This is a genomic window from Bradyrhizobium sp. USDA 4461, from assembly GCF_054055655.1.
In genome coordinates this window covers 6,576,690-7,026,797 of the sequence record NZ_JBSRXM010000001.1, presented here as the reverse complement: position 1 = coordinate 7,026,797, position 450,108 = coordinate 6,576,690, and the positions used below count along the sequence as shown (strand labels likewise).

At 64.9% G+C, this 450,108-nt stretch carries 440 protein-coding genes, 4 tRNA genes and 6 pseudogenes (2 of these 450 running past the window's edge); 246 read left to right on the top strand and 204 right to left on the bottom strand.

The window, feature by feature from the left end; genetic code table 11:
* A protein-coding gene (locus tag ACVINW_RS33150; RefSeq protein WP_456756556.1) for a LysR family transcriptional regulator crosses the window boundary here: on the bottom strand, positions 1-113 show its start. It extends 787 nt beyond the left edge of the window; 113 of the gene's 900 nt are visible here — the first part of the coding sequence; the start codon lies at positions 111-113; the stop codon falls past the left edge of the window.
* Between the two features lie 103 nt (positions 114-216).
* Between ACVINW_RS33150 and ACVINW_RS33145 the strand changes: the two genes are divergently transcribed.
* On the top strand, positions 217-1,206 hold the full coding sequence (locus ACVINW_RS33145; RefSeq protein ID WP_456755153.1) for a zinc-dependent alcohol dehydrogenase family protein: 990 nt from the start codon (positions 217-219) through the stop codon (positions 1,204-1,206).
* Between the two features lie 109 nt (positions 1,207-1,315).
* Here ACVINW_RS33145 and ACVINW_RS33140 read toward each other — a convergent pair whose 3' ends face one another.
* Complete coding sequence (locus ACVINW_RS33140; RefSeq protein ID WP_456755152.1) at positions 1,316-2,794, bottom strand: protein adenylyltransferase SelO; 1,479 nt, start codon at positions 2,792-2,794, stop codon at positions 1,316-1,318.
* Between the two features lie 195 nt (positions 2,795-2,989).
* Between ACVINW_RS33140 and aspS the strand changes: the two genes are divergently transcribed.
* Positions 2,990-4,765, top strand: a complete 1,776-nt coding sequence (gene aspS, locus ACVINW_RS33135; RefSeq protein WP_456755151.1) for an aspartate--tRNA ligase — start codon at positions 2,990-2,992, stop codon at positions 4,763-4,765.
* Positions 4,766-4,878: 113 nt separating this feature from the next.
* Here the strand turns inward: aspS and ACVINW_RS33130 are convergent, their stop codons facing one another.
* Positions 4,879-6,894 (bottom strand): hypothetical protein, encoded by a 2,016-nt coding sequence (locus ACVINW_RS33130; protein ID WP_456755150.1) that lies wholly within the window; start codon positions 6,892-6,894, stop codon positions 4,879-4,881.
* Between the two features lie 223 nt (positions 6,895-7,117).
* Here ACVINW_RS33130 and ACVINW_RS33125 point away from each other — a divergent pair, with 223 nt between their 5' ends.
* Positions 7,118-9,427, top strand: a complete 2,310-nt coding sequence (locus ACVINW_RS33125; RefSeq protein WP_456755149.1) for an NADP-dependent malic enzyme — start codon at positions 7,118-7,120, stop codon at positions 9,425-9,427.
* 154 nt (positions 9,428-9,581) lie between these two features.
* Positions 9,582-10,034, top strand: coding sequence for a DoxX family protein (locus ACVINW_RS33120; RefSeq protein ID WP_456755148.1), 453 nt, complete (start codon positions 9,582-9,584; stop codon positions 10,032-10,034).
* A gap of 108 nt (positions 10,035-10,142) precedes the next feature.
* Here the strand turns inward: ACVINW_RS33120 and ACVINW_RS33115 are convergent, their stop codons facing one another.
* The 4 genes and pseudogenes from ACVINW_RS33115 to ACVINW_RS33100 all read right to left on the bottom strand — a co-directional run bounded on the left by ACVINW_RS33115 (position 10,143) and on the right by ACVINW_RS33100 (position 14,480).
* Entirely contained in the window at positions 10,143-10,700 is a 558-nt protein-coding gene (locus tag ACVINW_RS33115) for a dihydrofolate reductase (RefSeq protein ID WP_456755147.1), read from the bottom strand.
* 81 nt (positions 10,701-10,781) lie between these two features.
* Positions 10,782-11,786 carry a polysaccharide deacetylase family protein gene (locus tag ACVINW_RS33110; protein ID WP_456755146.1) on the bottom strand — a complete coding sequence of 335 codons (1,005 nt, stop codon included), beginning with the start codon at positions 11,784-11,786 and terminating at the stop codon, positions 10,782-10,784.
* A gap of 163 nt (positions 11,787-11,949) precedes the next feature.
* Positions 11,950-12,519: a glutathione peroxidase gene (locus ACVINW_RS33105; RefSeq protein ID WP_456755145.1), complete on the bottom strand. Its 570-nt coding sequence runs from the start codon at positions 12,517-12,519 to the stop codon at positions 11,950-11,952.
* Positions 12,520-12,739: 220 nt separating this feature from the next.
* A pseudogene (locus tag ACVINW_RS33100) lies at positions 12,740-14,480 on the bottom strand (L,D-transpeptidase family protein).
* A gap of 224 nt (positions 14,481-14,704) precedes the next feature.
* Here ACVINW_RS33100 and ACVINW_RS33095 point away from each other — a divergent pair.
* Positions 14,705-15,265, top strand: a complete 561-nt coding sequence (locus ACVINW_RS33095) for a CreA family protein (protein ID WP_456755144.1) — start codon at positions 14,705-14,707, stop codon at positions 15,263-15,265.
* Positions 15,266-15,308: 43 nt separating this feature from the next.
* Here ACVINW_RS33095 and ACVINW_RS33090 read toward each other — a convergent pair whose 3' ends face one another.
* A complete protein-coding gene (locus ACVINW_RS33090; protein WP_456755143.1) occupies positions 15,309-15,527 on the bottom strand; it encodes a hypothetical protein in 219 nt (72 codons plus the stop codon).
* A gap of 435 nt (positions 15,528-15,962) precedes the next feature.
* Between ACVINW_RS33090 and ACVINW_RS33085 the strand changes: the two genes are divergently transcribed.
* Together ACVINW_RS33085 and ACVINW_RS33080 are read left to right on the top strand one after the other, a co-directional pair.
* Positions 15,963-16,121, top strand: a complete 159-nt coding sequence (locus ACVINW_RS33085; RefSeq protein WP_456755142.1) for a hypothetical protein — start codon at positions 15,963-15,965, stop codon at positions 16,119-16,121.
* Between the two features lie 39 nt (positions 16,122-16,160).
* The gene (locus ACVINW_RS33080) at positions 16,161-16,556 is read left to right on the top strand and encodes a hypothetical protein (RefSeq protein WP_456755141.1); all 396 of its coding nucleotides are present in this window, start codon (positions 16,161-16,163) and stop codon (positions 16,554-16,556) included.
* Between the two features lie 55 nt (positions 16,557-16,611).
* Here the strand turns inward: ACVINW_RS33080 and ACVINW_RS33075 are convergent, their stop codons facing one another.
* The 3 genes from ACVINW_RS33075 to pdxR are packed head-to-tail and all read right to left on the bottom strand — an operon-like array spanning position 16,612 to position 18,568.
* Complete coding sequence (locus ACVINW_RS33075) at positions 16,612-16,845, bottom strand: DUF6719 family protein (protein ID WP_456755140.1); 234 nt, start codon at positions 16,843-16,845, stop codon at positions 16,612-16,614.
* Positions 16,846-16,856: 11 nt separating this feature from the next.
* On the bottom strand, positions 16,857-17,006 hold the full coding sequence (locus ACVINW_RS33070; RefSeq protein ID WP_456755139.1) for a hypothetical protein: 150 nt from the start codon (positions 17,004-17,006) through the stop codon (positions 16,857-16,859).
* A gap of 47 nt (positions 17,007-17,053) precedes the next feature.
* A complete protein-coding gene (gene pdxR / locus ACVINW_RS33065) occupies positions 17,054-18,568 on the bottom strand; it encodes a MocR-like pyridoxine biosynthesis transcription factor PdxR (protein WP_456755138.1) in 1,515 nt (504 codons plus the stop codon).
* 71 nt (positions 18,569-18,639) lie between these two features.
* Between pdxR and ACVINW_RS33060 the strand changes: the two genes are divergently transcribed.
* Both ACVINW_RS33060 and ACVINW_RS33055 read left to right on the top strand, forming a co-directional pair.
* Entirely contained in the window at positions 18,640-19,365 is a 726-nt protein-coding gene (locus tag ACVINW_RS33060) for a pyridoxamine 5'-phosphate oxidase family protein (protein ID WP_456755137.1), read from the top strand.
* A 56-nt stretch (positions 19,366-19,421) separates the two neighbouring features.
* A complete protein-coding gene (locus ACVINW_RS33055; protein WP_456755136.1) occupies positions 19,422-20,699 on the top strand; it encodes an ArgE/DapE family deacylase in 1,278 nt (425 codons plus the stop codon).
* Positions 20,700-20,715: 16 nt separating this feature from the next.
* On the opposite strand, the gene ACVINW_RS33050 is transcribed toward ACVINW_RS33055, so the two are convergent.
* Positions 20,716-20,943, bottom strand: coding sequence for a hypothetical protein (locus ACVINW_RS33050; RefSeq protein ID WP_456755135.1), 228 nt, complete (start codon positions 20,941-20,943; stop codon positions 20,716-20,718).
* Here ACVINW_RS33050 and ACVINW_RS33045 point away from each other — a divergent pair.
* Together ACVINW_RS33045 and ACVINW_RS33040 are read left to right on the top strand one after the other, a co-directional pair.
* Positions 20,942-21,340: a PaaI family thioesterase gene (locus ACVINW_RS33045; RefSeq protein ID WP_456755134.1), complete on the top strand. Its 399-nt coding sequence runs from the start codon at positions 20,942-20,944 to the stop codon at positions 21,338-21,340. The two genes, ACVINW_RS33050 and ACVINW_RS33045, sit on opposite strands and share 2 nt — an antisense overlap.
* A 140-nt stretch (positions 21,341-21,480) precedes the next feature.
* The gene (locus ACVINW_RS33040) at positions 21,481-22,104 is read left to right on the top strand and encodes an N-acetyltransferase family protein (protein WP_456755133.1); all 624 of its coding nucleotides are present in this window, start codon (positions 21,481-21,483) and stop codon (positions 22,102-22,104) included.
* An 81-nt stretch (positions 22,105-22,185) separates the two neighbouring features.
* Here ACVINW_RS33040 and ACVINW_RS33035 read toward each other — a convergent pair whose 3' ends face one another.
* The 3 genes from ACVINW_RS33035 to ACVINW_RS33025 form a co-directional block, all read right to left on the bottom strand.
* The gene (locus ACVINW_RS33035; protein WP_456755132.1) at positions 22,186-22,494 is read right to left on the bottom strand and encodes a hypothetical protein; all 309 of its coding nucleotides are present in this window, start codon (positions 22,492-22,494) and stop codon (positions 22,186-22,188) included.
* An 89-nt stretch (positions 22,495-22,583) separates the two neighbouring features.
* On the bottom strand, positions 22,584-22,883 hold the full coding sequence (locus tag ACVINW_RS33030; RefSeq protein ID WP_456755131.1) for a putative quinol monooxygenase: 300 nt from the start codon (positions 22,881-22,883) through the stop codon (positions 22,584-22,586).
* Between the two features lie 16 nt (positions 22,884-22,899).
* Entirely contained in the window at positions 22,900-23,583 is a 684-nt protein-coding gene (locus ACVINW_RS33025) for a DUF2161 domain-containing phosphodiesterase (protein ID WP_456755130.1), read from the bottom strand.
* A gap of 143 nt (positions 23,584-23,726) precedes the next feature.
* Between ACVINW_RS33025 and ACVINW_RS33020 the strand changes: the two genes are divergently transcribed.
* Positions 23,727-24,071, top strand: a complete 345-nt coding sequence (locus ACVINW_RS33020) for a GrlR family regulatory protein (protein ID WP_050401415.1) — start codon at positions 23,727-23,729, stop codon at positions 24,069-24,071.
* Positions 24,072-24,099: 28 nt separating this feature from the next.
* On the opposite strand, the gene ACVINW_RS33015 is transcribed toward ACVINW_RS33020, so the two are convergent.
* Genes ACVINW_RS33015 through fabG form a run of 3 tightly spaced genes read right to left on the bottom strand, consistent with a single transcriptional unit; the run spans position 24,100 to position 25,284 of the window.
* On the bottom strand, positions 24,100-24,348 hold the full coding sequence (locus ACVINW_RS33015) for a ParE family toxin-like protein (RefSeq protein ID WP_456755129.1): 249 nt from the start codon (positions 24,346-24,348) through the stop codon (positions 24,100-24,102).
* Positions 24,345-24,554, bottom strand: coding sequence for a hypothetical protein (locus ACVINW_RS33010; RefSeq protein ID WP_456755128.1), 210 nt, complete (start codon positions 24,552-24,554; stop codon positions 24,345-24,347). The genes ACVINW_RS33015 and ACVINW_RS33010 overlap by 4 nt, the downstream gene beginning before the upstream one ends.
* 49 nt (positions 24,555-24,603) lie before the next feature.
* A complete protein-coding gene (gene fabG, locus ACVINW_RS33005) occupies positions 24,604-25,284 on the bottom strand; it encodes a 3-oxoacyl-ACP reductase FabG (RefSeq protein WP_456755127.1) in 681 nt (226 codons plus the stop codon).
* Positions 25,285-25,411: 127 nt separating this feature from the next.
* On the opposite strand from fabG, the gene ACVINW_RS33000 reads away from it, so the two are divergent.
* Positions 25,412-26,107, top strand: a complete 696-nt coding sequence (locus tag ACVINW_RS33000) for an SGNH/GDSL hydrolase family protein (protein ID WP_456755126.1) — start codon at positions 25,412-25,414, stop codon at positions 26,105-26,107.
* A gap of 130 nt (positions 26,108-26,237) precedes the next feature.
* Positions 26,238-26,444 carry a hypothetical protein gene (locus tag ACVINW_RS32995; RefSeq protein WP_035634033.1) on the top strand — a complete coding sequence of 69 codons (207 nt, stop codon included), beginning with the start codon at positions 26,238-26,240 and terminating at the stop codon, positions 26,442-26,444.
* 41 nt (positions 26,445-26,485) lie between these two features.
* Here ACVINW_RS32995 and ACVINW_RS32990 read toward each other — a convergent pair whose 3' ends face one another.
* On the bottom strand, positions 26,486-27,229 hold the full coding sequence (locus ACVINW_RS32990; protein WP_456755125.1) for a tyrosine-protein phosphatase: 744 nt from the start codon (positions 27,227-27,229) through the stop codon (positions 26,486-26,488).
* 97 nt (positions 27,230-27,326) lie between these two features.
* Here ACVINW_RS32990 and ACVINW_RS32985 point away from each other — a divergent pair, with 97 nt between their 5' ends.
* Positions 27,327-27,638, top strand: coding sequence for an MliC family protein (locus ACVINW_RS32985; protein ID WP_456755124.1), 312 nt, complete (start codon positions 27,327-27,329; stop codon positions 27,636-27,638).
* A gap of 104 nt (positions 27,639-27,742) precedes the next feature.
* Here ACVINW_RS32985 and ACVINW_RS32980 read toward each other — a convergent pair whose 3' ends face one another.
* On the bottom strand, positions 27,743-27,952 hold the full coding sequence (locus ACVINW_RS32980) for a DUF2735 domain-containing protein (RefSeq protein WP_456755123.1): 210 nt from the start codon (positions 27,950-27,952) through the stop codon (positions 27,743-27,745).
* A 541-nt stretch (positions 27,953-28,493) separates the two neighbouring features.
* Here ACVINW_RS32980 and ACVINW_RS32975 point away from each other — a divergent pair.
* The 5 genes from ACVINW_RS32975 to ACVINW_RS32955 all read left to right on the top strand — a co-directional run bounded on the left by ACVINW_RS32975 (position 28,494) and on the right by ACVINW_RS32955 (position 32,189).
* Positions 28,494-29,528, top strand: coding sequence for a glutamine synthetase beta-grasp domain-containing protein (locus tag ACVINW_RS32975; RefSeq protein WP_456755122.1), 1,035 nt, complete (start codon positions 28,494-28,496; stop codon positions 29,526-29,528).
* A gap of 210 nt (positions 29,529-29,738) precedes the next feature.
* Positions 29,739-30,443, top strand: a complete 705-nt coding sequence (locus ACVINW_RS32970; RefSeq protein ID WP_456755121.1) for a GrlR family regulatory protein — start codon at positions 29,739-29,741, stop codon at positions 30,441-30,443.
* Positions 30,444-30,446: 3 nt separating this feature from the next.
* Positions 30,447-31,133, top strand: a complete 687-nt coding sequence (locus tag ACVINW_RS32965; RefSeq protein WP_456755120.1) for a substrate-binding domain-containing protein — start codon at positions 30,447-30,449, stop codon at positions 31,131-31,133.
* Between the two features lie 32 nt (positions 31,134-31,165).
* Positions 31,166-31,984 (top strand): tetratricopeptide repeat protein, encoded by an 819-nt coding sequence (locus tag ACVINW_RS32960; protein ID WP_456755119.1) that lies wholly within the window; start codon positions 31,166-31,168, stop codon positions 31,982-31,984.
* Positions 31,985-32,039: 55 nt separating this feature from the next.
* Positions 32,040-32,189 carry a hypothetical protein gene (locus ACVINW_RS32955; protein WP_016843021.1) on the top strand — a complete coding sequence of 50 codons (150 nt, stop codon included), beginning with the start codon at positions 32,040-32,042 and terminating at the stop codon, positions 32,187-32,189.
* Between the two features lie 100 nt (positions 32,190-32,289).
* On the opposite strand, the gene ACVINW_RS32950 is transcribed toward ACVINW_RS32955, so the two are convergent.
* From ACVINW_RS32950 to ACVINW_RS32930, 5 genes are all read right to left on the bottom strand, one after another.
* Positions 32,290-32,907, bottom strand: a complete 618-nt coding sequence (locus tag ACVINW_RS32950) for an Isoquinoline 1-oxidoreductase subunit (protein WP_456755118.1) — start codon at positions 32,905-32,907, stop codon at positions 32,290-32,292.
* Between the two features lie 11 nt (positions 32,908-32,918).
* Complete coding sequence (locus ACVINW_RS32945; RefSeq protein WP_456755117.1) at positions 32,919-33,443, bottom strand: (2Fe-2S)-binding protein; 525 nt, start codon at positions 33,441-33,443, stop codon at positions 32,919-32,921.
* Entirely contained in the window at positions 33,440-36,214 is a 2,775-nt protein-coding gene (locus tag ACVINW_RS32940; RefSeq protein WP_456755116.1) for a xanthine dehydrogenase family protein molybdopterin-binding subunit, read from the bottom strand. The genes ACVINW_RS32945 and ACVINW_RS32940 overlap by 4 nt, the downstream gene beginning before the upstream one ends.
* A 142-nt stretch (positions 36,215-36,356) precedes the next feature.
* A complete protein-coding gene (locus tag ACVINW_RS32935) occupies positions 36,357-37,448 on the bottom strand; it encodes a hypothetical protein (RefSeq protein ID WP_456755115.1) in 1,092 nt (363 codons plus the stop codon).
* Between the two features lie 279 nt (positions 37,449-37,727).
* Positions 37,728-38,171 (bottom strand): DMT family transporter, encoded by a 444-nt coding sequence (locus tag ACVINW_RS32930; RefSeq protein ID WP_456755114.1) that lies wholly within the window; start codon positions 38,169-38,171, stop codon positions 37,728-37,730.
* 160 nt (positions 38,172-38,331) lie between these two features.
* Here ACVINW_RS32930 and ACVINW_RS32925 point away from each other — a divergent pair, with 160 nt between their 5' ends.
* Positions 38,332-39,954 carry an ABC-F family ATP-binding cassette domain-containing protein gene (locus ACVINW_RS32925; protein WP_456755113.1) on the top strand — a complete coding sequence of 541 codons (1,623 nt, stop codon included), beginning with the start codon at positions 38,332-38,334 and terminating at the stop codon, positions 39,952-39,954.
* Position 39,955: 1 nt separating this feature from the next.
* Here ACVINW_RS32925 and ACVINW_RS32920 read toward each other — a convergent pair whose 3' ends face one another.
* Positions 39,956-40,588, bottom strand: coding sequence for a DapH/DapD/GlmU-related protein (locus ACVINW_RS32920; protein WP_456755112.1), 633 nt, complete (start codon positions 40,586-40,588; stop codon positions 39,956-39,958).
* Positions 40,589-40,946: 358 nt separating this feature from the next.
* On the opposite strand from ACVINW_RS32920, the gene ACVINW_RS32915 reads away from it, so the two are divergent.
* Complete coding sequence (locus tag ACVINW_RS32915; RefSeq protein ID WP_456755111.1) at positions 40,947-41,822, top strand: MBL fold metallo-hydrolase; 876 nt, start codon at positions 40,947-40,949, stop codon at positions 41,820-41,822.
* Positions 41,823-41,850: 28 nt separating this feature from the next.
* On the opposite strand, the gene ACVINW_RS32910 is transcribed toward ACVINW_RS32915, so the two are convergent.
* Genes ACVINW_RS32910 through ACVINW_RS32900 form a run of 3 tightly spaced genes read right to left on the bottom strand, consistent with a single transcriptional unit; the run spans position 41,851 to position 43,165 of the window.
* A complete protein-coding gene (locus ACVINW_RS32910; protein WP_456755110.1) occupies positions 41,851-42,045 on the bottom strand; it encodes a hypothetical protein in 195 nt (64 codons plus the stop codon).
* 37 nt (positions 42,046-42,082) lie between these two features.
* Complete coding sequence (locus ACVINW_RS32905) at positions 42,083-42,385, bottom strand: PilZ domain-containing protein (RefSeq protein ID WP_456755109.1); 303 nt, start codon at positions 42,383-42,385, stop codon at positions 42,083-42,085.
* Between the two features lie 6 nt (positions 42,386-42,391).
* Positions 42,392-43,165: a DUF2336 domain-containing protein gene (locus tag ACVINW_RS32900; RefSeq protein ID WP_456755108.1), complete on the bottom strand. Its 774-nt coding sequence runs from the start codon at positions 43,163-43,165 to the stop codon at positions 42,392-42,394.
* Positions 43,166-43,506: 341 nt separating this feature from the next.
* Here ACVINW_RS32900 and ACVINW_RS32895 point away from each other — a divergent pair, with 341 nt between their 5' ends.
* Both ACVINW_RS32895 and ACVINW_RS32890 read left to right on the top strand, forming a co-directional pair.
* On the top strand, positions 43,507-44,466 hold the full coding sequence (locus ACVINW_RS32895; RefSeq protein WP_456755107.1) for a helix-turn-helix domain-containing protein: 960 nt from the start codon (positions 43,507-43,509) through the stop codon (positions 44,464-44,466).
* A 71-nt stretch (positions 44,467-44,537) separates the two neighbouring features.
* Complete coding sequence (locus tag ACVINW_RS32890; RefSeq protein ID WP_456755106.1) at positions 44,538-44,783, top strand: PilZ domain-containing protein; 246 nt, start codon at positions 44,538-44,540, stop codon at positions 44,781-44,783.
* A gap of 110 nt (positions 44,784-44,893) precedes the next feature.
* Here ACVINW_RS32890 and ACVINW_RS32885 read toward each other — a convergent pair whose 3' ends face one another.
* Entirely contained in the window at positions 44,894-45,142 is a 249-nt protein-coding gene (locus ACVINW_RS32885) for a hypothetical protein (RefSeq protein WP_074126695.1), read from the bottom strand.
* Positions 45,143-45,288: 146 nt separating this feature from the next.
* Here ACVINW_RS32885 and ACVINW_RS32880 point away from each other — a divergent pair, with 146 nt between their 5' ends.
* Positions 45,289-45,966: a nitroreductase gene (locus ACVINW_RS32880; protein ID WP_456755105.1), complete on the top strand. Its 678-nt coding sequence runs from the start codon at positions 45,289-45,291 to the stop codon at positions 45,964-45,966.
* 267 nt (positions 45,967-46,233) lie between these two features.
* Entirely contained in the window at positions 46,234-47,397 is a 1,164-nt protein-coding gene (locus ACVINW_RS32875) for an acyl-CoA dehydrogenase family protein (RefSeq protein WP_456755104.1), read from the top strand.
* Between the two features lie 147 nt (positions 47,398-47,544).
* Here ACVINW_RS32875 and ACVINW_RS32870 read toward each other — a convergent pair whose 3' ends face one another.
* Both ACVINW_RS32870 and ACVINW_RS32865 read right to left on the bottom strand, forming a co-directional pair.
* Positions 47,545-49,626, bottom strand: a complete 2,082-nt coding sequence (locus ACVINW_RS32870) for a methyl-accepting chemotaxis protein (protein WP_456755103.1) — start codon at positions 49,624-49,626, stop codon at positions 47,545-47,547.
* 173 nt (positions 49,627-49,799) lie between these two features.
* Positions 49,800-50,051 carry a hypothetical protein gene (locus tag ACVINW_RS32865; RefSeq protein ID WP_456755102.1) on the bottom strand — a complete coding sequence of 84 codons (252 nt, stop codon included), beginning with the start codon at positions 50,049-50,051 and terminating at the stop codon, positions 49,800-49,802.
* Positions 50,052-50,231: 180 nt separating this feature from the next.
* Here ACVINW_RS32865 and ACVINW_RS32860 point away from each other — a divergent pair, with 180 nt between their 5' ends.
* Positions 50,232-50,822 carry an NADPH-dependent FMN reductase gene (locus ACVINW_RS32860; RefSeq protein WP_456755101.1) on the top strand — a complete coding sequence of 197 codons (591 nt, stop codon included), beginning with the start codon at positions 50,232-50,234 and terminating at the stop codon, positions 50,820-50,822.
* A gap of 21 nt (positions 50,823-50,843) precedes the next feature.
* On the top strand, positions 50,844-51,626 hold the full coding sequence (locus ACVINW_RS32855) for an SDR family NAD(P)-dependent oxidoreductase (RefSeq protein ID WP_456755100.1): 783 nt from the start codon (positions 50,844-50,846) through the stop codon (positions 51,624-51,626).
* Positions 51,627-51,639: 13 nt separating this feature from the next.
* Here ACVINW_RS32855 and ACVINW_RS32850 read toward each other — a convergent pair whose 3' ends face one another.
* Complete coding sequence (locus ACVINW_RS32850; RefSeq protein WP_097675394.1) at positions 51,640-52,020, bottom strand: hypothetical protein; 381 nt, start codon at positions 52,018-52,020, stop codon at positions 51,640-51,642.
* 176 nt (positions 52,021-52,196) lie between these two features.
* Here ACVINW_RS32850 and ACVINW_RS32845 point away from each other — a divergent pair, with 176 nt between their 5' ends.
* The gene (locus tag ACVINW_RS32845) at positions 52,197-52,826 is read left to right on the top strand and encodes a L,D-transpeptidase (protein WP_456755099.1); all 630 of its coding nucleotides are present in this window, start codon (positions 52,197-52,199) and stop codon (positions 52,824-52,826) included.
* 140 nt (positions 52,827-52,966) lie between these two features.
* Here ACVINW_RS32845 and ACVINW_RS32840 read toward each other — a convergent pair whose 3' ends face one another.
* The gene (locus ACVINW_RS32840) at positions 52,967-54,085 is read right to left on the bottom strand and encodes a hypothetical protein (protein WP_456755098.1); all 1,119 of its coding nucleotides are present in this window, start codon (positions 54,083-54,085) and stop codon (positions 52,967-52,969) included.
* 447 nt (positions 54,086-54,532) lie between these two features.
* Here ACVINW_RS32840 and ACVINW_RS32835 point away from each other — a divergent pair.
* The 3 genes and pseudogenes from ACVINW_RS32835 to ACVINW_RS32825 all read left to right on the top strand — a co-directional run bounded on the left by ACVINW_RS32835 (position 54,533) and on the right by ACVINW_RS32825 (position 57,220).
* Positions 54,533-55,046 (top strand): annotated as a pseudogene (locus ACVINW_RS32835) (septal ring lytic transglycosylase RlpA family protein).
* Between the two features lie 356 nt (positions 55,047-55,402).
* Complete coding sequence (locus tag ACVINW_RS32830; RefSeq protein ID WP_456755097.1) at positions 55,403-56,908, top strand: serine hydrolase domain-containing protein; 1,506 nt, start codon at positions 55,403-55,405, stop codon at positions 56,906-56,908.
* 105 nt (positions 56,909-57,013) lie between these two features.
* Entirely contained in the window at positions 57,014-57,220 is a 207-nt protein-coding gene (locus tag ACVINW_RS32825; protein ID WP_074126738.1) for a hypothetical protein, read from the top strand.
* Between the two features lie 60 nt (positions 57,221-57,280).
* Here the strand turns inward: ACVINW_RS32825 and ACVINW_RS32820 are convergent, their stop codons facing one another.
* A complete protein-coding gene (locus ACVINW_RS32820; RefSeq protein WP_456755096.1) occupies positions 57,281-58,009 on the bottom strand; it encodes a class I SAM-dependent methyltransferase in 729 nt (242 codons plus the stop codon).
* 175 nt (positions 58,010-58,184) lie between these two features.
* Between ACVINW_RS32820 and ACVINW_RS32815 the strand changes: the two genes are divergently transcribed.
* Together ACVINW_RS32815 and ACVINW_RS32810 are read left to right on the top strand one after the other, a co-directional pair.
* Positions 58,185-58,370, top strand: a complete 186-nt coding sequence (locus tag ACVINW_RS32815; RefSeq protein ID WP_128970955.1) for a hypothetical protein — start codon at positions 58,185-58,187, stop codon at positions 58,368-58,370.
* A 140-nt stretch (positions 58,371-58,510) separates the two neighbouring features.
* Positions 58,511-59,032: a DUF1993 domain-containing protein gene (locus ACVINW_RS32810; RefSeq protein WP_456755095.1), complete on the top strand. Its 522-nt coding sequence runs from the start codon at positions 58,511-58,513 to the stop codon at positions 59,030-59,032.
* A gap of 112 nt (positions 59,033-59,144) precedes the next feature.
* On the opposite strand, the gene ACVINW_RS32805 is transcribed toward ACVINW_RS32810, so the two are convergent.
* The 7 genes from ACVINW_RS32805 to ACVINW_RS32775 form a co-directional block, all read right to left on the bottom strand.
* On the bottom strand, positions 59,145-59,381 hold the full coding sequence (locus ACVINW_RS32805) for a hypothetical protein (RefSeq protein WP_456756555.1): 237 nt from the start codon (positions 59,379-59,381) through the stop codon (positions 59,145-59,147).
* Positions 59,382-59,800: 419 nt separating this feature from the next.
* On the bottom strand, positions 59,801-59,974 hold the full coding sequence (locus ACVINW_RS32800; protein ID WP_456755094.1) for a hypothetical protein: 174 nt from the start codon (positions 59,972-59,974) through the stop codon (positions 59,801-59,803).
* A 9-nt stretch (positions 59,975-59,983) separates the two neighbouring features.
* Positions 59,984-60,214: a DUF6894 family protein gene (locus ACVINW_RS32795; RefSeq protein ID WP_244063322.1), complete on the bottom strand. Its 231-nt coding sequence runs from the start codon at positions 60,212-60,214 to the stop codon at positions 59,984-59,986.
* Positions 60,215-60,353: 139 nt separating this feature from the next.
* Positions 60,354-60,698, bottom strand: a complete 345-nt coding sequence (locus ACVINW_RS32790) for a tRNA-binding protein (RefSeq protein ID WP_456755093.1) — start codon at positions 60,696-60,698, stop codon at positions 60,354-60,356.
* Positions 60,698-61,324 carry a LysE family translocator gene (locus ACVINW_RS32785; RefSeq protein WP_456755092.1) on the bottom strand — a complete coding sequence of 209 codons (627 nt, stop codon included), beginning with the start codon at positions 61,322-61,324 and terminating at the stop codon, positions 60,698-60,700. The genes ACVINW_RS32790 and ACVINW_RS32785 overlap by 1 nt, the downstream gene beginning before the upstream one ends.
* 18 nt (positions 61,325-61,342) lie before the next feature.
* Complete coding sequence (gene pdxY, locus ACVINW_RS32780; protein WP_456755091.1) at positions 61,343-62,200, bottom strand: pyridoxal kinase PdxY; 858 nt, start codon at positions 62,198-62,200, stop codon at positions 61,343-61,345.
* A 10-nt stretch (positions 62,201-62,210) separates the two neighbouring features.
* Positions 62,211-62,384 carry a hypothetical protein gene (locus tag ACVINW_RS32775; protein ID WP_016840760.1) on the bottom strand — a complete coding sequence of 58 codons (174 nt, stop codon included), beginning with the start codon at positions 62,382-62,384 and terminating at the stop codon, positions 62,211-62,213.
* Between the two features lie 515 nt (positions 62,385-62,899).
* Here ACVINW_RS32775 and ACVINW_RS32770 point away from each other — a divergent pair.
* Complete coding sequence (locus ACVINW_RS32770) at positions 62,900-63,139, top strand: hypothetical protein (RefSeq protein WP_456755090.1); 240 nt, start codon at positions 62,900-62,902, stop codon at positions 63,137-63,139.
* 85 nt (positions 63,140-63,224) lie between these two features.
* Positions 63,225-63,878 (top strand): FMN-binding negative transcriptional regulator, encoded by a 654-nt coding sequence (locus tag ACVINW_RS32765; RefSeq protein WP_456755089.1) that lies wholly within the window; start codon positions 63,225-63,227, stop codon positions 63,876-63,878.
* Between the two features lie 143 nt (positions 63,879-64,021).
* Here the strand turns inward: ACVINW_RS32765 and ACVINW_RS32760 are convergent, their stop codons facing one another.
* The gene (locus ACVINW_RS32760; RefSeq protein ID WP_456755088.1) at positions 64,022-64,312 is read right to left on the bottom strand and encodes an alpha/beta fold hydrolase; all 291 of its coding nucleotides are present in this window, start codon (positions 64,310-64,312) and stop codon (positions 64,022-64,024) included.
* Positions 64,313-64,992: 680 nt separating this feature from the next.
* Between ACVINW_RS32760 and ACVINW_RS32755 the strand changes: the two genes are divergently transcribed.
* From ACVINW_RS32755 to ACVINW_RS32740, 4 genes are all read left to right on the top strand, one after another.
* Positions 64,993-65,715 (top strand): ROK family protein, encoded by a 723-nt coding sequence (locus ACVINW_RS32755; protein WP_456755087.1) that lies wholly within the window; start codon positions 64,993-64,995, stop codon positions 65,713-65,715.
* Positions 65,716-65,848: 133 nt separating this feature from the next.
* A complete protein-coding gene (locus ACVINW_RS32750; protein WP_097675378.1) occupies positions 65,849-66,109 on the top strand; it encodes a PepSY domain-containing protein in 261 nt (86 codons plus the stop codon).
* Between the two features lie 184 nt (positions 66,110-66,293).
* Positions 66,294-67,577 carry a cystathionine gamma-synthase family protein gene (locus ACVINW_RS32745; RefSeq protein ID WP_456755086.1) on the top strand — a complete coding sequence of 428 codons (1,284 nt, stop codon included), beginning with the start codon at positions 66,294-66,296 and terminating at the stop codon, positions 67,575-67,577.
* Between the two features lie 170 nt (positions 67,578-67,747).
* Positions 67,748-68,932, top strand: coding sequence for a S1C family serine protease (locus ACVINW_RS32740; RefSeq protein WP_456755085.1), 1,185 nt, complete (start codon positions 67,748-67,750; stop codon positions 68,930-68,932).
* On the opposite strand, the gene ACVINW_RS32735 is transcribed toward ACVINW_RS32740, so the two are convergent.
* Complete coding sequence (locus ACVINW_RS32735) at positions 68,925-69,941, bottom strand: LLM class flavin-dependent oxidoreductase (protein WP_456755084.1); 1,017 nt, start codon at positions 69,939-69,941, stop codon at positions 68,925-68,927. The two genes, ACVINW_RS32740 and ACVINW_RS32735, sit on opposite strands and share 8 nt — an antisense overlap.
* Positions 69,942-70,496: 555 nt before the next feature.
* On the opposite strand from ACVINW_RS32735, the gene ACVINW_RS32730 reads away from it, so the two are divergent.
* Together ACVINW_RS32730 and ACVINW_RS32725 are read left to right on the top strand one after the other, a co-directional pair.
* Complete coding sequence (locus ACVINW_RS32730; RefSeq protein WP_456756554.1) at positions 70,497-71,627, top strand: metallophosphoesterase; 1,131 nt, start codon at positions 70,497-70,499, stop codon at positions 71,625-71,627.
* A 336-nt stretch (positions 71,628-71,963) separates the two neighbouring features.
* The gene (locus ACVINW_RS32725) at positions 71,964-72,236 is read left to right on the top strand and encodes a DUF2312 domain-containing protein (RefSeq protein WP_456756553.1); all 273 of its coding nucleotides are present in this window, start codon (positions 71,964-71,966) and stop codon (positions 72,234-72,236) included.
* A gap of 152 nt (positions 72,237-72,388) precedes the next feature.
* Here the strand turns inward: ACVINW_RS32725 and ACVINW_RS32720 are convergent, their stop codons facing one another.
* A complete protein-coding gene (locus ACVINW_RS32720; protein ID WP_456755083.1) occupies positions 72,389-72,742 on the bottom strand; it encodes a hypothetical protein in 354 nt (117 codons plus the stop codon).
* A 147-nt stretch (positions 72,743-72,889) separates the two neighbouring features.
* Complete coding sequence (locus tag ACVINW_RS32715; RefSeq protein ID WP_456755082.1) at positions 72,890-76,669, bottom strand: vitamin B12-dependent ribonucleotide reductase; 3,780 nt, start codon at positions 76,667-76,669, stop codon at positions 72,890-72,892.
* Positions 76,670-77,484: 815 nt separating this feature from the next.
* Here ACVINW_RS32715 and ACVINW_RS32710 point away from each other — a divergent pair.
* Positions 77,485-78,378 (top strand): DMT family transporter, encoded by an 894-nt coding sequence (locus ACVINW_RS32710; RefSeq protein ID WP_456755081.1) that lies wholly within the window; start codon positions 77,485-77,487, stop codon positions 78,376-78,378.
* Between the two features lie 160 nt (positions 78,379-78,538).
* Here the strand turns inward: ACVINW_RS32710 and ACVINW_RS32705 are convergent, their stop codons facing one another.
* Both ACVINW_RS32705 and ACVINW_RS32700 read right to left on the bottom strand, forming a co-directional pair.
* A complete protein-coding gene (locus tag ACVINW_RS32705; RefSeq protein WP_456755080.1) occupies positions 78,539-80,776 on the bottom strand; it encodes a CHASE3 domain-containing protein in 2,238 nt (745 codons plus the stop codon).
* A gap of 21 nt (positions 80,777-80,797) precedes the next feature.
* Complete coding sequence (locus ACVINW_RS32700; protein ID WP_076860141.1) at positions 80,798-81,202, bottom strand: response regulator; 405 nt, start codon at positions 81,200-81,202, stop codon at positions 80,798-80,800.
* Positions 81,203-81,382: 180 nt separating this feature from the next.
* On the opposite strand from ACVINW_RS32700, the gene ACVINW_RS32695 reads away from it, so the two are divergent.
* The gene (locus ACVINW_RS32695) at positions 81,383-82,279 is read left to right on the top strand and encodes a DMT family transporter (protein ID WP_456755079.1); all 897 of its coding nucleotides are present in this window, start codon (positions 81,383-81,385) and stop codon (positions 82,277-82,279) included.
* 52 nt (positions 82,280-82,331) lie between these two features.
* On the opposite strand, the gene ACVINW_RS32690 is transcribed toward ACVINW_RS32695, so the two are convergent.
* The gene (locus ACVINW_RS32690; protein WP_456755078.1) at positions 82,332-82,892 is read right to left on the bottom strand and encodes a BA14K family protein; all 561 of its coding nucleotides are present in this window, start codon (positions 82,890-82,892) and stop codon (positions 82,332-82,334) included.
* 267 nt (positions 82,893-83,159) lie between these two features.
* Here ACVINW_RS32690 and ACVINW_RS32685 point away from each other — a divergent pair, with 267 nt between their 5' ends.
* Positions 83,160-83,570, top strand: coding sequence for an NADH:ubiquinone oxidoreductase subunit NDUFA12 (locus tag ACVINW_RS32685; RefSeq protein WP_456755077.1), 411 nt, complete (start codon positions 83,160-83,162; stop codon positions 83,568-83,570).
* 424 nt (positions 83,571-83,994) lie between these two features.
* Positions 83,995-84,384 (top strand): VOC family protein, encoded by a 390-nt coding sequence (locus ACVINW_RS32680; protein ID WP_456755076.1) that lies wholly within the window; start codon positions 83,995-83,997, stop codon positions 84,382-84,384.
* 13 nt (positions 84,385-84,397) lie between these two features.
* Here the strand turns inward: ACVINW_RS32680 and ACVINW_RS32675 are convergent, their stop codons facing one another.
* Positions 84,398-85,099 carry a DJ-1/PfpI family protein gene (locus tag ACVINW_RS32675; RefSeq protein ID WP_456755075.1) on the bottom strand — a complete coding sequence of 234 codons (702 nt, stop codon included), beginning with the start codon at positions 85,097-85,099 and terminating at the stop codon, positions 84,398-84,400.
* Positions 85,100-85,227: 128 nt separating this feature from the next.
* Here ACVINW_RS32675 and ACVINW_RS32670 point away from each other — a divergent pair, with 128 nt between their 5' ends.
* On the top strand, positions 85,228-86,166 hold the full coding sequence (locus tag ACVINW_RS32670) for a GlxA family transcriptional regulator (RefSeq protein ID WP_456755074.1): 939 nt from the start codon (positions 85,228-85,230) through the stop codon (positions 86,164-86,166).
* Between the two features lie 532 nt (positions 86,167-86,698).
* Here ACVINW_RS32670 and ACVINW_RS32665 read toward each other — a convergent pair.
* The 4 genes from ACVINW_RS32665 to ACVINW_RS32650 form a co-directional block, all read right to left on the bottom strand.
* On the bottom strand, positions 86,699-87,022 hold the full coding sequence (locus ACVINW_RS32665) for a hypothetical protein (protein ID WP_456755073.1): 324 nt from the start codon (positions 87,020-87,022) through the stop codon (positions 86,699-86,701).
* A 235-nt stretch (positions 87,023-87,257) separates the two neighbouring features.
* On the bottom strand, positions 87,258-88,481 hold the full coding sequence (locus tag ACVINW_RS32660) for an SLC13 family permease (RefSeq protein WP_456755072.1): 1,224 nt from the start codon (positions 88,479-88,481) through the stop codon (positions 87,258-87,260).
* A 163-nt stretch (positions 88,482-88,644) separates the two neighbouring features.
* Positions 88,645-89,586, bottom strand: a complete 942-nt coding sequence (locus ACVINW_RS32655; RefSeq protein ID WP_456755071.1) for an alpha/beta hydrolase — start codon at positions 89,584-89,586, stop codon at positions 88,645-88,647.
* Between the two features lie 108 nt (positions 89,587-89,694).
* Positions 89,695-90,474: an SDR family NAD(P)-dependent oxidoreductase gene (locus ACVINW_RS32650; RefSeq protein ID WP_456755070.1), complete on the bottom strand. Its 780-nt coding sequence runs from the start codon at positions 90,472-90,474 to the stop codon at positions 89,695-89,697.
* A gap of 246 nt (positions 90,475-90,720) precedes the next feature.
* Here ACVINW_RS32650 and ACVINW_RS32645 point away from each other — a divergent pair, with 246 nt between their 5' ends.
* On the top strand, positions 90,721-91,731 hold the full coding sequence (locus ACVINW_RS32645; RefSeq protein WP_456755069.1) for a DUF2155 domain-containing protein: 1,011 nt from the start codon (positions 90,721-90,723) through the stop codon (positions 91,729-91,731).
* A gap of 123 nt (positions 91,732-91,854) precedes the next feature.
* Here ACVINW_RS32645 and aat read toward each other — a convergent pair whose 3' ends face one another.
* The gene (aat, locus tag ACVINW_RS32640; protein ID WP_456755068.1) at positions 91,855-92,535 is read right to left on the bottom strand and encodes a leucyl/phenylalanyl-tRNA--protein transferase; all 681 of its coding nucleotides are present in this window, start codon (positions 92,533-92,535) and stop codon (positions 91,855-91,857) included.
* Between the two features lie 236 nt (positions 92,536-92,771).
* Between aat and ACVINW_RS32635 the strand changes: the two genes are divergently transcribed.
* The 7 genes from ACVINW_RS32635 (at position 92,772) to ACVINW_RS32605 (ending at position 104,262) form a co-directional block, all read left to right on the top strand.
* Positions 92,772-94,217: a DASS family sodium-coupled anion symporter gene (locus ACVINW_RS32635; protein WP_456755067.1), complete on the top strand. Its 1,446-nt coding sequence runs from the start codon at positions 92,772-92,774 to the stop codon at positions 94,215-94,217.
* A 268-nt stretch (positions 94,218-94,485) separates the two neighbouring features.
* Positions 94,486-95,715 carry an MdtA/MuxA family multidrug efflux RND transporter periplasmic adaptor subunit gene (locus ACVINW_RS32630; protein ID WP_456755066.1) on the top strand — a complete coding sequence of 410 codons (1,230 nt, stop codon included), beginning with the start codon at positions 94,486-94,488 and terminating at the stop codon, positions 95,713-95,715.
* Positions 95,712-98,819, top strand: a complete 3,108-nt coding sequence (locus tag ACVINW_RS32625; RefSeq protein WP_456755065.1) for an MdtB/MuxB family multidrug efflux RND transporter permease subunit — start codon at positions 95,712-95,714, stop codon at positions 98,817-98,819. Before ACVINW_RS32630 ends, ACVINW_RS32625 begins: the two co-directional genes overlap by 4 nt.
* A 3-nt stretch (positions 98,820-98,822) precedes the next feature.
* Positions 98,823-102,107 carry an efflux RND transporter permease subunit gene (locus ACVINW_RS32620; RefSeq protein ID WP_456755064.1) on the top strand — a complete coding sequence of 1,095 codons (3,285 nt, stop codon included), beginning with the start codon at positions 98,823-98,825 and terminating at the stop codon, positions 102,105-102,107.
* Complete coding sequence (locus tag ACVINW_RS32615) at positions 102,108-103,592, top strand: efflux transporter outer membrane subunit (protein WP_456755063.1); 1,485 nt, start codon at positions 102,108-102,110, stop codon at positions 103,590-103,592.
* Between the two features lie 8 nt (positions 103,593-103,600).
* Positions 103,601-103,912 carry a hypothetical protein gene (locus ACVINW_RS32610; RefSeq protein ID WP_456755062.1) on the top strand — a complete coding sequence of 104 codons (312 nt, stop codon included), beginning with the start codon at positions 103,601-103,603 and terminating at the stop codon, positions 103,910-103,912.
* An 11-nt stretch (positions 103,913-103,923) separates the two neighbouring features.
* On the top strand, positions 103,924-104,262 hold the full coding sequence (locus ACVINW_RS32605; RefSeq protein ID WP_456755061.1) for a BA14K family protein: 339 nt from the start codon (positions 103,924-103,926) through the stop codon (positions 104,260-104,262).
* A 23-nt stretch (positions 104,263-104,285) separates the two neighbouring features.
* Here ACVINW_RS32605 and ACVINW_RS32600 read toward each other — a convergent pair whose 3' ends face one another.
* The 11 genes from ACVINW_RS32600 to ACVINW_RS32550 form a co-directional block, all read right to left on the bottom strand.
* Positions 104,286-104,963 carry a hypothetical protein gene (locus ACVINW_RS32600; protein WP_456755060.1) on the bottom strand — a complete coding sequence of 226 codons (678 nt, stop codon included), beginning with the start codon at positions 104,961-104,963 and terminating at the stop codon, positions 104,286-104,288.
* 140 nt (positions 104,964-105,103) lie between these two features.
* Complete coding sequence (locus ACVINW_RS32595) at positions 105,104-106,195, bottom strand: sensor histidine kinase (protein ID WP_456755059.1); 1,092 nt, start codon at positions 106,193-106,195, stop codon at positions 105,104-105,106.
* A complete protein-coding gene (locus ACVINW_RS32590; protein ID WP_456755058.1) occupies positions 106,192-106,632 on the bottom strand; it encodes a response regulator in 441 nt (146 codons plus the stop codon). Before ACVINW_RS32590 ends, ACVINW_RS32595 begins: the two co-directional genes overlap by 4 nt.
* Positions 106,629-108,170 carry a sensor histidine kinase gene (locus tag ACVINW_RS32585; RefSeq protein ID WP_456755057.1) on the bottom strand — a complete coding sequence of 514 codons (1,542 nt, stop codon included), beginning with the start codon at positions 108,168-108,170 and terminating at the stop codon, positions 106,629-106,631. The genes ACVINW_RS32590 and ACVINW_RS32585 overlap by 4 nt, the downstream gene beginning before the upstream one ends.
* Positions 108,171-108,269: 99 nt before the next feature.
* Entirely contained in the window at positions 108,270-109,628 is a 1,359-nt protein-coding gene (accC, locus tag ACVINW_RS32580; RefSeq protein WP_456755056.1) for an acetyl-CoA carboxylase biotin carboxylase subunit, read from the bottom strand.
* Positions 109,629-109,714: 86 nt separating this feature from the next.
* Positions 109,715-110,212: an acetyl-CoA carboxylase biotin carboxyl carrier protein gene (accB, locus tag ACVINW_RS32575; protein WP_456755055.1), complete on the bottom strand. Its 498-nt coding sequence runs from the start codon at positions 110,210-110,212 to the stop codon at positions 109,715-109,717.
* A 52-nt stretch (positions 110,213-110,264) separates the two neighbouring features.
* Positions 110,265-110,750, bottom strand: a complete 486-nt coding sequence (gene aroQ, locus ACVINW_RS32570) for a type II 3-dehydroquinate dehydratase (protein WP_456755054.1) — start codon at positions 110,748-110,750, stop codon at positions 110,265-110,267.
* A 300-nt stretch (positions 110,751-111,050) separates the two neighbouring features.
* Positions 111,051-111,905: a DUF1236 domain-containing protein gene (locus ACVINW_RS32565; protein ID WP_456755053.1), complete on the bottom strand. Its 855-nt coding sequence runs from the start codon at positions 111,903-111,905 to the stop codon at positions 111,051-111,053.
* A 126-nt stretch (positions 111,906-112,031) separates the two neighbouring features.
* Positions 112,032-112,964 (bottom strand): hypothetical protein, encoded by a 933-nt coding sequence (locus ACVINW_RS32560; protein WP_456755052.1) that lies wholly within the window; start codon positions 112,962-112,964, stop codon positions 112,032-112,034.
* 130 nt (positions 112,965-113,094) lie between these two features.
* Positions 113,095-113,862: a DsbA family protein gene (locus ACVINW_RS32555; RefSeq protein ID WP_456755051.1), complete on the bottom strand. Its 768-nt coding sequence runs from the start codon at positions 113,860-113,862 to the stop codon at positions 113,095-113,097.
* Positions 113,863-113,948: 86 nt separating this feature from the next.
* A complete protein-coding gene (locus ACVINW_RS32550; protein ID WP_456755050.1) occupies positions 113,949-115,358 on the bottom strand; it encodes a M48 family metalloprotease in 1,410 nt (469 codons plus the stop codon).
* 227 nt (positions 115,359-115,585) lie between these two features.
* Between ACVINW_RS32550 and ACVINW_RS32545 the strand changes: the two genes are divergently transcribed.
* Both ACVINW_RS32545 and ACVINW_RS32540 read left to right on the top strand, forming a co-directional pair.
* Entirely contained in the window at positions 115,586-116,773 is a 1,188-nt protein-coding gene (locus ACVINW_RS32545; protein WP_456755049.1) for a pyridoxal phosphate-dependent aminotransferase, read from the top strand.
* Between the two features lie 185 nt (positions 116,774-116,958).
* On the top strand, positions 116,959-118,293 hold the full coding sequence (locus ACVINW_RS32540) for a dicarboxylate/amino acid:cation symporter (protein WP_456755048.1): 1,335 nt from the start codon (positions 116,959-116,961) through the stop codon (positions 118,291-118,293).
* A 13-nt stretch (positions 118,294-118,306) separates the two neighbouring features.
* Here ACVINW_RS32540 and ACVINW_RS32535 read toward each other — a convergent pair whose 3' ends face one another.
* Positions 118,307-119,539 (bottom strand): NAD(P)/FAD-dependent oxidoreductase, encoded by a 1,233-nt coding sequence (locus ACVINW_RS32535; RefSeq protein WP_456755047.1) that lies wholly within the window; start codon positions 119,537-119,539, stop codon positions 118,307-118,309.
* 105 nt (positions 119,540-119,644) lie between these two features.
* On the bottom strand, positions 119,645-122,179 hold the full coding sequence (locus tag ACVINW_RS32530; protein WP_456755046.1) for an Rne/Rng family ribonuclease: 2,535 nt from the start codon (positions 122,177-122,179) through the stop codon (positions 119,645-119,647).
* A gap of 21 nt (positions 122,180-122,200) precedes the next feature.
* Between ACVINW_RS32530 and ACVINW_RS32525 the strand changes: the two genes are divergently transcribed.
* From ACVINW_RS32525 to ACVINW_RS32500, 6 genes are all read left to right on the top strand, one after another.
* Positions 122,201-122,938, top strand: a complete 738-nt coding sequence (locus tag ACVINW_RS32525) for a hypothetical protein (protein ID WP_456755045.1) — start codon at positions 122,201-122,203, stop codon at positions 122,936-122,938.
* Positions 122,939-123,553: 615 nt separating this feature from the next.
* Entirely contained in the window at positions 123,554-124,879 is a 1,326-nt protein-coding gene (locus ACVINW_RS32520; RefSeq protein ID WP_456755044.1) for an N-acetylmuramoyl-L-alanine amidase, read from the top strand.
* A 266-nt stretch (positions 124,880-125,145) separates the two neighbouring features.
* Positions 125,146-127,647 (top strand): penicillin-binding protein 1A, encoded by a 2,502-nt coding sequence (locus tag ACVINW_RS32515; protein ID WP_456755043.1) that lies wholly within the window; start codon positions 125,146-125,148, stop codon positions 127,645-127,647.
* A gap of 106 nt (positions 127,648-127,753) precedes the next feature.
* Positions 127,754-128,885, top strand: a protein-coding gene (gene prfB / locus ACVINW_RS32510) for a peptide chain release factor 2 (protein ID WP_456755042.1) whose coding sequence is annotated in 2 segments (ribosomal slippage) — positions 127,754-127,822 and positions 127,824-128,885 — 1,131 coding nt in all. Because the reading frame shifts where the segments join, the coding sequence is not laid out codon by codon here.
* Positions 128,886-128,895: 10 nt separating this feature from the next.
* Complete coding sequence (locus tag ACVINW_RS32505) at positions 128,896-129,765, top strand: NAD(P)-dependent oxidoreductase (RefSeq protein WP_456755041.1); 870 nt, start codon at positions 128,896-128,898, stop codon at positions 129,763-129,765.
* A gap of 84 nt (positions 129,766-129,849) precedes the next feature.
* On the top strand, positions 129,850-130,785 hold the full coding sequence (locus ACVINW_RS32500; protein ID WP_456755040.1) for a DMT family transporter: 936 nt from the start codon (positions 129,850-129,852) through the stop codon (positions 130,783-130,785).
* On the opposite strand, the gene ACVINW_RS32495 is transcribed toward ACVINW_RS32500, so the two are convergent.
* On the bottom strand, positions 130,745-132,808 hold the full coding sequence (locus ACVINW_RS32495; RefSeq protein ID WP_456755039.1) for a carbamoyltransferase C-terminal domain-containing protein: 2,064 nt from the start codon (positions 132,806-132,808) through the stop codon (positions 130,745-130,747). The genes ACVINW_RS32500 and ACVINW_RS32495 overlap by 41 nt on opposite strands.
* A 250-nt stretch (positions 132,809-133,058) precedes the next feature.
* On the opposite strand from ACVINW_RS32495, the gene ACVINW_RS32490 reads away from it, so the two are divergent.
* A complete protein-coding gene (locus ACVINW_RS32490; RefSeq protein WP_456755038.1) occupies positions 133,059-134,294 on the top strand; it encodes an ABC transporter substrate-binding protein in 1,236 nt (411 codons plus the stop codon).
* A 109-nt stretch (positions 134,295-134,403) separates the two neighbouring features.
* On the opposite strand, the gene ACVINW_RS32485 is transcribed toward ACVINW_RS32490, so the two are convergent.
* From ACVINW_RS32485 to ACVINW_RS32460, 6 genes are all read right to left on the bottom strand, one after another.
* Positions 134,404-135,714 carry an O-antigen ligase family protein gene (locus ACVINW_RS32485; protein ID WP_456755037.1) on the bottom strand — a complete coding sequence of 437 codons (1,311 nt, stop codon included), beginning with the start codon at positions 135,712-135,714 and terminating at the stop codon, positions 134,404-134,406.
* A 7-nt stretch (positions 135,715-135,721) separates the two neighbouring features.
* Positions 135,722-137,140 (bottom strand): glycosyltransferase family 4 protein, encoded by a 1,419-nt coding sequence (locus tag ACVINW_RS32480; protein ID WP_456755036.1) that lies wholly within the window; start codon positions 137,138-137,140, stop codon positions 135,722-135,724.
* Positions 137,137-137,877 carry an ABC transporter ATP-binding protein gene (locus ACVINW_RS32475; RefSeq protein ID WP_456755035.1) on the bottom strand — a complete coding sequence of 247 codons (741 nt, stop codon included), beginning with the start codon at positions 137,875-137,877 and terminating at the stop codon, positions 137,137-137,139. The genes ACVINW_RS32480 and ACVINW_RS32475 overlap by 4 nt, the downstream gene beginning before the upstream one ends.
* A gap of 2 nt (positions 137,878-137,879) precedes the next feature.
* Complete coding sequence (locus ACVINW_RS32470) at positions 137,880-139,820, bottom strand: glycosyltransferase (RefSeq protein WP_456755034.1); 1,941 nt, start codon at positions 139,818-139,820, stop codon at positions 137,880-137,882.
* A 17-nt stretch (positions 139,821-139,837) separates the two neighbouring features.
* A complete protein-coding gene (locus ACVINW_RS32465) occupies positions 139,838-140,065 on the bottom strand; it encodes a hypothetical protein (protein WP_456755033.1) in 228 nt (75 codons plus the stop codon).
* 200 nt (positions 140,066-140,265) lie between these two features.
* Positions 140,266-140,697, bottom strand: a complete 432-nt coding sequence (locus tag ACVINW_RS32460; protein WP_456755032.1) for a hypothetical protein — start codon at positions 140,695-140,697, stop codon at positions 140,266-140,268.
* 162 nt (positions 140,698-140,859) lie between these two features.
* Here ACVINW_RS32460 and ACVINW_RS32455 point away from each other — a divergent pair, with 162 nt between their 5' ends.
* Together ACVINW_RS32455 and ACVINW_RS32450 are read left to right on the top strand one after the other, a co-directional pair.
* Complete coding sequence (locus ACVINW_RS32455; RefSeq protein ID WP_456755031.1) at positions 140,860-141,735, top strand: DUF6502 family protein; 876 nt, start codon at positions 140,860-140,862, stop codon at positions 141,733-141,735.
* Positions 141,732-142,970, top strand: coding sequence for a DUF5666 domain-containing protein (locus ACVINW_RS32450; protein WP_456755030.1), 1,239 nt, complete (start codon positions 141,732-141,734; stop codon positions 142,968-142,970). The genes ACVINW_RS32455 and ACVINW_RS32450 overlap by 4 nt, the downstream gene beginning before the upstream one ends.
* 67 nt (positions 142,971-143,037) lie before the next feature.
* On the opposite strand, the gene ACVINW_RS32445 is transcribed toward ACVINW_RS32450, so the two are convergent.
* Entirely contained in the window at positions 143,038-144,393 is a 1,356-nt protein-coding gene (locus ACVINW_RS32445) for a peptidoglycan DD-metalloendopeptidase family protein (protein ID WP_456755029.1), read from the bottom strand.
* A 100-nt stretch (positions 144,394-144,493) separates the two neighbouring features.
* Positions 144,494-145,243, bottom strand: a complete 750-nt coding sequence (locus ACVINW_RS32440; protein WP_456755028.1) for a peroxiredoxin — start codon at positions 145,241-145,243, stop codon at positions 144,494-144,496.
* 229 nt (positions 145,244-145,472) lie between these two features.
* On the opposite strand from ACVINW_RS32440, the gene ACVINW_RS32435 reads away from it, so the two are divergent.
* Positions 145,473-149,174 (top strand): YhdP family protein, encoded by a 3,702-nt coding sequence (locus ACVINW_RS32435; protein WP_456755027.1) that lies wholly within the window; start codon positions 145,473-145,475, stop codon positions 149,172-149,174.
* Between the two features lie 70 nt (positions 149,175-149,244).
* Here ACVINW_RS32435 and ACVINW_RS32430 read toward each other — a convergent pair whose 3' ends face one another.
* Positions 149,245-150,651, bottom strand: a complete 1,407-nt coding sequence (locus tag ACVINW_RS32430; protein ID WP_456755026.1) for an FAD-dependent oxidoreductase — start codon at positions 150,649-150,651, stop codon at positions 149,245-149,247.
* Between the two features lie 159 nt (positions 150,652-150,810).
* Between ACVINW_RS32430 and ACVINW_RS32425 the strand changes: the two genes are divergently transcribed.
* Positions 150,811-152,097 (top strand): alpha/beta fold hydrolase, encoded by a 1,287-nt coding sequence (locus ACVINW_RS32425; RefSeq protein ID WP_456755025.1) that lies wholly within the window; start codon positions 150,811-150,813, stop codon positions 152,095-152,097.
* On the opposite strand, the gene ACVINW_RS32420 is transcribed toward ACVINW_RS32425, so the two are convergent.
* The gene (locus ACVINW_RS32420) at positions 152,042-153,292 is read right to left on the bottom strand and encodes an MFS transporter (protein WP_456755024.1); all 1,251 of its coding nucleotides are present in this window, start codon (positions 153,290-153,292) and stop codon (positions 152,042-152,044) included. The two genes, ACVINW_RS32425 and ACVINW_RS32420, sit on opposite strands and share 56 nt — an antisense overlap.
* A gap of 114 nt (positions 153,293-153,406) precedes the next feature.
* A complete protein-coding gene (gene tyrS, locus ACVINW_RS32415) occupies positions 153,407-154,660 on the bottom strand; it encodes a tyrosine--tRNA ligase (protein ID WP_456755023.1) in 1,254 nt (417 codons plus the stop codon).
* 151 nt (positions 154,661-154,811) lie between these two features.
* Here tyrS and ACVINW_RS32410 point away from each other — a divergent pair, with 151 nt between their 5' ends.
* The 3 genes and pseudogenes from ACVINW_RS32410 to ACVINW_RS32400 all read left to right on the top strand — a co-directional run bounded on the left by ACVINW_RS32410 (position 154,812) and on the right by ACVINW_RS32400 (position 157,009).
* Entirely contained in the window at positions 154,812-155,915 is a 1,104-nt protein-coding gene (locus ACVINW_RS32410) for an anhydro-N-acetylmuramic acid kinase (protein ID WP_456755022.1), read from the top strand.
* 82 nt (positions 155,916-155,997) lie between these two features.
* Positions 155,998-156,676: pseudogene (locus ACVINW_RS32405) on the top strand (glutathione S-transferase family protein).
* Between the two features lie 3 nt (positions 156,677-156,679).
* Positions 156,680-157,009 carry a DMT family transporter gene (locus ACVINW_RS32400; protein WP_456755021.1) on the top strand — a complete coding sequence of 110 codons (330 nt, stop codon included), beginning with the start codon at positions 156,680-156,682 and terminating at the stop codon, positions 157,007-157,009.
* A gap of 136 nt (positions 157,010-157,145) precedes the next feature.
* Here ACVINW_RS32400 and ACVINW_RS32395 read toward each other — a convergent pair whose 3' ends face one another.
* The gene (locus tag ACVINW_RS32395) at positions 157,146-157,793 is read right to left on the bottom strand and encodes an alpha/beta hydrolase (protein WP_016843213.1); all 648 of its coding nucleotides are present in this window, start codon (positions 157,791-157,793) and stop codon (positions 157,146-157,148) included.
* A gap of 183 nt (positions 157,794-157,976) precedes the next feature.
* Here ACVINW_RS32395 and ACVINW_RS32390 point away from each other — a divergent pair, with 183 nt between their 5' ends.
* The 9 genes from ACVINW_RS32390 to ACVINW_RS32350 all read left to right on the top strand — a co-directional run bounded on the left by ACVINW_RS32390 (position 157,977) and on the right by ACVINW_RS32350 (position 165,877).
* Positions 157,977-158,225, top strand: a complete 249-nt coding sequence (locus ACVINW_RS32390; RefSeq protein WP_456755020.1) for a hypothetical protein — start codon at positions 157,977-157,979, stop codon at positions 158,223-158,225.
* Between the two features lie 17 nt (positions 158,226-158,242).
* Entirely contained in the window at positions 158,243-159,400 is a 1,158-nt protein-coding gene (locus ACVINW_RS32385; protein WP_456755019.1) for a cysteine desulfurase family protein, read from the top strand.
* 94 nt (positions 159,401-159,494) lie between these two features.
* Positions 159,495-160,991 (top strand): Fe-S cluster assembly protein SufB, encoded by a 1,497-nt coding sequence (gene sufB / locus ACVINW_RS32380; RefSeq protein ID WP_018271445.1) that lies wholly within the window; start codon positions 159,495-159,497, stop codon positions 160,989-160,991.
* 58 nt (positions 160,992-161,049) lie between these two features.
* On the top strand, positions 161,050-161,802 hold the full coding sequence (gene sufC / locus ACVINW_RS32375) for a Fe-S cluster assembly ATPase SufC (protein ID WP_456755018.1): 753 nt from the start codon (positions 161,050-161,052) through the stop codon (positions 161,800-161,802).
* Between the two features lie 17 nt (positions 161,803-161,819).
* Positions 161,820-163,142, top strand: a complete 1,323-nt coding sequence (gene sufD, locus ACVINW_RS32370; protein ID WP_456755017.1) for a Fe-S cluster assembly protein SufD — start codon at positions 161,820-161,822, stop codon at positions 163,140-163,142.
* Positions 163,139-164,386: a cysteine desulfurase gene (locus tag ACVINW_RS32365; RefSeq protein ID WP_456755016.1), complete on the top strand. Its 1,248-nt coding sequence runs from the start codon at positions 163,139-163,141 to the stop codon at positions 164,384-164,386. The genes sufD and ACVINW_RS32365 overlap by 4 nt, the downstream gene beginning before the upstream one ends.
* A complete protein-coding gene (locus tag ACVINW_RS32360; RefSeq protein WP_024578412.1) occupies positions 164,383-164,754 on the top strand; it encodes an SUF system Fe-S cluster assembly protein in 372 nt (123 codons plus the stop codon). Before ACVINW_RS32365 ends, ACVINW_RS32360 begins: the two co-directional genes overlap by 4 nt.
* 74 nt (positions 164,755-164,828) lie before the next feature.
* Positions 164,829-165,218: a HesB/IscA family protein gene (locus ACVINW_RS32355; RefSeq protein WP_456756552.1), complete on the top strand. Its 390-nt coding sequence runs from the start codon at positions 164,829-164,831 to the stop codon at positions 165,216-165,218.
* 188 nt (positions 165,219-165,406) lie between these two features.
* Complete coding sequence (locus ACVINW_RS32350) at positions 165,407-165,877, top strand: TfoX/Sxy family protein (RefSeq protein ID WP_456755015.1); 471 nt, start codon at positions 165,407-165,409, stop codon at positions 165,875-165,877.
* Between the two features lie 59 nt (positions 165,878-165,936).
* Here ACVINW_RS32350 and ACVINW_RS32345 read toward each other — a convergent pair whose 3' ends face one another.
* From ACVINW_RS32345 to ACVINW_RS32330, 4 genes are all read right to left on the bottom strand, one after another.
* Positions 165,937-167,004: a GGDEF domain-containing protein gene (locus tag ACVINW_RS32345; protein ID WP_456755014.1), complete on the bottom strand. Its 1,068-nt coding sequence runs from the start codon at positions 167,002-167,004 to the stop codon at positions 165,937-165,939.
* Between the two features lie 314 nt (positions 167,005-167,318).
* A complete protein-coding gene (locus tag ACVINW_RS32340) occupies positions 167,319-168,770 on the bottom strand; it encodes a DEAD/DEAH box helicase (RefSeq protein ID WP_456755013.1) in 1,452 nt (483 codons plus the stop codon).
* A gap of 424 nt (positions 168,771-169,194) precedes the next feature.
* Positions 169,195-169,827, bottom strand: a complete 633-nt coding sequence (locus ACVINW_RS32335; RefSeq protein WP_456755012.1) for a helix-turn-helix transcriptional regulator — start codon at positions 169,825-169,827, stop codon at positions 169,195-169,197.
* A 212-nt stretch (positions 169,828-170,039) separates the two neighbouring features.
* Positions 170,040-170,993, bottom strand: coding sequence for a helix-turn-helix transcriptional regulator (locus ACVINW_RS32330; protein WP_456755011.1), 954 nt, complete (start codon positions 170,991-170,993; stop codon positions 170,040-170,042).
* Between the two features lie 230 nt (positions 170,994-171,223).
* On the opposite strand from ACVINW_RS32330, the gene ACVINW_RS32325 reads away from it, so the two are divergent.
* Together ACVINW_RS32325 and ACVINW_RS32320 are read left to right on the top strand one after the other, a co-directional pair.
* Positions 171,224-172,726: a caspase family protein gene (locus ACVINW_RS32325; RefSeq protein WP_456755010.1), complete on the top strand. Its 1,503-nt coding sequence runs from the start codon at positions 171,224-171,226 to the stop codon at positions 172,724-172,726.
* Positions 172,727-172,798: 72 nt separating this feature from the next.
* Complete coding sequence (locus tag ACVINW_RS32320; protein ID WP_456755009.1) at positions 172,799-174,043, top strand: FAD-dependent oxidoreductase; 1,245 nt, start codon at positions 172,799-172,801, stop codon at positions 174,041-174,043.
* 71 nt (positions 174,044-174,114) lie between these two features.
* On the opposite strand, the gene ACVINW_RS32315 is transcribed toward ACVINW_RS32320, so the two are convergent.
* The 4 genes from ACVINW_RS32315 to ACVINW_RS32300 form a co-directional block, all read right to left on the bottom strand.
* A complete protein-coding gene (locus ACVINW_RS32315) occupies positions 174,115-174,885 on the bottom strand; it encodes a glucose 1-dehydrogenase (protein WP_456755008.1) in 771 nt (256 codons plus the stop codon).
* 188 nt (positions 174,886-175,073) lie between these two features.
* A complete protein-coding gene (locus ACVINW_RS32310; protein WP_456755007.1) occupies positions 175,074-175,865 on the bottom strand; it encodes an outer membrane protein in 792 nt (263 codons plus the stop codon).
* 225 nt (positions 175,866-176,090) lie between these two features.
* Positions 176,091-178,151: a DNA topoisomerase IV subunit B gene (gene parE / locus ACVINW_RS32305; RefSeq protein WP_456755006.1), complete on the bottom strand. Its 2,061-nt coding sequence runs from the start codon at positions 178,149-178,151 to the stop codon at positions 176,091-176,093.
* 101 nt (positions 178,152-178,252) lie between these two features.
* On the bottom strand, positions 178,253-178,621 hold the full coding sequence (locus tag ACVINW_RS32300; RefSeq protein ID WP_456755005.1) for a hypothetical protein: 369 nt from the start codon (positions 178,619-178,621) through the stop codon (positions 178,253-178,255).
* Positions 178,622-178,828: 207 nt separating this feature from the next.
* On the opposite strand from ACVINW_RS32300, the gene ACVINW_RS32295 reads away from it, so the two are divergent.
* From ACVINW_RS32295 to ACVINW_RS32260, 8 genes and pseudogenes are all read left to right on the top strand, one after another.
* Positions 178,829-179,359 carry a DedA family protein gene (locus ACVINW_RS32295; RefSeq protein WP_456755004.1) on the top strand — a complete coding sequence of 177 codons (531 nt, stop codon included), beginning with the start codon at positions 178,829-178,831 and terminating at the stop codon, positions 179,357-179,359.
* 139 nt (positions 179,360-179,498) lie between these two features.
* Positions 179,499-182,156, top strand: coding sequence for a DUF3857 domain-containing protein (locus ACVINW_RS32290; RefSeq protein ID WP_456755003.1), 2,658 nt, complete (start codon positions 179,499-179,501; stop codon positions 182,154-182,156).
* A gap of 158 nt (positions 182,157-182,314) precedes the next feature.
* Positions 182,315-183,304 carry an MBL fold metallo-hydrolase gene (locus ACVINW_RS32285; RefSeq protein WP_456755002.1) on the top strand — a complete coding sequence of 330 codons (990 nt, stop codon included), beginning with the start codon at positions 182,315-182,317 and terminating at the stop codon, positions 183,302-183,304.
* A 118-nt stretch (positions 183,305-183,422) separates the two neighbouring features.
* Positions 183,423-183,548, top strand: a complete 126-nt coding sequence (locus tag ACVINW_RS32280) for a hypothetical protein (RefSeq protein WP_456755001.1) — start codon at positions 183,423-183,425, stop codon at positions 183,546-183,548.
* Positions 183,549-183,647: 99 nt separating this feature from the next.
* Positions 183,648-183,905 (top strand): annotated as a pseudogene (locus ACVINW_RS32275) (FMN-binding negative transcriptional regulator); the annotation flags it as partial.
* Positions 183,906-183,976: 71 nt separating this feature from the next.
* Entirely contained in the window at positions 183,977-185,023 is a 1,047-nt protein-coding gene (gene argC / locus ACVINW_RS32270; protein ID WP_456755000.1) for an N-acetyl-gamma-glutamyl-phosphate reductase, read from the top strand.
* A 113-nt stretch (positions 185,024-185,136) separates the two neighbouring features.
* Positions 185,137-186,114, top strand: a complete 978-nt coding sequence (gene argC / locus ACVINW_RS32265) for an N-acetyl-gamma-glutamyl-phosphate reductase (RefSeq protein ID WP_456754999.1) — start codon at positions 185,137-185,139, stop codon at positions 186,112-186,114.
* A 12-nt stretch (positions 186,115-186,126) separates the two neighbouring features.
* A complete protein-coding gene (locus tag ACVINW_RS32260) occupies positions 186,127-186,720 on the top strand; it encodes a class I SAM-dependent methyltransferase (protein ID WP_456754998.1) in 594 nt (197 codons plus the stop codon).
* Positions 186,721-186,812: 92 nt separating this feature from the next.
* Here ACVINW_RS32260 and ACVINW_RS32255 read toward each other — a convergent pair whose 3' ends face one another.
* From ACVINW_RS32255 to ACVINW_RS32245, 3 genes are all read right to left on the bottom strand, one after another.
* Positions 186,813-191,246: an NACHT domain-containing protein gene (locus ACVINW_RS32255; RefSeq protein WP_456754997.1), complete on the bottom strand. Its 4,434-nt coding sequence runs from the start codon at positions 191,244-191,246 to the stop codon at positions 186,813-186,815.
* Positions 191,247-191,358: 112 nt separating this feature from the next.
* Positions 191,359-191,757, bottom strand: coding sequence for an MAPEG family protein (locus ACVINW_RS32250; protein WP_456754996.1), 399 nt, complete (start codon positions 191,755-191,757; stop codon positions 191,359-191,361).
* Between the two features lie 73 nt (positions 191,758-191,830).
* Positions 191,831-193,639, bottom strand: coding sequence for a PHA/PHB synthase family protein (locus ACVINW_RS32245; protein ID WP_456754995.1), 1,809 nt, complete (start codon positions 193,637-193,639; stop codon positions 191,831-191,833).
* A gap of 291 nt (positions 193,640-193,930) precedes the next feature.
* On the opposite strand from ACVINW_RS32245, the gene ACVINW_RS32240 reads away from it, so the two are divergent.
* The 7 genes from ACVINW_RS32240 (at position 193,931) to ACVINW_RS32210 (ending at position 201,655) form a co-directional block, all read left to right on the top strand.
* A complete protein-coding gene (locus ACVINW_RS32240; RefSeq protein WP_456754994.1) occupies positions 193,931-194,206 on the top strand; it encodes a hypothetical protein in 276 nt (91 codons plus the stop codon).
* 215 nt (positions 194,207-194,421) lie between these two features.
* Entirely contained in the window at positions 194,422-195,642 is a 1,221-nt protein-coding gene (locus tag ACVINW_RS32235; protein WP_456754993.1) for an LL-diaminopimelate aminotransferase, read from the top strand.
* A 22-nt stretch (positions 195,643-195,664) separates the two neighbouring features.
* The gene (locus tag ACVINW_RS32230) at positions 195,665-196,984 is read left to right on the top strand and encodes a homoserine dehydrogenase (RefSeq protein ID WP_456754992.1); all 1,320 of its coding nucleotides are present in this window, start codon (positions 195,665-195,667) and stop codon (positions 196,982-196,984) included.
* Positions 196,985-197,064: 80 nt separating this feature from the next.
* Entirely contained in the window at positions 197,065-198,063 is a 999-nt protein-coding gene (gene glpX / locus ACVINW_RS32225; protein WP_050420275.1) for a class II fructose-bisphosphatase, read from the top strand.
* A gap of 144 nt (positions 198,064-198,207) precedes the next feature.
* Complete coding sequence (locus ACVINW_RS32220) at positions 198,208-198,927, top strand: haloacid dehalogenase type II (protein ID WP_456754991.1); 720 nt, start codon at positions 198,208-198,210, stop codon at positions 198,925-198,927.
* Positions 198,928-198,982: 55 nt separating this feature from the next.
* Positions 198,983-200,824, top strand: a complete 1,842-nt coding sequence (gene recJ / locus ACVINW_RS32215) for a single-stranded-DNA-specific exonuclease RecJ (RefSeq protein WP_456754990.1) — start codon at positions 198,983-198,985, stop codon at positions 200,822-200,824.
* An 18-nt stretch (positions 200,825-200,842) separates the two neighbouring features.
* Complete coding sequence (locus ACVINW_RS32210; protein ID WP_456754989.1) at positions 200,843-201,655, top strand: glucose 1-dehydrogenase; 813 nt, start codon at positions 200,843-200,845, stop codon at positions 201,653-201,655.
* A gap of 102 nt (positions 201,656-201,757) precedes the next feature.
* Here ACVINW_RS32210 and ACVINW_RS32205 read toward each other — a convergent pair whose 3' ends face one another.
* Both ACVINW_RS32205 and ACVINW_RS32200 read right to left on the bottom strand, forming a co-directional pair.
* Entirely contained in the window at positions 201,758-202,990 is a 1,233-nt protein-coding gene (locus ACVINW_RS32205) for a lytic murein transglycosylase (RefSeq protein ID WP_456754988.1), read from the bottom strand.
* 55 nt (positions 202,991-203,045) lie between these two features.
* A complete protein-coding gene (locus ACVINW_RS32200) occupies positions 203,046-203,618 on the bottom strand; it encodes a MarR family winged helix-turn-helix transcriptional regulator (protein WP_456754987.1) in 573 nt (190 codons plus the stop codon).
* Between the two features lie 83 nt (positions 203,619-203,701).
* On the opposite strand from ACVINW_RS32200, the gene ACVINW_RS32195 reads away from it, so the two are divergent.
* The 4 genes from ACVINW_RS32195 (at position 203,702) to ACVINW_RS32180 (ending at position 206,332) form a co-directional block, all read left to right on the top strand.
* Positions 203,702-204,181, top strand: coding sequence for a carboxymuconolactone decarboxylase family protein (locus tag ACVINW_RS32195; protein ID WP_456754986.1), 480 nt, complete (start codon positions 203,702-203,704; stop codon positions 204,179-204,181).
* A 42-nt stretch (positions 204,182-204,223) separates the two neighbouring features.
* The gene (locus ACVINW_RS32190; protein ID WP_456754985.1) at positions 204,224-204,730 is read left to right on the top strand and encodes a cupin domain-containing protein; all 507 of its coding nucleotides are present in this window, start codon (positions 204,224-204,226) and stop codon (positions 204,728-204,730) included.
* A gap of 114 nt (positions 204,731-204,844) precedes the next feature.
* Positions 204,845-205,738: a dihydrodipicolinate synthase family protein gene (locus tag ACVINW_RS32185; RefSeq protein ID WP_456754984.1), complete on the top strand. Its 894-nt coding sequence runs from the start codon at positions 204,845-204,847 to the stop codon at positions 205,736-205,738.
* Positions 205,739-205,909: 171 nt separating this feature from the next.
* The gene (locus ACVINW_RS32180; RefSeq protein ID WP_456754983.1) at positions 205,910-206,332 is read left to right on the top strand and encodes a chorismate mutase; all 423 of its coding nucleotides are present in this window, start codon (positions 205,910-205,912) and stop codon (positions 206,330-206,332) included.
* Here the strand turns inward: ACVINW_RS32180 and ACVINW_RS32175 are convergent, their stop codons facing one another.
* The 3 genes from ACVINW_RS32175 to ACVINW_RS32165 all read right to left on the bottom strand — a co-directional run bounded on the left by ACVINW_RS32175 (position 206,333) and on the right by ACVINW_RS32165 (position 209,229).
* Complete coding sequence (locus ACVINW_RS32175; protein WP_456754982.1) at positions 206,333-207,916, bottom strand: M23 family peptidase; 1,584 nt, start codon at positions 207,914-207,916, stop codon at positions 206,333-206,335. It lies immediately after the preceding gene.
* A 37-nt stretch (positions 207,917-207,953) separates the two neighbouring features.
* A complete protein-coding gene (gene efp / locus ACVINW_RS32170) occupies positions 207,954-208,520 on the bottom strand; it encodes an elongation factor P (protein WP_456754981.1) in 567 nt (188 codons plus the stop codon).
* A 250-nt stretch (positions 208,521-208,770) separates the two neighbouring features.
* On the bottom strand, positions 208,771-209,229 hold the full coding sequence (locus ACVINW_RS32165; RefSeq protein ID WP_456754980.1) for a MarR family winged helix-turn-helix transcriptional regulator: 459 nt from the start codon (positions 209,227-209,229) through the stop codon (positions 208,771-208,773).
* A 102-nt stretch (positions 209,230-209,331) separates the two neighbouring features.
* On the opposite strand from ACVINW_RS32165, the gene ACVINW_RS32160 reads away from it, so the two are divergent.
* From ACVINW_RS32160 to ACVINW_RS32140, 5 genes are all read left to right on the top strand, one after another.
* Positions 209,332-210,273, top strand: coding sequence for a quinone oxidoreductase family protein (locus ACVINW_RS32160; RefSeq protein WP_456754979.1), 942 nt, complete (start codon positions 209,332-209,334; stop codon positions 210,271-210,273).
* 190 nt (positions 210,274-210,463) lie between these two features.
* Positions 210,464-211,516: an EF-P lysine aminoacylase EpmA gene (gene epmA / locus ACVINW_RS32155; RefSeq protein ID WP_456754978.1), complete on the top strand. Its 1,053-nt coding sequence runs from the start codon at positions 210,464-210,466 to the stop codon at positions 211,514-211,516.
* Positions 211,513-212,604 (top strand): lysine-2,3-aminomutase-like protein, encoded by a 1,092-nt coding sequence (locus ACVINW_RS32150; RefSeq protein WP_456754977.1) that lies wholly within the window; start codon positions 211,513-211,515, stop codon positions 212,602-212,604. Before epmA ends, ACVINW_RS32150 begins: the two co-directional genes overlap by 4 nt.
* Entirely contained in the window at positions 212,555-212,869 is a 315-nt protein-coding gene (locus ACVINW_RS32145) for a hypothetical protein (protein ID WP_456756610.1), read from the top strand. Before ACVINW_RS32150 ends, ACVINW_RS32145 begins: the two co-directional genes overlap by 50 nt.
* A complete protein-coding gene (locus tag ACVINW_RS32140; RefSeq protein ID WP_456754976.1) occupies positions 212,848-213,129 on the top strand; it encodes a hypothetical protein in 282 nt (93 codons plus the stop codon). The genes ACVINW_RS32145 and ACVINW_RS32140 overlap by 22 nt, the downstream gene beginning before the upstream one ends.
* Positions 213,130-213,195: 66 nt before the next feature.
* Here the strand turns inward: ACVINW_RS32140 and ACVINW_RS32135 are convergent, their stop codons facing one another.
* From ACVINW_RS32135 to ACVINW_RS32125, 3 genes are all read right to left on the bottom strand, one after another.
* Complete coding sequence (locus ACVINW_RS32135; protein ID WP_456754975.1) at positions 213,196-214,281, bottom strand: 3-deoxy-7-phosphoheptulonate synthase; 1,086 nt, start codon at positions 214,279-214,281, stop codon at positions 213,196-213,198.
* 237 nt (positions 214,282-214,518) lie between these two features.
* A complete protein-coding gene (locus tag ACVINW_RS32130) occupies positions 214,519-215,091 on the bottom strand; it encodes an HdeD family acid-resistance protein (RefSeq protein ID WP_456754974.1) in 573 nt (190 codons plus the stop codon).
* A 48-nt stretch (positions 215,092-215,139) separates the two neighbouring features.
* A complete protein-coding gene (locus tag ACVINW_RS32125) occupies positions 215,140-216,177 on the bottom strand; it encodes a PrsW family glutamic-type intramembrane protease (RefSeq protein WP_456754973.1) in 1,038 nt (345 codons plus the stop codon).
* 446 nt (positions 216,178-216,623) lie between these two features.
* Here ACVINW_RS32125 and ACVINW_RS32120 point away from each other — a divergent pair, with 446 nt between their 5' ends.
* Positions 216,624-217,529, top strand: a complete 906-nt coding sequence (locus ACVINW_RS32120) for a sulfite exporter TauE/SafE family protein (RefSeq protein WP_456754972.1) — start codon at positions 216,624-216,626, stop codon at positions 217,527-217,529.
* Between the two features lie 7 nt (positions 217,530-217,536).
* Here the strand turns inward: ACVINW_RS32120 and ACVINW_RS32115 are convergent, their stop codons facing one another.
* Positions 217,537-218,769, bottom strand: a complete 1,233-nt coding sequence (locus tag ACVINW_RS32115) for a hydantoinase/carbamoylase family amidase (protein WP_456754971.1) — start codon at positions 218,767-218,769, stop codon at positions 217,537-217,539.
* A 166-nt stretch (positions 218,770-218,935) separates the two neighbouring features.
* Between ACVINW_RS32115 and ACVINW_RS32110 the strand changes: the two genes are divergently transcribed.
* The 5 genes from ACVINW_RS32110 (at position 218,936) to ACVINW_RS32090 (ending at position 220,429) form a co-directional block, all read left to right on the top strand.
* Positions 218,936-219,277 carry a hypothetical protein gene (locus ACVINW_RS32110; RefSeq protein WP_456754970.1) on the top strand — a complete coding sequence of 114 codons (342 nt, stop codon included), beginning with the start codon at positions 218,936-218,938 and terminating at the stop codon, positions 219,275-219,277.
* Positions 219,278-219,355: 78 nt separating this feature from the next.
* A complete protein-coding gene (locus tag ACVINW_RS32105) occupies positions 219,356-219,505 on the top strand; it encodes a hypothetical protein (protein WP_456754969.1) in 150 nt (49 codons plus the stop codon).
* Positions 219,506-219,651: 146 nt separating this feature from the next.
* Positions 219,652-219,726 (top strand) — tRNA-Glu (locus ACVINW_RS32100).
* A 168-nt stretch (positions 219,727-219,894) separates the two neighbouring features.
* Positions 219,895-220,152, top strand: a complete 258-nt coding sequence (locus tag ACVINW_RS32095; protein ID WP_456754968.1) for a PilZ domain-containing protein — start codon at positions 219,895-219,897, stop codon at positions 220,150-220,152.
* 31 nt (positions 220,153-220,183) lie between these two features.
* Complete coding sequence (locus ACVINW_RS32090; RefSeq protein ID WP_456754967.1) at positions 220,184-220,429, top strand: hypothetical protein; 246 nt, start codon at positions 220,184-220,186, stop codon at positions 220,427-220,429.
* 18 nt (positions 220,430-220,447) lie between these two features.
* Here ACVINW_RS32090 and ACVINW_RS32085 read toward each other — a convergent pair whose 3' ends face one another.
* The 4 genes from ACVINW_RS32085 to ACVINW_RS32070 form a co-directional block, all read right to left on the bottom strand.
* Positions 220,448-221,089, bottom strand: coding sequence for a glutathione S-transferase family protein (locus ACVINW_RS32085; protein WP_456756551.1), 642 nt, complete (start codon positions 221,087-221,089; stop codon positions 220,448-220,450).
* Positions 221,090-221,440: 351 nt separating this feature from the next.
* Complete coding sequence (locus tag ACVINW_RS32080) at positions 221,441-221,893, bottom strand: VOC family protein (RefSeq protein ID WP_456754966.1); 453 nt, start codon at positions 221,891-221,893, stop codon at positions 221,441-221,443.
* Between the two features lie 595 nt (positions 221,894-222,488).
* Positions 222,489-222,734, bottom strand: coding sequence for a hypothetical protein (locus ACVINW_RS32075; protein ID WP_456754965.1), 246 nt, complete (start codon positions 222,732-222,734; stop codon positions 222,489-222,491).
* 127 nt (positions 222,735-222,861) lie between these two features.
* The gene (locus ACVINW_RS32070; protein WP_456754964.1) at positions 222,862-223,035 is read right to left on the bottom strand and encodes a hypothetical protein; all 174 of its coding nucleotides are present in this window, start codon (positions 223,033-223,035) and stop codon (positions 222,862-222,864) included.
* Between the two features lie 164 nt (positions 223,036-223,199).
* On the opposite strand from ACVINW_RS32070, the gene ACVINW_RS32065 reads away from it, so the two are divergent.
* The 3 genes from ACVINW_RS32065 to ACVINW_RS32055 all read left to right on the top strand — a co-directional run bounded on the left by ACVINW_RS32065 (position 223,200) and on the right by ACVINW_RS32055 (position 224,555).
* Positions 223,200-223,547 (top strand): GrlR family regulatory protein, encoded by a 348-nt coding sequence (locus ACVINW_RS32065; RefSeq protein WP_456754963.1) that lies wholly within the window; start codon positions 223,200-223,202, stop codon positions 223,545-223,547.
* Positions 223,548-223,781: 234 nt separating this feature from the next.
* Positions 223,782-223,967, top strand: coding sequence for a hypothetical protein (locus ACVINW_RS32060; protein WP_456756550.1), 186 nt, complete (start codon positions 223,782-223,784; stop codon positions 223,965-223,967).
* A 312-nt stretch (positions 223,968-224,279) separates the two neighbouring features.
* Positions 224,280-224,555: a hypothetical protein gene (locus ACVINW_RS32055; protein WP_456754962.1), complete on the top strand. Its 276-nt coding sequence runs from the start codon at positions 224,280-224,282 to the stop codon at positions 224,553-224,555.
* Between the two features lie 101 nt (positions 224,556-224,656).
* Here ACVINW_RS32055 and ACVINW_RS32050 read toward each other — a convergent pair whose 3' ends face one another.
* Entirely contained in the window at positions 224,657-224,818 is a 162-nt protein-coding gene (locus tag ACVINW_RS32050; RefSeq protein WP_456754961.1) for a hypothetical protein, read from the bottom strand.
* A gap of 193 nt (positions 224,819-225,011) precedes the next feature.
* On the opposite strand from ACVINW_RS32050, the gene ACVINW_RS32045 reads away from it, so the two are divergent.
* The 6 genes from ACVINW_RS32045 (at position 225,012) to ACVINW_RS32020 (ending at position 231,314) form a co-directional block, all read left to right on the top strand.
* On the top strand, positions 225,012-225,773 hold the full coding sequence (locus ACVINW_RS32045; protein ID WP_456754960.1) for an SIR2 family NAD-dependent protein deacylase: 762 nt from the start codon (positions 225,012-225,014) through the stop codon (positions 225,771-225,773).
* Positions 225,774-225,987: 214 nt separating this feature from the next.
* Positions 225,988-226,650 (top strand): cold-shock protein, encoded by a 663-nt coding sequence (locus tag ACVINW_RS32040; RefSeq protein WP_095734425.1) that lies wholly within the window; start codon positions 225,988-225,990, stop codon positions 226,648-226,650.
* Positions 226,651-226,808: 158 nt separating this feature from the next.
* A complete protein-coding gene (locus ACVINW_RS32035) occupies positions 226,809-227,246 on the top strand; it encodes a DUF192 domain-containing protein (RefSeq protein WP_456756549.1) in 438 nt (145 codons plus the stop codon).
* A 115-nt stretch (positions 227,247-227,361) separates the two neighbouring features.
* Positions 227,362-227,438 (top strand) — tRNA-Pro (locus ACVINW_RS32030).
* A gap of 329 nt (positions 227,439-227,767) precedes the next feature.
* On the top strand, positions 227,768-228,544 hold the full coding sequence (locus tag ACVINW_RS32025; protein WP_456754959.1) for a cyclase family protein: 777 nt from the start codon (positions 227,768-227,770) through the stop codon (positions 228,542-228,544).
* 949 nt (positions 228,545-229,493) lie between these two features.
* Positions 229,494-231,314: a carbamoyltransferase family protein gene (locus ACVINW_RS32020; protein ID WP_456754958.1), complete on the top strand. Its 1,821-nt coding sequence runs from the start codon at positions 229,494-229,496 to the stop codon at positions 231,312-231,314.
* A gap of 54 nt (positions 231,315-231,368) precedes the next feature.
* Here ACVINW_RS32020 and ACVINW_RS32015 read toward each other — a convergent pair whose 3' ends face one another.
* From ACVINW_RS32015 to ACVINW_RS32005, 3 genes are all read right to left on the bottom strand, one after another.
* Entirely contained in the window at positions 231,369-232,838 is a 1,470-nt protein-coding gene (locus ACVINW_RS32015) for a SagB/ThcOx family dehydrogenase (RefSeq protein ID WP_456754957.1), read from the bottom strand.
* A 12-nt stretch (positions 232,839-232,850) separates the two neighbouring features.
* Entirely contained in the window at positions 232,851-235,103 is a 2,253-nt protein-coding gene (locus ACVINW_RS32010; RefSeq protein WP_456754956.1) for a TOMM precursor leader peptide-binding protein, read from the bottom strand.
* A 217-nt stretch (positions 235,104-235,320) separates the two neighbouring features.
* Positions 235,321-235,698, bottom strand: coding sequence for a hypothetical protein (locus ACVINW_RS32005; protein ID WP_456754955.1), 378 nt, complete (start codon positions 235,696-235,698; stop codon positions 235,321-235,323).
* A 300-nt stretch (positions 235,699-235,998) separates the two neighbouring features.
* On the opposite strand from ACVINW_RS32005, the gene ACVINW_RS32000 reads away from it, so the two are divergent.
* The gene (locus ACVINW_RS32000; protein WP_456754954.1) at positions 235,999-236,892 is read left to right on the top strand and encodes a VOC family protein; all 894 of its coding nucleotides are present in this window, start codon (positions 235,999-236,001) and stop codon (positions 236,890-236,892) included.
* Positions 236,893-236,901: 9 nt separating this feature from the next.
* On the opposite strand, the gene ACVINW_RS31995 is transcribed toward ACVINW_RS32000, so the two are convergent.
* Complete coding sequence (locus ACVINW_RS31995) at positions 236,902-238,065, bottom strand: OpgC domain-containing protein (RefSeq protein ID WP_456754953.1); 1,164 nt, start codon at positions 238,063-238,065, stop codon at positions 236,902-236,904.
* A gap of 272 nt (positions 238,066-238,337) precedes the next feature.
* On the opposite strand from ACVINW_RS31995, the gene ACVINW_RS31990 reads away from it, so the two are divergent.
* The gene (locus tag ACVINW_RS31990) at positions 238,338-238,643 is read left to right on the top strand and encodes an ETC complex I subunit (protein ID WP_456754952.1); all 306 of its coding nucleotides are present in this window, start codon (positions 238,338-238,340) and stop codon (positions 238,641-238,643) included.
* 35 nt (positions 238,644-238,678) lie between these two features.
* Here the strand turns inward: ACVINW_RS31990 and ACVINW_RS31985 are convergent, their stop codons facing one another.
* A complete protein-coding gene (locus tag ACVINW_RS31985; protein WP_456756548.1) occupies positions 238,679-239,173 on the bottom strand; it encodes an Lrp/AsnC family transcriptional regulator in 495 nt (164 codons plus the stop codon).
* 2 nt (positions 239,174-239,175) lie between these two features.
* A complete protein-coding gene (locus ACVINW_RS31980) occupies positions 239,176-239,823 on the bottom strand; it encodes a TetR/AcrR family transcriptional regulator (RefSeq protein ID WP_456754951.1) in 648 nt (215 codons plus the stop codon).
* A gap of 186 nt (positions 239,824-240,009) precedes the next feature.
* Between ACVINW_RS31980 and ACVINW_RS31975 the strand changes: the two genes are divergently transcribed.
* The 4 genes from ACVINW_RS31975 (at position 240,010) to ACVINW_RS31960 (ending at position 245,947) form a co-directional block, all read left to right on the top strand.
* Complete coding sequence (locus ACVINW_RS31975; RefSeq protein WP_456754950.1) at positions 240,010-241,182, top strand: isovaleryl-CoA dehydrogenase; 1,173 nt, start codon at positions 240,010-240,012, stop codon at positions 241,180-241,182.
* 203 nt (positions 241,183-241,385) lie between these two features.
* Positions 241,386-242,990, top strand: coding sequence for a carboxyl transferase domain-containing protein (locus ACVINW_RS31970; RefSeq protein WP_456754949.1), 1,605 nt, complete (start codon positions 241,386-241,388; stop codon positions 242,988-242,990).
* Positions 242,991-243,005: 15 nt separating this feature from the next.
* Positions 243,006-245,015, top strand: a complete 2,010-nt coding sequence (locus ACVINW_RS31965) for an acetyl/propionyl/methylcrotonyl-CoA carboxylase subunit alpha (RefSeq protein ID WP_456754948.1) — start codon at positions 243,006-243,008, stop codon at positions 245,013-245,015.
* On the top strand, positions 245,012-245,947 hold the full coding sequence (locus tag ACVINW_RS31960) for a hydroxymethylglutaryl-CoA lyase (RefSeq protein WP_456754947.1): 936 nt from the start codon (positions 245,012-245,014) through the stop codon (positions 245,945-245,947). Before ACVINW_RS31965 ends, ACVINW_RS31960 begins: the two co-directional genes overlap by 4 nt.
* Before the next feature lie 216 nt (positions 245,948-246,163).
* Here the strand turns inward: ACVINW_RS31960 and ACVINW_RS31955 are convergent, their stop codons facing one another.
* Positions 246,164-246,346, bottom strand: a complete 183-nt coding sequence (locus ACVINW_RS31955; RefSeq protein ID WP_456754946.1) for a hypothetical protein — start codon at positions 246,344-246,346, stop codon at positions 246,164-246,166.
* Between the two features lie 315 nt (positions 246,347-246,661).
* On the opposite strand from ACVINW_RS31955, the gene ACVINW_RS31950 reads away from it, so the two are divergent.
* The 3 genes from ACVINW_RS31950 (at position 246,662) to ACVINW_RS31940 (ending at position 251,816) form a co-directional block, all read left to right on the top strand.
* Positions 246,662-248,248 carry a diguanylate cyclase gene (locus ACVINW_RS31950; RefSeq protein ID WP_456754945.1) on the top strand — a complete coding sequence of 529 codons (1,587 nt, stop codon included), beginning with the start codon at positions 246,662-246,664 and terminating at the stop codon, positions 248,246-248,248.
* Positions 248,249-249,271: 1,023 nt separating this feature from the next.
* Positions 249,272-251,002: a dihydroxy-acid dehydratase gene (gene ilvD / locus ACVINW_RS31945; RefSeq protein WP_456754944.1), complete on the top strand. Its 1,731-nt coding sequence runs from the start codon at positions 249,272-249,274 to the stop codon at positions 251,000-251,002.
* Positions 251,003-251,192: 190 nt separating this feature from the next.
* Positions 251,193-251,816, top strand: coding sequence for a tetratricopeptide repeat protein (locus ACVINW_RS31940; protein WP_456756547.1), 624 nt, complete (start codon positions 251,193-251,195; stop codon positions 251,814-251,816).
* Between the two features lie 55 nt (positions 251,817-251,871).
* Here ACVINW_RS31940 and xth read toward each other — a convergent pair whose 3' ends face one another.
* Complete coding sequence (gene xth, locus ACVINW_RS31935; RefSeq protein WP_456754943.1) at positions 251,872-252,663, bottom strand: exodeoxyribonuclease III; 792 nt, start codon at positions 252,661-252,663, stop codon at positions 251,872-251,874.
* 163 nt (positions 252,664-252,826) lie between these two features.
* Between xth and ACVINW_RS31930 the strand changes: the two genes are divergently transcribed.
* Together ACVINW_RS31930 and ACVINW_RS31925 are read left to right on the top strand one after the other, a co-directional pair.
* Entirely contained in the window at positions 252,827-253,960 is a 1,134-nt protein-coding gene (locus ACVINW_RS31930; protein WP_456754942.1) for an efflux RND transporter periplasmic adaptor subunit, read from the top strand.
* A gap of 3 nt (positions 253,961-253,963) precedes the next feature.
* Positions 253,964-257,092 carry an efflux RND transporter permease subunit gene (locus ACVINW_RS31925; protein ID WP_456754941.1) on the top strand — a complete coding sequence of 1,043 codons (3,129 nt, stop codon included), beginning with the start codon at positions 253,964-253,966 and terminating at the stop codon, positions 257,090-257,092.
* Positions 257,093-257,155: 63 nt separating this feature from the next.
* On the opposite strand, the gene erpA is transcribed toward ACVINW_RS31925, so the two are convergent.
* Entirely contained in the window at positions 257,156-257,485 is a 330-nt protein-coding gene (gene erpA / locus ACVINW_RS31920) for an iron-sulfur cluster insertion protein ErpA (RefSeq protein WP_021081206.1), read from the bottom strand.
* Between the two features lie 139 nt (positions 257,486-257,624).
* Here erpA and ACVINW_RS31915 point away from each other — a divergent pair, with 139 nt between their 5' ends.
* The 12 genes from ACVINW_RS31915 to surE all read left to right on the top strand — a co-directional run bounded on the left by ACVINW_RS31915 (position 257,625) and on the right by surE (position 270,246).
* A complete protein-coding gene (locus ACVINW_RS31915) occupies positions 257,625-258,833 on the top strand; it encodes a deoxyguanosinetriphosphate triphosphohydrolase (RefSeq protein ID WP_456754940.1) in 1,209 nt (402 codons plus the stop codon).
* A 9-nt stretch (positions 258,834-258,842) separates the two neighbouring features.
* Positions 258,843-260,639, top strand: a complete 1,797-nt coding sequence (gene argS / locus ACVINW_RS31910) for an arginine--tRNA ligase (protein WP_456754939.1) — start codon at positions 258,843-258,845, stop codon at positions 260,637-260,639.
* Positions 260,640-260,757: 118 nt separating this feature from the next.
* Positions 260,758-262,233 carry an SPOR domain-containing protein gene (locus ACVINW_RS31905; RefSeq protein WP_456754938.1) on the top strand — a complete coding sequence of 492 codons (1,476 nt, stop codon included), beginning with the start codon at positions 260,758-260,760 and terminating at the stop codon, positions 262,231-262,233.
* 46 nt (positions 262,234-262,279) lie between these two features.
* Positions 262,280-263,302 carry a beta-N-acetylhexosaminidase gene (nagZ, locus tag ACVINW_RS31900; protein ID WP_456754937.1) on the top strand — a complete coding sequence of 341 codons (1,023 nt, stop codon included), beginning with the start codon at positions 262,280-262,282 and terminating at the stop codon, positions 263,300-263,302.
* On the top strand, positions 263,299-264,120 hold the full coding sequence (locus tag ACVINW_RS31895) for a segregation and condensation protein A (protein WP_456754936.1): 822 nt from the start codon (positions 263,299-263,301) through the stop codon (positions 264,118-264,120). The genes nagZ and ACVINW_RS31895 overlap by 4 nt, the downstream gene beginning before the upstream one ends.
* A 22-nt stretch (positions 264,121-264,142) precedes the next feature.
* The gene (gene scpB, locus ACVINW_RS31890) at positions 264,143-265,066 is read left to right on the top strand and encodes an SMC-Scp complex subunit ScpB (protein ID WP_456754935.1); all 924 of its coding nucleotides are present in this window, start codon (positions 264,143-264,145) and stop codon (positions 265,064-265,066) included.
* 147 nt (positions 265,067-265,213) lie between these two features.
* Positions 265,214-265,447 (top strand): twin-arginine translocase TatA/TatE family subunit, encoded by a 234-nt coding sequence (locus tag ACVINW_RS31885; RefSeq protein ID WP_456754934.1) that lies wholly within the window; start codon positions 265,214-265,216, stop codon positions 265,445-265,447.
* Positions 265,448-265,619: 172 nt separating this feature from the next.
* On the top strand, positions 265,620-266,114 hold the full coding sequence (gene tatB, locus ACVINW_RS31880) for a Sec-independent protein translocase protein TatB (protein ID WP_456754933.1): 495 nt from the start codon (positions 265,620-265,622) through the stop codon (positions 266,112-266,114).
* Positions 266,111-266,911 (top strand): twin-arginine translocase subunit TatC, encoded by an 801-nt coding sequence (gene tatC / locus ACVINW_RS31875; protein ID WP_456754932.1) that lies wholly within the window; start codon positions 266,111-266,113, stop codon positions 266,909-266,911. Before tatB ends, tatC begins: the two co-directional genes overlap by 4 nt.
* A 183-nt stretch (positions 266,912-267,094) precedes the next feature.
* Positions 267,095-268,426 carry a serine--tRNA ligase gene (gene serS, locus ACVINW_RS31870; protein ID WP_456754931.1) on the top strand — a complete coding sequence of 444 codons (1,332 nt, stop codon included), beginning with the start codon at positions 267,095-267,097 and terminating at the stop codon, positions 268,424-268,426.
* 16 nt (positions 268,427-268,442) lie between these two features.
* A complete protein-coding gene (locus ACVINW_RS31865) occupies positions 268,443-269,399 on the top strand; it encodes a hypothetical protein (protein WP_456754930.1) in 957 nt (318 codons plus the stop codon).
* A gap of 79 nt (positions 269,400-269,478) precedes the next feature.
* Positions 269,479-270,246 (top strand): 5'/3'-nucleotidase SurE, encoded by a 768-nt coding sequence (gene surE, locus ACVINW_RS31860; protein WP_456754929.1) that lies wholly within the window; start codon positions 269,479-269,481, stop codon positions 270,244-270,246.
* Positions 270,247-270,352: 106 nt separating this feature from the next.
* Here surE and ACVINW_RS31855 read toward each other — a convergent pair whose 3' ends face one another.
* The gene (locus ACVINW_RS31855; protein WP_456754928.1) at positions 270,353-270,730 is read right to left on the bottom strand and encodes a response regulator; all 378 of its coding nucleotides are present in this window, start codon (positions 270,728-270,730) and stop codon (positions 270,353-270,355) included.
* A gap of 375 nt (positions 270,731-271,105) precedes the next feature.
* On the opposite strand from ACVINW_RS31855, the gene ACVINW_RS31850 reads away from it, so the two are divergent.
* Together ACVINW_RS31850 and ACVINW_RS31845 are read left to right on the top strand one after the other, a co-directional pair.
* Positions 271,106-271,762 (top strand): protein-L-isoaspartate(D-aspartate) O-methyltransferase, encoded by a 657-nt coding sequence (locus ACVINW_RS31850; protein WP_456754927.1) that lies wholly within the window; start codon positions 271,106-271,108, stop codon positions 271,760-271,762.
* 110 nt (positions 271,763-271,872) lie between these two features.
* Positions 271,873-273,261 (top strand): peptidoglycan DD-metalloendopeptidase family protein, encoded by a 1,389-nt coding sequence (locus ACVINW_RS31845; RefSeq protein WP_456754926.1) that lies wholly within the window; start codon positions 271,873-271,875, stop codon positions 273,259-273,261.
* An 85-nt stretch (positions 273,262-273,346) separates the two neighbouring features.
* Here ACVINW_RS31845 and ACVINW_RS31840 read toward each other — a convergent pair whose 3' ends face one another.
* The 3 genes from ACVINW_RS31840 to ACVINW_RS31830 all read right to left on the bottom strand — a co-directional run bounded on the left by ACVINW_RS31840 (position 273,347) and on the right by ACVINW_RS31830 (position 276,859).
* On the bottom strand, positions 273,347-275,044 hold the full coding sequence (locus ACVINW_RS31840) for a porin (RefSeq protein WP_456754925.1): 1,698 nt from the start codon (positions 275,042-275,044) through the stop codon (positions 273,347-273,349).
* 281 nt (positions 275,045-275,325) lie between these two features.
* Positions 275,326-275,805 carry a hypothetical protein gene (locus tag ACVINW_RS31835; protein WP_456754924.1) on the bottom strand — a complete coding sequence of 160 codons (480 nt, stop codon included), beginning with the start codon at positions 275,803-275,805 and terminating at the stop codon, positions 275,326-275,328.
* A gap of 70 nt (positions 275,806-275,875) precedes the next feature.
* Positions 275,876-276,859 (bottom strand): ATP-binding protein, encoded by a 984-nt coding sequence (locus tag ACVINW_RS31830; protein WP_456754923.1) that lies wholly within the window; start codon positions 276,857-276,859, stop codon positions 275,876-275,878.
* A 191-nt stretch (positions 276,860-277,050) separates the two neighbouring features.
* Here ACVINW_RS31830 and yajC point away from each other — a divergent pair, with 191 nt between their 5' ends.
* The 5 genes from yajC to ACVINW_RS31805 are packed head-to-tail and all read left to right on the top strand — an operon-like array spanning position 277,051 to position 281,331.
* Positions 277,051-277,407 carry a preprotein translocase subunit YajC gene (gene yajC, locus ACVINW_RS31825; protein ID WP_021081225.1) on the top strand — a complete coding sequence of 119 codons (357 nt, stop codon included), beginning with the start codon at positions 277,051-277,053 and terminating at the stop codon, positions 277,405-277,407.
* 40 nt (positions 277,408-277,447) lie between these two features.
* On the top strand, positions 277,448-279,043 hold the full coding sequence (secD, locus tag ACVINW_RS31820; protein WP_456754922.1) for a protein translocase subunit SecD: 1,596 nt from the start codon (positions 277,448-277,450) through the stop codon (positions 279,041-279,043).
* A gap of 10 nt (positions 279,044-279,053) precedes the next feature.
* Positions 279,054-280,082, top strand: coding sequence for a protein translocase subunit SecF (gene secF / locus ACVINW_RS31815; protein WP_456754921.1), 1,029 nt, complete (start codon positions 279,054-279,056; stop codon positions 280,080-280,082).
* A gap of 5 nt (positions 280,083-280,087) precedes the next feature.
* Positions 280,088-280,471 (top strand): Mth938-like domain-containing protein, encoded by a 384-nt coding sequence (locus tag ACVINW_RS31810; protein ID WP_456754920.1) that lies wholly within the window; start codon positions 280,088-280,090, stop codon positions 280,469-280,471.
* The gene (locus ACVINW_RS31805; protein WP_456754919.1) at positions 280,468-281,331 is read left to right on the top strand and encodes a phytoene/squalene synthase family protein; all 864 of its coding nucleotides are present in this window, start codon (positions 280,468-280,470) and stop codon (positions 281,329-281,331) included. The genes ACVINW_RS31810 and ACVINW_RS31805 overlap by 4 nt, the downstream gene beginning before the upstream one ends.
* Here the strand turns inward: ACVINW_RS31805 and ACVINW_RS31800 are convergent.
* The 4 genes from ACVINW_RS31800 to ACVINW_RS31785 all read right to left on the bottom strand — a co-directional run bounded on the left by ACVINW_RS31800 (position 281,328) and on the right by ACVINW_RS31785 (position 284,557).
* Positions 281,328-281,612 (bottom strand): DUF1488 family protein, encoded by a 285-nt coding sequence (locus tag ACVINW_RS31800; protein WP_456754918.1) that lies wholly within the window; start codon positions 281,610-281,612, stop codon positions 281,328-281,330. The two genes, ACVINW_RS31805 and ACVINW_RS31800, sit on opposite strands and share 4 nt — an antisense overlap.
* 90 nt (positions 281,613-281,702) lie before the next feature.
* A complete protein-coding gene (locus ACVINW_RS31795; protein WP_456754917.1) occupies positions 281,703-282,806 on the bottom strand; it encodes a serine/threonine protein kinase in 1,104 nt (367 codons plus the stop codon).
* A 5-nt stretch (positions 282,807-282,811) separates the two neighbouring features.
* Positions 282,812-284,245, bottom strand: coding sequence for a methylenetetrahydrofolate--tRNA-(uracil(54)-C(5))-methyltransferase (FADH(2)-oxidizing) TrmFO (gene trmFO / locus ACVINW_RS31790; RefSeq protein WP_456754916.1), 1,434 nt, complete (start codon positions 284,243-284,245; stop codon positions 282,812-282,814).
* A 159-nt stretch (positions 284,246-284,404) separates the two neighbouring features.
* The gene (locus ACVINW_RS31785; protein ID WP_016846063.1) at positions 284,405-284,557 is read right to left on the bottom strand and encodes a DUF1127 domain-containing protein; all 153 of its coding nucleotides are present in this window, start codon (positions 284,555-284,557) and stop codon (positions 284,405-284,407) included.
* A 730-nt stretch (positions 284,558-285,287) separates the two neighbouring features.
* On the opposite strand from ACVINW_RS31785, the gene ACVINW_RS31780 reads away from it, so the two are divergent.
* Complete coding sequence (locus tag ACVINW_RS31780) at positions 285,288-285,572, top strand: hypothetical protein (RefSeq protein WP_456754915.1); 285 nt, start codon at positions 285,288-285,290, stop codon at positions 285,570-285,572.
* Positions 285,573-285,676: 104 nt separating this feature from the next.
* Here the strand turns inward: ACVINW_RS31780 and ACVINW_RS31775 are convergent, their stop codons facing one another.
* On the bottom strand, positions 285,677-286,729 hold the full coding sequence (locus ACVINW_RS31775) for an AraC family transcriptional regulator (protein WP_456754914.1): 1,053 nt from the start codon (positions 286,727-286,729) through the stop codon (positions 285,677-285,679).
* A 279-nt stretch (positions 286,730-287,008) separates the two neighbouring features.
* Here ACVINW_RS31775 and ACVINW_RS31770 point away from each other — a divergent pair, with 279 nt between their 5' ends.
* Positions 287,009-287,230 carry a hypothetical protein gene (locus ACVINW_RS31770; protein WP_456754913.1) on the top strand — a complete coding sequence of 74 codons (222 nt, stop codon included), beginning with the start codon at positions 287,009-287,011 and terminating at the stop codon, positions 287,228-287,230.
* Positions 287,218-287,643 (top strand): DUF3574 domain-containing protein, encoded by a 426-nt coding sequence (locus tag ACVINW_RS31765; RefSeq protein WP_456754912.1) that lies wholly within the window; start codon positions 287,218-287,220, stop codon positions 287,641-287,643. Before ACVINW_RS31770 ends, ACVINW_RS31765 begins: the two co-directional genes overlap by 13 nt.
* Before the next feature lie 26 nt (positions 287,644-287,669).
* Here the strand turns inward: ACVINW_RS31765 and ACVINW_RS31760 are convergent, their stop codons facing one another.
* Positions 287,670-288,485 (bottom strand): lytic murein transglycosylase, encoded by an 816-nt coding sequence (locus tag ACVINW_RS31760; protein ID WP_456754911.1) that lies wholly within the window; start codon positions 288,483-288,485, stop codon positions 287,670-287,672.
* A gap of 230 nt (positions 288,486-288,715) precedes the next feature.
* Positions 288,716-289,627, bottom strand: coding sequence for a DUF2189 domain-containing protein (locus ACVINW_RS31755; protein WP_456754910.1), 912 nt, complete (start codon positions 289,625-289,627; stop codon positions 288,716-288,718).
* Between the two features lie 287 nt (positions 289,628-289,914).
* Here ACVINW_RS31755 and ACVINW_RS31750 point away from each other — a divergent pair, with 287 nt between their 5' ends.
* Entirely contained in the window at positions 289,915-290,328 is a 414-nt protein-coding gene (locus ACVINW_RS31750; protein WP_092114034.1) for a DUF3597 domain-containing protein, read from the top strand.
* Between the two features lie 110 nt (positions 290,329-290,438).
* Positions 290,439-291,230: a fumarylacetoacetate hydrolase family protein gene (locus ACVINW_RS31745; protein WP_456754909.1), complete on the top strand. Its 792-nt coding sequence runs from the start codon at positions 290,439-290,441 to the stop codon at positions 291,228-291,230.
* A gap of 94 nt (positions 291,231-291,324) precedes the next feature.
* On the opposite strand, the gene ACVINW_RS31740 is transcribed toward ACVINW_RS31745, so the two are convergent.
* The gene (locus ACVINW_RS31740; RefSeq protein ID WP_456754908.1) at positions 291,325-291,597 is read right to left on the bottom strand and encodes a GNAT family N-acetyltransferase; all 273 of its coding nucleotides are present in this window, start codon (positions 291,595-291,597) and stop codon (positions 291,325-291,327) included.
* A gap of 101 nt (positions 291,598-291,698) precedes the next feature.
* Between ACVINW_RS31740 and ACVINW_RS31735 the strand changes: the two genes are divergently transcribed.
* The 4 genes from ACVINW_RS31735 (at position 291,699) to ACVINW_RS31720 (ending at position 295,960) form a co-directional block, all read left to right on the top strand.
* Positions 291,699-292,643, top strand: coding sequence for a tetratricopeptide repeat protein (locus tag ACVINW_RS31735; protein WP_456754907.1), 945 nt, complete (start codon positions 291,699-291,701; stop codon positions 292,641-292,643).
* A gap of 183 nt (positions 292,644-292,826) precedes the next feature.
* Positions 292,827-293,228 (top strand): SPW repeat protein, encoded by a 402-nt coding sequence (locus ACVINW_RS31730; RefSeq protein ID WP_456754906.1) that lies wholly within the window; start codon positions 292,827-292,829, stop codon positions 293,226-293,228.
* Positions 293,229-293,439: 211 nt separating this feature from the next.
* The gene (locus ACVINW_RS31725) at positions 293,440-295,080 is read left to right on the top strand and encodes an acyl-CoA synthetase (protein WP_456754905.1); all 1,641 of its coding nucleotides are present in this window, start codon (positions 293,440-293,442) and stop codon (positions 295,078-295,080) included.
* A 4-nt stretch (positions 295,081-295,084) separates the two neighbouring features.
* Positions 295,085-295,960, top strand: a complete 876-nt coding sequence (locus ACVINW_RS31720; RefSeq protein WP_456754904.1) for a PCC domain-containing protein — start codon at positions 295,085-295,087, stop codon at positions 295,958-295,960.
* 295 nt (positions 295,961-296,255) lie between these two features.
* Here ACVINW_RS31720 and ACVINW_RS31715 read toward each other — a convergent pair whose 3' ends face one another.
* Both ACVINW_RS31715 and ACVINW_RS31710 read right to left on the bottom strand, forming a co-directional pair.
* The gene (locus ACVINW_RS31715; RefSeq protein WP_456756305.1) at positions 296,256-297,587 is read right to left on the bottom strand and encodes an IS1182 family transposase; all 1,332 of its coding nucleotides are present in this window, start codon (positions 297,585-297,587) and stop codon (positions 296,256-296,258) included.
* Positions 297,588-298,348: 761 nt separating this feature from the next.
* Positions 298,349-298,672 carry a hypothetical protein gene (locus ACVINW_RS31710; protein ID WP_456754903.1) on the bottom strand — a complete coding sequence of 108 codons (324 nt, stop codon included), beginning with the start codon at positions 298,670-298,672 and terminating at the stop codon, positions 298,349-298,351.
* 189 nt (positions 298,673-298,861) lie between these two features.
* Here ACVINW_RS31710 and ACVINW_RS31705 point away from each other — a divergent pair.
* From ACVINW_RS31705 to ACVINW_RS31690, 4 genes and pseudogenes are all read left to right on the top strand, one after another.
* Positions 298,862-298,972: pseudogene (locus ACVINW_RS31705) on the top strand (AAA family ATPase); the annotation flags it as partial.
* Positions 298,964-299,518 (top strand): AAA family ATPase, encoded by a 555-nt coding sequence (locus tag ACVINW_RS31700; RefSeq protein WP_456756546.1) that lies wholly within the window; start codon positions 298,964-298,966, stop codon positions 299,516-299,518. The pseudogene ACVINW_RS31705 and the gene ACVINW_RS31700, both read left to right, overlap by 9 nt.
* Before the next feature lie 159 nt (positions 299,519-299,677).
* Entirely contained in the window at positions 299,678-300,217 is a 540-nt protein-coding gene (locus tag ACVINW_RS31695) for an SRPBCC family protein (protein ID WP_456754902.1), read from the top strand.
* Between the two features lie 163 nt (positions 300,218-300,380).
* Positions 300,381-301,343, top strand: coding sequence for a YVTN family beta-propeller repeat protein (locus ACVINW_RS31690; protein ID WP_456754901.1), 963 nt, complete (start codon positions 300,381-300,383; stop codon positions 301,341-301,343).
* Here ACVINW_RS31690 and ACVINW_RS31685 read toward each other — a convergent pair.
* Positions 301,327-302,331 (bottom strand): hypothetical protein, encoded by a 1,005-nt coding sequence (locus ACVINW_RS31685; protein WP_456754900.1) that lies wholly within the window; start codon positions 302,329-302,331, stop codon positions 301,327-301,329. The genes ACVINW_RS31690 and ACVINW_RS31685 overlap by 17 nt on opposite strands.
* Positions 302,332-302,569: 238 nt before the next feature.
* Here ACVINW_RS31685 and ACVINW_RS31680 point away from each other — a divergent pair, with 238 nt between their 5' ends.
* Positions 302,570-302,902, top strand: a complete 333-nt coding sequence (locus tag ACVINW_RS31680) for a PRC-barrel domain-containing protein (RefSeq protein ID WP_456754899.1) — start codon at positions 302,570-302,572, stop codon at positions 302,900-302,902.
* A gap of 224 nt (positions 302,903-303,126) precedes the next feature.
* On the opposite strand, the gene uvrA is transcribed toward ACVINW_RS31680, so the two are convergent.
* From uvrA to ACVINW_RS31660, 4 genes are all read right to left on the bottom strand, one after another.
* Positions 303,127-306,114 carry an excinuclease ABC subunit UvrA gene (gene uvrA, locus ACVINW_RS31675; RefSeq protein WP_456754898.1) on the bottom strand — a complete coding sequence of 996 codons (2,988 nt, stop codon included), beginning with the start codon at positions 306,112-306,114 and terminating at the stop codon, positions 303,127-303,129.
* 355 nt (positions 306,115-306,469) lie between these two features.
* Positions 306,470-307,129, bottom strand: a complete 660-nt coding sequence (locus ACVINW_RS31670) for an outer membrane protein (protein ID WP_456756545.1) — start codon at positions 307,127-307,129, stop codon at positions 306,470-306,472.
* A gap of 251 nt (positions 307,130-307,380) precedes the next feature.
* The gene (locus tag ACVINW_RS31665; protein WP_456754897.1) at positions 307,381-308,133 is read right to left on the bottom strand and encodes an outer membrane protein; all 753 of its coding nucleotides are present in this window, start codon (positions 308,131-308,133) and stop codon (positions 307,381-307,383) included.
* Positions 308,134-308,367: 234 nt separating this feature from the next.
* Positions 308,368-309,111, bottom strand: coding sequence for an outer membrane protein (locus tag ACVINW_RS31660; RefSeq protein ID WP_456754896.1), 744 nt, complete (start codon positions 309,109-309,111; stop codon positions 308,368-308,370).
* Between the two features lie 449 nt (positions 309,112-309,560).
* Here ACVINW_RS31660 and ACVINW_RS31655 point away from each other — a divergent pair, with 449 nt between their 5' ends.
* From ACVINW_RS31655 to gyrA, 3 genes are all read left to right on the top strand, one after another.
* Complete coding sequence (locus ACVINW_RS31655) at positions 309,561-310,049, top strand: single-stranded DNA-binding protein (protein ID WP_456754895.1); 489 nt, start codon at positions 309,561-309,563, stop codon at positions 310,047-310,049.
* Between the two features lie 248 nt (positions 310,050-310,297).
* Positions 310,298-310,726, top strand: coding sequence for a DUF2306 domain-containing protein (locus ACVINW_RS31650; protein ID WP_456754894.1), 429 nt, complete (start codon positions 310,298-310,300; stop codon positions 310,724-310,726).
* 194 nt (positions 310,727-310,920) lie between these two features.
* On the top strand, positions 310,921-313,647 hold the full coding sequence (gene gyrA, locus ACVINW_RS31645) for a DNA gyrase subunit A (RefSeq protein ID WP_456754893.1): 2,727 nt from the start codon (positions 310,921-310,923) through the stop codon (positions 313,645-313,647).
* A gap of 118 nt (positions 313,648-313,765) precedes the next feature.
* On the opposite strand, the gene ACVINW_RS31640 is transcribed toward gyrA, so the two are convergent.
* Together ACVINW_RS31640 and ACVINW_RS31635 are read right to left on the bottom strand one after the other, a co-directional pair.
* Complete coding sequence (locus ACVINW_RS31640) at positions 313,766-315,664, bottom strand: potassium transporter Kup (RefSeq protein ID WP_456756544.1); 1,899 nt, start codon at positions 315,662-315,664, stop codon at positions 313,766-313,768.
* 250 nt (positions 315,665-315,914) lie between these two features.
* Complete coding sequence (locus tag ACVINW_RS31635) at positions 315,915-316,172, bottom strand: hypothetical protein (RefSeq protein ID WP_050630591.1); 258 nt, start codon at positions 316,170-316,172, stop codon at positions 315,915-315,917.
* A gap of 267 nt (positions 316,173-316,439) precedes the next feature.
* On the opposite strand from ACVINW_RS31635, the gene coaD reads away from it, so the two are divergent.
* The 5 genes from coaD to queA all read left to right on the top strand — a co-directional run bounded on the left by coaD (position 316,440) and on the right by queA (position 319,649).
* The gene (gene coaD / locus ACVINW_RS31630; RefSeq protein WP_456754892.1) at positions 316,440-316,937 is read left to right on the top strand and encodes a pantetheine-phosphate adenylyltransferase; all 498 of its coding nucleotides are present in this window, start codon (positions 316,440-316,442) and stop codon (positions 316,935-316,937) included.
* Between the two features lie 50 nt (positions 316,938-316,987).
* Complete coding sequence (locus ACVINW_RS31625) at positions 316,988-317,551, top strand: peptidylprolyl isomerase (RefSeq protein ID WP_212013932.1); 564 nt, start codon at positions 316,988-316,990, stop codon at positions 317,549-317,551.
* Between the two features lie 5 nt (positions 317,552-317,556).
* The gene (locus tag ACVINW_RS31620) at positions 317,557-317,994 is read left to right on the top strand and encodes a hypothetical protein (protein WP_456754891.1); all 438 of its coding nucleotides are present in this window, start codon (positions 317,557-317,559) and stop codon (positions 317,992-317,994) included.
* On the top strand, positions 317,970-318,431 hold the full coding sequence (locus ACVINW_RS31615; RefSeq protein ID WP_456754890.1) for a peptidylprolyl isomerase: 462 nt from the start codon (positions 317,970-317,972) through the stop codon (positions 318,429-318,431). Before ACVINW_RS31620 ends, ACVINW_RS31615 begins: the two co-directional genes overlap by 25 nt.
* A gap of 135 nt (positions 318,432-318,566) precedes the next feature.
* On the top strand, positions 318,567-319,649 hold the full coding sequence (queA, locus tag ACVINW_RS31610; RefSeq protein WP_456754889.1) for a tRNA preQ1(34) S-adenosylmethionine ribosyltransferase-isomerase QueA: 1,083 nt from the start codon (positions 318,567-318,569) through the stop codon (positions 319,647-319,649).
* A gap of 83 nt (positions 319,650-319,732) precedes the next feature.
* On the opposite strand, the gene ACVINW_RS31605 is transcribed toward queA, so the two are convergent.
* The 6 genes from ACVINW_RS31605 to ACVINW_RS31580 form a co-directional block, all read right to left on the bottom strand.
* On the bottom strand, positions 319,733-321,076 hold the full coding sequence (locus tag ACVINW_RS31605) for a calcium-binding protein (protein ID WP_456754888.1): 1,344 nt from the start codon (positions 321,074-321,076) through the stop codon (positions 319,733-319,735).
* A gap of 416 nt (positions 321,077-321,492) precedes the next feature.
* A complete protein-coding gene (locus tag ACVINW_RS31600; protein ID WP_456754887.1) occupies positions 321,493-322,797 on the bottom strand; it encodes a calcium-binding protein in 1,305 nt (434 codons plus the stop codon).
* Between the two features lie 454 nt (positions 322,798-323,251).
* Positions 323,252-324,289 (bottom strand): aspartate-semialdehyde dehydrogenase, encoded by a 1,038-nt coding sequence (locus tag ACVINW_RS31595; protein ID WP_456754886.1) that lies wholly within the window; start codon positions 324,287-324,289, stop codon positions 323,252-323,254.
* Positions 324,290-324,521: 232 nt separating this feature from the next.
* Positions 324,522-325,139 (bottom strand): PepSY domain-containing protein, encoded by a 618-nt coding sequence (locus ACVINW_RS31590; protein WP_456754885.1) that lies wholly within the window; start codon positions 325,137-325,139, stop codon positions 324,522-324,524.
* A gap of 307 nt (positions 325,140-325,446) precedes the next feature.
* A complete protein-coding gene (locus tag ACVINW_RS31585; RefSeq protein WP_456754884.1) occupies positions 325,447-326,208 on the bottom strand; it encodes a TetR/AcrR family transcriptional regulator in 762 nt (253 codons plus the stop codon).
* Positions 326,209-326,303: 95 nt separating this feature from the next.
* A complete protein-coding gene (locus ACVINW_RS31580) occupies positions 326,304-327,422 on the bottom strand; it encodes a patatin-like phospholipase family protein (RefSeq protein ID WP_456754883.1) in 1,119 nt (372 codons plus the stop codon).
* A 265-nt stretch (positions 327,423-327,687) separates the two neighbouring features.
* On the opposite strand from ACVINW_RS31580, the gene tgt reads away from it, so the two are divergent.
* Positions 327,688-328,821 (top strand): tRNA guanosine(34) transglycosylase Tgt, encoded by a 1,134-nt coding sequence (gene tgt / locus ACVINW_RS31575; protein ID WP_456754882.1) that lies wholly within the window; start codon positions 327,688-327,690, stop codon positions 328,819-328,821.
* Between the two features lie 10 nt (positions 328,822-328,831).
* Here the strand turns inward: tgt and ACVINW_RS31570 are convergent, their stop codons facing one another.
* Entirely contained in the window at positions 328,832-329,047 is a 216-nt protein-coding gene (locus ACVINW_RS31570; protein ID WP_456754881.1) for a hypothetical protein, read from the bottom strand.
* Between the two features lie 226 nt (positions 329,048-329,273).
* On the opposite strand from ACVINW_RS31570, the gene cysK reads away from it, so the two are divergent.
* Together cysK and ACVINW_RS31560 are read left to right on the top strand one after the other, a co-directional pair.
* On the top strand, positions 329,274-330,248 hold the full coding sequence (cysK, locus tag ACVINW_RS31565; RefSeq protein WP_456754880.1) for a cysteine synthase A: 975 nt from the start codon (positions 329,274-329,276) through the stop codon (positions 330,246-330,248).
* Between the two features lie 18 nt (positions 330,249-330,266).
* Positions 330,267-330,506: a BrnA antitoxin family protein gene (locus ACVINW_RS31560; protein ID WP_050400483.1), complete on the top strand. Its 240-nt coding sequence runs from the start codon at positions 330,267-330,269 to the stop codon at positions 330,504-330,506.
* Positions 330,507-330,589: 83 nt separating this feature from the next.
* On the opposite strand, the gene ACVINW_RS31555 is transcribed toward ACVINW_RS31560, so the two are convergent.
* Positions 330,590-331,462, bottom strand: coding sequence for a DMT family transporter (locus ACVINW_RS31555; RefSeq protein WP_456754879.1), 873 nt, complete (start codon positions 331,460-331,462; stop codon positions 330,590-330,592).
* Between the two features lie 217 nt (positions 331,463-331,679).
* On the opposite strand from ACVINW_RS31555, the pseudogene ACVINW_RS31550 reads away from it, so the two are divergent.
* Positions 331,680-332,079 (top strand): annotated as a pseudogene (locus ACVINW_RS31550) (RidA family protein).
* Positions 332,080-332,172: 93 nt separating this feature from the next.
* Here the strand turns inward: ACVINW_RS31550 and ACVINW_RS31545 are convergent.
* The 6 genes from ACVINW_RS31545 to ACVINW_RS31520 all read right to left on the bottom strand — a co-directional run bounded on the left by ACVINW_RS31545 (position 332,173) and on the right by ACVINW_RS31520 (position 335,962).
* Positions 332,173-332,727 carry a hypothetical protein gene (locus ACVINW_RS31545; protein WP_456754878.1) on the bottom strand — a complete coding sequence of 185 codons (555 nt, stop codon included), beginning with the start codon at positions 332,725-332,727 and terminating at the stop codon, positions 332,173-332,175.
* A complete protein-coding gene (locus ACVINW_RS31540; protein ID WP_456754877.1) occupies positions 332,672-333,022 on the bottom strand; it encodes a hypothetical protein in 351 nt (116 codons plus the stop codon). Before ACVINW_RS31540 ends, ACVINW_RS31545 begins: the two co-directional genes overlap by 56 nt.
* A gap of 194 nt (positions 333,023-333,216) precedes the next feature.
* Entirely contained in the window at positions 333,217-333,816 is a 600-nt protein-coding gene (locus ACVINW_RS31535) for a formyltransferase family protein (protein ID WP_456754876.1), read from the bottom strand.
* Between the two features lie 120 nt (positions 333,817-333,936).
* Positions 333,937-335,226: a hemolysin family protein gene (locus ACVINW_RS31530; RefSeq protein WP_456754875.1), complete on the bottom strand. Its 1,290-nt coding sequence runs from the start codon at positions 335,224-335,226 to the stop codon at positions 333,937-333,939.
* A gap of 151 nt (positions 335,227-335,377) precedes the next feature.
* Complete coding sequence (locus ACVINW_RS31525; RefSeq protein ID WP_456754874.1) at positions 335,378-335,617, bottom strand: hypothetical protein; 240 nt, start codon at positions 335,615-335,617, stop codon at positions 335,378-335,380.
* A 129-nt stretch (positions 335,618-335,746) separates the two neighbouring features.
* Positions 335,747-335,962 (bottom strand): hypothetical protein, encoded by a 216-nt coding sequence (locus ACVINW_RS31520; RefSeq protein WP_456754873.1) that lies wholly within the window; start codon positions 335,960-335,962, stop codon positions 335,747-335,749.
* 543 nt (positions 335,963-336,505) lie between these two features.
* Here ACVINW_RS31520 and ACVINW_RS31515 point away from each other — a divergent pair.
* The 8 genes from ACVINW_RS31515 (at position 336,506) to ACVINW_RS31480 (ending at position 340,582) form a co-directional block, all read left to right on the top strand.
* Complete coding sequence (locus ACVINW_RS31515) at positions 336,506-336,697, top strand: hypothetical protein (protein WP_456754872.1); 192 nt, start codon at positions 336,506-336,508, stop codon at positions 336,695-336,697.
* A gap of 55 nt (positions 336,698-336,752) precedes the next feature.
* The gene (locus ACVINW_RS31510; protein WP_456754871.1) at positions 336,753-337,685 is read left to right on the top strand and encodes a 3-hydroxybutyryl-CoA dehydrogenase; all 933 of its coding nucleotides are present in this window, start codon (positions 336,753-336,755) and stop codon (positions 337,683-337,685) included.
* A 308-nt stretch (positions 337,686-337,993) separates the two neighbouring features.
* Positions 337,994-338,254: a DUF3551 domain-containing protein gene (locus ACVINW_RS31505; RefSeq protein ID WP_456754870.1), complete on the top strand. Its 261-nt coding sequence runs from the start codon at positions 337,994-337,996 to the stop codon at positions 338,252-338,254.
* An 82-nt stretch (positions 338,255-338,336) separates the two neighbouring features.
* A complete protein-coding gene (locus tag ACVINW_RS31500) occupies positions 338,337-338,501 on the top strand; it encodes a hypothetical protein (RefSeq protein WP_456754869.1) in 165 nt (54 codons plus the stop codon).
* A 50-nt stretch (positions 338,502-338,551) separates the two neighbouring features.
* Positions 338,552-338,998 carry a hypothetical protein gene (locus tag ACVINW_RS31495; RefSeq protein WP_456754868.1) on the top strand — a complete coding sequence of 149 codons (447 nt, stop codon included), beginning with the start codon at positions 338,552-338,554 and terminating at the stop codon, positions 338,996-338,998.
* 425 nt (positions 338,999-339,423) lie between these two features.
* Positions 339,424-339,618, top strand: coding sequence for a hypothetical protein (locus ACVINW_RS31490; protein ID WP_456754867.1), 195 nt, complete (start codon positions 339,424-339,426; stop codon positions 339,616-339,618).
* A gap of 259 nt (positions 339,619-339,877) precedes the next feature.
* Entirely contained in the window at positions 339,878-340,123 is a 246-nt protein-coding gene (locus ACVINW_RS31485) for a hypothetical protein (protein WP_456754866.1), read from the top strand.
* 213 nt (positions 340,124-340,336) lie between these two features.
* On the top strand, positions 340,337-340,582 hold the full coding sequence (locus ACVINW_RS31480) for a hypothetical protein (protein WP_456754865.1): 246 nt from the start codon (positions 340,337-340,339) through the stop codon (positions 340,580-340,582).
* Positions 340,583-340,604: 22 nt separating this feature from the next.
* On the opposite strand, the gene ACVINW_RS31475 is transcribed toward ACVINW_RS31480, so the two are convergent.
* The gene (locus tag ACVINW_RS31475; RefSeq protein WP_456754864.1) at positions 340,605-341,060 is read right to left on the bottom strand and encodes a hypothetical protein; all 456 of its coding nucleotides are present in this window, start codon (positions 341,058-341,060) and stop codon (positions 340,605-340,607) included.
* A 123-nt stretch (positions 341,061-341,183) separates the two neighbouring features.
* Here ACVINW_RS31475 and ACVINW_RS31470 point away from each other — a divergent pair, with 123 nt between their 5' ends.
* The 21 genes from ACVINW_RS31470 to ACVINW_RS31370 all read left to right on the top strand — a co-directional run bounded on the left by ACVINW_RS31470 (position 341,184) and on the right by ACVINW_RS31370 (position 353,704).
* Entirely contained in the window at positions 341,184-341,555 is a 372-nt protein-coding gene (locus tag ACVINW_RS31470; protein ID WP_456754863.1) for a hypothetical protein, read from the top strand.
* A gap of 807 nt (positions 341,556-342,362) precedes the next feature.
* Complete coding sequence (locus ACVINW_RS31465; RefSeq protein ID WP_456754862.1) at positions 342,363-343,610, top strand: tyrosine-type recombinase/integrase; 1,248 nt, start codon at positions 342,363-342,365, stop codon at positions 343,608-343,610.
* The gene (locus ACVINW_RS31460; RefSeq protein ID WP_456754861.1) at positions 343,607-343,969 is read left to right on the top strand and encodes a hypothetical protein; all 363 of its coding nucleotides are present in this window, start codon (positions 343,607-343,609) and stop codon (positions 343,967-343,969) included. The genes ACVINW_RS31465 and ACVINW_RS31460 overlap by 4 nt, the downstream gene beginning before the upstream one ends.
* A 60-nt stretch (positions 343,970-344,029) precedes the next feature.
* On the top strand, positions 344,030-344,275 hold the full coding sequence (locus ACVINW_RS31455; protein WP_456754860.1) for a hypothetical protein: 246 nt from the start codon (positions 344,030-344,032) through the stop codon (positions 344,273-344,275).
* Positions 344,276-344,278: 3 nt separating this feature from the next.
* Positions 344,279-344,461 (top strand): hypothetical protein, encoded by a 183-nt coding sequence (locus ACVINW_RS31450; RefSeq protein ID WP_456754859.1) that lies wholly within the window; start codon positions 344,279-344,281, stop codon positions 344,459-344,461.
* The gene (locus tag ACVINW_RS31445; RefSeq protein WP_456754858.1) at positions 344,458-344,976 is read left to right on the top strand and encodes a RusA family crossover junction endodeoxyribonuclease; all 519 of its coding nucleotides are present in this window, start codon (positions 344,458-344,460) and stop codon (positions 344,974-344,976) included. Before ACVINW_RS31450 ends, ACVINW_RS31445 begins: the two co-directional genes overlap by 4 nt.
* Entirely contained in the window at positions 344,973-345,191 is a 219-nt protein-coding gene (locus ACVINW_RS31440) for a hypothetical protein (protein WP_456754857.1), read from the top strand. Before ACVINW_RS31445 ends, ACVINW_RS31440 begins: the two co-directional genes overlap by 4 nt.
* Before the next feature lie 2 nt (positions 345,192-345,193).
* Positions 345,194-346,285: an AAA family ATPase gene (locus ACVINW_RS31435; protein ID WP_456754856.1), complete on the top strand. Its 1,092-nt coding sequence runs from the start codon at positions 345,194-345,196 to the stop codon at positions 346,283-346,285.
* The gene (locus ACVINW_RS31430) at positions 346,278-346,715 is read left to right on the top strand and encodes a hypothetical protein (RefSeq protein WP_456754855.1); all 438 of its coding nucleotides are present in this window, start codon (positions 346,278-346,280) and stop codon (positions 346,713-346,715) included. Before ACVINW_RS31435 ends, ACVINW_RS31430 begins: the two co-directional genes overlap by 8 nt.
* A 60-nt stretch (positions 346,716-346,775) precedes the next feature.
* Positions 346,776-347,198, top strand: a complete 423-nt coding sequence (locus tag ACVINW_RS31425; RefSeq protein ID WP_456756543.1) for a DUF5681 domain-containing protein — start codon at positions 346,776-346,778, stop codon at positions 347,196-347,198.
* A gap of 140 nt (positions 347,199-347,338) precedes the next feature.
* Positions 347,339-347,620, top strand: a complete 282-nt coding sequence (locus tag ACVINW_RS31420) for a hypothetical protein (RefSeq protein WP_456754854.1) — start codon at positions 347,339-347,341, stop codon at positions 347,618-347,620.
* Positions 347,620-347,973, top strand: coding sequence for a hypothetical protein (locus ACVINW_RS31415; protein ID WP_456754853.1), 354 nt, complete (start codon positions 347,620-347,622; stop codon positions 347,971-347,973). The genes ACVINW_RS31420 and ACVINW_RS31415 overlap by 1 nt, the downstream gene beginning before the upstream one ends.
* On the top strand, positions 347,970-348,959 hold the full coding sequence (locus ACVINW_RS31410) for a phage tail protein (protein WP_456754852.1): 990 nt from the start codon (positions 347,970-347,972) through the stop codon (positions 348,957-348,959). The genes ACVINW_RS31415 and ACVINW_RS31410 overlap by 4 nt, the downstream gene beginning before the upstream one ends.
* Entirely contained in the window at positions 348,959-350,131 is a 1,173-nt protein-coding gene (locus ACVINW_RS31405; RefSeq protein ID WP_456754851.1) for a hypothetical protein, read from the top strand. The genes ACVINW_RS31410 and ACVINW_RS31405 overlap by 1 nt, the downstream gene beginning before the upstream one ends.
* On the top strand, positions 350,128-350,388 hold the full coding sequence (locus ACVINW_RS31400; RefSeq protein ID WP_456754850.1) for a hypothetical protein: 261 nt from the start codon (positions 350,128-350,130) through the stop codon (positions 350,386-350,388). The genes ACVINW_RS31405 and ACVINW_RS31400 overlap by 4 nt, the downstream gene beginning before the upstream one ends.
* Positions 350,385-350,798, top strand: a complete 414-nt coding sequence (locus ACVINW_RS31395) for a hypothetical protein (protein WP_456754849.1) — start codon at positions 350,385-350,387, stop codon at positions 350,796-350,798. The genes ACVINW_RS31400 and ACVINW_RS31395 overlap by 4 nt, the downstream gene beginning before the upstream one ends.
* Positions 350,773-350,982 (top strand): hypothetical protein, encoded by a 210-nt coding sequence (locus ACVINW_RS31390; protein WP_456754848.1) that lies wholly within the window; start codon positions 350,773-350,775, stop codon positions 350,980-350,982. Before ACVINW_RS31395 ends, ACVINW_RS31390 begins: the two co-directional genes overlap by 26 nt.
* Positions 350,979-351,164, top strand: coding sequence for a hypothetical protein (locus tag ACVINW_RS31385; RefSeq protein WP_456754847.1), 186 nt, complete (start codon positions 350,979-350,981; stop codon positions 351,162-351,164). The genes ACVINW_RS31390 and ACVINW_RS31385 overlap by 4 nt, the downstream gene beginning before the upstream one ends.
* Positions 351,164-352,741: a hypothetical protein gene (locus ACVINW_RS31380; protein ID WP_456754846.1), complete on the top strand. Its 1,578-nt coding sequence runs from the start codon at positions 351,164-351,166 to the stop codon at positions 352,739-352,741. The genes ACVINW_RS31385 and ACVINW_RS31380 overlap by 1 nt, the downstream gene beginning before the upstream one ends.
* 223 nt (positions 352,742-352,964) lie before the next feature.
* On the top strand, positions 352,965-353,231 hold the full coding sequence (locus ACVINW_RS31375) for a hypothetical protein (protein ID WP_456754845.1): 267 nt from the start codon (positions 352,965-352,967) through the stop codon (positions 353,229-353,231).
* Positions 353,228-353,704 carry a hypothetical protein gene (locus tag ACVINW_RS31370; RefSeq protein WP_456754844.1) on the top strand — a complete coding sequence of 159 codons (477 nt, stop codon included), beginning with the start codon at positions 353,228-353,230 and terminating at the stop codon, positions 353,702-353,704. Before ACVINW_RS31375 ends, ACVINW_RS31370 begins: the two co-directional genes overlap by 4 nt.
* 12 nt (positions 353,705-353,716) lie before the next feature.
* Here ACVINW_RS31370 and ACVINW_RS31365 read toward each other — a convergent pair whose 3' ends face one another.
* The 3 genes from ACVINW_RS31365 to ACVINW_RS31355 form a co-directional block, all read right to left on the bottom strand.
* Positions 353,717-353,980: a hypothetical protein gene (locus tag ACVINW_RS31365; RefSeq protein ID WP_456754843.1), complete on the bottom strand. Its 264-nt coding sequence runs from the start codon at positions 353,978-353,980 to the stop codon at positions 353,717-353,719.
* A 105-nt stretch (positions 353,981-354,085) separates the two neighbouring features.
* Positions 354,086-354,802 carry a hypothetical protein gene (locus tag ACVINW_RS31360; RefSeq protein WP_456754842.1) on the bottom strand — a complete coding sequence of 239 codons (717 nt, stop codon included), beginning with the start codon at positions 354,800-354,802 and terminating at the stop codon, positions 354,086-354,088.
* A gap of 10 nt (positions 354,803-354,812) precedes the next feature.
* The gene (locus ACVINW_RS31355; RefSeq protein ID WP_456754841.1) at positions 354,813-355,154 is read right to left on the bottom strand and encodes a hypothetical protein; all 342 of its coding nucleotides are present in this window, start codon (positions 355,152-355,154) and stop codon (positions 354,813-354,815) included.
* Between the two features lie 378 nt (positions 355,155-355,532).
* On the opposite strand from ACVINW_RS31355, the gene ACVINW_RS31350 reads away from it, so the two are divergent.
* Positions 355,533-356,075, top strand: a complete 543-nt coding sequence (locus ACVINW_RS31350; RefSeq protein ID WP_456754840.1) for a hypothetical protein — start codon at positions 355,533-355,535, stop codon at positions 356,073-356,075.
* 539 nt (positions 356,076-356,614) lie between these two features.
* Here the strand turns inward: ACVINW_RS31350 and ACVINW_RS31345 are convergent.
* From ACVINW_RS31345 to ACVINW_RS31330, 4 genes are all read right to left on the bottom strand, one after another.
* Positions 356,615-356,800 (bottom strand): hypothetical protein, encoded by a 186-nt coding sequence (locus tag ACVINW_RS31345; protein ID WP_456754839.1) that lies wholly within the window; start codon positions 356,798-356,800, stop codon positions 356,615-356,617.
* Positions 356,801-356,969: 169 nt separating this feature from the next.
* Positions 356,970-357,045, bottom strand: a tRNA-Lys gene (locus ACVINW_RS31340).
* Between the two features lie 254 nt (positions 357,046-357,299).
* Complete coding sequence (locus ACVINW_RS31335) at positions 357,300-360,128, bottom strand: glycosyltransferase (protein ID WP_456754838.1); 2,829 nt, start codon at positions 360,126-360,128, stop codon at positions 357,300-357,302.
* Positions 360,129-360,323: 195 nt separating this feature from the next.
* Positions 360,324-360,938: a beta-1-3, beta-1-6-glucan biosynthesis protein gene (locus ACVINW_RS31330; RefSeq protein WP_456754837.1), complete on the bottom strand. Its 615-nt coding sequence runs from the start codon at positions 360,936-360,938 to the stop codon at positions 360,324-360,326.
* Between the two features lie 245 nt (positions 360,939-361,183).
* Here ACVINW_RS31330 and ACVINW_RS31325 point away from each other — a divergent pair, with 245 nt between their 5' ends.
* The gene (locus tag ACVINW_RS31325) at positions 361,184-362,812 is read left to right on the top strand and encodes a glycoside hydrolase family 17 protein (RefSeq protein WP_456754836.1); all 1,629 of its coding nucleotides are present in this window, start codon (positions 361,184-361,186) and stop codon (positions 362,810-362,812) included.
* Here ACVINW_RS31325 and ACVINW_RS31320 read toward each other — a convergent pair.
* Complete coding sequence (locus tag ACVINW_RS31320) at positions 362,772-363,152, bottom strand: hypothetical protein (protein ID WP_456754835.1); 381 nt, start codon at positions 363,150-363,152, stop codon at positions 362,772-362,774. The genes ACVINW_RS31325 and ACVINW_RS31320 overlap by 41 nt on opposite strands.
* A gap of 96 nt (positions 363,153-363,248) precedes the next feature.
* A complete protein-coding gene (locus ACVINW_RS31315; protein WP_456754834.1) occupies positions 363,249-364,616 on the bottom strand; it encodes a hypothetical protein in 1,368 nt (455 codons plus the stop codon).
* Positions 364,617-364,799: 183 nt separating this feature from the next.
* On the opposite strand from ACVINW_RS31315, the gene glmU reads away from it, so the two are divergent.
* Positions 364,800-366,158 (top strand): bifunctional UDP-N-acetylglucosamine diphosphorylase/glucosamine-1-phosphate N-acetyltransferase GlmU, encoded by a 1,359-nt coding sequence (gene glmU, locus ACVINW_RS31310; RefSeq protein WP_456754833.1) that lies wholly within the window; start codon positions 364,800-364,802, stop codon positions 366,156-366,158.
* A 153-nt stretch (positions 366,159-366,311) separates the two neighbouring features.
* Here the strand turns inward: glmU and ACVINW_RS31305 are convergent, their stop codons facing one another.
* From ACVINW_RS31305 to ACVINW_RS31275, 7 genes are all read right to left on the bottom strand, one after another.
* The gene (locus ACVINW_RS31305) at positions 366,312-366,488 is read right to left on the bottom strand and encodes a hypothetical protein (protein ID WP_456754832.1); all 177 of its coding nucleotides are present in this window, start codon (positions 366,486-366,488) and stop codon (positions 366,312-366,314) included.
* Positions 366,485-366,805 (bottom strand): hypothetical protein, encoded by a 321-nt coding sequence (locus tag ACVINW_RS31300; protein ID WP_456754831.1) that lies wholly within the window; start codon positions 366,803-366,805, stop codon positions 366,485-366,487. The genes ACVINW_RS31305 and ACVINW_RS31300 overlap by 4 nt, the downstream gene beginning before the upstream one ends.
* A 9-nt stretch (positions 366,806-366,814) precedes the next feature.
* Positions 366,815-367,132, bottom strand: coding sequence for a hypothetical protein (locus ACVINW_RS31295; protein ID WP_456754830.1), 318 nt, complete (start codon positions 367,130-367,132; stop codon positions 366,815-366,817).
* Between the two features lie 72 nt (positions 367,133-367,204).
* The gene (locus tag ACVINW_RS31290) at positions 367,205-367,660 is read right to left on the bottom strand and encodes an Hsp20 family protein (RefSeq protein WP_456754829.1); all 456 of its coding nucleotides are present in this window, start codon (positions 367,658-367,660) and stop codon (positions 367,205-367,207) included.
* An 858-nt stretch (positions 367,661-368,518) separates the two neighbouring features.
* Positions 368,519-370,102: a solute symporter family protein gene (locus ACVINW_RS31285; RefSeq protein ID WP_456754828.1), complete on the bottom strand. Its 1,584-nt coding sequence runs from the start codon at positions 370,100-370,102 to the stop codon at positions 368,519-368,521.
* 13 nt (positions 370,103-370,115) lie between these two features.
* On the bottom strand, positions 370,116-370,418 hold the full coding sequence (locus ACVINW_RS31280; protein ID WP_456754827.1) for a DUF485 domain-containing protein: 303 nt from the start codon (positions 370,416-370,418) through the stop codon (positions 370,116-370,118).
* Positions 370,419-370,497: 79 nt separating this feature from the next.
* Complete coding sequence (locus ACVINW_RS31275; protein ID WP_456754826.1) at positions 370,498-371,448, bottom strand: LysR family transcriptional regulator; 951 nt, start codon at positions 371,446-371,448, stop codon at positions 370,498-370,500.
* A gap of 165 nt (positions 371,449-371,613) precedes the next feature.
* Between ACVINW_RS31275 and ACVINW_RS31270 the strand changes: the two genes are divergently transcribed.
* Positions 371,614-372,699, top strand: a complete 1,086-nt coding sequence (locus ACVINW_RS31270; RefSeq protein ID WP_456754825.1) for a carbon-nitrogen hydrolase family protein — start codon at positions 371,614-371,616, stop codon at positions 372,697-372,699.
* 135 nt (positions 372,700-372,834) lie between these two features.
* Positions 372,835-373,629 (top strand): adenylate/guanylate cyclase domain-containing protein, encoded by a 795-nt coding sequence (locus tag ACVINW_RS31265; protein ID WP_456754824.1) that lies wholly within the window; start codon positions 372,835-372,837, stop codon positions 373,627-373,629.
* Positions 373,630-373,739: 110 nt separating this feature from the next.
* On the opposite strand, the gene ACVINW_RS31260 is transcribed toward ACVINW_RS31265, so the two are convergent.
* A complete protein-coding gene (locus ACVINW_RS31260) occupies positions 373,740-374,954 on the bottom strand; it encodes a sensor domain-containing diguanylate cyclase (RefSeq protein WP_456754823.1) in 1,215 nt (404 codons plus the stop codon).
* Between the two features lie 459 nt (positions 374,955-375,413).
* On the opposite strand from ACVINW_RS31260, the gene glmS reads away from it, so the two are divergent.
* The 4 genes from glmS (at position 375,414) to ACVINW_RS31240 (ending at position 378,646) form a co-directional block, all read left to right on the top strand.
* Positions 375,414-377,240, top strand: a complete 1,827-nt coding sequence (gene glmS / locus ACVINW_RS31255) for a glutamine--fructose-6-phosphate transaminase (isomerizing) (protein ID WP_456754822.1) — start codon at positions 375,414-375,416, stop codon at positions 377,238-377,240.
* A gap of 95 nt (positions 377,241-377,335) precedes the next feature.
* Positions 377,336-378,127: a DUF502 domain-containing protein gene (locus ACVINW_RS31250; protein ID WP_456754821.1), complete on the top strand. Its 792-nt coding sequence runs from the start codon at positions 377,336-377,338 to the stop codon at positions 378,125-378,127.
* A gap of 1 nt (position 378,128) precedes the next feature.
* Positions 378,129-378,359, top strand: a complete 231-nt coding sequence (locus tag ACVINW_RS31245; protein WP_456754820.1) for a hypothetical protein — start codon at positions 378,129-378,131, stop codon at positions 378,357-378,359.
* On the top strand, positions 378,356-378,646 hold the full coding sequence (locus ACVINW_RS31240) for a type II toxin-antitoxin system RelE/ParE family toxin (protein ID WP_456754819.1): 291 nt from the start codon (positions 378,356-378,358) through the stop codon (positions 378,644-378,646). The genes ACVINW_RS31245 and ACVINW_RS31240 overlap by 4 nt, the downstream gene beginning before the upstream one ends.
* A gap of 10 nt (positions 378,647-378,656) precedes the next feature.
* Here ACVINW_RS31240 and recG read toward each other — a convergent pair whose 3' ends face one another.
* Entirely contained in the window at positions 378,657-380,774 is a 2,118-nt protein-coding gene (recG, locus tag ACVINW_RS31235) for an ATP-dependent DNA helicase RecG (RefSeq protein WP_456754818.1), read from the bottom strand.
* Positions 380,775-380,916: 142 nt separating this feature from the next.
* Between recG and ACVINW_RS31230 the strand changes: the two genes are divergently transcribed.
* The 3 genes from ACVINW_RS31230 to ACVINW_RS31220 all read left to right on the top strand — a co-directional run bounded on the left by ACVINW_RS31230 (position 380,917) and on the right by ACVINW_RS31220 (position 385,827).
* Positions 380,917-381,207, top strand: a complete 291-nt coding sequence (locus ACVINW_RS31230; RefSeq protein WP_456754817.1) for an FAD assembly factor SdhE — start codon at positions 380,917-380,919, stop codon at positions 381,205-381,207.
* Positions 381,204-384,722: a transcription-repair coupling factor gene (gene mfd / locus ACVINW_RS31225; RefSeq protein ID WP_456754816.1), complete on the top strand. Its 3,519-nt coding sequence runs from the start codon at positions 381,204-381,206 to the stop codon at positions 384,720-384,722. Before ACVINW_RS31230 ends, mfd begins: the two co-directional genes overlap by 4 nt.
* Before the next feature lie 550 nt (positions 384,723-385,272).
* A complete protein-coding gene (locus ACVINW_RS31220; protein WP_456754815.1) occupies positions 385,273-385,827 on the top strand; it encodes a hypothetical protein in 555 nt (184 codons plus the stop codon).
* A 171-nt stretch (positions 385,828-385,998) separates the two neighbouring features.
* Here ACVINW_RS31220 and ACVINW_RS31215 read toward each other — a convergent pair whose 3' ends face one another.
* The 3 genes from ACVINW_RS31215 to ACVINW_RS31205 all read right to left on the bottom strand — a co-directional run bounded on the left by ACVINW_RS31215 (position 385,999) and on the right by ACVINW_RS31205 (position 390,640).
* On the bottom strand, positions 385,999-387,225 hold the full coding sequence (locus ACVINW_RS31215; RefSeq protein WP_456754814.1) for a GGDEF domain-containing protein: 1,227 nt from the start codon (positions 387,223-387,225) through the stop codon (positions 385,999-386,001).
* 106 nt (positions 387,226-387,331) lie between these two features.
* Entirely contained in the window at positions 387,332-388,885 is a 1,554-nt protein-coding gene (locus ACVINW_RS31210) for an AMP-binding protein (protein ID WP_456754813.1), read from the bottom strand.
* An 18-nt stretch (positions 388,886-388,903) separates the two neighbouring features.
* The gene (locus ACVINW_RS31205) at positions 388,904-390,640 is read right to left on the bottom strand and encodes an extracellular solute-binding protein (RefSeq protein WP_456756542.1); all 1,737 of its coding nucleotides are present in this window, start codon (positions 390,638-390,640) and stop codon (positions 388,904-388,906) included.
* A 422-nt stretch (positions 390,641-391,062) separates the two neighbouring features.
* Between ACVINW_RS31205 and ACVINW_RS31200 the strand changes: the two genes are divergently transcribed.
* Both ACVINW_RS31200 and ACVINW_RS31195 read left to right on the top strand, forming a co-directional pair.
* On the top strand, positions 391,063-391,902 hold the full coding sequence (locus tag ACVINW_RS31200; protein ID WP_456754812.1) for an invasion associated locus B family protein: 840 nt from the start codon (positions 391,063-391,065) through the stop codon (positions 391,900-391,902).
* Positions 391,903-392,251: 349 nt separating this feature from the next.
* A complete protein-coding gene (locus ACVINW_RS31195; protein ID WP_456754811.1) occupies positions 392,252-393,526 on the top strand; it encodes an MFS transporter in 1,275 nt (424 codons plus the stop codon).
* Positions 393,527-393,570: 44 nt separating this feature from the next.
* Here ACVINW_RS31195 and hspQ read toward each other — a convergent pair whose 3' ends face one another.
* Complete coding sequence (gene hspQ / locus ACVINW_RS31190; protein WP_021081543.1) at positions 393,571-393,903, bottom strand: heat shock protein HspQ; 333 nt, start codon at positions 393,901-393,903, stop codon at positions 393,571-393,573.
* 121 nt (positions 393,904-394,024) lie between these two features.
* Between hspQ and ACVINW_RS31185 the strand changes: the two genes are divergently transcribed.
* The gene (locus tag ACVINW_RS31185; RefSeq protein WP_456754810.1) at positions 394,025-394,978 is read left to right on the top strand and encodes an AEC family transporter; all 954 of its coding nucleotides are present in this window, start codon (positions 394,025-394,027) and stop codon (positions 394,976-394,978) included.
* 7 nt (positions 394,979-394,985) lie between these two features.
* Here ACVINW_RS31185 and ACVINW_RS31180 read toward each other — a convergent pair whose 3' ends face one another.
* Positions 394,986-396,170, bottom strand: a complete 1,185-nt coding sequence (locus tag ACVINW_RS31180) for a UbiH/UbiF family hydroxylase (RefSeq protein ID WP_456754809.1) — start codon at positions 396,168-396,170, stop codon at positions 394,986-394,988.
* Between the two features lie 134 nt (positions 396,171-396,304).
* On the opposite strand from ACVINW_RS31180, the gene pcsA reads away from it, so the two are divergent.
* From pcsA to ACVINW_RS31165, 3 genes are all read left to right on the top strand, one after another.
* Complete coding sequence (gene pcsA, locus ACVINW_RS31175) at positions 396,305-397,033, top strand: phosphatidylcholine synthase (RefSeq protein WP_456754808.1); 729 nt, start codon at positions 396,305-396,307, stop codon at positions 397,031-397,033.
* On the top strand, positions 397,030-397,755 hold the full coding sequence (locus ACVINW_RS31170; RefSeq protein WP_456754807.1) for a TerC family protein: 726 nt from the start codon (positions 397,030-397,032) through the stop codon (positions 397,753-397,755). The genes pcsA and ACVINW_RS31170 overlap by 4 nt, the downstream gene beginning before the upstream one ends.
* A 177-nt stretch (positions 397,756-397,932) precedes the next feature.
* Positions 397,933-398,907 carry a quinone oxidoreductase family protein gene (locus ACVINW_RS31165; protein ID WP_456754806.1) on the top strand — a complete coding sequence of 325 codons (975 nt, stop codon included), beginning with the start codon at positions 397,933-397,935 and terminating at the stop codon, positions 398,905-398,907.
* A 101-nt stretch (positions 398,908-399,008) separates the two neighbouring features.
* Here the strand turns inward: ACVINW_RS31165 and ACVINW_RS31160 are convergent, their stop codons facing one another.
* Complete coding sequence (locus tag ACVINW_RS31160; RefSeq protein ID WP_456754805.1) at positions 399,009-400,205, bottom strand: acetylornithine transaminase; 1,197 nt, start codon at positions 400,203-400,205, stop codon at positions 399,009-399,011.
* 318 nt (positions 400,206-400,523) lie between these two features.
* On the opposite strand from ACVINW_RS31160, the gene ACVINW_RS31155 reads away from it, so the two are divergent.
* Complete coding sequence (locus ACVINW_RS31155) at positions 400,524-400,820, top strand: hypothetical protein (RefSeq protein ID WP_456754804.1); 297 nt, start codon at positions 400,524-400,526, stop codon at positions 400,818-400,820.
* Positions 400,821-400,826: 6 nt separating this feature from the next.
* Here the strand turns inward: ACVINW_RS31155 and rimO are convergent, their stop codons facing one another.
* Positions 400,827-402,152: a 30S ribosomal protein S12 methylthiotransferase RimO gene (gene rimO, locus ACVINW_RS31150; RefSeq protein WP_456754803.1), complete on the bottom strand. Its 1,326-nt coding sequence runs from the start codon at positions 402,150-402,152 to the stop codon at positions 400,827-400,829.
* 120 nt (positions 402,153-402,272) lie between these two features.
* On the opposite strand from rimO, the gene ACVINW_RS31145 reads away from it, so the two are divergent.
* From ACVINW_RS31145 to ACVINW_RS31135, 3 genes are all read left to right on the top strand, one after another.
* Complete coding sequence (locus ACVINW_RS31145) at positions 402,273-402,863, top strand: ANTAR domain-containing response regulator (RefSeq protein WP_018271619.1); 591 nt, start codon at positions 402,273-402,275, stop codon at positions 402,861-402,863.
* Positions 402,860-404,017 (top strand): CmpA/NrtA family ABC transporter substrate-binding protein, encoded by a 1,158-nt coding sequence (locus ACVINW_RS31140; protein ID WP_456754802.1) that lies wholly within the window; start codon positions 402,860-402,862, stop codon positions 404,015-404,017. Before ACVINW_RS31145 ends, ACVINW_RS31140 begins: the two co-directional genes overlap by 4 nt.
* A 252-nt stretch (positions 404,018-404,269) precedes the next feature.
* The gene (locus ACVINW_RS31135) at positions 404,270-404,422 is read left to right on the top strand and encodes a hypothetical protein (RefSeq protein WP_456754801.1); all 153 of its coding nucleotides are present in this window, start codon (positions 404,270-404,272) and stop codon (positions 404,420-404,422) included.
* Between the two features lie 74 nt (positions 404,423-404,496).
* Here the strand turns inward: ACVINW_RS31135 and ACVINW_RS31130 are convergent, their stop codons facing one another.
* The 4 genes from ACVINW_RS31130 to pxpB all read right to left on the bottom strand — a co-directional run bounded on the left by ACVINW_RS31130 (position 404,497) and on the right by pxpB (position 407,694).
* Positions 404,497-404,919 (bottom strand): hypothetical protein, encoded by a 423-nt coding sequence (locus tag ACVINW_RS31130; protein WP_456754800.1) that lies wholly within the window; start codon positions 404,917-404,919, stop codon positions 404,497-404,499.
* A 149-nt stretch (positions 404,920-405,068) separates the two neighbouring features.
* The gene (locus ACVINW_RS31125) at positions 405,069-405,842 is read right to left on the bottom strand and encodes a LamB/YcsF family protein (RefSeq protein ID WP_456754799.1); all 774 of its coding nucleotides are present in this window, start codon (positions 405,840-405,842) and stop codon (positions 405,069-405,071) included.
* A gap of 89 nt (positions 405,843-405,931) precedes the next feature.
* Positions 405,932-406,966 (bottom strand): 5-oxoprolinase subunit C family protein, encoded by a 1,035-nt coding sequence (locus tag ACVINW_RS31120; protein WP_456754798.1) that lies wholly within the window; start codon positions 406,964-406,966, stop codon positions 405,932-405,934.
* Entirely contained in the window at positions 406,963-407,694 is a 732-nt protein-coding gene (pxpB, locus tag ACVINW_RS31115; protein ID WP_456754797.1) for a 5-oxoprolinase subunit PxpB, read from the bottom strand. The genes ACVINW_RS31120 and pxpB overlap by 4 nt, the downstream gene beginning before the upstream one ends.
* Before the next feature lie 213 nt (positions 407,695-407,907).
* Here pxpB and ACVINW_RS31110 point away from each other — a divergent pair, with 213 nt between their 5' ends.
* Entirely contained in the window at positions 407,908-408,606 is a 699-nt protein-coding gene (locus tag ACVINW_RS31110) for a ribonuclease activity regulator RraA (RefSeq protein WP_456754796.1), read from the top strand.
* A 23-nt stretch (positions 408,607-408,629) separates the two neighbouring features.
* Positions 408,630-409,034, top strand: a complete 405-nt coding sequence (locus ACVINW_RS31105) for a (R)-mandelonitrile lyase (protein WP_456754795.1) — start codon at positions 408,630-408,632, stop codon at positions 409,032-409,034.
* Between the two features lie 153 nt (positions 409,035-409,187).
* Here the strand turns inward: ACVINW_RS31105 and ACVINW_RS31100 are convergent, their stop codons facing one another.
* The 10 genes from ACVINW_RS31100 to ACVINW_RS31055 form a co-directional block, all read right to left on the bottom strand.
* The gene (locus ACVINW_RS31100) at positions 409,188-409,940 is read right to left on the bottom strand and encodes a DUF2147 domain-containing protein (protein WP_456754794.1); all 753 of its coding nucleotides are present in this window, start codon (positions 409,938-409,940) and stop codon (positions 409,188-409,190) included.
* 179 nt (positions 409,941-410,119) lie between these two features.
* Positions 410,120-410,908: a transporter substrate-binding domain-containing protein gene (locus ACVINW_RS31095; protein WP_456754793.1), complete on the bottom strand. Its 789-nt coding sequence runs from the start codon at positions 410,906-410,908 to the stop codon at positions 410,120-410,122.
* 28 nt (positions 410,909-410,936) lie between these two features.
* A complete protein-coding gene (locus ACVINW_RS31090) occupies positions 410,937-411,629 on the bottom strand; it encodes a hypothetical protein (RefSeq protein ID WP_456754792.1) in 693 nt (230 codons plus the stop codon).
* Positions 411,630-411,709: 80 nt separating this feature from the next.
* Entirely contained in the window at positions 411,710-413,134 is a 1,425-nt protein-coding gene (locus ACVINW_RS31085; RefSeq protein ID WP_456754791.1) for an amidase, read from the bottom strand.
* A gap of 158 nt (positions 413,135-413,292) precedes the next feature.
* Positions 413,293-414,282, bottom strand: coding sequence for a hydroxyacid dehydrogenase (locus ACVINW_RS31080; RefSeq protein ID WP_456754790.1), 990 nt, complete (start codon positions 414,280-414,282; stop codon positions 413,293-413,295).
* Positions 414,283-414,311: 29 nt separating this feature from the next.
* Positions 414,312-415,412, bottom strand: a complete 1,101-nt coding sequence (locus tag ACVINW_RS31075) for an ABC transporter ATP-binding protein (protein WP_456754789.1) — start codon at positions 415,410-415,412, stop codon at positions 414,312-414,314.
* Between the two features lie 4 nt (positions 415,413-415,416).
* Positions 415,417-416,328, bottom strand: coding sequence for a carbohydrate ABC transporter permease (locus ACVINW_RS31070; RefSeq protein ID WP_456754788.1), 912 nt, complete (start codon positions 416,326-416,328; stop codon positions 415,417-415,419).
* The gene (locus ACVINW_RS31065) at positions 416,328-417,266 is read right to left on the bottom strand and encodes a carbohydrate ABC transporter permease (RefSeq protein ID WP_456754787.1); all 939 of its coding nucleotides are present in this window, start codon (positions 417,264-417,266) and stop codon (positions 416,328-416,330) included. Before ACVINW_RS31065 ends, ACVINW_RS31070 begins: the two co-directional genes overlap by 1 nt.
* Before the next feature lie 115 nt (positions 417,267-417,381).
* On the bottom strand, positions 417,382-418,722 hold the full coding sequence (locus ACVINW_RS31060; protein WP_456754786.1) for an ABC transporter substrate-binding protein: 1,341 nt from the start codon (positions 418,720-418,722) through the stop codon (positions 417,382-417,384).
* Positions 418,723-418,910: 188 nt separating this feature from the next.
* Entirely contained in the window at positions 418,911-419,156 is a 246-nt protein-coding gene (locus tag ACVINW_RS31055; protein WP_456754785.1) for a hypothetical protein, read from the bottom strand.
* Positions 419,157-419,175: 19 nt separating this feature from the next.
* Here ACVINW_RS31055 and ACVINW_RS31050 point away from each other — a divergent pair, with 19 nt between their 5' ends.
* A complete protein-coding gene (locus ACVINW_RS31050; RefSeq protein WP_456754784.1) occupies positions 419,176-419,934 on the top strand; it encodes a Spy/CpxP family protein refolding chaperone in 759 nt (252 codons plus the stop codon).
* Between the two features lie 351 nt (positions 419,935-420,285).
* Here the strand turns inward: ACVINW_RS31050 and ACVINW_RS31045 are convergent, their stop codons facing one another.
* Genes ACVINW_RS31045 through ACVINW_RS31035 form a run of 3 tightly spaced genes read right to left on the bottom strand, consistent with a single transcriptional unit; the run spans position 420,286 to position 423,317 of the window.
* Entirely contained in the window at positions 420,286-420,687 is a 402-nt protein-coding gene (locus ACVINW_RS31045) for a VOC family protein (RefSeq protein WP_456754783.1), read from the bottom strand.
* 24 nt (positions 420,688-420,711) lie between these two features.
* Positions 420,712-421,899, bottom strand: coding sequence for an acyl-CoA dehydrogenase family protein (locus ACVINW_RS31040; protein WP_456754782.1), 1,188 nt, complete (start codon positions 421,897-421,899; stop codon positions 420,712-420,714).
* A gap of 11 nt (positions 421,900-421,910) precedes the next feature.
* Positions 421,911-423,317, bottom strand: a complete 1,407-nt coding sequence (locus ACVINW_RS31035) for an MFS transporter (protein WP_456754781.1) — start codon at positions 423,315-423,317, stop codon at positions 421,911-421,913.
* 266 nt (positions 423,318-423,583) lie between these two features.
* Between ACVINW_RS31035 and ACVINW_RS31030 the strand changes: the two genes are divergently transcribed.
* Entirely contained in the window at positions 423,584-423,835 is a 252-nt protein-coding gene (locus ACVINW_RS31030; protein ID WP_456754780.1) for a PilZ domain-containing protein, read from the top strand.
* Between the two features lie 147 nt (positions 423,836-423,982).
* Here ACVINW_RS31030 and ACVINW_RS31025 read toward each other — a convergent pair whose 3' ends face one another.
* Positions 423,983-426,052, bottom strand: coding sequence for an ATP-dependent helicase (locus tag ACVINW_RS31025; protein WP_456754779.1), 2,070 nt, complete (start codon positions 426,050-426,052; stop codon positions 423,983-423,985).
* Between the two features lie 112 nt (positions 426,053-426,164).
* On the opposite strand from ACVINW_RS31025, the gene ACVINW_RS31020 reads away from it, so the two are divergent.
* Positions 426,165-426,422: a hypothetical protein gene (locus tag ACVINW_RS31020; RefSeq protein ID WP_456754778.1), complete on the top strand. Its 258-nt coding sequence runs from the start codon at positions 426,165-426,167 to the stop codon at positions 426,420-426,422.
* 181 nt (positions 426,423-426,603) lie between these two features.
* On the opposite strand, the gene ACVINW_RS31015 is transcribed toward ACVINW_RS31020, so the two are convergent.
* Positions 426,604-426,858: a hypothetical protein gene (locus ACVINW_RS31015; RefSeq protein ID WP_456754777.1), complete on the bottom strand. Its 255-nt coding sequence runs from the start codon at positions 426,856-426,858 to the stop codon at positions 426,604-426,606.
* Between the two features lie 81 nt (positions 426,859-426,939).
* Positions 426,940-427,140 carry a DUF3072 domain-containing protein gene (locus ACVINW_RS31010; protein ID WP_456754776.1) on the bottom strand — a complete coding sequence of 67 codons (201 nt, stop codon included), beginning with the start codon at positions 427,138-427,140 and terminating at the stop codon, positions 426,940-426,942.
* 61 nt (positions 427,141-427,201) lie between these two features.
* Here ACVINW_RS31010 and ACVINW_RS31005 point away from each other — a divergent pair, with 61 nt between their 5' ends.
* From ACVINW_RS31005 to ACVINW_RS30975, 7 genes are all read left to right on the top strand, one after another.
* Entirely contained in the window at positions 427,202-427,522 is a 321-nt protein-coding gene (locus tag ACVINW_RS31005) for a hypothetical protein (RefSeq protein ID WP_456754775.1), read from the top strand.
* 126 nt (positions 427,523-427,648) lie between these two features.
* The gene (locus tag ACVINW_RS31000; RefSeq protein WP_456754774.1) at positions 427,649-427,867 is read left to right on the top strand and encodes a hypothetical protein; all 219 of its coding nucleotides are present in this window, start codon (positions 427,649-427,651) and stop codon (positions 427,865-427,867) included.
* A 289-nt stretch (positions 427,868-428,156) separates the two neighbouring features.
* Positions 428,157-434,447: a HAMP domain-containing protein gene (locus tag ACVINW_RS30995; protein ID WP_456754773.1), complete on the top strand. Its 6,291-nt coding sequence runs from the start codon at positions 428,157-428,159 to the stop codon at positions 434,445-434,447.
* A gap of 16 nt (positions 434,448-434,463) precedes the next feature.
* Entirely contained in the window at positions 434,464-435,957 is a 1,494-nt protein-coding gene (locus ACVINW_RS30990; RefSeq protein ID WP_456756541.1) for a sensor histidine kinase, read from the top strand.
* Between the two features lie 69 nt (positions 435,958-436,026).
* A complete protein-coding gene (locus tag ACVINW_RS30985; protein ID WP_456754772.1) occupies positions 436,027-437,184 on the top strand; it encodes an HlyD family secretion protein in 1,158 nt (385 codons plus the stop codon).
* On the top strand, positions 437,181-438,794 hold the full coding sequence (locus ACVINW_RS30980) for a DHA2 family efflux MFS transporter permease subunit (protein ID WP_456754771.1): 1,614 nt from the start codon (positions 437,181-437,183) through the stop codon (positions 438,792-438,794). Before ACVINW_RS30985 ends, ACVINW_RS30980 begins: the two co-directional genes overlap by 4 nt.
* 81 nt (positions 438,795-438,875) lie before the next feature.
* Positions 438,876-440,219, top strand: a complete 1,344-nt coding sequence (locus tag ACVINW_RS30975; RefSeq protein WP_456754770.1) for a PQQ-dependent sugar dehydrogenase — start codon at positions 438,876-438,878, stop codon at positions 440,217-440,219.
* A gap of 11 nt (positions 440,220-440,230) precedes the next feature.
* Here the strand turns inward: ACVINW_RS30975 and ACVINW_RS30970 are convergent, their stop codons facing one another.
* Complete coding sequence (locus tag ACVINW_RS30970) at positions 440,231-440,488, bottom strand: hypothetical protein (protein WP_163153833.1); 258 nt, start codon at positions 440,486-440,488, stop codon at positions 440,231-440,233.
* A 199-nt stretch (positions 440,489-440,687) separates the two neighbouring features.
* Between ACVINW_RS30970 and ACVINW_RS30965 the strand changes: the two genes are divergently transcribed.
* On the top strand, positions 440,688-441,506 hold the full coding sequence (locus tag ACVINW_RS30965; protein WP_456754769.1) for an aminoglycoside phosphotransferase family protein: 819 nt from the start codon (positions 440,688-440,690) through the stop codon (positions 441,504-441,506).
* A 267-nt stretch (positions 441,507-441,773) separates the two neighbouring features.
* On the opposite strand, the gene ACVINW_RS30960 is transcribed toward ACVINW_RS30965, so the two are convergent.
* A complete protein-coding gene (locus ACVINW_RS30960; protein WP_456754768.1) occupies positions 441,774-442,244 on the bottom strand; it encodes a winged helix-turn-helix transcriptional regulator in 471 nt (156 codons plus the stop codon).
* Positions 442,245-442,387: 143 nt separating this feature from the next.
* On the opposite strand from ACVINW_RS30960, the gene ACVINW_RS30955 reads away from it, so the two are divergent.
* Together ACVINW_RS30955 and ACVINW_RS30950 are read left to right on the top strand one after the other, a co-directional pair.
* Complete coding sequence (locus ACVINW_RS30955; protein WP_456754767.1) at positions 442,388-443,308, top strand: alpha/beta fold hydrolase; 921 nt, start codon at positions 442,388-442,390, stop codon at positions 443,306-443,308.
* Positions 443,309-443,475: 167 nt separating this feature from the next.
* Positions 443,476-443,748: a hypothetical protein gene (locus ACVINW_RS30950; protein ID WP_456754766.1), complete on the top strand. Its 273-nt coding sequence runs from the start codon at positions 443,476-443,478 to the stop codon at positions 443,746-443,748.
* Between the two features lie 44 nt (positions 443,749-443,792).
* On the opposite strand, the gene ACVINW_RS30945 is transcribed toward ACVINW_RS30950, so the two are convergent.
* From ACVINW_RS30945 to ACVINW_RS30930, 4 genes are all read right to left on the bottom strand, one after another.
* Positions 443,793-444,890: a 2OG-Fe(II) oxygenase gene (locus ACVINW_RS30945; protein WP_456754765.1), complete on the bottom strand. Its 1,098-nt coding sequence runs from the start codon at positions 444,888-444,890 to the stop codon at positions 443,793-443,795.
* A gap of 71 nt (positions 444,891-444,961) precedes the next feature.
* Positions 444,962-445,180: a hypothetical protein gene (locus ACVINW_RS30940; protein ID WP_456754764.1), complete on the bottom strand. Its 219-nt coding sequence runs from the start codon at positions 445,178-445,180 to the stop codon at positions 444,962-444,964.
* Positions 445,168-445,722, bottom strand: a complete 555-nt coding sequence (locus tag ACVINW_RS30935; RefSeq protein WP_456754763.1) for an SGNH/GDSL hydrolase family protein — start codon at positions 445,720-445,722, stop codon at positions 445,168-445,170. Before ACVINW_RS30935 ends, ACVINW_RS30940 begins: the two co-directional genes overlap by 13 nt.
* 455 nt (positions 445,723-446,177) lie before the next feature.
* Entirely contained in the window at positions 446,178-446,540 is a 363-nt protein-coding gene (locus ACVINW_RS30930; RefSeq protein WP_456756540.1) for a winged helix-turn-helix transcriptional regulator, read from the bottom strand.
* 129 nt (positions 446,541-446,669) lie between these two features.
* Here ACVINW_RS30930 and ACVINW_RS30925 point away from each other — a divergent pair, with 129 nt between their 5' ends.
* The gene (locus tag ACVINW_RS30925; protein ID WP_456754762.1) at positions 446,670-447,260 is read left to right on the top strand and encodes a glutathione binding-like protein; all 591 of its coding nucleotides are present in this window, start codon (positions 446,670-446,672) and stop codon (positions 447,258-447,260) included.
* Between the two features lie 271 nt (positions 447,261-447,531).
* Here the strand turns inward: ACVINW_RS30925 and ACVINW_RS30920 are convergent.
* Positions 447,532-447,621 (bottom strand) — tRNA-Ser (locus ACVINW_RS30920).
* A 123-nt stretch (positions 447,622-447,744) separates the two neighbouring features.
* On the opposite strand from ACVINW_RS30920, the gene ACVINW_RS30915 reads away from it, so the two are divergent.
* Positions 447,745-448,176, top strand: a complete 432-nt coding sequence (locus ACVINW_RS30915; protein WP_456754761.1) for an arsenate-mycothiol transferase ArsC — start codon at positions 447,745-447,747, stop codon at positions 448,174-448,176.
* On the opposite strand, the gene ACVINW_RS30910 is transcribed toward ACVINW_RS30915, so the two are convergent.
* The gene (locus ACVINW_RS30910) at positions 448,165-448,599 is read right to left on the bottom strand and encodes an NUDIX domain-containing protein (protein WP_456754760.1); all 435 of its coding nucleotides are present in this window, start codon (positions 448,597-448,599) and stop codon (positions 448,165-448,167) included. The two genes, ACVINW_RS30915 and ACVINW_RS30910, sit on opposite strands and share 12 nt — an antisense overlap.
* An 864-nt stretch (positions 448,600-449,463) precedes the next feature.
* On the opposite strand from ACVINW_RS30910, the gene ACVINW_RS30905 reads away from it, so the two are divergent.
* A protein-coding gene (locus tag ACVINW_RS30905) for a septal ring lytic transglycosylase RlpA family protein (RefSeq protein WP_456754759.1) crosses the window boundary here: on the top strand, positions 449,464-450,108 show its 5' portion. 285 nt of this gene lie beyond the right edge of the window; the window shows 645 of its 930 coding nt (coding positions 1-645); it begins with the start codon at positions 449,464-449,466; its stop codon lies off the right edge, out of view.

Here is a 450,108-nt window from a genome sequence, read left to right as displayed (position 1 = left end):
CGGACGTGCTTGCCGACCATTGGGCCGGACATTTCGAGCGCCTCGGCGGCGGCGGCGAAGGAGCCGAGGTCGACCGCCCTGAGAAACACGGCCATGCTGGTCAGGCGGTCCATCATTCGAAACTCCCAGTTTTGACTGTTCAGTCCGCCGGATGATTTATCACCGGAATTCGCCTTGGCATAGCTCATTCAAATCAGCTGTTTTGGAGTTTTGCCGATGGCGCGCGTGGTTCGTTTTTATCAAATCGGCGGTCCCGAGGTGCTGCGCATCGAGGATGTTGCGATCGCGCCGCCCGCCCGCGGCGAGGTCCGGGTTCGGATCAAGGCGCTCGGACTGAACCGCGCCGAAGCCCTGATGCGGAACGGGACCTATATCGAGACACCGGTGCTGCCGTCCGGCCTCGGCCTCGAGGCCGCCGGGCTGGTCGAAGCGATCGGCGAGGGCGTCAGCGATTTCGTGCCCGGCGACGCCGTCAGCATTGTGCCGCCGATCTCGATGGCGCGGTGGCCGGCCTATGCCGAGCTCGCGGCATTCCCGGCCGAGCTGGTCGTCAAGCATCCGCCGGAGCTGGGGTTCGAGGCGGCGGCCGCGGTGTGGATGCAGTATCTCACGGCGTACGGCGCCTTGATCGATGTTGCGCGGCTCGGTCGCGGCGAGTTCGTCGCGATCACGGCGGCATCGAGCAGCGTCGGGCTCGCCGCGATCCAGATCGCCAATCGCATCGGTGCGATCCCGATCGCAGTGACGCGGACCTCAGCCAAGGGCCAGGCGCTGCGCGACGCCGGCGCCGCGCATGTGATCGCGTCCGCGGAGGAGGACCTGCAGGCGAGGCTGGAACAGATCGCGGGTTCGAACGGCGTGCGTGTGGTGCTCGATCCGGTCGGCGGCCCCGTCTTCGTGCCGCTGACATCGGCGATGGCGCACGGTGGCATCCTGATCGAGTATGGCGGGCTCAGCCCCGAGCCGACGCCGTTTCCGCTGTTCACGGTGCTGAGCAAGAGCCTGATCCTGCGCGGCTACCGCGTGCACGAGGTGGTTCAAGATCCGGCGCGGCTGGCGGCGGCGAAAGCGTTCATTCTCGACGGGCTTGCCGACGGCGCGCTGAAGCCGATCATCGCCAGAACTTTTGCGTTCGGCGAGATCGTCGAAGCGCATCGCTATCTGGAGTCGAACACGCAGTTCGGCAAGATCGTGGTGACGGTGTGAGGGGCAGTCTTCCCACGTCATTGCGAGCGAAGCGAAGCAATCCATCGGCCCGCATGTGCGGATAAATGGATTGCTTCGTCGCTTTGCTCCTCGCAATGACGCCGGTGCCTCACGTCCCGCAAAATGTCTGCGTCACCAGCTGCTCGGGCAGCGGCGGATCGGCGTACGCTGCGTATTGCGGCTGATCTTCGTACGGCTTCGCCAGCACCGCCAGCAACTCCTCGAACGGCGCGTAGTCGTCGTTGGTGACGGCGGCCGCAATCACCGCCTCGATCCGGTGGTTGCGCGGGATGAAGGCCGGGTTGACGGCATTCATTGCGGTCTTGCGCTCGGCCGCGCTCTGCGGCTCCAGCGCGAGACGGGGGCGCCAGCGGGCGGCCCATTCGTCGAATGCTGCGGGATCGGTGAACTGCGCGCGGACATCGGCAGCGTCATCGGCCGCGGCCGCGGCCGCGCCGAGATGGCGGAAGGTCAGCGTGAAGTCGGCGGTGTTCTTGGCCATCGCGTCGAGCAGGTCCTGGATCAGCGCCTCGTCGCCGTCGCGTACGGTGAACAGGCCGACCTTGGCGCGCAGCCCGGCCTGATAGGCCGCGGTGAATTTTTCCGGGAATTCGCTGAGGATCACTTGCGCTTGCTCGATGGCCTTCTCCTGCTCGCTGTCGAACAGCGGCAGCAGGCACTCGGCAAGCCGGGTCAGATTCCACAGCGCGATGCGCGGCTGGTTGGCATAGGCGTAGCGGCCCATCTCGTCGATCGAGGAGAACACCTGCGCCGGGTTGTAGGCGTCGAGGAACGCGCAGGGGCCGTAATCGATGGTTTCGCCCGAGATCGAGGTGTTGTCGGTGTTCATCACGCCATGGATGAAGCCGACCAACAGCCAGCGCGCGACCAGCGCCGCCTGCCGCGCCACGACGCCGGCAAGCAGGGCGTGATAGGGCTGCGCAGCATCCGTCAGCTCGGGATAGTGCCGGGCGATGACATGATCGGCCAGCGCCCGCACGCCGTCGGTGTCGCCGCGGGCGGCGAAGAACTGGAAGGTGCCGACGCGGATGTGGCTCGACGCGACGCGGGTCAGCACCGCGCCGGGCAGCGCGGTCTCGCGCATCACCGGCTCGCCGGTGACGACCGCGGCCAGCGACCGGGTGGTCGGAATGCCCAGCGCGAACATCGCCTCGCTGACGATGTATTCGCGCAAGACGGGACCGAGCGCCGCGCGGCCGTCGCCGCGCCGGGAGAACGGGGTCGGGCCACTGCCTTTCAGCTGGATGTCGCGGCGGACGCCGTCGCTGTCGATGACCTCGCCGAGCAGGATGGCACGGCCGTCGCCGAGCTGGGGAACAAAGTGGCCGAACTGGTGGCCGGCATAGGCCATGGCGATCGGGTCGGCGCCCTCGGGCAGCCGCTTGCCGGCGAGGATTTCGGCGCCTTCCGGCGTCGACAGCAGGTCCGGATCGAGCCCGAGCTGGAGGGCCAGGGTCCGGTTCAGCTTGATCAGCCGGGGGGCGGCCACCGGGGTCGGCGCGACGCGGGCGAAAAAGTTCGCCGGCAGCGCCGAATAGGTGTTCTGGAACGGGAAATGGATGGTCATATCCCGAAGATAGGCCTGCGGGCCGAATAGGCAAACGATTGGCGGCGCCGGTCCTTAAAATCTGCCGTTTGACCCGAAAACCGGGCGTTCCATTGGTTGCCGCACCGGGCCTCGTCGGCTAAACCCTCCGCAACTTCGGATAGGGCATTTGGCCCTGTCGCGATTCGACCCTCCGACATCAGTTTTGGGACTAAAATGCATCGCTACCGGTCACACACATGCGGCGCGCTCCGAGAGAGCGATATCGACCAGACGGCCAGGCTGTCAGGCTGGGTCCACCGGGTCCGCGACCATGGCGGCGTGCTGTTCGTCGATCTGCGCGACCATTACGGCATCACCCAATGCGTGGCCGATCCGGACTCGCCGGCATTCGCCGAGGTCGAGAAGTTCCGCTCCGAATGGGTGGTGCGGATCGACGGCAAGGTGCGCCGCCGTCCGGCCGGCACCGACAATCCCGAACTGCCGACCGGCATGATCGAGATCTACATCAAGGAGATCGAGGTGCTGGGCCCGGCGGCCGAGCTGCCGCTGCCGGTGTTCGGCGAACAGGAATATCCCGAGGACATCCGGCTGAAATACCGCTTCCTCGACCTCCGTCGCGAGAAGCTGCACCAGAACATCATGACCCGCGGCGCGGTGGTCGATTCCATGCGCAAGCGGATGAAGGAGCAGGGCTTCTTCGAATTCCAGACTCCGATCCTCACCGCATCGTCGCCGGAAGGCGCGCGCGACTTCCTGGTGCCGTCGCGGATCCATCCCGGCAAGTTCTACGCGCTGCCGCAGGCGCCGCAGCAGTACAAGCAACTTTTGATGATGTCGGGCTTCGATCGCTACTTCCAGATCGCGCCGTGCTTCCGCGACGAGGACCCGCGCGCAGACCGCCTGCCGGGCGAGTTCTACCAGCTCGACGTCGAGATGAGCTTTGTGACTCAGGACGACGTGTTCGCGGCGATGGAGCCGGTCATCACCGGCGTGTTCGAGGATTTTGCCAAGGGCAAGCCGGTCACCAGGAACTGGCCGCGGATTCCGTTCGCGGAAGCCGTGCGCAAATACGGCTCCGACAAGCCCGACCTGCGCAACAAGATCGTGATGCAGGAGGTCTCCGAGCACTTCCGCGGCTCCGGCTTCAAGGTGTTCGCGCGGATGCTGGAAGACCCGAAGAACCAGGTCTGGGCGATCCCGGGTACCGGCGGCGGTAGCCGCGCGTTCTGCGACCGCATGAACTCGTGGGCACAGGGCGAAGGCCAGCCGGGCCTGGGCTACATCATGTGGCGCGAGGGCGGCGAGGGCGCTGGTCCCTTGGCGAACAACATCGGCCCGGAACGGACCGCTGCGATCCGCGACCAGCTCGGCCTGAAGGAAGGCGACGCGGCGTTCTTCGTCGCCGGCGATCCCGAAAAGTTCTGGAAGTTCGCAGGCCTTGCGCGCACCAAGCTCGGCGAGGAATTGAACCTGATCGACAAGGACCGCTTCGAGCTCGCCTGGATCGTTGACTTCCCGATGTACGAGTATGACGAGGAGAACAAGAAGATCGACTTCTCGCACAACCCGTTCTCGATGCCGCAGGGCGGCCTCGACGCGCTCAAGTCGCAGGATCCGCTTGATATCAAGGCGTTCCAGTACGACATCGCCTGCAACGGCTATGAGATCGCCTCGGGCGGCATCCGTAACCACAAGCCGGAAGCGATGGTGAAGGCGTTCGAGATCGCCGGCTATGGCGAGCAGGAGGTCATCGACCGCTTCGGCGGCATGTACCGTGCGTTTCAGTACGGCGCGCCGCCGCATGGCGGCATGGCGGCGGGTCTCGATCGCATTGTGATGCTGCTCTGCGGCACCAACAATCTGCGCGAGATCTCGCTGTTCCCGATGAACCAGCAGGCCATGGACCTCCTGATGGGCGCGCCGTCGGAAGCCACGCCGAAGCAGCTCAAGGAGCTGCACATCCGCACCAACCTGCCGGCGAAGGGGTAGGCGCGCGGAGGAGGTGCGTAGCCCGGATGGAGCGAAGCGAAATCCGGGGCTCTCCGATGGCGACACTGTTCCCGGATTGCGCTGCGCTCCATCCGGGCTACGGGAGACGTTGATTACAACCCCGTCGACGCCTCGATCTTGAATTGCGCCAGCGCCGATTGCGGATCGGCCTTGAGCAACTGCATCAATTGAAGCACCGGCGCTTTGGCGCGCGGGGTCAGTCTGATGACAAGCGTCTGTCCCGGCGTCTCGATGAATTGGCTGATCGCGGTGACGAGGGCGGTGGCATCCGGATTGGCGGCACCGATCGCGTCGCTTTGCGCCTTGATGCTGTCGAGGATGGCCTTGCGCGCCTCGTCGCGGCCGACATTCCGGGTGCGGGCGAACTGGGCGATCGCGATATCGATGACGCCGAGGTCATGGACGGTGAACTCGATCGTGCCGGCCTCGATCTGCGCGGCTGCGCCCATAGACTCCGCCGCGCTGGTCGAAAACGCCTCGCGCGGCACATTGCCGAGCGCGAGCTTCGCCGATGCATTCAACAGGCCGGCCATGTCGAGCTTGACCGGCTCGAGCGCGAGCGCGCGTGACGCCTCGGTCCAAACAGCGCCGAGATCGGCATCGATCGCCATCCGGTCGATGCCGGCGGCGACCAGCGCCTGCTGCTGCGGATCGGCGGCATCGAGCGGCGCCGCCATCTTCGCGACCAGGTGCAGTTTGCTCGGGATCGTTCCGACGAACTGACCCCAGTCGAGGCTGAGGACATCGATGTTGACCGGCTTGCCGGTGGCCTTGTAGGGCGACGTGACGCCCTTGACCTCGACGCCCTCGATCAGGGGAAACAGCGTGAGCGCCTGTTCAGCCGACGGCTTCTGCGCGGCGAACTGCGCCGAAAGCCGCAGGAAGCTCGCGACATCGAGCGACTTCAGCGCGAAACGTCCGACCTTGAGCGGGCCGTTCGGCGCGCGGGCGTCCAGTCCTTCGACCGCCAGCTCGCCGATCTTGCCATGCTCGAGATTGAAGCGCACCGCGGACAGCTTGAACGGGCCCTGCGGCGTTTCGACTGAAAGACCGCGGATTTCGGCATTGCCGACTCCCGCGCCGGAATAAAGGCCGGCGACCTTCTCCAACAGCTCGCGCGCCTGTGCCGGGCTCGGCGGCGCGCTGCCCTGCGGTGGGATCATCGCCAGCAGCGCCGGCAACTGCATCCGCGACGGGTTGATTTTGACGTCGTCGACGGTCACGCCCTCGATCCGCATGTTGAGGCCGGGCATGGCGGCCGCGCCATCGGTTTTCGCTGCGATCACATAGGGGCCGGCCGAAACGTGGCCTTGGATCCGATAATCGCGGTCGTCGCTCGCCTTGGCCGGATCGAACATTGCCGCCATCGCACCGACGTCGATATCGGTCGCGGCGAGATTGGCGAGGTCGCCGGTCATCGTGACCGGCTTGCCTGTCTGCGGCTGCGTATTGATCTTGAACGCAACCTTGTCGGTCTTGCTGGAGGCGATCTTGCCGTCCTTCAGATTTTCGATCGCAAGGCCCGAATAGTCGAACGTGCCGCCGGCGCCGTCGCCGGCATGTGCCGCAGTGCTGAAGGTCATCGTTCCGGTCAAGCTGGGCGCTGTGACCGACGACGCGCTGATGCTTGCGATCTGCGTGAATCCAAACCGGTACAGCTCGAGGATCGACGATGAGGCCGGAAGCTGCGGCAGGCCGGCGGGACCGGAATAGTCCCTCACCGTGATCCGCGGCGCCTCGTAGGTGAGGGTGGCGATTGTCGGGGTCGGGTTTACCACGCCGGCCTCGACGTCGCTGAAATCGACATTGCTGGCGGAGATTCGTGCCGCGTCCGGCTGGCCGAGGCCGGCCATCGTGAGGCTGCCGATCCTGACGTTGACAGGGGGTTGAGCGCCGAACTCGATGGCGACGTCCGCAATCGTCAGGGTGCGGCTCTTGGTGTCGAAGGCGATCTTGCCGTGGCTCGCCTTGGCACCGCTGGCGCGGACCTGCTCGAAGGCGGCCTCGACGTCGCGGATCACCCGGCGCTGGGCATAGACGTCGAAACCGAAATAACCGCCGGCCGCGATCACTGCGACGGCGACCAGGCCGAGCAGAATTTTCTTCATTCGGTCAACTCCGGATCATCAGGGGGAAAAAATTGCCAATCCGCGGCCGGAAGGTGCAGCATCGACGAACGGGGCCGCCCGGGCCTGTTGACGGGGGCATTCTCTGATGTTGCATCGGAGCGGCGGGACATGCTTCACATCCGGCTCGATTTGCCGGACAACTGACTTTTGCCTGGATTAGCACAGAAACGAGAAATTTGGGCCGGAAACGCGGGGAGCACGTATGTCGTCATCGTCTGAAGAACTCCATAACGCCGCGCTCGCCTATCACCGGCTGCCGCGACCGGGCAAGCTGGAGATCCAGGCAATCAAGCCGCTTGCCAACCAGCGCGACCTGGCGCTGGCCTACTCGCCGGGCGTGGCCGCCGCCTGCACCGAGATCGCCAAGAACCCCGCCGAGGCGGCGACGCTCACCGCCCGCGCCAATCTGGTGGCCGTGGTCTCGAACGGCACCGCGGTGCTCGGGCTCGGCAATATCGGCCCGCTGGCTTCCAAGCCCGTCATGGAAGGCAAGGCGGTGCTGTTCAAGAAATTCGCCGGCATCGACGTGTTCGACATCGAGATCAATGCCAACACGATCGAGCGGGTGGTCGAGACGGTTGCCGCGCTGGAGCCGACCTTCGGCGGCATCAATCTGGAGGACATCCGCGGGCCGGAGTGCTTCGAGATCGAAACGCAGCTCAAGGAGCGCATGAAGATCCCGGTGTTCCACGACGACCAGCATGGTACGGCCATCATCGTCGCAGCCGCGATCGTCAACGGGCTGCAGCTGAACGGCAAGCAACTGTCGGATGTGAAGATCGTCTGCTCCGGCGCCGGCGCCGCCGCGATCGCGACCCTCAATCTGCTGGTCTCGATGGGCGCGCAGCGCAAGAACATCTGGGTCTGCGACATCGACGGCGTGGTCTATGACGGACGCAACACCACGATGGACCGCTGGAAGGCGGTCTATACCCAGAAGACCGACGCGCGCGTGCTGGCCGACGTCATTCCGGGCGCGGACATCTTCATCGGGCTGTCGGCGCCCGGCGTGCTGAAGCCCGAGATGGTCAAGCAGATGGGCGACAAGCCGCTGGTGATGGCGCTCGCCAATCCGGTGCCGGAGATCATGCCGGACGAGGCGCGGCTGGCGCGTCCCGATGCGATGATCTGCACCGGACGGTCGGACTTCCCGAACCAGGTCAACAACGTGCTGTGCTTCCCGTTCATCTTCCGCGGCGCGCTCGACGTCGGCGCCACCGCGATCAACGAGGCGATGAAGCATGCCGCCGTGGATGCGATCGCGCAGCTCGCGCGCGATCCGCCGTCGGATGCGGTCGCCCATGGCTTCGAGGCCGGCGAGACGCAAGGGTTCGGCCCGGGCTCGCTGATCCCGAGCCCATTCGATCCGCGCCTGATCCTGCGCATCGCGCCGGCGGTGGCCAAGGCCGCGATCGAATCCGGCGTCGCGACAAGGCCGATCGCCAATTTCGACGAGTACGCCGCCAGCCTCGAGCGCTTCGCGTTCCGCTCCGGCCTCACGATGAAGCCGGTGTTCGCCAAGGCGAAGACCCAGCCGGTGCGCGTGATCTACGCCGAGGGCGAGGACGAGCGCGTGCTGCGCGCGACCCAGGTGGTGCTCGAGGAGAAGCTGGCGCGGCCGATCCTGGTCGGCCGTCCGTCGGTGGTCGAGACCAGGATCAAGCGGTTCGGCCTGTCGATCAAGGCCGGGCGCGATTTCGACCTGGTCAATCCCGAGGACGATCCGCGCTACCGCTCCTATGTGCAGTCCTATATCGACGTCGCCGGCCGGCGCGGCGTGACGCCCGAGGCCGCGCGCACGGTGGTGCGCACCAACAACACGGTGATCGCGGCGCTGGCGGTGTCGCGCGGTGAGGCCGACGCGATGCTGTGCGGCGTCGAGGGCCGCTACATGAGCCATCTGCGCCATGTCCGCGAGATCATCGGCTTCCTGCCGGGGGTCAGCGACTATGCCGCGCTGGCGCTGATGATCACCTCCACCGGCGCCCATTTCCTCGCCGACACCCAGGTGCGGCCGAACCCGAGCGCGGAAGAGCTCGCCGAAGTCGCCTCGCTCGCGGCGATCCACGTCCAGCGCTTCGCCTTCAAGCCGAAGGTCGCCTTCGTGTCACATTCCGACTTCGGCAGCTATGATACGGACTCCTCGCGCAAGATGCGGCGGGCCACCCAGCTCTTGAAGGACAAGCATCCGGAGATCGAGGCCGACGGCGAAATGCAGGGCGACACCGCGCTGTCGGCGGTGGCGCGGCGCCTGGTGCTGCCGCAGTCGCGGCTGGAGGGCGAGGCCAACATCCTGATCATGCCGAACCTCGACGCCGCCAACATCGCCTACCAGATGATCAAATCGCTGGCCAACGCATTGCCGGTGGGACCGATCCTGATCGGTCCGGCGCGTCCGGCGCACATCCTCACCCCCGGCGTGACGGCGCGCGGCATCCTCAACATGACCGCGGTCGCCGCCGTCGAGGCCCAGGAGCGCGCCGGCCGCGCGCAGCCGACGCTGTTCGGCTGACGGGGTTGTTTGAGCACGCTATGTCCGGAAAGCCGCAGCGCAGTTTTCCGGATCGTGCGTGAGCGAGATGGATTCGATTTGATCGAAGCAGGCGGGGCGGCCATAATCGCTCCGCCTGCTTCGTCCGATTTCCGCCATCCAGTGAGGCCGACCCATGCCAGCTTTCATCACCTTCGGACGGATCCTGTTTGCCGTGCTGTTCCTCTATTCAGGGGCGAGCAAGCTGTTCGGCATCCAGGCAACGGCGGACCTGCTCGCGGCCAAGGTGACGATCCCGGCCGTGGTCGCGCCCTATACGCAGCAGATCGAAAGCTTCGTCGGCATGCCGTTCATGCAGCTGCTGGCGATCACGGTCGGCGCCTTCGAGATCATCGCGGGGCTGATGATCGCGGTGAACGTGCTGGCGCGGTTCTTCGCACTCCTGCTGATCATCTACGTGTGCGTCGTCACCTTCTACTTCCATGATTTCTGGAATCAGCCGGCGCCCGACAATCTCAGGACGCTGATCGATGCGCTGAAGAACCTGTCGCTGATCGGCGCGCTGTTCATCATCGCCGGCTACGGCCGCGGCCCGCGCCGCGACGACCCGGCGTATGGCGACGTGTAGGGCAGAGCGCAATTGCGTAGGCGGATGGGTGGAGCGCAGCGAAACCCATCATCTCTGCCGGGCAATCGATGGGTATCGCTTCGCTCCACCCATCCTGCTACGGGGCCGTCAACCCGCGCGCCGCCACGGCGTGACGCTGACATCCTGCGCGGCGTCGATCAGCTTTGACGCACCGGCGGCGAGGCCGTGCGCTGCCAGTACCTGCTGCGGGGTGCGGGCAGGGACGCCGGGAAAGCACGGCTCGCCGTCGGGGATATGCACATTCGGTGCGACCGAGAGCCAGAACGTGTCGTAGCGGTCCATGAACATGCCGAACACGCCGGGGCCACCGATGATCGCGACCATGCCCGCGGTCACGCCGGCCGCGCAGCTCGCGGTCTCGAACGGGCAGCCGGCGGGATTCCACAGCAGCGCCTTCGGATTGTCAGGGTCCGGCGCTGTCGCCGCGACCTTGGTCGTCAGGATCAGGCGGCGGCGCTTCGGCGCGTTCGGCTGCTCTTCCTGGGAATGGCGGCCGTGGACGATGAGATCGGCGCGCTCGAGCGCCGCGGTGAAGAACTTCTTGTCGCCCTCGATCTTGAGTTCGTCGGGCATCACATTGCGCGCATTCGCCAGCCGGCCGTCGGCGGAGACGATGACGAAACCCTCGATACGCAACGCTGACATGGGAGTCTTTTTCTGACGCGTTTTCTTCACGCGAACCGGGGGTCCACTTCGCTCGAAAACGCTTTGCGATCGCCGATGCGGCTACTGATCGACCGTGGTGACGACGCTGTTCACCGGCCGCGAGCTCACGGTCGGCAGCTTGACGTCCTTGGCGAGCTCCTGCTCGTATTGCGGCAGCACGGTCGCCGGGAACTTGGCGCGCATCGCGACCACCTTGTAGCCGCCGGCCTTGAGCTGCGTCAGCAGCGTGGGCAGGGCTTCCGCGGTGTGCTTCTGGAAGTCGTGCATCAGGATGATGCCCTTGCCGAGCTTGGCGAGCTTCTTCATTACGGTGTCGATCACCTGCTGCGAGTTCTTCGACTTGAAGTCGAAGGAGTCGAGATCGCAGGAGAAGATCGCGATGTTGCGGTTGCCGAGATAGGTGACCATTTCCGGCGGATGCTGCAGCGCCGGGAAGCGGAAGAACGGCGAGGGCGAGGTCTCGAGCGCCCACTTGACCGCGGCAAGGCCGCGTTCGATCTCGTCCTTCTTCTGATCCTCGGTCAGCTTCTTGCTGTTCAGATTTTCGTGCGACCAGGTGTGCGAGCCCACGGTGTGGCCGGCGGCATAGACCTGACGCAGGATTTCCGGATGGTAGGTGGCGTGTTTGCCGATCGGGAAGAAGATGCCCGTGGTGCACTCGTCCGCCAGCGCCTTCAGCACCGCCGGCGTGTTGCCCGGCCACGGACCGTCGTCGAAGGTCAGCACCACCTCGTGGTCGCGCAGGAAGTCGAGCTGCTTGAAATGCTCGAAGCCGAAGCCGGGACCGCCGGTGGTGTCGATCTCGACGGTGCGGGCGACGCCGAGCGCGTTCGGATTGTTGCAGGCGGCGCGCGCCGGCTGCGGCGCTTGCTTCGGCGGCACGGGGGCGGCCGCCGCAGTGGCGGGCGCGGGCGCCGCGGCGGCAGGCGCCGGAGCTGCGGCCGCGGGAGCTGCTGCCGGCGCTGCGGCGGCGCCCTTGGCGGGCGGCGTCTGCTGCGACCAAGCTGCGCTCGACGCGAGCAACGATACGGTCCCTGCGAAAATCAGACCTGCTGCAATGCGCATGGCGTGTTCCCTGCTGATCGCGCGCCGGGCTGCGGTCTTGCCGCGACCGGGCCGCTTCGCCCCCAACCGATCGTACCCTAGTCGCAGTGGCGACGCCAAGGCAATGAAGGTGGCCGGCGCGACTCAAAAATCCTCAGTTAATTCCGGGGATTATCGCGGCGCCTCAAGCGACCGCCAAGGCCCGTGCGATCCCGGTCTTGATGCGGGTGTCGTCGGGTGTGACCGACTCAGGGAAGACGTCGGCGATATAGCCGTCGCGGCCGATCAGGTATTTGTGAAAGTTCCAGCGTGGCACGTCCTTCGGCCGGGCCTCGGCCGCCCAGCGGTAGAACGGATGCGCGCTGGCACCCCTGACCACCGCTTTCGCCGCGATCGGGAAGGTGACGCCGTATTGGTGCTGCGCGGTTTCGGCGATCTCGGTCGGACCGCCGGGCTCCTGGCCGCCGAAATCATTGGACGGTACGCCGATGATGACGAAGCCGCGCTCGCGGAATTCGGTCCACAATTGCTGCAAGCCGGCATATTGCGGCGTGAAGCCACAGAGCGAGGCGGTGTTCACGATCATCAGGGGACGGCCGGCATAGTCGGCCAGGCGAATCTCGCCGCCGTCGAGGGCCGGGAATGAGAAGGCGTAGGCCGTGATCCGGCTCATCGCGGGCTGCTCGGCATGCAGCGCGCGGGAGCCTGCGGCCGCGGCGAACGCCGCCACGATCAGTGTCCTGCGATCCATCATGGTCTCGTCCCCGGAACAGATGCGAGGGAGATCATAGTCCAGTGGGGCAGGCGCGAGGTTTCAAGAAGGCGTTATAGCTGGACGCGAGTAGCCCGGATGGAGCCAACGGGTCGCGCGGACGCGCGCCCGATGACGGGCTCCGCGCAATCCGGGGCCGCGCCTTCAGCGGACAGAGCAGTCCCGGATTACGCTGCGCTTCATCCGGGCTACGACCGCTGGTCTAACGCAGCGGCAGGATGAAGTCGGTGCCTTCGCCGGTCTCGCCCTGGTTGACGCCGAGATCGGAGACGATGATCGATCCGCCGCTGCCCAGCGCCTCGTTGATCCGCGCCATCACGTCCGACGGAATCGAGATGCGGTCGAGCGCTTCGGCCGGGCTGTCCGTCACGGGCTGTGGCTTGGCCTCGACCGGCGCCGCGGCTGCCACCTTGCGGCGATGCGCGGCCCGCTCCTCGACGTCGATGCGGGCGGCGTTGCGGCTCGGCAGCGTCACCACCGACCAGCGCAGCAGGTTCGCGTCGCTCTTGTCGGCTTCCGCCGTGAACACATGGGTGCCGAGCGGCCGGTCGCTTGCCGCGATCGTCACCGGCACGTCGAACAGCGGCGCAAAGTTCTGCCGCACATAGAGCTTGGAATCCTTGCGGCTGATGAACACGGCGATCTGGCCGGCGCGCTTCGACACGTCGATCTTGGCGAGGCCCGGCAGCCGTGCCGGGTCCTTCTTGGCATCGAAGGCTATCGGCTGCTGTCGCTGCCTCGGCGGGATCGGCCTTGGGCGCTTCGGTCTTCGAAGGATCAGCCTTCGATGCATCCACCTTCGGCTCGTCGGCCTTGGGCGCTTCGGCCTTGGGCGCTTCGGCGACGGCGGGCTTGGCGGCGTCCGGCTTCGGCTCGTTGGCCTTCGATTCATCGGCCTTGGCTGCCGCCTTGGCCGCGTCATTCGCGGAGACCTCGGACTTCGCCGTGTCAGTGCTGCCGGTGGTTTCACCGACCGTCTTGTCATCGGCGGCGACGGAATTGGTTTCGGCCGGCCTGTCGGCCGCGGTCTCGGGCTTCGTCGGCTGGGACGGATCGGCCGCGATCTTCTCCGCAATGGCATCGCGCGCGGAGGAGGCATCGGACATCGTCGCCGAGGCGCTCGCCGCCGGCATCGCGCCGCTGGCGTCGGCGGTGTGGGTGTTGTCGCGCAGCGAGGCGGTATGGCCGACGCTGCTGCGCAGATCGAGCCCGGACTGCTTGTCGGCGCCCTTGTCGCTCTTCACGCCGAGCGGCGCATCCATCTTCAGGATGTCGTCGGCAACCGGCTGCTGCGGCGCGACCCTCTGCGTCACCAGCAGCGGATGCGAGAAGTTCTCCGGCGAGATCGTGCCCGGTGTGACGAACACGCGAGCGCCCATCCGCGTCCAGTTGTACATCTTGACCGCAAACGACATCGGCATGCGGATGCAGCCATGGGAGGCCGGATAGCCGGGCAGCACACCGGCGTGCATCGCGATGCCCGACCAGGTGATGCGCTGCATGTACGGCATCGGTGCGCCGCTATAGATGTTGGACTGGTGGTACTTCTGCTTCTGGATGACGCTGAAGACACCCATCGGGGTCGAATGCCCCTTCATGCCGGTCGACACCGGGCTCTCGGCGTAGAGGCCGTTCGAGTCGTAGACGCTGACCCGCTGCTGATCGATCGAGACCGAGATGATGAGAGGACCCTGCGGCTTGCTGCCGGTCTCCTTCTGGGTCGCCGGGGTCTTCTTCGCTGTGCTGCGCTTCGGCTTTTGCCGGTGCGGCGCCGGCATCGGCTCGACCTCGCCGTAAAAGGCGGAGTCGCGGTTCCAGTAATAGAGGGCTGCGTCAGCGTGCGTGGAGGCGGCGACGGTGCCGGCCGCCGTCAGAATTGCAAACTGCCAGAACCGCCCATTCGCAGAATCAAAAATCGAAATCCGACGTCCGCCTGCGCGCATATTCCGAATCCCAGTCCAAACTACCTGTTTGTTGTCGCAGACGCACAACGCGTTCACCAGCGCAAGCGATCTAACCCTTCCGTGAGCGGGGTATTTTCGACGAAAGCGTAGCAAAAAAGCCTCACAAGAGGTTAAACGCCCCGGTCTGATCACCGAACTGTCAGCGCCTTCCTGTGCGGCGTTTGCGCACTACATAGGCGGGACCCACCCCCGCGGAGACCTCCATGACGTCGAGAACTGTGAGCCTGTGTGACGTGCGACCGTTGTCACGATGGGGGTGCGCGGCGCTCTTGATGTTGCTGGCGGTGGGGCAGGCCGCACCCGCGGCCGCGGCTGACGAGCCGGACCTGATCTTCCGCCGCTCGACGGTATTCAAATGGATGAGCCCCAACGACAAGCTCGCGACCTATGGCGTCGACGACCCCGAGGTCGAGGGGGTAGCCTGTCACTTCACGGTGCCGGAGAAGGGCGGCTTCAAGGGCTGGCTTGGCCTTGCCGAGGAAGTTTCTGATATCTCATTGGCTTGCCGGCAGATCGGGCCGATCCGCTTCAAGAGCAAGCTCGGCCAGGGCGACGACATGTTCAGCAAGCGCCGGTCGCTGTTCTTCAAGAAGATGCAGATCGTGCGGGGCTGCGACGCCAAGCGCAACGTGCTGGTCTACATGGTTTATTCGGACAGACTGATCGAGGGCTCGCCGAAGAACTCGACGTCATCGGTGCCGATCATGCCTTGGGGCGCAGCCGATGCCGCCGCCGTCCAGAAGTGCAGCGAGTTCATTCAGTAGGAGAAGCAGCGGCTTGCCCGGGTCGGCTGATGCGGCGAGTGAGTTAGCTTTTGGGCTGCCCGAACGGCTTCGCCCCGATGGCGAGGCCTGGCTTGAGCTTCGAGTCGCGGCAGCCGACGAGGCGGACCAGCTTCTGCGGTGCGCACTCATTGTCGCCCATCACATACGCGCCCTGCTGCGGCATCGCGGCCGTCATCTGTTGCTGCTGGCCGGATTTGCTCGCCGCGGATTCATTGCCAACACCGGTGTTGCCATTGCCCACGACTGATATCCTTCGTTGGATTGGGATTGCGACAACGTGCCACCGCGAAGTTGGTTGCACGGTGCCCAGATGAGTCGGCCGGCGAGCTGCCCGGTTCAGCAACGCCGTTGGCCACCCTTGCGGTGCTGCGTCCTGTCTCAGCAGAGGAAAGTTAAGAAAGCGCCGCAGCCCGCTCAATGCGCGAGATAATTCCCAACGGGGGTGCGCGGCGGTCGCGGCGCGCGAAATCTTGAACGCGCGGACTGTCGCCGCGCCGGTACTGAATACATTGGTGTTTTTCGGCTGATGTTTCGTGGTTCCCCGGTCGACGAAACAATTCTCCCGCCGACGAAACCATTTTCGGCTTGTTCCGCAGAACTCCGGAAACGCCAGATCGTTATCAAACCGTCAACACAACGGCGCCGGGCGTCGGATCGAAATGACGGAGACAGATACATGCGGACCATCAGCCTGATCCTCGCCTTCGCGTTCGTGATGGCCGGTTCGTCGATGGCCGGCACGCCGGACAACGGTTTGCCCGGGATCGGCACCTTCTCCTATAACGGCTCGCCGGTCATCACCTCGGCCCCGATGGTGATGGCGCAGGCCAACTGAGCGCGACGCGAAAAACAGACCTGCCGGCAAAGGCTCCCCATGTTGCTCCGTATCTGCTCCGCCGCGATGTTCGCATCGCTTGTTTTGGCGGGTTCTGCGCAAGCCCAATCCCAACTCCCGCTGGAGTCGATGCAGATCCGGTCGCTGTACCGGGTGCCTGAGCCGCGCGACGAGTTCGTGCGCCAATGCGCGCCGCACATGCTCGGCCGCTGGGCGCATCCCGAGGCCGTCTGCGGCTGCCTGCACGATCATGCGGCTGCGACGGTTGACGATCCCGATCTGCGCCAGGCGCTGCTGCGCGGCATCAGCGAGACCGGCGTGCCGACCATCGAGACCGACTGGGTGCCGCCGTCCAAGCAAAACGAGATCGGCCCGACCTTCACCAAGATCGCCAAGCCGACGCTGCAATGCATGTTCGAGCCGGTCTCGAACTGAGCGGCGCGTTAGCGATGCAATGACGAAGCAGGCGCCTCGCGGGAAGCGGGGCGTTTTACTTTTTGGCGAGGCGCGGCACGCAGCTTTGGGTCCGCACCACGCCGTTCTGGCTCAGCTTGGCGCCGACGACCTGCTTGATCTGCCCGGCCGGGCAGGAGCCGTCGTCGACCAGCACGCGCTGACCGACCCGAAGGTCGACGATATCGGCCTCGCGCATCACGGTTTGCGCGGACGCAGAGCTTGCCAGCGCGACGGCGCCGATCAGCGCGACCAATCCGATGCGCGGCATCGCGGCCTCCCTCATTTGTTCTGGATCTTGACCCCGTCGGGGCCGACATTGATCTGCAGACCTTCGGGCTGCTTCTTCGCCTGATACAGGTTGTATCCGAGCATGCCTGCGATCACGATCAGCGCGCCGATCACGAGATACAGGACGTTGCGATTGGGCATCCGGTATCTCCGTAAGCGGACACTGACCAAAACGCGGGCGACCATAGTCAGATGGCTGCGATTCTCCTAGAGCGCCGCGGCTTGGCAGATGACTTGATGGATACCTTGCGCGCCGCGCGTAGCGCAGTCAGCGTTGTCTTCGCCAGTTGTTCCGCCGACGCGACAAGTTGCGGAACCGGATGACCGGAAAATCCCAGCACGAAGCCGGGCAATGGCTGCGCGCGATGATAGGTCTCGGCGAGCAGCCAGCCGCCGACGCCGGCGTTGGCCTTTGCTTGGGCTGCAACCAGCGGATCGGTCGCGGGATCCAGGCGTGCGACGAGATGCAGGCCCTGTGACGGCACGGGAACCGTGAGCTCGCCTTCGGATGCATTTTGTAGGGTCGACGCCAGCACATCGCGTGCCTCGCGATAGAGCTTGCGTGCCTTGCGCAGGTTGGCGGCGAAGGCGCCGGAGTTCAGCATGTCGGCCACGGCGCCTTCCATCAGCGTGCCGGGAAAGCGGTCGAGCGCGGCGCGCGCCGCCGTGACCGGACCGATCAAGGCTTCGGGCAGGGCGCAATAGCCGATCCGCAATCCCGGAAACAGCGTCTTGGCAAACGTGCCCATGTAGATCACGCGGCGCAGATGATCGATGCCGGCGAGCGACAGCAGCGGCGCGCCGTCATAGCGGAACTCGCTGTCGTAATCGTCCTCGAACACGAACGCGCCGGCGTCGCGGGCCCAGTCGAGCAGCTCGAGCCGGCGCGGCATCGACATCTGTACGCCGAGCGGAAACTGGTGTGATGGCGTGACATAGGCGGCGCGCGCTGCCGGCGCGGATGCGCGTCCCTTGTCGATGCGCATGCCGGAGCCATCGACCGGCACCGACACCGGCCGATAGCCGCAATGCTCGATCGCGCGGCGCGCGGCCGGATAGCCGGGATCCTCGCACCAGACCTGGTCGCCGGGCTTGAGGATCGCCCCGAGTACGATGCGCAACGCGTGCAGCGTGCCCGACGCCAGCATGATCTGGCCGGGGTCGCAGCGCAGCCCGCGCGCCGACAGCAGATGGTCGGATATCGCCGCGCGTAATTCGCTGCTGCCGCGCGGATCGCCGTAGTGCAGATGCTCGGAGCCGAAGGCGCGCAGCCTGCGGCCGGCAAAGGCACGGAAGCGCTGCAGCGCACGCTCGTCGATATGGGTACAGCCGAGCGACAGCGCATTGTGCTGCGGCGGCTCGATCTCGATCCTGGCGTGTCGCGGCGCGGTCGCCTGGGCGGGAATGCGCGCGGCGACGAAGGTGCCGGAGCCGGTGGTCGCCACCGCAAAACCGTCGGCGATCAAGCGCTCATAGGCGGTGGTGACCGCGTTGCGGCGGAAGCCGGTCTGCTTGGCGAGCGCTCGCGACGGCGGCAGCGGCTCGCCCGGCTTGACCAGGCCGCCGACGATGGTGTGGCACAGCGCCTGATAGAGCCGCTGCTGCGAGGCTGCGCCGGCCGTGACATGCGGGCCGCTGAGGTCGAGCGGCAGCTCCGGCTTGCGCGCCGCGGGCGTCCGGGAATTGGTCGGAATTTTTCGCATGGAATTGGCACTATCGCAGACCAAATGAGCAGCTACAACTCTGGACAGATTCCAGATCTGACGAGGTTACCGTGACCGAAGGCGCATCCACTCCGTCCTACCCCCTATCGTCCCGCAACCGGGTCAAGCGCAGGCATGACCGCGGCTTCTACGACCACGCCACCGTGCACAAGATCCTGGACGCCTCGATGCTGTGCCACGTCTCCTATGTGATCGACGGCCAGCCCTACTGCACGCCGACCTTCTTCTGGCGCGAGGGCACCAGGCTCTATTGGCACGGCTCGAGCGCAAGCCGCATGCTGGAGAACCAGTCGGAGGGGCAGCGCGTCTGCCTGACGGTCGCGCATCTCGACAGCCTGGTGCTGGCGCGCTGCGGCTTCAACCATTCGGCCGACTATCGCGCGGTGATGGCGTTCGGCTCCGCCTATCTCGTGACCGATCCCGCGGAGAAGGAGCGGGCCATCGTCGCGATGGTCGACCGCTTCTTCCCCGACCGCACCGCGGGCCTGCGCGCCAGCAGCACGCAGGAGATCAAGGCGACCTCGTTCATCGCGATGGAGATCGAGGAGGCTTCGGCCAAGGTTCGCGCCAAGGGCGTCGCCGACGACGACGAGGACTACGAGCTGCCGATCTATGCCGAGCGCATTCCGGTGCGCACCGTGCTCGGCGCGCCCGAGCCGTGCCCGCGGCTGCTCGACGGCGTGACGCGGCCTGCGACGCTCGATGGCTATTCGGAAGGCCGTCTCCTCGAAGATGCATTGCGGGATGCCTATTTTGCGCAATACCCCGCCGGGTGAAATCGGGCTACGCTGCGGCTCCCGCTTTTTTCTGATATCCCCCATGGAGCCAAAGCATGACTGCCGAGACGCCACAACGAATCCTTGCCGCCGTTGACGAAGGATTCGATGCGCAGCTTGCGACGACGCAGGCCTTTGTCGCGATCCCCTCGACCCGCGGTGCCGAGGGGCCGTGCCAGGACATGATCGGCGACCTCTTGCGCGAGCGCGGTTATGAGGTCGACGACTGGCACATCAATCTCGACGATCTCAGGGATCTGCGCGGCTTCGGCCCGATCGAGCATGATTTCTCCAGGGCGCGCACGGTGGTCGGCACTTACCGTCCGGCGACCAATGCCGGCAAATCGCTGATCCTGCAGGGCCACTGCGACGTGGTGCCGACCGGTCCGCTGGAGATGTGGGAGACGCCGCCGTTCTCGCCCGTGATCAAGGACGGCAAGATGTACGGCCGCGGCGCCTGCGACATGAAGTCCGGCACCATCGCCGCGCTTTATGCGCTCGATGCGATCAGGAAGGCCGGCCTCAAGCCAACGGCACGGATTCATTTCCAGTCCGTGATCGAGGAGGAGAGCACCGGCGTCGGCGCGCTCTCGACCTTGCAGCGCGGCTATCGCGCCGATGCCTGCTTCATTCCGGAGCCGACCAACGGCAAGATGATCCGCTCGCAGGTCGGCGTGATCTGGTTCCGTCTGAAGGTGCGCGGCTTCCCGGTGCATGTGTTCGAGGCCGGTGCGGGCGCGAACGCGATCATGGCGGCGTATCACCTGGTGCACGCGCTGGAGAAGCTCGAGATCGCCTGGAACGAGCGCGCCAAGGCCGACCGCCATTTCAAGGACGTCAATCATCCGATCAACTTCAATCCCGGCATCATCAAGGGCGGCGACTGGGCCTCCAGCGTGCCGGCCTGGTGCGACGTCGATTGCCGCATCGCGGTGTTGCCGGGCTGGTCGATCGCCGAGTGCCAGAAGGAGATTCTGGCCTGCGTGTCGGCGGCGGCGCGCGACCATCGCTTCCTGTCCAACAATCCGCCGCAGGTGGAATGGTCGGGCTTCCTGTCGGAAGGCTATGAACTGGTGAACTCCGAGGCGCCGGAAGCCGCCTTCGCCAAGGCGCATCAGGCGGTCTATGGCGGCGCGGTGGAAGATCGCGCCTTCACCGCACTGACCGATACGCGCTTCTACGGGCTGAACCACGACATCCCGAGCCTCTGCTTCGGCGCCAGCGGCGCGGCGATGCACGGCTTCAATGAATATGTCGAGCTGGACTCGCTGCGGAAGGCGACCAAGGCCATGGCGCTGTTCGTCGCGGAATGGTGCGGGGTGGAGAAGGGCTAGCTTCGTTCTCTCCCTGTCATTGCGAGCGAAGCGAAGCAATCCATTTCACCACATACAGAGACATGGATTGCTTCGTCGCTTCGCTCCTCGCAATGACGGCGGTTGGATTCATGCGCGCTCCGCCCACAACGCCTTCACGAACGTCATGGTCGCCATTACCTCGGACGTCATTGCCGGGCTCGGCCGGGCACTCCATCATGCCGGTACCAATCTCGAAGAAGGCCACGAAGCAGGGAGTGTCCATGACGCCGCTCGAAAAGATCCAGTCGATGAAGATGCCGTTTGCGGAGTTGAAGGGCGTCAGCTTCATCGAGGCCAGCCAGGATCGCGTGGTCGCGAAGATGCTGGTGCGGCCGGAGCTCTGCACGCTCCATCACACCATCCACGGCGGGGCGGTGATGGCCTTCGCGGATTCGGTCGGGGCCGCCGCCACCGTGATCAATCTGCCTGAGGACGCCAAGGGCACCACGACGCTGGAGAGCAAGACCAATTTCATCGGCGGGGCCAAGGAGGGAGCGACCGTGATCGCGACGGCAACGCCGGTGCATCGGGGGCGGCGGACCCAGGTTTGGCAGACCAGGCTGGAGACCGAGGATGGCAAGCTGGTCGCCGTGGTCACTCAGACGCAATTGGTATTATGATGAGGCAATGATGTGATTTTACGATCACATCATTGTTTACTTAAATGAATCTAGAGACTTGAATTATATGCTGCGACGCACAATATAGGGCCTGCTAGGGACTCGACGCCTCCTCGAGGGCTACCAAGAGGAGTTATGAAATGAACTATGATTCCATCCGTGCGACGGCTGCCACGGGCACCGTGCGGACGTTGAGCCAGCAGGAGGAACTTCCTCTGCTGCGCGATCACCTGCTGCGACTGGACCGTACCAGCCGCCATGATCGTTTTCATGGCTTCATCGACGACAGCTTCATCCGCCGCTATGCCGAGCGTTGCGCCAACGACGGCACGGTGATCATCGCCTATTTCGAGGACGGGGTCGTCCGCGGTGCGGCCGAGCTGCATCCGCCGGAGCAATCTCCGGATGCGCAGCCCGAGATCGCCTTCAGCGTGGAGCGGTCGGCCCGCCGCAAGGGCGTCGGCAGCACGCTGTTCCGCAAGCTGATCGCCGAGGCCCATGCCAAAGGCTATGAGAGCCTGCGCATCACCACCGGCGCGCAGAACGATGCGATGCGTGCGCTTGCCATCAAGTTCGGTGCGCAGCTGACCTTCCGTCACGGCGAGTCCACCGGCAGCATCGATCTGACCGAGCAGCGCCAGGCTGAACCGGCGCCGGCCGCTGCACCGGTGACACCGGTCGAGGCCGCCCGCGCGATCGTCGACATGAACCGCGCCTATTGGCGCATGGTGATGCAGATGTCCGGCTGGGGCCGGGCCGCCTGAGTACATGCTTCACATCAAATGCAAAAAGGGCAATCCGCTCAGCGGATTGCCCTTTTTCTTTGAGCTAACGGATGTTGTTTCTCAGGTGCCGGTGCGCTTGGCGGGCGCGAGACGGCGAACCACGCGGCGCTCGACCACGACAGAGCGCTGCGCGCCCTGTTCGCCGGCGATCACGCGGGTCGCGGTGCCGGTGCGGGCGCTGACGCGCGCGGTCTTCTTCACCTCGGCCAGCACGTCGTCATAGGGCAGGCCCATCAGGGACGATGCGATCTCGGCCTGGGCCTTCACGTCATCGGTGATGCCGATGGCCGCGAAGATTGCCTCCTCCAGCGTCGGCGGATCGTGCCGCACGCGCCTCGTGCCGTATTTGGTGTTCCAGTCTCCGCTCATCGCCGCCTCATCCTTGAATCGCGGGAGATACGTAAGGCGCCCAATGTTGCATTGCAATATGAATGTGGGATGGCAATCCAGCCATGCAGCTAGAGTCTCTCAATCTTGTGAGTGTCATAAAGTTCGATGGTGGTCGCGGCCGCCGCGAGAGATTGCAGCGATCGGACAAAATCGCGTGACGCGGGCACCGCGAAGTGCGCCGCCAGCGCGGCCCGGTCGGCCCATTGCTCGAAAAACACCAGCCTGAGCGGGTTCTCGCAGTCGACATGGACCGCGTGCGAGATGCAGCCGGGCTCGGTGCGCGAGCGATGGACGTGTGCGAGGCTCAGCCGTCGCACCTCGTCGAACGTCTCGGGGCGGGCGGTGATGTTGCCGGTGACGACGATCATGATCTCCCCCAGTCGGTTACGGGGCGGCTTCGGCCCCTGATGCAGTGATCGGCTGCTGCGGCCAGCGCTTCAGCGCGGCCCGGCCGGCATCGGTCAGCACATAGATGCCGCGCTCGGCACGGTCGAACCAGCCATAGACATTGTGCTGCAGGATCTTGCCGGCGTCGGGAATATCCGTGCGCAGGTCCCGCACCCGGCGCGGGCCGCCCGACATCGCAGAGGCGCAGGCCAGCGCCTGCTGGCGGTAGGCGGTCATGATCGGCGCACGGGTCGAGCCACCCATGGCCGGATCGCCCTTGCGCTTGCGGTGCTCGGCGATCAGGCGCGAGCGCTTCTTCGGATTGCGCCGGATCGCCGTGGTCGGCGGCGGCACCAGCACCTCGACGTCGCCGCGGTCGGTGACCCCGAGCATGCCGAAGCCGAGCCGCCGGCACAGATTGCGATAGCGCGCGTCGCTCTCGCGGCCCTTGCCGCGGGCCGACACCTTGGCCGCGATCCAGACCTCGTCGGCGGCCGCAGCGCGATCGACCGCCTGCAGGATCAGTTCGAGATTGAAGGCGAGTTTCAGTTCACCGATCACGACGATGGGCGGATCGTCGCCGCTCAGCGCCACGAGGTCGCAGCCGCCGATCTCGCCCTTGACCGCGAAGCCGAGCTTTTCCAGGAAGTGCTTGACGGGCAGATAAAGCGCGGTTTCCAACGGTAAGGGCTCCGGCGGCCGATCTGGCCGCGACTCAATTCGCAGCAGCATAGCCCGGATCGACCGCTGCCGACGTGGACGGAATTTGCTCAGATCGTGCCCGAGCGGCTATTGTGAGGCCGGGACAACGGCGTGACCACATCATGATCCGGAACGGGCTCTATCACATCACCGTCGAATTTCTCGACGGCGTCTCTGGCGGCAACCAGGGCGTCATGGTGCTGCGCGACGGCCAGATGCGCGGCGGCGACTCGTTCTTCTTCGCCCATGGCAGCTACACCGCGGCCGATGGCAAGTGGAAGGGCGAGGTCACCAACGAGGAGCATTCGCCGACCTATGGCGAGCGCCCGGTGTGGGAACGCAAGGTGGTCACCATCGGCTTCACCGGCACCTATACTGACCAGACCGCCGAGGGCGACGGCATGGCACTCGCCGGCAAGCAGAGTATCCGCTTCAGGTCGAAACTGCGGCTGCTGGTTGCGGATTGAGGCGCGGTGCTGGCCGGTCTCGCCGGCGTCAGCTGATCAGGCGATCTGCGTGGGAGCCGATCCAGAACCAAAGATATCCTTCGCCTGTTTCGACGGCGAGCGCGCGATAGCGCATGCCGACCCGAACCGACCAAAATCGCCCGACCTTCTTGAACTGGAGAGATGGATGGCGAGGATTGCGCTTCAATAGCGCAAAGTTCGCGTCGGCGAGCTCCCGGATATGAACAGGCAATTGCTGGTAGGCAGCCCAAAATTTGGGGGAGGCCGCGTGCTTCACAAGTCGCGCGACTGCCCGGCGCGATGCGCTGCCAGGGCTTCGTCCGCCAAGGCGTCGAGTTTCCCGGCCTTTGCGTCTCGTTCGATCGCTGCATCGAAGCGCTCCGCATCGAACGCTTCAAACCAGGCACGAAAACGGGCCAGTTCGCGAGGAGGAAGCTGTTCGACGGCCTTTTCGATATCTTCCGCAGTAGTCATGACCAACATATGGCATCGGCCAGATCGAGCGGAAAGGCGTCGCGATGAAGCCGAGCGCCTAAACCCGCCCGTTGACCGGCAGCAGCGCGCCGGTGACGGCGCTGGCGGCATCGCTGGCGAGGAACAGGATCACCTCGGCGAGTTCCTTTGGCGTCACCCATTTGGAGATATCGCCCTTCGGCATCGCGGCGCGATTGGCCGCGGTGTCGATGATCGAGGGCAGCACGGCGTTGACCGTGACCTTGCCCTTGAGCTCCGCGGCGAGCGACTCGGTGAGACGATGCACGCCGGCCTTCGAGGCGGCGTAGGGGCCCATGCCGGAGGCGGCCTGCAACGCGCCGAGCGCGCCGATATTGACGATGCGCCCGGCGCCGGACCTGACGAGATGCGGGATGGCGGCGCGCGACGTGTTGAAGGCGGTCATCACGTTCATCGCATGCATGCGCTGCCAGGTCGCGGGATCGCCGTCGCTCACCGCTTCGAAGGTGAAACCGCCGGCGATGTTGATCAGCCCGTCGAGCCGGCCGAAATGCGCGGCCGCCTTGTCGATTGCGGCCGCGGCCTGCGCCGTGTCGGTCAGATCGATACCGCCAAGCTCGATACGCTCGGCGGTCGCCGCAAGCGTTGACGCCGCATGATCGATGCCGGCGACGCGCGCGCCGCGCGCCAGCGCTTCCTCGGCGACCACTTTGCCAAGCGCGCCGAGGGCGCCGGTGATGACGATGGCTTTTCCGTTCATGGCGGGTCTCCGTACGCACGAGCTGGCTGAGTGCTCACTATGATCAGGCGGAATTCATTTGCAATGCCGCCAAATTCGTCTCCCACTGCGCGCATTGATAATTTCGTTCACCTCAAGGGTGTTTGCGATGCCGACACTGAGGCCCTGCGAATCCCATCTCGACATCGTCAAGTTCAGCTATCCGATGCCGCATTTCGCGGAAGCGCTCCGGCATCAGCGCAAGATCAAGGTGGTGGCGCTGGGATCATCGTCAACGGCGGGCGCCGACAATGTCCTGCCGTTCCCGCCGCGGCTCGAAATGCTGCTGCGGCAACGCTTCTTCGGCCGGATGATCGACGTGATCAATCGCGGGGTCGGCGGCCAGGAAGCACCGGAAGAGTATTCGCGCATCGAGTCCGATGTGACCGCCGAGGCGCCGGTGCTGGTGATCTGGCAGGTCGGTACCAACGCGGTCTACAAGAGCTACAATCCGGCCGAGGTGCGCGCCACGCTGGAGGCAGGTCTCGACGTGCTCGCCGCGCTGCCGCTCGACGTGATCGTGATGGATTCCCAGTACACGCAGGCGATCGTCGGGACGCAAGCTGCGCTCAATCTCGCCAACGTGATCATGCCTGTCATCGCGGAGGTCACCGCGAGCCGCAAGGTGAATCTGTTCAGCCGCTTCATGCTGATGAAGCGCTGGGTTGATGACGGCATTCCGCTTGGCGAGCTCGACGACGGCGGGCAGCTTCACACCAGCGAATGGGCGACCAATTGCGTGACCCAGTCGCTGTTCGCCGCGATCGACGAGGCCTTGAAGCCGGAAGCGATCACGTCGGGCTGATTGCGTGACGTCCGACTACGTAAGACTACGGGGTAGGGGCGGTTGCGTAAAATTTGCGGCAGTTCTGTAAGTCGTTTGCAGAAACCTGTCCCTTAGAAGCGGACCTCCAGCCAAGGTAGGGGTTATGCGAATGGGAAATCTTCCGGACCACGGTTTACCGCTCGTTCAGCTTAAGGAGCAGCGGCGCGATCTCGTGGTGGCACTGCAGAATCGCAAGGGGCCAGTGGGCAGCTGGGAATTGATGCAGATCGCAGCGATCCAGCAGGCGATCTCGGCATTCGAGGATGTGATTGCCGACCTCGATGCGGAGCTCGAGCTCGAGGCCGCGGCGGCCTGAGCCGATTGAACCGATCAAGTGATCTGATCAGGGTGATCTGATCAGGCTTGCAGATAGCGGTCTTCAAGCGCCTTGCGCTCGGCCCGGCCGAGCCCGAGGCCTTCACGGAAATAACCGTCGAGGCTGCCATAGTCGGCATCGATCGCCTCGAACGCCGCCTCCAGAAATGCCGCGCGCACGGTGCCGAGCACCTGCTTGACGTCGTCGGGCAGCTCGGTGCTGTGGGCCGGATCGCGTTTGTAGTACTGATTGGTCAAGAGATAGTCGTCCGCGATCACCTGCTCGGACACGCCGAGCGCGTGCAGGATCAGCGCGCAGGCAAAGCCGGTGCGATCCTTGCCCGCGGTGCAATGGATCACCAGCGGCGCGCGATCCTCGAGCAGATGGGCGAACAGCGTGCGATAGCGCGCCGTTTTGTCCTGCACGTAGCCGCGATAGGATTCCCGCATCACGTCGATCGCATCGGCTTCGGACAGTGCACGGTTGCCGGCGATCGCGCGCAGCGCGGCCACCACCGTCGGCTCGACGGGGAGCGAATGCACGGTCACCTCGCTCATGCCGCACAGCGCCTCGGCGCGCTCGGCGACGCCGCGGAAATCGAATGCGCTCCTGACCCCGAGGGAGCGCACCACGGCGACGTCCTGCTCGGTGAGATGCGCAAGATGGTTCGAGCGGAAGATCTGCCGCCAGCGCACCGTCCGGCCGTCGCGCGTCTGGTAGCCGCCGAGGTCGCGGAAATTGCTGGCGCCGGCGAGGTTGAGGTGACGGGCAGGGGCTTCGGACATCGGGCGGGCCTGTTGCAGCTGTTGGGATCCTGGCTCAACCTTGGGCGCAGGAATGACGGCGCAGACTGGTCTATAACGGGCCTCTCGGGGGGAGAATATGACTTATCGCGGAGGCGCCATTCTGGCCGGCGCATTTGTTCTCGCAATTCTTGGTTCCTCGGCGGCATCGGCGCAGTCCGCCTTCCGGAATTATCATTGTGCCGACGGCACGCAGTTCATTGCGGCGTTCTTCAACAACGATACCCGCGCGCATCTGCAGCTCGACGGCAAGGCGGTGACATTGACGAAGCGGCTGTCGCTGACGGGCGTGCGCTACAAGGGCGGCGGCGTCACGCTCGAGTTCACGCGGGCCGGGCTGACCAGACTCCGGCATGCGAGGAGGCCGGTGACGGCCTGCGAGCTGGCATGAAACAGGCTGGCATGAAAAAGGGCCGAAACGCTGTGTTCCGACCCCTCTCTATTGTCTTGATGCTGTCTGACGTTTTTGCGTCACGCCTCGCCGCCGCACTGACATCAGTGATCGCGGCTCGGCTTGGCGTCGTCGATAGCGGCCTGATGGTACCAGCTCTCGCTGCAGGCTGAGGTCTCGACCTCAGCGAGTTCGCGCGCTGACCGCATGTCGCCGTAGCGGCGTCCGCCGACAGCCGCGCGGCCCCCTGCCGGGAATTGATAGATCGTCGCCGATCCCTGGATTGGCCCTTGGTTTTGGCCCGTCGTGATCATGTCAAAGTCTCCTTTGGCCGGAGCGAGCCTCCATGGTGCGCCCGACTCATTCGCGTGTGGTTACCGTGATTTTGATATCGGCCCGAGCTCGGTCGCGTGCAAGTTGACCAAGAAATAGTCATTATCTGTCTAATTCGTGTGCAAACCCAGGTTTGCCTCCTGCGGGGCAGGATGCAGCTGACCAACGCTTGAGCCGTGACGATGGTTGCTGGGCGCCCGGCGGTCGGACACGAACTGTCACACAGCCCTGCCGCCGCATTAATCGGCTGATGCGGGCGTAGCCGAATTTGCTGCAGAAACGGGCGGCGGCGGGGGCGGAGAGAAGATTTTGGCTGACCGCGGCGCATGCCAGCCGCGCTGCTATGTCGCAGCTAAAAATGCGAGGTCCGCTGTGGACAGCGGCGAACGGGACGGGTGCCGCAGTGCAGCGACTGGCATTTTAATTGCTTAGTAAGAGCCGGCCGATGGTGGCCGGGTACGCGTGCGGCGACCGACTGGCTTTCGGTTCCTCACGGTTTTGCATCATCAACAGAGAGGTTCAATGACCAAGTACAAGCTCGAGTATATCTGGCTCGACGGATATACGCCGACGCCGAGCCTGCGCGGCAAGACGCAGATCAAGGAATTCGCGTCGTTCCCGACCCTCGAACAGCTTCCGCTGTGGGGCTTTGACGGTTCGTCCACCCAGCAGGCTGAAGGCCACAGCTCTGACTGCGTGCTGAAGCCGGTCGCCTGCTATCCCGACGGTGCGCGCGAGAACGGCGTGCTGGTGATGTGCGAAGTCATGATGCCCGATGGCAAGACGCCGCATGTCTCGAACAAGCGCGCGACCATTCTGGACGACGAAGGCGCCTGGTTCGGGTTCGAGCAGGAATACTTCTTCTACAAGGACGGCCGTCCGCTCGGCTTCCCGGAGCAGGGTTATCCGGCTCCGCAGGGCCCGTACTACACCGGCGTCGGTTACAAGAACGTCGGCAGCGTTGCCCGCAAGATCGTTGAAGAGCATCTCAATTTGTGCCTGCACGCCGGCATCAACCACGAAGGCATCAACGCCGAGGTGGCGAAGGGCCAGTGGGAATTCCAGATCTTCGGCAAGGGCTCCAAGACCGCCGCTGACCAGATGTGGATGGCTCGCTATCTGATGCTGCGTCTCACCGAGAGCTACGGCATCGACATCGAATTCCACTGCAAGCCGCTCGGCGATACCGACTGGAACGGCTCGGGCATGCACGCCAACTTCTCGACCAAGTACATGCGCGAAGTCGGCGGCAAGGAGTATTTCGAGAGCCTGATGAAGGCCTTCGACAAGAACCTGATGGACCACATCGCGGTCTACGGCCCGGACAACGACAAGCGTCTGACCGGCAAGCACGAGACCGCGCCGTGGAACAAGTTCAGCTACGGCGTGGCTGATCGTGGCGCCTCGATCCGCGTGCCGCACTCCTTCGTCAACAATGGCTACAAGGGCTATCTGGAAGACCGCCGCCCGAATTCCCAGGGCGACCCCTACCAGATCGCTTCGCAGATCCTGAAGACCATCTCCGAGGTGCCGACCGGCGCCAAGGCTGCTGCGTAAATGACTGCGGCTTAATGGCCGCGGCGTAAGCCGCGATCAGACCCGGATGGAGCCATCCGGTACCGCTATGGGGTCCGCCAGGGCGACAGCTTTGGCGGACCTTTGCGTTTGACGACAGGGTTTGCAGGCGGTGTTCCGCCGAAAGCGGTTTCGCCGCGTTATGAACCGCGCTAGATAACGATTGGATATTGGCTGCCGGGGACGCGGCGCTTGTTTGAGGGGTTCTACAAGGTCCGGTTCGAGCTGGGCGGCGCCGTCGGCCGCAGCGTGATGTATGTCGGCAACGGCAAGCTGCTCGGCGGCAATTCGGCGTTCGCCCATATCGGCACCTACGCAAGGGACGGCGACGAGGTCGCAGTCGAGATCCAGACCGTTCGCCACAATCCGGATCCGAACTACCGCGCGATGGCCGGTACCGATGACGCGACGCTGATCGCCAAGGGCCGTCCGGACGGCGAGCTCTATCGTTTCAAGGGCGAGCTCAAGGAGTTGCCCGGCGTGCCGTTCCAGTCGGTGATGACGCCGATCACCGAGGCCGACATCCCGATCGCCGGCGGTGTCGGCGACGGCGGCATCGTCAACGGGCTCTATTCGATCCACATTCGCGTGCTCGATGGGATCGACGGCGGCCTCACCGGCGTGATGCTGCTCAACGACGGCCGCATCCTCGGCGGCGACGCGTTCTTCTACTATCTCGGCAGCTACACCTCCGAGAAGGGCCGCTGGATGGGCCAGATCCTCAATCAGGAGCACACCTCGGCGATGGGCGAGAACCCGGTCTTCGGCGGCCATGAGGTCGGCATCGGTTTTTCCGGCACATGCGACGCGGAGGGCGCGGTGCTCGAAGCGACCGCACTGGCCGGCAAGCGCAGCCTGCGCCTCACCGCCGCGCTCAAGCTGATGCGGCGGGCGTAAGCGATGGACAATTCGGTTCGCGTGCTCTCGACGCTGGCGCTGAAGGGCGCGGTCGCGCGCCTTGCCGAGGCCTATCTGGCAGCGAGCGGGGTGCGGATCGATGCCGATTTCGCGCCGACGCTGGCGCTGCTCGACCGCCTGCGCGGCGGCGAGGGTGCCGATCTCGTGATCCTGACCCGCGAGGGTCTGATTGAGATGATCGGCGAGGGCCGCATCGCGCGGGACAGCGCGGTCGACCTCGCGCGCTCCAATGTCGGAGTTGCGGTGAAGGCGGGTGTCGCGCATCCCGACATCGCGACCGAGGCCGCGCTGCGTGCGGCGCTGCTCGGCGCGCGGGCGGTCGCCTATTCGCGGCTTGGTGCCAGCGGGATCCTGTTCGCGCGGCTGATCGAGCGTCTCGGCATTGCGGAGGCGATCAACGCCCGCGCAGTGATCATTCCGATGGGCTTCACCGCCGAGAAGCTCGTCAGCGGCGAGGCGGATCTTGCGATCCAGCAGATTAGCGAGTTGAAACAGGTGGGCGGTATCGAGGTCGTCGGGCCCATCCCGCGGAGTTTGCAGACGCCGGCGGTTTTCTCCGCAGGCCGCATCGCGGCCGCGCAGCGTGCAGAGGCCGCCGATCAACTGCTGCGCTATCTGTCGTCGGCGGATGTTGCGCCGGTGCTGCGCGAGACCGGGCTTGAGCCTTGAATTTGCCCGCACCGCGACGCAACCTGCCGCCCATGTTCAGACCTCTCCAAGCCATTGCCGTCGTCGCTGCGCTGGCGGTTCCGGCGCTCGCCCACGCGCAATCGGCCGACCTCGTGCTGTGCGACCGGCTCGCCGCCGATCCCTCCGATCCCGACAAGCCGGCCGATGTGAAGGGCGTCGGCGACATCGCATCGGCCGACATCGCGACTGCGATCAAGTATTGCGCGGTGGCGGCAAAATCGTCGCGCCGCGCGATGTACGAACTCGGCCGCGCCTATGCCGCCAACCGGCAGACGGCGGAAGCGGCAACCGCCTGGCGCAAGGCGGCCGACAAGGGCTCAACGTCGGCGATGGTCGAGCTCGGCGTGCTCTATGGCAACGGCACCGGCGTCGCCAAGGACGAAGCGCAGGCGCGAAAACTGTTCGAGCGCGCGGCGCAGGCCGGCAATGCGCGCGGCGTCAGCAATCTTGCGGCGCTCGGCGGCAGCGCGGCATCCGATCCGGCGCGTGCGCGCGAACTGCTCGCCAAATCGGCCGAGACCAATGCCGAGGCGCAGTACCAGCTCGGCATGATGCTCGCCGAAGGCAGGGGCGGTGCGCAGGACGATACCGGCGCGCGGGCGCTGTTCGAAAAGGCCGCGGCGCAGAACCATCCGGGCGCGCTGGAGCGGATGGGCGCGTTCGCGCAGGCCGGACGCGGCGGGCCGAAGGACAGCGATGCCGCAAAAGCCTATTACGAGCGGGCGGCGGCGCTCGGCGACGAGGACGCCAAGAAGGCGCTGGAGCGCGCCCGCTGTCCCTATGTGATCAAGGACAAGCGCGGCAACGCCGTGACCAATCTCTGCTTCTAGGAACGCTCGCGCGCGCGTCTCGTTGATATGCGAAACGCATTGGCGAGGCGATGTCATGATCCGCAAGCTGCGTTCCGGCGAGTACCGGCTGTATTCCCGCAAGGTCAATCCGAAGACCGGCAAGCGCCGCAATCTCGGCACCTTCAAGTCACGCGCGGCGGCTGAGAAGCACGAGCGCGACGTGCAGTATTTCAAGCGACACTAGAGCTTCGGTCCTCAGAACCGAAGCTCTAGCCTTTTTTTGACGCGTTTTCTTCACGCGAACCGGCGTCCGCTTCGCTCGAAAACGCTATGGTCTCTTCGCGCTAGGGCGGCGGGCACGTTGCGCCCGTCTTGACCCAGGCCTCGACCAGCGCGCCGGCCTGCGCCTGCGTGCCCGGTGCGGGCGAGCGGCCGAAGCCGGGATGCCAGGCCCAGCCCACCAGCGTGTCCTTGCCGATATGCTCGATCAGCTCCTCGACCTTGCGGCCGCCATTGCGCGCGGGGTCGCGGATCTGGGCGCAAATCTCGCCGACGGTCTTGCCGGCCCATGCCATCTCGCGTGGTGCCAGGTGCCATTCCGGGTGACCAGGCACGCGGCCGGGATCGAAATTGGCATGCTGGTGGCAGATCGAGCAGCGCATCGCGTCCTTGCCGTGGCCATCGGCGCCGCGGGTGACCGGCGGCTGGTGCATGCGGCTGATGTCGCCCTGCCGCGGGCTGTCGCCGGCCGGATGGCAATTGGTGCAGCGCGGATGGGTCAACACCTTGCCGAGCTCGGTGAAGATCGCAGCCGAGCGCTGCTCGACGTTCTCGATGCCGGCAAAGCTTTCCGGCGAGGCGAGGGCGTGGCTCGCGCTCTCCGATGCCGCATAACCTGCGCACAGGCTGGTCGCGAGCGCCGTCGCGACTGCAACGATCCGAAACCGCGTGTCCGGTGGCATCGCGCGCAGGCTCATTTGTTGGCGGTCAGATAGCGGTTGGAATCGGCGAGGATCACGTCGCGCACCGCCTGGTGATACTTGATGTAGCCGGTGCAGCGGCACAGATGACCATCGAGCGCGTCCGCAATCACGGTCTCGAGCTGGTCGCGTGCGACCGGCGTCTTCGCCAGCCGTTCGAGCAGCACTTGGCCCTCGTTGAGGAAACCGGCCGTGCAATAGCCGCACTGGAACGCGAAGTGGTCGATGAAGGCGCGCTGCAACGCCGAGAGCTCGCCGTCCCTGGCGTGACCCTCGACGGTGCGGATCGTCATGCCGTCGAAATTCGCCGCCGGCACCACGCAGGTCGGGCTGGTGATGCTGGTGCCGTCGGGGTTATCGATGATGATCGCGCAACTCAGGCATTGCGCGGCGCCGCAGCCGAACTTGGTTCCGGTCATCCCGAGCATTTCGCGCAGGAAGTCGTTCATCGAGAGGTCGTCGCGGACCTCGATCGGACCGTGCTTCTGGCCGTTGATGGTGAGGTTGAGCGTGGTCACGCAAGCGCTCCCTTGAGCAGGGCTGATGTCACCGGCAACGAGCGGAAGCGATGGCCGGTGGCGTCGTTGATGGTGTTGAGCAGCGCCGGCACGATCGGGATCATCACCACCTCGGCCATGCCCTTCGGCGGCTCGTCCGGCGTCAGCGGCGGCAGCATCTCGATCTCGAGATCGTGCAGCGGCAGATCGGAGCCGCGCGCGATCAGGTACTGGCCGAGATTCCATTGCCCGTTGCCGGGCCCGCCTTCGAACGGCGGCAGGGTTTCGAGCAGCGCGTAGCCGACGCCCATCGCGAACCCGCCATGCGACTGGCCGAGCACCACTTCGGGCACCAGCGCCTGGCCGCATTCGAACACGCTGTAGGCCTTGGCGATGCGCAAGGTGCCGGTCGCACGCTCGATCTCGACACGCACCAGCGTGCCGCACATCGAGGTATAGGCGGTGCCGATCCGGTTGTTGTCGGTCGGCGGAAACTTGACGCTGACACGGTCGATCCGCTCGAACCGACCGCGGCCGCGGCGGATCGCCAGCGCATCGATCTCGGCGCGATACTGCTCGCCGAACAACGGGAAGCGGGCGCGCGACCAGGCCCAGCGCGAGAAGCTGTGCGCGATTGCGCCGGTGACGAAGCCGCGCGCATGTGCGGCCGCGGCGAGCTGCGGCAAGGGCAGCGGCGCGAGATCGTCGAGCACGAGCTGGCCGTCCTGCCAGCGCGCCTTGTCCCACTGCCGGGCGCGCGGATCGGCCTTACCGATGTGCCAGAGCTCGAGCGCGGCCGGCCACAGGCCGAAGCGGAAGATCACGCGCGCCGCCTCGGCCGCCGAATGCGTCCCAACATGGGCGCCGATCGAAGCGCTGGTGGCCGAGCTGATCGCGGGTACCCAGCGCGGGTTCTTCTCGGCTGTGTCCTGGGTCTTCTGATCCATCGTGTAGGGATCGCCCGAGGTGACGAGCCCGAGCGCATCATAGCTGTCGACCCGGGAGACGGCGACCTCGTCGGCCACGCCGCCGAGATGGCCGGCGACCCGGTTCGCCAGCGCGGTGCCGACACCATTGCCCATCTCGACATGATCGCAATGGATCGCGATCCGCCCCTCCGGATCGATCTCGACCCGGCCGAGCGAGCAATCCGCGCCCGAACCGTAATCCTTGGTGACGCAGGCAACCCCGGTGCCGATCAGGCGTCCTTCCGGCGCGTTCTGCTTGGCTGCGGCGCGTTGCTGCCAGATCGGATGCGTCTCGAGCTTGTCGAGGATGTCAGGCGTGCGCACCGACACGATGTAGGGATTGCCGGTCATGGTCCGGCCGTTCTGTTTCAGCGCGTTGTTGCGCCGGAACGCGATCGGATCGACCTTCAGCTCGCTCGCGGCCTCGTCGATCAGGACTTCGAGCGCGGTCATGGTCTGCAGCGTGCCGTAGCCGCGCATCGAGCCTGCGGTGATACCGCGCGAATGCAGCGCCACGGTGGTGACGTCGACCTTCGGGATATCGTAGATGCCGATCGCGGCGGTCGCGGCCACGACCGCGACATTGGCGGAAAAGTTGGCGAGCCCGCCGCCGTCGAGCACATGGTCGGCGGCAAATGCGGTGATCTTGCCGCTCTTGCGATCGATCCCGATCCGCGAGCGCATCTTGATCGGGTGGCGTTTGATGCCGCCCTGGAATTGCTGGTAGCGGTCGTGCGCCAGCCGCACCGGCCGTCCCGGAAAGAACATCGCCGCCAGCGCGACGTAAAGCACGAACGGCGTATGGTCGCGGCCGCCGAAGCCGCCGCCGACATGGGCGAATTGCGCGTTGATGTGCGAGGGCCGGAACGGCGGGCGAGCCTTGCCGAGCAGATGAGCGATCGACTCGGTCGCCTCGTAGGGCGACTGCACGCCGAGCACCAGTTCGAGATTGCCGCTGGTCTCGCTGTACCAGGCGAGCCCGCTCTCCGGTTCGAGGAACATCGGATCGACCGACTGGGTCTCGAACTCGCGGTCGAGCACGAGCTGCGACGGATCGTCCCGGTCGAGCTGGGCGCGGATTTGTTCGCCATAGGTCGCGGCCTTGGCGTAGTCGGCCTTGGTCTCCGTGGCGAGCGGCAGCCAGACCGGCAGCGCCGCGTTCTGGATGCGGCTCGGCGACACCCAGCCGGCTTGGATCGGCGAGTAGATATCGGGCGCATCGGGTGTCGCGCCGGCGACGCGCGTGAAGCGATACGCGCCAAAGTTCGGCAGGACGACCGGGCCGGTCTCGTCGCCGAACTTGACGAAGCCGACATCGCGCAGCGCGAGGCGCGCGCGGTCGAAGGCGTCGAACTGCTCGAAGATCAACAGCGCGACCGGCTGCCCGAGATAGATCGGCGTCTTGCCGAGCGGGCAGAACAGATCGCCGGCGTGGAACTCCGGCACCCGCGCGCCGATCCGGTCGAGATCGGCTGCGGTGACGACGACCGAGGGCTTCGCCGGACCATCGAGACGGGCGAGGTCCATGCCGGCATAGACATGCGTGGCATCATTGGCGCGGACCAGGATGGCGTGCGAGGTGGTCGCGGGCCAGCCCGGCATGTCGGCGGCACGAAAGTCTGACGCGTAGAGTTTTGCGCCGGTGACCTTCGCCACGCCGTCGACGCGGCCGGCGCCCTTGGCCGCCGGGTTGAACTGGCCGCGCCCGGGCAGCGTCTCGCGGCAGGCGAAAGCCGGTTCCTTGGCAAGCGCCAGATGCGACAGGCTGACCGTGATGCCGCCTGCCGACAACCACTTCACGAATTCGCGTCGCGAAGGCCGCATGGTCTGATCTTTCATCGACATCTGAACGGCATATCGCGCCGGGGTTTAACGATTGGTGCAATACACGCGAAAGTATTGCGGCAAAGCGAGCGCAACTGCAACGCCGCAATAGGTCGTAGCCTTCTCACTCGTCGCCTTGGCCTCACTTGAGGTCGGCGATGGTGGCCGGTCCCGGACCCGGCGTGACCAGCGTCGGCCATTGCTTGGAGCCGAACGGCACCAGCGGGGGCAGGAAGGTCGTCATGCCGCGCTTCTTGGTCTCGGCGATGATCGCCTCGCGCGCATCGCCCCCCATCAATTCATAGTCCATCAGATGGTAGCTGCCGAAGAACAGCGCACCGACCGAACGGTCGGCGATGATCCGGGTCAGCGATTCCAGCATGTCCGACGGCGTGGTGGTGAAGGAGATCGTCTCGATCAGCATCAGGCGGCTGTTGATGGCGTCAGGCCCGAAGAACTGCGCCAGTACGCTGAAGATCACGTTGTTCTGCCGCGCCACATAGATCGTGTTGCTCGCGCCGTAGGTCTTGTCCCAGTCGGCGCCGAGCTGGCTCTTCCAGTCGGCCATGACCGTCATCCAGTGCGCGACCTGGGTCTGCGCGGCCCAGGCGACGTTCTTGGCGAGCAGTGGCGCCTGCTTCTTGCCGAACGCCTCGAGCGTCGCGAAGGGGATCGCGCCGGCGGTGAGGCATTCGTCCATGAAGGCGAGGTTGTTCTTGAGGATGGCGCGGTTGTTGTCGCGCCAATCCGCCTGCATCGGCGTGGCATCGAGCCCGTCGAGCGCCGACTGCATCCGGCTGCGATAGGCCTGCATCGATCCGCGCCACGCCTTGTCGTCGGGATTGTCGACATAGGGGCCGACCACTTCGGCCAGCGCCATCGTGCTGTGGCCGACCGACTTGAGCAGCTGATAGACGATCGGCACCTGCGGCGCCTCGGTCGGCGGCTTGCCCGGCCGGTACAGGATCAGGCGGCCGCCGGCGCCGGAGAACAGGCCGAGGATCACCGGATGCTTGTCGAGGATGTTCTTCTGGAAGATGCGCGCCGCATCGCCATAGAGCTCGAACATGCCGGTGTTGAGCGCGAGCACGTCCTTGGTCGCGACGTCGGCCGGCGTCGATGAAGTCTTGCCCGAGATCGGTGCCATGTAGTCGGGCAGCGACTGGGCGAGGGCGGCATCGCCGCTGCCCAGTAGTACCACCAATGCAGCGACCAAACGGAAACGATGAGTCATGTTATGCTCCTCGCAGCCGCCGACCCACGCCGAAGTCCGCGATGCGGCCCCCTCGACGCTGGCGGGATGCGCAATTGTTTTTGACGCAAATGAACTGGGATGGTCGATCCCGCAGGCCGCAACACGACGAGGGCGGGTGCTTACAGCTAAGCGACGAATCGGCGGGTGTCCACACCCGAAGACTACGCGGGTGGTTGCGTCATAACGTCATTCGGCGCTGGATTCAGCGGCGCTTTCTCATTCAGGGAATCATTCGCGTCGGCCGGCTTGCCGATGGCCTCAATCCTTGATCAGGAGCACGCCGCCGATGATCAGCGCGATGCCGGCCAGCCGCGAGATCGACACCGGATGCTGGGCCAGCCCGAACATCCCAAAATGGTCCATCGCGATGCCAGCGATCATCTGGCCCGCGACCACCAGCGCCAGCAGCGTCGCGGCGCCGAGCGACGGCAGCAGCAGGATCATCAGGAGGATGAAGACGCCGCCGAGGATGCCGCCGCTCCAGGCCCACCACGGCACAGCCGAGACCAGCTTCCAGGACGGCACCGGCTCGCGCGTTGCGACCAGCACGACCGCCATCGTCGCGAGCCCGCCGAGATAGCTCACGAGCCCGGCCCAGGCCGGCGAGTTCAGGGCGGACCTGAGATTGCCGTTCAGGACCTGTTGAACGGCCACGGCAATGCCGGCACCGAGCGCGAGGAGATAGAGGAACCAGACTTGCATGTGACGCCCCAAATCGATCGCCGAAGGATTTCCTTGTCATATTCGATCGGCAACGATCGTGGCATGCATTGGCGCGCGGCGCGCAACCCGCGGAATGGGCTTCCACCCGCGTCCGAGATCGAATAAGAGGCCGCAACCCCTAATTCCCCAGTATTTGAGCATGATCCGCCTCGATAACGTCTCCAAGCAAGTCGGCCACCAGATCCTTTTCATCGAAGCCTCCGCGGCGCTCCAGAGGGGCGAGAAGATCGGCCTGGTCGGGCCGAACGGCGCCGGCAAGACCACGCTGTTCCGCATGATCTCGGGTCGCGAAATCCCGGATGAAGGCCAGGTCTCGCTCGATCGCGGCATTTCGATCGGCTATTTCAGCCAGGATGTCGGCGAGATGAGCGGCCGCAGCGCGGTCGCCGAGGTGATGGACGGGGCAGGCCCGGTCAGCGTGGTCGCGGCCGAGCTCCGGGAACTCGAGGCCGCAATGGCCGACCCCGACAAGGCGGACGAGATGGACGACATCATCGCGCGCTATGGCGAGGTGCAGCACCAGTTCGAGGAGCTCGACGGCTACGCGCTCGACGGCCGCGCACGCGAGGCGCTGGCAGGCCTCGGCTTCAGCCAGGAGATGATGGACGGCGACGTCGGCAAGCTCTCCGGCGGCTGGAAGATGCGGGTGGCGCTGGCCCGCATTCTCCTGATGCGGCCCGACGTGATGCTGCTCGACGAGCCGAGCAACCATCTCGATCTCGAAAGCCTGATCTGGCTCGAGCAGTTCCTTAAGGGTTACGAGGGCGCGCTGCTGATGACCTCGCATGACCGCGAGTTCATCAACCGCATCATCAACAAGGTGGTCGAGATCGACGCCGGGCAGCTCACCACCTATTCCGGCAATTACGAATTCTATGAACAGCAGCGCGCGCTCTCCGACAAGCAGCAGCAGGCGCAGTTCGAGCGGCAGCAGGCGATGCTCGCCAAGGAGATCAAGTTCATCGAGCGCTTCAAGGCGCGCGCCTCGCACGCAGCCCAGGTGCAGAGCCGGGTCAAGAAGCTCGACAAGATCGAGCGGGTCGAGCCGCCGCGCCGGCGCCAGACCGTGGCGTTCGAATTCCAGCCGGCGCCGCGCTCCGGCGAGGACGTCGTCAGCCTGAAGAACGTCCACAAGGCCTATGGCAGCAAGCGGATCTATGACGGGCTCGACTTCATGATCCGTCGCAAGGAGCGCTGGTGCGTGATGGGCATCAACGGCGCCGGCAAGTCGACGCTGCTGAAGTTGGTCGCCGGTTCAACCGAGCCGGACGACGGCGCGGTCGCGATCGGCGGCAGCGTCAAGATGGGCTATTTCGCCCAGCATGCGATGGACCTGCTCGACGGCGAGCGCACCGTGTTCCAGTCGCTGGAGGACGCATTCCCGCAAGCCGGGCAGGGCTCGCTGCGCGCGCTTGCCGGCTGCTTCGGTTTCTCCGGTGACGATGTCGAGAAGAAGTGCCGGGTGCTGTCGGGCGGCGAGAAGGCACGGCTGGTGATGGCCAAGATGCTGTTCGATCCGCCGAACTTCCTGGTGCTGGACGAGCCGACCAACCATCTCGATCTCGCCACCAAGGAGATGCTCATCAACGCGCTTTCCGAGTTCGAAGGCACCATGCTGTTCGTCTCGCACGACCGGCATTTCCTCGCCGCGCTCTCCAACCGCGTGCTCGAGCTGACGCCCGATGGCATCCATCAATATGGCGGCGGCTACACCGAATACGTTGCGCGCACCGGCCAAGAAGCGCCGGGTTTGCGGAGCTAGCTCAAGCCCGCCACCGCGCGCAGAATGCCTCGACGTCGCCGGACTGAAACTCCGGCAGGCGCTCCCAAATGGTTTCCGGCGGCCAATTCCACCAGGCGATCTGCGACAGCTCGGCCGCGATCTTGCGGCTGAACCGCTCCTTGATCGGCCGGGCCGGGACGCCGCCGACGATGGTGTAGGGCGCGACATCGCGCGAGACCACCGCGCCGGCCGCCAGCACCGCGCCGTCGCCGACGGTGACGCCGGGCAGCACGATCACGCCATGGCCGATCCAGACGTCGTTGCCGATCACGGCGCGATCCGCGCGTCTGTTCTTGAAGAAGTCATGATCGCGCTCGGCGGCGTCGGTGTAATATTCCGGGCAATAGGTGAAGCGATGCTGGGACGGGCGCTCGAGCGGATGATTGGGCGCACCGATCCGGACCTGCGCCGCGATCGCGCAGAAGCGGCCGATCACGGCGTCGGCGACCATGCAGCCGCTGCCGAGATAGGAGTAATCGCCGAGCTCGCTGTATTCGATCGCGGTGTCGCCGAGCACTTCGCAGCAACGTCCGACCTTGACCTCCCGCAGCTTGACCGTCGTCTCGATGACGGTTTCGGCAATCTTGGGGCGGGAAGGTTTTGGTGCGGTCATGGCGTTGTCCTCGATAGGGCGAGCCGCTTCAGTCGCACGATTTTTGTTACGGTGAAATGACAGGAAAGGAGAACAGGCGCCCGCGGTCTAGTTTTTCAGGGTATCCGCCGCGACAATCGCCCGCACCATCGCGTCCTTCAGCGCCGCGCTGTTGGCGGGGTTCGATTGGCGCTTGCCGCCGGGGTCGTCGAAATCGCGCGATGGGGCATCGGCGCAGCATGGACGACATTTCGGATGAAATGCGGCATCGCCGTTTCTCGCCAGCAATGCAAAGCGGCATGGGGCGCTGCGTAGCGCTCGGCTTGTGGAGCCAAATACCGCCCGCTACGCTTCGGAAAAAAAGCGGGAGCGGAACGGCATGAAGCAGATCAGGATCGGCGACATCACGATCGACGCGGTGATCGAGCGCGAGGGGCCGTGGCGGCGGCCGCAGGATTTCTTCCCGACCTACGACGACGCCGTCTTCAAGCATCACCTCAAGACGATGGAGCCCGAGGTCTTCGACGCTGCGCGCGGCATGATGGTGATCACCTACCAGACCTTCGTGGTGCGGACCCCGCGCTATACCATCCTGGTCGACACCTGCACCGGCGAGGACAAGGGGCACCCGCCACCGTTCGACTTCCCGGGCAAGGAGCGTTGGCGCAACGAGCTGTTCGCGCTCGGCATCTCCTATGAGCAGATCGACTACGTGTTCTGCACCCATCTGCATATCGACCACACCGGCTGGAACACGACGCTGCGCGACGGGCGCTGGGCGCCGACCTTTCCGAACGCGAAATACGTTTTCCATAAAGGCGAGTACGCGGCCTGGGAGGCCGAGAATGCGAAAGGCGCCAATCCGCCCGGCACGGTGTTTCGCGACAATTGCCTGCCGATCGTCGAGGCGGGGCAGGCGCTGCTGGTCGACGACGACTACGCGCTCGACGACACCGTCACGCTGACGCCGACGCCGGGCCATTCGCCCTGCCACTGCTGCATCAACATTGTCTCGAAGGGGCAGCGCGCGGTGGTCGCCGGCGACCTGATGCATCACGCGATCCAGTGCCGCGAGCCGGAGTGGTCGGCTAAGCCGGATTGGGATCCGAAGCAGTCGGCACGGTCGCGTCGGAAATTCTTTGCCTCGGTCGCCGGGACCGATACGCTGATCCTGCCGATCCATTTTCCCGCTCCGACGGTCGGCCTGATCACGGCCGACGGCGATCGCTTCGACTATCGCTTCAAGCGGGAGTAGACGCGGGCGGCCGGGAGCCCAGGTGTTATCAGAACCGCGCCGTGCGGGCCCGGCGCGGGGCCTGGGTCAGAAAGCGCTCCAGATCGGCGCACAGGCGATGCGCGAGCTCCTCATCGATCGCGAAGGTCGAGGCGGTGCCGGCGCAGTCGATTTCGATGGTTCCGCGCAATGGCGCGGCGGAGGTGGTCGACACCTCGATGTCTGTCGCTCTCTGCACGGTCATCTCGTCAACCTTCCCTTCAGGCGGTGGCCGCCAATCCTCATCTGGGGATGACGGGGCGTCCCTTTCGCCGTCGTTCTTCGATGAATCTCACGCCGATCTCGGTGCCGTCGACACGAACCAGCTCGCAGCGCCGGAACGCCAGCCCCCGCGAGGACAGCACCAGAAAGAATTCCTGGGCCTTCAGCACGTCGAGTGTCCCCTCGACCTCGAGCCGGGCACCGCTCTGCGAGACGTCGAGCAGGATGCAGCTCCGCCGCCAGGTCCCGTCGACACCCATCAGATTGACGGGATGGCGCGTGTCGAGCTTGACGCGCTCCGCCCTGCGGTCGCCATATGTCATGCACACTCACACGGCCTGGGTGCGCTTCGTCGTCACCATGGCCCGCGCCTCCGCATCGTCGATCGTGGCTGGCGGGTTTGCGGAGGCGCGGGCCGCACCGGCAGCGTTGGCGGCGCGGATCGTGTCCCGAAGCTCGGGCCGCACGAGCTTGAGCAGCCGGGCCTGCCGGGGCGGCGTCGACCGCATCACGAGGTCGGCAAGGACGCGGTGAGGCAGGTCGCTGCGCGAGATCAACGCGTCTGCGATGTCGTCGTCGCGCTCGGCGGCATCGACCATCATGGCAAGGCCGGCGCTGGTCATATCCGCGCCGGGATTGCGCGCCAGCGCGCGAAGCACATTGCTGTCGCCGCGCATCAGCAGAATGTCCGCGAGCTCGGCGTTGACCTGCTTGCGGCCGGCGATCGCGCAGAGATGTCCTTCGGCCCGCATCCAGGCGATGTCGATCAAATCGGCATCCGGAATGCAGTCGCATTTTCTCAGGATCGGCGCGGCGACATCGGCGTCGTCATGGTTGGCCAGACGACGCGCCAGTTCGCACGGCACCAGGTGCAAGTCGGCAAGCGAGCGGCTGAGCGTGGTCAGGGTCCGCAACTCGACGTCGTCAGTCAGGCGGATCAGGATCCCGTCGAACATCTCGACCTGTTGCGCGCTGAGCCGATGAGCGTCGTCGAGAAAAAGCTTTGCCACCTCCTGTAGCATACGCGTGCGGAGATCGGGGGAGCCGGCCTTCAGGACGTGGTCGAGCTTGGCAATAAGTTCTGGCGAGGCAATGGCTGTCATTGCGGTACCTAAAATGTTCCGCGACGAGGAACGTCATTGTTCCCAAGGTCAATCTGCCCGCCGAATCTTTAATAGAGGTATAGAATTCGATGGGGAGGGCCACCCCGACGGTGGATGTCCCGGCAAACACTATCGAAATTCGGCAGCGGCGAACCTTTGCCTGATTGTCCGGCTGGGCGCATGACCCGCATTTTCCCTGATTGAATTTGTCGGACGATTCGCATCTGGTGCTTGGAATTCATCAATGAGCCCGGGCGCGAGGTGGGCGCGGCCGACAAATTTTGCAGAACAGTTCATTTGAAGACCAGTTCATTTGAAGAACATGTCATAGGAGCGGTCATTTGACGGCGCCATTGCTGGTGCCGAGAGTCTTTCGTTTTGACGATGTTGATGCATTCCGGAGTTCGATCCGAAATCTGGATGTTGATTTCACGCCACTCGTGCGGAAGATTTCGGCCGAGCAGGTCATCCTGAGCTTGCCGGGATGCGAGCTCAATTACACCCAGTCCTTTCCACGGATCGTCGACGCACAGCTTGGGCCGCACACCACCGCTGTCGGCTTCACGATGGACGATGGCGTTCCGATGCGCTTCAACGGCGTCGAGCGTGATCGTGCGGTGATCGTAGTCGGCGGCGGCGGCGCGTTCTATACATCGGTGGAGCAGACGGCGCGCCAATATGCCTCGGTGATGTTCACGCCCGAGATCGTCGACCGCGGTTGGCCGAACCCCGGTCTCCATTTCAGCATCCACGAGATTTCTCAGCGCGCGCAGGACCGGCTGCGCGAGGTGGTCAGGCAGGTCCTGCTCGTCACGTCGGAACAGGTTGCGATCGCGGAATTCGCTTCGGGGGCCTCGATCAAGGAGACGCTGCTCGCCGCGATCGACGACGCGTTCGCCGAGATCGTGCCGGCCAGATGGGCGACGCGCGCCAACACGACGCGCCAGTTCAAGGTGTTCAACGACGCGCGCGCCATTCTGGCCGGCGATGTCGCCCATCCGATCTACAGCGGCGAGCTCGCCAAGCAGATCGGCGTGTCGGTGCGCACGCTGCACGACGCCATCCAGCGCTACCGGGGCATCAGCCTGCATCGCTATCTGCGGCTGCGCCGGCTCTGGCTGGTACGCAAGCAACTGCTCGCCGGGGCGCCCAGCGTTAAGGCCTGTGCGCTTGCCTACGGCTTCTGGCACCTCAGCGATTTCTCGCGGAGCTACCGGTCACATTTCGGGGAAGCACCGTCGGAGACGCTGGCGGCCGCCCGGGTGCGCGCCGATCCGTCATCGGACAGACACGAATCGTAACAATCCATCTGAACGGAATCTTAACGCGGGCCGGGGAATCTGTCGGTACGATTCCACCAGAGGCGGCCCTGATGCACCCCCGGCGATTTGCGCGTGTTCGACCGTCGGGTTGCGTCTCCAGTGTGGTCAAGCTCCAGCTGGACCCGAAGACGCCGCTGATCGAATGCCGGCTGGTGGACTATTCCGCCGGAGGGGCCTGCCTGGAGTTTTCCAAGCCGATCCAGCTGCCCGAACGCTTCGAAATGCTTCACGGCAACACCAGGAAGCGCTGCCGGCGGGTCTGGAGCAGGGGCGTGCGGGTCGGGGTCTCGTTCTGAGCGCCGAAGGGACGGTCGCTCGCCACCGCCAACAGCCGTTCGGGCCGCGCGCCGCGCGACCCGATGGTCTGTCCCGATTGAAATGAGCGAATGAGCGCCGGCGAGGGGGCTCAGGCGCCGCTCTGGCACTTCTTCATGAATGAGGTCTTGGCCGCGCCGGCGAGCTTCTTGCCGTCGGAGCCGACTGCCTTGGTCTCGCAGGCGTCCATCGTGCACTTCTTCATGAACGAGGTCTTGGCCGCGCCGGCCAGCGGCTTGCCGTCCTTGCCGACCGCCTTCGTCTCGCAGGAGGCGTCCTGAGCAAATGCCGAACCGGCGGCAAAGGTCGCGATCACGGCCGCCAAGAAAATCCGCTTCATCTGGGTTCTCCCTAAACCAAACCAGTGGCCGGATTGGATATCGGATTCTTGGCCCGATCAAGTTCCCACAGCCGATTTTGTCTATAAAATACCCGGTTAGCTGCGGGAAAATTCCGTGCGCACGGAACAAACGGGGGAAACGCGGAATGGAATTCGAGACGCTGGTACAGACACGCAAAAGCGTGCGCGGGTTCAAGAAGCAGCCGGTGTCCCGGGCGACCGTCGAGGAGATCATCGAGGTGGCCAAGCGCGCGCCGTCCTCGATGAACACCCAGCCTTGGCACGTCCACGTCCTGACCGGGGCGCCGCTGGAGGAAGTGCGCCGCCGCAACATGGAGGAGATGATCGCCGGCGCCAAGGCCAAGCGCGACATCGTCAGCCATGGCGAGTACCAGGGCGTGCACCGCGGCCGCCAGGTCGACATCGCCAAGAAGCTGTTCGGCGCCATGGGGATCGCCCGCGACGACAAGCCGATGCGGCAGGACTGGGTGCTGCGCGGCTTCCGCCAGTTCGACGCCCCGGTCTCGCTGGTGCTGACCTATGACCGCATCCTCGATCCCGGCGCGGTCTGCCATTTCGACCTCGGCGCGCTCTGCTACGGCATCGTGCTGGCCGCCTGGGATCGCGGCCTCGGCAGCGTGATCAATGGCCAGGGTATCATGCGCTCCGACATCGTGCGCGAGGTCGCCAGCATCCCCGAAGACCAGGTGATCATGACCTGCGTCGCGATGGGCTATCCCGACGACAGCTTTGCCGCCAATGCGGTGCGCTCCGACCGCGAGGCCAATAGCGACTTTGTCAGCTACGTCGGGTTTGCCGAATAAAGTTAGGTCAGGGCGAGGCGCCGCGTTCGTGCGGCGATCGCCGGTCGTTTGCTGGCTGCCAAAAACCTCATGCTGGCGATCGATTGCTCGACGCGCCATCTCGTCCGGTGCGATTCAGTACGCGCTGACCGCGCCGCGGGATATTGAATTCCGCGCGGTGAAACCATCGCGCGAGCGTGAGCGCGAGCGTGCGTTTCCGCTATTCCCGCCGAGAAGAAATGCGCTACTGGTTTTCTGAAACATAATAGCGCAGGCGAGGAATCTCCGATGAGCGATGACGAACAGACAGCCATGATCCGCGAGACCGTCGCGCGATTCGTGGATCGCGAACTGATCCCGCTCGAGCCGCAATATCTGAAATCGAAACTACCCGGCAGCGATCATCCCGAACTCACGCCGGAACAGCGCAAGCGGCTGCGCGACGTCTCCAAGGAGCTCGGCCTCTGGGGCCTCGATGCGCCCGAGGATCTCGGCGGCCACGATCTACCGACGCGGACGATGGCTGCGGTGCATGAGGAACTCGGCCGCAGCTGCGTGCCGTTCGTGCTGCCGCCGGACTCGCCGAACCTGCGCATGCTGCAGGCGGTCGGCACCGACGCGCAGAAGAAGAAATACCTGCAGCCCTATATCGAGGGCCGGATGGCCTCGGCGATCGCGATCTCCGAGCCCGGCGCCGGCGGCGATCCCGCAGGAATGAAGACGCGCGCGGTGCTCGAGGGCGACCAGTGGGTCTTGAACGGCCGCAAGATCTGGATCAGCAATGCGCGCGCCGCCGACTTCATCATCGTGATGGCGCGGGTCGGCAACGATCAGCGCCAGGGCGGCATCACCTCCTTCATCGTCGAGAAGGGTACCGCGGGCTTCATCATCGAGCGCGAGATCCCGATGGTCGGCGGCGGCTCGACCTATGAGATCGTGTTCGAGGACTGCCGCATCCCGAAGGACTCGGTGCTGGGCGAGGTCGGCAAGGGCTACGCGCCGATGCAGCTGCGGCTGCGCACGCGGCGGCTCGAGATGGGATCAACCTGCGTCGGCATCACCAAGCGCGCGCTCGACATGATGTGCGAGCACGCCAAGCAGCGCGAGACCTTCGGCGTCAAGCTTGCCGAGCGCCAGGCGATCCAGTGGTGGATCGCCGATATCTCGACGCGGATGCATGCCTGCCGTCTGATGGTGCGCGAGGCCGCCGACAAGACCGATCGCGGCGAGGACATCCGCCACGAGGCCTCGATGATCAAGGTGTTCGCGACCGAGATGGCCTATGATGCTTGCGACCACGCCATGCAGACGCTCGGCGCGCTCGGCGTCACGCTGGAATTGCCGCTCAACGCGCTGTGGCAGAAGGCCCGCCTGATGCGGGTGTACGAAGGCCCGAGCGAGGTCCATCGCCAGGCGATCGCCCGCCGCGTGCTCGGCCTGCGCGGGGGGTAGTAGGGCGCGAGGCTCTCGACGTCCTTGCGAGGAGCGACAGCGACGAAGCAATCCATGCCTCCACTTGCGGCACAATGGATTGCTTCGCTGCGCTCGCGATGACGTGGACAGAGCCGTGGTCGTTCCGCGATCGTGGCGTGCCGTCGGCTACGCCGCCCGCACGTCCGACAGGAAGCGGTTGACCTGGCCGGCGAGGTCTTTCGATTGCGACGAGAGCTGCTCGGCCGCGCCCAGCACCTGGGTTGCGGCGGCGCCGGTGTCGTCGGCGGCGCGCTGCACGCCGGAGATGTTGGAATTGACCTCCTGGGTGCCGCGCGCGGCTTCCTGGACGCTGCGCGAGATTTCCCTTGTCGCCGAGCCCTGTTCCTCGATCGCCGCCGCGATCGCGGTGCCGATCTGGTCGATCTCGGTGATGACGTCGACGACGCTGCGGATGGCGGTGACGGTCTCGTCGCTGGCGGTCTGGATCGCGGTGATCTGCTCGGAAATCTCCGTGGTCGCCTTCGCGGTCTGGCCGGCGAGCGACTTCACCTCCGAGGCGACCACGGCAAAGCCACGGCCGGCCTCGCCGGCGCGGGCCGCCTCAATGGTGGCGTTGAGCGCGAGCAGATTGGTCTGTGCCGCGATGCTCTGGATCAGCGTCACGACGTCGCCGATCTTCTGGGCACCTTCGGCCAGCGAGCGCGCGGTGTCGCCGGTCCGGCGGGCATGGTCGACCGCGCGTGCGGCGATCTCGGTCGAGGTCGCGACCTGGCGGGCGATCTCGGAGATCGACGAGGTCAGTTCCTCGGTCGCGCTCGCGACCGTCTGGACGTTGGTCGAGGTCTGATCGGAGGCCGCGGCGACGACCGCGGCCTGGCGGTTGGTGGCGGCCGCAGTGGCCGACATCGATTGCGCGGTATCCTCCATGACCGAGGACGCCGCCGACAATCCGCCGACCAGCTCGGTGACCTTGGCCTCGAAGGCGCGGGTCAGGTCGTCGAGCACGCGGGCGCGGCGCATCTTGACGTCGTTCTCGGCTTCCTTCTCGGTCGCGAGGCGATCGGCTTCGATCCTGTTGTCCTTGAACACCTGCACGGCGGCGGCCATCGCGCCGATTTCGTCATTGCGCGCGGCGCCCGGGATCGCCTCGGCGACGTCGCCGGCGGCAAGCCGCGACATCCGGCCGGTGAGGGCGGCGATCGGGTTGAGGATGCGGCGGCGGACCATCACGATGAGGCCGGCGCTGGCGGCAATGACCGCGAGCAGCCCGATCAGCGCAATCACGAAGCTGACGCGCGCCGACGAATAGGCGCTCGCGAGCCCTTGCTCGGCATTCTCGTAGAACGCCTCGCGCACGGTGATGATGGCGGCGAGGCCGATCTGCGATTCGGGATAGTAGGTGTCGAGATCCAGCTCGTATTTGCCGGTCACGGCGCCTTCCTTGGCGAGCTTCAGCGCCTTGCCGAACCGCTCGACATAATCGGCCTGCATCTTGCCGAGCGCCGTCATGACGTTCGCGGGTGTTGCGGGATTGTTGCGCAGCTCCTGCAAGGTCGAGAGGATCTGCTCGGTGCGGCCGGTCGAGCGATAGAGCTCGAGCTTCTCCGGCTCAGTCGCGACACGTTTGGCGCCGACCAGCGCCTTGTGCAGGCTGGCATTGAGGCCGCCGATGTCGCGCAGCGTCCAGGCGACGTTGGCGTAGTTGGCCTGGCGATAGGCATTGCCGTCGAGGCCGGCGAGCCGGCGCACCTGCTCGTCGAGCAGCGTGGTGACGCCGGCGTTGAACACGGAATTGTCGGCGACGATCTTGCCGGCGGCGGCGCGGCGGGCATCGACCGGACCGGCGATGGCAGCCGCGATGGCGTCGCGCAGCCCGGTGAATTTCGTCTTCAGCGCGTCGATCTGGCTCGCGACGGCCTCGCCGTCGTCGAGCGATCCCGGCAGTGTGGCGCGCACCTGGTTGACCTTGGCAAGCGCGCCGTCGGTCAGCTGACGCTGACGGTCGAGCTCGGCGATCTGCTTCGGATCGATCGTGCCGGCTGCGAGCAGCAGGTTGGTGGCGTAGCCACGCTCGGGGTTCATGTAGCGCGGGATGTCGCCAACCGCGCGGACGATGTCGAGCCGGCTCTGTGCGGTCGAGACCTTGTCCATGATCTGGTACTTGGTGACAGCGACATAAGCCGCGAGCCCGCCGCCGACCGCGGACAATGAGACGATCGCGGTCGTCAGGAGAGTACCGATTTTCATGGGATGCGCGCCATTCTGGACGAGAGGAGAGACCTCAACCGTACCGGGTGCGCATTAAGCTTGGGTTTATGATGCGGGTCCGCGGCGGTCCCGATCATTCGAAAGTCGAAGGCGCCGCACCGCCCGGCCGACACTGGCGGCAAGGCGGTGTAAGCGCGGGCGAGGCGCGACGATCAGTGCTCGTCGTCGTCAGCGCCCTTGGTCGCGGCGCGGTGCTGCGTCGCGCCATTGGAGCCCGCTTCGCCGCAGGGCAGCTGGTTCCAGGTGCCGTCGGCGGCCTGCTGATAAGCCTGGCAGCCGGCCGGCGTGGCGGCGGTGGATTTCTCGTCGGCTTTCTGCCGCTCGGCACTCTTTGCCAGCGCTGGCGTGGCCATGGCAGCGATGGCTGCGAGCGAGCTTGCGAAAACCAGGTTTGCGATCCGCATGTCGGGTTCTCCTTCTCGAAGCGAGATCATATCCAGAAAAGGAATCTGGCGATTTTGGGCCGTGGCGCGGCGCCTGCGACCAATTGCTTAATGGCAGGAGAACGAGCCGGAGCGGCGGTTAACGTTTGCGCGGCACGCCGCGGGACGGCTGTCGCAGTGCCGTGCTAGGATCGGCGCATCATGACGCACCGCATTCTCGTTCTCTACGGCTCCTACCGCTCGGATCGCATGGGCATCCGGCTCGCGCATTTCGTCATCGACGGCCTGCGTGCCCGCGGCGACGATGTCGAGTTGATCGACGCCAGGGAGGTCGGCCTGCCGATGCTCGACCGGATGTACAAGGAGCATCCCAAAGGGCAGGCGCCGGCCGCGCTCGAAACACTCGCGGGCAAGATCCGCGACGCTGACGGCTTCCTGTTCGTCACCGGCGAGTACAATTGGGGCATCCAGCCCGGGCTGAAGAACCTGACCGATCATTTCCTCGAGGAATGGTTCTGGCGTCCGGCCGCGATCGCAAGCTACTCGGCCGGGCGGTTCGCCGGTGCGCGCGCCGCGACCGCCTGGCACGGCACGCTGTCGGAGATGGGCATGGTGGTGGTGTCGAGCACGATCAGCGCGGGGCCGATCGCGCAGACCCTGTCGGCCGAAGGCAAGCCGATCGGCGAGGGCGGCAAGTCGCTCGAACGCGCCTTCCCACGCTTTGCCGACGATTTTTCCTGGTGGATCGAAGCCGCCAAGGCGCAGCGGGCGCGCAAGGCGCCGCCGTACTGAAGCAAATCCTCGGAGGGGATCATGAGCCTGTTCACATCGCCCTTCGATTCCGCGCGCGAGGCGGCCCTGGTGACCGGCGCCGGCAACGGTATCGGCCGCGCCATCGCGCAGGCGCTGGTGGGCGAGGGCGTGCGCACCGTGTTTGCCGATCTACACGAGGACAGGGTGTCAGCCGCAATCAAGACGGCGCCGCGTCCCGAGCTCGCAGTGCCCTGGGTCGGCGATCTCGCGCAGCGTGCGGCATGCGACGCCTTGCTGAAACATGCGCAAGCTGCACTCGGGCAGGTGACGCATTTCGTTCACAGCGCCTCGCCGCCACGCCGCGAAGCCGATCATGCGATGGCGGTCGATGACGAGACCTGGCGACAGATGCACGCGGTCAACCTCGATGCCGGCTTTCACCTGTCGCGCGAGCTGGCGAGCAAGCTGATCGCGGCGAAGACGCCGGGCTCGTTCCTGCTGCTCACCTCGCTGCATGCGGGCACGCCGCGCAACCTGCCGCATTACTCGACGGCGAAGGCCGGCATGGCGATGCTGGTGAAGGAGCTTGCCAAGAGCTGGGGCCGCTATGGCATCCGCGTCAATGCGCTGGTGCCTGGCGCGATCGCGGCCGGCGGCTTCGTTGCCGATCCCGCGCTGGCAAGGCACATTCCGCTCGGCCGGCTAGGTCAGGCGAACGATCTCGCGCCGATGGCGCTCGCCGTGCTCTCGCACAAGCTCTCCGGCTACGTCACCGGCGCATCGATCGTGATCGACGGCGGCTTGTCGCTGACCAACTGGTTCGCGCCGCCGGAGCTCGATTGAGAATTGAAGTCTGCTACTTCGTCCTGATGTAGCCCGCGAGCCGCGACTTCTGGTCCTGGCACCATGTCGTCATGCTGCCGGCGCGGCGTTGGTCGAGGTCGGTGGACTGTGTTGCGATCGCGACTTCGGTCATCAGATCGTCGGCTTGCTTCTCGCCCATCTTGCCGCCGGTGTGCATGAAGGCGATCGCCTTGCGCACCTGCTCGGTGGTGCCGTCGGGCAGGTGCATGTCCTGCGCGCGCTGCACGAGATCCTGATAGACCAGGTCGGTGCCGGGGCATTCGACCTTGGCGGCAAAAGCCTGCAGCACCATCGTGACATAGGCTGCGCGCGGATCGGCGTGGGCCGGTGTCGCCGCGACAATCAGGCCGCCGATCAGCAAAGCGTAACGCATCGAATTCCTCCCGATGTTTTAGACATTTTGTCGCAAGGCTAGCGTCCGCGGGAACCGACTGCAACCGCCAGGACACACCTGCCGAAGGAACCGATCAAACAGCCGTGTTCCAGCCGGCGCTGCCACGATTTCAGCACGATTTCGGCAGCAAGTGCCACAAGTTGACGCAGGGGAGAATGATCGTGTCGAAATTGGGGCTTGCTGCGGTGCTGGTAGGGTCACTTGCGCTTGGCGGCTGCATGCAGGCGACGCTGTCGCCGGTGACGGATGCCGCGATGACGCCGCGTGATCGGCAATTGCTGGCGCATCCGCCCTATGCGGAGGCCAAGATTCCGGATCAGTTCCAGCGCCACATTGTCGATTACACGCGGAAGGAGCAGCCAGGTTCAATCCTGGTCGATACCGACGCGCGCTACCTCTATTACGTACTGCCGGGCGGCAAGGCGATCCGCTATGGCGTCGCCGTCGGCGAGGAGGCGATGGCCTTCTCCGGCGTCGCTACGGTCGGCCGCATGGCGGAGTGGCCCGATTGGGTTCCGACCCAGGACATCCAGGAGCGGCTCGGACCGTATCCGAAGCGGGTCGCCGGGGGACCGGCCAATCCGCTCGGAGCCCGGGGCATCTATCTCTACCAGGGCAACAAGGACACGCTGTACCGCATCCACGGCACCAACCAGCCCGAATATATCGGACAGGCGATCTCCTCGGGCTGCATCCGCATGAACAACGCCGACGTGATCGACCTCTACCAGCACGTCAAGCCGGGCGCGACCGTGGTCGTGCTGCCGCCGGGACAGAGCGCGTAAGGCCGCCAGAACGTAGGGCGGATTAGCCGACTGCGTCCGCCGTAGCTCAACGAGCGAAGGCGGGAGGCGTAATCCGCCATCATCGCAGGCCAGGGGGCGGATTACGCTTGCGCTAATCCACCCGACTTTTGCGAGTCCCGTCAGCGCAGCGGCATCGGCGGGCGAACCACCGGGCCGCCGTCATCTGCGTCAACAACACTGGACTGCTGCTGCGACTGCACGGGCCGCGGTGTGACGGCCGATTGCGGGGCGACTGGAGCCGGCGCCGGCAGCGGCGCGGCTGAGGCCGGCGGTGGCGGCGGGATGTAGGCCTGGGTGGGCCGACGCACCGGCGGCGGAGCAACCGCGGTGTGGGGGACCGCCGGCGTGATCGCCGCGCGTGGGCGCGGCGGGACCGGCCGCGGTTCGACGGCCCTGGTCTCAGTGGTCCGAGCGACACGCTGGGTCAGCTGATCCTGGCCGGCCTTGAGCTGGTCGATGCTGGCCTTGAGCTGCTCGATCTGCTGCCCCATCGACGCGAGGTCGCGGGCCATCGACTGCAACAATTGCGTTTGGTCAGGTGCACCTGCGGCTGGCGCCGCCGGGGTGGCGGGCGCGACCGGAGCCGCTGCGGCAACGGGGGCTGCGGCGGGAGCGGGCGCGCCCGTCGCGACGTCCTGCGGCGCAGCGGCCGGAGCGGCTTCCGCCGGCTGATCGGCAGCGGCTTGCGCTGTGGGCGGGGTCGCCTGGTCGGAAGCAGCGGCCGTCTTGCCGGGCAGCAGCGACGTCAGGGCCTCGATCTGAGGCACGTACTCCGCCACCACCTGCTTGACGCGATGTCCGTAGTGCTGCCACGCCGCGGTGCCCATGGCGCCGGCGATCGCGAACACGAACCAGAACGCGCGGATCGCCCATTTGTTGGTGGGACGCGGCGCGCGCTCGAGCCTGATGTCGTCCAGCCTGCCATCGTGGCTGGCGCTGTATTCCGGCATCGCCGGGGGCACCGGTGCCGCTGATATCGGCGTGACCGGCGGCACCGAGGCGACCGCAGCGGCGGATGCGATCGGCGGTGCGGACGAGGGCGCAAGGCTCGACGGTGCGAGACTCGACGGTGCAAGGCTCGACGGCGCAAGGCTCGGGCCGAACCACGGTTCGCGCTGCCCGGCTACCTTGCCGGCCTGCTGTGCGGGCGCTGCGGCATTGTCCGGGCGGGTTGCGGCGAAGCTCGGTTCGATCGCGAAAATATCGTGCGGATCAGCGTCTTTAAGTGTCGATTGCATTGGCGGTCCCCGTTTCAGTCCAAGGTCAACCGCAAATGGCGGCCGGCGAATCCTCGCTCTGTTTCGACCCCTGGCCCGGGCCCCACGACTCCAGTCCGGTTTGACCAAAGCAAGGCGAGAGGGTGGAGAGGTTGGGGAGTTTCGGGAACCGAAACCGGAGGCCGACGGCGCGCGCGTCCATCTGCATGTGCGCGCGGCACCGGACCGCATTCCCAGCGCAAGCGCCTGGGTTGTGTGGCGTATCCACCACACCTGGCCGGAAATCGCGTGGCGTGCGGCACGTCCGACCGCGCTCCGCCACCGTTCCGCCCGGATTGGATTCGGCTCATTGGAGGTTGGATTTTCGGCTTGGGCTGGGGCGCGAGTTGGGGATGCAACATGGTACGCGACGATGCAGTCATGTCGTACGTCGAGGTCAAGCGCGGTGCGCATGGTGCTGCGCCCGTCATCCTGTTTGCTCAAGCGCGAAAGCCGCTCCGGCTGTTCGCCGTCGTGATCGGCGCGGCGTCGCTCGCGGCCTGCGCGCAGTCCTCGGTTGTCAGTCAGCGCTCGCAAGCGCTGGCGAGCCGGCCGCCATCGACCGAGCCGGTGCGGGCGGCGTCATCGGCCTCGCGCACCCATGTGGCCGCCGCGCGCAAGCACGCGCCCTATGCCTCGCGCAAGGGGCGGCGACACCAGGACCGCATCGCAGGGCATGGCGAGCTTCTACAGCGACGCGCAGGAGACTGCGAGCGGCGAGAAGTTCGACGGACGCGAACTGACTGCCGCGCATCCGACTTTGCCGTTCGGCACCAAGCTGCGCGTCACCGACGTCAAGACCGGCCGTTCGGTCACCGTGCGCGTCAACGACCGTGGGCCATACGTTCCCGGGCGCATCGTCGACGTCTCCTATTCTGCCGCGCAATCGCTCGGCATGATCGGCAAGGGCGTCGCGAATGTCAGGCTCGACGTGGTGCAGTGAACCGGAGCGCGCACGCAAGGTTCGGGATTTTTGCCGGCCGGATCGGGAAAAAGTCCCGGCGCTGAGGACGCTTTAATCCTGTTGCCGGCGCGATGGCGGCCAATAGAATTGGTGCCGCTACTTCCCCGCGCTTGTCATTTTCTAAGGCGCGTGGATTTCTACCCAAACGAACCTTTCCCCGCCTTGGAGTGTCCCGCCAAGGCGGGATTTTTCTTTTGGGAGGCTTGCGCGCCGCGTGCGTTGACACGACCGGCTGGAAACCTAACCTCCGTTCTGCTTTCGGAGGACGGCCTATGCCCAACAACAATCAAGAAACTGACGGCATCGCATCAGGTCAGCCGTCTCGGCGCGGAGCATTGCAACTGTTCCTGGGTGGCGCTGCGGTCGTGCTGGCGCCCGAGGGACACTTCGGCACTGCGGCGACGGCGCAGGCCGAGACCGCGTTCGCGGACGGGCTGTCGCGCGGCCGGCCCGACGAGCAGGGCATCGCGCCATCCGCGATCCTCGATTTCCTCGATGAGGTCGACCGCCAGGGCTACGAGCTGCACAGCTTCATGCTCTGGTGCAACGGCCGGGTGGTCGCGGAGGGCTGGTGGTCGCCGTATCGCGCCGACCGCAACCACATGATGCATTCGCTGACCAAAAGCGTCACCGTCAGCGCGGTCGGGCTCGCGATGGCCGACAAGCGCTTCGGTTTGCAGGACAAGGCGGTGTCGTTCTTCAAGGACAAGCTGCCGGCTGTGGTCGACGACAAGCTCGCGGCAATGACGGTCGAGGATCTCCTGACCATGCGCACCGGCCATGCCTCGATGACCTCGGGGTCGGCGTGGCGGCCGATCAAGACCAGCTGGGTCGCCGAGTTCTTCAAGATTCCGGTGGTCTACCAGCCCGGCACCAAATGGGTCTACACCTCGGCGGCGACTTATTTGTTGTCCGCGATCGTCACCAGGACGACCGGCGAGACCGTCGCCGACTATCTGAAGCCGCGCTTCTTCGACCCTCTTGGAGTCTCGGGCTATGAATGGCCGGTCGGGCCGGAGGGCATTTCGCCCGGCGCCAACGGGCTGAGCTGGAAGACGGTCGATTGCCTCAAGCTCGGCATCCTGTACGCGCAGAACGGCATGTGGAACGGCAAGCAGGTGCTGCCGGCCGATTGGGTGGCGGCGGTGCAGCAGCCGCACGTCAAGGACACCTACGGCTATCAATGGTGGATCGGGCCCGAGACGTTCTACGCCGACGGCCTGTTCGACCAGCTCAGCTTCGTCTTCCCCAAGCACAATGCCGTGCTGGCGATCACGGCCGGCATTCCGCAGCGCAGCGGTTTCAACAGACTGGTGTTCCGACATTTCCCGGCGATGTTCGCAGGCACTGTCGCGAAGAACGATGCCGACGCGGAGAAGCTGAAGGCGCGCACCGCGGGCTTGCAATTGTTGCCGGCGTTGGTGCCGGCCTCGTCGCCGGTCGCCGCGCAGATATCCGGCAAGACCTGGCAGATGCCGGAGAACGCCGACGCGATCAAATCGGTCAATCTCAGCTTCGGCGACAAGACCTGCACTTTCACGCTCGAGGATGGCAGGGGCACCCACACAATCGACGTCGGTCTCGACGCGCCGCGCGAGGGCACCACGACGATGACCGGCAACAAGCTGCATCACGAGTATCAGCCCGATGTGATGCGGGTGGTCGCGAGCGGCAGCTGGCGCGACCTGCGTACCTTCGTGATGACCTGGACGTTCGTCGAGTCAGCGTTCCGCGACACCGTGACCTGCACCTTCGAGGGACCGCAGATGCGGTTCGCGCGCAGCGTCAATGTCAACTCGTCGGCGCTGGATATGCCGACCTTGATGGGCAAGCTGGCGTAGCCGCGACCGTAAATTGCGGCCTGCCGAATCTTGCGGCGGGGCTTCCACCAAATTGTCACACTCCCAGCGAATTGCGGCCCAAAGCCGCTGCCATCACACCGCCGGATGGACGACCTCGGCGAGGGACAAGCGTTGGCCTACAAGATGATCGCAGAACGCGAGAACGAAACGGTCAGGATCGAGCGGGAGAGCACCTTCATCATCATCGCCAAGGCCAGGGTCTGGGCCAGCGAGGGATGGCAGGTGGTGATCACCGACAAGGACGGCAAATCATACCCGCCCGAGGAATTCGACAAGCTGCTTGCGGCGTGATCCTCTTGGTTTGCGCATGATCTCTTCGGAAAACCGCTTCGCACTTTTCCGGATCAGGCGCTAGCGCTGCGCTGACACCAGCAGCATCATCGGCCGTTCGAGTTCATCGGCGAGTTCAGGCATCGCCTTGATCTGCTCGCGCGTCGGGCAGAATTCCTCGACACGGCGCAGCGTGAAGCCGGCGCCGATCAGCGCGTTGAGCGTGGTGCCGATGGTGCGGTGATATTTCAGCACGCCCTGCACATACCAATCCGTTCTGCGCTCGCCCTCGATGAAGTAGCGGTTGACCGGCCAGGTCCTGCGGCCGTCTGCGTCCTGCAGCCAGTCCGGACGGGTGGCCGCCATGTAGATCGGGTGCTCAATGGTGAAGACCAGATGCCCCTCAGGAACGATCGCGCGAACCAGCATGCGCGCCAGCCGGTCGAAGTCCCTGATGTAGTGGAAGGTGAGGGCGCTGTAGGCGAGATCAAACGTCGCCTTCGGCAGCTCCAGCGTTTCGAGGTCGGCAATCTCGTAAGTGATGGCCGGATCCTGCGTCATGGTCTTGGCGCGATCAATCATGTTCTGCGACAGATCGATGCCGAGCACGCCGGAGGCGCCTTGCTCGCGCATCCAGCGCGACACCCAGCCGAAGCCGCAGCCGAGATCGACCACGTGCTTGCCCGCGACGTCAGGCAGCATGGCGCGGATCGCAGGCCATTCCGGCGCGCCGAGCAGGCCGCGGACCTGCCGCGGCAATTGGCTGTAGCCGGCGAAGAAGCCGGGATCGTCATAGATGTTTTGCGCCATGGCCACTCGGGAAGGGACGTTGGTTGCTTCTCTGTAACCGCCGCGGCGGCGCGTGGGAACCGCTGATTGTATCGCGCGCGGGAACCAGACACGGCATTCGGCGGTTTCTGATGTCAGCGCCGCGGGATACGCCGAACGCCTGTCCCTGCGGCGTCAGACAGCCGAGGAGAGCGTCATGATAGCCGAGATGCAGATCCACACCATCGCGCGGCAGATGTTGCTGAAGCACGGCCCCGAGGCAATCGCGCAGGCCGCACAGAATGCCGTGGCCTGCGAGCGCAAGGGCGAGACCGAAGACGCCCGCGACTGGCGCCATATCGAGGATGCCCTGAAGATGATGCGCGGACCGCATCAGAGCTGACGCGGACGATGCCTCACCAAATGGTCCGGCGCTGCGCGCCGGACCATTTGGTTTGCGCCCCCCAGTGCAGCTTGCCTTCCCCCGAATTTCCGGGAACTGTGTTCCGGCAAGCAGACAAATTCTATCTGGGGGAATTCGCCATGACCTTTTCACTCTACGACGCGACCGTTGCCAACTATCTGCAGATCCTCGGCGCCACCGCGGGCTTTCTTGAGAAGAGCCTCGCGCATTTCAAGGCGAACGGAGTCGATCCCGCGGAGATCGTCGAGACCCGGCTGTTTCCGGATATGTTGCCGCTCCGCTTCCAGGTGGTCTCGCTCGCGCATCATTCCCGCGGCGCGATGGAGGCGGCGAAGAACGGCGTGTTCGTGCCCCCGTCCGGCAAGCCCGATCTGGATTACGCCGCGCTGCAAGCGCTGGTGAAGGACGCGCAGAGCGAATTGTCGGCCCTGACGCCGGACGCGGTCAATGCGTTGCTCGGGCGCGAGGTGACGTTCAAGGTCGGCGAGCGGTCGATGCCGTTCACCGCCGAGGGCTTCCTGATGTCATTCTCGCTGCCGAACTTCTTCTTCCACGCGACCACCGCCTACGACATCCTGCGTCACAAGGGCGCGCCGCTCGGCAAGCGCGACTTCATCGGCCGGCTGAATCTGAAGAAGTGATCGAACGACGCGTCAACCGATCTTGCAGCGGTGGCAACGTCAGCCGCCGTTCGCGACAAGACCACTTCCGCGCGCTGACGAGCGCGATCCGCGCATGTTTCGGGCGTGGACGCTAGCCCGTCCTGGGCCAGCGCGGCACCGGATCGAGCGGCGTCCGATACAGCTCGTGCCGGTCAATGTCGGTGACGCGCACGGCGCAACCGCGTGCCTTCAGCTCCGGCTTGACCTGCGACAGCTCATTGGCGAGCTGATCGGCGCGATCGGAGGCGAGGCTGATGTTTTCGAGGATGATTGTTCCTTGATTGCGGAACTCGTCCCCCACCACAAGATCGAAGGTGTAGTACGGCATCCCGAAGTTCTCCGTTTCGGTTTGCATCACAGGGTAACACTGAGTCGTGCGTTCCCTAAGATGCGTGGCGCACAATCAACGAGCGATTGGCGCAAAAACGATGTGCAGCGCATCGCACGATGAACGTTGGAGCACGCGGTACGCAGCACGGCGAAGGAGTCCTGTGCGGTAGCTCACCGCCATGCCGTTAAGATTTGATTAAAGCTGTCGTCGCAAGCTTAAGCCCAGTTGGAATCGCAGCGGAACCGGACTCCGGGAACCGGCAGCTGCAGGAGAAGGCCGGTGGCGTAACGCCCGCCGGCCTTTTCTCGTCCTGGACGCCGCGACCTAGAGCCTTTCCCGGTCGGAACGGGGCTCTAGACTCTTGTATTGACGCGCTTTCCTCACGCGAACCGGTATCCACTTCGCTCGAAAACGCTCTAGTCGCGCAATACGGCTTGCTGCCTGGCGCGGCACTTCGGGCCGGGCCCGCGCATGTAATACAGCTCGGGGCGATAAGGGTTGACGACGCCGTCGATCAGAAGGACGCAGCGCGCGATAAGATGGGCGAGGCGGCGGCGAAGCGGGCGCAGAGCAAGTTCCATTGCGTTCATGGTGCGCCCTCAGTGCAGCTCGCCGAGTATGGCGGTGAACGGCAGTTCAAAGATCTCAGTGCCGATGTCGTCGGTGACGTGGACCGCCCAGTTGCGCCAGTCTTCCACGCTCGGTGTCATGACAAAGCTGCGCGCCAGCTGCTCCGCATGCACCCGTGCCTCCGAAAGGTCCATGGCAGCGCCGATGCGATCCAGGATGACGTGCTTGTCGTCGGAGCAGTGAAAGAAAACTGCAGACATCTTCCGATTCCCATGCCGAAGCGATTCTCGCGCGTTGCAATAGCAGTGCGCGAAGCTTCCGAGAATCCGGGTGATCCCCCATCGGTAAACTACGGGGATTCCAGACGATTTGAATCACGCGGCCGTGATCTCTGCAATGTCAGAAAATCGGCTCGCCGATCGCAACCTGGCTGCGCGGGCCGAGCCCGATCACCCGGCCGTCGGCGTCCCTGGCGCCGAGGATCGGGAGTTCCGAGGTGAAACCCGCGATATTCTTCGGCCCGAGATTGCAGATGCACACCACCAGCGAGCCGATCAGCGCCGCCGGCTCGTAGTTCGTGATCTGCGCGCTCGACCACATGATCCGCTCGGCCCCGACATCGACGCCGACCTGGTACGAGGGATTGCGGGCACGGGGGAACGGCTGCACCTCGACGACCTTGCCGATCCGGATGTCGAGGCGGGCGAAATCGTCATAAGTGGCTTGTGGCTTGAGCGGAGACATCAGCGCTCCTGAAACGCGAGGCGGATGCCGAGCGCGATATAGATCGTGCCGACCACGCGGCCCTGCCACTGCCCGATGCGGCGATGCCGCCGGATCCACGGGCTGATCTGCCCGGCGGCCAGCGCGAGCAGCGAGGTGTAGGCCGCGCTCATCACGACGAAGATCAGGCCCAGCGTCGCGAACTGCGCGACGGCCGAGCCGTGGCCGGGATGCACGAACTGCGGCAGGAAGGCGAGGAAGAACAGCGCGGTCTTCGGATTGAGCATTTCGGCCCAGATCGCCTGCCGAAACGCGCGCCTGGGATCGACCGGCTGCGAGGTAGGCAAGTGCAAATCGTCGTTCTTCTCGAACAGCGCGCGGACACCGAGCACGATCAGGTAGATCACGCCGGCATATTTGACCATCGAGAATGCCAGCGCCGAGGTCATCAGCACGGCCGACAGGCCGAACGTCGCCATCGCCGTGTGGACGAGGTCGCCGAGCGCGATGCCGAACCCGGTCGCGATGCCGACGCGCGGCCCGCCGCTGACCGAGCGCGCCAGCACGAGCAGCACGGCCGGACCCGGGATCAGGAACAGGCCGAGCACGACGGCGGCGTAGGTGAGGAGGGTGGTGAGGTCGATCATGGAATGTGTTCCCGGATGTCAGGATGCAGGGATCGCAACGGCCGCGAAGCGCGGCTTCGGATCACGCATCACGTCGGCGCTTTCGACAATCCGCATTTCCTCGGTTCCTCGCTGCGCCGTGCGCTCCAGCACTCCGTGGATGCCTGAGGCGGCATGGCCGAGCGCCTCCGGGGTCGCAAGGCCGCGGAGGCGGGCGGCGACGAACAGCGCGGCGAACAGGTCGCCGGTCCCGGACGGGCTGATCGGCACGCGTGGGGTGCGCACGCGCCAGGCTCCCGTGCGCTCGATTGCCAGCGTCTCGATCTCGCCATGGGGCGTGCCGGCAAGCTCGGCACTGGTGACGACGATGGTCGCCGGCCCCCGCGCCATCAGCGTGCGCGCCTGTGCAACGACGTCATCGGTCGTCGCGACGCGCGCGCCGCACAGAAATTCGAACTCGAAATGATTGGGCGTGATGATGTCGGCCAGCGGACAGAGCTGGTCGCGCACCAGCGGTGGGATGTCCGGTCGCACGAACATGCCGCGGTCGCGATCGCCGAGCACGGGATCGCAGCAATAGAGCAGGGCCGGATTCTGCGCCTTGGCCCGGGCGACGAAATCGGCAACCTCCATGGCGATGTCGGCCGAGCCGAGATAGCCCGAGAGGATCATCCGCGCCGCTTCGATCGCGCCGCGCTCCTCGACGCCGCGCAGGAGGTCGGCGACCAGCTGCACGTCGAGCACCCGGCCGCGGATGGTCGGATAGCCCGGCCGATTGCTGAGCAGCGTGGTCGGCACCGCGATGACGTCGATGCCGTGCAACTGGATCGGAAAGCTGGCAGCGCTGTTGCCGACATGGCCCCAGGCGACCTGGGACTGGATCGAGATGACGCTCATGTTGTCCGCATCACCCGAACAGCGCGGCGTAGATGACGTAAAGCCAGCCCAGGATACCGTGGATGATCGCCCACAGGATCGAATGGTTCTTGGTGTAGGAGATCGCAATCGCCAGCGCCGAGCCGAACCCCACACCGTATTTCGCGCCCTCGACGCGGACGCCATAATATCGATTGCCGTTCATGGTGGTCCTTCCAGCGGAGCTGCGTGATCGGCGACAGCGTAACCCGCCGGTTGCGGTCAGTTCAACGGCGGACATGCGCCGTCGTCGCGCAACGGCCGGTACTCGGGGTGATGGGTCGTGGCTTCCGCCAGGACGACGGCAGTGGATGGCTCGTGATCCGACTGCCACACCACCGGTGTCATCACCCGCGAAAGCGGGTGATCCAGTATTCCAGAGGCAGCAGGACTTGAGGCAGCAGTACTTGGGCCGAGAGGCCGCGGCGTACTGGATCGCCCGGTCGAGCCGGGCGATGACAGGTGAGAGTGAGGACGCAGCCTTGAACTCCTCGCGACATGTTTCTCCAGCCGCCGGTCACGTTCCGATCAATCGAATGTGTCGAACCGTGCCGCAGAGTACGCGAATTCGCTGCGTCGGAGCGGAATAATCGGCCGCGCCATCCGTCATGGTAGCAGCGAGAATGCTTCGGCAGGCCGGCGAGATGGTCCCATCCTGTTGAATCCAACCGGAGACGTTCGATGACTGCGATGAGACATATCGCGGCTGGCCTGGTTGCGCTCGCCATGTTGACGACGTCAGCCATGGCGCGGGACATGCCGCTGGCCGGCCCTTATGGGTTCGCAAGGGCCCGCGCCGCCAGCCACTGGAGCGGCGCTCCGCCGCACATGCAGGCGCAGCGTTTCGGCGACACCGAGGCGCTGCCGCGCGACCAGCCGGGCGGCGTCTGCGACCATGGCGACAACGCCATGATCTGCTGAGCCGGACGGTGCATGGCGGTGATCTCCGGCAAAAGTTGCGCTAGCCTCGCTGGGTCGTCTCCCTCCAGCTGCGAGCGCCGCCGCCATGCACATCCTTCGTCCCCAGTTTCGCATCGAGCAAGGCCGCGCGCTGGACTTCGCGGCGGCGCGCGGTTTTGGCGCCATCGTCGCCGCCGATGCGCGCGGCCCGCGGGCCTCGCATGTGCCGTTCGTGATCGCGCGGCGTGACGGTCAGGTGGTCGTGCAGATTCATCTCACCGCGAACAATCCGCTGGTCGAGCTCGCCGACGGCGTCAGGCGCTTCCTGCTCATCGTCTCCGGCGACGACGCCTACATCTCGAATGACTGGTACGTTTCGCGTGACAATGTCTCGACCTGGCTCTACGAGGCGGTGCATCTGTCCGGCGTCGCGCATTTGCGCGATCACGGCGAGAACCGCGGCCATGGCGATGCGCTGCTTGCGGCCGCCGAGGCTCGGTTGCCGAAGCAGCCTTGGGATCTCACGCAGATGGAGCCCGGCAAGCGCGAGCAGATGCTGGCGGGGATCCGGGTGATCGACATCGTCGTCGACGAGATCGAGGGCCAATCGAAGCTCAACCAGCACAAGAGCGACGCGGACTATGTCGCGCTGGTCAACCGCCTGACGCAGGCCGGGGAAACCGCAAGCCGGAGGTTGGCGCAGAAGATGCGGGCGTTAAGACCGGAGCTTGAATATGAGCCGGGTCGCGTAAAAGCGTAACCCGCCATCTTTCCTGCTCGGATCGCGGGATTACGCCTTCGGCCAACGAACTTGCAAACGTGTTGTTAAGATTCGCTTTGCGCTGGTTTGCTCGACTCCGATTCGTTCTGCGCGAACAAAATGGAGTCGGATCGGGAACATAGTCAGGGGGCAACCAGGAAGCTCAGGACCTCGCTGTTGAATCGATCCGCTTGTTCGACGTTGAGGATGTGAACGCCGGGTAGCAGAACGAGTTTGGCATGGGCGATTGCTGCAGCGATCGCCTCGCTGTGACTGGCCCGTGTGACGGTGTCGCTCTCGCCGCCCATGACCAGCGTCGGTGCCGCGATCAGCGAGATCACCCGGCGAAGATCGACATCGCGCAGCGCGGTAAAGCAGCCGGCGAGCCCGCGTGGCGGCGTGGTGAGTACCATGCTGCGGAATTCGTCGACCATCTCATTTGGCGCAGCCAGCATCGTGCACGGGCGCGGGCGACGTTGCGCGAATTCGACCTGCTGAAGGCCTACGCCACCAGCTTGCCGGCGGTGAAGAGGTGGTCCCGCGGGTGGTGATTGGCGATCTCTGCCCGCCATCGCCAGCATGCGCACGGACCCGTCGCGGAGGCGCTTTGACGTCATCTCGGAGATTGGCGGCTCACTCGACGCGCAGGGCCGGACGGCAAACGGCTCCGTGCCAAGCGTGGGCGGTGAGAGGCGAGGTGGTGTGCTTGTGCCAATCCGCCCTACGAAACGTGCCAGGCGCAAATTGCGCAAACGTGTTGTTAAGAATCGCTTCGTGCCGATTTTTCGATTCCGATTCGTTCTGCGCGAACGAAATGGAGTCGAACGGAGAACGCGTCTGTGACGGCGCCGGCCGCGCCGTCAGAGAGGCCAGCGCTTGCAACATGTGCGACGGGCTCGATGATGCTCCGCGTCGGGCGCAATAATCCCACGATGGCACAAGATCGATTGCGCGGGCACCGTTTGCGTATGCATGTTGTTAACGCTTGAGCCGCGTCGATTTTCTCGATTCCGATTCGTTCCTCGCGAACAAATTGGAGTCAGATGCAGAACGGCGCTGTGGCGTGCAATGCGTTTCTCTGCTCCACTTGGTACGCAGAAGAAAGAGCGGATGGATGGTCAAGAAGGCAACCAGGACAAGGAAGAAGCCGGCATCGCGGCGGATCGTGCTGGCGATCGACATCGGCGGCACGCATGTGAAGGTGATGACCGACAAGGTGCGCATCAAGCGCGAATTCGAGTCGGGGCGGACTCTGTCCGCGATCGAGATGGTGCAGCAGGTCAAGGCGCTGACCGGGGACTGGTCCTATGACGTGATCTCGATCGGCTATCCCGGACCGGTCGTTCACAACCGTCCGCTCGCCGAGCCGCACAATCTCGGCCGCGGCTGGGCCGGCTTCGCTTTCCACAGAGCGTTCGGCCGGCCGGTCAAGGTCGTCAACGATGCGCTGATGCAGGCGATCGGCAGCTACCAGGGCGGGCGGATGCTGTTTCTCGGCCTCGGCACCGGGCTCGGCTCGGCGATGATCGTGGACGGCGTGTTCGAGCCGATGGAGCTCGGCCATTTGCCGTACCGCAAAGACGCAACGTTCGAGGACTATGTCGGGGCCGCGGGCCTCGAGCGGCGTGGCCGCAAGAAATGGCGTAAGAGCGTCGACGACGTCATCGCGCGGCTGTCGGCCGCGCTGGAGCCGGACTACATCGTGCTCGGCGGCGGCAATGCCGACAAGGTCGACAATCCGCCGCCCAAGGTGCGGTTCGGCGACAACGCCAACGCATTCGAGGGCGGCTTCCGGTTGTGGAAGCAGTCAACGCGCAAGCCGCGCGGCGCGCCTTGATGAAACCGAAACTGCCACGAAACTGCCGCGACTGCCGAAGTTTCGTGCTGTTCCGATGTTGCGGTTCCTGGAACTGATCGGGTGCACCGCTCGTTTTATGCGGCATAACATCCCGTTCCATGAGGAGTGAACCATGCGAAGCTTGATTATTCCCGCCATCGCGGCTCTTGCGATCGGCGCTGCGACGCCGGCGATGGCCTATGATTCCGGCAGCCAGATCTCGATGGAGGCGGCACTCGACGTGGCGACCAGCATCGGCGTCGTGACGGTGTCGAACACCCAATTCCTCGGCGATGAGTGGGAGGTCGAGGGCCGTGACCGGCTCGGGCGCTGGATGCAGGTCGATGTCGACGCGCGCACCGGCGAGGTGCGCAACGTGGATCGCGGCTGGTAGCGGCGTCTTCAACCCGGCGTGAGCGATTTGAACGGCCGGCGGCGCGGGGCGCTTCGCCGGCCGTTCGTTATCCAGAATGTTCGATGCCGCGCTTTGGCCGAACGCCATAAAGGTGCGCTATGCTGGCGGCAGATTCCGGGAATCTGCTGCGAGCCGCGGCGGTCCCGCGACAAGGAGACCGGCCATGACCAAACCGTTTCCATCCAAAACCCACATCGGCAACCACCTGCTGCATCCGGAAACCCAGATGCTCAACTACGGCTACGATCCGCAATTGTCGGAGGGCGCGGTCAAGCCGCCGGTATTTCTGACCTCGACCTTCGTGTTCCGGACCGCCGAGGACGGCAAGGACTTTTTCGATTTCGTCGCGGGCCGTCGCGAGCCTCCGGAAGGCATGGGCGCGGGGCTGGTCTATTCGCGGTTCAATCATCCGAACAGCGAGATCGTCGAGGATCGGCTTGCGATCTACGAGCGCACCGAGAGCTGCGCGCTGTTCTCCTCCGGGATGTCGGCGATCTCGACCACGGTGTTCGCCTTTGCGCGGCCCGGCGACGTGATCCTGCATTCGCAGCCGCTTTATGGCGGCACCGAGACGCTGTTCACCAGGACGCTGGCGGCGTTCTCGATTCAGGCCGTGGGCTTTGCCGACGGCCTCGACGAAGGCGTGGTCCGCGCCGCAGCCGAGGAGGCGATGAAGAAGGGCCGTGTCGCGATGATCTTCATCGAGACGCCGGCCAACCCGACCAACGGCCTGGTCGACATCGCGCTGACCAGACGCGTCGCCGACATGATCGGCAAGGCGCAGGGTTTCACCCCGATCATCGCCTGCGACAACACGCTGCTCGGGCCGGTGTTTCAGCGGCCGATCGAGCATGGCGCCGATCTGTCGCTGTACTCGCTGACCAAATATGTCGGCGGTCATTCCGATCTGATCGCGGGCGCGGCGCTCGGCTCGAAGAAGCTGATGAAGGACGTCAAGGCACTGCGCGGCGCGATCGGCACCCAGCTCGATCCGCATTCCTGCTGGATGATCAGCCGTTCGCTGGAAACGCTGAGCCTGCGCATGGAAAAGGCCGACCGCAATGCGCGGATCGTCGCCGACTATCTGCGCGACCATCCCAAGGTGGCGCAGGTGCATTATCTCGGCCATCACGATGCGGCATCGGCAGCGGGGCGGGTGTTCGCGAGCCAAAGTAGCGGCGCCGGCTCGACCTTCTCGTTCGACATCACGGGCGGGCAGCAGGCCGCGGAGATATTCCTCAACAGCTTGCAGATCTTCAAGCTCGCGGTGAGCCTCGGCGGCACCGAGTCGCTGGCGAGCCTGCCGGCCACGATGACGCATTCCGGCGTGCCCGCCGATATCCGCAAGAAGATCGGCGTGCTCGATACCACAATCCGGCTCTCGATCGGGATCGAGCATCCGTCCGATCTCGTCGCCGACATCGCACAGGCATTGAGCAAGGCGTGAAAAGGTCGTGAGCCGGACAGGTTCGCGATGATCTCGGGAATCGGTGGAACGGTCTGCTCCGCGCTCCGTTAGCATCGGTCGCTCGGTAGTGCGGCCCGCCGCGTGCGGGGACGGTCCGCCGACGTCGCGCCTCGCTCAGCAGCTGGCTGATCCAACCACGGATGCGAACAATGATTCACGGAACCTTGGCTTTCGCCGGCCTTCGTACGTCACTGATCGGTGCCGCCGTCTCGTCGGCATTGTTCGTGATCGCAAGTCTCGCCCACGCGCAGCCTGCGAATTCGCCTGCGGATCATGGCGCTGATGCCGGTCCCGGCGGCTTCGCCGACCTCGCGGAGAAGGTCGGGCCTGCCGTGATCGGTGTCGCCGCCAAGGTGGTGGCGGCAGACGATGACGACTCTGCGGGCCAGTCCGATGCGCCGGACGGATCCGATCAGGACATGCCGGGGAAGATCGTTCCGGGTCCCGGCAAGCGTGGTCCGGGCTCGACGTCGACGCCAACCGAGATGACCTCGATCGGTTCGGGCTTCTTCATTTCCGCGGACGGCTATGCGGTGACCAACAATCACCTGCTGGCGGGCAGCGACACCGCCGATGTCCGCACCAGCGACAACAAGATCTACAAGGCGAGAGTCCTGGCCAAGGACCAGGTCAGCGATCTGGCGCTGCTCAAGGTCGATGGACGGAGCGACTTCGCCTACGTCAAAATGGCGGATCAAGCGCCGCGCGCCGGCGATTGGATCCTCGCGGTCGGCAATTCATTCGGACTCGGCAATACCGTCAATGCCGGCATCGTCTCGGCGCGTGCGCGCGATCTGGAGACGGGGCCTTCGGAAGACTTCGTGCAGATCGATGCGCGGATCAACCGCGGCGATTCCGGCGGACCGAGCTTCAACGCGCAGGGCGAGGTGATCGGCGTCAACAGCATGATCGTCTCGCCCTCGGGCGGCTCGGTCGGTGTCGCCTTCGCGATCCCCGCCGACACCGTGAAGACGGTGATTCCGCAGCTGAAAGAGAAGGGTGCGGTCACGCGCGGCTGGATGGGCGCGCAGGTGCAATCGATCACCCCCGACGTTGCCGAGAGCCTCGGTGCCAACAATCTCCGCGGTGCGGTCGTGGTCGGCGTCCAGAACGGCGGCCCGGCAGCGCAGGCCGGATTGAAGCGCGGCGATGCGATCACTTCGGTCAATGACGAGCCGATCAAGAGCGCGAACGAGCTGACCAAGAAGGTCTATGCGGCGGCGCCGGGCAGTTCGGTCAAGCTGTCGATGGTGCGCGACAACGCGCAGAACTCGCTCAACGTGACCGTGGGCAAGCTCGCGCAGTCGCAGGCGCCCGGCGGCGCGCTCAAGTAATTCCGCCGGTCTTAATTCCGCCCGTCTTGATCCCACCAGCCTCGGCGATCAGCTCGAACGAGCGCAGCCGCTTCTGGTGATCATAGACGTCGGAGACGATCATCAGCTCGTCGGCGCCGGTTTCCGCGACCAGCGCATCGATGCCGGCACGCACCGTCTCCACCGAACCGATGATGGAGCGCTCCAGCATCCGCATCGCCTGGACTTTCTCAGACGGCGACCAATAGGTCTCGATGTCGTCGATCGGCGGCTGGCTCAGGCCGCGCGCGCCGCGGAAGATGTTGGTGAACGACATCTGCTGCGTGGTCGCAAGGCGCCGCGCTTCCGCGTCGGTGTCGGCGGCGATGATGTTGACGCCGACCATGGTGTAGGGGCGCTGTAGCTGTTCCGACGGCTTGAAGCGGGCGCGATAGATCTGCAGCGCCTGGTTCAACAGCTCGGGGGCGAAATGCGAGGCGAAGGCGTAGGGCAGGCCGAGCTCGCCGGCCAGCATCGCGCCGAAATTGCTCGAGCCGAGAATCCACAGCGGCACGTCGGTGCCGGCGGCCGGCACCGCCTGGATGCGCTGGTTCGGACCGGCGGCGGCGAGGAAGGCCTGCACCTCGAGCACGTCCTGCGGAAAATTCTCGGCGGATTCCGGCGTGCGGCGCAGCGCGCGCAGCGTCAGCTGATCGGTGCCCGGCGCGCGGCCGAGGCCGAGATCGATCCGGCCCGGAAACAGCCGCGCCAGCGTGCCGAACTGCTCGGCGATCACATAAGGCGCGTGGTTCGGCAGCATGATGCCGCCGGCGCCGACCCGGATGGTGTTGGTGCCCGCCGCGATATGCCCGATCACGACCGACGTCGCAGCGCTCGCAATGCCTGCCATGTTGTGGTGCTCCGCCACCCAGATCCGGCGATAGCCCAGCGCCTCGGCATGGCGCGCGACATCGCGCGCATTGTACAGCGCGCCGGTCGCGTCGGTTTCCTCGGTGACGCGGACGAGATCGAGAATGGAGAGGGCGGCCACGGGAGCTCCGGAGCGTTTGGGACGGGGAGCCGATGGTATTGGCTGTGTCCGGGGTGGGTGCGAACCGGCGAGGCGGCCGGTTCATGCAGATGCATATGGATACGGCCGCGGTGTGGGTCAATCCGCCGGCCGCGGGAACGCGCCGAAGAGACGACGCGGGGCTGCGAGTCCAAAACAGCGAGAACAACCCCATGCAAAGGAGGCGGGAGGCCGCCGGGACGTTGAAAAGCGACTTGACACGTCGGGCAACTCAGCGGTATTTTTCCATTATTCCGAAATTGTGCAGGCTGCCCGCCCCACGCGACGGTGGGAGAGGGCGGTGACGGAGGTGCCTGGCGACCTCCCCCGGCTTCCGCACGGCCATTGGCGGCCCGCCCGCGAAGCTGCGGCCGCGTCAGCCTTTCTCCCGGGGCAAAGCTGCGCGCGCAGGGCGTTCCAGCGATGCGCGACTTGCCGAAAATGTGTCCATGATGGCAGCTACCGTCTGCGGCCGATCCGCCCTACCTTCGCGGAGCGCCAACCGCGTGGCCAACGATCCGATCCGGAGCGAGACCCATTCCCCAGCTCATCTTCGGCCTGACCAGTCTGTTGATCCTGGCCCGCTTCATCTGGCCGCTCGATTGGCCGCTCGCGGCCAAGATCGTCGCCGCGGTGCTGGTGCTGGTCGCCCTGCAATTTCACCGCTGGAACAGGCTGTCGTCGGGATCGGTGTTAACGCCGGAGTTTCCGCGTCCGGTGGTCGCGCTGTTCAACTGGGCGTTCGGCGCGGTCATGCTGCTGGCGCTGCTGCAACTGGCGCTCGATGTCGGGCTGATCGTCGCCGCGGTGATCCACGGCGGCTTCGTCGGCGTGCCCGACGGCGTGCGCTACGCGCTACTCGCGCTGGCGGCCACGGCCGCCGCGATCGGCGTCCATCAGGCGATGCGCATTCCGCCGCTGCACGATGTCGAGGTCGCGATCCCTGGACTGCCGCGCGAGTTCGACGGCTACACCATCCTGCACCTGACCGATCTGCATATCAGCCGGCTGTTTCCCGCGTCATGGGCGCGTGAGGTCGTCGCGCGATCGAACAAGCTTCGCGCCGACCTGATCGCGATCACCGGCGACCTGATCGACGGCAGCATCGATGCGCGGCGGAGCGACATCGCGCCGCTGGCCGACCTGATCGCCGCCGACGGCGTCTACGTGATCTCGGGCAATCACGAATATATCTTCGGCTATGACGGCTGGATGGCGCATTACGAAGCGCTCGGCCTGCGCTCGCTCGAGAACCGGCACATCGTGCTCGGACGCGGCGGCGGCCAATTGGTGATCGCGGGGATCACCGACCGCGCGTCGCGCCACCGGACGCATCCCGTCCGCGACCTCGCCGCGGTGCTCGACGGCGTCCCCAAGGGCGCGCCGGTCATCCTGCTCGACCACCAGCCGGCCGACGCGCGCAATTCCGCGGCGCACGGCGTCGCCCTGCAACTCTCCGGGCACACTCATGGCGGATTGATCTGGGGCATCGACCGCCTCGCCGCGCGCGCCAACGCCGGCTTCGTCTCGGGCCGCTACGACGTCGACGGCATGACGCTCTACGTCAACAACGGCACCGCGCTGTGGCCGGGCTTTGCCTTGCGGCTCGGCCGTCCCTCCGAATTGACGCGGATCACGTTGCGTGCGGCTGATGTCAGGTCCACCTGATTCACGCGTCAAACGGCTAGACCGGTGTCATCACCCGCGAAAGCGGGTGATCCAGTATTCCAGAGACGCCGATGCTTGAATCGAGAAGCCGCGGCGTACTGGATCGCCCGGTCCATGTGCGCAATTGCGCACAGGCCGGGCGATGACAGCGTGGGTGAGGGCACAGCTTCGCGTCTTCGCGACATGATTTGTCCGAACTGTGCTCCTCGTCTTGTTGCGAGCGAAGCGAAGCAACGCATGGTTCAAGCCATGAACATTCCGCCCCGCTCGCGCATGCTTAAGACATTGGTCATCTCTTTGCTTGCATTTTCACGACCTCATTCAGCAGGAGGCACCATGTCCGACATCACCATTCCCGGCGGAAAAATCCGTTCCTTCGTCGAGCGGATCGAGAACCTTGACGCCGAAATGGCGGAACTCAGCGAGCAGAAGAAGGAAGTCTTCTCGGAGGCGAAGGGCGAAGGTTTCGACGTGAAGATCCTCAAGGAGATCATCAAGCTGCGCAAGCAGGACCAGGACGAGCGCGACGAACGTGAAAGCCTGCTCGATCTCTACATGCGCGCAATGGAAACGGCGCCGGCGGGAGAGAAGACCGCGAAAGCGGCGTGAGGTCTGCGGAGGCGATGTGCTTCCGCAATCTACAGCGAGTAGGGCGGGTCAGCGAAGCGTAACCCGCTGAAACTGTTGCGAGCCAAGGGGCGGATTGCGCGTGCGGCTAATCCGCCCTCCGCTTGCTGCGGCTACGAAGCTCAGTCTCTGCTTCACTCCTTCCGGCGCCGACGCAGTAACCGTCGCAAAAACTCTTCGGCCTCTGCGTCATCCACCTCGATCTCCACCGTCTTGAAGCTGGGATTGTTGATCGACACGATTCCCTTCTGCCGTGCAGCATAGAGGGTTTCGCGTAAAGTCTCCGAGTCCCCATGAAAGAGGTCGGTTGCCAAGGAGAAATCGGGGGTTACGTCTAACTCTTTCATCCTTTCAACCAAGTCTTCGTAAGCTTGGGCGAAAGCGGCATCCGTCTGTGATCCGATAAGGCGTAGCTTGCTGACGCCACGTAGTTTCAGCGCGCACAGCAGCCCGGTGACAAATTGGCTTGAAGTAATGAGTTTTGACATGCTGATAGATGGTTGTCGGTTGCGGCGCGGACAACTAACGAGGGTAGGTCAACTCTAGTTAGGATGTCTAGTGAATTTGTTGGGGGCAGGGGATGACGCGCCCCCAACAAAAGTAGAGTGTTGCGATACAGCAATACTGGCCGCGTCTCACGAACACCCCGTCGTGCTTCCGCAAGTATCGCACTTCATGCACGTCCCGTTCCGCACCAGCGTGAAGTTGCCGCACTCCGAGCACATCTCGCCTTCGTAGCCTTTTGCTTTCGCTTCGGCGCGACGCTCCGCCTTGGACGGGGTGGCGGCTGCGGCTGAGCCGGGCTTGCTCCACGCTTGCAGGGCCTCGAGCTTCTCGGTCGGCGAGAGGTCGTGGCTGACTTCCTGCTTCAGGGCGACCGCGCCCTCGACGGTGTCGGAGGCACCGCGCGCGGTTGCGCCGTGCGAGGCCAGTGAGGTCACGCGGTTGCCGCCGGCCGGCGCGTTGTCGGCGTTCTGGCTCACCGCGGCCGAGCCGCCGCGCATGATGACGAGGTTGTCGGTGCGCGAGCGGGTGAGGCCGCGCGACAGATACTTCGTCGCCTGGTGCTGCGGCGCTTCTTCCGGCTGCTCCTTGCCTTCCTCGACGCCCTTGCCGAGCGCGTCGAAGCCAGACTCGTTCGGATCGACATGGGCGAGATCGAAGCGCGACATGTAGCTCACCGCGAGCTCGCGGAAGACATAGTCGAGGATCGAGGTCGCGTATTTGATCGAGTCGTTGCCCTGCACGGGGCCTGCGGGCTCGAAGCGGGTGAAGGTGAAGGCGTCGACATATTCTTCCAGCGGCACGCCGTATTGCAGGCCGAGCGAGACCGCAATCGCGAAGTTGTTGATGAAGGAGCGGAGTGCCGCGCCTTCCTTGTGCATGTCGATGAAGATCTCGCCGAGCCGTCCGTCGTCATATTCGCCGGTACGGAGATAGACCTTGTGGCCGCCGACAACCGCCTTCTGGGTGTAACCCTTGCGTCGGTCAGGCATCTTCTCGCGCTCGCGCATCACCACGATGCGCTCGACCAGCTTCTCGACGATCTTCTCCGAGACCTGGGCGGCACGCGCGGCCATCGGCTTCTCGTAGAGCGCCTCGACCACGTCGTCCTCGTCCTCGTCGTCGGAGATCAGCTGCGAGTTCAGCGGCTGCGACAGCTTCGAGCCGTCGCGGTACAGCGCGTTGGCCTTCAGCGCCAGCTTCCACGACAAGAGGTAAGCGGACTTGCAGTCCTCCACCGTGGCGTCGTTCGGCATGTTGATGGTCTTGGAGATCGCGCCCGAGATGAACGGCTGCGAGGCCGCCATCATCCGGATGTGGCTCTCGACCGAGAGATAGCGCTTGCCGATCTTGCCGCAGGGGTTGGCGCAGTCGAACACCGGGTAGTGCTCGGCCTTCAGATGCGGGGCGCCTTCCACCGTCATCGCGCCGCAGATGTGCACGTTGGCGGCTTCGATCTCGCGTTTTGTAAACCCGACGGCCTGGAGCAGGTCGAAGCCGGGGGCAGCGATGGCCTCGGCGCCGATGCCGAGCTGGTCGCGGATGAAATCTTCGCCAAACGTCCACTTGTTGAAGGCGAACTTGATGTCGAACGCGGTCGGCAGCGCCTTTTCCACTTTTGCTATCGCTTCATCGGTGAAGCCTTTTGCCTTCAGCGTCGAGGCGTTGATCCCGGGCGCATTCGACAGCGAGCCGTGGCCGACGGCGTAGGCCTCGATCTCGGCGATCTCGCTCTCGCGATAGCCGAGCGCACGCAGCGCTGACGGCACCGCCTGGTTGATGATCTTGAAGTAGCCGCCGCCGGCGAGCTTCTTGAACTTCACCAGCGCAAAATCAGGCTCGATGCCGGTGGTGTCGCAATCCATCACCAGGCCGATGGTGCCGGTCGGCGCCACCACCGTGGTCTGGGCGTTGCGATAGCCGTTGACCTCGCCGAGCGCCAGCGCGTCGTCCCAGGCCAGCTTGGCGTGGGCGACGATGTCGGCTTGCGGGCAGGAGGCGTGATCGAGCGGCACCGGGTTGACCGAGAGCGCCTCATAGCCGGTCGCGTTGCCGTGGGCGGCGCGGCGGTGGTTGCGGATCACGCGCAGCATGTGCGCGGCGTTCTTCTTGTAGCCGGGGAAGGTGCCAAGCTCGGCGGCCATCTCCGCCGAGGTCTTGTAGGCGATGCCGGTCATCACAGCGGTCAGCGCGCCGCACAGCGAACGGCCTTCCTTCGAGTCATAGGGCAGGCCCATGGTCATCAACAGGCCGCCGATATTGGCGAAGCCGAGGCCGAGGGTGCGGAACTCGTAGGACAGCTCCGCGATCGCCTTCGACGGGAACTGGGCCATCATCACGGAGATTTCGAGCACGATGGTCCAGAGCCGGCAGAGATGCTCGTAGGACTCGATGTCGAACCGTTTTGTGCTGGTGCTGTAGAACGTGAGTAGATTAGCAGAAGCCAGGTTGCACGCCGTGTCGTCCAGGAACATGTATTCCGAGCACGGATTGGAGGCGCGGATGTCGCCGGACGCCTTGCAGGTGTGCCAGTCGTTCATCGTGGTGTTGAAGTGCAGACCGGGATCGGCCGACGCCCAGGCGGCGTAACCGATCTTCTCCCAGAGGTCGCGGGCCTTCAGCGTCTTGGTGACCTTCTTGGTGGTGCGGCCGACCAGATTCCAGTCGCCGTCGGTCTCCACCGCGCGCAGGAAATCGTCCTTCAGCGAGACCGAGTTGTTGGAGTTCTGGCCGGAGACGGTGAGATACGCCTCGGAATCCCAGTCGGTGTCGTAGGTGTCGAACGAGATCTCCTTGTAGCCCTGTTTTGCAAATTGGATGACGCGCTTGATGTAGTTGTCAGGGACCAGCGCGCGGCGGGCGAGCTTGATCTCGCGGCGCAGCGCCGGGTTTTTCTCGGGATCGAAGCAGTCGTCGCCAGAACCTTCGCAGTTGACGCAGGCCTTCATCACGGCCTTGAGATGCTTCTGGTTGATCTTGGAGCCGGTGACGAGCGCCGCAACCTTCTGCTCCTCCTTCACCTTCCAGTCGATATAGGTCTCGATGTCGGGGTGATCGGCATCGACCACGACCATCTTGGCGGCGCGGCGGGTGGTGCCGCCCGACTTGATCGCACCGGCTGCGCGGTCGCCGATCTTGAGGAAGCTCATCAGGCCGGACGAGCGGCCGCCGCCGGACAGCTTTTCGCCTTCGCCGCGCAGGCTCGAGAAGTTGGAGCCGGTGCCGGAGCCGTACTTGAACAGGCGCGCCTCGCGCACCCAGAGGTCCATGATGCCGCCCTCGTTGACGAGGTCGTCGCCGACGCCCTGGATGAAGCAGGCATGCGGCTGCGGATGCTCATAGGCCGACTTCGATTTGGTCAGCTTGCCGGTCTTCCAGTCGACGTAATAGTGGCCCTGGCCGGGACCATCGACGCCATAGGCCCAGTGCAGGCCAGTGTTGAACCACTGCGGCGAGTTCGGCGCGACCATCTGCTTTGCCAGCTGGAAGCGGATCTCGTCGAAGAAGGCCAGCGCATCGTCTTCACTCGAGAAGTAGCCGCCCTTCCAGCCCCAATAGGTCCAGCAGCCGGCGAGGCGATCGAACACCTGCTTGGCGCTGGTCTCACCGACGATGCGCTCGTTCTCGGGGAGGCTCGCGAGCGCCTCGGTGTCCGGCACCGAACGCCACAGCCACGACGGCACGGTCTCTTCCTCGACCTTCTTCAGGCGCGCGGCGACGCCGGCCTTGCGGAAATACTTCTGCGCCAGCACGTCGGAGGCGACCTGCGACCAGAACTCCGGAACCTCGACGTTCTCGGCACGGAACACGACCGAGCCGTCCGGATTGCGGATCTCTGAGGTGGTCAGGCGGAAATTGATCCCGGCATAGGGAGACTGTCCGCTGGTGGTGTTGCGTCGTTCGATTCGCATGGTCGAGCCCCGTCACTTCTTCTGCCCGGTCCCACGTTTCCCCGCAGGTTGCCGGAATGTTGTCTATTCGCGGAGTCCGGAACACGTGTGGGCACGCCTCCCGTCATCCGCAGCTCAGCCGGTGGATCCGGCCTGTTCTCTCGTCCGCTCGGCGCCGGTTTGGCCCGGCCCTGCGGCGGCACAATCCCTAAGGGGTGCCCGACTGGTCGGGTCCTCCGGGTCATGCATTCAACGCCCCAAACGCTCACGCGACACGTCACGCGTACGCTCACTTGCGGGCCGGTTTCGGCCTCTGTTTGCGGGTCCTTCTCGGCCCGTTCGTCGTCCCCGTCGGCGTCCCAAAATCAGGGCAGACAAGCCCTTCACCCGCGGCCCGAAGGCCTGGCGGAGTGGTCATTTTGGAACCCTTGTGGGAGCGACCGGCGGGGACCCAAACACACTCGCGCCGAACAGGTTGAAAGCTAGGCCATGTCCGTTGCGCCCGTCAAGGACTAGTACGAGTTTCTGAATCAAACACTAAATATGGTGGAGGGGAGGGGGATAACAGGGCTGGTGCCGCGCCTGTGATCGCGCCAACTATCGGTGAGTCCTCAGGGATTCCCAAGCCAAAAAAATTCCTCAGCCCTGTGGATTGGCGTTTCGCCCCGCTGTTCACAGGTGAAGTTTTTATTCGCCGCCCCGGATTGAATTTTGGGGACTCACGTAGGGCTACGGGCAAACTACGGATCAGGCATGTCAGCGGCGTGATGGTCGGGCGACAAAATCGCGGGCAAGGTGGGGCCGACTCACATCGTTTCACACCCTTGCCGGGTTCCATGACAGTCCAGAAGCCTTCCGGGCGGCCGCGCCTTGCGCCCGCCGGCCTGATGTTCCTCGCCATCACCTCCGTGGGTTGGGGATTCAACTGGCCGTCCACCAAATTCCTGCTCAGCGAGCTGCCGCCGCTGACCTTGCGCGGCACCACCGGCGTCATCGGCGCGGTGCTGCTGGCGGCGTTGGCGCTGATCCGCGCCCAGAGCCTGCATGTCGAGGCCAGGCTGTGGCCGCGCCTCGTGCTGTATTCGCTGCTCAACGTCACCGGCTGGATGGTGCTGATGGGGCTCGCGCTGCTCTGGCTGCCGGCGAGCGAGACCGCGCTGATCGCCTACACCATGCCGGTCTGGGCTTCGCTGCTGGCCTGGCCGGTGCTCGGCGAGCGGCCGACGCTGTTGCGCACCATCGCGCTGGTGATGGCGTTCGCGGGGCTTGCCGCGATCATGGGCGGCAACGGCATTTCCGCGAGCACGGAGAAGCTGCCCGGAATCATCATGGCGCTCGGCGGCGCGTTCGGCTTTGCGCTCGGCACGGTGCTGGCGAAGAAATACCCGCTGGTGATGCCGCCGATCCCGGCGGCGGCCTGGCAGATCGGCCTCGGCTGCGTGCCGATCGCGATCATCGGCCTCCTGATCGAGACCACGCATCTCGACCGCATCACGGCGGTGGGCTGGTGGCTGCTGGTCTATTCGACCGTGATCCAGTTCTGCGTCGCCTATGTCGCCTGGTTCGCAGCACTGGCCCGCCTGCCGGCCTCGGTGGCGGCGATCGGTACCATGGCGGTGCCGGTGATCGGCGTGATCGCCTCCGCAGTCGCGCTGCATGAGCCGCTGGGGCCGACCCAGATTGTCGCTTTGCTGTTCACGCTCGCCGGCGTCGCGCTGGCGACGCGGTGAGCTTTCCTCTCCTCCGTCATTGCGAGCGAAGCGAAGCAATCCATTTCGCCACTTGTTGAGGCAATGGATTGCCGCGGCGCTGCGCGCCTCGCAATGACGGGAGAGAGAGCAGAGCTGCTATCCGCGCGCGAGACGCCGGGCGTACCCGCAAGCGCTCACATCACTCACCCAGCGCCTGCTGCAGCATGCTGGCGAGCTGCGCCTTGCGATAGGGTTTTGCCAGCAGCAGCACGCCTTCGTCGAGGCGGCCGTGATGCACGATGGCGTTCTCGGTATAGCCCGAAGTGTAGAGCACCTTGAGGCCGGGTCGCCGTTTTCTCACTTCGTCGGCGAGCTGGCGGCCGTTCATGCCGCCAGGCATGATGACGTCGGTGAACAGCAGGTCGAACTTCTCGCCCTTGTCGACCAGCGCCAGCGCGGCGCGGGCGTCCGGCACCGCGATGGTCTTGTAGCCGAGGCTGCCGAGCTGCGTGACCACGTAGTTGCGCACCAGCTGATCGTCTTCCACCACCAGGATGACTTCGCTGCCGCGCCGCACCGGCTCGGGCGCTGCGGCCTCGACCTCGACCTGGCCGCGGGCAGGGGGCAGATAGAGCTTGATCGTGGTGCCGTGGCCTTCCTCGCTGTAGATCTTGATGTGGCCGCCGGACTGCTTGACGAAGCCGTACACCATGCTCATGCCGAGGCCGGAGCCCTTGCCGACCTCCTTGGTGGTGAAGAACGGCTCGAACACCTTGTCCTGCACCGCGTGCGACATGCCGGTGCCGGTGTCGCTGACCGCGAGCAGCACGTAGCGGCCCGGCGTGATGTCGGGATTGACAGAAGCATAGGCGTCGTCGAGCACGATGTTCTTGGTCTCGAACAAGAGCTTGCCGCCGTTCGGCATCGCGTCGCGGGCGTTGATCGCCATGTTGAGCAGCGAATTGGCGAGCTGCGACGGATCGATATGGACGCTGGCGACATCGGGCGCCAGCACCGAACTGATCTCGATCTGCTCGCCGAGCGTCGGCCGCAGCAGCTTTGCGATATCGACCACGGTGCCGTTGATGTCGACGGTGCGCGGCTCCAGCGGCTGGCGGCGGGCGAAGGCGAGCAGATGCTGGATCAGCTCGCGGCAGCGTTCGGCGGCGCGGTCGATCAGCTCGGCAGTCTGCGCCAGCTTCGGCTGCGTGCGCAGGCTGTCGACCAGCGTCTCCGTCGTGCCGGTGATGACGGTCAGCATGTTGTTGAAGTCGTGCGCGACGCCGCCGGTCAGCTTGCCGATGGCGTCGAGCTTCTGCGCCTGTTGCAGCTTGTGCTCGGTTTCGCGCGAGGCGGTGATGTCGTGATAGATCAGCGCAGCGCCGGTGATGGCGTTGTCGCCGTCGCGCAGCGGCCGGCCCGACACCACGAGGTGGATTTCCGGCGCGCCGCGCACCGGCTTGGCGACGAACTCCAGCCCGTCGAATTCCTCGCCGCGCAACGCCCTCGCCGAGGGCATGTCGTCGGCCCGCATCGGCGTCTCGCCGTCGGCCTGGAACACGTTGCTCATGGCGCGCAGCTGCCGCACCGTCATGCCCGGCTTGTAGCGCAGCATCTTCTCGGCCGCCGGGTTGGAGAGCAGCACCGTGCCGGTGCCGTCGAGCACCAGCACCGCCTCCGCCATGGTGCGGAAGGTGGTTTCCATCACCGAGGTGGAGCGGCGCAGCTCCTCGAGGGCGGCGCCGAGATCCTTGGTGCGCTCGGCCACCTTGCCCTCGAGTGACAGATTGGTCGCCTTGGTCGCGCTGAGCGCGCCCTGCAATTCGCGGCTGGCGCGCCGCGCCGTCAGCGTCAGCGCGACCGCGAGCGCCAGGATCATCGCAACGCCGGCGAGGTCGATGGCCAGCAGCAGCCGGCCGTTGGTCTTCGACTGGTCGGTGCGAATCGCGAGCAGGCGGCGCTCCTCGGCGACCAGGCGGTCGAGCGCGGCCCCGACCTTGTCGGTCAGGGCACGGCTCTCGCCCGCGGAGATCAGCGCCGCGGCGCCGGCGGTATCGCCCGCGGTGCGCAAGCGGATCAGTTCGGCGCCGAGCGCAATCGCGCGCTCGACCTGTCCCCTGGTGCCGGCGAGCAACTGGGCTTCCTGCGGCGCCGACTTCACGGCGGTCATCAGCTCGTCGAATGCGGCGGTGAGGGCCGTGCTCTGGTCGCGGAACTCGTCGGCGAAGGAGGCGTCGCCGGTCAGCGCGAAGCCGCGTGCCGCGCTCTCGACGCCGCGCGGCAGCGGCCGCGCGTCGGAGATGCATTTGAGTATCTTCAGCGTGTGATCGACCGAATCAATCGCGCTGCGCGACTTGACATCCAGCCCGATCGACGCCGCGCTGATGACAAGGAGGATCGCAAGGCCGCTGCCAAGAATGAGACGCTGGGAAGCCATCGACGACGAGAGTACGAGCAATTATTTCGAAAGACGAGCGGAAGGAGCGGACTTCGCCAGACATTCGTTAACGGCGGCAATCAGCGCCTGCGGGGTGAACGGCTTGCGCAGGCAGGCGGAGGCGCCAAGCTCGATCGTCATCCGCAGGAAGTCCGGCGCCCGGTCGGCATTGGCGAAGGCGTAGCCGGACATCGCGATCACGGGAATATCGGGAGCGCGCTCGTGGAAGACGCGAATCGCCTCGAAACCGCGCATATGCGGCATGAAGACGTCGACCAGCATCACGTCGAAGGTGGCTTTTTCCAGCGCGCGCATGCCGGCTTCACCGCCGTCGGCGACGGTGACGTCGAAGCCCTGGCGCTGCAAACACACCTCGATGGCAACGCACACCATCGGGTCGTCATCGACCACGAGAACGCTCGGCACGATGCATCCTCTTTTTGCGGCCCCGCGTGCCGTCGACTCGCTTGGCCCGTCTGCCGATTAAGGCGGAACCCAAGTGGAAAGTCTGTATCATAGAATGCATATGCCGTTTGCTGACAAGCGGATTTCCAGCTAGCCCTGACGCCATCACTTGTATTTGTCCGCCCACATGACGACAGGTCCATGATCGCAGTTCCCGTCGCCGGCCGCGCCCCGCTGTCACCGTTCGGCCTCGCATCTCTGGTGGTCGCCTCGACCGGCTGGGGTCTCAATTTCCCGATCATGAAATTCCTGCTGACCGAGTGGCCGCCGCTGTCGTCGCGCGGGCTGTGCGGCGTGATCGGCGCGCTCGCGCTCGGTTTGGTGGCGCTCGCGCGCGGCGAGACGTTGCGCGTGCCGGATGGCATGTGGCCGCGGCTTGCCTTGGTGTCGACGCTGTCGATCGGCGGCTGGGTCGCCTCGATGGGCCTCGCGCTGATCTGGCTGCGCGCCAGCGAAGCGGCCGTGCTCGGGATCTCGATCCCGGTATGGGTCGCGCTGGTGGCCTGGCCGGTTCTCGGCGAGCGGGTGTCGCTGCCGCGCGCGACAGCGCTTGCCGTGGCGGTGGCCGGGATTGCCGCGCTGATCGGCGGCGGCGGCATCGATGCGAGCCTTGGCAAGTTGCCGGGCATCCTGTTCGCGCTCGCCGGCGCGCTTTGTGTCGCGCTCGGCACGGTGCTGACCAAGTATTTCAAGCTCGCAATGCCGCCGCTGTCGCTCGCCGCCTGGCAGCTTGCGATCGGCTGCGTGCCGGTCGCGATCGCGGGCCTCGTGATCGAGCAGCCGCAGCTTGCCGCGCTGTCGCAGCTCGGCTGGGCGTCGATGGTCTACATGACGCTGATCCAGTTCTGCCTTTGCTATGTCTGCTGGTTTGCGGCGCTGCAGCGGCTGCCGGCGGCGACTGCATCGATCGGCACGCTGCTGGTGCCGGTCGTCGGCGTGCTGGCGGCGGCGGCGATGCTGCGCGAGCCGCTCAGCACGAGCGACATCGCGGCGCTGCTCGTGACCTTCGCAGCCGTGGCGGTCGCCCTGCGCACATGAAAAGGGCGGCGTTGCCGCCGCCCCTTTTTTTAACCAGCGATTCAGGCCTTCGTTACGGGCAGGGGTGCCGCAGACCGTCATAGCCGAGATAGGTGCCCGAGGCCGGGTCGTAGGACTTGTAGCGCTGCGCGCAATAGCTCGCGTCGCCGCCCGGTACGGCTTCCACGGCGACAGACGGTTCGTCGTAATAGCCGTAGCTGTCGTCATAGTAGCCGGGGCCGTAGCCATAATAGCCGGAGCCGTAATACGCGCCCGAGGCGAGGGCGCCGCCAACGACTGCACCGGCCACCGCGCCGGGCCAGAACCCGCCGCCACGGTGATAACCGCCGTGCCATCCGCCACCGCCGCCGCGCCAACCGCCGCCGCCACCACCGGCCCACTGGCCGCCACCGCCACCACCGTGCCAGCCGCCGCCAGCACCCATGGCCGCACCACGGCCGCCGCCGAAGCCACCACCACCGCCGCCGCCACCGCCGCCACCGCGGGCACCACCGCCACCGCCCATCGCGCCCATCTGCGCGGCGGACTGGGCGAACGAAACGGTCGGCGCCACGGCCAGCGGCAGCGCAAGCGCCAGCGCCGCAGCGGTGCTCAGAACCTTCATATTGATCATTTTGGACTCCATCAAAACGGACAATGTCTAACCGCTTCTGCGGCCGGACGTTCCAGCGCGCGACGTTGATTGTCCGTCATCTTTGCTTGCCCGCCGGCGCATGTATGGCAGGTGAACAAAACTTCCCGTGACCGCGTCATTTGGCCGCCAAACGGGCCGCATCAAGCAGGCGATAGGGGAGTGCCTGGCTACCTCGGCGGCGGCTGGACATTTCGGGATTCAGGTGGCATCAGAGCCCGATAGCCTCGAACCCGTGACCGGCGACGCATGAAACAATTCCTGCTGAAATTCTTCACCTGGTGGAACGGCCAGACCTTTGGCACGCAATTGTGGACCTCGCGCTACGGCGAGCTGGTCGGCGAGGACGAGCAGGGCAATCGCTACTACCGCACCAAGGGCGGCGAGATCGACCCGACGCTGCATTTCGAGCGCCGCTGGGTGGTCTATAACGGCTATGCCGAAGCCTCCCGGATCCCGGCGGGCTGGCACGGCTGGCTGCATCACACCGTCGATGTGCCCCCGACCGAGCAGAAATATGCACCGCGGGAGTGGGAAAAGCCGCATCTGCCGAACCTGACCGGCACCGCGCAGGCTTACCGCCCATCCGGCTCGACGCTGGCGAGCGGCCGTCGCCCCAAGGCGACCGGCGACTACCACGCCTGGACCCCGGGAAGCTGACCCTCACGCCGTGTTGTCGCGAGCGTGCGCGCGTAGTAGCGCGCGTGCGTTGCACGCGCGACCGGCGGCGCAAGTGCGTGCCTGTGGACAACGGTAACAGCGGGGACAGGTGCATCGCCGCTGCCGGCGCCCGCTTGCGCCACGTGCGCCTTCGCGGCTCAATGAAGCCATCTTGCGGAGATGGGAAACCATCGCGTCGGATCGGGCTCCAGATCGCGACTGTCCCGATGAGCAGCGGCCTCCGAGTTGGATGCGGCCGGGAGATAGGCCCCCGGTACAGACGTCCTGAAATCGCCCGCAAATGTGGGGCCACCGTGAGACAGGAAGGGCCGCTCGGGAAACCGGGCGGCCTTTTTCTGTTGCAACGCGCACGACAGGCTCGGCATCTTTCGGCGATCAATCCAGCAGGCGTCGGGAGCATCAGATGAAGCGCTTGTGGACGATCATCGGCGTCGCCGACGTGCCCCGGAGCTTCAGGTGGTACCAGTCGTTGCTGGGCTTGCCGGAGTCAGCGCCTGCGCACGACCATTTCGGACAAATCGTCGATTCCGATGGCACGGTCCTGCTCTGCCTGCACGCCTGGGGGGCCCACGAACATCCTACGTTGACCAATCCCCGCGACGTCCGCCCCGGCAACGGTCTTCTGCTGTTCTTCCGGGTCGACGACCTTGACGTCGCTCTGCCAAGGGCGCGCGCGCTCGTCAGCCTTTTGGAAGAAGAGCCGCATCAAAATCCCAACACCGGGACCATGGAGTTTTCGCTCCGGGATCCTGACGGCTACTACGTCACGATCAGCGCGCTCGATCCGGCCTGACGCCCGCCTGGCGTTATGGCGACGCGCCCTGGGCGAGCCGCGCCGCCGCGCGGCCCATCAATTCGCCGCGGCGCGCATGCGCCGGCCCCATCCGCTCCTTCATGAAGGCGAGGATCTCGGCCGGCGCGGTATCGGGCGAACCGGCATTGAACGGCGGCGCCGGGTTGTATTCGAGCCTGAGCTGAATGGCTTCCGCGGTCTTGCGGTCGACCAGCTCGGACACCAGCGTCAGCGCGAAATCGATGCCTGCGGTGACGCCGCCGCCGGTGAAGCGATTGCGGTCGACGCAGACGCGGGTCCTGGTGGGGATCGCGCCAAAGCCGGCGAGGAAATCGATCGCGCTCCAATGCGTGGTGGCGCGGTAGCCTTTCAGCAGACCGGCGGCGCCGAGCACCAGGGACCCCGTGCACACCGACGTGACGTATTTCGCTCGCTCGGCCTGCTTGCGCAGGAAGGCCAGCATCTCCTCGTCGCCGACCATGTCGTCGGTGCCGAACCCGCCGGGCACGCAGATCACGTCGAGCTGCGGGCAGTCGGCGAAGCTGGTGGTCGGCGTCAGGACCATCACGGAATCAGTCTGCACGGGTTCGATCCGCTTCCAGATCAGATGCACGTTGGCGCCGGGCACCGAGGAGAACACCTGCAGCGGGCCGGTCAGGTCGAGCTGAGTCACCTTCGGGAAGACGAGCAATCCAATCTGCAGGGGTTCGGACATCGGAAGTCTCCAAATAGCGCTTGACGGAACCACGATGCCATGATGGCCTCTTGTCCAAAATGGCGTAATTCCCTCATTTTAGGACGTGTCGCCATTTGCCAGGATTTGGCGTAGCGAGGATTTGGCACATGATCGGCATCCTGATCTTTCCCGACTTCCAGCTGCTCGACGCGGCCGGCCCGATCGCGGCGTTCGAGATCGCTGCGCGTTTCGCCGACAGCCCGCCTGCTATCAAGACGATCGCGGTGAAGGCGGGGCCGGTGCGCTCGTCGTCCGGCGTCGAGATGCTTGCGCGCGGCTTCAAGCCGTCGGCGGCGATCACGACGCTGATCATTGCGGGCGGCAACGGCGTGCGCGCGCCGGCGACCTGTCCGACGACGCTTGCATTCGTGCGGCGGATGGCGGGCCGCGGCATCCGCGTCGCCAGCGTCTGTTCCGGGGCCTACGTGCTGGCCGAGGCGGGCTTGCTCGATGGCCGCCGCGCCACCACGCATTGGCAGCGCACACCGCATTTCGTGAAGGCCTATCCGAAGATCAAGCTCGAGCCGGACCAGATCTTCGTCCGCGACGGCAATATCTGGAGCTCGGCCGGCATCACCGCCGGCATCGACCTCGCGCTCGCCATGATCACCGAGGATTACGGCGACGAGATCGCGCAGAAAACCGCGCGCCAGCTCGTGCTGTACCACCGCCGCAGCGGCGGGCAGTCGCAGTTCTCCTCGCTGCTGGAATTGAAGACGCCGAACGGACGGTTCGGGCCGCTGCTGGCCTGGGCGCGCGAGCATCTCGACGCGCCGCTGACGGTCGAGGATCTCGCCGACAAGGCCGGGATGAGCTCACGGCACTTCACCCGCGCCTTCATCGCGGAGACCGGGACCACGCCGTCGAAGGCGGTGGAGCGGCTGCGCATCGAAGTGGCGCGGCAGCGCGTGCAGTCGTCGGGCGAGGCGATCGAGCGCGTCGCCGAGATCACCGGCTTCCGCGATCCCGAGCGGATGCGCCGCGCCTTCATCCGCGCCTTCGGCCAGCCGCCGCAATCGCTGCGCCGAGCGGCGCGCGTCGGGTAGGTGATTTGGGACAAGTTCGTTGTCCGATCTCGCACGATCCGTTTTGTCTTTGCATTGATGAACCAGTGCGACGGTTCCTGTGACCCACGTGAAGTGGGCGTGGGACCGGAGGAGGTTCTAATGACAAAGCATCGAACGATTACCGGGTTCGTGGCCGTCGCCGTGCTGGCTGTCACGGCAACTGCCGCGACGGTGAGGTCGCACTTGCCCCGGACCGCGGGCGTTGTGGTCGCCGACACGGACGCGCTCCCGGCCAGGGATTTCAGCGACCGCTGGTCCGCGATATCCGCCTTGGCTCCCGCAACGGACATGGCTGAGCGCGCACCTGACGCGCGTTAAATCGGTCAGGTCCGGCGGTTCGAGGCGCGTAGCGTTTGCTGCAGCACAAAAGCCCCCGCCAAGGCGGGGCAGCATGTCGAACGACTTGGTCTCAAATAGAACTAACGGTTCAACCGCGCCGGGATTGCGCGGCCATTCACCAATACACGCTTAATAATCCACGGACGTGCTGCGCACGAAACGAGCCCAGATCTCACCGGGTCAATGTGTCGGTCGCGATCTTCTTCTTGAGTGCTTCGCAGGTGTCCCTGACCTCCGTGGTCATCAACGAGACGGCTTCGATCTGCAGGAAGAAGCGCTTGCCCTGATCACGATAGCCCGCAGCGAACTCCTTGATTTCCGCGATCATGTCATGGACCCCGGCCACCATGACCTCGCAATTCTTGGCGGCCAATTGCAGTTCGGATCCGAGGGCCTCGATCTCTTTCACCGCCGCTTCATATTCGCGCACGACGGCCTCAGCCGACAGCATGCCCACCTCGTTGACGCCGTTGCGGTGCTCGACGTAGTCCGGCATCGGCGAGAGCGGCCGAATGTTGCTGCGTGGTCGATGCGGACTGGCAGCGCTGACGTCGCCATCGATCTGTTCCGACGGGGCACGGGCGAGAACTTCTGCACTAACACTCATGCGAACGCTCCATAAGTTGTTACGGCGAATGGAGTTTACCAATGTCAACGGATTTGTCTCGCTTTTCCACAAGTTTGAGACAGGTCCGATTGTGCATCGCAGCACGGCAAATTCCGCATTGGTATCAATGCGGCGCGTCGGGGTGCCAGCCGAGCAACGCCAGCATCACGAAGAAGCCGACAACATAAGCCACCATGATCGGCCAGCCCTGGGTGATCCAACGGACCACCGATTTGGCTTCCGGATACATGTTGGACACCGCAACACCGGCGGACGAACCGAACCAGACCATCGATCCGCCAAATCCAACCGCATAGGCGAGCAAACCCCAATCGTAGCCGCCTTGCCTCAGCGCCAGCGCGGTCAGCGGGATGTTGTCGAACACCGCGGAGACGAAGCCGAGCCCGAGTGCGGTCTGCCATGACGCGGTCGGCAGCTTCTCGACCGGCATCAGCGAGGCCGCAGTCACCAGCGCGAGCAGGAACACGGTGCCCTTCAGCGTCTCCGGCATGACCGACCAATCGGGCCGCCGCAGCAGCGAGGTGACGAGGATCGCGGCCCAGACCGCGAGCCCGAGCACCGGCAGGGCATCGAGCAGCGCAGGGAATTTCAGGTTCGCCGTCACGTTGGCGGTCAGCGCAGCGAGCAGGATCACGGCGACGATGGCAACCCGCGTCCAGTGGATCTTGAGGCCGGACGGTGCCTTTTTCACAATGGGCGAGAAGCGGTGCTGCTGCAGCGAGGCCGGCACCGCGAACACCAGCATTGCCGCGATGGCAGCGACATAGGCATCAATGACGGTGAGCGGGCTGATGCCGTCGATCCACATCATCGTCGTCGTGGTGTCGCCGACGACGCTGCCGGCGCCGCCGGCATTGGAGGCTGCGACAAGGGCCGCGAGATAGCCGATATGGACACGGCCGCGGAACACATGACGCGCAATGGTGCCGCCGATCAGCGCGGCTGCGATATTGTCGAGAAATGCGGACAGCACGAATACGAGCACCAGCAGGATCAGTCCGCCCTTCCAGTCATCGGGCAGCAGCGCCGGCATCTCGTCGGGGATGCGGCTCTCCTCGAAATGCCGCGACAGCAGCGCAAATCCCATCAACAGCAGGAACAGGTTCGCGAGCGTGACCCACTCATGCTCCATGTGGTGCACGAGGCCGGGCAGGCCCGCGCCGAATTTCGCAAAGCCGGCGAAGATCAGCTTGTAGGCGACGATCGCGGCAAGGCCCGTCAACGCCACCGCGAGCGTGTGGTGATGGAAGATCGCGACGCCGAGCAGGGTCAGCGCGAACAGGATGAAATCGAGCGGGATACCGTAGACGAGGATGGGCGTGAGCAAGAGGGTCTCGCGGGCTGGAGTGCTCGGCGGCGAAGCGCGCCCGGCCGCACTATCGCGTGAGGCGGGGAACTGCAAGACGCGCTAACGCCGCAAGGTGCGCCTGCCATGCGCTCCCGAGCCTCGATCAGGAGGCGACGCGACCGGCGTCGCCCGATCCGATCGGTCAGCCCAGCGTCTTCAGCCAGGCACTGATCTCGGTGACCGCGACGTTGGCCTGATTGAGCAGCTTGCCCATCGTGAAGAAGCCGTGGAACTGGCCGGGGAAATGCCGGTAGGTCACGGGCACGCCGGCGTCTTTGAGGATTTTGGCGTACTCGTCGCCTTCGTCGCGCAAGGGATCGGCGCCGGCGGTCAGCACATAGGCCGGCGGCAATCCGGCGAAGTTTTTCGCGCGCGCTGGCGAGGCGCGCCAATCACTATTGTCGGCGTCGCCGAGATAGTGGTTGGCGAACCAGCCGATCACCGAATGCGTCAACAGGATGCTGGTCTCGGGCTCGCGGTGCGAGGGATGCTTCCGCGAAAACTCCGTCGCGGGATAGACCAGGAGCTGGGCCGCGAGCTTCGGCCCATTGTCGCGAGCGGTGAGGGCAACCACAGCCGCAAGGTTGCCGCCGGCGCTGTCGCCGCCGACGATCAGGCGCGCGGCATCGATGCCGAGGTCTTTCGCGTTGGCAGCGACCCATCTGGTCGCGGTGACGGCGTCGTCGACCGCGGCGGGAAAGCGGTGCTCCGGTGCCAGCCGATAATCGACCGAGATCACGATCAGCTCGCCCTCATGGGCAAGCTTCTGGCAAACGACTTCGTGGGTATCGAGATCGCCGATCACCCAGCCGCCGCCATGGAAGAACACCAGGCATGGCGCGAGCCCGTTGGTCGTGCGCAGTGTGTTCGGCGTGTAGATGCGGGCCGGGATCGTGCCGTGCGGCGCCGGGATCGCGAGCTCCTTGCTCGATTCAAGCGCGGGCGGCTCGGGATTGGAGACGATGCGGGCGGCCCGATAATATTCGCGCGCTTCCGGCGCGGTCAGCGATTCATAGGCGGGACGGCCGGCCTCCTGGAAGGCCTTGTAGACAGCGGCGGCATCGGGATCGAGAACGACGGGCATTCGTGGACCTTCTTTCTGTTACGCCATCCGGGGCGATGCGGAGCATCGAACCCGGAATCTCTAGATTCCGGGTTCGGTCCTGCGGACCGCCCCGGAATGACAGTTGTATCAGGCGGCGGTGCGGCCGCCGTCGACGGTGTAAGCGGAACCTGAAACGTAGCTCGCTTCGTCGGAGGCCAGGAAAGCGACGATCGAGGCGACTTCGCTGGCGAGCCCGAGCCGGCGCGCCGGGATGCGGTCGACGATCTTCTCGACCGGCGGCGGCGCGTTGCCGCCGGAGCGGCCCTGCAGGATGGTGCTCAGCATCCGGCTCTCGATCATGCCGGGGCAGACGCAATTGACCCGCACGCCGGTGCCGCCGCACTCCCAGGCCGCGCTCTTGGTCAGTCCGATGACCGCGTGCTTGCTGGCGCTATAGACTGCGATCATCGGCGATCCCACCAGGCCCGCGATCGAGGCGGTGTTGATGATGCTGCCCTTGTTCTGCTTCAGCATGACGGGCAGCACGTGCTTCATGCCGAGGAAGACGCCGACCACGTTGACGTCGAGCACCCGGCGAAAACTCTCCAGCGAATATTCGGGGATCGGCTTGATGTCGCCCTCGATGCCGGCATTGTTGTAGAAGGCGTCGATGGTGCCGAAGCGGTCGACGGCGGCGCGGACATAGTCCTTCACCTCGTCCTCATCGGTGACGTCGGCAGTGATCGCGAGTGGTTCGGCCGAGGCGGGGAGGTCCTTGATGGCGGCGGCAAGATCGGCGCCCTTGCGGTCGACTGCGACAATCCGCGCGCCCCGTTCGGCGAGCAGGTGCAGGGTCGCGGTTCCGATGACGCCGGCAGCCCCGGTGACGACGGCGACCCGGCCATCGAGCCTGATGCGATCTGGCATGTTGGGTTTCCTCTGGCTGGTCCGGTTCAATCCGGATTTTCTCAGGTTTTCACGCGCTGCCGCGTGCCTTCAGCGTGAGCACTATCACACGTGCTCCCAACGGTGACCAGAGGCTGACGATGGCCCGGGGAGAGGTGGCCGGGTGCCCTTTCCCCGCCGTATTCGGCGTGTTAACCGGTGGCCTGCGAGCGGCCGATATCAAGGTAGACTGTCGCGAGCCCGATTCGCCCTTTAAAGCCGCGCGAGATGCTTCGAACCGTTGCCCTGACTGGCTTTGCGGCCTTGATTGCCGCCTCAACTATCTCGCTTGCGCCGCCCGCGCGCGCGCAGATCGGAACGATTTTCTCCGATCCCGCGCCGCGTCCGCCCGGCGCGATCCCGCGCGGCCAGGTGGCGCCGCCCAGCGACGACGACGAGGAAGTGCCGGAATTGCCGCGCGGCCGCCTGCTGCCGACGCAGCCACGCGCGTTGCCGCCAGGGCAGGCGGTGCCGCCGCCCGGCAGCGTGCAGTCGCAGCCCTTGGCGCCGCCGCCCGGTTCAACGGTTGCTCCGCCCGGGGTGGCCGTGCAGCCGCCGCAGCCCAATGGGCCCGCCGTTGCCAATACGCCGCCCGGAGCCAACCCTCTGCCGCCGGGGCAGCGTCCCAAGGGGGCGCCGCAAGCTGCGCCTCAGGGCGCGCCGGGCACCGCACCGCAGACGCCGGCCGCGTTGCAGCCCGGCGACGAGGTGGTGCAGGAACCGCCGTCGACCAAGATCACCAACAAGAAGGCGAGCTTCTCCGGCCTCGACAAGATCACCGGACGCATCATCAATTTCGACGAGGATATCGGCGAGACCGTGCAGTTCGGCGCGCTGCGGGTGAAGACCGATGCCTGCTACACGCGGCCGTCGACCGAAGCCGCCAACACCGATGCCTTCGTCGAGGTCGACGAGATCACGTTGCAGGGCGAGGTGAAGCGGATTTTCTCCGGCTGGATGTTCGCGGCGAGCCCCGGTCTGCATGGCGTCGAGCATCCGATCTACGACATCTGGCTGACCGACTGCAAAGGGCCGGACCAGACCATCGTGACCGCCGCGCCCGATCCGCCGAAGGCGCCGACGCCGCCTCCACCGCCGGCCCAGAAGCGCGCGCCGCCGAAGCAGGCCGCGCCGCGTCCGCCGCCGCAGCCGCTGCCGCAATACCAGCAGCAGCCGCCGCCTCCGCCGCCCCAGCAGCAGCGGCCGGGCGGGCTGTTCGGCGGATTGTTCGGGAATTAGTCGACACTGCGTAGCCCGGATGGAGCGAAGCGAAATCCGGGTTTCTCTCCGCGGAGAGACTTTCCCGGATTGCGCTTCCCCGGATTGCGCTCCGCTGCATCCGGGCTATGGCATCAGCTCAATTCAATTGCGCTCGGCGACGATCGCCAGCGCGTCGACGCCCTTGACCGGCTGTGTCGTGTCGAGCCTGCGGAAATCCGCCGGCGCGCCCGTGATCGCCTTGTCGAGCAGCGCGCGATAGCGGCGGCGGGAGATTTCGACCGCACCGAACGTCTTCAGGTGCTCGGTCACATATTGCGTGTCGAGCAGCTCGAACCCGCCGGCGATCAGCCGCGCCACCAGATGCACCAGCGCGACCTTCGACGCGTCGCGTTCGGTGTGGAACATGCTCTCGCCGAAGAAGGCGCGGCCGAGGCTGACGCCGTAGAGCCCGCCGACCAGATTGTCGTCCTGCCAGACCTCGACGCTGTGGCAATGGCCCGAGGCGTGCAGCCCGACATAGAGATCGCGGATGCGCTTGTTGATCCAGGTGTCGTCGCGGCCGGGCTGCGGCGCCGCGCAGCCGGCGATCACGGCCTTGAAGGCGGTGTCGACGGTGACGGTAAAAGCATCCGAGCGCACGGTGCGCGCCAGGCGTGAGGCGACACGGAAGCCGTCGAACGGGATCACGCCGCGCAATTCCGGCTCGACCCAGAACAGGGTCGGATCGTCGGCGCTCTCCGCCATCGGGAAGATGCCGCAGGCATAGGCGCGCAGCAGCACCTCGGGCGTGATCTCGGAGGAGGCGGAGTCGCGTGACGTCATGCCTGTCAAGATAGCAAAACGCGGGCGGTCTTGCGATGGGCCCGCCGCCATGGTCGCGACGTGTTGACGAAACGCGCCGGTTCTTCCACAAGCCGCGCCATTCGGCCGCAGTCACCCGAAACGGACTGCGCGGCCGTGCTACATTGCAACAAAAAGATGGCGGCGCCGCCCGGGACTTGATGGGGAATTGGCGGCTTGCACGCCCGACAATCAAAACACGTTGAGGGGGACGCTGCATGAAGTGGTCATGGCGGACGTTTGCGCCGCTGCTGGTCTGGCTGGTGATCTATCTGGTTCCGGTGCCATCAGGGCTGAACGCCAATCAGTGGCACTATTTTGCGGTGTTCGCCGCGGTCATCACCGGACTGATCCTCGAATCGATGCCGGTCGGCGCGGTGGGCCTGATCGGCCTGACGGTCGCGGGCGTCGGCGGCTATGTCGAGCCCGATCCGAACAAGTCGCTGCGCTGGATGCTCGGCGGCTTTTCCGAAAGCACGGTGTGGCTGATCGTCGGCGCCTTCGTGTTCTCGATCGGCTATCGCAAGAGCGGGCTCGGCCGCAGGTTGGCGCTGCTGCTGGTGCGCGGGCTCGGCCGCCGCACCATCGGGCTCGGCTATGCGGTGGCGTTCTCCGATCTGGTGCTGGCGCCGGCGACGCCGTCCAACACTGCGCGCTCGGGCGGCACGATCTATCCGATCGTCAGCAACATCCCGCGCATCTATGGCTCGGAGCCGGGGCCGACCGCGGGCAAGATCGGCACCTTCGTGATGTGGACGGCGTTCGCGACCACCGCGGTCACCAGCTCGCTGTTCCTGACCGCGCTGGCACCGAATGCCGCCGCGCTCTCGATCGCCAAGAAGCTCGTCAATATCGAGGTCGGCTGGTCGCAATGGTTCATCGGCTTCGCGCCGCTCGGAATCCTGTTGCTGCTCGTGGTGCCGCTGCTGAGCTACGTCGTGTGCCGGCCGGAGATCAAGGCGAGCCCGGAGATCGTGACCTGGAGCGAGGGCGAACTCGCCAAGATGGGGCCGCCGTCGCGGCACGAATGGATCATGGCGGTGCTGGTCCTGCTCGCGATGTTCCTGTGGATCTGCGGCTCCAATCCCAATATCAGCGTGCCGCTGCTCGGCGCGAACTTCATCAACGCGACCACGGTGGTGTTCGTCGTGATCTCGCTGATGCTGCTGACCGGCGTAATCGGCTTCGAGGACATCGTCGCCGAGAAGAGCGCGTGGGAGGTGTTCTTCTATTTCACCTCGCTGCTCACGCTGTCGTCGGGCCTCAACGAGATCGGCTTCATCAAATGGGTCGCCGAAGGCTATGCGAAGCCGCTCGCCGGCACGTCGCCGCTGGTCGGGATGATCCTGCTCGTCACCTTCTTTTTCTGGATCCACTATTTCTTCTCGAGCATCACTTCGCATACCGCAGCCGTGCTGCCCGTGGTGCTCGCCGTCGGCTCCAGCATTCCCGGCCTGTCGGTGCAGACCCTGATGCTGCTCTGCGTCTATTCGCTCGGGCTGATGGGCGTGATCTCGCCCTACGCCACGGGACCGGCGCCGATGTATTACGGCAGCGGCTATATCGGCAAAGGCGACTTCTGGAAGTTCGGGTTGATCTTCGGCCTGATCTACTTTGCCGGATTGTTGCTGATCGTGTTGCCCTGGCTACAGACGATCGGGTAAAATAGCCACAATCCAGCGAGAAATAGCGGCCGACGGGGAGGGAGGGCTATCCTTTCCGATTCTTAACGCGCTTTGTCGGACGGAAGCGTTCAAAATGCTTTCTCGGATGTGGGGCGCGCGGATTTCAGGGGACACATAGAGCCGCGCGAGCTCGTTCGTGTTTCTTCGTGGGCAGGTTATGGACCAGCAGATCAAAGACCCGTCGATCATCGCACCTGGACCAGTCAGGCGAGCGTCGCGTTGGCCGGGGATTCTGACAGGATGTCTCGTGCTGGCGGTGCTTGCCGGCATCGTCTGGTGGACGCGGCAGCAGGCCGCGCCACAGCAGGCCGGAGGCGGGCGCAACGCCGGGCCGATGTCGATCGTGCCGGAGACGGTCGGCAAGGGCGATATCGGCGTCAGCCTGAATGCGCTCGGCACCGTGACGTCGCTCGCGACCGTGACGATCAGGAGCCAGATCAGCGGCTACCTGATGAAGATCGATTTCAAGGAGGGCGATGAGGCCAAGAAGGGTGACCTGATCGCCGAGATCGATTCGCGGCCTTACGAGGCGACGCTGGCGCAGGCGAAGGGCACGCTGGCGCGCGACGAGGCGCAGCTCAAGGGTGCGCAGGTCGACCTCACGCGCTACCAGGGCCTCGCCACCCAGAACGCGGTGCCGCACCAGACGCTGGACACCCAGATCGCGCTGGTCGCGCAGTATCAGGGCACGGTGGAAGCCGACCGTGCCTCCGTGAAATCGGCTGAAGTGAACTTGGCGTATTGCCACATCGTGTCGCCGATCAACGGCCGCGTCGGACTGCGCCAGGTCGACCTCGGCAATTACGTGACGCCGGGCGACACCAACGGCCTCGTCGTGATCACGCAGCTCGAGCCGATCAGCGTGCTGTTCACGCTGCCCGAGGACAATCTGCAGGCGGTGAAGAAGCGACTGAAGGAGGGCGCCGTGATGCCGACGGCGGCCTATGACCGCAGCGGCGCCAACAAGCTCGCCGACGGATCGCTGCAGACCTTCGACAGCCAGATCGATGCGACCACCGGCACGATCAAGCTGCGCGCGCAGTTCGAGAACGGCGATCGCACGCTGTATCCGAACCAGTTCGTCAACGTCCGCCTGCTGCTCGATACCCACAAGGACGCCACCACGATGTCGACCGCCGGCATCCAGCGCGGCGTCCCCGGCACCTTCGTCTATCTCGTGAACGCCGACAGCACGGTCTCGGTGCGGCCGGTGAAGATCGGCGTCACCGACGGCGACCGTGTCGAGGTGCTGTCGGGGCTGGTGCCCGGCGATCGCGTCGTGATCGACGGTGCCGACAAGCTGCGCGAGGGCGCTAAGATCGTGGTGCGTTCCGCCGCCGACGCCGCGAACCCGGCCGCTGCGGCCAAGGGGGATGCCAAGGGTGCCGCGAACGGGACTGCGAAGGGTGACGGCAAGGACGGCACCGATCCCGGCGGCGGCCACCACAAGCGGTCCGAGGACGGGCAGAAGAAATGAACCCGTCGCGGCCATTCATCCTGCGGCCGGTGGCGACGACCCTGCTGATGATCGCCATCATGCTGTCGGGCATGCTGGCGTTCCGCTTCCTGCCCGTCGCGGCGCTGCCCGAGGTCGACTATCCGACCATCCAGGTGCAGACCTTCTATCCGGGCGCCAGCCCCGACGTGATGACCTCGTCGGTGACCGCGCCGCTCGAGGTGCAGTTCGGCCAGATGCCGAATTTGAACCAGATGAGCTCGGTGAGCTCGGCCGGCTCCTCCGTCATCACGCTGCAATTCGGCCTGTCGATCTCGCTCGACGTCGCCGAGCAGGAGGTGCAGGCCGCGATCAACGCCGCCGGCAATCTGTTGCCGACGGACCTGCCGGCCCCGCCGATCTACGCCAAGGTCAATCCGGCTGACGCGCCGATCCTGACGCTTGGCCTGACCTCGAAGACCATGCCGCTGACCCAGGTGCAGGACTTCGTCGACACAAGGCTGGCGCAGAAGATCTCGCAGCTGCCCGGCGTCGGCCTCGTCAGCATCAGCGGCGGCCAGCGCCCTGCGGTGCGGATCCAGGCCGACATCCGCAAGCTCGCGGCCTACGGGCTGAACATCGACGATCTCCGCACCACGCTCGGCAACGCCAACGTCAATACGCCGAAGGGCAATTTCGACGGCGCGATGCGCGCCTATACCATCAATGCCAACGACCAGATCCGCAACGCCAGCGACTACCGCTCGCTGATCATCGCCTACAAGAACGGCTCGCCGGTCCGCCTCAGCGACGTCGGCAACGTCGTCGACGGCGCGCAGAACGACAAGCTCGGCGCCTGGATGAACGAGACGCCGGCGATCATCCTCAACATCCAGCGCCAGCCCGGCGCCAACGTCATCTCGGTCGTGCAGGGCATCAAGGACCTGCTGCCGCAGCTGCAAGCCACACTGCCGGCCGCGATCGACCTCAACATCCTGACCGACCGGACCATCACGATCCGGGCCTCGGTGCGCGACGTCGAATACGAACTGTCGCTGGCTGTGATCCTGGTCGTGCTGGTCATCTTCGTGTTCCTGCGCTCGACCCGGGCCACGCTGATCCCGAGCCTGTCGGTGCCGCTGTCGCTGGTCGGCACGCTCGGCGCGATGTATCTGTTCGGCTTCAGCCTCAACAACCTGTCGCTGATGGCGCTGACGATCGCGACCGGCTTCGTGGTCGACGACGCCATCGTCGTGATCGAGAACATCTCGCGCTACATCGAGGAGGGCGAATCTCCGCTCGAGGCGGCGCTGCGCGGCTCCGAGCAGATCGGCTTCACCATCATCTCGCTGACGGTATCGCTGATCGCGGTGCTGATTCCGCTGCTGTTCATGGGCGACGTGGTCGGCCGCCTGTTCCGCGAGTTCGCCATCACGCTGTCGGTCACGATCCTGATCTCCGCCGTGGTGTCGCTGACGCTGGTGCCGATGGCCTGCGCCAAACTGCTGAAGCCGGAGAGCATGGCGCGCGAGAACACCTTCCAGCGGCTCAGCCGGGAAGGCTTCGATCATGTCATCGCGATCTACGGCCGGATGCTGAACTGGGTGCTCGATCGCCAGACCTTCGTGCTGCTGATTGCGCTCGCCACCTTTGGCCTGACCGCGCTGCTTTACGTCGTGATCCCCAAGGGCTTCTTCCCGGTGCAGGACACCGGCGTGATCCAGGCGATCTCCGAGGCGCCGCAATCGGTGTCCTATGCGGCGATGGCCGAGCGGCAGCAGCGGCTCGCCAGCGCGATCCTCAGAGATCCTGACGTCGAGAGCCTATCGTCGTTCATCGGCGTCGACGGCACCAACACCACGCTCAACAGCGGCCGCATCCTGATCAACCTGAAGCCGCACGAGCAGCGCAAGGCCAATGTGTCGACGGTGATGGACCGGATCAAGGCGAGCACCGCGGAACTGACCGGCATCGCGCTCTACATGCAGCCGGTGCAGGACCTCACCATCGAGGGCACGGTGAGCCGCACGCAGTATCAATTCATCCTGCAGGACGCCGATCCGAACGAGCTCGCGGAATGGACGCCGAAGCTGGTCGACAAGCTCCGCGAATTGCCCGAGCTCAGCGACGTCACCAGCGATATCTCGGCGCAGGGGCTGTCGGTGTTCGTCGACATCGACCGCGACCAGGCGGCGCGGTTCGGCATCACGCCGGCGACGATCGACAACGCGCTGTACGATTCCTACGGCCAGCGCATCGTCTCGACCGTCTTCACCAACTCGAACCAGTATCGCGTCATCCTCGAGGCCGATCCGTCGCTGCAGAATTCGCTGGATTCGCTGTCGTCGATCTACCTGCCGTCATCGGTGGGCACGACGCCGGTGCCGCTGTCTGTCATGGCCAAGATGCGGGTGGAGACCGCGCCGCTGCAGGTCTCGCATCTTGGCCAGTTCCCGTCGGCAACCGTCTCGTTCAACCTCGCGCCGGGCGCCTCGCTCGGCGGCGCGGTGGCCGCGATCAAGCAGGCGCAGGCCGACATCAACCAGCCGCTCGGCATGATCACGAGCTTCCAGGGCGCGGCGCTGGCCTTCCAGTCCTCGCTGTCCAATCAGCTGTTCCTGATCCTGGCGGCGATCATCACGGTCTATATCGTGCTCGGCGTGCTCTACGAGAGCTTCATCCATCCGCTGACCATCCTCTCGACGCTGCCGTCGGCCGGCATCGGCGCGTTGCTGGCGCTGATGATGGCGGGGCAGGATCTGACGATCATCGCGATCATCGGCATCATCCTGCTGATCGGCATCGTGAAGAAGAACGCGATCATGATGATCGACTTCGCGCTCGATGCCGAGCGCAACGAGGGCAAGCCGCCGCGGGAGGCGATCTACCAGGCCTGCCTGCTCCGGTTCCGGCCGATCATCATGACGACGATGGCAGCCGTGCTCGGCGCGCTGCCGCTGATGATCGGCAGCGGCGCCGGCTCCGAACTCAGGCATCCGCTCGGCATCTCGATCGTCGGCGGCCTCCTGGTGAGCCAGCTGCTGACCCTGTTCACGACGCCGGTGATCTATCTCTGGTTCGATCGACTGGCGCTGCGGTTCGCCGGGCGGGCGGACGCGGTCGGCGAGGCGAGCGGGTCGCGTTGAGCCATGGGTCCGTCAACGCCATTCATCCGTCGGCCGGTCGCCACCACGCTGTTGACCTTCGGGCTTGCGGCGGCCGGCATCGTGGCGTTCTTCAAGCTGCCGGTGTCGCCGCTGCCGGCAGTGGATTTTCCGACCATCTCGGTGCAGGCGACGCTGCCCGGCGCCAGCCCCGAGGACGTCGCGACCACGGTGGCAAGCCCGCTGGAGCGGCATCTCGGCCAGATTGCCGACGTCAGCGAGATGACGTCGTCGAGTTCGGTCGGGCAGACCCGGATCACGCTGCAGTTCAACCTCAACCGTGACATCGACGGCGCGGCGCGCGACGTGCAGGCCGCGATCAATGCGGCGCGGGCCGATCTGCCGACCAGCCTGCGCAGCAATCCGACCTACCGCAAGGTCAATCCGGCCGACGCGCCGATCCTGATCCTGACCTTGACGTCCGACACGCTGACGCGCGGCGATCTCTATGATGCGGCCTCCACGGTGCTGGCGCAGAAGCTGTCGCAGGTCGAGGGCATCGGCCAGGTCGTGGTGGGCGGCAGCTCGCTCCCTGCCGTCCGCGTCGATCTGATCCCGCAGGCGCTCTACAAATACGGCATCGGCCTGGAAGACGTGCGCGCGGCGCTGTCGAACGCCAACGCCCACAGCCCCAAGGGCGGCATCGATGTCGGCGAGCAGCGCTACCAGGTCTACGCCAACGACCAGGCCAACAAGGCCGACGATTACCGGTCGCTGATCGTGGCCTACCGCAACGGTGCACCGGTCCATCTCTCCGACGTCGGCGAGGTGGCCGACGGCGTGGAAAATCTGCGCAATGCCGGGTTGGCCGACGGCAAGCCGGCCGTGCTGGTCATCCTCTACCGCCAGCCCAACGCCAACATCATCTCGACCGTCGACCTGGTGAAGGCGCTGATGCCGCAGCTGCAGGCGTCGGTGTCGCCGGCGATCGACATCGGCCTTGCGGTGGACCGCTCGACCACCATCCGTACCTCGCTCAGGGATGTCGAGCGAACGCTGATCCTCGCGGTGCTGCTGGTGGTCATCGTGGTGTTCGCGTTCCTGCGCAGCGCACGCGCCACCTTCATCCCGGTGGTCGCGGTCTCGGTGTCGCTGGTCGCGACCTTCGGGGCGATGTACCTGTTCGGTTACAGCCTCGACAATCTGTCATTGATGGCGCTGACCGTGGCGACCGGCTTCGTGGTCGACGACGCCATCGTGGTGCTGGAGAACGTCACCCGATACATCGAGCAGGGCCTGAGCCCGCTCGAGGCGGCGCTGAAGGGCGCCAACGAGGTCGGCTTCACCGTGCTGTCGATGAGCATCTCGCTGATCGCGGTGTTCATCCCGATCCTGATGATGTCGGGCATCATCGGCCGCCTGTTCCGCGAATTCGCCGTGACGATCTCGATTTCGATCCTGATCTCGCTGGCGGTCTCGCTGGCGACGACGCCGATGATGTGCGCGGTGCTGCTGCGGCCGCACAGCGGTGGTCACGGCAAGCTCTATCAGCTCAGCGAACGCTTCTTCGATGCGATGCTGGGCTTCTATCGAAGGACGCTGACCGGCGCGCTCGAACATCCGCTGAGCGTCGTGCTGATCTTCTTCGTCACGATCGCCCTGACCGGCTATCTCTACGTCGTGATCCCGAAGGGCTTCTTTCCGCAGCAGGACACCGGCCGGCTGGTCGGCTCGATCCAGGCCGACCAGAGCGTGTCGTTCCAGCTGATGCAGCAGAAGCTCGCGCAGTTCGTCGGCATCATCAAGCGCGATCCGGCTGTTGAGACCGTGGTCGGCTTCACCGGCGGCGGGCAGACCAATTCCGGCTTCGTGTTCGTGTCGCTGCGGCCGCTCGATCAGCGCAAGCTCGGCGCCGACGGCGTGATCGCGCGGCTGCGCCGCCAGATGTCGGTGGTGCCCGGCGCGACCCTGTTCCTGCAAGCGGTGCAGGACATCAGGGTCGGGGGCAGGGCGTCGAACGCGCAGTATCAGTATACGCTCCAGGGCTCGACGCTGGAGGAGCTCAACGATTGGACGCCGAAGATCGCGGCAGCCTTGCAGCGCGATCCGAACCTCGCCGACGTCAACAGCGACCAGCAGAACAAGGGCCTGGAGTCCGACCTCGTGATCGACCGCGACGCCGCAGCGCGGCTCGGCATCACGGTCAGCCAGATCGACAATACCCTCTACGACGCCTTCGGCCAGCGCCAGGTGTCGACGATCTATGTCGCGCGCAACCAGTACCACGTCATCATGGAGGTGGCGCCACGCTACTGGCAGAACCCGGAGACGCTGAAGGACGTCTATATCAGCACCTCGGGCGCATCGGTCGGCGGGTCGCAATCGACCAACGCGGTGGCGGGCACCGTGGTGGCGCCGGGAACCTCGAGCGCAACCAGTTCGGCCAACGCCCAGGCCGCGCGCAACCAGGCCACCAATTCGATCGGCTCGACCGGGAAGGGCGCGGCCTCGACCGGGTCGGCGGTCTCGACCAGCAGCGAGACCATGATCCCGCTCTCGGCGGTCGCGGCCTTCAAGCAGGGCGCCACGCCGCTGGCGGTCAATCACCAGGGCCTGCTGGTCGCCAACACCATCTCGTTCAACCTGCCGCCGAACGTGTCGCTGAGCACCGCGGTCACCAGCATCGAGGCGACCATGAACCGGATCGGCGTCCCGGCGACGATCCGGGGCACCTTCCAGGGCTCCGCCAAGGCCTTCCAGGACTCGCTCAACAACCAGCCGTTCCTGATCCTGGCCGCGATCATCACGATCTACATCGTGCTCGGCGTGCTCTATGAGAGCTACGTCCATCCGCTGACCATCTTGTCCACACTGCCTTCGGCAGGTGTGGGCGCCTTGCTGGCGCTGATGGCATTCAAGACCGAGTTCAGTATCATGGCGCTGATCGGCGTCATCCTGCTGATCGGCATTGTGAAGAAGAACGCCATCATGATGATCGACTTTGCACTCGAGGCGGAACGCGGGCGCGGGCTCGAGCCGCTCGAGGCGATCAGGGAGGCCAGCCTGTTGCGCTTCCGTCCGATCATGATGACGACGATGGCCGCGCTGCTCGGCGCCGTGCCGCTGGCGATCGGCATGGGCGACGGCGGCGAGCTGCGGCAGCCGCTCGGCATCGCCATCGTCGGCGGCCTGATCCTGAGCCAGGTCCTGACGCTCTACACGACGCCCGTGATCTATCTCTATCTCGACCGCTTTCGCCTTTGGGCCCTGCGCGTTCGCCGCGGCGGCGCCATGCGGATGCCGGGCTCCTCACTTCAACCGGGCGCGTAAATGCCGACAGGTGCAGCGTTGCGAAGTCTTGAAATATTGCGAAAGCCGGTCCGGTTCCTGCGCGGGGCGGCGCTCGTCGGCCTCGGCCTCGGGCTGGGCGTCGGCCTGTCCGGCTGCATCCCCGGGGTGGAGAAACCCGAGCTCAGTCTCGAAGTGCCGGCGAGCTACAAGACCGCGGCCAAGGGCGATGCGGACGCGGCCGTTCCGGCGCTGGCCTGGTGGCGCGGCTTCCGCTCGACGGAGCTGACCGGGCTGATGGAATCCGCGCAGCTCTACAATCTCGATATCGCGGTGGCGATCGCCCAGATCGTGCAGGCCGACGCCCAGGTCGGGGTGTCCGGCGCCGCGCTGCTGCCGTCGATCTCCGGATCGGCGAATGCCGAGAGCCAGCGGGTGGCGGCGGGATCGAGTTCGTCGCTCGCCGCGGGCAGCACGTTCTCGCAGTACAGCCTCGGACTGAGCGCGAGCTACATCGTCGATTTCTGGGGCAAGAACCGCGCGACGCTGTCGGCCTCGGAAGAGAGCGCCACCAGCGCCCGCTACAATCGCGAGGTGGTCGCGCTCACCACCATGGCGACGGTGGCCAATACCTATTTCCAGGTGCTGGCCGCACAGGATCAGATCAAGGTCACCCGCCGCAACCTGGCGGCGGCCGAGCGCATCCTGGCTTTGATCAAGTCGCAATTCGCCGGCGGCACCGCCTCGCAGCTCGACCTGTCGCAGCAGGAGGCGCTGGTCGCCACGCAGCGTGCCGCGATCCCGCCGCTCGAGGTGACGGTCGGGCAGAACACCGCGGCGCTCGCGGTGCTGGTGGCGCGGGCGCCGGCCGATTTCAAGGTCCGCGGCGGCAGTACCACGCAGATCGCCGTACCGCGGGTCACGCCCGGGCTGCCGTCGGAACTGCTCTACCAGCGGCCTGACGTCCGTCAGGCCGAAGCGCAGCTCGCGTCCTCCAATTTCAGCGTCGATGCGGCGCGCGCGGCGTTCTTCCCGCAGATCCAGCTGACCGGCACCACCGGCTTCCAGAGCGCGGCGCTGGCCTCGCTGTTCGCGCCGGGCGCCTGGTACTACACGCTGGCCGCCGGCCTGACCCAGCCGCTGTTCGACGGCTTCCTGCTGGAGAGCCAGTTCAAGCTCGCCAAGGGCCAGCAACTGCAATACCTGCAGACCTATCGCAAGGCCGTGTTGTCGGCCTTCGCCGATGTCGAGAAGGCGCTGATCGCGTTGCAGAAGTACACGTTGCAGGAGCGCCTGCAATCCGACGTCGTCGCCGCCTCGCGCAAGGCATTCGAGGTCGCCGAGACGCAATTGCGTGGCGGCACGGTCAATCTCATCACGGTGCTGCAGGCGCAGCAGACGCTGTTCACCGCCGAAAACAATCTGGTCACGGTCAGGCTCAACAAGCTGCTGGCGGCGAGCAGCCTGTTCCAGGCGCTCGGCGGCGGCTGGACGCCCGCCGGCACGCTCGCGGCGGCAGTGCCATGAGGTCGGTCATGCAGCGGTTCGTCACAGCTTCCGTCATGACCCTCATCGTCGCGCTGGGCGCGCCTGCCGGCACGGCCCACGCGCAGCAGCGGCCACCCAACAGCGTTCCGCTGGCCTTCGGCATGAGTGCCGACCAGGCCAGCCAGTCGCTCGGTGTTCCCTTGAATTACGTTCGCGGCACGCGGGGCAACGAGCTGTTCGTGGCGCTGCCCAATGTCAGGGGCAGCGTGCTGTCGCGGCGGAGCGACGGGCTCTATCTGCAATTCGGCAAGGGGCGCCTGATCGCCTGGAAAGGCGACTGGGGGACCAATCCGCAATGAGGACCTGGACGATGACCGCCACCAGAGCACTGATCGCCTGCGCCGCCATCGCGCTTGGCACGGCTGCTGCCTCTGCCCAGGACCTGGCGCCGCAACGGCCGCTGCGCTACGGCAGCACCGGGGGAGCGTATTTCGACGGCAGGAATGACGATCGCGATTTCCGCAGCAACGGCTCGTTTCCGGGCAGCTTTGCCGCCGATCCCTTCAGCGCGGGCTTCGGCGCGGCCGGCCTGTTCGGCTCGACGCCCTATCACTCGGCGCAGCCGTATCCCTCGCAGGTGATCTTCGGCACGCCATGTCAGGATTGCCGGCCGTATCGCACGCGGCGGCACCGCGACCGGCACGATTGAGGCGTTCGGGGAGGCACGTGACGCTAGCCTCTGAGCAGCAGGTCGTCGATGATGCGCCGCTTCATCCAGCCGACCTTGTCGATGATCTCGCGGCGCAGCGTGTCTTTTTCCATCTCATATTCATCGTGTGCGATGTCGCGATCACCGGAGGCGACGATTCCGAACGTCTCGAGCAGGGCATTGTGCCGCGCCTTCCATTCGATCACATGCTCGATCATGGTCTGCGTCACGGCCGGGAGGAAGCCGGGATGTCCGGCCAGGCCGCATGACGCCGTGGTCTGCGGATCTGACGCCAGCATGATCACGTTCCACTCGTCGTAGCCGATCAGATCCATCTGCGCGTAGAGAAACGCGCCATGCGGCCCGTCCCAGATCTTCTGGTCGATGACCAGGAACGGCACCGCGTTGCAGTGGCCGTGGCGCGCCGTCATGTCGCGGTTGAAGGCCTCGGTGCGCTCCTGTAGCCGCTTGTTGGCCGCGGCGAACACGGCGAGCCGATTGTCCGCCGTCGGCGCGATGCTGCCGGCGTCGTCAGGCGCGAAACCGGCATCACGCAGCATCGGCCCGATCCGCGGATCGTCCCATTGCTTCTTGTGAAACGCAGGCGCCGCGACGTCGCGGTTCGGTGCCGGACGCTCGGGCTCCTTGAGCGCGCCCAAGGTCTCCTGCTTCTTTCCGAAAACCACCCTGCGCCCGAACATGTCTGCCGTTCCTGCCAAGTTGGGGGAAAAGCCTGGCAAACAATGCCGAGATTTCCCTTAATGGGTCAGGGCCGGCGGCCGCGATCGAGCAACAGGGTGACGCAGCCGTTAAGGGCAACGCGACAAATCGATCAATCCGGCTAGCTCGCGGCGGCGCTTGTCGATTTAGCCAGGGCCGGGCTGACGCGGGCGAACCGCACCACGAAGCGGGTGCCGTTGTGGGCCGGGTCGCGCTCGACGCTGGCGTCGAGCTTGGCGGCCATCGCCGCGACGATGCGCTGGCCCATGCCGGTGCCGCGCGGGTCGGCCTTGTCGGAATAGCCCACGCCTTCATCACTGATCGCGAGCTGCACGTCGTCGCCCTGCGGCTTCAGCTCGACATGGATCGGGCCGGCGCCGTCCGGATAGGCGTATTTCACGGCGTTCATCACCAGCTCGTTGACGATGATGCCGATCGCGACGGCGCGGTCGGGATCGATCTCGACCGGGGCGGCGTTGAGCGTCAGCCGCGACATCTTGTTGCCCTCGGCCGATCGCCTGAGATCCTCGAGCAGCGCTTCGAGATACTGGTTGAGCATCACCGTCTTGAAATCGTGCGAGGTGTAGAGGCGGCGGTGCACCTGCGCGACGGCGGCGACCCGACCCATCGCATTGGTCAGCGCTGCCTTGACGTCCTGCTGGCTCGCGGAGTTGGCCTGCAGATGCAGCAGCGAGGCGATGATCTGCAACGAATTGCCGACGCGATGGTTGACCTCGCGGAGCAGGACCTCGCGCTCTGCGGCCAGCGCGGCGTAGCGGTCGCGCGAGGCATGCACCTCGGCCTCGGCTTCGTCGCGTGCCCTCTGGATCTCGGCCTGACGGATCGCGCCGTTCACCGCGACCTGGAGCAGGGGGATGAAGTCGCCCCTAACGTCCTTGACCAGATAGTCCGCCGCACCGGCCTTCAGCGCGGTGACGGCGATCGCCGAATCCTGCGAGGCGGTGACGAACACCACCGGCGGGGCGTCGGCAATCTTGAGGATCTGCTCCAGCGTCTCCAGCCCGTCGAGGCCCGGCATGACCTGATCGAGCGCGATGACGTCGATGCCGCCCTGGGCAAGCCGGTCGAGACCCTCCTGACCGCTTGCGGCGTGCACGACCTTGTAGCCCGCGCGCGTCAGCCCGCGTTCGACCAGGCGCGCCAGCGCCGCGTCGTCGTCGATATAGAGCAGTGTCGGCGTTGCGCTGGTCATAGCGAAGCTGGCGGCACCTGAATCACGGAAAAGAACAGGCCAAGCTGGCGAATGGCGTTGGCAAAGCTTTCGTAGTTCACCGGCTTGGTGATGTAGACGTTGCACCCGAGTTCGTAGCAACGCTTGATCTCCTGGCTGTCGTCGGTCGTGGTCAGCACGACCACCGGCGTCGACTTGAGATGCTTGTTCTCCTTGACCCGCTTCAGAATATCGATGCCGGTCATGTCAGGCAGATTGAGATCAAGCAGGATGAGCAGGGCCTGGCCCTTGCGCTCGACCGCGCTGCCATCCTTGCCGAACAGGTAGTTCACCGCCTCTGTACCGTTGCTGAACGGGACGATCTCATTGTTGACACCTGAGCGCCGGATATTCCGCTCAATCAGGCGGGCATGGCCCTCGTCGTCCTCGATCATGATGATGGTGACTGGATCGCTCATGATGCCTTATCCCGGTTCTTGCTTAAGTTCTTGTCTGACCATTTGATAGGCAGCGTGATCGTGAACGTGCTGCCGTTGTGAAGTTCCGATGCTACCGACATGGTGCCGCCCAGTCTGCGCACAAGTGCGCGGACATGGGCAAGTCCGATGCCCTGGCCGGGCTTGTCCTGGGTTCCGGCGCGGCGGAACAGATCGAAGATGCGCTGATGGTCCTTCGGATCGATGCCGCGGCCGTTGTCGGCGACCTCGAAGATCGCAAAGCCCAGCTTGGTGCGGCCCTCGATCGAGATCTCGCCGGGAACGCCGTCCCTGAGGTACTTCAGCGCATTGTCGATCAGGTTGGAGAAGATCTGCTCCAGCGCGAGGCGATCGCTGACGATATTCGGCAGCGTGCCGACCTCGACGGTCGCATTGGCCTCGACCGCCTGATGGGCGACTGTCTTGACGATGCCGTCGATCAGCTCGCGCAGATCGATCCGCTCCGGCTTGAACTCACGGCGGCCCTCGCGGGTCAGATTGAGGATCGCGCTGATCAGGCGGTCCATCTTGGCGATCGACGATTTGATGAAGCCGATCGATTCGTTGAAGTCGTCGGACAGCTGCTTGTCGGAGCCTTCGAGCTCGGGCTCGGCCACGTCGGTGGCGTCTTCCGGCATCGCCGGTGCCAGCGACGCGGTGCGATTGAGCGTGGCGATGCGCTTGAAGATGTCGCCGCGCAGCTCCTCAAGCTCGCTGGTGAAGCCCATGATGTTGACCAGCGGCGAGCGCAGATCGTGGCTGACGATATAGGCGAAGCGCTGGATCTCCTCGTTGGCCTCGCGCAGGTCCGCGGTGCGCTCGTCGACGATGGTTTCGAGGTTGACGTTGCTGTCGCGCAGCTTGGCCTCGGCCTCGTCGCGCGCCCGCGAGGAGTGCCGCAGCAGCACGACCGAGAGGGCGGCGAGCGCCAGCACCATGCAGGAGCCGGCGATGGTGACGGACGACGCCAGCACCTGGGTCCTGTCAGCGGTTGCGGTGCGCATCGCCAGCAGGCGATCCTCCTCGGCGCGCATGTCGCGGCCGATCCGCGTGATCGCCTCCGTCGCATCGCCCGACGTACCCTTGCGCAGGACGTCGATGCTGGTCGCCGTGTCGTTGTTCTGGACCCGCTCGATGCTGAGGGTGAAGTCGGCCAGCCGCTGTTCGACGGCGGCCTTCAGCCTCGCGGCGTTGGCGACCTGCACCGGATTATCGACGGTCATCATCTGCAGATGACCGAGCGTGGCCGGGAGGCCCGCGGCGGCAGACTGGTATTCTGACAGGTATTGCGGTGCCGACGTCAGCAGATACGCCCGGGTCGCGCTTTCGGCGCGCCTGACGTCAAACAGCAGATTGGCAACCGCGTTCTCGACCTCGACCGTGTGGACGACCAGGGCGTTGTCCTCGCGCGCCTTGTTGACCAGCAGGACCGAGGCCACGCTGATCGCGACCAGCACGAAAAATCCCGCCGAGAGCAGCAGGACCTGTAGGGTAGAGCGGCGTCGTGAAACTGCTGTCACGACGGTCTCTTTACCGGAGTGGGATTCAATGCGTCCCCGTGGAAAGCCAATACCCCTATAGTACGTTTGGAGCCGCGGCTGGGTTCCACAGGTTCCGAACTATTTAGGGGCGTCGGCGGGGTGGCCGGCGAGATACTGCTCCAGCCAGTGGATATGATAGTCGCCTTCGATGATGTCGGGCTCGCGCACCAATGCGCGAAACAGCGGCAGCGTCGTCTCGATCCCGTCGACCACCATCTCGTCCAGCGCCCGGCGCAGCCGCATCAGGCATTCGCCACGGGTCTTGCCGTGCACGATCAGCTTGCCGACCAGCGAATCGTAATAGGGCGGAATCACGTAGCCCTGATAGACGGCGGAATCGATCCGCACGCCGAGGCCGCCGGGCGGATGGAATTGCGTGATCCGGCCGGGCGAGGGACGGAAGGTCTGCGGGTTCTCCGCGTTGATGCGGCATTCGATGGCGTGGCCGATGATCGCGATGTCGCTCTGCCTCGCCGGCAGATCGCCGCCGGCGGCAATCCGGATCTGCTCCAGCACCAGATCGATATCGGTGATGCTTTCGGTGACGGGATGCTCGACCTGGATACGGGTGTTCATTTCGATGAAATAGAACTCGCCGTCCTCGTAGAGGAATTCGATGGTGCCGACGCCGAGATACTTCATGTCCCGCATCGCCTTGGCGCAGGTCTCGCCGATCCTGGCGCGCGCGGCCGCCGCGAGCACGGGCGAGGGACCTTCCTCCCAGACCTTCTGGTGGCGGCGCTGCAGCGAGCAATCGCGCTCGCCGAGATGGATGGCGCCGCCGCGGCCGTCGCCGAGAACCTGGATCTCGATGTGGCGCGGCTTCTGCAGGTACTTCTCCAGATAGACCGAGGCGTCGCCGAACGCCGACTTGGCCTCGTTGGCCGCGGTCGAGAGCGCCAGCGCAAGATCGGCCTCGGTGTGCGCGACTTTCATGCCGCGGCCGCCACCGCCGGCCGCCGCCTTCACCAGCACCGGGAAGCCGATCTCCTTGCCGATCGCGAGCGCATCGGCCTCCGAGGTCACTGCGCCGTCCGAGCCTGGCACCACGGGGATGCCGAGCCGCTTGGCGGTCTTCTTGGCTTCGATCTTGTCGCCCATCAGGCGGATGTGCTCGGCCTTCGGTCCGATGAAGCCCAGATTGTGGTCGGCGAGGATCTCGGCGAAGCGCGCATTCTCGGACAGGAAACCGTAGCCGGGATGCACGGCGTCGGCGCCGGTGATCTCGCAGGCGGCGAGCAGCGCCGGTATGTTGAGGTAGGAGTCCTTCGACGGCGGCGGGCCGATGCACACGCTCTCGTCGGCGAGCCGTACATGCATGGCATCGGCATCGGCGGTGGAATGCACCGCGACGGTTGCGATGCCGAGTTCCTTGCAGGCGCGCAGCACGCGAAGCGCGATCTCGCCGCGATTGGCTATGAGGATCTTGTCGAACATGGCGCCTCAGGGGAGCGAGTAGCGAATGGCGGGCGGCGAATGGTGACGCGGCATTCTATTCGCCATTGGCCCGTCGCCATTCGCGTCTACTCTATGATTACGAGCGGCTCGCCGAATTCGACGGGCTGGCCGTCCTCGACGAGGATCTGCGTCACGGTGCCGGCGCGCGGCGACGGGATCTGGTTCATCGTCTTCATCGCCTCGATGATCAGAAGCGTCTGGCCGGCCGAGACTTTGGTGCCGACTTCAATGAACGGCTTGGCGCCAGGCTCGGGCGACCAATAGGCGGTGCCGACCATCGGCGAGGGCACGGCGCCCGGATGCTTGGCAAGGTCGGTCGCAGCGGCGACGGCGGCAGCCGGCACCGCGACCGGTGCGGCAACCGCGTGCATGGCCGACGGAACGGAGGCCGCGATGCTGATGTTGCGGGCGACCCGGACGCGCAGGCCGGCGCGCTCGATCTCGATCTCGGTCAGATTGGTCTCGGCAAGCAGAAGCGCAAGCTCGCGAATGAGCACGCTGTCGTCGCTCTTGGAGTCGCTTTTGGACTTTGCGGCTGATTTGTCGTCTGGCTGGCGCGCCATGTTGTTTGATCCGAAATCTCTGTCTGGTGACGGGGAACGTCAGGATTGACGATTAACTCTTTGCCTTGGCATCGGTCCTGGCATCGCTCTTGGCGCCGATCTTGGTGGCAAGGCCGATGATCGCGAGCCGGTAACCGTCGATGCCGAAGCCGCAAAGCGACGCGAAGGCGGCTTTAGCAGTGAACGAGTGGTGCCGGAAGCTCTCGCGGGCGTGGATGTTGCTGACATGGACCTCGACGGCGGGAATCTTGACCGCGACCAGCGCGTCATGCAGCGCGATCGAGGTATGGGAGTAGCCACCGGCGTTGATGATGATGCCGACGGCCTTCTTGGCGTGGGCCTCATGGACGAAGTCGATCAGCTCGCCCTCGCGGTTGGACTGGCGGCAATCGGCGGTCAGTCCGAACGAGCGCGCGGTGTCCGCGCACAGCTTCTCGACGTCGGCGAGGGTGGCGTGGCCATACGTCTCCGGCTCGCGCGTCCCCAAGAGGTTGAGGTTCGGGCCGTTCAGCACATAGATCGTTCCGGCAGCAGCCATTCCAGGGGGTTCCGGGCGAGGGGTGGAGTGGGCGGGGTTATAGGTAACAACCGGCCGCAGGGGAAGTCTTTAGGTGAAATCGGAACGTCTTCAATAGCTTCTCGCGGGCTGTTAGGTAGTTGCCCTAACCTACGGAAATTGCTGATTAACCAAACTTCACGGAAGACGCGGTGGCGCAATGCCTAAGCCCGCCATCCACCGGGGACTGCGGGGCAGGGGCGAATGCAAAACCCCGCCCCCTGGAGGGGCGGGGTTGGGATTGCGGCGAGGGCGCGCATGGCGTCCTCGGGCCGAGGCCGGTTAGCCCTCGATGATGTAGACGATCTCGTGGGTCTCCGGCTGCACGATGATGTAGCGGCCCTTGACCAGGATGAAGTCATAACCGCGCCACTGCGGGTAGATCGACACGACCCGCTCCGGCAGCGGATAGAAGTGCACATCAGCCGGGACGCGGGTGCCGATCGCCACGTTGAAGTTCGCATTCGTGACTTCGGTGACGTGCTCCGACTTGATCGCGGTCGAGATCTCGGTGCGCTTCTCGGCCGGCGGAGCCGCGGTGGCCGACGTCGCCGCGTTGCCCGTCGTGGTCTGGGTGCGGCTGGAGTCGTTGGTCTGCGCGCGGTTGGTGTTGTCGGCCGGGTTCTTGGTCTGAGCGTTCTGGTTGGTGGTGGCGCCGCTCTTGTCGCGGCTCTCGGCGGCGTTGTTGCGATCGCGGCCCTCACGGGTTTCCGCGTTCATCTTGCCGCTCTTGTCACGCTCCTCGGCCTTCATGTTCCCGCTCTTGTCGCGGCCCTCGGCCTTCATGTCCTTCGAGCTCTCCCGGGAGCCCTTGGTGGCCTCGTTCTCCGAGCTCATGCCCTTCGACCTTTGGGTGCTGTCCTCCGCACCCTTGGTGGCCGTGCCCGACTTCTCGGACTCAGCGCCCTTCGTGCTCGGGGACTGACCGGTCGTCGAATGCTCGGAACCCTTCATGCCACCCGAATCGTGCTGCATCGCGCCGGACGACGCGCCACCGGACGGGGCGCTGTGCTGCATGCTCGCGCCGCCGCCAGCCCCGGACTCCTTGTTGGCGCCGCCGACGCCCTGTGCATTCGCGAAACCAGTGCCGGCGAGCAGCGCCGCCGCAGCAACAGAAATCAGAAAGCGGTTTGTCATCATAGTCCTCCTCGTTATTCAGCATTGCCCGCGCCGACAACGAGAGAGGATGTGCGATGTTCCTGTTGATTTACGGTTCCCTGCACTTGGTATCCTATGTGAACGCGCGATGAACGCGCGCGCTTGTCAGCCGCAGGCCCAGTCGAACTCCATGCTCGCAAGATCGAGCTGGCCGTTGCCGCCGCCGAAATTGAAGCCGCCGAAATGCTCTTCGATCTCGAGATAGGTCGCGCTGAATTTCGGCGTCCATTGGTTCGGAAACATCGTGCCGCCGAGATGGTTGCGGCCGTGCAACCGTTCGAGACCGTGCGCGCTGCCGTGCTCGCCGTAAGGTGCGATGTAGTCGCCGAGCTCACCCTTGTGCAGCAGATGATCGCGCGGCGGCTTGCCGACGTTGGGGTCGCCGTTGCGCGCCGTCAGCGCGATTCCGTAAGCATGGTGTCCGCTCTCGGGGATTTGGCCGAATAGGCGATACCAGTACGTCTTCTCCAGCTCCTCGATCCGCGTGGTGCGGCCGACATGGACGTCGAACGCCGTGCGCGCCGCGCCCTTCACCAGCCAGCGCGGCGGCGGATTGGCGTCCAGCAATGGATTGCCGGCAAGCTCCGGCGGCTGGCACAGCGGTGCTGCGAACTCGCTCTCGGTGAGCCAGATCGCCGCGAAATTGTGGTCGATGATGTCCTGCATCCGAAACTCCATCGGATGGCGGTTCTGCCGATAGACGAAGTAGGGCAGCAGATTGCGATCTGCCGGACGCTCTGTCGTCTCGGCAGTGAGATATTGGGCGACCGCGTCGATCGCGACGGGTTCGTCATATTGCTGGTCGGCGAACATCGCGAGCGCGACATAGGCGTCGCCCGCGGCGCGATATTGCGCGGGAATCCGCAGTGTGAAGCAGTGCTGCATCGGAAAGCCGTCATGCGGGCTGAGCGGCCATTGCTCGCTGCGAATGCCTGCCGGCAGTCCGTAGCACCAGCCGTGATCGTGCTCGGTGCCGCGCTGTGGCGCCGTCTTCAGCAGTGTGAGGTCGTAGGCAAGATTTGGCGGGGCCAGGGGCATGGCGCGCGGGGTCCGTTTGTTGGTGACGGCCCTTGGTTGCGGCCCGCGCCGCACCGGTTCGATGCGCGAAATAAAAAATCCGGCCGCCTGGCAGCCGGATTTTGTTGAATGAACGCGGCTGGAGCGGCGATCAGCAGGTCGCCTTGCCGCAGCGGGCGATGCCGATCTTCTCCTTGAGATTGTCGACGCCGACCGCGCCGACCACGACCTGCTTGCCGATCACGTAGCTCGGCGTGCCGTTCATGCCCATGGATTCGGCGAGGCGGAAATTCTCCTCGATGGTCGCCTTGACCTCGGGGCTCGCCATGTCCTTCTCGATCTTCGCCATGTCGAGACCGACCTCCTTGGCGACCGCCAGCGCGCGCGCCTTGTCGGCGGCGCCGCGGCCGCCCAGCAGCTTCTGGTGAAACTCGAGATACTTCTTGCCGGTCGGATCCTGCATCCGCACGGCGACCGCGACCTGCGCGGCCTCGACCGAGCCCTGGCTCAGCACCGGGAATTCCTTCAGCACCACCTTCAGCTTCGGATCCGATTTCATCAGGTCCATCATGTCGGCCATCGCGCGCTTGCAGTAGCCGCAATTGTAATCGAAGAACTCGACGAAGGTGACGTCGCCGTCCTTGTTGCCGAGCATGACGCCGCGCGGCGAGTTGAAGATGGTGTCGGCGTTCTTGGCAACGCTCTGCTCGTGCTTCTCGGCTTCGGCGGCGGCCTGCCGCTTGCTGAGCTCGTTCATCGCCTCTTCGAGCACCTCGGGATGCGCGATCAGATAGTTGCGCACGATGGTCTCGATGTCGCCGCGCTGGGTGTCGTTGAAGCTCTGCGCGGACGCCGACAGCGGCGCGGCGCAGATGCCGAGCGCGAGCAGGGCAGGGGCAAGAAAACGAAGCGCTGGCATGGCGAAATCCTTGTTCGAGATGGCCCGAAATGCGGCTGAGCCGTGGGCCGGTTGCAGTGATCGTTGTATGGAACTACGGTTTATTTCTAGTTGTTTTTCTGGCCCGGCATCGGCTTGGCGCTCACAATGTCGTCAGCTTTGACCCAGCCGGGCGTGCCGATCGCGAACCGCGTCTTGGCGCGCGATGCCAGCTCGCGGGCGGTCTTGGCGTCGCCACGCAGATAGGCCGCCTGCGCCGAGGCGAGGTCGGCCTGGGCGTAGTCGCCCTTGCGGCCATAGGCCATCGCGAGCTGGGTATAGCCGAGCGGCGCCTCGGGCTCGCGCGCCACGGCGGCCCGCAGCATGTTGATCGCCTCGTCGGTCAGGGCCTTGTTGTCGGAGGCAACCAGCGCCTGGCCGAGCAGCATCTCGATCAAGGGCGCGCTGCCGGACAGTTGCACCGCGCGGCGCAGCGGTGCGATCGCCTCGGCCGGCCGGCCGCCTTCGAGCAGCGCCTGGCCGCGCAATTCGTAGAAATAGGGATTGTTGGGCTGCACCTGGATCAGGCCGTCGATCTGCGCGATCGCCGAACGCAGATCGCCGTGCAGGTAGGTGGTGATCGCGCGCGCATAACGTGCCGGCAGGCTGGTGTTGGTCAGCGGATAGCGGCGATACACCGTGTCCTGCCGCTCCATGAAGCCGGAGATCTTGGCGCGCATCATGTCGTGACGCAGTTGCAGTGCCGGATCGTCCTTCTTGTCCCAATAGGGGCTGGAGCGCGCCAGCTCCTCCAGCGCGGAGACGCGGTCGACCGGCATCGGGTGCGATTGCAGATAGGGGTCGGCGCCGCGCGCCGCGAACAGGCTCTCGTCGGTGAAGCGCTTGAAGGTCTCGTACATGCCGCGGGCAGACTGACCGGTCGCGGTCAGGAACCTGACGCCGGCACGGTCCGCATTCTCTTCCTGTTGGCGCTGGTAGGACAGCAGCGTGCGCTGAATCACCGATTGCGGCGCCGAGATCGCGGCGGCGCCTGCGCTGGAGAGGCCGTTGCCACCGCCGCCACCCGCAGCACCCGCGGCCAGCGCGCCGACGCCGAGCAGCATCGCGATGATCATCTGGGTCTGCGCCTGCGCCAGCTGCTCGCGCATCTTGGCAAGATGACCACCGGCCAGATGGCCCGTCTCATGCGCCAGCACGCCGATGATCTGGTTCGGCGTCTCCGATTGCAGCAGTGCGCCGTAATTGACGAAGATGCGGCGGCCATCGGCGACGAAAGCGTTGAACGAACTCTCGTTGATGATGACGATCTGGATGTTCTGCTTCTCGAGACCCGCGGCGCGCAGGATCGGCCTTGTGTATTCGCGCAGCAGCTGCTCGGATTCGGTGTCGCGTAGCACCGGCGGCCCCTTCTGCTGCTGCGCGTGCACGGGGACGACAGGTCCCATTGCGAGCGCGACCGCGGTCAACAAGGCGGTCAGCTTGAAGGTCTCGGTGCGGCGCGTGAGGCGGAACAGCATGGGCGATCTATCGGCAATCACCGGCCGCGCCGGCGTGAAGCCGGGTTCCGGGTCCGACCGGATCAGGCGCGTGGCGCAGTCTGTTGTTTTTGCAGTTCTTCTTCACGCGAACCGGGTATGCACTTGAGCTGAAAACGCTATAAGGAGCCACCGAATGCGGCCAGTCTGGGGCGGCCGCATGTAACGGGAACCCAAATCCGGCAGCGGCCGTGCAATAGCAGAAATCCATGCATGAAGCGACAGCGAGAGACCGTGTGAGCAGCCTTTTGACAGCGTCCGGACGGAGCGATGTTCCACCGTTCATGGTGATGGACGTGATGGCCGCTGCGGCGCGAATCGAGGCAGCCGGCGGCCACGTCATCCACATGGAGGTGGGGCAGCCCGCCGCATCCGCGCCGAAGCCGGCGATCGCGGCGGCGCAGGCCGCGCTTGTGGACGGGCGGATCGATTACACCTCGGCGCTCGGCATCCCCAGCTTGCGGGCGCGCATCGCCCGGCATTACCGCGACGCGCATGGCTGCGCGGTCGATCCCGAGCGCATCATCGTCACGACGGGCTCGTCGGGCGGGTTCATCCTGGCGTTCCTTGCGATGTTCGAGCCGGGCGACCGGGTCGCGGTCACCGTGCCCGGCTATCCGCCGTACCGGCATATCCTGACGGCGCTCGGCTGCGAGCCGGTGCTGATCGAGACCTCCAATGATACCCGGCATGCGTTGACCGGCGAGGCGCTGCTGGCGGCCCATCGCAAGGCGCCGCTGAAGGGCGTGCTGGTCGGCAGTCCCGCCAACCCGACCGGCACCATGATGTCACGCGAGGCGCTGTCGAGCCTGATGGCGGCCGCCGACAGCGCCGGCATCCGCTTCATCTCCGACGAGATCTATCACGGGCTCGACTACGCATTCCCCGCGGTGACGGCGGCGGAGCTGTCGCCGAACGCGCTCGTGATCAACTCGTTCTCGAAATACTTCTGCATGACAGGCTGGCGGGTCGGCTGGATGGTGGTGCCCGATGTGCTGGTGCGGCCGATCGAGCGGCTGCAGCAGAATTTGTCGATCTCGGTGCCGACATTGTCGCAGATCGCGGCCGAAGCGGCGTTCGAGGGCCGCGAGGAGATGGAGGCGATCAAGCGCGGCTATCAGGAGAACCGCCGCATTCTGATCGAGGGGCTGCCGAAGGCAGGGCTGACCAAATTCCTGCCCGCCGACGGCGCGTTCTATCTTTATACCGACGTCTCCGACTTCACCTCCGACAGCTTCGCCTTCGCCAGCGAGATGCTCGAGAAGGCGCATGTCGCAGCGACCCCGGGCGTCGATTTCGATCCGATCCACGGCCGCGCCTTTATCCGTTTTTCCTATGCCCGTTCGGCCGCGGACATGCAGGAAGCAGTTGCGCGGATCGCGCATTGGCTTAAATAGCCCGCAATCTCTGAGAGCCTTCCACCTTGTCGGTTCGATCGGTTTCGCGCGCCTGGCCCTGGTTTCGGCGGGAGCCACGCGCGACAGATCGCCGCGGATAAACGGCAGGCCCCACACAGTTCCATTTGACTTGAACGGCCAAGTTGATCTTGGCTGTTTCCGCCATTTCTGAGGGGGAGTGACACATGGCAACGGCAACCGTTGCCACGGCTTCACCGGCCAGCGCCGGTCGCAAGCCGTGGTACAAGATTCTCTACGTGCAGGTTCTGATCGCGATCGTGCTCGGCGCGCTGGTTGGCGCGTTCTGGCCACAGCTTGCCACCAATGAGTGGATCAAGGCGCTCGGCGACGGCTTCATCAAGCTGATCAAGATGGTGATCGCGCCGATCATCTTCTGCACGGTGGTCTCGGGCATCGCCCATATACAGGATGCCAAGAAGGTCGGCCGCATCGGCGTCAAGGCGCTGGTCTATTTCGAGGTGGTCTCGACCTTCGCGCTGGTGATCGGACTGCTGGTCGGCAATATCGTGAAGCCGGGCGCGGGCTTCGGCAACGCGGCGGCCAACGCGCAGGCGGTTGCCGGCTATGCCAAGCAGGCGGAGGCGCAGAAGAGCGTCGACTTCGTGCTGCACATCATCCCGGACACCGTCGTCGGCGCCTTCGCGCAGGGCGAGATCCTGCAAGTTCTGCTGTTCTCGGTGCTGTTCGGCTTTGCGATCATGGGCCTCGGCGAGCGCGGCCACACCATCCGCTCGTTCATCGACGACGCCGCGCATGCGGTGTTCGGCGTCATCTCGATCGTGATGCGGGCGGCGCCGCTCGGTGCGTTCGGCGCGATGGCCTTCACCATCGGCAAGTTCGGCACCGGCGCGATCCTCAATCTGATGGGGCTGATCGCGACGTTCTATCTGACCGCCGCGCTGTTCGTTCTCGTGGTGCTCGGCGTCATCGCGCGGATCGCGGGGTTCTCGATCTTCAGGTTCCTGGCTTACATCAAGGACGAGCTCCTGATCGTGCTCGGCACCTCGTCCTCGGAGAGCGCGCTGCCGTCATTGATGGAGAAGCTCGAACGGCTCGGCTGCTCGAAATCCGTGGTCGGCCTCGTGGTGCCCACGGGCTATTCGTTCAACCTCGACGGCACCAACATCTACATGACGCTGGCGACGTTGTTCATCGCGCAGGCGCTCGGCTACGATCTCACCTTCAGCCAGCAGCTCACCATCCTGATCGTGGCGATGCTGACCTCGAAGGGCGCCTCCGGCATCACCGGCGCGGGCTTCATCACGCTGGCGGCGACGCTTGCGGTGGTCGATCCGCGCCTGGTGCCGGGCATGGCGATCGTGCTCGGCATCGACAAGTTCATGAGCGAGTGCCGCGCGCTGACCAATCTGTGCGGCAACGGCGTCGCCTGCGTGATCGTAGCCTGGTGGGAGGGCGAGCTCGACCGCGACAAGCTCAACGCCAATCTGGCCCGGCAGATCGATCCGACCGACATGGAGACCGCGCTGACGACGGACTGATTTTCCTTCGACGTCAGAACCGGTCCAGCCGATACGGCGAGGTGTCCACGGCGGATGCCTCGCCGTTCATCGTTTCGGCCAGCACGCGTGCCGTCGCCGGGCCGAGCGTGAAGCCCTGGTGGCCGTGACCGAAATTGACCCACAGCCCGCGATGCCGCGGCGCGGTTCCCAGCACCGGCAGCATGTCGGTGGTGCAGGGGCGGGTGCCGAACCACGGCTCGGGCTCGACGCGGCTGCCGATCTCGAGCAGCTCGCGCGCGGCGACTTCGGCGTAGCCGAGCTGGATCGGCGTCGCCGGCGCGTCGGGACTCGTCAGCTCCGCGCCGGTCGTGATGCGGATGCCCTTGGCCATCGGCGCCATCGCATAGCCGTTCGCGGTGTCGACCAGCGGCAGGTCGAGCGAGCGGCCGCCCTGATAGTGCATGTGGTAGCCGCGCTTGCGCACCAAGGGGATGCGGTAGCCGAATTTGCGCAGCAATTGCGGTGACCACGGCCCGAGCGTGACGACGACATGGGCGGCATCGATCCGGCCGCCTGTCGTGTCGACCGACCAGCCCGATGGCGTCTGCGCCAGCGTCTGCGCGTCGCCGGTCAGCAGCGTCCCGCCGAGGCGCTCGAACAATCCGGCATAGGCCGAGACCAGACCGCCGGGGTCCGACACGGTCCACGGCCCGAGCCAGTGAATGGCGCCGGGCAGGTCGTCGCGCAGCAGCGGCTCGGCCTCGGCGAGCGCCTTGCCGTCCAGCACGCGGAAGGTCACGCCGAAGTCGCGCCGGTTCTCCTCGGCGACGGCGATCGCCTGCTCCAGCGCCGCCGGGTCGCGATGCAGCAGGCGATAGCCGGCGCGGCGGATCAGGTTGTCGGCATGGGCGTCGCGGATCAGCTTGTCGTGCTCGGCGGTGGCATGGGCAATCAGGCGCGCCCAGGCGATGGTCGCTTCGCGGTGCCGTTCGGGCGTCGAGTTCCACCAGTAGCGCAGCAGCGGACCGGCGTGCCGCGGCAGCGAGGCGAGGCGATAGCGCACGTCGTTGGTACGTCCCATCGCGATCTTGGCGAGGATGGCGGGATCGCGCGGCATCGGATAGGGCCGCACCGCCTCGCTCTGGATGATGCCGGCATTGCCGTAGCTGGTCTCGCGGCCGGGCTCCCTGCGATCGACGAGCGTCACCGCCCAGCCGCGGCGCTGCAAATGCAACGCCGTGCTGACGCCCACCATGCCGCCGCCAAGAACGATCGCGCTTTGCATGAGATCCGTCTCCGTCAGGCTCCGTTACGCCGGGCTCTGACGAACGGAATGCCTGTCCAACAAAAACGCCCGGCGCGAGCCGGGCGTTTCGATTTGCAGGGAGCCTTAGTTGCCGCCGCCGAAGCGGCGCGACCACCAGCCCTTGCGGGCCGGGGCCTCGGCCGCTGCGGCCGGCGCGGGCTCCGGTGTTGCTGCGGGTTCATGAGCAGGGGCAGCGTCCTCCGCCGTGCTCTGAACCAAGGCGGGGGCCGCGGCCTCGGGCTGTGGGCTCGACGCGAAGCTGACCTTTTCGCGGACCGTGGAACGGCGGCGCTGCGCGCGATCGCCTTCGGCGCCGGTGTCCTCTGCGGCTGCGGCCGGAGCCTCCGGCGCAGGCGCCGCAACGGCCTCGACAACAGCGGTCTCGACCGGCTGCCATTCCGGCGGAGCGGCAACCGGCTCGGGCTGCACGAGCGAGGGAGCCTGTTCCCCGTCACGGCTATCGAAATCGGCGACCGCGTCGCTGGCTTCGGGCGCCGGCGGCGGGCTCAACTCATCGGAAATCGATCCGGCGAGACCGTCATCCGGTCCGCCGCTGCCGCGCCGGCGGCGGCCGCCACGACGTCCGCGGCGGCGCGGGCGGCGATCGCCACTGCCGGCCTGGTCGTCGCGCGCTGCGCCCTGCTGCTCGTCGCCTTCCTCCTCATCGCCTTCGGCATCGCCGGCGGCAACCGCCTCGCTGCCTTCGGGCAGGACATGCATGAGGTCGCCGTCGTCGCGCGGCTGCTGGGCGCCGTCGCGCGCTTCGCTGCCACCCCCGCGGCCACGGCGGCGGCGGCGGCGCTTGCGGCGCTGACCATCGCCTTCGCCCTCGGCCGCACCTGGTTCTTCGCCGGCCGCCCGGTCGTCGGCGAGGCCTTCGGTCTCGTCGGTCTCGATCTCGGCCTCGTATTCGAACAGCTCTTCCTCGTCGTCGGCTTCGTCGACCTGCGCCGGTGCGGCAGCGGCCTGCGCGGCAAGCAGCGCCTTGGCGGCTTCGAGCGTATGCACCTGCTCGCCGCGATCGATGATGTAGGATTGCTGGCCGTGCACCGTGGCATCCGCAACGATCGACAGCGAGACGCGGAAGGCGTCCTCGAGGTCGCGCAGATGGCCGCGCTTGTGATTGAGCACATAGAGCGCGACGTCGGTGCGGGTACGGACCACCAGATTGTGGGTCGCCCCCTTCATCAGGATTTCCTCGATGCCGCGCAAGAGCTGCAGCGCTACCGACGAAACCGAGCGGACGTGACCGGAACCGCCGCATTGCGGGCAGGGCTCCGTCGAGCTTTCGAGCACGCTGGCGCGGATGCGCTGGCGCGACATCTCCAGCAGGCCGAAATGCGAGATGCGCCCGACCTGGATCCGCGCGCGATCCTGGCGCAGGCAGTCGGACAGCTTGCGTTCGACCGCGCGGTTGTTGCGCTTCTCGTCCATGTCGATGAAATCGATGACGATCAGGCCGGCGAGATCACGCAGGCGCAACTGCCGGGCGACTTCTTCGGCGGCTTCCAGATTGGTCTTGAGCGCGGTGTCCTCGATGTGGTGCTCGCGCGTCGCCCGTCCCGAGTTGACGTCGATCGAGACCAGCGCCTCGGTCTGGTTGATCACGATATAGCCGCCGGAGCGCAGCTGCACGGTCGGCGAGAACATCGCGTCGAGCTGGCTTTCAACGCCCATCCGCGAGAACAGCGGCTGGCCGTCGCGATATTGCTTCACTGCGCGCACATTGGCCGGCATCAGCATCTTCATGAAGTCGCGCGCTTCGCGGTAGCCGGCTTCGCCCGCCACCTGAATCTCGTCGATCTCCTTGTTGTAGAGGTCGCGCAGCGAGCGCTTGATCAGCGAGCCTTCCTCGTAGACCAGGGTCGGCGCCTGCGACTTCAGCGTCAGGTCGCGTACCGTCTCCCACATCCGGATCAGGTATTCGAAATCGCGCTTGATCTCCGGCTTGCTGCGGGAGGCGCCGGCGGTGCGCAGGATGATCCCCATGCCCTCGGGCACGTCGAGGTCCTGCACCACTTCCTTGAGCCGCGAGCGGTCCTGGGCCGAGGTGATCTTGCGGCTGATGCCGCCGCCGCGCGCGGTGTTGGGCATCAGCACGGCGTAGCGGCCGGCGAGCGACAGATAGGTGGTCAGCGCGGCGCCCTTGTTGCCGCGCTCTTCCTTGACGACCTGCACCAGCATCACCTGCCGGCGCTTGATCACTTCCTGGATCTTGTACTGGCGGCGCGGACGGAACGCGCGCTCCGGAACTTCCTCGAGTACATCGTCGCCGCCGACGGACTCGACGACGTCCTCTTCCTCGCCTTCTTCGCCCTCGTCCTCTTCGTCATCCTCGCCGGCCTCATCGCCATGCCCGGCTTCGGGCGCGGCGACCTCCGCCAACCCGGCGTATTCGGCGACCACATGCTCGTCGGCCGCGGCGTGGACGTCATCGGCGGCCGCAAGCGGCGCGTCGTCGGCATGCGCGGCGTTTTCCTCGACCTGCTCCTCGTGGGCCCGCTCGGGCTCATGGTTGGCCTCGGCGGGCTCGACGGATTCGGGCGCAGCCGACGCAACGGAGGCTTCGACCACCGCAACGACGGGGTCGGACAGGGGCCCGGCGGCCGCCTCGCTCACCGCGGGGGCGTGATCGTGATCATGGTCGTCGTGATCATGGGCATGATCGTGGTCATCATGGCCGTGATCGTCGTGACCATGGTCATGATGCGCGTGATCGTGGTGCTGCTCGTGGTCCTCGTGATGGGCGCGATCATGCGCCTCATGCTCGTGACCCTCATGGGCGACCACGCCATGATCGTGATGCCCGGCCTCATGGTCATGATGTTCAGCATCGACCGGCTGTTCGTGCGCCTCGATCGCGGGCTGCGGCTGTGCCTCGGCAGCCCCCTCGATCACCTCGCTCTGGACGCGGTCGCCATGGCCGCGGCGGCGGGCATTGCGGTGACGCGACCGGCGGCGATGGCCGCGGTTCTCGTGCTCTTCCTCGGCCTCGCGATGGGCGCGCTCGTCGGCTTCGATCAGCGCCTGACGGTCGGCGACCGGGATCTGGTAGTAATCGGGGTGGATCTCGCTGAAGGCCAGGAAGCCGTGACGGTTGCCACCATACTCGATGAAGGCGGCCTGCAGCGACGGCTCGACGCGCGTGACCTTGGCGAGATAAATGTTGCCGCGCAGTTGTTTGCGCTGGGCGGTCTCGAAATCAAACTCTTCGACGCGATTGCCGCGGACCACGACGACCCGGGTCTCTTCCGGGTGGGTGGCATCGATCAACATCTTGTTGGGCATTTTGGAGCTCTTGACGGCGGCGGGCGCGGATCATGGCGCGCGCAAACTGCGCCGCCCGGTGACGCGACGGTCCACCTGATTCGGGGGTGAGGGGAAGGCCAAAACGCATCTCGCGGCACAGCGCCGGACGGGAACCCACCGGGATGATGCGACGGGCGAGGCTTTCACCTCGCGTCAGCGCGATCATTCGGGAGATCCTGGTCGGCAATGCAGTCTGGCGCATTAAGCGTCGGCCCGTCTAAACATGTTGGCGGCGAGAAATACCGCCGTATCTTTTGCTGAAAGCCCAGCCCGGCGCCGAAGCCCCTGCTGGCCATCGCATATCGAGGCCCCAAGGGACCGGATAATCGGTTATGCCGTGTCTCAAACCGTCCCTCTGGCGAGGGAGTGTGTCTGGGACCGGACGCCGCTCGGGCTTGAATCCGCCACTCCGTGTCAGCCGCGCGCGGCGCTGGCTGGGGAGGGACCGGAAAAACACGGCGGGATCTTCGACTTGGAAGATTCCACCGCTGCACCGGGAGGCTGAACGCGACACAACCGGGAGTACTAGCCGTCAGCATCCCGTACATACGTGGATTGACCGCCGCGTGCAAGGGAAGCGTCACGCCGCCGCAACACTCGGTTCTTTTCATTGGAGCGTCATTAGGGTGCGATTAACCGTGCGGTTCTAATGCGGTAAGAAGCAGCTGGGAGGCTCCGAATCGGGTGGAGAACCGCGCAAAACACCTTGTTTTTCTGGGCGGCGGCCTGTTGTGCGCTGCAGCATTGGTGTTTGCCCTGGCCAGTGCCCCCAGCGCGGCCGAGGGTCCGCAGAATGGACAGGCAGCACCGGCCGCCGGTGCCACGGCCGCCGGCACGTCGGATTTCCCGGTCGCATCCGGCGCCAGGATCGCCGGCGATGACAAGCAGACCCGATTCATCCTCGATTTGGATCGCAAGATCGAATTTCGCGCCTTCCCGTTGGCCGATCCCTATCGCGTCGTGGTCGATATCCCGCAGGTCAATTTCCAGCTCCCCGCCGGCACCGGTGCGACGGGGCGGGGGCTGGTGAAGGCGTTTCGCTACGGGCTCGTGATGCCCGGCGGCTCCAGAATCGTGTTCGACCTGAACGGGCCGGTGAAGATCGCCAACTCCTACGTGCTCGACGCCGCCAACGGCCAGCCGCCGCGGCTGGTGCTGGACTTCGAGGAGGTCGATCGCACCAGCTTCGTGCAGTCGCTCGCACCGGAGAGCCGGCCCGAACTGAAGCCGGCGATCTCCGAATCCACCACCGCGACCGTTCCGGCAGTCACGACCGCGGCGCTGCCGCCGGTGACGACCACCGACCCGCGTCCGCTGATCGTGATCGATCCCGGTCACGGCGGCATCGACAATGGCACCCAATCCGGTGACCAGACCGAGAAGAACCTGGTGCTGGGCTTCGGCCTTGCCCTGCGCGACCGGATCGAGAAATCGGGCAAATATCGCGTGGTCATGACCCGGTCCGACGACACCTTCATCCCGCTCAACGACCGGGTGAAGATCGCCCGCTCGCAGTCCGCGGCGCTGTTCGTCTCGATCCATGCCGATGCGCTGCCGCGCCGTGAGGGCGACGCCCAGGGCGCCACGATCTACACGGTGTCGGACAAGGCCTCTGACGCCGAGGCCGAGCGGCTGGCGGAAGCGGAAAACAAGGCCGACGCCATCGCCGGCGTGAACCTGACCGACGAGCCGACCGAGGTTGCCGACATCCTGATCGACCTCGCGCAGCGCGAAACCAAGACCTTCTCCAACCGTTTCGCCCGTCTCTTGATGGACGAGATGAAGACCACGGTGCGGATGCACAAGAATCCGCTCAAATCGGCCGGCTTCCGGGTGCTGAAGGCGCCCGACGTGCCGTCGGTGCTGGTCGAGATCGGCTATGTCTCCAACAAGGGCGACCTCGAACATCTGGTCTCCGAGAACTGGCGCAACAAGGCGGTCGGCTCGATGGTCCAGGCGATCGACGCGTTCTTTGCCAAACGGCTGGCAACTGCCGGACCGGCAAAGTGAAATCGGCCGACTGAAAAGCCGGCGCCGTGGCCCGGAAGCCCTAGTTTGGCCACAGCGGCGACGGTATAGACAGGGGACCGCAGGTCCGCAGAATCGACCATATTGTCCGGCGGCTCTTGTATATTCGCGTGCGCAAGGCGGCTCGCTGGGCCAAGCTTCGTTGTTGGAAGCCTCACTGTGGGGAGGCATCGTTGGGTGAGGCTTCGCACTTTTGGACAGGCGCTTCGAACCATTAGGCGCCCGAGGGTAGGAACGGAACGTCGATAATGCGCCTGCTCGTGCGGTTTCTGGGTTTCTTGTTCGCCGCCGGAACGGTCGTGTTCCTGGTCGGGGTCGCGGCCGTCGCCGGCGCGATCTGGCATTTCTCCAAGGACCTGCCGGACTACTCGCAGCTTCAGGACTACGAGCCGCCGGTGATGACCCGCGTGCATGCCGCCGACGGCGCGCTGCTCGGCGAATACTCCAAGGAACGCCGGCTCTATCTGCCGATCCAGGCGGTGCCGAAGCTCGTGATCAACGCGTTCCTCGCCGCCGAAGACAAGAACTTCTACGAGCATGGCGGCATCGACTATTCGGGCATGGCGCGCGCCGCGATCCTCTACGCACAGAACTACGGCTCCAATCGCCGCCCGCAGGGCGCCTCGACCATCACCCAGCAGGTCGCCAAGAACTTCCTGCTCACCAACGAAGTCTCGTTCAGCCGCAAGATCAAGGAAGCCTTGCTGGCGATGCGTATCGAGCGTGCCTATTCCAAGGACCGCATCCTCGAGCTCTATCTGAACGAGATCTATCTCGGGCTCGGCGCCTACGGCATCGCGGCCGCGTCGCTGGTCTATTTCGACAAATCGGTCAACGAGCTGACGATCGCGGAAGCGTCCTATCTGGCCTCGCTGCCGAAGGCGCCCGCCGCGCTGCATCCGGTGCGCAACCGCGACCGCGCCATCGAGCGCCGCAATTACGTGATCGACCGCCTGCTGGAAAACGGCTGGATCAAGCAGGCCGACGCCGACAAGGCGCGCAAGGATCCGCTCAACGTCACCAACCGCTCCAACGGAGCGCACATCTTCGCCGGCGAATATTTCGCCGAGGAAGTCCGCCGCGACATCTTCGAGCGCTATGGCGAGAAGAAGCTCTATGAGGGCGGCCTGTCGGTGCGCACCACGCTGGATCCCAAGATCCAGGTAATGGCGCGCAAGACCATGGTCGCCGGCCTCGTCAACTACGACGAGGCGCAGGGCTGGCGCGGGCCGGTTCACAAGCTGGACGCGTCAGGCGATTGGGGCGTCAAGCTTGCCGACGTCAAATCGCTCTCCGACATCTCGCCCTGGCGGATGGCGGTGGTGCTGGAGAGCAACGACCAGTCGGCGCGGATCGGCTTCCAGCCGGGCCGCGAACTCGGCGGCGCCGTCAGCAAGGAGCGGCAGACCGGCATCATCACGATGGACGGCGTGCGCTGGGCCAAGTCCAAGGGCAAGGCGCCGACGGCGGTCTCGCAGGTGTTGCAGCCGGGCGACGTGATCTATGCCGACCCGCTGGTGACCAAGGACGGCAATCCGGTCGAAGGCCAGTATCGGCTGCGGCAATTGCCTGAAGTCTCCGGCGCCATGGTGGCGATGGATCCGTGGACCGGCCGTGTGCTCGCGATGGTCGGCGGCTTCTCGTTCGACCAGAGCCAGTTCAACCGCGCGACGCAGGCCTACCGGCAGCCCGGCTCGTCGTTCAAGCCGATCGTGTACTCGTCGGCGCTGGACAACGGCTATACGCCGTCGACCACCGTGATCGACGCGCCGATCGAGATCGATCAGGGGCAGGGCGCCGGCGTGTGGCGTCCGGAGAACTATTCGACCGGCAAGTATTACGGCCCGACCACGCTGCGCAACGCGTTGCAGCGCTCGCTCAACACGGTAACGGTGCGCCTCGCCCAGGACATCGGCATGCCCCTGGTCGGCGAGTATGCAAAGCGCTTCGGCGTCTATGACGAGTTGCCGAACTATCTGTCCTACGCGCTCGGTGCCGGCGAGACCACCGTGATGCGCATGGTCACCGCCTATTCGATGTTCGCCAATGGCGGCCGTCGCGTGAAGCCGACCTTGATCGATCGCATCCAGGACCGCTACGGCCACACCATCTTCAAGCACGACACCCGCGAATGCCGCGGCTGCGACGCGCCCGGCGGCTGGAAGAGCCAGCCGGAGCCGCAGCTGGTCGACCGCCGCGAGCAGGTGCTCGACCCGATGACGGCCTACCAGATCACCGAGATGATGGAAGGCGTGGTCCAGCGCGGCACCGCGACCGTCGTCAAGGAGGTCGGCAAGCCGATCGCCGGCAAGACCGGCACCACCAACGACGAGAAGGACGTCTGGTTCGTCGGCTTCTCGCCGGATCTCGCTGTTGGCGTCTACATGGGCTACGACAAGCCGCGCAATCTCGGCCGTGCCGCGACGGGCGGCCATGTTGCAGCGCCGATCGCCCGCGACTTCCTCAAGCTTGCACTCGCCGACAAGCCGCCGACGCCGTTCAAGGTGCCGGCCGGCATCAAGCTGATCCGCGTCGATGCCAAGACCGGCATGCGCGCCGGCCCGGGCGATGGCGGCAACACCATCCTCGAAGCCTTCAAGCCGGGCACCGCGCCGCCGGAGAACTATTCGGTGATCGGTGTCGCCGATGCCGACGGCCGCGGCCCCGCGCCCGGCCCGCAGCCGTCGCAGAGTGGCGGGCAGCCCGACGGCGGCTTCTTCATGCGCCCGGGAACCGGGGGGCTGTACTAACGGCCGACAGGTCCAAATCGCCGGGATAGGGCCGCCAAGCCGATTGCGCTTTGCTGCGCCGGTCGCTACATCCCCCGGAACCGTTTTAGCCAACACCTGAAAGACCATGCGCGCGGAAATCGAACGCCTTGTTGAAGAGATCAAGCAGTCAGTCGGGCTGCTGAGGAGGCATCTTTGACGTCGAACAATCGACGGCACGCCTCGCTGAGCTGAACAAGCTCGCTGAAGATCCCAATCTCTGGAACGATCCCCAGAAGGCTCAGCGGCTGATGCAGGAGCGCACCTCATTGGAGGATGCGCTTTCGGGCATCGGCAAGGTCGAGCGCGAGCTTGAGGACCAGGTCGGCATGATCGAACTCGGCGAAGCCGAGAACGATGCCGGCGTGGTCGCCGAGGCCGAGAAGGCGCTCAAGGACCTCAAGAAGGAGGTCGCCCGGCGTGAGCTCGAGGCGCTGCTCTCGGGCGAGGCCGACAAGTTCGATTCCTATCTCGAAGTCCATGCCGGCGCCGGCGGCACCGAGAGCCAGGACTGGGCGCAGATGCTGCTGCGCATGTACACGCGCTGGGCCGAGAAGCACGGCTTCAAGATCGAGTTCCTTGAGGAGTCGCAGGGCGAAGAGGCCGGCATCAAGTCCGCGACCATCCAGATCTCCGGCCACAACGCCTATGGCTGGCTGAAGACCGAGGCCGGCGTGCATCGGCTGGTGCGCATCTCGCCGTTCGATTCCAACGCGCGGCGCCACACGTCGTTTTCGTCGGTGCAGATTTTCCCCGTGATCGATGACTCCATCAAGATCGAGATCAAGGAGTCCGATGTCCGTACCGACACCATGCGGTCGGGCGGCGCCGGCGGTCAGCACGTCAACAAGACCGAGTCGGCGGTGCGCCTGACGCACATTCCGACCGGCATCGCGGTGGTCTGCCAGGCCGGCCGCTCCCAGCACAAGAACCGGGCGCAGGCGTGGGACATGCTGCGCGCGCGGCTCTATGAGATCGAGCTGAAGAAGCGCGAGGAGCAGGCGGCAGCCGATCAGGCCGCCAAGACCGATATCGGCTGGGGACACCAGATCCGCTCCTACGTCTTGCAGCCGTACCAGATGGTGAAGGACCTGCGCACCGGCGTGCAGACCTCCGACACGTCCGGCGTGCTGGATGGCGACCTCGATGAATTCATGGCGGCAACGCTGGCGCAACGTGCATTCGGCACCGGGCCCGGCTCCGTCGAGGATGTGGATTAGGGATTAGGCCATGCCGCGCGTCGCATTCATCGGATTGGGACGCATGGGGCACGGCATGGCCGGCCGTTATCTCGACGCCGGCTTCACCGTGGCGGTGTGGAACCGGAGCAAGGCCAAGGCCGAGGACCTGATCGCGCGCGGCGCGATCTGGGCGACCTCGCCGGAGGATGCCGCGATCGATGCCGATGCCGTCGTGACCATGGTCGCCGACGACGAGGCCTCGCGCGCGGTCTGGCTGAGCAAGGACGGCGCCGCCGCCACCATGAAGGCCGGCACGCTCGCGATCGAATGCTCGACGGTCTCCTACCAGCACACGCTCGAGATGGCGCGCGAGCTCAATAGCCGCGGCCTGATCTACATTGATTGTCCCGTCACCGGCCTGCCGGAGGCGGCCGCTGCCGGCAAGCTGACGCTGCTGGTCGGCGCCGATCCGGCCGATCTCGAACGCGCGCAGCCGTTCCTCGCGCCGATCGGCAGCACGATCCGTCATTTCGGGGCGGTCGGCACCGGTACCGTGTTCAAGCTGATCAACAACCTGATCGGCGCGGTGCAGATCGCAAGCCTTGCCGAAGGCGTCGCGATCGCCGAGCAGGCCGGTCTCGACATGCAGTTGGTCGCCGAAGCCCTGGCCTCCGGCGCAATCGCGAGCCCGCAGGTGATCCGCCACAGCAAGCGGATGATCGACCGCAATTTCTCCGGCGCTTCGTTTACCGCAGCGCTGCGCCACAAGGATGCCGACTACGCCGTGCGTCTGGCCGAGACGCTGCTGCCCGGCGTGCCCGTGAGCCGCGCCGCGCTCGTGGCCTACGACAAGGCCAAGGCTCATGCGCCCGATGGCGACGAAGGCCAGATGATCGAGATCGTGTCGCGGCAGAAATAGGCAGGGCCGCCATTCACGGAAATCGGGTGGGAATATCCGCGCGCCTGCGTTAGTCACCTGTGCGATTGCAGGTGAGTGCCCGACATGCCTTCCGCCGACAACCGCATTGATAGCCGCGACTGGGCGCTGCTCGGCCTGCTGTCGGTGCTATGGGGTGGCTCGTTCTTCTTCAACGGCGTGATCCTGCGCGAATTGCCGCCGCTGACCTTGGTGCTGCTGCGCGTGGTGCTGGGCACGATCATCCTGCTGCCGCTGCTGCGATCCCGGAACATCGAACGCCCGCGCGGCCTGTCCGGCTGGGCGCCGTTTGCCGCGATGGGGCTGTTCAACAACGTGCTGCCGTTCTCGCTGATCGTATCCGGACAGACCTATGTTCCGAGCGGGCTGGCCTCGATCCTCAATGCGACGACGCCGCTGTTCGCTGTGGTCGTGATGGCGGCGGCCGGCGAGGAGCGTGTGCAGGCGCAGCGCGTGGCGGGCGTGGTGGTCGGGCTGCTCGGCGTTGCGATCCTGCATGGCGATGCGCGCGGCTTCGAGAGCAAGCAGGGTATCGGCATCCTGCTGTGCCTCGCCGGTGCCTTCAGCTACGGCATCGCGGCGCTGGTCGGGCGACGGCTGCCGCAGCGCGTGCCGCCGCTCGGGACGGCGACATTCCAGATGATGGCGTCCGGCGTGATGATGGCGCCCATCGCCGCCGTGGCGGACCGTCCGTGGCTATTGCCGATGCCGCACGCGACGACATGGCTCGCCGTGCTCGGGCTCGCGGCGTTGTCGACGGCACTGGCCTACATCGTGTTCTTTCAGATCCTGCAGCGCTCCGGGCCGACCAATGTGATGCTGGTGACGCTGCTCATTCCCGTCACCGCGATGCTGCTCGGCTATCTCGTGCTCGGCGAGCCGATTGCGCTGCGCGAGGTGATCGGCGCGCTGGTCATCGCAAGCGCATTGCTGCTGATCGACGGCCGCGTGCTGGGCTGGTTCAGCCGCGCGCCTGCTTCCACGCCGCATACCATCCGGTAAAGCGTCCGCTGTCGCGCTCGCCGCCGTGCCAGGCGGCGTAGGCGCTGCCGTCATCGGCGACCAGCACCACGGCATCGAGCCCCTTGGAGCGGCGCAGCGTGTCCATCGCCTGCGCCGGCGTCTGTGCGATCGGACCTGCGACGTTGAACGAGGTGTTGACCGACATCTCGACGCCGATGTAGCGGCCGAGCGCCTTGAGATAGGCGTAGGTGAGGGGATCGTCCGCCTCGCGCACGATCTGGATGCGGCCGGTGCCGTCGGCATGCACCACGGCCGGAATCTTCGCGCGTGCCTCGGGCTTCGAATGCGCCGTGAGCACCATGTAATTGTAGGCGTTGTAGTCACCGTCGGAGGCGCCGTCTTCCAGCTGGAAGTGATCGCGCGCCGCCTCAAGCGTCGCCATCGGTGCCAGCGGCCGGATCGCCTCGCGATACTTGACGCGCTCGTTGAGGCGCTCGCGCACCTGGGGATCGCAGGGATTGGCCAAGATCGAGCGATGGCCGAGCGCGCGCGGGCCGGTTTCGGCCGCGCCCTGATAGATCGCGATCACGCCGCCTTGTGCCACCATGCTGGCCATCAGGTCCGCGATCGCATCGCGGCCTTCCGAGGTCGCCGCATTGCCGATTACAATCGAGGCGACGTCGTCGGCTTGCAGTGCCGCCGTGATCTCGGCATTCGACGGCGCCAGGCCGCAATAGAACGCGTGCGACAGCGGCGCACCGCGCGGTGCGCCCGCCATGTGCGCGAACAGCCACGCGGCGCCGATCGGCACGCCGGGATCGCCGGGGACCGGCGGGATCCACATATGCAGCCGCGTCTTGCGCCGCTGCGCGCGTTCGAACCACGCCTCGTCGAAATGCTCAAGCAGGCGCATGTTGCCGAGCGCGTTCAGCGCCACGCCGCCGGTCAGCACCAGGCGGTCGGTGCCGGTGATGCGCAGGAGATGATCGATGACATGGATCATCGCGTCCTCGAACACCAATTGCGTCGCGGCCGCCTTGTCGACGCGGTCCTTGGTGTCGGGGCGGTGATTGATGTCCTCGACGCGCAGCACGGCGTCGGGATTCCAGAGTTGGTCGGGCCGTAGCGGGGGGCCGAGAATATCGATCAGCGGCTGATGATAGGGATTGTCGGCCGGATCGGCGTACCAATTGGCCATCGCGCGATTGAGCTGCACGCTGCCATTGGGCCCGAGTTGCAGCACGTCCTTCAGGCGCGAATAATACCGATTGGTCGCACGGCTCATGTCGCCCCAGGCGGCGGCGCCCATGTAGCGGCCCTCGCTGGAGAGCCAGGTCCAGCCGCCCTGGCTCGACGAGACCACGGTGTAGAAGGCGCCGAGCGAATCGAACAGGCTCTCATTGCAATAGAGCTGCTTCATCTCGCCGTTCTCGGCGACATAGAGCGAGATCGAGCCGACATCTCCGGTGCCGTCCAGCACCGCGATCGCGACGCGCTCGCGCAGCTCGGCGAACGGCGATGCGGTGAATGAATACCACGCATGATTGTCGTGATGCGGCATGCAGATCAACGGCAGCTGCTCGCCGAGCCCGTACATCTTCGCAAGCTTGCGCGAGATGCGCCGCACCTGGTCCATCTGCCGCAGGTTGATCGCGGGCGCGATCGGCGCGCGCAGCAATTTGAGGCTGGCCGGCGCCTCCTCGAACGAGGTGCGGATCAGCATCGCCATCAGCGCCGGATAATCCCACGTCGTGACGAAGGCCGCGATGTCGCCGATGTCGCGGCCCATCCGCTGCAACACCCTGCGCATGTCGTCGAGCGCGTGTTGCGGGAACTCGTTGGTGTGCTTGTTGCCGGAGAAGCGCTCTTCCTCGTTGTTGACGATCAGGCGCGGGCCGTCCTTCTGGGTGACCTCGACCAGCGCGACGCCGGTGTTGTGGGTGCCGGGGCAGGCGAGGCCCGCTATGTAGACGGTCTCGCCGCGCTGCAGCCTCTCGCGGATCGACGCGATCGTGCGCTGCGCGAACTCGCCATTGGCCTTGTGCAGGCCAAGCTTGGCCATCGCACGTTCGCTGAGGCGGCGCGTGATTTCATAGCCCGCGGCCGCAAAACGCGGATGCCGCGGACCGGTACGAATGTCCGGTTTACGCAATCAGAACGCCTCGACTCGTGATCCCCAGATCGATCTTCAATCATAAATAGCGCCAGGCAACAATGCCGTTTCGCCCAACGGAAAAACCCGGCGCTTGCCAGCCTATGCGTCTCTTGCGAGACTTGCCGTCAAAACCAACGACAAAAATCGGGAGGAAACGATGCCGGCTCGTTCTGGATATATTGGCGCGATCGTGGCGTTCGCAAGTGCGGCACTGATCGCAAGCCCGGCCGCCGCGCAGAAGAGATACGATCCCGGCGCGACCGATACCGAAATCAAGATCGGCAACATCATGCCGTACAGCGGCCCGGCGTCGTCCTATGGCGTGATCGGCAAGACCGAGGCCGCGTTCTTCAGGATGATCAACGAGCAGGGCGGCATCAATGGCCGCAAGATCAACTTCATCAGCTACGACGATGCCTATTCACCGCCGAAGGCGATCGAGCAGGCGCGCAAGCTGGTCGAGAGCGACGAGGTGCTGTTGATCTTCCAGCCGCTCGGCACGCCGTCCAATTCAGCAATCATGAAATACATGAATGCCAAGAAGGTGCCGCAATTGTTCGTGGCCTCCGGCGGCACGAAATTCGGCGATCCCAAGAACTTTCCCTGGACGATGGGCTTCCAGCCCAATTACCAGAGCGAGGGACGCATCTATGCGAAGTACATTCGCGACAATTTTCCCGACAGCAAGATCGCGGTGTTCTGGCAGAACGATGACGCCGGCAAGGATCAATTCAAGGGCCTGAAGGATGGGCTCGGCGACAAGGCGGGCATGATCATCGCCGACAAGTCCTACGAGGTGTCCGATCCTTCGATCGATTCGCAGATCGTCGCGCTGCACGATTCCGGCGCCGACATCTTCTTCTCCTGGGCGGCGCCAAAGGGCTCGGCGCAGGCGATCCGCAAGGTCGGCGAGCTCGGCTGGAAGCCGAAATTCTTTCTCGCCAACACCGCGACCTCGGTCGCCTCGGTCTTGAAGCCGGCAGGGCTCGAATATTCCAAGGGCATCATCTCGACAGCCTATCTAAAGGATCCGACCGACCCGACCTGGGACAAGGATCCGGCAGTCATGAGCTGGCGTGCCTTCATGGACAAGTATTATCCCGACGGCGACAAGGGCAACGCCAACAACCTCTATGGCTATGTGCAGTCCGAGGCCATGGTGCAGGTCTTGAAGCAGTGCGGCGACAATCTCACCCGTGAGAACGTGATGAAACAGGCCGCCAATCTAAAGAACTTCCATTCCGACCTGATGCTGCCGGGCATCATGGTCAACACCTCGCCGGACGACTACTTCCCGATCGAGCAGATGCAGCTGATGCGGTTCAACGGCGCGGCATGGGAGCTGTTCGGCGACGTGATCACGGGCGAAGTCGGGCACGAGGCGACGCGGTAGGCGGTCGGTATGAAGAGGTAGTGCCGCAACATCAGTGTCGTCCCGACCCCCCGTGCGCAATTGCGCACTAGGCTGGGACGACACCGAGTATTCGTCGCGCCGCTCGCGGTCATCCCCGACGTGCCGCGGCACCGTCCGCCAAAATCTTCTCCGGCCGGCGGGCGCGCAGCGCCGTGCCGCCGGCGACGCCGACGCCGATCACATACATCCAGCCCTCGTGGAAATCGGCGAGATGCGAGTTGAGCAGCGAGCTCGTGACGTTCTGCACGACGGTTGCAAGCCCGATCCAGCTCACGAGATCGCGGCCGGCGAACAGCGTGGCGTGGCTGATCCACATCGCGTAAAGCAACAGGATGCCGGCGAGCCCCCACTGGATCGCGACATTGAGGGTCTGGTTGTGCGGGTTGTTGATCACCTCGGCGTCAAGGCCGGTCTGTCCGGCGGCATCCTGCGTGAACATCTGCTTGATCGAGCCGGTGCCATGGCCGAGCCATGGCGCCGCGACGATGAATTTCACCGACTTTCGCCAATAGGTCAGGCGCTGTGCCGTCGAAGCGATCCCGGACGTATCGTGCGCGCGATATTCGATCCCGACGTCGGCGATGCGCTGGCGCAGATAGGGCGAGGTGGTCCAGACCACCAGGCTGGTGAGGGCGACGCCGGCAAACAGCAGGCGCGTGGCACGCCGGGACAGATGCAGCGAGGCGAACAGGACGAGCAGCACCGGCATGTAGATCAGCGCGGTCCGCGCCGAGACGACGTAGAGCATGTTGACGATGAACAGCAGGATGAGCGCGCCGGCACCGGCTGCGATGCGCCATTGCCGGGCGCGCAGCGCCGTCAACGCCGGCAGTGCCAGCGCGAAGGCGCACAGCGCGAATTCCTGGCTCTGGTCGAGGTAGTTCTTGACCGGCACGCCGTCGGACACCGTGTGCGCGAACCTCAGCTGCGGCAATGCCAGCACGATCCATGACAGGATCATCACCAGCGTGCATGACGCCAGGAAGGCGGCGAACACCCAGAGCCCGCGCTGCGAGCGCTGAAAATAGCCGAGCAGGAACGGCAGCAGCAGCAGCTTGCTGAGCGGTTTGACGCCTTGCAGCCGTTCGGCCCAGCCGGCCTCCGACCACGCCAGACCGATCGCCGCGAGCGCGACCAGCGCGACCGGTAATGCATAGGCCGGCTGCGCGAGGTCGAACACGAACTGCTCCCAGTCGATCGTCGGGATCACGGCGACCAGCCACAGCAGCATGAAAACGGCGAGCGCCGTCGTCGACCAGGGCAGCGAAGCCGCCGCCAGCGCCATCAGGATGTCGGCGGCGCGGACATAGGCGGCCGTACCGGACCAGGCGCGGACGCGGTCGCGCCATTGCAGTGCAGGTTCGGCGGCGACGTCGATCGCGTGGGACTCGGTGGTCATGATCGGATTACGCGGTCGCGCCGTTGAAGGTCGCCATCGCCGCGGTGAGCGCCGCGGCGGCGGTCGTGACATCGGCGGCAGCCCGATGCGACAGCAGGTCGCGCGCCTGGGTGTGGTGGCCGAAGCGGTCGGCGAGCTCGGCCCGCCGCTCGCGGATCCGGTCGCGCCAGTGCTCCTGCTGCGCCAGCACGCGCCGCACCGAGGCGCAGATCGATTCGGTCGAGAACGGATCGAAATAATCCGCAAGCTCGCCCGCGACCTCGCGAAACACGGCGATATCGGAGCACAGCACCGGGGTATTGGCCGCGAATGCCTCGATGATCGGGACGCCGAAACCTTCGGCGAGGCTCGGCATGATCAGGCCGTGCGCATCGGCGATCAACGCCGCCTTCTCGTGCTCGTCGACATAGCCGGAGAAGCGGACGTTCTTCGGCAGGTTGCTCGCCTGGTTGGCGCCGCCGGCATAGCCGATCACGACAAGATCGGCCTCCGGCAGCTTGCGGAAGGCGCGCACGACGGCCGCGAGGTTCTTGCGAGGCTCGTTCGAGACGATGACGACGAAGCTCGGCCGTGCCGTGACGGCCGCCGGCGCCGGCGCAAGCGGCACTTCCGGCACGTCGAAACGGGTCCGCGGATAGACCACCCGCGCGGGAATATGCGCATATTGCGGCAGCAGGGCGCGGAAGCGGTTCATGCTGTAGTTGGAGACGAAGGCGAGCTCGTCAGCCTGCTGCACGCTCGTGAACAGGCGCGACAGGAACAGGCGGGTCGCGATATCGTCCAGCTTGAGATCGGTGATCGGCAACAGGTCGTGCACGACGCAGATCACTTTGGCGTTCCGGCGGCGCTTGATCGCAACCCGGGTCGGGGTGTCGATCAGGATGACGTCGTAGTCGCGCGCATCGACCCGCGGCGGCGGCAAGCGGGTCAGGGCCGAGGTGTCCTGATAGCTGTAGAAGCCGGGCTCGAGCAGGAAATCGCCGAACAGCTCGAGATGGCGCAAATCGGTCGGAATGTATTCGAGGCCCTCGGTCCGGTTCTCGATTCGCTTGACGCTGGTCGGCAGCAGCTGAATCGAACGCAGGAAGGCGATGATGAACTCGAGCGAGGTCGCCGCCTTGAGCTTGTGCTTGAACCAGTCGACGGTGCGGCGCAGGCCGCCGCGCATGATCGGCGAGTTCATGTCGGTCTCGTCGAGGAAACGATAGAGCGCGAGCAGCTCGATCAGCCGCGAGTCCTCGGGCAGCAGGCGCGTCCGCTGCTGCCTGCGGCGCAGCTTGCGGTAGCGGCGCGTCGTCTCGACGACGAGCGTCAATTCATGACCGGCGCCGGCCAGCGAGCGGATCAGCTCGCGCGTGAAGTGAAAGATGCCGCGCTTGTGGTTGGGCTCGCCAAGCGCCTCGCTGACGACCAGGATCTTTGTCATGCGCTGATTTCTCTGAGCTCGAGGTGATGCGGGACGGGCGGATCCAGCGCGACGGTGCTGGCAATGCGGCCGTGGTCGAGATTGATGATGCTGGTGCAGGTCCGGCGCAGCAGTGCGTGGTCGTGCGAGGCGATGATCACGATCGCCGCGGTCTCGACCATCTTGCGCAGCCGCTGCTCGGCCTTGGCCGAGAATTTCTCGTCGACCACGCTGAGCCATTCGTCGAGCAGCAGGATGTCGGCGGGAAAGGCGGTCGCGGTCGCGAACAGCACCCGCATCAGCATGCCCGAGGAGAACATCCGCAGCGGCAGCCGTTGCATGCGCTCCTCGAGCTCGGTGAACGCCCAGATCTCGTCCAGGATCGCTTGCGTCGGCTTGCGGCCGGAGATCCGCAGCAGCAGGTTGATGTTGTCGGCGGCGACGAAATCGAGATTGACGCCGGCGCCCAGGCCGAGCAACGGCACGACGTTGCCTGTCGTCTCGACCCGGCCGCTGGTGGCCGGGAACACGCCGGCGATCAGCCGCAGCAAAGTGGACTTGCCGGAACCGTTCGGGCCGGCGAGCCCGATGCGCGCGCCGGCCTTCGCCTCGATCGAGAAGTTGTCGATCGCGCGGATGGTGCGCATCTCGCTGCTTTGCCGGAACAGGCGCCCAAGCAGGCGGCGCTTCAGCGAGAAGTCGTAGGCGCCGTACAGCGGATAATCGAGGCAGGCGTCTTGGAGGTGGATGCTTGCCATGACTAGATCCAGAACGCCGCTTTGCGCAGATGGGCGATGGTGACGGTCGCGGCGACCGCGAGCACGGCGAGGCAGGCCAGCACGTAGATCAGGCTGGTCATTGCGACGTGGCCCGTCGCCAGCGGCTCGCGCCAGATCGCGAACAGATGCGTCAGCGGGTTGAGCCGCATCACGGTCGAGCCGCGATCGATCATCTCCGATGTCCAGATGATCGGCGAGGCCAGGAAGGCCAGCGTCAGCGAGGACTCGATGATCGGCTTGATGTCGCGGTAGCGCGTCGCCAGCGCACCGAGCACGAGGCTCAGCGCCATCGTGCAGACGACGAACAGCGCGAGGCCGGGCAGGGCGATGACGGCGCCGCCGAAATCCCGCGGCGTCAGCACAAGCCACAGGATCATCGGCACCACTGCGTTGTGCGCCGCGAACAGTGCCTGGCGGAAGGTACATTGCAGCAGGAAGATCACCGGCGGCAGTGCGCGATCCTTGATCAGGCTGGCCGAGTTCTGCAACGCGGTGGTGGCATCGAGCACGACGCTGTTGAGGAAGGTCCAGGCGGTGAGGCTTGCCGCCAGCATCGGCAGCCGCGCCAGCGCGCCGGCGTTCGAGAAATGGCCGATGACCGAGCCGAGCACGGCCACCATGATCGCCATCTGGATCGACATCCAGAAGGGTCCAAGGAGGGAGCGGACGTAACGATGCCGCATGTCGGACCATGCCAGCGCGGCGGCGATCCGGATCGCACCGACGGGGCCGGCCGTTTGGCGATGCAAGCCTGGGGCTGACGAGCTTGCATCCTTTGCGGCGGCCTCTTCGGCGACGACTTTGCGGTACACCGTCTCCACTCCCTCCTTGAAGGCTGTTGTCGAGTATTTCGTGATCGCGCGGTGCCGCGCGGCCTGACCCATGCGGCGGCGCCGCTCCGGATCGTTGATCAGGCTTTCGATGGCGTCGGCGAGTGCCGCGGGATCGCCAGGCGGCACCGTGATCGCCTCGAGCCCGTGGCGGGCGACATGGGGAACGCCGGTGTCGAGCGCGGTGTTGACGACGGGACGGCTTGCGGCCATCGCCTCGAGCTGAACCAGCCCGAAGGTCTCCGCATTGGTCACCGACGGCATCACGAAGACATCGGCGATGCGCATCAGCTTGACGCGCTCGCTCTCGGATACCGAGCCGAGCAGGCGGACCCGGTCCTGCAGGCCGTAGTCGCGGATCAGCTGCTCGAGATTGGCGCGCTCGCGGCCCTCGCCGACGATCCAGACCTCGAAATTGCGGGCGTGGGCCGATCGCACCAGCACGTCAAAACCCTTGTAGGGCACCAGCCGCCCGCAGGCGAGGACGAGGCGGCCGCGGGCGTTGACATCGTCAGCCTGTGCGGCCGGCCGGTCATATTTCTCCACATCGACGCCGAACGGGACGGCGTGGCACTTGTCGGAAAACTCCTGCAGCAACGGCGTGGTTTCGACCAGCACCGGATCGGAAACGATGATCGCGGCGGCGCGGTGCAGGGTTCGCCGCATCAACGGCTCGACCAGGAAGCGCAGTGCCGCGTGCGAGACGATATCGGCGTGCCAGTGCACCACCAGCGGCCGCGAGCGTCCGAGGCCGAACGCGAACACGAGGTCGGCGAGCGGGAAGGGGGCGTGCAGCGCCAGCAGATCGTGATTGGCGATGCGGCGCCACAGCCGCCACGGATAGGTCGGCGCCGCCGGCAGCGACAGCACGTCACCGAACGAATGCACGCGCTCGACGGCAACCTCGTTGACCACGATCTGCCGCTCGCCGCCGGAGCGCGAGCAGACCAGCACGGCGGCGTTGAACGTGCCCTTCAATCCGGCGCAGATGTCGCGGATGACGGTCAGCGTACCGCCGAACAGGTCGGGGTAGTAGACCTTGAAGATGTGCAGCACCGACGGACGTCGGGCCGGCTCGTTGACGACGATCATGGGCGGCTCGATCCGGATCATGCTGCGTACAGGGCGACGACGAACGGCAGCGCCAGCGCGGCGAAGAACACCAGCGAGCGCAGCAATGCCGGAAACACCGGCTCGATCGGGCCGCAAGGCGCCTGCGGCGTCAAGCAAGACGGCGCCTGCGGCGTGAAGAGTGTGGCGGCGGCGAACCGAGCGGATTGGCGCGGCGAATCGGATTCGCGAAGCGAATAGAGGCCGCGGGCCGAACGAAGAGACATTGCGTCGGATTCCCTGCTGAATGGATTTCGAATACGTGGGAGAATTTCACACGTCAATGGCTGCGAACTAAAATGTGGGATTATGTCCCACGTAAGGCGGTGGAAAACTTTTTGAGGGATGGAATGGCGCCCATAGGGGCGCGATCGCGCCGCGACTGCGCGGGGCGGGCGGGCGAATACGGGAGGTACCTAACTGGGCGTCAGGCCGGCTCGGCTGGGCGCGTCGTTGATGTCAGCAACTGGCGCCGGATGGTGGCGATGTCGAAATGGATCCGCTCCGGCAGCATCGCGGCTGCGGGCCGCTGCAGATCCTGCTCGATCACGACACGCTTGCCGCCGTCCGATGTCAGCGCGATCGAGATCGATTGCGCGCGCGGCTCGGCGCAGAGGCCGGCATGCGCGCGGCTGGCATATTCGCCGGCGCGCAAGCCGCCGAAGCCGAAGGCGAGCAGCCGGCCGTAGATGTACAGCGCCAGCAGGTCGGTTTCGCCGAAGCGGCGCGGCGAGCCGGGCACGACGCCCGGCAGGCAGGGATAGCCGCCCGCCATCACCGTCGACACGAACTCCTCGTAAGGAACCTGGGCGATCCGGCAGGCTTCCGCGATCGCAAGATCGAATCGGGCAGGCGTCATGGAAGGGATCCGTATGCCAGGCACCGCGACAGCCGCGCCGGCAAGCGCGCGGTGTGTCCGGAGGTAACTTTGTTTCCAATAAGTGGGAAAATATCACACGTCAAGTGATGCGAGTTGAGCAGTGGGATTGTATCCCACGCAATCGACGGCTAAAAGTTAGGCATGAATGCCAAGGCCCCGAAGTCGAAGGCGGGATCGTCCGCGCCGATCGCCGCAGCGAAGCTGCACGCGCCGCTGGCGCGGATGCTGCGTCCGCTGGTGCGGCTTTGCATTCGCGGCGGCATGACATTTCCGGCGCTGACGCAGCTGCTGCGCGAGCTCTATGTCAATGTCGCCGAGCACGACTTCGCGCTCGAGGGCAAGGAGCAGACCGACAGCCGCGTCAGCCTGTTGACCGGGATCCACCGCAAGGAGGTGGCGCGGTTGCGCGGCGCCGGCGCGCCGGTCAATGCGGTGCCGGCGACGTTGTCGCGCACCAGCGCGATCATCGCACGCTGGCTGGCCGCACCCGAATTCACCGACGCCAAGGGCGATCCGCTGCCGCTGCCGCGCACCGCCGACGGCGGCGCGCCGTCGTTCGAGACGCTGGTCGAATCGATCACCAAGGACGTGCGGCCGCGCGCTGTGCTCGACGAATGGCTCGACCGCAAGCTCGTCACCATCAATGATGACGACGAGATCATGCTGGTCGAGGAGGCGTTTGTGCCGTACGGCGACGACGACCGCAAATGGCACTATCTCGGGCGCAATCTGCACGACCATGTCGCGGCCGCCGAGCTCAACGTGTCCTCGGCGACGCCGCGCTTCCTTGAACGCGCGGTGCATTACGACGGGCTGTCGGCGAAGTTGGCAAAACGGCTCGAGGGGCGCTCGCGCGAGCTGGCGATGGAGGCATTGAAAGTCGCCAACCGCGAGGCCAACCGCGCGCTCGCCAAAGACAAGGGTGGCGACTATCGCTGGAATTTCGGCATCTACATCTATCGCGAGGGCCCGGACGGGCCGGTCGATGACGATGCGGACGAAGGCGGTGCGTCATGACGCGCCCGCCAGGCATCTCGCGCCGGGCGCTGCTGATCGGCTTCTGGCTTGGGGGAACCTCGCTCGCCGGCGCGCAGGTCAAGAAACGCGGCAACGACCACGGCATCGGCGGCACCGGCATCACCGGCTCCGACCAGGGCATCGGTGGCACCGGCATCGTCGGCGTGATCCAGCGGTTCGGCTCGATCTACGTCAATGGCGAGCGCGTCGCCTATGCGGCCGACGTGCCGGTCAGGATCGACGGTGAGGCGGCGAATGCGAAGGCGCTGCGGATCGGACAACTCGCGCGCGTCGTGGCGCAGCGCGACGCCGGCGGCACGCTGTCGACCAGGCGCATCGATGTCACGAGCGAAGTGACCGGGCCGGTAGAGCATGTGAAGTCGGGCGAGCTGACCGTGCTCGGCCAGAAGGTCGCCTGGAGCGGCCGCGAGAGCTGGCTGAAGCCGGGCGCGCAGGTCGCCGTGTTCGGGCTGCGTCGCACGGATGGCGTCGTCGTCGCCAGCCTTGTGCAGGAGCGTCACGATGCGGCGATGCGCGTCGCCGGACCGCTCGAGCGCGATCGCGCCGGCAGCTTGCGGATCGGCGAACTCAAGCTCGCCGGTGTCGATGCGGCGCTGGTCGGGCAGCGCGTGCAGGCCGAGGGCCACGTCGCGCAGGGCGTGATGCAGGTGTCGCGCAGCCGCGCCGACGACTTCTCCGATCTCACCGGTGCCAAGCGGCTCCTGATCGAGGCCTATGTGCGGCGGGTCGGCAATGACCTGCAGCTCGGCTCCGGCTTTGTCGCGCGTGACCACTCGCGCTTCTCGCCGGCGGCGGATACGCGTGTCGTCGTCAATGCGCAGCTGTCGGGCCCGCGCGAGCTGCGGGTCGAATCGGTGCAGTCGGTCGGCCATTTCCCGGGTTCGTCGGTGCGCAATCCCGGCACGCCGGGGCGCGGCGCCGGTGGTGGCGGACCTGGCGGCGGAGCAGGGCCGGGCGGGCGCGGCGGGCCCGGTGGCGGACCGGGCGGAGCTGGTCCCGGCGGCGGGCCGTCCGGTGCACCGGGAGGCGGTCCACCGCCAGGCGGTGGTCCTGCGCCCGATCCCTTGAGCGGCGGAACGACCGGCCCAGGTCCGGGCGGCTTCGGCCCGCCTGGCGGACCGTTCGGCCCAGGCGGCGGCGGTGGTCCGTTCGGACCCGGCGGTGGATTCGGTGGCGGCGGGCCGCCCGGCGGCATGGGCGGCGGCCGCCGCTGAGCAAACAACGAAACGGCGCAAGCGAGCCGCTTGCGCCGTTATTCAGGTCGATCGTTGAGGGCTTGAATTAGCCCGCGCTGAGCCGGACGCCGGCGCGGAGGAATTTCTGCGGGTCGACCGCTTCGCCGTCGATGCGGGTTTCGTAATGCAGATGCGGACCGGTGGAGCGGCCGGTCGAACCGACGGCGCCGATCACCTGACCGATCTTGACGTATTCGCCGACCTTGACGCCGATCTCGGAGAGATGGCCGTAGCGGGTCGACAGCCCGTTGCCGTGATCGACCTCGACCATGCGGCCGTAGCCGCCGGCCCAGCCCGCCGACACCACCTTGCCGTTGGCGGTGACCCGCACCGGATCGCCCTGCGCGGCGCGGAAGTCGAGGCCGGTGTGCATCGCCGGCCGGCCGAGGAAGGGATCGGAGCGAACGCCGAAGCCGCTGGTGAACTCGACTTCGCCGACGACGGGCTTGCGATAGGGCACCAGGGCCAGCGTCTGGTTCAGCCGCTGCATCTGGGCGCGGTTGATGTTGATGCGGTAGAGCTGGCGCTCGAACGCGCCGGCGTCGGGGGAAAGTTTCACGGGAACAAAAGGTCCGCCCATGCCCGAGCGCGGCACGGCTGCTTCGAGTTGCGCCATGTTGAGGCCGAGATCGCTGATCACGCCGCGCATCCGGCGCACTTTGGAATCGATGCTGTCCTCGACCGACGAGAGGGCCGCGACCTGGCGACGCTCGACCTGATCAAGCGAGGTCTGCAGCCGGACCAGCACGTTGTCGACGCCCTGCGCCTTGACGAACTGGTTCGGCTGCGCCTTGGCGATCAATGGCGCGCGCGATTCCAGCCGCGCCTCTCGATCCGGCGGCGCCACGAAGATCACGGTGTCGCTGATCGGAGATGGTTTCAACGGACCGGAGGAGGGCGCCGCCTCGGCGCGGCCCTGCGGCTTGATCGAGCCGGTCACGGTGGCATCGGGCATCGCGCCGAGCGCGGTGGCGCGCTGCTCCAGCGTCGACTGCCGCTTCATGATCTGGTCGAGCTTCTGGTCGAACTGCTCCTGGTCGAGCAGCTGGCGGCTGGTGGTGCGGTCGACCTTGGCGCGCAGTTCCGAGATGCGGTCCTCATAGGCGTACTGCATCTCGGCCTGGCGCGCGATCAGCCGGGTCAGGACGTCATCGCGGAACGCGAAATAGGTGGCGGTCGCCGCCGACCACATGCCGAGCAACACGACGGTGCCGACCGCGATCCAGAACACGACCGGTCCGAACCGGACCTGCTTGCCGGCATGGACCAGCGTATAGCCCTCGCCGGAGGCGGCCACCGCAGCGGCATGCTGGGCTGCCGGACGGCGCATCGGCGTCCGGCCATGGTCCTGCGGATGATGGTGTTTCTGGTATTCCTGGTGATGACCGGACCGGCTCGACATCGGTACTCCCGCGGCCGGTCGGACCAAGCTCCGTACGGCTAATTTGCGGGGGCGATTTGAGCCCGGCATGGTTAATTTTCAGGAAACGGAACCGCCCGGGTCAGAGCGAACGGGCGGCCTCCAATACCGCTTCGGCATGGCCGTCGACCTTCACGTGGCGCCAGACGCGGGCGATTTTTCCATTGGAATCGACCAGAACGGTGGTGCGAATAATTCCCATGAAGGTCCTGCCATACATGGATTTTTCGCCCCAGGCGCCATACGCCTCGAGCATCTCATGGGCCGGGTCGGAGGCCAGCGGCACCGACAACTGGTGTTTGTTTCGAAATGACTCCTGCGTCCTAACCGTATCGGCGGATACGCCGACCACTTCGGTTCCCGCGGCTGCGAACTCGTTTTTGAGCCGGGTGAAATCGATCGCTTCCCGGGTACAGCCGGGCGTGTCGGCCCGGGCATAGAAGAACAGCACCAGCTTCTTGCCGGCGAAATCCTTCAGGGAGATGCTGCTGCCGCCGTCGCGCGGCAGGTTAAAGGCAGGCGCCGCGGCACCTTCGACAAGCGCCGGGGCACCTTCGGCAAGTGTGACGGCTGACGGTTTGGTCACGGTCGCGGCCGGCTCTCGCTTTAACGGTTTCGATGCGGCCTTGTGCGAGGCTTTGCCGTGAACACCCGCTGCGGTCTTTGGCTTCGTCGCTTTCTTGGCCGTTTTCTTGGCCGCTGCCGTCTTCGCAACCGCTGTGCGGGTTTTCGTCGCGGACTTCCCAGTGCTTGCGCTTGCGGCGCGCGCAACTTTCGTTGCGACCCGCTTTCCGGTTGTCTTGGAGGATTTCTTGCGCGTTTTCTTGGACATACGCCTTCCTTTCGTCGCTTTCCGAAGCTCAACCATTGGGGTATTGCGGGGCTCATTCGCGGCGACCGGATTCGCAACCGGCCGCTGGGCAAGTTTGATGGCCACGGAGTATGGTGACAAGGAATTCGACGCGTCACCCCGTCTGTTTGCTGAATTGGCGTTTGATTGGTTGGTCTGGTCCATTTTGGGGCCATCGGCGAGTAACATGATGAGGCGAGGATAGGCGGCGATGCCGGCAGGGGAGCGCTCGATACGAATCGACGGGCGCCCCGATGACGGCGATCAGAGTCGCCGTCAGCACCGAGAGGCAATGGCAAGGAACACGTCGCCGCAGGGTCCAAATCCGCGCGCCGGGGCTGACTTCTCGCAATGGGAAGACGACGCCGCGTGGGACGAGCAGGATGAGGCGGCGGGCAACCGTGCGCGGCAATTGCTGTCGCGTTCCAACACCAATTTGCATCGCTTCACCGATTTCTGTTCCGGCATGCAGCGCTGGTTGAACGGCGAGCGCTGGATCCGCCGCGTCGGATTGGTCCTCGTGGTGCTGGTCGTGATGTTCGCGACCTGCTTCGGCGCGCTGTGGTGGCGGCTCGGCGCGGGTCCGATCAATCTCGATCTGGCGACGCCCTGGCTTGCCGCGGCGATCGAGGAGAATATCGGCCACGGCAATACGGTCGAGGTCGGCGGAACCCAGATCGAGCGCGCCGGCCGGATCCGAATCGCGGTGCGCATCCGCGACATCATCGTCCGCGACCGCGACCATGCCGTCGTTGCCAGCGCGCCGAAGGCGGAAGTGCGCCTGTCCGGGACGGCGCTGCTGATGGGGCAGTTGCGGGCGGAGAGCCTCAACCTGGTCGATGCCGAACTGTCGGTGCGGATCACGCCGGACGGCAATGTGACGGTGTCCGCCGGCGACACCGCAAAACCGCTCGCCACCGGCGTCGCCTCCAAGCGCGATGCGGGGATGCCGCCGACCTTCCCGCGACCCGCACCCGCGGCGTCGCCGCCGGTTGCTTCGCCGCCTGCTGCCTCCGAGCCCGCGGCGGCCTCGTCCGATTCGGCGCAGAGCGGACTGCTCGCCGGTCTCGACTGGCTCGACAGCCTCAGCATGACCGGCCTCGATGGGCAGAACCTCAACGAGATCGGCCTGAAGAACGGCAACCTCGTCGTCGACGACCAGCAGCGCGGCAACAAATGGAGCTTTGAGAATATCAGCCTCAGCCTGCGGCGCCCGAGCGGCGGCGGCGTCGCGCTCAGCTTCGGCGAGGAGGGCACAAAGCCCTGGTCGGTCCGCGTCCTGGTCGGACCGCAGCAGAACGGCGTGCGCTCGGTCGATATCAAGGCCGACAAGGTGTCCACCCGGAACATCCTGCTCGCGATGCGGAGCAAGGATCTGACCTACACCGCCGACCTGCCGTTATCGGGCGAGATGAAGGGCGAGCTCGGCCGCGACGGCCTGCCGACCTATTTCCGCGGCAAGATCAATGTCGGCGCCGGCAACATCATCGACACCGATACGCCGGACTACCCGATGCCGGTCGATTCGGCCGAGATGAGCGTCGAATGGGATTCCGGACGGCGCGTGCTGCTGGCGCCGATCAAGATCGTCTCGGGTGCCAACCGCATCACGCTGCTCGGTCATCTTGAACCGCCGAACGACAACGTCACCGACTGGCAGGCGGGCCTGTCCGGCGGCACCATCGTGTTGGCCGGCGCCGACAAGAACGAGCCGCCGCTGATCTTCAACCGCATCAACATCGGCTTCCGCTTCGACACCGAGAAGAAGCGCGTGCTGCTGACCCAGGCCGACATCTCGAACGGCGAGATCGGCGTCGCCGGCACCGGCAGCATCGACTATTCCGGCGAGCCGCGACTGCAACTCGGATTCGCCGGCACGCCGATGTCGGCCTCCGCCTTGAAGCGGATGTGGCCTGTCATCATCGTGCCCGAGGTGCGCGAATGGGTGCTGGAACGGATCGACCGCGGCACGCTCCAGCGCATCGATGTCGGCGTCAATTCGCCGGTGCATAACCTGTCGCGCAAGGGGCCGCCGATTCCCGATGACGGTCTCTCGGTCAACATCGTCGCCTCCGGCGTCACGGTGCGCCCGGTGGACCAGATGCCCGCGGTGCATGATGCCGATCTGAAGGCCAGGGTGACCGGCCGCACTGCGACCGTGACCATCAACCAGGGCATCGCCGACACGCCGGCGGGCCGCAAGATCACGATCTCGGATTTCACCTTCGAGGTGCCGGACATGGCGCCGAAGCCATCGCCGTCCAAGGTCAAGTTCCGGGTCGACTGTCCGGTGCCGGCCGCGGCCGAGATCCTCGCATCCGACCGGCTCAGCGATCTGTCCGGTCCGCCGATCGATCCCAACGCCAGCAAGGGCAACGTCACCGCGACGATCAATCTCGGCATGCCGGTGAAGGGCGAGCTGACCAAGGCCGATACGATGTACTCGGTCGCCGCCGACATTTCCGGCGTCGCCGTCGATAAGCTGGTGATGAACCAGAAGCTCGAGGCCAATGCGCTGAAGCTGGTTGCCAGCAATGCCGGCTTCCAGGTCAAGGGCGACGTCAAGATCAACGGGCAGGCTGCCTCGCTCGACTATCGCAAGCCGGCCGATGGCGACGCCGACGTCAAGCTGCAAGCGACGCTGGACGATGCGAGCCGGGCGCGGCTCGGGCTCGATCTCGGTCCCGCGGTGTCGGGGGCGATCCCGATCAAGCTGAACGGCAAGATCGGCAGCGGCGACAACCCCACCACCAAGATGGGCGTCGAGGCCGACCTGACCCAGCTCAAGCTCGACAACATCCTGCCGGGCTGGGTCAAGGCGCAGGGCAGGGCCGGCAAGGCGACGTTCAACGTGGTGCCGAAGGGACAATCGACGCGGTTCGAGGATATCTCGATCGACGGCGTCGGCGTGTCGATCAAGGGCGCGCTCGAGGTCGACCAGAACGGCGACCTGATGAATGCGAACTTCCCGACCTATGCGCCGTCGGAAGGCGACAAGACCTCGCTGCGGGCCGACCGCGGTCCCGACGGGGTGATCAAGGTGACGATGCGCGGCGACGTGTTCGACGGCCGCGGCTTCCTGAAGTCGGCGATCTCGGGCCGCGACAGCGATCCGAAGAGCAAGACCAAGACCACCGATTTCGACGTCGATCTGAAACTCGGCGCGGTGGCGGGCTTCAACGGCGAAGCGCTGCGCAGCGTCGATGCCAAGATCTCGCGCCGCAACGGATTCTTCAAGGGCTTCACGCTGAGCGGCAAGGTCGGCCGCGATACGCCGGTGACGGTCGACATGCGCGGCCGCCAGCAGGGCCGCGAGGTGATCTACCTCCAGACCGGCGACGCCGGCGCATTCCTGCGCTTCATCGACACCTATTCGAAGGTGATCGGTGGTCAGCTCACGCTGGCGATGGAGCCGCCGATCCCCGAACCGAGCCCCAGGGAAGGCCTGATCAACATCACCGGCTTCTCGGTGAAGGGTGAAACCCAGCTCGACCGCGCCGTCGCCGGCGGGCCGGTCAGCACCCAGAACGGCATCGGCTTCGACGCACTGCGCGCCGAGTTCACCCGCCAGAGCGGCCAGCTCTCGATCCGCAACGGCGTGGTCAAGGGACCGAGCATCGGCGCGACCATCGAAGGCAGCATCGACTACATCGGCAACCAGGTGCGGATGAACGGCACCTTCATTCCGATGTACGGCTTGAACAACATGTTCGGCCAGATCCCGTTCTTCGGCATCTTCCTCGGTGCCGGCAGCAATGAGGGCCTGATTGGCGTGACCTATGAAGTGGTGGGAACGCCGAGCCAGCCGGTGCTGCGCGTCAACCCGATCTCGGCGCTCGCGCCCGGCCTGACGCGGAAGATCTTCGAGTTCAAACAGTACGGCCCGAACGATCTGCCGACGACGAATAACTAGGCCGTTTCGAGCCAAGCGGATACCGGTCGCGCTTCGATCAGATGAAGGGGCGCAAAGCACGCTTCGAAGATCAGCCGTCCAGCAGCTCCGCCAGCCGATGTCGATCGAAGATGCCGGGGGGCGGCGGTAATGCCTCGCCGTCCAGTTCGGCTAGTTTTGCGGCGACGCGCGGCCTCGCAATGACGTCTTGAGGCAGCGCAACGCACATTGCAATCTCGAGTATCCCGCGAAAAACGTCGGCGTCATGGGACGCGGCAGCAAGCAGCCTGGCGGTGATCGGATTGGGCTCAGGCATTGCCAAGCCTTGGTCCAGCGCGTTCATCTCGGCGACCCGCGCTCGGTCCGCCGCGATCTGGTTTCGATAATACGGACCGACCTGGCGGTCGGTCTCCAGATCGTAGTCCCGTGAGAATGCGTCGGGATTGTTGATGTGCCGGCGCGCGACATCGCGGAGCACCTGCGCGTGGAGCAAACCGACGCTCAATCCCCGTCCGCCGGACGGGTTGGTGCAGGCCCATGCGTCACCAACAGCGGCGAACCCCGTGACGACGGGCCGGCCATCGACGATGAACCGCCGGTACCGGTCGAGAACTCCCGCCATCAACAGGACGTCCGTCATCGGCTCCCCGTCGAGCCAATGGGCCTGAAGCGGACACGCGGAAACGACGCGATGGAATGTGACAGGATCACGCAAGGCTCGCATCGCCTTGTTTTTCGACGAGGTATACAAGGTGACCGACCAGGTGTCGTTGTCTCCGTCCAGCGTCAGGATCGAGAACAGGCCCATCGGCGTGAGCGTGCTGCCCATCCGGCGAGGCCGCTGCTGCCCTGAGAAATAGCGCCCGAAATAGACGAAGTTGCAATCTTCGGATTCCTCGATGGGACTGCGGCCGCCTGCACCGAGAATCCATTCGCTGGCCGGGCTTCTCCGTCCCATGGCGTCGACGACCAGATCGGCACGAATCTCTTCGCCGGCCATGGTGCGGACCCCGGCAATGTGAGGCACGCCAGGGATGGCCGATGTGCCGGTGATCAATTCGCGAACCTTGGTTCCCCGACGGACGGTCACGTTCGATGCTGCCTGCGCCATCGCGGCCACCACCCACTCAACCGTAGGCCTGCGACCGGCGACGCAGCGCATCGCTTCATCGCCCGGACGCGGCGCCCGGTCGGTGATGGTCGGGGGAAGGGATCGACCATCGAGATAATCCACCCAGACGCAACCGGCGCGAAGCAGGCCGTCCGTCAGCCCTGGCAATTCTCGATCGCTGATCATTCGAAATCGCGAATGGAGACTGTGGGGTTGTCTGAACTGCGCAACTCCCGGGCGCTGCCACGCGTCCCAGCCCTCGATAGAGGTCGAAGGGTGATCTTCGGGATCGGCCTCCAGCACCGTGACGTGGTGACCGTCGCGGCCAAGCATCATCGCGGTGCACAACCCGATCAAGCCACCACCGCAAACCAGGATTCTGCTCATCTATTTCCCCGCTGCCATGGATGGCTCCAGCGCGCGGGCGAGCCAAATGCCCACCTTGGCACTAGCAGGCACCCGTGATTTTGCCTTTCAGAAAGCCTTGATTTTCGCTTGAGAAGCTTGTGATTTGTATGCGAGCCAAGCTCAGCCCTGAGGAGCCTGATGCGCTTCAAGTTCAGCGATTACGTTCTGGATGCGGAGCGGCGCGAGCTGCAATGCGGCGCTCAAACGATTACGGTCGAACCGCAGGTTTTCGATCTGCTTCTTCACCTCATCCAGCACCGTCACCAGGTAGTTTCCAAAGATGATCTCGTGACCTCGGTTTGGCGCGGCCGGATCGTCTCGGACTCGACGATAGCCAGCCGGATCAACGCGGCTCGCCGCGCTATCGGAGATGACGGCATCAGCCAGCGATATATTCGGACAGCTGCGCGGCGGGGAATCCGTTTCGTCGGTGACGTGGAGCAGGAGGAAGCACGACCGGCCTCAGAACATGCCTCATCCCGCTTTCCAAAGGGTGCTTCTGGGCCGCCCAAGGAACTTGGGTTGCGCGAGGAGATTACGTTCTGCGAAGCGCCTGACGGAGTCCATCTTGCCGTAGCGAGCGTTGGCCAGGGTTCTCCTATCGTAAAGACGGCGAATTGGCTGACCCATGTCGAGCATGACTGGCAAATCGAGGTTTCGAGTCCGCTTCACGCTCAACTGGCCGCCCGGCACAAACTGGTTCGATACGATCAGCGCGGTAACGGTCTGTCCGACTGGCGCGTCGCCGACTTTTCGTTTGCGGCCCTCGTGCAGGACCTTGAGACAGTCGTCGATGCGCTGTCGCTCGAGCGCTTTGCCCTGTTCGGCATATCGCAGGGCGCTGCGGTTGCCATCGCATATGCCGCGCGACATCCCGACCGTGTGTCGCGCCTCGTCTTGCACGGTGGATACGTGCGCGGTTTCCGTAACCGGGGCGCTGCCGACCAGATTGCCAGGTGCGAGGCTCTCGCGACTCTGATCCGGGAGGGGTGGGGCAAGGATACCCCGGCATTCCGTCAGGTCTTTACCTCGCTGGTGCATCCAAACGCGACGCAGGAGCAAATGCGCGATTTCAACGAAGTGCAGCGCATATCGACATCACCGGAGAACGCTGCGTCGCTGTTCCTGGCCTTTGGCGACATCGACGTTTCCGAGGCGCTGCAACAGATCGCGGCGCCGACGCTCGTCACGCACAGCCGCGGCGATGCGTTGGTTCCGTTCGATCAAGGCCTGGCACTCGCGCACGCTATTCCAAACGCGCGGTTCGTTCCGATTGAAAGCCGCAATCATATTCTGCTTCCAGACGAGCCGGCATGGCCTGTGTTTGTCGCCGAGATATGCGACTTCCTCGATGAAAAACCCCGAGATGCTAGCGCCGCAGCGCCGGCACCACCAAAAACGGTATCAGGCCGAGCACGACATTGACCAGCGCAAACGCAATCAGCGGATTGTAGCTGTGGGTCCAGTCGTGGATCAGGCCGCCGCCCCATGAGCCGAGGCCGGAGCCGAGGCCGCTGCCGATCATGATCGTGCCGTAGATCGTGCCGACGCGCTCGCCGCGGAAGATCTTCAGCGCGGTCGCGGTGATCAGCGGACCGCGCGAGCCGATCATGCTGCCGAAGCATATGATGAAGCCGGTCAAGAGCCAGTAGTTCGGATACCATTGCAGCAGCCAGAGCAGGATGATGCCTGCTATCGAGACGCCGTAGCTGAACAGCACGCTTGGCCGGCGGCCGATGATGCCGTCGAGCGTGGAGACGCCGAGCATGCCGACGAACAGCGCGACGCCGGAGAAGCCCCAGGCGGTGGCCGCCTGCAGCGGCGGGAAGCCGACGTCGATCAGATAGGCGACGATCTGCGCGGTCAGCGCATACATCGCGATCGCGGTGAAGAAGAAGGTCGAGAACAGCGCCCAGAAGGCGTGGTGGCGCATCGCGCTGAGCAAGGTCCAGCCCTCGTCAGCCAGACTGGCCTCCGCCTTCTTCACGATGTGCGGCGATCCGCCGGCGAGCAGCCGCCACGGCAGGAAGACGAGCGGTACGAGGAGGCACAGCGCGCCGACGCCGAACACCTGATAGGCCTCGCGCCAACCGATCCGGTCGATCAGGACCTGCGACAGCGGCAGCAGCAACAGCAGGCCGGCGCCGGTCGCCGAATACATCACGGCCATCGCGGTCGGCAGCCGCGGCCCGAACCAGCGGCCGAGCAGGATCGAGTTCGAGACGTTGCCGATCAGCGCGGTGCCGAAGCCGACGCAGAGCCCGACGCTGAGCTGGAATTGCCACAGCTGCTGCGCGCGCGAGGCAATCAGGAACGCGCAGCCGAGCAGCGACAGGCCGAGCGCATAGACCACGCGCGGCCCGGAGCGATCGAACAGGCGCCCGACCAGCGGCGCGGTGAGGCCGCTGGCGAGCCAGGTCAGCGAATAGACCGACACCACCGAGGCGCGGTCCCAGCCGAAATTTTCCGAGATCGGTTTCAGGAACACCGTGAAGCTGTCGCTGAGCCCGCGCCCGAGCACAGACAGCACGAAGCAGAGCGCGAGCACGTTCAACGCGACGCGCGACTGTTTCGCAGGTGCGGAAAGCGTGTCGTTTGGAGGCGTGGTCTGCTGGTCCATCGCATTCTTTTCGAGCGCGATCGGACGCAAAACCGGAAGTCCACTTTTGCTGATCGCGCTCCTAGATGGGAGCGCGCTTTCCGCACTCCCGACAACCGACAAAAGCGAATGCGCCTATGCAGGCTTCAGCAGGACGTGGCGCTTCTTGCCGAGCGACAGCTTGACCACGCCCTCCGGCGTGAGGTTGGCCGATGTCAGCAGCATCTTCTCGTCGGTCACGGCAGCATCGTTGACGCGCAGGCCGCCGCCCTTGATCTGCCGCCGCGCTTCGCCGTTCGAAGCGACGAGCTCGGCCTTGACGAAAGCGGCGAGCACGCCGACGCCGGCTTCAAATTCGCCGCGCGGAATTTCAACCGTCGGAAGCGTCTCGGCCAGCGCGCCTTCCTCGAAGGTGCGGCGCGCGGTCTCGGCGGCTTCATTGGCGGCATCGCGACCATGGAGCAGGGCGGTCGCTTCGGTCGCCAGCACCTTCTTGGCCTCGTTGATCTCGCCGCCCGCCAACGCCGCGAGCTTGTTGATCTCGCTCATAGGAAGGATGGTGAACAGCTTGAGGAACTTGACAACGTCGGCGTCCTCGACATTGCGCCAGTACTGCCAGAAGTCGTAGGGCGAGAACTGGTCGGCGTTGAGCCACACCGCGCCCTTGGCGGTCTTGCCCATCTTGTCGCCGGAGGCGGTGGTGAGCAGCGGCGTGGTCAGCGCGAACAGCTGCGGCGAGCCCATGCGGCGGCCGAGATCGACGCCGTTGACGATGTTGCCCCACTGGTCGGAGCCGCCCATCTGCAGCCGGCAGCCGGCACGGCGCGACAGCTCGACAAAGTCGTAGGCCTGGCAGACCATGTAGTTGAACTCGATGAAGCTCATCTCCTGCTCGCGCTCGAGCCGGAGCCGCACCGAATCCATCGTCAGCATGCGGTTGACCGAGAAGTGCCGGCCGATGTCGCGCAGCATCTCGATCCAGTTCAATTTCGTCAGCCACTCGGCGTTGTCGAGCATGATGGCGTCGGAGTGGCCGTCGCCATAGCGCAGCACCTTGGCGAACACGCCGCGGATCGAGGCCTTGTTGGCTTCGATCTCGGCGACCGTGCGCATCGCGCGCGTCTCGTCCTTGCCGGAGGGATCGCCGACCATCGTGGTGCCGCCGCCCATCAGCGTGATCGGCTTGTTGCCGCTCTGCTGCAGCCAGTACAGCATCATCATGGTGAGGAAGTTGCCGATGTGCAGCGACGGCGCGGTGCAGTCATAGCCGACATAGGCGGTGGCCTCGCCCTTCGCGGCGAGCGCGTCGAGGCCCTCAAAATCGGAGCACTGGTGGACGAAGCCGCGTTCCTGTAGAGTGTTCAGGAAATCCGATTTAAATGCAGTCATTTGTCGGCGAGCCAGATCATTCTTGTTTTACGGTTTTTGCATCTATTTGCGGAACCTTGATGCTCAGGGCTGCCGCGGCGGACGCGCAGTGGCATTATAGGATGTACTTGTTTGAGACAAGCCGGGGGTTCCCGGCTGGGGCGCTTCCAGCATGATGTTAACGGCACTCGGTCTGATGAGCGGGACCTCGCTCGACGGGGTCGACGTGGCATTGATCGAGACCGATGGCCGCCAGATCAAGGCCTTCGGACCCACCGGCTATCGCCCCTACACCGATGGCGAGCGCGGCCTGCTGCGCCAGGCGCTGACGGAGGCCGTTCACCTGTCGCAGCGCGACGCCCGACCGGGGATCTTGCGGCAGGCCGAACAGGCCGTCACCACAGCCCATGCCGAGGCGGTCGCCAGCTTCTCGGCGCAGCACCGGATCTCCGCCCAGGAGATCGACATCGTCGGGTTCCATGGCCAGACCGTGCTGCATCGCCCCGAGCGCAAGCTCACGGTGCAGATCGGCGATGCGCCGGCGCTCGCCAAGGCGATCCACATCCCGGTGATGCATGATTTCCGTGCCGCCGACGTCGACGCCGGCGGGCAGGGCGCGCCGTTCGTGCCGGTGTACCACCGCGCGCTGGCGCAATCGCTGCACCGCGAAGGGCCGATCGTCGTGGTCAATATCGGCGGCGTCTCCAATATCACCTATATCGACGGCGCCGACGCGCTGATCGCCTGCGACACCGGGCCGGGCAACGCGCTGCTCGACGACTTCATGTTCCGCCAGATGCACCAGCCGTTCGACACCGCCGGCAAGTTCGCGGCACTCGGCAAGCCTGACGAGGCCTGGATCGCGCAGGCGCTGACGCTGCCGTTCTTCTCGGCTCCGCCGCCGAAATCGCTCGACCGCAACGATTTCGCGAGCCTCAAGCTCGGCGCCGTGGCGCCGGCCGATGGCGCGGCGACGCTGACCGCGTTCACCGCGGCCGCGATCGCGCGGATCGTGCCGCTGCTGCCGAAGGTGCCGAAGAGCTGGATCATCTGTGGCGGCGGCGCCGCCAACCTGACGATGCTGCGAATGCTGCGCGACCGCCTGGCGCCGGCAACCGTCGAGCCGGCCGAAGCGCTCGGCTGGGCCGCCGACGCGATCGAGGCCCAGGCGTTCGGCTTCCTCGCCGCGCGCGGCATGAAGGGACTGCCGCTGAGCTACCCCACCACCACGGGGGTGCCGATCCCGATGACCGGGGGCATCATCGCGCGACCGTGATTTAGATGCAAATGCATCTATCTTGACAGTTCCATGCCGGTGCATTTAATTCGATGCAGTTGCATTGAACGCGAGGTTCGTCATGGCCGCCCTGAAGCTGATCAGCCACAAGCTCTGTCCCTATGTGCAACGCGCTGTGATCGCGCTGCATGAGAAGGGCGTGCCGTTCGAGCGGATCGACATCGATCTCGCCAACAAGCCGGATTGGTTCCTGAAGATCTCGCCGCTCGGCAAGGTGCCCGTGCTGGTGGTGACCGGCGACGACGGCAAGGAAGTCGCACTATTCGAAAGCAACGTGATCTGCGAGTACATCGAGGAGACGCAAGCCGGCGCCAAAGCTGCATCCGCAGGACGCGCTCACGCGCGCCGAGCATCGCGCCTGGATGGAGTTCGGCTCGGCCGTTCTCGGCGATCTCTGGGGGCTCGAGACCGCAACGGATGCCGCGACCCATGAGAGCAAGCGGCAGGCGGTCGCGGCGAAATTCGCGCGCGTCGAGGCGGCGCTCGGCGCCGGTCCGTTCTTCGCGGGCGACAAGTTCGGCCTGGTCGATGCGGTGTTCGCGCCGGTCTTCCGCTACTTCGACCTGTTCGACCAGCTGACCGATCTCGCCGTGTTCACGCATACGCCGAAGCTGCGCGCCTGGCGCAGTGCGCTGGCGCAGCGGCCGAGCGTGCGCAACGCGGTGTCGCCGGACTACCCGGCGCTGCTGCACGCGTTCCTGGTCGGCCACCGCGCGCACATGCTGAAGCTTGCCGCCTAAGCCATGTCGCACTCGCTTGCCTGGATCGCGCTCGTCGTCGCCGGTCTTCTCGACGTCGGCTGGGCGATCTCGATGAAATATGCCGAGGGCTACACGCGACTTGGCTGGACGCTGGTCTCGCTGCTGCTGCTCGCCGCGTTCGTGTTCCTGCTCGGGCGCGCGCTGCAGGTACTCGGCGTCGGCGTCGCCTACACGGTGTGGACCGGCATCGGCGCGGCCGGCACGCTCGCGATGGGCGTGCTGTTGTTCAACGAAGCGCTGAACCCGATGAAGGTCGCGGGGATTGCGCTGGTGCTGGTCGGGATCGCGGCGCTGAAATTCGCGCCGGAGTAAAGCCGTAGCCGGATGAAGCCAACGGGTCGCGCGAACGCGCGCCCGATGACAGGCACCGCGTAATCCGGGGTTCTATCCGCGTTGAGAGTGGTCCCGGATTTCGCTGCGCTCCATCCGGGCTACAAGATCCGCGTCCTCAGCGCACGTTGGCGAGACGCATGTCGAGATAGCCGGTCACCGTCTCCATCAGCGGCTCGAGCTTGCCGTCGAAGAAATGGTTGGCGCCCGGGATCACCTGCTGGTCGATCACGATGCCCTTCTGCGTCTTCAGCTTCTCGACCAGCGTGTTGACGTCCTTGGGCGGCACCACGGCATCCTTGTCGCCATGCACGATCAGGCCCGACGACGGGCAGGGCGCGAGGAACGAGAAGTCGTAGAGATTGGCGGGCGGCGCGATCGAGATGAAGCCCTCGACCTCCGGCCGGCGCATCAGAAGCTGCATGCCGATCCATGCGCCGAACGAGAAGCCGGCGACCCAGCAGGCGCGCGCCTCGGGATTGATCGCCTGCGCCCAGTCGAGCGCGCTCGCCGCGTCGGACAGTTCGCCGGTGCCGTGATCGAACGAGCCCTGGCTGCGGCCGACGCCACGGAAATTGAAGCGCAGCACCGAGAAGCCGCGATGCGCGAACGCGTAGTAGCACTGATAGACGATCTGGTGGTTCATCGTGCCGTGGAACTGCGGATGCGGATGCAGGATCATCGCAATCGGCGCGTTCTTCTGCTTGGCCGGGTGATAGCGGCCTTCGAGACGGCCAGCGGGGCCGGTGAAAATCACTTCAGGCATTGTGTTCCCTTGATTGACGCGTTCCCTTGATTGACGTCGATCAATCAACCGGTTGGAGCCATCTTCAGCGACGGGCGCGAACAGGGCGGCTCATGATGAAATCGGGCGCAGGCACCGCCGGGCGGCACGCTGGAGGGCCTTCTAGCATGACGCAAGGGGCAAAAATCAAGGAAATTGTGCCGCTTGGCGGCGGCGAATCCATATCGTGAGGCGCGTGCAGCCGACACATCCGCGACGATCAAGATCGGCATGCCGGATTTTGCCATCGGCTACCTGAAGCTTTGGTTTGTCACGGGTGCTTGCGAATGTCTTGCTTGGCAACACCATGAGACGTCCGGCGAGATACGAAAAATCCTTCGCACCGGGGACTCTGATCTGGTCTCGGTGCCGGACTACGGTTATGTCGCAGTGGGAGGGCCGCAACCACGCTGATTGCGGCGACAAGCTCGATGGCCGATCGCGTCTATCTCGACTGGAACGCCACCACGCCGCTTCGCCAGGAAGCGAAGGCGGCGATGGCTGCGGCGTGGGAGTTGAGCGGCAACCCGTCCTCGGTGCACAGCGAGGGACGGCGGGCGCGCCGGCTGGTCGAGGATGCCCGCAACGCGGTGGCCAAGGCAGTCGGCGGCCGGCCGCAGGACGTCGTGTTTCTCTCCGGCGGCACCGAGGCCAATGCGCTGGCGTTGACGCCGGGATTGCACCGCGGGGCGGGCGCGCCGGTGCGGCGGCTGCTGGTGTCGGCGATCGAGCATGCCTCCGTGCTCGCGGGCGGGCGGTTTGCCGCGGACGCAATCGGCGCCATCAAGGTCACACGCGCCGGTGTGATCGATCTCGAACACCTGCGCGCACTGCTGGCGGATGGTGCGCCAGCTTTGGTCTCCGTGATGCTGGCGAACAACGAGACCGGCGCGATTCAGCCGGTGGCCGGCGTCGCCGAGATCGTCCATGCGGGCGGCGGGCTGCTGCACGTCGATGCGATCCAGGCGTTCGGCAAGATCCCGTTCGATCTGGCCTCGATCCAGGCCGACCTCGTGACGCTGTCGGCGCACAAGATCGGCGGGCCGAAGGGTACGGGCGCGCTGGTGCTTGCCGATGGCATCGAGGGGCTCGAGGCGGCGCTGCGCGGCGGCGGGCAGGAACTCGGGCGGCGGGCGGGGACCGAGAACGTCGCCGGGATTGCCGGCTTTGGTGCGGCCACCAAGGCCGCGATGGCGGCGCTGAAGGCCGACGCCGCGCGCGTGCGTGGACTGCGTGAGCGGCTCGAGCACGGGCTGCGGCAGACGCCGGACGTGCTGGTGTTCTCCGACGACGTCAAGAGGTTGCCGAATACCGTTTTGTTCACCGCGCCAGGGATGAAGGCCGAAACGGCGGTCATCGGCTTCGACCTCGGGGGAATCGCGGTCTCCTCCGGTTCCGCCTGTTCGTCGGGCAAGGTCCAGCCCTCGCACGTACTTGAGGCAATGGGATACCGTTCAGAGGTGTCGCGGGGAGCGGTGCGGCTCAGTCTTGGCTGGTCTACCACGGAGACAGACGTGGATTTGACCCTCAAGGCTTGGCGAAAGCTCGCCGATACCTTAGTTAAGGGGGAACGACGAAACACAGCTTGAACTGTTCTAAGCGGATTTCGTCGTCAAAGCATCGTAAGAGATTTTCGGAACTTGAGATCCACCGCGGTCCTTGAAACCGCGAGCGGAGGATTGAATGCCTGCTGTACAAGAGACGGTCGAGCGCGTCCGGCGCATCGACGTCGACCAGTATCGATATGGGTTTGAGACGCTGATCGAGTCCGACAAGGCCCCGAAGGGGCTGTCGGAAGACACCGTCCGCTTCATCTCCGCAAAGAAGAATGAGCCGGCCTGGATGCTGGAATGGCGCCTGGAGGCGTATCGCCGCTGGCTGACCATGACCGAGCCGACCTGGGCGCGCGTCGACTATCCGAAGATCGACTACCAGGACATCTATTACTACGCGGCGCCGAAGCCGAAGAAGACGCTGTCCTCGATCGACGAGATCGATCCGGAAATCCTCAAGACCTATGAGAAGCTCGGCATTCCGCTCCGCGAGGTCGCGATCCTCGAGGGCGTCGAGCCGCCGCCCGGCGGCGAGCAGACGCCGAACCGCAAGATCGCGGTCGATGCCGTGTTCGATTCGGTCTCGGTCGCGACCACCTTCCAGAAGGAGCTGAAGGCGGCCGGCGTGATCTTCATGCCGATCTCGGAGGCGATCCGCGAGCATCCCGAGCTGGTGCAGAAATATCTCGGCACCGTGGTGCCGACCTCGGACAATTACTTCGCGACGCTGAATTCGGCTGTGTTTTCGGACGGCTCGTTCGTCTATGTGCCGCCGGGCGTGCGCTGCCCGATGGAGCTGTCGACCTATTTCCGCATCAACGAGCGCAACACCGGTCAGTTCGAGCGCACGCTGATCATCGCCGACAAGGGCTCCTACGTCTCCTATCTCGAAGGCTGCACCGCGCCGCAGCGCGACGAGAACCAGCTGCATGCAGCGGTGGTCGAACTCGTCACGCTCGATGACGCCGAGATCAAATATTCGACGGTGCAGAACTGGTACCCCGGCAATTCCGAGGGCAAGGGCGGCATCTACAATTTCGTCACCAAGCGTGGCGACTGCCGCGGCAAGAATTCCAAGATCTCCTGGACCCAGGTCGAGACCGGTTCGGCGATCACCTGGAAGTATCCGAGCTGCATCCTGCGCGGCGACAATTCGAGCGGCGAGTTCTACTCGATCGCGATCTCGAACGGCTTCCAGCAGGTCGATAGCGGCACCAAGATGATTCATCTCGGCAAGAACACGTCGAGCCGGATCATCTCCAAGGGCATCGCCGCCGGCAAGTCGCAGAACACCTATCGCGGCCTCGTCAGCGCCCATCGCAAGGCGACCGGAGCGCGCAACTACACCGCCTGCGACTCGCTCCTGATCGGCGACAAATGCGGCGCGCACACCGTGCCCTATGTCGAGGCCAAGAATTCCTCGGCGACGTTCGAGCATGAAGCGACGACGTCGAAGATTTCCGAGGACGTGCTGTTCTACTGCATCCAGCGCGGGCTCAGCCAAGAAGAAGCCGTCGGCCTCGTCGTCAACGGCTTCGTGAAGGACGTGCTGCAGCAACTGCCGATGGAGTTCGCGGTGGAAGCGCAGAAGCTGATCTCGATCAGCCTTGAAGGTTCGGTTGGTTAATCCATCCCGCGTGAGGGCGCGACCGACGCGCCCCCGGGTGATGCTCAGGAAAAATCAGATGTCTCTGCTTGAAGTGAAAGATCTCAAGGTTCGTGTTGAGGAGCGCGAGATCCTCCACGGGCTGTCGCTCACCGTGAACCCGGGCGAGGTGCACGCGATCATGGGGCCGAACGGCTCCGGCAAATCGACGCTGTCGCACGTCATCGCCGGCAAGCCGGGCTATGAAGTCACCGGCGGCCAGATCCTGTTCAAGGGCGAAGACCTCCTGGAGATGGAGCCCAATGAGCGCGCCGCCAAGGGCGTGTTCCTGGCGTTCCAGTATCCGGTCGAGATCCCCGGCGTCACCACCTGGAATTTTCTGCATGCGGCGCTCAACGCGCAGCGCAAGGCGCGCGGCGAGGACGAGATCTCGTCGCCGGCCTTCCTCAAGAAGGTCCGCGAGGTCGCCAAGTCGCTCAACATTCCGCAGGACATGCTGAAGCGCGGCGTCAATGTCGGCTTCTCCGGCGGTGAGAAGAAGCGCAACGAGATCCTGCAGATGGCGCTGTTCGAGCCGGCCGTCTGCATTCTCGACGAAATGGACTCTGGTTTGGACATCGACGCGCTGCGGATCGCCGCCGACGGTGTCAACGCGCTGCGCTCGCCGGAGCGCGCGATGGTCGTGATCACCCACTACCAGCGGCTGCTCAACTACATCGTGCCTGATGTCGTGCACGTGATGTCGAAGGGCCGGGTGGTGAAGAGCGGCGGCAAGGAACTGGCGCTGGAGCTGGAAGAGTCCGGCTACGCGCAGTTCGAAGACGCTGCCTGACAAATACGGGTTTTGAGATGAACGTTGTCGCAAAGACCGAGACAGGGCGCGCGCTGGGCGATGCATTCGCCGTCGTGCGCGACCGTCTGCCGGGCAAGGGCAAGATCGCCGATCAGCGCCGCCAGGCATTCGAGGCCTACGAGCGCCTTGGACTGCCGCATCGCCGGATCGAGGATTGGAAATACACCGATCTGCGCGCGCTGATGCGTGGGGTGCTGCAGCTGGCCCCCGCGCCGGATGCCGCCGCGCTTGATCGCGCCGCAGCCGCGATCAAGCTGCGCGCGATCGACGGCGTGCGCCGCCTGGTGCTGGTCGACGGTGCGTTCGTGCCTGATCTCTCGGATCTCGGCAATCTCGACAAAGGCTTCAGCATCCGCCCGCTGCGCGACGTACTCGACGCGGGCGACGACGCGCTGTCCGCGCAGGCCATTGCGACCGACGTCTCCAACCCGATGATCGCGCTGAACGGTGCGATGGCGACCGACGGCGTCGTCATCGAGGTTGCCGACGGCACCGTGCTGACCCAGCCGCTGCACATCGTTCACGTCGCGTCAGGCACGGCGCCGGCCTCGATGTTCACGCGCTCGCTGCTGCGGCTCGGCCGCGATGCCGGCGTCACGCTGGTGGAGAGCTATCTCGCCGGCGTGGGCGCCAAGGCCTACCAGACCCATGACGGGCTGATTGTCGCGATCGGCGACAATGCGCGGCTCGATCATGTCCGCCTGGTCGAAGACAGCATCGATGCCTTCAACATTTCCTCGGCGACGGTGTCGCTCGGCGCGCATGCCCATTTCAACACCTTCGGCCTGACCTCGGGCGGTCACGTCAGCCGCTACCAGCTGACGGTGACCTGCGCCGGCGAGGGCTCGAAGGTCGAGACCAATGGCGTCAACCTGATCAACGGCAAGCAGCACGCCGACACCACGCTGTTTATGGATCACGCGGTGCCGCATTGCGCGAGCCGTGAGATCTTCCGTGCCGTCGTCGACGACCGCGCCCACAGCGTATTCCAGGGCCGCATCATCGTTCGTCCGGACGCGCAGAAGACCGACGCCAAGATGATGACCCGCGCGCTCTTGCTGTCCGACGACGCGGAAGCCGACAACAAGCCCGAGCTCGAGATCTTCGCCGACGACGTCACCTGTGGTCACGGTGCGACCACCGGTGCGCTCGACGAAAGCCTGCTGTTCTACATGCGCGCCCGCGGGCTGCCCGAGAAGGAAGCGCAGGCGCTTCTGATCCAGGCCTTCGTCGGCGAGGCGATCGAGACCATTGCCAGCGACGCGTTGCGCGAGGTCGCAATTGCGACCGCGCAGCGCTGGCTGGAAGCGAGGGCGTGAGCATGCACAAGGCGGTCGCCAACGGTTCTTACGACGTCGCACTGGTGCGGCAGGATTTCCCGGCGCTCGCCATGCAGATCTACGGCAAGCCGCTGGTCTATCTCGACAACGCGGCCTCGGCGCAGAAGCCGAATGCGGTGCTCGACCGCATGACCGAGGCCTACAAGAGCGAATACGCCAACGTGCATCGCGGCCTGCATTACCTCGCCAACGCGGCGACGGAGGCCTATGAGGGCGCCCGCGGCAAGGTCGCGCAGTTCATCAACGCCCGCCGCGATGAAGAGATCGTCTTCACCCGCAACGTCACCGAGGCGATCAATTTGGTCGCATCGTCCTGGGGCGGGGTGAACATCAAGGAGGGCGACGAGATCGTCCTCTCGATCATGGAGCACCACTCCAACATCGTGCCGTGGCATTTCCTCAGGGAGCGCCAGGGGGCCGTGATCAAGTGGGCGCCGGTCGACGACGAAGGCAACTTCCTGATCGAGGAGTTCGAGAAGCTCCTGACCCCGCGCACCAAGATCGTCGCGATCACCCAGATGTCGAACGCGCTCGGCACGCTGGTTCCGGTCAAGGAGGTGATCCGGCTGGCGCATGCCCGCGGCATTCCGGTGCTGGTCGACGGCGCGCAGGGTGCGGTGCATCTGCCGATCGATGTCCAGGACCTCGATTGCGATTTCTATGCCTTCACCGGCCACAAGGTGTATGGCCCGACCGGCATCGGCGCGCTCTATGCCAAGCACGACCTTCTGGTGGCGATGCGGCCGTTCAACGGCGGCGGCGAGATGATCCGCGAAGTCGCCAGGGATTGGGTCACCTATGGCGATCCGCCGCACAAGTTCGAGGCCGGCACGCCGCCGATCGTCGAGGCGATCGGGCTCGGTGCTGCGATCGACTACGTCAATTCGATCGGCAAGGAGCGGATCGCCGCGCATGAGCATGACCTGCTCACCTATGCGCAGGATCGCCTGCGCGAGATCAACTCGCTGCGCGTGATCGGAACCGCCCGCAACAAGGGCCCGGTGATCTCCTTCGAGATGAAGGGCGCGCATCCTCATGACGTCGCGACCGTGATCGACCGTCAGGGCATCGCGGTGCGTGCCGGTACCCATTGCGTGATGCCGCTTTTAGAGCGGTTCAACGTGACGGCCACCTGCCGTGCATCCTTCGGGATGTATAATACAAGGGAAGAAGTCGACCATCTGGCGCAGGCGCTGATCAAGGCGCGGGAATTGTTCGCATGACCGATACAGCCGAAGTCAAGACGGCCTCCATGGAAACCACCTCGGCACTGCCGGCGGAGGAGACCGAGCGCATGAGCGGCGAAATCGTCGCGGCGCTGAAGACGGTGTTCGATCCGGAAATCCCGGCTGACATCTACGAGCTCGGCCTGATCTACAAGGTCGACCTCAAGGACGATCGGTCGGTCGACATCCTGATGACGCTGACCACGCCGAACTGCCCGGCCGCGGGTGAACTGCCGACCATGGTCGAGAACGCGGTTGCCAGCGTTCCCGGCGTCGGCGTGGTGAACGTCAATCTGGTCTGGGATCCGGCCTGGACGCCGGACCGGATGTCGGACGAGGCGCGCCTCGTCCTCAATATGTGGTGATGCGTTAGGGGATTGAACTTAACATCGGAATATCCGGCAATTGATTTGCCGCTGGGACTGACCACATGAGTGACATGACGCAAGCTTCACCAACCCCAGCCAAGCCGAAGCGGCCGCGCCCGCAGGTCATGAGGCTGACCGATGCCGCGGCGGAGCGGATCAGCGAGCTGACCAAGCGCGCCGACTCGGAGATTATCGGGCTGCGCGTCGGCATCAAGAACGGCGGTTGCGCCGGACAATCCTACACCGTCGAATACGCCCACGAGATCCGCCCGAGCGACGAAGTGGTCGAGGACAAGGGCGTCAAGATCCTGGTCGATCCGAAGGCCGTGCTGTTCCTGCTCGGCACCGAGATGGATTACGTGGCCGACAAGATGCAGGCCCAGTTCGTGTTCAACAATCCGAACCAGGTCTCCGCCTGCGGCTGCGGCGAATCGGTGCAGCTCAAGCCGGCCACGGTCTAGAAAGATCGGGCGAACGCCGGTCTGTGCGTGCGACCACCAATTCCATCCGGGGTCATTGCGAGGAGCAAAAGCGACGAAGCAATCCATGGGTCCGCATACGCGGTTGAATGGATTGCTTCGCTTCGCTCGCAATGACGTGGATGGCGCTGCGCTATTCACTTGAGCGCGCAAAGCGAGGCGATGGGCCCATGGACCGTGAGTTTCTCACCGATCTGTTCGTCGATTTCGGCCCGGTCACGCTGCGCCGGATGTTCTCCGGCTACGGCATCTCCGCCGACGGCACCAATTTCGCGCTTGCCTTGCGGGCCGGGCTCTACTTCCGCGCCGACGAGGCGACCATCCCGCAATTCGAGGCGGAAGGCTCCAAGCCGTTCCAGTACACGACGCGGAGCAAGGCCGTCACGGTGAACTCCTACTGGCAGCTGCCGGCGCGGCTGTTCGACGATACCGAGGAGCTCGCAGCCTGGGCGCGCTCGGCGCTCGGCGCCGCCCAGCGCGCCGCGCTGCGCAAGCGGCCGAGGAAACGAGCGGCCGCGGGAAAGTCGAAGACGCCGGCGAAGGAGACAGCTGCGGCCCAGAGCGTAGCGAAGAAGCGTGCCGCCAAATCGAAGCGTAGGGTGGGCAAAGCGAAGCGTGCCCACCAGACTCGACGGCGCTAGGACGGGGGGCACGGCGCTATCGCGCCTTTGCCCACTCTACGAAGTTCTGAGAGGGGAATTTACGCGACGCGCGTCTGGCTCTCGGCGCTGTATTCCGGATCGGCCTCGCAGATCACGCGGTTGCGGCCGGCATGCTTGGCAGCATAGAGGCAGGCGTCGGCGCGTTCGATCAGCGAATCCGTGTCGTCGGCCGGCTTCAGCATGGAGACGCCGACCGAGATCGTGACACGGCCGAGGATTTCGCCGGTCGACTTCTTCTTCAGCTCCTTGGCCATCACGGCACGACGGATGTGGTCGGCGACCGTCAGCGCCTGGCGCAGCGCGGTGTTGGGCAGCACGACCGCGAATTCCTCGCCGCCATAGCGGGCGGTGATGTCCTGGCCCTTGATGTTCTGCTTCAGCGATTGCGCCACCAACCGCAGCACCTGGTCGCCGGTGAGATGGCCGTAGGAATCGTTGAACGACTTGAAGTGATCGATGTCGAACATCAGAAGCGACAGCGGTTCGCCGCTGGCGAGTGCCGTCTGCACCGCCATGTCGATCGAGCGGTCGAAATATTTCCGGTTGCCGAGGCCGGTGAGCGGATCGGTCAGGCTCTCGGCGCGGATCGCCTCGAGGCTGTGTTGCAGGTCGCTGATCTCCGACTTCGACAGCGCGAGCCGGTTCTCCAGGGCCTGATTGGTCTCGCGCATCTCGCGCGTCGATCTGGCCAGCCCCTCGACGATGGTCTTGATCTGGTCTCGGGTGGTCGCCGTCGAGAGGCGGTCGCTGGCGCCGACGAGGCTCGCGTCGTAGGTCGCGGACACACCGAGCGCATCGGTGATCAGCCGCATGACGGCATCGATCTCGCCGATGACGCGCGCGCCGACCTTGTCGATGCGGTCCGAGGTCTTGATGTGCGAGAGATAGGTTTCGTAGATCTGCTCGAGATCGGACTCGGAGAGCTTGCCGCTGCGCGCCAGCGTCTCGTTGATGACCTTGTTGAGCGGTGCGTTGTAGCCGGTCGCGTAGACGTACCAGATTTCATAGTTGCGGGGGACGGCGGTCTGGCGAAGCGAGCGGATCTGACCAAGCGCGACTTCGGCAAAGGCCAACGTACGTTCGTGTTCGTCCAGCAGCTTGACCACTGTTACGTCCTCAATGCACGCAATGCCGGTCATGCCCGGCAGCAATGACTAAATTATTGGCGCGAGGGTACGGGACGAGAATGAAGGCAAGGTAAACAGTGGAACTACGGGAATTTGCCTGCAACTGACGTTGTCGCGCTCGATTCCGTCGCGGGTCGAACGCAGCTTTCGGGCGCCTTTCGCTTGTTCGTCGTTGCGATGCGAAAACCGCGCGCATTTGCCTCAAACGCCGGCGATCGGCGCGTGCGTCGGTGGTTTGGCGGCAACGCAGCTTGCCCTGATACCGCCGCTGGTGCGGCGGTATCAGACAAGCCTTATGCGCGTGCGCGCACAGGTCGCAGCAGGAAAGCGGGCAGGTGCGAATGATCGGCGGGCTCGTGGTCCACCTCGCGCTGCGGCCGCCGCGGCTCGGCACGCCCGATCGACGGCACATGCGACGGAGCGGACTGCGGAGCCGAGTTGCGGCCGTGGCGCGGCTCGCGCTCCGGCTTGGCTGCGCGCTCCTGGCGGGGCTCCTGGTCGTGACGCGGCTCGCGCTCACGGCGCGGCTTTCGGCCGCCGCGTCCGCCATCGCGCGAACCGTCGCGGCCGCGCGAGCGGCGCGGCGCGGCATCCTCGTCGGAGCCGTCGCTGTGAACGGTGTAATCGCCTTCGGTGCGCGGAATCTGCTGGCCGATCAGCTTCTCGATCGCAGCCATCGACTTGCTGTCGAGCGGGGTGACGATGGAGATCGCGGTGCCGGTCCGTCCGGCGCGGCCGGTGCGGCCGATGCGATGGACGTAATCGTCGGGGTGATGCGGCACATCGAAATTGAAGACGTGGCTGACGGCGGGGATATCGAGGCCGCGGGCGGCGACGTCGGAGGCCACCAGCAGAGGCAGCTCGCCCTTGCGGAATTGATCGAGCGCGGCCATGCGCGCGCTCTGGTCCATGTCGCCGTGCAGGGCGCCGACGCTGAAGCCGTGCTTCTGCAGCGATTTGTGAAGGACGGCGACTTCGCGCTTGCGATTGCAGAAGATGATCGCGTTGTTGAGGTCCTTGGCGTCGCGCAGCAGGCGGCGCAGGATCTCGCGTTTCTCGTGCGGCTCACGGCCTGCCGGCACCTGGGACTGGGTCACGGTCACCGCGGTCGTCGCGGGCTTGGAGACTTCGATGCGGGCCGGGTTGTGCAGGAAGGTCTCGGTGATGCGGCTGATTTCCGGCGGCATCGTCGCGGTGAAGAACAGGGTCTGCCGCGTGAACGGGACGAGCTTGCAGATGCGCTCGATGTCGGGGATGAAGCCCATGTCGAGCATGCGGTCGGCTTCGTCGATCACCAGCAACTCGACGCCGGTGAGCAGCAGTCCGCCGCGTTCGGTGTGGTCGAGCAGGCGACCGGGCGTTGCGATCAGCACGTCGACGCCGCGCATCAGCTTGGAGTCCTGGTCGCCGAACGAGACGCCGCCGATCAAGAGCGCGACGTTGAGCTTCTGCCCGGCGCCGTATTTGTCGAAATTCTCCTTCACCTGCGCGGCGAGTTCGCGGGTCGGCTCGAGAATCAGGGTGCGCGGCATCCGTGCCCGGGCGCGGCCCTTCTCGAGGATGGTGAGCATCGGGAGAACGAAGGCAGCGGTCTTGCCGGTGCCGGTCTGGGCAATGCCGAGCACGTCGCGTCGGGCGAGGACGTGCGGGATTGCCTGTTCCTGGATGGGAGTGGGATTGGTGTAACCGGTGGCCGCAACAGCGGCGAGGACCTTATCGGACAGGCCTAGATTGGAAAAAGACATTGAGCCTCTGGTCGACACCGCCGTTCGGAATCGAAGGTAAAAGGCTGTCGCGTTCGGCCCCGAAACGGCTCGCTTTTCTATAAAGCTCGGGGGCTCTGACTAACGCTGACGGACGGCAAACCTGACGAATCGCGTTTCGATCCGAGGGCCGCGTTGCCTCGCAACATAGGGGCGAAACCGGTAAAGTCAATCTTGGAACCGGCCGGAAAGCCCAAAAAGCTTAACGTTTTCGCCAAAATAACCGTCATTTCCGTCATTTGGCGGTCAAATGAATCGACCGCTTCGGATCCGATGACGAGGCGCTGCGGGGCCCGCGCCGGCCTTGCGGGGGAGGCGCGTTGCCAAATATCGGAAAACAACCCCATGCAAAGGAGCCGGCGGCGGTCGCGGCGTTCGGCCAAGGCCTAGCGGGCCGCCGTCGCGGCTAGTGCTCCGCAGCGCGGTATTCGCCGGGCGACAGGCCTTCGGATGCGCTGAATATCCGGTAGAACGTCGCCAGGCTGCCGAACCCGCAGGAGAGGGCGACGTCGGCGATCGGCCGCGGCGGCTTTTCGCGCAGCAGCCTGCGGCTCTCGCTCAGGCGCTGGGCGGTGACAGTCTGCGAGAAGCTCGCGCCCGTCACCTCGAACAACACGTGCAGGTAGCGGACCGAGACGCCGAGCAGGTCGGCGACCATCCCTGGCGACAGCGACGGCTTGGCGAGATGGCGCGTGATCAGGCGGCGCGCGAGGCTGAGCCGGCCGACGCGCAGCGCCTGCTGGGCGCGGCGGCTGCCCGGCCTGATCGCGCCGCGTTCGATCAGCGCGAGGTCGGCCACGATCTTGACCAGCGCAGGAATGCGCGCGTTATCACCGGCCTCCGTGGCCTCCTTGAAGTCGGCAAGACAGGCTTCGAGCAGCGGCGCCCAGCCGCGATTGCTGATCGCCGAAGCACCGTGGCTGATGGTCTCGACGGCCGGAGTTTGATCCGCGCGCAACGCCACCACGGTCGGTGCGACCAAGTGCGTTGGGCCGCTCGATAAGGCCTCCCGGCTCTGATCCTCGTACTTACCGCGCATCGTGCATGACCCTTCGCTCTGCATGAGAGCGCGCGTCGCCGGTAACGGATTGGCTGTGGCTGGTCCGGGCGAAGCGCCAGCCCGGTTCTGGCGAAGTCGACGGAAATTATCTTCTCAATGCGCGCAGCCTGATCACTTCGCGTCAAGGAGCGGCAGATCTGAATTCAAGGAGATACAGGGGGCACGGAGCACCGGCCGGTCCGGATCGGCACTCAGGCCGGTCGCGCCCGGTAATCGCCCGGCGTCATCGATTCGGATGCGTTGAACAGGCGATAGAACGTCGCAAGGCTCTCGAAGCCACAGGCAAAGGCGACCTCGGCGATCGTCTGCCTCGGCTGTTCGCGGAGCAGGCGGCGGCTTTGCGCCAGCCGGAGCGCGGTGACGGTCTCCGAGAAGCTGTTCTCCGTCTCCTCGAACAGGATGTGCAGGTGACGGACCGAAATGCCGAGCAGGCCGGCAATCAGGCTTGGCGTCAGTGCCGCGCTCGAGAGATGCCGACGGATCAGGCGGCGGGCCAGCGACAGATGGGCGGTGCGCAGCGCCTGCTGGGCGAGCCGGCTCTTCGGCCGCATTTGACCGCGTTCGATCAGCGCGAGATGGGCGAGGGCCTGAAGCATCGGGTCCGCGGCCGCAGCCGCCGCGTCGTTGCTTTCGACGAGGTCGCGGAAGCAGGATTCCAGCAGCGTCCGCAGCGCGCTCGCATCCTGCACGGGCCTGGGGACGAGCTCGCCGAGCTCGGCACCCGGCGGCACGATGTTCGCCACCGGAATCTTGATGATGCGCAGATGAAAGCCGGCATCGTGCAGCGGCACGGTGCGGTAGGGCAGGTCCGAATAGCTGGTCGCGAACATGCCGTCGCGCACCGCGAACTCATCGAGCCGCGCGCCGCCGAACCAGCCGCCACCGCCGAGCTGCTGGTAGATGCACAGGCTGTCGCTCGCCGCATCGGCGATATCGCCGGCGCGCCGCTCGACGCGGTATGGCGAAGCGCGCAACTCGACCAGTCCGGCATCGCCGAGCTTGCGCAGCGAGAACTCGCCGAAGAAGTCATGGCGCCGGTCGGGCTCGAGCTCGGCGGTGACGCCGAACAAGCCCTTGGCGCGGACCTCGCGCCAATAGTCGAAGCGATCCCGGGGATCGACTTGATCGGTGGACCATGTGTGCACGGAAAAGCCCTTGGGACCTGTGGAGAGCTCGCGCCGGAGTGGATACCTGAATCTATCACGCCGGCCGTAAAAAGAAACTTGACCTGAGGCGGACGGACCGCGCCATGGTGGCCTGGCGGGGGCCGGGACGATGGTCCGGTATGGCCGGCCTTGAACCGGCCAAAGGGCTGATCCGACTATTAAGCGGCAGTCGCACGAGCGGCACACTTGTTGTGCAGGCGGGAAATGGAATGAAGAGCTGGCTTTCGGTACTTTCGGCGACCCTGTTGGCGGTCGCTCTTGTCGCATCGGCCGCGCCCGCCCAGGCCGAGAAGCGCGTCGCACTGGTGATCGGCAACAACGACTACCGGAATGTGCCCAAGCTTCAGAAGGCGGTGAACGACGCCCGCACCATGGGCGATACGCTGAAGCAGCTCGGCTTCAACGTCATGGTGGCCGAGAATCTGAACCGGCAGGCGTTCTCCGAGGCGCTGCTCGCCTTCGACCGCGCCGTGGAGCCCGGCGACACTGCGTTCTTCTTCTATGCCGGCCACGGCTTCGAGATCGCCGGCCAGAATTTCCTGCTGCCGACCGACGTGCCTGCGGCGACCGAAGGGCAGGAGGAGCTGGTGCGCGACGCTTCCGTTCTTGCCGACCGCATCATCGAGCGGTTGCAGAACAAGAAGGCGCGGACCTCGATCCTGGTGTTCGACGCCTGCCGCAACAATCCGTTCGAGCGGGCCGGCACGCGCGCCGTTGCCGGCGGCGGCGGCCTCGCGCCGATGACGCAGCTGCCCGAAGGCGTGTTCTCGGTGTTCTCGGCGGGGCCGCGCCAGACCGCGCTCGACCGTCTCTCGAACGACGATGCCAATCCCAATTCGGTGTTCACGCGAACCTTTGCCAAGGAGTTGCTGCAGCCTGGTGAGAACCTGGTGCAGGTCGCGCAGCGCACGCGGCGCCTGGTCAGCGAGATGGCCGAGACCGTCAAGCACAAGCAGATCCCGGTTTATTTCGACCAGATGGTCGACGACGTCTTCCTGAACGGGATCGCCAAGGCGGAGGCGCAGCCGGGGGCGGTCAAGTCATCCGGGCTGCCGCAGCAGGTGGCCGCGCTGCCGCCGGTCTCGGTGCCGAAGCTGCCGAAGGAGGACTCGGTCAACGCGCCGATCGCGAGCTTCTCGCGGCACAATGGCGGCTGGACCGTGGTGTTCTCGATCGCCGATCCGACACTCGGGATTTCCTGGCGGATCGGCGACAGCGGCGACTTCCGCGAAACCGGCTTCATGGACACGCTCGATCCGCGGACGCGCAAACGGATGCCCAATCCGTCGATCGAGCTGCCGGCCGATGCGCCGGCGGCCACGATCGAGCTTCGCTATATCGATAGCCAGGGCGAGATGCAGGGGCCGTTCCCGATCAAGTTCGATCCCGATGCCGCGCTGATCCGCGACCAGCGCAAGATCCTCGACATGACCGCGACGAGTTGGCTGTCGTTCCGCGAGTTCAACGGGCTCTTGGTCTACTACACCCATCTGATGTCGTACCGCTGCGCGATCCGCGAGGTGCGGATCGGCATCGACAGCGCGGTGCCGGACAAGGTGCTGAAGATGCCCCCCTGCAACCAGCGCGACCCCAGCGCAATCCCGTCCGACGCGCAGCCCTATCTGAAGCTCGCCCCTCAGACCAAATCGGTTTCGGTCGAGCTGACCTATCGCGACGGCAGCGTGTCGGAAATCAAGACGTTCCGGCGATAGCTTTGCATCCTTGTCGTCCGATCCGCGTTACAGTCGGAGCCCGATGGGCGAGGCAGCGGCAAGGATGGCAACATGGATGCAGGAAGTCCGGCAGGGCCGACTACGCGACAGATGAAGGTCCGCTGCTGCGTGGTTGGCGGTGGGCCGGCCGGCATGATGCTCGGCTACCTGCTCGGGCGCGCGGGCGTCGATGTCGTGGTGCTGGAGAAGCACGCCGACTTCTTCCGCGATTTCCGCGGCGACACCGTGCATCCCTCGACCTTGCAGGTGATGGACGAACTCGGTCTGATCGGCGGCTTCCTGAAGCTGCCGCACCAGGACATCCAGAAGCTCGATGGCATGTTCGGCGGCACCTCGGTGCGGATCGCCGATCTCAGCCGCCTCCGGGTCAAATATCCTTATATCGCGATGATGCCGCAGTGGGACTTCCTCAATTTCCTGCGCGAGAGCGGCACGCGTTTCCCCGCGCTGAAGGTGCTGATGAATGCCGAGGCGACCGATTTGATCCGGCGCGGCGACGCGGTTGCCGGCGTGCGCGCGACCACGCCCGACGGCCCGATCGATATCGAAGCGGATCTCACCATCGGCTGCGATGGCCGCCATTCCATCGTGCGCGAGCGCGCAGACCTCGAGGTCGAGGAGATCGGCGCGCCGATGGACGTGCTGTGGTTTCGCGTCGGGCGACGTCCGGACGAGACCGAGAACCTGTTCGCCCGCATCGACCACGGCAAGATGATGGTGACCTTCGACCGCGGCGACTATTGGCAATGCGCCTATGTGATCGCCAAGGGGCAATACGAGGCCGTGAAAGCGAGGGGACTGCCGGCGCTGCTCGACGACGTGCTGCGGCTGGCGCCGATCCTCAAGCCCGGCATCGGCGACGTGAAGAGCTTTGACGACGTCAAGCTGCTCACGGTCGCGATCAATCGCCTGACACGCTGGACCCGGCCGGGTCTGCTCTGCATCGGCGATGCCGCCCACGCGATGTCGCCGATCGGCGGCGTCGGGGTCAACCTCGCGGTGCAGGACGCGGTCGCCACCGCCAATATCCTGGCGGCGAAGCTCGTTCGCGGCGTGCCGTCCGAGGACGAGCTCGATGCGGTGCGGCGCCGCCGCGAATTCCCGGTGCGCGTGACGCAGCGCATGCAGGTGATCGCGCAGAACAACATCATCAGCGCGGCGCTGAAGGGGGGCGACCAGCCGGTGCCGTTCGCGCTGCGGTTGATCACCGCGATGCCCTGGCTGCAGGGGCTGACGGCCCGTCTGGTCGCGGTCGGGGTGCGGCCGGAGCATGTCCATTCGCCTGCCGTGGGCTGATGCGCGCCGCGTGGCGAAACCCGATCAAAACGCGATGCATGATCCCCGGCCCGTGCCGGGGCTGCTGCGCGTCAGGCCATCACCGAATAGCCGCCGTCGACCGGAATCGCGGTGCCGGTGACGAAGTCCGATGCCGGCGACGCCAGGAATACGGCGATCCCGGCGAAGTCGTCGATGACACCCCAGCGCGCCGCCGGCGTGCGTGCCAGCACGCGATCGTGCAGCCCGGCGACCTGCTGGCGCGCGCCCCTGGTCAGGTCGGTGTCGATCCAGCCCGGCAGGATGGCGTTGACCTGGATGTTGTCGGGCGCCCAGGCGTTGGCGCAGGCGCGGGTGTATTGGACGATGCCGCCTTTGCTCGCGGCATAGGCCGCCGCGAAGCTGGCGCCGAAGATCGACATCATCGAGCCGATATTGATGATCTTGCCGTGGCCGGACGCCTTGAGCGCCGGATAGGCCGCCTTCGAGCACAGGAAGGCGCTGGTGAGGTTGGTGTCGATCACCTTGCTCCACTCGTCGAGCTCGAGCTCGTGCGGCGGCTTGCGGATGCTCATGCCGGCATTGTTGACCAGGATGTCGATCCGGCCGAACTCGCCTGTGACCCGCTCGACCATGGCCGCGACCGCGGCCTTGTCGGTGACGTCGGTCGCCACCGCGATCGCCTTGACGCCGCGCTTGCCGAGATCCTCCACGGCGGCCTTTGATTTCGCCTCGTTGCGGCCGACCACGGCGACCGCTGCGCCGGCATCAGCCAGGCCGCGCGCCATGCCGAGCCCGATGCCGCCATTGCCGCCGGTGACGATCGCGACCCGGCCCGAGAGATCAAACTGTCCGTTTTTCATTGTTGTTGTCCGCTCCGGTTTGAATCTGGTCGCGAGAGTGCCCGATCATCGCAGCACTGACCAGATCGGACACGGCCGGTCGGCCCTGCGTCGGCTGGTGTGCGGACTGGGCGTCTCCCGGAGCGATTCGGGCAACAAAAAAAGCCCCGGACAATGCCGGGGCTTTTGGTCTGCTATTTCAGAAGAGCTCAGTACTTGGCAACAACCGGACCGGTCCAGTTGAAGCGGTAGACCAGCGAGGTGCTGATGGTCTGGACGAACGGCTTGAAGGTGATGTCGGTACCGGTCAACGCGTTGGTGCCGTCAACCAGCTCCGAGATGTTCTTCTTGTCGTAGTAAGCGGCGCGATATTCGGTCTTCATGAACCAGCCCGGCGCGGTGATGCCGAAGATGTTCAGGTTGTTCTCGACGCCGCCGCCGACGAACCAGCCGCTGCGATCGAAGCCGTTGGTGTGGAAGCCACCGGGGAGAGCCGTCGCGGTGTTGAACAGCGTGGTGCCCTTCCAGTGCGAGCTGGAGTAACCGGCGTTGACGTAGGACAGAACGTTCGGAGCGACCAGGTAGCCCAAGCGCGCACCAGCGGCCCAGCTGTAGTCGTTCTTGATGTTGCCGGCGAGGAACGCCGTCTGATCCTGGATCGTGCCCTTCAGGCTGCCGAACTGACCGTCGGCGAACACGCCGATCACCCAGCTGTTGGCAGTCTGCCAGTCATAACCAGCACCGACCGTGCCAAACCAGCCGTCGCCGCCCTGGCGCTGGTTGAAGCCGAGGATCGGCGCACCCGTCGCGGTCGACTGGGTGCCGGTGTCAGCGTCCCAGACGCCGCCGCCGCCGCCGCCGAAGATGTAGAAGCCGGTCCAGCTCGGCGCCACCGCGATCGGGGCGGGAGCCTTGGTGTAGGGGCGGGCGGCCAGATCGGCAGCCGACGCGGAACCCGTCATCGCAGCAACCGCGGTCAGAGCGAGCAAAATCTTCTTCATATCCAAATCCTCGACTAGCGTTCGATCAGGTCGCTGACGGGGGTGCGTTGGCACCGATTCCCGAAACTCATGGTGGGGACTATACGTGGTTCCTCCGGAAATGCTGTTGCGGGTGAGACACAACCGTCCGAAAACGAAACCATTGGAGCTCTCCGACAGGGCGAACGACAACGGCCGCCCCGATCAGGAGGCGGTCGGAAAATCGTTTCAAATCAGTTGGTTGGGCTAGACGTCGAGCAGGTCGTCGCTGGCGAATTCGGCCTTGTCGGAGATGAAGGCAAAGCGGGCTTCCGCCTTGGTGCCCATCAGCCGCTCCACCGAGTCGGCGGTGCCCTCGCGATCGTCGGCGAGCAGCACCACGCGCAGCAGGGTGCGCTTGGCCGGATCCATCGTGGTTTCCTTGAGCTGCGCCGGCATCATTTCGCCGAGGCCTTTGAAGCGATTGACCTCGACCTTGGCGTTGGCGTTGAACTCGCTCTTGAGCAGCTCTTCCTTGTGCGCGTCGTCGCGGGCGTAGACCGATTTGGTGCCGTGCTTCAGCTTGTAGAGCGGCGGCACCGCCAGATAGAGATGGCCCTCGTCGATCAGCCGCGGCATCTGCCGGTAGAAGAAGGTGATCAGCAGTGAGGCGATGTGCGCGCCGTCGACGTCGGCGTCGGTCATGATGATGATGCGCTGATAGCGCAGATCCTCTTCGCGATAATGCGCGAGCGTGCCGCAGCCGATCGCCTGCACGAGATCGGAGAGCTGCGCGTTGGCGGTCAGCTTGTCCTTGCCGGCAGACGCGACGTTGAGGATCTTGCCGCGCAGCGGCAGCACGGCCTGCGTCTTGCGATCGCGCGCCTGCTTGGCGCTGCCGCCGGCCGAGTCACCTTCGACGATGAAGAGTTCGGAGCCTTCGGTGCCGGCGTCGGAGCAATCCGCGAGCTTGCCGGGCAGGCGCAGCTTCTTGCCGGCGGTCTTGCGCGCGGTTTCCTTTTCCTGGCGGCGGCGCAGCCGCTCTTCGGCGCGATCGATCACGAAATCGAGCAGCCGGTTGGCCTGGTTCGGATTGCCCGACAGCCAGTGATCGAACGGATCCTTCATCGCCTGTTCGACGATGCGCTGGGCTTCGGCGGTGGCGAGACGATCTTTCGTCTGGCCCTGGAATTCAGGCTCGCGCACGAACACCGAGAGCATCACGGCGGCGCCGACCATCACGTCTTCCGAAGTGATGGAGGCTGCGCGCTTGCCCTGGCCGGCGCGCTCGGCGTGATCCTTCAAGCCGCGCAGCAGCGCGCTGCGCAAGCCGGATTCATGCGTGCCGCCGTCGGGCGTCGGCACCGTGTTGGTGTAGGACGACAGGAAGCCGTCGGCATCGGCGGTCCAGGCAACCGCCCATTCGCAGGCGCCGTGCGCGCCGCTGCGGCCGGACTTGCCGGAGAAGATGTCCTGATGCACCAGCGTGTCGGCGTGGATCGCCGCGGCAAGATAGTCCTTCAGGCCGCCGGGGAAGTGAAACTTGGCTTCCGCCGGAACGTCTTCGACGCCCTTCAGCAGCTCCGCATCGCAGTGCCAGCGAATCTCCACGCCGCCGAACAGATAGGCCTTCGAGCGCGTCATCTTGAACAGGCGTTGCGGTTTGAACGCCGCCTTGGCGCCGAAAATGTCGGTGTCCGGCTTGAAGCGGATCCGGGTGCCGCGGCGGTTGTTGACCTTGCCGAGGTCTTCGAGCTTGCCCTTGGGATGGCCGCGCTCGAACGTCATGCGGTGCAACTGCCCGCTGCGTGCAACCTCGACCTCGAGCCGCGAGGACAGGGCGTTGACCACGGAGACGCCGACGCCGTGCAGGCCGCCCGAAGTCTCGTAGACATCGGAATTGAACTTGCCGCCCGAGTGCAGCGTGCACATGATGACTTCGAGCGCCGACTTCTTCGGGAATTTCGGATGCGGGTCGACCGGAATGCCGCGGCCATTGTCGGTCACCGACAGGAAGCCGTCGGCCGTCAGTTCGACTTCGATGAAGGTGGCGTGGCCTGCCAGCGCCTCGTCCATGGAGTTGTCGATCACCTCGGCGAACAGGTGATGCAGTGCCTTCTCGTCGGTGCCGCCGATATACATGCCGGGGCGTTTGCGAACCGGTTCCAGGCCCTCCAGCACCTCGATGCTGGCCGCCGTATAGGCGGATTCGGCATCCTTCGCGGGCTTGGCGGCAGGCTTCGCCGGTGCGCGTCCCTTCGGTTCCGGGGCTCCGAACAGATCTTCATCGGATTTGCTTTTGGCGTTTGACTTCAATGCTTTGGCCATGGCTCTTCAAGTAAGCGCGCCGGTCCCGGCGCAGCGAATCGGTTGCTCTGACTATGCCACGGATGGGCTGCCAAATGGGCGCGGTAGATAGGAAGCTGCGATTACGCCCGCGAGGTACGAAATACAACGACCGTGAACAGGGCCATGGCGGCGACCACCATCAGGGAGCCTGCGATCGGGGCGGCCTCGAACGAGGGCCCCTTTAGCAGCACGGCGGCGACGCCGGCCGGAAACAGGATGCCACCGGCGATATGCAGCCAGCCTTGGATCCTGGCGAGCAGCATGCTGCCCGCGGCCGGCACCAGCCGGTAGTACAGGCCGAACAGGAACAGCAGCACGCCGCCGACGAGATTGAGATGCGCGTGCGCCGGCCCCAACGTGAAGTCGTGCTGGATACCCATCGCGATGCCCGCGAGCATTCCGAACAGCAGGACGAGCACGCCCACGCACATCATCAGTGACCCGATCATCCAGTGATTCCTTTTTTCTTGTGAGGGAAATGCTTCTTGTGAGGGAAATGCCGGCCAGCCCGAACCGCAGGTGGCTTGCGGGAAATCACGATTGATCCCCGCCTTTGTGACTTGATGTCACGCAATGGGCCGGCTTACCTGTTCTTAGGCTGCGGGCTGGTAGAAAGGTTCATTCGGGGTTCAACGGAGCAGAAGGCACTCGACGAGATGGAAGACTTAGCGCGGGCCTTGGCCGAATTCGTGCGCCACCACCAGGCCTGGGCCGCTCCGATCGTCATGTTGCTGGCGTTCGCTGAATCGCTCGCCTTCATCTCATTGCTGGTGCCCGCCTGGGGCGCGCTGGTTGCGATCGGCGCGCTGATCGGCGTCAGCGGGATCAACTTCTGGCCGATCTGGATCGCCGGCGGCATTGGAGCAGCGCTCGGCGACTGGGTCTCCTACTGGTTCGGCTATCGCTACAAGGAACACGTCGCGCAGATGTGGCCGCTGTCGCGCTACCCCGAGATCCTGCCGCGCGGCGAGGCCTTCGTGAAGACCTGGGGCGTGCCCAGCATCTTCATCGGCCGCTTCTTCGGCCCGCTACGCGCGTCGGTGCCGCTTGCAGCGGGCATTTTCGAGATGTCGTACTGGCAATTCCAGGTCGCCAATTTCGTCTCCGCACTGGTCTGGTCCGCGGCGCTGCTGCTGTTCGGCGATGTCATCGCCCATGCTGTGGAGTGGATGTGGCGAGTCGTGTAGGCTGGCCAGCCCGCCAGATCATGCGGCGTCCACACGCGATGGGCGAAACTTAAAAGTTTTCTATCCGGGCGAGGGGACGGTAATGTCTCGGTGCTAGCTCAACAGCCGACGTTTTGGTCGTCGTCGGGCTTGCATCACCATGATCGCGCGCATCTGTCTCGTTTTCGCCCTGCTGCTGCCGCGTGTCGTTGCAGCGGAACCAGCAGACACGGTCGCCGCGGCCGCAAAGCCGCACCAGGTCTGGGTCGATCCAGGCTGGCGGCGCACGGTCGTCCGTTACGCAATCACCTTCGACGAGCAGGGCCTGAGCACGACCGTTTTCGATTTTGAGGCTGTGGCACTCAATGAGAAGGGGGCAGAGGTGCTCGCCCGCCGGATCTTTGGCTACAACAGCTACTTCTATGATCTGGCGTCCAGCGAGCTGGCGACGTTGAAGGCCGACGGCCGCGTGATCGCGGTCGACGAGCGCGCTGTGCGCGACCAGCCTGCCTCGACCGACTCGTCCTCTCCCTATTTCGATGAGCAGCGGCAACGGATGGTCGCTTATCCCGATGTCGCTCCCGGCGACAAGATCAAGGGCCGGCTGATCTACAAGGCGAAACGCGCCGAGTTTCCCGGGGAATATGCCGGCTTCTGGAGCCAGCCCGTGGACCAGCCGCCCGAGGTGATCGAGCTGTCGCTCGACGCGCCTGCCTCGAAGCCATTGCATATCGCGGTCCGTGGCGTCGAGCATCGCGAGGAACGATCGGGCGACCGGATCGTGCATCATGTCCGCTTCAGGCAGGAGACGCCGACGTTGCGCCAGATCGACGCGGGATCGTTCGACGATGCCAAGCGCTTCGAGGCCAGCACCTTCGCGGACTATGCGGCCTTTGCGGCGACGTTGAACGCGCGCAACGCGCCGATGGCGCTGCCGGATGAGGCTTTGCGGAAGCTGTCGGCGGAGATTGTCGGCGACGCCGGCGACGTGCGCGCCAAGGTCGAGCGGATCGACAACTGGGTCGCGCGCAACATCCGCTATGTCGGGATCGGACTCGAGGATGGCGGCCTGACGTCGCAACCCGCATCCGCCGTGTTTGCGGCGCGCTACGGCGATTGCAAGGCGCACGCGACGGTCCTCAAGGCATTGCTCGCGGCACAGGGGATCGAGGCCAATTTCGTCGTGGTGAACGCCGGCGTGCAATACACGCTGACGGAGGTCGCTACGCAGAATTTCGACCACGCGATCGTCTACGTTCCGGCGCTGGACCAGTATCTCGATCCGACGGCATCGCTTGTCGCTTTCGATTCCCTGCCGGCGAGTCTTGGCGGCAAGCCCGCGCTCAACATCGACAAGGGGACGCTCGCCCGCATTCCGGTCGCGGGGCCGCAGCGCTTCGTGCTTGCAGCGGATACCGACTACACGCTGCTCGGCGATGGCACCCGCCGCGCGCGCTCGGTCCTGTCCGGGAGCGGACTTGGAGCGACCGTCGGACGTTCTGTCGCGCAAGGCCTGGAAAGGGTGGATCGGCAGACCAGCGCCAGACGGATGATCGAGCAGGCCGGGCTGAGCGGTAGCGGTGACTACGGCTTTCCGAATCCGAGAGAACTGTCGGACGGCTATGCTATCACCGCGACCTTCGAGATCAGCAAGCCCGTCGGCCTCAATTATCCAGAACGCATTCGAATGCTGCCGCTGACAGATCCACGGCCGTCGCTGCTGTTGCTCGCCACGGGTGGGGTGACCGACCGCGCCTTCCTCTGCCGCTCGCTGGAATATCGTGAGACCAGCTCGCTCACGGTGCCGGAGGGAACGCATTTCTTCGAAAAGCCGGCACCACTGACCTATAGCCAGAGCTTCAGCGGCAGCACCCTGTACGGCGCTACCACGGGCCGTGTCGAAGTCGACGCGACGGCGACGCTGGATGGCCAGACGATACGCTCCAGCGCCGTGCTGAAGCTGAGCGTCGACGCCGCGGTCTGTCCCGCCGAGTTCGCAACGGCCATCAAGGCTGGCTTCGACAAGTTCACGGAGTTCAAATTCCGACAGGTCGGATTGACGCCAAGGTCAGTGCCGTTGGTCAATGAGGTCAGCGCCGACTTCACCGAAGGGGTGAACGCGTATGACGCGCGGAACTACGCGCGCGCGATGGCGCTGCTTCGACCCTACGCCGAGAGCGGAAACGCCAAGGCCCAATCCTATGTCGGCTACATGTATGACAGCGGCTTCGGTATCGAGCGCGACTATGCCGAGGCGATCCGCTGGTTCTCAATGGCGGCGGAGCAGGGTGATTCCTACAGCCAGGGCAAGCTGGGCTATGCCTATGAGTACGGGCTCGGCACGGCGCGCGACGAGAAGGTCGCCGCTCAATGGTACGCAAAGGCAGCCGAGCGGGGCAGCGTGTTCGGTCAGTCCCGTCTGGCGCGCCTCTATCGGGACGGCGTCGGCCTTGCCCAGGACTATCAGCAGGCGGCCAACTGGTTTTCAAAGGCCGCTGACCAGGGCTCGACGTGGGCGCAGATGAATCTCGCGCTGCTCTATCTCAAGGGCCAGGGGCTGCCGATGGATCAGCTCAGGGGCATTGCGTTGCTCCGGATTGCTGCGGACCAGAACGACAGCGATGCCCAGTACAATCTGGGATACGCCTATGAGAGCGGCACCGGCGTGCCGAAGGACGCCCAGGAAGCCATCAAATGGTACGCCAGGGCGTCCGATCGCGGCAGCACGCTGGCCCGCGCCCGCCTTGACGGATTGCTGGCCGGCGGCGGCTTCTGGGAAAGCCTGTTCCGCCACATCGGCCTGCTCGGCAGGCTGTGAAGGCGACAGGAACGTGCCGGACCTCGGAATAAGGCCGCCACGGCAGGGTTAGCCGGAGGACGGATCGCGCAGCCGTCATCGCACGAGCAGGCAAAACACTGCTAGAACATCGCCCGTCATGCGCGCTCGCCGCCACCGTTTCACTGGGAGGACACCACATGGAATTGACACGACGTCACGCACTCGCCGGCGCTGCCGGCATCGCCGCCGCGCCGCTGTTGTCGGCCGCGCCTGCGGCGGCCGCCGCGCCCGCAGCCGACAAGCAGGCGCCGAGCTTCTATCGCTACAAGGTCGGCGACATCCTGGTCACCGCGGTGTCCGACGGCAAGAACGTCTTCAAGCTGGAAGACGGCTTCATCCCGAACGCGAAGCGGGACGACGTCAACGCGGCGCTGGAGAAGGCGTTCATGCCGCGCGACATGATGACGATCTGGTTCGCGCCGATCGTGCTCAACACCGGCGGCAAGCTGGTCGTGATCGACACCGGCAACGGCGCGGTCGCGAAGGCCAGCAGCAAGGGCGCCAACGGCCTGTTCGCCGACAATTTCGTCGCGGCCGGCTTCGACCCCAAGGCGGTCGACATGGTCGTGATCTCGCACTTCCACGGCGACCACGTGAACGGCCTGCTGACGGCCGAGGGCACGCCGGCATTCCCGAATGCCGAGGTGCTGGTGCCGGCGACCGAATGGAAGTTCTGGATGGACGACGGCGAGATGAGCCGGGCGCCGGCCGGCCGCATGCAGGGCCTGTTCAAGAACAACCGCAACATCTTCGAGGCCGGTCTGAAGAAGAAGGTCACGCCCTACGAGTGGGGCAAGGAGATTGCGCCGGGCCTGACCTCGGTCGAGACCGTCGGCCATACGCCGGGCCACACCTCCTATGTACTGGCATCGGGTCCGGACAAGGTCTTCATCCAGTCCGACGTCACCAACAATCCGAACCTGTTCGCGACCAATCCCGGCTGGCATGCGTTCTTCGACCAGGACGGCGACGTCGCGGAGACGACCCGCCGCCGCATCTACGACATGGTGGTCGCGGAGCGGCTCCAGGTGCAGGGCTTCCACTATCCGTTCCCGGGCCTCGGCAATGTGGTGAAGGACGGCAACGGCTACCGCGTCGTGCCGGCGCCGTGGAATCCGGCGATTTAGGACTGTCATTCCGGGGCGCGCGCCCGCCGCGCGAACCCGGAATCCAGAAATTCATGCCCGAGGCGGCAGCATAGCCATGGCGCGAGATTCCGGGTTCGATGCTTTGCATCGCCCCGGAATGACCAGCAACAACCTTGACGTCAGCGGGGCGCGGCCTTATAGCCGCGCCATGATCAACGCCGCGACCATCATCATCGCCCGCCGCCGCAGCATTCCCGCGGTATGGGCGGTCGCTCGCGTTTAAGACCATCGCCTCTGCCGCCGGACCCGATCCCGCGGCGCTCTCCTCAAAAAGACACGCGGTTCGATCTGGCGGCTCCTTCGTCACGCAGGAGCTTCGACCATGTATACGCCACCGGTGTTCAAGCCCGACCGCGCCGCGAGCCTCGGCTTCGCGGAAGCGCGCGGCTTCGGTTTGGCCTGCGCGTGGGACGGCGGCAAGCCGATCGCCGCCGCGCTGCCGTTCTATCTGACCGTCGCCGACGGCTCGCCACGGGCGCTGTTTCATGTTGCCCGTCACAATCCGCTGGTAAAGCTGGCGGGTGGCGCAGCAAGTGGGACGTCTTGGCTGCTGGCCGCCACCGGCGCGGATGCCTATGTGATGCGCGAGGTTCGCCCGCAGGCTTTCGCGATGATACAGACCGAGATGACTGCGCTTCCAGGGAGCGAGCAATGACGAAGAAGAAAATCGCAATTCTGGGCGCGTCCGGCTACACCGGCGCCGACGCGGTGCGCCTGTTGGCGCGGCACCCGAATGCCGAAATCACCGCACTGACCGCCAACACCCATGCCGGCAAAACGATGAGCGAGGTATTTCCTCACTTCTTCATGCTCGACCTGCCGAAGCTCGTGGAATGGGAAAAGGTCGACTGGACGCGGCTCGATGCCGCGTTCTGCGGACTGCCGCACGGGACGACGCAAGAGATCATCGCCGCGGTGCTGAAAGCCAATCCCGGAATCAAGATCCTCGACATGTCCGCGGATTTCCGGCTGCGCGACAAAGACAGCTACGCGCAATGGTACGGCCATGAGCACCGGGCGCTCGAATTGCAGGACGAGGCCGTCTACGGGCTGACCGAACTCTACCGGGAGAAGATCACGGCCGCGCGGCTGGTGGCCTGTCCCGGCTGCTATCCGACGGCGGTTCTGCTGGCGCTTGTTCCGCTGGCGAAGGCAAGGCTGATCGACATCGACGACATCATCATCGACGCCAAGTCGGGCGTCACCGGCGCCGGACGCGGACTGAAGCAGAACACGCTGTTCAGTGAGGCCGGCGAAGGGTTGTCGCCCTATTCGATCGGAAGCCATCGACACTCGGCGGAGATCGAGCAGGAGATCGGCGCGGCCGCTGGCTCGGCTGTGACCGTGAACTTCACCCCGCATCTCATTCCGATGGCGCGGGGTGAGTTCTGCACGTCCTATGTCAAGCTCAACGGGGCTACGCCGGACGATTTGCGCGCCGAGCTGGAAAAGGCCTACGCCAACGAGCCGTTCGTATATGTGACGAAGAAGGGCGTGCTGCCCCAGACGCAGAACGTGCGCGGTTCCAATTACGTTCAGATCGGCGTCGTCGCCGACCGGATCAAGAACCGCGCCATCGTGCTCTCGACGCTCGATAATCTCGTGAAGGGTTCTGCCGGGCAGGCGATCCAGAACATGAACCTGATGTTCGGCTTGCCCGAAACCACCGGGTTGGAGCAGATCGCGCTGTTTCCGTGAGCGGAGGGTGTTGTGAACGGGGATGCGCTCAGGGATAACAGCTACGGATTGGCGGCGCAGGCGCGGCCAGATGTGTTAGCAAACGAAACGAACGAACTCGAAAGGAGCCTGCCATGACCCTCACCGACACCAATCCGAAAACCAAGAGCGGTGCGACCAGGGCCACCGTGTTCGTCGACGGCGCCTCCGGCACCACCGGTCTCGGCATCCAGGAGCGGCTGCATTCGATCGGCGATGTCGCGGTGAAGCACATCGCCGAGGACAAGCGGAAGGATGCCGGTGCCAAGCGCGCGCTGATGGAGGAGGTGGATCTCGTGATCCTCTGCCTGCCGGACGAGGCGGCCAAGGAAACTGTTGCGCTGATCGACACCATGGGCAGTTCGGCGCCCAAGGTGCTCGACGCGTCGACCGCCTACCGGGTCGCGCCCGACTGGGCCTATGGCTTTCCGGAGCTCGCGCCCGGCCAGGCCGACAAGATCCGCACCGCGCCGAAGGTCTCGAACCCCGGCTGCTATCCGACCGGCGCGATCGCGCTGCTGCGGCCGATCGTCGATGCCGGCCTGCTGCCGGCAGATTATCCCGTCACCATCAACGCGGTGAGCGGCTATTCGGGCGGCGGCAAGACGATGATCTCGAGCTTCGAGGACGGCTCGGCGCCGGCATTCCATCTCTATGGGCTCGGCTTCGAGCACAAGCACGTGCCGGAGATGCAGCTCTACTCGCATCTGACACGGCGGCCGCTGTTCATCCCGTCGGTCGGCAACTACCGGCAAGGCATGCTGGTCTCGGTGCCGCTGCAGCTCGACGCGCTGCCGGGCAAGCCTGATGGTGCCGATCTGCAGGCGGTGCTGGCGAAGTGGTACGCCGGCAGCAAATATGTGTCCGCGATGCCGCTGCAGAACGAGGCCAGCAAGGGCGGCAAGATCGAGCCGGAGGCGCTCAACGAGACCAACCAGCTCGAGCTCTATGTCTTCGCCAGCGACAAGCATCGCCAGGCGGTGCTGGTCGCGCGGCTCGACAATCTGGGCAAGGGTGCCTCGGGCGCCGCGGTCCAGAACATGCGGCTGATGCTCGGGCTTGCCGACAGTTGACGGCAAACGCGGGTGGACGACGCCACGCTGCAATTCTACCGGCGCCATGCCGAAGCCTATGCCGGGTGGGCGAAAGCCCCGTCGACCCGGCTGGTCGGCTTTCTCAAGCTGCTGCCGCCGGGCGGCGCGATCCTCGAACTCGGCTGCGGTGCCGGCAATCATGCCGCGGTGATGCTCGCCGCAGGCTTCGTGCTGCGTGCGACCGACGGCTCACCCGAGATGGCAGAGGTGGCGGCGCGCCGCATCAACCATCCCGTCGAGGCGATGCTGTTCGATGAGCTCGAGGATTGTGAGGCCTATGACGGAGTCTGGGCCAGCGCCTGCCTGCTGCACGTGCCGCGCGACGAGCTCGCCGGCATCCTCGGCCGCATCCGTCGGGCGCTGAAACCCGGCGGCCTGTTCTACGCGAGCTACAAGATCGGCCATGGCGACGGCCGTGACAGTATCGGCCGCTACTACAATTATCCCGCCGCGGATTGGCTGGCGTCGACCTACGCCGCGTCAGGAGCGTGGGCGCAAGTCTCGTCCGACACCAGCGAGATCAAGAGTTTTGACGAGGCGCCCGCCACGATGCTGCACATCGTGGTGCGCAAGAATGGGGACTAGCGAAGGACAAGCAGATTCCAAACCTTTTTGATATCTGATTCATCGTTCGAGGTCCTGCCCGAGCTTCAGATATGGTCCCCCACACACAGGTGTCACAGGATGATCGGCCAAGGTTGTCCCGAAGAGATATCGGGGTGGCGCGGCTCGTCATCAACCCGGCCATGCTCGTCTCGCAATTCCTCGATCTCGACTAGGCATGCTTGCGCCAGTCGGGATTGCGCGTCCCCCGCCAAGGTAAGTCCCAACAGTTCCCGGCGAAGCTCGGCGAGCGACACGCTGAACTCCTCATAGGCGTTCGCGCTCCAGCCTTCGACGGGGCGTCGCCCAAGCGCGGCGTTGCGCAGCGCGCTCGCAAGCCCGCCATCGTAAGGCCGATGGTCAGTCGCATAGCCGCGAACCAGCGCACGAATGACTGGCGCGTCTGCGAGCTCGATGAGCGCCGCCTCGATGATTGATTTCGGCCGCCCTCCGTTCAAGCGCTGATAGGATTGCAGCATTCCTTCCTTGAGGGCATGGAATTCCTCGCCGAGGCGCGCGAGCAGTCTCGATAGGTGAAAGGAATCAGCGCCACGCGCATTGCCTAGTTCGCCATCGCTGATTAGCGACAGAAAGGTCTGGCCGGATTTCTCGGAGCCGACCTTGATGACGGCGTGTGCCCAGTCATGTCGGTCTAAGAATCGCGCATCGCGGCGGGCGAGCTCCTGAAGGACATCAAGGGCCCCTTCATGCGGGCTCTTAGCAAGCGCTGACAGCAGGCGATCCAACGAACTTGGATAACCGTATTCCTGGGGCAACCGGTCAAGCAGGCCGAGCACGGCCTCGGGATGGTCTGAGAAGGCGAACAGTTCGACCCAATTCATCACCTCGCCGTGATTTTCCCCCAGCCGCCACGACTGCGTCTTGCCAGCTTCAAGCAGCTCGTCAAATCCCGCCACGAGGGTATCGGACCGGAGAACCTCGCCAGCCATTGCGCTCGCGATAAGAAGCCGCTGTTTGGCTGCGTAAGTGACGGGGAGTGCAAGTAGGTTGTCGATCTCGGTACGCTTCAAGCCGTGCGGCATGCCGAGACCGATGGCCGCGAGAGCGATTGCATGTAGTTGGACGCGAGAGTCCGCTTCGTTGGAGCCGATCGATCTTGCGACGTTAAAGATCGCCTCCGCATAGTCACAGGTCGGAAGCATTTCAGGTGTCTCGCGGCGTTGTTTCTCAAGTAGTCTGGCGCGTGAATAGTCCCGCCCGAACGCTACAATCGGCGCCTTGCCCGATGGATTGTCGCGGTTCCAAATCTCCAAGAGAGCGCTGGCCGCTTGCACGCCAAAACGCGGATCGGGCAGATACTCCTTCAGGGCGGTGACCGCCGTCTCGCTTCCGATTGCGGCAAATGCGCTTTGATATCCCAAGGTGTGATTATGCGTCACGTCGGGCGAGGTGGGGCCGCGATGAGGCGCGTTCGCTCGCTCCTCGCGCGCCCTTGCCCAATCTGCGAGGTCGCGCTCCAGCATTCGACGCAATCCCGGAACGAATTGCGGATCGGGAAAACGGATCATCGCCCGGGACACCGCAGCCATTTGATGTCGATTGGCGTGCGGTAATTGCAGCAGGGTGTTCTTCCAATGCTGAAGGGTTCTAACCATGGCAGAACGTGTCTGTTCGCTAACGTCAGACCTGACATCATCACCGGGCGGGCCGTGCCAGCGCAGAAGATCGGCGAGAAATTCGATACGGATGGGATCGTCCGTTTCCGCGCGTTCCAACAGAGCCGTTAGAAACGAATCTTGGCGTGAGGCTCCGATAGCGGTCCGCAACCGCCCGTATTCCTCGCGTTCGGCCCCTTGTTCCGCGCGTCCCCAGCCGTTGCTATCGCGTTGATAGGCCTCATGTAGTTCAAAAAGTCGGTCGATCACCGCACCGATGGTCTTGGGACCGGCGACCACGAAGGCGACTCGGATGACGGTTTCTGGTGTCTCCGCATCGAGCAAAGCCTCCACGACGGGACCCTCATCAAGGGCATCGCCGCCGGTCAGGAACTCGTGTGCCCCAAAAGGCAAGTCCAAGCGTGTAGCGACACGGCGCTGAAGGGCTCTCCGCACCGCTCCGGGATAGGTGGCCTGGGCCTCTTGGAGAGCACGCGCTGCCACGTCACCTTTTGCCGGAAAGTTGGATGCCGCAATCAACTCCTCGATCCGTGTATCAGCTTCTGGGTCCTCAACCTGATGCTTGGCAAGGCTCCTCAGGCAATTCACGGGATCGGTTTCCGTTTCGATCTGCGTCCGCCGAAGCCCCGCGAGCCTTTCGTTCTGCGTCGGATCGGCAAGTTCGTCGGGATATCCGGCGTGCGCCGCAAGCTGCCAAACCACATCTGACGCGGTCTGCAAAATTTCCGTCACCATCCGGTCTGCGCGCCGGAATTGCAGCGCTTGGAGTACTTCGAGCACCGCATCCGCGTTCGGGTCGGCTTTTGCCACGCGCATAGCCAGTTCAATGCCATCGAAACCGCTGTAACTCGCGATTTCCGCCACGACGTGTTTGCGTGTTTCCAGCGGCAATGCAGCAAGCTTTTGCTCTGCGGCACTGCCCAAGACCGACGGTCGAAAGCGCGGGGGCGAGCGCAAAGCGCTGAGATAGACCTGTTGGTCAGGACTCGAGATCAACGGCCAGATTTGCGGCGCGAACTCTGGCCGGCCAGTCGTCATCATGAAGCGAGCCGCGCGGTCCGCCTCGCCGGCCGTGTGCCAACGCGCCACAAAGGTCGTCGTTTCGGCGCCGATCAGCGTCCAAGTTTCAGGTGATGAGCGAAAGATCATTTCGGCGGCCAACATCGGATCGATTCCGAGTGTTTCGCGGATCGCAGCCGCGACCGCCTGCGCGCCGCCGGCATTCTCGCGCGACAACCGCTCGCAGGCGAACAGGACTGCTTCCTCCCAAGCTGGCCAGTTCAGAACGTCCGTCCGGAGCCTTAATCGCGCTATCACGTCGCCATTCCCTGCCTCGCGCATGATCCGGCTGACGTCGAGCGAGGCGTACCATTCCTGGAATTGTTGATGCTGGAACGAAATGCCGCCCGAGGGGACGCGGACCAAGAGGTGATTGCCTACCAGAACCTCGATTGTGATCGTAGGCTGGGGAGGGGTTGTGAATTGCCCCGCCGCGGCCAAACGCGCGCCCACTTCAGCGATGACCCGGTTGGCGGACGTGTCCGAGAGCACCGTCTTCGCAACACTATTTGCTTCGACGCCGAGGCCAGTCAGCATATCACTATGAAAGCCGAGCAATTCCTTTTGCAGGATCGCCGCCTTTTCCGGCTCTTCTTCGTGTTGCGTAACAAAAAGCCGCAAGACTTCTTCTTTCGTCTGCGGGAATTTCGCGTTTGGCGTGCTGCGAAGGAGGGCCGTCAGGTAGAGCGGGATGGTCACGAGATCGCGCACGCCCGGTGTACGCCAGGCCTGGTCCACTAGCGCTTCACCCTCTTGTGCTCGCAATGCCCTAGCTAGTTCAAGTTGTTGGCCCTCGGAAAGCGGGTCGACTTCGACGACCGCGCCGGAAATCGGCAGGAGGTGCCGCCGTGTCCCTATTACTATGCCGAGCAAAGGATATTCGCGCCTGAGCGCCTTCAGGAGGCGGGTGGCCGCAACCCGTGCCGCCGGATCCAGTTCGTTCCACCCATCGAGCAGTAGTGCAAAGCGGCCGTGATAGGCGAGCTGCATGAAGTGCTGAGCACGGAAAATGCCAAAGGCGTTACGTCGCGTCAAGAAGGTGAAGAAATCCTCACGGCGGTCCGACCATTCGCCCAATGGCACAAACCCTGCGACTACTTTGCCGGACTCAACCAGCGTTTCAGCCAGTTGGACGAGTGTCGTCGTCTTGCCGGTGCCGGGCGGCGCGACGATATTTACCGCTTCGGCGGCTCCGACGCCGTTAGCCAAGCCTGCAATCGTCGCCGCATGCCCGCTGCCATCGCTCCCGCGAAGCGTCAAGTTCAGAGCAACGGCATGCGATGGCCATTCTTTCGTGTTCCGGAAGATTGCGATATCGCGCCGGGCCGCCGGCAGCATGCGCGCGATCACCGTGTCGAGGCGGTCTTTCTGCGGCAACGCTAGGGAGAGGAGGAATTCGCGGTCTTCATCGTCAAGTTCCACGACGATTGCCGGTCGCCGAGAGGCCCCCGACGCGGCGGTTGCTATGTCCCGAAATGCGCGTTCTTCGGCGTCCTGCTTCCAGTTGCGCAAAAGCTCGGTCGTGAAGCGCGCCTCGTCGGTGTCGATCAGCTTGGCGCAGAGTTGGCACAGCCAGATGCCGTTGCTTGGCGCGCGGCGCTCTTCCTTCGTCAGGGTGGCGTCGTATCTCTTGGCGCCGGGCCCGGGCGCCGCAGCGGTGATGTGTGCCGCTTGCCCGACATTGACGGACTTGTCCTCCGCCAATGCTGGGCCCGAGGTGAGACGCCGACACTCCGGATTGCAGCAGTGGTTGCCCGCCCGGTTCGCCAGCGTTCGGATTGTTGCAGCTCGGAATTCGTCGCGTTTTGTCATCACAAGTCAGAATGCGTTGACGCGACTATCGGCGTGAACCCATCCCACGCAGGCAAGGGGGCAGTAGGAGGCACAAGCAACGCCTGTGCCTCAACTGGCGCCACGCTGCAGCTCAGACGATCTTGAAGATCGCGAGCGCCAGCACCGCCTGGGCAAGGAAGCCGACCGTGAAGGCCAGCGTGCGGAACACCGGCAGGCCGAGCGTGTAGACGACCAGATGTGCGACGCGGGCCCAGAAATAGACCGCGCAGGCCAGCACGGTCCATTTGGTGGAGTAATCGGCCGCGTTGAGGATCAAGACCAGCGGCGCGAAGATCACGAGGTTCTCGACCGCGTTGTCGTGGGCGAACATCAACCGGTTGGCCCATTCGGCATGCGGCTTGTCGGTGCGCGAGGGATTGCCCATGGCGCCGGAGAGGCCGCGCACCTGGCAGCGATTGATGATGTAGGGGATCCACAACAGCCCGGTCAGGATCACCGTCAGCGACAGCCAGAACAGTTCGCGCGTCATCGTCTCCCCCTCACGTCAATGCGATTCCCGACCGCCGGGACCGTTTGTTTATAGCTGAGCGGACGATGTCGCGCTATGCGCGGACGCGGACATAGCTGCCCGGGGCATCCTCGAGCGCCTGCATTCCGTTCGCCCCCACCATGCGCGCCGGAACCGTCTCCGGATCATGGCTCTCCAGCCAGGCGCGCCAGTCGGGCCACCACGAACCCTTGTGCTCCTCGGCGCCCTTCAGCCAGTCGGCGAGCTTGACGTCCTTGATGTTGTCGTTGGTCCAGTACTGGTACTTGTTCGACGCAGGCGGATTGACCACGCCGGCGATATGGCCGGAGCCGGACAGCACATACTTCACCGGGCCGCCGAAGAACTGCGAGCCGTACAGCACCGATTCCGCCGGCGCGATGTGATCCTCGCGGGCGGCGAGGTTGTAGACCGGCACCTTCACCTTCGACAGATCGAGCAGCGTGTTGTCGAGCACCATCGTGCCGGTCGACAGCCGGTTCTCCAGATAGCAGTTGCGCAGATAGTAGGAATGGTTCGACGACGGCATCCGCGTCGCATCCGAATTCCAGTGCAGCAGGTCGAACGAGGAGGGCGGTTGGCCCTTCAGGTAATTGTTCACGACATACGACCAGATCAGGTCGTTCGAGCGCAGCATGTTGAAGGCCATCGCCATCTTGCTGCCTTCGAGCACGCCGGATTCCTGCATGTCGCGTTCCAGCGCCGAGATCTGGTCCTCGTCGACGAAGACCAGGAGGTCGCCGGCATGGGTGAAGTCGACCTGCGCGGCAAAGAACGTCGCCGAGGTCACGCGCTGGCGACGCTTCTCGGCGAGATAGGCCAGCGTCGAGGCGAGCAGGGTGCCGCCGACGCAATAGCCGGCGGTGTGCACCTTCATCTCGCCGGTGGCTTTCTCGATCACGTCCATCGCCGTGAGCGGGCCTTCGGTCATGTAATCCGCCCAGGTCTTCTTGCCGAGCTCTTTGTCGGGATTGACCCAGGAGATCACGAACACCGTTATGCCCTGGTCGACGCACCATTTGATGTAGGATTTCTCGGGGCGCAGATCGAGGATGTAGAACTTGTTGATCCAGGGCGGCACGATCAGCAGCGGCGTGCGCAGCACGTTCTCGGTTGCCGGGGAATACTGGATCAGCTGCATCAGCTCGTTCTGGTAGATCACCTTGCCCGGCGTCGTCGCCATGTTGACGCCGACCTCGAGATTGCTCGAATCGGACTGGCGGATCCGCAGCGTGCCGTGGCCGGCCTCGATGTCCTCGGCCAGCATCTTCATGCCGCGCACCAGATTGTCGCCGTTGGTCTCGACGGTGGTGCGCAGCACCTCCGGATTGGTCAGCACGAAGTTCGACGGCGCCAGCGCGTTGCTGATCTGCTGAACGTAGAATTCGGCCTTCTTGCGGGTGTGCGGATCGATTCCGTCGGCGTCACGGACCAGCTGCTGCGCCCATTTCGAGGTCAACAGATAAAGCTGCAGGATGAAGTCGAAGAACTGGTTCGACTTCCATTCCGGATCCTGGAAGCGCTTGTCGCGGGGGGGCGGCACGATCGCCGGCTTGGCGTCGGCTTCGCCGGCCATGCGGCGCACCGCCGAGCCCCAGAGATCGAGGTAGTCCTTGCCGAGCTGCATCTGCAGCGACGAGGCGCGCTCCTTGTCGGACAGCCAGTATTCGGCAATCACGCTGAAGGTCTTGATGACCTCACCGAGCTCGTTCGGCGGCTTGTCGCGGACTTCCCCGGTCTGGCGCGGCTTGAGATAGGCGGCCAGCGCCTGGCCGCTGCTCTCCATCGCCCGCGCGATGTTCATGGCGAAGGCTTCGGCGTTGAATTTGGGGGCTGCTTGGGTGTTGGGAATGACGTTGCTCATCTGCAGGACACTATCGCGTCGTTTGGGGGGCGTCATCGCGCGGTGCGGCAAGGGAAATCAGGCAAAATCCGACGTTTCACTCTGTTGCGGTGCGACAAAAAATCTTTGTTCCGTCATATTGAAGCCTCAGGGGTCGCTTTTCTTGTTTCCGCTTTAAGTGTTTCGGGCGACAATGGTTTGAAACGCTAAAGTCGAAATTAACGCAGCGGGGACGCTGCAAGGCTCGTACCAGTGCGACCCGTGTCGGCAACGTGCGACGTGCGCGCTAGCTTGTTGGGGACAATTCGGCGCATGCCGATCGATCGAATGAACAGGGGGCTCGCGGCCGTGGTGCTGCTCGCGTCGATGGTGGCGCTGAGCGGGTGCTCGAGCACGATCGCCGATATGGCCATGCCGGCCGATGCGCCGGCCCGGGCCAAGGATGCCAGCGGCTATCTGCCGGTCCATGACCTTCCGCCCGACCGGGCCGATCCGACGATCAAGCCGGCCGATCAGGCCAAGATCGAGCAGGAGCTGATTGCCGCACGCGAGCGTCAGGCTCAGGCGTCGGCCCAGGCCGGCAAGTGAGCTGCGCCTGGTGGGCGATCAGCGCTGGCGCCGCCCGGCGTCCGTGCTAAAAGAAACCCGGTTCAACCGCAGATCCGGCCGCAGCCCCCAGATCGTGCGCCTGAGTTCGCTCTAAATCGTTGATTCGGCGCGATTTTTGTAAGAGGCCGTGACGGCTTCCGCAGGCTTACCAAGGGGGTCGATTCTGGCATCGCGGTTGTCGGAGCAAGGGTCCCATGGAAGATTTTTACCGCATTCGCCGTCTGCCGCCTTACGTCTTTGAAAAGGTCAACCAGGCCAAGGCGGCCGCGCGCAATGCCGGGGCCGACATCATCGATATGGGCATGGGCAATCCGGACCTGCCGACCCCGCCGCATGTGATCGAGAAGCTCAAGGAGACACTGGGCAAGCCGCGCACCGATCGCTACTCGGCCTCGCGCGGCATCAACGGCCTGCGCAAGGCCCAGGCCGCCTATTACGCGCGCCGCTTCGGTGTCAAGCTCAACCCGGATACCCAGGTGGTGGCGACGCTCGGCTCAAAGGAGGGCTTTGCCAACGTCGCGCAGGCCATCACCGCGCCGGGCGACGTCGTGCTGTGCCCGAATCCGAGCTACCCGATCCACGCCTTCGGCTTCCTGATGGCGGGCGGCGTGATCCGCTCGGTGCCGTCGGAGCCGACGCCGCAATTCTTCGAGGCGGTCGAGCGGGCGATCATCCATTCGATCCCGAAGCCGATCGCGCTGATCGTCTGCTACCCGTCGAACCCGACCGCCTATGTCGCGGACCTCGACTTCTACAAGGATCTGGTCGCGTTCGCGAAGAAGCACGACATCTTCATCCTGTCCGATCTCGCCTACGCCGAAGTCTATTTCGACGACAACAATCCGCCGCCGTCGGTGCTGCAGGTGCCCGGCGCGATCGACGTCACCGTCGAATTCACCTCGATGTCGAAGACATTCTCGATGGCCGGCTGGCGCATGGGCTTTGCGGTCGGCAATGAGCGCATCATCGCCGCGCTCGCGCGGGTCAAGTCCTATCTCGATTACGGCGCCTTCACGCCGGTCCAGGTGGCGGCGACCGCGGCGCTGAACGGTCCGGACGACTGCATCCGGGAGATGCGCGACACCTACCGCAAGCGCCGCGATGCGTTGGTCGAGTCATTCGGCCGCGCCGGCTGGGAGATTCCGCCGCCGCAGGCCTCGATGTTCGCCTGGGCGCCGCTGCCCAAGGCATTCGAGGCGGTCGGCAGCATGCAGTTCGCGACCCTGATGGTGGAGAAATCCGGCGTCGTGGTGTCGCCCGGCGTTGCGTTCGGCGAGCACGGCGAAGGCTATGTCCGCATCGCGATGGTGGAGAACGAGCAGCGCATCCGGCAGGCCGCGCGCGGCGTGCGCCGCTTCCTTGAAAGCGGCATCGAAACGTTGCACAACGTCGTTCCTCTCGCCAACCGGCGCTAATCCTTCCAGGTTGCTTAAATCCATGGTCGCACCCCTGAACGTGGGCATAGCGGGGCTCGGCACCGTCGGTGCCGATGTCGTCCGCCTCATCGAAACGCAAGGACGGGCGCTGGCCGAGCGCAGCGGCCGACCCGTTCGCGTGGTCGCCGTCACGGCGCGCTCGAAGGCCAAGAAGCGCGGCCTCGACCTCGGCGGTATCGCCTGGGCCAAGAGCCCCGAGGCGCTCGCCGAAGATCCGAATATCGAGTGCTTCGTCGAATTGATGGGCGGCGCGGGCGATCCGGCGCTGTCTGCGATCGAGACCGCGCTGAAGGCCGGCAAGTCGGTCGTGACCGCCAACAAGGCGCTGATCGCCAAGCACGGCCTGCGGCTCGCGGCGGCCGCCGAGAAGCATGGCGGCGCGTTGAACTTCGAGGCGGCGGTCGGCGCGGCGATCCCGGTCATCAAGACGCTGCGCGAGGGCCTTGCCGGCACCAGCGTCAACCGCGTCTATGGCATACTCAACGGCACCTGCAATTACATCCTGACCCGGATGGAGCAGGAGGGTCTGTCGTTCGAGGAGTGCCTGAAGGACGCCCAGCGCCTCGGCTATGCCGAAGCCAACCCGTCATTCGACGTCGACGGTCACGATACCGCGCAGAAGCTCGCGATCCTGGCGAGCCTCGCCTTCGGAACCAAGGTCGCGGAAAGCGCGGTTTACGTCGAAGGCATTTCCTCGATCACGCCGGAAGACCTCAAGGCCGCCGCGGAACTCGGCTACCGCGTCAAGCTGCTCGGCGTGGCCGTGCGCACGGCAAAGGGCATTGAGCAGCGCGTGCACCCGACCATGGTGCCGAAATCGTCCTCGATCGCCCAGGTGATGGGTGTGACCAACGCGGTCGCGATCGACGGCGAGGGCATTCCCCCGATCACGCTGGTCGGGCCCGGCGCCGGCGGCGGCGCGACGGCCTCGGCCGTGGTCGCTGACATCGCCGATGTCGCCCGCGGCATCCGCGCCAAACCGTTCGGGCGCCCGGTGGAGCGGTTGCGTGACACCACCAAGGCGCCGATGGAACGCCATGAGGGTGGCTACTATATCCGCCTGATGGCGCGCGATCTTGCAGGCACTGCCGCAACAATCGCCACCCGTCTCGCGGAACAGAAGATATCTCTGGAATCCATCGTGCAACGGCACCCGGATGGCGTCGATGTGAACGGTGCGGCCAAAAAACCTTCACCGGTCCCGGTCATTCTGATTACCTATGCGACCAGCGAGGATGCCGTGCATCGTGCGCTGGCCGCAGTGCAGCGCGATAAGGTCATCAGCGGTCGGCCGCAGGTGATCCGGATCGAGAAAAACTAGCGCATGGCCTGAACGGGTCGGGCGTGAGACGATTGATGCGGGCAGGCTGGCCTGTCCCAGACGCTTAAGGAGTTACGCTGATGTCGACCCATATTTCCGTTCCGCCGCAGATGCTGCTCGAGCGCATCCTGACGCTCGAAATCGTGCGCGTGACGGAGCGCGCGGCGGTGTCGGCCGCGCGGCTGCGCGGCCACGGCCAGGAGAAGGCCGCCGACAAGGCTGCGGTCGACGCGATGCGGCGCGAGCTCAACAAGCTGCCGATCGAGGGCACGGTCGTGATCGGGGAGGGCGAGCGCGACGAGGCGCCGATGCTGTTCATCGGCGAGAAGGTCGGCCTCAATGCCGGCCCCAAGGTCGACATCGCGGTCGACCCGCTCGAAGGCACCACGCTGTGCGCCAAGAACATGCCGGGCTCGATCGCCACCATGGCGATGGCCGATGGCGGCACGCTGCTGCACGCGCCCGACGTCTACATGCAAAAGATCGCGATCGGCCCGGGCTACGCCAAGAACGTGATCGAGCTCGACGCGCCGCCGGCCGACAACGTCCGCCGCCTCGCCAAGGCCAAGGGCGTCGATCCGACCGCCATCAACGTGCTGGTGCTCGACCGTCCGCGCCATGCCGACATCATCAACAGCGTGCGCTCGACCGGCGCTGCCGTGCAGCTGATCACCGACGGCGACGTCGCCGGCGTCATCCATTGCGCCAAGCCCGACGAGACCGGCGTCGACATGTATATCGGCACCGGCGGCGCGCCCGAGGGCGTGCTGGCAGCAGTCGCACTGCGCTGCATCGGCGGCCAGATGCAGTGCCGCCTGATCCTCGACACCGAGGAGAAGCGCGAGCGCGCCCACAAGATGGGCGTCACCGATCCGAAGATGATCTACGGCATCGAGGACATGGCCAAGGGCGATTGCCTGTTCGCCGCCACCGGCGTCACCACCGGCTCGCTGCTGACCGGCGTCAAATTCAAGAAGGACGTGATCGAGACCGAGACGGTCGTGATGCGCTCGGTCACCGGCACCGTGCGCTACATCAAGGCCGAGCACCGCCAGCTGGAGAAGTTCCACCTGGATTGAGGACTACAGCGATCGTCATTCCGGGGCGCGCGAAGCGCGAACCACAGATGTGCAATTGCGCATCGGGGAATCTCGAGGTTCCGGGTTCGATGCTGGGCATCGCCCCGGAACGACGAAAAAGAACAACAACAAGGGGAGACGCGCATGTCCGATCTGTCCGCGGTGAAGGCGCTGGTGTTCGACGTGTTCGGCACCGTGGTCGATTGGCGCACCAGCCTGATCAACGATTTCACGACTTGGGGAGAGACGCGCGGCATCAAGGCCGACTGGACCGCGCTGGTCGACGGCTGGCGCGCAGTCTATGCGGCTTCGATGGACGAGGTGCGCAAGAACCCGCAGAACGGCTACGTCATCCTCGACGTCCTGCATCGCCGCTCGCTGGAGAAGCTGGTTGCGCAGTTCGACATCAAGGGGCTCACCGAAGCCGACCTGCAGCATCTGACGAAGGGCTGGCACCGCCTGCATGGGTGGCCCGACAGCGTCGCCGGCCTGACCCGGCTGAAGACCAAATACATCATCTCGCCGCTGTCGAACGGCAACGTCGCGCTGCTCACCAACATGGCGAAGTTCGCAGGCCTGCCCTGGGACCTCGTGATGTCGGCCGAGCTGTTCGAACACTACAAGCCCGATCCGGAAACCTATCTCGGCGCAGCGAAGCTGCTCTGCCTGCCGCCGGAGCAGGTGATGATGGTCGCCGCCCACAACTACGATCTCAAGCACGCGCAGAAGCACGGCCTGAAGACGGCGTTCGTGGCGCGTCCGACCGAATACGGTCCGCTGCAGAAAGTCGATTTCGAGGCCACCGGCGCGTGGGACATCGTGGCCAAGGATTTCGGGGAAATCGCCAGCCGGATGGGCTGCTAGAACTGGCCTGGGATTCACTGAGGCGCTACGATTCCTGCCTGATTGGAAAGGAATCATGACGCTCCACGCAGCCGTACTGCCCGTCGAGCCGCCACAGGCGTTTCTCGGTGTGACGCGGTCGCTGACCGGAAAGCTCTGGCGCGACCGGCTGGATGCGCGCGGGGCGGCGCGGGCGCTCGCGATCGTGCAGCGGCACAATCTGCCGGAAATGCTGGCGCGGGTGCTGGCGGGCCGCGATGTCGCGATCGATGAGGTCGCCGACGTCCTCGACCCGACCATCCGCAAGCTGATGCCGGATCCGCACACGGTCACGGAGATGGAGACTGCCGCCCGGCGCATCGCGGATGCCGCAATGCGCGGCGAGAAGGTCGCGATCTTCGGCGACTATGACGTCGACGGCGCGACCTCTGCGGCGCTTTTGACCTGGCATCTGCGCCACTGCGGGCTCGACCCGCTGATCCACATTCCCGACCGCATTTTCGAAGGCTACGGGCCGAACGTCGACGCCGTGCGCGCGCTCGCGGCCAAGGGCGCGACGCTGCTCGTCACGGTCGATTGCGGCACCACCAGCATCGAGCCGCTCGCCGAAGCCAAGAAGCTCGGGATGTCGGTCGTGGTGATCGATCATCACCAGACCGGCGACGAACTTCCCGAGGTCGAGGCGCTGGTGAATCCGAACCGGCCCGACGATCTCTCCGGGCTCGGCCATCTCGCCGCCGTGGGCCTCGTGTTCGTGACCCTCGTCGCCGTGAACCGCGAGCTGCGCCGGCGCGGCTTCTGGACCGGCGAGATGCCGGAGCCGGACCTGCTCAGCGTGCTGCATCACGTCGCGCTCGGCACCGTCGCCGACGTCGCGCCGCTGATCGGGCTCAACCGCGCCTTCGTCGCCAAGGGCCTGATCGCGATGCGCCGCCGCGACCATGTCGGCCACACCGCGCTGATGGATGTGGCGCGGCTCAATGGCCCGCCGGAGGCCTGGCATCTCGGCTTCATGCTGGGGCCGCGCATCAATGCCGGCGGCCGCATCGGGCGCGCCGATCTCGGCGTGCGGCTGCTGCTCGAGGGCGATGTCTCGGAGGCGGCGCGGATCGCGGCCGAGCTCGACCGCCTCAATGCCGAGCGACGCGTGATCGAGCAGGCGGCCGAGGCGCAGGCCGAAGCCGAGGCGCTGGCCGCGCTCGGGCTCGAGGACAAGGGCGCCGTCATCGTCACCGCGGCGGAAGGCTGGCACCCCGGCGTGGTCGGGCTGGTCGCCGCGCGGCTGAAGGAGAAGTTCGCGCGTCCGGCATTTGCGATCGCGCTCGAGCCCGGTGGCATCGGCACCGGATCGGGCCGCTCGATCGGCGGCGTCGATCTCGGCAAGGCGGTGCGGCAGGCGGTGCATGACGGCCTCTTGATGAAAGGCGGCGGGCACGCGATGGCGGCCGGCGTCACTCTGCGCAAGGAGAGGCTTGCCGAATTCCGCGCCTACATGGAAAGCGCGCTGGCGGAGGACGTCGCCAACTCGCGGCACGAGAACGAGCTGTTCATCGATGGCGCGGTGACCGCGCGCGCGGTGACGCCGGAATTCGCCGCGACGCTCAATCGCGCCGGTCCATTCGGGGCCGCCAATCCCGAGCCGGTGATCGCGCTGCCGTCGCATCAGCTTGTTTATGCGGACGAGGTCGGGCAGGCGCATTTGCGGCTGCGCTTCAAGTCTGGCGACGGATCGATCGTCAACGGTATCGCATTCCGCTCGGTCGGACAGAAGCTCGGCAGCGCCTTGACGCAAAATCGCGGTCAGCAATTGCACGTGGCGGGCTCTCTTGCAGTCGACCGTTGGCAAGGCACCGAACGTGTGCAATTCCGTGTCCTCGACGTCGCGGTACCGGATCAGGGCCCGACGGTGATCAAATAAGAAACGTTGGGAGAGGACATGTCAGGACAGGTTGAAGGCAAGGTCGCGCTGGTCACCGGCGGCGCGTCGGGGATCGGCGAGGCCATTGTCGAACTGCTCGCGCAGGAAGGCGCGATCGTCGTTGCGACCGATATCGACGAATTGAGGGGACCGGAGCTCGCCGCGCGGCTCACGAAGGCCGGGCGCAAGGTGAGCTTCCTGCCGCAGGACGTCACCAGTGAGGAGCGCTGGATTGAGGTCGTCGCTGAGATCGGCAAGCGCCACGGCCGCCTCGACATCATGGTCTCGAACGCCGGCATCGGCATCGGCGCGCCCTCGATCGTCGAGATGTCGCTCGCCGACTGGCGCCGGCAAACCGCGATCAATCTCGACGGCGTGTTCCTGTCGGTGAAGCATTCGCTGCCGCTGATGCGTAAAACTGGGGGCGGCTCCATCATCATGATGTCCTCGCTGGCGGGCCTGCGTGGCGCGGCGACGCTGTCCGGCTACAGCGCGACAAAAGGCGCGGTGCGGCTGTTCGCCAAGTCGATCGCGATGGAGTGCGCGCAGGTGAACGACGGCATCCGCGTCAACTCGGTGCATCCCGGCATCATCGACACGCCGATCTGGGGCAAGATCCCGACCGGTGCCACCGGCGCCGGCCAGAACGCGCCGATCGATCCGGAAGAGCGGGCCAGGTTCGCGACGCCGCTCGGCCGCGCCGGCCAGGCGATCGAGATCGCGCAGGGCGTGCTCTACCTCGCCTCGGACGCGTCGCGCTACGTCACCGGCAGCGAACTCGTGATCGACGGCGGCATGAATGCCGGCGGCGTGGTGCGGCAGCCGCAATAGTCTCCGTCATTGCGAGGAGCGAAGCGACGAAGCAATCCATTGTCCAGCATACGCGGAGAGATGGATTGCTTCGCTGCGCTCGCAATGACGGCGAGGGGCTACCTAGCCACCCTGCCTTAGCCGCGCCAGCACCTTGAGCCCGCCGTAGCCATCGGCGGGCAGCAGGCCCATCTTGATCTGGTAATCCTTGATCGCCTTCATGGTGTCGTTGCCGACGCGGCCGTCGGTGCCGCCGGTGTCGAAGCCGGCCTTGGTCAGCCGGGTCTGCATCTCCTGCACTTCGGCCAACGTCAACGCGCGCTCGGAGCCCGGGAAGGGCTGGATGAACGGCGGGCCGCCGAGACAGCGATCGCCGAGATGGCAGATCGCCAGCGCGTAATTCATCGACGGGTTGTAGCTCTTCACCGAGTTGAAGTTCGGGCCGAGCAGGAAGGCCGGGCCGCCCGCGACCGGAATCCAGAGCTGCGCCGATGAGTTCGGCTGCGGAAAGGGCTGGCCGTCGGCTCTGACGACACCGGCGCTGGTCCACGCTGCGTAGGTGCGGCTGCCGCTGGCGCCGCCGGGCGCGCGGACCTCGTAGCCCCAATGCTCGCCGCGGTGCCACTTGCCGCGATTGACCAGATATTTCGCGGTCGAACCCAGCGCATCGTCGGGCCGGCCGAACGGCGAGACCTTGCCGTCGCCGTCATAATCGAAGCCGACATTGAGCCAGACCTCCGGCATCCACTGCGAATGACCCATCGCGCCGGCCCAGGAGCCGTTCATCTCCTCCGGCGTGCTCCAGCCTCGCTGCACGATCTTCATCGCGTTGATCAGCTCGGTCTCCCAATAGGCCTTGCGGCGCGGCTCGTTCCAGGCGAGCGCGGCGAGCGAGGGAAACACCGGCGTCATGTGGTTCTGCTGCACCAGCGGATCGCCATAGGCCGACTCGACGCCCCACAGCGCGAGCAGCGTGCCGCGCTCGACGCCGAAGTCGCGCTCGATGCGGCCGAACAGCGCGTCGTTCTTCTTCAGCGCCTCGCGGCCGTGAATGATGCGCCAGTCGGAGACGCGGCGGTTGATGTACTGCCAGATCTGCTCGTGGAATTCCGGCTGGTTGCGCATCTGCTTGAACACGCTCATGTCGGGCTCGACCCGTGCCATGCAGCGATTCCAGGTCGCCTCCGAGATGCCTTTTGCCAGCGCGCGGGCGCGGAAATTGTCGCGCCACTGATCGAAGCCGGGAGGTGCCGCTGCGAGCGCGCCGAGCGGATTGGCAAGCGTGACGCCAGCGGCGAGCGCCGCCTTGAGGACGGTACGACGGGCAGGGGACTTCAAAGAATCAGGCTGTTTCATGGGGCCAGTGTAGCGGCGGCCATGGGGTGAGCCAAAAGCCATGCCGCCGCAGGAGTTATGTATCCTGCAGATCTGTGGCGATTTTTGACAGCCATTGCCGGACAATTTGCTCCGATTTGGCGTCGAGGCCGGCGGCGAGCCGGCGCTCCTGCGCCTGAGCGATATGGCGGCATTTCTCCAGCAGCGTGGTTCCATGGCTGGTCAGCGTCCATTGCAGCACCCGGCCGTGGACCGGGTGCGGCGTCTTGCGGATCGCGCCGTCGCGCTCGAGGTTGCGGATGATCACGCTCACGGTCTGCGGCGTCAGCAGCGCGACCCGCGCCAGATCGGCGCCTGATAATCCCGGATAGGCCTTCAGCATCGTGAGCACAACGAATTGCGGCGAGGTGACGCCGAGTTCGGCGAGCCCGCGCTCCATCGACAGCCGCGAGGCGGCGTGCGCCTGGCGCAGCAGATAGGCCAGATAACCCTGTTCGCCGCGCTTGCCCTCGCCGGGCGGCGGGATCGATGGGACAGGCAGGGCGGCTGCGGCCGATCCTGTTCCGATCGGAGCCTTGCCGGCCGCCGTGCTCCCGGCAGGCCGCCGTCCGGCAACGCCTGACTTCCCGCGTTTCTGCATTCCCACCATGTTGCCTTCGCCAATGTCCGCGTCTTGCTCAATATCAGAGCTCTGATAATATGTCAGTACACTGATAACGTAAGGCCAGGCCAATGTCACATGCCCGCAAGGAATACACCGACTTCGAGAAGCTTGCCCCTGACGTGTTCGCCGCGGTGCGTGCGCTCGGCCAGTTCGCAGCGAAGGCCGGCCTGGACAAGCAGCTGCTGGAGCTCGTCAAGCTCCGCGCCTCGCAGATCAACGGCTGTGCCTTCTGCGTGCAGTATCACATCCTGCAGGGCGAAAGCCTCGGCGTGCCCGTCGACAAGCTGAACCTCGTGGTGGTGTGGCGCGAGGCGCCGCAATTCTCGGCCCGCGAGCGCGCCGCGCTGGCCTGGACCGAGGCGCTGACCACCATGCCGAACGGCGTCAGCGACGACGTGTATGCGCAGGTCGCCGCAGAATTCTCCGAGCAGGAGCTGACCTATCTGACGTCGGCGATCGCATCGATCAATGTCTGGAACCGGTTCGGCGCAGCCTATCGCTGGACGCCGCCGCCGCGCCGGCAGAGCGCGAACGCGACAGCTTCATAAGGTCGAGACCGATCAAACGGCAATAACAGGGGAGACGACCCGATGGCTCCGATGACAGTGACACCCTTTCTTCCATTCGCACGGCTGCCGCGCCCGGTTGCGCTGGCCGTCGCCGCTGGACTTGCCTCGGCCTGCCTGATCGGCAAGGCGCTGCCGACCCCGATGGATGCGATCTCGGCGGTGATCGCGCCGCTCTGCGCCAGCGCCAATGCGGCGTCGCCGCTCGACAAGGTCGAGGTTATCACCTCGCACGCGCTGCCGAACGTGGCTGGCAAGCGCGTCACGGTGGTGCGCGTGTTCTATGGTCCGGGTGGCTTCACGCCGCCGCATCGCCATTCCGGCTCGGTGACGGCTTATATCACCAAGGGCGAGATCCGCTCCCAGCTCGGCGGCGGGCCGGTCGAGACCTTCAAGGTCGGCCAGTCCTTCTTCGAGCCGCCGGGCTCGACCCACATGGTCTCGGCCAATGCCAGCACCACGGAGCCGGCGGAGCTGATCGCGATGTTCGTGGCGGATGAGGGCGCGCAGCTGACCACGATGCTGGAATAGCGCACTGGACCAGTTTGGTGCCGAGCTCGCGTGAAAGTGGACCTTGCGCGCGAGGCGGCGCGTGGATTGATTACACGACAGCTGCAGCAACGGTTGCCGACGAAGGACAAATCGATGATCAGTCTGAAGGGGCTCTCCGCCTTCCCGATAACGCCGTCGAACCGCGACGGCCGGGTCGATGTTGGCGCGCTGCGCGCGTTGCTCGAACCGCTAATTGCGGCGAAGGTGGATTCGGTCGGGCTGCTCGGAAGCACCGGTTCATATCCGTATTTCAGCCGCGGCGAGCGGCGGCGTGCCGTCGAGGCGGCGACAGCGTTGGCTGCCGGCAGGATGCCGATCCTGGTCGGCATCGGCGCGCTGCGCACCGACGACGCGGTGCGGCTGGCGCAGGATGCGCGCGACGCCGGCGCAACCGCGGGTCTGTTGGCGGCGGTGTCCTACACGCCTCTGACCGACGATGAGGTATTTGAGCATTTTCAAACCGTGGCGCGCGAGAGCGGATTGCCGATCTGCATCTATGACAATCCCGGCACCACCCATTTTCGATTCACGCCGGCTCTGATCGGCCGCTTGGGTCGTGTCGATGGAATCGTCGCGGTGAAGAGCCCTGCGCTGGATGCCTCGACCATTGCGGATCATCTGAAGGAGTTGCGCGCTGTCGTTCCCAGCGGCGTTGCGCTGGGTTACAGCGCCGACTGGAATTGCACCGAGGCGCTGTTGGCAGGTGGCGACACCTGGTACAGCGTTCTCGCCGGTATCCTGCCGCGGATCTGCGTGGAGATCGTGCGCGCCGCGACGAGCGGCGATGCGGCCCGGGCGCGGCAACTCGATGCGCGCTTGCTGCCGATCTGGGATTTGTTCAAGACACATTCGAGCCTGCGCGTCGTCTACGCGATCGCCAATCTCAGAGGGATTTGCGCCGCCGAGCCGCCGCGTCCGATCCTGCCGCTGCCCGCTTCTGCCCAGACGAGGGTCAAGGAGACCTTGGCCGCAATGGACGTCAGCTGATCGTGACGATGTGACGGCGCGCGGCCGAACCGTCGTCGCCCTTCGATCCCGGCAGCGCGCACAGCGTCACGACGAGCGGGCGGATTCCGCGTCGCCCATCGGTAGCGTGGCTTCCATCGGCGTGCAAAATCGGCATAACAATCGCAAGGCATACTGGCTGGGAGGTGTCCGATGCGATTGCTGGTGTTTCTGTTGATGCTGCTCGTCCCTGCGATGGCCTCGGCCGAGGAACCCGCAACCGATACAGCGGCGCTGTGGGGCAGCCCGACAGTCGACAATGGCAAATGTTGCAAGACGCTCAGTGAGGTGCGCGGCAACATCGACCGGCTCGACCGCGAGATCGTGCGCCTGATGGCCGAGCGCGGCCGCTACGTGCATGAAGCCGCGCGCTTCAAGGCCAACCCGGCGCAGGTCGAGGCGCCGGAGCGCGCCGAAGCGGTGGTGAAGAAGGCGATGGCGCTCGCGGAAGCGGACGGGTTGTCGCCCAAGGTCGCCGAGGCCGCCTATCGCGCGATGGTCCACGCCTTCATCGATTATGAGCAGGGCGTCTTCGCAGCGGCAGCAGCACGCGGTGAAGCGCCGTGGAAGAAATAGCTAATTGCCGCCGCCTTCCTGGGTGTCGATGCGATGCACGACGTCGTCGGGCAGGGCATGGGCCACGGCGGCGGCAGGTCCGGGCTCCGGTCCGATCTCGCGGCCGCGGCCGCGGATCAGCCGCTCATAGGCCGATACCAGCGTGGTGTAGGGATTGACCCACAGCCAGCCGTCGCGCGTGAACACCTGCACGTCGAAATGCAGATGCCGCGACGTGCCGTTGGGATGGTCGAGATAGTTCGAGACCACGCCGATCCTCTCGCCCTCGCTGACACGACGTCCGTTGAGCAGGCCGTCGGCATCCATCACCGACGGGTTCATGTGCATGTAGCGGAAGCGGACATGCTCGGTGCGGGTGTTGACCTGCAACGTCGCGGCCTGTTGCTGCGTCGAGCGGATCACGACGCTGTCGCGCGCCGCGACCACCGCCTGCTGCCTGGGGTCGCAGCCGTCCTTGCTGTCGGCCGGACATGCACCCGGTCTGATGTCCTGGCCCTGGTGGCCGTAGCCGCTGGCGCATTGGCCGACCTCGAAGCTGCGCGCCTCGCAGAAATTGTCCTGCCAGGGATATTCGTCGACGGTCGCGCCCGCCCTGCGCCTCGCGAAGGATTGCGAATGCGCGAAGGCCGGCGCCTTCTCCAGCGGAAAGCGGATCTGCGAATAGACCGTGAAATCGGCGTGACCGCCTTGCCTGCGCCCGCCGCTGCCCGCGACGATGTCGCCGCTCGGGAGGTAGGTGAAGTCGGCCGACTGCGCGCGCGGCCGCTCGGCGATCTCTGAGGCGATGTCGCGGCGCGGCTGTGACGGCTGCCCGCCGGCGATGCGCAGGGCCTTCAGGAAGCGTTCGGCGACCGGCGCGGCCTCGCGGCACGCCAGCCGCTTCGCCCGCGGTGCGCTGTCGAGGCACTGGATCGAGACGACATAGGGAATCCCGAAACGGGTGAAGGCGTAACGGAGATAGCCTTCGCGGATGAAGCGGCGAACATCCGGAAACTGCGCGGCCAGCGTCTTGGCCGGTTCGCCCTTGCCGCCGAGCCGGTCGGCAAGGTCATAGACCAGCATCGAGCCCGAGATCTGCACCTCGACCGGCTTTGCGAACGTCCGCGGCGGCATGCCGTCGCCGGCACCGGGGGCGAGCGAGAACACTGCGTCATAGCCGGACCCGCCGGCATGGAAGACGTCGGCTGCGCTGAAATCGGCCTGATAGCGCGTGACCGGGAAAATGCCCGGCGTCCCGCTTTGCCGTGCGTCGAGATAGCTTGCGGGATCGAGCGGCAGCAGCACGGGGATCGGGCTGCGCGCGATGCCGGGAAAGAGTTCTGACGTCGCCGCGTTCAGCTGCACCAGCGCAGGCGTTGCGCGCGGATCGGAGGCGGGGACGCGGCGCTGGCCGGCGAAGGTGAAGTTCGTCGCGATCGCCGGGCGGGACGTGATCTCCTGCCGGAGCTGGTCAATCACGGCACGCCATTCGACCCGCATGACCGAGATCGAGGGCGTTCGGAATTCGTCGGCACGGGCGCCGGGAGGAGGCAAGAGCAGGGCTGCAAGCCAGCAACTGATGAAGCTGACCACCTTCCTGTTCACCGCACCCCCCGGTTCGAATCTCCTGCGAGACTAGCGCTCAATCCTTGGCGCGTTCAACGTAGGAACCGTCTTCGGTCATCACCACGATGCGCGTTCCGGTGGACACGTGCGGCGGCACGCCGGTGCGAATGCCGTTGGAGAGCACCGCGGGCTTGTAGGACGACGAGGCGGTCTGGCCCTTGGTGACCGGCTCGGTCTCGACCACTTCCAGCGTCACGCGCTGCGGCAGCTGGATCGCGACCGGATTGCCGTCGTGCATCGACAGCTTCACGGTCATGTTCTCCTGCAGATACGGCGCAGACGAGCCCACGATCTCCTTGGAGACCTGGACCTGGTCGTAATTGTCGTTGTTCATGAAGTGGAAGCCGTCGGCGTCCTCGTAGAGGTAGTTGTAATTGTGGTCCTCGACGGTGGCCTTCTCGACCTGGTCGGTGGTCTTGTAGCGCTCGGAGACCTTCACGCCGTCGCCGATGCGGCGCATTTCGATCTGGCTGACCGGGGTGCCCTTGCCGGGATGAATGTTCTCGGCGGACAAGACCACATAGAGCTTGCCGTCCTGCTCGATGACATTGCCCTTGCGGATGGAACTGGCGATGACTTTCAAAGGTGTTTTCCTGAATTTGAGAACGTGAGGATGCCAACCGGTTCGGCAGCGCCTCGGCCGTGGCGGCGATTTCGGGCCGCAACATACTGATTTATCCCCGAGATGCCAGTCTTTTGCGGCTGTTTTCGGCCGGTTGGGAACGTCTATTCCGCGACAATCGGGCCGGTTTCGTTGTGGGATTGCGCGGCGGGCTGTGCGAAAACTGCACCAGAAGACTGCCGCTGAGCTCCAGAGCATCGGCTCGCCGTTCTCAGAGCGCTTTGCCCATTCCATCGGCGCGTGACGTTGCAAGCGCATCGGCATAGCGGCGAAGTGATTGCGCGAGATCGGCGATCTCGCGTTCAGACCAGCCGGACAGGGCGCGACGGGCGAGCCGCTCGCGGGCTTCGTCGATTTGCCGCGCCATCGCTCGGCCCGATGCCGTCGGACGCAAATCGCGCTGGCGGCCGTCTGTCTGGCGGGGCTGTCGCTCCATGAGTCCGAGTTGCACGAGCTTGGCGATCTGGCGGCTGACGGTGCTGTGGTCGCGGCCGACGCGGCCAGCGAGTTCGACCACACTGATCGGACCTAGCCGCTCCGTCAGCACGAGAAGCGGGAATAAGGCCCGGTCCAGCTTTATGTGCGCTTCCCGCATCAGCACCTCGTCCCGATCGGGCCGGTTGATAAAGGCGACGACGTCGAGGACGGCATCATGAAGCTTGGAAAGCAAGGCGCTACTCGGTGCATTATGCACGGATATTGACTCCGGGCTGAGATGGATTTAATCCGTTCATCATACACGGATGTCAAACAATCGAAAGGCCGTCGCTCCATGAAAGCAGCCGTCGTCGAGCAGGCCGGTCATCTGCCGGTCTACACCGATTTCGCCGAGCCTGTCGCTCAGCCGGGGGACGTTGTGGTGCAGGTGACGGCGTCCGCGCTGAGCCAATTCGCCCGCGGCCGCGCGGCCGGCGTGCACTACAGCGCGACGGGCGGGGTTCCGTTTGTCGCCGGCGTCGACGGGGTGGGCCGGCTTGAAGACGGGAGGCGAGTCTACTTCCTTCTGCCCCGCGCCCCGTTCGGCGCCATGGCTGAGCGCACGGTCGTACCCGATGGACGATGGGCGCCGCTGCCCGACGATTTGGATGAGATCATGGCTGCCGTCCTCGCCAACCCGGGCATGTCATCTTGGGCGGCGCTGACCGAACGAGCCAAACTGGGCCGCGGCGAAACCGTGCTCATCAATGGCGCAACCGGCGCGGCCGGCCGGCTCGCAGTCAAGATCGCACGTCATCTCGGCGCGGCCCGGGTGATCGCAACGGGCCGCAACGCCGAGGTGCTCCACACCCTCGGCGCCGACGCGGTAGTGCCGTTGCGCCAGGATGAAGACGCGATCGAAGCCGCCCTCCGCCGGCATTTCGCAGAGGGGGTCGATGTCGTCCTCGATTATCTTTGGGGAACAAGTGCGCGCTCGCTTCTTGTCGCTGGCGCTAACGCGGCGCCAGCCGGGATCCCGATCCGCTTCGTTCAGATTGGAGCCGCCGCGGGGCCAGAGATCGCGCTGCCTGCAACGGTGCTTCGCTCCTCCGCGATCGAGATAAAGGGGAGCGGCCTCGGAAGCGTCGGCCTTCCCCGGCTCATGGCTGCGATCGATGGCGTTCTTCGAGCGGCCGCGGCTGCAGGCCTAACGCTCGACCACCACGCCGTTCCGCTTGCCGAGGTGTCCAGCCATTGGAGGACCGTCGGGCAGCGGATCGTCTTTCTGCCGCACTGAAGTGCGGGCGCGCGCCAGATGGACAAGGCCGCTGTCTTTCGACATGAAGGAGCAGCCGTCGCTCCGCCGGTCCGGGATCGAGCATCATGTTGGTCGTCAATTCTTTGGATATCAATGGCTTGCGCTTATGTTCTGAGCCGACATGCAGGGTGCTTCATGCCGCTTCGATGGTGTCGGAGGTGGGGCTGATATGACCGGACCGGAACAGACCTCGCCCTGGTGGGCGCCGCAGCGCTACACCGACCGGCGGCCGTTCCTGCAGGCGCGGACCGCGATCACGCGCGCGCTCCGGGCCTGGTTCGAGGAGCAGGGATTTGCCGAGGTCGAGACCGCCGTCCTGCAGGTCTCGCCGGGCAACGAGACCCATCTGCACGCGCCCCGGACCGAGCTCAGCCAGGCCGATGGCTCGCGGGCGACGCGCTATCTGCGGACTTCTCCGGAGTTCGCCTGCAAGAAGCTGCTCGCGGCCGGCGAGCCGAAGATCTACGAGTTCGCGCGGGTGTTCCGCGATCGCGAGCGCGGCGACCTGCATCTGCCCGAATTCACCATGCTGGAATGGTACCGCGCCAATGCCGGCTATGACGCCATCATGGCCGACACGATCGTCGTGATCGCGCATGCGGCGCAGGCGACCGGGATCGGGCGGTTTTGCTTCCGCGGCAGGATCGCCGATCCCTTTGCCGAGCCGGAGCTGCTGACGGTCGCGGCAAGCTTCGAGCGCTTCGCCGGCATTGATCTCCTGGCGACGATTTCGGGCGGCGAGGGCGATCGCGCGGCGCTGGCGGCGGCCGCGCACCAGCGGGTGCGGATTGCCGACGACGACACCTGGTCGGATATCTTCAGCAAGGTGCTGGTCGAGCATGTCGAGCCCAACCTGGGACAGGGCCGACTGACCGTGCTGTTCGAATATCCGTCGCCGGAGGCTGCGCTGGCACGCACCAAGGCGGGCGAACCGCGCGTCGCCGAGCGCTTCGAGGTCTATGCCTGCGGCGTCGAGCTCGCCAACGGCTTTGGCGAGTTGACCGATGCCGCCGAGCAGCGCCATCGTTTCACCGCAGCGATGGACGAGAAGGCCCGCCGTTACGGCGAGCGCTATCCGCTCGACGACGATTTCCTTGCCGCGGTCGGCCGGATGCCGGAGGCGAGCGGCGTCGCGCTCGGCTTCGACCGGCTGGTGATGCTGGCGAGCGGCGCGCCGCGAATTGATCAGGTGATCTGGACACCGCCTGCAGGAGAGCCATGAACAGGATCGATCCCAAACTGGCGGCGACGCTGCGACAGCCGCGCGAGCTGGTCGATGCCGGTCTCGCGCCAGCCTCGGCGCTCGCTGCGCTCGAGCAGGTGGCCGCGCGCTACGCGGTCGCGGTGACGCCGGAACTTGCCGCACTGATCGATCCGGACGATGCCAACGATCCGATCGCGCGGCAGTTCATCCCGAGCGCGGACGAACTCATGGAGCAACCGGGCGAGAACGCCGACCCGATCGGCGACGATGCGCATTCGCCGGTCCCGGGGATCGTGCATCGCTATCCGGATCGGGTGTTGTTCAAGCTGGTCCATGTCTGCGCGGTCTATTGCCGGTTTTGTTTCCGGCGCGAAATGGTCGGGCCGGGCAAGGCCTCGGCCTTGTCCGACGATGCCTATCGCGCGGGCCTCGATTACATTCGCAGCCATCCGGAGATCTGGGAGGTCATCCTGACCGGCGGCGATCCCTTGATGCTGTCGCCGCGCCGGCTGACCGAGATCATGGCCGATCTCGCTGCCATCGATCATGTGAAGGTCATCCGCATCCACACCCGCGTCCCGGTCGCCGATCCCGGCCGCATCAATGCCGAGATGATCGCGGCGCTGCGGGTCGAGGGCGCGACGACCTGGATTGCGATCCACGCCAACCATCCGCGTGAACTCGGCGCCAATGCGCGCGCCGCGTGCGCGCGGCTTACCGACGCCGGCATCCCGTTGGTGAGCCAGTCGGTCTTGCTGCGCGGCGTCAATGATGATGCTGCGACGCTCGAGGCGCTGATGCGCGCCCTCGTCGAGTGCCGGATCAAGCCATACTACCTGCATCACGGCGATCTGGCGCCCGGCACAGGGCATCTGCGCACCACGATCGAAGCCGGGCAGGAGTTGATGCGGACGTTGCGCGGACGCGTCTCCGGACTGTGTCAGCCGGAATATGTCCTCGACATTCCCGGCGGCCACGGCAAGGCGCCGATCGGCCCGGCCTATTTGTCGCAGCCGGCTTCCCGCGAATGTGAAGATTCCGCGGAACGGCGCTACCGTGTCGTCGATTATTGCGGTGACGTTCATCTTTATCCGCCGCAATCTTGAGGCGGATATGAGCGGGGCCGGGGACGGTCGGCAGGAGCCGCCCGAGGACGAGGGCAACCGCGGCATCGAAAATGCTGTGATGTTCGGCTTCTTTGCGGTGCTGGTTGCCGTGGGAATCTGGCTCCTTGGCACCATGGCCGATATACGGGAAAGTCCAGGATTGCGCAGCGCAGGGGCGACGCAACTGTGCTACCGTCGAGTTGCCGGAACGGGCGCGATAGGGTTGAGAAGCGGAGACGCGAGATGCGGAAGACAGTGTTGTTGATGGCTCTGATGATGGTTGCGGCCGGAGCGCCCCAGCTTGGAATGTCCCAGATTGGAATCTCCCAAGCCTGGGCGCAGCAGCAGGGCGGATCGTCCTCCATGCAGAAGAATTCGGGGGTGCCGGAAGCGCCGATCGGACATCGTCAGCCGCGCCGCGGCGACGTCGGCACTGAGAAGAATATCAGCGATCCGAACAGCCAGGCCAACAAGGAAGACGCCGCGCTCGACAAGAAGATCAAGAGCATCTGCCGCGGCTGTTAATCGGCGCAGTACGCCGGCGGAGCGCGACAGCCGCCCCGCCGGCAATGCTCAATGCGTTCGGTTGCGTCAGGCCGAACGCTCCTGCAAGCCGTCACGCCGCACGCGCCGCCTTGCGTCGACGGCGTCGGCCAGCTGCTTCAACAATTCGGCCGTCGTATCGAGGTCGATGCAGCCATCCGTGATGCTCTGGCCGTAGGTCAGAGGTTTGCCCGGCGCGACGTCCTGGCGTCCCGCGACCAGGTTGCTTTCGATCATGACGCCGACGATGCGCTGCTCGCCGCCTGCGACCTGCTGCGCGATGTCGGCGGCCACCAGCGGCTGGTTCTCCGGCTTCTTGCTCGAGTTGGCGTGGCTGGTGTCGATCATCAGCCGCGCCGCGACACCGGAGCGGCCGAGCTCGGCGGCGGCGGCATCGACGCTTGCGGCATCATAGTTCGGTACCCGGCCGCCGCGCAGGATGACGTGGCAGTCCTCGTTGCCGCTGGTCGCGGCGATCGCCGAACGGCCGCCTTTGGTGACCGCCATGAAGTGATGCGGGTGCGACGCCGATTTCACCGCGTCCGCCGCGATCCGCACGCCACCATCGGTGCTGTTCTTGAAGCCGACCGGGCAGGACAGGCCGGACGCCAGCTCGCGATGGATCTGGCTCTCGGTGGTGCGCGCGCCGATCGCGGCCCAGGACACGAGATCCGCGATGTATTGCGGCGTCGTCATGTCGAGGAATTCGGTGCCGGCCGGCAGGCCGAGATTGTTCACGGCCGACAGCACGTTGCGGGCGAGCCGCAGGCCCTTGTTGATGTCGAAGCTGTTGTCGAGATCGGGATCGTTGATCAGCCCCTTCCAGCCGACGGTGGTGCGCGGCTTCTCGAAATAGACCCGCATCACGATCTCGAGGCGGTCGGCGAGCTGCTCGCGCAGGCCGGCGAGGCGCTCGGCGTAGTCGACGGCCGCCGCGGGATCGTGAATGGAGCAGGGCCCGACCACGACCAGCAGGCGGTCATCGGTGCCGTTGAGGATGGCGTGGATGGCGTTGCGGGCGCCCATCACGACGCGGGTCGCCGTCAGGGTGCGCGGGACCTCCCGCATCACCTCTTCGGGCGTACTCAGCTCTTTCAATTCCTTGATGCGAAGATCGTCTGTCGTACTCAACACGGCTGGCTCCTTTGGATTTTCGGGACCTGCCGGCACACAAAAAAGCCGCCAGGTCTGGCGGCTTGTTTTGGATGTTTGCTGCAATTCTTCAGATTGAGCGCGATCCTCCTGCCGCCAGCGAGCTGTCGTAGCTAAAGTACCAAAAATAGCTGGTGGCAGTGGTGATCATGGGGCGGCTCTATAGCGCAGGGATTTGGGGCTGTCACCCCCCAAATGCAAGCCTGCCGCGGTTCGCCGTCAGGTGTTGCGCGCCGCCAACGCCATGCCGATCAGGGTCGCGCCGCCGAACATCAGGTTGAGGCCGACCAGCAGGCCGATCGCCCAGCCCGCCGACTCCGGCAGGCCCGCGATGATGAAGAAGGCGATCACGATATCCATCAGGCCGGCGATCAAGAGCCAGGACCAGCGTCCCGACAATTCCCGGCGGTGCTCCAGCGCGTACATGATGGTGGCGACGCCCTCGGCGACGAAATAGGCGCCGATCACGATGGTCAGCGTCAGCACGCCCTGCAGCGGACGGGCGAGCAGCACCAGGCCGGCCAATACGGCGAGCGCGGCTGAGATCAGCGACCACCAGAAGCCCGGCATGTTGCGCGCCCAGAACGTCACGATCAGTCCGCCGATGCCCGAGATCAGGAACATCCAGCCGAGGAAGATGGTGACGGCGAGGCTCGCGAAGGCCGGTACGATCATCGCCGCGATGCCGAGCACCACGAGCAGGATGCCCTCGAACAGGAACGCCTTCCAGTGCGCCTTGACGGCGGCCCGCATCTCCGATCGCAGTCTGTCGAGGTCGTTGGACAGGGTCATCGCGGCTTTCCCGATCTGCGAGCGCAACGTCTGCGCGTGCTGCGTATCCTAACTCTGGCTTGGCGCGGACGGGAAGCCCTCCGCGGCGGTCCGCATCCGGTTGCGGCCGAGCAAGTAGACGGCGGTGGTCGCGATCAGGAGCGCGAGGCCAATCAGGATCGAGGTGAAGCCGATCGGCACCAGGATGAACGACGCATTGCGCTCGGGATTGACGTACCAATGATGCAGCGAGGTGAGCAGGAAGCAGACGCCGGCGAAGCCGGTGCCGCCGCCGATCACGAGCAGCGCCCACATCCGCCTGAGCTGGCTGAGCCGCTCGCGCGCGACATCGGTGCGCGGCGCATGATGCTTGCCGAGGCGGCGCACCAGGCGGATCGCAAAGCCGATCGAGGAGAAGCCGACCAGCACGCTGGCCGAACCGAGCAGCAGCCGCGTCGTCGAGCCGAGATCGGGCATGCGCTGCAGCGCGAGCAGCGGAAAATCGAATGCCGCGTGCAGCAGCACCGGCGCGACCAGCACCAGCGTCCAGTTCGTGATCCGCGCCCAGTCGCGGTGACCGCGGTAGGCGCCAAGCGCGCCGCCGGAGCGCGCGATCGCGAGGTAAGCGCCGGCGATGATCCCGAGCGCGCCGTGGAACGGCACGGTCAGCACGCTGCGCAACGCCGCGAGCGCGCGCCACATGTCCTTGTGCTGCACCAGATAGGCGAGGTTCTCGTAGGCGGCAAAGCCGAGCCCGGCCGCCGCGCCATAGACCACCGTATCCATCGGATCGGCGAAGGCGCGGCGTCGCGTCGAGATGGCGACGATGACGAGAACCTTGACGATCTCCTCTGGTGCCGCGACGCCGAACAGCGCGCGCACCGCCTGGGTCGCCCAGGGATTGTCGGGAATAGCGAGCAGCGCGTTGAACGGAATCCGCGCCAGGCCGAGCAGCGAGATGCTGGCCGCGCCGAGCACGAAGGCGAGCCACACCTGCACCGGCGGCCCGGGGCGTTCGTCGGCTGCGATGACGAGCCACAGCACCAGGAGCGCGGGGGCAATGGCGGCGGCGCCAATGACCGTTGGAAGCGACTCAAGCAACAACATGAGCCGAACGGGCCCTTTCAATGGCATCAAAGCGATGCGCGGACCCAAGAAATGGCAGCAAGTTCAGCGGATTGCAAATCGGGCGGCGAGGAGAACCGGTTCGGCCGAGGCCATTCTCGTGTCCAATATGCCACGGCGCCCGCGAAAGCGCGCCGGAAGCCCGTTGTTGCGGTCTCGGTCAGAGCCGGGGCGGGCTGCAGGCTATCCGCTCCCGGCCAGGTTCCGAAGCCCCAAGGCTCGGACAAGGCTCGGTCAAGGCGTCATGCGGCGCTCGCCGCGCAGAGCTTTCAACGCTCCGTGAGATGGCGACCTCTGAACGAGGCGATCCGTCATCACCGCGAGCGCGGGTGCTTTGCAAAACCCGACAGCCGCAAGTTTCGGCGCCGAGCCGCTTGCGTTAGGCTATAATGCCGCAGGCAAAGCGACTGATCCGGTAAAAGCCAGAGATGACTTCCATTGATTCTGCTGTGATCGTTCTTGCCGTGATCGCTCTGTTTGCGGCTTTTGTGAACGGTGCGTTGGGTTACGGGTTTTCCTCGCTTACCGTGCCGGTCGCGCTTGTCTTCTACACCAACCGCGTGCTCAACCCCGCGGTTGTCATCGTCGAAGTCTTCGTCAACCTGTATGTTCTGTGCATCAATCTGAGCGGCGTGCCGGCGGTGTGGCGGCGCGTGCTGCCGATCCTGATCGGGCTGTTGCCGGGCATCGCCATCGGCGCCTTTACGCTGACATCGCTGCAACCCGGCTGGACCAAATTCGCCACCTACTCGATCATTCTGCCGCTGATCCTGTTGCAGGCAGCCGGTTGGCGAAGGCCGATCCAGTCGAAATGGCTGGTCGGTCTGCCCTTTGGAACGACGCTCGGCATCCTGTACTCGGTCACGACCATCTCGGGACCGCCGCTCGCGATCCTGTTCAACAATCAGGGCCTCGTCAAAGATGAGTTCCGCGCCGGGCTCGCGCTGGTCCGGGTGGCGGAATCCAGTTTGACCGCGATCGCGTACTACAAGCTCGGCCTTTTCATCGACGAGAGCCGCAGCATCCTGTTCGTGCTGGTTCCCTGCGTTGTCGTCGGCATCCCGCTCGGCGCCTGGCTGATCCGGCGGCTGGATGCCGAGACGTTTCGCCGGATCTGCATGAGCTTCGATGCCTGGGTCGTGGGATTTGGCCTGTCGCGCGTCTTGATCGAAGTGAAGCTGATCGACAGCCCGTGGGCCTACAGCGTGATGGTCGGCACGATCCTGATCGACGTCTGCTTGCTCTATGTCTTTTTCACCGCGCGGCGCGGCACCGCGCAGGGTTCGCACGCGCTGGCTTCGCTGCGATCCGGCAACCGGAGCGGTCCGAGCTGACGGCGCGTCAACCTGCCAGCAGGCGCCGGCAGGTTTCGACAAACACTTGCGCTCCTGTGACGATGTCGGCGTCGGCTGTGTTCTCGCTCCAATGATGGCTGATGCCGCCGATCGACGGCACGAACAGCATCGCCGCCGGCATGATGGTGGCGAGCACCTGGGCGTCATGGCCGGCGCCGCTCGGCATCCGGATCGATTTGCCGCCGACGCAGGCCGCGCTCGCGGCCTCGATCGCATCCTGGAAGGCGGGCGTCATCATCGCGGGCACGCCGGTACGGATGCGCTCGACCTTCACGCTGCAACGCCCCTGTGCGGTGACCTCATCCGCCATGCGACGCAGGTGCGCTTCGAGACGTGCGATCACCTCGGGATTGTCGTCGCGGATCTGGAACAACATCTCGGCGCCGCCGGGGATGACGCTCGGTGCGCCCGGATCCAGCGTGATGCGGCCAGTGGTCCACACCGTGCGCGGGCCGCACAGGGCAGGGAAGCTGTCGTCGATCGCGACGCAGAACCGCGCCAGCGCAAGTCCCGCATCCCTGCGCACCGCCATCCGCGTGGTGCCGGCGTGGTTCTGCTCGCCAATGAAGGTGATGCGATACTGCCAGATGCCGACGATCGAGGTGACGATCCCGATCTTGAGTCCGCTGCTCTCCAACGTGTCGCCTTGCTCGATATGGGCTTCGAGATAGCCGATATGGCGGCCAGCCTCGGCGGTGAGGCGCGGGCGGCCGGCGAAGCCGGCATCCTGCAATGCCTGTCGCATGGTGCGACCATCGGAGCGGTCGCGCGCGGCGTCGATGTCGGCTTCGGTGACGGCGCCGGCAAATGAGCGGCTGCCGAGGAAACTGCCGAAATGCCCTTCCTCATCGCACCACGAAGCGACCTCGACCGCGCCGCGAATCTCCGGATCGGGATTGATGACGCGCGCGGCTTCCAGCGCGTAGATCACGCCGAGCGGCCCATCCAGCCAACCCGCATGATTCTGGCTCTCCAGATGCGAGCCGGCCAGTAGCTTCGGTCCCGGCTTTGCGCTGGTGCCGAGCAAATTGCCGATGCCGTCGATCGTCGCCGTGAGGCCCGCGTCGGGCAGGCGGCCGGCGAGCCAGTCGAGCGAGCGCAGATGCGGCTCGGAGAAGGTCGGCTTGTGCACGCCGGTCTTGTAGGCGCCGATCGCACGCAGCGCGTTGAGATCGGCGAGCACACGCTTGCCGTCGAAGCGATCGTTGGGGCCTGGCATGAAAGGACTCCGGATTAGCGTCTTGAATACGTCTTGGCGCCGCAATCCCGTCTTGATGCCGTCGCGGTTGGATGCGACGGAACAATCAGGGTGAACGATTTCTTAGCGGTTCTGCTCTTAGGTCGCAGTACGACTGTCGCAGTACGAATAGCGTGTGAGTGTGATCATGTCTGCATTCCGGAACTGGGCCCGCAAGGCCGCCGTGTTGTTTCTTCCGATCGCGCTCGGCGCCTGCGCGCAGGTTGCGCAGCAATACAGCATGACCACGCCGGCGCCTGGAAGCGGTCCGCTGGCCTGGGATGGCGCGGGACATGATCCGAATCAACCGCAGCCGCGGCGTCATGCGCGCAACGTGTCACCTGCCGTGCCCGAGGCGCAGCTGTCGGATGCGGAGGCTGACGATCGGCTCGCGCGCAAGCTCGTGATCTGCAGCACCTGCATCAAGCAGACACCGGCCGTGGCGGCGGTGCAGCCGACCAATCGCCAGGACGTCGCCAGCAATCACTAACGGCCGGTGCCGAGCGTGCTGCCGCGGGCCGGCCTGCAGGCCTTAGTTAGGCCACGAAGTCGGTTGATGCGCAGGCCCATGTCGATCCGCAGATTCATTGTTCCCGCCGTCGTCCTCGCGCTCGCCGCCACCATCCTGATCCACGTCGGCGGTTCACGAGCCCATGCCCATGTGCCGCTGCATTGCGGCTTCTGGACCTCGATCGAGGCCGGTCTGTCCTGCAGATAGGCTCTTCAGGGCCAATCCGGGAAAAGCGTGTCTCGACGCTTGCCCGCCCGGCCAATCGCCACTATACGTTCGCCCGTCGCGGCCGTTGACGGCTGCGGCCAATCCGGCCCATCTCACGTCTAACGTATTGATTTGCCGGGAGTTTTGCTCCCTTCGTCTATCGGTTAGGACGCCACCCTTTCACGGTGGAGAGAGCGGTTCGATTCCGCTAGGGAGCGCCATCACGCGCCAAACCGAAATTCCCGCCAATGCAATGACCGTCCTTGGGCGGACTGCCCTGTCGTGCCTTCTGAACGGTGTGAACAACGCCGCGATCCCTGCAATCCGCCGCGATTTCGCAACCCTTTGGTAAGCCACCGGCGCTAGGCGTGTGCCCGGGGATGATGTGAATGGCGTTAGGGTCCAAGAAGCGCGACGTGCGCAAATCGCTGCGGCAGTCCGGCTGGATCACGCTCGACGGCGGATTCGCGGCGCGCCCTTGCGTGATCGAGGACATGTCCGCGTCGGGCGCGAAAATCACCGTCCAGGACAACAACACGCTGCCGGCCAAGCTGCGGCTGGCGTTCTCGCGCGATGCCCGCACCGGACGCGCCTGCGAGGTGGTGTGGCGCGAAGGCAAGACGTTCGGCGTCAAATTCGTGCGCTAGCCTCAAAAGGCTGTGCAGGATAGAAGGCCGGATGCGCAAAGCCTGCCTCGCCATCGCCGTCCTGCTTCCCGTTGCCGCATTGGCGCAGCAGGGCGACCGCCGGAACTTCCAGGCGCCGCCCGACGCCGGGAAAACCTTGCCGTCGAAATCGATGACGCGGAGCAATCCCTGCGCGTCGTACGGACCGGGCTTCGTCAAGGTCGAGGGCACCGACACCTGCGTGAAGCTCGGCGGCGGCATCAGTGTCGAAGGCGGCACGATGTCCAGCGGGCGCTGAGCGGCCTGCCGGCCGCGCTCACGACATCGGCGGCGCGACGATTTGCACGAAGGCGGGCCGCTGCGCGATCTCGCCGAACCAACGTTCGAGATGGGGCAGCCTCGGTTTGGTGATACCCTCGACGCCGAACCAGCGCCGCGCAAAGGCGCCGAGCGCGACGTCGGCGATGGTGAACTGATCGCCCTCGATGAAGCGGCGGGTTGCGAGCTGCGCCTCGGCGACACGCCACACCATGCCCTCGGCATCGGCGGCCTGCTGGAGCTGAACCATGTCGCGCTGCTCCGGCGGGGTGCGCACCAGCCCCCAGAACACCGGACGGTCGACCGGTTGCAGCGTCGACAGCGTCCAGTCGAGCCAGCGGTCGACGGCGGCGCGTGCCTTCGGCGCCTGCGGATAGATCGGAGAGTGCTGGCCATAGGCCATGCAGAGATAACGCATCATCGAATTGGATTCCCACAGCACATAGTCGCCGTCGACCAGGGTCGGAACGCGCCCGTTCGGATTCATCGCGAGATAATCGGGCTGATCATTCTTGCCGAACTGCATGCCGGCGTCGATGCGCTGATAGGACAGGTCGAGCTCGGCGAGACACCAGAGCACCTTCTGCACATTGACCGAATTGGCCCGGCCCCAGATCGTCAGTTGCGGCTTGCTGTCCATCACGCGTTTCTTCCCGCTGTTGTGCTTTGGGCGCGTTCTTAGCCGAAGCCTCAGGGAAAAGCGCGGGGCGAATTGCACCGAGAACAAAAAAGGAGGCTCCGCCGCATTGCGGCAGGCCTCCTCGATGTCGATGCGTCAAAGCTCCGTCAGTGACCGAACAACAACCACAGCACGATGATTACCGGAATCGGCACACCCAACAGCCAAAGCAAAATTCCTCGTCCCATCTCCGTTGCCTCCTCGCATTCCTCTTGTGGGGAGGCAACGTCAATGGTCGCGTCACGTTCCTAACGATCGCCCCGCGCATTGCCGCGGGAAAGCGAGCAGGAACGAAGCGCGCGGACGCGGAGTTTACCAGTGACCGGTATTGGGCATCGAGGCCCATGGTTCGGCCGGCGCCTTCGGATCGCCCTTCTGCAGGATCTCGATCGAGTGCAGGTCGGGCGAACGCACGAATGCCATGTTGCCGTCGCGCGGCGGACGATTGATGGTGACACCCATCTTCATCAGCCTCTCGCAGGTCGCGTAGATGTCGTCGACCTCATAGGCGAGGTGGCCGAAATAGCGGTCCTCGCCGTATTTCTCCTCGTCCCAATTGTAGGTCAATTCCACCAGCGGCGCGCCGCGGGTTTGCGGCAGCGACTTCAGCAGATGCAGGTCCTCCTCCGCGCAGAGAAACACCAGCGTGAAGCGGGCCTTGTCATTGTCGATGCGACGCACTTCCTTCAGCCCCAGCGCGTCTTGATAGAATTTCATCGCGACATCGAGATTGCGGACGCGCAGCATGGTGTGCAGATAGCGCATTTTTTATCCTCCTGAGAGATTCAGAGATTTTCTTTGGGCTCGGGCGAGACGGGCCAAGAATTAGCAGCAAAATGCGACACAGGGCAGGGACTTTGCGCGGCACGCGATATGAGAAAGCCCCGCCCGGGAAAAATCCGGGACAGGGCTTTCGTAGTCGAGCCTTGGAGGCTGCGCCTCTATCTCATCGAATGACGGTCATGGCCAATCAAGGACGCGCGAGGTTGGACGTTCTCTAAAAATCGAACCCCACGGGGGGGCAGGTTCCCGGGCCCGGAAATAGAAAGCCCCGCAGGCTGGATGCGGGGCTTTCCCAGCTGACGGACTGGGGATCTCTCAGGGCGTGAGCCGTCAACTGTTGGGGACCAAACTTAAGGTTGAATTCGTAAAATGCAACAGCGCCGCGTAGACGGAATATCTTCGTCCCACAGCGCTGTGCCGGATGCTGGGCCCTGAAATCCCCAGCGCGAATAAGTCTTCGGGGCGGGCAAAAAGTTCAACGACGTCGCATGGGATACGCGGTGCCAAGCCCGCAAGGGCGCCTATCGCCACCCCGGTCTTGATGTGCGTCTTGATATCTCGTCTTGATATCTCGCGATCAATTCGGCTTCGGCCCCTTGGTACCGGTTTTTGGGGCGTCGGTCGCGCCACCCGCCGTGCCCTTGGTCTCGGACTCATTGGCCCGTTTCGTATCCATGCCCGTGGTGTCCATCGAGCCCCGCGGCGTGGCTCCATTGGTATTTTCAGGCCGCTCCATGCCGCTTTGCGGGGCGGGGCCCGTATTCTGGGCAAAGGCCGGGCTGCAGATCAGGGTGAGGAGCATGATGATGATCGGCTTGTACATGGATGTCTCCTGGCGTTACCAGGATGACCGGCACGCGGTCGAGTGGTTCCTCTCGATCGCATCGACCGGAGTGGGGCGAGCCGCGGCCTCCGGTGCACTCGGCGCGGCGGTTGCCGTCGCCGCCCCCTCACACCTTGATGTCGAGAATGGTTTCGATGGCGTCGCGGTCGGCCTTGTTCTTGGCGGCGAACACGTCGAGCACATCCTCGCTGATGACACGCGGCTGCTGCTTCGCCGTCTGATCGACGACGAGCTGCACCCGGGCTTGCGTCACTTCGGCAGGTACGGGGTAAATGAGCATGGCTCGCTCCCTCCGGCAGCCGACCTTGTCAGGGCTTTCTTAACGATTTGTGAGCGCCCGGACCGGCGCTTTTGGTCCGAATCGGGACTCCAGCGGCATCGACCCGCTCGCCTGCGGCCAGGCTTGGCGCCATACTGCCGCTTTCGGGACCGGCGGCGCGATCGATGAGGAATGGGCTCTATTCGATCCACATCCACATGACGGACGGAGTCCGGGGCCGCGACAGCGGTGTCTTGATCCTGCGCGACGGGTTGCTGATCGGCGGCGGACCGTATTTCTGGTCGATCGGCGCCTACACGGTCGGCGAGGGGACCTGGAAGGGGCACCTCAGCACCAACCAGCACACGCCGTTACCTGACCCGTTCACGCGGCCGCTGTTCGCAGGCCACGAGGTGACGAGCGGCTTCTCCGGCACCTTCAGCGGCGACCAGGCCGAGGTGTTCGGCACCGTGCTGGTTGGAACCCGCAGCCTGGGCTTCCAGGCAACCCTGAAACGGCTGGCGGACGCCTGATCGGCGCGAGGCCTGTGGACGGGTGCGCAGCAAGTGTCGAAGCCCCTTGCACAAATCGGCCGGGTGCTGCGGTGGATTTGCTGCGGACAAGCAGGGGATATTCTGTGGACTCGCGGTGTGCGGCCGATCGAGCCATCATTACCGGGCCACCGCTAACCCTACCGGGTTAGGTTAAGGGCAACATCGCGTTGCCACCACCTGCGATTGCGCTAGGGATGATTGCAGGTGACCGCCATGATGCCATCGTTCCATAGCGCTGACCGACCAACCCACCGGCGTGTCATGGTGGTGGGTCTGCTGTTCTGCGCGGCCTTCGTGGTGATCAGCTTCTGGCTGCGGCCGCAGCCCGAGGGTGGCAAGGTGCTCGTCAAGGCGGATCGGCTGGTCCGTACCGCGGGAGAGGCGCGCAAGGCGAACTGACGAGACGAACTGCAAGGCCCGCCGGCGCTCAGTCCGGCAGCTTCCCGTTCGGGTGCTTGTGATACATCGCGATGCCGATGAAACCGGCAAAGCCCATCACATTCAGCAGCAGTTCCATCCACGCCGGCATCGATGCCAACCTCGCTTGTGCAAAAGCTAATCTCTCAGGTTGTGTTTTTGTTCCGGCGCTAACCGATGGTAGCTTTGCGCAATCGCATGGCTGCGGAACCGGAGCACTGCCCGCACCGGGCCTGGTTGCAACCATCCCATCGCCCCCGCGTTAGCTTCACGAACTTGAGTGAGGAGGTTGCGATGAAAAAGACATTGGCAGTCCTGGCGACGGTTGCGACGGTTGGTGCAACGATGGTCAGCGCGCCGGCACAGGCACGCGGCATCGGTCCAGGCCTGGCTTTCGGTCTGGCCGCCGGCGCACTCGCCGCGGGCGCGGCTGGCGCATATTACGGCCCTCATTATTACTACGGGCCCGGCTACGGCTACTATGGCCCGCGATACGGCTATTACGATGACGGATACGCCTACTACCGCGGTCCGTACTATCGGCACCACTACTACCGCCATTACTGGTAATGGCGACGAGCCCGGAGCACATCGCTCCGGGCTTTCTCAACTGCGCCTCATGATGTGATGGCGAGGACGCCCGCATTGACCATGAGCGGGCAAGGACGCCATCAGGCGCGCTTGCGGTGCAATCCGCTCCAGACAGTGCCGAGCGTGTTGTCGTAATATTCCTGGCGGTCACGTTCGAACTTCTGCTGCGTCGCCCGGAAGCTTGCAATGCGTGCGACGATCTCCTCGCGCTCGCGCGCGACGCGCTCTTCCAAATCCGTCATTGCCCATCCTCGTCGTCGTGGTCCTATCCCGGCGCGCATTGGCGTCGGTGAATCGGGCGTCAATGCGGAGCAGGCCGTGCAGGAATGTGATGATGCTGAGGCGGCGGGGCGGGGCCTGGTCAACCGCGTCGCGGTCGGGCTCGCAACCGGCCCGACCGTGCTATAGTCGCTGTGGCCAACCGGATCGTTTGCAGTGATCGCGAAAGACTTGCGCAGCGGCGTCGAGCTGCTCGGCAACATGATTGCCGAGGCATCATCGATCGTGCCCTTCACCGGGGCGGGCATCTCGACCGAGTGCGGCATCCCCGACTTCCGCTCGCCCGGCGGGCTGTGGACCCGCAACCGGCCGATCCCGTTCGACGAGTTCGTCGCCAGCCAGGAGGCGCGGGACGAATCGTGGCGTCGCCGCTTCGCGATGGAACCGACGTTCGCGGCGGCTAAGCCCGGTCGCGGGCATCGCGCGCTCGCCTCGCTCTACCGGGCCGGCAAGGTTCCCGGCATCATCACGCAGAACATCGACAACCTGCATCAGGCCTCGGGCTTCAAGGCCGACGACGTCATCGAGCTGCACGGCAACACGACCTATGCCCGCTGCATCGGTTGCAGCAAGGACTACGACCTGTCGTGGGTGAAGCAGCACTTCGACAAGACCGGTGGGGCGCCCGACTGCGCGGAGTGCGGCGATCCGGTGAAGACCGCGACGATCTCGTTCGGGCAGTCGATGCCGGAGGATGCGATGCGCCGCGCCGCGGAACTCGCCCGGCAGTGCGATCTGTTTCTGGCGATCGGGTCATCGCTGGTGGTGTGGCCCGCCGCGGGCTTTCCGATGATGGCGAAGGAGAGCGGCGCGCGGCTCGTGATCATCAACAACGAGCCGACCGATCAGGACGACATCGCCGATCTGGTGATCCGCCACGACATCGGCGACGCGCTTGGTCCTTTCGTAGGCAATTGATGCCCGATTGATTCGCGGGCTGTGCAAGCCTGTTCATAGTTCCCGCAAGAATCGTTTTTTAGCTATGCCCGGCAAGCGGGAGTGTTATCTTTTGATCGAGAGATTCGCGCAGCGTCCAGGTGAGTTGTCCAAGTGAGTTGGTCACGGAGAGCAGCGCGTACAGGATGCGCCGCAACGTCGGCGATCTGCATTTTGATGTGTGGGGTCCGGGGTCATGGGGTCGGACGGATTTGAGTCCAAGAAGCTCGGCGGACCGCCGATCGGCGGAGTTGGGCAAAGTCGGATTGCACAAGGCGAGTATGGCAGCGCGCCGCGCGATCCGGCGATGGATGCCTTCTCCGGTCTCGGCGACGCCGCGGCCAATCTGGTCGAAGTCTCCGGCGTCATCAAATGGTTCGACGCTTCGAAGGGATACGGCTTCATCGTCCCCGACAATGGCTGGCCCGACATCCTGCTGCACGTGACGGTGCTGCGGCGCGATGGCTATCAGACCGCCTATGAGGGTGCGCGCCTCGTCGTCGAATGCGTGCAGCGCGCCAAGGGCTACCAGGCCTTCCGCATCGTCTCGATGGACGAGTCGACCGCGATCCACCCGGCGCAGATGCTGCCGCCGCGCACCCACGTCACGGTGACCGCGACCAGCGGGCTCGAGCGCGCGCAGGTCAAGTGGTTCAACCGGCTGCGCGGCTTCGGCTTCGTGACTTGCGGCGAGGGCACGCCCGACATCTTCGTGCATATGGAGACGCTGCGTCGCTTCGGCATGACCGAGCTGCGCCCCGGCCAGTATGTGCTGGTGCGGTTCGGGCCCGGCTCCAAGGGCATGATGGCCGCCGAGATCCACCCCGAGACCGGCCCGTCGGCGCTGTCGTCGCACTGAGCCCATCAGCCGCCTCCTGACGGAAACGTGAGCCGCTGGCGAGGCCTCTCGGCTCTGGCATTTGCCGCAATCATCGGGTTAGGGTCCGCCGGAAATTCTTCCCCGGTTGCGAGTATTTGTCGATGAATTCCGTTCGTAGTGTTGGTCGGCTGTCGCTGATGGCCTGCCTCGTCATCATGGCCGGCGTGCTGCTGGCCCCGGCCGCGCAGGCCGCCAGCGTCCAGCCGCTCGAGATCGTCACCAAGTCGGGCGTGCATGTCTTCTCGGTCGAGATGGCGACCACCGAGCAGGAGAAGGAGACCGGCCTGATGTACCGGAAGGAGCTCGCGGACGGCAAAGGCATGCTGTTCGACTTCTCGCCGGAGCAGGAGGTGTCGATGTGGATGAAGAACACCTACATCTCGCTCGACATGATCTTCATCCGCGCCGACGGGCGTATCCTGCGGATTGCCGAGAATACCGAGCCGCTGTCGACCAAGATCATTCCGTCGCGGGGCCTCGCCAAGGGCGTCCTCGAGGTGATTGCCGGCACCGCGCAGAAATACGGCATCCAGCCCGGTGACCGGGTCGGCCATCCGCTGTTCGGCGGCCACTAGCGTTTTGACGCGATTTCGGCACGGAAACCGATGCCGGTTTCGGCCGCAGCAAGCGCGCACCGGCGCCTTGCTGGCGCCGGCTGAAGCGTGTATCCACGGGGCTTCTCGGAAATGTCGGGGTATAGCGCAGCCTGGTAGCGCGGCAGTTTTGGGTACTGCAGGTCGTTGGTTCGAATCCAGCTGCCCCGACCATCCCATCCCGAGGCTTCATCGCACACTGTACCGTGGCCGGTCGCGCGAGACCGGGCGGACATAGCTTTGATCGAGATCATCCGGACCGACGCAACAACGCCGCCCGGACGGAATATGTTCGCCCAGGCGGCGCCGTCGAATACTGGGCCCTGAAATCCCCAGTGCCAATGAGTCGTCCGGACAGCGGATAGGTTCAATATTGCGCCGCCTCGCCGCAGCCTGCAGCGGGAGGTCAACCGCTGAGAACGCGGCCGGATGTGGCTTGCCGATCATGCGCGCGTGCTGGCAGGGTGGTTGGGCCTGACAAGACCAATCCGCGAGGAGGCACCATGGCGCACAGACTGATCGATATCTCCGTTCCCCTGCAGAACGACGTTCCGGCCGATCCGCCCGGCAATCACCCGACCATTCAGTATATCGACCACCAGCAGGGGCTGCCGCGCATGCTGCAATTCTTCGATGGATTGAAGGCGGCCGATTTGCCTGACGGGCAGGGCTGGGCGGTCGAGCAGGTCTCGCTCTCGACCCACAACGGCACCCATCTCGATGCGCCCTGGCATTTCCATCCGACCATGAACCGTGGCGAGCGGTCCTGGACCATCGACGAGGTGCCGCTGGAATGGTGCTTCCAGCCGGGCGTGAAGCTCGACTTCCGGCATCTGCCTGACGGTTACGTCGCGACCGCGGGCGATGTCGAAGCCGAGCTGAAGCGCATCGGTCACACCCTGTCGCCGCTCGAGATCGTCGTCGTCAACACCAGCGCCGGCGCGAAATATGGCCAGCCCGATTACGTCAATTCGGGCTGCGGCATGGGCTATGAGGCGACGATGTATCTGCTCGAGCGCGGCGTGCGCCTGACCGGCATCGACGGCTGGAGCTGGGACGCGCCGTTCGTTTTCACCGCGAAGCGTTATGCAGAGACAAAGGACGCCAGCCTGATCTGGGAAGGCCACAAGGCCGGGCGGCACATCGGCTACTGCCATATCGAGAAGCTGCACAACCTCGAGCAGCTGCCCTCGACCGGGTTCACGGTGTCGTGCTTCCCGGTGAAGATCGAGCGCGCCTCGGCCGGGTGGACGAGGGCGGTCGCGATCCTCGACGGCTGACCGCGGCGGGCGTTCCTGAACAGGCCCGGGAACCGGTGGACAGACTGTTCATTCCGCTCGATTGTTGCGGGATGGCTACAGCCTAAGGCAGATCAATCTGCTCTGATGCACGTCGTAGATGCATTGAGTGATTGGGCCGGCGGCTCGTCCTCGCGTCCCGATTTTCTGAAGCGTTCTCTCCCGTGACTAGAGCCCCGGCGCGTCTCCCGGGGCTCTCTCTTGCGTGCCACCGTCAAGCCGGGCCACAAACGAAATCAGGTGCGCCGAGACCGACGCACCTGCTTGATATCGTCAATATCGCTCGCGGTTGTTACCAACGGCAAACGCGAACACCACGCGGGGTCCACCAGCAGCGGGGACCGACGTAACCGCCGTAGTAGCCATAGCCACGGCCATAATATCCGCGACCATAGCCCCACCCGCGGCCGCGACCCCAGTAGCCGCGCCCGCGCCATTGCGCTTGCGCAGACGACGTGGTGGCGCCGACCAGGATGGCAGAGGTGCTTGCGACATAGACGAACAACAAAGCGACTGCTGCAAGGCAACGAGTCAGGATATTGTAGCGTTTAGTCATTCCAGAGATCTCCAGTCACTTCCAAACATCAGAACCGATGCTGGCTGTCTCGCTTAGACGCGCGAGACCGGCATTCGGTTCTTACGCGGCAAGACAATATTTTCACCAAGGTTCTTGCGGATTTTGCGGACACTATTGAGGTCGATACATGAGGTCAAGTTACGGTCCCATTTGCAGATATGATCCGGCCGCGGCGTTCATCTTGCCGTTCATCTGCCGTTCATTCTGTTCATCATGATCTGCATGATCTGCGTTGATTTGATCGTTGGCCGCAGAGTCGAAATTCGAAGACCTCGAGAAAAGTGTATCGGTAACTTGATGTCGACACGATCGTGCGTTCCGAGCATCCAGTAAGTCGCCCGCCGAAGAGTATCCATGCCGAAGCAACACACCTATGTCCTTGGTCTCAACGTCTACGACCATGACGTGAGCGCCTGCCTGCTGCGTGACGGCGCGATCGCCTACGCGATCTCCAAGGAGCGCATCACCCGCGAGAAGCACGCTTCCGGCTTCTACAAGGAGGTCGTCGATTACTGCCTGTCCGCCGAGGGCATCACGCTCGACGACGTCGATCTCGTGGTGCGCAACAGCTACATCCTGCCGGTGCCCGAGCTGGAGGAGCGGATGCTCCACCAGGACATGCCGGGCTTCCTGCCGATCGCCGAGCGCAATGAGGCAATGAAGCATCCGCTGTTTCGTTCCAAGTCCGACAAGGTGGTATCGATCTCGCATCACCTCGCGCATGCCTACAGCGCATTCGCGGTGTCGCCGTTTAAGGACGGTGTCGTGATGATCGTCGACGGCGTCGGCAACTACCAGGCCGACGCGATGGAGTCCTATCCGCAGGACGGCGCATCGCCGCTCGCCCGCGAGTCCGAGAGCTACTACAGGTTTGACGACACCAGGCTGGAATGCCTGAAGAAGGTCTTCATGGAGCCGGCGCGCGGTCTGCTGTCGGACGAGTTCTACAACATGCCGGGCCTGGGGGCGCTGTACAGCCGGGTCTCGACCTACGTGTTCGGCGACTGGAACAAGTGCGGCGAGCTGATGGGGCTTGCGCCCTATGGTCGTCGCGAGCAGGTCGGCCATCTCCTCGAGATGAAGGACGGCAGGCTGCACGTGCCGTTCTGGGGCGACGACAACCGGCAACCCTTCGTGCTCGACGGCGGCAGGTGGGACCAGAGTCCTGCGATGCGGCACTGGGAGGACATCGCCTGGCGGGTGCAGGACGACACCGAGAACGTGCTGCTGGCGCGGGCGCGCTGGCTGCGCGAGACCACCGGTGCGAAGAACCTCTGCATCGCCGGCGGCGTCGCGCTGAACTGCGTGGCCAACGGGCGTATCGCGCGCGAAGCAGGCTTCGAGAATATCTGGATCCAGCCCGCCGCCGGCGACGACGGCATTGCGATCGGCTGCGCCTATTACGGCTGGCTGGAAATCCTCAAGCAACGCCGGTCGTTCGTGATGGACCACGCCTATGTCGGCCGGCGCTACAGCGACGCCGAGGTCGCGGCCGCGCTGCAAAGCTTCCTGGTGCGCATCCAGGTCGACGCCAAGCGAAGCGACAACATCTGCCGCGATACCGCGAAGCTGCTTGCCGACCAGCGCGTGATCGGCTGGTTCCAGGACCGTTCCGAATTCGGCCCGCGCGCGCTCGGCAATCGCAGCCTGATCGCCGATCCGCGCAAGGCCGAGATGAAGGACATCCTCAACAGCCGCGTCAAGCATCGGCAGGCGTTCCGGCCGTTCGCCCCGATCGTGCTGGCCGAGCGCATGCGGGAGATTTTCGAGGGCGAGGAGGACTCGCCCTACATGCTGATCGCAAAGCCGGTGCGGCCGGAATGGCGCGACAAGATCCCGGCGATCGTGCATGTCGACGGCTCGGCGCGGGTGCAGAGCGTGCGCGAACAGACCAACCCGACGCTTTACCGTCTGCTGAAGGAGTTCGAGGCGCTGACCGGCGTACCGGTGCTGATCAACACGTCGTTCAACGTCAAGGGCGAGCCGATCGTCGAAACGCCCGAGGATGCCGTGAGCTGCTTCCTCACCACCGGGATCGACAACCTCGTGCTGCACGACACGCTGGTGTCGAAGACCGCGATGCACAAGGTCGTTGCGCCGGTCATGACTACGTTCGGCGATGTCACGAGCATCGTTGCCGCGACCGCCGCGCCTGATCCGAGCCGCGCAGGCTGATCGGGTTGCTCCCAGTGAGGTTGTCATAGCGGTTGTCTTGGCGGCGATCGAGGATCAGGCGGGCGCGGATGGCGCGATGCCGCGCCCCAGCGCGAACTGGCCGACCGGTCCCTCGATGTGGAAGTCGAGCCCGGTCATTTTCGCGAACAGATCGATATTGACGGTGCCGATCGCACAGCCGCCGAGGCCCAAATCCGTCGCCACCAGATACAGCGTCTGGGTCAGGACGCCGACGTCCTTCAGGATCAGCGCATAAGCGATGGCGCTGTACTTCCAGGAGATCCGGCCGAAGCGCGCGGCGATCGTGATCAGGATCTGAGGCCGAGACGATGCATCCATGGCGAAGGCCGCGCTTTGCATCACGGCCTCGACGTATTGCGGGCGGACGTCGATGGCGGCCAACGCGTGCGCATCGGCGTCGTAATGATAGAGGCCCGGCGTCAAGCCATCGCAATTGGCGACGGCGAGATAGAGCTCAAGCTCGTAGGCGCTGCCTGCTGCGGGATACGGCCTGCTGGTGTATTCGATCTCGGGCCCGTCGTCGGCAAACTCGAGCGGGCTGCTCCATTTCGCCCGGACCCGCGCGACACTGTTCAGGAATGCCGCAAGCTCGGCCAGCGTGATCGGTTTGCGATCGTCGAAATCGCGCGTCGAGCGTCTGTCATGCAGCAGCTGTTCGAGCGCGGAGGCGGTGCAATCGGAGTCCGGCAGCTTGATGGTCTTGCCAGGCCAGGCCGGCCGGATCGCGGGAAGCGGCGCGATCAGCCCGGTGTGCGGATAAAGGCCTCCCAGCGGATTGGCCTGCCGGCCTTCCGTGCTGCGGGTGTGGAACAGCAGATCGTGGAAATCCCACAGCACCAGGCCGTCGTCGCCTTCGGCCTGCCGCAGGGTATCGCGGTCGGTCGCGTCGGCCTCGACGAGGATGTGACAATCCAGCAGGAGCGCGAGCAGGGCTGATCCCGGATAGCCGTCTTGACGCCGGATCTGGCTGATCCTGTGCGGGGTGGCGAGGGTCGCGAGCAGGGCCGCAATCCCCGCGTCACGAATCCTGAACAGCGCGCCGGCCCGCGGGGATTCCAGTACCATCTCTGCGCCGCGTCGCCGCATATAGGCAAAGCGCGACAGCACCACCGTTGTCGCGTCAGTGAGCTTCGGCGTCCGCGGCCAATAATCCGGAAGCTGCGGTTCGATCACCGCCAGATCGTCGTTGGCGCGTGCGCCCGCGAGGCGAAATTCAATCAGGCCGCGGCGCGCCAATTGCCGGAGCAGGCGCTCGATGTCGCGCTCGACCGCATCGCCGTCGGGCGCAGCGGCAGATAGCGGCATCCCGGTCGGCAGCTGCTGTGCACGCTTTATTGCTGCGGCGCTGAACGTCCCCAGCGGCTCCGAATAATCGTCGAAATGCGCCGCCATGCTGCCATCGGCCTGCGCCTGCAACACGACGCGCGGGTTGAGCCGGGCGAAAAGGGTCGGCGGCGTGCCCCGCGATGTCTTGTTCTCGTTCGTTTTCCTGGGCGCAGGCACGCCGGTATCACCTCAGCTATGCGGGAGGAACGGCGTCAACTCGCTCTCGAGCGACGGGTGATCGCGCAGTCCCAGCTTGACCGGTACGTCGTAGAGCCGTCCCGGTCCAAAGCGGCGATAGAAATGGCGCAGGCCCGGGACGATGACCCGGACCACCGGCACTTCGACGTCCGGCCGGGTCTGATCGAGCACGAGGAAGTCCATGCCGGCGCGCGCGGCGATCTCGACACAGGCATCGGCTTGCGCGCGCGCATTGTCGAGCGGTACGTTCGCCGCCGGGGCGGGGGGCACGATCGGGTTGGGGTCCGGAATCAAGAACGGATGGTCCTCGAGCCGCAGCGGATTGATACCATCCAGGCTCGGCTTCTCGCCGCTGCCGCCGCCCATCAGTCCGATCGACAGGAACTGGTTCAGCTCCGTCAGCGACCGCAGCAACGCGATGCGCGGGTCGAAGTGCGAGCCGGAGCCGAACTCGATATTCTCTTGTCCGTTCTGCATCCAGTGCACGATGGCAACATAGGTCGGGATGGCGAGATCGCTGGTGATGTCGAGCACCCAGAGCTTGCGGCCGGATGCCTCGAGCTGCGATTTGAGGTCGCGGACATACGCATCGTCGAACTGGTCGAGGTCGACCTCTGCCCGCCGCGATCGGTTGTACCACCAGATCGCGTAGGCATCGCGCTCCATCAATTCAAGGAAGCCTTGTGTGATCGCTTCCTCGCGGGTGTTGCCGGCCGCGCAGCCGTTGGAATCGGCAGCGAAGGCGGCCGGGCCCTGGTAGAAGAAATACAGCAGGCTGGTCGGAATCTGGCGGAAACGCTTGTCGCGCAGCGACCAGACCGGGCTCCACTCGATCCGCTGCGACGGATCGAACGGTTCCGGCGCCGGCTGGGTGGGATGGGAGTCGTTATGGTTGTGCACGGCACGGGTGCGGTACTGCTCGTCGCTGAACAGCAGGATGTCGTTGGGAGGGATTGCGTCGCCTGAGGCAAAGTCGGTGAAGCGCTTGCGCGCCCGGATCTCATCGCCCTGGAAGATTCCCGAATATCGCTCGATCGCCTCCATCAGTGCGCTGGCCTCGCCTTGCTCGGCGGTGCTGCCCTTGCCGAAGCTGCCGCCGCTCAATCCCGCGCGGAGCTGATCGACGTTCTGCGCCGGCGCGGAGAAATTATGCTGGGCGTAGAAATTGGTGTTCATCGGCAGATCGACCTCGATCCGCTCCAGCCGCGTCACCACGCCGGTCAGCGGGCTGACATGCTTCCTGAACCGCGCCACCGTGGCGCGTGACGACACCGCACGATAACCGCCGCTGGTCATGATGAGCTTGGCGCCCGGTCCCAATTCAACCGGCTGCGGCGCGCGCCGCGGGTTTTGCAGTTTCTTGCTGCCGCAGGTAGGGCATTGCGGTCGCGCCGCCACATAGTGCCTGGCGATCGTCGAGCCCAGCAGGTCGAGACTGACGATGTGGTTGCGCAGATCGGTGCGGAAGCCGCTGGCGATCGCCTTGGCGATCTCAACCGCGGCGAGCTGGATGGCGCTCTGTCCAACCGGATGCTGCGCGAGCGGAGAGACCGCGACCGGCCGCGCCGCGCCGCGATCGAGGAAGCCCTTGACCTCGCGGTTGCGGATCATCCGGTCGAACAGGCAGGTCCAGCACGCGGTCTGCCCCGGATTGAACACGGGACCGACCAGCGGAAACACGCCGGACGGCTGCACCAGCAACCAGGGCGATCCGTCAGAGACATGCTGCAAATTGCGCTCGGCAAGCCGCCGATCGAGGTAGTCGTTCACCAGCGTGACCGTGAGGTCGGGCGATGTCTTGACGACGCGGACGCCCAGCTCCTGGAGTGCCTTGCTCAATTCGACCGCGCCCTTGACGTCGATCGCCTCGAGTCGAACCCGGCAATTGTGCAGGTTCTGCTCGGCGATCGCCTCGGGAAGGCCGAGGCTCGCCCAAAGCCCGGCAATAGCGTTGGCGTGACCGGGCGGCTTTGAGATCACATACCGGCGATCACAGAGCCGCTTGATGGCTTCATTGATCTTGTCAGATGGAAACTTCCGCCCGAGTTCGGCGGTGAGCCTGGCGACACTACAGCCATTCGCACCGATCGCGGACGCCAGCGCGCAGTAGAGCTCGCCATGGAGGAAGAACTTTCGGTCTTCGGAATAGAGGCAGACAACGTCCGGAGGCAGCACATAGGCTGTGAAATTCGGAGCGAACTGCAGAACGTCCTTGTTGGCGCGCGGGGTGGATTTTCCTGGCAAAGAACCGTTCCTGTGCAGCTTGCGGGGAGACTATTGAATAGGAGACGAGCCGTGAAGCGGGGGCGTCGCGCCGGCCGCGACAACGTTCGCGCGGGGACCCGCAACGAGCCGGGCAACGATACGGCGACAAGATGAATTGACAACATGAATTGGCCGGGCCGACGTGTGTCGGACCCGGCCATGACGATCGATGCATGCCAATGCGATGCTGTCTCGACTAGCAGAGGCGGCAGGCGCCCCACGACAGGCAGCAGCCACCGCCGCAACCACCGCAGCCGCCGCAGCGGCAGCCACGGCAACCGCGACAGCCACGGCAACCCCGGCAGCCGCCACATCCGCGCCATGCGACCTGCACGCCGGCTCCGGCGTCTTCCTTGTCGAACAGATGGAACGTCGCCAGGCTGACGTCGGCGATTTCCTCGTCGCCGAGTGTGATGGCCTGCGTCGGTCCGTATTTTTGGGTCTGCGGCATGTCTGCTGCCGGCACGGTCGATGCCGATGCAGCTCCCACCAGCGAGAAGGTCAATCCGGCTGCGCCCAACGCGGGCACGGCGGCCTTGGCCACACGCTTGCCAGTCACACGCTTGCCAGTCACACGCTTGCTCTTGGGGGCTTGCTTCACTCGTGGCATACTCGCATCCTCCATTCTTGACGTGTTTTCGAATTCAACTCTCGCGCAGTTGTACAATCCGTCGCAGTTGCATGCAAGACGCGCTGCGCACACACACTCGCGAGGCGGCTAGCGAGTATCAAGTGTTGTCGTTCATCTTCGTTCCTAGGTTCATCTTGATGAACACGATTATTGGTCGGCGCGTGCGGCCGGACACGATCGTTAACACTTCAGGACTCTCCATGCTGCATTGCGATCACGCCGGCGCCCAAGCGAGGAGCAGCCATGTCGGGTGATGGCGCGCGCTTCGCGTGGTACGAGCTGCTCACCACGGACGTTGGTGGCGCGAGTGCCTTCTACGGCAGCGTGCTCGGCTGGGTCACGAAGGATGCGTCGACGACGGCGCTTCCTTACAGGTTGTTCATGTCGGGCGAGCTTCCCCGCAGCGGCCTGATGGAGTTGCCGGAGGAGGGCAGACGCAAGGGCGCGACCCCGCGATGGATCGGCTATGTCGGTGTCGACGACGTCGATGTAGCCGTCCGCCGCATGCAGGAACTCGGCGGTGCCGTCTATGTGCCGCCGACCGCCACCAATATCGGCCGCGTTGCCATCGTCGCCGATCCGCAGCGAGCGACGTTCGGATTGCTGAGCGGATCGAATGTCGCCTGGTCGGCTGCTGACGGGCTCGATGCCGTCGGGCGTGTCGGCTGGCACGAGTTGCTCGCGGACGACTGGCGCAAGGCGTTCGGCTTCTACAGCGTGGTTTTCGGCTGGCGGGCGGCCGATGGCGGCAACGCCCCCGACGAGACCTATCAAATGTTCTCGGCCGGCGGGCTCACCGTCGGCGGAATCTTCAACAAGCGTCCGCTCGAGCCGATCGCGTTCTGGCTCTACTATTTCAACGTCGACGACCTCGACGCCGCCATCATGCGGGTCAACGCCGGCGGCGGACAGGTCTATGAAGGGCCGCTGGAACTACCGAGCGGGAGCTGGATCGTCCGCTGCCTCGATCCGCAGGGCGCCACTTTTGCCCTGGAGGGACCGCGCAAGCCCGACAGTATCGCGAAGGCGCCGGCGGCGGAGTACCGCTGGACCACCAGCTATGATGCATTCACGTCGAAGGGCCGATGGCGGAGCGACCAGCCTGCCGGCAGGGGACGCCCGCCTGGCAGCAAGTGAGGCGGATCGTCAGCCTGCCTTCGCCGGTGCCGCCGGTTTCGGCGCCGGCGGCTTGATCGGCTTGTCCTGCCGCTTCGACCACGAGATGTAATAGGCCACGATCGTCATGATCGCGATGCCGGAGATGCTGACGAAGATCTGCGCGAACAGCGAGCCCGAGCTCATCGAGAGCTCGAAATGCCCGACAAAGGACAGGAACACGCCGACGCAGAACACCGCGAGCGACTGCTGGCCGCAGACGATCAAGGGATCGAACACCTTCCACTCCAGCGCCGACCAGTCCTTCGGAATGAAGCGGATCACCAGCACCGTGATCACCACGAAGTGCAGGAAGCGATAGGGCGCGAGGTTGGTCTTGTCGTTCGGGTTGAACGCCGAATACAGCCAGTCCGGGAACTGGGCGCCGAATTCCGGGAAGCGTCCGGCCATGGTCATGACCAGCGCGAAGAGCAGATAGGCGATGCAGAACCACAGCGTGTAGCGCGAATTGATGATGTGCATGTTGGCGCGCGCGCCGCCCATCGCGCACCACGAGCCGAACACGAACAGCACCTGCCAGGCGAACGGATTGAAGTACCAGGTCCCGGCCGGGTAGGCCGGCAGGTTCCAGCCCATGTGGCGCGACACCAGCCACAGCGCGAGCGAGGCCAGCATGGTCCAGTTCGGCTGCCGCAGCATGATCCACAGCACCGGCGGGAACAGGCCCATCAGCACGATGTAGAGCGGCAGCACGTCGAGATTGACCGGCTTGAACTTCAGGAACAGGCCCTGGCGCAACGTCTCGGTGGCGTTGTCGACGAGGCCGGCGACGTTGAACTCGTTGATGATCTCGGAATCGCCGAAGCGCAGCGCCAGATAGCTGATCGAGGCGATGTAGATCACGAACAGGATGATGTGGGCGACGTAGAGCTGCCAGACCCGCTTGGTCAGCCGGGTTGCGCCGACGATGAAGCCGCGCTCCAGCATCATGCGGGCATAGACGAAGGACGCGGTGTAGCCGGAGATGAAGACGAACAGGTCCGCGGCGTCGCTGAAGCCGTAATTCCGCGTCGTGATCCAGTTCACGATATTGTCGGGGATGTGATCGAGATAGATCGCCCAGTTCGCGATCCCGCGGAACAGGTCGAGCCGGAGGTCACGTCCTTTGTCGGGCAGGTGAGCGTGGATTTCCATGGGGCGCGCCGCTTCTTCGAGGTGATGCTGTCGAGAAGGCCGTGCTGTAACAATCTGGCGGCGGACCCAAGGGAGCTCAAGAGAAGCCGCTCGGGGCCAGATTGTCACAGCGCGGTAGAATGACTATACCGGTCCGGCGAAGGCTCCCTCCGGGATCGAGGAATCACCGATCAATTGGTAGAACGGTGTCTCTATACTATCCCGGTGGTTTCCTTCAAATCGCTTCCAAATCTTCCGCTTTCATGTCGCTTATCCCACGGGGCCGACCATCCATGACCGCACGCATTTTTAAGCCCGCCAAAAACGCGATGCAATCGGGACGTGCCAAGACCAAAGAGTGGCAACTGGATTTCGAGCCGGAGCAGCCGCGCACCGTGGAGCCCTTGATGGGCTGGACCTCGTCGACCGACATGAAGCAGCAGCTGACGCTGCAGTTCGAAACCAAGGAAGAGGCGGTCGCCTATTGCGAGCGCAAGGGCATCGCCTACCAGGTGATCGAGCCGAAGGATTCGGCGCAACGCCAGATCGCCTATGCCGACAATTTCGCGTTCCGCCGCTGGGAGCCCTGGACCCACTAAGGTCGGACGCACCAGGGTTGGACGCACGAGGCCGGTCAGCTTGCAGGGCTTGCTACGAAGCTATCGGGAATCGGCAGCGGCGCGTCCTTGGAGACGCCGAGCACCGGAAAGCTTCGAATTTTACGCACATTGGGCAGACCCGCGAATTGCAGCAGCTGCCGGCGCATGTCATCGACGCTGGGTGCGACGCAGCGGAGCATGAAATCGGCATCGCCCGAGATCCGCCAGCATTGCAGGAAGCGCGGCACGGCCGCCACCGCGGCCTCGAACGCCTCGATCGCGGTCAGGGTCTGGCTGTCGAGCTGGATCAGGACGAACGTCGTCACCTCATAGCCAAGCAGCCGTTCGTCGAGCGTGGCGCGGATCGCCTTAACCACGCCGCGGCTGCGCAAGGCGCGTAGGCGGCGCAGGCAGGGTGGGGCCGTGATGCCGACCCGCTCGGCGAGCTCGTTGATCCTGATCCGCCCGTCGCGTTGCAACTCGGCCAGGATCCGCCGATCGATGTCATCGAGCTGCGGGCGCTCCGTCACAGTCACGAACCCGCAATCGCGGTTTGCGCGCGGTTGCGAACGGCCTGTCCGATCGCAGCCTGCGGCGCGACGCCTGACAGCACCAGCTTCTCATGTGCCGCGATGATGGCATCGCGGGTGAGGCGGCCACCGGGGCGATACCAGGTGCAGAGCCCCGTCAACAGCGAGATGATGGCGAAGGTCGCGACCTGGATATCGACCACCTCGAATACGCCCTCAGCCACGCCGTCGGTGAGGATCTGCGCCAGCCGCGCCTCATAGGCGCCGCGCAGCGCCACCACCGCGTCGTAGTTCTTCGCATCGAGGCTGCGCAGCTCGGAATTGGCGATGAACACCTCGCGCTTCCGGGTCATGTGATAGGTGACGTGGAAGGCGACGAAAGCACGCAGCTGCGCGACTGGATCGGCCTTGCCTTCGAGCGCAAGATCAAGCTCGCGCAGCAAATCGTTGATATGGTCCTGCACCAGATCGAACAGCAGATCCTGCTTGGTTGAGATATGGTTGTAGAGGGAGCCGGCCTGGATGCCGACCTCGGCGGCGAGCTGGCGCAGGCTCATCGCCTCATAGCCGTGCTCGAAGATCAGGCGCACGCCGGCCTTGCGGATCGCCTCCAGCGTGGTGGGGCCGTGTGAGCCGATCGTGCGTGCCATCGGGGCCTCGAAGGAATGTTGGCTTGAGCACAGGAAACAAGCGAACGACCGTACGTTTATCGCATGAAATGCCAACAGATTCAACGAACTGCGGATTTCAATGCCAAACCTTAGCACGATTGCTTGCGAAGCCAAGAAAAAAACGTATGATCGTTTAATTGCAGAATGAATCTCACGGGAGGGATCATGGCCTCGAACCAGGCGGCAATGTTCAATTTCGACCTTGGCGAGACCGCGGATGCGATCCGCGAGACGGTGCATGATTTCTCGACCAACGAGATCGCGCCGCGCGCCGCCGAGATCGACCGCAGCAACCAGTTTCCGCGCGACCTCTGGCCCAGGATCGGTGCGCTCGGGCTGCACGGCATCACCGTCGAGGAGGAGTATGGCGGCTCCGGCCTCGGCTATCTCGAGCACTGCATCGCGGTCGAGGAGATCTCGCGCGCCTCGGCCGCCGTCGGTCTGTCCTACGGCGCCCACTCCAACCTCTGCGTCAACCAGATCCGCCGCAACGGCAACGAGGCGCAGAAGCGCAAATACCTGCCGAAGCTGATCTCCGGCGAGCATGTCGGCTCGCTCGCGATGTCGGAGCCGTCGGCCGGCTCCGACGTGGTCTCGATGAAGACCCGCGCCGACAGGAAGGGCGATCGCTTCGTCCTCAACGGCAACAAGATGTGGATCACCAACGGCCCGGTCGCCGACACGCTGGTGGTCTATGCCAAGACCGATCCGAATGCCGGCCCGCGCGGCATCACCGCCTTCATCATCGAAAAGGGCATGAAGGGATTCTCCACCGCGCAGAAGCTCGACAAGCTCGGCATGCGCGGCTCCGACACCTGCGAGCTGGTGTTCGAGGACTGCGAGGTGCCGGAAGAGAACGTGCTCAGTGAAGTCGGCCGCGGCGTCAACGTGCTGATGAGTGGCCTCGACTATGAGCGCGCGGTGCTGGCGGCGGGGCCGATCGGCATCATGCAGGCCTGCATGGACGTCGTGCTGCCCTACGTCCACGAGCGCAAGCAGTTCGGCGAGCCGATCGGCTCGTTCCAGCTGGTGCAGGGCAAGGTGGCCGACATGTACACCACGATGAACGCCTCGCGCGCTTATGTTTATGCCGTTGCAAAAGCCTGCGACCGCGGGGAGACCACGCGCGAGGACGCCGCCGGCGCGATCCTGTACGCCGCGGAGAAGGCCACCCAATGCGCGCTGGATGCGATCCAGCTGCTCGGCGGCAACGGCTACATCAACGACTATCCGACCGGCCGGCTGCTGCGTGACGCCAAGCTCTACGAGATCGGCGCCGGCACCAGCGAGATCCGCCGCATGCTGATCGGCCGCGAGCTGTTCGCCAAGACGGGGTAGCGACAACTGTCATTCCCCGCGAATGCGGGGAATCCAGTACACTGCGGCCTCTCGATGAGACGCTGACGTCTCTGGAATACCGGATCGCCCGCTTTCGCGGACGATGACACCGAATGAGAACGCAACTGCAATATTAGCCATCGCGTTCCGGCGCGATCATCTTCGCAAAACCAACCGATACTCCAACGAAACGTGCAACACCGATGCCGCTTCATTCGACGATCGATCCCACATCCCAGGAATTCGCCCGCAACGCCGAGGTGATGCGCGGCCTGGTCGCGGAGCTCCGCGAAAAACTCAGCCAGGTGGCCGGCGGCGGAGGCGAGACCTCGCGCAAGCGGCACACCTCGCGCGGCAAGATGCTGGCGCGCGATCGCGTCGATCTGCTGGTCGATCCCGGCACCGCGTTCCTGGAGCTGTCGCCGCTCGCTGCCAACGGGCTGTACGGCGGTGATGTGCATTCGGCGAGCGTGATCACCGGCGTCGGACGCATCGCGGGACGCGAATGCATCATCGTCGCCAATGATGCCACCATCAAGGGCGGCACCTACTACCCGCTGACGGTGAAGAAGCATCTGCGCGCCCAGGACATCGCGCGGCAGAACAATCTGCCCTGCGTCTACATGGTGGATTCCGGCGGCGCCTTCCTGCCGTTGCAGGACGAGATATTTCCCGACGAGCGGCATTTCGGCCGCATCTTCTACAACCAGGCCCAGATGTCGTCGCAGGGCATCCCGCAGATCGCGATCGTGATGGGCTCCTGCACGGCGGGCGGCGCCTATGTGCCGGCGATGTCGGACGAGAGCATCATCGTGCGCAACCAGGGCACCATCTTCCTCGGCGGTCCGCCGCTGGTGAAGGCCGCGACCGGCGAGGTCGTCACCGCGGAAGAGCTCGGCGGCGCCGATGTTCATTCGCGGCAGTCGGGCGTGACCGATCACTATGCCCAGAACGATGCGCATGCGATCGGGATCGCGCGCCGCATCGTCGGCACGCTGAAGCAGCCGGCGAAGGCGGCGTTGAACATGCGCACCGTCCAGGAGCCACTGTTTCCGGCCGAGGAGATCTACGGCGTGGTCTCCGCCGACGGCCGCAAGCCGTTCGACGTGCACGACATCATCGCCCGGATCGTCGACGGCTCCGAGTTTGACGAGTTCAAGAAGCTCTACGGCACCACGCTGATCTGCGGCTTCGCCCATATCTGGGGCTATCCGGTCGGCATCATCGCCAACAACGGCATCCTGTTCAGCGAGAGCTCGCTGAAGGGCGCGCATTTCATCGAACTGTGCTGCCAGCGCGGCATTCCCCTGGTGTTCCTGCAGAACATCACCGGCTTCATGGTCGGCAAGAAGTACGAGGCCGGCGGCATCGCCCGCGACGGCGCCAAGCTGGTGACGGCGGTCGCCACCGCCGGCGTGCCGAAATTCACCGTCGTGATCGGCGGCTCCTACGGCGCCGGCAATTACGGCATGTGCGGCCGCGCCTACAGCCCGCGCTTCCTCTGGCTGTGGCCGAACGCCCGCATCTCCGTGATGGGCGGCGAGCAGGCCTCGATGGTGCTGAGCCAGGTTCGGCGCGACGGCATCGAAGCCAAGGGCGAGAGCTGGTCGGCGGAGGAAGAGGACAAGTTCCGCGAGCCGATCCGCGCGCAATACGAGAAGCAGGGCAATCCCTATTATGCCACCGCGCGGCTGTGGGACGACGGCGTGATCGATCCCGCCGACACCCGCCTCGTGCTCGGGCTCGGCCTGTCGGCCGCGGCGAACGCGCCGATCGAACCCACCAAGTTTGGTCTGTTCAGGATGTGACGCAGGACCCTCATGATGGACCGCTCAAGACTCTATCGGCCTTTCCGTACGCTTCTGATCGCCAATCGGGGCGAGATCGCCTGCCGCGTCATCCGCTCGGCGCGCGCCATGGGGCTGCGCACCGTCGCGGTCTATTCGGAGGCCGACCGGGACGCGATGCATGTCGCGCTCGCCGACGAGGCCGTGCTGCTCGGCCCTGCGCGGGCGCGTGACAGCTATCTCAACATCGAACGCGTCATCGCCGCTGCGAAGCAGAGCGGCGCCGAGGCGGTGCATCCCGGCTACGGCTTCCTGTCCGAGAATGCCGAGTTCGCGCAGGCCTGCCTTGAGGCCGGTCTGGTGTTCGTCGGCCCGACCGCCGCCATGATGACCGCGATGGGCTCGAAGTCCGGCTCGAAGGCGCTGATGGAGAAGGCCGGCGTGCCGCTGGTGCCCGGCTATCACGGCGAGGCCCAGGACGAGGCGACCTTGGCGGAAGCGGCCAACCGGATCGGCTTCCCGGTGCTGGTCAAGGCGTCGGCCGGCGGCGGCGGCCGCGGCATGCGCGTGGTCAATTCGGCGGCGGAACTTTCGGCCGCGATCACCAGCGCCAAGCGCGAGGCCAAGGCGGCGTTCGGCGACGACCGCATGCTGATCGAGAAATACGTGCAGAACCCGCGCCACATCGAGGTGCAGATCATCGGCGACAGCCATGGCCATCTGCTCTCGCTGTGGGAACGCGAATGCACGCTGCAACGGCGGCACCAGAAGGTGATCGAGGAGGCACCGTCGCCGACGCTGAACGCCGCGCAACGCGACACCGTCTGCGAGGCCGCCCGCAAGGCGGCCGGTGCGGTCAACTATGTCGGCGCCGGCACCATCGAGTTCGTCTCCGACGGCAAGGACGTGTTCTTCATCGAGATGAACACCCGTTTGCAGGTCGAGCATCCCGTCACCGAGCTCATCACCGGCGTCGATCTCGTCGAATGGCAGCTCCGCGTCGCGTTCGGCGAGGCGCTGCCGCTGAAGCAAAGCGAGATCAAGCTGAATGGGCACGCCATCGAGGCGCGCGTCTACGCCGAGAATCCGCAGAAGAACTTCATGCCATCGGTCGGCCGCATCAAGACCTGGCGGACGCCGCAAGACGGCGACGGCCTGCGCATCGATGCCGGCTACCGCAGCGGCGACAACGTCTCGCCGTATTACGATGCGATGCTCGCCAAGGTGATCGCCTGGGCGCCGACGCGCGAGGGCGCGATCGAGAAGCTCAATCGCGGGCTGGAACAGACCGATGTCCGCGGCATCGTCACCAACATCCCTTTCCTGTCGGCGCTGGTGACGCATCCGGACACCAGGGTCAATGCGATCGACACCGGCTTCATCGAGCGCGAGCTGAAGAACCTCACGGCCGGCACCGGCGCGGCCGGCGAGTTCGAGCTCTGTGCAGCGGTGGCTGCGATCATCAACGACGAGCGGAAGGCAGCGATGGGCGAGGCCAACTCGCCCTGGCAGACGTTCGGCTGGATGCCGGTCGGCCGCCGCCAGCGGGTGTTTTCGTTTCGGCAGGGTCATGAGCCGGCGCAGACCATCACGTTGCACTATGGCAACGGACCGTCGGCGCTCTCGGTCGGCGGGCACGAGCTTGGCTTTGAAATCTCGTCAGCCGGCGATGACGGCTTTGACTTGACGCTCAATGGCCACAAGTCGCGCGTCGCCTCGGTCGTCGAGGGCCACGAACTCTATCTGCGCACCCGCAACGGCCGCTTCGATCTGCACTGGGTCGATCCGTTCGGCGGCGAGAGCGAGGAGCAGGTCGGCGAGGACAAGATCGTCGCGCCTCTGCCGGGCACCGTGGTCGCGTTGCTGGCCGAGGAGGGCGCGACCCTGGAGAAGGGCGCACCGATCCTGACGCTGGAAGTGATGAAGATGGAGCAGACCCTGCGCGCGCCCTATGCGGGCGTCTTGAAGAAGCTCAAATGCAAGGTCGGCGACATCGTCGGCGAGGGCGTCGAGCTTGCCGAAGTCGAGCCGGCGGCCGCGTCATGAGCGATCAGATCCACATCGTCGAGATGGGGCCGCGCGACGGCCTGCAAAACGAGAAGACGCCGGTCAGCGTCGAGGCGCGAATCGCCTTCGTCGAGGCGCTGGTGGCGGCCGGGCTCAAAACCGTCGAGGTCGGCGCCTTCGTATCGCCGAAGGCGATCCCGCAGATGGCAAGCTCCGATGCGGTGCTGCGCGGTGTCGGTCACGTCAAGGGCGCAGAATTCCACGTGCTGGTGCCGAACGAGAAGGGCTATGACGCCGCGCGCGCGGCCGGCGCCCGGGTGGTCTCGGTGTTCGCGGCGGCCTCCGAGGGCTTTTCGCGCGCCAACATCAATTGCTCGATCGCGGAATCGATCGAGCGCTTCAAGCCGGTGCTGGCGCGCGCCAAGGCCGATGGCGTCAAGGTGCGCGGCTATGTTTCCTGCGTGCTCGGCTGTCCGTTCGATGGCGAGATCAAGCCGAAGGCGGTCGCCGACCTCGCGGTGCGGCTGTGGGATCTCGGCTGCTACGAGATCTCGCTCGGCGACACGATCGGCGTCGGTACGCCGCTCAAGGCCAAGGAGATGCTGCGTGCGGTCGGCTCCGAGCTGCCGGTCGGCAATCTCGCGATGCACTTCCACGACACCTACGGCCAGGCGCTCGCCAATCTCTACGCCGGCATCGAGGAGGGCGTGCGCGTCATCGATGCCGCCGCCGGCGGCCTCGGCGGCTGCCCTTACGCTCCCGGCGCCACCGGCAACGTCGCGACCGAGGACGTCGTCTACATGCTGGAAGGCATGGGCGTGACAACCGGGATCGACATGGACAGGCTGCTGGCCACGACGAACGAGGTCGCCGGCTTGCTCGGCCGCCCGCCGGTCAGCCGCGTCGCCTCCGCGCTCAACGCAAAGCGCAAGCGGCTGGGCGGATCGCAAGTTGCCGGATCGGTGGGGTGATTTGTCCGTCATAGCGGACGCCACTGGGAGCTATGGGCTGCGAGGCGCAGATTCAAGGCGCGCAAGTCGTACCCTGGATTGCGCAGTCCGGGCTCCCGAAGCTCGCTTCTCAACCCATATAGGAAGCGTGCGACAGCGCCTTGCGCTATCGCCGCCCTCTTCGAGGGCGTTTCCTCCCTAGACTTGGGCCGCTTGTTATTCGAGCGGCCCTTTTTCTTACGCGGCCGGACCGTCGATGGTCGCGATCACGATCTTCATATCAGTCGCGAGCTCCCGATAGTGCCCGCCCAGCCGCTGGTAGAGTTCGCGGTTGCCCCCATCCAGCGTCCTGCTCGCGATCAGCTCGCATTCGTTGGCGAGGATCTCAAATCGTTCCAGCTTTGCTTGAAGAGCAGACATGGCGGGCGTGTCCCTGACTGTTACTGAGGGAGTTGCGACGCTACTCCTCCGACGGCGTCTAGTGCAAAATAATTATACGATAGAACTAAATTTGTCCGACAGCGACCCTGACCAATTGATGGTGGATGCAACGGCGTTGATAGGACAGCGGGAGGACCTCATGTTGCAGCGCACACGCCCTGGTTCCCGATCAATCCCGCCAAAACCGTTCATGGCTTGGTGACTCAAACGTGTTGAAGTGAGCGGGCTCGCAAGTGTTCCAGGTGGTCATCTCCCATGTCCGGACAGGTGTCAGCTTCCCGCGGCCGAACGTTCTTGGCCGGAAAGATCGTCTTCAATTTCGGTCGGTCAGCCTTTGACTGCACGGTCCGGCAGCTCACGGATGCGGGCGCGACCGTAGAACTCGAAAGCGTCGTCGGCATTCCCGACCATGTCCAATTGTTGATCGTCGGCACCCATCAGGTGAAGCCGTGCAAGCGGCTGTGGCAATCGGACCGCCAGCTCGGCCTGGCTTTCGACGAGCCGCGCACCAACGCCGCTGCGCCCGCGACTGCCGCGGCCACCGTGCCTGCGCCGGCTGCCATTCCGGAACGGCGCAGCGGCGATATCCTGCGCGGGCACATGCTGGCGCTGCGCGCCGCGCTCGACCAGATTCCGGTCGGCATTCTGCTGCTGGATTCCGAGCTGAAGGCTCTGTTCATCAACCGCGCGTTCCGGACCATGTGGGTGCTTCCGGACGCGGTTGCCGAGCGCACCCCCACCTTCACCGATCTGATGCAGCACGGCTGCAAGACCATGGCCTATGAGCTGCCGGCTGAGCAGCTCCAGGCCTACCTTGCCGAGCGCGTCCGCCTCGTCAGCATCGGGGACCCGAACCCGATCGATCTCCGGCGCAGCAATGGCGACGTGGTACGGTGCCAGTGCACGCCGCTGCCCGACGGCGGCCGCATGGTGAGCTACACGCCGGTGACCGACATCGTGCGCGCATCGGACAAGTTGAAGGTGCTGACCGGCGCGCTCGAGAATGTGGAGGACGGTGTCGTCCTGCTCGACCGCGATCTCAACGCGATCTTCCTCAACCGGCGCATGCGCGAATTCTGGGAAGTCAGCGAGGAGGAGGTGGCGCGGCATCCGCCCTATATCACGCTGCTGACGCGCAATCGCCGGGCCGTCCCGACCGGCGCGACGGCGGAGCAGGTCAAGGCCTTTCCGGCGAAGCGGATCGCCGAGATCAAGGCGGGCGATCACAAGCGCGACGTTCAGACGCCTGACGGCCGCAACATCAGGATCCATTGCTCGACCATGGCAAATGGCGGCCGCATGCTGACCTTTGTCGACATCACCGATCTGGTCAATAACGCACGCCAGCTTGAGGTGCTTGCGACCACTGATCCGCTCACCGGACTGTTCAACCGCAGGCACTTCCTGACCACGCTGGATGCGGAGTGGAGCCGGTTTCAGCGCTACTACCGTTCGGTCTCGGTGCTGATGGTCGATATCGATCACTTCAAGAGCATCAACGACCGGTTCGGTCATGCGGCCGGCGACGAGGCGATCAAGGCCGTCGCCGAGATCTGCGTTCGCGGCAAGCGCAAGTCGGACATGGTGGGCCGTGTCGGCGGCGAGGAGTTCGCGGTGCTGCTGCCGGAAACGACCTTGTCGCGCGCGCGAACCGTCGCCGAGCGCATTCGCAAGCGGGCGGAAGGATTGACGCTAAGCGCGGACGATTGTCCGGTGCGGCTAACAGTGAGCATCGGCATTGCCGAGGCCACCACCAGCATGCCGGGGGTCGATGCGCTGATGAAGGCCGCCGATGCCGCGCTCTACCAGGCCAAGGATCGCGGCCGCAATCGGATCGAGTGCTGGGGACCACCGCTACCGCCGAAACTGGCGGCGGAGTAGGCCCTGCTCCTTCTCTCGTCATTTCCCGATGCGTAATTGCGCATCTGAGGGCGACGCGAAGCGTCGAGCCCGGAATCCATTCGGCCGCATGTTCCGCGGATGACTGGATTCCGGGCTCAGCCCGGAGCCTGTCATCGGGCGCGCATTCGCGCGACCCGTTGGGGCTGCCCCGGAATGACGACGGGTGAAGGGCGCTGCCCCTAGCGCTGATTTGCCCGACGGCGCAAGCCCCCACAGCAAAAATATTTCTCTTTATCCGAAGTGCAGCTCAATGCTATAAATCCGAAGTCTCACCCGACAGGAGGGGCGCTTCGCGGTCGTCACGAACGCGGGTCGAGATGCGGTGGACGCTGCGCGTGGCCTGACGAGAGCACGCAAGGCGGACGGCGAAATCGTGCAGGCCTGACGCCCTAGCGGTAGGTGTCTCTTCCGATTGCGCAAATGCGCGTTGTGAAGACGGTGACAACAAAGCCAAGTCTCGCCGGGGAGAGCACGTATAAGCCGTAAGCCATCGCGCAGGGAAAGCCGGGTTGCTCCGGTTACACCTGTGGTCCTACCCCCGAGCTTTCTACCCATTGCTCGGGGCCCATGGGTGCGATCGGCACCCGGCTTTCCCTGCGCCCTCTGAAGAGAGAGGGCGGGAAGAAAGAGCAAGACTCGGACAATTCATGTCGCGAGAACGCGAAGCTGTATCCCAATCCTCGTCGTCCTCCTGGCTTTGCCAGACGACGGTTGGCGAGATCGCGCACCCGACTGTATTACCGCTATTTTCGGTCAAGTTCCCATAAGGACTAGTAATACATGGTTGCTCAGCAGCCACGATTGTTGCGTCAGCGCAACATGACTTGAACATTTAACCCTAAAAGCAGCCGGCCTGCCGTCGCGCCGCTTTTTGGCCACACCCTGACATGAAAGGATATTCACCTAGCTGAATAGCCAGCGCTCCGACGACGGGACATTTTTTCGGGTTCCGGCGTTGATGGAGGAAAGAGCGCGGCAAACAAGCGTCGGAACAGGGTCGCGATGGACGCCAAGGTGGACGGCAAGATCAAGGGCAGGCTGCCGAGCCGTCATGTGACGGAGGGTCCCGAGCGCGCGCCGCATCGTTCCTATCTCTATGCGATGGGGTTGACGACAGCCCAGATTCATCAACCGTTTGTCGGCGTTGCTTCATGTTGGAATGAAGCCGCGCCTTGCAACATTTCGCTGATGCGCCAGGCGCAGGCGGTGAAGAAGGGGGTGGCCTCCGCCGGCGGCACGCCGCGCGAGTTCTGCACCATCACCGTGACCGACGGCATCGCGATGGGCCATGACGGCATGCGCTCGTCGCTGCCGTCGCGCGAATGCATCGCCGATTCGGTCGAACTGACCGTCCGCGGCCATTCCTACGACGCGCTGGTCGGGCTCGCCGGCTGCGACAAGTCGCTGCCCGGCATGATGATGGCGATGGTCCGGCTCAACGTGCCCTCGATCTTCATCTATGGCGGCTCGATCCTGCCGGGCAATTTCCGCGGCCAGCCGGTCACCGTGCAGGACATGTTCGAGGCGGTCGGCAAGCACTCAGTCGGCGCCATGTCGGACGAGGACCTCGACGAGATCGAGCGGGTGGCATGCCCGTCGGCCGGCGCCTGCGGTGCCCAGTTCACCGCCAACACCATGGCGACCGTTTCCGAGGCGATCGGCCTTGCGCTGCCGTATTCGGCCGGGGCTCCGGCGCCCTACGAGATCCGCGACTCCTTCTGCGCCGCCGCCGGCGAGAAGGTGATGGAGCTGATCGCGAAAAACATCAGGCCCCGCGACATCGTCACCAGGGAAGCCCTTGAAAATGCTGCGGCCGTGGTTGCAGCCTCAGGTGGTTCGACCAATGCTGCGCTGCACCTGCCGGCGATTGCCCATGAGTGCGGCATTAAATTCAATTTGTTCGACGTTGCCGAAATCTTCAAAAAGACTCCTTACGTCGCGGATTTGAAGCCGGGAGGCCGTTATGTTGCCAAAGACATGTTTGAAGTAGGTGGCATTCCGCTGCTGATGAAGACGCTGCTCGACAATGGCCACCTGCACGGGAATTGCCTCACCGTCACTGGCCGAACGATCGCCGAAAACCTCAAAAGCGTGAAATGGAATCCGCACCAGGATGTGGTGCGGCCCGCCAGCAATCCGATCACCGTCACGGGTGGCGTGGTCGGGCTGAAGGGTAATCTCGCTCCGGAGGGTGCGATCGTGAAGGTCGCGGGAATGTCCAACCTGAAGTTCACCGGTCCGGCCCGGTGCTTCGACCGCGAGGAAGACGCCTTCGAGGCGGTGCAGAAGCGCACCTACCGGGAAGGCGACGTGATTGTGATCCGCTACGAGGGGCCGAAGGGCGGCCCCGGGATGCGGGAGATGCTGGCGACCACGGCGGCGCTGACCGGGCAGGGGATGGGCGGCAAGATCGCCCTGATCACCGATGGCCGGTTCTCCGGCGCCACCCGCGGCTTCTGCATCGGACATATTGGACCTGAAGCGGCCGTCGGCGGGCCGATCGGGTTGTTGCAAGACGGCGACATCATCGAGATCGATGCGGTCGCCGGCACCCTTAACGTAAATTTGAGCGACGCCGAACTCGCAAATCGTAAGACCAAATGGGCCCCTCGCGCGACGAACCATACATCTGGTGCGCTGTGGAAGTACGCCGAGCAAGTGGGGCCGGCGGTGGATGGCGCAGTCACCCATCCGGGTGGCGCGTACGAGAAACAGTGTTATGCGGACGTTTAAGCGTACGATATTTGCGTTTGCGTTAGGGGCCATCCCGGTGGCGGGCCCAGGATTCGGATTCGACGGCGCCCCGGTCAACCCGAAGGACACCGCGCTTCCTGTGGTTTCGCCTCAACCCGGTACGGCGGCCGCCCTGAAGCGGGCTGCGGTGCCGGCGGCTTCGGTCGATACGCTGTCGAACTCCACCGTCATGTCGCTGGCCGAGAGCGGCCATCCGATCGCGCAGTGGAAGGTCGGCAAGATGTACGCCGATGGCGACGGGGTTGCGCAGGACGATCTGCGCGCCTTCGAATATTTCAGCCGAATCGCCAATGCGCATGCCGAGGATTCGCCGTCGGCGCCGCAGGCCTCGGTCGTTGCCAACGCCTTCGTGGCGCTCGGCCGCTACTATCTGAGCGGCATTCCCAATTCCAAGGTGAAGGCCGACACCGAGCGGGCGCGGGAGATGTTCTCCTATGCCGCCTCCTATTTCGGCAATGCCGACGCCCAATACGACCTGGCCCGGCTGTATCTGAAGACGCCGGACGCCTCGCGGGACGATTTCCGCTATGGCGCGCGCTGGCTCGGTCTGGCCGCCCAGAAGGGCCAGCATCAGGCGCAGGCGCTGCTTGGCCAGATGCTGTTCAACGGCGACCGGCTGCCGCCGCAGCGGGCGCGTGGCCTGATGTGGCTGACCCTGGCGCGCGACAGCGCCACGCCGGACGAGGCCTGGATCAAGGAAAGCTACAATCGGGCGATCGCCAAGGCCTCCGAGGACGACCGCGCGATGGCACTGCAGATGCTCGAGCACTGGGTGCAGGGCCGTCGCGACTAGAGGGCGCCGCGACTGATATCGCGGGCGGCCCGCAAGTCGCTTGGTTCGCAAGGGCTCAGGCGGTCTCGAAATCGAGATCGGCCCACACCGGGACATGGTCGGACGGCTTCTCCCAGGCGCGGACATAGCTGTCGATGCCGACATCGATCAGCCGGTCGCTGGCCTGCGGCGACATCAGGAGATGGTCGATGCGCAGGCCCCAGTTCTTCTGCCAGGCGCCCGCCTGGTAGTCCCAGAAGGTGTACTGGCCGGGCTCGTCATTGACTGCCCGCAGCGCATCGGTGAGGCCGAGGCCGAGCAGCGACTGGAAGGCCTCGCGGGTCTGAGGGCGGAACAGGGCGTCGTCCGCCCAGGCGGCCGGATTGTAGACATCGCGGGCCGCCGGAATGACGTTGAAGTCGCCGGCCAGGATCAGCGGCTCCTCGGCCTTAAGCCGTTCCCGCGTGTACTCAAGAAGCCGCGACATCCATTTGAGCTTGTAGGGATATTTGTCGGTATTGGCCGGGTTGCCATTGGGCAGATAAAGACATGCGACCCGCACCACGCCCTGCTTCAGCGTGACGACGCCTTCGAGGAAGCGGGCATGGGCGTCCTCGTCGTCGCCGGCGAGGCCGGATTTGGTCTCGTCGAACGGCAGTTTCGAGAGCAGCGCGACGCCGTTGAAGGTCTTCTGGCCGTGGGTGACGACATTATACCCGAGCGCCTCGATCTCGAGCCGGGGAAACGCGTCATCGATGCATTTGATCTCCTGCAAGCAGACGATGTCGGGGGAACACTCCTTCAGCCAGGCGACCAGAAGTTCGATCCGTTGCCGGACCGAATTGACGTTCCACGTAGCGATGCGCATGCCAATGACCGGATTGAAGCTGCAGGATTTCACTTAGGTGGCATACCATGGGCAGTCCGCCTGTGCTAACCCTCTCCAGAAACAAGGCGTAACAATTGCCGACGGGGGAGTGACGACGCGTCCCGGCCTTCAAGGGAAGTCTGGCGGCGCACGTTCAAGACATATGAAAAAACGTAATTTGGTCCTGACTATCGCTGTTCTCGGCATTGCCGCCGGGACGGCTTACCTGACCCGCGCTTCATGGATGGGTGGCGGTGCTGCCACTGCGCAAGGGACCCCGCGGCCGCGCGTTGTGTCGGTCGATCTCGCCAAGGCCGAACGCAAATCGGTGCCGGTCGATGTCGATGCGATCGGACAGGTCACGCCGATCTCCAGCGTGGCGCTGAAGTCGCGGCTGGAGACCACCATCGTCTCGGTGCATTTCGAGGACGGCGCCAGGGTCAATGAAGGCGACCTGCTGTTCATGCTCGACGCGCGGCAGATCGACGCCCAGATCGAGCAGGCCGAGGGTGTGCTGGCCCGCGACCAGGCCCAGCTCGAGGGCGCCCAGCGCGACCTCCGCCGCTACACCGAACTGGTCGGCAAGGGCGCCACCACCCAGGTCAATCTCGACAACGCCAAAACCCAGTCCGATGTCCTGATCGGCACCATCAAGGCCGACCAGTTCGCACTGGAAAACCTCCGCGTCCAGAAAAGTTACACCGTGATCCGCGCCCCGTTCGCGGGGCGGATCAGCGCCGCCAACGTCAAGGTCGGGAACTTCGTCCGCCCCGCCGACACCCAGCCGCTCGCCGTCATCAACCAGATGGCGCCGGTCTACGTCACCTTTGCGATCCCGCAGCGGGCGCTGGTCGACCTGCGCGATGCGATGGGGAAGGCCGATCCGAAGGTGATCGCGACCATTCCCGGCCATCAGCGCTCAGAAAGCGGCAAGGTGGCGATGGTCGAGAACGCCGTCGATGCGACCACCGGCATGGTCACCGTGCGCGGCATCATGAGCAACACAAGCGAGACGCTGTGGCCCGGCACCATCGTGCAAACCAAGCTGATCATCCGCAGCGAGGATGCCGTCGTGGTGCCGACGGTCGCGGTCCAGCGCAGCCAGAACGGTAATTTCGTGTTCATCGTGAAGGACGGCGTCGCCAAGGTCCAGCCGGTCAAGGTCGACCGAACCTTCCAGGGCTCGTCGGTCATTTCTGACGGACTGACGGGTGATGAAAGCATCGTCGTCGACGGCCAGTTGCTGCTGTCGGAGGGATCGCGGGTCGAGCCACGGGCACGCAAGGCCGGAGCCTGACCGATGACGCTGTCCGAGCTCTGCATCCGCCGCCCGGTCATGACGACGCTGATCACGGCGTCGATCATCGCCTTCGGCGTGTTCGGCTTCCGCCTGCTGCCGGTCTCGGCGCTGCCCAAGGTCGACTTCCCGACCATTGCGGTCACCGCGACCTTGCCCGGCGCCAGCGCCGACACCATGGCGGCCTCGGTCGCAGGGATCATCGAGCGCCAGCTCTCGACCATCGCCGGCATCTCGTCGATGAACTCGAACTCGTCGCAGGGCACCAGCGTCATCACCATCCAGTTCGACCTTAACCGCAACATCGACGCCGCCGCGCTCGACGTGCAGACGGCACTAACGATCGCGCAGCGCCGGCTGCCGATCGAGATGACGATCCCGCCGAGCTTCCGGAAGGTGAACCCGGCGGATTTCCCGGTGCTGTTCGTCTCGCTGGGCTCGGCGACGCTGCCGCTCTCGGCGGTCAATGAATACGGTGACATCACGATCGGGCAGGCGCTGTCGCAGCTGCCGGGCGTCGCGCAGGTGCTGATCTACGGCGCGCAGAAATTCGCGATCCGGGTGCAGGCCGATCCGGAGGCTGCTGCCGCCCGCGGCGTCGCGATGGAGGATATTCGCGCCGCGGTGTCGCGCGCCAATTCCTCGACCCCGGTCGGCACGCTGAACGGCCCCAAGCAGGACGTCGCGCTGCAAGCCTCCGGCCAGATGGACAAGGCGGCCGATTACCGCCAGATCTACGTTGCCTGGCGCAACGGCTCGCCGGTCCGGCTCGACGAGATCGCCAAGGTCTATGACAGCGTCGAGAACGACAAGATCGCGACCTGGATGAACGACGAGCGGGCGATCGTGCTCGCGATCCAGAAGCAGCCCGACGCCAACACCGTGGCCGTGGTCGATGCCGTGCTCGCCAAACTGCCGTCGCTGCGCGCCGCGATCCCGCCCTCGGTGACCATGCAGGTGATGATGGACCGCTCGGTCTCGATCCGGCAGGCGGTCAGCGACGTCGAGGAAACCCTGCTGATCGCGATCGCGCTGGTGATCCTGGTGATCTTCCTGTTCCTGCGCTCGGCGTCCGCGACCTTCATTCCGGCGCTGGCGGTGCCGATCTCGCTGTTCGGCACCTGCGCGGTCATGTACGCGCTGGACTACTCGATCAACAACATGACGCTGCTGGCGCTGACGCTCTCGGTCGGCTTCGTGGTCGACGACGCCATCGTCATGCTGGAGAACATCGTCCGCCACATCGAGCACGGCATGAAGCCGTTCGAGGCGGCGCTGAAGGGCGCCCGCGAGATCGGCTTCACCATCATCTCGATCACCTTCTCGCTGATCGCCGTGTTCATTCCGGTGCTCTTGATGGGCGGCATCGTCGGCCGCGTGTTCCGCGAATTCGCGGTCACGATCTCGGTCGCGATCATCGTCTCGGGCTTCGTGTCGCTGACCCTGACGCCGATGCTCTGCGCCCGCGTGCTGCGCGCCCATGACGCGACCAAGCGGCCGAACATCGTGCTGCGCGCGTTCGAGGCGATATTCGAGACCTGGCTGCGCGCCTATGAATGGGCGCTGGACTGGGTGCTGGCCAAGAAGGCGCTGATGCTGGTGGTGACGCTGGCGACGCTCGGCGGCACCATCTATCTCTATTTGATCGCGCCGAAGGGCTTCTTTCCGCAGGAGGACACCGGATTCCTGATCGGCGTGACGGAGGCCGCGACCGACACCTCGTTCGAGGCGATGAAGGTGCGCCAGCAGGCGCTGGTCGAGGTGATGCGGACCGATCCGGCGGTCGATTACGTCAATTCCACCGTCGGCTCCGGCGGTCCCAATCCGACCACCAATTACGGCCGGCTGTTCATCGCGCTGAAGCCGCAGAAGGCCCGCGACAACGCCACCGTCGTGATCGGGCGGCTGCGCCAGAAGGCGCGCGAGATCCCGGGCATGCAGGCGTTCTTCCAAAGCGTCCAGAACCTCAATATCGGCGGCCGCATCTCGAAGAGCCAGTATCAATATGTGATGCAGAGCGGCGATACCGAGTCGCTGTACCGGCTGGCGCCCGAGATGCGCGACAAGATCGAGAAGATTCCGGGCCTGCTGGACGTCACCACCGATCTCTACATCAAGAACCCGCAGATGACGGTCGACATCGACCGCGAGAAGGCGGCGGTCTACGGCGTGACCGTCGATCAGGTCCGCAACCAGCTCTACAACGCTTACGGCGCCCGGCAGGTCGGCACCATCTACATGCCGTCGAACGACTACCAGATCATCCTGGAGGTGCAGCCGCAGTTTCGCGTCGACCCGTCTGATCTGTCGAAGCTCTACATGAAGACCGCGAACGGCCAGACCATTCCGCTCGATGCGGTGGCGCGGCTGGTGCCATCGGTCGGACCGCTGCAGATCAACCACCAGGGCCAGCAGCCGGCGGTGACGATCTCGTTCAATCTCGCGCCCGGCATCTCCCTCGGCTACGCGGTCGACAAGATCACCGAGCTCGAGCAGACGGCGAATTTGCCGCCGACGATCGCGACGGGGTTCTCCGGTACCGCGCAGGTGTTCCAGGATTCGCTGCGCGGGCAGGGCGTGCTGATCCTCGCCGCGGTGTTCGCGGCCTTCGTGATCCTCGGCATCCTCTACGAGAGCTTCATCCACCCGATCACGATCATCTCGGGCCTGCCGTCGGCCGGCATCGGCGCGATTCTGACGCTGATGCTGTTCGGCATGGAGCTGTCGGTGATCGCGATGATCGGCATCGTGATGCTGGTCGGCATCGTCAAGAAGAACGCGATCATGATGGTCGACTTCGCGCTGGAGCGCCGCCGCGTCGGGCTGAGCGCCGAGCACGCGATCCGGGAGGCGGCGCTGCTGCGCTTCCGCCCGATCATGATGACGACGTTCGCGGCGATCTTCGGCACGCTGCCGATTGCGCTCGGCGCGGGTGCCGGCGCCGAACTGCGTCAGCCGCTCGGCGTCGCCGTGGTCGGCGGCCTCTGCGTGTCGCAATTGCTGACGCTGTTCATCACGCCCGTGATCTACATCTATCTCGACCGCATCGACCGCAGGCTGCGGCGCAAGCTCGATCCGCAGGCGGAGGCGGGTGGAGACGTCGAGCGGCCGCAGGTGGTCGCCGCGGAATAGCGCGGCGTATCTCGCGAACCAATCGCGGGTTCGCGTTGGGAAACCGTATCAAAGCGTGGAGCGTTAGATCGAGAAGCTGGTGCCGCAGCCGCAGGAGGCGGTGGCGTTCGGGTTGACGACGCGGAACGAGGCGCCGATCAGATCGTCGACGAAGTCGACTTCCGAGCCCGCCAGGAACGGGACCGAGGCGGGATCGATCAGTACCACGGCGCTGTCGCGCTCGATCACGAGGTCGTCATCGGCCTGGGTGCGCTCAACGTCGAACTTGTACTGGAAACCGGAGCAGCCGCCGCCCTCGACGGAAATGCGCAGCTTGGCGCCGTCGCCTTCCTTGCTGAGGATCTGCCCGATCCGGCGGGCAGCCCGTTCGCTGACGGTGATGGCAGCAGTCATGTTCGGTCTCCGAAACCCTATTCCCGGCGCCATCTGACCGGATCGCGCCCGGCGTCATGCCCAATTCATTTGGTCCGCCGCCTCAGACATAGTTAAGTGCGTCGGACCGTGGAATCAAATGGATAAGGACTAAAATACAGTGTCGGTCGGAATGGCTGCCCCCCGCGCGCCTTATGCCTGCGACCCCGATCGCAGCCGTGGCCGGCTGGTCACCGAGCCGCCGAGCCGGACCCGCAGCCCGTTCCGTCGCGACTGCGACCGGGTGATCCATTCCACCGCCTTCCGCCGCCTCAAGCACAAGACCCAGGTGTTCGTCTTCCATGAGGGCGATCACTACCGCACCAGGCTGACCCATTCGCTGGAGGTCGCCCAGATCGCCCGCGCGCTGGCGCGCCAGCTCGGGGTCGACGAGGATCTGACGGAGACGCTGGCCTTGGCGCACGACCTCGGCCATCCGCCGTTCGGCCATGCCGGGGAGCGGGCGCTCGACGACTGCCTCAAGGATGACGGCGGCTTCGACCACAACGCCCAGGCGCTGCGGGTCGTCACCTCGCTGGAGCATCGCTATCCCGAGTTCGGCGGGTTGAACCTGACCTGGGAATCGCTCGAGGGCATCGTCAAGCACAACGGCCCGCTCACCGAGCGCAACGGCGCGCCGGCCGGCCGCTATCTGCAAAGCGGCATTCCGGTCGGGATTGCCGACTACAACAAGACCTACGATCTCGAGCTCTGGAGCTATGCCTCGCTCGAGGCGCAGATCGCGGCCTTCGCCGACGACATCGCCTATGACGCCCATGACATCGACGACGGCCTGCGCGCCGGCCTGTTTGCGGTCGACGATCTCAAGGAGATGCCGCTGACATCAGAGATCATCGCCGAGATCGACCGGCATTATCCTGATCTCGACGAGGTCCGGCGCGGCGCCGAACTGGTGCGTGAGCTGATCTCACATTTCATCAGCGCGGTGTTCAACGAGGCGAGCCGGCGGCTGGCCGCCGCCCAGCCGCAATCGGCCCAGGATGTCCGTCGCCACACCGCGCCGCTGATCGCGTTTCCGCCTGAAGTGGCCAAGCAGGAGGCGGCGATCAAGGCGTTCCTGTTCCGGCGGATGTATCGCCATCCGCGGGTGATGCTTGTCATGCGGGAGGCGGAGCAGGTGGTCCGCAATCTCTTCGACCGCTACCGGCAATCGCCCGGCGACCTGCCGGCGGAATGGATCGAGGGCAGCGCAGAGGAGACCGGGAGCGCGCGGAACAGGCGGATCGGCAATTTCATTGCCGGGATGACCGACCGGTTCGCCTTGATAGAACACCAAAGGCTTTTTGACTCGACCCCGGATTTGCGTTAGCGCCCTGCCATGGCCGACACCACTGCTTCACCACACCTTTTTGCCGACATGCTGACGCGCGTGCACGCGATCTGCGCCGCTGTCGCAGCCGAGGACAACTGGCCCGCGGGCATCGACCTCACCCGCGTCGTGGTCGAGCCGCCGCGCGATGCCAGCCACGGCGACATGGCGACCAATGCCGCGATGGTGCTCGCCAAGGATGCCAAGGCCAAGCCGCGCGAGCTCGCCGACAAGATCGCCGAAAGGCTGCGCGCCGATGCGCTGGTGGCCTCCGTCGATGTCGCAGGTCCCGGCTTCATCAATTTGACCTTGAAGCCGCAGGTCTGGGCGGACGCGCTGCGCGCCGTGCTGGCGGCCGGCTCCGCCTTCGGACGCAGCGACATCGGCAACGCCGAGAAGGTCAATGTCGAATACGTCTCGGCCAACCCGACCGGGCCGATGCATGTCGGCCATTGCCGCGGCGCCGTGTTCGGCGATGCGCTGTGCAGCCTGCTGCAATTCGCCGGCTTCGACGTCTGCCGCGAATATTACATCAACGACGCCGGCGCCCAGGTCGACGTGCTCGCGCGCTCGGCATTCCTGCGCTACCGCGAAGCGCTGGGTCAGGATATCGGGGCGATCCCGGAAGGGCTTTATCCCGGCGATTACCTGGTGCCGGTCGGCCAAGCGCTGGCCAAGGAATACGGCGAGAAGCTGCTCGGCATGAAGGACGCCGAATGGCTGCCGATCGTGCGCGACAAGTCGATCGCCATGATGATGGAGATGATCAAGGGCGACCTCGCCGCGCTCAATATCCATCACGACGTGTTCTTCTCCGAGCGCTCGCTGATCACGTCAGGTAACAACAAGGTCGCCGAGACGATCGATTTCCTGCGCGCAAAGGGCGACATCTATGAAGGCCGCTTGCCGCCGCCGAAGGGCAAGCCGGTCGAGGATTACGAGGATCGCGAGCAGTCGCTGTTTCGTGCCACCGCCTATGGCGACGACGTCGATCGTCCGCTGATCAAGTCGGACGGCTCGTACACCTACTTCGCGTCCGACATCGCCAACCACCGCAACAAGTTCGAGCGCGGCTTCACCAATTTGATCGACGTGTTCGGCGCCGATCACGGCGGCTACATCAAGCGCATGCAGGCGGCGGTGAAGGCGGTGACCGCAGGCAAGGCTGTGCTCGACGTCAAGATCGTGCAGCTCGTCAAGCTGCTGCGCGACGGCGAGCCGGTGAAGATGTCGAAACGTTCCGGCGATTTCGTCACCCTGCGCGAGGTCGTGGACGAGGTCGGCTCCGATGCCGTGCGGTTCATGATGCTGTTCCGCAAGAACGACGCGGTGCTCGATTTCGACCTTGCCAAGGTGATCGAGCAGTCAAAGGACAACGCCGTCTTCTACGTCCAGTACGGCCACGCCCGCGGCCATTCGATCTTCCGCAACGCGCGGGAGGAGGCGGTTCCGGACCTGCCCGAGGCCGACGAGGCCCGGCTGGCCTATCTCCGTAGTGCTGCGGTGGAGCGGCTGACCGACCCGGCGGAGCTCGATCTGCTCAAGCGGCTTGCGCTTTATCCCCGAATGATCGAGGCTGCGGCGGTGGCACATGAGCCGCACCGAATCGCTTTTTATCTCTATGATTTGGCCAGTGAATTTCACGCGCTTTGGACCAAGGGGCGCGATTTGCCCTATTTACGCTTCATTATCAATAATGATGCAGAGATCACCAGGGCGCGACTGGCAATGGTTCAGGGCGTCGTCTCGGTTCTGGCATCGGGCTTAGCTGTTCTAGGCGTCCACGCTCCGACCGAGATGCGGTAGGCAGGGGCATTAGGCCCTCACGAGTGGGGATTTGTGAGGGCATCTGGCAGGGGCCAACTCGTTCGGACCGGCTGTGCCGGCGATCTTGGCGCTGTCCCGAAGGGGATGCATCATCACAATGGCTGATCGATATCAGGACCGACATTTTCCCGCCGACACGGCTCCCAAGGCCGACAGCGATCCGCTTGCCGAACTGGCACGGTTGATCGGCCAGACGGATCCATTCGGCAGCGCCAACAAGCCGCCGCCGCGTCCGCTGCAATCGCGCGCTAATGCGCGGCCGCAGCAGTATGAGCCGCAGGCGGACGACGACGATACGCCGCCCGCGGGTCCGCCGCCCTGGATGCAGCGTGCGCGGCAGGAGACCGTTGTTCCGCCTCCCGTTCAGCCTCCGCCCGTACAGCACTCCGAATACGAAGAGCCCGAGCAGGACTACCAGCCGAGTCCGGTGCATCCGTTGCACCGCTATGCGGCGCAGCAGTCACAGCCCGCGTCCCCGCCGGTTGCCGCCTATCGGCCGGTCGAGGCCCCGCGGCAGCCCGAGGCGTTTGACGACGAGCCGCATTATGCCGGTCAGGCCCAGGATCCGGCGCGCTATGACGACGCGCTGTACGGCCAGCTCGAAGCCGGCGAACAGGATTTGCAGCGCGATCCGGCTTATCCGGACGATCCCTATGCCTATGAGGCGTATGACGAAGAGCCCGAACCGCGCAAGCGCAGCAGCGGTCTGATGACGGTTGCAGCGGTCGTGGCGCTTGCGGTGGTGGGCACCGGCGGCGCGCTCGCCTATCGCAACTATGTCGGCTCGCCCCGCACCGGCGAGCCGCCGATCATCAAGGCTGACAACACGCCGACCAAGGTAATCCCGGCCCAGGCCGATGCGCCGGCCAAGACGCCTGACCGGATGGCGACGGGTGACGGCGGCGAGAAGATCGTGTCGCGCGAAGAGACCCCGGTCGACGTCAATTCGAAGACCGCCGGCCCGCGCGTGGTGTTTCCGCCGCTGAACGCGAACGCCAATCCGCCGCCGGCCGCCAGCGTGCAGACGGCGCAGCCCGCGCCGGCGCCGATCACGGCGAACGGGACCCTGCCGAACAACGAGCCGCGCAAGATCCGCACCCTCGCGGTGAAGGGCGAAACGCCTGATGGCGCGCCGGCCGCGGCGGCACCGGCTACGAAGCCTGCGGCCGCAGCGAAGCCTCCGGTATCGCGCGGCAATCCTTCGACAGCCAATGCCAGCGTGAACGCGCCGATGGCGCTGGTCCCGGGCCAGGCCGATGCGGCGCCCGCCGTACCTCCGACCCGGGTGGCGTCGACCTCCACGGCCTCGGTCGGTGGCGGCGGTGGATATCTGGTGCAGGTCTCCTCGCAGAAGAACGAGGCGGACGCGCAGGCGTCGTACAGGGTGCTGCAAGGCAAGTATTCCGGCTTGCTGGCGTCCCAGCCGCTGGTCGTGAAGCGCGTCGATCTCGCGGAGAAGGGGGTATATTACCGCGCCTTCGCCGGCCCGCTCGGCTCCGCGGAGGAGGCGAACCAGCTCTGCAACCGCCTGAAGTCAGCCGGTCTGCCGAACTGCTTCATCCAAAGAAATTAGCTGCGGTTTCCTTGACCGGTGAGCCGCATGCGGCCTAATCGGCCGGATGACGAACCGCGCATTCATCACGGGCGTATCCGGACTGACCCTCAATGACGCCGAGCGCGAATTCATTCGCGCTGAGCGGCCATGGGGCTTCATCCTGTTCAAGCGCAACATCGACAGTCCTGCCCAAGTGGCGGCTCTTGTTGGGGAACTCAGGTCCACGGCCGGCATGGCCGACGCCCCGGTCCTGATCGATCAGGAAGGCGGGCGGGTGCAGCGCCTCGGACCGCCGCACTGGCCGGTCTACCCGCCCGGCGCGAGCTTCAGCGCGCTCTACGACATCGACCCGAAGCTCGGCCTCGCGGCGGCCCGGCTCAGTTCACGGCTGATCGCGGCCGATCTGATCGACCTCGGCATCACCGTCGACTGCCTGCCTCTGGCCGACGTTCCGGTCGCCGGCGCCGATGCCGTGATCGGCAACCGGGCCTATGGAACCGAACCGGACAAGGTCGCCGCGATCGCCCGCGCGGTCACCGACGGGCTGGAACAGGGCGGGGTGCTGCCGGTTCTCAAGCATATTCCCGGCCATGGCCGGGCCACCGCAGACAGCCATTTCCGGCTTCCGACGGTCGATACTGCCAAAGCCGAGCTGGAACGGACCGATTTCGCCGCGTTCCAGCCGCTGGCGGACCTGCCGATGGCCATGACTGCACATGTTGTGTTTAGCGCGCTGGACCCCGTCCATCCGGCAACGACTTCTGCGACAATCATCGAACAGGTGATTCGCGGCCTGATCGGGTTTCAGGGTTTGTTGATGAGTGATGACGTGTCGATGAATGCGCTGGCCGGATCGATCGCCGAACGGACCCGCGCCATCGTCACCGCCGGTTGCGACGTGATCCTGCACTGCAACGGCAATATCGACGAGATGCGCGAGGTTGCGCGGGAGACGCCGGAACTGGCCGGCAAGGCGCTTGAGCGCGCCAAGGCGACGCTCGCTGCACGGAAGCAGCCTGAGCCGCTCGACCGGCAGGCGGCGCGGGCTGAACTGGATGCGTTGTTGGATCGGGTAGGGACGGCATGACCGCTGAAATTCTATCGTTTGAGACCGGGCGGCCGGCCGACCTCGCGGATGGCGAACCGGCGCTGGTGGTCGACGTCGAGGGCTATGAAGGCCCGCTCGACCTGCTGTTGACGCTGGCGCGGCAGCAGAAGGTCGACCTGTCGAAGATCTCGATCCTGGCCCTCGCCGACCAATATCTTTCGTTCATCGAGGCGGCGCGCAAGATTCGCCTCGAACTCGCCGCCGACTATTTGGTGATGGCCGCTTGGCTTGCGTTCCTGAAGTCGCGGCTGCTGTTGCCCGAGCCGCCGAGCGCGGAGGGGCCGAGCGCCGAGGAAATGGCGACCGCGCTCGCCAACCGGCTGCGCCGCCTGGAGGCGATCCGCGAGGCGGCCAACCGGCTGATGAACCGGCCTCAGTTCCAGCGCGATATCTTTCCGCGCGGCAATCCGGAATCGATCGCCGAGATCAAGCATCCGAAGTTCACCGCGACGCTGTACGATCTGCTGTCGGCCTATGCCACGCAGCGCCAGTCGCGCGTGCTGACCACGGTGCATTTGCAGAAGCGTACTGTTTGGTCGCTGGCCGAGGCGCGCGCCTCGCTGGAGCGGCTGGTCGGCATCGCCGAGGACTGGAGCTGCCTCGACGAGTACCTGATGAACTACGTCGCCGATCCGACCCAGAAGGCGACGGTGTTCGCGTCGAGCTTCGCCGCAGCCCTCGAGCTGGTTCGCGAAGGCGAGATGGAAATCAACCAGAAGCAGGCGTTCGCGCCGATCTATTTCCGAAAGCGTCCAGCGCAAGCCGCAATGGCCGCGCCGGACCTGTCGGTCGAGTAAGTGGAAGAAGGAGAGCAAGCCCATGGCAAGCTTGGCGGAAGTGCGCAGAGACGAGCCCGAGGAGGAGATTTCTCCGATGGATCATCCGGTGGCGCGTCCTGAGGAATTGCGGCTCCTGGAAGCCCTGTTGTTCGCATCGGCCGAGCCGATCGATCAGGCGACGCTCGCAAAGCGGATGCCGGACGGCGTCGATATCAAGCAGGCGCTGGCCCAGTTGCAGGCGGAATATGCACCGCGCGGCGTGAATCTGGTGCGGGTCGCCAACAAGTGGACGTTCCGCACCGCGGGCGATCTGTCGTGGCTGATGACGCGCGAGAGCACCGAGACCCGAAAGCTGTCGCGTGCAGCGATCGAGGTGCTGGCGATCGTCGCCTATCACCAGCCGGTGACCCGTGCCGAGATCGAAGAGATTCGCGGCGTGGTGACCTCGAAGGGCACGATCGACGTGTTGCTGGAAACCGGCTGGATCCGCCCGCGCGGCCGCCGCAAGACTCCGGGCCGTCCGTTGACCTTCGGAACCACCGACGCGTTCCTATCGCAGTTCAGCCTGGAAGCGCTCGGCGACCTGCCGGGGCTGGAGGAACTGAAGGGCACCGGCCTGCTCGACTCGCGTCTGCCGACCGGCTTCAGCGTTCCGTCGCCGTCGGATGACGCGACGCTGCGCGAAGACGAGGAGCCGCTCGAGCCCGGCGATACGCTGGAACTGCTGCTGGCGCCGGCCGCTGAGCCGGAGGCTGAGGAACCGAAGGCCGAGACCGAGGCGGGTGCCGAGGTCGGGACTGCCGAGCTCGAAACCACGGGCGAGGCCGAAACCGAAGTCGAGGCGGAAGCTGCCGCCGAGTTCGACGCGGACGAGCCTGACACCGGTGAGCCTGAGGCCGAAGAGCCGGACGAGCGCGCTGACGATGCGGGCGACCATGACGGCGCCGAAGAGAAGGGCGAATAGCCCGGAATATTCCCGGTTAAGCCTAGCAATATTACGTAGCCGCGACAGCGATTTGCCGCGGCCGAGGTCCTTGTTTTTGACACCCCGCAGGCCTAACTTCCGGCCATGTTCAGGCCGGTCCGCCGGCCATTTCTGGAGGGTTGCAGGATGGGTTCGCTTAGCATTTGGCACTGGATCGTCGTGATCGCAGTGGTCCTGCTGCTGTTCGGACGCGGCAAGATTTCGGACCTGATGGGTGACGTCGCTCAGGGCATCAAGGCCTTCAAGAAAGGCATGCAGGACGACGACAAGGTTGCCGACAAGGCCGAGTCGACCAAGGCGATCGATCACAATGCGGCGCCGTCCGCCGCGCGCCAGGACGTCGGCAGCAAGGCCGTCTAACGCGTTCGTCTTGACGCATATTTCGACGTTTTTTGTTGCGCGTTTTCTTGCGCGAAACGGTGACGCGGTCGCACGGACGCGCTATGGACGCCGATTGAGAAAAGGCGCCGGCAGCCCCACATCCTGTGAGGACAGATGGGGCCGATGGCGGCGCGCTTAGGCGGAAGAATTCATGTTCGACATCGGGTGGAGTGAACTGGTCGTCATCGCGGTCGTCGCGCTGATCGCCATCGGCCCGAAAGAGCTTCCGGGCGTGCTGCGCATGGTCGGGCAATGGATGGGCAAGGCCCGCAAGATGGCCGCCGAATTCCAGGGCCAGTTCCAGGAGGCCATGCGCGAGGCCGAGATGGCCGACCTCAAGAAGAGCTTTGACGAGGTCCGGGAAGCCGCCACCGGCATCACCAGCGGCAACATCATGACCTCGCTGCAGAAGGACGTCAGCGACGCCCTGCAGATCGACAAGCCGGTCGATGCGCAGGTGGCGTCTGCGATCAACGAACCGGTGACGCCCACGACGCCGGCGGAGCCGACGCCGGAAACCTTCGTCGAGGCCGAGACGCACGTTGCCGCCGGCGAGCCGCTCGCCATCACCAGTGAGGTGAAGGCGGAGCCGCAGGACGTGACGCCGGCGCAGCCCGACGTGCTGAAGGACGCGAGAGCGTCATGAGCGCCGAAGATATCGAGGCCTCCAAGGCCCCCCTGATGGATCACCTGATCGAGCTGCGTTCGCGGCTGATCAAGGCGCTGCTCGGCTTCGGCGTGGCCTTCATCATCTGCTTCTTCTTCGCCAAGCAGATCTACAACGTGCTGGTCTGGCCGTTCGTCTGGATCGCAGGCCCCGAGAATTCGAAGTTCATCTACACCGCGCTGCTGGAATATTTCATCACCCAGCTGAAGCTTGCGCTGTTCGGCGCCGGCTTCATTTCGTTCCCGATCGTCGCCACCCAGATCTACAAATTCGTCGCGCCTGGGCTCTACCGGCATGAGCGCAACGCCTTCCTGCCGTATCTGATCGCGACCCCGGTATTCTTCGTGATGGGCGCGGCGCTGGTCTATTTCGTCGTGCTGCCGATGCTGGTGCGGTTCTCGCTCGGTATGCAGCAGGCCGGCGGCGCGGAGACCGCGCAGATCCAGCTGCTGCCCAAGGTCGGCGAATATCTCTCGCTGATGATGTCGCTGATCTTCGCCTTCGGCATCGCGTTCCAGCTGCCGGTGATCCTGACGCTGCTCGGCCGCATCGGCATCGTCACCTCGAAAATGCTGAAGGATAAGCGGCGCTATTTCATCGTGATCGCCTTCATCATCGCCGCGGTGCTGACGCCACCCGACGTGCTGAGCCAGGCCTCGCTGGCGATCCCGCTGCTGGCGCTCTACGAGGGCGCCATCATCGCGGTGCGGATCGTGGAGAAGAAGGCCGCCACCGCCTCATCCACGGCGCCGTCCGCGACCAATCCGGCCGAGTAGGGCGGTTCAGGCCGCGCAGCCGGTGTCATACCCCGCGAAAGCGGGGTATCAAGTACGCTGCGGCCCCTCCGTCACACACGGACGTCTCTGGAATACTGGATCATCCGCCTTCGCGGATGATGACCGTCGTGGTAGTGGAGCTACGTAACCGTAGTCTACCTACGCATAGCCACCAGGACTGCCATGCACGACATCAAAGCGATCCGCGACAACCCCGCAGCCTTCGACGCCGGCCTGAAACGCCGCGGGTTGGACGCGCTGTCGCCGTCGCTGCTGGCGATCGACGAGAAGCGGCGTGCGGCGATCCTGGCCTCCGAGCAGGCCCAGGCGCGGCGCAATGCGGCCTCGAAGGAGATCGGCGACGCAAAGAAGGCCAAGGACGAGGCGCGCGCGGCCAAGCTGATGGCCGAGGTCGCAGAACTGAAGACCACGATGCCGGAGCTCGAGGCGTCGGCGAAGGCGGCCGACGAAGAGCTGACCAAGCAGCTGTCGTCGATCCCCAATCTGCCGCTCGACGAGGTGCCCGACGGCACCGACGAGCACGGCAACGTCCAGCACCACGTGTACGGCAAGAAGCGCGACTACGACTTTGCGCCGAAGCTGCATGACGATCTCGGCACCGCGCTCGGCACTATGGACTTCGAAGCGGCGGCGAAATTGTCCGGTGCGCGTTTCGTCGTGCTGAAGAAGGGATTGGCGCGGCTCGAGCGCGCGATCGGGCAGTTCATGCTCGACCTGCACACCGGCGAGCATGGCTACGCCGAGATCAACCCGCCGCTTCTGGTGCGCGATGCCGTGATGTTCGGCACCGGGCAATTGCCGAAATTCGAGGATGACCAGTTCTGGGCGATCAAGGGCGAATTGCTTGCGGCGCCGAATGCGGATCTGCGCAGCGAGCGCCTCGGTCTCATTCCCACCGCGGAAGTCTCGCTGACCAACCTCGCGCGCGAATCCATCCTCGACGAGAAGGAGCTGCCGATGCGGCTCACGGCGCTGACGCCGTGCTTCCGCGCCGAGGCGGGTGCGGCGGGACGCGATACGCGCGGCATGATCCGGCAGCACCAATTTACAAAAGTCGAGCTGGTCTCGATCACGACGCCGGAAGCCAGCAAGGACGAGCTCGAGCGCATGCTGTCTTGCGCCGAGCAGGTGCTCCAGAAGCTCGATCTGCATTATCGCGTGATGACGCTGTGCGCCGGCGACATGGGCTTCTCCGCGCAGAAGACCTACGACATCGAGGTCTGGATGCCGGGCCAGGGCGACGGCGGCGCCTATCGCGAGATCTCGAGCTGCTCGGTGTGCGGCGATTTCCAGGCCCGCCGGATGGACGCGCGCTATCGCGGTCCCGACGGCAAACCGCGTTTCGTGCACACGCTCAACGGCTCCGGCACGGCGGTCGGCCGCGCCTTGATCGCCGTCATGGAGACCTACCAGCAGCAGGATGGTTCGATCGCGGTGCCCGACGTGCTGCAGCCCTATATGGGCGGGCTCAAGGTCATCGAGCACGGCATGTGAGGCGAGGGCCAGTGTGATGCCGCTGCACCGTGACATCCACTGGCTTGGCAAGCAATGGGCCGTCACCGGCCACGGTCTGCAACTGATCAATCAGAAGCAGATGGGCTATTACGACATCGAGGCCGCGCGGCTGTGGGACGCCCGCGTGGTCGAGGTGCAATCCAAGGCCTGGATCGACAGGCCCGACTTCGACAAGGCGCTGGAGATCGCGCGCGGCAAGTTCGCGCAACTTGCGCCGGCCGATCTGCCGCCGTCAGCCATGGTTGCGCCGCCGCCTCCGCCTCCGATCCGGGCGACGCCGGCGGCCGCGCCACGTGCGCCGCTTGACGCCGCATCGGTGCCGTCGATCGAGGAATTGCTGGCACGGCTGAAATCGCGATCGGCTGCGGCAGCCCCCAGTGCAAGACCGGACGAGCCGCCCGCACCGGTGGCGCCCGCGCCGCCCAAGGCTGAGCCGTTGCAGGCGGAAGCCACCCGGTCCGAACTCCCCAAATCGGAGCCTCCGGAATCTGGCAAGCCGGAGCTCCGCCAGTCCGCGCCGCTCACCCCCGAGGCGCCTGTACCTGAAGCTCGGAAGGTTGCCCCGCCGAAGGTTGAGCAGCCCAAGCCGCCCGCCAAGCCGGAGCCTGCCAAGGCCGAGCCAGCCAAGGCTGAATCGACCTACCGGGAAGCTCCTAAGCCAAGTCCTCCGAAGCTTGAGCCGCTCCGGTCCGAAGCTTCGAAATCCGAAGCTCCCGAGGCCGTCGCTGCCGAGCTTGAGGCTCCGAAATCCGAATTGCGCCCGGCTGCGCCGGTCAAGAAACCGGACGTGCCCCCGTTGGCGCCGGCTATCACGGTCGTTCGGCGATTCGTCAGGCCGGCCTGGCCGGTATTCGAGCGCAAGATCGCCGGTAGCGGCAAATTTGTCCGTCCGTGGCGCGTGACCTCGACGCGGTGGCACGGGCCGTCGTCAAGTTTGCCTCGGCGGCCCTAGCCGGTTAAGACGGCCATCGACGCAAACAACTGCAATCCAAGAAACCCGCGTCGAATCGGAACAAGAGGCACTTTGACGGATGCGAATTCTCTGCACCAATGATGACGGCATCAACGCTCCGGGCTTGAAGGTCATTGAGCAGATCGCACGCGCTCTGTCCGAGGACGTCTGGATCGTCGCCCCCGAGCTCGACCAGTCCGGCGTCTCGCATTCGCTGTCGCTGAACGATCCGCTGCGCTTGCGCGAGATCGGCCCGCGTCACTTCGCGGTGCGCGGCACGCCGACCGATTGTGTCATCATGGGCGCGCGCCACATCCTCGGGGACAAGCTGCCCGATCTCGTGCTGAGCGGTGTCAACAAGGGCCGCAACGTCGCCGAGGACGTAGTCTATTCCGGCACCATCGCCGGCGCGCTGGAAGGCACCATCCTGGGCTTTCCGTCATTTGCGCTGTCGCAGGAGTTTTCGATCGACACGCGCAACGCGCCGCTGTGGGACACTGCGCTGAAATTCGGCCCCGACATCATCCGCAAGGTGATCGAGGCGGGCGTGCCGAGGAACACCGTCATCAACGTCAACTTCCCGTCCTGCATGCCTGACGAGGTCAAGGGCATCCGGATCACGCGGCAGGGCAAGCGCAATCAGGGTTTCCTGAAGATCGATCGTCGTCACGACGGACGCGGCAATCCGTATTTCTGGATCGGCTTCGAGCGCGCGGCGATGATGGATACGCCGGCCGAAGGCACCGATCTCGCCGCGCTTGCCGCGCGCTACGTCTCGGTGACGCCGCTGCGTCTCGACCGCACCGACGAAGCGTTCTCGGATACGTTGACCGCAACGCTGAAGTGAATTCTTGTAGCCCGGATGGAGCGAAGCGTAATCCGGGGCCGCTCTCGATACGTAGAAGATTCCCGGATTGCGCTCTGCTGCATCCGGGCTACGAAGAACCCGAAATCTAAACCGGCGCGCGCTTCATCGCGCTGGAGATCACCTGGGCGAGCGTTTCCAGCTGGAAGGGCTTTTGCAGCGCCGGACGGTCGCGATATTCCGGCGGCAGGCCGGACGAGCCGTAGCCGGTCGCGAAGATGAAGGGGCGGTTGCGGGCATTGATCAGTTCCGCGACCGGGGTGATCACCTTGCCGTTGACGTTGACGTCGAGGATCGCGAGGTCGAATTCGGTGGATTGCGCGAGCTTGACCGCTTCGCCGATCTCGCCGGCCTCGGCCGCCACGCTGTGGCCGAGCTCTTCCAGCATATCGGCGACCATCATCCGGATCATGACCTCGTCCTCCACGAGGAAAACTGAACAGCCCGCCGGCCGTGTCGCTGTCATGATGGAATCCTTGCCCGTCCCTGAAATAGGCTCGCAAATAACACCACGAGGCGCAATGCAAACGTTTGGGAATTGGTCCTTTTCCAGCGCGCATCGCCAGTTCGCCACGTCGCTGTGACAGACTAGCTACGCCGGATTCGTCCAGCGGTGGACGAGTGGCGGCTCGACCAAAAAGCCCTGGTCCGCGCCGTCCGGCGCTGACCCGCGCATCGCGCCCGCATTATATGGGAAGCTGCCGCACCGGCGCCAACCCGGAATCGGCGTACCGGTTCCTGACCGGGAACAAAGGGTGACGGGAAATTTTTCCTTAACGCGGTATTTCGGATTTCAATGGCATCAAGCTGAGTGAGAGTCCGCTACTGCCCAGATTAGCTGATGAACATGGCCGTAACCCCCGATCCGACCGAGAAGATGATGTTTCAACTCACCCTGCGGCGGCGGGGGGTGAGCGATCAGGCGGTGCTGCGTACCATGGAGGAGGTGCCGCGCGAGGTGTTCGTCGATCCGCGCGATCGCAACTATGCTTATCGCGACAGCGCGCTTGCGATCGCCTGCGGGCAGACCATCAGCCAGCCCTTCGTCGTGGCCTACATGACCGAGCAGCTGCAGCTGCAGAAGGACCACCGCGTGCTCGAGATCGGCACCGGGTCGGGTTACCAGGCGGCCGTGCTGTCCCGGCTGTGCAAGCAGGTCCTGACCATCGAGCGCTACCGGACGTTGGCGGACGGCGCCCGCAAGCGCCTCGAGAAGCTGGGCTACTACAATATCGAGGTGCTGTTCGGCGACGGCTTCGAGGTCCCGGCCGGGGCGGGCGATTTCGACCGCATCATCGTCACCGCGGCGATGGAGCAGGTGCCTGAGAAGCTGCTGGAGCGGCTCGAGCCGGGTGGCGTCCTGATCGCCCCGGTCGGTCCGCATCAGGGCACTCAGACCCTGGTCAGGATGGTGCGGACAGCAAACGGCTTCGACCGCAAGGAACTGGTCGACGTCCGCTTCGTGCCGGCGCTGCAGGGAATCGCGCGCGAATTGTAAGTTTGGCGATTTGCTGCTTGGCACCAACGCCTTATTCGCAGGGTTAAGCGGTTATTTACTCGCGAGGTGTTTACTCAAAACAGTCTTTTGTTGCGTACGAGTGAGTAACCATGTCTGGGGTTGTTGAGTTGCTTCGCTCGCGTCGCGTACCGCAGGTTGCGGTGCTGGCGCTGATGTCCATGGCTTTTGCCGGTTGCAGCGCCGATATGTCGTCGCGCTTCTCGCAAAACTCCTACTCGCAAAATCCGTTTGCGTTTGATCCGCAGCCGACCGGCACGGTGCAGCAGGCACCGCCGCCGCGCGAGCTGCCGCAATACGCGCGGCCGCGAACGCAGCCGCAATATTCGCAGTACCAGTCGCAGCCGTTGCCGCCGCCGGTCGCAGCGCCGCAGTCCTATCCGGTTGCCAACGGCAACGCCGGCGTCTCCGGAGGCGGCCGTGGGCTTTCGTCCTACACCCCGCCGCCGGCGCGGCCGCAGATCGAGACCACCGGCACCGTTCCGCGTTCGGTCGCCGCAGCGCATGCCGGACACAGCGGCACCACCATCATCGTCGGCACCAGCGATACGCTGGAGGTGCTGGCGCGTCGCTACAACGTCTCAACCGCCGAGATCCTCCGCGCCAACGGCTACAAGGGACCGCGCGCGCTGTCGCCCGGCCAGCAGCTGATCATTCCGCACGCGGGGGCCGTCGCCGCGGCGCCTGCGATGGCGGCTCCTGCCACGCGTCCGGTTGCCGCGGCGGCAGCGCCTTCCGGCGTCCACTATGTCAACCGCGGCGACACGCTGCACAGCATCGCGCGCCAGCACCACATTCCGGTGGCCGAGCTCGCCCGCGCCAACAATCTCGACCAGTCGGCGAGGCTCAGCCTCGGCATGAAGCTCGTGGTGCCCGGTGCCAAGACCGCGATGGCGGCTCCAGCACCGGTTGCGCAACCCGTTGCTGCCGCACCGGTTGTGACCGCGGCGCCTGCGCCGGCCGTGGCGGCTCCGAAGGTCGTCGCCACTGCGCAGCCGCAGCAGAGCGCACGGCTGGTGCAGCCGACTGCAACCGTGGAACAGCCGGCCGCCGCCGCTGAGGCGCCTGTCGCCGCCAAGTCGAGCGAGGCCACCGGCGCATTGCCGACCTTCCGCTGGCCGGTGCGCGGCAAAGTCATCACCGCCTACGGTTCGAAGACCAACGGCAAGGTCAATGACGGCATCAACGTCGCGGTGCCCGAAGGCACGCCGGTGAAGGCGGCCGAAGACGGCGTCGTCGCTTACTCCGGCAATGAGCTGAAGGGCTACGGCAATCTGGTGCTGGTGCGCCATTCCAACGGTTACGTCACCGCCTACGCCCATGCCAGCGAGCTCCTGGTGAAGCGCGGCGATACCATCAAGCGCGGCCAGGTGATCGCCAAGTCGGGCCAGTCGGGCGAGGCGGGCTCGCCGCAGCTTCATTTCGAAATTCGCAAGGGATCGTCCCCGGTCGATCCGCTCCAGTTCCTCAACGGCGCGTAAGTCACGCGTCCGGACTTCGAAGGGACTTCCAAGTCTCACAACAAAGACAACGGGGGAGGCGCAAGCTTCCCCCGTTTTGTTTTGATTAGAAGTCGAACGTCATGCCGGTTGTCACCGCGCTCGCCTTGTTGCCGGCGACCACGTTGTTGTTGGCGTCGCGTCCGCACACGCCGTAACCATGACCGCTCACGCCGAGGCAGTAATGCGCGCCGGGGCCGTTGCGCAGATAGCTGCCGACGAGATACCACGCCACCACCGGGCTGAAATGGTACTTGACGCCTGCTGCATATTGATCGGCGCTGCTGTCCAACGTGTTCAGGGCAAAGTCGGCCGATCCTGCTGCCGGAGTGACGGTGTAATTGTTGAACACGCCTGTCCCGGGCGAACCGGGTGAGGCGTTGGCGTGAGCCCATGACCCGCTGACATCCCAAGCGCCGATGCTCTGGGTGGCGCTTATGAAATAGCCGTCGCGCGACCGCTCGTTGAAGTCGGCCACCGTGTTCTCGCGTCGCATGACTTCGTAGATGCCGTAGAGCTGCAGCTTGCCGATGCCGTCGTCGAAGCGATAGCCGCCACCGATCTTCGCGGCCCATTCGTTGGCGATGCCGACGGCTCCCGGCGGCACGATCAACACACCGCCATTACTCAAGGGCGTGACGGCCTCGTCGCCGGTGCGGTTGGTGCCTTCATGCATCTCGTAGGCGGCGATCGCCGTGAACGGCCCCTGATTGTAGGTCAGCGAGGCGCTGTAGAGATTGCCGTAGGAGCCGTCGGTGCAGCCTTCCGGCGCCGATGTCAGCGGGAAGCCGCTGCCGCTGCCGCGCGCAGACGTGCCGGGGCAGTTGAAATCGCCGAGTGCGAAGTCGCTGTTGTCTCTCGCGGTGTTCTGTCCCGGCGAGGCCATCAAGGTTGCCTGGAAGCCGTTCCAGACCGGCGATTCGTACCAGACCGCATGCGCTGCGCGCCAATCGAACTCCGCACGCAGGTCGCCGCCGGTATTGCCCATGATCGAATTGTAGTCGCCAAGCGTCGCCGAGAACGGATCGAACTTCGATGTGGATTTCTTGTAGGGCGTATCCGATTTGCCGGCCTTGATGGTGCCCCACGGCGTTTGCATCCCGATGAAGCTGTCGCGCGTTCCAAACGCGGCACGTTCGGTCGGAACCGCGGCGACTTCGACCAGCGATTCAAACTGGGCGACGGCGGCCCAGCCGGCGTAACCATACGGTTCAAGATCATGGCGGGCGTGAATGCCGAAAAAGGTGAGGTTGCTCGCCACTCCGGTCTTGGTGCCTTGATCGAACACGCCGGGGTTGAAGACGTCACCCGACAGATCGACGTGGCCGTAGAGCGTGACGGTCGTGTTGTCGACGAAGGCGTTGCCACCCGGCGCCTTGCTGTAGAGCGGCGCGCCGCCGATGCTGACGACGGGGCGCTCGGGCGGCTTCGGGGAGGGCGCGACCGAGGCGTGCTGCACCGGGTTTCCCTTTGGCGGCGAGGCCGTCGCAGCAGGCTCGGCGGGGCGGCTCGCGATATGATTCACGCGATCCCTTAGCTGCGCATTCTCCTTGGCAAGTTTCGCATTGTTTCGTTCGAGTGCATCCAGACGCGCCATCACATCGTCCAGTGTTGCCGCCCGTGCAGGCTGTTGCGCGAGCACGAGGCAGATCGCCGTGAATGCGGTTCCGGCGAGAAATCCCTTCTTCATCTGATCCCCCCTTTGCCGATCGCCGCAGCGGGTTGCTGGGCGTTTACAAAGTGAAGGAACGTTAATGTATACCAAACACCAGATACATGGATGCCATGCGCGCGACCGAGATAATCATCCGCTGTGACATAAGAGGTACAATGATACTATTGCACTGCATCAATTTGTCGCATGGTGGTTCGGGAATAGAATTCAGGAAATTCCCAAGCAGCAGAATTTGCTTGAGAAAATGAGACACATTGATTTGGACAGGTGTGCTGACAAATTATGGTTGCGGCGCAAAATTTTGTACCTTTCTGGCATAATGGATTCCAGAAATAGCTTTCGCGGAGACCGATTCGATCCTCTGGAGCGGCTTAGATCGGCGACCAGGGGCCTCGCTCGTCGGCCAGACGCTCGACCATGTCGCGCAGGAATTGCGGTGGTCCATTCGCGTGCCACTCCCCATCCGATTGCAGCAGCAGGGGACGGCGATTGTCGCGGCTGAAGGCTTCGAGCCAGGCGCGGGCCTTTGCTTTCGGACGCATGCCGACGGCAACCGCGACGTCAACCGGAATGGTGCGCCAGACGAAGCTCGCGGGAAGGAAGATGAGATCGGACTTATCCGGACGCATCCATTCGGGCAGCGGGCTCGTTGGAGCCAGCCAACCGCAGACGAAATTCCGGCAGGGGTCGACCGGGCGCTCGTTGTAGATCGCGCATTGGCCGGCGCCACTGAAGGGACAGGGATGCCCCGGATGGACGTCGTGGTCGCGAATCCTGATCTTCAGCCAGCCATCGCAGCAGGCGGTGCACTCGCCACATCGTCTCGCAGTCGCGCTTGGGTCGGCCGGCATGAATAGAGTGTACCCATGCCGCGCCGGATTCAGAAGGCCGTCTGCGGGAATGCGCGAAGCGCGATCGGGGCTACTTGCCGCTCAGCCGTACGCCGAGCCGGCCGGCGAGCTCCTGCGTGTACTGCCAGGCGACGCGGCCCGAGCGCGATCCGCGGGTGGTCGACCATTCGAGCGCCTCGCGCTCGAGTTCGTCCTCGGCGATCTTGATACCGTAATGGTCGCAATAGCCCTTCACCATCGCGAGGTACTCGTCCTGGCTGCAGCGGTGGAAGCCGAGCCAGAGGCCGAAGCGATCCGACAGCGACACCTTCTCCTCGACGGCTTCGCCCGGATTGATCGCGGTCGAACGCTCGTTCTCGATCATCTCGCGCGCCAACAGATGCCGGCGGTTCGAGGTCGCATAGAGGATGACGTTGTCGGGGCGCCCCTCGATACCGCCTTCCAGCACGGCCTTGAGCGATTTGTACGACGCGTCATTGCCGTCGAAGGAGAGGTCGTCGCAGAACACGATGAAGCGGAAGGCGGAGCTGCGCAAAAGCTCCATCAGGCCGGGCAGGCTCTCGATGTCCTCGCGGTGGATCTCGATCAGCTTCAGCCGGTCGGCCGGCTTGCGGTCGACATTGATGCTGGCGTGAGTGGCCTTGACCAGCGACGACTTGCCCATGCCGCGGGCGCCCCACAGCAGCGCATTGTTGGCGGGCAGCCCGTCGGCGAAGCGCTCGGTATTCTCCATCAGGATGTCGCGCATCCGGTCGACGCCCTTGAGCAGGGCGATCTCGACGCGGCTGACACGCGGCACCGGCGCCAGGCGGCCGTCCGGATGCCAGACAAAGGCGTCCGCGGCGGCAAACGACTCGGCCGGATCGGGGGCCGGGGAGTTGGCCGCGAGGCGGCTCGCAATGGTCTCCAGGGCGTTCGCGATCCGCTCGGCGGTCGCGCCGTCGAGCTGAGCTTCCGGGCGTTTTGTCGCGGTGTTTGCGGCACGCTTGGCGGCCGCTTTGGGGGTGGCTTTGCGGGTTGTTTTACTGGTGGTTTTTTTGGCTTTTTTCGACATTTGTCCAGTTCCTGACGGCGCAGCCTTATCGGGCTGGCGGCGGTCCCGCAAGCGCCCTAAATGAAGGCCCGTTAACGTTGCAATTGGGACCGCGGCCGCTATAGTCCGCGCGAATTTGTCCGGACCGCCATACCGCCCCGAAGCTCGAGGGCGCTGCCGGTCCTTTCCCGTCTTATCCGAGGATCGTTCGAATGCTGATTACTCCCGCGTTTGCTCAGGCTGGAGCAAGTGGTGACACCAACAGCATGTTGATGTCGCTGCTGCCATTCGCGCTGATCTTCGTCATCATGTACTTCCTGATTCTGCGCCCGCAGCAGAAGAAGGTGCGCGACCATGCGGACCTCGTGAAGAACATCCGCCGCGGCGACACCGTGGTGACCTCGGGCGGCCTGGTCGGCAAGGTGACCAAGGTGGTCGACGACGACCAGATCGAATTCGAGATTTCGGACGGCGTTCGCGTGCGGCAGATGCGCCAGATGATTTCGGGCGTGCGGACCAAGGGTGAGCCGGCCAAGGGCGACGCCAAGGACGAGGCGTCCGCGAGCTGATTGCCGCGGAGCCTTTTGCCGAATCTGACAGGTCAATTCGATGTTGTATTTCACGCGGTGGCGAGCGCTGGGGATCATCCTGACAGCGCTGGTGGTCTGCCTGTGCGCTGTGCCCAATTTCTTCCCCGAAGCGCAGGTCAAGACCTGGCCGGCGTGGGCGCAGCGACGTCTCGTCCTCGGCCTCGATTTGCAGGGCGGCTCGTATCTGCTGCTCGAGGTCGACGCCAACTACGTGAAGAAGGAAAAGCTCGAACAGGTTCGCGACGACGTCCGCAAGGCGCTGCGTGACGCCAAGATCCAGTTCGTCGGGGGCGTGCAGATTCGCAACGACGGTGTCGAGGCCCGGATCGCGAAGGAAGCCGACGTTCCGGCCGCGCTCGCCAAGCTTCGCGAGGTTGCGCAGCCGATCGGCGGGTTGCTCGGCTCCAGCGGCCAGCGCGATGTCGACGTGACCGATGCGGGCGGCGGCTTGATCCGCCTGACCGTATCGCAGCCCGCGATGATCGAGCGGATGCGCAAGACCATCGAACAGTCGATCCAGATCGTCGAACGCCGCGTCAACGAACTCGGCACCGTCGAGCCGGTGATCCAGCGCCAGGGCACCGACCGCATCCTGGTGCAGGTGCCGGGCCTGCAGGACCCGACCCATCTGAAGGAGCTGCTCGGCAAGACCGCGAAGATGGAATTCCGGATGGTCGACACCTCAGTGTCACCCGATCAGGGCACGGTGCCGCCGGACTCCGAGCGGCTGATGAGCGCGTCGCCGCCGCCGGTTCCCTACATCGTGAAGAAGCAGGTGCTGGTGTCCGGCGGCGAGCTTTCCGACGCCCAGCCCGGCTTTGACCAGCGCACCGGCGAGGCGATCGTCAGCTTCAAGTTCAACACCTCGGGCGCGCGCAAATTCGCGCAGGCGACCGCCGACAATGTCGGCCAGCCGTTTGCGATCGTGCTCGACAACAAGGTGATCTCGGCACCGGTGATCCGCGAGCCGATCACCGGCGGACAGGGCCAGATCTCCGGCAGCTTCACCGTGCAGTCGGCCAACGATCTGGCGATCCTGATGCGCGCCGGCGCGCTGCCGGCGCCGCTGACGGTGGTCGAGGAGCGCACCGTCGGTCCCGGCCTCGGCCAGGACTCGATCGAGAAAGGCGAGCTTGCCGCCTATGTCGGTTCGATCCTGGTCATCGTGTTCATGCTGATCACCTATCGGCTGTTCGGCGTGTTCGCCAACATTGCCGTGGCCATCAACGTCGCCATGATCTTCGGGCTGCTGTCGCTGCTCAACGCCACGCTGACCTTGCCCGGCATCGCCGGCATCGTGCTGACCGTCGGCATCGCGGTCGACTCCAACGTGCTGATCTACGAGCGCATTCGCGAGGAATTGCGCGGCGGCCGCAACGCGATCTCGGCGATCGACGCCGGGTTCAAGCGGGCGCTGGCGACGATTCTCGACTCCAACATCACCACCTTCATCGCCGCCGCCGTGCTGTTCTACATCGGCACCGGACCGGTCCGCGGCTTTGCCGTGACGCTCGGCATCGGCATCATCACCACGGTGTTCACCGCCTTTACCCTGACGCGCCTGATCGTCGCGGCGTGGGTGCGGTGGAAGCGGCCGCAAACCGTGCCGATCTGAGAGGCCTGTTGTGACTCATATCGTTCTCATTGGCCTTGGCATCCTGATCGCCGTGCTGACCGTCGTCGCGGCGCTCGGCCTGCTGCCGTCGCTGCGGATCGTGCCTGACGACACGCATTTCGACTTCACGCGCTTTCGCCGCATCAGCTTCCCGATCTCGGCGCTGCTCTCGATCCTTGCGATCACGCTGTTCTTCACCCACGGCCTGAATTTCGGCATCGACTTCAAGGGCGGCACGCTGCTCGAGGTGCGGTCCAAGTCCGGCACGGCCGACATTGCCGCGATGCGCACGACCTTGAACGGCCTTGGCCTCGGCGAGGTCCAGTTGCAGCAGTTCGGCGGTCCGGACGAAGTCCTGATCCGCGTCGCCGAGCAGCCCGGCGGCGACAAGGCGCAACAGGATGCGGTGACGAAAGTGCGCGGCGCGCTCGGCGAGTCCGTCGATTACCGCCGCGTCGAAGTGGTGGGGCCGCGCGTCTCCGGCGAGCTGCTCGCCTACGGCATGCTCGGCCTGATGTTCGCGATCGTCGGCATCCTGATCTATCTCTGGTTCCGGTTCGAGTGGCAGTTCGCGCTCGGCGCCATGATCGCCAACGTCCACGACATCGTGCTGACGATCGGCTTCATGTCGATCACCCAGGTCGATTTCGACCTCACCAGCATCGCGGCGCTGCTGACGATTCTCGGCTACTCGCTCAACGACACCGTCGTCATCTACGACCGTATCCGCGAGATGTTGCGGCGCTACAAGAAGATGCCGATGCCGCAGCTGCTCAACGAATCGATCAACTCGACGCTGTCGCGCTCGATCATCACCCACGTCACCGTGACGCTGGCGCTGCTTGCGCTGCTGCTGTTCGGCGGCCAGGCGATCCACAGCTTCACGGCAGTCATGATGTTCGGCGTGGTGCTCGTCGGCACCTATACCTCGATCTTCATCGCGGCGCCGATCCTGATCTATCTCGGGGTCCACACCACGCGCGGCGAGGCGCAGGATGCGCCGGCCAAGAAGCCGGACGCGGCGGCAGCCAAGAAGTAGCCGGCATGAGCAATTCCTCGGACGCTCCCCATCTTCCGAGGTCGGCGCCGATCGAGGCTTACGGCAAGGGCGGTTTTGCGTTTGCCGATATGTCGCATCGCGGCTCGCTGCTGTGCCTGCCCGACTCGATCTGGGCCTGGCCGGTCACGAGGCCGCAGGAGATCGACGAATATTCGCTGCAGAGGGTGTTCGCGGCGGCCAACGCGATCGACACGCTGATCGTCGGCACGGGCACCGAGGTCTGGGTGCCGCCCACGGGCCTGCGCGAGGCGCTGCGCGCGGTGCGGGTGGTGCTCGACCCGATGCAGACGGGGCCCGCGATCCGGACCTACAACATCATGCTCGGTGAGCGGCGGCGCGTCGCGGCAGCGCTGATCGCGGTGCCATGAGCGCGACGGAAGCGCCAAAGGACGGCGCGGCGTTCTGCGCCGATTTGGTGCGGACCCACGATTTCGTGCGCTATGCGTCGACCTTGTTCCTGCCGGGGCCGGAACGCCGCGCGCTGCTCGCGCTCTACGCCTTCAACATCGAGGTCTCGCGGGTGCACGAGCAGGTCAGCCAGCCGCTGCCCGGCGAGATGCGGCTGCAATGGTGGACCGACATGCTTGCCGGTGCCGGGCACGGCGGCGTCGAGGGCAATCCGGTCGCCGCAGAACTGCTGCAAGCGATCCGCACGCACCGTCTGCCGGTCTCGCCATTGTCAAAGCTGATCGAGGAGCACCAGTTCGATCTCTACAACGACCCGATGCCGTCGCTGGCCGCGCTCGAGGGCTATCTCGACGCAACCGCGGCTGCGTTGTTCTCGCAGGCGACGCGCGTGGTCGCACGGCCATCCGAGGCGATCGATCACCTGGTCCGTCATGCGGGCCTCGCCCAGGGCATGGCGCAAGTCATCGCCTCGCTGGGCCGCGATGCCTCGCGGCAGCAGCTGTTTCTGCCGCTGGAACTGCTGCAGCAGCACGGCAGCAGCAGGGAGGAGGTGTTTGCGGGCAAGCCGACGCCGGGCATTCGCGCTGCGGTCGAGCAACTTGCGGACGAGGCGCAGGGCCATCTCAGGACCGCATTGGGGCTGCTTGCTGACGTGCCGGCCGGCGTGCGGCCGATCTTCCTGCCGCTCGCCTGTGTCAGGCGCGAGCTGAACCGGGCGAGGGGGCCCGACAACGATCCGTTCCGGCCGCAGCCGGTCTCACGCCTGCGCACGCTGTGGACGTTGTGGCGGGCTGCGCGCACCGAAGAGTTCGGCAGCTAGCTGCTCTGCTTCGAAATATGCTTGGCGAAGATCCGGATCGTCGCGCCCCGGACCATCGGGCTGCTGTCATAGATGTCGGATGCGATTTGCTCGACCGCGTCGCGCAGCGCAACGAATTGCGCCTGCCGCGCCATGCTCGCGGTTCCGCGCGTGCCGGCCAGCTCGTCCATCGCGGCGTCGCTGATCTGGCATTCGATTTCCTGATCGCCGTTCATCATGGTGAAGCCGAACGCCAGGCGTTCGGAATCATATCCCCCGATACGGCCACGGGTGAGTGGCATCAAACTTGTCCCTTGCGCGCGCTAGCCGTTGCAACAGTGGGGGTTCGCACCGCGTTTGTCGAGGGCCGTGCGCCGCGAACTGCGGGCGCCTTAGCGCGCCTGCCGATCCATCTCGGCCACTTCGAAATTGAAGCGATCGCGGAGATTTTTGCGTTGCTCGAGGATGTCCTTGAGGAACTCGCGATCGGCGTCGTTTCGCATCAACGGCTCGATCAGATCGACCTGATTCATCGCGACGAGTTGCAGGATTTCGGTGCGCGGCTTGCCGGCCGCATCGCGCGGCAATGCGTGCACGATCTGGATGTGTTCGGGCGGCTTGATGCCCTTGGCGGAGGCAAGCTCGCTGCGCAGCGTCCTTTCCAGCGCGGACTGATCGGCCTCGACGAAGGCGTAGAGTCCGACGCCGACGCGCCGATCGGCAAAGGCGACGATCGCGGTGTCGCGCACGCCAGGATTCCTGCGGATCAAATCGATCAGCACCGGCGCGTCGTTGACCAGCCGGCGGCCGCCGCCTTCGCGGTCGGTGAAATTGAAGATGCCGCGCGTGATCGCCTGATAGACCTTCTTGCCGGTCTTGAGCCAGACGCTTGCGACCGCGGACTTCTTCGCCAGCACCTTGCGCTCCCTTGGCGTCAGCGCCTCCGGCGCGTAGCTGCGCTTGTGCTTCAACAGATGCCGCAGATCCTCGTAGGCCGCGATGCGAAACAGCCGGCTGCGGGTCTTGAAGCAGGCGGCGAGCTGGAAGTCGGTGAGATAGGCGCGGCCGTCGCGGCCGACCAGCCAGTTCTGCTCCTTGGCCAGATCGTTGTGGCAGATGCCGGCGCGATGCAGCTTGCGCAACGCCTGCTTGGCGGAGCGGAAATAGGCGACGTCGCCATGTGGCTTCGCCAGATGCAGCGCCGCACCGTCGATGAAGCCGCGCACCAGCGCGCGCCGCCCGGCCCACAACAGCTTTGGCCCGACGTCGAGGTCGCGTGCCCGGGTCAGCGCGCGGCGCTCGCGCGAGAACAGATGCAGCGCGACCCCAAATGACCAGAACGGCACCTGATCGAGCCGGCGCAGCACGCCATCGACCTCGCCGTCATCGGCGCGAAAGCGGCCGCGCTCGACGGTCGAGAACACGTCGCGCTTGAGCAGCACGCCCTGGCTCCATCGCGCCGACAGGGTGGCGTCGTCGTCTTTCGGCAAGCTCATGACTGTCAGGCCGCTGCCGCAATGCGCAGATGTTCTGCGATCCAGTGATCGAGGTCGGCGAGCGCCCGCGCGCTCATCGCCTGCTTCTTGGCGACGGTCTTCTCGTTGCCGCGCAGCCGCGAGCCGTCCGGCTTCTTGGTCGGAGGGCTGGCCAGCGGCGGGAACAGACCGAAATTGATGTTCATCGGCTGGAACGAGCGCGAGCCGGCGTCGATCGTTTCGATGTGGCCGCCGGTGATGTGGCCGAGCAGGGCGCCGAGCGCGGTGGTGGCCGGCGGCGGCGGCAGCGCGGCGCCGCGGATGTCGGCGGCGGCGCAGAGGCCCGCAATCAGGCCGACGCTGGCCGATTCGACATAGCCCTCGCATCCGGTCATCTGGCCGGCGAAGCGCAGCCGCGGCTGCGCGCGCAGGCGCAGCTGTGCGTCGAGCAGTTTCGGCGAGTTCAGGAAGGTGTTGCGATGCAGGCCGCCGAGGCGGGCGAATTCCGCCTTCTCGAGGCCGGGGATGGTGCGGAACACGCGCTGCTGCGCGCCGTGCTTCAGCTTGGTCTGGAAGCCGACGATATTGTAGAGCGTGCCGAGCTTGTTGTCCTGCCGCAGCTGGACGATCGCATAAGGCTTCACCGTAGGATTGTGCGGATTGGTTAGTCCGACCGGCTTCATCGGCCCGTGGCGCAGCGTCTCGTGGCCGCGTTCGGCCATCACCTCGACCGGGAGGCAGCCGTCGAAATAGGGCGTGTTGGTCTCCCAATCCTTGAAGTCGACCTTCTCGCCATCGCGCAGCGCCGCGACGAAGCCATCATACTGCTCCCTGGTCATCGGGCAGTTGATGTAGTCGGCGCCGGTGCCGCCGGGTCCGACCTTGTCGTAGCGTGACTGGAACCAGGCCACCGACATGTCGATGGATTCCTTGTGCACGATCGGCGCGATCGCATCGAAGAATGCCAGCGCATTCTCGTCGGTGAGCTGCCGGATGGCGTCGGCGAGCGGCGCGGAGGTGAGGGGGCCGGTCGCAACGATGACGTTGCTCCAGTCGGCCGGCGGCAGCCCTGCGACTTCCTCGCGGCTGATCTCGATCAGCGGATGCTCGTTGAGCGCTTTGGTGACCGCGGCGGAGAAGCCGTCGCGATCGACCGCCAGCGCGCCGCCGGCGGGCACCTGGTTGGCATCGGCCGAACGCATGATCAGCGAGCCCAGCCGCCGCATCTCGGCGTGCAGCAGCCCCACCGCGTTATTGGCGGCGTCGTCGGAGCGGAACGAGTTCGAGCAGACCAGTTCGGCGCAGCCGTCGGTGCGGTGCGCCTCGGTCATCCGCTGCGGGCGCATTTCGTGCAGGACGGCGCGGACGCCGGAATTGGCGACCTGCCAGGCGGCTTCCGAGCCGGCGAGCCCCGCGCCCACGATGTGCACGGGTTGGGAAGAGGATTGATGCGGTGTCATCGCGCAGCGTTAGCGCGTTTCGAGACCATATGCATCTGAAACCGCCAAAAGCGCTTTCAAGCGAAGTGGATACCGGTTCGCGTTGGGCGGAGCGGCCCGGAAACGATAACGCCCGCTGTGGAAGCGGGCGTTATCCGTCATCAGATGGCTGGCGGCCGATTAGCCGTTGTAGGTACCGGCGGCAACGCGCGGAATGTCCGAGCGGTCGAGGCCGATATCGGCCAGTTCGCGATCGCTGAGCTGGGACAGTTCGCTGACATTACGCTGATAATCTCGGAAAGCCTGGATCATGCGGATGAGCGAGAGCAACATGGTAGTCTCCTAGTAGTTCAGATTCAGCTTTTCCAAAGCCTCATCGTTGAACTGAATATAGATGATATAGTGCAGTGCGGTAGTTCCGATGTTGCGATGCAGCTAAGCTGAAAACGCATGGCCACGGTAAGTTTCGATTAACCGTTCGGCGTTCTCGGGACCGGGCTCCAGCCAGAAGTTCCGACGCGACAGCAGATCATGCGGAAACCTTTCCAATCAGTCTGTTACCGGAATGAGGCCGCCTCCGTCGCCGCACCCTATGTGGTAATTAAGGACCGTCAAATCAAGTCTCGACACCGCTCTGCCGCCTGGATCACGGCGGCGTGTTCCATGCGTGATTCGCATGCAAAGGGGCGACATTAATCTGAATTTATATTCATCATATGGCTTTCCCAATACATCAGCTAATGTCGCGTCAATCAGCCGCATTGACGGCAGAGGTAATTCGATCCTGCGGAAGAGCGGGGAATGCCCCGCGCCCGCCAAGTCGCATGACTTGTGCTGCTGATTATCGGAAGTCGATGTCGTTTAAGTGAACCCGTAAGCAAAGCTATTGCGGCACTGCTTCCTTACCGGCTTGTAATCAAAACACTATGCAACGCATGCGCGATACGCGCGCCGCGCCTATCACATTTGTATCGCGCGAAGTTCATTCTGAACGGTGGCGTGAACAGCGAATAATCGTCCCGCAGATTCCGCAATCACGCTGGTGTCTGTTCAAGAAAAGAAGATGGAACATCTCATGATCAAGACATTGATCGCAGCAGCCGCCGTGGCTGCCGTTGCTTTCGCTGTTGCGCCCGCCCAGGCTGCTCATCGTCACCATGCCGGCCTCGGCTGCAGCGGTGCCAACCTCGGCAAGACCGAAGCCGCAGTCGAAGCTATGGCCGACAATGAGGTCAAATTCGGGGCGGAGAGGGAAGTCTCGCTCGCTCAGGACGCGATGCTGAACAACAAGTGGGGCGCCTGCGGCGAGCACCTCAGCAAGGCTGCTGAAGCCAGCATGGCGAAGTAAGGTTTGATGATGACGATGAGGGCCGATTGCCTGGGGCAATCGGCCCTTAGATTTGGCTGGAGCGTGATCGGCCCGGCCGCGCGGGCGCCCTGCTCGAACGCCGTTCACGTGTTCGTGCCGATGATCAGCCCTGTTCGCGCCGACTCACGCACGTCCGAGGGGGACGCTCCGTATTGCCTGCGAAAGCTGCGGTTGAAATAGGACACGTCGCCGAAACCGACCTCGAAGGCGACTGCGCTCACAGGCCGATCGGCGTAGCGCGGATTGACGAGCAATCGATGTGCTCGTGCGAGACGGCGCCCAAGCACGAATTGTGAGAATGTGGTCCCGTCGCCTTCAAATAACCGTTGCACCTGGCGCGGGGTGACGGCCTGCCGCCGCGCGACAGCCGCAACCGTGAGGTTACCATGGTCGAGATGGTCGATGATGTCGGCTTTGATGGCGCGCAGCCGCGCCGCGCGGACGCCTCGCCCATGGGCAAGAGCCGCGGCATCTCGTGTTGCGCCGAGCGCTACCGCGATCAGATCGTGCACATGCGAAGCCACGTGGTGCCGTAGCTGAGGCGTGGCAAGCGCATAATCCTCTTGCAGCGCCCCGACATAGCTCACCAGCAATTTCAACGCTTCGGTGGAGCGCGCAATAGGCTGCATCACGGCGGAATCGAGGCTGCTCACCAGCGGCGCCAGCGCCGGCCGTGGAACGTGAAGGCACAGAATCTTCGCCGGGGCGGGGCAGACCATCGCGACCGGATCCGCCGAGCTGAGCAACAGGCCGTCGCCGGCACTCCACGCGACCTCGCGTCCACGCTGCACCATCGTGGCATCGTGCGAACCCATCACCAGGACCAGCCCGTCGTTGCCATCCGCCAACTGTTCGGCGCCCCGCTCGTAGCGAAACGCCGACATGCTGGCTGACGTGATGGACAGCCCGGGCAGCGTCCGCACGGTCACGTCCGCATGCAAAGAATGATCCGGCAGTGGCGCGAGGTCGGCCTTCAGCACCAGCCGGCCGTACAGATCACGCCACGCAGCCATACGGTCCTGCTCGGCAAAATCTTCCAGGGAGAACCGGGAAACTGCAACGTCGTGGGCGGTCGAGGTCATCGGCAAACTCAGGCTGTCGCAACAGATGTCGCCGAATTGACGCGTCTGGTTCACCGAGGTGACCCGGGTCGGTGGCAACAAACGCACGCGACGCAGGGCTTCTAGCCAACGACTCGGCTGCGTCAAAGCGCCCTAGGTCTGTTCCATCCGCGGTTCGCCCCTGCGACAAGTGCAGCCCGAGGTGGAACTCACGTCCCATTGACCCAAACGTGTCCGGATACTGACCTGCCAGGGGCGTTTTCATCCAATGCGTTGTCGCGCTTGTCCAAGCCGGCGGGCGGACAAGTCGCTAAACCTATCGTGCAAGATCGAGCTGCTCGCAGAAGAATCTAGATGACGTTGGTGCAACTTTTGCATGTTGATGCCGCACCCGGCGACGTCGGGCTTGCCATTGGCATCCTTGTCATGGGCATCCTTGTCACGGACATCATCGGTGCACTGGCCGTGTTCCTCGGAATGCGCCTGTTTGCCTGGACCGTGGACCGGACCGCAACACTCAAGACGTCGCCGGCCGGAGTGGCAAACCTCACAGGTCGAATTTCATGCGCGCACTGATCCACGCCGCGGCGTGGCTTGTCCTCGTTGCGGGAACCAACACATCCAAGGCCGAAGGCGCAGCAACGTCCTGCCAGCTGATCAATGGCAAGTCGATGATGCAGGCCGAACTGCTGTTTGGGCGTCGTATCGCCGGACATGGCCGCGTATCGGACGCCCAGTGGTCGGACTTCCTTCTGAAGGAGGTGACACCGCGCTTTCCGGATGGATTGACCCAGCTCAGGGCTTCCGGCCAATGGCGCGACCCGGACACGGGTCGGATCACACACGAGCAGTCCTTTGTCGTGCGCATCATCGCTGCCGAGACCCCGGAGACCTTGGCTCGCCTGACCGAGATCGGCGCCGCATACAGGCAGCGCTTTCATCAACAGTCGGTTGGCCTCACGCTCTCGACCACTTGCGCATCGTTCTGACCACGCGCTGCAAATAGCGACGTGCCCTATGGCGCCTTTGCGAGTTGGGTGGCGAAGTAGCCGATCGTCTTGGCGTAGACCTCGCTCTTGTTCCACTGCTGGATCACCGCAAAATTCTCGCTGCCGGGCTCCCAGCCCTTGCCCGGCTTCCAGCCGTAGCTCTTCAGGAAATTCGCCGTCGAGGCCAGCACGTCCGGCACATTGTGCAAGAGGTCGCGTTTGCCGTTGCCGTCGAAATCGACCGCGAACTTGATGTAGGACGACGGCATGAACTGGGTCTGGCCGAGCTCGCCGGCCCAGGCGCCGCGCATGTCCTGCGGAGCAAGGTCGCCGCGCTCGACGATGCGCAGCGCATCCATCAACTCGGCCTTGAACATGTCGGAGCGGCGGCAGTCATAGGCCAGCGTGGCCAGCGAGCGCATGGTCGGAAACTTGCCGGTGTTGACGCCGAAATCGGTCTCCAGCCCCCAGATCGCGACCAGGATCTCGCCGGGCACGCCGTAAGCCTCTTCGATCCGCGACAGCACCGAGCCGTAGCGCTTCATCATGTCGGAGCCGCGATTGAGCCGCGGCGGCACCATGCGGCCCGAAAACTGCTCGAAGGTCTGGCTGAACACCTGCTGCGAATGGTCGCGTGCCAGGATTGCCTTGTCCTGGGTGACGCCGTTGAGCCCCGCCTGGATCGCGTTCTGTGAAATGCCCTTCGCCGCAGCCTCTTTCTTGAAATCGTCGAGCCAGGACTCGAACGTGCCCGTGCCGCACTGGGCGGCGAGCGCGGACGCGGTCGAGGTCAGGAGCCACGCGCCAACGGCGAGGGCGCGAACGGGAATGCGAGAGGTCATAGGCAATTCACTCCGGAGTCTGCGATGTCATCGGGTGGTCGCGCAAGGCGCGGGTATGTTCGCGGCAACAGCGGCCAAAACAAGGCTCGTGATCGAGCATTTTTGTCAGCTCGTGCTGCAAATGCCACGCCAATTTCACATCCTTTTTGACGGTCAGGTACGACAAACCGCCGGCCGAACATATCGGCCGGCGGTTGCTTTGACGTTTACGAGTTCGGGTCTAGCCGATGCTATCCGCGGTCACTGCGCCGCCACGGAAACAAATTGGCCGGGAAGTCGGCGGCGGGCTTGCGCTCGCGCGGCTCGGGGATCACCGGCCGTGCATTCGGATCCTTGACGATGACCTCGCGATAGAGATGCCAGGTGGCGTGACCGAGCAGCGGGATCACGACGGCAAGCCCGAGGAAGAACGGGATCGTGCCCAGCACCAGCAGCACCGCGACGATCAGGCCCCAGGCCGCCATCGGCACCGGGTTCTGCGCAACGGCGCGCATCGACGTCACCATGGCTTCGCCGGCGGTCGCCTGGCGATCGAGCATCATGGGGAATGCGACCACGCTGATGCAGAGCGCGACCAGCGCGAACAGGAATCCGACGCTGCAGCCGACCACGATCAGCCACCAGCCTTGCTGAGTGGTCAGCACGCGCTCGGCAAAATCGGGAATGTCGGCCGCGATCGCATAGCCGAACACGGCGGTGTAGATCGCCTGCGCGGTGGCGATCCAGGTCACGAACAGGGCGAACAGCAGTGTTCCGACCCCGAGCATCGCGCCGAATGACGGCGAGCGAAACACCTCCATGGCATCCCATGCGGATGCTTCCCCGCCGTCCTCGCGGCGGCGGCTCATCTCGTAGAGGCCGATGGCGGCAAACGGGCCGAGCAGGGCGAAGCCCGCGGCCAGCGGAAACAGCAGGGGCAGCACGGAATAGCCGTGCACGGTGCGCGCAAGCACGATGCCGAGCACGGGATAGATCAGGCACAGGATGATTGCGTGGCTTGGTACCGCCTTGAAGTCTTCCCAGCCGAGACGCAGCGCTTGATGCAAATCGGACAGGCCGATGGTGCGGATGACCGGCGCAGACGCAGTGTCTCTGCCGCTCTGCGTCATCGATGTGACATTGCCTTGGTATGGTGTGGCCATGGTCGTTGTCTCCCTCTGGGCGGTCGCATTCTGCGCCCGGCGCGCGGGCACGAACCTACCGCCTCTCGAAGCGATCACGAGCAAGCCAGACGCGAAAGACAGAGCAGGAACTGGCCGTGTCGCGAACTGTGTAGTGAGGGTACTCCCAAACCGCGGCAAAAGCACTCACGCTTAAGTGAATGTCGCATTGGCAAGCTATTGGAGGGGCGATACACTTCAACTGCGACCTCGGTCAGCCGGCGCATTGCCGCGTGGCCTTCACATCTCAACTCTCTTGGGAGCGAACGATGAGCATTTTCGGAAAAATCATGGGCGCGATCTTCGGCAGCAGCGCCAGCGCCGCGCCCGCCGGCGGAACGGCGACCAGCGCAGCTCCGGCCGGTGGATCCGGCAGCGCGTCGCCATCTCCCGCAGCCGTGCCGGCCGGTGCGGCGCCCGCGCAGTCGGTTGACGTCGCCCCCATTCTCGACAAGGCGGTGGCCGCGAAGGGCGAGAAGCTCGAATGGCGGACCTCGATCGTCGATCTGATGAAGGCGCTCGACATCGACTCCAGCCTGTCGGCCCGCAAGGAGCTCGCCAAGGAGCTCGGCTACACCGGCGACACCAACGATTCCGCCAGCATGAACATCTGGCTGCACAAGCAGGTGATGACCAAGCTTGCGGCCAATGGCGGCAAGCTGCCCCCGGATATCAAGCACTGACGGGATGGTCATCCCGCCTGACACGGGGGGCCCGCGCCGGCGCGGGCCCTTTTTTATGGACCGGCGAGCCTCTATAGATCAGCCAACAAGCAACAAGAAGGAGCTGATCCATGACTGACCTCGATCGCCGGACGATGCTTGCGACCGGCGCACTGGCACTGGCCGGCGCCGCCGCGCAGTCCGCGCCGGCCCATGCCGAGGCCGCGCCGAGAGCGATGTTTCCGGTCCCGCCGGTCACGATCCCGATCGTCGGCGCCACCGAGGTGTTCCAGGTCCGCCGCATCTACTGCATCGGCCGCAACTACGCTGCGCACGCGCTCGAGCGCGGCTCCGATCCGACCCGCGAGCCGCCGTTCTTCTTCCAGAAGCCGACGGACGCGATCCAGAATGTCGCGGTCGGCACCGTCGCCGATCATCCCTATCCCTCGCTGACCAAGAACTATCACCACGAGGTCGAACTGGTTGCCGCGCTGAAATCCGGCGGCACCAACATTCCCGCCGACAAGGCGCTCGACCACGTCTATGGCTACGCGCTCGGCCTCGACATGACGCGGCGCGATTTGCAGAACGGCATGGCCGCCGAGAAGAAGCCGTGGGAGATCGGCAAGAGCTTTGACCACGCCGCGGTGCTCGGGCCGATCCATCCGGCTGACAAGACCGGCCATTTCACCAAGGGCGCGATCTCGCTCGCGGTCAACGGCGCGGTGCGGCAGAGCTCGGATCTGAAGAACATGATCTGGAGCGTCGCCGAGCAGATCGCAAAGCTCTCCGAGGCGTTTGAGCTGAAGGCCGGCGACATCATCTATTCCGGCACCCCCGAGAATGTCGGCCCGGTCGTCAAGGGCGATGTGCTGCTCTGCAAGCTCGAGGGCTTACCCGATATGTCGATCAAGATCGTCTGACGTCGACGGTTCTTTGTTTGAGCATGATCTCCGCGCAAACGCCTTTGGCGTTTGTCGCGAGGGAAAACCGCTTCGCACTTTTCCGGATCATGCTCTAGCCGGCAAGATCCGCGTATTCCGGATGCTTGTTGAGGTAGTCGACCACGAAGCCGCAGCCGGCGATCACCTTGTGGCCGTCGGCGCGGATCAGCTCGAGCGCGCCCTTGACCAGCTCCGATGCGATGCCGCGGCCGCGCAGGGCGCGCGGCGTCTCGGTGTGGGTGATGATCACGGCCGAAGGCGTCCGACGGTAATTCGCAAAGGCTGTGCCGCCCTCGGTATCGAGCTCGAAGCGGTTTTGGTTCCTGTTGTCGCGGACGGCAGCCATCGCAAAATCCTGACTTGATTCACAGGACTTGATCTAAGCGCTTGAACCCGCCGGTGCAAAGCCGCGACCAACCCGCATATTGGCATTTCTGGATTGACGATATGCGCATTTTGGCCTGCCTGACCGCCGCATTGCTCGGCGCCGCCCTGACGCTGCCAAATCCTCCGAAGGCGGCTGCCGCCGATGATCCGAGCTGGCAGACCTGCATCGGCGCTGCGACGGCCCCGGGTGACCGCGTCACTGCCTGCACGGCGGTCATCGACGGCAAGACCCAGAGCGGCAGGCGGCTGGCCGGGGCCTATTGCAACCGCGGCCATGGACTGACGGAGAAGCGCGAGCTCGATGCCGCGCTCGCCGATCTCAACGAGGCGATCAAGCTCGATCCGGCGTTTGCCTGCGCCTACACCAACCGCGGCCGCGTCTACGCCTTCAAGAACGATCTCGATCATGCGATCGCCGACTACGACGAGGCGATCCGCATCGATCCCGCCTTCGCGATGGCCTACAACAACCGCGGCGATGCCTGGCTCAACAAGGGCGATCTCGACCGCGCGCTGGCCGATCTCAATCTCGCCATCAAATACAATCCGCAGCTCTCCACCGCCTATGGCAATCGCGGCTTCGTCTACTACCGCAAGCGCGACGCGGCGCATGCGATCGCCGACTTCACCGCCGAGATCAAGCTCGATCCGAACGTGCTCGCCTATATCAACCGCGGCAATGTCTATCGCGAGGCCGAGCAGCTCGACCGCGCCGCCGCCGACTACGGCGAGGCTGTGAAGCTTGCGCCGACCGATGCGCGCGGCTGGCGTAACCGCGGCATGGTCCGGCTGTTCCAGGGCGACAACAAGGGCGGGCTCGCCGATTACGACAAGGCGCTGCAATACGATCCCGCTGACGTCTATTCCTGGAACAACCGTGGCCAGGCCAAGCTGCGGCTCGGCGACAAGACCGGCGCGGCGGCCGATTTGCGCAAGGCGCTCGAGTTGCAGCCCGACCTGAAGACCGCCAAGGAGACGCTGGCGCGCCTCGGCGGAGCGCGATGATCGACGGTGTCTGCCGCCTCCGGCCCTGCCGCATCGCACACAGGCGGATCGGGCCTTGCGAGCCGATGCAATTCGATTAGGTTTGTGCCCAGACATACGCCCGTGATGCGGCCCGAAGGTCGTTTGGTGCGGAATGGCAGGACCGGCCGCTGACGTATGCCCCTTGTCGCAAGGAGGTTCGTCATGTCGGATAATCGCTTCTTCAACAGACACCGCCCCTGGGAGGACTGGCTCGGCATGCTGCTTGGCGTGCTGATCATGGTCTCGCCCTGGTTTCCGATGCAGGTAAGCGGCGCCGTCGATCTCGAGCGCAGCCATCTGGTGCTCAACAGCTTCATGGTCGGCATGCTGGTGCTCGGCATCTCCCAGCTCGAATATGTCGCGCTGCATCGCTGGGAGGAGGTGGCGAGCATCGTGCTCGGCCTCTGGCTGATGGCATCGCCCCTGGTCTTCGGTTACGCCGCGGACCAGGCGCTGCAGGCCTGGCACATCCTGCTCGGCGCGCTGGTCGCCCTGATCGGCGCGCTACAGCTCTGGCAGGACTGGAACCTGAGCGAACAGGAATTGGCCAAGCATCCGCAGTAGCGGTTCGGGCAGGATCGGTCGGGCTGGCCGGCCGCCAGCACGCGGTACCATGGCGCCGCGGCGGGCAGGCCTTGCCGAGGCGCGTCGCTTGGCGATAAACCGGGTGGCAGCAACCCCTTGCGGCGCTTGAAGACGCCCGGTTCTGACCGAGGAAACACCCGATGCCTGTCCTGACCTTGCCCTGTCTGTTGTGCGTATCGGCGGGGCGGCAATGACCGGGGCGGAGGTGACCGCGCCGCGCGGCGGGATCGCGCGGGTGTCGCGCCGGGTGATGAACCTCGCCTACATCCTGACCCAGAACGCCCGCCGCCATGGCGATCGTCCCGGTTTCATCTGGAACGAGAAGGCCTGGTCCTGGCGCCATATCGACCAGAACGTCTCGGCGCTCGCGGCGGCGCTCGCCGCCCGCGGCATCGTCAAGGGCGACCGCATCCTGGTGCATTCCAAGAACTGCGACGAGATGTTCTGGTCGATGTTCGCAGCCTTCCGGCTCGGCGCGGTCTGGGTGCCGACCAACTTCCGCCTGATGCCGGACGAGGTCGCCTATCTGGCGACGGCCTCCGGCGCCAAGGCGTTCCTGTGCCATGCCGACTTCCCCGAGCATGCCAAGGCGGCTGCCAACCCCGCGCTCGAATTCGTCTGGCGGATCGGCGAGGGGGGCACGTTCGGCGAGGCGACGGTCGGTGACGTCATCGCCAGACACGCGAGTGCGGAGGTCGAGAACGTCGCCGTCGAGTACGACGATCCCTGCTGGTTCTTCTTCACCTCGGGCACGACGGGCCGCTCCAAGGCCGCGGTCCTGACCCATGGCCAGATGGCGTTCGTGATCACCAACCATCTCGCCGATTTGATGCCCGGCACCACCGAAGACGACGCCTCGCTGGTGGTCGCGCCGCTGTCGCATGGCGCCGGCGTGCATCAGCTGGTGCAAACCGCGCGCGGCGTGCCGACCATCCTGCTGCCGTCGGAGAAGTTCGACATCGCGGAAGCGTATCGCCTGATCGCCAGGCACCGCGTCAGCAACATGTTCACGGTGCCGACCATCCTGAAGATGATGGTCGAGCATCCCGCCGCCGACCAGCACGATCATTCCTCGCTGCGCTACATCATCTATGCCGGCGCGCCGATGTATCGCGAGGACCAGAAGGCGGCGCTGCACAAGCTCGGCGGCGTGCTGGTGCAGTACTTTGGCCTCGGCGAGGTCACCGGCAACATCACGGTGCTGCCGCCCGGCCTGCACGATCCCGAGGACGGCCCGCATGCGCGGATCGGCACCTGCGGATTCGAGCGCACCGGCATGCAGGTCTCGATCCAGGGCGACGACGGACGCGAGCTGAAACCGCACGAGACCGGTGAGATCTGCGTGATCGGCCCCGGCGTGTTCGCCGGCTACTACGACAACCCCGAGGCTAATGCGAAAGCGTTTCGCGACGGCTGGTTCCGCACTGGCGATCTCGGCCATATGGACGAGGAGGGGTTCGTCTACATCACCGGCCGCGCCTCCGACATGTACATCTCCGGCGGCTCCAACATCTATCCGCGCGAGATTGAGGAGAAGCTGCTGACCCATCCCGCGGTCGGCGAGGTCGCCGTGCTCGGCGTGCCGGATCCGTTCTGGGGCGAGGTCGGCGTCGCCGTCTGCGTCGCGCGCGAAGGCGTCGAGGCGGTCGCGGAGGCGGAGCTTGCCGCCTATCTCGCGCCGAAAGTGCCGCGCTACAAGATGCCGAAACGCTTCTTCTTCTGGGAGGCGCTGCCGAAGTCCGGCTACGGCAAGGTGCCGAAGCGGTTGATCCGCGACGAGCTCGAGGCGCGCGGGCTGCTCGAGGTGATCGCCAAATCGACGGGCGCGTGAGGCGATGCGCAGCATCGCCCAGCCTGGCGCTCCGCATGCTGAGCGCATCCAATGGGTCGCCGCGCGCGGCCGCGCGTTTTCATTCGTGCTCGAGGCCGGCATTTCCTTGCTCGAAGCCGTGCGCCGCGGCTTTGCGGCTGAAGGTTTTTCCGGCGGCGTGCTGAACGCGACCGGCGGCGCGCTCGGGCCATTCGCCTATGTGATGCCGGCGCTGTCGAAGGACGGCGTCAACGCGGCGTTCTACAGCGACGCGTTTCGTCCCGATGGCGTGACCCGGCTCAAGCTCGCGGCGCTGACCTTCGGCGAGCGCGACGGCGCGTCGTTCTTCCATTGCCATGGATTGTGGACCGAGGCCGACGGCCGCTGCAACGGCGGACACATGCTGCCGGACGAGACCTTCGTTGCCGAACCGTTCGAGGTGAATGCGTTCGGGATCGAGGGGGCGACGTTCCGGGCCGAGCCCGACAGCGAGACCAATTTCAAGCTGTTCGGTCCGGTCGCATGCGCGCCGCATGCTGCGAAGACCACCAGCCATGCCTTCGCGCTGCGGCTGCGGCCGAACCAGGATTTCGCCTGCGCGCTGGAAGGCTTCTGCCGCCAGCACGGCATTTTGCGGGCGCGGCTGCACGGCGGCGTCGGCTCGACCATCGGCGCGGTCTTCAGCGACGGCCACAGCGTTGTGCCGTTCGCGACCGAGCTCGCGGTGACCGCGGGGCAGATCGCGCCCGACGCCAATCGCCGCCTGCGCGCCAGTCTCGACATCGCGCTGGTCGACTATCTCGGCGGCATCGCCGAGGGCCGCCTGGTGCGCGGCGACAATCCGGTGCTGATGACCATGGAGCTGGTGCTGGAAGTGCTGGAGGAGGCGGAGCGGCCGTAGGGGCGGGCAGTCTCTTGCGCGGGGATGACGGGACTGGGAGCGGATCCAGCAGTCAAATGGCCGAGCACTCGCTGTCATCACCCGCGAAGGGATAGGCGGGTGATCCAGTATTCCAGAGACAGCAGTGCTTGAACCGAGGCGGCGACTGCTTCCCCGCGTCGTCCTGGCCCACCGCGCAACTGTCAATTCCGTCATCCTGAGAGCTTGTGACGGATTCGGCTCCTGCGGAGTTTTTGGCGGCTGTTCGTCGCAGCAATTGGCAGGTTTGAGTTCGAGTTCGGCGATGACCCGTTGTTTAGGCTCTGGAGAGGCGGTTGCCTTGCAGGATGTTGTTGACGAGGGCGTACCAGAGCACGACGGCACGGACCTTTTCGATGCCGCGCACGGTCAATTGCCGCAGGTCCCAATTGCGCCAGCGGGCATGGATGCACTCGCAGATCGACCGGGACCTGTATCGGGCCTTGCCCTCTTCGCTCGCCATTCGCGCACGCCAGGCCAACACCCCCGGACCGTCGCCGCGCCGCGGTAGATAGGGATCGGTACCGTGCTTGGATTGAGTGGGCGGACAAAAGATATCGATGCCCTCGGCATAGGCCCATTCGATGTCCTCGGCACTGCCAAAGCCGCCATCGACGAGATGGTCCTTGGGCAACCCTCCGGGCCGCGCACGCTGCCGCTCCAGCATGGGGCGCATCAGGCCGCGATCGGATCCGATGTTGCAAATTCTGGTGTCGACGACGATCTGCTCGCCGGCCACGCTCGTCACCTGCACGTTGTAGGCGGGGCGGAAGCCGCCGTTCGCCATCTTCATGACCCGTGCATAGGCGTCCGTCGTGGAGGCCCGCGGCTCCTTCGGCGTCTTGCCGTTGCCGCGACTTTCTTCGCGCTCCTTGCGCTGCTGCTTGATCTCGGCGAGCGCCGTCTGCGCCGCCTTCACCCGCGCGCTGCGTTCCCGCGCGGCCCGCTCCTTGGCTGCCCGGGCACGCTTATTGCTGGCGTCCGAGCGTGTGTCGACCTCGCGCTTGAGGTCTTCCACCACGGCCTCAGCCTGCGCCAAATGCTTATCCAGCGTCGCCTCGCGCCGGAACGAGGCGGCCCCGGCGCTGGCCCGGACCCGCATGCCATCCTGCGCCAAGGTCTCCAGATCGACGAGACCGGCCTTTGCCAACGCTGCCAGATGCTCACTGAGCAGTCGGTCAAGCAGATCGGCGTTGCCGACCCGGAAGTCCGCCAGCAGGTGATAGTTCACCGACACCCCGCCGCACAGCCAGCGATAGGCATCGTGGCTCTCGCACAGCCGCTCCAACGCCCGCGCGCTGCCAACGCCTTCGCTGGCGGCATAGAGCCACAGCGCCAGCAAAAGCCGGGGCGAGGTCGCGGGGTGACCGGGACGATCGCCGCGAGCCTTGATCCGGTCCTCCAACTCACTCAGATCAAGCTCTTCGACATAAGACCAGATCAGCCGCACCGGATGGTCTTCCCCGATCAGGCTCTCAATATCAACCGCTCGCAGCGCAATCTGGTCGCGCTGGGGCTCACGCAGCCGCGGAGCGCCGGGCAAGCCCGCTTCGACTGGTGGCTTCGCCTGCTCCGGCAGGTCCCCAAACAACTCATCGGCAGCCAACATCACCTCCCGCGAATCCATCATCGCCAGAGAATCACACCGCGCCGGCTTTCGGCTATAATGCTCGCTGAAACCCCAAAAAAATCACACCCTCTGAGGAGCGCGCTCTTGCGCGCGTCTCGAAGGATCGACGGCCACCGGCCGGGCCGTGCATCCTTCGAGGCTCGCCAGCGGCGCAATTGCGCCGCAAGGCTCGCACCTCCAGCGACAAAGGCGAAGCTTTTGCGCGGGGAATTTGGTACATCGTCAAACAGCGCTGAGGATGTGCAACGACGTTCTCGCGACATGATTGTCCGAGCTTTGCTTGTCGTTCCGCCCTCCCTCCTTGAAGAGGGCGCAGGGAAAGCCGGGTGCCGATCGCACCCATGGGCCCCGAGCAATAGGTAGAAAGCTCGGGGGTAGGACCACAGGTGTAACCGGAAACAACCCGGCTTTCCCTGCGCGATGGTTGTGCGGCTTATACGTGCTCTCCCCGGCGAGACTTGGCTTTGTTGTCACCGTCTTCACAACGCGCATTTGCGCAATCGGAAAAGACACCTACCGCTAGGGCGTCAGGCCTGCACGATTTCGCCGTCCGCCTCATGCGCGTTCGTCGACTGCGCAATCGGCGTCCACCGCATCTCGACCCGCGTTCGTGACGACCGCGAAGCGCCCCTCGTGTCGGGTGAGACGGCAAATTCATACACTGAACTTCCCTTCGGATAAAGCGAAATATTTTTGCTGCGGGGGCTTGCGCCGTCGGGCAACTCAGATGTATGGGCCGCTCACCGCCGCTTGCGCACGTGGATGTTGATGTCGAGGTCGATCGCGCTGACGCAGGTCTGCTCGGTGCGGTGCGAGCCGCCCTCGTGCCAGCGGCCCTTGCGCAGGCGGATGTCGCTGACATTGGCGAGCCGCAGGCAGCGCCATTGCGGCAGTCTGCCTGAACTCTCGCCGGCGAACTGCCAGGCCAGCACGACCTCTTCGCCGCTCTTGTTGTGGCCGATGATATGCGGGCAGAGCTCGCGCGGCCGGCCGTCATAGACGCAGACCACCTGCTGCTCGGTGCTGACGGCGTTGCGGAACAGGGCGTAGGCGTTGCTGGGCATGCGCTATCGAGCCATCTAGGATTGCTGCGGGGACCTATCATAAACTGGGCCGCCCGCCATTGTTTCCCCGGAACCGCGCAGATGACCCGACGCAATCGCCCGATCAACATGCCCGCGCCGTATCTGCGGCGGGTCTGGCTCGATCCCGCACGCATTCCAGACCGCGAGGCCTATCCGTTCGTGCTGCCGCTGCTGCGCGACGATTTCGAACTCAGTTTCGACAAGCCGATCACCATCATCGTCGGCGAGAACGGCACCGGCAAATCGACGCTGCTCGAGGGCATCGCCGTGATGGCCGGCTACGATGACGCCGGCGGCGGCAAGGGCTACCGCGCGGTCGACCATGGCCGGGCGCTGGAGAAAATGGGTGGCTCGCTTGCGTCGGCGCTGCGTGCAAGCTGGCTGCCCAAGATCACCAACGGCTGGTTCTTCCGCGCCGAGAGCTTCTTCTCGGTCGCACGATATCTGGACGAGGCCGCGATGGACGCCGGAGGCCTTCCGCCCGACTTCCTGTCGCATTCCCACGGCGAGGGCTTCCTGCGCTTCTTTGAGGAGCGCTGCCAGCGGCAGGGCATCTTCATCTTCGACGAGCCGGAATCCGCGCTGTCGCCATCGCGGCAGATCGAGTTCCTCAAGCTGCTGCACCGGATGCACGGCACCCGCCACTGCCAGGTGATCATGGCGACGCATGCGCCGGTGCTGATGGCCTATCCGAACGCGACGCTGCTGCGGCTGAGCAAATATGGCCTCGAGCCGGTGAGCCTGCGGGATACCGATCACTACCGGCTGATGCGCGAGTTCTGCGACGACCCGAAGGGATTCGTCGAGGCGGCGATCGAGGCGTGAAGCCGCCACCGCGGCGGACTTGCCTCCCGGGGAAGCCGCCGGCCGCCAACTTCGCTCTCGTGCAAGCAGCCGGTCCCCGATCTGGTCTAGAACGTCGAGCCATAAACTGCGGCATGCGCCGGGCGGCGGATGGCCGACACATATCGGGAGAGACCAAGGATGAGGCGAACGATCGCGCGGGCTGGCGTCGTGGTGGCGGCATTGGCTGTGTTGGGGGCCGCCTGGGCCCATGGGCCGACCCGCCAGAAGGTGCGCGAATCCATCGAGATCGACGCGCCGCAGGCCAAGGTGTGGGCGGTGATCGGCAATTTCCAGGACATGAGCTGGCTCGCCGGCGTCATCAAGACCGAGGGCGAGAAGGGCAACGAGATCGGCGCCACGCGGCGGTTGACGCTGGGGCCGGGCGCCACCGTCGACGAGGAGCTCTACAAATACGAGCCCGAGATGATGAGCTATTCATACCGGATCACCGCGGTCGACGTGAAGGTGCTGCCGGTCACCAATTATTCCTCGACGCTGACGGTCTCGCCGGCGCCCGAGGGCAAGACAAAGCTGGAATGGGCCGGCGCGTTCTACCGCGGCTTTCCCAACAACGATCCGCCGCCGGAGCTGAGCGACGAGGCGGCGGTGAAGGCGGTCAGCGGGCTCTACAAGGCCGGGCTCGAGGCGCTGAAGAAGAAGATCGAGAGCGGCACCTGAGCGGATGCGAAACTTGCCGTCATTGCGAGGAGCTCGCGACAAAATTGCAAGGCAATTTTGCGCTGAAGCGACGACGCAATCCATTTTTCCTTTCTGCGGAGCTATGGATTGCTTCGCGGAGCCTGTCATCCGGCGGCGCTTCGCGCCGACCGGGTGGCTCGCAATGACGTGGATAAAGTTGTCTACTGTGAGCGCGATCGCGTTGGTGGCGCTGCTCGGCCTGCTCGGCGCCGCGCGCGCCGAGGAGGCCTTCGTCACCAACCAGCTCAGCGACGATCTCACGGTGGTCGATCTCGCGACGTCAAGGCCGGTCGCGACGATCGCGATCGGCGGCAAGCCGGCGGGCGTCGCCGTCAGCAATGACGGCCGCTTCGTCTATGTGACGAGCCCGGATGCCAAGGCGGTCACGGTTGTCGACGCGTCGTCGCGCACGGTGGTCGGCCGGATCGATGTCGGCGGCGGGCCGCTCGGCATCGCGGTCGCCCCCGACGGCGCGACGGTCTATGTCGCCGACTGGTATGCCGCCGCGGTGCGAGTGATCGACGCCAAGGCGCAGCGGGTCACCGCCAGCATGGCGGTCGGCGCGTCGCCGTCCGGGCTCGCGGTGACGCCGGACGGGCTGCTGCTGCTCTCGGCCGACCGCGACGACGACAGCATCTCGATCGTCGATACGTCGACGCGGGAGCGGCGAGGGACCGTGAAGGTCGGCGCACGGCCGTTCGGCGTCACCATCGATGCCGAAGGCAAGCGCGCCTACACCGCCAATGTCGGCTCCAACGACGTCTCCGTGATCGACATCGCCACGGCGCAGGAGATCGGCCGCGTCCATGTCGGCCTGCGCCCCTATGCGGTGGCGCTGGCGCAGGGCCGCGGCTTCGTCACCGACCAGTATGACGGCAAGGTCAGCGTGTTCGACCTCGCGACCTTGCAGCCGGTGAAGCGGATCACGGTCGGCGATTACCCCGAAGGCATCGAGGCCACCGCCGACGGCAAGCGGATCCTGGTCGCCAACTGGGAGAGCAATACGCTCAGCGTCATCGACGCCGCCGAGCTGAAGGTGATTGGCGAGGTCAAGGTCGGCGACGGGCCACGGGCGTTCGGGGCGTTTCTCAGGCGGACGGAGTAGCGGCGGGCTGCAGTGCAAGCGCGGTCTCGGGACGGACGCGTGGCGTCCTGACAAGTGAATTCATCGTCCATTCGAACTTGCGCATGAAAATCAAAGTCAGCATCGGCTCGGTTGGGCTGAGTATGATCAGGCTTTCGGGCAACTGGTCGACGTGCAACAGGTCGCGCAGCATCCGTTCCACGTCTTCGATGTTGTCGTGCGACACCAGCATCATCATGCGCTCGATCGGAATGCGCTGGATCGTCTGAAGCAGTTCCCACAGCATATTCTCGGTTATCTCCCCGGGCCAGTCGAAGACGACGAAATCGGCAAATTTCAATTGGGTCGCGATGACTTGCTTCCAGTCGTCATGTGATCCCGGCTTGGCAATGAGGGGCATGTAGGTCTCAGCGAGCACCCAATTGTCCATTCTGGCACCACCGCCTTCCCAAGCCGTTGCCAGCGTTTCGTCGGTCAAGAGCAGGGTCTGCCCATACGTGCCGCACACCGGCATGACTGCTGCAATGTGGCTTGTCGCGAACGCGCGCGCGTTGCGGCGGAACACCACGATCCGAAAGAACGTGTCGATTTGACGTTTGACGAGCATCCTGATCGCGGCGCTGGCGAGCAACGCACTCCAGCTCGCAACGGTGGTGAAGAGCAGTCCCAGCCAGAAGCCGAACGCCATGTAGGACGCCGCGAAAGCGAGGAATCCGGTCAGAGCATTCACCCAACGCAGCTTGGTTCGATTCCACAGGAGGTAGTTGCTGAACGCTAGATAGCGTGGTGTTCGGTAGACATCGTGATCGACGCGATAGCGCCTGAGCACGGATTTGCGATGGGCGTGAATGAATGCCACGCCAGACGCGAGGAAGAGCAGGCCCAGGCCGACGTATTGCAGGTGGCCCGGGACGGAGAAGCAGAGGATGAAGACCCCGGCGACCATGTTGATGCGGGCGAACCATCGGAGCGGGCGAAAGAACGGGTGATCGAACCTATACTGTTCCATATTGCACCATTGCACTGCGTGCTGCCGGTTGCGCTTCCACGATAAGTCATGTCCAGGAATGCAACTGTGAGTAGATTAACACTGTGTCTTGAAATGACGACGGCACGTGGCGCACTTTGCGAGAAATCTCCCGGATTTCGCGGAGCGGGTCGTCGGCCGCGCGCTCACGCGACCCGTTGGCCGATTAGGATGACGGGCGTATAATGGCCGGCAAATATGAGGAAACAGGGAGGATGCCATGCATCATACCTTGGTGCCCAGTGACAGGGTCGAGCATGTCTGCGTCTTCGGGCGCGATGGCGCCAAGCTCGGTTCGATCGAGCGGCTGATGCTCGACAAGGTGAGCGGCACGGTGGCCTACGCCATCATCAAGACCGGCGGCGTGCTGAGCACGCACCACCACTATCCCGTCAGATGGACCGCGCTGCACTTTGATCCTGCCCGGCAGGCCTTCGAGGCCGAAGTGACGTTTGAGGATTTGCGCACCGGTCCGTGCGAATTCGATGGCGACGAATTCGACTGGGGCGACCGCTCGCGATCGTACACGCACCTGAATTATTGGGCGGTGTAGCGCGCAGGTGAGGGGGTGGTGTTGTAGCCCGCATGAGCGAAGCGACATGCGGGAGCGGTCAGTGTGTCCGACCGACAGTCCTCGGATATCGCTTCGTTCATCCAGGCTATTTACTGTCTGGTCTATGAACCCCGCATATCGCTTCGCTCATGCGGGCTACTTGTTGGGCAAACGTCTGACAGATCGCCGCCCATCGCGGCAATCCGTAGGATGGCCGGCCCGCGCTACTCCGCCGCCTCGCTCGCGCTGCTCTTCCTCGGCTTGCTGTTCGCCTTCTTCAGCACCGGGGCCAGAAACTTACCCGTGTAGCTCCTCGGCGCCTTGACGATGTCTTCCGGCGGGCCCCAGGCAACGATCTCGCCGCCGCCGTCGCCGCCTTCGGGGCCGAGGTCGATGACCCAGTCGGCGGTCTTGATGACTTCGAGATTGTGCTCGATCACGACAACCGTGTTGCCCTGCGCGACCAGCTCGTGCAGCACCTCGAGCAGTTTTGCGACGTCGTGGAAGTGCAGGCCGGTGGTCGGCTCGTCCAGGATGTAGAGCGTGCGGCCGGTGGCGCGCTTCGACAGCTCCTTCGCCAGCTTGACGCGCTGGGCTTCGCCGCCCGACAGCGTGGTGGCCTGCTGGCCGACATGGATGTAGTCGAGGCCGACCCGGTGCAGGGTCTGGAAGGTCTCGCGCACGCGCGGCACCGCCTTAAAGAACTCGGCGGCTTCCTCGACGGTCATGTCGAGCACGTCGGCGATGCTCTTGCCCTTGAACAGCACCTCGAGCGTCTCGCGGTTGTAGCGCTTGCCCTTGCAGGTGTCGCAGGTGACGTAGACGTCGGGCAGGAAGTGCATCTCGATCTTGATGACGCCGTCGCCCTGGCAGGCCTCGCAGCGGCCGCCCTTGACGTTGAAGGAGAACCGCCCGGGCTCGTAGCCGCGCGCCTTGGCCTCGGGGAGACCGGCGAACCATTCGCGGATCGGCGTGAAGGCGCCGGTATAGGTCGCCGGATTCGATCGCGGGGTGCGGCCGATCGGCGACTGGTCGATGTCGATGATCTTGTCGATATGCTCCAAGCCCTCGATGCGATCGTGCGGCGCCGCGCCCTCGCTGGCGTTGTTCAGCTTGCGCGCGATCGACTTGTAGAGCGTGTCGATCAGCAGCGTCGACTTGCCGCCGCCGGAGACCCCAGTGACGCAGGTGAACAGGCCGAGCGGGATCTCGGCCGAAACGTTCTTCAGATTGTTGCCGCGGGCGTTGACGACCTTGATGGTGCGGCGGTGGTTCGGCGGCCGTCGATCCGGCACCGGCACCGACAGCTCGCCGGTGAGGTATTTGCCGGTCAGCGATTTCGGATTGCGCATGATCTGGTCGGGCGTGCCTTCGGCGACGATGTGGCCGCCATGCATGCCGGCGCCGGGGCCGATATCCAGCACATGATCCGCCAGGCGAATGGCGTCCTCGTCATGCTCGACCACGACCACGGTGTTGCCGAGGTCGCGGAGCCTCTTGAGGGTGTCGAGCAGGCGGGCATTGTCGCGCTGGTGCAGGCCGATCGACGGCTCGTCCAGCACGTAGAGCACGCCTGTCAGCCCCGAGCCGATCTGCGAGGCGAGGCGGATGCGCTGGCTCTCGCCGCCGGAGAGCGTGCCGGACGAACGCGACAGCGTCAGATAATTCAGGCCGACGTCGAGCAGGAAGGTCAAGCGCTCGCGGATCTCCTTCAGGATACGCGCGGCGATCTCGTTCTGCTGCGCATTGAGCGCTTCCGGCACCGTCTCGAACCACTCGCCGGCGCGCTTCACCGAGAGCTCGGAGATCTCGCCGATATGCTTGCCGCCGATCTTGACGCACAGCGCCTCCGGCTTCAGCCGGTAGCCGTGGCAGCCTTCGCAGGGCACGTCGGAGAAATACTTGCCGAGCTCCTCGCGCGCCCATTCGCTCTCGGTCTCGCGGTAGCGGCGGTCGATGTTGGTGACGACGCCCTCGAACGGCTTCTTGGTGTCGTAGGAGCGGACGCCGTCCTCATAGGAGAACTTGATCTCGTCGTCGCCGGAGCCGTGCAGCAGCGCGTTCTGGACCTTCTTGGTCAGGTCCTTCCACTTGGTGTCGAGCGTGAACTTGTAGTGCTTGCCGAGTGCGGTCAGGGTCTGGATGTAATAGGGCGACGACGATTTCGCCCACGGCGCGATCGCGCCCTTGCGCAGGGTCAGCTCCTTGTCGGGGATGACCAGGTCCTCGTCGATGTGCTGCTCGACGCCGAGGCCGCCGCAGGCCGGACACGCGCCGTAGGGGTTGTTGAACGAGAACAGGCGCGGCTCGATCTCGGGGATCGTGAAGCCGGAGACCGGGCAGGCGAATTTTTCCGAGAACAGGATGCGCTCGGGGCCGCTCTTGTCGTGGATTTTCGCGGTCTTCTTCTTGTCTTCTTTCTTCTCGTCCTGCGCGGCCGCCGCGGGCGCGTCGGCATATTCGATCACCGCAAGACCCTCGGCGAGCTTCAGTGCGGTCTCAAAACTTTCCGCGAGGCGTTGGGCGAGGTCGGGGCGCACCACGATGCGGTCGACCACGACGTCGATGTCGTGCGGGAATTTCTTGTCGAGGCTAGGGGCTTCCGACAGCTCGTAGAAGGTGCCGTCGATCTTGACACGCTGAAAGCCCTTCTTGAGATATTCGGCGAGCTCCTTCTTGTACTCGCCCTTGCGGCCGCGCACGACCGGCGCCAGCAGATAGAGGCGGGTGCCCTCGGGGAGCGCCAGCACGCGGTCGACCATTTGCGAGACGATCTGGCTCTCGATCGGCAGGCCGGTGGCGGGCGAATAGGGCACGCCGACGCGCGCCCACAACAGGCGCATGTAGTCGTAGATCTCGGTGACGGTGCCGACGGTGGAGCGCGGGTTCTTCGAGGTGGTCTTCTGCTCGATCGAGATCGCCGGCGACAGGCCGTCGATCTGGTCGACATCCGGCTTCTGCATCATCTCCAGGAATTGCCGCGCATAGGCCGACAGCGATTCGACGTAGCGGCGCTGGCCCTCGGCGTAGATGGTGTCGAATGCGAGCGAGGATTTGCCGGAGCCGGACAGGCCGGTGAACACCACCAGCTTGTCGCGCGGAATCTCGACGTCGATGTTCTTCAGATTGTGTTCGCGTGCGCCGCGGATCGTGATGGCGCGCGATGAGGAGCCCGCGTTCTGTTGGCGCTTCGCCTTGAGCACTTCATCCATAGCGACAATTCCGGGCGCATGATCGGGCGCCTTTTGGGCGCGCGTCGCCGGTGATGCCGGGAGCTTGCGCCGATGAGTGTGAAGACTGGAACGTAGGAAGAACGGCCGGCAATTTCCAGTGCTGAATAGCGGCCATCAACGGATAGTTTGCCGGATGGCAGCAGCCGGCAGCAGGATGGGTTCCGAAATGCAAAAAGGCCGGCGCGAGGCCGGCCTTTCGGTGCGATCCGATGCTGGATCCGCCTGGTCCGTTGCCTAAAGCGCGATGAGATTGGATCGAATCGTCATCGCGCCTTAGGTCTTTGTTTGACATGATCTTTCCGGAAAACCGCTTCGCACTTTTCCGGATCATGCTTTAGTACTTGGCGACGATCGGGCCGCCGAAGTGATAGTTCACGCCGAACTGCACGCTGTGCAGGTTGAGGTCGCCGGAGGCAACGCCGAAGTAGGTCTCGCTGCCGAGGCTGCGATACAGGTACTCGCCCTTGATCGACCACTGCGGGGCGATGAACGCCTCGATGCCGGCGCCGACGGTCCAGCCGGAGTGGAAGTTGCTCTGCGAGACGGTGGCGCCGAGCGCGGTGACGCTGATCTCGTTGTCGACCCAGGCATAGCCGCCGGTGCCGTAGAACAGCACCTTGTCGACCGCGAAGCCGAAGCGGCCGCGCACGGTGCCGAGCGCGTCGATCTTGCTCTTCGCGGTGACGCCGAGCGCGCTGACCGACGCATCGACGTCAGCCCAGGCGCCGTCGGCCTCGAGGCCGTACACGATGTTGCCGGCCTGCCAGTTGTAGCCGATGGTGCCGCCGCCGAAGCCGCCTTCCATCTTCGGATTGCCGGAGTTCTCGCTGGCGTAACCGCCGAAGCCACCGATGTAGAAGCCGGTCCAGTTGGTGATCGCGACCGGCGGCGGAGCCTTCACGTAGGGGGCGCGCGCGCCGAGATCGGCGGCCATTGCCGGTGCAATTGCGCTGAGGGCAAACATGCCGGCCGAGGCCAGCAAAACATTCCTGATTTTCAAAGTCCAAATTCCCGTTTTTCTTGCCACATTTTCTTATTGTCCCCTTCAAACATTGAAGGGAGCGTCACAGCAGTGTCGCGTGACGATCACGTGTTTCTACATAGAAATCTCGGAAGTTGTGTATCCGTGAAACCACAATGCACGGAAAACAGCCGCGCCGTGTGCTTGCGCAACGAAAAGGCCGGCGCGAGGCCGGCCTTTATTTTGATGTGAACGCGCGCGTCGCGCGATCAACCGCAGCAGGCTCAGTATTTCGCTGCTACGACCGGGCTTGCGGCGTTGAAATGGTAATTGATGCCGAGCTTGACGGTGTGGAAGGTGTCTTTCCACTCCGAGCGATCGTTGAGCGCGGGCGTGTACTGGATCGGCGCAACCTTGCCGAGATCGATGTAGTTGTACTCGAGCTTGGCCGACCAGTTCGCGGCGAACATGTATTCGACGCCGGCGCCGAGGGTCCAGCCCCAGCGGGTGTCGCTGGCCGAGGCCGAGGGCGGCGCGAGGCCGGCATTGTAGCGATGCAGGATGTCGCCGACCGCAGCGCCGCCGCTGACGAACCACAGCGTGGCGCCGTCGGCGTAACCGAGCCGGCCCTTGATGTCGCCGAAGCTGCGCAGCTCGGTGTAGTAGGTGTCGAGCACGCTTGGCGGTCCGACATTGATCACGTTGGAGCGGCCGGTGATCGAGGCCCAATGGTAGGCGCCCTCGATGCCGAACACGGCAGGGCCGGCCTGGACGTTGTAGCCGATCACGCCGCCAATGAAGCCGCCGCCGGTGGTGTAGCTTTGCGTGCCGATGAACGTCGCATCGTTCGGAGCGCCGAGATAGGTCTCGCTGCTGGTGCCCCAGCCGCCGCCGCCCTGGGCGCCGAGATAGAAGCCGTTCCAGCTGGTCAGGGGCGCGGCAACCGCCGGCTGGGGGGCCTTTGCGGCAAGGTCAGCCGCCGACACGGACGAAACGCTGAGCACGGCGAGGCCGGCTGCACACAGAAGCTGCTTCATGGATCCATCCCGCTTCGATTCGATCATCGCAGGACAGGCTACCATTGCAGGTTGCAGATCGGGCGTAGCGCCCGCGCAACACCGGTAACATTTTGATTTTACTGTATATTTTACGATTTATTAGGATTTAACCATGTCGATTCGGGGGCGGGGCTCAACTCGCAACCGACCCCGGCAAACAGAAAGGCCGGCACAAGGCCGGCCTTTCGTGTCGATCCAATCCGTGTCGCGCAATCAATAGCGCGCAACCACCGGGCCGCCCCACTTGTAGTTCACGCGGACGGTGACGAGGTCGACGTCCTGGCGGTCGCGGATGGTGCTCAACAGCGCTCCACCGGGCGTGGTGAGGTTGTAGTTCTTGTCCTGCATGAACAGGTGGTCGTATTCGACACCAGCGGTCCAGTTCGGCGCGAAGCCGAACTCGATGCCGGCGCCGATGGTGCCGCCCCAGCGGGTGTCGCTGGCGCTGCCGGCGAGCACGCCGGTCGGCGTAACGAAGGTGCTGAAGCGATTGTCGGTCAGCGCCGCACCGCCCTTGGCGTAGAGCAGCACGTTGTTGACGGCGTAGCCGATCTGGCCGGTGAACAGGCCGAACGCGTCGATCTTGGTCTGGTTGGTGAACAGGCCCGGGAAGATCGCGCTGTTGTTGCTGCCCTTCAGGTCAGCCCAGTCGCCCTGCGCTTCGAGGCCGAACACCCAGGCGCCGGCCTGCCAGCGATAGCCGATCTGGCCACCGGCGACGCCGCCGGTTGCGTCATGGCAGCCATCCGATCCGATGAAGATGCCGGCGGGGACCTGGTCCCAGCAATTGTGACTCGAGCCCCAGCCGCCGTTGGCGCCGATGTAGAAGCCGCTCCAGTCATAGACGGCAGCGATCATTGGCGGCGCCTTGGTGTACGGGCGCGCCGCGAGGTCGGCGGCCGCGGCAGGCGCAGCAAACGCAATCAGAGCAACCGTCCCGAGCAAAAACTTCTTCATCGTCAATCTCCCCAGCTCCCCGATCGGCTTCCAAAGGTCCCGAAGCGCGATCCCAGACGCGAGCGCCCGTCCGTTGGTTGATAGCTATACGCCGATTCAACCGGAAAGGCCGTCTCCCAAATGCCACACTCGGGGAAGAAGTGCCGCCGGAATAAGGCGCTGATTTGTTTATTGTTTTTCTGACGTCGCGTCGCCGGCGGGCGGCTGGGAGCGAAGCCGGCTGCCATATCATCGCCACGGACGGCCTCTACGGCTGGTTGTGGCGAACAAAACTGGAACATTCCCGGCCGGGATGCTATATCTGATTATCGTGGATAACCGTGCGACGGCGGAGGGCGCCAAGCCGCCGCCGGCGTATAGGGTCATCCACGACGCCTGCAATGTAAGTGGCGAAGGTTGAGAGTGGCGGCCGATGTCCGGACGCCCGGTTTTTGAGTGGAGATGATGCGATGGCAGGAAGCGTGAACAAGGTGATCCTGGTTGGAAACCTCGGCAAGGATCCGGAGATCCGGCGGACCCAGGACGGTCGTCCGATCGCCAATCTGTCCATCGCCACCTCGGAGACCTGGCGCGACAAGGGCACCGGCGAGCGCAAGGAAAAGACCGAGTGGCACCGCGTCGTGATCTTCAACGAGGGCCTCTGCAAGGTCGCCGAGCAGTACCTGAAGAAGGGCGCCAAGGTGTACATCGAGGGTCAGTTGCAGACCCGCAAATGGACCGACCAGAGCGGCGTCGAGAAGTACTCGACTGAAGTCGTGCTGCAGGGCTTCAACTCCAACCTCACCATGCTCGACGGGCGCGGCGGTGGCGGCAGCAGCTTCTCCGATGATGGCGGCAGCGATTTCGGCTCGTCCGGTCCGGTCAGCTCGGCGCCGCGCCGTGCGGTCGCCGCCGGCGGCAGCCGCAACAGCGACATGGACGACGACATCCCGTTCTGAGCGTGCGCTCGGACACCGCGTCAGCCGCCGTTCCGTGACGATCATTTGCCGGAACGGTGGTTCGATGTGTCGCGACAGTTTCCTCATGTGAATTATGAGGATAACTTTCTAACGGCTTGCAGCGTCTCGCCCAGATGGCGGCGCTCAGAGCCGGTTCCCGCGACTTTGACACAGGTCAATGTGAATGATATTTACATTACCCAGCGGTGAGCGAGGCTTTGCCGCGGATCAATTCGAGGGCCGCCATCATGAGCCTCGCGCCATTGCTCGACGCCGCGCCTGCGATCCCGCTCCATGCCTTTGCCGCCATGGCCGCCTTCGTGCTCGGCTCCATCCAGCTTGCCGCGCCGAAGGGCACGCTGCCGCACCGGACGCTGGGTTGGATCTGGGTGATCCTGATGCTGGTGGTCGCCGGAAGCTCGTTCTGGATCCACCAGATCCGCCTGCTCGGGCCGTGGAGCCCGATCCATCTGCTGTCGATCTTCTCGCTGCTCATGCTGGTGCTCGGCGTCATGGCCGCGCGGCGTCACAACGTCCGCCGCCACAAATACACGATGATTGGCATCTTCTTCGGCACGCTGGTCATTGCCGGGCTGTTCACGTTCATGCCCGGGCGGATCATGCATGCGGTGGTTTTCGGCCAGCGATGGGATGGGCAAATAGCGAATGGGGAGTAGCGAAGAGGGCGTTTTCCACTCGCTATTCGCCATTCGCCACGCGCTTCTCGACCAAGCGGCCGTGGTCCTGCCGACCCACCCGTAAGTCCATGAAAAAACGAACGGAAAAACGGCCTGCGGGAGCCGGGCAAGGGTGGTTTTCGGGCCATCGATACGCTATATGATTCCCCAGTAGAACCGACCGGATTTCCCCTTTGTCCGATAACGACGACCACAAGCCCGGCGAGCCGCCGGGGCCCTCAGATATTCGTCCCGTTTCCATTCTCGACGAGATGAAGAAGTCCTACCTCGATTACGCGATGAGCGTGATCGTGTCGCGTGCGCTGCCCGATGCGCGCGACGGGCTCAAGCCGGTGCACCGGCGCATCCTCTACTCGATGCATGAGCAGGGACACACCCCGGACAAGAAATACGTCAAGTCCGCGCGCGTGGTCGGCGACGTGATCGGTAAATATCACCCGCACGGCGACCAGTCGATTTACGACGCGATGGTCCGCATGGCGCAGGATTTCTCCCTGCGCGTGCCGCTGATCGACGGCCAGGGCAACTTCGGTTCGATCGACGGCGATCCGCCGGCCGCCTATCGATATACCGAAGCGCGGCTGACGCGCGCGGCACTGGCCGTCCTTGCCGACATCGACATGGAGACCGTCGATTTCCAGCCGAACTACGACAATTCGGAGCAGGAGCCGTCGGTTCTGCCGGCCCGCTTTCCGAACCTTCTGGTCAACGGCGCCGGCGGCATTGCCGTCGGCATGGCGACCAACATCCCGCCGCACAATCTCGGCGAGGTGGTCGACGCCTGCGTCGCGCTGATCGACAATCCGGCGCTCACGATCGACGAGTTGATCGACATCATTCCCGGACCTGATTTCCCGACCGGTGGCGTCATCCTGGGCCGCCAGGGCATCCGCTCGGCCTACCATCTCGGCCGCGGCTCGATCGTGATGCGCGGCAAGGTGACGATCGACACCATCCGCAAGGACCGCGAAGCGATCATCATCTCCGAAATTCCCTATCAGGTGAACAAGGCGACGATGGTCGAGCGCATTGCCGACCTCGTGAAAGAGAAGAAGATCGAGGGCATCGGCGACCTGCGCGACGAGTCCGACCGCGACGGCTATCGCGTCGTGATCGAGCTGAAGCGCGAAGCGGTGCCCGATGTGGTGCTCAACCAGCTCTACCGTTTCACGCCGCTGCAGACCAATTTCCCCGCCAACATGCTGGCGCTGGATTCCGGCCGTCCGCAGACCATGAATCTGAAGGACCTGCTCAACATCTTCGTCGCGTTCCGCGAGCAGGTGGTGACAAGGCGGACCAAGTTCCTGCTCGGCAAGGCCCGCGACCGCGCCCACATCCTGGTCGGCCTTGCGATCGCGGTCGCAAACATCGACGAGATCATCCGCGTCATCCGGACCTCGCCCGATCCGAACACCGCGCGCGAGGCCCTGATGTCGCGCGACTGGCCGGCGCGCGACGTCGAGGCGATGATCACGCTGATCGACGATCCCCGCCATCGCATCAACGAGGACGGCACGCTGCGGCTGTCGATGGAGCAGGCGAGGGCGATCCTCGACCTCCGGCTGCAACGCTTGACCGCGCTCGGGCGCGACGAGATTTCCGAAGAGCTCGACAAGCTCGCGGCCGAGATCGCCGACTATCTCGACATCCTCCGGTCGCGTGCCCGCGTGCAGGACATCGTCAAGACCGAACTCGCCGAGGTGAAGCAGCAGTTCGCCACGGCGCGCAAGACCGAGATCATCGAGCAGGAAGGCGAGGTCGAGGACGAGGACCTGATCCAGCGCGAGGACATGGTCGTCACCGTGTCGCATGCCGGCTACGTCAAGCGCGTGCCGCTGTCGACCTACCGGGCGCAACGCCGCGGCGGCAAGGGCCGCGCCGGCATGCAGACCCGCGACGAGGATTTCGTCTCGCGGCTGTTCGTGGCCTCCACGCACACGCCGGTGCTGTTCTTCTCGTCGCGCGGCCAGGTCTACAAGGAGAAGGTCTGGCGGCTGCCGATGGCCGCTCCGAACGCGCGCGGCAAGGCGCTGATCAACATCCTGCCGCTGGAGCAGGGCGAGCGCATCACCACGATCATGCCGCTGCCGGAGGATGAATCCTCCTGGGGCAATCTCGACGTGATGTTCGCGACGACAGGCGGCACCGTCCGCCGCAACAAGCTGTCCGACTTCGTCGACGTCCGCCGCTCCGGCATCATCGCCATGAAGCTCGGGGAGGGCGAGGCGATCGTCGACGTGCAGATCTGCACCGAGCATGACGACGTGCTGCTGACCGCCGCCGGCGGGCAGTGCATCCGCTTCCCGGTCACCGATGTGCGCGTCTTCACCGGCCGCACCTCGATGGGCGTCCGCGGCATTGCGCTGGCCGAGGCCGACAGGCTGATCTCGCTGGCGATCCTGCGCCATGTCGAGACCACCTCGGACGAGCGCTCGGCCTACTTGAAGATGCGCCGCGCGGTGGCCGGCGAGGCCGCGACCGAGGAGCCGGTCGAGGCCGAGGGCGAGGAGACCGCGAATGCGATCCAGCTGTCGCAGGAGCGCTATGCCGAGCTGTCGGCCGCCGAGCAGGTGGTGCTGACCGTCTCGGTCAACGGCTACGGCAAGCGGACCTCGTCCTACGAGTACCGCACCACCGGCCGCGGCGGCAAAGGCATCGTCGCGATGAGCGTCAACAACCGCAACGGCAACCTCGTGGCGTCGTTCCCGGTCGAGGATGCCGACCAGATCATGCTGGTCACCGACAAGGGACAGCTGATCCGCTGCCCGGTGGCCGACATCCGCGTCGCCGGCCGCTCGACCCAGGGCGTGATCGTGTTCGACACCGCCGAGGACGAGCACGTGGTCTCGGTCGAGCACATTCCGGAAGAGGAAAACGGCGAGAACGGCAACGGCGGCTAAGGCCGCCGGGGCCGATCTCGTAGCCCGGATGGAGCGAAGCGAAATCCGGGGGTCTGTCGACGCAGCACGCTGGTCCCGGATTGCGCTGCGCTTCATCCGGGCTACGCGGACGATGAGATCAGATCTCGATCTCGGTGCCGAACTCCACGACCTGGCCGGTGGGTACGCCGAAGAACGCCGCCGACCGCTCGGCGTTGCGTTGCAGGAAGGCGAACAGCGATTCCCGCCACACCCACATGCCCGGAATGTCCTCGCGCGGGATGATAGTCTCGCGGCCGATGTAGTAGGTCACGTCGGAGAGATCGATGCCGGGCAGCTTGGCCTGCCGGCAGGCGGTCTTCAGCCCCTCATAGATCGTCGGATACTGCATGAAGCCATAATGCAGGATGATGCGCGTGATGCCCGGGCTGATCTCGATCACGTCGGCGCGGTCCTCGTCGGGAATCCGCGGCCGCTCCTCGATCTGCACGGTGACCAGCAGCACGCGCTGATGCAGCACGTGATTGTGCTTGACGAACTGGGTCAGCGCCAGCGGCACCCCGTTGGGGGCCGAAGCCAGGAACACGGCGGTGCCGGGCAGGCGGGCGCTGCATTTGTTGACCGCGGTCTCGATCAGATCCTCTTCCGGCTGACGCAGCTTGCTGCGCGCCTTCTCGACCAGCTTCACGCCGCTGCGCCAGGTCATCATCAGGAACGCGACCGCGCCGGCGAGCAGCAGCGGGAACCAGCCGCCTTCGAACAGTTTCTCGGTGTTCGCCGCAAAGAAGATCAAGTCGATGATGAAGAAGAAGCCGTTCACCGCGATCACCAGGATCGGCGAATAGCCCCACTGGATCGCGACCAGGGCGGCGAGCAGCGTGGTGATCGCCATCAACAGCGACACCGCGATGCCGTAGGCGCCGGCGAGCGCGTCTGAGGTGCCGAATGCCAGCACCGCGCCGAGCGTGCCGGCCGCGAGCAGCCAGTTCACCAGCGGCACGTAGATCTGTCCGATCGCATCGCTGGTGGTGTGGCGGATATGCATGCGCGGCAGGAAGCCGAGCTGGATCGATTGCTGGGTCAGCGAGAACACGCCGGAGATGATCGCCTGCGAGGCGATCACGGTGGCGAGCGTCGCGAGCAGCACCAGCGGATAGTGCGCCCAGTCGGGGGCGAGCTGGAAGAACGGGTTGTCGATCGAGTTCGGGTCGTTGATCAGCTCGCCGGCCTGGCCGAAATAGTTGAGCACCAAAGCGGGCAGGCAGACCGCGAACCAGGCGAGCCGGATCGGAAAGCGGCCGAAATGCCCCATGTCGGCGTACATTGCCTCGCCGCCGGTGACTGCGAGGAAGGCGGCGCCGAGGATGGCGAAGCTGACGTGAAAATCCTGATGGATCAGGAAATCGAATGCATAGTACGGGCTGACTGCGACCAGCACGCCGGGCGCCTTGACGATGCCGTGGATGCCGAGCGCCGCCAGCACGGCGAACCAGAACAGCATCACCGGGCCGAAGATCTTGCCGATGAAGCCCGTGCCCTGCTTTTGCATGATGAACAGGCCGATCAGGATGACGACGGTGAGCGGCACCACCGCAGGCGCCAGCGAGGGCGCGTCGACCTTGAGGCCTTCGATCGCCGACAGCACGGAGATGGCCGGCGTGATCGCGCCATCACCATAGAGCAGGGCGGCGCCGATCAGTCCGACGACCAAAAGATGGGCCCGCCAGGTGCCGGGCGCCGCGTTGCGGGCCGAGAGCAGCGCCAGCAGCGCGACAATGCCGCCTTCGCCGCGGTTGTCCGCGCGCAGGATCAGCATCGCATACTTCACCGAGATGATCAGGATCAGCGCCCACAGGATCAGCGACACCACGCCGAGCACCGCACTCGAGGTCAGCGGCCCGCCATGGGCGGCAGCCTTGGCAGCTTCCTTCAGGGCGTAGAGGGGGCTGGTGCCGATGTCGCCATAGACGACACCCAACGCACCGAGCGTGACCGCAACCGGGATCGGACTGGTTGGAGGGTGGCCGGAAGAGACGATGGCGGGCGTACTGGTCACGGCGATCCCCCGATGGCTTGCGCCCGCCGGATCATCCAACCGGGCGCCTTAAACGATAGTCTGCGACGAGACGTCGCAAATTACCATTGGGTTCTGCGTGACGGCCTTGACCTTACGTCAGGCTGACGGCTGGTGTGCCGCTCCGATCGCGCCGGGGCGGCAACTCTCCGAGGTACGACCTCGTCGCATTTCCTTCACGCGAACCGGTGTCGACCTCGCCGGTAAATTTATTCTACGGGGTGCGGTCGGCGGTGACGAGGCGGGCTTCGCGGACCACCGTCTTGTTGCCGGCGCTGCGCAGGCAGGAGGCTTCGAAATTCGGCCAGGCCTGCTGCGAGCAATCCTTGCCGACCGGATGAATGTCGAGACGGTCAGCCTTGGCCAGCGGCTGCGGGGTGGAGGCTTCGACCTGCGGCGCAAAGCCCGGCAGCACGGTGAGCGCGGCGGCAATGAACGCGGCAACGGCGATAGCGGAAAGTGCCTTGATCATGACGGTCCCCATGTGATCGGGCCCCCGGGGCCCGTCGTTTCGTTGTCCAATGTCTACCGGCCGCAAGTTTCCTGGTGTCTTCGCCACCCCGGGAAATGGTTTCGTCGCCGGCCGGTTTTGTTTCATCCGCCAGTGGCCGACGAAACATTCACCCTCGTAGACGCTGGCATCCCAGAACTCGTTCACTGGACGAGGCGGAATTTATTTCGCGCGGCCGAGGGAACCGGGGCGGCTTGCCGGGGAGGGCCGGGCGGGTTAGGAGGGACCATGTCCCGTATCGCGCTCTATCCAGGCTCCTTCGATCCCGTCACCAACGGCCATCTGGACGTGGTCCGGCAGGCCGTAAGCCTGTGCGACCGCCTGGTGGTCGCCGTTGCCATCCACGCCGGCAAAAAGCCGCTGTTCTCGACCGAGGAGCGGCTGGAGATGCTGCGCGAGGTGTGCGGCCCGATCGCCCAGCAGGCCGGCTGCGCCTTCGATTGCACCACCTATGACAATCTGACGGTGACCGCGGCACGCAAGCTCGGCGCGACCATCATGATTCGCGGCCTGCGCGACGGCACCGATCTCGACTACGAGATGCAGCTCGCCGGCATGAACGAGGCGATGGCGCCCGAGGTGCATACCGTATTCGTTCCGGCATCCGTCGCGGTCCGCCCGATCACGGCCACACTGGTGCGCCAAATCGCCCAGATGGGCGGCGACTTCTCTGCATTCGTGCCGTCATCAGTCGCCGCTAGCCTGAAGGCCAAGTTCGCCAGTTGAGACCGGCGGGGCCTGCCACATCCCGAACGCTAAAGAGATCCGGAGTTTCCATGATCCGCATTCTTGCATTTGTTGCCGCGCTGCTTTGCGTCGTGCCCGCGGTCGCGCAGCCGCTGCCCGCCGGCCTCGACAAGGCCAATGCGATCGTGATCGACTCGACCAAGGGCCGCATCGTCATCAAGCTGCGCACCGACATCGCGCCCCAGCATGCCGAGCGCATCAAGCAGCTGGCGCGCGAGGGCTTCTACAACAACGTGCCGTTCCATCGCGTGATGGACGGCTTCATGGCGCAGACCGGTGACGGCCAGAACTTCAACGGCACCGGCGGCTCGAAATATCCGAACCTGAAGCAGGAGTTCTCGCAGGTGCCGTTCAAGCGCGGCATCGTCGGCATGGCTCGGCGCGGCGACAGCGTCGACAGCGCAAATTCGCAGTTCTTCATCATGTTCGCCGACGGGCCGAGCCTCAACGGCCAGTACACCGTGATCGGCGAGGTGGTGTCGGGCATGGACGTGGTCGACAAGCTGAAGAAGGCATCGGCCGGCTCGCCCGGCGGCGCCGTCACCGATCCCGACAAGATGGTGAAGGTGCAGGTCGCATCCGACATCAAATGATCCGGATGGCGGGGCCCAGCAAACCGCTTGCCTGGTTCGCCGCGCCGCTGATCTGCCTTGCGCTGGCGACGCCAGTGCGGGCCGAACCGGAGCAACTCAATACGATCAGGGATGTCGTCCTTGCCATCCATCGCTGCTGGCGGCCGCCGCCGGCGGACAAGGCCGGCCCGATCGACATCACCGTCATCGTCAGCTTCAACCGCGAGGGCGCGATCCTCGGGCATCCGAGGATCAGCTATGAATCGCAGGAGGCGACCGACAATGACCGGATCGCATACCGGGTCGCGGTGATGGAGACGTTGCAACGCTGCACGCCGATGCCATTTACCGAGAGCCTGGGCGGCGCAGTGGCTGGCCGCCCATTCGCGATCCCGTTCAGGAACAAGAAATATCCACCCCGAAGCCAGGAGAAGCGAGCATGGCTGCTACCGAAAATACTCTGATCCTCGAAACTACCCAGGGCCCGGTCACGATCGAGATGCGCCCGGATCTCGCGCCCGGCCATGTCGCGCGGATCAAGGAGCTGGTGCGCGAAGGCTTCTACGACGGCATCGTGTTCCACCGGGTGATCGACGGCTTCATGGCGCAGACCGGCTGCCCTCAGGGCACCGGCATGGGCGGAAGCGGCAAGAAGCTGAAGGCCGAGTTCAACAAGGAGCCGCATGTCCGCGGCACCGCCTCGATGGCGCGCGCCGCCAACCCGGATTCCGGCGACAGCCAGTTCTTCATCTGCTTCGACGATGCCTCCTTCCTCAACGGCCAGTACACGGTCTGGGGCAAGGTCACCGAGGGCATGGAGAATGTCGACAAGATCAAGCGCGGCGAGCCGGTGCAGAACCCGGACAAGATCGTCAAGGCGCGCATGGCTGCCGACGCGTAACTGGCACCGTCATTCCGGGGCATGCGAAGCATGAACCCGGAATCTCGCGCCACAATCTCGAGGTTCCACAATGCGCAATTGCGCATTGGGGTTCGATGCTCGCGCATCGCCCCGGAACGACGTGGCTGGGCATCTATGCGCACCGATCTTTTCGACTTCGAACTGCCGCCCGAAAGCATCGCGCTTCGGCCCGCCAGCCCGCGCGATTCCGCGCGGATGCTGGTCGTGCATCCGGACGGCGCGCTGCGCGACGCCACCATTGCCGACCTGCCGCATTGGCTGGAGCCGGGCGATCAGATCGTCGTCAACGATACCAAGGTTATCGCAGCCCAGCTCAAGGGCCGCCGCATCGGCCGTGAGACCGAGCCGAAGATCGAGGCGACCCTGATCAAGCGGCTCGACGGCTCGCGCTGGCAGGCGCTGGTCAAGCCGGCGAAGAAGCTCAGCCCCGGCGACAGCATCCGCTTCGGCAACGAGGGCAAGGTCTGCCTGCTCGGCAATCTCGATGCAGAGGTCGAGGCCAAGGGGCAGGAGGGCGAGGTGACGCTGTCATTCTCGTTCCACGGTCCGGTGCTCGACCAGGCGATCGCAGAAGTCGGGATCACGCCGCTGCCGCCCTACATCGCCTCCAAGCGGACGCCTGACGACCAGGACGTCAGCGACTACCAGACCATGTTCGCTTCGAACGAAGGCGCGGTCGCCGCGCCGACGGCCGGGCTGCATTTCACGCCGGCGCTCGAGGCAGCACTGCGCAGCCGCGGCGTCGAACTGCATCGGCTGACGCTGCATGTCGGGGCAGGGACGTTTCTGCCGGTCAAGGCCGAGGAGACCTCCGAGCACAAGATGCACGCCGAGTGGGGCTGCATCACCGCGGAGACCGCTTCCGCCTTGAATGCCGCGCGCGCAAAAGGCGGCCGGATCGTCGCGATCGGCACCACGTCGCTGCGGCTGCTTGAAAGCGCCACGACGCCTGACGGCATCGTGCAGCCGTTCGCGGCGGAAACCTCGATCTTCATCACGCCTGGCTATCGTTTCCGCGCGGTCGATATCCTGATGACGAACTTCCATCTGCCGCGCTCGACGCTGTTCATGCTGGTCTCGGCCTTCTCCGGCCTCGATACCATGCAGAGCGCCTACGCGCATGCGATCAGGGATGGCTACCGGTTCTATTCCTACGGTGACGCGTGCCTGCTGTTTCGCGGGAAATCAGACCAATAAGCAAGATGGGCATCGTCTGCCCATCACTGCAGTGGTGTCCTGGAGCGGAAGAGCCAGACCGATGGCTCAGTCTTTTCGGCGGCTCAGGTAAAATTGAACATGCTCGCATCGAGCTGCGCGGGAGCGACGCCGATCAGCCAGGCCGCATTGCCGGCCGCGTCGGTGATGATGGTCGTGTTGATGCCCGCCGAGTAGAACGAGGCGGCCTGGACATCCGCGAATGAGTGCAGCGACGTGCCGGCAAAATCCAGCAGGTCTTTGACGCCACCCGTATTGAAGTCCTCGATCACCATGGTCTCGGGTGCCGCATCGGTGATCATGAACGTATCCGAGCCGCCGCTGCCCCAGACATAGTCGACACCGCCGCCACCGTTGATGACGTCGTTGCCAAAGCCCATCAAAAATACGTCGACACCGCTTCCGCCGGTGACCGTATCTCCGGCGTTGGAGCCGTAGACATAGTTCTGGCCCGATCCGCCGTAGATCACGTTGCCTTCGGTCTCGCCCGAGGAGATGAAGATGTTCAGGCCCGATCCGCCATACATGGTATCGACGCCGGCCCCGCCATAGAAGTAGTTGGTACCTTGTCCGCCGTAGAGATAATCCGCGCCGTCGCCGCCGAACATGACGTTGACGTCGCTAGCGCCAGTGCCTCCCGAGCCGACTAGAATGTCGTTGCCCGCTCCGCCAAACAGATAGTTGAAGCCGGCGCCGCCATAGATGGAATCGTTGCCGTCTTCGCCGAGCAGGACATCGAGGCCGGCTCCGCCGACCAGCAGATCGTTGCCCGCGCCGGCGTAGATGTAGTTGTTGCCATTGCCGCTGTAGCCGGTGTCGTTGCCGTTGCCCAGCACGAGCACGTCGTTACCCACGCCGCCGCTGACCAGATCGTTGCCATCGCCGCCGTAGAGCAGGTTGTTTCCCGTGCCGCCGTCGACGATGTCGTCGCCGCCGCCGCCGTCCATGGTGTCGTTGCCGGCTCCGCCCGAGAGAGTGTCGCCCAGGGTAGAACCGGAAATGTTGTCATCGCCCGAGAAAAACAGAGTTAGCAGCGCGTCGTTTGGAATATGAACGGTCGTCGCGTATGGCTCCGCTTGCGTCGGGCTGATAGTGTACCAAGAGCTGAAGTCGACCGCGACTGATGTATTCGATATATTAAAATCTACCGCACCGTTGTGCGATGTCTGCATCGATGTGACAGTGCCAGATGCTGCAGCAAAGTAGATGCCATCATTGTTAACATCCGTGTAGGTGAAGCCGCTTCCGGACACAAAAGCTGCGTATTGAGTACCCACGTTCGCCCAAACGAATCCTGCACCAGTTCGGCTCGAAAAACCCGCAATATAGTCGTTCTGGTTCGCGGGTACGAAGACGGAGAACAGGGTCGCAAAGTTGATGGCTTGGTTGGCGGCGGTAAATGTCGTCATGCTGAGAGCCCCGATGCAATGCTCATTTGGAAAAAGGCATAAGCCGTGTCCCTTCGCCCTCTAATTGCATTTTAATGTCGAGCGTGCAATTCTCAACCAGCGCACGAAAATTGGTCCGCTTGCTCTCACACTGTTTAAACGGGTTGGGTCTGCGAAGGCAGTGCGTGCGCGAGCTATACGTGGTTCGCCCGCGGGGCATTTGAGCGAGGTGAGTACCGGTTCGGCCTGGAAAATGCATCAAGACCGGAATCCAGAGCTCCGTTCCGATTTAATCGGAACGGAAAGGCTCGAGGCATTGGATCACCCCGGGTCAGATCGCTAGATCAAACGCAGTCGTGTTGGCGGCATCCGACGACACGCCAACACTCTTCAAGAGCCGCTTGCGCTTGCTCGACGTCTTCCGATGAGTTCACGGCCTAGGTAAACGTGAACAGGCTCGCATCGAGTTGCGACGGAGCCACGCCGATCAACCAGGCAGCGTTGCCGGCCGCGTCGGTGACGATCGTCGTGTTGATGCCCGGCGAGTAGAACGAGGCGGCCTGGACGTCGGCGAATGAGTGCAGCGACGTGCCGGAGAAATTCAGCACGTCGTTGACGCCACCCGCATTGAAGTCCTCGATCACCATGACCTCGGGAGCCGCATCGGTGATCGCGAAAGTGTCCGAGCCACCGCCGCCCCAAGCGTAGTCGACGCCGCCGCCGCCGTTGATAACGTCAGCGCCGGAGCCCATCAGGAACACATCAACGCCGCTGCCGCCCGTGACCGTATCTCCGCCATCGGAGCCATAAACGTAGTTTTGGCCAGAGCCGCCGTAGATGACGTTGCCGTCGGTCTCGCCCGAGGAGACGAAGATATTCAGGCCCGATCCGCCATACATGGTATCGACGCCGGCGCCGCCGTAGAAGTAATTGGTGCCTTGTCCGCCGTAGAGATAATCCGCGCCGTCGCCACCAAACATCACGTTGACGTCGCTGGCAGAGGTGCCTCCTGAGCCGATCAGAACGTCGTTGCCCGATCCACCAAAGAGATAGTTGAAGCCGGCGCCGCCGTAGATGGAGTCATTGCCGTCTTCCCCGAGCAGCACGTCGAGTCCGGTACCGCCCACCAGCAGATCATCGCCGCTGCCGGCGTAGATGTAATTATTGCCATTTCCGGCGTAACCGGTGTCATTACCGTTTCCGAGGACAAGCACGTCGTTGCCTGATCCGCCGGTGACCAAGTCGTTGCCATCGCCGCCGTAAAGAAGATTGTTGCCGGGCCCACCGTCGACGGAGTCGTTTCCACCCCCGCCGTACATGGTATCATTGCCGTCCCCGCCCGAGAGCGAGTCACTCGCTGTAGAACCAGTGATCTGGTCATTGCCTGCAAAGAAGGCATTCATGAGCGCGGTGACAGGAATCTGGACCGTTCCTCCCGCGTACCATGAGCTGAAGTCGACTGCGACCGACGTATTGGTCACCGTGAAATAGGGGGACCCATTGTGCAGCACTGAAATCCCGGTAACTGTCCCTGATGCAGGAACCTGGACGAACAGGACAGTCGTATAAGTGAAATTGGTTCCGGTCACAGTGGTCGTGAAACCATTGTCGTTCGTGTAGGTGAATCCGGACGCGGTTTCGTTCGAAAACGCGGTTGCCAGATGAGCCAGATTGTTCTCGCTGAAGACGGAAAAAAGGGTCGCGAAACTGACGGCTTCGGTATTGGCCGTAAATGTCGTCATCTTGAAACCTCCGAAACAATGCCTTGTCCGCGAATGAGGCTTCCTAAAATATCCGGTCCAATTAACGACAGTTCAGTTGGGCTGGCCGACCGAACGTCGTGCAGGTCAAAGCCAGCATCAGGCAGGCAACTTACCGGCGAAAAATTTAGCAGAGCCCGCACGCCGCCGGTGTGAAGCAGGTTACACCGGCCGATCGTACGAGGCCCATTCGAGCAAGCTTGCCGGCCGGAGTCAATTGAAGTTGGTATGACGCTCGTCTATCCCTGCCTGCTGTTTCGAAGGACGGGGCGACCTGCGTCGGCCGGGATCAAACCCGGCCGACGTCGACGATGTAGGTCTGGTGGAGCAGGCGCCGTCCAGCTCGCCGAGCCTGATGAGCGAGGCATCGCCTGACTGCTTCATGTCGTCGCGCGCCGCATTGGGCGTGCGGGACCTCAGCACATTCCAGCTTCCCTCATGCCATCGCGCGCTCGGGCAGCAGCTCCGCGATCTGCACCGCGTTCAGCGCGGCGCCCTTGAGCAGCTGATCGGCGGCGACGAACATCGAGATCGAGTGGCCGCTGGGGTCGCTGAGATCCTTGCGGATGCGGCCGACCAGCACGTCGTCCTGGCCGGAGGCGTCGATCGGCATCGGAAAGTAGTTCTTGGCGCGATCGTCGACGATCTTGACGCCCGGCGCCTGCGCCATGATCGCGCGCACCTGGTCCTCGGTGATCGGCTTCTCGCATTCGAAGGTGATCGCCTCGCAATGCGCGCGCAGCACCGGCACCCGCACGCAGGTGACGCCGATCGCGATCTTCTCGTCCTCGAAGATCTTGCGGGTCTCCTTGATGACCTTGGTCTCTTCGTCGTTGTAGCCGGTCTCCGGATCGACCGCCGTATTGTGGTTGAACAGGTTGAAGGCGTAGGGGTGCGGCATCACCTTCGGGGTGTAGACCTGTCCGTTGAGATTGGCCCGGGTCGATTCGACGAGTTCGTCCATCGCGGCGGCGCCGGCACCGCTCGCGGCCTGATAGGTCGAGATGATGACGCGCTTGATGCGGTTCTTCTGGTGGATCGGCCATAGCGGCACCAGCGCGGTGATGGCGGCGCAGTTCGGGTTGGCGATGATGCCCTTGTGATCGCGGATCCGTCGCGCGTTGATCTCCGGGATCACCAGCGGCACATTCGGATCCATCCGGAAGGCGGAGGAGTTGTCGACCACGACGGCGCCGGACTTCACCGCAAGCGGCGCGAACTTCCTGGAGATGCCGCTGCCGGCCGAGAACAGCGCGATGTCGACGCCCTCGAAGGCGCGCTCGGTCAGCTCCTCGATCACCACCGGCTTGCCGCGGAAGGTGACGGTCTTGCCGGCCGAGCGAGCGCTCGCCAGCGCCTTCAGCTTGCCGACGCGGAAGCCGCGCTTGTCCATGGTGGCGATGAATTCGGCGCCGACTGCGCCGGTGACGCCGACAATCGCGACGACGGGATCGTTACTCACTTTGTCCTCCATTCGGGTTGAAATTCAGGCAACAAAAAAGCCCCGGACCTTCATCAGGCGGGGCTTCGGGCAGAGATGATGCGGTTCGACCGACTACGCGCGCACGCCTCCCGAGGCCCCGGAGGGCTTGGTGGTTTTGCTGGTGCGTTTGGTCGCGGTGATCATGGTGCGGACTTATGCGGGACAGATCGGCGTCCGTCAACGGCTTTTGGGCGAAAATCTGGCGAAGGATTACTGGGTATGCTCAGCGCCGGCGCGCGCCGGGCGGCTCGAGGATGACCTCTTTCAGATCGTTGCCGGCGAGCACGACGATGACGAAATTGAGCTTGCCGCGCTCGCGCATCAGGCCACCCGAGATCGCCTTGCCCGAGGTCGTGTGCTCGGCGACGCGCACCGCGTCCGCCAGGCGATGCCGGAGCGCCCTGAGCACCGTGAGGTTGTCGCGGTCGTCGGCATCGAGGGATGCCAGCGACGAAGGAGCCTCGCCACCGATGACTTCGCCGGTCGAGGCGTTGATGGCGTGCTGCCAGATGCGATCCCGCTGCATGGTCTTGACCCGGTAGACCGCGGGCTCGGTCGCCCCATCGAAGCTGACGTCAGCGGTGATCGCGCCGGAATGCAACGCCTCCGCGATCGCCATCGCCCTGCGCAGCGAGATCTGGGCCGCCTGGAAGCTGTCGAGCTCGCGGCGAACCGCGTGCACGTCGAGCGCGCTGTCGCTGTCCTGCGGGGTGAGGGCTGCGGCCGCCGAGTTCGTGATCGCATGCGCCGGCGAGGCGAAGGGCAGGGCCAGCAGCGCGGTGGCAAAGAGCCGCGTTCCGAATAGCCAAGGCCCAAATGTCCAAGGCAGCAGTCCGCGCAATCGTCCTGTTCTCATCGTCAAACCTGTATCGAACTCATGCTCGCGCGTTGCCCGCGCTTCGGATCGGCCTCTTGGGCCGGGAAAATGCGGCCGGCCCTTGTTAGTCAAAGGCCGGCCGCCGAACGTTCAGACGAAGCGATGGCGGCAGCTCCGTCCTAGACGATCGAAGTTTACAAGGCGGCGCAAAACCCATTGGGGGCTGATCCGGGTTCGGCGTCTCTTTGCAACTAAACAATACGGTTTCGTTCCGTTTATTCAAGGCTCATCACGGCAACGTGTAAGACGCGGAAACGATCCTATTAAACTGTCAGCGGGACGGCCGGCGGCGCACCTTCGCGGCCTCCTTGGCCGCCTCGTGCAGCCGGTCCCTTGGCCCGACGGCGCCGGCGAGGAACAGCCGGATCGACACTTCCATCCGCGTCTCGGCGGCTTTCATGTCGATCGGAATCCCGAATGTCGCCATCCGATGGGTGTGGCCGACCACCATGTTGAGGAAGGTCTCGGCCGCAATCGTGGTATCTTCGAGGTCGAGGGCGCCCTTGTCGACCAGATGGTCGAAGAAATCCGCCGTCGTGGACACGGCTTTCGACCAGCCCTCGTCGACCGCGAGCTTGGCGACCTCAGGGAAATTGATCGCCTGCGCGGTCAGGATCCGGCTGAAGGCGATCGAATCGGCGCTGCAATTCAGCACCAGCAATTGGCGGCCGAGATCGATCAGCCGCTCCTCGACCTGGCCGTCACAGTTGCCGTCGCCGTGCATCTCGGCGGCGGCGGCGGCGAGCGGTGCAAGCCAACGGGCGATCTCGCGCCGGAGCACCGCGGCGAACAGACCGCGCTTGTCGCCATACTGCCCATAGACCGTGGGCTTGCTGACGCGGGCGGCCTCGGCCACCGCGTCGATCGATGTCGCCTCGAAGCCGCGCTCGAGGAACAGGCGCGTGGCGACCTCGATCAGCCGTTGGTCGCGCTCGATCGCAGCGTCCCGGGTCGGCCGGCCGCCGCGTGACTTGATCACGCCGCGTTTGGTCGCCTTGTTGGCCACCTTGGCCTTGGTTGCCGTCAATCCCATTGCCCATTCATCTCGTTGTGCGTCGGACGGGTCCCTCCGGTCTATAACCCGCGCGATGCGGATTCGTCCATTCGGCGGTATCGGGGGCGGGCCGCTCAGGGCGGCGTCGCGGTCCAGGCCTGGCCTGCGGCGGCCTTGTCGTAGCCGTACTGGTAGAGCGCACGCATATAGCCGGTGTCGAAGCCCTGGGTTTCCGGCGCCGGGTAATCGCGCTCGATATAGGACAAATGGAAGCCCAGCCGGTTGCGGCGGGCGAAATCATAGGTCGACAGGATCACGGAGCGGGTCTGCGCCTGCGTGATCGCGGAAATGCTGCGTGAGGCGACGTCGATCGTCGAGTTCGACACCAGCTCAAAATTGCCTTCGAGCTTCTTGTTGACGAGGATGTAGATGTTCATGCGGCCATTGGCGGGCCAGGCGCGCTCGCGGAACATCAACGCGTCGGGCAGCGTCAGCACCGGCGCGGTGACGCCGCCATCGACATGCATCTCCTGGAAGCGGCGGCCCTGGCCCTCGGCGTCGATCATGATCGGTGGAAACACCAGCGGGATCGAGGCGGAGGCAGCCATCACGTCGCGAAACAGCTGCAACGCGTCCGGCGTTCCGACCGCGGCGATCCGCCCCATGTCCCAGATCACGGTGCGTTGGGTGTCGAGATCGGTGGTGACGATCAGGAGCTTGCGGCCCTTGGTGTTCTCGCGCGCCACCTCGCTCAGGATGTCCGGACCGACATAACGCGCCACCAGTTCGCGCAGCCGCTTGTTGCCGAACAGGCCGGAGCCGAACAGCACCCGCATCAGGCTCGGGTCCTGCAGCAGGCTCTCCGCGATGCCTGAGGTATAGACCTCCTTCAGCGTGTCGTCGTAGCGCGAGCCGAGGAATGCAAAGGGCGCTATCAGGCCGCCGGTGCTGACGCCGGAGACAACCGAGAAGGAGGGACGGTTACCGGCCGCGGTCCAGCCGCTGAGGACACCGACGCCGTAGGCGCCGTCGGCGCCGCCGCCGGAGAGGGCGAGGTAGGTCTTGATCGGGGCGAGGTTGTCCTTCTCGAGTTTGAATTTGGACGCCGGCTCGTCGGCATAACGGCGCAGCCCGTCGAGATCGAGGACCCGCGAACTGGCGGCGTCGGCGGCCGTATACGGCGTGCGCGGGATCGAGCTGCAGGCCGCCAGCACGACCGCAAGCCCGCACAGCAGGGCCGCTTGCCGGATCATGCGCACGATCGTCATCCGATTGCGGATGCCGTCAGGCCGGGCGCTGGAGGGGGAGGACATCGCGATCGGGTTTCGGGCGGGATTGCTGTCGCGGCGGGACGGTCCACCGCCATATTGTTGACATAAAACGATACGGTTTCGTTTTGTTTAACGGAGGCACGGTTCCAGAGCAAGCTTGCGTTCGGCTGTGCGCGTTCACGAAGTCGCGCGGAAGCTGTTACCCGACGGGTTGATCGGGCGTCAGTGACACGCAATAAGCAGCCGCATGACGCTTCCCAATCATTTCGAGCTCTTGGCAACCGACGGCGCCGCCCGTACCGGCCGCCTGACCACGCCGCATGGCCTCGTGCGGACGCCCGCCTTCATGCCGGTCGGCACCGCAGGGGCGATGAAGGGCATGCACTGGCGCGAGGTGCGCGATGCCGGCGCCGATATCGTGCTCGGCAACACCTATCATCTCATGCTCCGGCCGGGCGCCGAGCGCATTGCCGGGCTTGGCGGCCTGCAGCGCTTCACCGGCTGGGGCGGCCCGATGCTGACGGATTCCGGCGGCTTCCAGGTGATGTCGCTCTCGGAATTGCGCAAGGTGACCGAGAAGGCTGTGACCTTCCGTTCGCATATCGACGGCGCCAAGGTCGAACTGTCGCCGGAGCGCTCGATCGAGGTGCAGCGGCTGCTCGGCTCCGACATCGCGATGCAGATGGACGAATGCGTGCGGTTGCCGGCCGAGCGCGCCAACATCGAGCGCGCGATGCAGCTCTCGCTGCGCTGGGCCGAGCGCTCCAAGCGCGCCTTCGAAAGTGCACCGGACGGTTACATGCTGTTCGGCATCGTGCAGGGCGGCGATATCCCCGACCTCCGTCACGCCAGCGCACGCGGGCTGACCGACATCGGCTTTCACGGTTACGCGATCGGCGGCCTCGCAGTCGGCGAACCGCAGGCGGTGATGCTGTCGATGATCGAGGAGACCGCACCGGCGCTGCCGGAGGATCGGCCGCGCTATCTGATGGGTGTCGGCACGCCGGAGGACATTCTGGAGGCGGTGGCGCGCGGCGTCGACATGTTCGACTGTGTGATGCCGACACGGAACGGACGCCACGGCATGGCATTCACCCGGTTCGGCCAGATCAATTTGCGCAACGCCCGGCACATCGACGACCCGCGTCCGCTCGACGAGGAGAGTTCGTGGCCGGCGGCACGCGACTATTCGCGCGCTTATCTGCATCACCTGGTGCGATCAGGCGAAACACTTGGGGCAATGCTGCTGTCCGAGATTAATGTCGCCTATTACCAGGAACTGATGCAGGGCATCCGCGATGCGGTGGCGAGCGGCACGTTCGAGGATTTCAGAACGAAAACGCGCGCCGGTTGGGCGCGCGGGGACATCGCTCAGAGGTGAGCTTATGTGATCAGTTGCACACGATCGGTTTGACCGCGTGCTTGGTCACGAACCCGTAACCGCAGGTGTCGCAGGTCCAGAGGTAGCTGATCAAATTGGCGTGGAGGTAGGCCGACGCTTCCGCCGCAACCATGGAATCCGCACACACCGGACAGGTCGGCAAATCGCTGCCGCGCGGATCGGGCCGAGACGCCGTGGTCGGCAGAACTTCAGCAAGAGCTGGCATGTGACCTCCTTTGCGTTCTGAGCTGCACCTGACGAAAGTATATAAGCGCACTTGTTTGACCATGTCGCAACACAAATGCGTAGGTTTTACGTTATTTGGCTGAGGTTCGATTTTGCGATGCAACGAATTCGCGTCGCGACCGTTTCACACTTGCGCGTTGTGGTGCGCTGCCTCAAATGAGCAAGACCGCATATTTCCAGCATATCCCGCAACGAGGAGCCGCTTGATGGACGCGCCGTCGACAATGAGTGCAGTGCAACCCGGACGCGGCCGCGTCTTTGACTCCATCGTTGATGCGATCGGTTCGACGCCGATCGTGCGGCTGCGCCGACTGCCGCAGGCGGCAGGCGTCAACGCGACGATCCTCGCCAAGCTCGAATACTTCAACCCGGCGGCCAGCGTGAAGGACCGCATCGGTGCGGCGATGATCGTGGCGATGGAGAAGGCCGGCATCATCAACACCGATACCGTGCTGATCGAGCCGACCTCGGGCAATACCGGCATTGCGCTCGCCTATGTGGCCGCGTCGCGCGGCTACCGGCTCAAGCTCGTGATGCCGGAATCGATGTCGATCGAACGGCGGCGGATGCTGGCGTTCCTCGGCGCCGAGATCGTGCTGACGCCGGCGGCGCAGGGCATGAAGGGCTCGATCGCGACCGCGGAAGAACTGGTGCGCACGACGCCCAACGCGGTGATGCCGCAGCAGTTCAAGAACCTCGCCAATCCAGAAATCCATCGCCGCACCACCGCCGAGGAGATCTGGAACGACACCGGCGGCACCATCGACTATTTCGTCGCCGGCGTCGGCACCGGCGGCACCATCACCGGTGTCGGCCAGGTGCTGAAGCCGCGCAAGCCGTCGCTGCGGGTGGTCGCCGTGGAGCCGGAGGAGAGCCCGGTGCTGTCGGGCGGCCAGCACACTCCGCACAAGATCCAGGGCATCGGCGCAGGCTTCATCCCTGACATCCTCGACCGCTCGGTGATCGACGAGATCGTCAAGGTCAACAGCGCGACCGCGATCGAGACCTCGCGCGCGCTGGCGCGCAACGAAGGAATCCCCGGCGGTATCTCCTCGGGCGCCGCGATCGCGGCCGCCTTGCAGATCGGCAAGCGGCCGGAAGCTGCGGGCAAGACTATTCTGGCGATTGTGCCGTCATTCTCGGAGCGCTATCTCTCGACAGCGTTGTTTGAAGGAATTTGAGCCACAGGAATCCCAGACATGGCCGACCAGCCGAGACGTCCGCGAACCCTGAATGATGCCCGCAGCGAGGCCGAGGCGGCGTTCAAGCGCGCCACCACCAAGGTCGCCGACGCGGTGCCGAAGACGGTGGCCGTGCCCGGCGTCCGCGAGCAGGTCACGCTGCGGATCGACCAGGACGTGCTGGAGTATTTCCAGGAAGGCGGTCCCGGCTGGCAGGACCGCATCAATGCGGCCCTGCGCAAGGCCGCGGGGAAGTAGCGCTTTCTGGACCAGGGAGCCCGGGAGATCCCGGGCTCTCTGCTACGATAGGCAAGCTGCGCTGGACGTGGCGCGACGCGAGATCATTTCGCGTGCGCCGGCGCCTTTCCGCCCGGCGTCAGGTTCAAGAGGTTGCCGGCCAGGATCATCGCCGCGCCGAGCACCGTGTAGGCGTCGAGCCGCTCGGCATAGATCAGCCATCCGACGATGGCCGTCAGCGGCACCCGGACGAAATCCATCGGGATCACCACGGTCGCGTCGGCGTGGAGCAACGCACGCGCCATGCAATAATGCGAGAAGGTGCCGCAGAATGCGATCACGGCGAGCCAGCCCCAGGTCGACAGCGGCGGCCAGGTCCAGACATAGAGCGCGGGCCCGATGCTGGCGAGCGACTGCACCACCAGCATCCAGAACATGATGGTCAGTGTCTGCTCGGTTCGGGTCAGCGATTTGACCACGACGACCGAGATGCCGAAGCCGACGGCCGCGCCGAGCGCGATCAGCTGGCCCGGATTGATCGCGCCGGCCGGCCGCACGATGACGAGCACGCCGACCAGTCCCAGCACGATCGCGACCACCTTCCAGGATGTCATGCGTTCGCCGAGAAAGCTCGCCGCCAGGATCGCGGTCCAGATCGGCATCGTGAATTCGATCGCCACAACCTGGCCGAGCGGGATCAGGGTCAGCGCATAGAACCAGCCGAGCTGGGCGCAGAAATGGATCAGGTTACGCGCGATGTGGACGTGCACGCGTGCGGTCTTCACCACGGCAAGCCCGCCATTCATGGCGATCAGCGGATACAGCATCACGAAGCCGAGCACGCCGCGCACCGCCATCAGCTGGAAGACGTTGACCTCGCGCGTCGCCTCGCGACCGGCCACCGCCACGATCAGCATCAGCGCGAGCCAGCCGGACATCCACAGCGCGGCGCGGGTCTTTGAGGGTGTGCGATCCATGACGGAAAAGAGGTGAGGAGGGATTCCCGGTATCGGCGAGCTGCCACGAATTTGCAACGCGCAATTCCGTCGACCGGTGGTGCGCCGGCTGCGCGATCTCTGCTAAGCACAAGATGTCATTCCGGGATGGTTCGAAGAACCAGGCCCGGAATCTCGAGATTCCGGGTTCGCCCGCTTTCGCGTGCGCCCCGGAATGACAATCAGGGAGGATCTGCTCATGCGTGTCTTGCAACCGGCCGAATGGTCGAAACCCCGCGGCTTCTCGCACGGTGTCGCGTTCGACGCGCCGCGGCAAATGGATCGTGCTCGCAGGCCAGACCGGCGGCGACGAGAAGGGCGATTACGCCTCCGACATGGCCGCCCAGGTCGGCACCGCGCTGAAGCGCATCGTCAAGCTGTTGAACGAGGCCGGCGCCGGCCCCGAGCACATCGTGCGCCTGACCTGGTACCTGACCAGCCGCAGCGAATACGAGGCCGCGGGCGCCGGCATCGGCGCGGCGTGGAAGGAGACGCTCGGGCGCAATTTCCCGCCGTCGACGCTGCTCTATATCGACGGTCTGGTCGATCAGCGCGCCAAGGTCGAGATCGAGGTTACGGCGTTCGTGCCGGCCGCATAGCGCCGCTGGACGCGCGCGGGGTCATTGACGCGCGGCCAAATGAAAAGCCCCCGGGGATGACCCCGAGGGCTTTTCTCGTCGCAGGACGATTGATTACTTCGACAGCGTGATGTTGGCGCCGCGGAACTGGCTGTCGGCCCTGATGGTGACCGACTGCTTGTTGCCGCTGGTGCGCATCGAGATGTCGGCGTTGAAGCCGGGGGCGCTGGCCACGACCTGGAAGTTGCCGCCGCCGCCACGACCGCGCAGATCGCCGCTGACATTGCGGCTGGATTCGCTCCACGATCCAGTCACCGCGCTGCCTTCAGCCTGTACGTCGGCCGCCAGGTTGAACTTGTAGGCGTCGCTGGCGCAGGTGAGGCTCATGGTCATCCTGGGCCCGCCGACGTGATAGGTCGCACGGCAGCGAATCCGCTCGCTGGATCCATCGTCCAGCGTGACCGAGCCGGCGCCCGACCAGGTGCCGGCCATGCCGGCGAACGGGCCGGACTGCGCATGGCCCGCCGTGCTCGCGAGGGCGGTCACGAAAAACGCGGCGGCTGCAAATGCGGGCCGCCGCGCGCTGGCGAAGAAACTTGATAGGCTGGTGATCTTACTGACGGGATGCTTCCCATCGGCCGCTGCACGGTACGCCAGCTGATGCCCCATTCCACTTCCCCGATCCGGAGTTGCCACTGAGTTGTCCGTTCGCATATGCACCATTGATCGAGACTCGCACAAGTCCCCCACTGCCGACGGTGCCGGAGATCGCCGCACCCTGTGCCGAGATCTTTCCTTCGGCGACGGTCACGGTCGAGCTCTGCGACGGCTCGCAGCTTCCGGTCTTAGTGACGACAGTGACGTTCCAAAGGCCGTCATAAGGCTGCTGAGCGGACGCGGGAGCAGCGGTGAGGGCGGCAGCCGAAGCGACCAAAATCAGGTCGCGGATGCGGATCGAACGCATGAATCAAATCCCTGTAATTTCGTGTGATGACGCGGCTTATCCTGTCACAATGTGTTCAAAATTTGCTGCGTCGCGGGAACCCCCGAATGTTCCTGTGAACTCAAACACATCATAGTGAATCTGGTTCCGGCTCAGGAACGAAAGAATCGTGTCTCCTCGTTTCTAGATGTGGTATTTTAGTACCTAGATGCGGCCTAGTGCTTGCCGGGGCTCAGGTTGGGCGCCTTGGTCGCAAACTGCTCGTCCTGCGGCTTGGCCGGCAGCGTGCCATTGACCTTGCCGTAGTCGATGACCTCGCCGAGCAGACGTAAGCCGAGCGGCGCCAGCGCGCGCTCCCACAACTCGCGGGCGGTCTCGCCCTTCTTGACGAACACCCAGTCCTGCGCGGCGATCGCGCCGGCATCCATGCGATCGGCGAGATGATAGATGCTGCCGCCGGCGATCGGATCGCCTTCCTTGATGGTCCATTCCACCGCCGCGATGCCGCGGTGACGCGGCAACAGCGATGGGTGGTATCCGATGCCGCCGAGCTTGGCGACGGCGAGCGCCTCCTTGCTGACGCGGGCGTGACTGTGGGCGGTGACGATCAGGTCGGTGCCGGGCGCGATCTCCGCGGCGGTCACCAGCTTGGGATCGGCCTGGACCACGACCTCGATGCCCGCCGCCCGGGCTGCGGCCGCCAGCCGGTCCTCGCCGTCATGGACGACCACCCTGACCAGCGTGACGTGGTGCTCGCGCAGCATGTTCAGGGTCGTCACGCCGAAATGGCGGGAACCGACGAGGGTAATGCGCATGGGATCAATTCCGTGGGGGTTACTTTGGACCTATCGAGGGCTGCCGCTATGCCGATAGCACACAGCGGCCGCCCGTTTTGCTGTCCTGCCCGTTATCAACAGGCCGGCCGGCTGGCAATGTCAGGCCGCCGGCGCCTTGCTCGCCAGCACCTTGTCGATGCGTCGGCCGTCGAGGTCGACGATCTCGAAATTCCAGCCCTGCGCGGTGGTTTTCGCGCCGGTATCGGGGATCGCGCCGAACGCGTGCAGCAGGAAGCCGGCCGCGGTCTGGTAAGGCCGCGGCGAGGGCAGCGTGATGCCGAGCAGCTCGCTGAATTCCAGCGCCGGCATCCAGCCTGAAATCAAATAGGAGCCGTTATCGCGCCTGACATAGGCCGGCTCGGCCGGGCCCTGCTCGGTATGGAAGGCGCCGACGATGGCCTCGAGGATGTCGGCGCTGGTGACCACGCCCTGGAAGGTGCCGTACTCATCATGCACGAGGCCGATATGCACCGCGGAGTCGCGCAGGATCGCGACCACGTCGCGGGCGTCGACGGTCTCCGGGATGATCGGCGCATCGCGCGTCAGCGCGCGGATGTCGGGGGTCTGGCCGGCGAGGTAGACGTCGAGCACGTCCTTGGCCTGCACGATGCCGAGCGCATGATCGCGGTTGCCGTCGAACACCACGCAGCGCGAGTGATTGCTCCTCTGCAACGTCGCCAGGATTTCGGGCGCGGGCGCGGCGAGGTCGATCAGGCTGACCTCGTGGCGCGGCGTCATCACGGCACCGACCGGCAGGTCGCCGAGCCGCATCACACCGGCGATCATTTCCTTTTCGCCGGGCTCGAGCACGCCGGCGTTCTCGGCCTCGACCACCAGCGTCTTGATCTCGTCTTCGCTGACGCGGTCCTGGGCGTCCTCGCGATGGCCGAGCAGCCACAGCAGCGACTTGCCGGAGCGGTCGAGCAGCCACACCACCGGCAGCGACAGTTTCGCCATCACCGTCATCGCCGGTGCGGCGCGCACCGCGATCGCCTCGGGATCGCGCAGCGCGATCTGCTTCGGCACCAGTTCGCCGACGATCAGCGAAGCATAGGTGATGACGCCGACGACAATGCCGACACCGGCGGCGTCGGCGACGTTGGCCGGCACGCCAAGCTCGAACAGCCATTGCGAGAGCCGCTGGCCGAGCGTGGCGCCCGAGAAGGCGCCCGAGAGCACGCCGATCAGCGTGATGCCGATCTGCACGGTGGAGAGGAATTTTCCGGGATCGGAGGCCAGCGCCAGCGCGCGGCGCGAGCCGCTGACGCCGCGTTCGACCAGCGCGGCGAGGCGCGCCGGACGCGAGGAGACGATCGCGAGCTCCGACATCGACAACAGACCGTTGACGACGATCAAGACCGTCACGATCGCAAGTTCCAGATATAACACGGGAGTCCCCAAAAGCTTCAGCGGCGTTGGCCGCCCGACGACGCCCAATATAGGCATGCCGGCGAGGTTTTGCTCTGCCTCAGCGCCTCCCGCACAAGCAGAGGGGGCGGATGGGTTGATCGCGGCATTTTGGCGCGCCGGCAGACGGACGCTAGACGAGGATCCGCAGTTCCGGCCTGGCGAACGTCCTGCCCGAAGGCAGGGGCTGGCTCAGCCGTTCGGACGCCGCCTGCAGCTGCACGCGCAGATCGGCGTTGCATTGCTTCATCTGGTTGCGCAGTTCGCGGCGGGAGAAGGCGGTGAGCGAGGGATCCGCAAGCTGCTGCCAGGCGTTGCGGAGCCATTCCTGCAATTCGCGAATATTTTGATCCAAACCGTCGGGCTGGGTCATGCTGCCAAATCCCACGAAGCGATCAGTTGCAAAGTAACGCTGATTCGCCTCGCTTCACCTAGCGCTATGTTGTGTTGGGCGCGGTCGCGGCGGGGGAGATCGGGTGTGGGCAGGCGCGTGCTGCGCGCGTCAGCGCAGGTTGCGGGGGCCGCTGCGCAGGAGATCCAGCGCGACCGGCAGCGCGAGGAACAGTGCAGCCGTCATCGATAGATCACGCGTCTGAAGCGCGGTCAGGCCGAGATCGTATTGGGCGAGATAGGCCAGTATGATCGCGATGTAGGCGGCGACGCAAATCGCGACCGCGATGCCCGCGAAGTCGGTCTTGCTGTCGGTCTCCGAGTCCATGGCGGCACCACTGCGTTGCGGGAGTGGTGTAGCGTGGCTCGCCTTCACCGACTATGAGCTGGATCACGGGGGATCGCGACACCGACTTGACGATCAGGCGCGGAAGAGGTCGCGACCAAACCTCGCTTCGGCACTCTGCCTAGCGCGGCGGGCTGCCTTGCGGTTGGCTTTCGCGCGGGAGCTTGATCGGGACGTGGGGCGAGGTGCTCACCACCCGCGGGCTTCCGTCGGAACGGGTCTGGCCGTTCAGCAATGTCTCAAGAACCAAAAAGAATTTTTCAGAAAGCATGGGCGTAGCCCTCGTCGTCTAATTTCCTTGTGTCGCGGCGCCCCGCGGAAAATTCGATCAACAAAATGCGAGTCGCACCGGCATGGCGATGCTGCGGCGCAGGGTCTTCGAGACGCAATCCGGAAAATTACCGCTGCCCGCGCCGTCAACGCAGCAAGGCTTGCGCGAAATAGTTGCCAAGTTCCTAACGATTGCCGGCGCCGCACGTGATGGCACTCACCGTTCCTTCAAGGATGCACGTTAACGATAGGCGTATGGATCGTGACCAGGACATCGACGAAGGATTCGGATCGGCACTGCGCCGCAGCTACGGCCGGCTGGCCTGGTGGATCGTGCGGCTCAACCGCGTGTTCGAGCCGTCTCGCGCGGCCGAGCCGTCGCGGACCGAGGTCCCGCCGCGCCGCGCCGTTCCGCCCCGGCGGCCGCATCCGCCGCGCCCCGAGTAACCCTCACCAGAATACCATCGTCTACTGTATCGGCAGTGCGGCCGGGCTGCTATTCATGCGCCATCCGCGGACCCCACGGTCCGCCGTTTTTGACGATGCGGCCGTGCGGCCGCGCAAGCTGCGAGGGACGGATACAATGATCGAGACGGTTGGCATTATCGGCGCCGGAACCATGGGCAACGGCATCGCGCAGATCTGCGCGGCGGCGGGGCTTGCTGTCACCATGGTGGATATTTCCGACGCGGCGGTGCAGCGCGGCCTGAAGACGGTCGGGAGCAGTCTCGAGCGCCTGGTTGCGAAGGAGAAGATGACCGCCGCCGATCGCGACGCGACGCTGGCGCGCATCGATGCCACCACCGACAAGTCAAAGCTCGCCTCCTGCGATCTCGTGATCGAAGCCGCGACCGAGAACGAGGAGCTCAAGGTCAAGATCCTCAGGGATCTCTGCGCCGGCTTGAAGCCGAGCGCGCTGGTTGCGACCAACACCTCGTCGATCTCGATCACCCGCCTGGCAGCCTCGACCGATCGTCCCGACCGCTTCATCGGGATGCATTTCTTCAATCCGGTGCCGGTGATGGCATTGCTCGAATTGATCCGCGGGTTGCAGACCTCCGACGACACGGTCGCCAAGGCCGAAGCGTTCGCCAAGCGCGTCGGCAAGGTCGCGATCACCGCGAAGAACAGCCCGGGCTTTGCGGTCAACCGCATCCTGTGCCCGATGATCAACGAGGCGATCTTCGCGCTGCAGGAAGGCATCGCGACCGCGGAGGAGATCGACGCCGGCATGAAGCTCGGCTGCAACCATCCGATCGGCCCGCTCGCGCTCGCCGACCTGATCGGGCTCGACACCATGCTGTCGGTGATGGAGGTGTTCTACACCGGCTTCAACGATCCCAAGTACCGGCCGGCGCCGCTGCTGAAGGAGATGGTCGATGCCGGTCATCTCGGCCGCAAGACCGGGCAGGGGTTCTACAGCTACAGCAAGTGATTTCCGCGCACGGCCGACCCCGTAGTCATCCGGGATGGATCGCGCCGACAAGCTCGCGTAACCACGACGTCTGATCCGCCACTGAGGCGGGGGACATCAGACACGAGGCCCGGTCTCCTAGGCACACCGGGCCTCGTGTTTTTTGTAGGCGCTTGTATGCGCCAAGCCCGTTCGCGGCAGTTTTTCCGTTTCAAGGCACGCCGTCATGCGCGGGTCACAGCTTCTTGAGCCGGCGAGCGAAAACCTCGCAGATTTGGCCTGCGTACCTACATCGACGGCTGGGTGCCGATTGAGAAGGAAGCAGGATCATGCGCAGCACGAATTGGGCGCGTCTCGCGTTCGCCGCGCTCGGGACGAGCTGGATTGTCGGCGCCGCACAGCCGGCGGCGGCCGACCCTTACGACTATCCCTGGTGCATCCAGGGCAAGGAGGAGGGGTATCCCGGTTACTGCGGTTACCAGACCTACCAGCAGTGCCAGGCGTCGGCATCAGGCCGCGCTGCGAGCTGCGGCATCAATCCGCGCGTTGCGTTCAGCCAGCCGCGCGCGGCGCCCCGGGCGCTCCGCTGAGCGGCGAGGCCGGCGGCCATCCGGCCAACAGGCACGATGGTTGCATTGGCTGTGAATGGAGAATTGGCCCCCTGGAGAGCACATGGGCGAGATCATCAGGTTCATCTCGAAGTCTGAACTGGAACGGGCGCGTCTGATCCGCGAGGCCCGCGCCAACTACGAGCGCATCTTTCCGTCGGCCGATGCGGCCGACGCGCAAGGCGCTGCCGTCGAGGGCGACGGCAGCGAGGCGTCGTCGAAGCGGTAGCCGTGGCGATTGCCCTCGGGGCGCCAGGCAGGGACAAGGCAAACGCTGCGATGTGGAAACGGATCTGGCGGGTCTGGACGATCGACAAGCCGGCGGCGCTGGGCGATTGGCTGTGGCAGATCCTGGTCGTCGAACTCGCCGCCTTGCTCGACCGGCTGACGCTGCGCAAGCTGATCGCGCTGATCCCGGTCGTCATCCTGATCGGCGCTTATTGGCACCGGATTCCGCTGCCGCCCGAGTTGATGCTGGTGGGCGATCTGCTGGCCTATATCGACATCTTCTCGATGATCTTCCTGGTCGGCCTGTTCACGCGGGTCGCGACCGTCATGGTCGTCGTCAGGCAGGCCATCGATGTCGTCGGCGGCGCGCTGCGGCGGGTGCACCGGTTCGGGATTCGTCACCGCCGCGCCAAGGACGGCCTGCGGCGCAGGCGGCGGACGCGGGCGGAGTCCGAGGACGATGACGGCGCCGTCATTGCAGGCCTGGCCTGGGCCTAATCCGGGGTCGCCGGACTGTGCCGATGCGAGCTCGAGAGATCTGTCGGAGCCGGCTGGGATCGATGAAACGCAAGACCCATCTGGAAGCTCCAGACGCCGAAGACCAGTGCGCCGGCCGCACAGGCGGCCACGAAGGCCCAATCGCGTTTCTTCATCTGGTTCAACAACCAACCCCATGCCGAATCAACCGCGGCCCGCTCCGACGACAGGACTGCCGGGCAAGACTCACGCATTCTGGGGCAGTCGGGCGCGCCTGTCGATTCGCACCGCGCGCATCGGCAGCGGTCACGCAGCGGTGATGATCACATCATGCATCCAGCAACACTGCGAATGAATCGGCCGGTGCCCGCAACAATCTTGCCAAATTTTCACTAGGTCGCGGGAGCACTCAGTTCGAAGATGCAAAACCAACCGGACGAATCGCAATGACCGAACTTGAGGAGCTTCGCTACTTCGAGCACCAGTGCCTGGAGATGGCGGAGCAATCCACGTTGCCGGATGCCCGACGCGCGCTTGAGATCCTGGCGCGCAACTACGCCACCGCCGCCGAGGTCGTCGAGCGGCGCGCCCAATCCGCCAACACCGCGCTCACGCAACTGTTTCGCTGCCTGGGGCTTTGAGGGCAATTACGGGCAAATCCGCGAATGCGAACCTGACGGAAACCTGCTCCGGTTCCCCGCCGTCAGCGCGGTTTCCGACCAGGTGGAATCCAGGGGAAATAGGGCATCGCAAGCGACTCTAACGGTCTTCCTCCGCGGGTCCGTGACAATGCGTCGAATGCGCCACGATGTTGAACAGGCGTTCAGAAAAGTTCCGAACTAGTTCCTGCAACATGCGCGGACGCCGGTCGTTGTCACGGCGTACTGGAAGGAGGATGTCATGACGAAGTTGACTTACGCACTCGCCGCCGTTGCGGCTCTCTCGATTGCGGCACCGACCATCGCCAGCGCGCAGGGCGTGGGCGTCTATATCGGCGGCGACCGCGGCTACTACGGCGATCGATATGAGGGTCGTCGCGTCTATCGGGACTATGATCGTGGCTGGCACCATGGTTGGTACAACCACCATCGTGACTACGATCGCGACCGCGGTGTAGTGATCCGTGGACACGACTGGGACGACTAGTAAGTCCCGATCTCCATCACGCGGAAGGGCCCCGCTTCGGCGGGGCCCGTCCTCGTCGGCGAGCGCCATGCGTGCCGCCCGCGCGAACAACGTTTCCTTAACCCGACTCACGCAACCTCGTCCTAGGCCGTCTGGATGGGCCGCTAGCAGAAGGCCGCCACGAGACGTTACGTGGCGGCCTTTTGCTTCTCACAGTGCTGAGGGAGACGACCGATGGACTACGGCGCCTTCACCGACGCCAGCCTGAAGATGATGTACGAAGCCATCCGCGGCGCGCTGAAAGCCGACGATGAATTCGAGGCCAACGGCGAAGACCCGAAATTCCGTGTCCGCTCGACGCCGGAGTGGAAACGGCACGCCGGCAGTCTCGAAGCCGAGATGCTCAAGCGCGGGCTCCCGCTCGAGATCATCGACTGGACAGGCGGTCAGGGCGAACTGCCGCTGACGGTGGACCCGTGAGCTCGCGGCGCCAACGCCCAGGCTATCCCTTGGGAATGGGTTTCCCGCCCGCGGGACCCATTGGCCTGGGACCGGTCAGGGGCGGCGGGCTGATGGATGGAAACGGGATCTGATCCATTTCGTGGGTTGCTTTTTCCGGTCGTTTCCCGGGGCTGATCTCATCGTCCAATGACGGGCAAATCTTTTCCCAGCCCGGACCGTAGGCCGTGTCCAGAAAATCGATTCGATCGGTCTCGAAGGTCTGCACGATCCGTTGCCTGCTGCAGGCGGAGACGATTGCGGTTTTGGCTTCTTTGCCGAGGGGACCTGTCAGCGAATAGCGCAGCGTGACCGGTGCGCCGCACCGATTGACGACAGTCCATGTCTGCAACGTGCCGTCCTTCGTCTTGACGGGGCCCGTCAGGCAGCTCTGTGCATTGGCCGTTGCGGCAAGCACGCAAGGCACGAGCCAAACTGCGACAGTCCTGGCAAGTTTCATGTGCGAGCTCCTGGCATCGCATTTTGCACGCCGAAGGAGAGATGGCTACCGCCAGGCGCTCGCCTCGCTCGCGCTCAGGAGGTATGCTGCGGCCATCCGTGGGGAGCTTTGAGGAGTGTATCCGTGCGCGTCATACGAGATGGATTTCTTTCGCTGCTGGCCTTGGGAGCGCTGACGCTGGAAGGTCACGCGCAAGCCCCGATCGCAGCATTGGAGTGCGATTTTCCAGCCGCCTCGACCGATGACTGGAACATGGCTGCCTCGACCCTGCAATACTACGTTGATCCAGCCGGAGGTTGGAAAGCGAGCCAGGATTCCTTTTCCTTCGATGGCCCGACAAATATCACGATCGGTGGCAATGATCTCGTCGCTTCGCTGTCGATCACGATTTCCCGACAGTCTGGCAAGGCGACCAAGACCCTGTCGTCGGGAGGGAAATCGCTGACCGTCAGCGGCGAATGCAAGAAAATGGCATCCGACGGACGTAAGTTCTAAGCGCATTTATCCTCGATCATTGCAACACGACCATTCGGCGGCCTCGGCTTTTCAATTTTTGTCTTCAGTCCTATCCCCGTCGGTGGAGAGTCTCAGGGCGTATCTTTCAGCGAAATCAAAAGTTCGAGCACTGTTCACGGACGGAGAACCACGGAAACAATCCGTGTGCTGATGTTTGCGCGGATTGCTCGCGCTGTTGCCACGGCGATACAGAGATACCCGCGCAACGATGCTAACCAGCCTGCATCTGAACCAAGATGGGGTTGCGTCGTGTCAGGATCTGAGCATTGGAACGGTGCGAATAGTCCTTACGCGTCCACCGGAGCGCCGCAGCCGCGCGATGAGCAGCAGCAGTTCGACCACTATCACAGGTTCGATGACGCCATCTCTCGATCGGCGCAGAGTGTCTCGAGAACCGTGATCTTGGATCGCTACAACCCGCCGGCTCGTTGATCTGGGCGGCGGCCGAGCATTCCAGCCGCGCCTGTCAGCTCTCTGTTTGCCGGCGAAGCCCACAGGATGGATTCCAGCGCTGATCGGATTTCTGTTTGGGCTATGGGAAGACGTTAGTTGGTGAGCGCGGAGGGACTCGAACCCTCGACCCCATGATTAAAAGTTACAGGCGTGCACACAGGCTAAGTCCTTTCATCGCCGCAGAAATCTCAAAAATCTCCGTAACTCACTGAAGAACTGTAGATTCCGAGATTTTCCCGGGAGTGTCAACTTTATCCTTGAATTGACCCGGGTCTGTGTGCATAGAGTGTGCATATAGACCACGTAATGATTTGGTGTGCACGGAGCGGGGCGATGCAGGTCAAGATCGTCAAGACCAAGGTCGATAAGCTGGAGCCGGGCGAAATCCTCTACGACACGGAGATCAAGGGGTTCGTGGCGCGGGCGCTGCCGAGCGGAAAAGTCACTTATGGTTACCGCTACCGGAACGCTGGGGGCCAATCGAAGTGGCTGGGGCTGGGCCTGCATGGTTCCATCACCGCCGACGAGGCGCGGACGCTGGCTAAGAAGCGGGCAGGCGAGGTGGCGGACCTGCGCGATCCCGTGGCCGAGCAGGAGCAGGCGCGATCGGAGGCCAAGAAGGAAAAACTATCGGGCGCCAACACCGTGAACGCGATCCTGGACGCGTTCGTGAAGCGTCACGCCAGCAAGCTGCGCAGCCAGGACCAGATCGAGCACGCCTTCGACACCTATGTTCGGCCGGCGCTGGGCCCGAAGTCGATCTATGACGTGAAGCGCAGCGAGCTCGTCACCATGCTCGATCACGTTGAGGACGAGGCGGGGCCTGTGATGGCCGACCGGGTGCTGGCGCATGTCCGCAAGGCCTTCAATTGGCAGGCCGCTCGAGATGACGAGTTCAAGTCTCCGATCGTCCGCGGCATGGCCCGGACCAAGCCGAAGGACCGGGCCCGAAAGCGGACGCTGACCGACGAGGAAATCCGGGATGTTTGGAAGGCGCTGGACAGCGCGGATGTGCCGGTCTGCTATCCGAACTACGTCAAGTCGCTGCTGGTCATGGCGACACGCCGCAATGAGTCCTCAGAGATGAATTCCGCTGAGATCGACGGCGATCTGTGGACGATCCCGGGCGAGCGCTACAAGACCAAGCTGGATCACGTCATTCCGCTGACCGACCAGGCCAAGGCGTTGATCGGCGCCAAGCCGGAAGGCTTCAAGGGCAATTCCTGGTTCGTGTTCTCGACCACCGAGGGCAAGCGGCCGTTCAGCGGCTTCTCGAAGGCCAAGAAGGAGCTCGATGCGGCGATCGCCAAGATCCGGAAGGGCGAGAAGCGGGAGGCGATGCCCCGGTGGACGCTGCACGATCTGCGCCGCACCGCGCGCAGCCTCATGAGCCGCGCCAAGGTGCCGGCAGACCATGCCGAGCGGGTGCTGGGGCATGTCATCGGCGGCGTGCGCGAAACCTATGACCGGTACGAGTACCTGGATGAGAAGCGCGATGCGCTGGAGAAGCTGGCGGGACTGATCGAGCTGATCCTGAAGCCGCCGACAGACAACGTTCTGCAGTTTGGAGCGCAGCAATGACCTCTCGCACCGATGTCCAATCCGGGTTCGACATTATGCGAGCGCTGATTGATGATTTCGAGGAACGGGCACTCGCTGACAAGGGAGGATATCCAAAGTCTCTACACACCATCAAAAAGGTGGTGGGACTGCTGATGGAGGCCAAAAGAAAGAAGCCGCACGGAGCTCCGAAGGGGAGGAGAAAATATCGCGAGATCGACCTGCAAGTTATCGACAGCGAAGATCGTTACGGTTCGATCCCCAAAGCTGTAACGGCATTCGTGAGGGCTGGTCTGCTTCCAGTCCGCGAGCCTAAGACGCACATCGACCGCATCAACGCTCTTAAGCGGGAAATAATCTCCGAGGTTTCTTCAAGCTAACGCCAGTTCACGTATTCCCGCGAATGTCTCCGAGTGTTCAACACTTGCGAGGCTTTCCCAATGCCAACCGAAAAAACTGCAACTGCGGTAAAGGAGCGGCGCCCACCGCTCAACACCGCCGATGCGGCAAAATATGCCAGCACGACGCCCGGTTATCTCGCGAAGCTCCGCTGCATCGGGGGTGGTCCGGTGTACATCAAGCGGAAAGGCGCGAAGAGCGGCGTCCGCTATGACCCCGACGATCTTGATGCATGGCTCGAGGCCGGCAAGCGCAAATCGACCTCTGACGTTCGGGAGGTCGCATAGCTCATGGCCGAAAAAGAAAAGGGCCGCCGAGAGGGCGACCCGATTCCAAATGGTGTCTGGCGAGACGCTGAGGAATCTAAGGCACCTCTTCTTAAACTGCAAGCTGCCCGACTGACGCGCCGCTGCGCGATCAGCCTCGCGATGGCGTCGATCGTCGCTCCTCTGTTGCACGGAGATGCGGCATGAGCGGATCAATCACCATCTGCCTTGCGGGCACTCCGCAGGGTAAGGGCCGCGCTCGAGCATTCGTCCGCGGCGGTCATGTTGGACACTACACGCCGGAGAAGACGCGCTCCTACGAGGGCATGATCCGCACTGCTGCGATGCAGGAGTTGGGCGATCGCCAAGCTTTCGACGAACCGCTTGAGTTTGTGCTGCGCGCGGTTTTTCCGGTGCCGGCGTCCTGGTCGGAACGGAAGCGCCAGCAGGCGATCACCGGCGACATCAAGCCCGGCAAAAAACCGGACTTGGACAATATCGCCAAGGCCTGGAACGATGCCCTCAACGGCGTGGTCTACCGCGACGACAGCCTGATTTGCCGGATGACGCTGGACAAGCGTTACGGGCCGCAGCCGCTGGTGGTCTGCACGGTGCGGCCGATTGCCGACGAGCACGACGCCGCGGCGGATTTTGACAACCTGTCAAAATTCCGGGACGAGGCTCGCATTATCCGAGATGCAGAAGGGGAGGCCCAGCGATGAACCATCGCCTCATGGTCTCCGATCCGGCGATCCGGAAGCAGCTCCAGCTCGCGGGCCTGCGCTTCATGTGCAGCCGCGCGCAGTGGCTCGCCAGCGAGGCGAAGATCATCGGCCTCCAGCTCAAGAACGACAGGATCACGTCAGCGCAGGTTGACGCGAAACTGGAGGAGATGGGCGCGCTGGATCTCGTCTATCCCGAATTGATGCGGGGGTGAGCATGGATGCATTGATGCCCCGTAAGGCAAAGACGTTTCCGCCCGGCGTCTACCGGCACGACACTCTTGAGGAGATTTTGCAGGAGCGAAAGCTCCCTGCAAAACATTGGCTCGTCAAAGGTCTGATCGCCAGCGGGGAAACATCCGCTTGGATTGCGCCGCCTGGCGGCATGAAGTCCGCACTCATGGCCGAACTTGCGGTAGCTGTCTCCAACGGTTCAGCCGATGGATCCTGGCACGATCGCAAGGTCCCTGCTTTGTGGGGCGTAGTGTACTTCGCCCTTGAGCGGGCCGATCTCGTCAAGCGTCGGCTGCGAGCTCATTTCGAGCGCATGGGGCCGCCAAACGAAGATGACGGCGGGTATTTTGGCATCGTCGTAGTGCGCGACACAATTGACCTGATGGATCGTGAGAGTGTCTCTAGGGTCGTTAAGACGGTGCGCGAGTGTGACACCTGCCTTCCAGTCCAACTGCTGATCTTTGATACCTTCGCAAAGACGATCGCGGCCGGCGGCGGCAACGAAGACAAGGCCCAAGACCAGGGCAAAGTTTTCGCCAACATCCAGCGCATCAAAGACGCGCTCGATCCCGGTCCTGGTACCATCGGGCCACCGCACGTGGCATTGATCGGCCACACTGGCAAGGACGAAAGCCGCGGCGCCAGAGGATCGAACGCCTTCTACGGCGATGCTGACGTGATGGTGGAGATTTCCGGCAAGGAGATCAAAACCGCGACCGTTACTAAGGCGAACGACATGCCGGAAGGCCCGCTGTTCTCGTTCAGGTCGGAAACCCATGAATTCGGCAAGGACAAGGATGGCGACCCGATCACCGTTAACATCGTAAGCACCGAGGAAGTCACCGCGACATCGGGAGCCGGCAACAGCACCGAACCGAAGCTCTCGACCAATCAGCGCGTCATGTATCGCCTGCTCACCGACGCTGGGCCATCAGGGCTGACGACCGAGGCATGGAGCGAACTTGCCAAAGAGCAGGGCATCGCCGCCAAGCAACGGCACTATGAGGCCCGCATGGCGCTGAAGGACAAGGGACTGGTGCGCGAGTATGCCGGCGTCTGGAGGACCAATGGCTGACATCCTCGATGAACTCAGGAAGCGGGGGCAGTACAAGGCCCTGCCTAGTTCAGGAGCTCAATACCGCGGCATGATGGGCAATCCCCGTGGGACCAGCGTCCTGCGCATCATTGACGGGAAACTGTTCGAGGACGAGCCCATCGCGTGGCACGTTTTCAGCGAGGGCGAGCCGGTGCCGGTTTTGTTGGGGATCGGTCCCATCCAGGGGGATTACGCAGTCGCCACCAAGAAGGATACAGCCATCGGCCAGCGATACTTTACCGTCGTTCACCGCGGGAAATACTACGACAACTTCACTCAATGGCTCTACGCGGTGTGCGGCGAAATGGATCCTGCATTCTCGCCGAGATGGGCGGACCGTGGTCCGGTAACGGACGGTCACTCCCCTATAGGGGGAGTGAACCGTGACGTTACTTCCGTGACCGAGTAACGCCCGTGACCATCCGTGACCGTGACCGTTACCCGTGACCGAAGGAATTTTAGGGCAGTGATGAAACAGAACCCAAAGAGTGGATTGAGACCGTGGAAGCCGGGACAGTCAGGAAACCCCCTTGGCAGGCCACAGGGGGCCCGCAGTAAGTTTTCCGAGGCGGCGTGCGCCGATGCACTGGCGGACTGGACGGCGCATGGCAAGAAGACACTGGCCCGTGTGAGGCAGGACGACCCGAGCACGTACCTGCGCGTGCTGTTCAGCATCATCCCGCGGGACATCGCAGTCTCGATCGAGCAGCGCAGCGGTCCCTTGGACAGCCAGGAGATGCGCAGCATGCGGCGCCTGGTCGAAGTGATCCAAGCTGCCGGCGCAACTGGGATCGATTCGGAAATGGTGTTCGGATGGATTGAGGACGATCTGCGCGCCAGGCTGGCGAAGCATGTTCCCACTGATGGTCAATTGCCGGAAATTGCGGGCTAAGTGTGCATAGCGTGTGCATAGACCAGAATATCTGGGAAAGATAAATAAAATCAACGATAAGCACGTGACTAAAGATTACGGGGTCTTGTAGCCGCGCCGCGAACGCTCCACACTTGCTCCATCTGATTTGGAGGGAAGTGATGGCCTCGAACTACCAGCTCTATCGACCGGCGGTCGTCGCCAGCAATGCCGCCAGCGGCTTCGGTGCGGCAACTCTGGTCGGCACCTATGCCAGCCAATCCCTCGCTATGAACGCGCCCAGCGTCGCAGGCGATCTCATCATCCCGCCTGGCTACGATTGGCATTTCACGGGCTTCCGGCCTGAGCTGACGAATGCGGCGTTGGTCGTCGGCGTGCCGCAGTATGTCGTGACCGGCGGCGGTGCCGGCACCGTGGCGAACTATCTCGGGCCAGTGCAGTGATGGAGGTTCGCTTCCAGTACGGCCGGCAGGACCTCCTGAAGGCCTTGGCCGATCGCCGCGGCGTCAACCTGAGCACGCTGATGCGCTCACTGGCGGACGCTGCATTGGCTTCTGAGGGCTTTGCTGTGGCTGACCAGCAATATGCGCTCGTCACGCCCGGCGGCGAGGTGCTGACCACCAGCTATCGCATTGCCGCTGACGATCGCGGACAGTGGCTCCCGATCGAGAACGAGGACAGCGCGCCTTTCGATCCCGCACAGCACTGGCGCCTCAAACCGCTTCCGCTGCGCGTCGATGGTGAGCGGGTGGTGCGGACCTATCCGGTGGCCCTGAAGTCGCAGGAGCACGCATGACCGGCGTTGCATGGTGGTCACAGACGGCGGCGAACAACGCCAACCAGGACCCGACGATCAACTGGGCAGAGGGTCAGGCGCCGTCATCGGTAAACGACAGCGCAAGAGCGCTGATGGCCGGCACCGCGAAGTATCGGGATGACATCGCTGGCGCGATCGTCACCGCCGGCACGTCAACGGCTTACACGGTCACGTCCAATCAGGCGTTTGACAGTCTCACTCGGCTTGCCGGCCAAGTCATCGCGTTCAGTCCTCACACGGCCAACACTGGCGCTTGTACGCTCAATGTCGATGGGCTTGGGGCAAAGTTGCTTCGCTCGGCGCCTGGTGTTGATCTTCCTGCTGGAACGCTGCTTCAGGGCACACCCTATGTGGCGCTCTATAACAACACTGCCGGCGAGTTCTACTTGCAGGGCTTCATCGGCAATCCGTACTCCGTGCCGGTCGGAGGCATGCTTTTGTTCGGAGGGACGGTGGCTCCAAACAGTTCGTTTGCTTTCTGCAACGGGTCGCAGCTGCTATCGCGCTCGGTCTATTCCACGCTGTTTTCGATCTTGGGCACCGCGTACGGAGCGGGAAACGGTTCAACCACCTTTGGCATACCCGATTTCCGGGGCCGCGTTCCGGCTGGTGCTGATCCTGGCGGCCTCAATTTGACCGGCGCGACGATGAACTTCCTCACGAACGGGGGCACTGGCGGTTCTGAAACTCGCTCTCTCGCCACAGCGAATTTGCCGCCCTATACGCCCGCTGGCTCGGTCACCGCTGTTAGCGGCACGTCGACCGGACAATTCACTTCGTTCGCGGGCAATGTCAACGTTCCCGGTGGCAGCAACCCAATTCCGATCCCGAACGGATCTAATTCAAACGTCACCTTTTCCGGCGGTACTGGCACGTTCACCGGCACAGCGCAGGGCGGATCGAGCCAGGCATTTGGCATCGTGCAGCCGACGCTTCTGTGCTCAATCATCATGAGGATCATCTGATGTCCGATATCCCACGTGATGAAGCAACCGGCCAATTTGCAGGCGAGCAGAAATTCGGTCTCGCAGGCCTGGAGGCTGACGCCGGCTGGACTCCGCTCGTAAAGCCTGAGACTGATGCCGAGCTCGATGAGGCGCAGGCGGCCGAAGAGATTGTTGCGCGTCGCGAGGATGAGCAGGAGCCTGAGAAGATCGGCCTCTACAACCACGACCGCACGGGCCTTCTGGATGATCTCGAGAATCCGGACCACGAAGGTCCAAAGATTTCGCTGACGCCGGAATCCGCTGCATACGGCTTGACGGCCTACCGCGAGTATCAGGCTGAGTTGGATCAGGCCGTTGCTGATATCGAACTGCTGGACAGTGTCGATGCGCTCGACAAGACGGCGGAGGTCGGCGCCAAGGGTGACGAGGTTCCGGCCGAGCCGGGCGAGCCAGCAAAGACGGCTGATCCGCAGGCGGAGGCCTTGCAGTGGCTGGAGGATCATCCGGAGGCCCACGCGGCATTGTCGGAGCACGTCCAGCAGTCCACGGCTGCCGCCGAGCAGGCGCGGGCAGCGTATGCGCAGCAGCTGGATGGTGCTCTTGCTGTTGCTCGGCAGGTGACGTTTGCGATGGTTCCGGAGTTGCGCGGTGTCACGGATGCAAACCATGCGGTAAGCGTGCTCTCGGCGATCCAGCAGCAGAACCCGCAACGATTTGCGCAGATCCAGCAGCTTGACCGTGAAACGGGGCAGCTGATGGCCGCGGCGCAAAACGAGCGCCAGGCGGCTTTGCAGCGGGAGTTGCGAGCGATCCTGGATTACAACGCCGAACAGTCCAAGGCCTATGAAACGAAGTATGGCGCCGTGGACCGTGCCACGGCGGATGGCGTGCGCTCTTATCTGCAAGGGTTGGGCGCAACAGAGCAGGACTTTGTCCAATTGCAGCAGTCGCGCGTGCCTCTCTGGGCACAGAAAGCTCTCATCGATGCGGCGCAGTATCACAAGCTGATGTCCAACCCGCCCAAGCCATCGCGACAGCCGCTGCCTCCGGTTCAGCGGCCTGGTGCTGCCCAGCCTCGCGGCGCCGCGCGGGCCTCCGATCTGCGGTCATTGACAGCGAAGCTGGATTCGAGCGGCCGGATTGAGGATGCCGTGGCGATGCTCAGCGCGATGAGGGAGAGCAGAAAATGAGCGACGATTATTTCGAACAGAACAAGCGTAGCGGCATCAACCGCGGCGTCGACTCGTCACCGGCGAGCCAGGAAAAGTGGTTTGCCACGCTCGATCACGAAAACCGAAGTCAGGTGCTGGACCGATACACCGCGGAAGATGCGGCGAATGCCGATCAGCATCTCAGCCTCGAAGAGGCGGGCAGCGGGCTCGAGCGGCGTTCGCACGTCGCGCGGCTCCAGCAGATCCATGCTGCTCTGCGTCGGAATGGCCGATGACACGGTTTGAGCATTGGTGTCGCCTCGTCGCGCAGCATCCTTTGCCGGCGGCGCCGTGGGTCGTCGCGGCCTTCATTCGTGAACACGCGGCACTCGACGCCGAAACGCTGTGGGCGGAGATCGCCAGCGTCGATGCCTCGCATGAGGCGTTGAACTATTCGCCTCCTGGGCGCTCGACCGTGGTACTCAAGGCTTTTGCCGATGCGTGTACCACCGAGGCGCCGCGATCGTGGCGGAAGGAGGAGCAAGAGACGTTTCGGATGCTGCCGTGGGGAGTGCAGCAGACCATCCTGCGGCGCGAGAACGACCGCGAGCGTGCACTGCGCCACGCACAAACCGAAGCGTCCGAATTGCGCAACCGGCTCAAGAAGGTCAAGGAAGCACATGCTGAAACCGAAACCGCAGCCTGAAAAATCCCTCGCCGAGAGGATCGGCGAGTTTCGCGCCGAGCTCGATGCGTGGATTGATCGGAAGGCCGAGGAGCTGAAGGAAGACACGCCCGGTGTACCGCTCGGGGTTTTGCGCAATCTTCTGATCGCGCGGGCTGGCGCGTGCCAGTGCCAGGCGGTGCAGAACTTGCTGGAGGGCCAATGAGCGTCGGGTTGCTTTCCGGTCTCAGTGATCCGGTCGTAATGGCACAGATTGCCGAACGTCAGCGCCTTATCGCCACGCTCGCCGATCGCTGGTCTGTCAGCTACGACGACGCGCGGCACTGGCTGGATAGCTGGGAGGATGTCGATCGCGTCGAGCAGTCCGCGAGCGGGATCCTGCACTGATGAATGCCCTGGAGCAGATCAGCGCGACGCTCGATCACTTCGAGCGGCTTGACGGCGATCTTGAGTATTTTGCCGAAACGCATCTGAAGATCCGGCCGAAGGCCGGCGGCCTGGTGCCGTTCGTGTTCAATCCGGTCCAGAGGAAGCTCCACGCGATCATCGAGGAGCAGCGCGCCGCGACCGGCATGGTCCGGATCGTGGTGCTCAAAGCGCGGCAGGAAGGCGTCAGCACCTATGTGTCTGGCCGCTACTATCATAAGACGATCCGCAATCCCGGCTTCCTGACCGCGATCGTGGCGCATGAGAAGCCGGCATCGCGTAACCTGTTCAATTTGGTGAAGCGCTTCCACGACCACATGCCGGACGACATGCGACCGGCGACGGGCGCATCGAATGCCGAAGAGCTGAAGTTCGCCAACATCGATTCCGGCTATCTGGTGTCCGTTGCCACGGAGGACGGCGCCGGCCGATCGTCCACGGCGCAGGCGCTGCACGCGTCAGAGGCTGCCTTCTGGGTGAACCTGAAGGAACAGCTGGCGGCGTTGATGGAAACCGTGCCCGATCTGCCGGACACGGAAATCATCATCGAAACGACCGGCAATCAGTTTGGTGACGAGTTTCATCAGTTCTGGTGCAAGGCACTGGCCGGCGAGAACAGCTTCAGGGCTGTGTTCCTGCCCTGGTCGGACGATCCGACCTATCGCCGGGCCGTGCCGGACGATTTCGAGATGACGGGCGAGGAAAAGAAGCTTGCCGAGTTGCACGGCCTCGATGCCGAGCAGATTTATTGGCGCCGCTGCAAGATCGCGGACAAGGGCGATATCAACTATTTCAAGCGCGAGTATCCGCTGACACCGGATGAGGCGTTCCTGGCATCGAATTTCGACAGCTTCATACCGCATGAGCTGGTGTTGCGAGCTCGCAAGGATCCGGCAACGGAGGGGACGGGGCCTCTGATCGTGGGTGTCGATCCTGCGCGGTTTGGCGCTGATAGCACCGCGATCGCCTGGCGCCGCGGCAGCTGCATCGAGAGGATCGAGAAGCGGCATGGCCTGGACACCATGCAGGTCGCCGGCTGGGTCGCCAGCATCATCCGGGAGGAGAAGCCGGCCAAGGTCAACATCGATGTTGGCGGGCTTGGCGCGGGCATCTATGACCGGCTGGTGGAGCAGGGGTATGGCGGCAGCTTCGGCTCAGGCATCCTGAACAGCGTCAACTTCGGATCGAAGCCGATCGAGCCGCCACCGCTGGACGACAGCGGCAAGCCGTCAGGCGGCCCGGCAAATCGCCGCGCCGAGATGTGGTCCAATCTCAAGGACGCGCTGGCGGGCTCTCATTTCTCGCTGCCGGACAGCGACAGCCTGCAGGCCGATCTGACGGGGCCTGGCTACAAGTACACCAGCGACGGGCGGCTGGTGCTGGAGAGCAAGGACGAGATGAAGAAGCGCGGCATGCCGAGCCCGGACGAGGGCGATGCCGTGGCGCTGTGCTTTTCGGAGCCGAATGGGTCGCCGATCGTTTCGCGACCCAAGGGGTTCAGCGGGCCGATCGAGTATCCGAACATGGGGTATGCTTGAGTCTGAGTGGTTTTGCCGCAGATGCTAACCAAAGCTTAATCTGTGGATTTTTACTGTTTTTCAATGAGTTCGCCAAAATATAGGAACCGGACATTCGAACCGAATATTGTCTGAGCATACCCAATCAATAGATGGATGGCGGGCCGTCGCGGCTAGCCGATTGTGTGATCTAGATCAAGCGTCGAATCGGAAGCTAGGCCCACAATTTGGATGGAAGACTCAGATGAAAACGCCTATTAACCGGACTGCTGGGCAGCGGGGGCGGGTTACGGCCATGGCAACAATCCGAAAATCTACTGGTGAAGTATTCACCGTGAGCAACAAGAGCGGCAACACGGGCGGTGATGTCCTTGTGCGCTACCAATTGCCAAATGGGAAGACTGCGACGGTTCTCGATCGCAAAGTGTACGAGCAGGCGCTGAAGGTCACTGGCAGCGCGGTCCGTAGGACCCTCGACGACATTCGCAAGCACGGCGGCAAGGGCAGTTGAGCCACCAGGAAGTTCAGCCGGCCGACCCCGCGGCCGTGGTTGAGGTTCATAACCGCGTTTTCGAACAACTGATCGATGAGAACCCCGACGACGAGCATATCCTTGTCGGGGTGGTTGCGTATTTTTACTACAAGGCAGCCAAGCGCGAGTGGGTAATCAACTACTGCGAAAACCATGGTCGGCCACCGACTGATGTGGAACTGCGCGCCTATATTTCAAGCTGGACCGCCATGAGGATCAATGGCGTGAGGGAAGAAGCGAACGTGGCCTTGACCTCGTACGCATCCTATATCCTCGACAAGGAGCGGCCTAAGATCGTCGAAGATGCTCTAAAGCACCGCTCGTTTTGGCGTGAGTCGGGCATCGCGTGCTTCGGCGCCTTTCTCTGGACGGTCATGTTGATCGTTTTCGCGGTGATCCTCAAATTGGCGCACATCGATCTCTTGGCGATTTTGCAAAACGTGGGACACTAAGCGCGTCCCGCATCAGCCCGACACGCCCTTGGCGAAGTTGATCACCTCGCCCCAATCGAGCCGGGTATCGACCCAACCGACCTTGCCGCAGGCGGTGCACTTCAAGTGCGCCGAGATGTCCTGCCAATCCCACTCCGGCAGATCGGCGAGCATCAGCCGGCCGTTGTGCTGCTGACACCCGACGCAGAACACCAGCACGGTCTTAAAGCCGGCGTTGCGATCGACAGGACCGGACCAGTAGCGAAGGAAGTGAGCGGGCTTGCGACGCCAGGGCATGCGCGATTGATTCCGCAACTGCTGAGCGCACGCAAATTCTCAAGACGTTGGGGCAGGGAACAGAGCGAGGCTACCGCGCGTCGTGGATGTGGAAATCGGTTCGCTTCATTGCGAGTCGTTAGCCGCAGCCTCCAACATCTGACCGAGCACATCTTCGGCGACATCGATCGCCTGATTGACCTTCGGGTTCAATTTGTCTTTCTCGCTACGGCTTCCCCAAATATCGTCCTCAAGTGTCGAATAGAAATTATCATCAGGACGGCGCCCGCTTCCAACAGCGTTTATCAGCATCTCGGCTGAAACTTGGATTGAAATAATTACCTCGTGGAGGATCTGAAACGCTCGATCGATTTCGGTCCCGCGAAAAATGGCGCGAGCCCGAAAGCGTTTGCTGAAGAAGTCCGAAATAAAGTCTTGGTGCTTCGTAAGCCGCTCGAGGGGGACGAAGTACATATCTTTCGTTCTCGCCAAGGACTCGCCTTCATTTTCTTGGCGAGGCCTGCTGGCTCCCTCATTTCCAAACGCTGCCGGCGAGCGAGCAGCGGTTATCACTTCCTTCATCTTATAGAATGCCGCAAGCAAATCCTCTCCGAACTCGACGCGCCGCTTGTGGTCGTGAAGCTCCCGATCGTATCGGAATTTTCTCTCAGCCAAGTCGACATCAAAGCGGAATTTCTTTTCGGCGAGAGCTTCGTCAAATTTGAGTTTTTCAGAGTGAAGCCTGGTCGTAGTCCTGTTTGAGACGATGAAGCCGGCGATGGTGACAATGCCGGACACGATCGCGGCGACGACAGCAGGTCCTATGAAATCATTGCCGGTCATGCAGTGCAGTCTAATTGCAGGTGGTCGTAGACATGATCCCGGTGCGCATGGTGTTGCACACGACGGGATCGACTCTGGGTGCGACGTAGGCAGAACCGCCGCCACCACCGCCTATGACGACCGGGGCACGCGTCATCGCGACGTGGTCCTTGTCCGCCTCCAGCGCGAGCCTTTGAGATTCGCAGCCTGCGGCACCCGATCGGGCCAGACAGTCTTTGTAGGCAGCCAGCGAGGCGTCATAGGCGTTGTTCGCCTGGACGGAGCGCGCCACGCCGCAGCCGGCGAGCGCCAGGCTGGTCGTAGCAAGCAACATCCCGCCGAGCGCGCGGCTGAGCAGTTTCGAATTATTCATTGGGTAGCCCTCCGCCGCGGACTCAACCGGAAGGCGCGGGCAAAGGCAATGCCCCAAGGGAGGGGATGGATTTTTTAACGCAAATCGGATGTGATGCCAGACGGAGCTTAGCAACTCCCGCCGAAGGCCTTGCCGGGCCTGAAGCACCAGGGCGATGGCGGGGCGATCCTTGCCGGGATCAAACATGCCATCGATTAGGACGCGCTGGTTAGCCGCCAGCGTGAACGGCACCACTATGCCGGGAAGGCGGCGGCTATACAAGACCCGCAAGGGGAAAGCCGTCGCGCGCCGTCTCTGGCGGCGTTGCTAACTTCCCGGCGCCAGTGCTGCCCACTGGCAACCGGCCGTAGCAAGCCGGCATTGATCCAGAGACCAAACATGCAAACCACCACAGGAAGGCCAGCGGACTCCGCTGGTGCGATTTTGTCCGGCCTCGCACTTCAACAGCGGGAGCGGGAAACGACTCTCCACGCCCTCGCCAGACTCAGGAAAGAGGCCGCGGCCGAGATTGATCGGCTGATCGCCTTCCTCGATGCCTCCGATCCGTATGTCACCACGGAGTTGGAGGACCAGGCTGACGACCACCCGATTGATTGGGACGAGCTCGAACAAAACCTCTCGCCAGGAGGCGTCCGGCCCTGCGATCCCGATCCGGATGGCGATCTTGAACGGGATGACAGCGACGACGAGCCGAGCCTTGGCTTCCTCGAGCGCCATCCGTCAGCGTACGGCTATTGGGAGCGGAGCAGCACCGGCCATCAACTCGACCTGTGCGCCGGCCTCGGTCACGACCTTGAGGACGAGCACGACGGCCGGGAGCCGGGCGAGGATGACGAGCCGTCGCTGGGCAGCCTTGGCGGCGATCAGCGCCGCTGGGCTGCTGGCGGCTTGATGGACCGGGAGCAGGACCGATGCGGCTGATCCGCGCGCTGGTGATGAGGATCCGGCTCTGGGTCGCGCGCTGCTCGATCCTGCTCGCCCGCAAACTGGCGACGATCAGCAGCGGCATGCTGATCTGAACATCCAGCAAAAGACGCCGCCGGGATCTGAAATACATGCCCGGCGGCGTTCCACTCCAAAAACCTGGGCCCTGAAATTCCCAAGCGCAAGCAAACGCTTGTGCCTGCGCTCCGGTTGCTTCTGCATTTCATCAATGCGGCGGGAACAATCGGCAACGTCGGGAGTTGCGAGCTTTCAACGGCCTGGCGCGCCGCCCGCGCTGGGGTCGTTTGCTTACACGCTATCCCGCTCAGACGGTTCGCCGGACTTACCGAAAAGCGTCACCGGATCATCCGCTTGAGGTATTGACGTAGCTGCGTCGAAGGTTCTGAATTTCAGTACGACGCCCACACCGCCGCACGCTGGGGCGCCGGTTGAGCGCGAGGCGTCGAATCCCTAACCCCGATGCCTCGCTGCTGCTCCACGGCCCCGGTTCTCCCCAAGACTGGGGCCGTGTCGTTTCAAGCTCGCCGACCGCGTCCCTGCAACCCCTGAAGCGTCCGCGGCAGCTCGTTGATGATCTGGGTGAGCAGCCATGCAAGGCCGACGCCGATCATTCCGGCCAGGTATCCGTTCGGCGTCCAATGCCAATGCACGTTGGACGCCAGGACTGCGAAGATCACCAGCGACTGGAAGAGGTGCCACATGGCGCGATCCTACCAGCTCAGTTCAGGCAGACCGCAATCACATTGGCTGCCAATGCGGCCACAAAGTACGCCATGCCGAGCAATCGCCAAGTGTGCATGGTGTGTGCACGGTCTGAATTGGCTTTCGCTTGGCTTGGGTCTATTCCGGTCTTAAGTGCTTGATTTGATGTGGTGAGCGCGGAGGGACTCGAACCCTCGACCCCATGATTAAAAGTCACGTGCTCTACCGCCTGAGCTACGCGCTCACTCACCTGAACATCAGATCCGGACGCAAGCGGTGAACCGCTCCGGATCATGCTCCAGTCCGCGCTGTGTAGGGGGCGGGGCCCATCGGGTCAATAGCCGGCGGGCGGTCAATTGTGTACCGTTGCGGCGGATTTGCCCATTCGGCGCCTGCGGTTAGGGCCGTTTCTTGAAGTTGACTTTGTTTGCGCATGATCTTTCCGGAAAACCGCTGCGCACTTTGCGCTGACGCGGCCCTCGGGGTCCGGATCAGGCGTTAGCCGTCGTGGCGGATTTCCGAGCCGACCGGCTGCTGCGGGGCGGCGACCGAGGGCAGGCTGACCGGGCGAAGTCCGATCAGTTCCGCGGTGCGGATCGCGCTGTTACGCCAGAACGCGAACTCGTTGATCCGCGAATTCTCCAGGATCGCGATTGAAACCGCGGCTAGGAACGGCAGGCTTTGCAGCACCAGCACGCCGGCGAAGATGTAGATTTCGCGCACCTGCTTGAAGCCGTTGGTCACGATCAGCACGATCGCGCCGATCAGCAGCAGTACGCCGATCACCGCTTCCCAGAACGCCTGGAATTCGATCGACATGCGCGACAGGCCGCCCTTGGAGGTGCGGGCGAAGGCGAGATGTTCGGTGATCAGGCCCTGCGCCACCGCGCGCGACACCGTCCACTGCACGCTCATCGCCGCGATCATGGCGCCCAGCATCTGGCCGGCCTTGATGTTCACCCGCAGCCGGTAGAGCGCGACGAAATGTACGAGCGAGACGACGAAGGAGGCGATGATCGGCAAGGTCAGGATCTTGTCGGGGATCGCGATGTCGGCGAAGGCGACGATCGGCACCCAGATCAGATTGAGGATCGCAACCACGACGCCGAGGCTTTCGGCCCCGAGCCAGTTGAGCCAGCCGAGCGAGAATTCGCGGCGCTGATCGGGCGTCAGCCGGCTGGCGCCGGGCAGGAAGCGCCGCCAGTGCTTCTTGACGATCTGGAAGCCGCCATAGGCCCAGCGATGGCGCTGCTTCTTGAAGGCCTCGTAGGTGTCAGGCAGCAGGCCTTCGCCGTAACGCACATTGGTGTAGTGCGTGAGCCAGCCCGCCTGCTGGATCGAGAGGCCGAGATCGGTGTCCTCGCAGATCGTGTCGGAGGACCAGCCGCCGACCTTGTCCATCGCGGCGCGTCGAATCAGGCACATCGTGCCGTGCACGATGATGGCGTTGAACTCGTTGCGCTGGACCATGCCGATATCGAAGAAGCCGGCATATTCCCCGTTCATGATGTAGTGCATCAGCGAGCGGTCGCCGTCGCGGTGCTCCTGCGGCGCCTGCACCAGTCCGACGCGCGGGTCGGCGAAGGCCGGCACCAGGTCCTTCAGCCAATCCGGGTGCACGACATAGTCGGCGTCGATGATGCCGATGATCTCGGCGTCGGCCGCGGTGCGTTCCATCGCGATGCGCAGCGCGCCGGCCTTGAAGCCCTGCACCTTCTCGGCATTGATGAACTTGAAGCGCTCGCCGAGCAGCCGGCAGTGATCCTGGATCGGCCGCCAGAAGTCGGGATCGGGCGTATTGTTGATGATGCAGACGCACTCGAAGTTCGGATAGTCAAGCCGCGACACCGCATCGAGCGTCTGCTTCAGCATCTCGACCGGCTCAAAGTAAGCCGGGATGTGGATCGAGACTTTCGGGAACTTGACGTTCTCGCCGATCGTGGCCGGCGCCAGCGGCGCGCTCTTGCCGATCAGCCTACGCGGGCCGCGGCCGAATGCCACCGCCGCGATCTCCTCGATCCGCGCCATCGCGATAAGTACGAGAGGAACCAGGAGCACCAGGCCAAGGCTGAGCGCAAACGCCGAGCCCCAGACGAAATAGTGCGTGGTCCAGTATGAGAACACGGTCGCAACCCAGGCGCCGACGCCATTGGCCGCGGCCGACAGCAGCAGCGCCTGCATCACGGTCGGCTGGTCCAGCCGCAGGATCGGCAGCGACATGAACAGCCCGACCAGCACGGCGACCAGCGCGATCTTCCAGTAGTTCAGGTCGGTGATCGGTCCGGTCCAGGCGAACTTCGCCTCGCGGTCGGCATTGAGGATGCCCCAATAGGGACCGACGCCGCCTTCGAAGAACTTCCAGGGCTGATCGATGGCCTCGACGATGTTGTAGTCCATGCCGATGGCTTCGGCGCGGGTAACGAAGTTGCGCAGCACGGTGGCCTGCTGGAACGCGCCCGGCTCGGCGTTGCGCAGATTGTAGCCCTGGCTCGGCCAGCCGAATTCGGCGATCAGGATGCGTTTGCCGGGGAAGGAGTCGCGCAACAGATTGTAGCGATCGACCGCCTGGTCGACCGCCTGCTTGTCGGTGAAGTTTTCCCAGTACGGCAGCACGTGGGCGGCGATGAAGTCGGCCGAGTTGGCGAGCTGCGGATGATCGCGCCAGATGTTCCAGATTTCGCCGGTCGTGACGGGAACGTTGACCGACTTCTTGACCCGCTGAATCACCCTGACCAGCCGCTGCACGTTGTTTTCGGCAACCGCCCATTTGACCGCTTCGGCGCGCTTGTCCTCGGGCTGCGTATCCGCGTCGTGAAGGCGCTGTGCTTCCTCGCGCAGGATTCGCTCGGAGTCCTCAGGCGACACGCCGATCTCCGGAACCGTGCCGAGGTTTTCGAGCGGGACCTGCTCGCCGCGGAACACGGTTTCGTTGCCGACCACGATGCCGATGACGTTGCTGTTGCGCTTGGCCAGGTTGATCGCGGCGTCGAGCTCGCGATTGTTGCGGTTGGCGTCCTTGTCGATCCACGCGCCGACGGTGACCTTCATGCCGAACTCGGCGGCAACCGGAGGCACCAGTTCGTTGCCTTCGGTCGATGAATAGAGCCGGACCGCTTTCGTGAGGGTGGAGAGCTTTCTGAGATCGGCGCGCACCTTCTCGGTGTCGGCAGCAACGTCAGCGACGGTGTGCCCTGACTCGAACGGGGCGTAGGACAGGCTCGGCAGCGTGCCGCGGAAATCGGGCGCCGACTGTTTCTCCTGGAAGAGACCCCACAGGGCGGCGTGGGCGGCGGTGACAAGCAACAGGACGGCGACGACGGCGCGCATCGCGGTTAAACCATACGGGGCCTGAGAGTGAGGACTAAGCGAACCCGTCCCCTGGGTTCGACCAATATCACGGTGGAGGAAAAGATATCTCCGCCATCCGATTTAACAACTGGTGTGCCGCGATGGCGTTTTAAGGGCGCAAGCCGTTCCAGCCGCGAAAAAATCGCGGCCGGACCCCCGGTCGCGCGAGCGCCGCTATTTCGACGCCGGCGCAGGTGTGGCCGACGGGGCCGGTGCAGGCGAGGGCGAGGCAGCCGGTGCGGGCGCGGCGTTGCCGGCGGTCGACGGTGCCGGGCTCGGCGCCGCGGCAGCCGCCGCGGCCTGCGGCTGGGCGCCCGGATTGATCCAGCAGGCGTGGATGCGGCCGTCGAGGCTGCCGCGCACCTTGTCGTCGATCTGGGCGCCGAACCGGGTCAGGCAGCGGAACGCAGCCTGGACGTGACCGCCGGGGCAGCCGAACCGGTCATACAGGTCAAGGTGGCGGAACGCGGTGTCGAGGTCGTCGTTCCACATCAGGCGGACCACACGGCGGCCGAGCCAGACGCATTCCGGGTTGCCGGCTGGGCCGTTGATGGCCTGCTGAGCCTCGCCGAACTCCTCGACCTTGCGCTGGTTCGCCTCCCGCGCGGCATTGGCGTTCGCATCGGCCGGATTTCCGGGCTGCTGTTTGGCCTGATCCGGCGGATTCGGCGTGCCGCTCTGGGCGAAAGCGCCGCCGGCTCCGGTCAGGAGCGCAAGACTGGCCACAACGCCGGTGACGGCAAGGTGACGCAAAGCAGTGTTCTTCAACTCAAGCAGCCGTCGACGCATGTATTCCCCGATAATGTTCCTACCCCCGCGGGATCATCCTAACGGCTCGCGTGATGCCGTCCAAATAGGTCTCCAGTGCGGCGGAGACTCTGGCGGAGTCAGATGACTGGAATTTGGTATTTTGTCCAGCAAACTCACAACTTTATCGATCCGGCGCGAAACTGTCGCAGGACAACCATGGTATTGACCTAATCCCGCTCTTGGCAGATGGGCTGTGACCGGCTAATTCGACGGTCCCCCGGAGGATGGAACCGATTTCGCTTCGTACGCCACTGGCGCTTCTCCTGATCTCGCTCGTCGTGATTGCTTCCGTGTGGTGGTGGCTCGCCACGCCGATCACGCTCGCGCGTGCGCCGATCGATCCGGCCGCAAAGCTGCAATGCGTGTCCTACACGCCGTTCCGCGGCGCCCAGACGCCGCTTGATCCTACGACACAAGTCCCGGTCGAGCAGATCGAGCAGGATCTGACCGATCTCGCCAAGGTCACCGACTGCGTGCGCACCTATTCGATCGAGAACGGCCTCGACCAGGTCCCCGGCGTTGCGGCCAAGGTCGGGCTGACGGTGATGCAGGGCATCTGGCTCAGCAGCAACCGCTTCAAGAACCTGCAGCAGATCGCCATCGCAGTCCGCCTCGCCAAGGAATATCCCGGTGTCGTCACCTCGCTGATCGTCGGCAACGAGGTGCTGCTGCGCGGCGAGATGACGGCCGCCGATCTTGCCGGCAACATCCGCGCGGTGAAGGCTTCGGCCGGCAATATCCCGGTCACCTATGCCGACGTCTGGGAATACTGGGTGAAGAACCGCGAGATCTATGACGCGGTCGATTTCATCACCATTCACATCCTGCCGTATTGGGAGGACATCCCGATCAAGGCCAAATACGCCGCGGCGCATGTCGACGATATCCGTAAGCGGATGGCGGTGACGTTTCCCGGCAAGGAGATCCTGATCGGCGAGACCGGCTGGCCGAGCCAGGGGCGGATGCGGGAGGGCGCACTGCCGTCGCGCACCAACCAGGCGCGGGTGGTGTCGGAGATCCTCGACCTCGCCAAGCGCGAGGGCTTTCGCGTCAACCTGATCGAGGCCTATGACCAGCCCTGGAAGCGCAAGCTCGAGGGCACCGTCGGCGGCAATTGGGGCCTGTTCGATTGGATCAAGCGGCAGGTGAAGTATCCGCCGGGCGTTGCGATCAGCAACTATCCCGACTGGAAGCTGCAGATGGCCGGCGGCATGGCGCTGTCGGTCGTCACCTTCCTGGTCGCCTGGCTGACGTTGCGGCGCCGGCCCTGGACGCCGCGGCCGGCGGCCTGGATCGCGGTCGGCCTTTCGGCGACCACGGCGGGGACGCTGCTCGGGATCGCCGGCGACAAGATGTATTACGAGAGCTACGGCGTTGCCGGCTGGCTGCATTGGGGCGTGCTGCTGGCGGCCGGCATCGCCGCGCCGCTATTGACCGCGCATGCGCTGATCGCCGGGCGCTCGCTGCCGACCTTCCTCGAACTGGTCGGACCGCGCGACTATCGCGGCAAGGGTATGTTCGGGGCGGTGCTGGCGATCGTGCTGGCGGCGACCACCGTGATCGCGGCCGAAGCCGCGCTCGGCTTCGCCTTCGATCCGCGTTACCGCGATTTCCCCTATGCCTCGCTGACCATGGCCGTGGTGCCGTTCGCGCTGCTGACCATGCTCAACCGTCCGAAGGAGGGCGTCCGGCCGATTGCGGAATCCGTATTCGCCGGTCTGCTGGCGATCGCTGCCGCCTATACCATCTTCAACGAGGGGACGATCAACTGGCAGTCGGACTGGACCTGCGTGATGTTCCTGCTGCTGGCCGCTACGCTGTGGCGGGCGCGGGCCGCGCAAAACCCAGGATAAACAGTCCGATCGCCAGGCCCGACAGCACGACGTTGTAGAGCACGATGCCGAGCCCCGCGGCGATCAGGCCGGCGGTGAGCAGCACGATCGACGGCCGCGTCAGATTCAGCACGGCGATCACCAGCGCCGTGATCCCGAACACCGAGTTCTTGAACAGCACGGTCGAGAGCGCGCGGGCCTTGCAGAGCATGGTCTGCCCGCCGGCGTCGCAGGCCAGCGCGACCGGAGAGAACTCGATGGCCAGATAGCGCACATACAGCGCGTAGCCGACGGTGAGGAAGCCCACGACCAGCAGGAACTGGACCTGATAGGGGGAGAGGCGGAACGGTGGTTTGGTCATCGCGGCACTATGGTCGGGAAAGGGGGCGGGGACAAGGCTCGGCGTAAGCCGCGAAATCGGTCGAGAATTTGGCCGCAATCCATTGGCCTGGCATCATCATTGGCTGTTGCGCCGGAACATCGAGGAGATCGTCGAAGGCTCCGGCTTCTTGTCCTCGGCAACAGCCTGCTGCGGCGGCGCCACGGCGGCGCGCTTCGGCACGAACCGCCGGTGCGGCAGGGCCGGCCTGGCTGCGGCGGGCGGCTCGTTCAAGGCCAGCCGCTGGCCGTCATAGACCGCGGTCTCGCAGGTCCGCTGGACCAGGCTGAGGCCGGCGCAGATCTTGGCGGCGGTGCCGGCGTCGTTCAGCGGTCCGGCCACCAGGCGCAGCTGCATGCCGAGCCCGTTGCCGTTCTCCTTGATGACGATGATCGGCCGCAGCGCGGCCAGCGCGGCATTGGACTTCGACTTTAGCAGGCCCCGCCACAGCGCGCGCAGTCCATTGACCGAATTTGCCGTGCCGAGATCGACGCCGAACTCGGTGCGCTGGATCTGGGCCTTCGGCGCGTCCGCCTCGTCCTCCGCGTCGGCGTCGGGATCCGCCTTGATCACCGGCGGTGGATTCGGCGCCACGCCCGCATCGCTCGCGGTCGGCGGCTTGGCCGTTTCGGCCGGCTTGGTCGAGGCGGGATCGAGCGATGCCAGCTGAGGCCTATCAGTCAGCGGCTTGTCGGAGGGCGGCGGCGCAGCGGCTTTGGTGTCCACTGCGGTGGCCGCAGCAGCGGCGCTCATTGGACTGGCAACGGACGGGGCGGCGGACGAAGCCGGCGGCGCATTGTCGGAGGCGGGCGGCCTCTCCGCGGCGACTTGCGGCTTCGACGCCGCGGGCGCTGGTTTCTTGTCGGCGGCGGGCTTTTCAGCCGCCGCAACGGTCTTCTCGATCGCTGCGGGCGGCTTGCTGTCGGCAGATGCCGGCACCTTGTCGGCCGTCGGCGGCTTGTCCGACGCGGCCGGCGGTATCGTGGCGACACCGGCGACAGTTGGTGCCGGTGCCGGAGCTGCTGGCGCCGAATTGGCTGGTGCGGGCGGCGCTAGAGCTGGCGCCGCGGGCTGCTTGGCGATCGCGCCGGTCACGGATTCCAAGCCTTGTTCCAGTGTGGTGACGCGCGAATAGAGCCGGTCGCGATCGGCGTTCAGCGTATCGATCGCTGACGCCAGCCGGCGCGTCTCGTTGTGGCTCTCCTTGGCCAGCGTCTGCAATTGCTGGGCCTGGCGCGCGACGTCGGTTGCGGCGATCTGATTGCGCTTCAGCGTCAGCGCCGACTGGTTGGCCATTACCGCGACGGTGACTGCGCCGACCGCGGCCACGCCCCACGACCCGAGCCGCCAGAGCATGCGACGATCGAAAGCATCCTCCTCGGCCAAAAAGCCGGAGCTGCTCTCGGTGTCGAATTCCGCCGCCAGATTGTCGCGATCTTTGGCCAAAGCCCGCTTGGCCCTCCTCAAGGCCCGCCGAATCACGAGGCAAAGATTAACAGGAAATGGATCGGGAACTTGAATCCGGAGCGCCACGGAGGCGAATCGGTTTCTTCCGGCGGGGAAAACAATTAAAGACGGCCTCGAACCAAGTTTGGCGCAGCGAGCTGCGCGCGAGATCGAGGATTGCGAATGACTGCGCGAACCAGCCTGACAGTGGTGCTTGCGGCCGGCGAGGGCACGCGGATGCGCTCGTCGCTGCCGAAGGTGCTGCACCCGGTGGCCGGGCAGACGCTGCTGGCGCATGTGCTCAATGCCGCCGCCTCCGGCGACGGATCGCAGCTCGCGGTCGTGATCGGACCGGACCATGAGGCGGTTGCCGCCGAAGCCCGCCGGGTGCGGCCCGACGCGCAGACCTTCGTGCAGCGCGAGCGGCTCGGCACCGCACATGCGGTGCTGGCCGCACGCGAGGCGATCGCCAGCGGCGCCGACGACCTGCTGGTCGCGTTCGGCGACACGCCGCTGATCTCGGCCGAGACCTTTGCGCGCATGCGTGCGCCGCTGCGCGAGGGTGCTGCGCTGGCGGTGCTCGGTTTCCGTGCCGCCGACCCGGCCGGCTACGGCCGTCTGGTGGTCGAGAACGGCAGACTGGTCGCGATCCGCGAGCAGGCCGACGCCAGCCCCGAGGAACGCAAGATCACGCTGTGCAATGCCGGCGTGATGGCGTTCGACGGCAAGACCGCGCTCGCGATCATCGAGAAGATCGGCAAGGCTAATGCCAAGGGCGAATTTTATCTGACCGATGCCGTGACCATCGTCAAGGAATTGGGACTGGAGGCCGTCGTGATCGAGACCAGCGAAGACGAAGTGCGCGGCATCAACACCAAGGCGCAGCTCGCCGAGGCCGAGGCTGTGATGCAGGCGCGGCTGCGCAAGCAGGCGCTCGAGGCCGGCGTGACCCTGATCGCGCCGGAGACCGTCTATCTCGCCGCCGACACCAAGTTCGGCAAGGACGTCGTGATCGAGCCGTTCGTGGTGATCGGCCCGGGCGTTGCGATCGACGACGGCGCCGTGATCCATGCTTTCTCGCACATTGTCGAGGCCAGCATCGGCAAGCAGGTGTCGGTCGGTCCCTATGCGCGGCTGCGGCCCGGCACCTCGCTCGGCGACGGCGCGCGGATCGGTAATTTCGTCGAGACGAAGGCTGCGACGCTCGAGGCCGGCGTCAAGGTCAACCATCTCTCCTATGTCGGCGACGCCCATGTCGGCGCCAATTCCAACCTCGGCGCCGGCACCATCACCTGCAACTATGACGGCTTCCTCAAGCACAGGACGCTGATCGGCGAGGGCGCCTTTGTCGGCACCAATTCGTCGCTGGTCGCGCCGGTGACGATCGGCAAGGGCGCCTATATCGGCTCCGGCTCGGTCATCACCAGGGACGTGCCCGACGATGCGATGGCCATCGAGCGCAGCGAACAGTCGATCCGCGACGGCGGCGCGGCGCGCTACCGCGCGGCGAAGCTGAAGGCGAAGGCAGCGAAGGGGAAGTAGTCTTCTCCTTTTGGCGTGATCGCGAACCTGCCGCCACACCAAGATGTCGTCCCTGCCTGGTGCGCACCAGGCAGGGACGACAAGGAGTATGCGGCGCAGTCAGCGGGACACGCGCTGAATTCTCGCGACATACTTCTTGCTCGTCGCGGCTGGTCAGGCCGCACGCGCAGACGCGCCATAAAGCAGATCGTTCAGCATCTGTCGTTCCTTCTCGATTCGTCGCGTGAGCAGCTCGCGCTCGTGGTCTGATTTCGCGGTATCGAGCAGGAATTGATAATGGCTGATGACCTTTTCGCTCCCACGTATGAGCAGACGCTGCAGCTCTGTCATGGCCGGCCCTCTCCTGACTGCCCGACAATTTGCTCGTTCGCCGGTGGATCAAGGACAAGAGGCGGTATGTCGGCCGCCAACACCTGCATCGCTGCCATCTCTTCAGTAAGACGTCGGTTGACGAAATCGCGTTCCAGGTCGGAAAGCTCGGTGCCGAGCAGCCGCCGATATCGGCCAACATTGTTGCGATGTGCGCGCAGCCGTTCGAGGCGCTCATCGATCTGTTCCGAAGTTCGCTGCCGATCTTTGTTGAACCTTGACCACCAGCGATCTTCAATCCTGTCGATGACTTGCTTCGGAAGCCTGATCTCGGTCATGGGCCGCTCCTATGCAGCAGCGACGCGGCGCTCGGTGGAGTGGAGCCGGGCCGGCCTGCCTCCTGGCGGTTCGCGCGGATCGTCAAGGGTGCGCAGCGCATCGAGGATATCGCCCACTGGAACGGGCGATCTGAGTTCTGGAGGCGCGCGCAGAGCAGGATTGGATGCGACGGCGCAGGCATCCGAAGCCCAGGATGCCAGAATGCTTCTCTTCGCCGCCACCGTCAGGCAGGGATCGCGCAGCACATCGCGCGGATGTTCGTATTGCCTGCCTCTGGGCTGGCGAAATGCAAGGACATTGTCGACAGTCGCGGTCGTCGGCCGCATGGGTGCCTCCATTCTTGAGACGAAGCCAGAGATGAGGAGCCGCGCCCCAGCGGAGCGCGGCTTTGCGGATCGTTAGGCTGCCACGCCTTCCAACTGGCGCGTCGCCTTGCTTGGAACTGCATTGATCGCAATTCGCCTCGGCTTCATGGCCTCCGGCACTTCACGGGCGAGCTCGATCCTGAGCAGGCCGTTATCGAACGACGCGCTCTTGACCTCGACGTGATCGGCCAGGCTGAACAGTCGTTTGAAGCGACGTGTCGAGATGCCCTGATAGATGTACTCACGCTCGGCCTTTTCGACCTTCGTGCCTTCGATGGTCAGAACGTTCTGCTCTGCCGTCACCGATATCTCGTCAGGGGCAAAGCCGGCGATCGCGAGCGCGATCTGGTACCGATCCTCGGCAAGCCGTTCGATATTATAGGGGGGATAATTGTCTTCGCCGGCACGTTGGACGGTCTCGGCGAGGTCAAAGAGCCGATCAAAGCCAATGGCTGACCGGAACAGGGGAGAGAAGTCGTATGTGCGCATAGCCAAATCCTCCATAGAGCAAGATGGATATGAATGGCACCGGACACGACCGGTGCCCGTCTCGCCTGGGCCCGACTGGCGCCCAGGTGCTGGCCCGCAAGGGCCTAGCGAGCAAAAAATTAGAAAACCGGTTTCGGAAGTCAAGAAGTGTCGTGAAAAAAAGTCGGCCTTGGCCGGTCGTGCGGGGAACGACTGCCGGACCTGCCGGCGGGGTGGTAGCCGCGGCCGGAGACGTGTCCGACACGTCGTGAGATAGCTCATCCGTCGGACGCATTGAGGCTGCCATCAGCGGCAGGCTCAGCATCCTCCACAAGCGATCATCTGCCAAGCACAGCCGCCAGCCGAGCCGGGGCGTTCGGGCGAATGGCCGGTTTTGCAGCTTGAATCACGGGGAGCGGGATTTCACCAAACCAAGAGCCAAGCCACGCTTGCGATCAGGGTCACAAAGGACACCGCCGCGGCGCAGACAAAGGCGATTTCCACTCCGTCGATATGGTGGTGGTTCGCCGGCATGTCGTCCCGTCCTAGATCGGGCCCCGTGGGCCTGATGACATCAGCCATTCCGTCAAATGAGCCGTGGTCTCATCGTGTCGCGCCTTCCTCAGCAATGCTTCTCGCTCTCGACTGGGCGGAAGCGCCTTAGCCCGTTTGCGCAGCGCTTTGGCTTCCTGGGCGAGGCGTTCTTCAAGGGGGAAAATCTGCTTAACCCGGCGTCGCCGCTTCATGGCTCTCCTCTCTCCAATGCTGACGTTCGCTGCCCCAAAACAGCAAAAATCCCGACGGAGAGAAAAGTTCCGATGCCGTTCGCGTCACAGATGGACGTCCGCGCCGGCTACGCGATCGGGATTGCCGACAGGCTCAGGCCGCGCTCTTCGCCCGTGCGGGCTCGTTGGCGCTTGGCTGGACCGGTCCAAGCAGGATGCGCTGCTGCATCTCGTCAAAGGCGAGATCGGCATTCTTCTCCCGCGTGACCAGCGACAGCAGGATCGCGACCGCAAAGGACAGCGGCATGCTGATGATCGCCGGATTGCGCAGCGACACGAACCACCATTGATGCTCGATCGCGGCCAGCGGCTTGCCGAGGATGTCGACCTGGATGGTCGGCGACAGATAGATCAGCACCAGCGAGCTCAGCGTGCCGACCAGGATGCTCGCGACCGCCGCAGGCGTCGTGAAACGGCGCCAGGTGATGGCGAGCACCAGCGAGGGGAAATTGGCGGCGCAGGCGACCGAGAACGCGAGCCCCGCCATGAAGGCGACATTCTGGCCTTCGAATGCGATGCCGAGAATGATGGCGAAGATCGAGATCATGACGGTCGCGATCCGCGCGACCTTGAGCTGCTCGGTCTCCGAGGCGCTGCCGTTGCGGATCACATTGGCCCAGACGTCGTGGCAAAGCGTGGCGACGCCCGACAGCGTCAGCCCGGCGACGACGGCGAGCATGGTCGCGAACGCGACCGCGCAGATGAAGCCGAAGAACGCATTGCCGCCGACGGCGAGTGCGAGCAGGGGGGCGGCCATGTTGCCGCCGCCTCCGGCCTTTGCCACCGCCTCGGGACCGACCAGCACCATCGCGCCGAAGCCGATGATGAAGACCATGAGGTGAAACACGCCGATCAGGCCGGTGGCATAGAGGATCGACAGCCGCGCGGCCTTGGCGTCCTTCACCGTGTAGGCCCGCATCAGCACGTGGGGCATCGCAGCGGTCCCGAACATCAGGCCGAGCCCGAGCGAGATCGCGTCCCACTGTCCCGAGACCACCTTCGATCCCGGCTGCAGGACCCTGCTGCCGTATTTCTCGGACGCCGCGGCGAACAGCTTCAGCGGGTTCATGTCAAAATGGGTCAGCACCAGGAAGGCGAGCAGGATGCCTCCGCCCATCAACAGCGCGGCCTTCACCACCTGCACCCAGGTCGTCGCCAGCATGCCGCCGAACAGCACATAGACCAGCATCACGCTGCCGACCACGGCGACCGACCAGGTATAGGGCAGGCCGAACAGCAGCTTGATCAGCGATCCCGTCGCGACCATCTGGGCGATCAGGTAGAACAGGATGACGGCGAGGGTGCCGACCGCGCCGGCGAGCCGCACCGGGCGCTGGCGCAGGCGATAGGCCACCACATCGGCAAAGGTGAAGCGGCCGACATTGCGCAATGGCTCCACGATCAGGAACAGGATGATCGGCCAGCCGACCAGCCACCCGATCGAATAGACCATGCCGTCGAAACCGTTCGAGGTGACGATGCCGGCAATCCCGAGCAGCGCGGCGGCGCTCAGGAAGTCCCCCGCGAGGGCCCAGCCGTTCTGCCATGCCGTGACCTGTCCGCCGGCGGCAAAGAAGTGCTCCGTGGTGCGCGTGCGCCGCGCAGCCCAATAGGTGATCGCCAGCGTCAATGCCATGAAGGCGAAGAAGAACCCGATCGAAAGTGTGCTGCTGCCCATCTGCTCTGCCTCTTCAGCGAAGGTTGCGGATGCCGGCGTCGAACACCCGGTTCGCCCACAGCACGTAGATCAGACAGAGCACGAAGGATGAGATGATGACGAGCGGGCCGAGCAGGATGCAAAGCGACAGCCCGGGCGCCAGGATGGTGCCGAGCAGCGGCTTGTCGAACGCGAACAGCGCCATGAAGCCGAAATAGATCACGATCATCGCAGCGCTCAGGATGAGCGCGACGGTCAACCGTCGCTTGGCAAGTCGCTTGGCAAGTGCAACGCCGTTCGGCGTCGGCTTGGCATTGCCCGGACTCATCGCGTTCATATCGGCCCCCATCAAACCTTCAGCGCGCAACGCCTTGCGCCAATCGGGCAAGCTTCAGCCGGGCCCCGATGGAAGGGAATTATGGATTTTTGCAATCTGCTGTGCGCGGCTGCGGCACGGCGTCCGCCAGCGAGACCTGCATGTCGGGGTCCTGCTTCAGGGTATTCTTCAGGAACGCGCGGACGGCGCGGATGCGCGGGGCAAATTGCAGGTCGCTGTGCACATTGAGCCAGACCTCGCGAGCGGTGCTGGCGAGGGCTGGCAGAACGGGGATGAGGTCGGGCCGGTTATTGGTGGCAAAGCTCGGCAGCATCACGATGCCGAGGCCGCCCGCTGCCGCATTCATCTGCGCGATCATGCTGTTGGAGTGGAAGGCGACCTTCGGCTCCTCGATGACGTCGGCGAGCCAGCGCACCGAGTCGACCTGGACCAGATCCTCGATATAGGACACGAACCAATGATCCCCGAGGTCGCGCAGGCTTGCCGGCATGCCGTGACGGTCGAGATAGTCCTGGCTCGCGAACAGCCCGAGCCGGAACTTGCCGATGCGCTCCGAGATCAGGCCCGGACCGGGCGGCCGGAAGAACGACACGAACAGGTCGGCTTCGCGCTTGTGGACGTAGACCGTCTGGGCTGACGTGACGAGCTCGACGGAGAGTTGCGGCGCGCTGCGGCGCAGCTTGGCGAAGCGTTGCGCCAGGTAGAGCGAGGCGATGCCCTCCATGGTCGCGAGCCGCACCGTCCCGGCGAGCTCCTGGGTGTCGCTGGCGCTGGCTTCCTCGCGAATGGCGATGACAGCGCTCTCGACCCGCTCGGCATGCCGCAGCAGCCGCTCGCCGACGTCGTTGAGCTTGAGGCCGGTGCGGTGACGTTCGAACACCGCAATCCCGAGCGAGGCTTCCATCTGGGCGATGCGCCGGCTGACGGTGGAATGGTCCAGCCGCAGCCGCTTGGCTGTCTGGCTCAAATTGCCGGCGCGGGCGGCGCAGAGAAACACCCGCAAATCGTCCCAGTTGATCGTATCGAACATGACCTGCCTCCGGATTGCGGCCCCTCGTCAGTCAGCAAAGCAATTCCCGTTCCAGCGCCCGGCGGCTCCGATCCTTCGCAACCGGCCTTGCGACAATTCCCATGCATGCCGCCAAGGCCGGGATGATACCGCTTCGCTCCCCTCATCCTAGCCGGGATTTTCACGATGCTCCCTCGTTTCAAGGCTGCTGCCGTCCACGCCGCGCCCGTCTTCCTCGACAGCCGGGCCACCACCGAGAAGGCGATCGCCATCATCCGCGAGGCGGCCAGGGCCGGCGCCGAGCTGATCGCGTTTCCCGAAACCTACATTCCCGCCTTTCCGGTCTGGGCCGCGCTGTGGCCTCCGATCGACAACCACGACCTGTTCGTGCGCATGGCCGAGCAATCCGTGCTGGCGGACGGACCTGAAGTCGCGCAGCTGTGCGCCGAGGCGCGCGCCCTCGGCGTCACGGTCTCGATCGGCATCAGCGAGCGCTCGGCCGTCAGCGTCGGCGGGCTGTGGAATTCGAACCTGTTGATCGGCGAGACCGGCGACATCCTGGTCCATCATCGCAAGCTGGTTCCGACCTTCTATGAGAAACTGGTGTGGTCGTCGGGCGACGGCGCGGGCCTTCAGGTCGCCGAGACGCGGCAGGGCCGGATCGGCGGGTTGATCTGCGGCGAGAATACCAATCCGCTGGCGCGCTTCGCGCTTATGGCGCAGGGCGAACAGGTGCACATCTCGAGCTGGCCGCCGATGTGGCCGACCCGGCGTCCGGCCGGCGGCGGCAATTTCGACAATGTCGCCGCCAACCGCATCCGCGCCAGCGCCCACTGCTTCGAAGCCAAGGTGTTCGGGATCGTGACCGCCGGCTACATGGACGCGGCGATGCGCAGCTTCCTCATCGAACGCGACAGCAGCATCGCCGACGTGATCGACCGGACGCCGCGCGCCGCGAGCTTCTTCGTCGATCCGACCGGGGTCGTGTTCGGCGATGAATTGCAGGACCAGGAGGGCATCGCTTACGCGGAGATCGATCTCAATCGTTGCGTCGAGCCGAAGCAGTTTCACGATGTGGTCGGCTATTACAACCGCTTCGACATCTTCGGCTTGACGGTCGACCGCAGCCGGCTGACCCCGGCACGATTTCGCGATGAGCCCATCGCGGAAGCGCAAGACGAGGCAATCCCGCCCGACGATGCCGACACCGGATCGAACGGGCAGGGGCGCGAACTCATCAGGCTCCAGAGCGGTCGCATGTTTCGCGCCTGACACCGGTTCGAGCGTCTGCGCAAATGCCGGTCGCCTGCGAAACACTCCTGTGAACCACTCCTGTTGCCAACGCGGGAATGTCTGATTACGCTCGACGAGTAAGCCTCAAGCGCTCGTTCGACCGGCCGGACGTTCATGCCCAAATTCCTTCGCATCGGAGTCCATCAATCGAACGTGTCCGGATACACGTCGAAGGCCTGGTGCATTCGACGGACCGGATCGACGGTGTTCCTGAAGTGGGGCGCGGTGGAGGTTCACGGCGCCGGAGCCGGGCGAAAGGTCTACTGGACGTTTCCGCCGCAGGAAAAAACCATTCGCTGCCGCACGGTGCCGCGTGCCCAGGACTACACCAAGGCCGCCATCGCGCGGCGGCGCAGCCATCGCTATGAGCCTCTGACCGGAAACATCGCGAACCGGCGCCTGACCATCGATCGGGACTCACAACTCAAACAGGCGCTCGCCACGATCCTCTATGTCGACATCGTCCGATCCACCGAAAAGGCCGCGCGGCTCGGCGACACGCGCTGGGCGACGGTGATGAATCACTACTACGTCGCGGTGCGCAGGGAGCTGAAGGCCATGCGGGGCAAGGAAGTCGTGACGACGGGAGACGGTCTGCTGGCGACGTTCCGCGCGCCGGCGGCCGGGATCCGTTGCGCGACCGCAATCCGCGACGCCGTGCGCACGCTCGGGCTCGAGATCAGGGTCGGGCTGCATGCGGGCGAATACAAGGTGAGCGGGGCGGAGGTGATCGGTCTTGCGTTTCACATCGGCGCGCGTGTCGCAGCGAAGGCGCGGGCCGGCGAGGTGCTGGTCTCGAGCGCGGTCAGGGATCTGATGGCGAAGTCCGAAGTCCGCTTCAAGGACCGCGGCGCGCACCAGCTCAAGGGTGTGCCGGAGCGCTGGCGGCTCTATCTGGTCGAGCATTGAGGCAACCACTCGTCATTCCGGGGCGCGCCTCTTGGCGCGAGCCCCGGAACGACGACGGAGAGAGGTTGGCTACTTTGCGCCGACTGGCTTCCACACTCCAAAGGCGCTCCTCAGGTAAAGGCGACCTCGATCCTGTTGTCGGCCTTGCCCGTGATCCGGCAGGCCCGCGACAGCGCGTCGGCGGCGATGGCGAGCTTGAACTGATCGGGGATGCCGGACGTGGACAGCACCTCGATGGTCGCCGTCTGGCGCGACAGTCCACGCACCGTACAGTCGATGGTGGAATGGCCGGCATTGAAGCTGATCGTACCGGCCTTGAACACGCGCCGCGCGGTCGGCGCAATCGACGGCGCACGATCCACCCAGGCCAGCGCCTGGTTGCGGCCGCCCTGTTTGGCGCCGTACATCGCAAGATCGGCGTTGCGCAGCATGTCGTCGAAGCAATTGCCTGGCGACAGGGCCGCGCCGCCGAGGCTGCAGGTGACGCGGATCGTGCCGGCCGGCGTCTCGATCCGGGTCGCGGCGACGGCGGCGCGCACCTTCTCGAGCACGCCCATCGCCTGGTCGAGCCCGGTGTGCGGCAACAGGATGCCGAACTCCTCGCCGCCGAGCCGGCCGATCGTGTCGGAGCCGCGCAGCGCACAACGCGCAGCGTCCGCGACCGCCGCCAGCACCATGTCGCCGACGGCATGGCCGTAGGTATCGTTGACCGATTTGAAGTGATCGACATCGAGCACGGCACAGGCAAGCGGACTGAGATGCCGCCCGGCCAGCGCGGTCAGCCGTTCGCCTTCGCCGCGGAAGGCACGCCGCGACGAGCAGCCGGTGAGGCCATCCTGCATCGACAGGTTACGCAGCATCAGTTCGTCGACGGCAATGGCCGCAAGATCGCACAGCATGCTGATGGCGTCGGCATCGAAGTCGCGCGGGCTGGTATCCATCGCGCACAATGTCCCGACCACCGCGCCTGAAATCTTGAGCTGCGCGCCGGCATAGAAACGGATATGGGGCTTGCCGTGCACGAAGACGTTGTCGGCGAGGCGCGGGTCGCGCAGCGTGTCCGCAATGACGAGGGGGTGGTCCTGCGCGATCGCGATGTTGCAGAGCGCCGGTCCGCGTGCGGTCTCGCGATCCTGCATGCCCTCAGAGGCCTTGAACCACTGCCGATGGCCGTCGATCAGCGTCAGCGTCGACATCGGTACGCGAAAGATCTTCCGGCATAATCCGGTCAACCGGTCGAAGGCAAGCTCGCGCGGCGTGTCGAGGATGTCGAGTTCCGCGAGCACGTCCAGTCGCGGCGTCTCACGATCGTGCGTGGTTTGCATCAGGGTACCTCCGGCGGCGGCACCCTCTCCGAAAGGCATTAACGAGGCGTTGACGCGGCTTGCAGCGTTTGCCGGCGGTGGTTGTACCGCTCTTAGGCGGCGGTGCTGCAAAACACGCCATGCGCAAACATGCCGCGACCATTCCGACTGGAATCTTTTGCGGTCTGGTGACTCACTTCAGCGCCCGCGCGGCTCGACCAATGGACAGAGACCGGACAGCTGGTAAGGCTGTTCCGGAAGGCGTACGACGGCTCAAGCCGGGCTGCCGACGAGAGCGCCTGCCGACGCACTCTTGCCAAAATGGTTAGCCCCGATTAACCAGCCTTTCGCATCGAGGCGGCCGTTTAAGATTGTCGCAATCGGCAATAATTATTGAGTATCGCGCGGCCGGCGATTCCCGTTAAGGGACCGTGTCGCCGCTTCGGCAAATTTTCGGCGATTTTGGGGACATTGAACCGCATGTGCGGCATCGTCGGCATTCTTGGACGCGCTCCGGTCGCGGAGCAATTGGTGGATTCGCTCAAGCGGCTCGAATATCGCGGCTATGATTCCGCTGGTGTCGCCACGCTGGAGAACGGCGGCCTGGCGCGGCGCCGCGCCGAGGGCAAGCTGAAAAATCTCGAGGCCCGGCTGGAAGCCAAGCCGCTCGGCGGCCATACCGGCATCGGCCACACCCGCTGGGCCACCCATGGCCGGCCGACCGAGAACAACGCGCATCCGCACGCCACCGAACGCGTCGCCGTGGTGCATAACGGCATCATCGAGAATTTCCGCGAGCTGCGCGACCATCTCGAAGCCAAGGGCGCGGTGTTCTCGACGGAGACCGACACCGAGGTCGTGGTGCATCTGGTCGACGATCTGCTCAAGGGCGGCGTCGCGCCGGTCGAGGCGGTGAGGGCGGTGCTGTCGCAGCTGCGTGGCGCGTTCGCCCTCGGCTTCATCTTCGCCGGCCATGACGATCTGATGATCGGCGCCCGCAACGGCCCGCCGCTCGCGATCGGCCATGGCGACGGCGAGATGTATCTCGGCTCGGATGCAATTGCGCTCGGGCCGTTCACCGACACGATCAGCTATCTCGAGGACGGCGACTGGGTGGTCTTGAACCGCAAGGGCGCCACCATCTTCGACAAGGACAACGCCATCGTCCACCGCGAGGCGATCAAGCACACCACCGCGACGGCGCTAGTCGACAAGGCGAACTACCGCCACTTCATGGCCAAGGAGATCCACGAGCAGCCGGAAGTGGTCGGGCACACGCTGGCCCGCTATGTCGACATGGCGACCGAGCGCGTCACCATGCCGGTCAAGCTGCCGTTCGACTTCAAGGATATCCAGCGCGTCTCGATCACGGCCTGCGGCACCGCGAGCTATGCCGGTTTCGTCGCGAAATACTGGCTGGAGAGGCTGGCGCGGCTGCCGGTCGAGCTCGATGTCGCCTCCGAATTCCGGTACCGCGAAGCGCCGCTGCGCAAGGGTGACCTCGCGATCTTCATCTCGCAGTCCGGCGAAACCGCCGACACGCTGGCGGCGCTGCGCTACGCCAAGTCGCAGGGCGCGCACACGCTCTCGGTCGTCAACGTGCCGACCTCGACGATCGCGCGCGAGAGCGAGACCGTGCTGCAGACGCTCGCCGGTCCCGAGATCGGCGTCGCTTCGACCAAGGCGTTCACCTGCCAGCTGATGGTGCTGGCCTCGCTCGCGGTTGCCGCCGGCAAGGCGCGCGGCGAGCTGTCCGATGCCGACGAGGCCAAGCTGGTGCATGGCCTGGTCGAAATTCCGCGGCTGATGTCGGAAGCGCTCACCACCGAGCTGCAGATCGAGAAACTGGCGCGCGAGATCGCGAAGTCGCGCGACGTGCTCTATCTCGGCCGCGGCACCAGCTATCCGCTGGCGCTGGAAGGCGCGCTGAAGCTGAAGGAAATTTCCTACATTCATGCCGAGGGCTATGCCGCCGGCGAGCTCAAGCACGGGCCGATCGCGCTGATCGACGAGCACATGCCGGTCGTGGTGATCGCACCCCACGACAAGGTGTTCGAGAAGACCGTTTCCAACATGCAGGAGGTCGCCGCCCGTGGCGGCAAGATCATCCTGATGACCGACGCCAAGGGCGCCGCGGAGGCCACCATCCAGTCGCTGGTGACGATCGTGATGCCGGACATGGGGGCGACCTTCGCGCCCATGGTCTACGCCGTCCCGGTGCAGCTGCTCGCCTATCATACCGCCGTGGTGATGGGCACCGACGTCGATCAGCCCCGGAATCTGGCCAAATCAGTCACGGTCGAATAGTCGCAAGCGGGGCCGCTACGCGGCCCTTCAAAAATGCGCCGGAATGGCTTAGCTGGGTGGTGGACTACGGCCGCTTCGACGACCCTGGAACCGCAATGACTTCCAACCAAGTGCCTCCCGCCTCGACGGGTGAATTGGCCCCGGATGCCCCCCGCGGGCTGATGGCGCGTTTTCGCACCTATTTCCTGACCGGCCTTGTGGTGGCCGGGCCGGTCGCGATCACCCTGTATTTGACCTGGTGGTTCGTGAACTGGGTCGACAATCTGGTCCGCCCGTTCGTGCCGACGGCCTACCGGCCGGAAACCTATCTGCCGTTCGGGCTGCCCGGTTCCGGCCTGATCGTCGCGGTCATCGCGCTGACGCTGCTCGGCTTCCTCACCGCCAATCTGATCGGCCGCACCCTGGTTGATCTGGGCGAGCGGCTGCTCGGCCGGATCCCTGCGGTGCGCGCGATCTATCGCGGCCTGAAGCAGGTGTTCGAGACGCTGTTCTCGGGCAACGGCTCGAGCTTCCGCCGCGTCGGCCTGGTCGAGTTTCCTTCGCCCGGCATGTGGTCGATCGTGCTGATCTCGCAGGCGCCGAACGCCGAGCTCGCGGCCAGCCTGCCCGGCGAGGAGGAGCATATCTCGGTGTTCCTGCCCTGCGCGCCGAACCCGACCACCGGCTTCTTCTTCTACGTGCCGAAGAGCAAGATCATCGAGATCGAGATGAGCACCGAGGATGCCGCGACGCTGATCATGTCGGCCGGCGTGGTGCAGCCCGGCTCCACCGACCAGAAGCGCGCCGCGGCACTCGCCGGCATGGCCAATGCCGCGCGCATTGCCAACCAGGGTACGGCCAACCAGGCCTCGCTGCAGCCGGCGGCGCCGGCCAAAGTCGAGGGTTAGCATGAATCCGGGAACGAAAACTCTGCTGGAGCGCGTCGAGTCCTGGCCGATCGAAGACCAGGAAGAGCTTGCCGAGTTTGCGCGTGAAATCGAATCGCGTCGTACGGGCGTCTATCGGTTGTCCGACGACGAACGAGCCGCAATTCGCTCAGGATTGGAAGAATCGCGTCAGGGCGATTTTGCCACTGAGAAAGAGATCGAAGACTTTTATGAGTTGCATCGCCGCGCATGAAGGTTCGCTTTAGTCGGACCGCACAGCGTGATCTCGACCGGATCCACGCCTACATCAGCCAAGATAGCCCTGCAGTCGCGTCTCGCTTCGTCGTTCGGCTGATTGATCGCGCGCGGGAACTTGCCGATCATCCGCTCTCGGGCCGGGTGACTGACGAGCCGGGTGTCAGAGTTATTGTGGTGCCCCGACTGCGGTATCTGATCTTTTATACGGTCGCTGTGGACGAGATTCATATTACTCACATCAGGCATACGTCGCGCCGCCGTCCTCCGCGTTGGGGGCGTTGACCTAACATCGCTACCCCGCGCCGATCAGCGGCACGGCCTCATCGCGTTCGTAGAGGTAGAGCAGAACGCGCAGCGCTTCGCCGCGGTCGCCCTTCAGCTTCGGATTGTCCTTCATGATCCGCAGCGCCTCGTCACGGGCCTGGGTGATGAGCTGGCCGTGCACCTCGGAACGCGCGATGCGGTAGCCGGGCAGGCCGCTCTGGCGGATGCCGAGCACGTCGCCTTCGCCGCGCAGCTTGAGGTCTTCTTCCGCGATCCGGAATCCGTCGGTGGTCTCGCGGATCACCTTGAGCCGCGCCTTCGACATCTCGCCCAGCGGCTCTTTGTAGAGCAGCAGGCAGGTCGACGCTTCCGAGCCGCGGCCGATGCGGCCGCGCAGCTGATGCAGCTGCGCCAAACCAAAGCGCTCGGCGTTCTCGATCACCATGATGGTCGCCGCCGGCACGTCGACACCGACCTCGACCACCGTGGTCGCGACCAGCAGCCCGATCTCGTGCGCGGCGAACTGCGCCATCACGCGATCCTTTTCAGTGCCCTTCATCTGGCCGTGCACCAGGCCGACGCGATCGCCGAACCGCTGCTGCAGGCTCTCGAAACGCTCGGTCGCGTTGGTCAGATGCTCGGTGCCTTCGGCCTCGGACTCGTCGACGAGCGGGCAGATCCAGTAGACCAGCTTGCCGGCGCCGAGCGCGCGGCCGACGCCATCCATGACGTCCTCGATCCGGCTCATCGACACGGTACGGGTCTCGATCGGCTGGCGTCCGGCCGGCTTCTCACGCAACTCCGAAACGTCCATGTCGCCGAAATAGGTCAGCACCAGCGTGCGCGGGATCGGCGTCGCGCTCAGCACCAGCACGTCGACGGCCTCGCCCTTGGAGGTCAGCGCAAGGCGTTCGCGCACGCCGAAGCGATGTTGCTCGTCGACCACCGCAAGCGCCAGGGCCTTGTAGATCACGTCGTCCTGGATCAGCGCATGGGTGCCGACCAGGAGGTCGATCTCGCCGGCCTCGAGCCGCGCCAGCAGCTCGCGGCGCTCCTTGCCTTTCTCGCGGCCGGTGAGGATCGCAACCCGCATCCCGGCGCTCTCCGCGAGCGGCGCGATGGTCTTGATGTGCTGGCGCGCCAGGATTTCGGTCGGCGCCATCAGCGCGGACTGCTTGCCGGCCTCAGCGACGGCGGCGGCGGCCAGCAGCGCCACCACGGTCTTGCCGGAACCGACGTCGCCCTGCACAAGGCGCAGCATCCGCACCGGCTGTTGCAGGTCCGCGATGATCGCCGCGACCGCCTCCTGCTGCGACCTGGTCAGCGCATAGGGCAGGGCGTCGATGATCTTCCGGCGCAAATGCCCGTCGCCGGCGTTGCGCACCCCCGCCGGGCGGCGCAGCGTGGCGCGGATCAAAGCGAGCGCGAGCTGGCCGGCGAGCAACTCGTCGAACGCCAGGCGCGACCAGAACGGGCCGTCGGGCAGGATGTCGGTCAGCTCGACCGGAACATGGACGCGGGTCAGCGCCTCCCGGATCGGCGGGAAGTTGCAACGGTGCAGCACCTCGGGGCTGATCCATTCCGGCAGCTCCGGCAGCTCCGGCAGCTTGGTCAGCGCCTGCGCGATGGCGCGGCGGAGCGAGCCGATCGCAAGCCCCTCGGTCAGCGGATAGACCGGATCGATGCCGGAGAGCTTTGCAAAGCCGGCCTCGTCGACGACGCGGTCGGGATGCACGATCTGCGGGATGCCGTCATACATCTGAAGCGTGCCGGAGACGTAGCGCTTCTCGCCGACCGGCAAGAGCTTCTCGACATAGCCGGGCTGGGCGCGGAAGAAGGTCAAGACCACGTCACCGGTATCGTCGCTGGCATAGACCAGATAGGGCGCGCGCGAGTTGCGTGGTGGCGGCGGGCGATGGCGGTCGACGGTGACTTCCAGCGTCACCATGGTTCCGACCACGGCATCGCGGATCTTCGGCCGCGTCCGGCGATCGATCACGCTCGCCGGCAAATGGAGCAACAGGTCGACCAGCCGCGGCGTCTCGCTGCGGTCGAGCAGATAGCGCAACAGCTTCTCCTGCTTCGGGCCGACACCCGAAAGCGTCGTGACCGGGGCGAACAGCGGATTGAGCAGGGTTGGGCGCATCGGCGTCCTTTACACACGACTCACGTCATGCGCGCAAGGAAGCCCAAAAGACGGCGAATGAGGGCTGACATCGGGCACCGCCGTCGCTATATCAAGCCCGCCCGGCACGTCCGGGCTTTTGGCGTTCGAATGGATTTGGGACATGACGGGATCGACACGATCGAGCCACGGGCTCGATGACCGCCGCAAGCGGCTTTTGTTTCGCTGCTGGCACCGCGGCACCCGGGAAATGGACCTGATCCTCGGCCGGTTTGCCGATGCCGAGATCGCCGGCCTGTCCGATCAGGAACTCGGCGAGCTCGAGCATCTGATCGAGGTGCCGGATCCCGACCTCTATGCCGCGCTGACCGGTGACAAGCTGCTGCCTTCAGAATACGCCACCGCGCTGTTTGCCCGCATCAAGGCGTTCCGGATCGCGGATCCCAGCGCATGAAGCAGCCGATGAAATCACCGGCCGCGATGCTCGCGCCCGGCCGGGTGCTGACCATCGCCAACGTCGCCGAGGGCGCCGAGGGGCTCGTGATCTCCGACCTGGCGCGTGCCATCGCCGCGCAGCCGAAGCGGTCGGCGGTCAGCCTTGCCGTGGTATGCCGCGATGGCGCGCGGATGCAGCAGCTCGCCCGCGCGCTGGAGTTCTTCGCGCCCGACATCGCCGTGATGCAGGTTCCGGCCTGGGACTGCCAGCCCTATGACCGCGTCTCGCCGCATTCCGGCATCCTGGCGCAGCGCCTGACTGCGCTGGCCAAGCTGTCGCGGCTGGTCGGCAGTGACAAGCCGCTGATCGTGCTCACGACTGTGAACGCCGCCGTGCAGCGCGTGCCGGCGCGCGACCAGGTTGCCGCGCAGGCGCTGTCGGTTGCGCCCGGCAATGTGGTGCCGATGGACTCGGTCGTCGCATGGCTCGAGCACAATGGCTACACCCGATCGTCCACGGTGCGCGAGCCCGGCGAATACGCCGTCCGCGGCGGTATCCTCGATCTGTTTCCGGCCGGCCTCGAGCAGCCGGTGCGCTTCGACTTCTTCGGCGACTCGCTGGAATCGATCCGCACCTTCGATTCCGAGACCCAGCGCACGCATCTGGACATGCGCGGCCTCGATCTGGTGCCGGTCTCGGAGTTCCAGCTGACGACCGAGACCATCCGCCGCTTCCGCATGGGCTATGTCGCGGCCTTCGGCGCGCCCGAGCGCGACGACCAGCTCTATGAGGCGGTCTCGGAGGGACGGCGCCATCCCGGCATGGAGCACTGGCTGCCGCTGTTCCAGGAGCGGATGGACACACTGTTCGACTATCTCGACGGCGCGACGATTGCGATCGAGCCGCAGGGCGAGGACGCCGCGCGCGAACGGTTCACGCAGATTGCGGATTACTACGACGCGCGGCGCGAGGCGCTGGAGCATCCCGGCAGCGGCGCGATCTACAAGCCGTTGCCGCCGGACAAGCTCTATCTGACCGAGGCCGAATGGAGCAGGCTTCTCGGCGAGGCGCCGCTGGCGCGGCTGACGCCGTTCGCGGTGCCCGAGGGCTCGCCCGATGTGTTCGATGCCGGCGCGCGGCAGGGCCGCAATTTCGCGCCGGAGCGCGCCGACAGCAACATCAACGTGTTCGAGTCCGTGGTCGGCCACATCGGCGCGCTGCAATCGCAACGCAAGAAGGTCGTCGTCGCGCTGTGGAGCGAGGGCTCGCGCGACCGCATGGGCGCGATGCTGCGCGACCACAAGCTGCTCAACATCACGAGCGTCAACACCTGGCGGATCGTCCAGGCGACGCCGCGCAACGAGACCATGCTGGCCGTGCTCGGCATGGAATCCGGTTTCGAGACCGACGAATACGCCGTCATCAGCGAGCAGGACATTCTCGGCGACCGCCTGGTGCGGCCGCGCAAGGCGAGCCGCAAGCTCGACAATTTCATCTCGGAGGTGACGAGCCTGGCGACCGGCGATCTCGTCGTGCATGTCGAGCACGGTATCGGCCGTTTCGTGGGCCTGCAGACGCTGGAAGTCTCCGGTGCGCCGCATGACTGCCTCGAGCTGCACTATGCGGCGGAGACAAAACTGTTCCTGCCGGTCGAGAACATCGAGCTGCTGTCGCGCTACGGCTCCGACAGCGCCAATGTCGAGCTCGATCGTCTGGGTGGCGGCGGCTGGCAAGCGCGCAAGGCCAAGCTCAAGAACCGCATCCGCGAGATCGCGGGCGAGCTGATCAAGATCGCCGCCGAGCGGCAGCTGCACGAGGCGCCGAAATTCCCGCTGCAGCCGCACGTCTATGACGAGTTCTGCGCGCGCTTCCCTTATGACGAGACCGAGGACCAGCTCGGGGCGATCAATTCGACCTTGAAGGATCTCGAGATCGGCCGTCCGATGGACCGGCTGATCTGCGGCGACGTCGGCTTCGGCAAGACCGAGGTGGCGCTGCGCGCGGCGTTCGCCGTGGCGCTCGAAGGCCGACAGGTTGCGGTCGTGGTGCCGACCACGCTGCTGGCGCGGCAGCATTCGCGGACCTTCACCGAGCGCTTCAAAGGCTTCCCGGTCAATGTCGCGCAGGCCTCGCGGCTGGTCTCGACCAAGGAGTTGAACCAGGTCAAAAAGGGACTCGCCGATGGCAGCGTCGACATCGTCGTCGGCACCCACGCGCTGCTCGGCAAGGCGATCAAGTTCAAGGACCTCGGCCTCTTGATCGTCGACGAGGAGCAGCACTTTGGCGTCAGCCACAAGGAGCGGCTGAAGCAGCTCCGCGCCCAGGTCCACGTGCTGACGCTATCGGCGACCCCGATCCCGCGCACGCTGCAGCTGGCGCTGACCGGCGTCCGCGAACTTTCGATCATCGCCTCGCCGCCGGTCGATCGCCTCGCGGTGCGCACCTTCGTCGCGCCGCACGATCCGCTGATGATCCGCGAAGCGCTGCTGCGCGAGCGCTACCGCGGCGGGCAGGCGTTCTACGTCGTGCCGCGGATCGAGGACCTCGCCGGCGTCAAGGACTTCCTCGACAAGAACGTGCCGGAGATGAAGGTCGCGGTTGCCCACGGCCAGATGCCGCCGACCGTGATCGAGGACATCATGTCCGCGTTCTACGACGGCAAATACGACATCCTGCTGTCGACCACGATCGTCGAGTCCGGCCTCGACATCCCGAACGCCAACACGCTGATCGTGCACCGCGCCGACATGTTCGGCCTCGCTCAGCTCTATCAGCTGCGCGGCCGCGTCGGCCGCTCCAAGCTGCGCGCCTATGCGCTGTTCACGCTGCCGGCGCAGCAGAAGATCACGGCGCAGGCGGAGCGGCGGTTGAAAGTACTGCAATCGCTGGAGACGCTCGGCGCCGGCTTCCAGCTCGCCTCGCACGACCTCGACATCCGCGGCGCCGGCAATCTACTCGGCGAAGAGCAGTCCGGCCACATCAAGGAAGTCGGCTTCGAGCTGTACCAGTCGATGCTCGAGGAGGCGATCGTCAACCTCAAGGCCGGCGTCGCCGAGCCCGCTGCCGACCGCTGGTCGCCGCAGATCACGATCGGCATGCCGGTGCTGATCCCCGAGGACTATGTCAACGACCTCAGCGTGCGGCTGTCGCTGTATCGCCGGCTCGCCGATCTCGACACCGATGAGGACATCGACGCCTTCGCCGCCGAGATGCGCGACCGCTTCGGCGTGCTGCCCGACGAAGTCCGTTATCTGTTCAAGGTCGCCGCGATCAAGGCCTATTGCCGCCGGGCCAATGTCGGCAAGGTCGACGCCGGCCCGAAGGGCGCCGTGATCGCATTCCGCGACAACAGCTTTGCGCATCCGGAGCGGCTGGTGACGTTCATCCGCCAGCACGGCCAGGCCGCCAAGGTGCGGCCCGACATGAAGGTGGTGTTCTTCCAGGAGTGGGACACTCCGGAAGAGCGGCTCGCCGGCACCACGGAGATCCTGCGCCAGCTCGCCAATCTCGCGGAAAGCAAGAAGGCGGCGTGAGGGCAATTGTGGATTTCATAGACACGGCCTTGTCAGCGAAGGTCGACTCAACAAGTCTAAGTGCCCCCTAGAACACTCGTCTCAGGGTCAACTAGGGTTTGCCGCCATCGGCACCCTTCTGTGATCCGGCCTGGCAGGGCTGGAGGTTGCCACAGCGCGCTCCCGCGTAAGCCGAGGGAGTGAGCCTGCGGGCAGTATGTCCCGCGCAACAGAAAGGACTTGGCCATGATCAGACATGGCGAAGGTCCAAAGGACGTGTTTGTCAGTTCGTATGGGCGTTGGCGTGAAGGGCGCTACGAACGCGTGTGCAGTTCACATCGCGCATCGTGGCACCGGATGAGCCTACGGTCATCGCCTGATCAACTCGACTTTGGCTTTTGACGACGGGAAATATCGGTTTCGCCGTCATCCGCCGATGGCGGCATCTTCTGGCCGCGTTGAGCTTTGGCCAAGGTTCTTCAGTGTTGCGTTGAATGCGTCTTCGGGATCGGTGGCCTCTGCTTCGCGGGCCGCGTCTCGGAACATTGCAACCTAGGACTTCTCTTCCGCCATGACTGACGACCATCGAACGCTTCAAATCAACAAGATCGATGCTGCCCAGAGACAGCTACAGACCGCTATCAGGATGTGGTTTTACGATATCGATCCCGTCTCAACTCACGCCCTCGCGTTTGCGGCTTACGAAGTCATCCACGCCGTTAGCAAGGCTCGCAATCCCGACCGAGAGGATTTGCTATTCGATTCCAAAAGTATCAAGCCGGGGGAGAGAAGCAAATTCATCCGCTATTTCAAGGAACCGGCCAATTTCTTCAAGCACGCTGACCGAGACCCTGACGATTCTTTCGCCTTCACGCCGGGCTTAACTCAAATCCTGATTTTCTATGCGGTCCACGGCGTGGAGCTGTGCGGTGAAAAGATCGCCGCCGAGTTGTTAGCCTTTCAGTATTGGCTCCAGATTGCCAATCCCCAAATCCTGTCGGAGCAAGCCCGCAAAGTGCTCATGGAGAGCGGCATGATCGAACATTTTGACCATCTTAAGCGGCTTTCGAAGCATGAGTTTTTCGAGATGTGGATTCATGTCACGCAAGGGCGCCGAGCGAGCTAGTGAGCCCTGCCGTCCGGCTTCCTCTTCCTGAGGTCCCTGATGTGAGACAGCTATCTCCACGTCATTGCGAGGAGCGATAGCGACGAAGCAATCTATCGTTCCGCGGGCGCAGAGAGATGGATTGCTTCGCTTCGCTCGAAATGACGATGCGGGTAATTTGTGGTCGCAACGCTACGACGCCGCGCGCTCCGGTGTCCCGAACAAGCGTCCCAGCAGCGACTGGGCGGAATCACCCGGCATCAGCGTTGCGACGCTGACGGCGGGCTCGGCCCTGATGTCGCGGCGGCCGTTCTGGGTGTGGCGCATCACGCTGGCCAGGCGCCGCGTGATCGCCTGGGCGTTGCGCTGGTCGGTGCCGGCGAAGGCCACGACGAGCGACCGGTCGTCATATACCGCGCCGAAGTCGGCCTGGCGCATCAGCCGGCTGATGATCCGCGCGCCGTCGAATTGCGCGCGCGGCTGCGTGGTGTCGAAGGTGAAGCGGGCCACCGAGAGCGCGCCGCCGCGCTCGGAGGTCTGGTAGACGGCGGTTGCGAAGTCGCGCTCGAAGGCGGCCTTGGTGAGCAGGCCGGTGCGCGGATCGAGCAGGCCCTTGGCGTCGATCGCCTTGAGCATGCGGCCGAGCCGCGCCTCGAAGGCATGCTGGCGGATCATCGGCAGCGCCATGTCGGCGACGCGGGTCGGACCGGCCGTGACGATCTCGAGATTGGGCAATTCGTAGCGCGGCGTCAGCTCGCCCGAGGCGACGATCACCGGCAACGGGCGGAAGCGGACGTCCTCGGTCAGCACGGTCAGGAACGCATCCATCACGCGCGGCGTGAAGCCTTCGGCCAGTACGATGCCGTCGATGTCGCGGCTACTGAGATGCTTGGCGGCGGCCTCGATGCTGAGCGCACCGACCACGCCGGCGCGTTCGCCGAGCGCGACCGACAGCGTCGGGTAGGCGCCACCGCGGCCGATCAACAGCGCAGTGGCTTCGCCGATGGGATCGATATCGGACATCGCGATCGGGGCCGGCGGCACCAGGCGGCGCATCACGGTCGCATGCAGCGCGCGAACCCGTAAGGACGCGTTGAGCCGGGCGACCAGGCGGTCCGGCAGTCCCTTCTTCTGAAAGAACGCGATCACGGTGTCGGGCAGGGTGGTCGCCGGATCGATCGCGATCAGCGGCAGATAGGGCGCGCGGGCGGCAGCGCGCTTGGCCAGCCCGGTCAGCGTGACGAAGTCGACGCCCTCGGCAGCCGCGATGATCGCCGCCGGTTTGACCTGCTCGATGGCCCGTCCGACCTCGTTCCAGTCGGTGACCACGACCGGGAACAGCTTCGTCTCATCGAGGGCGGCGGCGAACGGCGGCTTTGCCGACGCCGATACGATGAGGACCGGACCTTGTTGAGACATTCGAACGCTCGAAACCAATGCTCAGGAACAGCAACGGCTGCGATGCTAGTGGGCATGGCTTAATGCGGCGTCAACACAATGCTAAGACTAACGCAATGATAAGATTTTAACTCATTCCGGCGCCGTTGCGGTCGCGAAAAGCCTCGACCATCAATGGGTTAAGCCCAAGTTCTGTGAGGGCGTCGCGGGCCCGCGCATTGTCCTGGGCGCGTCCGGCCAGCCGGTGGCCGCTGAGTCGGTCCGGCAATGCCGTCAGCAGCGCGCCCTGGCCGAGGCGGCGCGACCATTCCTGCAGCTCCTGGGCATGGAAACGGTAGCCGCCGACGGTCATCACCCCCGACGGCGGTGCGGTGATGTTGATGGCGCCGGTCACGCGATCGACCCGCGCGGCATATTCGGTGTCGACGTAATCGCGCGGCGGCTGCGCGATCAGGGTGTCGGCCGGCGGAGGCGGCGGCGCGTAGGCCGCGACCGGCACCATCGGGCCGCGCAGGCCGAGCGTGCCCTTCGGCGTCAGCAGGATCTCGCCGGCGATCGATGCGCCGGGCGCTTCACGCGGCGCGCTGTGCGGACCCGGCTTGATCGCGGCCGGCGCGCCGTCCTCGGCGTTGCGGCGGGCGCCGAACAGCCCGGCCTCGCCGAACAGGTAGACGTCGGTCATGCTCACCCGCCGCGAGGTCCAGTGCGCGCTGGAGGCAACCTGCTCCGGCGTGCGCCAGAGGCCGATCACGTTGCGCAGGCTTGGCAGGTGCTCCGACAGGCCGCGCTCGTCGAGCCGCAGCGCGAGTTGCGCCGGCGCGATCAGCGTGTCGCAGGCGTGGTCGTTGAACTGGGTCTCGAACGCGTCCTCGTCGAACGGATGATGCATGACGAGCGTGCCGCCCGACAGCAGCCAGGTCACGAGCGTCGAGCAGATGCCGGCAAACGACATCGGCGCCAACGCCGCCATGATGGTCGCGCCCTGCGCCAGATCGCTCTCCAGCGACATCGCGAGCCCGCCGGCGATCAGGCCGAAATGCGCCCGCGGCACCGGACGAAAGCCGTCACTGGTGACGTCGAAGGAGATCAGCGCCGGCTTGCGGCCGTCCTGGATCATCGGGCGCGAGGTCCTGGAGTCCCGCAGGATCGCCTCGTCAAGCGAGGCCATGCCTTCGGGCAGGTCAGTGCCGAAGCCACAGACGTGACGGATCGAGAACGCCTCGGCCGCGGCGTTCATCGCGATGTCGGCATAGGAGACGCCGTCGATCTTGCCGCAGGTGACGATCGCCCGCGCCGCGGTGCGGTTGAGCACCGACGTCAGCTCGGCCTGCCGCCACAGCAGCGGCAGCGGCACCACCACCAGACCGACGCGATGGGCGGCCAGGACCGTCAATGCGAACTCGATCGTGCTCGGCAGCTGAACGGCGATCACCGTATTGGCCGGCAATCCGTTCTCGACGAAGTGGGCCGCGATCGCCGAGATCGCACGGTCGGCCTGGGCATAGGTCAGGCGCTTGCGGGTCTGGCCGGTGACACGCTGCTTGTTGAGCGGATCGACAAGCGCCAGCGCATCGGGTTGCCGCGCCAAGGTGCGCTTGAACAGCGTATCGAGCGTTGGCGAGGTGATCGACTGGTTCACAGGTTCAACGTCGGTTGCATCGCTTCGATCGGACCGGGTCATGCCGCGTCGCCTGGTCGATCATCGGGATTGCGCGCCGGGTTTCTGCCACCAGGTCTCCGGCAGGTAGCCCGTCAGCGCATTGGTCGAAGGCCGTTCTATCCGATTCCAGCGCGCGTTCCATTGCTCTCCCGCGTTAAATAGGGGGATAGCGTAGCAGCCCGACATCAAGGCCCGGTCCAGCGCACGCACCGCCGAGACGAAGGCGGGCTGCTCCCGCGCCGCCAGCAGTGCCGCGATCATGGCATCGATCGCCGGATCCTTGGCGCCCATGTAATTCCGGGTGCCCGGAACGTCGGCGGCCTGGCTGCCCCAGTAGAACCACTGCTCGTTGCCGGGCGACAGCGACTGGTCCCAGCGGATCGGGACCATGTCGTAGTCATAGGCGACGCGGCGCTGCTCGAACTGCACCGCGTCGACCACGCGTACCGCGGCGTCGATGCCGGCCCGCTTCAGGTCGCGCTGATAGGCCAGCGCGATCCGCTCATGCTCGCGGGTCGTGACCATGATCTCGAAGCGCAGCGGCGTCCCGGTCGATCGCTGCTTCAACACCGTGCCGTCGAGCGCATAGCCGGCGTCCGCTAGGAGCTTGAGCGCATCGCGCAGCACGCTGCGGTCGCGCCCCGAGCCGTCGGTGACGGGAAGGTGGTAGCGGCCCTCGAGGATGTCGGGGGCGATGTGCGCGAGGTACGGCTTGAGCAGCTCGCGCTCGCGCTCGTCGGCGGGGCGGCCATAGGCGGATAATTCCGAACCGGCGAAATAGCCGCCGGCGCGCGAATACAGTTCGAAATAGTAGTTGCGGTTGATCCATTCGAAATCGAACAGCATCAGCAGCGCCTGGCGGACCCTGATGTCGGCAAATTTCGGCCGCCTGGTGTTGAACACCAGATATTCTGATGGTGCCGGCGTGCCGATCTTGACGGGATCGCGGATCACGTCGCCGCTCTTGATCGCCGGGAAGTCATAGCCCTCGTGCCAGCGCAGCGGCTCGGGCTCGGTCCTGAAGTCGTACAGGCCGCGCTTGAACGCCTCGAACTGGCCGTTGGCGTCGCGGTAGTAATCGAGCCTGATCTCGTCGAAATTCCACAGGCCTCGGTTCACCGGCAGATCGCGCCCCCAGTAATCGGGATTGCGGGTGAAGCTCACGCTGGCGCCGGGCTTGACCTCCGCAACGCGGTAGGGACCGGAGCCGATCGGCGGCGCCAACGTGGTCTCCTCGAATTTGGCGACGTCGGTGGCATGGCGCGGCAGGATCGGCATCAGGCCAAGAATCAGCGGTAATTCGCGGTCCGCGACGCCGCCGAAATCGAACCGCACCGTCAGCGGGTCGAGCACTTCGGTCTTTGCGACTTTCGAATAATACTGGTGATGCAGCGGACGGCCGTGATCGCGCAGCAGTTCGAGCGAGAACACCACGTCGTCGGCCGTGACCGCGTGCCCGTCGGAGAAGCGCGCGCGGGGATCGATATGGAATGTCACATAGCTTCTGGCGTCGTCGGTCTCGACGCTGCGGGCGAGCAGGCCGTACAGCGTGAACGGCTCGTCATTGTTCCGCGCCATCAGGCTTTCGTAGACATAGCCGCGCTCATAGGCGTAGCCCCTGAGCTGCTGCACGGCGAGACCCCTGACGATCAGGGGATTGAGGCTGTCGAACGTGCCCTCCCGGGGGCTCAGCACCAGGCGGCCGCCCTTGGGCGCATCCGGATCGGCATAGGGCAGGTGGGTGAAGTCGGCCGGCAGCGCGGGCGCGCCATGCATCGCGAGGGCATAGCTCTCGGCCGCCGCCGCGGGGCCGAGCCAGCTCAGCAGACCCAGGACGAGTGCCGGAACAAACGCCAAGCCGAATGCCAAGCCGAATGCCAAGCCGAACGTCAAGCCGCGCCGGACAACGCGCCCGGGAACAGGTGTGTGAGGTGCGGGATTTGATTCGCGAAACGTCACGCCGAAAGGTTTATCACAGGGCGCTGAAACCCGTCGTCACATGGGCGCAAATACGCTTGTCGGCATTGATCTTTCCGCGCGCCGCTGTATTGAAGGCGTGCAATTGGATAGGCGGGAACGCCAGTCACGTATCCGCCTCAATTGACTAGGAGACAGCCGCGCGAGCAGCTGTGTTTCGCGGCTATGTGTCGGCGCCTGCAGCGGTTTCGGGCGCTGCCGTTCAGAAAGGGTTTTCCGCAATGAATTTCCGTATCTTGGCCGCCCCGGTCCGGCCGCATGGGCGCATTGTTGCCCTGATGGCGGCGACGGCATTCTCTGCAGCGCTCCTGGTTCCTGCCGCTCAGGCCCAGCAGCCGGCAGCGCCGGCGCCCGCGGCACCGAAGGCAGCGCCCAAGGCGGCACCGAAGGCAGCTCCGAAGGCGCCGGCTCCGGCAGCCCAGGCGCCCGCAGCCCCGGCACCGGCCGCGGGTCAGGCGCCCGCAGCGGCCGCCGGCCAGCAGCCGCCCCAGGATCAGCAGATCCAGCTCATTTACGCCCCCTGGACCAAGTTCTGCCTGAAGGGCCAGGAAGCCAACGCCAAGCAGGTTTGCTTCACCGGCAAGGACGGCCGCATCGAGTCGGGCCAGCCGGTGATCGCCGCCGTGATCATCGAACCGGAAGGCGAGCCGAAGAAGATCCTGCGCGTCACGCTGCCGCTCGGCATGCAACTCGTGCACGGCACCCGCATCATCGTCGACAACAATCCGCCGCAGCAGGCGCCCTACGTGATCTGCTTCCAGAACGGCTGCATGTCCGACTATGAAGCAACCCCCGAGCTGATCGCCAACATGAAGAAGGGCCAGAACCTCGTGGTCCAGGCGATCAATTCGAACGGCGCGCCGCTGACCCTGCCGCTGCCGCTCAACACCGAATTCGCCAAGGCCTATGACGGCCCGCCGACCGATCCGAAGGTGTTCGAGGAAAACTCGAAGAAGCTGCAGGAAGAGTTGCAGAAGCGCGCCGAAGAGCAGCGCAAGAAGCTGGAAGGCGCGGGCGGCGGCGCCGCGCCAGCGGCTCCGGCCAATCCGGCGGCCAAGTAAAACGGCAAGTAGGAACTTCGATCACGCGTTCAAGAAAGCGCGAGATCGTCGCTATCGAAAGGCGCCCGCAAGGGCGCCTTTTTGTCATGCGATACCGACTGGCTGATGGCAGCCTGCTGCGCTGGTGATCGTGCGCATCGTGTGCGATGTTGGTTGAAGGGCATCGCGGTTGCGTCGCGCCGTGAGCGCGGATCGTCGATGTCTTGTCCGGACAAATCCGGCGTCGCAGCACAATCACAAATCCGATACGGGAGGCCAGACGAAAGCGCGGGACAAGCGCCTTCGATGCGCAGACGCGCGTGGTTGTTCGTGACCGCTGGCCGCCATTCGCAGTCATGGAAGTCGCGCAATGTCCCAGCAAGTCAGCACGCAGCGTCGGGAACCGGTGTCCCGGCCCACAGAGCCGCCGGTCGCCGCTGCTGCGGTCGATGCTGGTATCCGCGTCAACCAGGACAACGTTCCAGGCAGCTTTCATCCCGGCATCGTCCATCTTGCGCTGGCGATGGGCGGGTTCGCGATCGGCATCGCCGAATTCGCGACCATGAGCCTGCTGCCGTTCTTCGCCCATGACCTCAACGTCAGCGAACCCCAGGCGGGCCACGCGATCAGCGCCTACGCGCTCGGCGTCGTGGTCGGCGCGCCTGTCATCGCCGTGCTGTCGGCACGGATGACGCGGCGCAATCTCTTGATCGCGCTGATGGGCTTCTTCGCGCTGATGAACGGTCTCTCCGGCCTCGCGCCGGACTATCATACGATGCTGGTGCTGCGCTTCCTCGCCGGGCTGCCGCACGGCGCCTATTTCGGCATCGCCATGCTGGTCGCGGCCTCGCTGGTGCCGATGGACAAGCGCACGGCAGCGGTCGGCCGCGTGATTCTCGGCCTCACGATCGCGACCACGATCGGTGTCCCGCTGGCCAATGGGGTGGGGCAGGTGATCGGCTGGCGCTGGGCGTTCGCGATCGTGGCCGGCCTCGCGCTCCTGACCGCCATCCTGGTGCTGATCTTCGCCCCGCGCGATGCCGCCAACACCAATGCAAGCCCGCTGCGCGAATTGTCGGCGCTCGGGCGCAAGCATGTCTGGCTGACGCTTGGGATCGGCGCGATCGGCTTCGGCGGGCTGTTCTCGGTTTACACCTATCTGGCGTCGACCATGCTGGCGGTGACTCACACATCGCCCGCTTTGGTGCCGGTCACGCTGTGCGTGTTCGGCGCCGGCCTCACCGCCGGCAACATCATCGTGCCGCGCTTCGCCGACCGCGCGCTGATGGCAACCGCGGGCGGGCTGTTGCTGTGGTCGGCGGCGACGCTGGCGCTGTATCCGCTGGCGGCCGGCAATGTCTGGACGCTGAGCGCCGACGTGTTCCTGATCGGGCTCGGCGGGGCGCTCGCCACGGTGTTGCAGACCCGGCTGATGGATGTCGCGGGCGAGGCGCAGAGCCTTGCTGCTGCGCTCAACCATTCCGCCTTCAACGTCGCCAATGCACTGGGCCCGTGGCTCGGCGGCATGGCGGTTGCGGCAGGCTATGGCTGGACGTCGACCGGCCTTGTCGGCGCGGGCCTCGCGCTGGCGGGCTTTGTGGTCTGGGCGATCGCGGTGGCGCTCGCCAAACGTGAGGGCGTGTGAACGTGCCGGGCGAATGCCGCAGCATTCGCACGCCCGGGGGCGTGTCAGTTCAGCGAGGGATTGCGCGGACGGTAGCCGCCCGACTTGTCCTTGATGAAGATCTCCGCCACCTGCGAATGCCGGATCGGCTCGCCGGACTCGTCGGGCAGCAGGTTCTGCTCAGAGACATAGGCGACGTACTCGGTCTCCGAGTTTTCCGCGAGCAGGTGATAGAACGGCTGGTCCTTGTGCGGCCGCATGTCCTCGGGGATCGACAGCCACCATTCCTCGGTGTTGTTGAACTCCGGGTCGATATCAAAAATCACGCCCCGGAAGGAGAACACCCGGTGACGGACGATCTGCCCGATCTGGAATTTGGCGGTGCGCGCTTTGATCATGGTTCGTCGATAGACCAACATTGTGGCCGATGCTAGGGGCTAAGCTTCGAATTAACCATCGGTTTACCGATTCCAGCCCTGCAAAAACCACCCGAAAACCCGCCGAGAAACTACTTTCAGAATGATCGATATCCTCAATCTGGCGCTGCCGTATTTCGGCTTGATCTTCATCGGTTACGCGTGCGGAAAAGCCAAGGGTTTGCCCGAGAGCGGGCTCGCCTGGATGAATTTCTTCCTGCTTTACGTTTCGTTGCCGGCGCTGCTGTTCGGGATCATGTCCAAGACCCCGTTTGCGGAGCTGAACAACCCGCCATTCCTGATCGCCACCACGCTCGGCACCGTGATCGCGTTCTTCCTGGCGATGGTCGCGGGCAAGCTGATCGGGGGCCTCTCGCTGCGCGAGGCGACGCTGGCCGGCCTGTCCGGCGCCTACGGCAATATCGGCTATATGGGGCCGGGCCTTGCGCTTGCTGTGCTCGGCGCCAAGGCGGCGGCGCCGACCGCGCTGATCTTCTGCTGCGACAGCATCTTCCTGTTCTCGATCGTGCCGCTCCTGATCGAGCTCACCGACCGCGACCATCCCTCGCTACTGCACGCGCTCGGCGTGGTGCTCAAGCAGATCGTGCAGAACCCGCTGATCATGTCGGCGGTGTTCGGCGCGCTGGTCGCCGCGTTTCATGTCCCAATTCCAGTCGCGCTCGACCGCACCATCCAGTTCCTGCAAAACGCGGCCGCGCCGATGGCGCTGTTCGCGCTCGGCGTCACGGTGGCGCTGCGGCCGTTCGAGCGGGTGCCGTGGGAGGTGCCGGGCGTGGTCGCGATCAAGCTGCTGATCCATCCGCTGCTCGCGTTCGGCCTGATGCTGCTGTTCGGCCCGTTCGCGCAGCCCTGGGCGGCGACCGCGGTGCTGATGGCCTCGCTGCCGCCGGCGCTCAACGTGTTCGTGATCGCGCGGCAGAACGATACCTGGATCGAGCCGGCCTCGGTCGCGGTGCTGATCGGCACCTTCGCCTCGGTGGTCACGCTGACCAGCGTGATGTGGTTCATCCAGAGCGGCCGGCTGGTGTTTCCTTGAGGAAGGTTTACCGCCGCCAGGACGGCGCGAGGCCCTCGCGCATCGCGAGCCGCCGCAGCGGGCCGAATGCGCCGAGCAGATGCAGGCCGGCGGCACGCGCCGTCTGCACGCCGAGGAAGTCGCTCAGCAGCGACCGGTTGGCGAGATCGATCGCCCAGGTCCGGCTGGCAACGTCCGGACGCCGCGCCGCCTGGTAGCGTGACAGCACGTTCGGCGCGCCGGGATCCTCGCCGCGGCCGATCGCCTGGCCCGTGATCTCGGCAATGTCGGCAGCGTCGCGCAGCCCCATGTTGAGGCCCTGCGCGCCGATCGGCGGCAGCACGTGGGCGGATTCCCCGACCAGCGCGATCCGGTCTTTTGCAAATTGCCGCGGCCGCTCGATCGCGAGCGGAAACACGTGACGGCCGCCCTCGACCTCGACGCGCCCGAGGATCGAGTGCGACTGGCGTTCGGCCGCGACGGACAATTCGTCGTCGCTGAGCGCCTTCAGGCGCTCGGCTTCCTTCGGCGAGGAGACCCAGACCACGCTGCTTCTGTTGCCGGCGAGCGGCACGAACACGCAAGGGCCGTGCCCGGTGTGAAATTCGGTCGAGATGTTGTGGTGCGGCCGCGTGTGCGTGATGTTGAAGGTGAGGGCGGACTGCCCGAGCGCGCGGCTCGTCACCTCGATGCCGGCGGCCTCGCGCGACAATGAATTGCGGCCATCGGCGCCGACCGCCAGCCGGGCGGTGAGCGACTGGCCCTGCCGCGTCGCCACCGTGACTGCGGCATCGCCCGGCTGCACCGAGGCCGCCTCGTCGTCGAACCGGGTCAGCGCGGCCATTTCGCCGGAGCGCTCCTCGAGCGCTGCGACCAGCGACCGGTTGTCGATGTTGAAGCCGAACTGCTCGCGCCCGATCTCCTCGGAGGAGAACCGCACCTCCGGCGCGCGGATCAGGCGGCCGGTGTCGTCGACCAGACGCATGGTCTTGAGCGCCGCCGCTCTGTCGCTGCACCGCCGCCAGACGTCGAGCCGTTCCAGGATCTCGGTCGAGCCGCCGAGCAGTGCGGTGGTCCGGTTGTCGGCGTAGGGAGCGCGGCGCGCCAACAGCGCGGTCCGCGCGCCGGCGTCGGAGAGAGCAATCGCGGCCGTCAAACCGGCCGGACCGCCGCCTATTACGATAACGTCATAATACTGCGAGCTGTCGGTCATACCAGGGACATTTGACATGCTTGGCCCGATTTTCAAGCCATTGCTAACCACCAAGAGTTTCCAACGCTTTGCGCGGCGGAACGCCGCAACAGCGCATATGCAAAGCCGGCCGATTCCTGATAGCACTTCGGCCGATGGAGCACTCGAGCCAGCCCGATGCGTTGCCAGAACGGATGCGGACCGCCGCATTCTCCGTTCACATTTTCACGGCGCTCGGCGCCGGCGTCGCGCTGCTGGCCATGCTGGAAGCCGTGCGGGAGCACTGGGCCAACATGTTCGGCTGGCTCGGGGTTGCGCTGATCATCGACGGGATCGACGGCCCGCTGGCGCGCCGGCTCGACGTGGTGCGGTTGCAGCCGAACTGGTCGGGCGAGGTGCTCGACCTGGTGGTTGATTTCGTCACCTATGTGTTCGTGCCGGCCTATGCGATCACCGCGAGCGGCATGCTGCTGCCGCTGGCCGCGCCGATCCTCGGCATCGGCATCGTGGTGTCCAGCGCGCTGTATTTCGCCGACCGCCGCATGAAATCCGACGACAATCATTTCCGCGGTTTTCCGGCACTGTGGAATGCGGCGGCGTTCTATCTGTTCCTGCTGCATCTGCCGCCGGTGCTGTCGACCGTCGTGGTCGCGCTGCTGATCGTGCTGACCTTCGCGCCGTTCCACGTGCTGCATCCGTTGCGCGTGGTGCGGCTGCGCTGGCTGACGCTGTGGCTGCTCGCCGCCTGGGCGCTGCTCGGCATGTACACGCTTGCCAACGATTTCGTCGTCGGCCCCTCGATCACCTTCGGTCTCTGTGCCATTGCCGTCTACATCGTCGGCAGCGATACCGTGATTCGCCGGATGAAAGCCTTCAGAGCATGATGCAATTGATCACCAGCCCGGAAGCCTGGGCTGCGCTGCTGACTCTGACTGCGCTCGAGATCGTGCTCGGCATCGACAACGTCATCTTCCTGTCGGTGCTCGTCTCGCGGATTCCGCAACCGCAGGCCGATCGCGCGCGGCAGATCGGCCTGCTGCTGGCGCTGGTATTCCGCATCATCCTGCTCAGCGTGCTGGTCTGGCTGATCGGGCTGACGCAGCCGGTGATCGCTTTCGTGAGCGTCGCGCTGTCCTGGCGCGACATCATCCTGATCGGCGGCGGCCTGTTCCTGATCGCCAAGGCGACCCACGAGATCCACGCCGAGGTCGAGGCGCGTGACGTCGAGGCGACCGACAAGCCGAGCCCGAACGCGTTCTTCTGGGTGATCGTGCAGATCATCGTCATCGACCTGGTGTTCTCGCTGGACTCGATCATCACCGCGATCGGCATGGCGCAGGACATCGAGATCATGATCGCGGCGGTCGTGATCGCCTGCGCCATCATGTACATCTCGTCCGGACCGGTGGCGCGGTTTGTCGCGGAGCATCCGACCACCAAGATGCTGGCGCTGGCCTTTCTGGTGCTGATCGGCGTGGCGCTGGTGGCCGACGGCTTCAAATTCCACATTCCGCGCGGCTACATCTATTTCGCAATCGCGTTCTCGGCCGCGGTCGAGGCATTCAACGTGCTGGCCAGGCGCAACCGCAAGAAGGCGGCAGGCTAGGCATGATCCGGAAAAGTGCGACGCGGTTTTCCCTCGCGACAAACGCGGAACGCGTTTGCGCGGAGATCATGCATCTAGTGGCCAAGTTCCAGGCGGCTTGGTCCACGCGGCTTGGTTGACAAGCCAGCGCCGTTGGCATTCGCTTGCCTGGCGCCGATATCTGAGGGGAGCGACGACATGACCAAGGCTGTGCGCGTGCACAAGGTGGGGGGCCCGGAAGTCCTGACTTATGAGGACGTCGAGGTCGGCCCGCCGGGGAACGGCGAGGTCCGGATCCGCCAGCATGCGGTCGGGCTGAACTTCATCGACGTCTATTTCCGTACCGGCCTCTACAAGGCGCCCGGCCTACCGTTCATCGCCGGCAACGAGGCCGCAGGCGACGTTTTGGCCGTCGGCCCCGGCGTGACCAATTTCCACCCAGGCGATCGCGTCGCCTACTATTACAACCTCGGCGGCTACGCGTCCGAGCGGGTCATCCCGGCAGACAAACTGGTAAAACTGCCCGACCACATCACCTATGAGCAGGGCGCCGTGCTGATGCTCAAGGGGCTGACGGTCTGGTACCTCCTGCACAAGACCTTCAAGGTGGAGCATGGCCATCGCGTGCTGATCCACGCGGCGGCGGGCGGCATCGGACTGCTGGCCTGCCAGTGGGCCCACGCGCTCGGCGCGCATGTCATCGGCACCGTCGGCTCGAAGGCCAAGGCCGATCTCGCGCTCGCGAATGGCTGCGACCACGTCATCCTCTACAACGAGGAGAACTTCGTCGAACGCGTCAAGCAGATCAGCCGCGGCGAGCTCTGCGACGTCGTCTATGACGGCGTCGGCAAGACCACCTTCCCGGGATCCTTGTCGTGCCTGCGGCCACGCGGCTTGTTCGTCTCGTTCGGCAACGCGTCGGGCCCGGTGCCGCCGTTCCCGCTCGCCGAGCTCAACAACCACGGCTCGCTGTTCGCGACGCGGCCCAAGCTCAACGATTATGTCGGCACCCGCAAGGAACTGCTCGAAGGCGCGGACACGTTGTTCGCCGCCGTCATCAACGGCAAGCTGCACGTGCCGATCAACCACGCCTATGCGCTGAAGGATGCGGCCAAGGCGCATACCGATCTGGAGAGCCGGGCGACCACCGGCGCGGCGATTCTCAGGCCGTAAGTTTCTGCCGTCATTGCGAGGAGCGAAGCGACGAAGCAATCCGTTGTCCCGCATGCGCGGAGGGATGGATTGCTTCGCTTCGGTCGCAATGACAGTGGTTGCTACGCCACCCGCCTGGCCGCACCGACCTTCGTCAGCACGATGTCCAGGCAATCGATGACAGCGGAAATCTCTTCCCGCGTCACATTGAGCGCCGGCATGAAGCGCAGCGCGTCCGGCTGTGGCGAGTTGATCAGCACGCCGGCCGCAAATGCTTCGGCAACCACGGCCGCGCCGATCGGCATCTTGAGATCGAGCGCGACCAACAGGCCGCGGCCCCTGATCTCGCCTAGCCCATGCCGCGCCGACAGCCGCTGCAATTCGCGCTCCAGCAGCAAGCCGGCATCGGCAACCGATTTCAGGAAATCGGGTTTGCCGATCTGATCGAGCACGGCGAGGCCGGCGGCGCACATCAGCGGGTTGCCGTTGAAGGTGCCGCCCTGATCGCCGTGGTCGAAGCACGAGGCATGCTCGGTCGCGAGCAGCGCCGCCAGCGGCACGCCGCCGCCGATGCCCTTGCCGAGCGTCATGATGTCGGGTGCGATCCCGGCATGCTCATAGCCGAACAGCTTTCCGGTTCGGCCCATGCCGGTCTGGATCTCGTCGACGATCAGGAGCAGGCCGCGCTGCTGGGTCAGCGCCCGCAACTCCCTGAGGAATTCGCCCGTCGCAGGCCAGACCCCGGCTTCGCCCTGGATCGGCTCCAGCATCACCGCGACCGTCGACGCAGAGATCAGCTTGCGCACCGACTCGATGTCGTTCAGCCGCGCTTTCCGGAAGCCTGAGACCTTCGGTTCGAACAGCGGCTCGAACGCCTTCTTGCCCGAGGCCGACATGGTCGCGAGCGTGCGGCCGTGGAAGCCGCCCTCAAAGGTGATGATCTCGTGCGCGCCACCCTTGTACTTGGCGCCGAATTTGCGCGCGAGCTTGATCGCGCCCTCATTGGCCTCGGCGCCGGAATTGGCGAAGAACACCTGGTCGAAGCAGCTGTTCTCGACCAGCGCCTTTGCCAGCTTCAGGCTCGGCTCGTTGTAGAACGCCGGGCTCGGGGTTAGCAGCCGCCGGGCCTGCGCGGCCAGCGCGTCGGCGATGGCCGGCGGCGAATGGCCGAGCGCGTTGACGGCCCAACCCTGCACAAAATCGAGATAACGGTTGCGGTTGTTGTCCCACAGATACGAGCCGGCGCCGCGTACGAACACGACCTCGGGGCGGGCGGTGATGTCCATCAGCGCGTCGAACGGTTGGGTAGCGTTGGTCATGTCGATCTCCTCTGGGGTCGTGTGGGGAAGGGGCAGGCCGAAAAGCGAGAAGGCCGCGCTTTGGGGGCGCGGCCTTCTCGAAAACCCTGGCTGATGTCAGCTAATCAGCGATGGCGTCGGACACGGCGCAGCCCAGCATCGTCGCGGGAGCGACGACGGCAGATGGCGCGGCGGTGGGTCCGGTTCAGCTTCATGGCGCAGGGCCATACAGCCGAAGGGGCGGCGGCGTCAAGCGGGAGGTGATATCGCACGCAACCGGCTCGCGGAGCGAGTTAAGCTGCGACGAGGCAATCTTGGAGCAATCTTGGAGGTGGCGCCGTGATCAAGCTGCTGATCGAACGAGATCTTCCGGCCAATTTCGACGTGACCGACGACGCGCAGGCGGCGCGTCATGCGCGCATTGCGTTGGATGCCATCGTTGCGACGCAGGGCAAGATGCATTGGATCTGCACCTATGCAACTGACGACCGCAAGTTGTTTGGACTCGTGGTGGTCGACAGCGAGGAGGTCATCGATGCCTATGTGCGCAGTGCAGGCATCGGTAGCTCGGTGCGTATCCATCGCGTGCTCCGCACGTTGGACCCGGCGCTCGCCGCTCCACCGGCGCCCCATTAGGCGACGTCAGAAACCAGCGACGCTGCCGTGCAGGTCGTATTGGTCGGAGCGCTCGATCCTGGCGGTGACGATCTCGCCGACTTTGAGGGGGCGGCGGCTGGTGAGGTAGACGGCGCCGTCGATCTCGGGCGCATCGGCCTTTGAGCGGCCTTTGGCGACCGTCGGGCCGACTTCGTCGATGATCACCTGCTGGCGGGTGCCGACCTTGCGCTTCAGCCGTCGCGCCGAAATCTTCTGCTGCCGGGCCATCAGCGCATTCCAGCGTTCCTGCTTGACCTCGTCGGGCACGGCATTGCCAATCGCGTTCGAGGTGGCGCCGGCGACCGGCTCGTATTTGAAGCAGCCGAGGCGGTCGATCCCGGCTTCATCGAGCCAGTCGAGCAGATAGGCGAAATCGGCATCGGTCTCGCCGGGGAAGCCGACGATGAAGGTCGAGCGCAGCGTCAACTCGGGGCACTGCTCGCGCCATTTCTGGATCCGCGCCAGCGTCTTCTCCTGCGCGGCCGGGCGCTTCATCGCGCGCAGCACGTCGGGGCTCGCATGCTGGAACGGGATGTCGAGATAGGGCAGCACCTTGCCCTCGGTCATCAGGCCGATGACCTCGTCGACATGCGGGTAGGGGTAGACATATTGCAGCCGCACCCAAGCGCCGAGTTCGCCGAGCTCCTTGGCGAGGTCGAAGAACTTGGCGCGCACGCTGCGATCCTGCCACGGGCTCTCGGCATATTTCAGGTCGACGCCATAGGCCGAAGTGTCCTGCGAGATCACGAGCAATTCCTTGACGCCAGCCTTCACCAGCCTCTCGGCCTCGCGCAGCACGTCATTGGCCGGCCGCGACACCAGGTCGCCGCGCAGCTTCGGGATGATGCAGAAGCTGCAGCGATTGTTGCAGCCTTCGGAAATCTTCAAATAGGCGTAGTGCCGCGGCGTCAGCTTGACGCCCTGCGGCGGCACCAGATCGACATGCGGGTTGTGCGCCGGCGGCAGCGCGCGATGCACGGCATCCAGCACGCTCTCATATTGCTGCGGGCCCGTGATCGAGAGCACGCCGGGATAGGCGCTCTCGATCTGCTCCGGCTCGGCGCCCATGCAGCCGGTGACGATGACCTTGCCGTTCTCGGCCATGGCCTCGCCGATCGCAGCGAGCGATTCCTGCTTGGCGCTGTCGAGGAAGCCGCAGGTGTTGACGATCACGATGTCGGCGCCATCGTGCTTGCGCGCCAGCTCGTAGCCCTCCGCGCGCAGCCGGGTGATGATCCGCTCGGAATCGACCAGCGCCTTGGGGCACCCCAAGGACACGAAGCTCACTTTCGGCGCGGCGGCCTCTTGCATATCGTCCCAAATCTGCCTGATTGATGGGCAGGAGCTAGTCCCAATTGCCGAGAATTACAACCCTTTCCGCGGGCTTCCGGCGTGATATGGATGCTTCTCGCCGGGCTTTAAGAGTTGTCGATGAGCGCAGAATCGTCTCCCAAGATCGTCATAGTCGACGAGAGCCCGATCCGCGCGGCCATCCTGGAGGAGGGACTGCGGGAGGCCGGCTATACGGACGTGGTCCATATCAGCGAGATGCAGAGCCTGCTGTCGCGGATCTATGCGCTTGACCCCGAGATCATCGTCATCGACCTCGAGAACCCCAGCCGCGACGTGCTGGAGCAGATGTTCCAGGTCAGCCGCGCGGTCCGCCGGCCGATCGCGATGTTCGTCGATCAGAGCGACGCCGCCTCGATCCAGGCGTCGGTGGAGGCGGGCGTCTCGGCCTACATCGTCGACGGGCTCAAGAAGGAACGGATGAAGCCGATCCTCGATCTCTGCGTGTCGCGCTTCAATGCCTTTTCCAAATTGCAGGACGAGCTCGACCGCACCAAGCATGCGCTGGAGGAGCGCAAGGTGATCGATCGCGCCAAGGGCATCCTGATGAAGGTGAAGGGGCTGACCGAAGAGGAGGCCTATGTGCTGATGCGCTCGACCGCGATGCGCGAGAAGAAGAAGATCGGCGAGATCGCGCAATCGATCCTGACGGCGTCGGAGCTCTTGAAATGACCACACCCCTGCGCATCGGGTTCATCCCGCTGGTGGACGCTGCCGCCCTGATCACCGCCGTCGACAAGGGCTTCGCCGCCGACGAGGGCCTCGACGTCACCCTGGTGCGGGAAGTGTCGTGGTCGAATGTCCGCGACAAGCTCAATATCGGCCTGTTCGACGCCGCCCATCTGCTGGCACCAGTGGCGATCGCCTCGAGCCTCGGGCTCGGCCACGTCAAGGTGCCGATCACGGCGCCCTTCAATCTCGGGCTCAACGGCAACGCCATCACGGTGTCGCCAGCCCTGCACGCGGCGCTGATGGAGGAGCTCGACGGCGATCGCTTCGACCCGATGGCGACCTCGCAGGCGCTGGCCCGCGTGGTGGCAAAGCGGCGCAAGAGCGGGGCGGAGCCGCTGACCTTCGGCATGACGTTTCCGTTCTCGACCCACAATTACCAGCTGCGGTTCTGGATGGCCGCCGGCGGCGTCGATCCCGATGAGGACGTCCAGCTCGTGGTGCTGCCGCCGCCCTACATGGCGGACAGCCTCGCCAACGGCCACGTCGACGCGTTCTGCGTCGGCGCGCCGTGGAATTCGATCGCGGTCGATCTCGGCATCGGCCACATCCTGCATTTCGTCTCGGATATCCTGCTCAGCGCGGTGGAGAAGGTGCTCGCGGTGCGCCAGGGCTGGTCGGAGAAGCATCCCGACATCGTCGCGTCGCTGGTGCGCGCGCATCTGCGCGCCGCGGAGTTCATCGAGCAGCCCGAGAACCGGGGCGAGGTGGCACGCATCCTCAGCTCACCCGAGCGGATCGGCGTCGATGCCAGCGTCATCCAGCGCACGCTCGATGGCCGGCTGAAGATCTCGCCCGACGGCACCATGCGCGAGAGCAGCCGCTATCTGCTGGTCGGGCGCGAGGCCGCGGCGCGGCCGGACCCGGCGCAGGCGGCCTGGCTCTATGCCCAGATGGTCCGCTGGGGCCAGACGCCGTACCGGCCGGAGGCGCTGAAGGCTGCGATGGCCGTGTTCAGGCCCGACCTCTACGACGCCGCGTCAGGGCGCCCGGCAGGCGCCTCCAGCGCCATCGGCGCGTTCGCCGGTCCACCGTTCGATCCGGCCGACGTCCCGGGCCATCTGGCTGCCTTCAAGATCGGACGCTGGAAGCCCTGAACGCGGCGTAGTGGCTTACCTTCGGCTCCTTTGCATGGGGTTGTTTCACGAGTTTTGGTTGTTGCGGGGCCGGCGCGGGTTCCGGACGCCTTGGATTGCAACGAATAGGATTCTCGGGCCCGCTCTCGAGAAGGAATATTCCTCTCGGAACCGCGTTCCCGAAGGCGGTGGCATCGCTATTTTTGTCACCCGCTTGAATTGCGGCGCGAACGATATTCCATATGCCCGAGAATGGGGCGTTGGAGATCGACCATGCGCGAACTATCGGCGGAAGCCCGCCTGCACCTTTACGCGCGACACATTTCAAGGAAGTCCGGGACCGGCGTTCACACCGCGGCGCTGTACAGCGCCTTTGCGGTGATCGCGGCCATCGTGTTCGGCACGCTGTCCGTCCACCCGTTCTGAGGCCCTGAGGAAACTGCAAAGCCGCCGTCTGATGTCCTCAGGCGGCGGCTTTGTGTTAGCTGGATGCTGACGGCTCAGTAGCCGTAGCCGCGACCGTAGCCGTAGCTGTAGCCGTAACCACCGCCGCAGGTATTGCAGGTCTGCTGAACCGGCGCGTAGTAGGAATAGCCCGGCGAGACCATCTCGGTGCGCTCCTGGGTGGCGTATTGCGGCGCGATGCGCTCATAGGCGACGCCTTCGGGCGCGACCATCACGGTCTGCGGCACCATCACGGTACGATATTGCGCCGGCGTGCGATGCGCGACGACGCGGCCCGGCGCGACCATCACGGTTTCCTGCACCGTGCGATATTGCGGCGGCACCGTCTGCACCTGATAGCAGGTCGTGCAGGGCTGGGGCGGCGGCGTATAGCAGCTGTAGCAGCCGGCGGAGGCCGCGCTGGCGAACGCGGCGGTGGCGACCGCGGCAATGGCGAGGGAGAGGCTGGTGCGGAACATGCTTTCGTACCCAATTTCCTGAGAGGACAATCAGAGGCTCGGAAGCTGCAACTAGCAATCAAACGGCAAGTTTGGGTTTAAGAAGACTCTTAACGGAATCTAAAGGGCCGGCGCCGCGGCCGGCCCTTGCCGATGGATACGTTTGCGGCTCAGTGCGCGGTCTTGAACGGCGCGACCGTGATGCCCGCCTGCTTCAGCGCTGCGCGCAGATCGCGCGCGATCTCGACCGCGCCATGCGTGTCGCCATGGATGCAGACGGTATCGGTCTGCATCTTGATCACCTTGCCGGTGACCGAGACGACCGCGCCATCCTGCACCATCCGCACCACGCGCTCGGCGATCGCCTTGGGATCGTGTAGCACGGCGCCCGGCTTCTTGCGCGACACCAGATTGCCGTCGTCCTCATAGGCGCGGTCGGCGAACACCTCGTGCGCCATCCTTAGATTGGCGGCTTCGCCGGCGCGCACCAATTTCGAATTCGCGAGCACCACGAAGATGAGATTGGGATCGACCGCCTTGATCGCGTTGGCGATCGCCCTGGCGGTCATGTCATCCTCGCAAGCAACATTCGAAATCGCGCCATGCGCCTTCACATGGGTGACCTTGTGCCCGGCCGCGGTCGCGATCGCCTGCAACGCGCCGATCTGATAGGCGATCAGGTTCTCGATTTCCGAGGACGTCAGTCCCGGCATCGGGCGGCGGCCAAAGCCGTGCAGGTCGCGATAACCGGGATGGGCGCCGACGCTGACGCCGCGCGCCTTCGCGAGCTCGACCGTCTTCCTCATGATGTCGGCGTCGCCGGCATGGAAGCCGCAGGCGACGTTGACCGAAGTCGCAAGCTCGATCATCGCGGCATCGTTGCCCATCTCCCAGGGCCCGAAGCTTTCGCCGAGATCGCAATTGAGGTCGATGGTTGAGGTCATGACGACAGATCCGATGATTGTTGGTGTTGGCTCACTTGCTTGAGCATCATCTTGTCGGAAAACCGCTTGGCACTTTTCCGGATGATGCTCTACGGGACGACGACCTGCCACGTCGCAGCGTCGATGGCACTGACCGCCTGTCCTGCGACGTTAGCATCTCTTAGCGCTTCGATGTTGAGGCCGAAATCCTCGATGCCGCGGAGGCGGTCGGGCAGGGACTGCAGCAGCGCGTGGAACTTGATCGCCTCGGCCTGCGCTTCCGCCATCGTCACTGCTTTGAAGCGGAACGGGCGGCCGGCGGAGATCTGCGCGAAGCGGCCGAAATCGGCCGTGATCACGGTCGCGATCTTCGGATAGCCGCCGCTGGTGCCGCGGTCCGGCATCAGCACGATCGGCTGGCCGTTACCGGGGACCTGAATGCTGCCGTTGACGGTGCCGTCGGAGACGATGTTGTGGCCGTTGAGATGCTTGATGGCCGGGCCTTCGAGCCGGTAGCCCATGCGGTCGCTGGTGGCCGAGATCTTCCACTCGCTGTCGGTGAACAGCTTCTTGCTGTCCGCGGCGAACTCGTCGTCCTGCGGGCCGAACACGATGCGGATCGGCGCGTCGGTCGCGGCCGGCAATTCGATCCGGCGCTCGGCGGCTCCGCTGGCGGCTTGTGTCTTCAATTCGTCGCCGCTTTGCAGTGGCCGCTGGTAGGGGCTGCCGAGCCCGGCGCGGGCATTGACCGCAAGGCTGCCGAACATCGGTTCGCCCTCGATGCCGTGCTCGATCGCGAGATAGCTGAACGAGCCGCCGCGCGCGAAGCCGAGATTGAGTGTCTCGCCGTCGGCCAGCGTTGCCGAGCTGTCGAACGCAACAGGCCGGCCGCCAATGTCAGCATTGCGCGATGCGCCGGCCAGTCCGATGCGCACGGCGCCGTTGCGCGCGGTGAAGCTGGCGCCGAACGGGCCGATCTCGACCGCGGCAGCGAACGGCGCATTGCCGACCAGGATATTGGCCGCGGCCAGCGCAAGCCGGTCCATCGCGCCGCTCGGCACCAGGCCATAGCGCTGCGAGCCCGGGCGACCCGCATCCTGCACCGAGCTCGCCGGGCCGATCGAGGTGACGACGAGCTTGCTCATGGCGTCACCAGTTCTGCGACGAATTCGCCGGCCGCGGCGGCGCGGTCCTGTTCGGCAAAGGTCTTGGCGTCGATTGCCGTGAAGGTGATGGCATCGCCCGGCTCCAGCAGGAAGGTCGGATCGCGATGCAACTGATAGGTCCTCACCGGCGTGCGGCCGAGCAGGTGCCAGCCGCTCGGGCCGGCCAGGCACTGCACGCCGGTCTGGATGCCGCCGATCGAGATGGTGCCGGCGGGCGTCAAGAGCCGCGGGTCCTTGCGCCGGGGCATGTGCAGGAATGTCTCCAGACCGCTGAGATAGGACCAGCCGGGCGTGAAGCCGATCATGGCGACGCGATAGTCGCCGGCGATGTGGCGTGCCACGATGTCATCCGGCGTGGTCTGGAGCGTCTTTGCGACATCCTCGAGGTCGATGCCGTGCTCGCCGCCATAGGTGACAGGGATGCGCCAGCGCCGCGTTCCGGTCTCGCTCGGCAGCGCCTTGGCGGCGCGCGCCAGCAGTTGCTCGCCGAGCGCATCGAAGCCGATCTGCACGGGATCGTAATGCACCAGCAGCGAGCGGTAGGTCGGCACGGTCTCGGTGATGCCGGCGATCGGCTCGGCCGAGATCATGCGGTCGAGCGCGAGCACCCGCCGGTTGGCGGCATCATCGATGGTGCGGCTGAATTCCACCGTGACGGCGCTGTCGCCGCTCGGCAAAAGGCGGGGAGGACTTAAGGGTTCGGCCATGGGACAAGCAGGCTTCGGTCGCCATCAAGCTAGCGTGTTTCGATCTAAAACGGAATTCGCTTCGTGCAAAATGATGCAGCAACTTCAATAAATTAATCGGCATGCCGGCGATAAATTTAGATGATCGCAGGATTTTCGTTCAGCCCTTGACGCAACGCCCTTGCCCGGCAACATGCGCCAGTCTTTTTCCTCCCATCGGAGCAAGCTTTCCAGATGTCACTGTCCACTGAGGCGATCGCGACGCTGTCGCACGTGTCCACCGCCACCATCACCACGGTCCTGCTCAAGAAGGGTCTGCGCAACATCTGGATGCGCGGCACCAAGCCGCTGAAGCCCGGACAGAAGCGGCTGGTCGGACCCGCCTTCACGCTGCGCTTCGTGCCGGCCCGCGAGGATCTGGCGACGCCGGAATCCTGGTCGTCGCCGATCTCGACCCGCACCGCGATTGAGGCGATGCCGGCGGGCTGCATCGCCGTGGTCGATGCCATGGGCATTAACGATGCCGGCATTTTCGGCGACATCCTCTGCGCGCGCATGGTCAAGCGCGGGGTGACGGCGCTGATCACCGACGGCGTGGTGCGCGACGTCGAGGGCGTGCTCGGCACCGGCCTGCCGGTGTGGTGCGACGGCTATGCCGCGCCACCGTCCGTTGCAGGCCTGACCTTCGTCGGCTGGGGCGAACCGATCGGCTGCGGCGGCGTTGCCGTGTTTCCGAATGACGTGGTCGTGGCCGACCAGGACGGCGCGGTGCTGATCCCGCAGGCCTTCCTCGATCACGTGCTGGCCGAAGGGCCGGAGCAGGAACGGATGGAAGCCTGGATCGTCAACGAGGTGAATAATGGTGCCCAGCTGCCCGGCCTGTATCCGATGAACGCCGAGACCAAGGCACGCTACGCCGCGACCAAGAAATAACGTCAAGAGAGGGAGGTAACCCCATGGATATCCACGTTTCCGGCTCGCGGCCGACCCGCCGCGCGCCGGCGGAGCATTTCACCGGCAGCGTGCTGCAGGACCCGATCAACATGGCGCCGGCGCCGGCGCGGCTGAACGCCTCGCGCGTCTCGTTCGAGCCCGGCGCGCGCACCGCCTGGCACACCCATCCGCTCGGGCAGACGCTCTATGTGATCTCGGGCATCGGCCGGGTGCAGGCCAAGGGCGGCCCGATCCGGGAAATCCGCCCCGGCGACGTCGTCTGGATTCCGCCGAACGAGAAGCACTGGCACGGCGCTTCGCCCGACAACAGCATGACCCATATCGCCATGCAGGAGGCACTCGACGGCGTGTTCTCGACCTGGATGGAGCACGTCACCGACGAGGACTACAACGGCAAGATCGGTTGAACGCAGCCGCGAGCTCAAACCGAAAAGCCCCGCTTTCACGAGTGGGGCTTTTTGTTTTCGGTGACCGTAGCCCGGATGAAGCGCAGCCCAATCCGGGGCGCCCCCGCGGCAAGAGTTCCGGATTTCGCTGCGCTCCATCCGGGCTACAAGAGGTCAGTTCACCCGCGTCCAGGTCTGGCCACCGCAGAACATGCCGCCGAATGCGCAGCCCTGGACGCGCAGCGTGTCGGGGCCCTTCAGCGCGATGGTGGAATCGTACGTGCTGCCGCTGTTCGGATCGAAGATGCGGCCGCTCCATTTGTCCTTGCCGGGCTTCATGTTGATCAGAACCTGCTCGCCGTTGGCGTTCGACTTCTTGTCGACCGAATAACCGCAGAGATTGGCACCGCATTGCTCGATGCGGACCTTGCCTTCCTTTTCCTCGGTCAGCCAAAGGCCGAGCGGGGAGTTGGCTGCTTGCACGGGGGTTGCTGCCGGCTTGGGCGCCGGCGCGCTTGGCGGCGCGGTGCCGACAGTGACGGGCCTTGCCGGCGGCGCTGCGTGGGGCGGCGCGTGTGACGGCGGTGTGGTCGCGGCGGCCGGCTGAGATGTTGCTGGCGCGGCCGGGGCAGCAGTCTGATCAACGGTCGCTGGAGCAGGCGCTGGCGCCGCAGCAGGTGGTGCAGCCGGCGCGGTTTGAGAATCCGTCTTGGCTTCCTTCGGAGCCGGCTCGCGCTTCTGCTCGGCATCCTTGCTCCTGGCGCGCTTGGTGTGGCGGGGAGTATTGTCGTAGACGCCGGGGATCGAAACCGTGCCGCGATCGGGATCGATGCGGATGGTGCGACCGCCATAGTCGAAGGTGTGTTGCGCCTGTGCTGCGGCCGTGCTTGCCAGCGCAAGGGTGGCGATCGCCAGAAGCTGCCTCATCTCGACCTCCACTGCAGGGAACCCCTTCGCAAGGGCTATCCGGTGACCGCCTCGTTGAACGTGTCCCAAATCACGGTCAGAACATGAGTCGTGTCCTCACCGATGAGGTTCAAATCACTGATTGCGGTCTGGTTTCAGGCGATCCGCATCGAATGATGAGCGCGTGCGTTTGACGCAGGCTATTCGAACCACGCAGCGTAGATCTTCGCGTAGCTGCCGTCTTCGCGCGCGATGTGAAGCCATTGGTCGACGAACGCCTTCAAGGCGACGTCGCGCTGCATCCAGTAGGCTTTCTCGGCGAAGTCGAACGGCTTGTCGGGATGCACGGCGCAGAGCACGCCGGGGTGCAGCTTCTGCTGATAACGTGTCTCGGACGCGTCGGTCATCATCAAATCGGCGTCGCCCTTGGCGATCTCGTCGAAGATTCTGGTGTTGTCGTTGAAGACACGGATGTCGGCCGCCTTCACATGGGCGCGCGCGAACCGCTCATTGGTGCCGCCGGGATTGACGATGACGCGGGTGCCGGGCTGGTCGATCTCGGCGAGGGTGTCGTACTTGCCCTGGTCGGCGCAGCGCGCGATCGGCGTCTTGCCCTCGCGCATGATCGGTGTCGAGAACAGGCCCTTCTTCTGCCGGTCGAAGGTGATGGAGATGCCGCCCATTGCGATGTCGAAATTGTCGGCCTCGAAATCCCTCATCATTTGCGGCCATGATGTCGGCACGAACTCGACCTTGACGCCGAGCGCCTTGCCGAGTGATCGCGCCATGTCGACATCGAAGCCGCGGAAGGTATTGGTCTCCTTGTCGAGCGCAGTGAACGGCAAATAGTCGCCGGTCATCCCGACGCGCAGCGTGCCGCGCTTGACGATCTCATCGAGCCGGGACGGCGCGGTCTGCGCATGCGCGGCGGACAGAAGCAAAGCGAGAGCGAGGCCGGCCAGCGCGCGAAACATAAAAGTGTTCTCCATTGCGGTGCCCCTGGGTGGGCGTCGTCACTCAAGCTTCGGTGTTGTCCTTGCGCGCCTGAAGGGCGGTCGCAGTGCGGCTGATGATCTCGTGCCTGAAGTGCTCGAAGCGGCGGCGCGCTTCGGCTTCGCGATCGTCGACAAATTTGATCGCCGCGTCCCTGTCCATCGGGCCGTTGACCAGCGGGGTCGATCCTTCGCCGACGGTCTCGTCGACATAGTATCGGCCACCGTCCTCGCGCACCGTCCAGCGAAAGCGCAGTGCGGCCATCGGGCCCGGGCCGGACTTCGAATAGCCGTTCGCCTCGATCGGCTGGGCCGGTTGGACGGGTTCAGGCTCCGGCTCGCTTGGCTCCGGTTCGACCGCTGCCGGTTCGACGACCTCAGGTTCGCGGGCCTCGGGCTGGCTTGGCTCGGGCTGTTCGGCAGGTTCGGACTGTTCGACCGGAGGCGGCTCGACCGCCGACGGCGCGGCGGGCGCGTGCTCGGTGGACACAGTCGCGTGCTCGGTGGACACAGTCGTGATCGACACGGTCTCCACCGTAACGATTTCGACCGATGTTGGCAGAGGCGGCGGCATCGCGATCGCGGCCGGCCGCTCCTCAGCGGGCTCGGCTGCCTTGTCAGCCGTCTTGTCGGACGGTTTGGCCTTCTCGGGAGGCGTCGTCGTCTGATCGAGAATGCTTGCGATCGCGGCGAGCGCATTGTCGGTCGGGTCACTCACGGTTCGGCCCCCCAGGCATGGCGCCGGCGGAATCGCGCCGACGCCCTTCCTATCTACCTGATCTGACTGTCCTTTGTCAGCTAGGCGCAGACCGGCGGGCGGCGGTCCTTCCAGGGCCGGACCTGTTCGAGCTGGCCGGCGAGGCGGAACAGCAGGCCTTCCTCGCCGAGCTTGGCCGCGAACATCATGCCGAGCGGCAATCCGGCCTTGTTCCAGGCCAGCGGCACCGACATCGCCGGCTGGCCGGACATGTTGAACATCGAGGTGCCCGGCATATAGCGGCGCAGCACCGGCGCAATGTGGGTGAGGTCCTCGGACATCGTGTTCAGCTCGCCGAGGCGGAGCGGCGGCGCGCACAGCGTCGGGCTGAGAAAGATGTCGCAGCCTTCGAAAAAGGTCGCGAGCCCACGCGAGATCTGGAATGCGGCAAGCTGCGCGGCGACATAATCGGCCGGGGTCATCTTGGCCGAGTTCTGGCCGCTGGCGAGCGTCAACCGCTCGACATCATCAGATGTCAGCGTGCGCCCGACGCGCTGCTCGAGCAGGCGGATCGTCAGCGCCGTGTTGCCGGCGACGATCGTCGTCATGGTCGCGGCCGGATCGGCTGCAAGCGGCGGTGCGCGCTCCTCGACATGGTGGCCGAGCCCGGCCAGCAGCTTGGCGACGTCGCGGACCGCCGCTGATATCTCCGGATCAATGGCATCGCCATAGGGCGACTTGTCGGTGAAGCTGATACGCAGATGGCCGGGGTCGCGGCCGACCTCCTGCGAGAACGGCCGCTCCGGCGGAGGCGCGACGTAGAGGCTCGACGGCTCCGGACCATGGATCGCATCCATCATGACCGCGCTGTCGCGGACGCTGATGCTCAGCACATGGCCGACGGAGAAGCCGCCCCAGCCTTCGCCACGGTCGGGGCCGACCGGGTTGCGGGCGCGGGTCGGCTTCATGCCGAACACGCCGGAGGCGGAGGCGGGGATCCGGATCGAGCCGCCGCCGTCGCTGGCATGTGCGACCGGCAGGATGCGCGCCGCAACCGCAGCACCGGCGCCGCCGGACGAGCCGCCGGAGGAATGGTCGAGATTCCAGGGATTGCGGGTCGGGCCGAACAGACGGGATTCCGTCGTCGGCATCAGCCCGAATTCCGGGCTTGAGCTTTTGCCGAAGATCGTAAGCCCGGCGTCGAGGAAGCGCTGCGCCAGCGTGCTGTTATGGTCGGCGACAAAATCCTTCAGCAGGCTGGCACCCGAGGTGGTGCGCGTGCCCTCGAGCAGATCGAGGTCCTTGAGCAAAAATGGCACGCCGGTGAAGGGACCGTCAGGCAAACCCTTGGCGATCTGGCGCTCGGCGTAGTCGTAATGCTTGACGACAACAGCGTTGATCTTCGGATCGATGGCGGCGGTGCGCGCGATCGCCTCGTCGAGCAATTCCTTCGCGGTCACGTCCTTGTTGCGGACCAGCTCGGCGAGACCGACCGCATCGTAGTTGCCGAATTCCTTGAAAGCCATGTGCATGCTCCGCATCGCCGGGCCGACCTTGCCGGATCGGCCACGGCGCAACTAGAGCACGATCCGGAAAAGTGTGAAGCGGTTTTCCGAAAAGATCGTGCTCAAACAAACTAAAGCGCGACGACCTATCTCATCGCGCTTTTGGGAAGGCTGAAAGCTCAGCCGAGGACGTCCTGGTTGATCACGTTCTGGCGCAGCGGATTGCCGTCCAGCACGCTCAGGATATTGCGCGCGGTCTGTTCGCTCATGCGATCGACCGCCTCGACGGTGACGCCCGCCACATGCGGCGCCATGATCACGTTGGGCAAAGCGTGCAGCGGCTGGCCGACCGGCGGCGGTTCGACCTCGAACACGTCGAGGCCTGCACCGGCGAGCTTGCCCGATACCAGCGCGTCGTGCAGCGCCTTCTCGTCGACGATGCCGCCGCGGGCGGTGTTGATGAGATAGGCGGTCGGCTTCATCAGGCGGATCCGGGCCGCGTTGAACAGGCCGATCGTTTCGGGATTCTTCGGGCAATGGATGGTGACGAAATCCGCCCGCGGCAATGCTGCCTCCAGGCTCGGCACCACCTCGCAGCCGGCCGCGGTGATCTCGCTGGCGGGCTTGTAGGGGTCGTACACCAGCACGTTCATTTCCATCGCCAGGCAGCGCTTGGCGGTGCGGGTGCCGATGCGGCCGAAGCCCACGATTAGCACGGTCTTGCCGTAGAGATCGAACGGCAGCACGCCGAGCCGGCTCGCCCAGGTGCCGTCCTTGACCATCGAATGCATTTCCTGCGCGCGCTTGGCCAGCGTCAGCATCATGAACAGGGCCTGCTCGGCGACCGACGGCGAGTTGGCGGTGCCTGCGACCATCAGCGGCACCTTGCGGCGGGACAGCGCCGGCACGTCGACGGCGTCGTAGCCGACGCCGATCCGGGTCACCACCATCATGCCCTTGGAGGCTTCCAGCTCGGCCTCGCCGAACCGGGTGGCGCCGAGCGCGACGCCATGGACCGGGGCATGCTGCTCCAGCATCGCCTGGAAATCCTTGGCCGAGATCAGGTTGGGAAATTCGATGAGTTCTACGTCGTCCCGCTCGTTGAGGAGCGCCCGCGCGCCCGGAGACAGAGTCTGGGTGATGAAGATCTTCTTCTTGTTGGTGGCCATTTCCTGCCCTTGAGGTTTCTTGTACGCCGTCAAAGGACGGCGCCGGTCACCTCGTTTAGCAAATGCATATTGTTGAGGTCCACAGCCAATCGGAGCGGGCTGCCATCCTGCGCGCCGGCATTGGGGTTGACCCGGCCGCAGACCTGGCTGCCCTCCAGCGTGAAATAGACCAGGGTCTCCATGCCCATCGGCTCGGTGACGTCGAGCACTGCGTCGAACGGTTCGACGCCGGGCTCGGCGTGCGGCCGTGCCTCCATGACGTGCTCGGGGCGGATGCCCAGCAACAATTTGTCGCTGCGCGAGAGCGCCTGGTAGCGGGCGGCGCGCGCCGGCGGCAGCGCGAAGGCGAGCCGGTCGGTCAGCCGCACGTTGAGCTTGCCGCCGACATCCTCGAGCCGGCACGGCACGAAATTCATCGCGGGCGAGCCGATGAAGCTTGCGACGAACTTGGTCGCCGGCTTGTGATAGAGCTCGCTGGGCGTGCCGATCTGCTCGATCCTGCCGTGGTTCATCACCACCACGCGGTCGGCCAGCGTCATCGCCTCCACCTGGTCGTGGGTGACGTAGACGGTCGTGGTGCGGACCTTCTGGTGCACCTTCTTGATCTCGATCCGCATCTGCACGCGCAGCTTGGCATCGAGGTTGGAGAGCGGCTCGTCGAACAGGAACACCTTCGGATTGCGCACGATCGCGCGTCCCATCGCGACGCGCTGGCGCTGGCCGCCGGAGAGCTGCTTCGGCTTGCGGTCGATCAGGTCGGTGATGTCGAGCATGCGGGCGGCCTCGCTGACCCGGCTCTTGATCTCGGCCTTGGGATAGTGTTTCAGCCGCAGCCCGAACGACATGTTCTCGGCGACGGTCATGTGCGGGTAGAGCGCATAGTTCTGGAACACCATCGCGATGTCACGGTCCTTCGGCGGCACGTCGTTGACGACGTCGCCGCCGATCATGATGTCGCCGTCGGAGATGTCCTCGAGGCCGGCGATCATCCGCAGCGTCGTCGACTTGCCGCAGCCGCTCGGGCCCACTAGCACCACGAACTCATGGTCGGCGATATCGAGGTCGATGCCGCGCACCGCCTCGACCTCGTCGTAACGTTTCACCACCTTGCGCAAACTGACGTCGGCCATAAGTTCAACCCTTTGTCGCACCGGCGGTCAGGCCGGCAATGTAGTAGTCCATCAGGAAGGCGTAGATGATCAGCGGCGGCGCGGCGCCGAGCAGGGCACCGGTCATGATCTGCCCCCAGTTGAAGACGTCACCCTTGATCAGCGTGGTGATGATGCCGACCGGCAGCACCAGCTGGTCGGTCGAGGTGGTGAACACCAAGGGATAGAGAAACTGGGCCCAGGACACGGTGAAGGCGAAGATCGTCGCCGCGATCAGGCCAGGCAGCGCGACCGGGATGAAGATCCGCGTCAGCGTCTGGAACCAGCTTGCCCCGTCGATGATCGCGGCCTCGTCGAGCTCCTTCGGGATCGAGGCGAAATAGCCGATCATGATCCAGGTGCAGAACGGCACCGTCAGCGTCGGATAGATGAACAGCAGCACATACCAGCGATTGACCAGCTGGATGCCGGTCCAGTCGCCGAACACCGCGAACATCTTGAACAGCGGAATGAACAGCAGGCTGTCCGGGATCAGGTAGGTGAGGAACACCCCGGTCGCGAGCGTCGCCGAGCCCCAGAACTTCATCCGCGACAGCGCAAAGGCGGCCGGCACGCTGATCAGCATCGTGATGGTGACCACGATGATCGAGACCCAGGCCGAATTCCAGAAGAAGCGCAGGAACTGGTTCGAGGTCAGGAGCTCGACGTAATTCTCCAGCGTGGGCTGGTGCACCCACCACGGGTTGGTCGCCGCCGAAATCTCGGCGCTGCCCTTGAGCGAGGTGATCAGCATGTAGAACGGGGGCGTCAGCGAGAAGATCGCAAACAGGGTCAGGAAGAAATACGACCAGCGCAGCGCCCAGGTCCGGTCGCGGCTCATGCTGCCATACTTGACCTTGCGGGTCGGGCCGGACTTGTCGATCGTCATCGTGCTCATCAGGCTTCGTTCCCGCGTTTGGAGATGTCGCGCAGGATGAAGATCGCTGCAACCGCGAGGATCGGCACCATGAACAGCGAGACGCTGGCGCCGAGCGGAATGTCGCTGCCCTCGATGCCGACGCGGAACGCCCAGGTCGCGAAGATATGGGTGTGATCGAGCGGGCCGCCCGCGGTCAGGATGCGGACAATGTCGAAATTCGCGAAGGTCACGATCAGCGAGAACAGAGTGGTGATCGCGATGATGTTGCGCATCATCGGCAGCGTCACGTACCAGATCCGCTGCCACCAATTGGCGCCGTCGATCGCGGCTGCTTCATAGAGCTGGTCGGGTACCGATTTCAGCGCCGCCAGATACATGATCATGAAGAACGGCGCGCCGTACCAGACGTTGACCAGGATCACCGAGAAGCGCGCCCACATCGCATCTCCGGTCCACGGGATCGGCCCGATGCCGAAGAACGACAGCGTGTAGTTGAAGGCGCTGTAGGACGGATCGAACAGCCAGAGCCAGGCCAGCGTGCTCATGGCCGGCGGGATCACCCACGGCACCAGCAGCATGCCGCGCCATTTGCGCTGCTTGTTGGCGGGCACGTTGTGCACGAAATGCGCGACGATGAAACCGATCAGGGCTTTGAAGATCACCGCCGAGATCGCGAAAATGCAGGATTGCTTGACCACCAGCCAGAAGGTGTCGCGCTTGAACAGGAACTCGAAATTGCCGAAGCCGACGAACTTGGTCATCGCCTTGTTCAGCGTCGCGAGGTGCAGCGAAAAGAAGGCAGGGTAGAGCACCAGAACAGCGATCAGGACGATCAGCGGCAACGTCATCAGGAACGCGGCCATCGACTTGCGCCGCAGCGCGTTGCGCAAGCCGACGCGGCGCCGACCCGACTGGGCTGCGGCCGCGCGGTTGGGGTGGAATGCGACATCAACCATAACGCAGGTCCCTCGCGCGGGTTGGTTGCAGACTCGCCGGCTCGGCGGCTGGGATGTAGCGGCGAGAGCTCGCGCGGCCGGCACGATCGGCCGGCCGTGCGGGGCTCGCTTGTCGTCAGCTTCGCATAAAGCCTTCACACTCGCCCTCGGCCCAGGCGAGGGTCTTTTCCATGCTTTCACCCTGGTAGTATCGCAGGCACATCTTGGTCAGGGTGGCCTGGAAGTAAATCTGCTGGGCAACCTTCGGCGGCGCCGGCGACGCGGCGATCGACAGGGTCTGATGGTTGTACGGGTTGGGATAGTGGTACAGCGTGCCCTTCGGCGGGGCCTGCTCCTGCCAGATCTTCAACGTGGTCAGGTTGGCAAAGGCCGGAAGATCGTAGCCGCCGCTGGCGTTGACCAGCCGCTCGATCGAAGCCGGCTGCGACAAATGGGTCAGCAGACTCTTGGCCGTTTCCTTGTTCTTGGAGAAATTCCAGAGGGACAGGAAGTAGGGCAGGAACGGCGCGAAGCGGCCCTTGGGACCGGCCGGGAAGCCGTGGGTCCAGCATTGCTCGGCGATCTGCGGTGCGTCGCGCTTGGCCACCGCCCATGCGCTTGGCGGATTCATGATCATCGCGCCCTTGCCGGCCACCAGCCATTTGTTATTGGAGGCATCGTCCCATGCCGAGACGTCGGGCGGCAGGAAGGCGATCAGCTTCTTGTAGTAGTCGAGCGCCTGGCGCACCGCGTCGGTTTTCACGGTCAGGTTGCCCTTGGCGTCGACCAGTTCGGCGCCGAACGACTGGAAGATCGCGCCGGCGGTGTCGACATTGTCGCTGGTTTCGCCAAGCCCGATCCCGAACGGGAAGCCGGCCTTGTGGCAGGCTTCGGCCGCCTTGAGGAAGGTATCGAGGGTCCAGTTGTCCGCCTTCGGCGGGCTGCCTGCCGGATACATTTCCTGCACGTCGATGCCGGCATATTTCTTCATCAGGTCGATGCGCGAGCAGGGGCCCTTGATCTGGCTGCCGAGGCAGGTGGGGACACCGAGCCATTTGCCGTCGAGCTGGCCGAGATATTTGACGGTGCCGTTGACCTCGCCATTCTGCTTGATCAGCGGCTCCATGACGTCGTTGACCGGCTCGAGTTGCTCGGCGTTGGAGTGCACCCACCACGTGGGCATGGCGAAGATGTCATGACCGGTTTTCGCCTGCGCTTCGGCGGCAATGGTGACGAGGTTCTTGTTGCCGACGCTGGTGATGTAATCGATCTGGACCTCGACCTTCTCCTTCTCAGCCCATTCCTTGACCAGAGCGGTCGACTCGCCGTTCGCGCCGGGCACCCAGTGATCCCAGAAACCGATCGAGAGCTTTCCGGCTGCGTAGGCGCCGCGCACGTAAGGGGCTGTAACGAGCGCCGCCGATGACAGCGCTGTCGCTGCAACGAATTCTCGGCGCGAAAGCTTCTTCCGTGACATGGCATTCCCTCCCTGGTCGCCGACGGACAAAAGACTTTTTCGAATCCCGTCGTTGTTTTTGTGCGTCGCGTTGGCGCGACGTCGCGGGATTTCGTTCACACTGATCAGAACAGAATTGCTTGCGGCTGTCGAGAAACGAGATGCCGGTCCCGCGTAGTACTAACGTTGTGGTCAAATTGCAGGCAGGGTCAGCGGCGGCGTCGCAATTGCAGGTGGATTTCAGCGCTTCGTGTAATCATGTTGCGATGCACGCGATGCGCGACGCAGAGACGCGCGAGACGGTGCGCGGTTGAGCCGCAGGTTTCCGGCTGGGCCGGATCAACCGTGTTCCCGTCATGTTGATGCCCGCCGTGACCGATAGACTCGCTGAAGCTGGAAACGATAAAGTCCGGATTCGTCGAACCGACCCCCGCATCAAAGGTGCAATCCACCATCGATCACGGAGATCCGATCATGCTCATCCCGGTAGCGAAGCTGCGAGCACAATGGAGGTTGTGCGCCGCGGTTGGGGCCGCCACCGTCACGCTGCTTGCAGTGCCTCACATGGTCGATGCGCAGATCGTGCAGGGCGTCGAGAAAGGCGCGCGCGAGGGCAACAAGGCCGCCGGACCGGTCGGTGGCGTCCTGGGCGGCGCGATCGGGGGCGTGGTCGGCGTGGTCACCGGCGTGACCGGGGTGTTCACCGGCAACAACGCCAACAACGCCAATCCCAGTGCCGGCAACGGCAAGAACGCGCAGGCGCCGGCGTCAGGCGACAAGCAGGGCGCCAAGGCCGGCAAATCGGCCAAGGCCGCGACCAAGGACAAGGGTGCCAAGCAGCCGCCGACGATGCTGACCCAGGCGGGCGCGCCGCAACTCACGGCCGAACAGATCGTCGCCAACAGCGACGCCAACATCGAGCGGATCAAGAAGGAACTCAATCTCACGCCGGAGCAGGAAAAGAACTGGGCCGGCTTCAACAGTGCGATGCACTATCTCGGCCATAACGGCGCCGACCGGCTCAACCTGCGCATCGCGCGGGCTCAACGCGATCCACCCGATGACATCATCGAGCAGATGCGCAACGAGGCCCAGTTCCTCAATGACCGCGCGGGCGATCAGCGTAACGTTGCCGACGCCGCCGAGCCGCTCTATGCGAGCCTCGACGACAAGCAGAAACAAATCTTCATCAACGAAATGGTCCGCCTCAGCCACGAACGCGGGCTCGACTAGAGCCGTCCATGGAATCCGAATGACGGCTCCGGACTCCTGTTCCGAAGCGTTCTCGTTACGCGAATGGATATCCACTTCGCTCGAAGAGCTTCACGGAGCTGTCGCCGGCGATGTGGGGACGAATAGCCGGGCCACCATGCCCTGGGGTAGGTTAAAGGCGCAGCACCCGGCTATTCTGCCGCAGCGGCGCGGCCCGGTTAATTCGTCATTCAATATTGAAGAAAAACGGACCGGATCACGCCCGAGTGATGGCCGAGTCGGGGCCTTGTCGGGAACCGATTGCGCGACATGAAAACTGGCCGGCAGATACGCCGACCAATTGTTGAGCAGATCAGTTCAGCGTAAGCCGGTTCAGCTCTTGGGAAAGTTCAGCTCAACGCCGACGCCGTCGGGATCGTAGAGGAAGATCTGGGTGTCGCCGGTACGCGGCACGATCTGCTTGCGGAAGCTGACGTTGTTCGCCTGGAGGCGCTTGCGCACGCCGTCGACGTCGGTGGCGGCAAAGGCGATGTGGTCGAGGCGACCGGTGTCCTCATATTTCTTCTCGGTGCCGCGCACTACGATGCCGTCGCGCGGCTTGCGGGTGCCCATCAAATGGACCGTGGCCTGGCCGCCGGAATAGAGCCAGTAGCCGGGGAAATCGAGCGGCGGGCGATCGCCGTTCTCGAGCCCGAGCACCTCGCAATAGAACGTCTTGGTCTTCTCCAGATCCTGCGGTTCGATGGTGAAATGCTGTAGTCCGCCCAGTGGCATGGTTCGTCTCCTTGAGAATTGAGATTAGACAAAGCTGAGGTCGGCATCGACGCCGAGCATCCAGGCGCCGACGGTCTCGAAATGGCTGAAGCGGCCCTGCAATTGCTGGGTCACGGTGTGGATGTCGCGGAAGCGGCGCTCCAAAGGATGGCCGTCGAAGATCGCGGTGGCGCCGGCGGTGTTGTAGGCGAAGTCGACGGCTTCCTTGGCCTTGTGGATGGCGTGCGTCGCGGCCATCCGGATCGTCATGCGCTGCGCGACCGTGATGCTGTTGCCGGCGACCAGATCCTGCCAGATGTCGGCCATCGACTGCAGCAGGAAGGCGCGGGCGGCGCGCAGATTGACCTCGGACTGGGCAAGGCCTGACTGCACCACGGCATTGTCGCGCAGCGTCTTCGTCATGCCGCGCGGCACCTTGTTGCGGGCGACGTCGAGGAAATTGTCGAGCGCGCTGCGGGCAATGCCACAGGCGACCCCGGCAAAGCCGATCTGATAGCAGGTGTGGTTGCTCATCCGGTACAGCGGACCGTTCTCGCGGCACTCGCGGTCGAACTCGCGGGTGATCGAATGATCCGCGCGGACGAAGAAATCATCCAGCGCGAACTGGTCGCTGGCGGTGCCGCGCAGCCCGACCGTGTTCCAGATGTCGGTCCAAGCGACGTCTTCGGTCCGCACCAGCATGGTGCGCTCGATTTGCTCGCCATTGGCGTCGCGGCGCGGCGAACCGTCCGCGGCATAGATCGGGCAGTGGGCGCCGAGCCACGTGGCGTGCCGCCCGCCGGAGGCGAACGACCAGACCCCGGTGACGCGATAGCCGCCCTCGCACTCGATCGCCTTGACCTTCGGGCCGGGACCCCAGGCCAGCACGGCGCGCGGGTCGGCAAACACCTCCTGCGCGACCGGCAGATCGAGATAGGCCGCCGACATCGCACAGCCGCCGGCCTGGCTCAGGCACCACGCCGTCGAAGCGTCGGCCTTGGCGATGGCTTCGATGACATGGAAGAAGGTGACGGGATCGGTCTCGATCCCGTCGGTCGAACGCGGCAACAGCAACCGGAACAGCCGCGCCTCATGCAGCCGGTCGAGCAGGTCGGGCGGCAGGCGGCGCGCCGTTTCGATCTCGTTGGACGCCGCTGCAACCGCGTCCCTGATCGCCTCGGCGCGGGCGATCACGTCGCGATCGCCCGCAAGATCGGCTGAAGTCACGCTCATGTCCGCCTCCCTCAGGCGCGCCGGATGGTGGCGGAGGCCGCGACGTCGGCCGTCGCATTGAGCTCCTTGTCGATCTGCTCGATCGACTTGCCCCGGGTCTCAAGCCCGAAGAACAGATAGACGGCGCCCGCCATCAGGAACCAGCAGCCGAGATAGACGAAGGCAGTCGGGATCTGGGTCAACGGCACGTCCGGCTTGAGGTAATTGTTCGAGCCAACGATCAGGGCAAGCCCGACCGGCCCGATGATCTTGCCGATGCCGCCGAAGCCATAGGCCGAGCCCATGCCGGTGGTGCGCAGATGCGACGGCCAGACCTCCGCCGCATAGGGACCGACGATCGCAAAGCCGCCGTCGGCGAAGAAGAAGGCGGCACCCAGCAGCAGCCAGAACGCCGACATGCCGAACAGCGTCGCGTCGTAGTGATAGCCCGCGATGATCGTGAGCGCACCGGCGCCGAAGCCGAGCAGGCCGCCGGCGACGCGCCGTCCCAGCAGTTCCGAGAAATAGGAGAACGAGATGCGGCCGAGGAAGCCGGTGACGCTGAGCAGGATCATCATCTTGGCGGCCTCCTGTGGCGTCACCTTCAGCAGCAGGACGAACAGCGAGGGCGCCCACAGTGTGATGCCGTAGACGCCGGTCTGCGCGCCGGCATTGCCGAGCCAGGAGACGATCAGGCTGCGCGGATATTTGAACAGGTCGAACCAGCTGGTCTTAACGATCGGGCCGGCGTCGGCCGCGCTCGGCAAGGGCAGTTCGGAGGGCTGGAGCTGGAGCGCCCAGGCGAGCGACTTGCGGGCTTCGTCATAGCGTCCTTGCCGGCACAGCCAGCGCGGCGATTCCGGAACCCAGAGCCGGACCAGCAGCACCAGAACCGCCGGCAGCACGCCGATCGCAAACAGCAGCCGCCATTGATCGGTGCCCATGATCGCACCCAGCACCGCGCCGAGGCCGACGCCGAGCGGGATCACGCAGGTGACGAGCCCGCCGACCCAGCCGCGCTTGTGCGAGGGCATGAACTCCTGCACCAGCGGCAGGTCGACGCAATACAGGCCGCCGACGCCGGTGCCGACGAAGAAGCGCAGGATCGCCAGATAAACCCAGCCATTGTCGGGGGTGAAATAGAGCAGGCCGGTCGCGATCGAGAAGTTGAGCACCGTGCCGATGAAGACGATGCGGCGCCCGACCCGGTCGGCGAGCCAACCCCAGAGATAGGCGCCGATGATGGCGCCGATGCCCGAGCTCATGAGCACGGTCGCCGACTGGCCGAAGGTGAGTTTCCAGGGCCCGATCAGGAAGGCGAGCACGAAGCCGATCAGGAAATAGTCGAAGAATTCCAGCGCATCGCCGATGATGGCGGCCGCAAGAATCTTGATCTGGTTGCCGGTCAGAGTCGTCCGGCGATCGAGAATCTCGAACATGGCGCGTCTCCCCATGGCGCCTGTTCATTATTGTTCGGAGCGTGCGTCGCGCCAGCGCATCGCCCATCGGATGAGGCTATCCTCGCGCCGCCGCGAACGGCAAGCCCGCGCCGACGCGGAGCTCATCTGCACGGACACGATAGGCAATTCGGCTTACTGCTGCGCACAAATCATGGTGCGAAAGCCCGACGTGAGCCGCGCCAGCCGTTGACTCCGGTAATGCCGATCGCCCACCTTTGCGCGAACAGAGCGTGGGGGCAGGCCGGGTGGACGAAAAGCGCAGGCATCCGCGAACCGAGGTCAATGAACCCGGCTATGTCTCGTCGGGCGGTTCGGTCATGCACTGCACGATCGTCAACGTATCCCCGGACGGGGCGGCGATCGAAGTCGAGAACCCGGCCTTCGTCCCGCACAGATTCCGCCTGGTGATGGCCGGCGATGCCTCCGTCGTCTACGAGTGCCAGGTGATCTGGAGCAAGAAGACGCGGATTGGACTGAGTTTCGTGAAGGCAGGTTAGCGCTGCGCGGCGCAAAAAAGACGGCTCCCGCGCGGAACACCGCGCCGAAGCCGTCTGGGATGGTCGTTTGCCGATTACGAACGGCGCGTCAACGCGAGGCCGGCAACTTCGTTCCGCGTCGCCCTGAAATAAACGCTCTGGCGGGCGTCAGCGCCACATGCCGCGCATCCGGGCGCCGATGTCGATCGGCGGCGTTCGGTTCGCGGTCGAGGCTTGTGCAGGCGCGGCGCGCGGCCAGCTGGTCCGCTCGAACATCGGCAGCAGCCGTTCCGGGATGAAGCGGGTGCGCGAGGCGTACATGTGGCGATCGCCCTTGGCGGCCTGGCCATGGACGAAGAAGCGCTGCGGCACCATCAGGTGCAGATCGTCCTTGGCGCGGGTTATCGCGACATAGAGCAGGCGGCGCTCCTCCTCGAGCTCCGCCGAGGTGCCGGCGCCGAGGTCGGATGGCATGCAGCCGTCGACGACGTTGAGGACATAGACCGACTTCCATTCCTGCCCCTTGGCGGAGTGGATGGTCGACAGGATCAGGTAGTCCTCGTCGAGCAGCGGCAGGCCGGCCTGGTCGCTGGTGGCGTCGGGCGGATCGAGCGTGAGCTCGGTCAGGAAGCGCTCGCGTGACGGATAGCCGGCGGCGATCTGCTCGAGCTGAATGAGATCGGCGCGGCGCACCTCGCTGTCCTCATGGATGCGGTCGAGATGCGGCTCGTACCAGAGCCGCGCCCGCTCGATGTCGACCGGCCATTCCGAGTAGCGCAGGTTCCCGATCGCCTCGACGAACAGCCGCCAGTCGGCGCCGGCGCGCGGCGGGGCGGGCAGCGCCACGAGGGCTGCAATCGGATCGGCGGCTTCGGCCATGTGGTCGAGCACTCGCTGCGCCGAGGCCGGCCCGACGCCGGGCAACAGATGCAGGATGCGAAAGCCGGCGACCCGGTCGCGCGGATTGGCGGTGAAGCGCAATAGCGCCAGCATGTCCTTGACGTGCGCAGCGTCGAGGAATTTGAGGCCGCCGAACTTCACGAACGGGATGTTGCGGCGGGTCAGCTCGACCTCCAACGGTCCGCTGTGCGACGAGGTGCGGAACAGCACCGCCTGTTGCTTCAGCAGCGCGCCTTCCTCGCGGTTGGCCAGCACCTGCTCGACGATGTACCGCGCCTGATCGGCCTCGTCGCGGATCGTGACCAGCAGCGGCGTGCGGGTCGAGGTCCGGTCGGTCCACAGGTTCTTGGTGAAGCGCTCCTTGGCGAGCGAGATCACGCCGTTGGCGGCGGAGAGGATCGGCTGCGTCGAGCGATAGTTGCGGTCGAGCGTGATGATCTCGGCGGCCGGGCTGAATTGGCCCGGGAAGTCGAGGATGTTGCGCACGGTGGCGGCGCGGAACGAATAGATCGACTGCGCGTCGTCGCCGACCACGGTGAGCCCGCGTCCCGCCGGCTTGAGCGCGAGCAGGATCGAGGATTGCAGGCGGTTGGTGTCCTGATATTCGTCGACCATCACATGATCGAAGCGGCCGCCGATCTCCTCGGCCAGCGCAGTGTCCGTCATCATTTGCGCCCAGTAGAGCAGCAGGTCGTCGTAATCGAGCACGTTCTGCCGTTGCTTGGCTTCGACATAGGCCGCGAACAACTGCTTCAACTCGCTGGCCCAGCCGGAGCACCACGGGAAGAACTGGCCGAGCACGGCTTCGATCGGCATCTCCGCGTTCACGCAGCGCGAATAGATCGCAAGGCAGGTGACCTTGGTCGGGAACCGGCTTTCGGTGCGCGAGAAGCCGAGATCGTGACGGACAAGGTTGATCAGGTCGGCGGAGTCCTCGCGATCATGGATCGTGAAGGCCGGGTCGAGCGCGATGCGCTCGGCGAATTCGCGCAGCAGCCGAGCGCCGATGCCGTGGAACGTGCCGGCCCAATTCAATGCGTCGGTCATGACCGAGGCGCGATCGCCGAGCACGCGCCGCGCGATCCGCTCGACGCGGCCGGCCATCTCGGCGGCGGCGCGCCGCGAAAAGGTCATTAGCAGGATACGGCGCGGATCGGCGCCGGCTAAGATCAGATGCGCGACGCGATGGGCAAGCGTGTTGGTCTTGCCGGAGCCGGCGCCCGCGATCACCAGCAGCGGCGCGCCCACGATGCAATCCTTGCCGACGCCGTGCTCGACGGCGCGGCGCTGCTCGGAATTGAGCGCATCGAGATAGGCTGTGTTGGCAAGATCAGGCACGAATCACCCCCACGAAACGCTAACAGACATTGCGATTCCGTGGGGCCGGCGCAGCAGCGCCGGAGCAGAGAAATTAGATTGACATTAGCGCCGCGCGGCGCACAACCGCGCCATGGCTGACGTTTCCAAATCCGACACGCCGCTGAAGGCGACATTCAAGGTGCGGCTCAACGGCGAGACGGTGACGCTTGCGACCGTCGGCCAGGCCTACCGCTTCATCAGCAATCTCAGCGCCGTCGAATGGATGGAGTTCCGCTCACTGCATGACGACGCGTTGGCTGCGCTGGAGCGAGCGGCCGGGAACGCAATGCTGACGGTGCAGGCGACCAACGCGCTGCGGACGTTGTTCGTTCGCGCAAAATTGCTCTGAAAAGACAAAACTTCCTTGAAAAGAAATGGGCCGCCTTGGCCCTCCGAGGCGGCCCGAGAGTGCGGCCGATGCGCAATTGCGCGTCCTGCCGTCGCGTGTACCGCCGTTACCTTGTTTGCGGCCATAACGGACAGGGCCTTACGCAGCCGCTGTCGATTCGGCTGTAGCTGCCGCACCACAATCAGGGGCCAACGTCGTCGACGAGCCGGTCATACACAAGGGCGGAGCGCATGTTCATCGTTGCGATCTTTAGATAGCTCGGTTCGCGCATGGCGTTGTTCAACATCATGATCGCGGCCTTCCAGTAGCCGCGCTCCCGCTGATCGAGGCTCAGCGCAGATAGATAGTCCGCCGCATCGCCGACGGTTGCGAGCGTGCGGCCGTCCTTCAGCACGATCGGGAACGCCAGCGGCGACCGCTTCTCCAGCTCAAGCACGTGACGCTCCCCCCAAGACGAAGCAGCAATAGCAGAACTGGCTGCGCCGCCATATCGAAGCCTTGCGGGAGGTGGGGCGGCTCAGAAAGAATCCGCCAGCGCGATCTCGGCCTTCAACGCGTCGATGCGCCGTTCGGCTTCCTCGGACGTCAGGTCACCCGCGTACTGGTTGGGCTGATAGGCCTCTTCGGCGAGGCTCCTCAACCGCAGCCCCTGGGCACGGGTCATCAGTCCGCCAAGGCGCTCCGCGACCCCGCCATATCTCACTGCTGCTATGCTCATCGCTGACCTCGCTTGCTGGATCGTGACTTGACATTATGTTCTATTTTTGTTCTAACAAGCCATGGATAACAAAATCAATGAAATTCGCCGGAAGATCAGCACTTTGCGGGCTGAGATGACCCTGATCGAGGCGTCGATCCGGGATCAGGTCAATCGCGACCTTGATTGCAGCGAAGCGTCATACCGGCTGATGGCGATGCGCGCCGAGGTGGCTGAGCTCATTGGTCGGTGGAAGGCCGCCGGGGGCGGCGATCGACTGCCGACGGTCAGGGAGCGGCTGAGCCGGAGCTACGCGGATCGGCCGGCAGCGACGGTCAAGCCGGACCGGAGCAAACCCGGCAAGGGGAAGACCGCGGCAGGCCAGAGCGTCGCGCGAACCTGATCCGGACCAGGTGCAGCCAGGTGCTTGGCGCGGTCTCGCGCCTGAACAGGTTTCCGGGCTGGAACCCGGAGCGCGGGATTGCATTTTCCTGTGGTGAGAGCCAACGCCATAGCATCGCCCAGCGCCATGATCGCCGATCCGACCGCGCCACCGCGGGCATCGATGAATGACGATCGCAGCCCGCTGCTGACGCTGATCTCCTGCATCAGCTGCGTCAGGACGATGCGGCTCGAGAGCAGCTCTCCGGGCAATGACGGCAGGGATATTCTCCAATACCGCTGCGAACACTGCAGCCGCATCGAGCGGGTGCAATTGGTGCGGCGAAGCTGGCCGGCAGACCGCTAGCCGTCGCTTTGCACCACGACCGGAATTTCGACGCCGGTCGGCGCACGACGCGCGCGCTTCAACCCCGGTCGTCCTTTTCCGGTTGCACGATCACGCTGCGCCAAAAGTTCCAATTGCGGATTGGAACTTTTGGTTCCATTCACGATTAAGGTACTCGATTTGTGTCACAAATTGCGGTCCTGGCGTTTTCCCGCTTGAATCAATCAAGGGCAGTCATTCTTATGGTCACACTGGCTCTTCCGAGTCCTTGGATCCTTGGGACTCTTGGCCAGCGCGTAGGGGAAATTCCATGACCGATCTCGGTTCGCCGCCTCGTCCCCGTGCTGATACCCGTCGCGCCCAATCATCCAACGGAAGTCTCGACTCCTCGCACGATCTGCTGCAGTCGCTGCAGGCGATGCGCGGCGGCGACTTCTCGGTCCGGATGCGCGGCGACTATCTCGGGATCGACGGCAAGATCGCGGATGCCTTCAACGAAATCGCGGCTGCCAATGAGCGGATGGCGCAGCAATTGGCGCGCGTCGGACAGGTCGTCGGCCGCGAGGGACAGACCCGCCAGCGCGTCAATTTCGGCCTCGCCAGCGGCGCCTGGGCCGACATGGAGAGCTCGGTCAACACGCTGATCGACGACCTGCTGTGGCCGACCCGCGAGGTCACCCGCGCGGTCGCCGCGGTGGCGCAGGGCGATCTGCTGCAAACCGTGCAGCTCGACGTCGAGGGCAGGCCGCTGCGCGGCGAATTCCTGCAGTCGGCGAACATCGTCAACACGATGATCAAGCAGCTCTCGGTCTTCACCTCGGAGGTGACGCGCGTCGCCCGCGAAGTCGGCACCGAGGGCAAGCTCGGCGGCCAGGCTCAGGTGCCGGAAGTGACCGGCGTCTGGAAGGACCTGACCGAGAGCGTCAACTCGATGGCCAACAACCTGACCGGCCAGGTCCGCAACATCGCCGAGGTCACCATCGCAGTCGCCAACGGCGACTTGTCCAAGAAGATCACAGTCGACGTCCGCGGCGAGATCCTGCAGCTGAAAGAGGCCATCAACACGATGGTCGACCAGCTGCGTTCGTTCGCCTCGGAAGTGACGCGCGTGGCGCGCGAGGTCGGCACCGACGGCAAGCTCGGCGGCCAAGCCATCGTGCCCGGCGTCGCCGGCACCTGGAAGGATCTCACCGACTCGGTGAACGCGATGTGCGGCAATCTGACCGCCCAGGTCCGCAACATCGCCAACGTGACCACCGCGGTGGCCCGCGGCGACCTGTCGCGCAAGATCACGGTCGACGTGTCAGGCGAAATCCTCGAGCTGAAGGACACCATCAACACGATGGTCGACCAGCTCAACTCGTTCGCCTCGGAAGTGACGCGCGTGGCGCGCGAGGTCGGCACCGAAGGCAAGCTCGGCGGCCAGGCCCAGGTGCCCGGCGTCGCCGGCACCTGGAAAGACTTGACCGACAACGTCAACTTCATGGCGTCGAACCTGACCGCTCAGGTCCGCAACATCGCCGACGTCGCGACCGCGATCGCCGGCGGCGATCTGTCGAAGAAGATCACGGTGAACGTCTCGGGCGAGATCCTTCAGCTGAAGGAAACGCTCAACACCATGGTGGACCAGCTCAACGCATTCGCCTCGGAAGTGACGCGCGTGGCGCGCGAGGTCGGCACCGAAGGCAAGCTCGGTGGTCAAGCCAACGTGCTCGGCGTCGCCGGCACCTGGAAGGACCTGACCGACAACGTCAACTTCATGGCCTCGAATCTGACCGCGCAGGTCCGCAATATCGCAGGCGTCACCACCGCGGTCGCCAATGGCGACTTGTCGAAGAAGATCACGGTCGACGTGCGCGGCGAGATCCTTGAACTCAAGGACACCATCAACACGATGGTGGATCAGCTCAACGCCTTCGCCGGCGAGGTGACGCGTGTGGCGCGCGAGGTCGGCACCGAAGGCAAGCTCGGCGGCCAGGCCGAGGTGCGCGGCGTCGCCGGCACCTGGAAGGACCTCACCGACAGTGTCAACTCGATGGCCTCGAACCTGACTGCGCAGGTCCGCAACATCGCCGAGGTCGCGACCGCGGTGGCGAAGGGCGACCTGTCGAAGAAGATCACGGTGAACGTGTCGGGCGAAATCCTTCAGCTGAAGGAAACGCTCAACACGATGGTGGACCAGCTCAACGCCTTCGCCGGCGAGGTGACGCGTGTGGCGCGCGAGGTCGGCACCGACGGCAAGCTCGGCGGTCAGGCCGAGGTGCCCGGCGTCGCCGGCACCTGGAAGGACCTGACCGACAGCGTGAACTCGATGGCCGGCAACCTGACGGCCCAGGTCCGCAACATTGCCGAGGTCGCGACCGCGATCGCCGGCGGCGACCTGTCGCGCAAGATCACGGTCGACGTTCGCGGCGAGATCCTCCAGCTGAAGCAAACGCTGAACACGATGGTCGACCAGCTCAACCGCTTCGCCGGCGAGGTGACGCGCGTGGCGCGCGAGGTCGGCACCGACGGCAGCCTCGGCGGCCAGGCCAACGTGCCCGGCGTCGCCGGCACCTGGAAGGACCTGACCGACAACGTCAACTCGATGGCCGGCAACCTGACCGCGCAAGTCCGCAACATCGCCGAGGTGACGACCGCCGTTGCGCGCGGCGACCTGTCGCGCAAGATCACGGTCGACGTGAAGGGCGAAATCCTCGAGCTGAAGAATACCATCAACACGATGGTCGACCAGCTCAACGCCTTCGCGGGCGAGGTGACGCGCGTGGCGCGCGAGGTCGGCACCGAAGGCAAGCTCGGCGGCCAGGCCGAAGTGCCCGGCGTCGCCGGCACCTGGAAGGATCTGACCGACAACGTCAACTTCATGGCGTCCAACCTGACCGCGCAGGTCCGCAACATCGCCGAAGTGGCGAGCGCGATCGCCGGCGGCGACCTGTCGAAGAAGATCACGGTGGACGTGCGCGGCGAGATCCTGCTGCTCAAGGACACCCTGAATACGATGGTCGAGCAGCTGCGCTCGTTCGCCGCCGAAGTGACGCGCGTGGCGCGCGAGGTCGGCACCGAAGGGCGGCTCGGCGGCCAGGCAGTGGTGCCCGGCGTGGGCGGCACCTGGAAGGACCTGACCGACAACGTCAATCTGTTGGCCGCGAACCTGACCACCCAGGTCCGCAACATCGCGGAAGTGACGACCGCCGTCGCGCGCGGCGACCTGTCGCGCAAGATCACGGTCGACGTGAAGGGCGAAATCCTCGAGCTGAAGAACACCATCAACACGATGGTCGACCAGCTCAACGCCTTCGCCGGCGAGGTGACGCGCGTGGCGCGCGAGGTCGGCACCGAAGGCAAGCTCGGCGGCCAGGCCGAGGTGCCCGGTGTCGCCGGCACCTGGAAGGACCTCACCGACACCGTCAACGTCATGGCAGCGAACCTGACTGAGCAGGTGCGCGGCATCGTCAAGGTGGTGACCGCGGTCGCCAATGGCGACCTGAAGCAGAACCTGACGGTGAAGTCGAAGGGCGAGGTGGCCGCGCTCGCCGACACCATCAACAACATGACCGAGACGCTCGCGACCTTCGCCGAACAGGTCACCAGCGTGGCGCGCGAGGTCGGCGTCGAGGGACGGCTGGGCGGCCAGGCGAACGTGCCCGGCACCGCCGGCACCTGGAAGGATCTCACCGGCAATGTCAATTTGCTGGCGGCCAACCTGACCTCGCAGGTGCGTGCGATCGCGGAAGTGGCCACCGCCGTGACCAAGGGCGACCTGACGCGCTCGATCCAGGTCGACGTGCGCGGCGAGGTCGCCGAGCTCAAGGACAACATCAACACCATGATCGGCAACCTCCGTCTGACGACGGAGCGCAACACCGAACAGGACTGGCTGAAGACCAATCTGGCGCGCTTCACCAACATGCTGCAGGGCCAGCGCGACCTCGCGACCGTCGGCCGCCTGTTGCTGACCGAGCTGGCGCCGCTGATCAACGCCCATATGGGCGTGATCTATCAGGTGGACAACCCCGAGAATGCGCAGCTGCGCCTGCTGTCGGCCTATGCCAGCGACAGCAGCAACCCGCATCCGCAGATCGTCCAGTTCGGCGAGGGGTTGATCGGTCAATGCGCGCTCGACAAGCGCCAGCGCCTCGTCTCCGACATTCCGGGCGACGCAGTGCCGATCAATTCGGCCTTGATGCGGATCATGCCGAAGAACCTCGTCGTGTTCCCGGTGCTGTTCGAGAACCAGGTCAAGGCGGTGATCGAGCTGTCCTCGATCTCGTCGTTCACGACCTCGCAGATCACCTTCCTCGAACAGCTCACCGACAGCATCGGCATCGTGCTCAACAGCATCGAGGCGACGATGCAGACCGAGGCGCTGCTGAAACAGTCGCAACAGCTCGCCGGCGAGCTGCAGACCCAGCAGAAGGAATTGCAGCAGACCAACGACCAGCTCGAGCAGAAGGCCCAGCAGCTCGCCGAACGCAACGTCGACGTCGAGCGCAAGAACCAGGAGATCGAACAGGCCCGCCGCGCGCTGGAGGAGAAGGCGACCGAGCTGTCGCTGACCTCGAAGTACAAGTCGGAGTTCCTGGCCAACATGTCGCACGAGCTGCGGACGCCGTTGAACTCGATCCTGATCCTCGGCCAGCAGCTCACGGAAAACCCCGACGGCAATTTGACCGCCAAGCAGGTCGAGTTCGCCCGCACCATTCACGGCGCCGGCACCGACCTGTTGAACCTCATCAGCGACATCCTCGATCTGTCCAAGATCGAGTCCGGCACGGTGACGGTGGACGCTGAGGAGATTTTGACCTCGAGCCTGCTCGAGACTGTCGGGCGGCCGTTCCGGCATGAGGCCGAGAACCGTCACCTGTCCTTCAGCATCGACGTGGACGCCAACCTTGCGCGCAGCATGGTCACCGACTCCAAGCGGCTGCAGCAGGTGTTGAAGAACCTGTTGTCGAACGCGTTCAAGTTCACCGCGGAAGGCGGCGTCAGCCTGACCGTCTCGGCGGCCATCGGCGGCTGGAGCGCGGAGCACGCGATCCTCAACACCGCGCCTGCCGTGGTTGCGTTCGAAGTGTCGGATACCGGCATCGGTATTCCGCAGGACAAACAGAAGCTGATCTTCGAGGCGTTCCAGCAGGCCGACGCCGGCACCAGCCGCAAATACGGCGGCACCGGTCTTGGCCTTGCCATCAGCCGCGAGCTGGCGGGCCTGCTCGGCGGCGAGATCCATCTGCGCAGCGCGCCGGGCAGGGGCTCGAGCTTCACGCTCTACCTGCCGCTGAAATATGCCGGACCCTCGGTCGCACTGCGGCCGCAGGCTCAGCCGATACAAATGCCGCACACCTCGGCGCCGTCGCTGCAGGCGGCGAGTACGCAGGAGCGTGTGATCGAGCAGCTTCCGGATGACCGGCTCGATCTCGAGGCCGGCGACACCATCCTCTTGATCGTCGAGGACGACCCGCATTACGCGCGGGTGCTGATCGATCTGGCGCGCGACAAGGGCTTCAAGGTGCTGGTCGCAAGCCGAGGCGCCGAGGCGCTCGATCTCGCCAAGCAGTTCCAGCCGAGCGCGGTCTCGCTCGACGTCTTTCTGCCCGACATGCTGGGCTGGACCGTGCTGAGCCAGCTGAAGCACAATCCGCTGACCCGTCACATTCCGGTCCAGATCATCACGCTCGACGAGGATCGGCAGCACGCACTGGCGCGCGGCGCGTTCTCCTTCGTCAACAAGCCGACCACGACGGAAGGCGTCAGCGCGGCGCTGTCGCAGATCAAGGAATATGCCAGGCCGCGCCGCAAGCGCCTGCTGATCGTGGAGGACAATGCGGCCGAGCAGCTCAGCATCACCGAACTGCTCGGGCACGAGGATATCGAGATCGTGACCAGCGACACCGGGGCAGGAGCGCTCTCGACCTTGCGCGAACATCCCTGCGACTGCGTCGTGCTCGATCTGCGGCTGCCCGACATGAGCGGCTTCGAGGTGCTGGATCAGATCCGCAAGGACGAGACGCTGTCCAATATTCCCGTTGTCGTGTTTACGGGCCGGGAACTCTCGGCAGAGGAGGACGCGGAACTGCACACGATGGCGCGCAGCATTGTCGTCAAAGGTGTGGAGTCGCCCGAACGTCTGCTCGACGAAACGTCACTGTTCCTGCACCGTGTGATCACGGAATTGCCCGTCGAAAAACAGAGGATGCTGGAGAAGCTCAACAGTTCCGATGAGGATCTGATTGGCAAGACCGCGCTTCTGGTCGACGACGACGCCCGCAATATCTTCGCGCTGTCGAGCGTGCTGGAGCGGCGAGGTATGAAGGTGTTGACTGCGACAACAGGTCACGAGGCGATCTCGCTGGTCGAGTCCAACCCGAAGATCGCGATCGTGCTGATGGACATCATGATGCCTCAGATGGACGGTTACCAGACCATCGGCGCGATCCGGCAAAATCCCGCCTTTGCGCGGCTGCCGATCATCGCGCTGACCGCGAAGGCGATGAAAGGCGACCGCGAGAAATGCCTGGAGGCAGGTGCGTCCGACTATCTGGCGAAACCCGTGAACACCGAGCAATTGCTGCTGGCGATCCGCATGTGGCTGCACCGCTGATCGGCGATCGAACATGATGGACCATGAAAAGGTAAACATCCTTCTGGTCGATGACCAGCCGGCCAAGCTGCTGGCCTATGAGGTCATCCTGAAGGACCTCGGCGAGACGCTGGTCGCGGCGTCGTCCGGCCGCGAGGCACTGGAGTTCCTGCTGAAGAACGAAGTCGCGGTGATCCTGGTCGACGTCTGCATGCCCGAGCTCGACGGCTTCGAACTCGCGGCGATGATCCGCGAGCATCCGCGGTTCCAGAAGACCGCGATGATCTTCATCTCGGCGATCCAGGTCAGCGATATCGACCGGCTGCGCGGCTACGAAATGGGCGCGGTCGACTACGTCCCGGTGCCGGTCGTGCCCGAGGTGCTGCGGGCCAAGATCCGGGTGTTCGCCGAGCTCTACCGCAAGACACGGCAGCTCGAACGCCTCAACGCCGAGCTCGAGGACCGCGTGCGCGCGCGCACCGCCGAGCTCGAGCAGTCGACCACCCGGCTGGTCGAAAGCGAGGCGCGCCGCAGCATGGCGATTGCCGCCGGCAAAATGGGTTCATGGGACTGGGACTGGGTCAACGGCGACTGGATGTGGGACGAGGGCCAATACAAGATCTTCGGCGTCGATCCCAAAACCTTCGCGCTGACATCGGACAATATCCAGGGGCTGTTCCACCCCGACGATGTCGAAGAGCTGAAGCAGGCCTGGGCCGGGTTCGGCAACGGCCAGACGTCCTATGAAGCCGAATTCCGCGTCATGCGGCCGGATGGCGAGGTGCGCTGGTGCGTCGGCACGGCGGCGGCGACCAGCGACCGGAACGGCAGGGTGGTGCGGGTGAGCGGCGTGACCGTCGACATCACCGATCGCAAGAAGGCCGAGGAACGGCAGAGCCTGTTGACCCGCGAGGTCGACCATCGTGCCAAGAATGCGCTCGCGCTGGCGCAATCGATCGTGCGGTTGACGCGCGCGCAGAACGTGACCGCCTATGTGCGGGCGGTCGAGGGCCGCATCACGGCGCTGGCGCGGGTTCACACCGTGCTGTCGTTGTCGAGCTGGCAGGGGGCTGAGATCCGACGGCTGGTGACCGAAGAGATCGCGCCTTATTCCGAGGCCGGGCAAATCCAGATCGAGGGCGCCGAGGTGCAGTTGCAGCCCGCGACCGCGCAGACGTTGGCGCTGGCGCTGCATGAGCTCGTCACCAACTCCGCCAAATACGGCAGCCTGTCGGTGCTGCCGGGCCGGCTCGCGATCACCTGGGAAGTGCAGGACGACACGCTGATCCTGGCCTGGGTGGAATCCGGCGGGCCGCCGGTGACCAAGCCGAAGCAGAAGGGTTTCGGCACGCGAAGCGTGATCGCCAGTATCGAGACCCAGCTCGGTGGAAGGGCCGATTTCGATTGGCGCGCCGAGGGCCTGATCTGCCGGCTCACGGTTCCGCTCAAGTCGCTTGTTGCGGAGACCACGGCGTACCGCGACCTATCAGCAGCTGCGCGTGAGCCTATGGTCAGTTCCAGGGCCGTTTAGCAGGAACCAAGCCTCCGGCGCTGCGGTTAACGAGTGCTGATCGCTCCGTTCGTAGCCTGAGGTGCTGCCGTGGATGCCCAAACCCGAGAGCGCGGGCCCTCCGTTGAGGAACCGCGGCAGCCCAACCACGCTCCAGAGCAAAAAACGCGTCCAGACCGTGCGCCGCCCCCGCAGCCGGATACCGACCGCAAGCCGTCGATGCGCGACCGGCTCCGCGAGCACTGGATGCTTGCCACGGCCGGCGCCTGTCTGCTGCTGCTCGCGCTCGTTGGTGGCGTGATCTACTGGCTCAACGTCCGGCATTATGAATCGACCGACGACGCGTTTGTGGCTGCGCGCAGTTTTGCCGTTGCAGCAAAGGTCGGCGGCTACGTCGTCGAGGTCCCCGTCACCGACAACCAGCACGTCAATGCCGGCGATCTCCTCGCGCGGATCGATGAGCGTGACTACAAGATATCAGTCGATCAGGCCGAGGCGCAGGTTGCGGTCGCCGAGGCCAATATCGCCAACGTCGAGGCTCAGATCGACAGCCAGCAGGAGCAGATCAAGGAAGCCAGGGCGCAGGCGCAACAGGCCGAAGCACAACTGAAATTTGCCGAGCAAGAGGCCGCCCGCGCGCAAGATCTCGTCGAGAAGGGGGCCGGCACGGTGCAGCGCCAGCAGCAGACACGCTCCGACCTCGACGCTCAACAGGCCAATGCGAGCCGCGCGAGGACAGCGGTGACCGCGGCCGAGCTCGGCGTCAAGACGCTCGACGCTCAGCTCAAGAGCAGCAAGGCATCGCTGGAGCAGGCGCAGACGCAGCTCGATCAAGCCAAGCTGAATTTGCAATACACCCGCATCACTGCGGCGCAGTCCGGACGCGTCGTCAAGCTGAGCGGTGCGGTCGGCACCTTTGTCGCGCCGGCACAGAGCGTCATGATGCTCGTCCCTGACGAAGTCTGGATCACCGCAAACTACAAGGAAACGCAGCTGACCGACATGCGTCCGGGTCAGCCGGTCGAAGTCAGGATCGACGCCTATCCGGGACGCAAGCTCACCGGCCACGTGGCTTCGGTTCAACCCGGCTCGGGCACTGCGTTCAGCCTGTTGCCGGCGGAGAACGCGACCGGCAATTTCGTCAAGGTCGTGCAGCGCGTTCCCGTGAAGATCGTGGTCGACAACTGGCCTGATGATGTGCCGGTCGGGCCGGGCATGTCGGTCGTGCCCTGGACCAGGGTGCGATGAGCGAGGTCGCGGCAGGTGGCGGCGCGGCCTGGTCGCCCGAGCGTTCGGCTGCGGGCGGGCATAATCCCTATCTGATTGCCTTCGTCGTCTCGATCGCGACCTTCATGGAGGTGCTCGACACCACGATCGCGAACGTTGCGTTGCGCCACATCGCGGGCGGATTGGCCGTCGGCATCGACGAGAGCACCTATGTCATCACCAGCTATCTCGTTGCCAATGCCATCGTGCTGTCGATCTCGGGCTGGCTGTCGACCGTGATCGGCCGCAAGCGGTTCTACATGATCTGCGTCGCCACGTTCGCCTTCGCCTCGCTGCTGTGCGGATTGGCCTGGAGCCTGGAGGCGCTGGTTCTGTTTCGGATCATCCAGGGCCTCGGCGGCGGCGGGATGGCGACCAGCGAGCAGGCGATCCTTGCCGACTCCTTTCCGCCGGCCAAGCGGGGCCAGGCATTCGCGATCTACGGCGTGGCAGTGGTGGTTGCTCCCGTGATCGGGCCGACGCTCGGCGGCTGGATCACCGACACCTACACCTGGCACTGGATCTTCCTGATCAACGTGCCGATGGGCTTGATCTCACTGTTCCTGGTTGGGACCCTGGTCAAGGAGCCGTCCGGCGCCGAAGAGGAGCGCAAGGAACTGCTCAAGAACGGCCTGCGCGTCGACTATATCGGCTTCGTGCTGGTCGCGATCGGGCTCGGCTCGCTTGAATTCGTGTTGGACGAAGGCCAACGCAAGGACTGGTTCGGGTCCGACATGATCACGGGCTTCGCACTGGCGTCGGCGGTTTGCCTGATTGCGCTGATCCCCTGGGAGCTGACGCGCAAGGATCCGATCGTCGATCTCCGCCTGCTGGGACGCCGCCAGTTCGGATCGTGCTTCCTGGTGATGCTGTGCACCGGCGCCGTCCTGATCTCGTCGACGCAGCTGATACCGCAATTGTTGCAGACCGAGCTGAACTATACCGCGTTTCTTGCCGGGCTCGCGCTGTCACCCGGCGGCATCGTCACCCTGATCCTGATGCCGGTGGTCGGCAATCTCGTCAGCCGTGTTCAGCCGAAATATCTGATCGCGCTCGGCGGTTGCATCGTCGCGTTCTCGATGTGGCATCTGACCGGGCTGAACGGCGACATCACTTATGGCTATGCCGCGCTGGCGCGCATCTTCCTCTCCGCGGGGCTTCCGTTCCTGTTCCTGCCGGTCACGACAGCGTCTTATGACGGCGTGCCGGCGGACAAGACCAACCAGGCCTCGGCGCTGATCAACGTCGCGCGCAATATCGGTGGATCGATGGGCGTCGCACTGGCGCAAACAGCGCTGGCGCAGCGCCAGCAATTTCACCAGAGCCGGCTGATCGAGCATGCCGCGCCGTCCGATCTTGGGTATCAGCAAACCATCGACACGATGACGCGCTACTTCCAGGCGCAGGGATCGAATGCGTCGGACGCCGCATCTCAGGCGATCGCCTGGGTGGGCCAGACCCTGCAGCAGCAGGTCGATCTCCTTGCTTACATCGACGTGTTCTGGATGCTTTCGATCGTCGGCCTCGTGATGATCCCGCTTGCCTTGATCATCAAGCCGGTCGACCTGGCTGGACCGCCAAAGGGACACTAGGGCAGACGACATTGTGAATGCGGCTAGCAGCCGAACCGCGCTATGAATTGCGTGGCTGTTAGGATTTCACGTGAGGCGCAAATGCATAAAACGAAACTTGCCGGCGTGAGTCTGTCCGTCATTTTCCTCGCTACGGTCGGCATTGCGCGATCAGATGCCGAGCCTGTCCTCAAAGGCGCGGACGCCTTCGGCGACTGGCAGCGTGACAAGCCCGGCACGGTGCGCCTGATCACGTCGCAGGACTTGCCCAGACCGGGTGCTACGGCCTCCAGCAGCAATTCGTCGCGCGTGGTGCGGCGGCCTGCCTCGGCCGTGCCGCAGGTGCCGGCGGGATTCAAGGTCGAGCTGTTCGCGAGCGGGTTGAGCGGCCCCCGGATCATCCGGACCGCGCCCAATGGCGACATCCTCGTCGCGGAAACCGGCTCCGGTCGCATTCGCGTCCTGCGCAGCGAGAGTGGCGCCAGCAAGCCGGCCACCAATGAAGTCTACGCCACCGGATTGAACCGGCCGTTCGGCATCGCGTTCTTCCCGAGCGGCGATGATCCGCAATGGCTCTATGTCGCCAACACCGACAGCGTCGTGCGCTTTGCCTACCGCAGCGGCGATCTCAAGGCACAAGAAAGACCCGAGACGATCGTCGCCAATCTTCCGCACGGCTACGGCCATTCCACGCGTGACATCGCCTTCACACCCGACAATAAGCGGATGCTGGTGTCGGTCGGCTCCGCTGGCAACGCAGGCGAGGGGCTTGGCCAGCCACCTGGTGGCATCGAGGCCTGGAGCCGCGACCATGCGCTTGGCGCAGCGTGGGGAGCCGAGACCGATCGCGCCGCCGTGCTCGCCTTCGATCCCGACGGCAAGAACCGGAAGCTGTTCGCCACCGGTATCCGCAACTGCGTGGGGCTGGCAATCCAGCCCGGCAGCGGCACGCCCTGGTGTTCGACCAACGAGCGCGACGGCCGCGGCGACAATCTCGTGCCCGACTATGTGACACGCATTCGCGAAGGGGCGTTCTACGGCTGGCCCTGGTACTATATCGGTGCCAACGAGGACCCGGCGCATGCCGATGCGCGGCCGGACCTCAAGGACAAGGTGACGGTCCCCGACGTGCTGTTGCAGGCCCACTCGGCCTCGCTTGGCCTGACCTTCTACACCGGCAGCAACTTTCCGTCCGAGTATCGCGGCGATGGCTTTGCCGCCGAGCACGGCTCGTGGAATCGATCCAAGCGCACCGGCTACAAGGTCATTCGCATCAGGCTGAAGGACGGCGTGCCGACCGGCGAATATGAGGATTTCGTCACCGGCTTTGTCCTCGGCGACAATGAGGTCTGGGGCCGCCCGGTCGGCGTGACCGTGGCGCGCGACGGCGCGCTGCTGGTCTCCGAAGACGGCAACGGCACGATCTGGCGCGTCAGCCACGAGTAGCCGTCGGGTCGCTATCCCAGCCCGTCCTTGAGGCCGTAGTCCTCGTAGATCGTGAGCGGGTCGGTATCCGGAAACAACCGGCACTTGGCCTGCGCCAGATGCAGCGTGACGGCGCCGGCCTCGCACCGCGCGGTCAGGATTTTCCGGACATCCTCCATGTGCGCGCGCGGCTGGTGCTTCGACGGCAGCTGTTCAAGCGCAACCAGCGCCGTGGCCAGGGCCTCCGTCACCACCCATTCGTCGTGTCCGGTAATTCCCTTTCGCGGCATCGCCACATCCTCCGTCACACCGGCTGCAACATTGTAGCGCGAGAAGGGTGGGGGCTGTCATCAGCCAACATGGCCACGGCCGCAGGGAACTGGCTGGAGGAAGCCCTGCCACGATGCGCCGCAGGGAACCGGCGTGGCAGCGCGTGCGGGCAATGATTAGAACGTCGGTCAAGCGCCTTCATCCCAATCAGCCAGCCAGATGTTCGAACCCTATCTCTCGGCCTGGAGCCTCGTTCCCGACGGCAATCCGATCGTGACCCGTGCTGCACGGTTGCTGCCGGTGCGGCGACACGGGATGCCTGCCATGCTCAAGCTCTCGCACGAGGTGGACGAACGCCTCGGCGCCATTGTGATGGAGTGGTGGGACGGCGACGGTGCGGCGCGGGTCCTTGCCCGCGACGGCGACGCGGTGTTGCTCGAACGGGCGATGGGATCGACATCGCTGAGCGAGATGGCACGAACCGGCCGGGACGACGACGCCTGCCGAATCCTCTGTGCAACGGCTGACCGGCTCCACGCCGAGCGAACCAAACCGCGGCCGGACCTGACGCCGCTCACACACTGGTTTCGCGAGTTGTGGCCCGCAGCGAGGACGCATGGCGGCATCCTGAACCGATCGGCTGAGATCGCTGAAGCGCTGCTCGCCGATCAGCGCGAGATCGTGGTGCTGCATGGCGACCTGCACCATGACAATGTGCTCGACTTCGGCGCGCGCGGCTGGCTGGCGATCGATCCAAAGCATCTCGTCGGCGACCGCGGCTTCGACTTCGCCAACATCTTCACCAATCCGGATCTTGCCGATCCGACACGCCCCGTCGCAACCGAGCAAGGCCGCTTTGCACGGCGTCTCGACATCGTCCTGGAAGAAGCGCGGCTCGATCGCCGGCGCCTGCTGTCATGGATCATCGCCTGGACCGGCCTGTCGGCGGCATGGTTTCTCGGCGACGGCGATCCGCTCGCCGACATCGATCTGCAGATTGCAAGGCTTGCCGCAGCCGAGCTCGACCGGATGGCGTAGGGCGCGCAGAGCGATTATGCCGCTACCGCACTCGCTCCACTCAGCGACACGCTCAGAATTCGCCACTTCGATATGTCGAAGAAGTAGGCGGCCTTGATGCGCGCGGAGGCGGGGTCCGGCGCTTGAATTGCCGTGTGGAATTTCCGCTCCCCATCGCTCAGCGAAATCCGGAATGTCTGCATTGGTCGAACCTCCACGCGCCGATGCTGCGGCAAGGAGGGTTAAGATCCGGTTGCTGCTTGCGACGCGCGCAAATTGCGGCGCTTGTTATGCGGGCGCGTTTGAGCGCAGCGCCGGCGGAAGCCGCACCATTGTGTCCTCGGCACCGACCACGCGTCCGTCCTGCGCGCGCAACTCAAGCCGGCGCACCGGCAAGCCGTTCTTCTTGTCGACCAGCAGCACATGCGCCTCATCGGGGTCGAAGAAGAAATCCTCGCCCCATTGCCGGAGCGCGACGAGGAGCGGGAAGAGCCCGCGCCCCTTCTCGGTCAGCACATATTCCTGATACGGGCTGCCGTCGGCTGCCGGCACCGTCTCCATGATGCCGTGCGCGAGCAGATTGCGCAGCCGGGCCGAGAGGATGTTCTTGGCTAGCCCGAGGCTCTTCTGAAACTCGCCGAACCGGCGCAGCCCGTCGAACGCATCGCGGACGATCAGGAGCGACCACCAGTCGCCGATCGCATCCAGCGGCCGGGCCACGCCGCACAAGGACTCCCTGTGGCTCACTCTCTTGGCCATCGCGATTCGCCTGACGCTCCCTTGGTTTCGCGGGGTCGATCGGCTCGGTGTCAGGTCCGACCGTCGGGCTGATATAGCGGTTGCAAATTGAAACCTCAAGCGATACACGCTGGTTTCAAACTAAAACCATCGTGAGGTTCGCCATGATCCAAGCCGACGCCACGTTCGACGGCACCTTTCCGTTCGCGCCACATTTCAGCGCAGCTCCGGGCTTCCAGATGCACTATCTCGACGAAGGCCCGCGGGACGGCGAGGTGGTGCTGTGCCTGCACGGCGAACCGACCTGGGGCTATCTGTTCCGCCATCTGGTGCCGGTGCTGAGCGCAACGCATCGCGTGGTAGTTCCGGATCACATGGGCTTCGGCAAGAGCGCGACGCCGGCGCAGCGCAGCTATTGGCTGCAGGACCATGTCGACAATCTCGAAGCGCTGGTCGGCGCACTCGACCTCACCGACATCACCCTCGTCATGCATGATTTCGGCGGACCGGTCGGCATGGGATTCGCCGCGCGCCATCCGGATCGCATCCGGCGCATCATCTCGGCCAACGGGCCGACGCCGTTCGGGCAGCGCGACCTGGTCGAGCGCGTGGTCGCAAACGCCGAGGTCTCGCCCTGGTTTCAATGGATCGCCAGGGCCGAGGCAAGCGATGAACTCGAACCGGTGCTTGGACAGCTCGGCTTCAACATCCTGAGCACGCTGAAACTCAACGGCTTCGAGAACAATGCGGTCATCACCGACGCCTGGCTCGCGGCCTACGGCGCGCCGTTCGCGCGTCCCGCCGATTGCCTCGGCGCGATCGGGTGGGCCAAGGGCTTTGCCACCGGCGCACATACGTTCGCAGCACCCGATCCCGCCGCCGACCGCCTGATCCGCAGCAAGCCCGCGCTCGCGATCTGGGGCGAGGCGGACCGCACGCTGCGTGCCGAGCATTTCCTGCCGCTGTTTTCCGCGATCTTCCCGGCGGCCCCGATCAGGCGTCTTGCCGGTGTCGGGCACTACTGCTTCGAGGATGCCCCGCAGGAGATCTCCGGCCTGATCGCGGAGTTCGTCCGGCAGACCTGACGTTGATCAGTCGAGAAAACGCGGCAAACGAGCCTGGGGTCCGTTGTATCAGCCGGCAGGCGGCTGATCGCTGGTCTGTGAAGAATGCTATTGACGCCTTGCGGGTTAGCTCGACAATTGCCGTAACGCGAAGCCAAGCCGTTTATGTTTACTCGAAGGAGTTTTAGATGAGGATTGTCCCGTTCGCTGCATGTCTTATCATCGTTTGTCATGGCGCGGCCGCTCAAACTTCCGGATGCTCGGCCATTTCGAACGCGAGCGATCGACTGTCCTGCTATGACAAGGCCGCGTCGATCGCAGGCAGCAGCCCGGAGAAAGACAAGACCGCGCCATCAGGTACTTCAGAAGCGCCATCGAAGAAACGAAGCGTTGTCGAGATGCTTGCCGATGAGAACGCAAAACTGAACGCAAAGCTCAAAACCATATGCCGCGGCTGCTGACGTCGATGAAATCCAAATCGGTCATCCACCGGCAGCGAGACCCGTTACTGATCGGGCTTTGTAATGAAGCTCCGGTTTTGATCGCGGATCTCCGCAGCCGCTTCGTCGTAGAGGAAGGGGAGGAAGGCATAGCGCCTTCCGCGCGTGACCAAACTCACGGCGTGCAATAATGAGCAAGAGAAGACCACGGCGCACCCCGGGGGCGGCTTGAATGATTGAGGTCCGTATTCGGGAAAACCGATTTCGCCTCCCTCAAAATCCTGGTTTAGATTGATTGAAACCGCAAAGCGGCGGTGGGCCGTTCCCTTGGTCGTGTTGTCACGATGGGGCGCAAAGTGCGCGTTGTCGGCGGCGTCGTAGCAGCCGACCATGTATCGTTCGATGTGAGTGGCCTTGAATTGGTGAACCTTGGCAATCTCCGGGACGATCGCTCGATCGATTCTCTGGTCGACCTGCCGCCTCAGTTCGACATCTTCCAGAAGATAATCTCTCCGCGCCTTGAATCGCAGGTCCGTCACACCGACCGTCTTGCCGTCGATCTCACGCATGACGCCGGACATTTGGCCGCCGTTCGCCTCATAAAGATCGATCAGGCGCTTGCAGAAGCTCGGTTCGAAGACATTCGGCAGATAGAGGATCGGGGCCTGCAAACGTATTCCAGAGAAGCGATCTGGCGGCGGCAGAGAACGCAGGTGCGATATCAGCCAGGAGGTTCGCGCAATCGGAAGCAAGCCGATTACCCGCAGCGTTGGATCGATCAGCACCCACATCCGCGTGTAGCGGGATTGCTTGGCTTGGCCCTCCGAAATTGCCCCGTAGAGACGGCTAACTTTGCCGTCGAAATCCAAAAAATACTTAACACCGTCTCTCTCGGATATCTTCTGCTCAGCCTTGTCCTTTTGATCGACCGTCACGCCATAGAAGGCCGCGTGCTTTCCGTTGAAAACGTCAGCCGCGTCCAGAACCTGCTGGATCAATTCGCGTGCCGGATCGTCACCCGCGCTGCCAAGAAAACAGAGTGCGAGATACCGGCCGGCAGCGGTCGAAAACGTATAATTCGGTACCGAGAGCGTTTGTTGTGAAAACCACGGGGCTGCGCTTCCCGGACCAATGTCCGGCTTCTCCTCGTGACTTTGAATCATCCGATCACCTCAATTATTCATCCGAATATGAATTTCGCTTCACGCGGCCACAGCGAGCGCCAAACGAGGGATCACTGCAATGCGGCCGGGTGCCCGACATGGCCGTCCACCGCCCGAGCGGCGCGCACGATGGTGGCCATGCCCAACTGAATGGCGATGAAGATGCCACGAATGCTCCAAAATGCCCAGCGGCTGGCGTGAGCCGGCCGCCGTTGCGAGCACGCGAGGTCTGGTTTGAATAGACCGGGTGAACCGCACAAGGCGATCCGTCCCCGGATCACATGGTGCATTCCGCCGAGATCGCCGCCTCGAGCGCCGGCACCCAGGCGCGGTACGCGGCAGCGGTGAAGTGAATGCCGTCGGGCATCTTCGCGCCGGACGGCAGATGCGGGTCGATGAAGCGAATGCCGCGCGCGGCCGCGGCCGCTTCGATCGCCTGATTGGTCGCGCGGTCGGCGGCCACGGCAATCGCCACCAGCGGCCGCGTCGACAGCGGCTTGACGGTGTCGATGAGGTCGGCGAAGTCGCGTTGCGCCGTTGGCGATCCGGCATCGTTCGCGCCGACTGCGAGCACGAGCAGGAACGCGTCCTGGTCGGCGAGCAGGCGCCCGGCGAGGCGCGTTGCCTCCCGAATGGTCTGGCCGCCAACGCCGGCATTGATGACCGGACGTCCGCAAAGCTGCCGCGGCAGCGGCGCCATTTCAGTGATGCTGTCGCCAAGCACGACGATCGGCGCCGTTGCGCCACTGAGCGCGGCGCGGATCATGAATTCGCGCACCGCGGCATGATCGTGAAAGGCGTGCCGCGATACTTCCCCGAAGCGGCTGCGCATCCTTTGCAGCTCCGCAAAGGAAGCGACAAAAGCGACCAGAAAAATGACGGCCAAAAGCCACGGAAGTGCGCGACGCATTGCGTCTCAGCGCTACCATCGCGACTTCAGCCCGGGCAATATTCAGAAACAACCGTACAACGCCGGAGCGTTCACTTTCTGCGGATCGCGCGTAGCGGGAGGTTACGGGATACGGCTGCGCGCAGCCTGTTACCTCTATGCTGTCTGTTCGATCGTTGTCGCCTCCGCACCCGCGTGGTCTTGCTCTTGGATCTGAGTGAGGCAGCACGGCGCGCGCGACCGGGGCGCTGGCGGGCCGGGAACGATGAAGATGGGCACTATGTCTGCGTCATAGCCACCTGAAACCCGCTACAGTCCTGCTTCTTCGAGTAGCAGGCAGAAAGACGCCGTCACGGGCGTAGACCAGATAGTGGCTTATCCCGTTCGCTCGACCAGCCTCAGTGACTTGCGTCGTATCGCGAACGGTTAGCGTGAATGGTTGCTATGTTCGCGCGCGTCCACTGCGCCAGATGCCGCACAGGTTCCGACAGCGAGTGCCCCAGCGCGGTCAGCGTATATTCGACCTGCGGGGGTGTGGTGGGACAGACAGTCCGCTCAACCATGCCGTCCCGCTCGAGCGTTTTCAGAGTTCGCGTCAGCATTTGCTGCGAGATGTCGCCGACCTGACGCTTCAGCTCGTTGAAACGGCGCGGCTGGTCGCGAAGCGCAACCACAACCTGCATCGTCCACTTGTCTCCTACGCGGCTGAGTACCTCGCTAACCTGGCGGCAGTCGGGGGGAGCCTCGGGTGACGAAGGCATATCCATCTGACTTGCTCCCAAAAATATGCGTTCTTGGAAGGCCTCCGATAGTCACTTAGGTGGTGGTGGTCAATATCGTTGACCACGTAGACCTCGAACATGCTTCACCCCACCACTACGGAGAGCCTTATGATCCTCTATTACGCGCCCGGCGCGTGCAGCCAGGCCAGCCACATCGCGCTGATCGAGGCCGGCCTGCCTCACAAACTTGTTCGCGTTGGTCGCGACAAGCAGACGGAAGAAGGCCGTGACTTCCGGAAGATCAACCCCAAGGGCTATACGCCTGCGCTCGAACTCGACGATGGGACGATCCTGACCGAGAACCTCGTCATTCTTGCCTACATCGCGCAACTGACCGGCAAACTCCTGCCGCTGGATGGCCTCGTCCGCTGGCGCGCGCTGGAAGCCACTGAATTCATGACAACCGAGATCCACGTCAACTTCAGGCCATACTTCTTCGACGCGCCGCACGCAGAGAAGGACAAGGCCCGGCAGATGCTGGACAGGCGCTTCACGACGATCGCGGAGCAACTCGGCGACAAGCGATTCCTGGTGAGCGATCAGATCACGATCGCCGATCTCTATCTGTTCGTGATGCTGTCGTGGGCCGCCATGTTCGGGGTCGAAGTGCCGGAACGGCTCGGCAGCTATCTTGGGCGGATGAGGAAGATGCCCTCGGTCGTCAAGGCGCTCACCGAGGAAGGGCTGGCCGCCACCTGAATAGCAGGGCTTTTACTCTGTCCAATGAGTTACGACCGGAGTATCCGCCGCATAGGGCGGCCATTGCGGCGTAACTTCCGGCGGAGAACGACAACGAATGGTCTCCCCACGCCATGGATATCTAAATTTGCGCCACAGCTTCCATACGGATGCGATCAACAGACGTTCGCCGCGCCCCGTCGAACGCTTCCTGGTCATCCATCGTCAAGCGACGTTTTTGCCCGGGGATCGCCCGCACCCGAGAAACAGTTCAACAAGATCAAAGGGACGGTGGCGGAAGGGGTGGGATTCGAACCCACGGTACCCTTGCGGGCACGCCGGTTTTCAAGACCGGTGCCTTAAACCACTCGGCCACCCTTCCGGATCGATCGGATCAGGCCCTTACCGTAGGGCGGCGCCGAACGCAACGCGAACTTGGCAGGAACGCCGCTGTCGGATAGGTCGTTCGCTCGGTTCACCGGCAGCCAACAGACTGAATTTGAATATGAAGCGCGTCCTGTTCCTTTGCACCGGCAATTACTATCGAAGCCGCTACGCGGAAGAGCTGTTCAACCATCTCGCCAAGACCAAGCGTCTGGCATGGCACGCATCCTCCAGGGGTGCGGCTGAGCGAGGCTCGCCCGACAATGTCGGGCCGATGTCGGTCTTCACCGATGACCGCCTTCGCGCGGAGGGCATCGTTCCGGAGGGCGCAACGCGCTATCCGCAGCCCTGCACATTGGCCGATTTCGACGGTGCCGACCTGGTGATCGCGCTCAAGGAGGCAGAGCACCGTCCGCTGATCGAGCGCCGGTTCCCCGAAGTCGCGGGCAGGGTGACGTATTGGCACGTGGACGATATCGACGTCGCCCATCCGGCGGTCGCGCTGGCCATGCTCGACGATCTCGTCCGCGAGCTGGTGTCGTCACTCGGATAAATCACGCTTCAGGAAGATCGCCAGCGCATACGCCGCGGGGCGCGCGAGCAGGTCGCTGATCCGTTCGAGCTCGTCGACGGCGACGATCTCGAGGCGGCCTTCGGTCACGTTCAGCTGCTCGACAGGCACGTCGCGGGCGAGGAACACCTCGCCGCGCAGGGTGCCGCCTGGCGTCACATGATCCGGTCCGGAATACCGCCCGATCAGCTCAAACCGCTCGGGCGGCAGATAATAGCCAATCTCCTCATGAATCTCGCGAACGACGCATTCCAGGAAGCTCTCGGCACCTTCGCGCCGGCCGCCAAACAGGCTGATCTTTCCGCGATCGGAGACGTGGGGAAGATCGTCACGCCGCTGCAACAGGAGCCGGCCATCCGTGCTGATGAGGAGAGCGGATGTTCCCTCTCTGACCGCGCCGGTCATCCGTCAGTCCGCTCCCTACCAGTGTGCAGCGTGCACGAGGAGTGAGTCCGGGCGAAGACAGCGCAGCCACTGTGCCGACGAGGCAAGGCAAGCGTCTGCGATTGCATCGCTACGTGCATGCTTTAGCCGGTATACGGAGATTTCAGGATTGGCGCCGACCATGGGTCGGCGAGGGATGCCTGTCGTGGCGCAGGCGCGGATCGCACCCAGGGTGTCGCGCGTTCAGCCGAATGCGAACGCCAGCAGGCTGGAGCACAGCAGCACGAGGCTTGCTGCGGTCAGGGTCAGAAATCCGTCGGAGACCAAATCGTGATTACGCATGATACACCTGCTTTCAACCGATGCTCATCCGAATTGATTAAAGCTTTCCGAACATTCGCTCCTGGAAAGAGGTGACGCGTCTTTCCGCCTTTCAACGGACCGTCAGGCCCGGTACCGATAGCCTTCCACGGCATGCGCCAAGAAGATCGCCGCACTCACCAGGCCCATCACCGCTGTAACCGTCTCGATCATCGCAAACTTCCTTTGCGCCCCACGCGGAGGAGAAAACGATTGCAGCCTTGCACAGTCAAAAAGATTCAATTGTCGGAATCCAAGATGCCCCCCGACTGATGATTTGCTGCAACAGTGTGTCTGATAGCGGGACAGGCGAGGGCGTTTTGCATGGCCGAGGGTCAGTAGAACGACGGAGGGGACGCAACAGACCATTCACCAAGACGCCACCGCCGGGCAGCTCTCCCCATTTCCGCCGTGTTCCAGTTGCGATATCTTCACCATCCGGTGCGGAGGTGGGCCGCACAGTGACAGAATCGTTCTCCGCGCCTCGGAGTAGGCGCGGGTCCGGCAGAATGGTACTTGGGGCAGATGGGGACTAGACGGCCAGATTCGATGATCCGGACGGCGCGCAGCGCCGCTGCGGTGGCGACGTGCCTCGTCCTCGCCAATTGCGCCAACTCAAACCTCGCCAGCCGGATCGATCCCAAATACGGCGTATCGTCGAGCCCGCGCGTCGTGGCGCTGGGTGACCCCGTGCCGAAGGGCGGCGGCACCTACCGCGTCGGCAAGCCCTATGTCGTCGCCGGCCGCACCTATGTGCCGGAGGAGAACGAGAATTACCGCGCCGAAGGTATGGCGTCCTGGTACGGCGATGATTTCCACGGCCGCCTGACCGCCAATGGCGAGGTGTTCGACATGGGCTCGCTGACCGCCGCCCATCCGACCTTGCCGATGCCGAGCTACGCGCGGGTCACCAACCTCAGCAACGGCCGATCGCTCATCGTCCGCGTCAACGATCGCGGCCCCTACCACGGCAACCGCCTCATCGACGTCTCGAACAAAGCCGCCGAACTGCTTGATTTCAAAGGCAATGGCGTCGCCCGCGTCCGGGTCGAATATGTCGGCCGGGCGCCGCTGGAGGGGTCGGACGACCGCCAGCTGATGGCGACCCTGCGCACCGGCACGCCGGCGCCGTCACCGTCGATGGTCCGGGTCGCCTCGGCCCGGCCATTC

Coding starts and splice junctions, on each gene's coding strand:
- ACVINW_RS33145 (WP_456755153.1), top strand. CDS start 217: ATGGCGCGCGTGGTTCGTTTTTATCAAATCGGCGGTCCCGAGGTGCTG.
- ACVINW_RS33140 (WP_456755152.1), bottom strand. CDS start 2,794: ATGACCATCCATTTCCCGTTCCAGAACACCTATTCGGCGCTGCCGGCG.
- aspS (WP_456755151.1), top strand. CDS start 2,990: ATGCATCGCTACCGGTCACACACATGCGGCGCGCTCCGAGAGAGCGAT.
- ACVINW_RS33130 (WP_456755150.1), bottom strand. CDS start 6,894: ATGAAGAAAATTCTGCTCGGCCTGGTCGCCGTCGCAGTGATCGCGGCC.
- ACVINW_RS33125 (WP_456755149.1), top strand. CDS start 7,118: ATGTCGTCATCGTCTGAAGAACTCCATAACGCCGCGCTCGCCTATCAC.
- ACVINW_RS33120 (WP_456755148.1), top strand. CDS start 9,582: ATGCCAGCTTTCATCACCTTCGGACGGATCCTGTTTGCCGTGCTGTTC.
- ACVINW_RS33115 (WP_456755147.1), bottom strand. CDS start 10,700: ATGTCAGCGTTGCGTATCGAGGGTTTCGTCATCGTCTCCGCCGACGGC.
- ACVINW_RS33110 (WP_456755146.1), bottom strand. CDS start 11,786: ATGCGCATTGCAGCAGGTCTGATTTTCGCAGGGACCGTATCGTTGCTC.
- ACVINW_RS33105 (WP_456755145.1), bottom strand. CDS start 12,519: ATGATGGATCGCAGGACACTGATCGTGGCGGCGTTCGCCGCGGCCGCA.
- ACVINW_RS33095 (WP_456755144.1), top strand. CDS start 14,705: ATGACGTCGAGAACTGTGAGCCTGTGTGACGTGCGACCGTTGTCACGA.
- ACVINW_RS33085 (WP_456755142.1), top strand. CDS start 15,963: ATGCGGACCATCAGCCTGATCCTCGCCTTCGCGTTCGTGATGGCCGGT.
- ACVINW_RS33080 (WP_456755141.1), top strand. CDS start 16,161: ATGTTGCTCCGTATCTGCTCCGCCGCGATGTTCGCATCGCTTGTTTTG.
- ACVINW_RS33075 (WP_456755140.1), bottom strand. CDS start 16,845: ATGCCGCGCATCGGATTGGTCGCGCTGATCGGCGCCGTCGCGCTGGCA.
- ACVINW_RS33070 (WP_456755139.1), bottom strand. CDS start 17,006: ATGCCCAATCGCAACGTCCTGTATCTCGTGATCGGCGCGCTGATCGTG.
- pdxR (WP_456755138.1), bottom strand. CDS start 18,568: ATGCGAAAAATTCCGACCAATTCCCGGACGCCCGCGGCGCGCAAGCCG.
- ACVINW_RS33055 (WP_456755136.1), top strand. CDS start 19,422: ATGACTGCCGAGACGCCACAACGAATCCTTGCCGCCGTTGACGAAGGA.
- ACVINW_RS33045 (WP_456755134.1), top strand. CDS start 20,942: ATGACGCCGCTCGAAAAGATCCAGTCGATGAAGATGCCGTTTGCGGAG.
- ACVINW_RS33050 (WP_456755135.1), bottom strand. CDS start 20,943: ATGGACACTCCCTGCTTCGTGGCCTTCTTCGAGATTGGTACCGGCATG.
- ACVINW_RS33040 (WP_456755133.1), top strand. CDS start 21,481: ATGAACTATGATTCCATCCGTGCGACGGCTGCCACGGGCACCGTGCGG.
- ACVINW_RS33035 (WP_456755132.1), bottom strand. CDS start 22,494: ATGAGCGGAGACTGGAACACCAAATACGGCACGAGGCGCGTGCGGCAC.
- ACVINW_RS33030 (WP_456755131.1), bottom strand. CDS start 22,883: ATGATCGTCGTCACCGGCAACATCACCGCCCGCCCCGAGACGTTCGAC.
- ACVINW_RS33020 (WP_050401415.1), top strand. CDS start 23,727: ATGATCCGGAACGGGCTCTATCACATCACCGTCGAATTTCTCGACGGC.
- ACVINW_RS33010 (WP_456755128.1), bottom strand. CDS start 24,554: ATGTTGGTCATGACTACTGCGGAAGATATCGAAAAGGCCGTCGAACAG.
- fabG (WP_456755127.1), bottom strand. CDS start 25,284: ATGAACGGAAAAGCCATCGTCATCACCGGCGCCCTCGGCGCGCTTGGC.
- ACVINW_RS33000 (WP_456755126.1), top strand. CDS start 25,412: ATGCCGACACTGAGGCCCTGCGAATCCCATCTCGACATCGTCAAGTTC.
- ACVINW_RS32995 (WP_035634033.1), top strand. CDS start 26,238: ATGGGAAATCTTCCGGACCACGGTTTACCGCTCGTTCAGCTTAAGGAG.
- ACVINW_RS32990 (WP_456755125.1), bottom strand. CDS start 27,229: ATGTCCGAAGCCCCTGCCCGTCACCTCAACCTCGCCGGCGCCAGCAAT.
- ACVINW_RS32985 (WP_456755124.1), top strand. CDS start 27,327: ATGACTTATCGCGGAGGCGCCATTCTGGCCGGCGCATTTGTTCTCGCA.
- ACVINW_RS32980 (WP_456755123.1), bottom strand. CDS start 27,952: ATGATCACGACGGGCCAAAACCAAGGGCCAATCCAGGGATCGGCGACG.
- ACVINW_RS32975 (WP_456755122.1), top strand. CDS start 28,494: ATGACCAAGTACAAGCTCGAGTATATCTGGCTCGACGGATATACGCCG.
- ACVINW_RS32965 (WP_456755120.1), top strand. CDS start 30,447: ATGGACAATTCGGTTCGCGTGCTCTCGACGCTGGCGCTGAAGGGCGCG.
- ACVINW_RS32960 (WP_456755119.1), top strand. CDS start 31,166: ATGTTCAGACCTCTCCAAGCCATTGCCGTCGTCGCTGCGCTGGCGGTT.
- ACVINW_RS32955 (WP_016843021.1), top strand. CDS start 32,040: ATGATCCGCAAGCTGCGTTCCGGCGAGTACCGGCTGTATTCCCGCAAG.
- ACVINW_RS32950 (WP_456755118.1), bottom strand. CDS start 32,907: ATGCCACCGGACACGCGGTTTCGGATCGTTGCAGTCGCGACGGCGCTC.
- ACVINW_RS32940 (WP_456755116.1), bottom strand. CDS start 36,214: ATGCGGCCTTCGCGACGCGAATTCGTGAAGTGGTTGTCGGCAGGCGGC.
- ACVINW_RS32935 (WP_456755115.1), bottom strand. CDS start 37,448: ATGACTCATCGTTTCCGTTTGGTCGCTGCATTGGTGGTACTACTGGGC.
- ACVINW_RS32930 (WP_456755114.1), bottom strand. CDS start 38,171: ATGCAAGTCTGGTTCCTCTATCTCCTCGCGCTCGGTGCCGGCATTGCC.
- ACVINW_RS32925 (WP_456755113.1), top strand. CDS start 38,332: ATGATCCGCCTCGATAACGTCTCCAAGCAAGTCGGCCACCAGATCCTT.
- ACVINW_RS32920 (WP_456755112.1), bottom strand. CDS start 40,588: ATGACCGCACCAAAACCTTCCCGCCCCAAGATTGCCGAAACCGTCATC.
- ACVINW_RS32915 (WP_456755111.1), top strand. CDS start 40,947: ATGAAGCAGATCAGGATCGGCGACATCACGATCGACGCGGTGATCGAG.
- ACVINW_RS32910 (WP_456755110.1), bottom strand. CDS start 42,045: ATGACCGTGCAGAGAGCGACAGACATCGAGGTGTCGACCACCTCCGCC.
- ACVINW_RS32905 (WP_456755109.1), bottom strand. CDS start 42,385: ATGACATATGGCGACCGCAGGGCGGAGCGCGTCAAGCTCGACACGCGC.
- ACVINW_RS32900 (WP_456755108.1), bottom strand. CDS start 43,165: ATGACAGCCATTGCCTCGCCAGAACTTATTGCCAAGCTCGACCACGTC.
- ACVINW_RS32890 (WP_456755106.1), top strand. CDS start 44,538: ATGCACCCCCGGCGATTTGCGCGTGTTCGACCGTCGGGTTGCGTCTCC.
- ACVINW_RS32885 (WP_074126695.1), bottom strand. CDS start 45,142: ATGAAGCGGATTTTCTTGGCGGCCGTGATCGCGACCTTTGCCGCCGGT.
- ACVINW_RS32880 (WP_456755105.1), top strand. CDS start 45,289: ATGGAATTCGAGACGCTGGTACAGACACGCAAAAGCGTGCGCGGGTTC.
- ACVINW_RS32875 (WP_456755104.1), top strand. CDS start 46,234: ATGAGCGATGACGAACAGACAGCCATGATCCGCGAGACCGTCGCGCGA.
- ACVINW_RS32870 (WP_456755103.1), bottom strand. CDS start 49,626: ATGAAAATCGGTACTCTCCTGACGACCGCGATCGTCTCATTGTCCGCG.
- ACVINW_RS32865 (WP_456755102.1), bottom strand. CDS start 50,051: ATGCGGATCGCAAACCTGGTTTTCGCAAGCTCGCTCGCAGCCATCGCT.
- ACVINW_RS32860 (WP_456755101.1), top strand. CDS start 50,232: ATGACGCACCGCATTCTCGTTCTCTACGGCTCCTACCGCTCGGATCGC.
- ACVINW_RS32855 (WP_456755100.1), top strand. CDS start 50,844: ATGAGCCTGTTCACATCGCCCTTCGATTCCGCGCGCGAGGCGGCCCTG.
- ACVINW_RS32850 (WP_097675394.1), bottom strand. CDS start 52,020: ATGCGTTACGCTTTGCTGATCGGCGGCCTGATTGTCGCGGCGACACCG.
- ACVINW_RS32845 (WP_456755099.1), top strand. CDS start 52,197: ATGATCGTGTCGAAATTGGGGCTTGCTGCGGTGCTGGTAGGGTCACTT.
- ACVINW_RS32840 (WP_456755098.1), bottom strand. CDS start 54,085: ATGCAATCGACACTTAAAGACGCTGATCCGCACGATATTTTCGCGATC.
- ACVINW_RS32825 (WP_074126738.1), top strand. CDS start 57,014: ATGGACGACCTCGGCGAGGGACAAGCGTTGGCCTACAAGATGATCGCA.
- ACVINW_RS32820 (WP_456755096.1), bottom strand. CDS start 58,009: ATGGCGCAAAACATCTATGACGATCCCGGCTTCTTCGCCGGCTACAGC.
- ACVINW_RS32815 (WP_128970955.1), top strand. CDS start 58,185: ATGATAGCCGAGATGCAGATCCACACCATCGCGCGGCAGATGTTGCTG.
- ACVINW_RS32810 (WP_456755095.1), top strand. CDS start 58,511: ATGACCTTTTCACTCTACGACGCGACCGTTGCCAACTATCTGCAGATC.
- ACVINW_RS32805 (WP_456756555.1), bottom strand. CDS start 59,381: ATGCCGTACTACACCTTCGATCTTGTGGTGGGGGACGAGTTCCGCAAT.
- ACVINW_RS32800 (WP_456755094.1), bottom strand. CDS start 59,974: ATGAACGCAATGGAACTTGCTCTGCGCCCGCTTCGCCGCCGCCTCGCC.
- ACVINW_RS32795 (WP_244063322.1), bottom strand. CDS start 60,214: ATGTCTGCAGTTTTCTTTCACTGCTCCGACGACAAGCACGTCATCCTG.
- ACVINW_RS32790 (WP_456755093.1), bottom strand. CDS start 60,698: ATGTCTCCGCTCAAGCCACAAGCCACTTATGACGATTTCGCCCGCCTC.
- ACVINW_RS32785 (WP_456755092.1), bottom strand. CDS start 61,324: ATGATCGACCTCACCACCCTCCTCACCTACGCCGCCGTCGTGCTCGGC.
- pdxY (WP_456755091.1), bottom strand. CDS start 62,200: ATGAGCGTCATCTCGATCCAGTCCCAGGTCGCCTGGGGCCATGTCGGC.
- ACVINW_RS32775 (WP_016840760.1), bottom strand. CDS start 62,384: ATGAACGGCAATCGATATTATGGCGTCCGCGTCGAGGGCGCGAAATAC.
- ACVINW_RS32770 (WP_456755090.1), top strand. CDS start 62,900: ATGACTGCGATGAGACATATCGCGGCTGGCCTGGTTGCGCTCGCCATG.
- ACVINW_RS32765 (WP_456755089.1), top strand. CDS start 63,225: ATGCACATCCTTCGTCCCCAGTTTCGCATCGAGCAAGGCCGCGCGCTG.
- ACVINW_RS32760 (WP_456755088.1), bottom strand. CDS start 64,312: ATGGTCGACGAATTCCGCAGCATGGTACTCACCACGCCGCCACGCGGG.
- ACVINW_RS32755 (WP_456755087.1), top strand. CDS start 64,993: ATGGTCAAGAAGGCAACCAGGACAAGGAAGAAGCCGGCATCGCGGCGG.
- ACVINW_RS32750 (WP_097675378.1), top strand. CDS start 65,849: ATGCGAAGCTTGATTATTCCCGCCATCGCGGCTCTTGCGATCGGCGCT.
- ACVINW_RS32745 (WP_456755086.1), top strand. CDS start 66,294: ATGACCAAACCGTTTCCATCCAAAACCCACATCGGCAACCACCTGCTG.
- ACVINW_RS32740 (WP_456755085.1), top strand. CDS start 67,748: ATGATTCACGGAACCTTGGCTTTCGCCGGCCTTCGTACGTCACTGATC.
- ACVINW_RS32725 (WP_456756553.1), top strand. CDS start 71,964: ATGTCCGACATCACCATTCCCGGCGGAAAAATCCGTTCCTTCGTCGAG.
- ACVINW_RS32720 (WP_456755083.1), bottom strand. CDS start 72,742: ATGTCAAAACTCATTACTTCAAGCCAATTTGTCACCGGGCTGCTGTGC.
- ACVINW_RS32715 (WP_456755082.1), bottom strand. CDS start 76,669: ATGCGAATCGAACGACGCAACACCACCAGCGGACAGTCTCCCTATGCC.
- ACVINW_RS32710 (WP_456755081.1), top strand. CDS start 77,485: ATGACAGTCCAGAAGCCTTCCGGGCGGCCGCGCCTTGCGCCCGCCGGC.
- ACVINW_RS32705 (WP_456755080.1), bottom strand. CDS start 80,776: ATGGCTTCCCAGCGTCTCATTCTTGGCAGCGGCCTTGCGATCCTCCTT.
- ACVINW_RS32695 (WP_456755079.1), top strand. CDS start 81,383: ATGATCGCAGTTCCCGTCGCCGGCCGCGCCCCGCTGTCACCGTTCGGC.
- ACVINW_RS32690 (WP_456755078.1), bottom strand. CDS start 82,892: ATGATCAATATGAAGGTTCTGAGCACCGCTGCGGCGCTGGCGCTTGCG.
- ACVINW_RS32685 (WP_456755077.1), top strand. CDS start 83,160: ATGAAACAATTCCTGCTGAAATTCTTCACCTGGTGGAACGGCCAGACC.
- ACVINW_RS32680 (WP_456755076.1), top strand. CDS start 83,995: ATGAAGCGCTTGTGGACGATCATCGGCGTCGCCGACGTGCCCCGGAGC.
- ACVINW_RS32675 (WP_456755075.1), bottom strand. CDS start 85,099: ATGTCCGAACCCCTGCAGATTGGATTGCTCGTCTTCCCGAAGGTGACT.
- ACVINW_RS32670 (WP_456755074.1), top strand. CDS start 85,228: ATGATCGGCATCCTGATCTTTCCCGACTTCCAGCTGCTCGACGCGGCC.
- ACVINW_RS32665 (WP_456755073.1), bottom strand. CDS start 87,022: ATGCCGGACTACGTCGAGCACCGCAACGGCGTCAACGAGGTGGGCATG.
- ACVINW_RS32655 (WP_456755071.1), bottom strand. CDS start 89,586: ATGCCCGTCGTTCTCGATCCCGATGCCGCCGCTGTCTACAAGGCCTTC.
- ACVINW_RS32650 (WP_456755070.1), bottom strand. CDS start 90,474: ATGCCAGATCGCATCAGGCTCGATGGCCGGGTCGCCGTCGTCACCGGG.
- ACVINW_RS32645 (WP_456755069.1), top strand. CDS start 90,721: ATGCTTCGAACCGTTGCCCTGACTGGCTTTGCGGCCTTGATTGCCGCC.
- aat (WP_456755068.1), bottom strand. CDS start 92,535: ATGACGTCACGCGACTCCGCCTCCTCCGAGATCACGCCCGAGGTGCTG.
- ACVINW_RS32635 (WP_456755067.1), top strand. CDS start 92,772: ATGAAGTGGTCATGGCGGACGTTTGCGCCGCTGCTGGTCTGGCTGGTG.
- ACVINW_RS32625 (WP_456755065.1), top strand. CDS start 95,712: ATGAACCCGTCGCGGCCATTCATCCTGCGGCCGGTGGCGACGACCCTG.
- ACVINW_RS32620 (WP_456755064.1), top strand. CDS start 98,823: ATGGGTCCGTCAACGCCATTCATCCGTCGGCCGGTCGCCACCACGCTG.
- ACVINW_RS32615 (WP_456755063.1), top strand. CDS start 102,108: ATGCCGACAGGTGCAGCGTTGCGAAGTCTTGAAATATTGCGAAAGCCG.
- ACVINW_RS32610 (WP_456755062.1), top strand. CDS start 103,601: ATGCAGCGGTTCGTCACAGCTTCCGTCATGACCCTCATCGTCGCGCTG.
- ACVINW_RS32605 (WP_456755061.1), top strand. CDS start 103,924: ATGACCGCCACCAGAGCACTGATCGCCTGCGCCGCCATCGCGCTTGGC.
- ACVINW_RS32600 (WP_456755060.1), bottom strand. CDS start 104,963: ATGTTCGGGCGCAGGGTGGTTTTCGGAAAGAAGCAGGAGACCTTGGGC.
- ACVINW_RS32595 (WP_456755059.1), bottom strand. CDS start 106,195: ATGACCAGCGCAACGCCGACACTGCTCTATATCGACGACGACGCGGCG.
- ACVINW_RS32590 (WP_456755058.1), bottom strand. CDS start 106,632: ATGAGCGATCCAGTCACCATCATCATGATCGAGGACGACGAGGGCCAT.
- accC (WP_456755056.1), bottom strand. CDS start 109,628: ATGTTCGACAAGATCCTCATAGCCAATCGCGGCGAGATCGCGCTTCGC.
- accB (WP_456755055.1), bottom strand. CDS start 110,212: ATGGCGCGCCAGCCAGACGACAAATCAGCCGCAAAGTCCAAAAGCGAC.
- aroQ (WP_456755054.1), bottom strand. CDS start 110,750: ATGGCTGCTGCCGGAACGATCTATGTGCTGAACGGCCCGAACCTCAAC.
- ACVINW_RS32565 (WP_456755053.1), bottom strand. CDS start 111,905: ATGACAAACCGCTTTCTGATTTCTGTTGCTGCGGCGGCGCTGCTCGCC.
- ACVINW_RS32560 (WP_456755052.1), bottom strand. CDS start 112,964: ATGCCCCTGGCCCCGCCAAATCTTGCCTACGACCTCACACTGCTGAAG.
- ACVINW_RS32555 (WP_456755051.1), bottom strand. CDS start 113,862: ATGCCAGCGCTTCGTTTTCTTGCCCCTGCCCTGCTCGCGCTCGGCATC.
- ACVINW_RS32550 (WP_456755050.1), bottom strand. CDS start 115,358: ATGCTGTTCCGCCTCACGCGCCGCACCGAGACCTTCAAGCTGACCGCC.
- ACVINW_RS32545 (WP_456755049.1), top strand. CDS start 115,586: ATGCATGAAGCGACAGCGAGAGACCGTGTGAGCAGCCTTTTGACAGCG.
- ACVINW_RS32540 (WP_456755048.1), top strand. CDS start 116,959: ATGGCAACGGCAACCGTTGCCACGGCTTCACCGGCCAGCGCCGGTCGC.
- ACVINW_RS32535 (WP_456755047.1), bottom strand. CDS start 119,539: ATGCAAAGCGCGATCGTTCTTGGCGGCGGCATGGTGGGCGTCAGCACG.
- ACVINW_RS32525 (WP_456755045.1), top strand. CDS start 122,201: ATGGTCGTCGTGATCATGGGCATGATCGTGGTCATCATGGCCGTGATC.
- ACVINW_RS32515 (WP_456755043.1), top strand. CDS start 125,146: ATGCGCCTGCTCGTGCGGTTTCTGGGTTTCTTGTTCGCCGCCGGAACG.
- ACVINW_RS32505 (WP_456755041.1), top strand. CDS start 128,896: ATGCCGCGCGTCGCATTCATCGGATTGGGACGCATGGGGCACGGCATG.
- ACVINW_RS32500 (WP_456755040.1), top strand. CDS start 129,850: ATGCCTTCCGCCGACAACCGCATTGATAGCCGCGACTGGGCGCTGCTC.
- ACVINW_RS32495 (WP_456755039.1), bottom strand. CDS start 132,808: ATGGCCAAGCTTGGCCTGCACAAGGCCAATGGCGAGTTCGCGCAGCGC.
- ACVINW_RS32490 (WP_456755038.1), top strand. CDS start 133,059: ATGCCGGCTCGTTCTGGATATATTGGCGCGATCGTGGCGTTCGCAAGT.
- ACVINW_RS32485 (WP_456755037.1), bottom strand. CDS start 135,714: ATGACCACCGAGTCCCACGCGATCGACGTCGCCGCCGAACCTGCACTG.
- ACVINW_RS32480 (WP_456755036.1), bottom strand. CDS start 137,140: ATGACAAAGATCCTGGTCGTCAGCGAGGCGCTTGGCGAGCCCAACCAC.
- ACVINW_RS32475 (WP_456755035.1), bottom strand. CDS start 137,877: ATGGCAAGCATCCACCTCCAAGACGCCTGCCTCGATTATCCGCTGTAC.
- ACVINW_RS32470 (WP_456755034.1), bottom strand. CDS start 139,820: ATGATCGTCGTCAACGAGCCGGCCCGACGTCCGTCGGTGCTGCACATC.
- ACVINW_RS32465 (WP_456755033.1), bottom strand. CDS start 140,065: ATGTCTCTTCGTTCGGCCCGCGGCCTCTATTCGCTTCGCGAATCCGAT.
- ACVINW_RS32460 (WP_456755032.1), bottom strand. CDS start 140,697: ATGACGCCTGCCCGATTCGATCTTGCGATCGCGGAAGCCTGCCGGATC.
- ACVINW_RS32455 (WP_456755031.1), top strand. CDS start 140,860: ATGAATGCCAAGGCCCCGAAGTCGAAGGCGGGATCGTCCGCGCCGATC.
- ACVINW_RS32450 (WP_456755030.1), top strand. CDS start 141,732: ATGACGCGCCCGCCAGGCATCTCGCGCCGGGCGCTGCTGATCGGCTTC.
- ACVINW_RS32445 (WP_456755029.1), bottom strand. CDS start 144,393: ATGTCGAGCCGGTCCGGTCATCACCAGGAATACCAGAAACACCATCAT.
- ACVINW_RS32440 (WP_456755028.1), bottom strand. CDS start 145,243: ATGTCCAAGAAAACGCGCAAGAAATCCTCCAAGACAACCGGAAAGCGG.
- ACVINW_RS32435 (WP_456755027.1), top strand. CDS start 145,473: ATGCCGGCAGGGGAGCGCTCGATACGAATCGACGGGCGCCCCGATGAC.
- ACVINW_RS32430 (WP_456755026.1), bottom strand. CDS start 150,651: ATGAGCAGAATCCTGGTTTGCGGTGGTGGCTTGATCGGGTTGTGCACC.
- ACVINW_RS32425 (WP_456755025.1), top strand. CDS start 150,811: ATGCGCTTCAAGTTCAGCGATTACGTTCTGGATGCGGAGCGGCGCGAG.
- ACVINW_RS32420 (WP_456755024.1), bottom strand. CDS start 153,292: ATGGACCAGCAGACCACGCCTCCAAACGACACGCTTTCCGCACCTGCG.
- tyrS (WP_456755023.1), bottom strand. CDS start 154,660: ATGACTGCATTTAAATCGGATTTCCTGAACACTCTACAGGAACGCGGC.
- ACVINW_RS32410 (WP_456755022.1), top strand. CDS start 154,812: ATGATGTTAACGGCACTCGGTCTGATGAGCGGGACCTCGCTCGACGGG.
- ACVINW_RS32400 (WP_456755021.1), top strand. CDS start 156,680: ATGTCGCACTCGCTTGCCTGGATCGCGCTCGTCGTCGCCGGTCTTCTC.
- ACVINW_RS32395 (WP_016843213.1), bottom strand. CDS start 157,793: ATGCCTGAAGTGATTTTCACCGGCCCCGCTGGCCGTCTCGAAGGCCGC.
- ACVINW_RS32385 (WP_456755019.1), top strand. CDS start 158,243: ATGGCCGATCGCGTCTATCTCGACTGGAACGCCACCACGCCGCTTCGC.
- sufB (WP_018271445.1), top strand. CDS start 159,495: ATGCCTGCTGTACAAGAGACGGTCGAGCGCGTCCGGCGCATCGACGTC.
- sufC (WP_456755018.1), top strand. CDS start 161,050: ATGTCTCTGCTTGAAGTGAAAGATCTCAAGGTTCGTGTTGAGGAGCGC.
- sufD (WP_456755017.1), top strand. CDS start 161,820: ATGAACGTTGTCGCAAAGACCGAGACAGGGCGCGCGCTGGGCGATGCA.
- ACVINW_RS32360 (WP_024578412.1), top strand. CDS start 164,383: ATGACCGATACAGCCGAAGTCAAGACGGCCTCCATGGAAACCACCTCG.
- ACVINW_RS32355 (WP_456756552.1), top strand. CDS start 164,829: ATGACGCAAGCTTCACCAACCCCAGCCAAGCCGAAGCGGCCGCGCCCG.
- ACVINW_RS32350 (WP_456755015.1), top strand. CDS start 165,407: ATGGACCGTGAGTTTCTCACCGATCTGTTCGTCGATTTCGGCCCGGTC.
- ACVINW_RS32340 (WP_456755013.1), bottom strand. CDS start 168,770: ATGTCTTTTTCCAATCTAGGCCTGTCCGATAAGGTCCTCGCCGCTGTT.
- ACVINW_RS32335 (WP_456755012.1), bottom strand. CDS start 169,827: ATGCGCGGTAAGTACGAGGATCAGAGCCGGGAGGCCTTATCGAGCGGC.
- ACVINW_RS32325 (WP_456755010.1), top strand. CDS start 171,224: ATGAAGAGCTGGCTTTCGGTACTTTCGGCGACCCTGTTGGCGGTCGCT.
- ACVINW_RS32320 (WP_456755009.1), top strand. CDS start 172,799: ATGGATGCAGGAAGTCCGGCAGGGCCGACTACGCGACAGATGAAGGTC.
- ACVINW_RS32315 (WP_456755008.1), bottom strand. CDS start 174,885: ATGAAAAACGGACAGTTTGATCTCTCGGGCCGGGTCGCGATCGTCACC.
- ACVINW_RS32310 (WP_456755007.1), bottom strand. CDS start 175,865: ATGAAGAAGATTTTGCTCGCTCTGACCGCGGTTGCTGCGATGACGGGT.
- parE (WP_456755006.1), bottom strand. CDS start 178,151: ATGGCCAAAGCATTGAAGTCAAACGCCAAAAGCAAATCCGATGAAGAT.
- ACVINW_RS32300 (WP_456755005.1), bottom strand. CDS start 178,621: ATGATCGGGTCACTGATGATGTGCGTGGGCGTGCTCGTCCTGCTGTTC.
- ACVINW_RS32295 (WP_456755004.1), top strand. CDS start 178,829: ATGGAAGACTTAGCGCGGGCCTTGGCCGAATTCGTGCGCCACCACCAG.
- ACVINW_RS32290 (WP_456755003.1), top strand. CDS start 179,499: ATGATCGCGCGCATCTGTCTCGTTTTCGCCCTGCTGCTGCCGCGTGTC.
- ACVINW_RS32285 (WP_456755002.1), top strand. CDS start 182,315: ATGGAATTGACACGACGTCACGCACTCGCCGGCGCTGCCGGCATCGCC.
- ACVINW_RS32280 (WP_456755001.1), top strand. CDS start 183,423: ATGACCAGCAACAACCTTGACGTCAGCGGGGCGCGGCCTTATAGCCGC.
- argC (WP_456755000.1), top strand. CDS start 183,977: ATGACGAAGAAGAAAATCGCAATTCTGGGCGCGTCCGGCTACACCGGC.
- argC (WP_456754999.1), top strand. CDS start 185,137: ATGACCCTCACCGACACCAATCCGAAAACCAAGAGCGGTGCGACCAGG.
- ACVINW_RS32255 (WP_456754997.1), bottom strand. CDS start 191,246: ATGACAAAACGCGACGAATTCCGAGCTGCAACAATCCGAACGCTGGCG.
- ACVINW_RS32250 (WP_456754996.1), bottom strand. CDS start 191,757: ATGACGCGCGAACTGTTCTGGCTGTCGCTGACGGTGATCCTGACCGGG.
- ACVINW_RS32245 (WP_456754995.1), bottom strand. CDS start 193,639: ATGAGCAACGTCATTCCCAACACCCAAGCAGCCCCCAAATTCAACGCC.
- ACVINW_RS32240 (WP_456754994.1), top strand. CDS start 193,931: ATGCCGATCGATCGAATGAACAGGGGGCTCGCGGCCGTGGTGCTGCTC.
- ACVINW_RS32235 (WP_456754993.1), top strand. CDS start 194,422: ATGGAAGATTTTTACCGCATTCGCCGTCTGCCGCCTTACGTCTTTGAA.
- ACVINW_RS32230 (WP_456754992.1), top strand. CDS start 195,665: ATGGTCGCACCCCTGAACGTGGGCATAGCGGGGCTCGGCACCGTCGGT.
- glpX (WP_050420275.1), top strand. CDS start 197,065: ATGTCGACCCATATTTCCGTTCCGCCGCAGATGCTGCTCGAGCGCATC.
- ACVINW_RS32220 (WP_456754991.1), top strand. CDS start 198,208: ATGTCCGATCTGTCCGCGGTGAAGGCGCTGGTGTTCGACGTGTTCGGC.
- recJ (WP_456754990.1), top strand. CDS start 198,983: ATGACGCTCCACGCAGCCGTACTGCCCGTCGAGCCGCCACAGGCGTTT.
- ACVINW_RS32210 (WP_456754989.1), top strand. CDS start 200,843: ATGTCAGGACAGGTTGAAGGCAAGGTCGCGCTGGTCACCGGCGGCGCG.
- ACVINW_RS32205 (WP_456754988.1), bottom strand. CDS start 202,990: ATGAAACAGCCTGATTCTTTGAAGTCCCCTGCCCGTCGTACCGTCCTC.
- ACVINW_RS32200 (WP_456754987.1), bottom strand. CDS start 203,618: ATGGTGGGAATGCAGAAACGCGGGAAGTCAGGCGTTGCCGGACGGCGG.
- ACVINW_RS32195 (WP_456754986.1), top strand. CDS start 203,702: ATGTCACATGCCCGCAAGGAATACACCGACTTCGAGAAGCTTGCCCCT.
- ACVINW_RS32190 (WP_456754985.1), top strand. CDS start 204,224: ATGGCTCCGATGACAGTGACACCCTTTCTTCCATTCGCACGGCTGCCG.
- ACVINW_RS32185 (WP_456754984.1), top strand. CDS start 204,845: ATGATCAGTCTGAAGGGGCTCTCCGCCTTCCCGATAACGCCGTCGAAC.
- ACVINW_RS32180 (WP_456754983.1), top strand. CDS start 205,910: ATGCGATTGCTGGTGTTTCTGTTGATGCTGCTCGTCCCTGCGATGGCC.
- ACVINW_RS32160 (WP_456754979.1), top strand. CDS start 209,332: ATGAAAGCAGCCGTCGTCGAGCAGGCCGGTCATCTGCCGGTCTACACC.
- epmA (WP_456754978.1), top strand. CDS start 210,464: ATGACCGGACCGGAACAGACCTCGCCCTGGTGGGCGCCGCAGCGCTAC.
- ACVINW_RS32150 (WP_456754977.1), top strand. CDS start 211,513: ATGAACAGGATCGATCCCAAACTGGCGGCGACGCTGCGACAGCCGCGC.
- ACVINW_RS32140 (WP_456754976.1), top strand. CDS start 212,848: ATGCGGAAGACAGTGTTGTTGATGGCTCTGATGATGGTTGCGGCCGGA.
- ACVINW_RS32130 (WP_456754974.1), bottom strand. CDS start 215,091: ATGACCCTGTCCAACGACCTCGACAGACTGCGATCGGAGATGCGGGCC.
- ACVINW_RS32125 (WP_456754973.1), bottom strand. CDS start 216,177: ATGTTGTTGCTTGAGTCGCTTCCAACGGTCATTGGCGCCGCCGCCATT.
- ACVINW_RS32120 (WP_456754972.1), top strand. CDS start 216,624: ATGACTTCCATTGATTCTGCTGTGATCGTTCTTGCCGTGATCGCTCTG.
- ACVINW_RS32115 (WP_456754971.1), bottom strand. CDS start 218,769: ATGCCAGGCCCCAACGATCGCTTCGACGGCAAGCGTGTGCTCGCCGAT.
- ACVINW_RS32110 (WP_456754970.1), top strand. CDS start 218,936: ATGTCTGCATTCCGGAACTGGGCCCGCAAGGCCGCCGTGTTGTTTCTT.
- ACVINW_RS32105 (WP_456754969.1), top strand. CDS start 219,356: ATGTCGATCCGCAGATTCATTGTTCCCGCCGTCGTCCTCGCGCTCGCC.
- ACVINW_RS32095 (WP_456754968.1), top strand. CDS start 219,895: ATGGCGTTAGGGTCCAAGAAGCGCGACGTGCGCAAATCGCTGCGGCAG.
- ACVINW_RS32090 (WP_456754967.1), top strand. CDS start 220,184: ATGCGCAAAGCCTGCCTCGCCATCGCCGTCCTGCTTCCCGTTGCCGCA.
- ACVINW_RS32085 (WP_456756551.1), bottom strand. CDS start 221,089: ATGGACAGCAAGCCGCAACTGACGATCTGGGGCCGGGCCAATTCGGTC.
- ACVINW_RS32080 (WP_456754966.1), bottom strand. CDS start 221,893: ATGCGCTATCTGCACACCATGCTGCGCGTCCGCAATCTCGATGTCGCG.
- ACVINW_RS32075 (WP_456754965.1), bottom strand. CDS start 222,734: ATGTACAAGCCGATCATCATCATGCTCCTCACCCTGATCTGCAGCCCG.
- ACVINW_RS32070 (WP_456754964.1), bottom strand. CDS start 223,035: ATGCTCATTTACCCCGTACCTGCCGAAGTGACGCAAGCCCGGGTGCAG.
- ACVINW_RS32065 (WP_456754963.1), top strand. CDS start 223,200: ATGAGGAATGGGCTCTATTCGATCCACATCCACATGACGGACGGAGTC.
- ACVINW_RS32060 (WP_456756550.1), top strand. CDS start 223,782: ATGATGCCATCGTTCCATAGCGCTGACCGACCAACCCACCGGCGTGTC.
- ACVINW_RS32055 (WP_456754962.1), top strand. CDS start 224,280: ATGAAAAAGACATTGGCAGTCCTGGCGACGGTTGCGACGGTTGGTGCA.
- ACVINW_RS32050 (WP_456754961.1), bottom strand. CDS start 224,818: ATGACGGATTTGGAAGAGCGCGTCGCGCGCGAGCGCGAGGAGATCGTC.
- ACVINW_RS32040 (WP_095734425.1), top strand. CDS start 225,988: ATGGGGTCGGACGGATTTGAGTCCAAGAAGCTCGGCGGACCGCCGATC.
- ACVINW_RS32035 (WP_456756549.1), top strand. CDS start 226,809: ATGGCCTGCCTCGTCATCATGGCCGGCGTGCTGCTGGCCCCGGCCGCG.
- ACVINW_RS32025 (WP_456754959.1), top strand. CDS start 227,768: ATGGCGCACAGACTGATCGATATCTCCGTTCCCCTGCAGAACGACGTT.
- ACVINW_RS32020 (WP_456754958.1), top strand. CDS start 229,494: ATGCCGAAGCAACACACCTATGTCCTTGGTCTCAACGTCTACGACCAT.
- ACVINW_RS32000 (WP_456754954.1), top strand. CDS start 235,999: ATGTCGGGTGATGGCGCGCGCTTCGCGTGGTACGAGCTGCTCACCACG.
- ACVINW_RS31995 (WP_456754953.1), bottom strand. CDS start 238,065: ATGGAAATCCACGCTCACCTGCCCGACAAAGGACGTGACCTCCGGCTC.
- ACVINW_RS31990 (WP_456754952.1), top strand. CDS start 238,338: ATGACCGCACGCATTTTTAAGCCCGCCAAAAACGCGATGCAATCGGGA.
- ACVINW_RS31980 (WP_456754951.1), bottom strand. CDS start 239,823: ATGGCACGCACGATCGGCTCACACGGCCCCACCACGCTGGAGGCGATC.
- ACVINW_RS31975 (WP_456754950.1), top strand. CDS start 240,010: ATGGCCTCGAACCAGGCGGCAATGTTCAATTTCGACCTTGGCGAGACC.
- ACVINW_RS31970 (WP_456754949.1), top strand. CDS start 241,386: ATGCCGCTTCATTCGACGATCGATCCCACATCCCAGGAATTCGCCCGC.
- ACVINW_RS31965 (WP_456754948.1), top strand. CDS start 243,006: ATGGACCGCTCAAGACTCTATCGGCCTTTCCGTACGCTTCTGATCGCC.
- ACVINW_RS31960 (WP_456754947.1), top strand. CDS start 245,012: ATGAGCGATCAGATCCACATCGTCGAGATGGGGCCGCGCGACGGCCTG.
- ACVINW_RS31955 (WP_456754946.1), bottom strand. CDS start 246,346: ATGTCTGCTCTTCAAGCAAAGCTGGAACGATTTGAGATCCTCGCCAAC.
- ilvD (WP_456754944.1), top strand. CDS start 249,272: ATGGACGCCAAGGTGGACGGCAAGATCAAGGGCAGGCTGCCGAGCCGT.
- ACVINW_RS31940 (WP_456756547.1), top strand. CDS start 251,193: ATGTCGCTGGCCGAGAGCGGCCATCCGATCGCGCAGTGGAAGGTCGGC.
- xth (WP_456754943.1), bottom strand. CDS start 252,663: ATGCGCATCGCTACGTGGAACGTCAATTCGGTCCGGCAACGGATCGAA.
- ACVINW_RS31930 (WP_456754942.1), top strand. CDS start 252,827: ATGAAAAAACGTAATTTGGTCCTGACTATCGCTGTTCTCGGCATTGCC.
- ACVINW_RS31925 (WP_456754941.1), top strand. CDS start 253,964: ATGACGCTGTCCGAGCTCTGCATCCGCCGCCCGGTCATGACGACGCTG.
- erpA (WP_021081206.1), bottom strand. CDS start 257,485: ATGACTGCTGCCATCACCGTCAGCGAACGGGCTGCCCGCCGGATCGGG.
- argS (WP_456754939.1), top strand. CDS start 258,843: ATGGCCGACACCACTGCTTCACCACACCTTTTTGCCGACATGCTGACG.
- ACVINW_RS31905 (WP_456754938.1), top strand. CDS start 260,758: ATGGCTGATCGATATCAGGACCGACATTTTCCCGCCGACACGGCTCCC.
- nagZ (WP_456754937.1), top strand. CDS start 262,280: ATGACGAACCGCGCATTCATCACGGGCGTATCCGGACTGACCCTCAAT.
- ACVINW_RS31895 (WP_456754936.1), top strand. CDS start 263,299: ATGACCGCTGAAATTCTATCGTTTGAGACCGGGCGGCCGGCCGACCTC.
- scpB (WP_456754935.1), top strand. CDS start 264,143: ATGGCAAGCTTGGCGGAAGTGCGCAGAGACGAGCCCGAGGAGGAGATT.
- ACVINW_RS31885 (WP_456754934.1), top strand. CDS start 265,214: ATGGGTTCGCTTAGCATTTGGCACTGGATCGTCGTGATCGCAGTGGTC.
- tatB (WP_456754933.1), top strand. CDS start 265,620: ATGTTCGACATCGGGTGGAGTGAACTGGTCGTCATCGCGGTCGTCGCG.
- tatC (WP_456754932.1), top strand. CDS start 266,111: ATGAGCGCCGAAGATATCGAGGCCTCCAAGGCCCCCCTGATGGATCAC.
- serS (WP_456754931.1), top strand. CDS start 267,095: ATGCACGACATCAAAGCGATCCGCGACAACCCCGCAGCCTTCGACGCC.
- ACVINW_RS31865 (WP_456754930.1), top strand. CDS start 268,443: ATGCCGCTGCACCGTGACATCCACTGGCTTGGCAAGCAATGGGCCGTC.
- surE (WP_456754929.1), top strand. CDS start 269,479: ATGCGAATTCTCTGCACCAATGATGACGGCATCAACGCTCCGGGCTTG.
- ACVINW_RS31855 (WP_456754928.1), bottom strand. CDS start 270,730: ATGACAGCGACACGGCCGGCGGGCTGTTCAGTTTTCCTCGTGGAGGAC.
- ACVINW_RS31850 (WP_456754927.1), top strand. CDS start 271,106: ATGAACATGGCCGTAACCCCCGATCCGACCGAGAAGATGATGTTTCAA.
- ACVINW_RS31845 (WP_456754926.1), top strand. CDS start 271,873: ATGTCTGGGGTTGTTGAGTTGCTTCGCTCGCGTCGCGTACCGCAGGTT.
- ACVINW_RS31835 (WP_456754924.1), bottom strand. CDS start 275,805: ATGCCGGCCGACCCAAGCGCGACTGCGAGACGATGTGGCGAGTGCACC.
- ACVINW_RS31830 (WP_456754923.1), bottom strand. CDS start 276,859: ATGTCGAAAAAAGCCAAAAAAACCACCAGTAAAACAACCCGCAAAGCC.
- yajC (WP_021081225.1), top strand. CDS start 277,051: ATGCTGATTACTCCCGCGTTTGCTCAGGCTGGAGCAAGTGGTGACACC.
- secD (WP_456754922.1), top strand. CDS start 277,448: ATGTTGTATTTCACGCGGTGGCGAGCGCTGGGGATCATCCTGACAGCG.
- ACVINW_RS31810 (WP_456754920.1), top strand. CDS start 280,088: ATGAGCAATTCCTCGGACGCTCCCCATCTTCCGAGGTCGGCGCCGATC.
- ACVINW_RS31805 (WP_456754919.1), top strand. CDS start 280,468: ATGAGCGCGACGGAAGCGCCAAAGGACGGCGCGGCGTTCTGCGCCGAT.
- ACVINW_RS31800 (WP_456754918.1), bottom strand. CDS start 281,612: ATGCCACTCACCCGTGGCCGTATCGGGGGATATGATTCCGAACGCCTG.
- ACVINW_RS31795 (WP_456754917.1), bottom strand. CDS start 282,806: ATGAGCTTGCCGAAAGACGACGACGCCACCCTGTCGGCGCGATGGAGC.
- trmFO (WP_456754916.1), bottom strand. CDS start 284,245: ATGACACCGCATCAATCCTCTTCCCAACCCGTGCACATCGTGGGCGCG.
- ACVINW_RS31785 (WP_016846063.1), bottom strand. CDS start 284,557: ATGTTGCTCTCGCTCATCCGCATGATCCAGGCTTTCCGAGATTATCAG.
- ACVINW_RS31780 (WP_456754915.1), top strand. CDS start 285,288: ATGGAACATCTCATGATCAAGACATTGATCGCAGCAGCCGCCGTGGCT.
- ACVINW_RS31770 (WP_456754913.1), top strand. CDS start 287,009: ATGACGTTGGTGCAACTTTTGCATGTTGATGCCGCACCCGGCGACGTC.
- ACVINW_RS31765 (WP_456754912.1), top strand. CDS start 287,218: ATGCGCGCACTGATCCACGCCGCGGCGTGGCTTGTCCTCGTTGCGGGA.
- ACVINW_RS31760 (WP_456754911.1), bottom strand. CDS start 288,485: ATGACCTCTCGCATTCCCGTTCGCGCCCTCGCCGTTGGCGCGTGGCTC.
- ACVINW_RS31755 (WP_456754910.1), bottom strand. CDS start 289,627: ATGGCCACACCATACCAAGGCAATGTCACATCGATGACGCAGAGCGGC.
- ACVINW_RS31750 (WP_092114034.1), top strand. CDS start 289,915: ATGAGCATTTTCGGAAAAATCATGGGCGCGATCTTCGGCAGCAGCGCC.
- ACVINW_RS31745 (WP_456754909.1), top strand. CDS start 290,439: ATGACTGACCTCGATCGCCGGACGATGCTTGCGACCGGCGCACTGGCA.
- ACVINW_RS31740 (WP_456754908.1), bottom strand. CDS start 291,597: ATGGCTGCCGTCCGCGACAACAGGAACCAAAACCGCTTCGAGCTCGAT.
- ACVINW_RS31735 (WP_456754907.1), top strand. CDS start 291,699: ATGCGCATTTTGGCCTGCCTGACCGCCGCATTGCTCGGCGCCGCCCTG.
- ACVINW_RS31730 (WP_456754906.1), top strand. CDS start 292,827: ATGTCGGATAATCGCTTCTTCAACAGACACCGCCCCTGGGAGGACTGG.
- ACVINW_RS31725 (WP_456754905.1), top strand. CDS start 293,440: ATGACCGGGGCGGAGGTGACCGCGCCGCGCGGCGGGATCGCGCGGGTG.
- ACVINW_RS31720 (WP_456754904.1), top strand. CDS start 295,085: ATGCGCAGCATCGCCCAGCCTGGCGCTCCGCATGCTGAGCGCATCCAA.
- ACVINW_RS31715 (WP_456756305.1), bottom strand. CDS start 297,587: ATGTTGGCTGCCGATGAGTTGTTTGGGGACCTGCCGGAGCAGGCGAAG.
- ACVINW_RS31710 (WP_456754903.1), bottom strand. CDS start 298,672: ATGCCCAGCAACGCCTACGCCCTGTTCCGCAACGCCGTCAGCACCGAG.
- ACVINW_RS31700 (WP_456756546.1), top strand. CDS start 298,964: ATGGCCGGCTACGATGACGCCGGCGGCGGCAAGGGCTACCGCGCGGTC.
- ACVINW_RS31695 (WP_456754902.1), top strand. CDS start 299,678: ATGAGGCGAACGATCGCGCGGGCTGGCGTCGTGGTGGCGGCATTGGCT.
- ACVINW_RS31690 (WP_456754901.1), top strand. CDS start 300,381: ATGACGTGGATAAAGTTGTCTACTGTGAGCGCGATCGCGTTGGTGGCG.
- ACVINW_RS31685 (WP_456754900.1), bottom strand. CDS start 302,331: ATGGAACAGTATAGGTTCGATCACCCGTTCTTTCGCCCGCTCCGATGG.
- ACVINW_RS31680 (WP_456754899.1), top strand. CDS start 302,570: ATGCATCATACCTTGGTGCCCAGTGACAGGGTCGAGCATGTCTGCGTC.
- uvrA (WP_456754898.1), bottom strand. CDS start 306,114: ATGGATGAAGTGCTCAAGGCGAAGCGCCAACAGAACGCGGGCTCCTCA.
- ACVINW_RS31665 (WP_456754897.1), bottom strand. CDS start 308,133: ATGAAGCAGCTTCTGTGTGCAGCCGGCCTCGCCGTGCTCAGCGTTTCG.
- ACVINW_RS31660 (WP_456754896.1), bottom strand. CDS start 309,111: ATGAAGAAGTTTTTGCTCGGGACGGTTGCTCTGATTGCGTTTGCTGCG.
- ACVINW_RS31655 (WP_456754895.1), top strand. CDS start 309,561: ATGGCAGGAAGCGTGAACAAGGTGATCCTGGTTGGAAACCTCGGCAAG.
- ACVINW_RS31650 (WP_456754894.1), top strand. CDS start 310,298: ATGAGCCTCGCGCCATTGCTCGACGCCGCGCCTGCGATCCCGCTCCAT.
- ACVINW_RS31635 (WP_050630591.1), bottom strand. CDS start 316,172: ATGATCAAGGCACTTTCCGCTATCGCCGTTGCCGCGTTCATTGCCGCC.
- coaD (WP_456754892.1), top strand. CDS start 316,440: ATGTCCCGTATCGCGCTCTATCCAGGCTCCTTCGATCCCGTCACCAAC.
- ACVINW_RS31625 (WP_212013932.1), top strand. CDS start 316,988: ATGATCCGCATTCTTGCATTTGTTGCCGCGCTGCTTTGCGTCGTGCCC.
- ACVINW_RS31620 (WP_456754891.1), top strand. CDS start 317,557: ATGGCGGGGCCCAGCAAACCGCTTGCCTGGTTCGCCGCGCCGCTGATC.
- ACVINW_RS31615 (WP_456754890.1), top strand. CDS start 317,970: ATGGCTGCTACCGAAAATACTCTGATCCTCGAAACTACCCAGGGCCCG.
- queA (WP_456754889.1), top strand. CDS start 318,567: ATGCGCACCGATCTTTTCGACTTCGAACTGCCGCCCGAAAGCATCGCG.
- ACVINW_RS31605 (WP_456754888.1), bottom strand. CDS start 321,076: ATGACGACATTTACCGCCGCCAACCAAGCCATCAACTTTGCGACCCTG.
- ACVINW_RS31600 (WP_456754887.1), bottom strand. CDS start 322,797: ATGACGACATTTACGGCCAATACCGAAGCCGTCAGTTTCGCGACCCTT.
- ACVINW_RS31595 (WP_456754886.1), bottom strand. CDS start 324,289: ATGGAGGACAAAGTGAGTAACGATCCCGTCGTCGCGATTGTCGGCGTC.
- ACVINW_RS31585 (WP_456754884.1), bottom strand. CDS start 326,208: ATGGGATTGACGGCAACCAAGGCCAAGGTGGCCAACAAGGCGACCAAA.
- ACVINW_RS31580 (WP_456754883.1), bottom strand. CDS start 327,422: ATGATCCGGCAAGCGGCCCTGCTGTGCGGGCTTGCGGTCGTGCTGGCG.
- tgt (WP_456754882.1), top strand. CDS start 327,688: ATGACGCTTCCCAATCATTTCGAGCTCTTGGCAACCGACGGCGCCGCC.
- ACVINW_RS31570 (WP_456754881.1), bottom strand. CDS start 329,047: ATGCCAGCTCTTGCTGAAGTTCTGCCGACCACGGCGTCTCGGCCCGAT.
- cysK (WP_456754880.1), top strand. CDS start 329,274: ATGGACGCGCCGTCGACAATGAGTGCAGTGCAACCCGGACGCGGCCGC.
- ACVINW_RS31560 (WP_050400483.1), top strand. CDS start 330,267: ATGGCCGACCAGCCGAGACGTCCGCGAACCCTGAATGATGCCCGCAGC.
- ACVINW_RS31555 (WP_456754879.1), bottom strand. CDS start 331,462: ATGGATCGCACACCCTCAAAGACCCGCGCCGCGCTGTGGATGTCCGGC.
- ACVINW_RS31545 (WP_456754878.1), bottom strand. CDS start 332,727: ATGGGGCATCAGCTGGCGTACCGTGCAGCGGCCGATGGGAAGCATCCC.
- ACVINW_RS31540 (WP_456754877.1), bottom strand. CDS start 333,022: ATGCGTTCGATCCGCATCCGCGACCTGATTTTGGTCGCTTCGGCTGCC.
- ACVINW_RS31535 (WP_456754876.1), bottom strand. CDS start 333,816: ATGCGCATTACCCTCGTCGGTTCCCGCCATTTCGGCGTGACGACCCTG.
- ACVINW_RS31525 (WP_456754874.1), bottom strand. CDS start 335,617: ATGACCCAGCCCGACGGTTTGGATCAAAATATTCGCGAATTGCAGGAA.
- ACVINW_RS31520 (WP_456754873.1), bottom strand. CDS start 335,962: ATGGACTCGGAGACCGACAGCAAGACCGACTTCGCGGGCATCGCGGTC.
- ACVINW_RS31515 (WP_456754872.1), top strand. CDS start 336,506: ATGGATCGTGACCAGGACATCGACGAAGGATTCGGATCGGCACTGCGC.
- ACVINW_RS31510 (WP_456754871.1), top strand. CDS start 336,753: ATGCGCCATCCGCGGACCCCACGGTCCGCCGTTTTTGACGATGCGGCC.
- ACVINW_RS31505 (WP_456754870.1), top strand. CDS start 337,994: ATGCGCAGCACGAATTGGGCGCGTCTCGCGTTCGCCGCGCTCGGGACG.
- ACVINW_RS31500 (WP_456754869.1), top strand. CDS start 338,337: ATGGGCGAGATCATCAGGTTCATCTCGAAGTCTGAACTGGAACGGGCG.
- ACVINW_RS31495 (WP_456754868.1), top strand. CDS start 338,552: ATGTGGAAACGGATCTGGCGGGTCTGGACGATCGACAAGCCGGCGGCG.
- ACVINW_RS31490 (WP_456754867.1), top strand. CDS start 339,424: ATGACCGAACTTGAGGAGCTTCGCTACTTCGAGCACCAGTGCCTGGAG.
- ACVINW_RS31485 (WP_456754866.1), top strand. CDS start 339,878: ATGACGAAGTTGACTTACGCACTCGCCGCCGTTGCGGCTCTCTCGATT.
- ACVINW_RS31480 (WP_456754865.1), top strand. CDS start 340,337: ATGGACTACGGCGCCTTCACCGACGCCAGCCTGAAGATGATGTACGAA.
- ACVINW_RS31475 (WP_456754864.1), bottom strand. CDS start 341,060: ATGAAACTTGCCAGGACTGTCGCAGTTTGGCTCGTGCCTTGCGTGCTT.
- ACVINW_RS31465 (WP_456754862.1), top strand. CDS start 342,363: ATGCAGGTCAAGATCGTCAAGACCAAGGTCGATAAGCTGGAGCCGGGC.
- ACVINW_RS31460 (WP_456754861.1), top strand. CDS start 343,607: ATGACCTCTCGCACCGATGTCCAATCCGGGTTCGACATTATGCGAGCG.
- ACVINW_RS31455 (WP_456754860.1), top strand. CDS start 344,030: ATGCCAACCGAAAAAACTGCAACTGCGGTAAAGGAGCGGCGCCCACCG.
- ACVINW_RS31450 (WP_456754859.1), top strand. CDS start 344,279: ATGGCCGAAAAAGAAAAGGGCCGCCGAGAGGGCGACCCGATTCCAAAT.
- ACVINW_RS31445 (WP_456754858.1), top strand. CDS start 344,458: ATGAGCGGATCAATCACCATCTGCCTTGCGGGCACTCCGCAGGGTAAG.
- ACVINW_RS31440 (WP_456754857.1), top strand. CDS start 344,973: ATGAACCATCGCCTCATGGTCTCCGATCCGGCGATCCGGAAGCAGCTC.
- ACVINW_RS31435 (WP_456754856.1), top strand. CDS start 345,194: ATGGATGCATTGATGCCCCGTAAGGCAAAGACGTTTCCGCCCGGCGTC.
- ACVINW_RS31430 (WP_456754855.1), top strand. CDS start 346,278: ATGGCTGACATCCTCGATGAACTCAGGAAGCGGGGGCAGTACAAGGCC.
- ACVINW_RS31425 (WP_456756543.1), top strand. CDS start 346,776: ATGAAACAGAACCCAAAGAGTGGATTGAGACCGTGGAAGCCGGGACAG.
- ACVINW_RS31420 (WP_456754854.1), top strand. CDS start 347,339: ATGGCCTCGAACTACCAGCTCTATCGACCGGCGGTCGTCGCCAGCAAT.
- ACVINW_RS31415 (WP_456754853.1), top strand. CDS start 347,620: ATGGAGGTTCGCTTCCAGTACGGCCGGCAGGACCTCCTGAAGGCCTTG.
- ACVINW_RS31410 (WP_456754852.1), top strand. CDS start 347,970: ATGACCGGCGTTGCATGGTGGTCACAGACGGCGGCGAACAACGCCAAC.
- ACVINW_RS31405 (WP_456754851.1), top strand. CDS start 348,959: ATGTCCGATATCCCACGTGATGAAGCAACCGGCCAATTTGCAGGCGAG.
- ACVINW_RS31400 (WP_456754850.1), top strand. CDS start 350,128: ATGAGCGACGATTATTTCGAACAGAACAAGCGTAGCGGCATCAACCGC.
- ACVINW_RS31395 (WP_456754849.1), top strand. CDS start 350,385: ATGACACGGTTTGAGCATTGGTGTCGCCTCGTCGCGCAGCATCCTTTG.
- ACVINW_RS31390 (WP_456754848.1), top strand. CDS start 350,773: ATGCTGAAACCGAAACCGCAGCCTGAAAAATCCCTCGCCGAGAGGATC.
- ACVINW_RS31385 (WP_456754847.1), top strand. CDS start 350,979: ATGAGCGTCGGGTTGCTTTCCGGTCTCAGTGATCCGGTCGTAATGGCA.
- ACVINW_RS31380 (WP_456754846.1), top strand. CDS start 351,164: ATGAATGCCCTGGAGCAGATCAGCGCGACGCTCGATCACTTCGAGCGG.
- ACVINW_RS31375 (WP_456754845.1), top strand. CDS start 352,965: ATGAAAACGCCTATTAACCGGACTGCTGGGCAGCGGGGGCGGGTTACG.
- ACVINW_RS31365 (WP_456754843.1), bottom strand. CDS start 353,980: ATGCCCTGGCGTCGCAAGCCCGCTCACTTCCTTCGCTACTGGTCCGGT.
- ACVINW_RS31360 (WP_456754842.1), bottom strand. CDS start 354,802: ATGACCGGCAATGATTTCATAGGACCTGCTGTCGTCGCCGCGATCGTG.
- ACVINW_RS31355 (WP_456754841.1), bottom strand. CDS start 355,154: ATGAATAATTCGAAACTGCTCAGCCGCGCGCTCGGCGGGATGTTGCTT.
- ACVINW_RS31350 (WP_456754840.1), top strand. CDS start 355,533: ATGCAAACCACCACAGGAAGGCCAGCGGACTCCGCTGGTGCGATTTTG.
- ACVINW_RS31345 (WP_456754839.1), bottom strand. CDS start 356,800: ATGTGGCACCTCTTCCAGTCGCTGGTGATCTTCGCAGTCCTGGCGTCC.
- ACVINW_RS31335 (WP_456754838.1), bottom strand. CDS start 360,128: ATGCGCGCCGTCGTCGCCGTCCTGTTGCTTGTCACCGCCGCCCACGCC.
- ACVINW_RS31330 (WP_456754837.1), bottom strand. CDS start 360,938: ATGCGTCGACGGCTGCTTGAGTTGAAGAACACTGCTTTGCGTCACCTT.
- ACVINW_RS31325 (WP_456754836.1), top strand. CDS start 361,184: ATGGAACCGATTTCGCTTCGTACGCCACTGGCGCTTCTCCTGATCTCG.
- ACVINW_RS31320 (WP_456754835.1), bottom strand. CDS start 363,152: ATGACCAAACCACCGTTCCGCCTCTCCCCCTATCAGGTCCAGTTCCTG.
- glmU (WP_456754833.1), top strand. CDS start 364,800: ATGACTGCGCGAACCAGCCTGACAGTGGTGCTTGCGGCCGGCGAGGGC.
- ACVINW_RS31305 (WP_456754832.1), bottom strand. CDS start 366,488: ATGACAGAGCTGCAGCGTCTGCTCATACGTGGGAGCGAAAAGGTCATC.
- ACVINW_RS31300 (WP_456754831.1), bottom strand. CDS start 366,805: ATGACCGAGATCAGGCTTCCGAAGCAAGTCATCGACAGGATTGAAGAT.
- ACVINW_RS31295 (WP_456754830.1), bottom strand. CDS start 367,132: ATGCGGCCGACGACCGCGACTGTCGACAATGTCCTTGCATTTCGCCAG.
- ACVINW_RS31290 (WP_456754829.1), bottom strand. CDS start 367,660: ATGCGCACATACGACTTCTCTCCCCTGTTCCGGTCAGCCATTGGCTTT.
- ACVINW_RS31285 (WP_456754828.1), bottom strand. CDS start 370,102: ATGGGCAGCAGCACACTTTCGATCGGGTTCTTCTTCGCCTTCATGGCA.
- ACVINW_RS31280 (WP_456754827.1), bottom strand. CDS start 370,418: ATGAACGCGATGAGTCCGGGCAATGCCAAGCCGACGCCGAACGGCGTT.
- ACVINW_RS31275 (WP_456754826.1), bottom strand. CDS start 371,448: ATGTTCGATACGATCAACTGGGACGATTTGCGGGTGTTTCTCTGCGCC.
- ACVINW_RS31270 (WP_456754825.1), top strand. CDS start 371,614: ATGCTCCCTCGTTTCAAGGCTGCTGCCGTCCACGCCGCGCCCGTCTTC.
- ACVINW_RS31265 (WP_456754824.1), top strand. CDS start 372,835: ATGCCCAAATTCCTTCGCATCGGAGTCCATCAATCGAACGTGTCCGGA.
- ACVINW_RS31260 (WP_456754823.1), bottom strand. CDS start 374,954: ATGCAAACCACGCACGATCGTGAGACGCCGCGACTGGACGTGCTCGCG.
- glmS (WP_456754822.1), top strand. CDS start 375,414: ATGTGCGGCATCGTCGGCATTCTTGGACGCGCTCCGGTCGCGGAGCAA.
- ACVINW_RS31250 (WP_456754821.1), top strand. CDS start 377,336: ATGACTTCCAACCAAGTGCCTCCCGCCTCGACGGGTGAATTGGCCCCG.
- ACVINW_RS31245 (WP_456754820.1), top strand. CDS start 378,129: ATGAATCCGGGAACGAAAACTCTGCTGGAGCGCGTCGAGTCCTGGCCG.
- ACVINW_RS31240 (WP_456754819.1), top strand. CDS start 378,356: ATGAAGGTTCGCTTTAGTCGGACCGCACAGCGTGATCTCGACCGGATC.
- recG (WP_456754818.1), bottom strand. CDS start 380,774: ATGCGCCCAACCCTGCTCAATCCGCTGTTCGCCCCGGTCACGACGCTT.
- ACVINW_RS31230 (WP_456754817.1), top strand. CDS start 380,917: ATGACGGGATCGACACGATCGAGCCACGGGCTCGATGACCGCCGCAAG.
- mfd (WP_456754816.1), top strand. CDS start 381,204: ATGAAGCAGCCGATGAAATCACCGGCCGCGATGCTCGCGCCCGGCCGG.
- ACVINW_RS31220 (WP_456754815.1), top strand. CDS start 385,273: ATGACTGACGACCATCGAACGCTTCAAATCAACAAGATCGATGCTGCC.
- ACVINW_RS31215 (WP_456754814.1), bottom strand. CDS start 387,225: ATGTCTCAACAAGGTCCGGTCCTCATCGTATCGGCGTCGGCAAAGCCG.
- ACVINW_RS31210 (WP_456754813.1), bottom strand. CDS start 388,885: ATGACCCGGTCCGATCGAAGCGATGCAACCGACGTTGAACCTGTGAAC.
- ACVINW_RS31205 (WP_456756542.1), bottom strand. CDS start 390,640: ATGCATGGCGCGCCCGCGCTGCCGGCCGACTTCACCCACCTGCCCTAT.
- ACVINW_RS31200 (WP_456754812.1), top strand. CDS start 391,063: ATGAATTTCCGTATCTTGGCCGCCCCGGTCCGGCCGCATGGGCGCATT.
- ACVINW_RS31195 (WP_456754811.1), top strand. CDS start 392,252: ATGTCCCAGCAAGTCAGCACGCAGCGTCGGGAACCGGTGTCCCGGCCC.
- hspQ (WP_021081543.1), bottom strand. CDS start 393,903: ATGATCAAAGCGCGCACCGCCAAATTCCAGATCGGGCAGATCGTCCGT.
- ACVINW_RS31185 (WP_456754810.1), top strand. CDS start 394,025: ATGATCGATATCCTCAATCTGGCGCTGCCGTATTTCGGCTTGATCTTC.
- ACVINW_RS31180 (WP_456754809.1), bottom strand. CDS start 396,170: ATGACCGACAGCTCGCAGTATTATGACGTTATCGTAATAGGCGGCGGT.
- pcsA (WP_456754808.1), top strand. CDS start 396,305: ATGGAGCACTCGAGCCAGCCCGATGCGTTGCCAGAACGGATGCGGACC.
- ACVINW_RS31170 (WP_456754807.1), top strand. CDS start 397,030: ATGATGCAATTGATCACCAGCCCGGAAGCCTGGGCTGCGCTGCTGACT.
- ACVINW_RS31165 (WP_456754806.1), top strand. CDS start 397,933: ATGACCAAGGCTGTGCGCGTGCACAAGGTGGGGGGCCCGGAAGTCCTG.
- ACVINW_RS31160 (WP_456754805.1), bottom strand. CDS start 400,205: ATGACCAACGCTACCCAACCGTTCGACGCGCTGATGGACATCACCGCC.
- rimO (WP_456754803.1), bottom strand. CDS start 402,152: ATGCAAGAGGCCGCCGCGCCGAAAGTGAGCTTCGTGTCCTTGGGGTGC.
- ACVINW_RS31145 (WP_018271619.1), top strand. CDS start 402,273: ATGAGCGCAGAATCGTCTCCCAAGATCGTCATAGTCGACGAGAGCCCG.
- ACVINW_RS31140 (WP_456754802.1), top strand. CDS start 402,860: ATGACCACACCCCTGCGCATCGGGTTCATCCCGCTGGTGGACGCTGCC.
- ACVINW_RS31135 (WP_456754801.1), top strand. CDS start 404,270: ATGCGCGAACTATCGGCGGAAGCCCGCCTGCACCTTTACGCGCGACAC.
- ACVINW_RS31130 (WP_456754800.1), bottom strand. CDS start 404,919: ATGTTCCGCACCAGCCTCTCCCTCGCCATTGCCGCGGTCGCCACCGCC.
- ACVINW_RS31125 (WP_456754799.1), bottom strand. CDS start 405,842: ATGACCTCAACCATCGACCTCAATTGCGATCTCGGCGAAAGCTTCGGG.
- ACVINW_RS31120 (WP_456754798.1), bottom strand. CDS start 406,966: ATGAGCAAGCTCGTCGTCACCTCGATCGGCCCGGCGAGCTCGGTGCAG.
- pxpB (WP_456754797.1), bottom strand. CDS start 407,694: ATGGCCGAACCCTTAAGTCCTCCCCGCCTTTTGCCGAGCGGCGACAGC.
- ACVINW_RS31110 (WP_456754796.1), top strand. CDS start 407,908: ATGTCACTGTCCACTGAGGCGATCGCGACGCTGTCGCACGTGTCCACC.
- ACVINW_RS31105 (WP_456754795.1), top strand. CDS start 408,630: ATGGATATCCACGTTTCCGGCTCGCGGCCGACCCGCCGCGCGCCGGCG.
- ACVINW_RS31100 (WP_456754794.1), bottom strand. CDS start 409,940: ATGAGGCAGCTTCTGGCGATCGCCACCCTTGCGCTGGCAAGCACGGCC.
- ACVINW_RS31095 (WP_456754793.1), bottom strand. CDS start 410,908: ATGGAGAACACTTTTATGTTTCGCGCGCTGGCCGGCCTCGCTCTCGCT.
- ACVINW_RS31085 (WP_456754791.1), bottom strand. CDS start 413,134: ATGGCTTTCAAGGAATTCGGCAACTACGATGCGGTCGGTCTCGCCGAG.
- ACVINW_RS31080 (WP_456754790.1), bottom strand. CDS start 414,282: ATGGCCACCAACAAGAAGAAGATCTTCATCACCCAGACTCTGTCTCCG.
- ACVINW_RS31075 (WP_456754789.1), bottom strand. CDS start 415,412: ATGGCCGACGTCAGTTTGCGCAAGGTGGTGAAACGTTACGACGAGGTC.
- ACVINW_RS31070 (WP_456754788.1), bottom strand. CDS start 416,328: ATGAGCACGATGACGATCGACAAGTCCGGCCCGACCCGCAAGGTCAAG.
- ACVINW_RS31065 (WP_456754787.1), bottom strand. CDS start 417,266: ATGGTTGATGTCGCATTCCACCCCAACCGCGCGGCCGCAGCCCAGTCG.
- ACVINW_RS31060 (WP_456754786.1), bottom strand. CDS start 418,722: ATGTCACGGAAGAAGCTTTCGCGCCGAGAATTCGTTGCAGCGACAGCG.
- ACVINW_RS31055 (WP_456754785.1), bottom strand. CDS start 419,156: ATGGTGGATTGCACCTTTGATGCGGGGGTCGGTTCGACGAATCCGGAC.
- ACVINW_RS31050 (WP_456754784.1), top strand. CDS start 419,176: ATGCTCATCCCGGTAGCGAAGCTGCGAGCACAATGGAGGTTGTGCGCC.
- ACVINW_RS31045 (WP_456754783.1), bottom strand. CDS start 420,687: ATGCCACTGGGCGGACTACAGCATTTCACCATCGAACCGCAGGATCTG.
- ACVINW_RS31040 (WP_456754782.1), bottom strand. CDS start 421,899: ATGAGCGTGACTTCAGCCGATCTTGCGGGCGATCGCGACGTGATCGCC.
- ACVINW_RS31035 (WP_456754781.1), bottom strand. CDS start 423,317: ATGTTCGAGATTCTCGATCGCCGGACGACTCTGACCGGCAACCAGATC.
- ACVINW_RS31020 (WP_456754778.1), top strand. CDS start 426,165: ATGGCTGACGTTTCCAAATCCGACACGCCGCTGAAGGCGACATTCAAG.
- ACVINW_RS31010 (WP_456754776.1), bottom strand. CDS start 427,140: ATGAGCATAGCAGCAGTGAGATATGGCGGGGTCGCGGAGCGCCTTGGC.
- ACVINW_RS31005 (WP_456754775.1), top strand. CDS start 427,202: ATGGATAACAAAATCAATGAAATTCGCCGGAAGATCAGCACTTTGCGG.
- ACVINW_RS31000 (WP_456754774.1), top strand. CDS start 427,649: ATGATCGCCGATCCGACCGCGCCACCGCGGGCATCGATGAATGACGAT.
- ACVINW_RS30995 (WP_456754773.1), top strand. CDS start 428,157: ATGACCGATCTCGGTTCGCCGCCTCGTCCCCGTGCTGATACCCGTCGC.
- ACVINW_RS30990 (WP_456756541.1), top strand. CDS start 434,464: ATGGACCATGAAAAGGTAAACATCCTTCTGGTCGATGACCAGCCGGCC.
- ACVINW_RS30980 (WP_456754771.1), top strand. CDS start 437,181: ATGAGCGAGGTCGCGGCAGGTGGCGGCGCGGCCTGGTCGCCCGAGCGT.
- ACVINW_RS30975 (WP_456754770.1), top strand. CDS start 438,876: ATGCATAAAACGAAACTTGCCGGCGTGAGTCTGTCCGTCATTTTCCTC.
- ACVINW_RS30970 (WP_163153833.1), bottom strand. CDS start 440,488: ATGCCGCGAAAGGGAATTACCGGACACGACGAATGGGTGGTGACGGAG.
- ACVINW_RS30965 (WP_456754769.1), top strand. CDS start 440,688: ATGTTCGAACCCTATCTCTCGGCCTGGAGCCTCGTTCCCGACGGCAAT.
- ACVINW_RS30960 (WP_456754768.1), bottom strand. CDS start 442,244: ATGGCCAAGAGAGTGAGCCACAGGGAGTCCTTGTGCGGCGTGGCCCGG.
- ACVINW_RS30955 (WP_456754767.1), top strand. CDS start 442,388: ATGATCCAAGCCGACGCCACGTTCGACGGCACCTTTCCGTTCGCGCCA.
- ACVINW_RS30950 (WP_456754766.1), top strand. CDS start 443,476: ATGAGGATTGTCCCGTTCGCTGCATGTCTTATCATCGTTTGTCATGGC.
- ACVINW_RS30945 (WP_456754765.1), bottom strand. CDS start 444,890: ATGATTCAAAGTCACGAGGAGAAGCCGGACATTGGTCCGGGAAGCGCA.
- ACVINW_RS30940 (WP_456754764.1), bottom strand. CDS start 445,180: ATGCACCATGTGATCCGGGGACGGATCGCCTTGTGCGGTTCACCCGGT.
- ACVINW_RS30935 (WP_456754763.1), bottom strand. CDS start 445,722: ATGCGCAGCCGCTTCGGGGAAGTATCGCGGCACGCCTTTCACGATCAT.
- ACVINW_RS30930 (WP_456756540.1), bottom strand. CDS start 446,540: ATGCCTTCGTCACCCGAGGCTCCCCCCGACTGCCGCCAGGTTAGCGAG.
- ACVINW_RS30925 (WP_456754762.1), top strand. CDS start 446,670: ATGATCCTCTATTACGCGCCCGGCGCGTGCAGCCAGGCCAGCCACATC.
- ACVINW_RS30915 (WP_456754761.1), top strand. CDS start 447,745: ATGAAGCGCGTCCTGTTCCTTTGCACCGGCAATTACTATCGAAGCCGC.
- ACVINW_RS30910 (WP_456754760.1), bottom strand. CDS start 448,599: ATGACCGGCGCGGTCAGAGAGGGAACATCCGCTCTCCTCATCAGCACG.